At 58.7% G+C, this 461,373-nt stretch carries 392 protein-coding genes, 6 tRNA genes, 1 other RNA gene, 3 pseudogenes, 1 riboswitch and 1 other annotated feature (2 of these 404 running past the window's edge); of the genes and pseudogenes, 220 read left to right on the top strand and 182 right to left on the bottom strand.

Features of this window, described 5'->3' with window-relative positions; translation table 11 throughout:
* The 3 genes from I6L40_RS21065 to I6L40_RS14775 form a co-directional block, all read left to right on the top strand.
* A protein-coding gene (locus I6L40_RS21065; protein WP_254204035.1) for a retention module-containing protein crosses the window boundary here: on the top strand, positions 1-8,143 show its 3' portion. Its footprint begins 2,564 nt before the window's first position; 8,143 of the gene's 10,707 nt are visible here — the last part of the coding sequence; its start codon lies beyond the left edge, outside the window; it ends in the stop codon at positions 8,141-8,143.
* Between the two features lie 85 nt (positions 8,144-8,228).
* The gene (locus I6L40_RS14780) at positions 8,229-8,789 is read left to right on the top strand and encodes a hypothetical protein (protein ID WP_071910671.1); all 561 of its coding nucleotides are present in this window, start codon (positions 8,229-8,231) and stop codon (positions 8,787-8,789) included.
* Between the two features lie 56 nt (positions 8,790-8,845).
* Positions 8,846-9,553 (top strand): SIMPL domain-containing protein, encoded by a 708-nt coding sequence (locus tag I6L40_RS14775; RefSeq protein WP_071910669.1) that lies wholly within the window; start codon positions 8,846-8,848, stop codon positions 9,551-9,553.
* Positions 9,554-9,665: 112 nt separating this feature from the next.
* Here the strand turns inward: I6L40_RS14775 and ahpF are convergent, their stop codons facing one another.
* Positions 9,666-11,246: an alkyl hydroperoxide reductase subunit F gene (gene ahpF / locus I6L40_RS14770; protein WP_216994469.1), complete on the bottom strand. Its 1,581-nt coding sequence runs from the start codon at positions 11,244-11,246 to the stop codon at positions 9,666-9,668.
* Between the two features lie 142 nt (positions 11,247-11,388).
* Positions 11,389-11,955, bottom strand: coding sequence for an alkyl hydroperoxide reductase subunit C (ahpC, locus tag I6L40_RS14765; RefSeq protein ID WP_005299724.1), 567 nt, complete (start codon positions 11,953-11,955; stop codon positions 11,389-11,391).
* Between the two features lie 343 nt (positions 11,956-12,298).
* On the opposite strand from ahpC, the gene I6L40_RS14760 reads away from it, so the two are divergent.
* The gene (locus tag I6L40_RS14760; RefSeq protein ID WP_139394535.1) at positions 12,299-12,550 is read left to right on the top strand and encodes a hypothetical protein; all 252 of its coding nucleotides are present in this window, start codon (positions 12,299-12,301) and stop codon (positions 12,548-12,550) included.
* Positions 12,551-12,773: 223 nt separating this feature from the next.
* Here the strand turns inward: I6L40_RS14760 and I6L40_RS14755 are convergent, their stop codons facing one another.
* Positions 12,774-13,220: a CBS domain-containing protein gene (locus tag I6L40_RS14755; protein ID WP_040066530.1), complete on the bottom strand. Its 447-nt coding sequence runs from the start codon at positions 13,218-13,220 to the stop codon at positions 12,774-12,776.
* A 230-nt stretch (positions 13,221-13,450) separates the two neighbouring features.
* Here I6L40_RS14755 and queA point away from each other — a divergent pair, with 230 nt between their 5' ends.
* From queA to nlpI, 7 genes are all read left to right on the top strand, one after another.
* Complete coding sequence (gene queA / locus I6L40_RS14750; RefSeq protein WP_216994468.1) at positions 13,451-14,503, top strand: tRNA preQ1(34) S-adenosylmethionine ribosyltransferase-isomerase QueA; 1,053 nt, start codon at positions 13,451-13,453, stop codon at positions 14,501-14,503.
* A 71-nt stretch (positions 14,504-14,574) separates the two neighbouring features.
* Complete coding sequence (tgt, locus tag I6L40_RS14745; protein ID WP_041207406.1) at positions 14,575-15,711, top strand: tRNA guanosine(34) transglycosylase Tgt; 1,137 nt, start codon at positions 14,575-14,577, stop codon at positions 15,709-15,711.
* Positions 15,712-15,761: 50 nt separating this feature from the next.
* Entirely contained in the window at positions 15,762-16,097 is a 336-nt protein-coding gene (gene yajC, locus I6L40_RS14740; protein ID WP_041207407.1) for a preprotein translocase subunit YajC, read from the top strand.
* An 18-nt stretch (positions 16,098-16,115) separates the two neighbouring features.
* On the top strand, positions 16,116-17,969 hold the full coding sequence (gene secD, locus I6L40_RS14735) for a protein translocase subunit SecD (RefSeq protein WP_041207408.1): 1,854 nt from the start codon (positions 16,116-16,118) through the stop codon (positions 17,967-17,969).
* Between the two features lie 10 nt (positions 17,970-17,979).
* Positions 17,980-18,927: a protein translocase subunit SecF gene (gene secF / locus I6L40_RS14730; protein ID WP_033114488.1), complete on the top strand. Its 948-nt coding sequence runs from the start codon at positions 17,980-17,982 to the stop codon at positions 18,925-18,927.
* Between the two features lie 86 nt (positions 18,928-19,013).
* Positions 19,014-19,382 carry a rhodanese-like domain-containing protein gene (locus tag I6L40_RS14725; RefSeq protein WP_033114489.1) on the top strand — a complete coding sequence of 123 codons (369 nt, stop codon included), beginning with the start codon at positions 19,014-19,016 and terminating at the stop codon, positions 19,380-19,382.
* A gap of 90 nt (positions 19,383-19,472) precedes the next feature.
* Positions 19,473-20,417, top strand: coding sequence for a lipoprotein NlpI (gene nlpI, locus I6L40_RS14720; RefSeq protein WP_280136025.1), 945 nt, complete (start codon positions 19,473-19,475; stop codon positions 20,415-20,417).
* A 63-nt stretch (positions 20,418-20,480) separates the two neighbouring features.
* Here nlpI and I6L40_RS14715 read toward each other — a convergent pair whose 3' ends face one another.
* Entirely contained in the window at positions 20,481-21,353 is an 873-nt protein-coding gene (locus I6L40_RS14715; RefSeq protein ID WP_071910663.1) for a U32 family peptidase, read from the bottom strand.
* 13 nt (positions 21,354-21,366) lie between these two features.
* Entirely contained in the window at positions 21,367-22,362 is a 996-nt protein-coding gene (locus I6L40_RS14710) for a peptidase U32 family protein (RefSeq protein ID WP_041207411.1), read from the bottom strand.
* A 189-nt stretch (positions 22,363-22,551) separates the two neighbouring features.
* Between I6L40_RS14710 and I6L40_RS14705 the strand changes: the two genes are divergently transcribed.
* Positions 22,552-23,085 (top strand): SCP2 domain-containing protein, encoded by a 534-nt coding sequence (locus I6L40_RS14705; RefSeq protein ID WP_083593349.1) that lies wholly within the window; start codon positions 22,552-22,554, stop codon positions 23,083-23,085.
* Here the strand turns inward: I6L40_RS14705 and I6L40_RS14700 are convergent.
* Positions 23,038-23,454: a hypothetical protein gene (locus tag I6L40_RS14700; RefSeq protein ID WP_071910660.1), complete on the bottom strand. Its 417-nt coding sequence runs from the start codon at positions 23,452-23,454 to the stop codon at positions 23,038-23,040. The two genes, I6L40_RS14705 and I6L40_RS14700, sit on opposite strands and share 48 nt — an antisense overlap.
* 186 nt (positions 23,455-23,640) lie before the next feature.
* On the opposite strand from I6L40_RS14700, the gene trmJ reads away from it, so the two are divergent.
* The 20 genes from trmJ (at position 23,641) to I6L40_RS14600 (ending at position 42,494) form a co-directional block, all read left to right on the top strand.
* The gene (trmJ, locus tag I6L40_RS14695) at positions 23,641-24,366 is read left to right on the top strand and encodes a tRNA (cytosine(32)/uridine(32)-2'-O)-methyltransferase TrmJ (protein ID WP_071910658.1); all 726 of its coding nucleotides are present in this window, start codon (positions 23,641-23,643) and stop codon (positions 24,364-24,366) included.
* Positions 24,367-24,458: 92 nt separating this feature from the next.
* Positions 24,459-24,962 carry a Fe-S cluster assembly transcriptional regulator IscR gene (gene iscR, locus I6L40_RS14690; protein WP_041207415.1) on the top strand — a complete coding sequence of 168 codons (504 nt, stop codon included), beginning with the start codon at positions 24,459-24,461 and terminating at the stop codon, positions 24,960-24,962.
* Between the two features lie 53 nt (positions 24,963-25,015).
* Entirely contained in the window at positions 25,016-26,230 is a 1,215-nt protein-coding gene (locus I6L40_RS14685) for an IscS subfamily cysteine desulfurase (RefSeq protein ID WP_041207416.1), read from the top strand.
* Positions 26,231-26,267: 37 nt separating this feature from the next.
* Positions 26,268-26,651, top strand: coding sequence for a Fe-S cluster assembly scaffold IscU (iscU, locus tag I6L40_RS14680; RefSeq protein ID WP_033114498.1), 384 nt, complete (start codon positions 26,268-26,270; stop codon positions 26,649-26,651).
* A 15-nt stretch (positions 26,652-26,666) separates the two neighbouring features.
* Positions 26,667-26,990: an iron-sulfur cluster assembly protein IscA gene (gene iscA, locus I6L40_RS14675; protein WP_041207418.1), complete on the top strand. Its 324-nt coding sequence runs from the start codon at positions 26,667-26,669 to the stop codon at positions 26,988-26,990.
* Positions 26,991-26,999: 9 nt separating this feature from the next.
* Complete coding sequence (gene hscB / locus I6L40_RS14670; protein ID WP_042033553.1) at positions 27,000-27,518, top strand: co-chaperone HscB; 519 nt, start codon at positions 27,000-27,002, stop codon at positions 27,516-27,518.
* 28 nt (positions 27,519-27,546) lie between these two features.
* Entirely contained in the window at positions 27,547-29,394 is a 1,848-nt protein-coding gene (gene hscA, locus I6L40_RS14665) for a Fe-S protein assembly chaperone HscA (protein ID WP_216994467.1), read from the top strand.
* A gap of 1 nt (position 29,395) precedes the next feature.
* The gene (gene fdx / locus I6L40_RS14660; protein ID WP_033114502.1) at positions 29,396-29,734 is read left to right on the top strand and encodes an ISC system 2Fe-2S type ferredoxin; all 339 of its coding nucleotides are present in this window, start codon (positions 29,396-29,398) and stop codon (positions 29,732-29,734) included.
* A 150-nt stretch (positions 29,735-29,884) separates the two neighbouring features.
* A complete protein-coding gene (gene pepB, locus I6L40_RS14655; RefSeq protein WP_071910652.1) occupies positions 29,885-31,189 on the top strand; it encodes an aminopeptidase PepB in 1,305 nt (434 codons plus the stop codon).
* On the top strand, positions 31,186-32,469 hold the full coding sequence (pepB, locus tag I6L40_RS14650) for an aminopeptidase PepB (protein ID WP_071910650.1): 1,284 nt from the start codon (positions 31,186-31,188) through the stop codon (positions 32,467-32,469). Before pepB (I6L40_RS14655) ends, pepB (I6L40_RS14650) begins: the two co-directional genes overlap by 4 nt.
* Before the next feature lie 267 nt (positions 32,470-32,736).
* Positions 32,737-33,165: a nucleoside-diphosphate kinase gene (ndk, locus tag I6L40_RS14645; protein ID WP_041207423.1), complete on the top strand. Its 429-nt coding sequence runs from the start codon at positions 32,737-32,739 to the stop codon at positions 33,163-33,165.
* Between the two features lie 168 nt (positions 33,166-33,333).
* A complete protein-coding gene (locus I6L40_RS14640) occupies positions 33,334-34,437 on the top strand; it encodes a bifunctional tRNA (adenosine(37)-C2)-methyltransferase TrmG/ribosomal RNA large subunit methyltransferase RlmN (protein ID WP_033114506.1) in 1,104 nt (367 codons plus the stop codon).
* Positions 34,438-34,448: 11 nt separating this feature from the next.
* On the top strand, positions 34,449-35,240 hold the full coding sequence (tapF, locus tag I6L40_RS14635; protein ID WP_143241688.1) for a PilW family type IVa pilus biogenesis/stability lipoprotein TapF: 792 nt from the start codon (positions 34,449-34,451) through the stop codon (positions 35,238-35,240).
* A complete protein-coding gene (gene rodZ / locus I6L40_RS14630) occupies positions 35,230-36,195 on the top strand; it encodes a cytoskeleton protein RodZ (protein ID WP_216994466.1) in 966 nt (321 codons plus the stop codon). Before tapF ends, rodZ begins: the two co-directional genes overlap by 11 nt.
* Positions 36,196-36,205: 10 nt before the next feature.
* A complete protein-coding gene (gene ispG / locus I6L40_RS14625) occupies positions 36,206-37,321 on the top strand; it encodes a flavodoxin-dependent (E)-4-hydroxy-3-methylbut-2-enyl-diphosphate synthase (protein WP_033114509.1) in 1,116 nt (371 codons plus the stop codon).
* A 138-nt stretch (positions 37,322-37,459) separates the two neighbouring features.
* Entirely contained in the window at positions 37,460-38,737 is a 1,278-nt protein-coding gene (gene hisS, locus I6L40_RS14620; RefSeq protein ID WP_033114510.1) for a histidine--tRNA ligase, read from the top strand.
* Between the two features lie 3 nt (positions 38,738-38,740).
* Complete coding sequence (locus I6L40_RS14615) at positions 38,741-39,391, top strand: tetratricopeptide repeat protein (RefSeq protein WP_071910646.1); 651 nt, start codon at positions 38,741-38,743, stop codon at positions 39,389-39,391.
* Positions 39,384-40,568, top strand: coding sequence for an outer membrane protein assembly factor BamB (gene bamB / locus I6L40_RS14610; protein ID WP_033114512.1), 1,185 nt, complete (start codon positions 39,384-39,386; stop codon positions 40,566-40,568). Before I6L40_RS14615 ends, bamB begins: the two co-directional genes overlap by 8 nt.
* Before the next feature lie 74 nt (positions 40,569-40,642).
* Positions 40,643-42,139 carry a ribosome biogenesis GTPase Der gene (gene der / locus I6L40_RS14605; protein ID WP_104014530.1) on the top strand — a complete coding sequence of 499 codons (1,497 nt, stop codon included), beginning with the start codon at positions 40,643-40,645 and terminating at the stop codon, positions 42,137-42,139.
* Between the two features lie 124 nt (positions 42,140-42,263).
* A complete protein-coding gene (locus I6L40_RS14600) occupies positions 42,264-42,494 on the top strand; it encodes a zinc ribbon domain-containing protein (protein ID WP_071910699.1) in 231 nt (76 codons plus the stop codon).
* 360 nt (positions 42,495-42,854) lie between these two features.
* On the opposite strand, the gene mltF is transcribed toward I6L40_RS14600, so the two are convergent.
* The gene (mltF, locus tag I6L40_RS14595) at positions 42,855-44,339 is read right to left on the bottom strand and encodes a membrane-bound lytic murein transglycosylase MltF (protein ID WP_182925650.1); all 1,485 of its coding nucleotides are present in this window, start codon (positions 44,337-44,339) and stop codon (positions 42,855-42,857) included.
* A gap of 148 nt (positions 44,340-44,487) precedes the next feature.
* Here mltF and purL point away from each other — a divergent pair, with 148 nt between their 5' ends.
* Positions 44,488-48,399, top strand: coding sequence for a phosphoribosylformylglycinamidine synthase (gene purL, locus I6L40_RS14590; protein WP_216994465.1), 3,912 nt, complete (start codon positions 44,488-44,490; stop codon positions 48,397-48,399).
* 230 nt (positions 48,400-48,629) lie between these two features.
* Here purL and nuoN read toward each other — a convergent pair whose 3' ends face one another.
* From nuoN to I6L40_RS14470, 24 genes are all read right to left on the bottom strand, one after another.
* A complete protein-coding gene (gene nuoN / locus I6L40_RS14585; RefSeq protein ID WP_041207431.1) occupies positions 48,630-50,093 on the bottom strand; it encodes an NADH-quinone oxidoreductase subunit NuoN in 1,464 nt (487 codons plus the stop codon).
* Entirely contained in the window at positions 50,090-51,634 is a 1,545-nt protein-coding gene (gene nuoM, locus I6L40_RS14580) for an NADH-quinone oxidoreductase subunit M (protein ID WP_041207432.1), read from the bottom strand. The genes nuoN and nuoM overlap by 4 nt, the downstream gene beginning before the upstream one ends.
* Positions 51,635-51,733: 99 nt before the next feature.
* Positions 51,734-53,581 carry an NADH-quinone oxidoreductase subunit L gene (gene nuoL, locus I6L40_RS14575; RefSeq protein ID WP_124241258.1) on the bottom strand — a complete coding sequence of 616 codons (1,848 nt, stop codon included), beginning with the start codon at positions 53,579-53,581 and terminating at the stop codon, positions 51,734-51,736.
* Entirely contained in the window at positions 53,578-53,886 is a 309-nt protein-coding gene (gene nuoK / locus I6L40_RS14570; protein WP_033114519.1) for an NADH-quinone oxidoreductase subunit NuoK, read from the bottom strand. The genes nuoL and nuoK overlap by 4 nt, the downstream gene beginning before the upstream one ends.
* Positions 53,883-54,434: an NADH-quinone oxidoreductase subunit J gene (nuoJ, locus tag I6L40_RS14565; protein WP_033114520.1), complete on the bottom strand. Its 552-nt coding sequence runs from the start codon at positions 54,432-54,434 to the stop codon at positions 53,883-53,885. The genes nuoK and nuoJ overlap by 4 nt, the downstream gene beginning before the upstream one ends.
* Before the next feature lie 10 nt (positions 54,435-54,444).
* Positions 54,445-54,987: an NADH-quinone oxidoreductase subunit NuoI gene (gene nuoI, locus I6L40_RS14560; protein WP_033114521.1), complete on the bottom strand. Its 543-nt coding sequence runs from the start codon at positions 54,985-54,987 to the stop codon at positions 54,445-54,447.
* Between the two features lie 8 nt (positions 54,988-54,995).
* Positions 54,996-55,964: an NADH-quinone oxidoreductase subunit NuoH gene (gene nuoH, locus I6L40_RS14555; RefSeq protein ID WP_033114522.1), complete on the bottom strand. Its 969-nt coding sequence runs from the start codon at positions 55,962-55,964 to the stop codon at positions 54,996-54,998.
* Positions 55,961-58,684, bottom strand: a complete 2,724-nt coding sequence (nuoG, locus tag I6L40_RS14550) for an NADH-quinone oxidoreductase subunit NuoG (protein WP_216994464.1) — start codon at positions 58,682-58,684, stop codon at positions 55,961-55,963. The genes nuoH and nuoG overlap by 4 nt, the downstream gene beginning before the upstream one ends.
* A gap of 56 nt (positions 58,685-58,740) precedes the next feature.
* The gene (nuoF, locus tag I6L40_RS14545) at positions 58,741-60,126 is read right to left on the bottom strand and encodes an NADH-quinone oxidoreductase subunit NuoF (RefSeq protein ID WP_042033539.1); all 1,386 of its coding nucleotides are present in this window, start codon (positions 60,124-60,126) and stop codon (positions 58,741-58,743) included.
* Complete coding sequence (gene nuoE, locus I6L40_RS14540; protein WP_071910629.1) at positions 60,123-60,665, bottom strand: NADH-quinone oxidoreductase subunit NuoE; 543 nt, start codon at positions 60,663-60,665, stop codon at positions 60,123-60,125. Before nuoE ends, nuoF begins: the two co-directional genes overlap by 4 nt.
* 90 nt (positions 60,666-60,755) lie before the next feature.
* Positions 60,756-62,525, bottom strand: a complete 1,770-nt coding sequence (gene nuoC / locus I6L40_RS14535) for an NADH-quinone oxidoreductase subunit C/D (protein ID WP_204378237.1) — start codon at positions 62,523-62,525, stop codon at positions 60,756-60,758.
* Between the two features lie 38 nt (positions 62,526-62,563).
* Entirely contained in the window at positions 62,564-63,238 is a 675-nt protein-coding gene (locus I6L40_RS14530; RefSeq protein WP_033114527.1) for an NADH-quinone oxidoreductase subunit B family protein, read from the bottom strand.
* Between the two features lie 29 nt (positions 63,239-63,267).
* Complete coding sequence (locus I6L40_RS14525) at positions 63,268-63,672, bottom strand: NADH-quinone oxidoreductase subunit A (protein WP_033114528.1); 405 nt, start codon at positions 63,670-63,672, stop codon at positions 63,268-63,270.
* 363 nt (positions 63,673-64,035) lie between these two features.
* The gene (locus I6L40_RS14520) at positions 64,036-64,914 is read right to left on the bottom strand and encodes a flagellar motor protein MotB (RefSeq protein ID WP_033114529.1); all 879 of its coding nucleotides are present in this window, start codon (positions 64,912-64,914) and stop codon (positions 64,036-64,038) included.
* On the bottom strand, positions 64,889-65,647 hold the full coding sequence (locus tag I6L40_RS14515; protein ID WP_033114530.1) for a flagellar motor protein: 759 nt from the start codon (positions 65,645-65,647) through the stop codon (positions 64,889-64,891). The genes I6L40_RS14520 and I6L40_RS14515 overlap by 26 nt, the downstream gene beginning before the upstream one ends.
* A gap of 230 nt (positions 65,648-65,877) precedes the next feature.
* Positions 65,878-65,965: transfer RNA gene (locus I6L40_RS14510), tRNA-Ser, on the bottom strand.
* Positions 65,966-66,110: 145 nt separating this feature from the next.
* Complete coding sequence (locus I6L40_RS14505; RefSeq protein WP_041207438.1) at positions 66,111-66,728, bottom strand: TPM domain-containing protein; 618 nt, start codon at positions 66,726-66,728, stop codon at positions 66,111-66,113.
* 21 nt (positions 66,729-66,749) lie between these two features.
* Positions 66,750-67,475: a YgcG family protein gene (locus I6L40_RS14500; RefSeq protein WP_201929610.1), complete on the bottom strand. Its 726-nt coding sequence runs from the start codon at positions 67,473-67,475 to the stop codon at positions 66,750-66,752.
* Entirely contained in the window at positions 67,472-68,077 is a 606-nt protein-coding gene (locus I6L40_RS14495) for a LemA family protein (RefSeq protein WP_201908553.1), read from the bottom strand. The genes I6L40_RS14500 and I6L40_RS14495 overlap by 4 nt, the downstream gene beginning before the upstream one ends.
* Before the next feature lie 44 nt (positions 68,078-68,121).
* Complete coding sequence (mepA, locus tag I6L40_RS14490; RefSeq protein ID WP_043851478.1) at positions 68,122-68,859, bottom strand: penicillin-insensitive murein endopeptidase; 738 nt, start codon at positions 68,857-68,859, stop codon at positions 68,122-68,124.
* Positions 68,853-69,734 carry an amino acid ABC transporter permease gene (locus I6L40_RS14485; RefSeq protein WP_216994463.1) on the bottom strand — a complete coding sequence of 294 codons (882 nt, stop codon included), beginning with the start codon at positions 69,732-69,734 and terminating at the stop codon, positions 68,853-68,855. Before I6L40_RS14485 ends, mepA begins: the two co-directional genes overlap by 7 nt.
* The gene (locus I6L40_RS14480; protein ID WP_042033528.1) at positions 69,734-70,555 is read right to left on the bottom strand and encodes a transporter substrate-binding domain-containing protein; all 822 of its coding nucleotides are present in this window, start codon (positions 70,553-70,555) and stop codon (positions 69,734-69,736) included. Before I6L40_RS14480 ends, I6L40_RS14485 begins: the two co-directional genes overlap by 1 nt.
* A complete protein-coding gene (locus I6L40_RS14475) occupies positions 70,552-71,355 on the bottom strand; it encodes an amino acid ABC transporter permease (RefSeq protein WP_071910616.1) in 804 nt (267 codons plus the stop codon). Before I6L40_RS14475 ends, I6L40_RS14480 begins: the two co-directional genes overlap by 4 nt.
* Positions 71,348-72,118, bottom strand: a complete 771-nt coding sequence (locus I6L40_RS14470; RefSeq protein ID WP_216994462.1) for an amino acid ABC transporter ATP-binding protein — start codon at positions 72,116-72,118, stop codon at positions 71,348-71,350. Before I6L40_RS14470 ends, I6L40_RS14475 begins: the two co-directional genes overlap by 8 nt.
* A 106-nt stretch (positions 72,119-72,224) precedes the next feature.
* Here I6L40_RS14470 and I6L40_RS14465 point away from each other — a divergent pair, with 106 nt between their 5' ends.
* Together I6L40_RS14465 and I6L40_RS14460 are read left to right on the top strand one after the other, a co-directional pair.
* Complete coding sequence (locus I6L40_RS14465) at positions 72,225-72,767, top strand: hypothetical protein (protein WP_071910612.1); 543 nt, start codon at positions 72,225-72,227, stop codon at positions 72,765-72,767.
* Between the two features lie 249 nt (positions 72,768-73,016).
* Complete coding sequence (locus I6L40_RS14460) at positions 73,017-73,265, top strand: RNA-binding protein (RefSeq protein ID WP_033114539.1); 249 nt, start codon at positions 73,017-73,019, stop codon at positions 73,263-73,265.
* 71 nt (positions 73,266-73,336) lie between these two features.
* Here I6L40_RS14460 and I6L40_RS14455 read toward each other — a convergent pair whose 3' ends face one another.
* On the bottom strand, positions 73,337-74,236 hold the full coding sequence (locus I6L40_RS14455) for an aldo/keto reductase family oxidoreductase (RefSeq protein ID WP_216994461.1): 900 nt from the start codon (positions 74,234-74,236) through the stop codon (positions 73,337-73,339).
* A 124-nt stretch (positions 74,237-74,360) separates the two neighbouring features.
* Between I6L40_RS14455 and I6L40_RS14450 the strand changes: the two genes are divergently transcribed.
* The 3 genes from I6L40_RS14450 (at position 74,361) to ltaE (ending at position 76,689) form a co-directional block, all read left to right on the top strand.
* Entirely contained in the window at positions 74,361-74,768 is a 408-nt protein-coding gene (locus I6L40_RS14450) for a transcriptional regulator (RefSeq protein WP_071910606.1), read from the top strand.
* Positions 74,769-74,855: 87 nt separating this feature from the next.
* Entirely contained in the window at positions 74,856-75,557 is a 702-nt protein-coding gene (locus I6L40_RS14445; RefSeq protein WP_071910696.1) for an SDR family oxidoreductase, read from the top strand.
* Between the two features lie 112 nt (positions 75,558-75,669).
* Entirely contained in the window at positions 75,670-76,689 is a 1,020-nt protein-coding gene (gene ltaE / locus I6L40_RS14440; RefSeq protein ID WP_216994460.1) for a low-specificity L-threonine aldolase, read from the top strand.
* A gap of 95 nt (positions 76,690-76,784) precedes the next feature.
* Here ltaE and I6L40_RS14435 read toward each other — a convergent pair whose 3' ends face one another.
* From I6L40_RS14435 to I6L40_RS14425, 3 genes are read right to left on the bottom strand one after another with little or no spacing between them, the layout of a single operon-like run.
* Positions 76,785-77,216 carry a PAS domain-containing protein gene (locus tag I6L40_RS14435; protein WP_033114543.1) on the bottom strand — a complete coding sequence of 144 codons (432 nt, stop codon included), beginning with the start codon at positions 77,214-77,216 and terminating at the stop codon, positions 76,785-76,787.
* Positions 77,217-77,224: 8 nt separating this feature from the next.
* Positions 77,225-78,247 carry a response regulator gene (locus I6L40_RS14430; protein ID WP_071910602.1) on the bottom strand — a complete coding sequence of 341 codons (1,023 nt, stop codon included), beginning with the start codon at positions 78,245-78,247 and terminating at the stop codon, positions 77,225-77,227.
* Positions 78,248-78,302: 55 nt separating this feature from the next.
* Positions 78,303-79,241, bottom strand: a complete 939-nt coding sequence (locus I6L40_RS14425; RefSeq protein WP_216994459.1) for a LysR family transcriptional regulator — start codon at positions 79,239-79,241, stop codon at positions 78,303-78,305.
* An 855-nt stretch (positions 79,242-80,096) separates the two neighbouring features.
* Here I6L40_RS14425 and I6L40_RS14420 point away from each other — a divergent pair.
* The 5 genes from I6L40_RS14420 (at position 80,097) to I6L40_RS14400 (ending at position 86,055) form a co-directional block, all read left to right on the top strand.
* The gene (locus tag I6L40_RS14420; RefSeq protein WP_071910600.1) at positions 80,097-82,037 is read left to right on the top strand and encodes a bifunctional diguanylate cyclase/phosphodiesterase; all 1,941 of its coding nucleotides are present in this window, start codon (positions 80,097-80,099) and stop codon (positions 82,035-82,037) included.
* Positions 82,038-82,190: 153 nt separating this feature from the next.
* Positions 82,191-83,756 (top strand): AbgT family transporter, encoded by a 1,566-nt coding sequence (locus I6L40_RS14415; protein WP_216994458.1) that lies wholly within the window; start codon positions 82,191-82,193, stop codon positions 83,754-83,756.
* 71 nt (positions 83,757-83,827) lie between these two features.
* Positions 83,828-84,553, top strand: coding sequence for an oxygen-insensitive NADPH nitroreductase (gene nfsA / locus I6L40_RS14410; RefSeq protein WP_071910596.1), 726 nt, complete (start codon positions 83,828-83,830; stop codon positions 84,551-84,553).
* Between the two features lie 189 nt (positions 84,554-84,742).
* Positions 84,743-85,507, top strand: a complete 765-nt coding sequence (locus tag I6L40_RS14405) for a hypothetical protein (RefSeq protein WP_041207454.1) — start codon at positions 84,743-84,745, stop codon at positions 85,505-85,507.
* Positions 85,501-86,055, top strand: coding sequence for a VOC family protein (locus I6L40_RS14400; protein WP_071910594.1), 555 nt, complete (start codon positions 85,501-85,503; stop codon positions 86,053-86,055). Before I6L40_RS14405 ends, I6L40_RS14400 begins: the two co-directional genes overlap by 7 nt.
* A gap of 64 nt (positions 86,056-86,119) precedes the next feature.
* On the opposite strand, the gene I6L40_RS14395 is transcribed toward I6L40_RS14400, so the two are convergent.
* Positions 86,120-87,334 carry an MFS transporter gene (locus I6L40_RS14395; RefSeq protein WP_071910592.1) on the bottom strand — a complete coding sequence of 405 codons (1,215 nt, stop codon included), beginning with the start codon at positions 87,332-87,334 and terminating at the stop codon, positions 86,120-86,122.
* Positions 87,335-87,429: 95 nt separating this feature from the next.
* On the opposite strand from I6L40_RS14395, the gene I6L40_RS14390 reads away from it, so the two are divergent.
* Positions 87,430-88,305, top strand: a complete 876-nt coding sequence (locus tag I6L40_RS14390; protein WP_216994457.1) for a LysR family transcriptional regulator — start codon at positions 87,430-87,432, stop codon at positions 88,303-88,305.
* A gap of 76 nt (positions 88,306-88,381) precedes the next feature.
* Complete coding sequence (locus tag I6L40_RS14385; RefSeq protein ID WP_071910589.1) at positions 88,382-89,326, top strand: LysR substrate-binding domain-containing protein; 945 nt, start codon at positions 88,382-88,384, stop codon at positions 89,324-89,326.
* Between the two features lie 80 nt (positions 89,327-89,406).
* Here I6L40_RS14385 and ribA read toward each other — a convergent pair whose 3' ends face one another.
* Positions 89,407-90,000: a GTP cyclohydrolase II gene (ribA, locus tag I6L40_RS14380; RefSeq protein ID WP_033114555.1), complete on the bottom strand. Its 594-nt coding sequence runs from the start codon at positions 89,998-90,000 to the stop codon at positions 89,407-89,409.
* 258 nt (positions 90,001-90,258) lie between these two features.
* On the opposite strand from ribA, the gene cmk reads away from it, so the two are divergent.
* From cmk to pyrF, 6 genes are all read left to right on the top strand, one after another.
* Positions 90,259-90,951, top strand: a complete 693-nt coding sequence (gene cmk / locus I6L40_RS14375; RefSeq protein WP_041207460.1) for a (d)CMP kinase — start codon at positions 90,259-90,261, stop codon at positions 90,949-90,951.
* A 95-nt stretch (positions 90,952-91,046) separates the two neighbouring features.
* Complete coding sequence (rpsA, locus tag I6L40_RS14370) at positions 91,047-92,717, top strand: 30S ribosomal protein S1 (RefSeq protein ID WP_005299919.1); 1,671 nt, start codon at positions 91,047-91,049, stop codon at positions 92,715-92,717.
* A 92-nt stretch (positions 92,718-92,809) separates the two neighbouring features.
* Entirely contained in the window at positions 92,810-93,094 is a 285-nt protein-coding gene (ihfB, locus tag I6L40_RS14365; protein WP_005299934.1) for an integration host factor subunit beta, read from the top strand.
* 157 nt (positions 93,095-93,251) lie between these two features.
* Complete coding sequence (locus I6L40_RS14360) at positions 93,252-93,536, top strand: LapA family protein (RefSeq protein ID WP_033114557.1); 285 nt, start codon at positions 93,252-93,254, stop codon at positions 93,534-93,536.
* Between the two features lie 9 nt (positions 93,537-93,545).
* The gene (lapB, locus tag I6L40_RS14355; protein WP_071910587.1) at positions 93,546-94,712 is read left to right on the top strand and encodes a lipopolysaccharide assembly protein LapB; all 1,167 of its coding nucleotides are present in this window, start codon (positions 93,546-93,548) and stop codon (positions 94,710-94,712) included.
* Positions 94,713-94,730: 18 nt separating this feature from the next.
* Positions 94,731-95,432, top strand: a complete 702-nt coding sequence (pyrF, locus tag I6L40_RS14350; protein WP_071910584.1) for an orotidine-5'-phosphate decarboxylase — start codon at positions 94,731-94,733, stop codon at positions 95,430-95,432.
* Here the strand turns inward: pyrF and rrtA are convergent.
* A complete protein-coding gene (rrtA, locus tag I6L40_RS14345; protein ID WP_216994456.1) occupies positions 95,407-96,000 on the bottom strand; it encodes a rhombosortase in 594 nt (197 codons plus the stop codon). The genes pyrF and rrtA overlap by 26 nt on opposite strands.
* Between rrtA and I6L40_RS14340 the strand changes: the two genes are divergently transcribed.
* From I6L40_RS14340 to I6L40_RS14320, 5 genes are all read left to right on the top strand, one after another.
* Entirely contained in the window at positions 95,999-96,622 is a 624-nt protein-coding gene (locus I6L40_RS14340) for a tRNA-uridine aminocarboxypropyltransferase (RefSeq protein ID WP_071910582.1), read from the top strand. The genes rrtA and I6L40_RS14340 overlap by 2 nt on opposite strands.
* A gap of 20 nt (positions 96,623-96,642) precedes the next feature.
* Entirely contained in the window at positions 96,643-97,350 is a 708-nt protein-coding gene (queC, locus tag I6L40_RS14335) for a 7-cyano-7-deazaguanine synthase QueC (RefSeq protein ID WP_216994455.1), read from the top strand.
* Between the two features lie 61 nt (positions 97,351-97,411).
* Complete coding sequence (queE, locus tag I6L40_RS14330) at positions 97,412-98,083, top strand: 7-carboxy-7-deazaguanine synthase QueE (RefSeq protein ID WP_071910690.1); 672 nt, start codon at positions 97,412-97,414, stop codon at positions 98,081-98,083.
* 1 nt (position 98,084) lies between these two features.
* Positions 98,085-98,315: a DUF3820 family protein gene (locus tag I6L40_RS14325; RefSeq protein ID WP_033114563.1), complete on the top strand. Its 231-nt coding sequence runs from the start codon at positions 98,085-98,087 to the stop codon at positions 98,313-98,315.
* Complete coding sequence (locus I6L40_RS14320) at positions 98,312-98,875, top strand: cob(I)yrinic acid a,c-diamide adenosyltransferase (RefSeq protein WP_071910577.1); 564 nt, start codon at positions 98,312-98,314, stop codon at positions 98,873-98,875. The genes I6L40_RS14325 and I6L40_RS14320 overlap by 4 nt, the downstream gene beginning before the upstream one ends.
* Before the next feature lie 68 nt (positions 98,876-98,943).
* Here I6L40_RS14320 and I6L40_RS14315 read toward each other — a convergent pair whose 3' ends face one another.
* On the bottom strand, positions 98,944-99,348 hold the full coding sequence (locus tag I6L40_RS14315; protein ID WP_033114565.1) for an H-NS family nucleoid-associated regulatory protein: 405 nt from the start codon (positions 99,346-99,348) through the stop codon (positions 98,944-98,946).
* A gap of 302 nt (positions 99,349-99,650) precedes the next feature.
* Positions 99,651-99,822, top strand: a riboswitch (Lysine riboswitch).
* Positions 99,823-99,910: 88 nt separating this feature from the next.
* On the opposite strand from I6L40_RS14315, the gene I6L40_RS14310 reads away from it, so the two are divergent.
* Complete coding sequence (locus I6L40_RS14310) at positions 99,911-101,491, top strand: Na+/H+ antiporter NhaC family protein (RefSeq protein ID WP_071910575.1); 1,581 nt, start codon at positions 99,911-99,913, stop codon at positions 101,489-101,491.
* 91 nt (positions 101,492-101,582) lie between these two features.
* Positions 101,583-102,164: a thymidine kinase gene (locus tag I6L40_RS14305; RefSeq protein ID WP_041207468.1), complete on the top strand. Its 582-nt coding sequence runs from the start codon at positions 101,583-101,585 to the stop codon at positions 102,162-102,164.
* A gap of 67 nt (positions 102,165-102,231) precedes the next feature.
* On the opposite strand, the gene I6L40_RS14300 is transcribed toward I6L40_RS14305, so the two are convergent.
* Positions 102,232-103,569 carry a flavohemoglobin expression-modulating QEGLA motif protein gene (locus tag I6L40_RS14300; protein ID WP_071910573.1) on the bottom strand — a complete coding sequence of 446 codons (1,338 nt, stop codon included), beginning with the start codon at positions 103,567-103,569 and terminating at the stop codon, positions 102,232-102,234.
* Between the two features lie 161 nt (positions 103,570-103,730).
* Between I6L40_RS14300 and I6L40_RS14295 the strand changes: the two genes are divergently transcribed.
* Positions 103,731-104,183 carry a YbjN domain-containing protein gene (locus I6L40_RS14295; RefSeq protein ID WP_081849277.1) on the top strand — a complete coding sequence of 151 codons (453 nt, stop codon included), beginning with the start codon at positions 103,731-103,733 and terminating at the stop codon, positions 104,181-104,183.
* A 134-nt stretch (positions 104,184-104,317) separates the two neighbouring features.
* A tRNA-Ser gene (locus I6L40_RS14290) sits at positions 104,318-104,405 on the top strand.
* An 84-nt stretch (positions 104,406-104,489) separates the two neighbouring features.
* Here the strand turns inward: I6L40_RS14290 and I6L40_RS14285 are convergent.
* Entirely contained in the window at positions 104,490-105,266 is a 777-nt protein-coding gene (locus tag I6L40_RS14285; RefSeq protein ID WP_216994454.1) for a hypothetical protein, read from the bottom strand.
* A gap of 208 nt (positions 105,267-105,474) precedes the next feature.
* On the opposite strand from I6L40_RS14285, the gene I6L40_RS14280 reads away from it, so the two are divergent.
* Both I6L40_RS14280 and I6L40_RS14275 read left to right on the top strand, forming a co-directional pair.
* Entirely contained in the window at positions 105,475-107,091 is a 1,617-nt protein-coding gene (locus tag I6L40_RS14280; RefSeq protein ID WP_216994453.1) for an MCR-3-related phosphoethanolamine--lipid A transferase, read from the top strand.
* Positions 107,092-107,227: 136 nt separating this feature from the next.
* Entirely contained in the window at positions 107,228-107,608 is a 381-nt protein-coding gene (locus I6L40_RS14275) for a diacylglycerol kinase (RefSeq protein ID WP_033115157.1), read from the top strand.
* A 77-nt stretch (positions 107,609-107,685) separates the two neighbouring features.
* Here I6L40_RS14275 and I6L40_RS14270 read toward each other — a convergent pair whose 3' ends face one another.
* The 8 genes from I6L40_RS14270 to I6L40_RS14235 form a co-directional block, all read right to left on the bottom strand.
* A complete protein-coding gene (locus I6L40_RS14270; RefSeq protein WP_042032312.1) occupies positions 107,686-108,390 on the bottom strand; it encodes an AcvB/VirJ family lysyl-phosphatidylglycerol hydrolase in 705 nt (234 codons plus the stop codon).
* A gap of 11 nt (positions 108,391-108,401) precedes the next feature.
* Positions 108,402-110,954: a bifunctional lysylphosphatidylglycerol flippase/synthetase MprF gene (gene mprF, locus I6L40_RS14265; RefSeq protein ID WP_216994452.1), complete on the bottom strand. Its 2,553-nt coding sequence runs from the start codon at positions 110,952-110,954 to the stop codon at positions 108,402-108,404.
* A gap of 289 nt (positions 110,955-111,243) precedes the next feature.
* The gene (locus tag I6L40_RS14260; protein ID WP_033115160.1) at positions 111,244-111,423 is read right to left on the bottom strand and encodes a hypothetical protein; all 180 of its coding nucleotides are present in this window, start codon (positions 111,421-111,423) and stop codon (positions 111,244-111,246) included.
* Between the two features lie 54 nt (positions 111,424-111,477).
* Positions 111,478-112,803 (bottom strand): two-component system sensor histidine kinase RstB, encoded by a 1,326-nt coding sequence (gene rstB, locus I6L40_RS14255; RefSeq protein WP_071910561.1) that lies wholly within the window; start codon positions 112,801-112,803, stop codon positions 111,478-111,480.
* A gap of 21 nt (positions 112,804-112,824) precedes the next feature.
* Complete coding sequence (gene rstA, locus I6L40_RS14250) at positions 112,825-113,538, bottom strand: two-component system response regulator RstA (protein ID WP_071910558.1); 714 nt, start codon at positions 113,536-113,538, stop codon at positions 112,825-112,827.
* A 319-nt stretch (positions 113,539-113,857) separates the two neighbouring features.
* Positions 113,858-113,933 (bottom strand) — tRNA-His (locus tag I6L40_RS14245).
* A gap of 41 nt (positions 113,934-113,974) precedes the next feature.
* Positions 113,975-114,051, bottom strand: a tRNA-Arg gene (locus tag I6L40_RS14240).
* 36 nt (positions 114,052-114,087) lie between these two features.
* Positions 114,088-114,164 (bottom strand) — tRNA-Pro (locus tag I6L40_RS14235).
* A gap of 222 nt (positions 114,165-114,386) precedes the next feature.
* Between I6L40_RS14235 and folD the strand changes: the two genes are divergently transcribed.
* Positions 114,387-115,241, top strand: coding sequence for a bifunctional methylenetetrahydrofolate dehydrogenase/methenyltetrahydrofolate cyclohydrolase FolD (gene folD / locus I6L40_RS14230; RefSeq protein ID WP_071910556.1), 855 nt, complete (start codon positions 114,387-114,389; stop codon positions 115,239-115,241).
* Positions 115,242-115,352: 111 nt separating this feature from the next.
* Here folD and cspD read toward each other — a convergent pair whose 3' ends face one another.
* Entirely contained in the window at positions 115,353-115,571 is a 219-nt protein-coding gene (gene cspD / locus I6L40_RS14225; protein WP_033115164.1) for a cold shock-like protein CspD, read from the bottom strand.
* Positions 115,572-115,800: 229 nt separating this feature from the next.
* Between cspD and clpS the strand changes: the two genes are divergently transcribed.
* Positions 115,801-116,118 carry an ATP-dependent Clp protease adapter ClpS gene (gene clpS / locus I6L40_RS14220; protein WP_005337111.1) on the top strand — a complete coding sequence of 106 codons (318 nt, stop codon included), beginning with the start codon at positions 115,801-115,803 and terminating at the stop codon, positions 116,116-116,118.
* 59 nt (positions 116,119-116,177) lie between these two features.
* Complete coding sequence (gene clpA, locus I6L40_RS14215; RefSeq protein ID WP_033115165.1) at positions 116,178-118,430, top strand: ATP-dependent Clp protease ATP-binding subunit ClpA; 2,253 nt, start codon at positions 116,178-116,180, stop codon at positions 118,428-118,430.
* A gap of 68 nt (positions 118,431-118,498) precedes the next feature.
* Here the strand turns inward: clpA and infA are convergent, their stop codons facing one another.
* The 3 genes from infA to aat all read right to left on the bottom strand — a co-directional run bounded on the left by infA (position 118,499) and on the right by aat (position 120,206).
* Entirely contained in the window at positions 118,499-118,717 is a 219-nt protein-coding gene (gene infA, locus I6L40_RS14210) for a translation initiation factor IF-1 (RefSeq protein WP_005300033.1), read from the bottom strand.
* A 68-nt stretch (positions 118,718-118,785) separates the two neighbouring features.
* A complete protein-coding gene (locus tag I6L40_RS14205; RefSeq protein WP_071910553.1) occupies positions 118,786-119,502 on the bottom strand; it encodes an arginyltransferase in 717 nt (238 codons plus the stop codon).
* The gene (gene aat, locus I6L40_RS14200; protein WP_042032319.1) at positions 119,499-120,206 is read right to left on the bottom strand and encodes a leucyl/phenylalanyl-tRNA--protein transferase; all 708 of its coding nucleotides are present in this window, start codon (positions 120,204-120,206) and stop codon (positions 119,499-119,501) included. The genes I6L40_RS14205 and aat overlap by 4 nt, the downstream gene beginning before the upstream one ends.
* Before the next feature lie 19 nt (positions 120,207-120,225).
* Here aat and I6L40_RS14195 point away from each other — a divergent pair, with 19 nt between their 5' ends.
* Entirely contained in the window at positions 120,226-120,696 is a 471-nt protein-coding gene (locus I6L40_RS14195) for a glycine zipper 2TM domain-containing protein (protein ID WP_043851079.1), read from the top strand.
* Positions 120,697-120,795: 99 nt separating this feature from the next.
* Here the strand turns inward: I6L40_RS14195 and I6L40_RS14190 are convergent, their stop codons facing one another.
* From I6L40_RS14190 to ald, 3 genes are all read right to left on the bottom strand, one after another.
* Positions 120,796-122,043 carry a diguanylate cyclase gene (locus I6L40_RS14190; RefSeq protein WP_071910551.1) on the bottom strand — a complete coding sequence of 416 codons (1,248 nt, stop codon included), beginning with the start codon at positions 122,041-122,043 and terminating at the stop codon, positions 120,796-120,798.
* Positions 122,044-122,105: 62 nt separating this feature from the next.
* On the bottom strand, positions 122,106-123,056 hold the full coding sequence (gene trxB, locus I6L40_RS14185; RefSeq protein ID WP_071910548.1) for a thioredoxin-disulfide reductase: 951 nt from the start codon (positions 123,054-123,056) through the stop codon (positions 122,106-122,108).
* 185 nt (positions 123,057-123,241) lie between these two features.
* Positions 123,242-124,357, bottom strand: coding sequence for an alanine dehydrogenase (gene ald / locus I6L40_RS14180; RefSeq protein ID WP_041207483.1), 1,116 nt, complete (start codon positions 124,355-124,357; stop codon positions 123,242-123,244).
* 150 nt (positions 124,358-124,507) lie between these two features.
* Here ald and lrp point away from each other — a divergent pair, with 150 nt between their 5' ends.
* From lrp to I6L40_RS14110, 14 genes are all read left to right on the top strand, one after another.
* A complete protein-coding gene (lrp, locus tag I6L40_RS14175; protein WP_005300047.1) occupies positions 124,508-124,999 on the top strand; it encodes a leucine-responsive transcriptional regulator Lrp in 492 nt (163 codons plus the stop codon).
* 202 nt (positions 125,000-125,201) lie between these two features.
* Positions 125,202-127,718 carry a DNA translocase FtsK gene (locus tag I6L40_RS14170; RefSeq protein ID WP_071910546.1) on the top strand — a complete coding sequence of 839 codons (2,517 nt, stop codon included), beginning with the start codon at positions 125,202-125,204 and terminating at the stop codon, positions 127,716-127,718.
* Between the two features lie 80 nt (positions 127,719-127,798).
* Positions 127,799-128,407: an outer membrane lipoprotein chaperone LolA gene (lolA, locus tag I6L40_RS14165; protein WP_033115213.1), complete on the top strand. Its 609-nt coding sequence runs from the start codon at positions 127,799-127,801 to the stop codon at positions 128,405-128,407.
* Positions 128,407-129,744: a replication-associated recombination protein A gene (locus tag I6L40_RS14160; RefSeq protein ID WP_033115172.1), complete on the top strand. Its 1,338-nt coding sequence runs from the start codon at positions 128,407-128,409 to the stop codon at positions 129,742-129,744. The genes lolA and I6L40_RS14160 overlap by 1 nt, the downstream gene beginning before the upstream one ends.
* A 289-nt stretch (positions 129,745-130,033) precedes the next feature.
* Entirely contained in the window at positions 130,034-131,329 is a 1,296-nt protein-coding gene (gene serS, locus I6L40_RS14155; protein ID WP_017785405.1) for a serine--tRNA ligase, read from the top strand.
* A 187-nt stretch (positions 131,330-131,516) separates the two neighbouring features.
* Positions 131,517-132,005 (top strand): CvpA family protein, encoded by a 489-nt coding sequence (locus I6L40_RS14150; RefSeq protein WP_033115174.1) that lies wholly within the window; start codon positions 131,517-131,519, stop codon positions 132,003-132,005.
* 21 nt (positions 132,006-132,026) lie between these two features.
* Positions 132,027-133,547, top strand: a complete 1,521-nt coding sequence (gene purF, locus I6L40_RS14145; protein WP_071910544.1) for an amidophosphoribosyltransferase — start codon at positions 132,027-132,029, stop codon at positions 133,545-133,547.
* A gap of 195 nt (positions 133,548-133,742) precedes the next feature.
* Positions 133,743-134,501, top strand: coding sequence for a tRNA-(ms[2]io[6]A)-hydroxylase (locus I6L40_RS14140; protein WP_216994451.1), 759 nt, complete (start codon positions 133,743-133,745; stop codon positions 134,499-134,501).
* A gap of 298 nt (positions 134,502-134,799) precedes the next feature.
* Positions 134,800-135,444 carry an adenylate kinase gene (gene adk, locus I6L40_RS14135; protein WP_043851073.1) on the top strand — a complete coding sequence of 215 codons (645 nt, stop codon included), beginning with the start codon at positions 134,800-134,802 and terminating at the stop codon, positions 135,442-135,444.
* A gap of 98 nt (positions 135,445-135,542) precedes the next feature.
* Entirely contained in the window at positions 135,543-136,517 is a 975-nt protein-coding gene (hemH, locus tag I6L40_RS14130; RefSeq protein WP_143241684.1) for a ferrochelatase, read from the top strand.
* Between the two features lie 34 nt (positions 136,518-136,551).
* Positions 136,552-136,944 carry an MAPEG family protein gene (locus tag I6L40_RS14125; RefSeq protein ID WP_071910537.1) on the top strand — a complete coding sequence of 131 codons (393 nt, stop codon included), beginning with the start codon at positions 136,552-136,554 and terminating at the stop codon, positions 136,942-136,944.
* A gap of 188 nt (positions 136,945-137,132) precedes the next feature.
* Positions 137,133-138,437, top strand: coding sequence for an inosine/guanosine kinase (locus tag I6L40_RS14120; RefSeq protein ID WP_071910535.1), 1,305 nt, complete (start codon positions 137,133-137,135; stop codon positions 138,435-138,437).
* A 180-nt stretch (positions 138,438-138,617) separates the two neighbouring features.
* The gene (locus tag I6L40_RS14115; protein WP_033115181.1) at positions 138,618-138,980 is read left to right on the top strand and encodes a DUF2750 domain-containing protein; all 363 of its coding nucleotides are present in this window, start codon (positions 138,618-138,620) and stop codon (positions 138,978-138,980) included.
* A 174-nt stretch (positions 138,981-139,154) separates the two neighbouring features.
* Positions 139,155-139,649, top strand: a complete 495-nt coding sequence (locus tag I6L40_RS14110) for a hypothetical protein (protein ID WP_071910533.1) — start codon at positions 139,155-139,157, stop codon at positions 139,647-139,649.
* On the opposite strand, the gene I6L40_RS14105 is transcribed toward I6L40_RS14110, so the two are convergent.
* Complete coding sequence (locus I6L40_RS14105) at positions 139,612-141,252, bottom strand: EAL domain-containing protein (RefSeq protein ID WP_071910531.1); 1,641 nt, start codon at positions 141,250-141,252, stop codon at positions 139,612-139,614. The genes I6L40_RS14110 and I6L40_RS14105 overlap by 38 nt on opposite strands.
* A 189-nt stretch (positions 141,253-141,441) precedes the next feature.
* Between I6L40_RS14105 and glgC the strand changes: the two genes are divergently transcribed.
* On the top strand, positions 141,442-142,716 hold the full coding sequence (gene glgC / locus I6L40_RS14100; protein ID WP_041207494.1) for a glucose-1-phosphate adenylyltransferase: 1,275 nt from the start codon (positions 141,442-141,444) through the stop codon (positions 142,714-142,716).
* A 101-nt stretch (positions 142,717-142,817) separates the two neighbouring features.
* Here the strand turns inward: glgC and I6L40_RS14095 are convergent, their stop codons facing one another.
* Together I6L40_RS14095 and I6L40_RS14090 are read right to left on the bottom strand one after the other, a co-directional pair.
* Positions 142,818-144,815 carry a hypothetical protein gene (locus tag I6L40_RS14095; RefSeq protein WP_216994450.1) on the bottom strand — a complete coding sequence of 666 codons (1,998 nt, stop codon included), beginning with the start codon at positions 144,813-144,815 and terminating at the stop codon, positions 142,818-142,820.
* 184 nt (positions 144,816-144,999) lie between these two features.
* On the bottom strand, positions 145,000-145,551 hold the full coding sequence (locus tag I6L40_RS14090) for a lipoprotein (RefSeq protein ID WP_043851068.1): 552 nt from the start codon (positions 145,549-145,551) through the stop codon (positions 145,000-145,002).
* Between the two features lie 215 nt (positions 145,552-145,766).
* Here I6L40_RS14090 and I6L40_RS14085 point away from each other — a divergent pair, with 215 nt between their 5' ends.
* A complete protein-coding gene (locus I6L40_RS14085; protein WP_239693790.1) occupies positions 145,767-146,486 on the top strand; it encodes a hypothetical protein in 720 nt (239 codons plus the stop codon).
* A 35-nt stretch (positions 146,487-146,521) separates the two neighbouring features.
* Here the strand turns inward: I6L40_RS14085 and I6L40_RS14080 are convergent, their stop codons facing one another.
* The 3 genes from I6L40_RS14080 to I6L40_RS14070 all read right to left on the bottom strand — a co-directional run bounded on the left by I6L40_RS14080 (position 146,522) and on the right by I6L40_RS14070 (position 150,053).
* The gene (locus I6L40_RS14080; RefSeq protein ID WP_043851066.1) at positions 146,522-146,983 is read right to left on the bottom strand and encodes a DUF2919 domain-containing protein; all 462 of its coding nucleotides are present in this window, start codon (positions 146,981-146,983) and stop codon (positions 146,522-146,524) included.
* Positions 146,984-147,132: 149 nt separating this feature from the next.
* The gene (gene corA / locus I6L40_RS14075) at positions 147,133-148,080 is read right to left on the bottom strand and encodes a magnesium/cobalt transporter CorA (RefSeq protein WP_026456618.1); all 948 of its coding nucleotides are present in this window, start codon (positions 148,078-148,080) and stop codon (positions 147,133-147,135) included.
* A 329-nt stretch (positions 148,081-148,409) separates the two neighbouring features.
* Positions 148,410-150,053, bottom strand: coding sequence for an electron transfer flavoprotein-ubiquinone oxidoreductase (locus I6L40_RS14070; protein ID WP_216994449.1), 1,644 nt, complete (start codon positions 150,051-150,053; stop codon positions 148,410-148,412).
* 146 nt (positions 150,054-150,199) lie between these two features.
* On the opposite strand from I6L40_RS14070, the gene I6L40_RS14065 reads away from it, so the two are divergent.
* From I6L40_RS14065 to aroG, 5 genes are all read left to right on the top strand, one after another.
* A complete protein-coding gene (locus tag I6L40_RS14065; protein ID WP_216994448.1) occupies positions 150,200-150,949 on the top strand; it encodes an electron transfer flavoprotein subunit beta/FixA family protein in 750 nt (249 codons plus the stop codon).
* Complete coding sequence (locus I6L40_RS14060; protein WP_216994447.1) at positions 150,946-151,872, top strand: electron transfer flavoprotein subunit alpha/FixB family protein; 927 nt, start codon at positions 150,946-150,948, stop codon at positions 151,870-151,872. Before I6L40_RS14065 ends, I6L40_RS14060 begins: the two co-directional genes overlap by 4 nt.
* Before the next feature lie 224 nt (positions 151,873-152,096).
* On the top strand, positions 152,097-153,185 hold the full coding sequence (gene serC / locus I6L40_RS14055) for a 3-phosphoserine/phosphohydroxythreonine transaminase (RefSeq protein ID WP_201966137.1): 1,089 nt from the start codon (positions 152,097-152,099) through the stop codon (positions 153,183-153,185).
* 168 nt (positions 153,186-153,353) lie between these two features.
* Positions 153,354-154,637: a 3-phosphoshikimate 1-carboxyvinyltransferase gene (gene aroA, locus I6L40_RS14050; protein ID WP_216994446.1), complete on the top strand. Its 1,284-nt coding sequence runs from the start codon at positions 153,354-153,356 to the stop codon at positions 154,635-154,637.
* Positions 154,638-154,833: 196 nt separating this feature from the next.
* Entirely contained in the window at positions 154,834-155,889 is a 1,056-nt protein-coding gene (gene aroG / locus I6L40_RS14045) for a 3-deoxy-7-phosphoheptulonate synthase AroG (protein WP_071910514.1), read from the top strand.
* A gap of 87 nt (positions 155,890-155,976) precedes the next feature.
* On the opposite strand, the gene I6L40_RS14040 is transcribed toward aroG, so the two are convergent.
* Positions 155,977-157,572, bottom strand: coding sequence for a methyl-accepting chemotaxis protein (locus I6L40_RS14040; RefSeq protein ID WP_216994445.1), 1,596 nt, complete (start codon positions 157,570-157,572; stop codon positions 155,977-155,979).
* 251 nt (positions 157,573-157,823) lie between these two features.
* On the opposite strand from I6L40_RS14040, the gene hutW reads away from it, so the two are divergent.
* Positions 157,824-159,209, top strand: a complete 1,386-nt coding sequence (gene hutW / locus I6L40_RS14035) for a heme anaerobic degradation radical SAM methyltransferase ChuW/HutW (RefSeq protein WP_254204033.1) — start codon at positions 157,824-157,826, stop codon at positions 159,207-159,209.
* A 103-nt stretch (positions 159,210-159,312) separates the two neighbouring features.
* On the opposite strand, the gene I6L40_RS14030 is transcribed toward hutW, so the two are convergent.
* Complete coding sequence (locus I6L40_RS14030) at positions 159,313-160,695, bottom strand: DEAD/DEAH box helicase (RefSeq protein WP_071910512.1); 1,383 nt, start codon at positions 160,693-160,695, stop codon at positions 159,313-159,315.
* 160 nt (positions 160,696-160,855) lie between these two features.
* On the bottom strand, positions 160,856-161,332 hold the full coding sequence (locus I6L40_RS14025) for a glutathione peroxidase (RefSeq protein ID WP_071910510.1): 477 nt from the start codon (positions 161,330-161,332) through the stop codon (positions 160,856-160,858).
* Positions 161,333-161,675: 343 nt separating this feature from the next.
* On the opposite strand from I6L40_RS14025, the gene I6L40_RS14020 reads away from it, so the two are divergent.
* Both I6L40_RS14020 and I6L40_RS14015 read left to right on the top strand, forming a co-directional pair.
* Positions 161,676-162,284, top strand: coding sequence for a 2OG-Fe(II) oxygenase (locus I6L40_RS14020; RefSeq protein ID WP_071910508.1), 609 nt, complete (start codon positions 161,676-161,678; stop codon positions 162,282-162,284).
* Positions 162,285-162,487: 203 nt separating this feature from the next.
* Positions 162,488-163,477 carry a D-alanine--D-alanine ligase gene (locus tag I6L40_RS14015; RefSeq protein WP_041207509.1) on the top strand — a complete coding sequence of 330 codons (990 nt, stop codon included), beginning with the start codon at positions 162,488-162,490 and terminating at the stop codon, positions 163,475-163,477.
* Positions 163,478-163,647: 170 nt separating this feature from the next.
* Here the strand turns inward: I6L40_RS14015 and mngB are convergent, their stop codons facing one another.
* Positions 163,648-166,302: a mannosylglycerate hydrolase gene (gene mngB / locus I6L40_RS14010; protein ID WP_216994444.1), complete on the bottom strand. Its 2,655-nt coding sequence runs from the start codon at positions 166,300-166,302 to the stop codon at positions 163,648-163,650.
* Between the two features lie 86 nt (positions 166,303-166,388).
* The gene (mngA, locus tag I6L40_RS14005) at positions 166,389-168,335 is read right to left on the bottom strand and encodes a PTS 2-O-a-mannosyl-D-glycerate transporter subunit IIABC (RefSeq protein WP_216994443.1); all 1,947 of its coding nucleotides are present in this window, start codon (positions 168,333-168,335) and stop codon (positions 166,389-166,391) included.
* Positions 168,336-168,582: 247 nt separating this feature from the next.
* On the opposite strand from mngA, the gene I6L40_RS14000 reads away from it, so the two are divergent.
* Complete coding sequence (locus tag I6L40_RS14000; protein WP_216994442.1) at positions 168,583-169,302, top strand: GntR family transcriptional regulator; 720 nt, start codon at positions 168,583-168,585, stop codon at positions 169,300-169,302.
* A gap of 128 nt (positions 169,303-169,430) precedes the next feature.
* Here the strand turns inward: I6L40_RS14000 and xseA are convergent, their stop codons facing one another.
* Entirely contained in the window at positions 169,431-170,810 is a 1,380-nt protein-coding gene (xseA, locus tag I6L40_RS13995; protein ID WP_216994441.1) for an exodeoxyribonuclease VII large subunit, read from the bottom strand.
* 147 nt (positions 170,811-170,957) lie between these two features.
* Positions 170,958-171,842: a lysozyme inhibitor LprI family protein gene (locus I6L40_RS13990; RefSeq protein ID WP_083593333.1), complete on the bottom strand. Its 885-nt coding sequence runs from the start codon at positions 171,840-171,842 to the stop codon at positions 170,958-170,960.
* Between the two features lie 486 nt (positions 171,843-172,328).
* Here I6L40_RS13990 and guaB point away from each other — a divergent pair, with 486 nt between their 5' ends.
* The 5 genes and pseudogenes from guaB (at position 172,329) to I6L40_RS13965 (ending at position 178,034) form a co-directional block, all read left to right on the top strand.
* Positions 172,329-173,792, top strand: a complete 1,464-nt coding sequence (gene guaB / locus I6L40_RS13985; RefSeq protein ID WP_041207517.1) for an IMP dehydrogenase — start codon at positions 172,329-172,331, stop codon at positions 173,790-173,792.
* Positions 173,793-173,876: 84 nt separating this feature from the next.
* On the top strand, positions 173,877-175,466 hold the full coding sequence (gene guaA, locus I6L40_RS13980) for a glutamine-hydrolyzing GMP synthase (RefSeq protein WP_040066364.1): 1,590 nt from the start codon (positions 173,877-173,879) through the stop codon (positions 175,464-175,466).
* Positions 175,467-175,845: 379 nt separating this feature from the next.
* Positions 175,846-176,118, top strand: coding sequence for a hypothetical protein (locus I6L40_RS13975; RefSeq protein WP_005337011.1), 273 nt, complete (start codon positions 175,846-175,848; stop codon positions 176,116-176,118).
* Positions 176,119-176,417: 299 nt separating this feature from the next.
* Positions 176,418-176,864: a hypothetical protein gene (locus tag I6L40_RS13970; RefSeq protein WP_216994440.1), complete on the top strand. Its 447-nt coding sequence runs from the start codon at positions 176,418-176,420 to the stop codon at positions 176,862-176,864.
* 8 nt (positions 176,865-176,872) lie between these two features.
* A pseudogene (locus tag I6L40_RS13965) lies at positions 176,873-178,034 on the top strand (IS3 family transposase).
* A 252-nt stretch (positions 178,035-178,286) separates the two neighbouring features.
* On the opposite strand, the gene I6L40_RS13960 reads toward I6L40_RS13965, so the two are convergent.
* The 3 genes and pseudogenes from I6L40_RS13960 to I6L40_RS13950 all read right to left on the bottom strand — a co-directional run.
* Entirely contained in the window at positions 178,287-178,733 is a 447-nt protein-coding gene (locus I6L40_RS13960) for a hypothetical protein (RefSeq protein ID WP_216975851.1), read from the bottom strand.
* Positions 178,734-178,819: 86 nt separating this feature from the next.
* Complete coding sequence (locus I6L40_RS13955; protein ID WP_216994439.1) at positions 178,820-179,707, bottom strand: hypothetical protein; 888 nt, start codon at positions 179,705-179,707, stop codon at positions 178,820-178,822.
* 519 nt (positions 179,708-180,226) lie between these two features.
* A pseudogene (locus I6L40_RS13950) lies at positions 180,227-180,462 on the bottom strand (hypothetical protein); the annotation flags it as partial.
* Positions 180,463-180,802: 340 nt separating this feature from the next.
* Here I6L40_RS13950 and I6L40_RS13945 point away from each other — a divergent pair.
* Complete coding sequence (locus I6L40_RS13945) at positions 180,803-182,182, top strand: leucine-rich repeat-containing protein kinase family protein (protein ID WP_216994438.1); 1,380 nt, start codon at positions 180,803-180,805, stop codon at positions 182,180-182,182.
* A 254-nt stretch (positions 182,183-182,436) separates the two neighbouring features.
* Complete coding sequence (locus tag I6L40_RS13940) at positions 182,437-183,084, top strand: thiopurine S-methyltransferase (RefSeq protein ID WP_216994437.1); 648 nt, start codon at positions 182,437-182,439, stop codon at positions 183,082-183,084.
* Positions 183,085-183,413: 329 nt separating this feature from the next.
* Here the strand turns inward: I6L40_RS13940 and I6L40_RS13935 are convergent, their stop codons facing one another.
* Positions 183,414-186,200, bottom strand: a complete 2,787-nt coding sequence (locus tag I6L40_RS13935) for an insulinase family protein (RefSeq protein ID WP_216994436.1) — start codon at positions 186,198-186,200, stop codon at positions 183,414-183,416.
* Positions 186,201-186,362: 162 nt separating this feature from the next.
* On the opposite strand from I6L40_RS13935, the gene sixA reads away from it, so the two are divergent.
* From sixA to I6L40_RS13920, 3 genes are all read left to right on the top strand, one after another.
* Positions 186,363-186,830, top strand: a complete 468-nt coding sequence (gene sixA, locus I6L40_RS13930; RefSeq protein WP_041207521.1) for a phosphohistidine phosphatase SixA — start codon at positions 186,363-186,365, stop codon at positions 186,828-186,830.
* A 133-nt stretch (positions 186,831-186,963) separates the two neighbouring features.
* Entirely contained in the window at positions 186,964-187,170 is a 207-nt protein-coding gene (locus tag I6L40_RS13925; protein ID WP_026457339.1) for a DUF1107 domain-containing protein, read from the top strand.
* Between the two features lie 168 nt (positions 187,171-187,338).
* Entirely contained in the window at positions 187,339-188,259 is a 921-nt protein-coding gene (locus I6L40_RS13920; RefSeq protein WP_042032361.1) for a DMT family transporter, read from the top strand.
* Positions 188,260-188,355: 96 nt separating this feature from the next.
* Here the strand turns inward: I6L40_RS13920 and I6L40_RS13915 are convergent, their stop codons facing one another.
* A complete protein-coding gene (locus tag I6L40_RS13915) occupies positions 188,356-189,972 on the bottom strand; it encodes a peptide ABC transporter substrate-binding protein (protein WP_216994435.1) in 1,617 nt (538 codons plus the stop codon).
* A 381-nt stretch (positions 189,973-190,353) separates the two neighbouring features.
* Between I6L40_RS13915 and fbp the strand changes: the two genes are divergently transcribed.
* Positions 190,354-191,388: a class 1 fructose-bisphosphatase gene (gene fbp, locus I6L40_RS13910; protein ID WP_041207524.1), complete on the top strand. Its 1,035-nt coding sequence runs from the start codon at positions 190,354-190,356 to the stop codon at positions 191,386-191,388.
* Between the two features lie 74 nt (positions 191,389-191,462).
* Here the strand turns inward: fbp and mfd are convergent, their stop codons facing one another.
* A complete protein-coding gene (gene mfd / locus I6L40_RS13905; protein ID WP_216995438.1) occupies positions 191,463-194,927 on the bottom strand; it encodes a transcription-repair coupling factor in 3,465 nt (1,154 codons plus the stop codon).
* Between the two features lie 18 nt (positions 194,928-194,945).
* The gene (locus tag I6L40_RS13900) at positions 194,946-195,524 is read right to left on the bottom strand and encodes a PilZ domain-containing protein (RefSeq protein WP_033113131.1); all 579 of its coding nucleotides are present in this window, start codon (positions 195,522-195,524) and stop codon (positions 194,946-194,948) included.
* A 76-nt stretch (positions 195,525-195,600) separates the two neighbouring features.
* Between I6L40_RS13900 and I6L40_RS13895 the strand changes: the two genes are divergently transcribed.
* From I6L40_RS13895 to lolE, 3 genes are read left to right on the top strand one after another with little or no spacing between them, the layout of a single operon-like run.
* The gene (locus I6L40_RS13895; protein WP_216994434.1) at positions 195,601-196,836 is read left to right on the top strand and encodes a lipoprotein-releasing ABC transporter permease subunit; all 1,236 of its coding nucleotides are present in this window, start codon (positions 195,601-195,603) and stop codon (positions 196,834-196,836) included.
* A 55-nt stretch (positions 196,837-196,891) separates the two neighbouring features.
* Positions 196,892-197,590, top strand: a complete 699-nt coding sequence (gene lolD / locus I6L40_RS13890; protein WP_216994433.1) for a lipoprotein-releasing ABC transporter ATP-binding protein LolD — start codon at positions 196,892-196,894, stop codon at positions 197,588-197,590.
* Positions 197,590-198,831 (top strand): lipoprotein-releasing ABC transporter permease subunit LolE, encoded by a 1,242-nt coding sequence (gene lolE, locus I6L40_RS13885; RefSeq protein ID WP_071910480.1) that lies wholly within the window; start codon positions 197,590-197,592, stop codon positions 198,829-198,831. The genes lolD and lolE overlap by 1 nt, the downstream gene beginning before the upstream one ends.
* A gap of 99 nt (positions 198,832-198,930) precedes the next feature.
* Here lolE and yfbR read toward each other — a convergent pair whose 3' ends face one another.
* Positions 198,931-199,521: a 5'-deoxynucleotidase gene (yfbR, locus tag I6L40_RS13880; protein ID WP_216994432.1), complete on the bottom strand. Its 591-nt coding sequence runs from the start codon at positions 199,519-199,521 to the stop codon at positions 198,931-198,933.
* Between the two features lie 95 nt (positions 199,522-199,616).
* Positions 199,617-200,051: a YccF domain-containing protein gene (locus tag I6L40_RS13875; protein WP_042032366.1), complete on the bottom strand. Its 435-nt coding sequence runs from the start codon at positions 200,049-200,051 to the stop codon at positions 199,617-199,619.
* A 457-nt stretch (positions 200,052-200,508) separates the two neighbouring features.
* Here I6L40_RS13875 and tig point away from each other — a divergent pair, with 457 nt between their 5' ends.
* The 6 genes from tig (at position 200,509) to ppiD (ending at position 208,948) form a co-directional block, all read left to right on the top strand.
* The gene (gene tig, locus I6L40_RS13870; protein ID WP_041207530.1) at positions 200,509-201,819 is read left to right on the top strand and encodes a trigger factor; all 1,311 of its coding nucleotides are present in this window, start codon (positions 200,509-200,511) and stop codon (positions 201,817-201,819) included.
* Positions 201,820-201,905: 86 nt separating this feature from the next.
* Positions 201,906-202,529 (top strand): ATP-dependent Clp endopeptidase proteolytic subunit ClpP, encoded by a 624-nt coding sequence (clpP, locus tag I6L40_RS13865; protein ID WP_033113124.1) that lies wholly within the window; start codon positions 201,906-201,908, stop codon positions 202,527-202,529.
* Positions 202,530-202,599: 70 nt separating this feature from the next.
* Entirely contained in the window at positions 202,600-203,874 is a 1,275-nt protein-coding gene (gene clpX, locus I6L40_RS13860; RefSeq protein WP_033113123.1) for an ATP-dependent protease ATP-binding subunit ClpX, read from the top strand.
* A gap of 141 nt (positions 203,875-204,015) precedes the next feature.
* Positions 204,016-206,370: an endopeptidase La gene (gene lon, locus I6L40_RS13855; RefSeq protein ID WP_041207531.1), complete on the top strand. Its 2,355-nt coding sequence runs from the start codon at positions 204,016-204,018 to the stop codon at positions 206,368-206,370.
* Positions 206,371-206,610: 240 nt separating this feature from the next.
* Complete coding sequence (hupB, locus tag I6L40_RS13850) at positions 206,611-206,883, top strand: nucleoid-associated protein HU-beta (RefSeq protein ID WP_005315375.1); 273 nt, start codon at positions 206,611-206,613, stop codon at positions 206,881-206,883.
* A gap of 151 nt (positions 206,884-207,034) precedes the next feature.
* A complete protein-coding gene (gene ppiD, locus I6L40_RS13845; protein WP_071910475.1) occupies positions 207,035-208,948 on the top strand; it encodes a peptidylprolyl isomerase in 1,914 nt (637 codons plus the stop codon).
* 214 nt (positions 208,949-209,162) lie between these two features.
* Here ppiD and I6L40_RS13840 read toward each other — a convergent pair whose 3' ends face one another.
* From I6L40_RS13840 to I6L40_RS13820, 5 genes are all read right to left on the bottom strand, one after another.
* Positions 209,163-210,755, bottom strand: a complete 1,593-nt coding sequence (locus I6L40_RS13840; RefSeq protein WP_041207533.1) for an ABC-F family ATPase — start codon at positions 210,753-210,755, stop codon at positions 209,163-209,165.
* A gap of 163 nt (positions 210,756-210,918) precedes the next feature.
* Positions 210,919-212,571, bottom strand: a complete 1,653-nt coding sequence (locus I6L40_RS13835; protein ID WP_071910473.1) for a cation acetate symporter — start codon at positions 212,569-212,571, stop codon at positions 210,919-210,921.
* Positions 212,568-212,879: a DUF485 domain-containing protein gene (locus I6L40_RS13830; RefSeq protein ID WP_041207535.1), complete on the bottom strand. Its 312-nt coding sequence runs from the start codon at positions 212,877-212,879 to the stop codon at positions 212,568-212,570. Before I6L40_RS13830 ends, I6L40_RS13835 begins: the two co-directional genes overlap by 4 nt.
* 107 nt (positions 212,880-212,986) lie before the next feature.
* On the bottom strand, positions 212,987-213,613 hold the full coding sequence (locus I6L40_RS13825; protein WP_071910472.1) for a 3'-5' exonuclease: 627 nt from the start codon (positions 213,611-213,613) through the stop codon (positions 212,987-212,989).
* A gap of 2 nt (positions 213,614-213,615) precedes the next feature.
* Positions 213,616-215,403, bottom strand: coding sequence for a putative nucleotidyltransferase substrate binding domain-containing protein (locus I6L40_RS13820; protein ID WP_216994431.1), 1,788 nt, complete (start codon positions 215,401-215,403; stop codon positions 213,616-213,618).
* A 166-nt stretch (positions 215,404-215,569) separates the two neighbouring features.
* Here I6L40_RS13820 and I6L40_RS13815 point away from each other — a divergent pair, with 166 nt between their 5' ends.
* Complete coding sequence (locus I6L40_RS13815; protein WP_071910468.1) at positions 215,570-216,376, top strand: crotonase/enoyl-CoA hydratase family protein; 807 nt, start codon at positions 215,570-215,572, stop codon at positions 216,374-216,376.
* A gap of 69 nt (positions 216,377-216,445) precedes the next feature.
* On the opposite strand, the gene I6L40_RS13810 is transcribed toward I6L40_RS13815, so the two are convergent.
* Positions 216,446-217,945, bottom strand: a complete 1,500-nt coding sequence (locus I6L40_RS13810) for a sodium:alanine symporter family protein (RefSeq protein WP_041207539.1) — start codon at positions 217,943-217,945, stop codon at positions 216,446-216,448.
* A gap of 339 nt (positions 217,946-218,284) precedes the next feature.
* On the opposite strand from I6L40_RS13810, the gene I6L40_RS13805 reads away from it, so the two are divergent.
* Together I6L40_RS13805 and I6L40_RS13800 are read left to right on the top strand one after the other, a co-directional pair.
* Positions 218,285-218,722 carry a GNAT family N-acetyltransferase gene (locus tag I6L40_RS13805; RefSeq protein ID WP_182927801.1) on the top strand — a complete coding sequence of 146 codons (438 nt, stop codon included), beginning with the start codon at positions 218,285-218,287 and terminating at the stop codon, positions 218,720-218,722.
* Positions 218,723-218,782: 60 nt separating this feature from the next.
* Entirely contained in the window at positions 218,783-219,544 is a 762-nt protein-coding gene (locus I6L40_RS13800; protein WP_232097921.1) for a zinc-dependent peptidase, read from the top strand.
* Between the two features lie 75 nt (positions 219,545-219,619).
* Here the strand turns inward: I6L40_RS13800 and I6L40_RS13795 are convergent, their stop codons facing one another.
* The 9 genes from I6L40_RS13795 to I6L40_RS13755 all read right to left on the bottom strand — a co-directional run bounded on the left by I6L40_RS13795 (position 219,620) and on the right by I6L40_RS13755 (position 231,247).
* Positions 219,620-220,216, bottom strand: coding sequence for a GPR1/FUN34/YaaH family transporter (locus tag I6L40_RS13795; protein WP_041207542.1), 597 nt, complete (start codon positions 220,214-220,216; stop codon positions 219,620-219,622).
* A 229-nt stretch (positions 220,217-220,445) separates the two neighbouring features.
* Complete coding sequence (locus tag I6L40_RS13790; protein ID WP_216995437.1) at positions 220,446-223,394, bottom strand: DUF748 domain-containing protein; 2,949 nt, start codon at positions 223,392-223,394, stop codon at positions 220,446-220,448.
* Positions 223,395-223,446: 52 nt separating this feature from the next.
* The gene (locus tag I6L40_RS13785; protein ID WP_216994430.1) at positions 223,447-224,208 is read right to left on the bottom strand and encodes an ABC transporter substrate-binding protein; all 762 of its coding nucleotides are present in this window, start codon (positions 224,206-224,208) and stop codon (positions 223,447-223,449) included.
* 36 nt (positions 224,209-224,244) lie between these two features.
* Positions 224,245-224,655, bottom strand: a complete 411-nt coding sequence (locus I6L40_RS13780; RefSeq protein ID WP_104014664.1) for a MerR family DNA-binding transcriptional regulator — start codon at positions 224,653-224,655, stop codon at positions 224,245-224,247.
* 2 nt (positions 224,656-224,657) lie between these two features.
* A complete protein-coding gene (locus I6L40_RS13775; RefSeq protein WP_216994429.1) occupies positions 224,658-225,626 on the bottom strand; it encodes a hydroxymethylglutaryl-CoA lyase in 969 nt (322 codons plus the stop codon).
* Positions 225,623-227,611 (bottom strand): biotin carboxylase N-terminal domain-containing protein, encoded by a 1,989-nt coding sequence (locus tag I6L40_RS13770; RefSeq protein ID WP_216994428.1) that lies wholly within the window; start codon positions 227,609-227,611, stop codon positions 225,623-225,625. The genes I6L40_RS13775 and I6L40_RS13770 overlap by 4 nt, the downstream gene beginning before the upstream one ends.
* A complete protein-coding gene (locus tag I6L40_RS13765) occupies positions 227,608-228,462 on the bottom strand; it encodes an enoyl-CoA hydratase-related protein (RefSeq protein ID WP_216994427.1) in 855 nt (284 codons plus the stop codon). The genes I6L40_RS13770 and I6L40_RS13765 overlap by 4 nt, the downstream gene beginning before the upstream one ends.
* Before the next feature lie 11 nt (positions 228,463-228,473).
* The gene (locus I6L40_RS13760) at positions 228,474-230,108 is read right to left on the bottom strand and encodes a carboxyl transferase domain-containing protein (protein WP_216994426.1); all 1,635 of its coding nucleotides are present in this window, start codon (positions 230,106-230,108) and stop codon (positions 228,474-228,476) included.
* A complete protein-coding gene (locus I6L40_RS13755; protein ID WP_216994425.1) occupies positions 230,105-231,247 on the bottom strand; it encodes an isovaleryl-CoA dehydrogenase in 1,143 nt (380 codons plus the stop codon). The genes I6L40_RS13760 and I6L40_RS13755 overlap by 4 nt, the downstream gene beginning before the upstream one ends.
* 305 nt (positions 231,248-231,552) lie before the next feature.
* On the opposite strand from I6L40_RS13755, the gene I6L40_RS13750 reads away from it, so the two are divergent.
* The 8 genes from I6L40_RS13750 (at position 231,553) to ffs (ending at position 239,401) form a co-directional block, all read left to right on the top strand.
* The gene (locus I6L40_RS13750; protein ID WP_071910448.1) at positions 231,553-232,710 is read left to right on the top strand and encodes an acyl-CoA dehydrogenase family protein; all 1,158 of its coding nucleotides are present in this window, start codon (positions 231,553-231,555) and stop codon (positions 232,708-232,710) included.
* Positions 232,711-232,814: 104 nt separating this feature from the next.
* A complete protein-coding gene (locus tag I6L40_RS13745) occupies positions 232,815-233,612 on the top strand; it encodes an enoyl-CoA hydratase (RefSeq protein ID WP_071910446.1) in 798 nt (265 codons plus the stop codon).
* Positions 233,605-234,723 (top strand): enoyl-CoA hydratase/isomerase family protein, encoded by a 1,119-nt coding sequence (locus I6L40_RS13740; protein WP_071910444.1) that lies wholly within the window; start codon positions 233,605-233,607, stop codon positions 234,721-234,723. Before I6L40_RS13745 ends, I6L40_RS13740 begins: the two co-directional genes overlap by 8 nt.
* 50 nt (positions 234,724-234,773) lie before the next feature.
* On the top strand, positions 234,774-235,694 hold the full coding sequence (gene mmsB, locus I6L40_RS13735; RefSeq protein ID WP_071910442.1) for a 3-hydroxyisobutyrate dehydrogenase: 921 nt from the start codon (positions 234,774-234,776) through the stop codon (positions 235,692-235,694).
* 66 nt (positions 235,695-235,760) lie between these two features.
* Positions 235,761-236,522, top strand: a complete 762-nt coding sequence (locus tag I6L40_RS13730; RefSeq protein WP_071910440.1) for an SDR family oxidoreductase — start codon at positions 235,761-235,763, stop codon at positions 236,520-236,522.
* A gap of 366 nt (positions 236,523-236,888) precedes the next feature.
* On the top strand, positions 236,889-238,325 hold the full coding sequence (gene arcD / locus I6L40_RS13725) for an arginine-ornithine antiporter (protein ID WP_071910438.1): 1,437 nt from the start codon (positions 236,889-236,891) through the stop codon (positions 238,323-238,325).
* Between the two features lie 88 nt (positions 238,326-238,413).
* Positions 238,414-239,202 carry a sulfite exporter TauE/SafE family protein gene (locus tag I6L40_RS13720; protein ID WP_071910436.1) on the top strand — a complete coding sequence of 263 codons (789 nt, stop codon included), beginning with the start codon at positions 238,414-238,416 and terminating at the stop codon, positions 239,200-239,202.
* 102 nt (positions 239,203-239,304) lie between these two features.
* Positions 239,305-239,401, top strand: an RNA gene (gene ffs, locus I6L40_RS13715) — signal recognition particle sRNA small type.
* A gap of 269 nt (positions 239,402-239,670) precedes the next feature.
* On the opposite strand, the gene I6L40_RS13710 is transcribed toward ffs, so the two are convergent.
* Entirely contained in the window at positions 239,671-242,052 is a 2,382-nt protein-coding gene (locus tag I6L40_RS13710; protein ID WP_216994424.1) for a PilZ domain-containing protein, read from the bottom strand.
* Between the two features lie 276 nt (positions 242,053-242,328).
* Here I6L40_RS13710 and I6L40_RS13705 point away from each other — a divergent pair, with 276 nt between their 5' ends.
* The 13 genes from I6L40_RS13705 to I6L40_RS13645 all read left to right on the top strand — a co-directional run bounded on the left by I6L40_RS13705 (position 242,329) and on the right by I6L40_RS13645 (position 254,809).
* Positions 242,329-242,517 carry a hypothetical protein gene (locus tag I6L40_RS13705; protein WP_033113872.1) on the top strand — a complete coding sequence of 63 codons (189 nt, stop codon included), beginning with the start codon at positions 242,329-242,331 and terminating at the stop codon, positions 242,515-242,517.
* Positions 242,518-242,701: 184 nt separating this feature from the next.
* The gene (locus I6L40_RS13700) at positions 242,702-242,995 is read left to right on the top strand and encodes a hypothetical protein (RefSeq protein ID WP_143241680.1); all 294 of its coding nucleotides are present in this window, start codon (positions 242,702-242,704) and stop codon (positions 242,993-242,995) included.
* 753 nt (positions 242,996-243,748) lie between these two features.
* Positions 243,749-244,882, top strand: a complete 1,134-nt coding sequence (hybO, locus tag I6L40_RS13695) for a hydrogenase 2 small subunit (protein ID WP_216994423.1) — start codon at positions 243,749-243,751, stop codon at positions 244,880-244,882.
* A gap of 2 nt (positions 244,883-244,884) precedes the next feature.
* Positions 244,885-245,925 (top strand): hydrogenase 2 operon protein HybA, encoded by a 1,041-nt coding sequence (hybA, locus tag I6L40_RS13690; RefSeq protein ID WP_071910430.1) that lies wholly within the window; start codon positions 244,885-244,887, stop codon positions 245,923-245,925.
* The gene (gene hybB / locus I6L40_RS13685) at positions 245,918-247,105 is read left to right on the top strand and encodes a Ni/Fe-hydrogenase cytochrome b subunit (protein WP_033115848.1); all 1,188 of its coding nucleotides are present in this window, start codon (positions 245,918-245,920) and stop codon (positions 247,103-247,105) included. The genes hybA and hybB overlap by 8 nt, the downstream gene beginning before the upstream one ends.
* Positions 247,102-248,805: a hydrogenase 2 large subunit gene (gene hybC / locus I6L40_RS13680; protein WP_071910428.1), complete on the top strand. Its 1,704-nt coding sequence runs from the start codon at positions 247,102-247,104 to the stop codon at positions 248,803-248,805. Before hybB ends, hybC begins: the two co-directional genes overlap by 4 nt.
* Positions 248,805-249,335 (top strand): HyaD/HybD family hydrogenase maturation endopeptidase, encoded by a 531-nt coding sequence (locus I6L40_RS13675; protein ID WP_216994422.1) that lies wholly within the window; start codon positions 248,805-248,807, stop codon positions 249,333-249,335. Before hybC ends, I6L40_RS13675 begins: the two co-directional genes overlap by 1 nt.
* Positions 249,317-249,844 carry a hydrogenase-2 assembly chaperone gene (gene hybE / locus I6L40_RS13670; RefSeq protein WP_216994421.1) on the top strand — a complete coding sequence of 176 codons (528 nt, stop codon included), beginning with the start codon at positions 249,317-249,319 and terminating at the stop codon, positions 249,842-249,844. The genes I6L40_RS13675 and hybE overlap by 19 nt, the downstream gene beginning before the upstream one ends.
* Positions 249,845-249,975: 131 nt before the next feature.
* Positions 249,976-251,586, top strand: coding sequence for an ABC transporter substrate-binding protein (locus I6L40_RS13665; RefSeq protein ID WP_216994420.1), 1,611 nt, complete (start codon positions 249,976-249,978; stop codon positions 251,584-251,586).
* A complete protein-coding gene (locus I6L40_RS13660; protein ID WP_216950705.1) occupies positions 251,571-252,581 on the top strand; it encodes an ABC transporter permease in 1,011 nt (336 codons plus the stop codon). Before I6L40_RS13665 ends, I6L40_RS13660 begins: the two co-directional genes overlap by 16 nt.
* Positions 252,571-253,386 (top strand): ABC transporter permease, encoded by an 816-nt coding sequence (locus I6L40_RS13655; RefSeq protein WP_201966213.1) that lies wholly within the window; start codon positions 252,571-252,573, stop codon positions 253,384-253,386. The genes I6L40_RS13660 and I6L40_RS13655 overlap by 11 nt, the downstream gene beginning before the upstream one ends.
* A complete protein-coding gene (locus I6L40_RS13650) occupies positions 253,380-254,168 on the top strand; it encodes an ATP-binding cassette domain-containing protein (RefSeq protein WP_216994419.1) in 789 nt (262 codons plus the stop codon). The genes I6L40_RS13655 and I6L40_RS13650 overlap by 7 nt, the downstream gene beginning before the upstream one ends.
* Positions 254,168-254,809 carry an ATP-binding cassette domain-containing protein gene (locus I6L40_RS13645; protein ID WP_216994418.1) on the top strand — a complete coding sequence of 214 codons (642 nt, stop codon included), beginning with the start codon at positions 254,168-254,170 and terminating at the stop codon, positions 254,807-254,809. The genes I6L40_RS13650 and I6L40_RS13645 overlap by 1 nt, the downstream gene beginning before the upstream one ends.
* A gap of 291 nt (positions 254,810-255,100) precedes the next feature.
* Here the strand turns inward: I6L40_RS13645 and hypB are convergent, their stop codons facing one another.
* On the bottom strand, positions 255,101-255,937 hold the full coding sequence (gene hypB, locus I6L40_RS13640) for a hydrogenase nickel incorporation protein HypB (protein ID WP_216995436.1): 837 nt from the start codon (positions 255,935-255,937) through the stop codon (positions 255,101-255,103).
* Between hypB and I6L40_RS21060 the strand changes: the two genes are divergently transcribed.
* Entirely contained in the window at positions 255,824-256,198 is a 375-nt protein-coding gene (locus I6L40_RS21060) for a hypothetical protein (RefSeq protein WP_338429428.1), read from the top strand. The genes hypB and I6L40_RS21060 overlap by 114 nt on opposite strands.
* On the opposite strand, the gene hypA is transcribed toward I6L40_RS21060, so the two are convergent.
* The 19 genes from hypA to I6L40_RS13545 all read right to left on the bottom strand — a co-directional run bounded on the left by hypA (position 256,176) and on the right by I6L40_RS13545 (position 277,269).
* On the bottom strand, positions 256,176-256,517 hold the full coding sequence (gene hypA / locus I6L40_RS13635; protein ID WP_021140355.1) for a hydrogenase maturation nickel metallochaperone HypA: 342 nt from the start codon (positions 256,515-256,517) through the stop codon (positions 256,176-256,178). The genes I6L40_RS21060 and hypA overlap by 23 nt on opposite strands.
* 69 nt (positions 256,518-256,586) lie before the next feature.
* Entirely contained in the window at positions 256,587-257,591 is a 1,005-nt protein-coding gene (gene hypE / locus I6L40_RS13630; protein WP_216994417.1) for a hydrogenase expression/formation protein HypE, read from the bottom strand.
* Positions 257,588-258,700, bottom strand: a complete 1,113-nt coding sequence (gene hypD, locus I6L40_RS13625) for a hydrogenase formation protein HypD (protein ID WP_216994416.1) — start codon at positions 258,698-258,700, stop codon at positions 257,588-257,590. Before hypD ends, hypE begins: the two co-directional genes overlap by 4 nt.
* A complete protein-coding gene (locus I6L40_RS13620; protein WP_040065728.1) occupies positions 258,694-258,945 on the bottom strand; it encodes a HypC/HybG/HupF family hydrogenase formation chaperone in 252 nt (83 codons plus the stop codon). The genes hypD and I6L40_RS13620 overlap by 7 nt, the downstream gene beginning before the upstream one ends.
* Positions 258,946-258,950: 5 nt before the next feature.
* The gene (hypF, locus tag I6L40_RS13615) at positions 258,951-261,389 is read right to left on the bottom strand and encodes a carbamoyltransferase HypF (protein ID WP_216994415.1); all 2,439 of its coding nucleotides are present in this window, start codon (positions 261,387-261,389) and stop codon (positions 258,951-258,953) included.
* Positions 261,386-263,281, bottom strand: coding sequence for a selenocysteine-specific translation elongation factor (selB, locus tag I6L40_RS13610; protein ID WP_216994414.1), 1,896 nt, complete (start codon positions 263,279-263,281; stop codon positions 261,386-261,388). The genes hypF and selB overlap by 4 nt, the downstream gene beginning before the upstream one ends.
* 4 nt (positions 263,282-263,285) lie before the next feature.
* Complete coding sequence (gene selA / locus I6L40_RS13605; protein WP_216994413.1) at positions 263,286-264,764, bottom strand: L-seryl-tRNA(Sec) selenium transferase; 1,479 nt, start codon at positions 264,762-264,764, stop codon at positions 263,286-263,288.
* Positions 264,765-265,079: 315 nt separating this feature from the next.
* Positions 265,080-265,171, bottom strand: a tRNA-Sec gene (locus I6L40_RS13600).
* Between the two features lie 214 nt (positions 265,172-265,385).
* Positions 265,386-265,877, bottom strand: a complete 492-nt coding sequence (hycI, locus tag I6L40_RS13595) for a hydrogenase maturation peptidase HycI (protein WP_216994412.1) — start codon at positions 265,875-265,877, stop codon at positions 265,386-265,388.
* Positions 265,877-266,290: a formate hydrogenlyase maturation HycH family protein gene (locus I6L40_RS13590; protein ID WP_216994411.1), complete on the bottom strand. Its 414-nt coding sequence runs from the start codon at positions 266,288-266,290 to the stop codon at positions 265,877-265,879. Before I6L40_RS13590 ends, hycI begins: the two co-directional genes overlap by 1 nt.
* Positions 266,283-267,098 (bottom strand): NADH-quinone oxidoreductase subunit B family protein, encoded by an 816-nt coding sequence (locus tag I6L40_RS13585; RefSeq protein ID WP_216994410.1) that lies wholly within the window; start codon positions 267,096-267,098, stop codon positions 266,283-266,285. The genes I6L40_RS13590 and I6L40_RS13585 overlap by 8 nt, the downstream gene beginning before the upstream one ends.
* Positions 267,098-267,655: a formate hydrogenlyase complex iron-sulfur subunit gene (locus tag I6L40_RS13580; RefSeq protein WP_005345227.1), complete on the bottom strand. Its 558-nt coding sequence runs from the start codon at positions 267,653-267,655 to the stop codon at positions 267,098-267,100. Before I6L40_RS13580 ends, I6L40_RS13585 begins: the two co-directional genes overlap by 1 nt.
* A 9-nt stretch (positions 267,656-267,664) precedes the next feature.
* Positions 267,665-269,383, bottom strand: coding sequence for an NADH-quinone oxidoreductase subunit C (locus I6L40_RS13575; protein ID WP_017784116.1), 1,719 nt, complete (start codon positions 269,381-269,383; stop codon positions 267,665-267,667).
* Positions 269,384-269,463: 80 nt separating this feature from the next.
* Positions 269,464-270,417, bottom strand: coding sequence for a respiratory chain complex I subunit 1 family protein (locus I6L40_RS13570; RefSeq protein WP_216994409.1), 954 nt, complete (start codon positions 270,415-270,417; stop codon positions 269,464-269,466).
* Position 270,418: 1 nt separating this feature from the next.
* Positions 270,419-272,290 carry a hydrogenase 4 subunit B gene (gene hyfB / locus I6L40_RS13565; RefSeq protein ID WP_216994408.1) on the bottom strand — a complete coding sequence of 624 codons (1,872 nt, stop codon included), beginning with the start codon at positions 272,288-272,290 and terminating at the stop codon, positions 270,419-270,421.
* Positions 272,290-272,955 carry a 4Fe-4S dicluster domain-containing protein gene (locus I6L40_RS13560; RefSeq protein ID WP_216994407.1) on the bottom strand — a complete coding sequence of 222 codons (666 nt, stop codon included), beginning with the start codon at positions 272,953-272,955 and terminating at the stop codon, positions 272,290-272,292. Before I6L40_RS13560 ends, hyfB begins: the two co-directional genes overlap by 1 nt.
* A gap of 608 nt (positions 272,956-273,563) precedes the next feature.
* Complete coding sequence (kup, locus tag I6L40_RS13555; protein WP_216994406.1) at positions 273,564-275,432, bottom strand: low affinity potassium transporter Kup; 1,869 nt, start codon at positions 275,430-275,432, stop codon at positions 273,564-273,566.
* A 529-nt stretch (positions 275,433-275,961) separates the two neighbouring features.
* On the bottom strand, positions 275,962-276,384 hold the full coding sequence (locus I6L40_RS13550) for a GNAT family N-acetyltransferase (RefSeq protein WP_216994405.1): 423 nt from the start codon (positions 276,382-276,384) through the stop codon (positions 275,962-275,964).
* Between the two features lie 117 nt (positions 276,385-276,501).
* On the bottom strand, positions 276,502-277,269 hold the full coding sequence (locus tag I6L40_RS13545) for an abortive infection family protein (protein ID WP_216994404.1): 768 nt from the start codon (positions 277,267-277,269) through the stop codon (positions 276,502-276,504).
* Positions 277,270-277,877: 608 nt separating this feature from the next.
* On the opposite strand from I6L40_RS13545, the gene I6L40_RS13540 reads away from it, so the two are divergent.
* From I6L40_RS13540 to fdhD, 5 genes are all read left to right on the top strand, one after another.
* Positions 277,878-278,477 (top strand): 4Fe-4S binding protein, encoded by a 600-nt coding sequence (locus I6L40_RS13540; protein WP_040065709.1) that lies wholly within the window; start codon positions 277,878-277,880, stop codon positions 278,475-278,477.
* A gap of 46 nt (positions 278,478-278,523) precedes the next feature.
* Positions 278,524-280,668 (top strand): formate dehydrogenase subunit alpha, encoded by a 2,145-nt coding sequence (gene fdhF, locus I6L40_RS13535; protein WP_080771385.1) that lies wholly within the window; start codon positions 278,524-278,526, stop codon positions 280,666-280,668.
* 253 nt (positions 280,669-280,921) lie between these two features.
* Positions 280,922-281,164 (top strand): hypothetical protein, encoded by a 243-nt coding sequence (locus I6L40_RS21055; RefSeq protein WP_231499713.1) that lies wholly within the window; start codon positions 280,922-280,924, stop codon positions 281,162-281,164.
* 418 nt (positions 281,165-281,582) lie between these two features.
* Complete coding sequence (locus tag I6L40_RS13525) at positions 281,583-283,700, top strand: sigma 54-interacting transcriptional regulator (protein WP_071910379.1); 2,118 nt, start codon at positions 281,583-281,585, stop codon at positions 283,698-283,700.
* Complete coding sequence (fdhD, locus tag I6L40_RS13520) at positions 283,697-284,557, top strand: formate dehydrogenase accessory sulfurtransferase FdhD (RefSeq protein WP_254204030.1); 861 nt, start codon at positions 283,697-283,699, stop codon at positions 284,555-284,557. Before I6L40_RS13525 ends, fdhD begins: the two co-directional genes overlap by 4 nt.
* A gap of 100 nt (positions 284,558-284,657) precedes the next feature.
* Here the strand turns inward: fdhD and asd are convergent, their stop codons facing one another.
* A complete protein-coding gene (gene asd, locus I6L40_RS13515; protein ID WP_071910377.1) occupies positions 284,658-285,770 on the bottom strand; it encodes an aspartate-semialdehyde dehydrogenase in 1,113 nt (370 codons plus the stop codon).
* A 25-nt stretch (positions 285,771-285,795) separates the two neighbouring features.
* Between asd and I6L40_RS13510 the strand changes: the two genes are divergently transcribed.
* Positions 285,796-286,059 (top strand): hypothetical protein, encoded by a 264-nt coding sequence (locus I6L40_RS13510; RefSeq protein WP_216994403.1) that lies wholly within the window; start codon positions 285,796-285,798, stop codon positions 286,057-286,059.
* A 17-nt stretch (positions 286,060-286,076) separates the two neighbouring features.
* Here the strand turns inward: I6L40_RS13510 and I6L40_RS13505 are convergent, their stop codons facing one another.
* The 3 genes from I6L40_RS13505 to I6L40_RS13495 all read right to left on the bottom strand — a co-directional run bounded on the left by I6L40_RS13505 (position 286,077) and on the right by I6L40_RS13495 (position 289,248).
* Positions 286,077-287,342, bottom strand: a complete 1,266-nt coding sequence (locus tag I6L40_RS13505; protein ID WP_216994402.1) for a D-amino acid dehydrogenase — start codon at positions 287,340-287,342, stop codon at positions 286,077-286,079.
* 224 nt (positions 287,343-287,566) lie between these two features.
* A complete protein-coding gene (locus I6L40_RS13500; RefSeq protein ID WP_216994401.1) occupies positions 287,567-289,087 on the bottom strand; it encodes a cryptochrome/photolyase family protein in 1,521 nt (506 codons plus the stop codon).
* On the bottom strand, positions 289,087-289,248 hold the full coding sequence (locus I6L40_RS13495; RefSeq protein WP_216994400.1) for a DUF2256 domain-containing protein: 162 nt from the start codon (positions 289,246-289,248) through the stop codon (positions 289,087-289,089). Before I6L40_RS13495 ends, I6L40_RS13500 begins: the two co-directional genes overlap by 1 nt.
* 461 nt (positions 289,249-289,709) lie before the next feature.
* On the opposite strand from I6L40_RS13495, the gene I6L40_RS13490 reads away from it, so the two are divergent.
* Positions 289,710-291,095, top strand: a complete 1,386-nt coding sequence (locus I6L40_RS13490; protein ID WP_216994399.1) for a tryptophanase — start codon at positions 289,710-289,712, stop codon at positions 291,093-291,095.
* Positions 291,096-291,227: 132 nt separating this feature from the next.
* On the opposite strand, the gene cdd is transcribed toward I6L40_RS13490, so the two are convergent.
* From cdd to I6L40_RS13475, 3 genes are all read right to left on the bottom strand, one after another.
* Complete coding sequence (cdd, locus tag I6L40_RS13485; protein ID WP_071910367.1) at positions 291,228-292,112, bottom strand: cytidine deaminase; 885 nt, start codon at positions 292,110-292,112, stop codon at positions 291,228-291,230.
* A 185-nt stretch (positions 292,113-292,297) separates the two neighbouring features.
* Entirely contained in the window at positions 292,298-292,984 is a 687-nt protein-coding gene (locus I6L40_RS13480; RefSeq protein WP_033112624.1) for an LrgB family protein, read from the bottom strand.
* Positions 292,981-293,337 carry a CidA/LrgA family protein gene (locus tag I6L40_RS13475; protein WP_005333279.1) on the bottom strand — a complete coding sequence of 119 codons (357 nt, stop codon included), beginning with the start codon at positions 293,335-293,337 and terminating at the stop codon, positions 292,981-292,983. The genes I6L40_RS13480 and I6L40_RS13475 overlap by 4 nt, the downstream gene beginning before the upstream one ends.
* A gap of 160 nt (positions 293,338-293,497) precedes the next feature.
* On the opposite strand from I6L40_RS13475, the gene I6L40_RS13470 reads away from it, so the two are divergent.
* The gene (locus tag I6L40_RS13470) at positions 293,498-295,207 is read left to right on the top strand and encodes an alpha-galactosidase (protein ID WP_216994398.1); all 1,710 of its coding nucleotides are present in this window, start codon (positions 293,498-293,500) and stop codon (positions 295,205-295,207) included.
* Positions 295,208-295,276: 69 nt separating this feature from the next.
* Here I6L40_RS13470 and I6L40_RS13465 read toward each other — a convergent pair whose 3' ends face one another.
* Both I6L40_RS13465 and sbcB read right to left on the bottom strand, forming a co-directional pair.
* The gene (locus I6L40_RS13465) at positions 295,277-295,777 is read right to left on the bottom strand and encodes a hypothetical protein (RefSeq protein ID WP_043850942.1); all 501 of its coding nucleotides are present in this window, start codon (positions 295,775-295,777) and stop codon (positions 295,277-295,279) included.
* Positions 295,778-295,910: 133 nt separating this feature from the next.
* Complete coding sequence (gene sbcB / locus I6L40_RS13460; protein ID WP_071910673.1) at positions 295,911-297,338, bottom strand: exodeoxyribonuclease I; 1,428 nt, start codon at positions 297,336-297,338, stop codon at positions 295,911-295,913.
* Positions 297,339-297,686: 348 nt separating this feature from the next.
* On the opposite strand from sbcB, the gene I6L40_RS13455 reads away from it, so the two are divergent.
* From I6L40_RS13455 to rplY, 5 genes are all read left to right on the top strand, one after another.
* Positions 297,687-298,967, top strand: coding sequence for an HD domain-containing phosphohydrolase (locus I6L40_RS13455; RefSeq protein WP_071910365.1), 1,281 nt, complete (start codon positions 297,687-297,689; stop codon positions 298,965-298,967).
* A 98-nt stretch (positions 298,968-299,065) separates the two neighbouring features.
* Positions 299,066-299,485 carry a CBS domain-containing protein gene (locus I6L40_RS13450; RefSeq protein WP_216994397.1) on the top strand — a complete coding sequence of 140 codons (420 nt, stop codon included), beginning with the start codon at positions 299,066-299,068 and terminating at the stop codon, positions 299,483-299,485.
* Between the two features lie 215 nt (positions 299,486-299,700).
* On the top strand, positions 299,701-303,600 hold the full coding sequence (hrpA, locus tag I6L40_RS13445; protein WP_216994396.1) for an ATP-dependent RNA helicase HrpA: 3,900 nt from the start codon (positions 299,701-299,703) through the stop codon (positions 303,598-303,600).
* A 94-nt stretch (positions 303,601-303,694) separates the two neighbouring features.
* Positions 303,695-304,528, top strand: a complete 834-nt coding sequence (locus tag I6L40_RS13440) for a hypothetical protein (protein WP_216994395.1) — start codon at positions 303,695-303,697, stop codon at positions 304,526-304,528.
* Between the two features lie 115 nt (positions 304,529-304,643).
* Positions 304,644-304,931: a 50S ribosomal protein L25 gene (gene rplY / locus I6L40_RS13435; RefSeq protein WP_042030867.1), complete on the top strand. Its 288-nt coding sequence runs from the start codon at positions 304,644-304,646 to the stop codon at positions 304,929-304,931.
* Between the two features lie 110 nt (positions 304,932-305,041).
* On the opposite strand, the gene I6L40_RS13430 is transcribed toward rplY, so the two are convergent.
* Positions 305,042-305,437 (bottom strand): MerR family DNA-binding transcriptional regulator, encoded by a 396-nt coding sequence (locus I6L40_RS13430; protein WP_033112630.1) that lies wholly within the window; start codon positions 305,435-305,437, stop codon positions 305,042-305,044.
* A gap of 122 nt (positions 305,438-305,559) precedes the next feature.
* On the opposite strand from I6L40_RS13430, the gene I6L40_RS13425 reads away from it, so the two are divergent.
* On the top strand, positions 305,560-306,723 hold the full coding sequence (locus tag I6L40_RS13425; protein ID WP_071910359.1) for a thiolase family protein: 1,164 nt from the start codon (positions 305,560-305,562) through the stop codon (positions 306,721-306,723).
* Here I6L40_RS13425 and I6L40_RS13420 read toward each other — a convergent pair.
* From I6L40_RS13420 to I6L40_RS13370, 11 genes are all read right to left on the bottom strand, one after another.
* A complete protein-coding gene (locus I6L40_RS13420) occupies positions 306,720-307,943 on the bottom strand; it encodes an EAL and HDOD domain-containing protein (RefSeq protein WP_033112632.1) in 1,224 nt (407 codons plus the stop codon). The genes I6L40_RS13425 and I6L40_RS13420 overlap by 4 nt on opposite strands.
* A gap of 116 nt (positions 307,944-308,059) precedes the next feature.
* Complete coding sequence (locus tag I6L40_RS13415; protein ID WP_071910357.1) at positions 308,060-309,316, bottom strand: OmpP1/FadL family transporter; 1,257 nt, start codon at positions 309,314-309,316, stop codon at positions 308,060-308,062.
* 252 nt (positions 309,317-309,568) lie between these two features.
* Complete coding sequence (locus tag I6L40_RS13410) at positions 309,569-310,867, bottom strand: outer membrane protein transport protein (protein WP_071910355.1); 1,299 nt, start codon at positions 310,865-310,867, stop codon at positions 309,569-309,571.
* A gap of 389 nt (positions 310,868-311,256) precedes the next feature.
* On the bottom strand, positions 311,257-312,015 hold the full coding sequence (locus I6L40_RS13405; RefSeq protein ID WP_071910353.1) for a DUF3379 domain-containing protein: 759 nt from the start codon (positions 312,013-312,015) through the stop codon (positions 311,257-311,259).
* A complete protein-coding gene (locus tag I6L40_RS13400; protein ID WP_231499717.1) occupies positions 312,008-312,523 on the bottom strand; it encodes a sigma-70 family RNA polymerase sigma factor in 516 nt (171 codons plus the stop codon). Before I6L40_RS13400 ends, I6L40_RS13405 begins: the two co-directional genes overlap by 8 nt.
* 107 nt (positions 312,524-312,630) lie before the next feature.
* On the bottom strand, positions 312,631-314,130 hold the full coding sequence (locus I6L40_RS13395; protein WP_254204029.1) for a hypothetical protein: 1,500 nt from the start codon (positions 314,128-314,130) through the stop codon (positions 312,631-312,633).
* Complete coding sequence (locus I6L40_RS13390; protein WP_071910315.1) at positions 314,124-315,587, bottom strand: VWA domain-containing protein; 1,464 nt, start codon at positions 315,585-315,587, stop codon at positions 314,124-314,126. The genes I6L40_RS13395 and I6L40_RS13390 overlap by 7 nt, the downstream gene beginning before the upstream one ends.
* Positions 315,578-316,567, bottom strand: a complete 990-nt coding sequence (locus I6L40_RS13385) for a VWA domain-containing protein (protein WP_071910313.1) — start codon at positions 316,565-316,567, stop codon at positions 315,578-315,580. The genes I6L40_RS13390 and I6L40_RS13385 overlap by 10 nt, the downstream gene beginning before the upstream one ends.
* A complete protein-coding gene (locus tag I6L40_RS13380; RefSeq protein ID WP_071910311.1) occupies positions 316,564-317,106 on the bottom strand; it encodes a DUF4381 domain-containing protein in 543 nt (180 codons plus the stop codon). The genes I6L40_RS13385 and I6L40_RS13380 overlap by 4 nt, the downstream gene beginning before the upstream one ends.
* The gene (locus I6L40_RS13375) at positions 317,091-317,993 is read right to left on the bottom strand and encodes a DUF58 domain-containing protein (protein WP_071910309.1); all 903 of its coding nucleotides are present in this window, start codon (positions 317,991-317,993) and stop codon (positions 317,091-317,093) included. The genes I6L40_RS13380 and I6L40_RS13375 overlap by 16 nt, the downstream gene beginning before the upstream one ends.
* On the bottom strand, positions 317,984-318,934 hold the full coding sequence (locus tag I6L40_RS13370; protein WP_216994394.1) for a MoxR family ATPase: 951 nt from the start codon (positions 318,932-318,934) through the stop codon (positions 317,984-317,986). Before I6L40_RS13370 ends, I6L40_RS13375 begins: the two co-directional genes overlap by 10 nt.
* A gap of 183 nt (positions 318,935-319,117) precedes the next feature.
* Here I6L40_RS13370 and fadI point away from each other — a divergent pair, with 183 nt between their 5' ends.
* Together fadI and fadJ are read left to right on the top strand one after the other, a co-directional pair.
* The gene (gene fadI / locus I6L40_RS13365) at positions 319,118-320,428 is read left to right on the top strand and encodes an acetyl-CoA C-acyltransferase FadI (protein WP_071910305.1); all 1,311 of its coding nucleotides are present in this window, start codon (positions 319,118-319,120) and stop codon (positions 320,426-320,428) included.
* Positions 320,428-322,551 (top strand): fatty acid oxidation complex subunit alpha FadJ, encoded by a 2,124-nt coding sequence (gene fadJ / locus I6L40_RS13360; RefSeq protein ID WP_071910303.1) that lies wholly within the window; start codon positions 320,428-320,430, stop codon positions 322,549-322,551. Before fadI ends, fadJ begins: the two co-directional genes overlap by 1 nt.
* Positions 322,552-322,717: 166 nt before the next feature.
* On the opposite strand, the gene I6L40_RS13355 is transcribed toward fadJ, so the two are convergent.
* The 4 genes from I6L40_RS13355 to I6L40_RS13340 form a co-directional block, all read right to left on the bottom strand.
* Positions 322,718-324,238, bottom strand: coding sequence for a SpoVR family protein (locus I6L40_RS13355; protein ID WP_041207641.1), 1,521 nt, complete (start codon positions 324,236-324,238; stop codon positions 322,718-322,720).
* 9 nt (positions 324,239-324,247) lie between these two features.
* Entirely contained in the window at positions 324,248-325,519 is a 1,272-nt protein-coding gene (locus I6L40_RS13350; protein WP_071910301.1) for a YeaH/YhbH family protein, read from the bottom strand.
* Positions 325,520-325,542: 23 nt separating this feature from the next.
* The gene (locus I6L40_RS13345) at positions 325,543-327,465 is read right to left on the bottom strand and encodes a PrkA family serine protein kinase (protein WP_033113275.1); all 1,923 of its coding nucleotides are present in this window, start codon (positions 327,463-327,465) and stop codon (positions 325,543-325,545) included.
* A gap of 581 nt (positions 327,466-328,046) precedes the next feature.
* The gene (locus tag I6L40_RS13340; RefSeq protein WP_071910299.1) at positions 328,047-329,960 is read right to left on the bottom strand and encodes an ATP-dependent DNA helicase RecQ; all 1,914 of its coding nucleotides are present in this window, start codon (positions 329,958-329,960) and stop codon (positions 328,047-328,049) included.
* 318 nt (positions 329,961-330,278) lie between these two features.
* On the opposite strand from I6L40_RS13340, the gene sstT reads away from it, so the two are divergent.
* A complete protein-coding gene (gene sstT / locus I6L40_RS13335; RefSeq protein WP_071910297.1) occupies positions 330,279-331,529 on the top strand; it encodes a serine/threonine transporter SstT in 1,251 nt (416 codons plus the stop codon).
* Positions 331,530-331,894: 365 nt separating this feature from the next.
* Here the strand turns inward: sstT and I6L40_RS13330 are convergent, their stop codons facing one another.
* The 3 genes from I6L40_RS13330 to pabB form a co-directional block, all read right to left on the bottom strand.
* Entirely contained in the window at positions 331,895-333,193 is a 1,299-nt protein-coding gene (locus I6L40_RS13330; RefSeq protein WP_216994393.1) for a serine/threonine transporter, read from the bottom strand.
* Positions 333,194-333,409: 216 nt separating this feature from the next.
* Positions 333,410-333,976, bottom strand: coding sequence for a CoA pyrophosphatase (locus tag I6L40_RS13325; RefSeq protein WP_071910295.1), 567 nt, complete (start codon positions 333,974-333,976; stop codon positions 333,410-333,412).
* 41 nt (positions 333,977-334,017) lie between these two features.
* On the bottom strand, positions 334,018-335,301 hold the full coding sequence (pabB, locus tag I6L40_RS13320) for an aminodeoxychorismate synthase component I (protein ID WP_239693784.1): 1,284 nt from the start codon (positions 335,299-335,301) through the stop codon (positions 334,018-334,020).
* Positions 335,302-335,595: 294 nt separating this feature from the next.
* On the opposite strand from pabB, the gene I6L40_RS13315 reads away from it, so the two are divergent.
* Complete coding sequence (locus tag I6L40_RS13315; RefSeq protein WP_216994392.1) at positions 335,596-337,122, top strand: fumarate hydratase; 1,527 nt, start codon at positions 335,596-335,598, stop codon at positions 337,120-337,122.
* 166 nt (positions 337,123-337,288) lie between these two features.
* Here I6L40_RS13315 and I6L40_RS13310 read toward each other — a convergent pair whose 3' ends face one another.
* The 3 genes from I6L40_RS13310 to I6L40_RS13300 form a co-directional block, all read right to left on the bottom strand.
* Positions 337,289-338,659, bottom strand: coding sequence for an L-serine ammonia-lyase (locus I6L40_RS13310; RefSeq protein WP_041207648.1), 1,371 nt, complete (start codon positions 338,657-338,659; stop codon positions 337,289-337,291).
* A 275-nt stretch (positions 338,660-338,934) separates the two neighbouring features.
* A complete protein-coding gene (locus I6L40_RS13305; protein WP_071910271.1) occupies positions 338,935-340,320 on the bottom strand; it encodes an L-serine ammonia-lyase in 1,386 nt (461 codons plus the stop codon).
* A gap of 152 nt (positions 340,321-340,472) precedes the next feature.
* A complete protein-coding gene (locus I6L40_RS13300; RefSeq protein WP_043850878.1) occupies positions 340,473-340,757 on the bottom strand; it encodes a pyrimidine/purine nucleoside phosphorylase in 285 nt (94 codons plus the stop codon).
* 268 nt (positions 340,758-341,025) lie between these two features.
* Here I6L40_RS13300 and I6L40_RS13295 point away from each other — a divergent pair, with 268 nt between their 5' ends.
* Complete coding sequence (locus tag I6L40_RS13295; RefSeq protein WP_216994391.1) at positions 341,026-342,267, top strand: dicarboxylate/amino acid:cation symporter; 1,242 nt, start codon at positions 341,026-341,028, stop codon at positions 342,265-342,267.
* A gap of 1,465 nt (positions 342,268-343,732) precedes the next feature.
* Here I6L40_RS13295 and pfkA read toward each other — a convergent pair.
* The 3 genes from pfkA to elyC all read right to left on the bottom strand — a co-directional run bounded on the left by pfkA (position 343,733) and on the right by elyC (position 346,517).
* Entirely contained in the window at positions 343,733-344,704 is a 972-nt protein-coding gene (gene pfkA / locus I6L40_RS13290; RefSeq protein ID WP_041207654.1) for a 6-phosphofructokinase, read from the bottom strand.
* A gap of 151 nt (positions 344,705-344,855) precedes the next feature.
* Positions 344,856-345,611 carry a triose-phosphate isomerase gene (gene tpiA / locus I6L40_RS13285; protein ID WP_041207655.1) on the bottom strand — a complete coding sequence of 252 codons (756 nt, stop codon included), beginning with the start codon at positions 345,609-345,611 and terminating at the stop codon, positions 344,856-344,858.
* A 135-nt stretch (positions 345,612-345,746) separates the two neighbouring features.
* Positions 345,747-346,517 carry an envelope biogenesis factor ElyC gene (gene elyC / locus I6L40_RS13280; RefSeq protein WP_071910267.1) on the bottom strand — a complete coding sequence of 257 codons (771 nt, stop codon included), beginning with the start codon at positions 346,515-346,517 and terminating at the stop codon, positions 345,747-345,749.
* A 101-nt stretch (positions 346,518-346,618) separates the two neighbouring features.
* Between elyC and cmoM the strand changes: the two genes are divergently transcribed.
* The 8 genes from cmoM to I6L40_RS13240 all read left to right on the top strand — a co-directional run bounded on the left by cmoM (position 346,619) and on the right by I6L40_RS13240 (position 356,744).
* Complete coding sequence (cmoM, locus tag I6L40_RS13275) at positions 346,619-347,395, top strand: tRNA uridine 5-oxyacetic acid(34) methyltransferase CmoM (RefSeq protein ID WP_033113262.1); 777 nt, start codon at positions 346,619-346,621, stop codon at positions 347,393-347,395.
* Positions 347,396-347,495: 100 nt separating this feature from the next.
* Entirely contained in the window at positions 347,496-348,815 is a 1,320-nt protein-coding gene (gene mukF / locus I6L40_RS13270) for a chromosome partition protein MukF (RefSeq protein WP_042030892.1), read from the top strand.
* Positions 348,796-349,515, top strand: coding sequence for a chromosome partition protein MukE (mukE, locus tag I6L40_RS13265; RefSeq protein WP_005336835.1), 720 nt, complete (start codon positions 348,796-348,798; stop codon positions 349,513-349,515). The genes mukF and mukE overlap by 20 nt, the downstream gene beginning before the upstream one ends.
* 3 nt (positions 349,516-349,518) lie before the next feature.
* Positions 349,519-353,946, top strand: coding sequence for a chromosome partition protein MukB (gene mukB / locus I6L40_RS13260; protein WP_216994390.1), 4,428 nt, complete (start codon positions 349,519-349,521; stop codon positions 353,944-353,946).
* A 419-nt stretch (positions 353,947-354,365) separates the two neighbouring features.
* Positions 354,366-354,779 (top strand): septal ring lytic transglycosylase RlpA family protein, encoded by a 414-nt coding sequence (locus I6L40_RS13255; RefSeq protein ID WP_254204028.1) that lies wholly within the window; start codon positions 354,366-354,368, stop codon positions 354,777-354,779.
* Positions 354,780-354,878: 99 nt separating this feature from the next.
* Positions 354,879-355,361, top strand: a complete 483-nt coding sequence (locus tag I6L40_RS13250; protein WP_216994389.1) for an N-acetyltransferase — start codon at positions 354,879-354,881, stop codon at positions 355,359-355,361.
* On the top strand, positions 355,361-355,864 hold the full coding sequence (gene def, locus I6L40_RS13245; protein ID WP_216994388.1) for a peptide deformylase: 504 nt from the start codon (positions 355,361-355,363) through the stop codon (positions 355,862-355,864). The genes I6L40_RS13250 and def overlap by 1 nt, the downstream gene beginning before the upstream one ends.
* Before the next feature lie 49 nt (positions 355,865-355,913).
* Complete coding sequence (locus I6L40_RS13240; RefSeq protein ID WP_083593323.1) at positions 355,914-356,744, top strand: hypothetical protein; 831 nt, start codon at positions 355,914-355,916, stop codon at positions 356,742-356,744.
* A 79-nt stretch (positions 356,745-356,823) separates the two neighbouring features.
* Here the strand turns inward: I6L40_RS13240 and I6L40_RS13235 are convergent, their stop codons facing one another.
* The gene (locus tag I6L40_RS13235; protein ID WP_033113256.1) at positions 356,824-357,027 is read right to left on the bottom strand and encodes a hypothetical protein; all 204 of its coding nucleotides are present in this window, start codon (positions 357,025-357,027) and stop codon (positions 356,824-356,826) included.
* 126 nt (positions 357,028-357,153) lie between these two features.
* Entirely contained in the window at positions 357,154-358,386 is a 1,233-nt protein-coding gene (locus tag I6L40_RS13230) for a triacylglycerol lipase (RefSeq protein ID WP_071910257.1), read from the bottom strand.
* 217 nt (positions 358,387-358,603) lie between these two features.
* Between I6L40_RS13230 and I6L40_RS13225 the strand changes: the two genes are divergently transcribed.
* From I6L40_RS13225 to I6L40_RS13195, 7 genes are all read left to right on the top strand, one after another.
* Entirely contained in the window at positions 358,604-359,563 is a 960-nt protein-coding gene (locus I6L40_RS13225; RefSeq protein WP_071910255.1) for a Wadjet anti-phage system protein JetD domain-containing protein, read from the top strand.
* Between the two features lie 398 nt (positions 359,564-359,961).
* Positions 359,962-361,149 (top strand): knotted carbamoyltransferase YgeW, encoded by a 1,188-nt coding sequence (gene ygeW / locus I6L40_RS13220; protein WP_033113254.1) that lies wholly within the window; start codon positions 359,962-359,964, stop codon positions 361,147-361,149.
* A gap of 156 nt (positions 361,150-361,305) precedes the next feature.
* Positions 361,306-362,505 carry a diaminopropionate ammonia-lyase gene (dpaL, locus tag I6L40_RS13215; protein WP_041207666.1) on the top strand — a complete coding sequence of 400 codons (1,200 nt, stop codon included), beginning with the start codon at positions 361,306-361,308 and terminating at the stop codon, positions 362,503-362,505.
* Between the two features lie 139 nt (positions 362,506-362,644).
* Positions 362,645-363,862, top strand: a complete 1,218-nt coding sequence (locus tag I6L40_RS13210; protein ID WP_033113252.1) for a YgeY family selenium metabolism-linked hydrolase — start codon at positions 362,645-362,647, stop codon at positions 363,860-363,862.
* 104 nt (positions 363,863-363,966) lie between these two features.
* Positions 363,967-365,391: a dihydropyrimidinase gene (hydA, locus tag I6L40_RS13205; RefSeq protein ID WP_071910347.1), complete on the top strand. Its 1,425-nt coding sequence runs from the start codon at positions 363,967-363,969 to the stop codon at positions 365,389-365,391.
* A gap of 95 nt (positions 365,392-365,486) precedes the next feature.
* Complete coding sequence (arcC, locus tag I6L40_RS13200; protein ID WP_071910253.1) at positions 365,487-366,419, top strand: carbamate kinase; 933 nt, start codon at positions 365,487-365,489, stop codon at positions 366,417-366,419.
* A gap of 171 nt (positions 366,420-366,590) precedes the next feature.
* The gene (locus tag I6L40_RS13195; protein WP_071910251.1) at positions 366,591-367,514 is read left to right on the top strand and encodes a DMT family transporter; all 924 of its coding nucleotides are present in this window, start codon (positions 366,591-366,593) and stop codon (positions 367,512-367,514) included.
* Between the two features lie 71 nt (positions 367,515-367,585).
* Here the strand turns inward: I6L40_RS13195 and yqeB are convergent, their stop codons facing one another.
* Positions 367,586-369,178 (bottom strand): selenium-dependent molybdenum cofactor biosynthesis protein YqeB, encoded by a 1,593-nt coding sequence (gene yqeB, locus I6L40_RS13190; RefSeq protein WP_071910249.1) that lies wholly within the window; start codon positions 369,176-369,178, stop codon positions 367,586-367,588.
* A gap of 39 nt (positions 369,179-369,217) precedes the next feature.
* Positions 369,218-370,054, bottom strand: a complete 837-nt coding sequence (gene yqeC, locus I6L40_RS13185) for a selenium cofactor biosynthesis protein YqeC (RefSeq protein WP_071910247.1) — start codon at positions 370,052-370,054, stop codon at positions 369,218-369,220.
* Between yqeC and mocA the strand changes: the two genes are divergently transcribed.
* Positions 370,053-370,718 (top strand): molybdenum cofactor cytidylyltransferase, encoded by a 666-nt coding sequence (gene mocA / locus I6L40_RS13180; RefSeq protein ID WP_338429371.1) that lies wholly within the window; start codon positions 370,053-370,055, stop codon positions 370,716-370,718. The genes yqeC and mocA overlap by 2 nt on opposite strands.
* 109 nt (positions 370,719-370,827) lie before the next feature.
* Here the strand turns inward: mocA and I6L40_RS13175 are convergent, their stop codons facing one another.
* Entirely contained in the window at positions 370,828-371,055 is a 228-nt protein-coding gene (locus tag I6L40_RS13175) for a hypothetical protein (protein ID WP_143241665.1), read from the bottom strand.
* Between the two features lie 136 nt (positions 371,056-371,191).
* Between I6L40_RS13175 and ygfK the strand changes: the two genes are divergently transcribed.
* The 10 genes from ygfK to xdhC all read left to right on the top strand — a co-directional run bounded on the left by ygfK (position 371,192) and on the right by xdhC (position 388,066).
* Positions 371,192-374,302 carry a putative selenate reductase subunit YgfK gene (gene ygfK / locus I6L40_RS13170; RefSeq protein WP_216994387.1) on the top strand — a complete coding sequence of 1,037 codons (3,111 nt, stop codon included), beginning with the start codon at positions 371,192-371,194 and terminating at the stop codon, positions 374,300-374,302.
* A 30-nt stretch (positions 374,303-374,332) separates the two neighbouring features.
* Positions 374,333-375,661: a putative aminohydrolase SsnA gene (ssnA, locus tag I6L40_RS13165; protein WP_216994386.1), complete on the top strand. Its 1,329-nt coding sequence runs from the start codon at positions 374,333-374,335 to the stop codon at positions 375,659-375,661.
* A 79-nt stretch (positions 375,662-375,740) separates the two neighbouring features.
* A complete protein-coding gene (gene ygfM / locus I6L40_RS13160) occupies positions 375,741-376,517 on the top strand; it encodes a molybdopterin-dependent oxidoreductase FAD-binding subunit (protein WP_216994385.1) in 777 nt (258 codons plus the stop codon).
* The gene (locus I6L40_RS13155; RefSeq protein ID WP_216994384.1) at positions 376,514-379,393 is read left to right on the top strand and encodes a molybdopterin-dependent oxidoreductase Mo/Fe-S-binding subunit; all 2,880 of its coding nucleotides are present in this window, start codon (positions 376,514-376,516) and stop codon (positions 379,391-379,393) included. The genes ygfM and I6L40_RS13155 overlap by 4 nt, the downstream gene beginning before the upstream one ends.
* 121 nt (positions 379,394-379,514) lie before the next feature.
* Positions 379,515-381,047, top strand: coding sequence for a nucleobase:cation symporter-2 family protein (locus tag I6L40_RS13150; protein WP_216994383.1), 1,533 nt, complete (start codon positions 379,515-379,517; stop codon positions 381,045-381,047).
* 38 nt (positions 381,048-381,085) lie between these two features.
* Positions 381,086-382,402, top strand: coding sequence for a guanine deaminase (gene guaD, locus I6L40_RS13145; protein ID WP_216994382.1), 1,317 nt, complete (start codon positions 381,086-381,088; stop codon positions 382,400-382,402).
* 379 nt (positions 382,403-382,781) lie between these two features.
* Positions 382,782-384,083 (top strand): NCS2 family permease, encoded by a 1,302-nt coding sequence (locus tag I6L40_RS13140; RefSeq protein WP_254204105.1) that lies wholly within the window; start codon positions 382,782-382,784, stop codon positions 384,081-384,083.
* Positions 384,084-384,394: 311 nt separating this feature from the next.
* The gene (gene xdhA, locus I6L40_RS13135; RefSeq protein WP_216994381.1) at positions 384,395-386,713 is read left to right on the top strand and encodes a xanthine dehydrogenase molybdenum-binding subunit XdhA; all 2,319 of its coding nucleotides are present in this window, start codon (positions 384,395-384,397) and stop codon (positions 386,711-386,713) included.
* Positions 386,706-387,584, top strand: coding sequence for a xanthine dehydrogenase FAD-binding subunit XdhB (gene xdhB / locus I6L40_RS13130; RefSeq protein WP_216994380.1), 879 nt, complete (start codon positions 386,706-386,708; stop codon positions 387,582-387,584). The genes xdhA and xdhB overlap by 8 nt, the downstream gene beginning before the upstream one ends.
* Positions 387,581-388,066, top strand: coding sequence for a xanthine dehydrogenase iron sulfur-binding subunit XdhC (gene xdhC / locus I6L40_RS13125; protein WP_198506172.1), 486 nt, complete (start codon positions 387,581-387,583; stop codon positions 388,064-388,066). The genes xdhB and xdhC overlap by 4 nt, the downstream gene beginning before the upstream one ends.
* 107 nt (positions 388,067-388,173) lie before the next feature.
* On the opposite strand, the gene I6L40_RS13120 is transcribed toward xdhC, so the two are convergent.
* On the bottom strand, positions 388,174-388,713 hold the full coding sequence (locus tag I6L40_RS13120) for a glycine zipper 2TM domain-containing protein (RefSeq protein WP_043850854.1): 540 nt from the start codon (positions 388,711-388,713) through the stop codon (positions 388,174-388,176).
* A gap of 482 nt (positions 388,714-389,195) precedes the next feature.
* Here I6L40_RS13120 and I6L40_RS13115 point away from each other — a divergent pair, with 482 nt between their 5' ends.
* Positions 389,196-389,384, top strand: coding sequence for a hypothetical protein (locus I6L40_RS13115; RefSeq protein ID WP_216994379.1), 189 nt, complete (start codon positions 389,196-389,198; stop codon positions 389,382-389,384).
* 65 nt (positions 389,385-389,449) lie between these two features.
* On the opposite strand, the gene I6L40_RS13110 is transcribed toward I6L40_RS13115, so the two are convergent.
* A complete protein-coding gene (locus I6L40_RS13110) occupies positions 389,450-390,976 on the bottom strand; it encodes a YfcC family protein (protein ID WP_216994378.1) in 1,527 nt (508 codons plus the stop codon).
* Positions 390,977-391,612: 636 nt separating this feature from the next.
* Between I6L40_RS13110 and I6L40_RS13105 the strand changes: the two genes are divergently transcribed.
* Entirely contained in the window at positions 391,613-393,235 is a 1,623-nt protein-coding gene (locus I6L40_RS13105) for an acyl-CoA synthetase (RefSeq protein ID WP_216994377.1), read from the top strand.
* A gap of 97 nt (positions 393,236-393,332) precedes the next feature.
* Here the strand turns inward: I6L40_RS13105 and I6L40_RS13100 are convergent, their stop codons facing one another.
* Positions 393,333-394,622 carry a sensor domain-containing diguanylate cyclase gene (locus I6L40_RS13100; RefSeq protein WP_216994376.1) on the bottom strand — a complete coding sequence of 430 codons (1,290 nt, stop codon included), beginning with the start codon at positions 394,620-394,622 and terminating at the stop codon, positions 393,333-393,335.
* A gap of 354 nt (positions 394,623-394,976) precedes the next feature.
* On the opposite strand from I6L40_RS13100, the gene I6L40_RS21050 reads away from it, so the two are divergent.
* Positions 394,977-395,711, top strand: a complete 735-nt coding sequence (locus I6L40_RS21050; RefSeq protein WP_254204027.1) for a P-loop NTPase fold protein — start codon at positions 394,977-394,979, stop codon at positions 395,709-395,711.
* On the top strand, positions 395,712-396,452 hold the full coding sequence (locus tag I6L40_RS21045) for a hypothetical protein (protein WP_254204026.1): 741 nt from the start codon (positions 395,712-395,714) through the stop codon (positions 396,450-396,452).
* Between the two features lie 35 nt (positions 396,453-396,487).
* Here I6L40_RS21045 and hisIE read toward each other — a convergent pair whose 3' ends face one another.
* From hisIE to hisG, 8 genes are read right to left on the bottom strand one after another with little or no spacing between them, the layout of a single operon-like run.
* Positions 396,488-397,138 (bottom strand): bifunctional phosphoribosyl-AMP cyclohydrolase/phosphoribosyl-ATP diphosphatase HisIE, encoded by a 651-nt coding sequence (hisIE, locus tag I6L40_RS13090; protein ID WP_216994375.1) that lies wholly within the window; start codon positions 397,136-397,138, stop codon positions 396,488-396,490.
* Positions 397,131-397,904, bottom strand: a complete 774-nt coding sequence (hisF, locus tag I6L40_RS13085; protein ID WP_216994374.1) for an imidazole glycerol phosphate synthase subunit HisF — start codon at positions 397,902-397,904, stop codon at positions 397,131-397,133. The genes hisIE and hisF overlap by 8 nt, the downstream gene beginning before the upstream one ends.
* Positions 397,904-398,665: a 1-(5-phosphoribosyl)-5-[(5-phosphoribosylamino)methylideneamino]imidazole-4-carboxamide isomerase gene (gene hisA, locus I6L40_RS13080; protein ID WP_040096996.1), complete on the bottom strand. Its 762-nt coding sequence runs from the start codon at positions 398,663-398,665 to the stop codon at positions 397,904-397,906. Before hisA ends, hisF begins: the two co-directional genes overlap by 1 nt.
* The gene (gene hisH, locus I6L40_RS13075; RefSeq protein ID WP_216994373.1) at positions 398,666-399,295 is read right to left on the bottom strand and encodes an imidazole glycerol phosphate synthase subunit HisH; all 630 of its coding nucleotides are present in this window, start codon (positions 399,293-399,295) and stop codon (positions 398,666-398,668) included.
* The gene (gene hisB, locus I6L40_RS13070) at positions 399,295-400,404 is read right to left on the bottom strand and encodes a bifunctional histidinol-phosphatase/imidazoleglycerol-phosphate dehydratase HisB (protein ID WP_216994372.1); all 1,110 of its coding nucleotides are present in this window, start codon (positions 400,402-400,404) and stop codon (positions 399,295-399,297) included. Before hisB ends, hisH begins: the two co-directional genes overlap by 1 nt.
* Before the next feature lie 15 nt (positions 400,405-400,419).
* Positions 400,420-401,490 (bottom strand): histidinol-phosphate transaminase, encoded by a 1,071-nt coding sequence (hisC, locus tag I6L40_RS13065; protein WP_216994371.1) that lies wholly within the window; start codon positions 401,488-401,490, stop codon positions 400,420-400,422.
* Complete coding sequence (gene hisD / locus I6L40_RS13060) at positions 401,487-402,812, bottom strand: histidinol dehydrogenase (protein WP_216994370.1); 1,326 nt, start codon at positions 402,810-402,812, stop codon at positions 401,487-401,489. The genes hisC and hisD overlap by 4 nt, the downstream gene beginning before the upstream one ends.
* Before the next feature lie 12 nt (positions 402,813-402,824).
* A complete protein-coding gene (gene hisG / locus I6L40_RS13055) occupies positions 402,825-403,721 on the bottom strand; it encodes an ATP phosphoribosyltransferase (RefSeq protein WP_071910208.1) in 897 nt (298 codons plus the stop codon).
* 28 nt (positions 403,722-403,749) lie between these two features.
* Positions 403,750-403,874, bottom strand: a sequence feature (His leader region).
* A gap of 187 nt (positions 403,875-404,061) precedes the next feature.
* Here hisG and I6L40_RS13050 point away from each other — a divergent pair.
* The 7 genes from I6L40_RS13050 to rnd all read left to right on the top strand — a co-directional run bounded on the left by I6L40_RS13050 (position 404,062) and on the right by rnd (position 411,693).
* A complete protein-coding gene (locus I6L40_RS13050) occupies positions 404,062-404,304 on the top strand; it encodes a hypothetical protein (protein WP_041207701.1) in 243 nt (80 codons plus the stop codon).
* A gap of 67 nt (positions 404,305-404,371) precedes the next feature.
* Positions 404,372-406,279, top strand: a complete 1,908-nt coding sequence (locus tag I6L40_RS13045; protein WP_041207702.1) for an ATP-dependent DNA helicase — start codon at positions 404,372-404,374, stop codon at positions 406,277-406,279.
* Between the two features lie 134 nt (positions 406,280-406,413).
* The gene (gene tsaB, locus I6L40_RS13040; RefSeq protein WP_216994369.1) at positions 406,414-407,115 is read left to right on the top strand and encodes a tRNA (adenosine(37)-N6)-threonylcarbamoyltransferase complex dimerization subunit type 1 TsaB; all 702 of its coding nucleotides are present in this window, start codon (positions 406,414-406,416) and stop codon (positions 407,113-407,115) included.
* A gap of 101 nt (positions 407,116-407,216) precedes the next feature.
* Positions 407,217-407,732 (top strand): Slp family lipoprotein, encoded by a 516-nt coding sequence (locus I6L40_RS13035; RefSeq protein WP_216994368.1) that lies wholly within the window; start codon positions 407,217-407,219, stop codon positions 407,730-407,732.
* Between the two features lie 9 nt (positions 407,733-407,741).
* A complete protein-coding gene (locus I6L40_RS13030; RefSeq protein WP_216994367.1) occupies positions 407,742-408,608 on the top strand; it encodes an alpha/beta fold hydrolase in 867 nt (288 codons plus the stop codon).
* A gap of 198 nt (positions 408,609-408,806) precedes the next feature.
* Positions 408,807-410,483 (top strand): long-chain-fatty-acid--CoA ligase FadD, encoded by a 1,677-nt coding sequence (gene fadD, locus I6L40_RS13025; RefSeq protein WP_108570586.1) that lies wholly within the window; start codon positions 408,807-408,809, stop codon positions 410,481-410,483.
* Between the two features lie 97 nt (positions 410,484-410,580).
* Entirely contained in the window at positions 410,581-411,693 is a 1,113-nt protein-coding gene (gene rnd, locus I6L40_RS13020) for a ribonuclease D (RefSeq protein ID WP_216994366.1), read from the top strand.
* A 180-nt stretch (positions 411,694-411,873) separates the two neighbouring features.
* On the opposite strand, the gene I6L40_RS13015 is transcribed toward rnd, so the two are convergent.
* From I6L40_RS13015 to I6L40_RS12990, 6 genes are all read right to left on the bottom strand, one after another.
* Positions 411,874-412,518 (bottom strand): MBL fold metallo-hydrolase, encoded by a 645-nt coding sequence (locus I6L40_RS13015; RefSeq protein WP_042030935.1) that lies wholly within the window; start codon positions 412,516-412,518, stop codon positions 411,874-411,876.
* 22 nt (positions 412,519-412,540) lie between these two features.
* Positions 412,541-413,656, bottom strand: a complete 1,116-nt coding sequence (gene mnmH / locus I6L40_RS13010) for a tRNA 2-selenouridine(34) synthase MnmH (RefSeq protein ID WP_216994365.1) — start codon at positions 413,654-413,656, stop codon at positions 412,541-412,543.
* The gene (gene selD, locus I6L40_RS13005) at positions 413,653-414,690 is read right to left on the bottom strand and encodes a selenide, water dikinase SelD (RefSeq protein ID WP_216994364.1); all 1,038 of its coding nucleotides are present in this window, start codon (positions 414,688-414,690) and stop codon (positions 413,653-413,655) included. The genes mnmH and selD overlap by 4 nt, the downstream gene beginning before the upstream one ends.
* A 411-nt stretch (positions 414,691-415,101) precedes the next feature.
* On the bottom strand, positions 415,102-416,286 hold the full coding sequence (locus tag I6L40_RS13000; protein WP_216994363.1) for an acyltransferase: 1,185 nt from the start codon (positions 416,284-416,286) through the stop codon (positions 415,102-415,104).
* Between the two features lie 345 nt (positions 416,287-416,631).
* Complete coding sequence (locus tag I6L40_RS12995; protein WP_216994362.1) at positions 416,632-417,825, bottom strand: class I SAM-dependent methyltransferase; 1,194 nt, start codon at positions 417,823-417,825, stop codon at positions 416,632-416,634.
* A gap of 110 nt (positions 417,826-417,935) precedes the next feature.
* Positions 417,936-419,366, bottom strand: a complete 1,431-nt coding sequence (locus tag I6L40_RS12990; RefSeq protein ID WP_041207712.1) for a methyl-accepting chemotaxis protein — start codon at positions 419,364-419,366, stop codon at positions 417,936-417,938.
* An 82-nt stretch (positions 419,367-419,448) separates the two neighbouring features.
* On the opposite strand from I6L40_RS12990, the gene I6L40_RS12985 reads away from it, so the two are divergent.
* Together I6L40_RS12985 and I6L40_RS12980 are read left to right on the top strand one after the other, a co-directional pair.
* A complete protein-coding gene (locus tag I6L40_RS12985; RefSeq protein WP_033113652.1) occupies positions 419,449-419,721 on the top strand; it encodes an acylphosphatase in 273 nt (90 codons plus the stop codon).
* A gap of 15 nt (positions 419,722-419,736) precedes the next feature.
* Positions 419,737-420,495, top strand: coding sequence for a CHAD domain-containing protein (locus I6L40_RS12980; RefSeq protein ID WP_071910191.1), 759 nt, complete (start codon positions 419,737-419,739; stop codon positions 420,493-420,495).
* Between the two features lie 99 nt (positions 420,496-420,594).
* Here the strand turns inward: I6L40_RS12980 and metG are convergent, their stop codons facing one another.
* Positions 420,595-422,628 carry a methionine--tRNA ligase gene (metG, locus tag I6L40_RS12975; RefSeq protein WP_071910189.1) on the bottom strand — a complete coding sequence of 678 codons (2,034 nt, stop codon included), beginning with the start codon at positions 422,626-422,628 and terminating at the stop codon, positions 420,595-420,597.
* 186 nt (positions 422,629-422,814) lie between these two features.
* On the opposite strand from metG, the gene apbC reads away from it, so the two are divergent.
* The 4 genes from apbC to I6L40_RS12955 all read left to right on the top strand — a co-directional run bounded on the left by apbC (position 422,815) and on the right by I6L40_RS12955 (position 427,163).
* Positions 422,815-423,897, top strand: a complete 1,083-nt coding sequence (gene apbC, locus I6L40_RS12970) for an iron-sulfur cluster carrier protein ApbC (RefSeq protein ID WP_071910187.1) — start codon at positions 422,815-422,817, stop codon at positions 423,895-423,897.
* Positions 423,898-424,007: 110 nt separating this feature from the next.
* Positions 424,008-424,652, top strand: coding sequence for a uridine kinase (udk, locus tag I6L40_RS12965; RefSeq protein ID WP_216994361.1), 645 nt, complete (start codon positions 424,008-424,010; stop codon positions 424,650-424,652).
* Between the two features lie 63 nt (positions 424,653-424,715).
* Entirely contained in the window at positions 424,716-425,297 is a 582-nt protein-coding gene (dcd, locus tag I6L40_RS12960) for a dCTP deaminase (RefSeq protein WP_041207718.1), read from the top strand.
* A gap of 396 nt (positions 425,298-425,693) precedes the next feature.
* Positions 425,694-427,163: an inorganic phosphate transporter gene (locus I6L40_RS12955; RefSeq protein WP_041207908.1), complete on the top strand. Its 1,470-nt coding sequence runs from the start codon at positions 425,694-425,696 to the stop codon at positions 427,161-427,163.
* Between the two features lie 803 nt (positions 427,164-427,966).
* Here I6L40_RS12955 and I6L40_RS12950 read toward each other — a convergent pair.
* Together I6L40_RS12950 and rne are read right to left on the bottom strand one after the other, a co-directional pair.
* A pseudogene (locus I6L40_RS12950) lies at positions 427,967-428,047 on the bottom strand (dCTP deaminase); the annotation flags it as partial.
* An 85-nt stretch (positions 428,048-428,132) separates the two neighbouring features.
* Positions 428,133-431,147: a ribonuclease E gene (gene rne / locus I6L40_RS12945; RefSeq protein WP_216994360.1), complete on the bottom strand. Its 3,015-nt coding sequence runs from the start codon at positions 431,145-431,147 to the stop codon at positions 428,133-428,135.
* 412 nt (positions 431,148-431,559) lie between these two features.
* On the opposite strand from rne, the gene rluC reads away from it, so the two are divergent.
* Together rluC and I6L40_RS12935 are read left to right on the top strand one after the other, a co-directional pair.
* Entirely contained in the window at positions 431,560-432,504 is a 945-nt protein-coding gene (gene rluC / locus I6L40_RS12940; RefSeq protein WP_201966376.1) for a 23S rRNA pseudouridine(955/2504/2580) synthase RluC, read from the top strand.
* Positions 432,504-433,166: an HAD-IA family hydrolase gene (locus tag I6L40_RS12935; RefSeq protein WP_216994359.1), complete on the top strand. Its 663-nt coding sequence runs from the start codon at positions 432,504-432,506 to the stop codon at positions 433,164-433,166. The genes rluC and I6L40_RS12935 overlap by 1 nt, the downstream gene beginning before the upstream one ends.
* 98 nt (positions 433,167-433,264) lie before the next feature.
* On the opposite strand, the gene I6L40_RS12930 is transcribed toward I6L40_RS12935, so the two are convergent.
* Positions 433,265-433,846, bottom strand: coding sequence for a nucleoside triphosphate pyrophosphatase (locus tag I6L40_RS12930; protein WP_201966380.1), 582 nt, complete (start codon positions 433,844-433,846; stop codon positions 433,265-433,267).
* A 119-nt stretch (positions 433,847-433,965) separates the two neighbouring features.
* Here I6L40_RS12930 and yceD point away from each other — a divergent pair, with 119 nt between their 5' ends.
* The 15 genes from yceD (at position 433,966) to I6L40_RS12855 (ending at position 446,153) form a co-directional block, all read left to right on the top strand.
* Positions 433,966-434,487 carry a 23S rRNA accumulation protein YceD gene (gene yceD, locus I6L40_RS12925; RefSeq protein ID WP_041207910.1) on the top strand — a complete coding sequence of 174 codons (522 nt, stop codon included), beginning with the start codon at positions 433,966-433,968 and terminating at the stop codon, positions 434,485-434,487.
* 19 nt (positions 434,488-434,506) lie between these two features.
* Positions 434,507-434,674 (top strand): 50S ribosomal protein L32, encoded by a 168-nt coding sequence (rpmF, locus tag I6L40_RS12920; RefSeq protein WP_005300935.1) that lies wholly within the window; start codon positions 434,507-434,509, stop codon positions 434,672-434,674.
* Positions 434,675-434,683: 9 nt separating this feature from the next.
* The gene (gene plsX / locus I6L40_RS12915; RefSeq protein WP_041207723.1) at positions 434,684-435,703 is read left to right on the top strand and encodes a phosphate acyltransferase PlsX; all 1,020 of its coding nucleotides are present in this window, start codon (positions 434,684-434,686) and stop codon (positions 435,701-435,703) included.
* Between the two features lie 7 nt (positions 435,704-435,710).
* Positions 435,711-436,670, top strand: coding sequence for a beta-ketoacyl-ACP synthase III (locus I6L40_RS12910; RefSeq protein WP_033113678.1), 960 nt, complete (start codon positions 435,711-435,713; stop codon positions 436,668-436,670).
* A gap of 71 nt (positions 436,671-436,741) precedes the next feature.
* On the top strand, positions 436,742-437,677 hold the full coding sequence (fabD, locus tag I6L40_RS12905; protein ID WP_071910179.1) for an ACP S-malonyltransferase: 936 nt from the start codon (positions 436,742-436,744) through the stop codon (positions 437,675-437,677).
* Positions 437,678-437,690: 13 nt separating this feature from the next.
* Complete coding sequence (gene fabG / locus I6L40_RS12900) at positions 437,691-438,425, top strand: 3-oxoacyl-ACP reductase FabG (RefSeq protein ID WP_071910177.1); 735 nt, start codon at positions 437,691-437,693, stop codon at positions 438,423-438,425.
* Between the two features lie 157 nt (positions 438,426-438,582).
* The gene (gene acpP / locus I6L40_RS12895) at positions 438,583-438,819 is read left to right on the top strand and encodes an acyl carrier protein (RefSeq protein WP_005300909.1); all 237 of its coding nucleotides are present in this window, start codon (positions 438,583-438,585) and stop codon (positions 438,817-438,819) included.
* Between the two features lie 82 nt (positions 438,820-438,901).
* A complete protein-coding gene (gene fabF, locus I6L40_RS12890) occupies positions 438,902-440,143 on the top strand; it encodes a beta-ketoacyl-ACP synthase II (protein WP_041207727.1) in 1,242 nt (413 codons plus the stop codon).
* 67 nt (positions 440,144-440,210) lie between these two features.
* Positions 440,211-441,017 (top strand): aminodeoxychorismate lyase, encoded by an 807-nt coding sequence (gene pabC / locus I6L40_RS12885; protein WP_239693783.1) that lies wholly within the window; start codon positions 440,211-440,213, stop codon positions 441,015-441,017.
* A complete protein-coding gene (gene mltG, locus I6L40_RS12880; protein WP_184233849.1) occupies positions 441,007-442,008 on the top strand; it encodes an endolytic transglycosylase MltG in 1,002 nt (333 codons plus the stop codon). Before pabC ends, mltG begins: the two co-directional genes overlap by 11 nt.
* Complete coding sequence (gene tmk / locus I6L40_RS12875) at positions 442,008-442,634, top strand: dTMP kinase (RefSeq protein ID WP_216994358.1); 627 nt, start codon at positions 442,008-442,010, stop codon at positions 442,632-442,634. Before mltG ends, tmk begins: the two co-directional genes overlap by 1 nt.
* On the top strand, positions 442,619-443,566 hold the full coding sequence (gene holB / locus I6L40_RS12870; protein WP_216994357.1) for a DNA polymerase III subunit delta': 948 nt from the start codon (positions 442,619-442,621) through the stop codon (positions 443,564-443,566). Before tmk ends, holB begins: the two co-directional genes overlap by 16 nt.
* 26 nt (positions 443,567-443,592) lie before the next feature.
* The gene (locus tag I6L40_RS12865; RefSeq protein ID WP_216994356.1) at positions 443,593-444,372 is read left to right on the top strand and encodes a TatD family hydrolase; all 780 of its coding nucleotides are present in this window, start codon (positions 443,593-443,595) and stop codon (positions 444,370-444,372) included.
* A 384-nt stretch (positions 444,373-444,756) separates the two neighbouring features.
* A complete protein-coding gene (locus I6L40_RS12860; protein ID WP_232097924.1) occupies positions 444,757-445,698 on the top strand; it encodes a site-specific integrase in 942 nt (313 codons plus the stop codon).
* A 170-nt stretch (positions 445,699-445,868) separates the two neighbouring features.
* Complete coding sequence (locus I6L40_RS12855) at positions 445,869-446,153, top strand: hypothetical protein (protein WP_042030958.1); 285 nt, start codon at positions 445,869-445,871, stop codon at positions 446,151-446,153.
* Between the two features lie 222 nt (positions 446,154-446,375).
* Here I6L40_RS12855 and rsmF read toward each other — a convergent pair whose 3' ends face one another.
* The 4 genes from rsmF to I6L40_RS12835 all read right to left on the bottom strand — a co-directional run bounded on the left by rsmF (position 446,376) and on the right by I6L40_RS12835 (position 451,765).
* Complete coding sequence (rsmF, locus tag I6L40_RS12850) at positions 446,376-447,803, bottom strand: 16S rRNA (cytosine(1407)-C(5))-methyltransferase RsmF (protein WP_216994355.1); 1,428 nt, start codon at positions 447,801-447,803, stop codon at positions 446,376-446,378.
* Positions 447,804-447,935: 132 nt separating this feature from the next.
* Entirely contained in the window at positions 447,936-450,488 is a 2,553-nt protein-coding gene (locus I6L40_RS12845) for an MlaD family protein (RefSeq protein ID WP_071910148.1), read from the bottom strand.
* Between the two features lie 55 nt (positions 450,489-450,543).
* On the bottom strand, positions 450,544-451,155 hold the full coding sequence (locus tag I6L40_RS12840) for a paraquat-inducible protein A (RefSeq protein WP_216994354.1): 612 nt from the start codon (positions 451,153-451,155) through the stop codon (positions 450,544-450,546).
* Positions 451,139-451,765, bottom strand: a complete 627-nt coding sequence (locus I6L40_RS12835) for a paraquat-inducible protein A (protein ID WP_216994353.1) — start codon at positions 451,763-451,765, stop codon at positions 451,139-451,141. Before I6L40_RS12835 ends, I6L40_RS12840 begins: the two co-directional genes overlap by 17 nt.
* Before the next feature lie 147 nt (positions 451,766-451,912).
* Here I6L40_RS12835 and prpB point away from each other — a divergent pair, with 147 nt between their 5' ends.
* From prpB to I6L40_RS12820, 3 genes are read left to right on the top strand one after another with little or no spacing between them, the layout of a single operon-like run.
* A complete protein-coding gene (gene prpB / locus I6L40_RS12830; protein WP_216994352.1) occupies positions 451,913-452,800 on the top strand; it encodes a methylisocitrate lyase in 888 nt (295 codons plus the stop codon).
* A gap of 10 nt (positions 452,801-452,810) precedes the next feature.
* Positions 452,811-453,938, top strand: a complete 1,128-nt coding sequence (prpC, locus tag I6L40_RS12825) for a 2-methylcitrate synthase (RefSeq protein ID WP_216994351.1) — start codon at positions 452,811-452,813, stop codon at positions 453,936-453,938.
* Between the two features lie 10 nt (positions 453,939-453,948).
* Entirely contained in the window at positions 453,949-455,394 is a 1,446-nt protein-coding gene (locus I6L40_RS12820) for a bifunctional 2-methylcitrate dehydratase/aconitate hydratase (protein WP_216994350.1), read from the top strand.
* A gap of 258 nt (positions 455,395-455,652) precedes the next feature.
* Here the strand turns inward: I6L40_RS12820 and I6L40_RS12815 are convergent, their stop codons facing one another.
* A complete protein-coding gene (locus I6L40_RS12815; RefSeq protein WP_216994349.1) occupies positions 455,653-456,381 on the bottom strand; it encodes a hypothetical protein in 729 nt (242 codons plus the stop codon).
* Positions 456,382-456,639: 258 nt separating this feature from the next.
* Between I6L40_RS12815 and I6L40_RS12810 the strand changes: the two genes are divergently transcribed.
* Positions 456,640-456,975 carry a polyhydroxyalkanoic acid system family protein gene (locus I6L40_RS12810; protein ID WP_042030967.1) on the top strand — a complete coding sequence of 112 codons (336 nt, stop codon included), beginning with the start codon at positions 456,640-456,642 and terminating at the stop codon, positions 456,973-456,975.
* A gap of 261 nt (positions 456,976-457,236) precedes the next feature.
* On the top strand, positions 457,237-458,667 hold the full coding sequence (locus I6L40_RS12805; RefSeq protein ID WP_182925486.1) for a wax ester/triacylglycerol synthase family O-acyltransferase: 1,431 nt from the start codon (positions 457,237-457,239) through the stop codon (positions 458,665-458,667).
* Between the two features lie 94 nt (positions 458,668-458,761).
* Here the strand turns inward: I6L40_RS12805 and I6L40_RS12800 are convergent, their stop codons facing one another.
* The 3 genes in view from I6L40_RS12800 to I6L40_RS12790 are tightly spaced (at most 25 nt apart) and all read right to left on the bottom strand, a layout consistent with a single transcriptional unit that may run on beyond the window.
* The gene (locus I6L40_RS12800; protein WP_216994348.1) at positions 458,762-459,550 is read right to left on the bottom strand and encodes a hypothetical protein; all 789 of its coding nucleotides are present in this window, start codon (positions 459,548-459,550) and stop codon (positions 458,762-458,764) included.
* Between the two features lie 25 nt (positions 459,551-459,575).
* The gene (locus I6L40_RS12795; RefSeq protein WP_041207755.1) at positions 459,576-460,217 is read right to left on the bottom strand and encodes a TetR/AcrR family transcriptional regulator; all 642 of its coding nucleotides are present in this window, start codon (positions 460,215-460,217) and stop codon (positions 459,576-459,578) included.
* A 1-nt stretch (position 460,218) separates the two neighbouring features.
* On the bottom strand, positions 460,219-461,373 hold the 3' portion of the coding sequence (locus I6L40_RS12790; RefSeq protein WP_215801257.1) for a patatin-like phospholipase family protein. The gene runs 33 nt beyond the window's last position; only the last 1,155 of its 1,188 coding nucleotides appear in the window; its start codon lies beyond the right edge, outside the window; it ends in the stop codon at positions 460,219-460,221.

The raw sequence follows: 461,373 nt of genomic DNA, 5'->3' as shown, positions 1-461,373 counted from the left end.
GCCGGCCTTCGGGGCGGATGGGCAAGGTAGCATCGGCTACAGCCTGGCGCTGAGCGGCACCAACGTGGCAAGTGGCCTGTATGCGGTCGACCCGCTGGCTGCCAACGGCCAGGGGGCGGCCATCGTGCTCAATCAGGTGGGCAACGTCATCACCGGCAGCGCCGGCGGGGTGGATTACTTCACCCTGACCATCAACCCGACCACCGGGGAAGTGACGCTGGCCCTGTTGGACAACGTCTGGCATGGCGACACTACCAGTGCGGATGACAGCGTGGCGCTGACTGTGGGTCAGGGCGTGCTGACGTTGGTGCAGACCGTGACCGACGCCGATGGCGATAGTGCCAGCGCGTCAGTGGACCTTGGCGCCAACGGTGTGTTCCGCTTCGAGGATGACGGCCCGCGGGCCGGCCTGGCAGAAGAAGCCCCGCGTCTGGGGGCGACCGTGGATGAAAGCCTGGTCAGTCTGGGCGGCGTTGGCAGTGACGGGGTGGCCAGTGCCAGCCTGAGTGCGGCCGACGTACAGGCCCAGTTCGCGCCGGCCTTCGGGGCGGATGGGCAAGGTAGCATCGGCTACAGCCTGGCGCTGAGCGGCACCAACGTGGCAAGTGGCCTGTATGCGGTCGACCCGCTGGCTGCCAACGGCCAGGGGGCGGCCATCGTGCTCAATCAGGTGGGCAACGTCATCACCGGCAGCGCCGGCGGGGTGGATTACTTCACCCTGACCATCAACCCGACCACCGGGGAAGTGACGCTGGCCCTGCTGGACAACGTCTGGCATGGCGACACTACCAGTGCGGATGACAGCGTGGCGCTGACTGTGGGTCAGGGCGTGCTGACGTTGGTGCAGACCGTGACCGACGCCGATGGCGATAGTGCCAGCGCGTCTGTGGACCTTGGCGCCAACGGTGTGTTCCGCTTCGAGGATGACGGCCCGCGGGCCGGCCTGGCAGAAGAAGCCCCGCGTCTGGGGGCGACCGTGGATGAAAGCCTGGTCAGTCTGGGCGGCGTTGGCGGTGACGGGGTGGCCAGTGCCAGCCTGAGTGCGGCCGACGTACAGGCCCAGTTCGCGCCGGCCTTCGGGGCGGATGGGCAAGGTAGCATCGGCTACAGCCTGGCGCTGAGCGGCACCAACGTGGCAAGTGGCCTGTATGCGGTCGACCCGCTGGCTGCCAACGGCCAGGGGGCGGCCATCGTGCTCAATCAGGTGGGCAACGTCATCACCGGCAGCGCCGGCGGGGTGGATTACTTCACCCTGACCATCAACCCGACCACCGGGGAAGTGACGCTGGCCCTGTTGGACAACGTCTGGCATGGCGACACTACCAGTGCGGATGACAGCGTGGCGCTGACTGTGGGTCAGGGCGTGCTGACGTTGGTGCAGACCGTGACTGATGCCGATGGCGATAGTGCCAGCGCGTCTGTGGACCTTGGCGCCAACGGTGTGTTCCGCTTCGAGGATGACGGCCCGCGGGCCGGCCTGGCAGAAGAAGCCCCGCGTCTGGGGGCGACCGTGGATGAAAGCCTGGTCAGTCTGGGCGGCGTTGGCAGTGACGGGGTGGCCAGTGCCAGCCTGAGTGCGGCCGACGTACAGGCCCAGTTCGCGCCGGCCTTCGGTGCCGACGGGGCGGGCCGCATCGGCTACAGCCTGGCGCTGAGCGGCACCAACGTGGCAAGTGGCCTGTATGCGGTCGACCCGCTGGCCGCCAACGGGCAGGGTGCGGCCATCGTGCTCAATCAGGTGAGCAACGTCATCACCGGCAGCGCCGGCGGGGTGGACTACTTCACCCTGACCATCAACCCGACCACCGGGGAAGTGACGCTGGCCCTGCTGGACAACGTCTGGCATGGCAACACCACCAATGCAGATGACAGCGTGGCACTGACTGTGGGTCAGGGCGTGCTGACGTTGGTGCAGACCGTGACTGATGCCGATGGCGATAGTGCCAGCGCGTCTGTGGACCTTGGCGCCAACGGTGTGTTCCGCTTCGAGGATGACGGCCCCAAAGCAAGCAATGTTCAGGCTGCCTTGGTTCTTGATGATGAAGGACTTGTCGGCGGGATCAATGGTGGTTCTGGTGATGTTGCAGGGGCCAATACCAGCGTCACGGGCAATCTGGCTTATCAGGCCGGGGCTGATGGCCTCAAATCGCTTGAACTCTCCGGGCCTACTGCGTTGGGAAGTGAAAGTGTGACCTCAACGTGGGATGCCCAAAGTGGAACCTTGTCTATCAGTTCCACTCGCGGTCTCTTGATGACGGTCACCATTACCGACCGGAGCACTGGTGCCTACTCGGTGAAACTTCTGCAGCCCTTGATGCACACAGGGACTGATACCGAAGATAATCTCACCCTCAATGTGGGCTACAAGGTGATAGATGGCGATGGGGACAGTGCCAGTGGCGTACTTGCCGTCACAATTAACGATGATACGCCGACAATCCAGGTGGGTGAGCTGTCCCTGACTTCCTCTGTCACCTTCCTGGGTAGCAACGCCGGTTATTCAAATAGCTATGGCTATTACATCAAAGGTGATGATGGCACCCCGTTGTCCGGCAAAGTCATCTGGGCAAATGTTCACAGTCAGAGTGTGGGAAGCCAGACAGATATCAGTTCGCTGGATCCTGCTCATACCGGATTCTTTGTTATCCCCAATGGAGGTGCCAATCCCGGTCTTGGTGATGGTGCTGCCGTCACATTCCAGTTTATTAATGGCAAGTGGCAAGCATTCGTTGGCAGCACTGCGTTGAGTGGGGCCGATGGTGCCAACATCGTGTTCAGCGATGCGAGCCTCAACCCTGGCGGTGCACATTTGCAGGATACCGGTAGCGCAGGCAACCAAAACTGGGAGGATATGACCCTCAACTCGGATTATGACTACAACGATGTCAGCACCACTGTTACTTGGGGCGGTGCTGTGCAGTTGCAGGTCGATGAGTCCAACCTCAATCATGATGCAACAGCTGACTTTAGTGGTGTGTTCAACGTACAGCCGGGGGCTGATGGTCTGGGATCCCAGAGCTACAGCCTGAATGTACAAAATGCCACCTCTGGTCTGATTGATACCGCCACTGGTGAGCAAGTCCAGCTGAGAATGAATGGTTCGACCCTTGAAGGTCGCACGGCCACAACGGGCCAGCTGGTATTTAGCCTCACGGTCGACAGTAGCGGCAAGGTGACCCTTGATCAGATGCGGGCTGTAGTACACCCAACCTCTGATCCTGATGAAGCCACCTTTTTGGGCTCTGGCCACGTTAATTTGACTTTGACCATCACCGATAAGGATGGAGATCACGCAAGCGGGGTTCTGGATATCGGTAAGGTCATCAGCTTCAAGGACGATGGCCCGAGCTCGTCGGCCAAGGCGGCAGCCAGTGCTGGTGCAACTCTGGATGAAAGCGGCGGGTTTGATGCAATCGACATCAGCAGCAGCGCCATTAGCGGTCTGTTTAATGCCCCGGTGTATGGCACTGACGGCGCAGGCAGCGTGCAGTACAGCCTGAGTGCGACAGCGGGAGCCCGTACCGGCCTGTGGCTGGCGGGACAAAGTGGCAGCGCCAGCGAAATCAAACTGGTGGCCGTGGCCAACGGTTATGAAGGATGGACCGGCGGTAGCACCAGTGGCACCAAGGCCTTCAGCGTGCTGATAGACAGCAGCGGCAAGGTGACGGTGACCCAGTATGCGGCGCTGGAGCACGGTGTGGATGGCAGCAGTGCGAGCGACCATGACGACAGCGTGTCGCTGGCGTCAGCGGCAGCCATCAAGGTGGTACAGACTGTCACCGACCGTGATGGTGACAGCACCACGGCGACCAGTGCGAACGGGCTGGATATCGCCTTCAAGGACGATGGCCCGGGTGCCTCGGCCAAGGCGGCAGCCAGTGCAGGTGCAACCCTGGATGAAACTGGCGGGTTTGATGCAGTCGACATCAGCAGCAGCGCCATTAGCGGTCTGTTTAATGCCCCGGTGTATGGCACTGACGGCGCAGGCAGCGTGCAGTACAGCCTGAGTGCGACTGCGGGAGCCCGTACCGGCCTGTGGCTGGCGGGACAAAGTGGCAGCGCCAGCGAAATCAAACTGGTGGCCGTGGCCAACGGTTATGAAGGATGGACCGGCGGTAGTACCAGTGGCACCAAGGCCTTCAGCGTGCTGATAGACAGCAGCGGCAAGGTGACGGTGACCCAGTATGCGGCGCTGGAGCACGGTGTGGATGGCAGCAGTACGAGTGACCATGACGACAGCGTGTCGCTGGCGTCAGCGGCGGCCATCAAGGTGGTACAGACTGTCACTGACCGTGATGGCGACAGCACCACGGCGACCAGTGCGAGCGGGCTGGATATCGCCTTCAAGGACGATGGCCCGAGTGCCTCGGCCAAGGCGGCAGCCAGTGCTGGTGCAACTCTGGATGAAAGCGGCGGGTTTGATGCAATCGACATCAGCAGCAGCGCCATTAGCGGTCTGTTTAATGCCCCGGTGTATGGCACTGACGGCGCAGGCAGCGTGCAGTACAGCCTGAGTGCGACAGCGGGAGCCCGTACCGGCCTGTGGCTGGCGGGACAAAGTGGCAGCGCCAGCGAAATCAAACTGGTGGCCGTGGCCAACGGTTATGAAGGATGGACCGGCGGTAGCACCAGTGGCACCAAGGCCTTCAGCGTGCTGATAGACAGCAGCGGCAAGGTGACGGTGACCCAGTATGCGGCGCTGGAGCACGGTGTGGATGGCAGCAGTGCGAGCGACCATGACGACAGCGTGTCGCTGGCGTCAGCGGCAGCCATCAAGGTGGTACAGACTGTCACCGACCGTGATGGTGACAGCACCACGGCGACCAGTGCGAACGGGCTGGATATCGCCTTCAAGGACGATGGCCCGAGTGCCTCGGCCAAGGCGGCAGCCAGTGCAGGTGCAACCCTGGATGAAACTGGCGGGTTTGATGCAGTCGACATCAGCAGCAGCGCCATTAGCGGTCTGTTTAATGCCCCGGTGTATGGCACTGACGGCGCAGGCAGCGTGCAGTACAGCCTGAGTGCGACTGCGGGAGCCCGTACCGGCCTGTGGCTGGCGGGACAAAGTGGCAGCGCCAGCGAAATCAAACTGGTGGCCGTGGCCAACGGTTATGAAGGATGGACCGGCGGTAGCACCAGTGGCACCAAGGCCTTCAGCGTGCTGATAGACAGCAGCGGCAAGGTGACGGTGACCCAGTATGCGGCGCTGGAGCACGGTGTGGATGGCAGCAGTGCGAGCGACCATGACGACAGCGTGTCGCTGGCGTCAGCGGCAGCCATCAAGGTGGTACAGACTGTCACCGACCGTGATGGTGACAGCACCACGGCGACCAGTGCGAACGGGCTGGATATCGCCTTCAAGGACGATGGCCCAGGTGCCTCGGCCAAGGCGGCAGTCAGTGCTGGTGCAACCCTGGATGAAACTGGCGGGTTTGATGCAGTCGACATCAGCAGCAGCGCCATTAGCGGTCTGTTTAATGCCCCGGTGTATGGCACTGACGGCGCAGGCAGCGTGCAGTACAGCCTGAGTGCGACTGCGGGAGCCCGTACCGGCCTGTGGCTGGCGGGACAAAGTGGCAGCGCCAGCGAAATCAAACTGGTGGCCGTGGCCAACGGTTATGAAGGATGGACCGGCGGTAGCACCAGTGGCACCAAGGCCTTCAGCGTGCTGATAGACAGCAGCGGCAAGGTGACGGTGACCCAGTATGCGGCGCTGGAGCACGGTGTGGATGGCAGCAGTGCGAGCGACCATGACGACAGCGTGTCGCTGGCGTCAGCGGCAGCCATCAAGGTGGTACAGACTGTCACCGACCGTGATGGTGACAGCACCACGGCGACCAGTGCGAGCGGGCTTGCTATCACCTTCAAGGATGATGGTCCGATTGCTGTGGCTGATACCATTACCAGTGGCACTAATGGCACAGTCAACCTGGTGTTGGTTATCGATAGCTCAGGCAGTATTGGTAATACCAATATGCAGGTTATCAAGGATGCTGTAACGAATCTGATGAACAGCTATGGCAACTCGCTGGTCAAAGTGATGCTGGTTGATTTTGATAGTTCGGCAACAGTCAAGAGTGTCGGCAGTCAGGTATGGCTGACCAAGGATCAGGTAACTGGTCAGCTGACTAGCATCTCTTCTGGCGGTTCCACGGACTACGATGATGCTTTGCAAGCGGTTAGGGACAATTATGGGACACCGCCTTCCGCTGATAACACCTTTGTATTTTTCATTTCGGATGGAGTGCCCAGTTCGGTTGATGAGGCAATTAACGCCACAGAGCGCAATGACTGGACGAACTTCCTGACACAAAAAGGCATTGATGGTGCATATGCCGTGGGGATTGGCTCAACCAGCGTACTTGATGCCGACCTGCAAAGTGTCGCGTGGTCACCGAGTGGTGCTCACAACAACAATGTGGTGGTGATCAATACAGCGGGTCAGCTGTCGGGAACACTGACCAACCTGACACAGGTAATTGATGGCAATGTAACAACCAATGACAGTGCAGGAGCCGACGGTTTTGGTACGCCCAAGCTGGTGTCTGTGGAGTACAACGGAACAACCTACACCTTCAATAACAGCAATACCTCTTTCACTATTGCATTGGGTACCAACAAGGGCTCCCTCTACATTGAAAATGATGGTGACTATCGATTCACCCCGCCATCAGGGGGGGCAGAGGGGGCGCCTGTCGAAGTCACTTACAAGATTAAAGATGGCGATGGAGATACCAGCAGTGCCAAGTTAACCATTATCAATCCGGTCTTGGTGGTTGGTAGCAATGCCAATGACACAGGTTCCGGGGTCAGCACTGCCATTGACGATCACGTTCGTCCCAACCCTCTTCTTGCTCCGGATGTGGATGGCGCAATATTGGGTGGCGTCGGGGCTGATGTGTTGATCGGTGATGTCGGCGGGGTGACTTCGGGTAGTTACAACCTGACATTTATGGTCGATATGTCAGGGAGTATCAGCAACTCGGAATTCCAGTTGATGAAAGATGCCATCAACAACTTGCTGGCCAAGTTCAGTGGCATTGCGCAACTGCAAGTCGAGATTGGTACGTTTGCAGATAGCAGCAAATATGTTGGTACCTACACCTCTGTTTCTGCTGCTCAGCAGGCTGTCAGCAATCTAGTGCAGTCGGGTGGAGGCACTAATTACGAAGCAGCCTTGAAACAACTCAATACAATGATGACCGGGGATCCAGCCGCGAATCATAAATATGTCTACTTCCTCACCGATGGGGAGCCGACTGCAGGGAACTGGACCAATTCTGCGCAGATTGCGACCGGTATAGCGACCCTGAGCGCACTGTCTGCCTCGGATGTGGTGATTAATGCGGTCGGGATTGGGGTGCCATCCGGTGCATCATTTGGCAATAACCTCAATGCGATCGACAACACTGCAGACAACTACCTCGCCGTAGACAGCTTTGATGACCTGTCTAGTGGCTTGGGATCGCTGTTTACCGCTGTTAGTGTCGGCTCTGACCTGTTGCAGGGCGGTGCAGGCAACGACGTGATTTTTGGTGACAGTATTCATGCAGACAATACGGATGGCGGCTGGTTCGAGTTTGTAGCAGACAATCCTGGCAAGAGTGGTGGGCAATTGCTCAACGAACTTTACAGCCAGCATGCAGAGTATGGTAAGGAAGGTGCGGTTGGTGGTGATGACACCCTTGAAGGTGGCGATGGGAATGATGTGCTTTATGGACAAAAAGGCAATGACATTCTGATAGGCGGTGACGGTATCGACATTCTGGTTGGCGGGACCGGGTCTGACACCCTCACAGGTGGTGCCGGCAAGGACACCTTCAAGTGGGGCGCTGGAGATGTGGGTGGCACCGATGTGATCAAGGACTTCACCACCGGAACTGGCGGCGATGTGCTGGATATCAGTGAGTTGCTTAGCGGCGAACATGCCAACAAGACTTCGCTCGATGCTTATCTCACCTTCACCACAGGTCCGGGCACTGGCAAGTCAACACTCACCATCGATCTGGATGGCTCGGGCAGCGGCAGTACGACCCACGTTATCCAGTTTGACAACATCGACCTGACACTGGGAGGAACACGCAATGACCAGACCATCATTGAAGACCTGTTGAATCAGGGCAATCTGAAGGTTGATCCGTAATCTTGTCCCGGGGCCGGGCTTGCCTGGCCCCTGTTTTTTCCCCTGAGGGATGGATAAGATAGCAGCAGTAGAGGAGAGGGGCGTCATGCAGTCATTCAACTGGGTCGACATTGATGGTATCCGTTATAGCTGGGATGGGCAGGGAACCATTACCTGCGCAGGCCAGTTTGGCTATCAGGCATCGATCGCGGGGGATCAGCTGGATGGCGTGGAGATCGAGAACGACGCCGGTGATGTAGCTGGCTCGCTCAGTGTCGATTTTGCTGCGGCATCGATCACCTACACCCCGGCAATGGATGCTGAAGAGTCTCATGGTGTCATTCTGGTAGGGCATGATCTGGGTCAGCAGGAGTACTCGCTGGCCAGTCTCTACTCCCCACAGCTGCAGGATCTGCTGGGTCACTCCGAGACTATTCCCTGGTCTGTGGCAATGGAGGAGAGTGTACCGACAGAGGTTCACTCCCAGCCACAAGGACATATTCTGTCGTGGGATTCGTTCCACTTCGATGACGAGGTGCTGGTCGCGCAGGTCAGCAACACGCCAGTATCTGCAGGGGGAGAGCAGGAGGCTGCCCCGGTTGTCACCATCAGCCTTGATCTGACCAATCAGGTGCTGGATCAGATCCCGCCACTGCACGATATATGAATCTCACTTTGCTGCGGGCATAATGGCCTCAATCTTGTTGATTGAGGCTTTTTTCTATGTGGCGTCCCCTTCTTACCCTGTCGGCTCTGGTTGTCAGTGCCCCCCTGTTTGCCCTTGAAGTGCCGCAAGCGCCCCATCTGGTGGTGAGTGGTTACGCTGAGCAGAAGGTGGAGCCGGACATGCTGACGCTCAATGTGTCGGTTACCGCGCTGGAAAAACAGGGGCTCAAGGCCAAGCAGCTGGTCGATACCAAGGTTGCCGCGTTTTTTGGTCAGCTTGAAGGGCTGGGCATCAAGCGATCCGATGTGGAGGCCGGCAATCTGGTGGTCTCTCCCGAGTATCAATATGCCGAGAATAAGAAGCCCGAGCTGCTCGGGTACCGTGCCCAGCGCCAGCTGGCGGTCAAGCTCTACCAACTCGACAAGCTGAGCCAGCTGATGGATACCGCACTCAAAGCCGGGCTCGAGTCGGTATCGCAAATCGAATACGGCCTGAAATCGCCGCAAACCGTCAAGGAGCAGGTGCGACTGGGGGCGGTGGAAGATGCCAAGAGCAAGGCCGAGTCGCTGGCCAAGGCATTTGGTATGAAGCTGGGCAAGGTATACAGCGCTGAGTACCGCAACGCATCCCCGATGCCGCTCTATAGCCGCAACTTCAAGGCACAGGCGATGGCCGCGCCTGCAGCGGATATGGCGGCCAACAGCTATCAACAGCAGCAGATCACAGTCACTGACAATATCGACGCCGTTTTCCTGCTCGAATGATGCAGATGTCGTGATTGATGAAAACCCGCACCTGTTGCGGGTTTTTTTATGAGGCAACAGATGCAAAAAAGCCGACACACAGGGTGTCGGCTTGTTCACTTTGGCGATGCCATCAGGCGGTGACGGCGTCAGCCTTGCTTGCCTGCGGCGCCGGGTTGCGAATGAGGTAGTCAAACGCTCCCAGCGCGGCGGTCGCCCCGGCGCCCATGGAGATGATGATCTGCTTGAACGGCACCGTGGTGGCGTCCCCTGCGGCGTAGACGCCGGGCAGGGAGGTGGCGCCCCTGCTGTCGATCTCGATCTCGCCAAAGCGGGTCAGGGCCACATCGCTCCCCTTGAGGAACTCGGTGTTCGGCACTAGACCGATCTGGACGAAGATGCCGGCCACCGCCAGATGCTTGATCTCGCCGGTGGTGCGATCTTCGTAATCCATGCCCACCACCTTGCTGCCGTCACCGATCACTTCGGTGGTGCGAGCACTCATGATGATGTCGATGTTGGCCATGGAGCGGGCCTTCTTCTGCAATACCTCGTCGGCACGCAGAGTGTCGGCGAACTCCACCACGGTAACGTGTTCGACAATGCCAGCCAGATCGATGGCTGCCTCGATACCGGAGTTACCGCCCCCGATCACCGCAACCCGCTTGCCCTTGAAGAAGGGGCCGTCACAGTGCGGGCAGTAGGCCACGCCCTTGGTGCGGTACTCAAGCTCGCCCGGCACGTTCAGGTCGCGCCAGCGCGCGCCGGTGGCGAGAATGACCGAGCGGCTTTTCAAGGTGGCGCCAGAGGCGAGATCCACGTTCACATACCCATCCTTGCTGATGGCGGCGGCGCGCTGCTCGGTGATCACTTCCACGCCGTACTGCTTGACGTGCTGCTCCAGGCTCGCGGCCAGCTTGGGGCCTTCGGTATAGGGCACGGAGATGAAGTTCTCGATGCCGACAGTGTCCATCACCTGGCCACCAAAACGCTCGGCGACGATGGCGGTGCGAATGCCCTTGCGAGCGGCATAGATGGCAGCGGCGGCGCCAGCCGGGCCACCACCGACGACCAACACGTCGTAAGGCGCTTTTTCGTTGAGTTCCTCAGTTTTGCGCTCGGCGGCGCCGGTGTCGAGCTTGGCGACGATCTCTTCCAGCGAAATGCGCCCTTGGCTGAACGGCTGACCGTTCAGGTAGACGTTCGGCACCGCCATGATCTGACGCTCGTTGACCTCGTCCTGGAACAGGGCGCCATCGATCATGGTGTGGGTGATGCCGGGGTTGAGGGTGGCCATCAGGTTAAGGGCCTGCACCACGTCCGGGCAGTTGTGGCAGGAGAGCGAAATATAGGTCTCGAAGTGGAACTCACCCTTGAGATTGCGGATCTGCTCCTGCACGGCCGCATCGGCCTTGGAGGGGTGACCGCCGCTTTGCAGCAGGGCGAGTACCAGCGAGGTAAATTCATGACCCATGGGGATGCCGGCAAAATGAACGCGCGGGGCCTGGCCCTGCGGCGCGACGCTCATGGAAGGCTTGCGGGCATTGGTGCCATCGGTCAGGGAAATCTTGGGCGACATTCCGGCGATCTCGCTGGCCAGTGCCAGCAGTTCGGCGGATTTGTCGCTGTCATTGCCGGACACGCTGATCTCGATGGGATTGACGATGTACTGCAAGTAACCGTTGAGTTGTTGTTTGAGGTTGGTATCTAACATGGTCGAATTCCTTCTTGCTGAATGCGGGTCGGCACTGTGACCGGTTACAGAAAATGGAGGTCCATCAAGCAGACCGGCGCGTTTTCTGAGGTCCGTAAACAAAACCGGCCCTTGAACGGGCCGGTCTTCAGAGCGGGGAGGCTTAGATTTTGCCTACCAGATCCAGGGACGGGGCCAGGGTGGCGTCGCCTTCTTTCCACTTGGCCGGGCATACTTCACCCGGGTGAGCGGCAACATACTGGGCAGCCTTGACCTTGCGCAGCAGCTCCAGTGCGTCACGGCCGATGCCGCCAGCGTTGATCTCGACGATCTGGATGATGCCCTGCGGGTCGATGACGAAGGTACCGCGGTCAGCCAGACCGGCTTCTTCGATCATCACGCCGAAGTTGCGGGTGATGGTGCCGGTGGGGTCGCCAATCATCGGGTACTGGATCTTCTGGATGGTGTCAGAAGTATCGTGCCAGGCCTTGTGGGTGAAGTGGGTGTCGGTGGAGACAGCGTAGATCTCGACGCCCAGCTTCTGGAATTCGGCGTAGTTGTCGGCCAGGTCGCCCAGCTCGGTCGGGCAGACGAAGGTGAAGTCAGCCGGGTAGAAGAACACCACGGACCACTTGCCTTTCAGGTCAGCGTCAGACACCTGAACGAATTTGCCATTGTGGTAGGCGGTAGCATTGAACGGCTTGATTTCAGTGTTGATGTAGGTAGACATGGATTTGCTCCTTGGTGATGTACATATGCCTGTCCGGGTTTGCAGAGTCGTGCCGGACGAGGCGTTTAACTTTCGATGGAGTCATCATAGGAGGATGTTCTAATCGATTAAAGCCACAAAATTGAATCGCTTTAATCGGTATATTGGATTTATACGCGGTGGCCTATCGTCGGTGCCGCTGGTAGCAACAGTCGGGCATCCCCCTCGCAAGGCCGCTTGCTGCCGTCAAAGAAGGGGTTGCGGACCAAATCGGTCGCTATAAATCAAATTTATGGGTTTGGCGAGAATGACCCGATTTTAATTTATACCTCCCCGATGTCTGGCAAAAAGAGGTAGTGAGGGCTTGCCGAAAGAAGATGAAGATATCGCCCGATCTGGGGGATCGAGTGGTCATATGGATCGGGAGCAAAGAAGAGCGGCACAAGCAGCAAGAGGGGAGGCGGGGGAGATAAGAAAGCAGAAGCCGACCCGACCTAGTGCAAGCGGGCTGCGCGTTTTTGCGCAGATAAAAAAATCCCGGCGCTATCGCAACGATAAAGCCGGGTCATCAAACAAGGAATGGCTATATAAACAAATGCTTTACAGCAAAGACTAACTACGGGGTGTGCAAACTTGCAGACATATGAGAGGAAGAGGATGGGTGCACACTCCTTCATCTCCCCCTCGGCAACTATTGCATGAGGGGGATAATAGTGTGATGAGGATCACATGGCAAGCAATTGGTGTAATTTTTCAATCAAAATGAAACACTTTCACCTTTATTGCTCTTTTTTACTGCTGAAAACGCTTTTTCTGTAATTTAATTACAGTTTGCCGTGTCAAAAATCGGTGGGCGGCTCCTGCTCCTCCATCAATTCCAGCAGGTTGATGGCCACCGAGATGAAGTCCGATTCGGTGACGATGCCGATAAGCTTGCGTCCCTTGAGCACCGGCAGACAGCCATACCGGTGGCGCTGCAGATAGAGCGCTGCCTCCTTGATGCCGGCATGGGGATCCACGCTCGCAACCTGGCGGGTCATGATCTCGTCAAGGTGAACGCTGTCGGTAAATTCCGCCTCCCGCTCCGGGCTTATCAGCAGCAGTTTGGACTCGCGGGTGGCCAGGATGTCGGTGAGGGTGACCAGCCCCTGCAGATGGTGGTGTTCGTCAACGATGGGAATGTGGCGGATCCGCTCCTGCTGCATCAGATCCATCGCCTGTTTGACGCTGTTCTCCGGCCCCAGGGTAAAGGGATGTTCCGTCATGATTTCGGATATGGTCATCATGGTAGGCCTCCTGATTGCATTGGTTTTTCTTCTCCGCCTGTCTCCACCCTAGCCCAGCCATGGGTGGCAAAACATGATCAGGGTCAATACAAAACATTAAAGAGTCATTAACCGGTTGGTGGTCACAAAATTGCCCGCTACCCCTTGTCTCTCTTGGGTTTTTGGTCTTTTGGGTTGCCTTGGAAGATGGGGATAACTAGACTAGCCGCCGATTCCCCCCGAGGTGAAAGATGCAAGTATCCGATTTTCATTTTGATCTGCCAGACGAGCTGATTGCCCGCTATCCGATGGCGGAGCGTACCGCCAGCCGTTTGTTGCAGCTCGACGGTCAAACCGGCGCCCTGCGCCACGGTCAATTTGTCGATGTGCTGGACCAGCTCAACCCGGGCGACCTGCTGGTATTCAACAACACCCGCGTCATTCCGGCCCGCATGTTTGGCCAGAAGGCCAGCGGTGGCAAGCTGGAGGTGCTGGTCGAGCGCATTCTGGACGAGCACAGCGTGCTGGCTCATGTGCGGGCCTCCAAGGCGCCCAAGCCGGGCACCCGGATGATCATGGATGGTGGTGTGGAAGCTGAAATGCGCGCCCGCCACGATGCCCTGTTCGAGATCCAATTCCTCGACGCCCGCCCGGTGCTGGAGATCCTGGAGGCGATCGGCCACATGCCGCTGCCCCCCTATATCGACCGTCCCGACGAGGATGCCGACAAGGAGCGCTACCAGACGGTCTACAACCAGAAGCCGGGCGCCGTCGCTGCGCCGACCGCCGGTCTGCACTTTGACGAGCCGCTGCTTGAGAAAATTCGGGCCAAGGGGGTTGAAACTGCCTTTGTCACCCTGCATGTAGGGGCGGGGACCTTCCAGCCGGTGCGGGTGGAGAAGATTGAAGATCACCATATGCACTCCGAGTATGCCGAAGTGCCGCAAGAGGTGGTCGACGCCATTGCCGCTACCCGTGCGCGCGGCGGTCGGGTGATTGCCGTTGGCACCACCTCGGTCCGTTCGCTGGAGAGCGCCGCCAAAGTGACTCTGGCGCAGGGCAAGCCGCTGGCCCCCTTTTTTGGTGACACCGACATCTTCATCTTCCCGGGCTACCAGTTCCAGATTGTCGATGCCATGGTCACCAACTTCCACCTGCCGGAGTCGACCCTGATCATGCTGGTCAGCGCCTTCGCCGGGTATGATAACGTGATGACCGCCTACCAGGCCGCCGTGGCCGGGCAGTACCGTTTCTTCAGCTACGGGGACGCCATGTTCGTCACCCGTCGCCGGGGCGAGGCATAAGCTTCGCCTTTTATAGCGGGCCGAATGGCCTTTAATTGTCAGACTGTTTCTCTGACTGAATCGAGGTAGCAATGAAATTTGAACTGAAAACCACCGACGGCCGTGCCCGTCGCGGTCAGCTGGTATTCGAGCGTGGCACCGTGCAGACTCCGGCCTTTATGCCGGTCGGTACCTACGGCACCGTCAAGGGGATGACCCCGGAAGAGGTGCGTGAGACCGGTGCCCAGATCCTGCTTGGCAACACCTTCCACCTCTGGCTGCGTCCGGGTCAGGAAGTGATGCGTGCCCATGGCGATCTGCATGACTTCATGAACTGGCAGGGCCCGATCCTGACCGACTCCGGTGGTTTCCAGGTATTCAGCCTGGGCGACATCCGCAAGATCACCGAGGCGGGCGTCCACTTCCGCCACCCCATCAATGGCGAGAAGATCTTCCTCGACCCCGAGAAGTCCATGGAGATCCAGTACGATCTGGGCTCCGACATCGTGATGATCTTCGACGAGTGCACCCCGTATCCGGCCACTTACGAAGAAGCGCGCAAGTCGATGGAGATGTCCCTGCGCTGGGCCAAGCGCTCCCGCGACAAGTTCGACGCTCTTGGCAACAAGAATGCGCTGTTCGGCATCATCCAGGGTTCCGTCTACGAGCCGCTGCGTGACGTATCGCTGGAAGGTCTGCTGGAGATCGGCTTTGACGGTTATGCCGTTGGTGGTCTGGCGGTGGGTGAGCCCAAAGAGGACATGCACCGCATCCTTGAGCACGTCTGCCCGAAAATCCCGGCCGACAAGCCGCGCTACCTGATGGGCGTAGGCAAACCGGAAGATCTGGTGGAAGGGGTGCGCCGTGGTATCGACATGTTCGACTGCGTGATGCCGACCCGCAACGCCCGCAACGGTCATCTCTTTACCACCGATGGCGTGGTCAAGATCCGCAATGCGAAGTACCGCAACGACACCAGCACCCTGGATGCCGACTGCGATTGCTACACCTGCAAGAACTACACCCGCAGCTATCTGCACCATCTGGACAAGTGCAACGAGATCCTCGGTGCCCGTCTGAATACTATCCATAACCTGCGTTACTACCAGCGTGTTATGCAGGGTTTGCGGGACGCGATCGAGCAGGGTAAATTAGACGACTTTGTAACAGAGTTTTACCGTCGGCAAGGGAAGCCCGTGCCTCCGTTAGCTGTAAATGACGTTAAATAACAATAATTTATAAGCTAGTTTTCAAATCTACATCAATAAGAGGTTGTTAAATGAGCATTATCTCCAAGGCGTATGCAGAAGGCGCAGCTCCGGCGGCACAGGGTGGTGGCATGGAAATGATCATCATGCTGGCCGTATTCGGTCTCATCTTCTACTTCATGATCTACCGTCCCCAGGCCAAGCGCGCCAAAGATCATCGCAATCTGATGACCTCTCTCTCCAAGGGTGACGAAGTGCTCACCTCCGGTGGTCTGGTTGGCAAGATTGCCAAAGTGGCTGCCGACAGCGATTACCTGGTGATCGCCCTGAACGACCAGACTCAAGTCACCATCAAAAAGGACTTCGTTTCTGCCGTTCTGCCCAAGGGTTCTATCCAGTCCCTTTAATCTCCCAAGGAGCACAGCGTGTTGAATCGCTATCCGCTGTGGAAATACCTGATGGTGATCGTAGTGATCGCCATCGGTTTTCTATATGCAGCCCCCAATCTTTACGGCGAAGACCCGGCCTTGCAGGTTTCTGCCAGCCGTGGTGCCGAAGTCAAGCTAGATACCCTTGACCTGGTGAAAGAGAGTCTCGATGAGGCCAAGATCCCGGTCAAACATGCTGCGTTCGAGCACGGTCTGATCCTGATCCGTTTCAAGAACACCGAAGATCAGCTCAAGGCGCGCGATATCGTCGCCAACAAGCTGGGTGACAACTTCATTACCGCTCTCAACCTTGCCCCCTCTACTCCTGCCTGGCTCGAAGCCATTGGTGCCAACCCGCTCAAACTGGGTCTGGACCTGCGCGGTGGTGTGCACTTCCTGATGGAAGTGGACATGGCCGAGGCGCTGACCAAGCAGCAAGAGCAGATGGTGCAGGATTTCCGCTCCGAGCTGCGTACCCAGAAGATCCGTTACTCCGGCGTGCGCCGGGTCGGTGACAAGGTACAGGTGGTATTTCGTGACGAAGCGGATCAAGAGCGTGCTGTCACCCATCTGCGTCGCCAGAACCCTGATTTGACCTTCACCACCGAGCAGAAAGGGGATGAATTCATCCTGATGGCCGGTCTGAGCGAAGCGAAGATCAAGGAAGTGAAGAAGTACGCCCTCGAGCAGAACATCACCATCATCCGTAACCGGGTCAACGAGCTGGGTGTCGCCGAGCCGTTGGTACAACAGCAAGGCGCCGAGCGCATTGTGGTTGAGCTGCCCGGTATCCAGGATACCGCCCGTGCCAAGGAGATCCTCGGTGCGACCGCGACCCTGGAGTTCCACATGGTCGATGAGACGGCCGACATTCAGGCTGCGGCCGACGGTCGCGTACCGCCGAGCTCCAAGGTCTACAACGATCGCAATGGTCGTCCTGTCGTGCTGCAAAAGCGGGTGATCCTGACCGGTGACCACATCGTGGGTGCCCAGTCCGGTTTCGACGAGTACAGCCGTCCCCAGGTCAACATCAAGCTTGATGGCCAGGGTGGCAACAAGATGGCCAACTTTACCAAGGACAACGTGGGTAAAGGGATGGCGACCGTCTTTATCGAGTACAAGCCGGTTGGTCAGCCTGGTCCGGATGGCAAGCGCAAGTTCCGCAAGCAGGAGGAGGTGATCAACGTCGCCACCATCCAGTCGCGCCTTGGCAGCCAGTTCCGCATCACAGGTATCGACAACGCCAACGAAGCCCACAACCTGGCGCTGCTGCTGCGTGCCGGTGCCCTGATCGCCCCGATCCAGATCGTGGAAGAGCGCACCATTGGCCCGAGCCTGGGTCAGCAGAACATCGACAGCGGTATGCAAGCCATCGGCTGGGCCATGCTGGTGATCGTGCTGTTCATGGGGATCTACTACCGTGCGTTCGGCTGGGTTGCCAACCTGGCGCTCTGTATGAACCTGGTGCTGATCGTCGGTATCATGTCGATGATCCCGGGGGCCACCATGACCCTGCCAGGCATCGCCGGTATCGTGCTGACGCTCGGTATGGCGGTGGATGCCAACGTGCTGATCTACGAGCGTATTCGTGAAGAGATCCGCAACGGCCGCGGGGTTCAGCAAGCCATCCATCTGGGCTTTGATCGGGCATTCTCGACCATCGCCGACTCCAACGTCACCTCGCTCATCACCTGTGTGATCCTGTTCGGTATCGGTACTGGCGCCATCAAGGGCTTTGCCCTGACGCTGGGCATCGGTCTGACCGCCTCCATGTTTACTGCCATCACGGTCTCCCGCGCCATTATCAACCTGGCCTGGGGTGGACGGCGCATCGACAAGTTGCCCATCTGAGGATAGAGAGATGTTTCAGATTCTACATTTTGAAAAACCGATCCCGTTTATGCGCTATGCCAAAACGGGTGTGGTCTTCTCTTCCGTGCTGATGGTGATCGCCCTCTTCTTTCTGTTTGATCGGGGCCTGAACTGGGGTCTGGACTTCACCGGTGGGACCACCATCGAAGTGGGGTTCCAGCAGTCGGTGAGCCTGGACAAGATGCACCAGGTGCTGGAAGAGCAGAAGATTGAAGGGGCGAGCCTGCAACACTTCGGCTCCAGCCGTGATGTGCTGTTCCGCCTGACCCCGAAAGAGGGTGTCAAGGTCGAGGAGCAGGGTAACGAGGTGCTGGCTGCTGCCAAGCTGCTGGATCCCGGTGCCGTGCTCAAGCGCGTCGAGTTCGTCGGTCCCTCCGTGGGTGACGAGCTGGCGACCGATGGTGCTCTGGCCATGCTGGCTTCCATCATCTGTATCCTGATCTACGTGGCGGTGCGCTTTGAATGGCGTCTGGCCATGGGCGGCATCCTCTCGCTGGTGCACGACGTGGTGATCACCCTCGGTGTCTTTGCCTACTTCCAGTACGAGTTCGACCTGACCGTACTGGCGGCATTGATGACCCTGGTGGGTTACTCCCTGAACGATACCATCGTGGTGTTCGACCGCTTGCGGGAGAACTTCCGCAAGGTGCGCAAAGGGGATACCGACTACATCCTGGATCTCTCCATGACCGAGACCCTGAGCCGTACCATCATCACCTCCGGCCTCACCTTCGTGGTGGTGCTGGCGCTGCTGCTCAAGGGCGGCGCGCTGATCCACGGTTTTGCCGTGGCCATGGTGATCGGTGTGGCCTTCGGTACCTACTCCTCCATCTATGTGGCGAGTGCGTTTGCCATGTTCCTCGGCGTCAAGCGCGAGCACATGCTGCCAACCCAGGTAGAGAAAGAGGGTGCGGATCAACAGGAAATCCTGCCGTAAACCACGAAAGAGCGCTGCAAGGCGCTCTTTTCTTTTTCGCTGTTGTCGTATGCTGACGCAGATGATTTCAACAAAAGGAGCTTGCCATGCAACACAATCCCCGTTTTCTGGCGCTGGTAGAAGGGATCCGCTCCCGCGTAGCCGAGACCGATGTCCACCAGATCAAGCGCTGGCAGGATGAGGGGCGCGCTTTTCATCTGATCGATGTGCGGGAAGAGAGCGAGTGGGCCAAAGGCCATCTGCCCGGCGCCCTCTATCTGGGCCGTGGCGTGATTGAGCGTGATATCGAGACCCGTTTTCCCGATGTCGATACCGAGCTTTACCTCTACTGTGGCGGCGGTTTTCGCTCCATTCTGGCGGCAGACAATCTGCAACAGATGGGTTATCGCAAGGTGATCAGCGTCGATGGTGGTTTTCGCGGCTGGCTGGAGGCCGGATACCCTGTCGAATCCTGATTTATTTGAGAGAGATAGGCTGAGCTACATGACAAAGCGACGGTTGACCTTTACCATATGCGGGGTCAAGCGTAAGCGTCGGAGTGTTCATTGAACGTCAGGAAAGGGATTGGATACCTCCTCGGTATCCTGTTGCTGCTCCCTATGTGGGGTTGCAGCAGTAGCAGTCAGGTTAATGCCCCTCAGGTTCCCAAGCCGCAGCCTGCATCTCTGGTGTTGGCGACCCCTTTGCAGGTCTCCTACCAGAGCGAGCTGGCGCTAGCTCGACTCGGGCAGATGCTCAGCGAGATGGAGTTGACCACGGAGCAGCGTGCCGAGCTGTTCTATGAGCGTGCAGTGGTCTTTGATCGCGTTGGTTTGCGCTCCCTTGCGCGGCTCGATTTCAACCGTGCCTTGCGGGAGAAGCCCGATTTCGCCGAAGCCTACAACTTCATCGGCGTCTATCTGGTGCAGCAGCAGAATTATGACGAAGCCTACGAGGCATTCGATTCGGCGCTCGAACTGGCGCCCGATTACGACTATGCCTACCTGAACCGTGGCATTGCGCTCTACTACGGCAATCGTCCCGAGCTGGCTGCCGCCGATATGAAACGCTTCTATGAGGCGCAGCCGGAAGACCCTTACCGGGTGATCTGGCTCTATCTGGCCGAGCAGAAACTCGATCCGGCAGCGGCTATGAGCCGGATGCGCGAGCGTCTCAACAAGTACGATGACGACGCCTGGAACTGGGATCTGGTTCGTCTCTACACCGGCGAGATGAATGCCACCGAGTTGATGGGCAACGTGGTCAAAGGGGTGAAGGATAACCGGGAGCTCGCCGAGCGCCTGTGCGAAACCTACTTCTATCTGGGTAAGTACGAGCTGGGTCGGGGCAACCGCAAGGAGGCGATCAGCTACTTCAAGCTGGCGCTTTCCAACAACGTCTACGACTTCATCGAGCATCGCTATGCCTTGCTGGAGCTGGAGTTGATGGCTCGCAAGCCGCTGCCTCCCGGCGCCCAGAGTGGCCAGAGCAAGAGCGACCGCCCCTCCTGAGGGAGCGTGAAAGTGTAAAAAAGGCCTCATTGCGAGGCCTTTTTGTTTTTGCGTGGTTTGCGTTTACTCCACCAGGCTCATGCCGGGGATCTGGCGCCAGTAGCCGTTGCACTCACTCCCTTTGTGCAGGGGGATAGGCGCATCACCCTGCTGGTTGGCCTTGAAGCGAGCCAGCATTTCGAGGGTTTCCATTCCTTGGGGGGAGAGGCGCACCACATCCACCAGACCTGCCATCCCGGCCAGATCGTTACCCAGGTTGTAGCAGTAACCGGACTGGGTCTGGATACCGTTGAGGTTGAAGACGCGTTGCCCCTCGCGGCTGTTGGCCAGCCGTCCGGTGGGGTAGTTGATGCAGGCGAGTTCGCAGTTGTCTTTCGGCTTATCGAGAGAGCGGGCGGTAAAGCAGCGTGCCGAGTAGGCGAGCGGCAGGTGGCCGTAGGCGAACACTTCCACTTCGAACTGCTGGCGCGTCGCCCCCAGATCCTGCTCAAGCTGTACCAGCCAGTCCCGTGAAAGCTCCACCGGCATGACCCAGCGCTTCATCCCCTGCTTGATCAGCATGCGCAATACATCGGCGTTGTAGGCGTTGATGGCCGGGCCACAGACAAATGGAAGGTTCGCTTCATGGGCAAGCTGGACTGTGCCCAGATCGTTGGCTTCGACCATCAGATCGCCGTTGTCGACCAGCCGTTTCACCTCTTTCAGCTCGGAGGGGGCAGAGATGAGCGCCAGCGTCGAGAGCACCACCTGTTTGCCGGAGCTCGCCACTTCGCGGGCGAGGGAGATCCAGTCATCGACTTTCAGTTCGCGTCGCTTGCTGCAGACGGTTTCCCCGAGATAGACGATATCTGCTTCGCTTTGGGCTGCGGCGCGGTAAAAGGCCTCGGTATCGGCTTTGGGCCAGTAGAAGAGCAGGGGCCCGAGAGAGAAGTTCATGGATAGGGGCTCCTTATTGCCACTGACGATGATAGGCGCCAAGGGTAGTCTGGCTACCTTCGGAAACACGGGCGAGCTGGGCATCCCATTCGGCTTTGACCTGATAGGCCTCGGGATTGGCCTGATAGGCGTCGATGGCGGCGCGCCAGACCCGAGTTACTTGCTCCACGTAGGCAGGGCTGCGCTGACGACCCTCGATCTTGACCGACTGGATACCGGTCTGGAACAGCTCGGGCAAGAGACCCAGGGTATTGAGACTGGTGGGCTCCTCCAGCGCGTGGTAGGTCTGGCCATCCACTTCGAAACGCCCCTTGCACAGGGTCGGGTAGCCGGCATTCTCACCGGGGCCATAGCGGTCGATCAGCACCTCGTTGAGCCGTGATTCGAGGCCATTCGGGGTCTCTTCCCAGCGCACGAATTTGGCCGGCGAGCAGGCACCGACGGTATTGGGGCTCTCGCCCGTCATGTAGGAGGAGAGGTAGCAGCGCCCCTCGGCCATGATGCAGAGACTGCCAAAGGCAAAGACTTCAAGGCCGACATCGGTCTCGCGAGCCAGCTGTTTCACCTGATGCATGGAGAGCACCCGTGGCAGCACCACCCGTTTGACATTGAACTGCTGCTGATAGAAGCGGATGGCGGCAGCATTGGTGGCGCTGGCCTGCACCGAGACATGCAGCTCCATGTCGGGATAACGGCGGCTGGCATAATCGAGCACGGCAAGGTCTGCAATGATGAGAGCATCGGCACCAAGAGCCACCCCGCGGTCGACCGCCTGCTTCCAGCGGGCATCGGCACCAGGATGGGCGAAGGTATTGATGGCGATATGAAGTTTGCGATCATGTTGATGCACATAATCTACCGCCTTCTCCAGCTTGCTGTCGGTAAAGTTGAGACCGGCAAAGTGGCGGGCATTGGTGTCATCCTTGAAACCGATATAAACGGCATCGGCCCCGTTATCCACGGCGGTTTTCAGTGCCGGCAAACTGCCTGCCGGACAGAGTAATTCCATTGGTACGCTCCGAGAGTGCATATGAAGGGCAAACGAGCCCTGATTGTATGCACCACAGCCCCTTGGCTTTTTGACCTGAGGCAGCTTTGTGTGGCTTTCCCTGATCAACCCAACTCTGCACAAGTTTGATTTCCAACAGGATCTTGCCGGCATCCCTGTGCTTGAATGCGCAAAACAAAGGAGTCCATTGTGTTTCAACAACTGCAACGTCGCCTGGTCGAGCAGGCGCCCCGTCTCTTGCGTCATCCGCTCAAGCTGGTTCCCTTCAATCTGCAAAAGCAGCTGATGGAGAGTTTGCTGGCACGGGTATTCAAGGAGGCCATCGCGGATGGCGATTTCGAGTTCCTGACAGACAAGTGGCTGAAAGTAGAGGTCACCGATCTGGAGCTCTGCTGGTATATCAGCGAGCAGAGCGGTCAACTGGTCGTGGCAAAAAGCTGCGAACAGGCCGATGTCTGTTTTAGCGGCACCGCCAACGATCTGATCCTGATTGCCGGTCGCAAGGAGGATCCGGACGCGCTCTTCTTCCAGCGCAAGCTGAAGATTGAAGGGGATACCGAGTTGGGACTGGAAGTGAAAAACCTGATGGACAGCCTGGACATCGATGGGCTGCCGGTGCTGATGAAGTACCCCCTGATGGATCTGGCCACCTTTATCGAGCAGGCTCGAACCGGATCAGCGCAGACTCCGGTTCAGACGGCGGCGGGCGGGATCCCGTCGTAAGTGAATCGTCACGCCGTGGGCATGGCGGCGGTAATGGTGCCGTGCCCAAAGGCAGTGACAAGCCCACAGACAAGGCACCAGTGCCAGCAGGGCTTGTGGCGCAGGCAGCTGTGCAATGGCCATTCCCAGCGCGAGCCAGACAAAGGGCTGGGCTTCATAAAGCCATTCCGGTTGCAGCCAGCGTTTGGCTGGAAAGATGATGAGGTCGGTGCGCCGGTAGCTGGAGCGCATCATCCAGGTAACCGCTCCAGCGATATACAAAAGTGCACCCGCAAACCAGAGCAGGGGCTGGTTACCAAGGGTGATAATGGCAGTGGCCGCCAGCAGATAGAGGCTGGGCAATTTCTCGTAGATAAACGGAGGAAGCATAGCTGGATCTCTCCCGTGAACAATTCTACATATCCATTAAGTCTAGTTTTTCCTCCTCTTTGCCTCATGCCGGTTTGTTATACCAACGCCCGCTTTTGTTCTGAAATGGGATGCCTTTAACGGTGCCAAAATAGCGCTCTCTTATGTTATAATTGCGCGCCATTTTTGACTGAAGATTGATAGGGCATGTTGGATCAGATTCGTATCGTTTTGGTAAATACCTCTCATACCGGCAACATGGGTTCTGCGGCGCGCGCCATGAAGACCATGGGGCTCACCCAAATGGTACTGGTTGATCCGCAAGCTTTGCCGGATGGCAACGCCAACGCCCTTGCTGCAGGTGCCAGCGATATTCTGGCCAATGCCCGTATCGTCCCGACCCTCGATGAAGCCATCGCTGACTGTGGTCTGGTGATTGGCACCAGCGCGCGCTCCCGCACCCTGAGCTGGCCTATGCTCGATCCCCGCGAAGCGGGCAAGATGGCGGTAGCCGAAGGGATGAAGCATCCTGTTGCGCTGGTTTTTGGTCGCGAGCGGACCGGCCTGACCAACGATGAACTGCAGAAGTGCCACTACCATGTGGCCATTCCGGCCAATCCCGAATACAGCTCCCTTAACCTGGCCATGGCGGTACAGACCCTCTGTTACGAAGTGCGGATGCACTGGTTGCAGGGTCAGGAAGAGGTTGCTGAAGATATGGCTCAGGATTACCCCAGTGCCGAACAGCTGGAGGGGTTTTACCAGCATCTGGAGCAGACGCTGCTCAAGACCGGTTTCATCACCGATGATCATCCGGGGCAGGTGATGAACAAGCTGCGCCGCCTGTTCAACCGGGCTCGTCCGGAGTCGGTTGAGCTCAATATTCTGCGGGGCATTCTTACCTCGGTGCAAAAGACGAGACCGCAGGGATAAACCCGACTGGATTACTCAACCATATACTTGACTGATTTGGTCGGGTATGTGACCATGTGCCCATTGAATTGGTTCGCAAGACGGTAAGGCACATGAGACTGACTTCAAAAGGACGTTACGCTGTAACCGCCATGCTCGACGTGGCGCTGCATGCAGAGCAGGGGCCTGTTCCCCTCGCCGATATTTCCGAGCGCCAGGGCATCTCCTTGTCCTATCTCGAGCAGCTGTTTGCCCGCCTGCGCAAACATGGCTTGGTGAGCAGCGTGCGCGGCCCCGGTGGCGGTTATCGCCTAGGGTTGGCCCCTGACGAGATTTCGGTCGGCCAGGTTATCACCGCGGTTGACGAGTCGGTAGATGCCACCAAGTGCCTCGGCAAAGGGGGCTGTCATGGTGGTACCCAGTGCCTGACTCACTCCCTGTGGCGTGATCTGAGCGAGCGGATCTCCAGTTTCCTCGGCGAGATCACCCTGGCCGAACTGGTTCGCCAGGCCGATGTACGCCGGATTGCCGGCAAGCAAGATGAACAGATGAAAAGCGTGTTGTCCCTGATTGAACGGGCAGAACACGGCGATGTGAGCTTGAAAGTCCAACTATAAACGTGCTTTCCACAGCGGGATTCTGTATGACCCGAACTGTGACGGAGAAAAACATGAAACTGCCTATTTACCTTGATTATTCGGCAACCTGTCCGGTGGACCCGCGTGTCGCAGAAAAAATGATGCAGTGTCTCACCATGGATGGCCTGTTTGGCAATCCGGCTTCCCGTTCTCACCGTTTCGGCTGGCAGGCCGAAGAGGCGGTAGATCTGGCCCGTAATCAAGTGGCAGAGCTTATCGGTGCTGACCCGCGCGAGATCGTCTTCACCTCCGGTGCAACCGAGTCTGACAACCTGGCAATCAAGGGTGTTGCCCACTTTTATGCCAGCAAAGGCAAGCACATCATCACCTCCAAGACCGAACACAAAGCGGTGCTCGACACCTGCCGTCAGCTGGAGCGTGAAGGCTTCGAGGTGACCTATCTCGAGCCGATGCCAAACGGTCTCTTTACCCTCGAGATGATCGAGAACGCCATGCGTGACGACACCATTTTGGTCAGCATGATGCACGTGAACAACGAGATCGGCGTGATCCAGGACATCAAAGGGCTGGGTGAACTGTGCCGCTCCCGCAAGATCCTGCTGCACGTCGATGCCGCCCAGAGCGTGGGCAAAGTCGAGATCGATGTTGAAGCGATGAAGATTGACCTGCTCTCTCTCTCCGCCCACAAGATCTACGGTCCGAAAGGGATCGGTGCGCTCTACGTACGCCGCAAGCCGCGCGTGCGTATCGAAGCCCAGATGCACGGCGGCGGTCACGAGCGCGGCATGCGTTCCGGCACCCTGCCGACTCACCAGATCGTTGGCATGGGTGAAGCCTTCCGTATCGCCAAGGAAGAGATGGCAAGCGAGCACGAGCGCGTGATGACCCTGCGTCAGCGTCTGTGGGATGGCCTGAAAGATATCGAAGCCGTCTACCTCAACGGTGATCTGGAGCAGCGTGTTTCCGGCAACCTCAACGTCAGCTTCGCCTATGTGGAAGGGGAATCCCTCATCATGGCGCTTAAGGATCTGGCGGTCTCTTCCGGTTCTGCCTGTACCTCTGCCAGCCTGGAACCCTCCTACGTGCTGCGTGCGCTGGGTCTGAACGACGAGCTGGCTCACAGCTCCATCCGTTTCAGCATCGGTCGCTTCACCACCGAAGAAGAGATTGACTACGCGGTCAAGCTCATTCGTGACTCTATCGGTCGTCTGCGCGAGATGTCTCCGCTGTGGGAGATGTACAAGGATGGCGTTGATCTGAACACGGTCGAATGGGCTCATCACTGATCACTTCAGTGAGCAACAGAATTAGCAGGAGTTAGATATGGCTTACAGTGAAAAAGTAATCGACCACTACGAAAATCCGCGCAACGTCGGTGGTTTTGACAAGAATGATCCCAGCGTTGCAACCGGCATGGTGGGGGCACCTGCCTGTGGCGACGTGATGAAGCTGCAGCTGAAGATCAGTGAAGAGGGCATCATAGAAGATGCCAAGTTCAAAACCTATGGTTGCGGCTCTGCCATCGCCTCCAGCTCCCTGGTGACCGAATGGGTCAAGGGCAAGACCCTGGACGAAGCGGCCGGCATCAAGAACACCGATATCGCCGAAGAGCTGGCTCTGCCGCCGGTGAAGATCCACTGCTCCATTCTGGCCGAGGATGCCATCAAGGCCGCCATCGCCGATTACAAGCAGAAGAAAGGTCTCTAAGCGCCGGAGAGCAGTATGGCTATTACCATGACAGATGCCGCCGCGGCACGGGTTTCCTCTTTTCTGACCAACCGGGGCAAGGGCATTGGCCTGCGCCTCGGCGTCAAGACCACCGGCTGCTCGGGCCTTGCCTATGTGCTCGAGTTTGTCGATGAGCTTACCGGAGAAGATCAGGTATTCGAGCAGCAGGGCGTCAAGATTATTGTCGATGCCAAGAGCCTCATCCATCTGGATGGCACCGAGCTGGATTTCGTCAAAGAGGGGCTCAACGAGGGCTTCAAATTCAACAACCCCAACGCCAAAGGCGAGTGTGGTTGTGGCGAAAGCTTCAGTGTCTAAGAGGATTGCATGAACCATTTCGAGCTGTTTGGGCTGGTTGAAGGCTTCGAGCTCGATACCCGGCAGCTGGCCGACACCTACCGTCAGCTGCAGACCCAGTTTCATCCCGATCGTTTCGCCACTGCTCCCGAGCGGGAGCAGCTGGCAGCGGTACAGCGTGCCGCCCAGATCAACGACGCATTCACCACCCTCAAGGCGCCGCTGCGCCGTGCCGAATATCTGCTCTCTCTGCGTGGCACCGATATTCGTGGCGAACAGCAGACCCTGCAAGACACGGCTTTTCTGATGCAGCAGCTTGAATGGCGCGAGCGTCTGGCCGATCTGAAAGGTGACGCTGACCCTGAGCGCGCCATCAAGGATTTTCGCAGCGAGATCAGGCATGATCACCAGCTGTTGATGCAGCAGCTGACCGACTCGCTTGCCACTGGCAACGATCCTGTCGCCGCCGACTGCGTTCGCAAACTCAAGTTTGTCGACAAGCTCCTCGAAGAGCTGGAACGATTCGAAGACTCGCTCCTCGAGTCTTGATCCTTTAACGCTGGAAGTCTCATTACCCATGGCATTACTGCAAATCGCCGAACCCGGCCAGAGCGCTGTACCCCATCAGCACAAGCGTGCCGTCGGCATCGATCTCGGTACCACCAATTCTCTCGTCGCTGCAGTGCGCAGCGGTCAGGCCGCCACGCTCAGTGATGAACAGGGGCGCGACCTGCTCCCCTCTGTCGTTCACTATCAGGCGGATGCAATCCGGGTGGGCTTCGATGCCAAGCGTGAAGCGGCGCTCGACCCGCACAATACCATCGTCTCGGTCAAACGGATGATGGGCAAGGCGCTGGCCGATATTGATACCCGCCAGCAGCCTTATCAATTCGTGGCAGCCGACAACGGCATGCCGCAGTTGCAGACCCGTCAGGGGCTGGTCAACCCGGTGCAAGTCTCGGCCGAGATCCTCAAAAAATTGGCCGAGCGCGGCGCCCAGACCCTGGGTGGCGATCTCGATGGTGTGGTCATCACAGTGCCCGCCTATTTTGATGATGCCCAGCGTCAGGGCACCAAGGATGCGGCCCGTCTGGCCGGTCTGCATGTGCTGCGTCTGCTCAACGAGCCGACCGCCGCAGCCATCGCCTATGGCCTCGACTCCGGTCAGGAAGGGGTTATTGCGGTCTATGACCTGGGCGGCGGCACCTTCGATATCTCTATTTTGCGTCTGCACCGCGGTGTATTCGAAGTGATGGCAACCGGCGGTGATTCCGCCCTCGGTGGCGATGATTTCGATCACCTGCTGGCTGACTGGATCAAGGAACAAGCCGGTTTGACCGGCGAGCTGGATGCCCGTCTGCAGCGTGAGCTGCTGGATGTGGCTGCCGCCGTCAAACACGGTCTGACCGATTCCGACAGCGTTTCCTGCACCTTTGCCGGCTGGCAGGGCTCGGTGAGCCGCAGCCAGTTTGATGAGCTCATCGCGCCGCTGGTGAAACGCACTCTGCTGGCTTGCCGCCGCGCCCTGCGCGATGCGGGTCTCGAGCAGGTGGAAGTGCTAGAGGTGGTGATGGTGGGAGGCTCCACCCGGGTGCCGCTGGTGCGCGAGATGGTGGGCGAGTTCTTTGGTCGCACGCCGCTCACCAGTATCGATCCCGACAAGGTTGTGGCCATCGGCGCTGCCGTTCAGGCTGATATTCTGGTGGGCAACAAGCCAGATGCCGAGATGCTGCTGCTGGACGTCATCCCGCTCTCCCTGGGTCTTGAGACCATGGGGGGGCTCGCCGAGAAGGTGATCCCGCGCAATACCACCATACCGGTGGCCCGCGCTCAGGAGTTCACCACCTTCAAGGATGGTCAGACTGCGATGGCCATCCACGTGGTGCAGGGTGAGCGCGAGCTGGTGGCGGATTGCCGATCTTTGGCCCGTTTTACCCTGACCGGCATTCCGCCGATGGCCGCCGGTGCCGCCCATATTCGAGTCACTTTCCAGGTGGATGCGGATGGTCTGCTATCGGTCAGCGCCATGGAGAAATCCTCCGGCGTGCAGGCCGAGATCCAGGTCAAGCCCTCTTACGGGCTGGCAGAGGAGGATATCCTCAACATGCTGAGCGCCTCCATCGAGAATGCCCAGCAGGATATGGATGCCCGCATGCTGGCAGAGCAGCAGGTCGAGGCCGACCGGGTGGTCGAGAGCCTGAATGCCGCGCTGGCTGCTGATGGCGATGCACTGCTCAATGCGGCAGAGCGCGCCGAGATTGATGCCGCCATCGCCCATCTGCTGGCCATGCGTCAGGCGGGGAGTACCAACCAAATCAAAGAGGCCATCGAGGCGGCGGATGCTGCCAGTGGCGAGTTTGCAGCCCGCCGGATGGATGCTTCCATTCGCAAGGTGCTGACCGGACAAAACGTCAACAAGGTGTAATATGCCAAAACTGATCATTCTTCCTCATCCCGTGCTCTGTCCGGATGGCGCTGCCCTCGAAGGGGAGAGCGGCGAGACCATTCTGGATGTGGCGCTGCGCAACGGCATCGAGATTGAGCATGCCTGCGAGAAGTCCTGTGCCTGCACCACCTGCCACTGTGTGGTGCGTGAAGGCTTTGACTCCCTAGAGCCGAGCGACGAGCTGGAAGACGACATGCTGGACAAGGCGTGGGGGCTGGAGCCGGAATCCCGCCTCAGCTGCCAGGCCAAACTGGCTGATGAGGATCTGGTGGTGGAGCTGCCCAAGTACACCCTGAACCTCGCCTCTGAACGCCATTAATTACACACAAGTGAATTGCACGTGCAGCATCCATCGGTGCTTCAGTGATATGGTGAAGGCCGTGACCCCTTTGGGGCACGGCCTTTTTTGTATTCGTTCTTACCTGTTTGCGCATTAAAACAGTGCCAGTAAAAAAGGAAGCAAGAGAAGATGGCTGACATGATGAAGGTAGGGTTGTCCACCCAGGCTGCGGCCGCTCACTGGGGCGAGGGTGCCCTGCTCAGTTTCAATGGCGATGAAGCCACTATTCACCTCGGCGCTCTCTCTGTTGAGAAAGAGGTGCTGCGCGCTGTGCAGCGTGCTGCCCGTCGTCTCGAGTCGAGCGGGATCAAGCGGGTTGCGCTGGTCGGTGAAGGCTGGGATCTGGAGCGTCGCTACGCGTTCGCTCAGGGTTTCTACGCCGCCAAGGGAGCCCGTGAACTGGATTTCGGCCAGCAGAGCGACGCGGATGCCCGCGAGCTGGATGGCTTGCTCAAGGCGACCCGCTGGGTGCGCGAGATCACCAATGGCACCCCGGAGGAGATCTACCCCATGAGTCTGGCGGAGTCGGCGCTGCTGCTGATCCGCGGTCTGGCTGGCGACAAGGTGACCGCCCGCATCACGGCCGGTGAAGCGCTGCGCGAGTCTGGCCATATCGGGATCTGGTCGGTGGGCCGTGGCAGCGAGCGCGAGCCTGTGCTGCTGGAGCTTGACTACAACCCGACTGGTGATCGCAATGCGCCCGTGGTGGCGGTGCTGGTGGGCAAGGGGATCACTTTTGACTCCGGTGGCTACTCCATGAAGTCCTCTGACAACATGCTGCCGATGAAGTCCGATATGGGCGGTGCCGCCATGGTGACCGGTGCGCTGGCGCTGGCCATCAGGCGCGGTCTGAACCAGCGGGTGAAGTTGATCCTCTGCTGCGCCGAGAACCTGGTCTCGGGCCACGCATTCAAGCTGGGCGACATCCTCACCTACAAGAACGGCATTTCGGTCGAGATCCAGAATACCGATGCCGAAGGGCGTCTGGTGCTGGCCGATGGTTTGATGGCAGCCTCCGACAGTGGCGCGGCCTATATCCTCGATGCCGCCACTCTGACCGGTGCGGCCAAGATGGCGCTGGGCCGCGACTACAATGCGGTGTTTGCCCTCGATGAAGCCGAGCAGGCTCGCACACTGGCCGCCGCCAAAGCGGAAAACGAGCAGGCCTGGGCGCTGCCGCTGGAGCCCTGGCATGCCGGCCAGCTCACCTCGGCCTTTGCCGATCTGGGCAACGTTGCTTCAGCTGAAGGGACAGCTGGTGCCACTACGGCAGCTGCCTTCCTCTCCCGCTTTGTGCGCGATGAGGGCAAGGGGTGGGTACACCTGGATCTGGCCGCTTCTTACCAGAAAGCGGGTAACGATCTGTGGGCAACCGGTGCCAAGGGCCATGGCCTGCGTACTATCGCCCGCTGGCTGCAGGAGGTGAGCGCATGAACGTCTGGTTGAGCCGGGAATTGGCCCCTGCCGAGTGGGGGGAGGGGGCGCTGCTCTCGCACCGCGCCGATGGCATGGTGATCCATCTGACAACGACCAATGCCTTGCTGGATATTCAGCAAGCGGCGCGTCGTCTCTGCCAGCAGGGAATCCAGAAGGTGTCTCTGGCTGGCCACTGGGAGCGCGAACAGCAGTGGGCCTTTGCCCAGGGCTTGCAAACCCCCAAGGCCGAGGTGCAGCTGCAGTGGGCCATGTCCTCGGAAGAGGACAGAGAGGAGCTGGAAGCACGCTGGCTCTGTGGCCGCTGGGTGCGGGAGATGACCAATGCCACGCCGGAGCAGCTGGGGCCGCTGGAGCTGGCGGTTGAAGCCGCCTCCTTTATTACCGAGCTGGCACCGGACAAGGTGAGCCACCGCATTCTCAAGGGGGAAGCGCTACAACAGGCTGGCTGGGTCGGCCTCTATCAGGTGGGCCGCGGCAGCGAGCGCGAGCCGGTGCTGCTGGAGCTCGACTTCAATCCGGGGCGGGATCCCAAAGCGCCGGTGGCAGCGGCTCTGGTAGGCAAGGGGATCACCTTTGACTCCGGTGGCTACTCCATGAAGAGCTCCGAGGGGATGCTCACCATGAAGTGTGACATGGGCGGCGCCGCCATTGTGACCGGCGCATTGGCGCTGGCCATGCTGCGCGGGCTCGACAAGCGGGTGAAGCTCATCCTCTGCTGCGCCGAGAACCTGGTCTCCGGCCACGCCTACAAGTTGGGGGACATCCTCACCTACAAGAACGGCACCACGGTCGAGATCGTCAACACCGATGCCGAGGGGCGGCTGGTGCTGGCGGACGGCCTGCAGCTGGCTAGCGAGTCCGGTGCACCGCTGATCATCGATGCCGCAACCCTGACCGGTGCGGCAGTGATGGCGCTGGGTGGACGTTACAACGCCCTGTTCGGTCTCGACAAGGGGCTGGTGAGCCGGGCCATGGCGTATGCCGATGCAGAGCAGGAGCCGGCCTGGCCGTTGCCGCTGGAGCCCTGGCACCGCCAGCAGTGTCCTTCCCACTATGCCGACACGGCCAACAGCCGTCCGGTCAAGGGGGGCGGACCGGGTGGCGCCTCCAATGCTGCGGGTTTCCTCTCCCGTTTCGTCGGCAATGAGGGGGAGGGGTGGCTTCACATCGATCTGGCTGCCTGCTTCAGTGACAACGGCGACAGCCTGTGGGCACCAGGGGCCAATACCCTGGGGATGCGTACCATAGCGCGCACGCTGCTGGCAGAAGTACTTTAAGCATGACAAGGCACCTTCGGGTGCCTTTTTAGTGATGGTTGAATAGTGAGCAAAAGATGTCGTTTTGCTGGCTTAAGGAGACTATCGTGCGCAAGCGCACATATTTTCCCGCTCAGCCCGGTCAAGATGAGTATGAATGTTGAATGCAGGGGAGTGATTTTTAATAAAAAGTTGCTTGTTTGTGTGTTTTTCCGGTTTTTGTTTACGTATAATCGCCAGCGAACATGGATTCTAACAATAAAACACTGTAGTTAAGGAAAGATATCAATGGCCATCGAACGTACCTTCTCTATCGTCAAGCCGGATGCTGTCAGCAAGAACCTGATCGGTGCCATCTATAGCCGTTTCGAAAGCGCAGGCTTGAAGGTGGTGGCATCCAAAATGCTGCGGATGAGCAGCGAGCAGGCAGCCGGTTTCTATGCCGAACATCAGGGCAAGCCTTTTTATGACGCACTGGTCAGCTTCATGACTTCCGGCCCCGTTATGGTACAGGTGCTGGAAGGGGAAGATGCCATCCGTCGCAACCGTGAAATCATGGGCGCAACCAACCCGAAAGAGGCACTGGCCGGTACCCTGCGTGCCTGCTACGCCGAGAGCATCGATCGCAACGCCGTGCACGGCTCCGATGCACCGGCTTCCGCTGCCCGTGAAATTGCTTACTTCTTCTCTGACAACGAGATCTGCCCGCGCGGCTGATTTTCGTGGATGATGACCCAAGGGAGCCTCGGCTCCCTTTGTTGTTTTGGTCGTTCTGCCAATATCCCTCTATTCTCCAGGTGGAAAGCCGCACCCATAATTTGTACAATGCCGCCCCCTGACGTCGTCAGCCAATAATTGATTGAAGTGTTTGAACCGAGGCCATTGATGAGCGAAACAAAAATCAACCTGCTGGATCTTGATCGGGATGCCATGCGTGCCTTCTTCGTCGAACTGGGCGAGAAGCCGTTCCGGGCAGATCAGGTCATGAAGTGGATCTATCACTTTGGTTGTGATGATTTCGATCAGATGACCAACGTCAACAAGGTGCTCAAGGAGCGCCTGAAGGCGATCGCCGAGATCAAGGCGCCCGAGATCAGCCGCGAGCAGCGATCTTCCGATGGCACCATCAAGTGGGCGCTGCAGGTGGGCGATCAGGAAGTAGAGACTGTCTACATCCCGGAAGATGATCGTGCGACCCTCTGCGTCTCCTCCCAAGTGGGCTGTGCGCTGGAGTGCAAGTTCTGCTCCACGGCTCAGCAAGGTTTCAACCGCAACCTGAAAGTATCCGAGATCATCGGTCAGGTGTGGCGTGCTGCACGTGTCGTGGGGGGCAAGCGCCCCATCACCAACGTGGTGATGATGGGGATGGGTGAGCCGCTGCTCAACCTCGCCAACGTGGTGCCGGCCATGCGCCTGATGATGGATGACTACGGCTTTGGCATCTCCAAGCGCCGCGTCACCATCTCCACCTCCGGTGTGGTGCCGGCGCTCGACATGCTGGGCGACCAGATCGACGTGGCGCTGGCCATCTCTCTGCACGCACCGAACGACAAGTTGCGCTCTGAGATCATGCCGATCAACGACAAGTACAACATCGAGGCCTTCCTCGCGGCGGTTCGTCGCTATCTGGGCAAATCCAATGCCAACGGCGGCCGGGTGACCGTCGAGTATGTGCTGCTCGATCATATCAATGACGATATGCAGCATGCCCACGAGCTGGCCAAGGTACTCAAGGATACCCCGAGCAAGATCAACCTGATCCCGTTCAACCCCTTCCCGGGCAACCCCTACGGCAAGCCGAGCAACAGCCGTATCGATCGCTTCTCCAAGGTGCTGATGGAGTACGGTTTCACTGTGATCGTTCGCAAGACCCGTGGTGACGATATCGATGCTGCTTGCGGCCAGCTGGTGGGCGACGTGATTGACCGCACCAAGCGCACCATCAAAAATCGGATGCAACAGGATGGGATTTCCGTCAAAATGGTTTAATTGCTAAGCCATTGTATAGACAGGGAATGGATACACGTACATTGATGGTAGTGGCAGCGCTTAGTGCGCTGCCAGGTTGTGTGACCGAGACCACTTACGCTGGCCAGAATTCCACCCAGCGTGAGTCGGGGCCCGATCTGAAGGCTGCGGCCCAGACCCGCATCGATCTCGGTATTCAATATCTGCAGCAGGGCAATGCCGAACAGGCCAAGTTCAATCTTGATCGCGCCCTCAAATATGACCCCTCCAATCCAGCGGTTCAGATCGGCTTCGCCTATTTCTATCAACAGGTCGGTGATTTCAAGGCGGCAGAGACCAGCTACAAGAACGCCCTGGCCATGGATCCGTCCAATGCTGACGCAATGAACAACTATGGCGCCTTTTTGTGTGACCGCGGCCGCTATGACGAGGCAGACAAGGCGTTCAACCAGGCTGTTATTCAGCCAGGTTACGTGAAAATTGCCGATACCTATGAAAATGCGGCACTTTGCGCCCAGCAAAATCATAGAAATGATAAAGCAAGCGAGTACTATCGCTTGGCCTTGGGGTATAATCCCCGCAACCCAAGGTTATTGCTGGACTTGGCCGAGCTTTCCATGAAAGATGGCAAGCTGCCTGATGTGCAGTCCTACCTCGCCCGTTTCACAGAAGTGTCAGACGAGAACGAGGACAGTCTCTGGTTGAGATTGCGGCTGGCACAGGCAATGGACAAACCGGCATTACTCCACCAATTCGGGAATGAGCTGGTAAGGCAATATCCCACTTCGCAACAAGCCAAGCGTTATTTAGCCAATGACTACTGAACAGCAACACGATTTTCAAGACGACATCCAGGCAGTGGGCCCAGGCCAGCTGCTGCGCAACGCCCGTGAACAGCTCGGCTGGACCCGGGAACAGGTTGCGTCCCGCATTCACCTTCGTCTGACCCTGATTGCCGCTATCGAATCGGATACATACGACAAGCATACGTCTCATACCTTTATCCGGGGCTATCTGCGCACCTACGCCAAGCTGGTGGGGATCCCGGAGGAGACCATTCTTGCCGCCTACGACAAGCTGGGGCTGACCCCGCCCGACAATATCGACATGCAGAGCTTCTCGCGCCGTTCCCGTCAGCAGGCGAGCGATAGCCGTCTGAAAGTCGTGACCTGGCTGGTGATCCTGGTGCTGATTGCGCTCTCTGTTGCTTGGTGGTGGCAGAGCACGACCCGCCGCTCCGCCGGTGATGAGGCGCTGGCCGCGACCGAAATGAGCACAACCGCAGCGCCAACTGCCGACACCGCAACCGTTGCGGTGGCCAATGATGCAACTGCGCCGGCTCAGGATGTCTCTGCCGCGGCAGCTACCATCGTTGCCCCGACTACTGCTGTTTCCGACGCGGCTGCCACCCTGGCTCCGGCTTCTGCTGCCGTGGCGTTGACCGACGCCAGCGGCGCCGTCAGCACGGTGGCTGATGTTGCCGCCTCCGGTGCCACTGCGACCGAATCTGAAGAGACTGCGGTTGATCCGGCAACTGCGCCGCAACTCAAGATGAGCTTTACCGCCGACTGCTGGCTGGATGTGAAGGATGCCAAGGGCAAGACTCTCTTCAGCGGTCTGAAGAAGGCAAATGACGAGCTGGTACTGGAAGGTGCCGAGCCCCTGAAGTTCATCATTGGCGCGCCGATGGCGGTCAAGCTCGACTACAAGGGCAAATCCTTTGATATGAGCCGTTACAACAACGGCCGTACTGCCCGCTTCTCACTGCCGCAGGAGTAATCTGTTCGTCATGTCCGCACACGAATCTCCCATTATTCGTCGTAAATCACGGCAGATCATGGTTGGCAATGTACCGGTAGGGGGCGATGCCCCCATTACGGTGCAGACCATGACTAACACCAAAACCACCGATGTCGCCGCCACTGTCGAGCAGATCCAGCGGATTGAGCGGGTAGGTGCCGATATCGTCCGGGTTTCCGTGCCCACCATGGAAGCAGCGGAAGCGTTCAAGCTGATCAAACAGCAGACTCGCATCCCCATCGTTGCCGATATCCATTTTGACTATCGCATCGCCCTGAAAGTGGCCGAGTATGGCGCTGACTGCCTGCGTATCAATCCGGGCAACATCGGCAACGAGCAGCGTGTGCGCTCTGTTGTCGATTGCGCACGCGACCTCAATATCCCGATCCGCATCGGGGTCAATGGCGGGTCGCTCGAGAAGGATATTCAGGAGAAGTATGGCGAGCCGACCCCGGAGGCACTGGTGGAGTCCGCCATGCGTCACGTCGAGTATCTCGATCGCCTCGATTTCCAGAACTTCAAGGTGAGCGTCAAGGCGTCCGATGTATTCCTCGCCGTGGGCGCCTATCGCCTGCTGGCCAAGCAGATTGAGCAGCCGCTCCATCTGGGCATTACCGAAGCGGGCGGTTTCCGTGCCGGTGCGGTGAAGTCCTCCATTGGTCTTGGCATGCTGCTGGCTGATGGCATCGGCGACACCCTGCGCATCTCGCTGGCGGCTGATCCGGTAGAGGAAGTGAAGGTCGGTTTCGACATCCTCAAATCCCTGCGGATCCGCTCTCGTGGCATCAATTTCATCGCTTGCCCCTCCTGTTCCCGTCAGGAGTTCGACGTCATTGGCACTGTCAATGCGCTGGAAGAGCGGCTCGAAGACATCATCACCCCGATGGATGTCTCCATCATCGGCTGTGTGGTGAACGGGCCGGGCGAAGCGCTGGTTTCCGATCTGGGTCTTGCCGGTGCGGCCAACAAGAGTGCCTTCTACGAAGGAGGCCAGCGGGTTGACCGGCTCGACAACAAGGATCTCATCCCGACCCTTGAGCGCCGCATTCGTGCCCGCGCCGCCATGCTGGACCCGGTTAACCGGATCCTGGTGGACAAGGATTGAACGGACAGGGGCCACTTCGGGTGGCCCTCTTTCCAGGTGACTGATTTTACACCCCGCTTGCGGATTCCCTGATTTTACCTCGGGGGTGAAAATCCCTATAATGCGGCCAAATTTTACCTCTTTTTCTCGAGTATCAACGTGGCAAAACAGATCCAAGCTATTCGCGGTATGAATGATTGCCTGCCGGAGCAGAGCCCGGTATGGCAGAAGGTTGAACAGATCCTGCGCCAGGTCGTTGCCAGCTATGGCTACAGCGAAGTGCGCATGCCGATTGTCGAGCAGACCCATCTGTTCAAGCGCGCCATCGGTGAAGTGACCGACGTGGTCGAAAAAGAGATGTACACCTTTGAAGATCGCAATGGCGACAGCCTGAGCCTGCGTCCGGAAGGGACTGCCAGCTGCGTCCGCGCCGGTATCGAACACGGCCTGCTCTACAATCAGGAGCGCCGGATGTGGTATATGGGCCCCATGTTCCGTCACGAGCGTCCCCAGAAGGGCCGCTATCGCCAGTTCCACCAGTTTGGTGTCGAGCTGTTTGGCATCAACGGGCCGGATATCGACGCCGAGCTCATCATGCTGACCAACCGCCTGTGGCGTCTGTTCGGTATCAGCGAGCATGTGACTCTGCAGCTCAACACCTTGGGTCAGAGCGCCGAGCGTGCCGCTTACCGTGATGCGCTGGTTGCCTATCTGGAGCAGTACAAGGATCAGCTGGACGAAGAGAGCCAGCGCCGCATGTACAGCAACCCGCTGCGAGTGCTCGACTCCAAGGACGAGAAAGTGCAGGCCGTGCTGGTCGGTGCACCCCGTCTGTTCGACCATCTGGGCGAAGAGAGTCTGGCTCACTTTGAGGGGCTCAAGCGCCTGCTCGACTCTGCCGGCATCAAGTACGAAGTGAACGAGCGTCTGGTGCGTGGCCTCGACTATTACAACCTCACCGTATTCGAGTGGGTGACCAACAGCTTGGGTGCCCAGGGCACCGTCTGTGCCGGTGGCCGCTATGACGGTCTGGTGGAGCAGTTGGGTGGTCAGCCGACGCCTGCGGTCGGTTTTGCCATGGGCATGGAGCGTCTGGTGCTGATGCTGGAGACCCTTGAGCTCAACGGCGACATTCGCCCGGCAGTTGATGTCTATCTGGCGATGGTGGGCGAGGGGACCGAGCAGGCTGGCTTCCAGCTGGCCGAGCGTCTGCGTGATGCGCTGCCGGATTTGCGCCTGATGAGCCACTGCGGCGGCGGCAACTTCAAGAAACAACTCAAGCGTGCCGACAAGAGCGGCGCGTCCATCGCCCTGATCCTTGGTGAGACCGAGGTGCAAAACGGGGAGATCACTATCAAATATCTGCGTGGTCAGGCCGAGCAACAGACCGTCAAGGTTGACGCCGCCATTGCCCTGCTGGCAGCCAAAGGAGAGTAAGCTGTGGAAGTTTATACCACCGAAGAACAACAGGTTGAGGTTATCAAGGAGTGGTGGAAAGAGAACGGGACTTCGGTGATCGCCGGTACCGTGATCGGTCTGGTCGGCCTGTTTGGCTGGCGCTACTACAACCAGTACCAGCAACAGACCATGGAGGCATCCTCCCATGCCTACAACCAGGTGATTACCCAGCTGGCTAAAGGCGATGCCGCCGGTTTCGAGCAGGCAGCGCAGTTTGTCTCCGCCAACAAGGGCGACTCCTATGGCGAGCTGGCCGCGCTGCAACTGGCCGCCGCCGCCGTCAAGGCCGGCAAGCTGGATCTGGCTGCCGAGCAGCTGACCCAGGTGGCCACCAGTGGTGACGAGAGCATTCGTCCCATCGCTGCACTGCGTCTGGCTCGCGTATTGAGCGATCAGGGCAAGGCAGATGACGCGCTGGCCCAGCTTGGCAAGATCAATAGCGACGCCTTCAAGGCCCAGGTGGCCGAAGTGCGCGGTGACATCCTGCAAAAGCAGGGCAAGATTGAGGAGGCTCGCGATGCCTATCAGGCAGCGGCCGATGCCGGCGGCCTGCAGGGCAGTCAGGAGCTCAAGTTGAAGATGGACGATCTGGCCCTGCCGGCCATGACCACGGGTGAGGCACCGGATGCGTAATCTATTCAAAATGGTGGCGCTGGGGGCTGCGGTCTCCTTCGCCCTGCAGGGCTGCTCCCTGTTCAGCTCGGAAGAGGATTTGAACCCCATGGCACCGCTGCCCAAGGTCGAATCCGCTTTCAGTGCCGATACCGAGTGGTCTTCCACCGTCGGTGACGGCATCGGTGACTTCTACTCCCAGCTCAAGCCGGCAGTGGAAGATGAGCGCATCTATGCCGCTGCGCGCGATGGCGATGTCACCGCCTTCGACCGTGCCAGTGGCGATCGTCTCTGGACTGTCGATCTGGCCGACCTGCCGGTCAACGCCGACAAGCGCAGCGCTCGTCTCTCCGGCGGTCTGGTCTCCCGTTACGGCAAGCTGTTCCTCGGCTCCGAGAACGGGGTGGTCTACGCCCTGAACGAAGAGAACGGCGAAGTGCTGTGGCAGACCAATGTGCCCGGCGAAGTGGTCGCCAGCCCTGCGGTTGAAGATGGCCGTGTGGTGGTTCTGACTACCTCCGGTCGTCTGATTGCGCTCGACACCGATGAAGGCAAGATGCAGTGGACGCTCTCCGAAGAGCAGCCTCCGCTGACCCTGCGCAGTGCCGGTGCCCCGGTGATCACCAATGGCGCCGTCATCTATGGCCGTGCCGATGGCAAGGTTGGCATCGCGCTGCTGAGCAACGGCCAGCCGGTGCGTCAATCCAAGGTAGCCGACCCGCGCGGTGCTACCGAACTTGACCGCATGGTGGACGTCGATGCCAGCCCGCTGATTGCCGGTGATGAGCTCTACGCCATCGCCTACAATGGCCAGTTGATGGCGCGCAAGCTGATGAGCGGCGACGAGGTGTGGAAGCGCAAGTATTCCGGCTATCGCGATCTCGCTATCACCGGCAATGCCATCGTGCTGACCGACAGTCGCAGCCACTTGTTTGCCATCGACCGTCGCAATGGTCTGGAGCTGTGGTCCAACACCCAGCTGGAGAATCGTACCGTCACTGCACCTGTCATCTTCGGTGACTATGTGGTGGTGGGTGATGTGGAAGGATACCTGTACTGGCTTGATCGTACCGACGGTACCATCAAGGCGATGCAGCAGCTCGACAGCAGTGGTCTGTATGCCGCCCCGCTTGTGGATGGTGACACCCTGTATGTGCAGAGCCGTGGCGGCAAGCTGTACGCACTAAAGCGTCCTTGATCGTCCGTTAATTTGAATATCCGGCTCCTGGTCTTCGGACCCGGAGCCTTTGTCGTCTTGAGAATGAGGCTTTTATGACTCCTGTTGTTGCCCTGGTGGGCCGCCCCAATGTGGGGAAATCCACCCTGTTTAACCGCCTGACCCGTACCCGGGATGCCCTGGTTGCCGACTTCCCCGGCCTGACCCGGGACCGCAAATATGGCCAGGCGAAGCTGGGCGAGCTGGAATTTATCGTGGTCGATACCGGCGGTATCGATGGCACCGAGGAGGGGATCGAGCTGAAGATGGCCGAGCAGTCCCTGCTGGCTATCGAAGAAGCCGATGTGGTGCTGTTCATGGTGGATGCTCGTGCCGGTTTGACTGCTGCGGATCAGGCCATCGCCGAGCACCTGCGCAAGACCCACAAGAAGGTGTTTCTGGTCGCCAACAAGACCGACGGCATCGACGGTGACTCTGCCGTTTCCGAGTTTTACGGTCTGGCGCTGGGTGAGGTCTACCAGATGGCGGCCGCCCACGGTCGCGGCGTATTGAGCCTGCTGGAGCTGGCACTGGCTCCTCACCTGGAGACGCTGGTCGAAGCCGCTGGTGGCGAAGAGGTGCAGGACGAGGAAGAAGAGGACTTCGACGAAGAAGCCCTGCTGCGCATGGTGGCTGCTGGTGAACTCGATACCAAAGAGGACACCAAGGAGACGCCGTTCGCCGATCTGCCCATCAAGTTCGCCATCGTCGGTCGCCCCAACGTCGGCAAATCAACCCTGACCAACCGCATGCTGGGTGAAGATCGGGTCATCGTCTATGACATGCCGGGCACCACCCGTGACTCCGTCTACATCCCGATGGAGCGTGACGAGCAGAAGTACGTCATCATCGATACCGCCGGCGTGCGCCGTCGTGGCAAGGTACACGAGACGGTGGAGAAGTTCTCCGTCATCAAGACCCTCAAGGCCATCGAAGATGCCAACGTTTGCCTGCTGGTGATCGACGCTCAGGAGACCATCACCGATCAGGATTTGAGCATCCTCGGCTTCGTGCTCAACACCGGCCGCTCCGTGGTGCTGGTGGTGAACAAGTGGGATGGTCTGGATCAGAAGGTGAAAGAGGATGTGAAGAACGAGCTGGATCGTCGCTTGGGCTTCATCGACTTTGCTCGCGTTCACTTCATCTCCGCCCTGCACGGCAGCGGTGTTGGCCACCTGTTTGAATCCATTCAGGAGGCTTACCAGTCCGCAACGCGCCGTACCAGCACCGCCATGCTGACCCGGATCATGCAGATGGCACAGGAAGATCACCAGCCGCCTATGGTCAATGGTCGCCGCGTCAAACTGAAATATGCCCACGCCGGTGGTTACAACCCGCCGCGCATCGTGATCCACGGCAACCAGCTGAACGACTTGCCGGACTCCTACAAGCGGTATCTGATCAACTACTTCCGCAAGTCCCTCAAGATCATGGGCTCACCGATCCGGGTCGAGTTCCAGGAGTCGGTCAACCCGTTTGAAGGCAAGAAGAATACCCTGACCCTGAGTCAGGAGCGTCAGCGCAAACGGCTGCTGAAGATGAAGAAGAAATAAGCCCTGGCGGCTGCCCTCACCGGCAGCCGCTTTGTTATCCTCGTCATGTCAAGGTGAGGAGCAAGGGGAGGGGGATCTGCCATGGAGCCAGACCATGGCAGATCCACTTTTCGAGGAGTTGATTATGGAAGCCCTGCTTTGTCCATCCTGCCAGAGTGAACTGGATACCCGCAGCAAGGAGCAAACTTGCGGTAACTGCAAGGCCATTGTGCGGGTCACTGCACTTTGCCCCACCTGCCATCAGGAGCTGGAGCGCCTCAAGGCATGTGGTGCGGTCGATTACTTCTGCAATCACTGCAACTCGCTGGTCTCCAAGCGCTCGGTGCAATTTAGCGCCGACATCCAGCAAGCCTGAGAAATCCAGAGCATAAAAAACCCGGCTAATGCCGGGTTTATGCTGTGTGCTCTGCGATAAGCAGAGTATAGGATCGATTTCTGCGCCACAGGTTGCGCTTGATGTCATTAAGCTTGAGTTTGCGTCTGGGGCTCCAGCTGCACTTTGCTTTTCTGACCAGACTGATTTTTCTACGTTTTTGCATCTTGGTCTCCTCCCAACTTAGGTGGCCATCCGGGCCTTGGGTCATTGATGGAGCCCATCCGAAATTGCTGTTATTTAATCTCTCAACATAATGAAAACAATGCGATTTCGGATAGGCTCCGATGTAATTCGATGGTAACAGAGAAGTTTGCGTGAAAACAGTCGAATAATGGTTTGTTAGCGCATGGTGATCTGATTGACCACCTCGGCGATGACGGTAGGGCGCTCCGCCAGCTCAGGTTCGCTGGCGTTGTCGATGTTTTCGCGCTGTTGCGCTCGTTGCTTCTCGTTGTCGAGCCAGAGCAGGCTCTGGTAATACTGGCGCACGTTGTTGACGTAGTTGCGCGCCTCACCACCACGGGCATAGCCGTAGCGCACCTTGCGATGCCAGCGCGCCTGCTGCAGCAGCGGCAGCACCTCTTTCACGTCGCCCCAGGCATCCGGGTTCTTGCCCAGATCCTTGGTGAGGCGACGGGCATCCATCATGTGGCCGTAACCTATGTTGTAGGCGGTGAGGGCAAACCACACCTTCTCGTCATCGGGCACCGAGTCGGGCACCTTCTCCATCATCTGTTGCAGATAGAGGGCTCCGCCCTTGATGCTCTCTTCCGGATGGAGCCGGTCGTTGACCCCCATCGCCTTGGCAGTGGGCTCGGTCAGCATCATCATGCCGCGCACGCCGGTGTAAGAGCGAGCCTGCGGATCCCAGTGGGATTCCTGATAGCTGATGGCGGCCAGCAGTCGCCAGTCGATGTTTTTGGCATGGTTCTGGAACAGCGACTGATATTTGGGCAGCAGGCTCTTGGCCCGCTGCAGGAAGGTGCGGGTATCGACGAAATCGAAGTTCTGCACGTGGCCGAAGTACTTCTCGTCGAGCTTGGCAATGGCGCCATCCATGAAGCGCTGGCCGAAGAAGTCGATGACGCTGGCATAGAGGCTGTCATCGGGCAGCTTGCTCATGGCCCAGGCGACGGTCTGCTTCTGGGCCAGGGTCAGCCCCTCGGTGAGCTCCGGGTAGTAGCGCTGGCTGCGGGCCAGCACAGTATCCTGCACCACCGTGTAGTCAATCTTGCCCTCGACCACCTGTCTCAGGAGATCTTCCAAATCGGCGCTGTTGCTGACGCTCCAGTTGAGGTCAGGATTGCTCTTGCTGAGCTCCTTGAGCAGATCTTCACCGGTCGAACCGGCAGCCACCACCAGCTTGCCCTTGATATCATCGAGAGAGTCCGGCTTTGGCTTGCCGTTGCGATAAACCAGTTTGGGGGAAACCTGATAGAAGCCCGGTCCGAAACGAAACAGCTGGCGCCGCTCCGGGGTGACCATGATGGCGGCCGCAGCCAGATCGAGTTTGCCTTTCTTGAGCAGGTTTACCAGTTCATCCGAACTGTTAACCGGCACTATGGTGAGTTTTACTCCCAGCCAGTCGGCATAGTTTTTCGCCAGCTCGTAATCGAACCCCTGGGCGGTGTCGTCACGCTGGTAATAGGAGGTGGGGCCATAGATGGTACCAACCCGGATCTCGCCCCGTTGGCGGATCTGCTCCAGCTGGCTGGAGGGGGTGTAGAAGTCACAACCGACCAGGGTCAGCAGCAACGTCAGCCCGATAAATAGTCGAAAAATGCAGCGCAAGTAGGTGAGTACCTTTGTTGAAAAAATCGGCATTTGTCAAAAAAGAAGCACCTTTATACCAGAGAGTGTGCGCCGAGTCACACTACACAAAACGAGAAAAACGTTTGTCCGCTGTGAGCCAGCTCCCTATAATACGCGCGTCTCAATTCCCCCCACTTCAAAACTTGGTGAGAAAGGTCATATGGATATCTTGCGTGGTGCCCCTGCACTGTCTGAGTTTCGTGTCCAAAAACTGCTGCAGCGATTTGCGCAGATGAAACAGGAGAGAGGAGTAGAGATAGAGGATGTCTATGCCGAATACGTGCACTTTGCCGAGCTTTCGAGCCCGCTGTCGCCCCCGGAGCGAGCGACCTTGGGCCAGCTTCTGCGCTACGGCCCGACTATCCCCGAACACACCCCCAGCGGTCAGCTGTTTCTCGTTACCCCCCGCCCCGGCACTATCTCCCCCTGGTCTTCCAAAGCAACCGATATCGCCCACAACTGCGGCCTGAACAAGGTCAAGCGGCTGGAGCGTGGTATTGCCTATTACCTGACCATCAAGGGGCAGGGTGAGCTGAGTGCCGCCCAGCGCGCCGATGTGGCGGCCGTGCTGCACGATCGCATGATGGAGACGGTGTTTGCCGACATGGAAGCGGCGAGCGCCCTGTTTGCCCACCACGAACCGCGCCCCTTCACCCAGGTCGACGTGCTGGGTGGTGGTCGCGTAGCCTTGGCCGAGGCCAACGTAGCACTCGGTCTGGCCCTGGCCGACGACGAAATTGACTATCTGGTGGAGAATTTCACCTGGCTGGGTCGCAATCCCAACGACATCGAGCTCTACATGTTTGCCCAGGCAAACTCCGAGCACTGTCGCCACAAGATCTTCAACGCCGACTGGACAATCGACGGTGAGCAGCAACCCAAGTCGCTGTTCAAGATGATCAAGAACACCTTCGAGCAGACGCCGGATCATGTCCTCTCTGCCTATAAAGACAACGCCGCCGTGATGGAAGGGAGCCAGGGTGGCCGCTTCTTCCCGAGCCCGGCCAGCGGCGAGTACCAGTATCATCAGGAGCAGGTCGACATCCTGATGAAGGTAGAGACCCACAACCACCCGACCGCCATCTCCCCGTTCCCGGGGGCTGCTACCGGCTCAGGCGGCGAGATCCGCGACGAGGGGGCCACCGGTCGCGGTGCCAAGCCCAAGGCGGGTCTGGTCGGTTTCTCCGTCTCCAACCTGCGCATCCCCGGCTTCGAGCAGCCTTGGGAGCAGGATTTCGGCAAGCCGAGCCGCATCGTCAGCGCGTTTGACATCATGCAGGAGGGGCCGCTCGGCGGCGCCGCCTTCAACAACGAGTTCGGCCGTCCGGCCATTCTCGGTTACTTCCGTACCTTCGAAGAGGAGGTGCCGGGCCACAACGGCGTCGAGGTGCGTGGCTACCATAAACCCATCATGCTGGCGGGCGGTATCGGCAATATCCGCTCCGAGCATGTCCAGAAAGGGGAGATCCCGGTCGGGGCGGCCCTCATCGTGTTGGGTGGCCCGGCGATGAACATCGGTCTGGGCGGCGGTGCGGCTTCCTCCATGGCTTCCGGCCAGTCGGCCGAAGATCTCGATTTTGCCTCGGTGCAGCGCGACAACCCCGAGATGGAGCGCCGGTGTCAGGAGGTGATCGACCGCTGCTGGCAGCTGGGGGATGACAACCCCATCGTCTTCATCCACGACGTGGGGGCGGGTGGCCTCTCCAACGCCATGCCGGAGCTGGTGAGCGACGGCGATCGCGGCGGTCGCTTCGATCTGCGCGCTATCCCGAACGACGAGCCGGGCATGAGCCCGCTCGAGATCTGGTGCAACGAATCCCAGGAGCGTTACGTGCTGGCGGTGGCCAGGGAGAAGCTGCCGCTGTTCAAGGCTCTGTGCGAGCGCGAGCGCGCACCCTATGCCGTCATCGGTACTGCCACCGAAGAGAAGCACCTAACGCTCTCCGATCAGCATTTTGACAACCACCCCATCGATTTGCCGCTGGATGTGCTGCTGGGCAAGACCCCCAAGATGCATCGCGATGTTGCAAGCCTGCCTGCCCAAGGCAAAGCGCTCCAACTCGATGGCATCACCCTGGGCGAAGCTGCCGAGCGGGTGCTGCGTCTACCGACCGTGGCGGAGAAGTCCTTCCTTATCACCATCGGCGATCGCAGCGTGACCGGCTTGGTCAATCGCGACCAGATGGTTGGCCCCTGGCAGATCCCGGTGGCTGACTGCGCCGTCACCGCGGCCACCTACGACAGCTACCACGGTGAAGCCATGTCCATGGGCGAGCGCACCCCGGTGGCGCTGCTTTCCCACGCCGCCTCTGCCCGCATGGCGGTAGCGGAAGCACTCACCAACTTGGCACCGGCTCACATCGGCTCGCTCAAGCGGGTCAAGCTCTCCGCCAACTGGATGGCTGCCGCCGGCCATCCGGGGGAAGATGCTGGTCTCTATGAGGCGGTCAAAGCGGTGGGTGAGGAGCTCTGCCCGGCCCTTGGCATCACCATTCCGGTGGGCAAGGACTCCATGTCCATGAAGACCCGCTGGCAGCAGGATGGCAAGGAGCAGAGCGTCACTTCGCCGCTCTCCCTGCTCATCTCGGCGTTTGCCCGAGTTGAGGATGTACGCAACACGGTCACGCCGCAGCTGCGTACCGATCTCGGTGAGACCGACCTTATCCTCATCGACCTTGGCAATGGCAAGCAGCGCCTCGGTGCCTCCGCACTGGCACAGGTCTATCGCCAGCTGGGTGACAAGGCGCCGGATCTCGACAATCCGGTCCAGCTCAAAGGCTTCTTCAACGCCATTCAGGCACTGGTAGCTGATTGCAAACTGATCGCCTATCACGACCGCTCCGACGGCGGCCTGTTTGTCACTCTGGTGGAGATGGCCTTCGCCGGTCATTGTGGTCTCGACATCCAGCTCGATCGCATCGGCGGCGAGCTGCTGCCTGCGCTGTTTAACGAGGAGCTGGGCGCCGTTATTCAGGTGCGCCGTGAAGATAAAGAGGCGGTGATGACCCTGCTGGCCGGTCACGGTCTGGCGGCTTGCTCCCACGTGCTCGGCACGGTGCGCGAGGGGGATCTCATCACCCTGCAACGGGCCGGTCAGGAGGTCTATCGCGCCAGCCGCACTGCCCTTCGCACTATCTGGGGCGAGACCAGCTGGCAGATGCAGCGTCTGCGCGATAACCCCGAGTGCGCGGATCAGGAGCATGCTGCTCGTCAGGACGCCACCGATCCGGGCCTGCAGGCCAAGCTCAGCTTCAACCCGGCCGAAGATGTGGCAGCACCTTACATTGCCCGTGGGGTCTCCCCCCGTCTGGCGGTGCTGCGCGAGCAGGGTGTCAACTCCCACGTGGAGATGGCGGCGGCGTTTGACCGCGCCGGTTTTGCGGCAGTGGATGTCCATATGAGCGACATTCTCTCCGGTCGCATCAAGCTGGAGGAGTTCCAGACCTTGGTGGCCTGTGGCGGCTTCTCCTACGGCGATGTGCTTGGGGCGGGTGAAGGCTGGGCCAAGTCCATCCTGTTCAACGACAACGCTCGCGAGCAGTTCCAGCGTTTCTTCGAGCGCGGCGATACCTTGTCGCTGGGCGTGTGCAACGGTTGCCAGATGATGTCCAACCTGCGGGATCTCATCCCGGGCGCCGAGCTGTGGCCGCGCTTTGTGCGCAACCGCTCCGAGCGCTTCGAGGCCCGCTTCAGTCTGGTTGAGGTACAGGAGTCCCCGTCGGCCTTCTTCGCCGGCATGGCCGGTTCGGTGATGCCGATTGCCGTCTCCCACGGGGAAGGGCGGGTCGAGGTGCGCGATGCTGCTCACCTGAACGCACTGCAAACCAGCGGGCTGGTGGGGCTGCGCTTTGTCGACAACCGCGGCAGCGTGACCGAGCAGTACCCGGCCAACCCGAACGGCTCGCCGGAGGGTATCACCGCCGTGACCACCACCGATGGCCGCGCCACTATCATGATGCCGCACCCGGAGCGGGTGTTCCGCACCGTGGCCAACTCCTGGCACCCTGACAACTGGGGTGAGGATGGCGCCTGGATGCGGATGTTCCGCAACGCCCGGGTTCGTCTGGGTTAATAGAGATGGCGCTAGCGCGTAACAACAGAAACCGGCCAATTGGCCGGTTTTTTTTATGGAGCAACTGAGTGGGTTAGGCAAGCGAGGTGGCAAGTCAGCCAATGGCTTTGTCGCAGAGTACGTTGATGAGGGAGAGAATTGATCCAGGCTCTGCAAATGGGTTCGGGGGAAAAGATGAGGATAAAAAAACCGGCAGCCAAGGCTGCCGGTTTTGATTTAGAGAAGGGGGATTATTGCAGTACGACGTTCTGAAAACCCTGTACCAGCGAGATGACCGGTTGTGGGTAGAGGCCGAGCAATACCACCAGCGCAGCTGAGAGCAGTACGACGACACCACCGGAGGAGAGCGCCCAGTTGGCGCTGGCATCGCGTTGCTGCATGCCCGGCTCGCGCAGATAGAGGGTCACCATCACTCGGAGGTAGTAGTAGAGACCCAGCGCACTGCCCAGGATGATGGCGGCGGAGAGCCACCAGAGCTGGGCCTCGACAGTCACACCGATGAGGTAGAACTTGCCGATGAAGCCAAGCGTCATCGGGATACCGGCCAGAGAGAGCATCATCACGGTCAGTACGGCGGTCAGGTAGGGACGCTTCCAGAACAGGCCGCGATAGCTGTGCAGAGAGTCCGCATCCTTGCCGCGATAGGGGCTCGACATCATGCTGACGACGCCAAAGGCGCCGAGGCTGGTGAACAGATACATCAGCAGGTAGACCCCGGCCGCTTCCACCGGCATCTGGCCGATACGGCTCGCCACGATCACCGCCAGCAGATAGCCAAAGTGGGAGATGGAGGAGTAGCCCAGCATCCGCTTGATGTTGCTTTGTACCAGTGCCAGCAGGTTGCCGATGAGGATGGAGATGAAGGCCATGGCGGCCAGCAACCAGTGGATCATGGGATCGGCTGCAGCCGGTACAGCCAGATAGAAGCGCAGCAGCACGGCAAACACGGCGACCTTGCTGACGGTTGCAAGGAAGGTGGCGACCGGTGCCGGTGCACCTTCGTAGACATCCGGTGTCCAGAGGTGGAAGGGGGCCAGCGAGAGTTTAAAGGCAAAACCGACCAGCATCAGACCAAGACCGCCCATCAGCAGCGGATGGTGAGCCGGGCTCTGGGCCATGGTCACCCCGAGGGCATCAAAGCTCAGGCTGCCAGCCTGGGCATAGAGCAGCGCCATGCCAAACAGCAGGAAGGCGGTGGCAGCGGCAGAGAGCACCATGTACTTCACCGCGGCTTCCAGCGAGTGGCGCTCGCGGTAGGCGTAACCTACCAGACCGAACATCGGCAGGGTCAGCATCTCGATCCCGATAAAGAGGGAGGCGAGGTGGCGGGAGCAAGCCAGCACCAGACCACCGGCCGTGGCGATCAGCAGCAGCAGGAAGAACTCTTCCCGGTTATCCGGGTAGGCTTTCAGCCACGACTGGCCGAAGGTACAGGTTGCCAGCGCACCAATCAGCACCAATCCCATGTAGAAGACGGCATAGCCATCGACTTGCAGCAGCGGGGTGACCCCCTGATCTCCTTGCGCCATCACGATGGGCAGGGAGAAGAGCGCCAGGTTGAGACCAATGATGGTGACGGTAAAGGCGGTAGTGACACAGCGGCGCCACGCGATGGCCAGCATCAGGGCGGCCATGGCCCCGGTGGTCAGCAGCAGGGGAAGCAGTGCCAGCAGTTGGGAAGCGGAGAAAGTCATTGCAGAGCTCCAGCAGTTGGCAGCAGATACCAGTGCAGCACGTTGATAAGGCTGCTGCTGGCGGTATCAATCACGGGTTGGGGATAGAGGCCAAGCAGAACCAGCAGGCCCGCAATTACCATCATCATGGTCAGTTCGCGGCGATCCAGTCCTTTCAGGATGCTCTCGTCTTTGGCCGGGCCAAAGCAGGCGCGCTGCAGCATGATGAGGGAGTAGACCGAGGCCAGCACCAGACCGAAGGTAGCGACCGCAGTGATCACCGGGGCGACCTGGAAGCTGCCGATCAGGATCAGGAACTCGCCGACGAAGTTGCCGGTGCCCGGCATGCCCAGAGAGGCGACCGAGAAGAAGAGCATCACACCCGGCAGATAGCGCAGGCGTCCCCACAGACCACCCATCTGGCGCAGATCGCGGGTGTGCAGGCGCTCGTAGAGCTGACCGCAGAGGATGAAGAGGCCGGCGGCGGAGAGACCGTGGGCGATCATCTGCACAACGGCACCCTGCAGGGCCACTTCGCTACCCGAATAGATAGCGATCATCACAAAACCCATGTGGGAGATACTGGTGTAGGCCACCAGCCGTTTGATGTCGGTCTGGGCAAAGGCCACGATGGCGCCATACACGATGCCGACAAGACCCAGCACCATGGCGTAGGGGGCAAATTCGGCGGAGGCCTCCGGGAACAGCGGCAGGGCGAAGCGCAGCAGGCCATAGGCGGCGGTTTTCAGCAAAATACCGGCCAGGTCCACGGAGCCTGCGGTCGGCGCCTGACTATGGGCATCCGGCAGCCAGCCGTGCAGCGGCACCAGTGGCATCTTGACGGCGAAGGCGATGAAGAAGCCCAGCATCAGCAGCCACTGTACACCCTTGCTCATCGGGGTATTGAGCAGATCCAGATAGTTGAAGGTGAAGACACCGGTGGCATGCTGGTGGGTCAGCACCAGCCCGATGATGGCCACCAGCATGATCAGGCCGCTCACCTGGGTGTAGATGAAGAACTTGGTCGCCGCGTTGATCCGTGATTTGCCGTCAGTGACCGAATGGCCCCAGAGCGCAATCAGGAAGTACATGGGAACCAGCATCATCTCCCAGAAGAAGAAGAAGAGGAACAGATCCAGCGCCATAAAGACGCCGAGCACGCCACCCAGGATCCAGAGCAGGTTCAGATGGAAGAAGCCGATGCGTTGCACGATCTCTTTCCACGAACAGAGGATGGCCAGTACCCCGATAAAGCAGGTGAGGATGACCATCAGCAGTGACAAACCATCCACTGCCAGATGCAGGGAGATGCCGAAGCGGGGGATCCAGGGCAGACGCCATTCGGCAGCCCATGGGGAAGCGGCACCAGTGACGCCCGCGCTATCGAGGCCGGTGGTGGCAAGAGAGAAATCACCACTTAGCCAGATGGCACAGGAGAGCAGCAGGCTGGCGCTCATGGAGAGGAGGGCAACCCAGCGGACAAACTGCCCGCCGAGACGCTCCATCTGCCAGCAGAGTAAGCCGCCGATGAAAGGAATTAACAAGATCCAGAGTAAGGTCACGGTATCAGCTCTCGTTCAAGTTCATATGAGATTGCACGCCCTGTTCCATCAAGGTCGGCAAACAGCCCGGCTGTACGATTTTCGTGTTGTTCATCGCGTTTACCCCAGTAGCAGCAGTGCCAGCACCAGTGCGGCACCGATCCCCATGGAAGCGGCATACCAGCGCAACTTGCCGGTGACTGTCCAGGCCAGCAGCTGGTTGCCACGCAGGGCGAACCAGGCGGGCAGGCCCATCATCCAGTCCAGCGGATCCTGCCCGACCAGACGGGTAGCCAGCAGATAAGGCTTGACCCACAGCTGGTCGTAGAGCCAGTCAAAGCCCCAGGCGTTGAACCAGAGGGTGCTGAGCAGACGGCCCGGAGCGCTGTTGGCAATGGATGTGGCCAGACGGCGCTCACCAAGGAACAGAAACGCGGCCAGCGCGATCCCTGCAATGGCGATGATGCCGGAGGTTATCTCCAGTGCATGACGACCCTCTTCGATATGATCCCCCGGGCCTGCTGGCAGCACACCTGCCAGCGGTGGGGTGATAAGAGCCCCAATGCCGGTGGAGAGCACCAGCAGCACCAGCAGCGGCAGATGGTGAGCCAGGCCGTGACCAGCGTGAGCTTTGGTCTGTTCTTTGCCATGGAAGGCGATAAAGATCAGTCGGAAGGTGTAGAGGGAGGTCAGGAATGCCCCCACCAGACCGGCCCACAGCAGAGCGCTTTGGCCAGAGGCTTCTACTTGCCACAGGATGGCGTCCTTACTGTAGAAACCCGAGGTGACCAGCGGCAGCGCGGCCAGCGCCGAACCACCTACCAGGAAGCAGGCATAGACCAGCGGCAAACTTTTGCGCAGGCCGCCCATCTTGAAGATGTTCTGCTCGTGGTGGGTCGCGACGATAACGGCACCGGCGGAGAGGAACAGCAGCGCCTTGAAGAAGGCGTGGGTCATCAGGTGGAAGATGGCCCCTTCCCATGCGCCGACACCGAGTGCCAGGAACATGTAGCCAATCTGGCTCATGGTGGAGTAGGCAAGGATCCGCTTGATGTCGGTCTGTACCAGCGCGGCAAAACCGGCCAGCACCAGGGTGATGGCGCCAACCAGCCCGACCAGATGGAGGATCTCCGGCGCAAGCAGGAACAGACCATGGGTGCGGGCAATCAGGTAGACACCGGCGGTCACCATGGTGGCAGCGTGGATCAACGCGGAGACCGGCGTTGGGCCTGCCATCGCATCTGCCAGCCAGGTTTGCAGCGGCAGCTGGGCCGATTTACCGACCGCACCACCCAGCAGCATCAGGCAGGCGAGCGACAGGGCAGGGGAGCCTTCGGCAAACATGGTCGGGGCACGAACCAGCAGCTCGTGAATATTGAGAGTGCCCAGTTCGCGATAAAGGATAAACAGGCCGATGGCGAGGAACACGTCACCCACACGGGTCACAATGAAGGCCTTGAGGGCCGCCGCGCCATTGTTGCGATCCTTGTAGTAGAAGCCGATCAGCAGGTAGCTGCACAGCCCCACCCCTTCCCAGCCGAGGTAGACAAACAGCAGGTCATCGGCCAGTACCAGAAACAGCATGCTGGCGATAAAGAGGTTGGTGTAGGTGAAGAAGCGGGAGTAGCCCTCTTCACCGCGCATGTACCAGGATGCGAACAGGTGGATGAAGAAGCCCACCCCGGTCACTACGCCCAGCATGGTCAGCGACAAGCCATCCAGCGCCAGGCTGAAGGTGGGGGTGAAGTGGCCTACCGCCATCCACTGCCACAGGTGCTGGATATAGACGCCACCCTCGGGCGGGTTGGCCAGAAAGTCCATGCCGACCCAGAGTGTGGTAAGCGCCGAGAGACCAATGGAACCTACCCCGATCAGCGCCGAGGTGCGCTCCCCCAGACGGCCGAGGGAGAAGGCCAATACCAGCCACCCCAGCAGCGGAAATAGAAAAGTCAGATATAAGAGGCTCATCCGTGCATCTCGCTCACAGTATCCACGTTAAGGGTGTGGTAACGACGATAGAGCAGCAGTAACAGGGCAAGGCCGATACTGGCCTCCGCTGCTGCCAGAGAAATCACCAGTATGTACATGATCTGGCCATCGGCCTGAGCCCAGCGGCTACCCGCCACCACAAATGCCAGTGCCGACGCATTCATCATGATTTCGATGCTCATCAGGATGTAGAGCAGGTTGCGGCGGATCAGCAGGCCGCATAACCCGATGCAGAAGAGCACCGCGGCCAGCAGGAGGCCGTGCTCCATGGGGATTCCATTCATTGCTGACCTCCTTCATGTGACGGACGTGATTGATTGCGGGGGACGGAGAGCACTTCGCCGCTCTTGTCTTCCCGGCCCAGATGGTAGGCGGTCACCAGACCCGCCAGCAGCAGGATGGAGGCAAGCTCCACCGCCAGCACATAGGGGCCAAAGAGTTCGACACCCACCTGTTTGGCGGTAACATCGGTCACCCCGAGCAGGCCGCCGGTCACCCCGAGGATGCCGTGGGCCAGGAAGCCCAGCAGGATCAGCGAGAGCAGGGCTGGCCCCACCCATGTCATGGGAGTAAGCCAGTTTTTCTCCTGCGCCTGTGCTGAACCCAGGTTCAGCATCATCACCACAAACACGAACAGCACCATGATGGCACCCGCGTAGACGATCACCTGCAGGGCGCCGGCAAAGGCGGCCCCCAGGCAGAAGAAGATCATGGCCACGGCGATGAGGGAGATGATGAGATTGAGCAGCGCATGCATGGGATTGCTGGTGCTGATCACCCGCAGCGTGCTGTAAATGGCCACCAGGGCCGAGGCATAAAATGCCAGTTCCATGATTGACTCCTCAGGGCAGCAGGCTCTTGACATCGATGGGTTTGGCTTCGTTTTCGGCTTCCCCTTTCGGCTTGCCGTCGATGGCCATCCCGCTCATGCGATAGAAGTTGTAGTCCGGGTATTTGCCTGGCCCGCTGATCAGCAGGTCTTCCTTCTCGTACACCAGATCCTGGCGGCGATACTCGCCCATTTCGAAATCCGGCGTCAGCTGGATAGCGGTGGTGGGGCAAGCCTCTTCGCACAAGCCGCAGAAGATGCAGCGGGAGAAGTTGATGCGAAAGAATTCCGGGTACCAGCGACCATCTTCCCGCTCGGATTTTTGCAGCGAGATGCAGCCGACCGGGCAGGCAACCGCGCAGAGGTTGCAAGCCACGCAGCGCTCGTCACCGTCCGGGTCGCGAGTCAGCACGATACGGCCGCGGTAGCGGGGCGGCACATAGACCGCCTCTTCCGGGTAGTTCAGGGTTTCACGAGGCCGCCAGGCATGGGAGAAGACCATGGCCAGACTGCGTAACTGGGTGCCAACACCCTGGATAATGCTAAAAATTTTCATCTCGTGCCTCACTGCACATTCATCAGCACTACTGCCGCGGTGACCAGCATATTAAGCAGGGTCAGCGGCAAGCAGACTTTCCAGCCAAACGCCATCACCTGGTCAAAGCGCGGGCGAGGCAGGGAGGCCCGCAGCAGAATGAAGAACACCATGAAGCAGGCGGTCTTCAGAGCAAACCAGATGAAGGGGGGCAACCAGGGACCATGCCAGCCACCAAAGAAGAGGGTCACGATGAGCGAGGAGATCAGCACGATGCCGATATATTCGCCCACGAAGAAGAGACCCCATTTCATCCCCGCATACTCGATGTGATAGCCATCAGCGAGCTCCTGCTCGGCTTCCGGCTGGTCAAACGGGTGGCGGTGGGTGACGGCAACGCCGGCAAACAGGAAGGTGACAAAGCCAAGGATCTGCGGGACCACGTTCCACAGACCAGCCTGAGCCTCGACGATGTCGCGCAGGTTGAAGCTTCCGGTCTGGATCACCACCCCCATCAGGGAGAGGCCGAGGAACACCTCGTAGGAGAGGGTCTGGGCCGAGGCGCGCAGACTACCCAGCAGGGAGTATTTGTTGTTGCTCGACCAGCCGGCGAACAGCACCGCATAGACCGCCAGCCCCGCGATGGCCAGGATGTAAAGCAGACCCACGTTGAGATCCGCCACGCCCCAGGTGGGGCTGATCGGCACCACCGCAAACGCCAGAATAAAGGCGGTGAAGGCGATGATGGGAGCCAGGATGAAGATCCGCCGATCGGCGAACGGCGGGATCCAGTCCTCCTTGAAGAACATCTTGACCATGTCGGCCGCCAGCTGCAGCAGGCCGAACGGGCCAACCCGGTTGGGGCCGTAACGATCCTGCCACAGCGCCAGCAGGCGGCGTTCGATGAAGCTCATGAAGGCGCCAGCCCCCACGATCCCCACCAGCACGAGCAGTGCCTTGCCGACCTCCAGCAACAGATCAATCAGCGAGTCGCTCATGCGATGACCTCCTGCAGGTTATTGATATATGCCTGCTGCAGCGCAGTTGGCAGGCCGTTGACGCCAAGGGGCAGACCCACCAGACCGGCCGCCAGCTGCTCGCTCAGACGCAGACGCAGTTGCCAGTGGCTGCCACCCCAGGAGAATGAGACCTGATTGCCGGCATGCAGGGCCAGACGCTGCGCATCGACCGGGTTCAGCACCAGCTCGGGCTCGTTCATCCGGGTCTGGATGACCGGGCTGCGGGCGGAGAGCTCCTCGCCACCAAACAACTGGACATAGTTGACCACTTGCAGCGCATCCTCTGCCTTGAAGGTGGAGGGGATGGTAGTAAACCAGCCAAGGGTATCTTCGCTTGCTTCCAGCAGACGGCGACCCGGATCACCGGCGCGCAGTTTGCCACCCACCTCATCCTGGAACTTGTTCCAGGCGGAAGGAGAGTTCCAGCCCGGTGCCCAGGCGAACGGTACTTGCGGCAGCGGTTGACGGGCCCCGGCATACCCTTCCATGGAGAAGTTGAAGGGGGAGTCCGGATCCTGAGCCACCCGCGGCTCGCTGACGTTCTGGTTGGCCAGCATGGAGGTGCGGCCACTGTAGCGGTGCGGTTCACGAGCCAGACGCATGCCGCGGATGCGCAAGCCTGCGTTGGGGGCAGCTTCCAGCATGGTGGCCAGCAGCGGATTGCTGGTGGCGCAGTCATGGTTGATCTGGTCGAAGTTTTGCCAGCGCAGAGATGTGTGCTCAAGAGCGCCTTGCAGCGCCGCCAGCCAGCGCCACCCTTCACGCACCTGAATGTCGGTGTTGTAGAAGGCCGGAGCATAAACCTGGAAGAAGCGTTGGGCGCGACCTTCCATGTTCACCAGGGTGCCATCGGCTTCGGCAAAGCTGGCGGCCGGCAGGATCAGATCTGCCTTTTGTGCAGTCCGGGTATCCTGATGATCGATGACCAGCAGGTGCTGCAGTCTCGCCAATGCAGCATCCACACGGTTACGCGGAGCACGGCGATAAAGGTCGTTCTCCAGCGTCACCAGCGCCAGCTTCTCTTGCGCTTCGATGCGCTCGAAAGCTGCCTCAAGCGGCTTGCCACCCAGCATGGCCAGACCGAGCGAGTTGGCCTCCTGGGCAACCAGCGCGATGCTGGCTTCCAGACCACGCCCTTTCAGGGCACGAGCAATATTGCTGGCTGCTTCAACCAGCGCCACGCTGCGTGCGCTGGAGCCGGCGATGATGAGCGGCTTTTTGGCGTTGCCCAGCAGCTCGGCCCAGCGTGCAGCCTGAGCCTGCTGCTCGGCAGAGAGGTCGGCGATAGCTGGTGCCGTATTGTCGAGCAGGTTGGCGATGGCAAAGCCAAGGCGTGCCTGATCGACGTAGGGAGCGTGCAGTTTGTCGGCCGCTACGTCATCGAGACGTGTGTTGTCGAGACTGGTGATGAGCAGCGGATAGCGCTCGTTCTGGCCCAGAGTCTGCACCGCGGCAACCTGCCACAGGTCGACCTTCATTTTGCGGGCCAGTTCGCGGGCCTTGCCCTTGACGGCTTGACGCAGGGCCAGCGCAATTCGAGCCGCACTCATGGTGACATCTTCGCCGAGTACCAGAATGGCGTCGGCCTCTTCCATGTCGCGCAGGCTTGGTGTTGATACGCCGCCATGCTGCAAAATCTGCAGGATCTTCTGCTGGCATTCCCACTCGGTCTGCTCCATGCCGCAATAGAAGTTCTTTTCACCCACCAGTTCGCGCAGAGCAAAGTTGCTCTCCAGCGACGCGCGGGGCGAACCGATACCGATCACTCCACTGGCGGTGCGCAAGGCATCGGCGGCGCGGTTGAGAGCACCATCGACCGTGATGGCCAGCTTGTCGTTACCTTCACGCAGCAGCGGTTGGCGCGGGCGGTCGGTCAGGTTGACATAGCCATAGCCAAAGCGGCCGCGATCGCAGAGGAAATAGTGGTTGAGGCTGCCGTGGAAGCGGTTTTCGATACGGCGCAGTTCGCCATAACGTTCGCCCGGGCTAATGTTGCAGCCCACGGAGCACTGCTGGCAGACGCTCGGGGCAAACTGCATGTCCCATTTGCGGTTGTAACGCTCGGAGTGAGTCTTGTCGGTGAAAACCCCGGTAGGGCAGACTTCCACCAGATTGCCGGAGAATTCGCTCTCCAGCGTGCCATCCTCGACCCGACCGAAATAGACGTTGTCGTGGGCACCGTAGACGCCAAGATCCTCGCCACCGGCATAATCCTTGTAATAACGGACGCAGCGGTAGCAGGCGATGCAGCGGTTCATCTCGTGGCTGATGAAGGGGCCGAGATCCTGATTCTGGTGGGTGCGTTTGGTGAAGCGGTAGCGACGGCTGTTGTGGCCGGTCATCACCGTCATATCCTGCAGGTGACAGGCGCCACCCTCTTCACACACCGGACAGTCGTGGGGGTGGTTGGTCATCAGCCACTCCACCACGCTCTTGCGAAACTCCTTGGCCTCTTCATCTTCGATGGCGATATAGGTGCCATCGGTGGCCGGTGTCATGCAGGACATCACCAGACGGCCACGCTTGTCATCGGCATTTTGATACTGTTTGACCGCGCACTGGCGGCAGGCTCCCACGCTACCAAGCGCCGGGTGCCAGCAAAAATAGGGGACGTCCAGACCGAGGGACAGACAGGCTTGCAGCAGGTTATCTGCCCCGTCTACCTCGTACTCTTTACCGTCTACATGAATGGTCGCCATACAACTTCCCTGAAACCTGTTTTGTGAATTCGGCTATTGTCTGATGCGCTTGGCGTTTACCAGCGTTCACCCAAGAGATTGGGCTGGATCCCTTTGACCGGCTTGCGGTTATCGCCGCTGCCCTTGATCCCCGCTTCGAATTCGGAGCGGAAATACTTGATCGCGCTGGCAAGCGGTTCGACGGCGCCCGGAGCATGGGCGCAGAAGGTTTTACCCGGGCCCAGGAAATTGCAGAGCTGCTCCAGCGTAGCCAGATCGCCTGATTGCCCCTCGCCACGTTCAAGCGCGCGCAGCAGCTTGACGCTCCAGGGCAGGCCATCGCGACAGGGAGTACACCAGCCACATGACTCGCGGGCGAAGAACTCCTCCATGTTGCGCAGCAGGGAGACCATGCTGATGGAGTCATCCACCGCCATGGCGAGGCCGGTCCCCATCCGGGTGCCTACCTTGCCGATACCAGCGGTGTACATCTGGGCATCGAGGTGCTCAGGCAGCAAGAAACCGGTTCCCGCGCCGCCCGGTTGCCAGGCTTTCAGGCGATAGCCGCTCTTCATGCCGCCGGCATAGTTTTCAAACAGCTCGCGGGCGGTAATGCCAAACGGCAGCTCCCACACCCCAGGGTTGTTTACCTTGCCGGAGAAGCCCATCAGCTTGGTACCGTGGTCTTCAGAGCCCGGCAGCGCCAGCCCGTGATACCAGGCCACCCCGTTGCCGATAATGGCGGGCACGTTGCAGAGGGTCTCGACGTTGTTGACGCAGGTGGGTTTGCCCCAGACACCGGAAACGGCGGGGAAGGGCGGTTTGGCGCGCGGGTTGGCGCGGCGCCCTTCCAGCGAGTTGATCAGTGCTGTCTCTTCGCCACAGATGTAGCGACCGGCGCCAGTGTGAACAAACAGCTCGAAGTCAAAACCCGAGCCCAGAATGTTCTTGCCAAGCAAACCGGCGGCTTTTGCCTCTTCTACCGCACGACGCAGGTTGATGGCGGCATCGACATACTCGCCGCGCAGGAAGATATAACCGCGATAGGCTTTCAGCGCCCGGGCCGAGATGATCATCCCTTCGATCAGCAGGTGGGGCAGTTGCTCCATCAGCAGCCGGTCTTTCCAAGTGTTGGGCTCCATCTCGTCGGCGTTACAGAGCAGATAGCGGATGTTCATGCTCTCGTCTTTGGGCATCAGCCCCCACTTCACGCCAGTGGGGAAGCCCGCGCCACCACGCCCCTTGAGACCGGCATCCTTGACGGTGCTGACGATCTCGTCCGGACTCATCTGGCCGAGTGCTTTGCGCACCGCTTCATAACCCTGTTTTGCCTGATACTCCTCCAGCCATACCGGCTGGCCGTCGTCACGCAACCGCCAGGTGAGCGGATGGGTCTCGGCCGCACGCGGGGTGCGGTTGGCGGTGCCAAAGGAGGTGAGGATTTTGCTCTGCTGCAGGCTCATGGGTAAGCCTCCAGGGTTTTCAGCAAGGTGACGGGGTCGAGCCCGCCATAGGTGTCGTCATCGATCATGATGGCCGGCCCCTTGTCGCAGTTGCCAAGGCAGCAGACCGGCAACAGGGTGAAGCGGCCATCGGCTGTGGTCTGGCCGGGAGCGAGGTTCATCACCTCCTTGAGGCCAGCCAGCAGCTCTTCGTGACCGTTGATGTAGCAGACCATGCTGTCGCAAACGCGGATGACATGGCGACCAACTGGCTGACGGAAGATCTGGCTATAGAAGGTGGCAACCCCCTCCACGTCGCTGGCGGGAATACCAAGCTCGGTGGCAATCGCTGAAATGGCGCCGTCAGGCACCCAGCCACGGGCCTGCTGCACTATCTTGAGCGCTTCGATGCTGGCAGCACGGGGATCTTCGTAATGGTGTTTCTCATGCTCGATGGCGTCGCGTTCAGCCTGACTCAGGACAAAGTCGTCCCGTTTGCTGCTGCAAGCCCCTTGCCCCTGCGGGGTCTGATTATTGTGACACTGACATTGCTGGCTCATGACTTGACCTTTTGTGGCTTGTCCTTTTACTGCGAGTCCTGTTGTCTCGTCATTGCGGGTCACTCGCCTTGGCGAGCAACCCGTGATGAGTTAACGGTCCACATCCGACATAACAAAATCGATACTGCCCAGATAGACGATGAGATCAGACACCATGCTGCCTTTGATCACCGAGGGGATCTGTTGCAGGTGAGCAAAGCTCGGGGTGCGGATCCGGGTCCGGTAGCTCATGGTTGAGCCATCGCTGGTCAGGTAGTAACTGTTGACCCCCTTGGTCGCCTCAATCATCTGGAACGACTCGGCTGCCGGCATGACCGGGCCCCAAGACACTTGCAGGAAGTGGTTGATCAGGGTCTCGATGTGCTGCAGCGTGCGCTCTTTGGGCGGCGGAGTGGTCAGCGGGTGATCCGCTTTGAACGGGCCCTCCGGCATGTTCTTCATGCACTGCTCAATGATGGAGAGGCTTTGGCGGATCTCCTCGATGCGAACGGTGGCGCGATCATAGGCATCGCCGTTGCTGCCGACCGGCACTTCGAAGTCGAATTGATCGTAACCGGAGTAGGGACGCCACTTGCGCACATCGAAGTTGAGGCCGGTGGCGCGCAAGCCTGCACCCGTAGTGCCCCAGGCCAGTGCCTGTTCGGTGGTGTAGGCGGAGACCCCGATAGTGCGACCACGCAGAATGCTGTTGCGCATCGCGGCTTTCTCGTAATCCATCAGCCGCTTGGGTAGCCAGCTCAGCAGGTTGTCCTGGATCAGACGTTGCCATCCGTTGGGCAGGTCGTGGGCAACACCGCCGATGCGGAACCAGGCCGGATGCATACGGGCGCCGGTGATCGCTTCAATGATGGTGTATATCTTCTGGCGGTCGGTAAAGGTGAAGAAGACCGGGGTCATGGCCCCCACGTCCTGGATATAGGTACCGAGGAACAACAGGTGGCTCTGGATGCGGAACAGCTCCGCCATCATCACCCGGATCATGTCGACTCGCTGGGGCACCTTGATGCCGGCCAGCTTCTCGACCGCCAGCACGTAGGGGAGGTTGTTCATCACCCCGCCCAGATACTCGACCCGGTCGGTATAGGGAATGTAGCTGTGCCAGGATTGGCGCTCGCCCATCTTCTCGGCACCGCGATGGTGGTAACCGATATCGGGCACACAGTTGCGGATCTCCTCGCCATCGAGTTGCAGTACCAGCCGGAAGGCGCCGTGAGCCGAGGGGTGGTTGGGACCGAGGTTGAGGAACATGTAGTCCTCGTTCTCGTTACCACGTGCCAGACCCCACTCTTCCGGTTTGAACAGCAGGTTCTCCTGCTCCATGTCCTGCTTGGCCGCATCGAGCATGAAGGGATCAAATTCGGTGGCGCGCGCGGGGTAATCCTTGCGCAGCGGGTGTCCCTGCCAGCTCTTGGGCATCATGATACGGGTCAGGTGGGGGTGGCCATCGAAGGTGATACCCAGCAGATCCCATACTTCCCGTTCATACCAGTTGGCATTGGGGAAGTGGCCGGTGACGGTTGGCAGATGTAAATCGCTTTCGGCAAGCGGCACCTTCAGCATCACATCGGCGTTACGGTCGATGGATATGAGGTGATAGAAAACGGTGAAGTCGCTTTGCGGCAGACCTTCGCGGTGGGTGCGCAGCCGTTCGTCAGTGGCACTCAGATCGAAGAGCATCACGAACGGGGAGGGCACCTTGCGCAGAAAGCTCATCACATCGAGCAGCTGCTCCCGGGCAAGCCAGACGACAGGCACGCCGGTACGGGTAGTCTGCACGGTGAAATGCTGCGCCCCGAAATGGGCGAACAGTTCGCCAATGACCTTGGCATCCTTATGATCGGTGGGTTGCCACTGGGCCATTTCATAATTGCTGGGAAAATCGCGAGTCAGTTTCATGGTCAGATCTCATCCGGCGTGCGCAGGTTGGTCACATCGATCCGCTCGCCACGCTTGCGGTCCTTCTCGGCCGGCATCTCGGGACGGTAGATCCCCTGATCGCCAACCACCCAGGAGAGGGGGCGACGCTCCTTGCCGATAGAGTCTTGCAGCAGCATCAGGGCTTGCAAAAAGGCTTCGGGACGGGGCGGGCAACCCGGAATGTAAACATCGACCGGCAGGAACTTGTCGACGCCCTGAACCACTGAGTAGATGTCGTACATACCGCCGGAGTTGGCACAGGCACCCATCGAGATCACCCATTTGGGCTCAAGCAACTGCTCATAGAGGCGCTGGATGACGGGTGCCATCTTGATGAAGGGAGTACCTGCGATCACCATGAAATCGGCCTGACGGGGAGAGGCTCGAATAACTTCAGCCCCGAAGCGGGCCACATCGTGGGGTGAGGTGAAGGCGGTACACATCTCCACGTAGCAGCAGGAGATACCGAAGTTGTAGGGCCACAGGGAGTTCTTGCGACCCCAGTTGACGGCATTTTGCAACACCTCCTCGACCCGTCCCATCAGGATGCCGCGCTCGGCTTGCTGCATCAGAGGGTCATCGACGGTTTGGCTCTGCTCCTGGGGATAGCGTTCAACCGGTGCATCCGGGTCTATCCGGGTAAGGGTGTACTTCATGGTGCAACCTCAAGGAAAGGGTCTGTGATTCAGTCACTGTTTTTGTTGTTCAGCTGCGGTTTGCGCGGCGACCACTCCAGTGCACCGATGCGCCAGAGGTAGACCAGACCGATCAACAGCAGACCGATGAAAATGGTGGCTTCAATGAAACCGACCCAGCCGCTTTCGCGAACGGAAACGGACCAGGCGAACAGGTAGAGTGCCTCGACATCGAAGATGACGAAGAACATGGCGACCAGATAGAACTTGGCAGAGAAACGCAGCCGGGCACTGCCGACCGAGTCAACGCCTGATTCGAAGGGTTTGTTTTTGGTGCGGCCATGAGCACGGCCACCCAGCACGGCAGCAAGGCCGATCATCCCCAGGCAGAGGCAAATAGCTGCAATGACGTAGATGGCAAAAGCCCAATGTTGAACAGCAATATCAGCAAACATAGAGGTTTTCCCTAACCGAATTAATCATGCGGTGTAACAATGATGTCACGCATTATGACACTTTAGTACTGATTTACATGTCATTTTTATGGATTAATTATTAATCGGTTAAGTGGAAATTAAATTTTGTTACGGAGCTCAATTTTATTGAGAAAAATGTATGTAATTGACGCTGGTCAGATCAGATGACATGTCTGAAATTTGAGCTTTAGACGGTTGATTATTATCCAGAGAAAATAGGCTGCATTTCTCTCTGGAATAACCATTTCAAATAAGTTGCTATATGTCTGTGCTTTTTGAAAGGAGTAACCCGCCGCCCTGTATGAAGTCAGGGCGGTGGTTTTATGCGGAGGGTGTTATCGCTCAGGGTTTGAGCAGGGGAAGAGCCTGTTCGGCGGCTTTGCCTTGAGAGAGGGTGATCTCGACCCGGCGGTTGGCCTGCCGATGATCGGCGGTGTCATTGGCATAGCGTGGCTGGGTATCAGCTACGCCCTGGGCAATAACCCGCTTGGCATCCAGTTTGGGATTGCCAAGTAGTGTCTGCACAATAGCTGAGGCGCGCAGCACTGACAGTTCCCAGTTGTTGCGGTAGAGCTCTACCGGAGCCTGTGAATCATCGGTGTGGCCGGTAACGACTATGGCCCCCGGAATATCGGCGAGAATACCCGATATCTTGTTGACCAGCGGTACAAACTGGGGCTGCAGAAATGCCGAGTCGGCCGGGAAGAGCGCCTTCTCGCCGATGCGGATCACCAGCTGACTGCCAAGCTGCTCGACTTCCAGATCCTTGGATTCAATCTGTGCCTTGAGTTGCTGCTCAAGTTTCTTCTTGGTGACCTGAACCCACTCCTGCTCTTTGGTCTTGTGTGGCCAGGATTCGGTGGCACTCGGCTTCTCCGAGGCGCCTATGGTCTCGTTGAACGGGTCAGATGCCGCCATCGGAGCATCCTTCTCCAGCACAGTCTCTTTCTTCGGGCTGCTCGGTGTGGTCTTGGATTCCGGCTCGAGGATGCCTGTCCCCCCCTGCATAACAGGTGAACCGGCGGGAGGGGAGACAAGACCAATTTTACCCAGTGACTCGATAAAGCCCTGGATCAGCACCCGGGTCTCGGACTGTTTGGCCATTGCAAAGGAGTAGAGCACCACGAACAGGGCGAACAGCAGAGTCATGAAGTCGGCATAGGAGACCAGCCAGCGTTCGTGGTTCTCTGGCGCTTCAGCCTTTTTCTTTTTGGCCACCATGACCTCCCAGATAGGGTTCGAGGGTTACTTGCAGTCTGGCTTGAGACTCGCCATCCACGATGCAAAGAATGCCGGTAAGGGTCATCTCCTTGTAGTGGCGGATCTGGTGAGCAAATGCCTTGTAGCGGTTGCCAAATGGCAAAAAGATGAGGTTGGCGGCTGATACCCCGTAGATGGTTGCGATAAAGGCTACCGCTATAGCACCACCGAGTTTGTCCGGAGCATCCAGCAAGCCCATCGCGTGGATGAGGCCGAATACCGCACCCACGATCCCCATGGTCGGGCAGTAGCCCCCCATGGCTTCATAGAATTTGACGGTTTGCTCGAGATCTTCCTGTTCAAATTCGATCTCGTTCTCCAGCACCTCGTGGATCTTGGTCTTCTCGTAGCCATCGACCATCATCTGTACCCCTTTTTTCAAAAAGGGATCCTTAATCTCTTCAATCATCCCCTCAAGCGCCAGCATACCGCTGCGCCGGGCATTGCCTGCCAGAGTTTCGAGCAGCTGGGCCTGTTCCAGCATGTCGAGTTTGAGAGGGGCAAGCAGCCATTTGAATCGTTTCAGGCTGTTACCTACTACGGAGAAGGGAAACTGGGTCAGTGCGGCGCCGATGGTACCGCCGATTACGATAAGAAAGGCGGGCAGATCGAGTAGCGCACTGGGATGGCCGCCCTCGATCATGTTACCGCCCAAGATGGCGATCAACGCCAGTACCAAGCCGATTAAGCTCATTTTTTACACATCCCTGAATGTTGATAATGGCTAGTTTAGCTATTTAAGTATCAGTTTTTCAAAATGATATCCAATCTGCGAGCAATAAATTAGAGCTCTGGCCAAGTCTGCATGGCATGGATACCGAGGGCGCTTAAAAAGCAGGCAGTGCAGGATAAATAATAGGGAAGATAGAGCAGGCAAGCAGTAGAAAAGCAAAAAGCCGACCCTGAGGTCGGCTTTGCTAAATTTGGCGGTGAGGGAGGGATTCGAACCCTCGATACGTTGCCGTATACACACTTTCCAGGCGTGCTCCTTCAGCCACTCGGACACCTCACCAAATTTTCGTTCGCTGCGCCGTTGCGCTGGAACGGGGCGTAATTTAGGGGAAATGGCTGGGCGGGTCAACCATTTTTCCCCTTATTTTTCATAATCTTTCTCGAGTGCCTAACCCTTGAACAGAAAGCCGTTTTTTTAATCCGATTCAGGGCTTGTCGAGGATGATCAGGCTGTCCGGCAGCTCGTTCTGGTCACGGGTTGCAGGGAAGGCGTCGGTCAGAATGGCGCTGGTGCGCTCCACACACTCCAGAAAACCTTGCTCGATCTCGTTGTTGCGTACCCGCATCACGAAGTCGTTGATGATCTCCTGCCATTGGCTGTTGTCGATATGCTGGGCAATGCCGTCATCCACCAGGATCTCGACATAGTGTTCGGCGGCCGAGACAAAAATGAGCACCCCCAGACGATCGCGGGTGCGGTGTAGCCCCTGCTCGACAAATTGCAGGCGAGCCATCAGGGCGGCCCTGTGCTGGCGTACCTGTTTCGGGATCAGCCGCATCTTGATAGGGGTCCAGTGGAACAGCAGGCTCAGCAGCAGCCAGACCGACCACTGCACCAGCAGGATCTCGTACCAGCCGAGCCAGAAGCCGAGCTGGAATACCAGCAGCGGGGTCAGCATGGCCAGCAGGGCGGCCCAGAGGGTGGGAATATAGCGATATCCATCGCTGGCCGGGGCCAGCACGGTCACCAGTTCGGCATCCGTGGCCTGTTCGGCTTGTCTGACCCTGGCCTGAAGCGTGTGATAAAACTGTTTGGAAATCATGTTGTCGTCTCTTAATCCCTGTTACCAACCACCGGAGGCACCACCGCCTCCAAAACTGCCGCCACCGCCGCTGAAGCCACCGCCAGAGCGGTTGCCAAAGGAGCCTGCTCCAAATCCCCCTGCCATGTAGGCCGAACGACGTCGCCCGCCCGGGCCACCACCGCCTCCTCGCAGGTTATGGAGCACGATCATCGCAATCACCATCAGGATGAATAACCAGGGGCCACCGAGTTTGTCCTCCTTGCTGGCGTTGTCGGTCGGCTGATACTGACCGCCCAGCGCCTGCATGATGGCCTGACTGCCGGCAACGACCCCGGCCACCATGTCACCCCGTTTGAACGCAGGCAGGATCCGGGTCTGAATGATGTTGGCGGCAATGGCATCGGGCAGATCACCTTCCAGCCCATAGCCCACTTCGATGCGAACTTTGCGCTCGTCCTGAGCGATGAGCAGCAGGACGCCGTTGTCCTTGCCCTTCTGCCCGATCCCCCAGTGCCGGCCCAGCTGATAGCCATACTCTTCGATGGTCTCGCCCTGCAAGCTGTCGACGGAGACCACCACCAACTGGATGCCGCTGCGCTTTTCAAAAGCGGCCAGCTGCTGGGTCAGCTGGTGGGCCTGTTTGCGGGACATCAGACTGGCTTCATCCACGACCCGCCCGCTCAGCGTCGGGAAGTCCGGTGCTGCTTGCAGGGCACTGGCCCAGAGCAGCAGACAGGGAAGCAACCAGCGCAGCATCATGTTCATTGGAAGCTCACCTTGGGCGCTTCATCCGCTCCGGGTTTGGCACTGAAGCTGGGTTTTGCCTCCAGATCTGAGTAGAGCATCTTGTGCCAGATCACTCCGGGGAAGGTGCGGATCTCGGTGTTGAACTGGCGCACCGCCTCGATATAGTCGCGGCGGGCTACGGCGATACGGTTCTCAGTCCCTTCCAGCTGGGCCTGCAGGGTGAGGAACTGTTGATCCGCCTTGAGCTCCGGATAACGTTCCACTACCACCATCAGGCGGGAGAGGGCGCTGGTGAGCTGATTCTGCGCCGCTTCAAACTCCTTGAGCTGGGCCGGGTCGCTCACCTGCAGGCTGCCAACCCGGGCGCGGGCATCGGTGACCGCCTTCAGGGTCTCCTGTTCATGGCTGGCATAGCCTTTTACGGTTGCGACCAGATTGGGGATGAGATCTGCCCGGCGCTGGTACTGGTTTTCAACCTGTCCCCACGTGGCTTTGACCTGCTCATCCAGCGTCGGGATGTTGTTCATGCCGCAGCCGGTCAGGCCCAGCAGCAGGGTCAGAGTCAGCAGGCTCTGCGTGGTTTTGCGCCAGATTGATATGGCCATCTTGTCGTTCTCCATCATTAATGGCTTGCGAAACAGGGAACCACCATAACAGCTTGGGGTCAGTTGCGACAACGCGCGGGCAGCACAGGCATCTTGTTGATACTGGACACCTTGGGCAGCTGCGGTTTGTCTTTCAGCCAGGAGGCCAGCTCGGCTCCGCAGCCGTTGCCGGGGGGAATAGGCGCTTGCTGCTCGCAATCAGGACTGCCCGCCGGGCAGCGCAGCCGCACGTGAAAATGGCTGAAGTGGCCAACCCAGGGGCGAAGCTTGGCAACCCAGGCTTCATCACCAGCCTGCTGGCAGACTGCCGACTTGATCACCGGATTGACAAAGATGCGGGCCACCTCGGGTTTGCTGGCCGCCAGCCGCAACAGGGTGAGCTGTTGCGGCCCGAAGCGGCCCGGCAGCATCTTGTAGCTGGGCTCGTCGATGAGCGCCCACTCCTTGGGGGCATCCTGCTCCCATTTGCTGATGGGGCGGTTGGCCATGCGAAACCAGATATCGGCATCAAGGCCGGTCTGGTGGCTGCGATGGCCGGTGGTAAAGGGGCCACCATGGGCCATCGCCAGATCGGCGATGTAGAGATCCGGCAATCCGGCCATCCGGGTCTGGTTGGCTAGTGTCTGCAGATAGTGGATGAGATCGGGATGGCCGTAGTAACGTAGCCGCTTGGTGCGGATCACCTGATAGCCAGGGCCCTCCAGCGGCAGTGCCATTCCGTTTTTGAGGCAGCCTGCGGTGTATCCGCCGATCGCTTCGGCTTGCAACACAGTAGCCAGTAACAGGGACGTCAGCATTTACGTGCTCCTTGTCTTGCTTCGAGTCGGCTGAGCAGAATAAACAGACTCAAACATATCAACAAATAGGCAGCCGCCACCAGCAGCCAGATCTCGTAAACCAGCCCGCTCGAGTTGGCCATCTCGGTACCGACGAAGGTGAGCTCCTGCACCGAGATAAGCGACACAATGGCCGTATCTTTCACCAGTGCGATGAGCTGGCCGGTGAGGGGAGGCAACATCAACAGCATCGCCTGCGGCAGGATCACATGGCGCAACCGCACCCAGGGGGATAACCCGAGGCTGTGGGCCGCTTCCCACTGTCCTTGGGGGATGGCGGCAAGACCGGCGCGGACGATCTCGGCAACGAAGGCCGCGCTGATCATGCCGACGCAGAGGGTACCGGAGATGAGGTTCTCCCAGCGAGCCGGCGGGCCAAACAGCACTTCCAGCCAAGGGGCAATAGAGATGTTGCCGAGCCAGCTTGAGAGACCACTCGCAGGCAACAGTTGGTTTGCGATAAAGAAGTAGAAGATGAAGATAAAGACCAGCGGCGGCAGATTGCGGATGAGCTGGATAAAGAGGGTGGCTGGCAGCACCAGAAACGGGCGACGACTGAACGCCGCCACGCCCAGCGCAGTGCCGAGCAGCAGCGCCAGCACCATGCCAAGCAGCGCGATACGCAGGGTAGTAAGCAGACCGCTGAAAAAGTAGGGCATCTCGCCATGGGGGCCACGCGTAAAGAGCAGCGCGAAGGCATCGTGCCAGTGCCACTCATAGGCGACCCCTATATGGATACGGCTGGCCAGCCAGAGTCCCGCCAGTGCCAGCAGTAGCACTATGACTCCGTCCAGCCAGCTGAATCGTTTGATAGTTCGGCTTATCAAGCGTTGCATCAGGGGTTGGCGACCTGTGATTCCCATGCCAGCGACTTGAACCAGTAGTCGTGACGGGCCTTGAGCCAGCCATCGGCCTGACGGGCGGCGATCCACTCGTTGAACTGTTCGGCCAGCGCGTCATCCCCCTTGCGCAGGGCAAACCCCTCATCGCCCTGAGCCAGCTGCTTGGCAAAGGGCATGAACAGGGCATCGGGGTGGCGCAGCGTCTCCTGCTCCGGTTTTGGCGAGGAGGAGAGAGCTCCGTGGGCGCGACCGTTCAACACTTCCTGAAATACCTGAGATTCATCGTCAAACTGGCGCAGGGTTGCCTTGGGGAAGTTGGCCTTGGCCACCTGTACTGGCGATGCGCCCCGGCGTACCGCCAGGATCACCCCGCGCTGGTTGAAGTCAGCAATGGTTTTCTTCTCTTTGGCCAGCGTGCTGGAGGCGGCCAGCTGGACGCCCGAGTGGGAATAGGGGTGAGTGAAGCGCACGCTCTTCTCCCGTTCCGGGGTGATGGTGAGGCCACCGATGATGACGTCGTACTTTTTCGCCAGCAGGGAGGGGATGATGCCATCCCAGGCGGTGGGTACAAACTCCACTTGCCAGCCGAGATCGGTGGCGAGGCGCCGGGCGACATCGATCTCAAAGCCGATCAGCGCACCTTGCTTGTCTCGCATCGCCCAAGGGGCGAAGGTGGACATGCCGACCCGCAGGGTGCCGCTCTGCTCGATCCGGGCCTGGGTAGCGGAAGGGGCCGTGTCTGCATGTGCCGGTGTCAAGAGGGTCGCCAGCAGCAGGGCGGCACCCGATAGCGCGGTTTTGATGGAAATCGTCATGATTGGCGTCCTTGTTGTTCCGGATCCAGATGCCGGGCGAGCAGCCGGGCACAACCGGAGAGGGTCAGCGTTAACAGCAAATAGAGGGCGGCCACGGTGAACCATACCTCGAAAGTCAGAAATGTATCGGCCACCAGAGTACGCCCTTCGTTGGTCAGATCGAAGATGGCGATAACGCTGACCAATGCCGAATGTTTGATCAGCGATACCAGCTCGTTGGTGAGGGGCGGCAGCGTGATGCGCACCAGCTGCGGCAGGATCACCTTGCGCAGGGTAATGGCCCGCGACAGGCCGAGGGTACGCGCTGCCTCCCACTGGCCTTGGGGGATCGCCTTGAGCCCCGCCCGCAGCACTTCGGCGGTGAAGGCACCCTGATAGAGAGAGAGGCTCAGCACGGCGCAGGTCAGTGGCGCCAGCCCCAGCATGGGGCCGAGCAGGAAGTAGAGAATATAGAGTTGCACCAGCTGTGGCGTGGTTCGCACCAAAACCAAATAGGCGATGGCAATCAGTGGCCCAAGGCGGGAAGGGAGCAGACGAAGACTCACCACGAAGATCCCGACCACCAGCGTACCGAGCAAACTGAGCAGAGCGACCTGCAAGGTCACCAGCAAGCCGTTTAGCAGGGGACCGGCATAAAAGGTTCCTTCATCCCATTCGCCTAAAAAAGGCAATACGCGTGGCCACTGCCACTCATATCCCATCGCTTGCGCACCGCTATATATGCTCCAGCCGAGCAGTAGAGAGAGCACAAGAGTGCCACAGAGCCAGCCGAGCAGCCGCACGGGTTTTGCGTTAGTCATGGTAGCTGAGTACCTGCTCCAGAAAGGCTCTGGTTCGCGGCTGGGTCGGGTTGCCAAACAGCTGGGCGGGTGGAGCCGATTCGATGATCCGCCCCTCGTCCATAAAGATGACCCGATCGGCCACCTGACGGGCAAAGCCCATCTCGTGGGTGACGCAGATCAGGGTCATGCCCTCGTCCGCGAGTTCGCGGATCACATCCAGCACTTCGCGGATCATCTCGGGATCGAGGGCCGAAGTGGGCTCATCGAACAGCATCAACTCAGGCTGCATGCAGAGAGAGCGGGCGATGGCGACCCGTTGCTGCTGACCGCCGGAGAGCTGGTGGGGGTATTTGTCAGCCTGTGCCTGAATGCGTACCCGCTCGAGCAAGCCGAGAGCGCGATCCCGCGCCGCTTGTGGCGACAATCCCAGGGTATGCACCGGTGCCACCATCAGGTTTTCCAGCACAGTCATATGGGGAAAGAGGTTGAATTGCTGAAATGCCATGCCGACCCGCCCCTTGAGGCTGCGGACATAGGCGGGGCTTACCGGTTCGCCAAAGAGGGATAGCTGGCCGCTATCGATCCCCTCCAGCCCGTTTATAGTGCGGATCAGGGTCGATTTGCCGGAGCCCGAAGGGCCGCAGATCACCCACTTCTCTCCCCGCTCTATGGTGAGGTCAATCTGATTGAGAGCTTGAAAGTCGCCGTAGAATTTGTTGACGCCACAAAAGCGTACGCAGGGTTGCGAGCTGAGCAAGGAGCAGGTTCCACTGAGAATCATTTACGCCATGGTATTGATTTTATAGGAGGATGACAAAGAAAAGCCCCTTGTCAGCCGCGCTAGGGCTATTCACAATGGCGCCATTTCGTGATGACAGGAGCTTTTCATGCCTATTACATCCTTGCTGGCCAACAAGCAGGTACAACTGCTGATGCCGCCGGCAGTCCGCTATCGCTGCGTCATTTTTCTGCTGTTGCTGGTGAGCTGGAGCGTGGTGGCGGTCTCCTTATGGGATGGTCGGGAGGGGATGGCGCTGCTCAACTGGGTCGGTACCCTCTTTGGCGGCATCATAGCGCTGATGGTGGCCCTGCCGCGCAGCTGGCAACCGTGGCGGCTGGCAGAGCTTGGCTGGGATGACGCTCACATCTATCTGCTCAATGGCAACAAGAACGAGGCGTTGGCGGTACCGCGCAGCCAGCTGGTTGCTCTCGAGCAGGAGCGGCGGGTAGGCCACGATGGCCAGTGGCTCGATTTCAGTCTGGATCTGCAGTTGAGCGAGCCTGAACTTGCCGCTGCCATGGCTCTGCTGGATCTCAAGGCAGGTGAGCTGCATCTGGTCAGCCCCTCTGTCTATCGCTTCGGGTTTAAACGGGCCTGGCATGGCCGCCGCGCTCTGCTGCGGCAGCTGGCGGCGTTGCAGTCAGCCTGAACAGACTATTTTCTCGACAATTCCCGGTAAAGCTCGGATACTGCCAGTGACTCGAATTGATCTTGTCTGCACTGTTCACCCAAGAGATCAATCACTTGACAACAGTGTGGAGAGAGCCACGGCATGAAGCCATGGCAGGGCTGGCATAGGGGTTGTGCCCTTACCGTTATGCTGGTGATTGCATAGAGAAGGCACCTTGAATCGAGAGTGGATGGCATGAAGATTTACGTAGGTAATCTGTCGTACCGCATGACGGCCGACGAACTGAAAACTCTGTTCAGCCAGTTTGGACAGGTCGACAAGGTTGATATCATCATCGACCGCGATACAGGCCAGTCAAAGGGGTTTGGTTTCATTGAAATGCCGGCCAACGCTGACGCTGAAAAGGCGATTGCGGGCCTGCATGGCACTGAAGTTGGTGGGCGCACCGTAACGGTCAACCAGGCCAAACCGAAGACAGATGCCCCCCGTGGCCGCCCTCAGCAGCGCCATCGCTAAGGTGCCTCAGTAATGCCAAACGGCATGGGTTATCCCCATGCCGTTTTTGTTTCCGGTGGTTTTCGCCCGGATCAGGGGACGTCGTAACCGAGCGCAGCCTTGCGGATGCGGAACCACTGTTGACGATCAAGTTTGATGGACTCCGATGCAACGGCGGCAGCAATCCGTTCCCGCTTACCTGAACCGATGAGCGGCAGCGGCTGGCTTGGCAGCATCATGACCCAGGCATAGACCACCTGTTCGATGGTCTGGGCCCCCACTTCAGTGCGGATCCGCTCAAGCTCAGCCCGCAGCGGCTCGCAAGCGTGATCGTTGAACAGCCGGCCACCACCCAGGCATGACCATGCCATCGGTTTGATATTGAGCTGTTGGCATTGGTCCAGAGTGCCATCGAGCGTCCCCTCCTGATGCAGCGGGGAGATCTCCAGCTGGTTGGTTACCAGCGGGAAGGGGAGGCGGGATTGCAGCAGTTCAAACTGGCGCGCGGTGAAGTTGGAGACCCCAGCATGCTTGATCTTGCCAGCCTGCTTCAGGGTGATGAAGGCATCGGCGACCTCATCGGCGTTCATCAGGGGATCCGGACGGTGGATCAGCAGCAGATCCAGATAGTCGGTGCCGAGCTTGTGCAGCGAGGCGTCGGCACTGGCGATGATATGGGCCTTGCCGGTGTTGTAGTGGTTGAGAGCGTGCTGCGGTTTGGCGGTGAGGGCGATACCGCACTTGGTGACGATCTCCATCCGGTCGCGCAGGGAAGGCTCAAGACGCAGAGCGTTGCCAAAGGCCTCCTCGCACTGGTAGCCACCGTAGATGTCGGCGTGATCGACAGTGGTAACTCCCAGATCCAGATGGTATTTCATCAGATCGAGCAGGGCTGCCGGGGTGAGATGCCACTCCATCAGGCGCCAGTACCCCATGATGATGCGGGAGAAGGTGGGGCCTTGCGGATGCAGACTGACGCGGGATACAGACATGGTTGACTCCTTGAAAGGTCAGAAAGATAAATTGCGACTGCCGGCATCTTGGCCCCATGTCGCTGGCAAAGCAATAATGTGGGTTGGCACGGTTCGTACTTTAGTTCTGATTGGAGAGTGATAGATGGATGGGTTTGCCGAGCGGCTGCAGAGTCTCATCGGAGAGGGGAGTATTAGCGCCTTTGCCCGCAAGGTAGGATTGAGCGAGGCGCTGATCCGCAAATACCTGAAAGGGGCCGAGCCCGGGTTGGCGCGGGCCAACCAGATTGCGATGGGGGCCAACTGTTCGCTCGAATGGCTGGCAACCGGCTGCGGTTATCTCTATCGACAGGCTGAGGTTGTGGATAGAGAGGCGCTCGGGGCGGCGCAGCAACTGCTCCAGGAGCAGCAACCCGAGGTCGTGCTGCCGGATGAGGAGGCGCTGGTGATCCTGCTCGCCTACTACCAGTTTTTGCGCACCCATAAAAAGGGGGACGGGTTTCTCGATCTGGCGCTGGCCCGCGAGTTTGGTCGGCACATCGGAGAAGCTTAGGTGGGTTAACGAGCGGTGTTCAGGCCGGGTCACGGGCCGCGATTATTCTGATACGCTCTAAACAAATTCATGAACCAGGGAATGGCGATGAGTTATCTGATCCTCGGAAGCGGTGCGCTTGGCTCGGCGCTGGCAAGAGAGCTGATGGCAAGGGATGAGACTTTTCTGCTGGCTGGGCGCGACTATCCAAAAGGGCTTCCTGTCGGATCCTTTTTCCCGCTGCAGGAGGTTGACGTCATCTCGTTTGATGCGCTGTTTACAACCTATGATGTGGATCCGCTCCCCTCCGTCGTCATCAACACCATAGGACTGCTCCATGATGCCCGCTCCATGCCGGAGCGACGGGTGGAGGAGGTAGTGCCCAAGTGGTTGTGTGACAGCCTGCTGGCCAATGCCTGGCCGACGCTGGCTTTGGCGGCGCGTCTGAGCCGGATGATGAAGGATGATCACAAGGTCTGGCTCTGTGCTATCTCGGATCTGGCGGGCTCTATCAGTGCCAACGAGTCAGGGGGGCGCTACAGCTATCGGATGAGCAAGGCGGCGCTCGATATGGGGGTGAAGACCCTTGCACTTGAGTGGGCGGAGCGTTTTGCACAGGCGGGGGTGATTGCGGTCGCGCCCGGCTTGATGGACTCTCCGATGAATGCTCCCTTTCTGGCTGAACTGCCTGCAGACCAGCTGCAGGATCCTGCCAAGGTGGCGAGCAAGCTGCTCAACCTGATCGATGGCCTGTCTTTGTCTCAATCGGGTCAGCTACTGGATCTCAATGGTCAGCAACTCCCCTGGTAAAGGGAGTTGCATGGCTATCTGTGCCCCCGTTTACCTCACATAATCCGGCCTCTCCCCTTGCCAAACAGGGGGGCCATGGCTAACGTCACTCTCCTGTTTCAGGAGGGATCTCATGCGCTATATCGATTTACGAAGTGATACGGTTACCCAGCCGACTGATGCCATGCGTCAGGCCATGCTCCATGCCGAAGTCGGTGACGATGTTTACGGCGAAGATCCGAGCGTCAATGCGCTGGAAGCATATGGGGCCAAGTTGCTTGGCAAGCAGGCTGCTCTGTTTGTGCCATCGGGAACCATGTCCAATCTGCTGGCGGTCATGAGCCATTGCCAGCGCGGTGAAGGCGCCATTCTTGGTGCTGGCGCCCATATCTACCGGTTTGAAGCGCAGGGGAGTGCGGTGCTCGGCTCTGTGGCGCTGCAACCGCTGCCCATGCAACGTGATGGCACCCTGGCCTTCGACGACATCAAGGCTGCACTGGCGCCAGACGATGCACATTTTGTCCAGACTCGCCTTATCTGTCTTGAGAACACCCATAACGGCAAGGTGCTGCCACTCTCCTACCTGCAAGAGATGGGAGCCTTCGTTGCCAAGCATGGTCTGAAACTGCATCTCGACGGGGCCCGGCTGTTCAATGCAGCCGTTGCCAGCGATACCCCGGCGGAGGTTATTGCCGCGCCGTTTGACAGCATCTCGATTTGTCTTTCCAAGGGGCTGGGTGCGCCGGTGGGATCTCTGCTGGTCGGTGATCGTGACTTTATCGCCCGGGCGCGTCGTCTGCGCAAAATGGTAGGTGGTGGCATGCGTCAGGCGGGGATGCTGGCACAAGCAGGCCTGTTTGCCCTCGAGCAACATGTTGCGCGCCTGGCCGATGATCATCGCCGAGCTAAACGGTTGGCCGAAGGGTTGGTTGCGCTGCCGGGCATCGAGCTCGATCTCTCGCTGGTACAGAGCAACATGGTATTTCTGCGCCTTGCCAAAGGGGAGCCGGCACAGCTGCTCGCTTTTATGAAGGAGCGGGGCATTCTCTTCTCCGGTTATGGCGAGCTGCGGCTGGTGACCCATCTGCAGATCAATGACGACGATATCGAAGAGGTTATCGACGCCTTTACCGAGTATCTCGGGGCACGTTAATAGCGCTTGGTGATACAGGCTCTCGTTTATAGCGAGACTTGTTTATATCGAAATAAAACAGGGCGCCACGGCGCCCTGTTTTGTTAGTCGCACGCTCAAGCCTGCCGCTGGCCGCTCATCAGCATGGCTTCATCAGTGGCATCGTAGATCATCACCGCGATGTGGGTCACCTGACCACCGAAATCGGCGAGTGGCACCAGAGTCAGATTCTGGAACATATGGGGGGCCGAGCCGGTGATGGGGCGGTAGTTGGAGAAGCGCAGCAGATAGGGTTTCTGTTCCCAGGTGCTGAAGGCGCGGTTGTTCAGCTTGAACACCATATTGGCCTTGCGCTCGAACCAGGCCCGATCCACATCGGGGAATAGGTCGAACAGCACGCCATCGCGGACTTCGCCAGCCAGCCGTCCGCTGTGGCTCTCCATAAAGCCGTTCCACACCTGAACCTTGTACTCCTTGTCGAGCACCACCAGTCCGACGTCCAGGTTCTGGACTATGTTCATCAACCAGTGAAATTCGCGGATCTCCATAGTCACTCCTAGAGCATGTGCATGATTTTGTTGTTCATGGTGGCGATGGAATCTTCGGTAAACAGCAGCAGCAGGTCACACTGTACTGCGTAATCCTGGATCCGGTAGTTGATCTCGATAGCGAGCGTGCGGCGCCAGCGACTCTTGTTGGTGTTGATGAGCTCGTTGATGGGCCTGTGCTGGCCGAGAACCACCGGATGGCCCTGACTGAAGGGGGTGTCGAGCTGGTTGGCGTAGCCGCGCAGGAAGGCACCGATCAGCACGTTGGCGGTATCCATCAGCAGCTCCAGCTCAGCAGTGCGATCCAGCATTCCCTGATGGTTCATCAGCTTGGCCAAATCTTTGAAGCTGGAGTCATGGAACAGGATCAGCGCTTCGCCGGCGATCCCCGCTCCGATAAAGCCCTGACAGACGGCGGAGAGAGTATCCGAGTCGGCTGCGGCAGAGAGGGCCATATGCAACTCTGATACTTCCAGCACGTTGACGTTGGGGATCGGCAATACCACGAAGGCGTTGAGCAGCCGGGCCAGCAGGTCCGCGGCCTGGCCCATGGAGACGTTGGCCAGCTCCTGATAGACGTCGCGGATCTCCGGAGTGATCTTGACGCCTGCATCGGCGACCACGCCACCGGTTGGCGCCGCAGCCGTTGTGGCCGTGTTGCTTGGCTCTGCGCTCCAGAAACCGTGCTGTTTGAGCAGGGCAAGCAGGGTTTCGGGGGCCGCGGGTTTCTTGATGAAATCGAGTGCGCCCAGCCCCATCACCCGTTGATAGGCCTCTGGCTGGATGTCGCCGGAGACGACGATGACCTTGTTGCGCAGCCCTTCCCGCTGGAGGGTCTCCAGCACGCCATAACCATCCATTTCCGGCATGGTGAGGTCGAGAAAGATCAGGTCACCATGGCCCATCAGCACCTGCTCGATCCCTTCAAGACCATTGGCTGCATAGTGCAAGTCGACTTTCCAGTCGGCGGGGAGGGCCCGCGCCAACTGTTTGCGGGCGAACCCGGAGTCATCACAGATCAATACATTCATGGCGTTAGGCAGGCTCTGTTGGCAAGGAGTGCTATTAAGTGTGGCCCGCTAACGGTCAGATGCAATGGGTGAGGGTATCACCTTGTGAAAATTGATTGTCCCACTGTCTGTTGCGATAGCGCGCGGAATATTTTTCAACAAATTCAGCAAACATCTTAACACGCAACGGGGCGAACTGGTGCTGGCAGCAGAGCATGTAGAAGGGGCGATTGCCGGTTTGCCAGTCGGGCAGCACCGGGCGCAGCTGCTCATCCTGCAAGAAGCTATGCACGTAGTGGAGCGGGGCATTGACGATCCCGAGGTGGCGTCTGGCGGCACGTACGGCCGCCTGGGTCTGGTTAACCGCCAGCTTGGCACCCCGTTTGATGCAGACAAGCTGCCCCTCTTTGTCGGTCAGTTGCCAGTGCTGGTGAGGCCAGCAGTAGATGAGATCGTGCTCTTCCAGCTGATTGGGGTGAGCTGGTGTCCCTTTTTTAGCCAGATAGAGTGGCGAGGCAAAGAGCCCGTACTCGATGCGGCCAAGACAGCGCGCATTGGGCAGGGATTGGGGCAGCTCGCCGTTGAAGAAAACCAGGTCCCGGTCGTTATCGAACAGGTGCTGGTGATCGTTGGTCTGGGAGATCTCGAATTGCACCGCGGGATAGTGCAACCCGAACTCGGCCAGCATATCGATCAGGATGGTATTGGAGAGGGCGATGGGCGCAGCAATCCGGATAATGCCGGAGATGTCGGCCTCTTTGCCCCGGATCTCGCCGGTGGCCTGTTCGATTTCGCCAAGCGGGGTGCAGAGGCGCTCATAGTAGCGCAGCCCCTCATCGGTCATCCGAAGTTTGCGGGTCGAGCGGTGTAGCAGGGAACATCCCAGGTGCTCTTCAAGCTGGGATATGCGTCGACTGATGGTGCCTGTTGGCATGCCCAGTGCGGCTGCGGCGTGGGAGAAACCTCCCTCTTGCACCACCTTGACGAACAGGTAGAACTCTTCGATGTGCTTCATAAACGCTGTTCTTGGTGTAACAAGGGGGCCACCTTAAAAAGAGCATTCAGGGTTGGCAAGCGTAATTCAGCGTTTAATTGATCTGGGTTCGATTTCTATTGATACTATTTTGTTACTCACTTATAGGTAGTGTGAAGGTCGGCTGCTGGTACGGGCAGGAGAGGTTAGTTTCGCAGGGTGCTGATTGGCGATACAGGGATGTGCTGATCTGCAAAATAGCCGTTATCTCTTGCCAGAAACGGCAACCGGTGGGTGACAGAGGGGATGAGCGCTCCCTCTGGTCGGCTATTTTCCGTCGAAAGAAAATGTGAGCCAGATCATATATTCGCAGTTTTGTCTCTTTTCAAACATCATCTGAATTTATGAACCGACACTTTGCCGTTATTGCTTCATTTTTACACATGCTGGCGTCTTTTTGTCTGTTTAACCATCCGCTTGGTTAATTAATGAAAGTTTTATCGCAGAGTAGAGAGAGAGTTATTGTTTTTGATTAGTTTATTGATAGTAAAGATATTGTATTGAATTGAAAAATTGACATGTATGGTCTCGAGTGAGCAACTCTTAGTGCTTGTTTTATCTGAGAAAAAAAGATAAAAATCGAGAAGACAATGTTTTTTGACAGAGTGAGCTTCGGATTGCGTCATTGCCAGTAATTCAAGATATGCAGCTCTGTCGTCGATATATGAAATGGTTTTCCTGCTCTTGACCAGGTTAGTGAGATACGAGTCGAGAGATATTTGCATCTTGCATTCTGCCTGTGGCAGCTTGCGTGATCCGTTTTCCGGTGGCCAGTGACCCTTCCGCATGAATGACATTAACCAGATGAATACGCTTGATGAACGGTTACTGAAAACCATGGACGTGCTGCATACACCGATCTGGGTGTATGACATCGAGCATCACCATATTTTCTGGGCAAACCGTGCCGCACTCTTGGTGTGGGAGGCTGCCTCCCTCGACGAGTTGTGTGCGCGGGATTTCTCTGCCGATATGGCAACCGCCATCGATCTGCTGTTGCAGCGCTATCTCGGCGATTTTCAGCTGGGGCGCAGCTACAACGAGTGGTGGACCCTCTCGCCAAAGGGGATAAAAAAGCAGATTTATCTGCGTCTTTCCGGGGTGCAGATCGCGGGGCGTTTGATGATGATGACCGAGGCGGTGCTCGACTCGGATACCCTCTATCAGGAATCTTCTCTGGCGACTGGCGATACCCTGGCCTGTCTGTTTGACAGCAAAGGGGCGTTCGAGAGTGGCAATTACCACTTCGAGATGTGCTTTGGCCACCGGATCACCCAGCTCTCCCAGGTTTTTGCCAACAAGGATGGCGGCTTTTACCAGAAGTTGTCCCGTCTTGACGAGGTGGTGACCGAGGGGGAGTGTCGAACCCTCAAGGGGATGCGCTGGTTTCAGTATCAGTTCCGTTATATCCAGCAAGGGGCGCGGATCCTGCTCACCATGCGGGATATCACCGATCGCAAACTCGAAGAGCTGGAGCATCGCCACCTTGCCTGGCACGACTCCCTGACCGGATTGCTCAACCGTTATGGCTTGATGAAATCCCTCGAGGCCTATTGCGGCCTGGGCGAGCGTTTCGCGCTGGTCTTTATGGATCTGGATAACTTCAAGCTGGTCAACGACAACTACGGCCACAAGGCGGGCGATCGCCTGCTGGAGCGGGTCGCCGGTCGCCTCAAGCAGATTTGCCCACGAGACGTGGAGCTGGCACGCCTTGGCGGGGATGAATTTACCGCGCTGGTGCCGCTTGGCAGCCATGGCGAACGGGCTCAGGAAATTGCTGATCAGATGCTCTCCCAGATGACGCGCCCACTGCAATTGAGCGGCCTGCCGGAAGTGACCATTGGCGGCAGTATCGGTATTGCCATCTATCCCGATGACGCGGATGACGGTGACAACCTGATCACCCGGGCCGATATGGCCATGTATCAGGCCAAGCAGATGGGACGGCTGCGTTGGCAGCGTTTTACTCCCAGCATGCAGCAGACCCTGCAGCGCAAGTTGAACCTCAAACAGTTCCTGGCCAAGGCAATTGGCCGACAGGAGCTGAGTCTCTGTTACCAGCCGCAGGTGGATACAGCAAAAGGCGCGCTGATTGGCTACGAAGCGCTGCTGCGCTGGTACAACCCGATACTGGGTCATGTTTCACCAGTCGAGTTTATTCCGCTGGCCGAGGAGATGGGGCTGATCCGCGAGATCGGCAGCTGGGTGCTTGGCACCGCGCTGGCTCAGGTGGCGCAGTGGGAAAAGCAGTTTGGCAAGCGAGTGCCCGTTTCGGTGAATCTCTCCGGTTTCCAGCTATCTTCCTCGTTGCCGGTGCAGGTGCGTCAGCAGCTTGAGCTGTATGGCGTTGAGGCATCGCTCCTGACTCTGGAGCTGACCGAAACCGTATTGATGCTCGATATGAAGGGGTGTCTCGGTATTCTGGATGCCTTGAGCGATCAGGGGATCAATATTGCCATCGACGACTTCGGCACCGGCTACTCGTCACTGGCCTACCTCAATCGGCTGCCTATCGACACCATCAAGCTGGATCGCTCCTTTGTGGTCGGGCTCAATCTGCCGGTGATCCGGGCGACAGCCGCCATGGCCACCAGCCTTGGTCTCGGCATCATGGCCGAAGGGGTAGAGGAGCCACATGAGCTTGATGCGCTGCAGACTCAGGGGTGCCATGTGTTTCAGGGCTATCTCTTCAGCAAGCCGCTGACAGTGGCGCAAGTCGAGGAGAGCGGCTTTGTGGTCGAGTGTCCGGTAGGGCGTTATCCACTGGTCAGCATTTGAATGGCAGGATAGCGAATGTGCGTCAGGCCACAATTTGGCATTTTATATTGATTTAATTAATCAGAATTAATCAATTCTTTGCAGTGCGTCATAGGTGTTAACGCTAAGGATTGCTAGCATGCGGCCTCTTTTTAGGGAAGGAGTACCGCAATAATGAGTCATGCTGCAACCAAGGCCCATCCGGCCAGCCCACCCAGTGGCTGGCTGAACCGTTTCCTTAATGGCGTCGAGAAAGCCGGGAACAAATTACCCGACCCCGCCATGCTGTTTCTCTACGCCCTGCTGATCGTCTGGGTCGGCTCCTGGGTGTTGTCCCAATTCCAGTTTGATCTGGTCAATCCCCGTACTGGCGAAGCGGTAGTGGTCAACAACCTGCTGACTGGCGCCGGTCTGGCCGAGTTTCTCTCCACCATGGTCACGACCTTTACCGGCTTTGCCCCGTTAGGCATCGTGCTGGTGGCCATGCTGGGGGTAGGGGTGGCCGAGCAGTCCGGTTTCATCAATACCGGTCTGAAAAAGCTGTTGAAAGTGACCCCGGCCCGTTTCCTCACCCCCATGTTGATCCTGGTGGCCATCGTCAGCCATACCGCAGCGGATGCGGGCTATGTGCTGGTGATCCCCATTGGCGGCATCATCTTCCACGCCGCGGGTCGTCATCCGCTGGCGGGTATCGCTGCCGCGTTTGCCGGTGTTTCAGGCGGTTTTGCCGCCAACTTCCTGCCATCCGGTGGCGATGCCTTGCTGCAGGGCTTTACCCAGTCTGCCGCGCAAATTCTTGACCCAGAGTACATGGTCAATACCCTGTGCAACATCATCTTTACCGGTGCATCCTCCCTGCTGATCATCTGCGTTGGCTGGTTTGTCACCGAGAAGGTGGTAGAGCCCCGTCTCAAGCATGTCGCGCTCAACGATGATCTGGAAAGTGCTGATGAAATGGGCAGCTACACCAAACAGGAGAGCCGTGCTTTCAACTGGGCCGGGTTTGCCATGCTGGCAGCCATCGTGCTGCTGGCGCTGGCGCTCTCCCCGAGCGATTCACCGCTGCGTGCTGCCGATGGTTCGCTGACCACTTTTGCCGCCCCCGTGATGAAATCCATCGTGCCGCTCATCTTCCTGCTCTTTATCCTGCCCGGGATTGTCTACGGCTTCGTGGCGGGCAACTTCAAGAGTTGCAAGGATGTGATCGACGCCATGTCGGCCACCATGAACAAGATGGGCTCCTACATGGTGATGGCCTTCTTCTGCGCGCTCTTTATCAAGGCGTTTGGCGATTCTAATCTGGGCACCCTGCTGGCCCTTTCCGGTGCCGAGGTGCTCCATGCACTGGCGCTGCCCGGTGAAATCACTATTGTCGGGATGATCCTGCTGACCGCGACCGTCAATCTGGTGGTGGGGTCGGCATCCGCCAAGTGGGCGCTGATCAGCCCCATTCTGGTGCCGATGCTGATGGCTGTCGGGATCTCCCCCGAGCTGACCCAGGCGGCATACCGTGTCGGTGATTCCGCTTCCAATATCATCACCCCGTTGATGGTCTTCTTCCCGCTGGTGGTGGTCTATTGCCAGCAGTATGTGAAGAGCACCGGGATCGGCACTCTGGTCTCCATGATGCTGCCTTACTCGCTGGCCTTCCTGGTGAGCTGGACCATCTTCCTGCTGCTCTACTGGGCGCTTGGCTTCCCGCTCGGGTTGCAAGCACCGTATGTCTATCCGGCCCCCTGAACGGGGTATGCGAGGGAGCCTTGGGCTCCCTCGTTTTTTTCGCTATGGTGTTACCTCACTCTGGAGGTGCCATGAATCAGACCATCGCTCTTATCCTTTCCCATCGTTCCATTCGTCAGTTCACTGCCGAGCCCATCAGCTCGCAGCAGCTGGATGCCATTCTGGCCGCCGCCCAGTCGGCATCGACCTCAAGTTTTCTGCAGGTGACCAGCATCATTCGGGTGACCGGGCCTGAAGCGCGCAAGCAGCTGGCACAGCTGGCGGGCAATCAACCCTATGTTGAACAAGCGGCGGAGTTTCTGGTGTTTTGTGCCGATTACCACCGCCACGGCCAGATAGTGCCCGATGCCCAGACCGGCTATGCGGAGCAGTTGCTGATCGGTGCCATCGACGGTGCCATCATGGGGCAAAATGCCCTGCTGGCGGCGCAGTCTCTGGGGCTGGGCGGGGTTTATATTGGTGGACTTCGCAACCATCCGGCCGAGGTGAGCGAGCTGCTGGGCTTGCCTGATCGGGTGATCCCGCTGTTTGGCCTCTGCCTCGGTCATCCTGCCCAGCAGCCTGAGCAGAAACCCCGTTTGCCACGGGCACTGGTTGTGCATCAGGAGCGCTATCAGCGCGAGCTGGATCGCGACTTGCTGGCTCACTACGATCAGCAGATTGAGGCCTACTATCAGGCTCGCAGCAGCAACAACAAGCAACAGACCTGGAGCGGTCAGATCCGCGCCATCCTGACCAAGGAGTCCCGTCCTTTTATGCTGGGCTTCCTGCAATCCCGAGGCTTTAACCTCAAGTAATGAGCCTGATGGGCGATACTAAAAGGGAGCGTGCATCTTGTGCGCTCCCTCTTGATTCTGCCATCTCCCCGGGAGCTGCCGCCCAGCTTGGTGACAAATCGTGGGCAAGGGGGGATCTGCAGGCTACCTTAAGTGGGTAAGCTGTTGTAGGATCACGCAATTGGATTGGGACAGGGGTTTGAACATCCTATGATTTTAACTTTGGTATTGCTGTCTATTGGCGCACTCCTGTTTTTGGTTATCGCCTATAACGTGGTGCAGCAATATAAGCAGAAAGCTGAGTCGGACAAGCGCCACGCGGTTGCCAGACACAAAACGGTGGCTGACGAGACCGAAGAGGTGCTGCTGAACGTCAATCTGGTGCCCTTTTCCAAAAACATGGTGCTGCTGATGCAACACCGCATTCTGGATGCCTATCGCGCCATTGCCCAGGTGATGCCAAACAGCCAGATCAAGCAGCGCATCGTTGATGTGCAGACCCAGATCAAGAATGTGCAGGAGAACTACAGCGCGCAGGATGAGGGGCACTTCAAGACGCCCGAGTCCGATCGCCAGGCCATCCAGATGCTGCAGCTGGTCAAGAAGATGCGGGCCGTGCTGCGGGTCGAGCACAACAAGGGCAAGATTGATCCGCAAGGGTTTGCCCAGGAAGATCGCCGCCTCGAGCTGATGCAGCTCAAGATCAACATCTCGAATCTGGTCAAGCGGGCGATGGATGCCCGCATTCAGGGCCAGTACGGCACTTGCCGCCAGCTCTACACCAAAGGGCTCTCCGCCATGGCCAGCGTAGTGGACAAGGATCCCTATCTGCTGGCTCGTGAAGAGGATATGCGGCAGGGGCTCAAGGAGCTCGAAGAGCTGCAGCAGCAAAACAGCGCGCAGGATCTGCAAAATATCAAGGACAAGGAAGCCGACGAGCTCGATGTCCTGTTTCAACCCAAGAAGAAATGGTAAGCATGTCTCACCCACTCGATTCTACTCTGGGGCCGATGGCCCCTTTTGTTTCCCAGTTGTTGGCAGAATTGGCCGAATGTGGCCTCTCTTTCACTGAACCTCACATCGATCACCTCTGCTATCGTGCCGCCACCTTGCCCGAATATCAGCGTCTCGACGAGCTGCTGACGGGGGCAGGGGAGTTGCTGGTGGAGGGGATGATTGGTGGCCGCCCCATCGCTACTTATCAGCTGCATCAGCCAGTACAGGTCGGAGCGGTACGCGTTCCCTGTATCGAGTTGGCCGCGCCCAAACCGGGCCGCAATCATCACGCCGGGCTTGAGCATATCGAGCTGGTGGTGCCTTCCCTTCAGGCGCTGGTGGAGCGCCATCCCGAGCTTCCCTTCAAAACCGGCAACATGCTGGATAGTCGCAATCCCGATGTGGCGCTGATGCTACCCTCCGGACAGATCAAGTTTCACCTGCGCCCGCTGGCGGAGGTGATCGCCGAAGAAGTGGTCACTGGTGCCGTGGTGGCGGTACCTGACGACTATTTCGAGACCCACTAAGGGCTTGGAAGATTGATATCAGATGAAGAGAGGGGCACCCGGGTGCCCCTCTCTTTTTCTTTGCTTATGCGAAGTGGTGAGGCGTCAGCCCATGCTCGCCGCGTTGTTTCAGGCGGCCGAGCCAGATCCCAAGGCCTGCGGTCAGGAGCAGCACCAGCTCGATCCCCAGCACCAGACCACACAGCCCTCCCTTCTCCCAGAAGGGGTGGAGGTAGAGCCCGCCCAGACTGGCGCCCAGATAGTAGGCCACCAGATAGAGGGAGGAGGCGAGCGCCCGGTTGTGTTCGACATGGTGGCCGACCCAGGCACTCGCACAGGCGTGCGCCATGAAAAAACCGAAGCTCGAGATGAGCAGGCCGCTCAAAATGGCGGGCAGAGTGCCTTGCAGCAAGCAGAGGCTACCGAGCGCCATGAGAGCAATGCCGCCAAGCAACATGCGCTGTGCTCCCCAGCGATTGGCGCAGCGACCGCTGAGAGAAGAGGCGACCGTACCCGAGAGATAGGTGAGAAAGAGCATGCCGAGCCACTGGGTCGGCAGGGAGAAGGGGGGCTTGGCCAGCAAAAAGGTGAGATAGCTGAACTGGTTCAAGAAGACCATGAAGTTGAGTCCGCCAATCAGATAGGCACCCACCAGTAGCGGGTTGGTCAGATGACCACGCAGGGCGCGGGCAAACTGGCCCGGAGCCGGATTGACGGGAACAAAACGAGCCTGTTTTGGCAGTAGCCAGAAGACCAGCGGCAAGAGCGACAGGCTGATCACGCCGACCCCGAGGAAGGTGTGTTGCCAGTCGCCAAACCAGCCGGCCAGCAGCCCGCCCACCACGCGTCCTGCGATCCCGCCAAGGGAGTTGGCGGCGATATAGACCCCGACCGCCGAGAGCAGTGCCCGCTTGCTGAACTCCTCGCCCATATAGGCGATAGCTGTTGCCGGCAGGCCCGCCAGTAGCGCACCTTGCAGCACGCGCAGTATGAGCAGGATGCGAAACTGCTCTACTAGCGGGATCAGCAGGGAGAGCATGATGGCCAGGGTGAGGGTTCCCAGCATGATCTGGCGACGGCCGTGGCGATCCGCCAGTCGGGCACAGAGCAGCAGGGAGGCAGCGAGCCCGGCGGTACAACCGGCCAGCGTCCAGCTGGCGGCGAGCGAGTTGACCGAGAAGACCTGAGCCAGCAGCGGGAGCAGGGGATGAGTTTGATAGAGATTGAGAAAGACCAGAAAGGATCCCAGGCTGAGCGCCAGGGTGGCGCGTATCCATTCACGACTACCGGCTTCGATCATTGCATATCGTCCTGACCATTTTTCATCAGGGTAAGGTACGCCTAGATATAAATATAATATATTTAAGTTATCCATCTCATAAGATGAATTGATACATGGACCTGAAACAACTCACCTATCTGCTGGCGGTCAGGGATGCCGGTTCTTTTACCCGGGCGGCCCACAGCCTGCATGTTGCCCAACCCGCCATCAGCATGGCTATTGCCAAGCTGGAGCAGCAGCTCGAGCTGCGCCTGTTTGACCGTCAGGACAGGGCGGTACGGCTGACGCCGGAGGGGGAGGTGCTCTGTCGCCACGCCGAGCGCCTGTTGTTGCAGATGCACCAGGCTGAGTCCGAGATGGCTGAGCTCAAGGGGCTGGAGCGGGGGGAGGTGCGTATCGGGATCCCCTACATGATGGGCTCTTACTACTTTCCTTCGCGCCTGATGGCTTTCAAACACCACTATCCCGGACTCAAGATCCGGGTGGAGGAGGCGGGCACCCGGGAGCTGCTGAGCCGGATGGTGGATGGCACTCTGGATCTCGCCATCCTGATCACCAGTGATCTGCCCCCGGCCATTGAAGGGGCCCATCTGCTGAGCGAAGAGATGCTGATGGTGGTGGGGGAGGATCATCCGCTGCGCGGTGCAGCATCCGTCACGCTTGCCCAGTTCTTTACTCAGGAGCTGGCACTGTTCCGGCGTGGCTTTTACCACCGGGAGCACATGGAGGCGCTGGCGCAGAAGCTGGGGGTTGAGCCCGACATCGCCTTCGAGAGCAACCTGATCCCCCTGCTCAAGGCGGTGGTGCGTCAGGGTTTTGCCGTGACCACCTTTATGCGGATGGTGCTGGAGGAAGAGCCGGACTTGTGCGGCGTGCCTTTCGAACCTCCGATTTTTCTCGATCTCTGCGTAGCGTGGCGACGGGGTGATCCGCTCTCCATGGCCAACCGTGCCCTGCGCGATTTCTTGCTCAAAGATCGCCCTGCCTGATGGGGCCGGGCCGTGTCGACCGTGGGCTGGCAAAAGTTGATTACTATTAGTGGTGTCTCAGCCAGAGGATTGCGCCATGAAGCTGCAGCAACTGCGTTATATCGTCGAAGTGGCGAATCACGGCCTTAATCTGTCGGCGACAGCCGAGAGCCTCTATACCTCCCAGCCCGGGATCAGCAAGCAGGTACGGATGCTGGAAGATGAGCTTGGCATCCAGATCTTCGAGCGAAGCGGCAAGCATCTGACCCGGATCACCCCGATCGGTCAGGAGGTGATCAAGGTCGCGACCGACGTGCTGGAGAAGGTGGCAACCATCAAGACGATGGCGAGGGCTCATATCCACCCGGAACAGGGACAGCTCACCGTCGCAGCGACCCATCTGCAAGCCCGCTATATCCTGCCCGACTTAATCAAGGGGTTTGTCGCCCGTTTTCCTAAGGTGACGCTCACCCTGATGCAGGGAGATGCAGCAACATGTTGCAGTGCCCTGCAAAGCGGTAGCGCTCACCTGATGTTGCTTGATGATATCGAAGATCATTGCGACGAGGGGTTGCTGATCCTGCCGAGCTTTCGCTGGCAGCGGGGGCTGGTGGTGCCGGCGAGCCATCCTGTGGCGGCACGCTCGCCGAGTTCCCTGGCTGACTTGGGTAATGTGGCGCTGATCAGTGACGGACGATCATTGGCACCAACGTCAGCCCATGAAGAGCATCGCATAGCCTGTCTGGCCAGTGACAGCGACGTGCTCAAAACCTATGTCAGGCAGGGGATGGGGTTTGGCATCATGGCCATGCTGGCCCGAGAAACGGGTCGCGATGATGATCTGGTGATGAAGGCGCTGCTCGATCTGCCGGCCGGTATGGCGGCAATTGGCCTGCGCAGAGGGGCATTTGTACCGGCTTATCTTTATGATTTTATTGCGCGGCTTGTACCGACGCTCAGCCATGAGCGGCTTGATGAGTATCTTGCCGCACCTAATCAGCGGGAGTGGCAGGCGCTGCTGGCCACCTTGCCTGAGCGCTGAGAAGCCTGTACTACAAATAAAAAAAACGCCTCCGCAGGGAGGCGTTTTTCATTGCCGGTCAGCATCACTGTCAGCCAACATCACTTTTTCAACATGTGATCCAGTTTGCTGGCCTTGGTCGAGAGGTAGAATTCGTTGTGGGGATTGCGCCCCTCCTGCAGGGGAACTCGCTCGGCCACCGGAATGCCAAAGGATTCCATCGCCTTCATCTTGCGCGGGTTGTTGGTCATCAGCTTGAGGGATTGCACCTCCAGCTGTTTGAGCATGTCGGCACAAATGGTGTAGTCGCGCATGTCGGCGGCAAAGCCGAGCGCTACGTTGGCCTCAACGGTATCGGCGCCTTGATCTTGCAGGTGATAGGCGCGGATCTTGTTCAAAAGGCCGATACCGCGACCCTCCTGACGGACATACAACAGCACGCCACGGCCTGCCTTGGCGATGTTCTCCAATGCGGCCTGCAGCTGGAAACCGCAATCACAGCGCAAGCTGAACAGAGCATCACCGGTCAGACATTCGGAGTGAATACGCCCGAGAACGGGTTCGGCGCCAGTGATATCGCCCATCACCAGGGCTGCGTGATCCTTGCCTGTGCCGGTTTCCTGAAAACCTACCAGCGTGAAGGTGCCCCAAGGGGTTGGCAACTTGGATTTGGCCACTAGGGTAACGCTGCTCATAGGTTGCTCCTTACTACAACTGCTCAGAAAAAGGGGCTCAGTTTATCGCGCCTTCTAGATGACGACCATAAGAACAAGTCCCTGCATTGATTAATGAAATAGTGAAGCAAATCAACAGATGGCGTCGTTGGTATCCCTATTTTCCCCTTTTGCGCAAATCTGGTGACAGATAACTGCCAGCGCCGGCACATTCGGGTATAATCGGCGCCCATTAACTCGCTCCAATGAGCGGGAGCAACATTGTGCAGGAGAGAAGTTATGCCTCAGATGGCCCCCGTAATGACAATTGATGGCCCAAGTGGTGCGGGCAAGGGCACATTGTGCCAGTTGCTGGCAGAAAAGCTGGGTTGGCACCTGCTCGACTCTGGCGCCATCTATCGGGTGTTGTCACTGGCTGCCCTGCATCATGATGTCGAGCTCGATTCCGAAGCCGCGCTGGTGCCGCTGGCCGCCAATCTGGATGTGCAGTTTCAGGTGGAAGGTGATCTGGTCAAGGTGATCCTGGAGGGGGAGGATGTTTCCCGTACCATCCGGACCGAGCAGGTCGGCAACGCCGCCAGTAAAATCGCGGCATTCCCGCGCGTGCGTGAAGCGCTGCTGCGCCGTCAGCGGGCATTTCGTCAGGCGCCTGGTTTGATTGCCGATGGCCGTGATATGGGCACAGTGGTTTTTCCTGAAGCCGAAGTGAAGATTTTCCTCGACGCAAGTGCCGAAGAACGGGCTCAGCGCCGCTATAAGCAGTTGCAAGATAAGGGCTTTGATGTTAACTTTGAGTGTCTTTTAACCGAGATCCGTGAGCGTGACGATCGCGATAGAAATCGCGCCGTTGCCCCTCTGAAACCGGCAGAAGATGCTCTTGTGGTGGATTCAACCACCATGACCATAGAAGAGGTACTGGCAACAGTGCTCGCCTATGCAGAGCAACAACTCGGAGATGCCAGCGCAAGCTGACATCCGGTCGTCTGCACCATGGATGGCGCAGATTATTAAAAACAACCCCGCTTGTGCTGGATGACAAGTGGATGTTTCATTTGTGACATAAACTAATGATCGAATCTTTTGCTCAACTCTTTGAAGAGTCCCTGAACGCCGTTGAAACCCGTCAAGGTTCCATCGTCAAGGGTACTGTCGTTGCTATCGAGAACGGTTTCGTACTGGTTGACGCCGGTCTGAAATCCGAGTCCGCTATCCCGGCTGAAGAATTCAAGAACGCCATGGGCGAGCTGGAAATCAACGTAGGTGACTCCGTTGACGTGGCTCTGGACTCTATCGAAGATGGTTTCGGCGAAACCAAGCTGTCCCGCGAAAAAGCCAAGCGCCACGAAGCTTGGCTGCAGCTTGAAAAAGCTTACGAAGAGCAAGCTACCGTTATCGGTATCATCAACGGCAAGGTCAAGGGTGGTTTCACCGTTGAACTGAACGGCATCCGTGCCTTCCTGCCGGGTTCTCTGGTTGACGTGCGTCCGATCCGTGACACCGCTCACCTGGAAAACAAAGAACTCGAGTTCAAAGTCATCAAGCTGGACCAGAAGCGCAACAACGTTGTTGTTTCCCGTCGCGCAGTGATCGAAACCGAGAACACCTCCGAGCGTGAAAGCCTGCTGGCTAACCTGCAAGAAGGTCAAGAAGTTAAGGGTATCGTCAAGAACCTGACCGACTACGGTGCATTCGTAGATCTGGGCGGTGTTGACGGCCTGCTGCACATCACCGACATGGCGTGGAAGCGCGTTAAGCATCCTTCCGAAATCGTCAACGTTGGCGACGAGATCGCTGTCAAGGTTCTGAAGTTCGACCGCGAGCGTACCCGTGTATCTCTGGGTCTGAAGCAACTGGGCGAAGATCCGTGGGTTGCTATCGCCAAGCGTTACCCGGAGACCACCCGTCTGTCTGGCCGCGTGACCAACCTGACCGACTACGGCTGCTTCGTTGAAATCGAAGAAGGCGTTGAAGGCCTGGTACACGTATCCGAGATGGATTGGACCAACAAGAACATCCACCCGTCCAAAGTTGTTAACGTTGGCGACGTGGTTGACGTGATGGTTCTGGACATCGACGAAGAGCGTCGTCGTATCTCCCTGGGTCTGAAGCAGTGCAAATCCAACCCGTGGCAGCTGTTTGCCGAAACTCACGCCAAAGGCGATCGTGTTTCCGGCAAGATCAAGTCTATCACTGACTTCGGTATCTTCATCGGTCTGGACGGCGGCATCGACGGTCTGGTTCACCTGTCTGACATCTCCTGGAACAACCAGGGCGAAGAAGCAGTTCGTGAATTCAAGAAAGGCGACGAGATCGAAGCCGTTGTTCTGCAAGTTGACCCGGAGCGTGAGCGCATCTCCCTGGGCGTCAAGCAGATCGAAGAAGACCCGTTCAATAAGTACCTGTCTGACAACAAGAAAGGTGCTATTGTGAAGGGTAAGGTTACCGAGGTTGATGCCAAAGGTGCCGTTATCGAACTGGCTGACGGCGTAGAAGGCTACCTGCGTGCCTCCGACGCTGCTCGTGACCGCGTAGAAGACGCCACTCTGGTGCTGTCTGTTGGTGACGAAGTTGAAGCTAAATTCATGGGCGTTGATCGTAAGAACCGCACCGTAAGCCTGTCTGTCCGTGCTAAGGACGAAGCTGACGAGCGCGTTGCTATCGATAACCTGAACCAGCAAGAAGAAGTTGTGTTCAGCAATGCTATGGCTGAAGCGTTCAAAGCCGCCAAGGGTGAGTAATCCTTGATGCAAGAAAAGGGCGGCATTGCGCCGCCCTTTTTTATCCTGGCAAAATGATTATTGCATGTGATCGGGGAAGGAGATTTAACGTTATGACCAAATCAGATCTCATCGAACAACTGGCAGCCAGCCGCATGCATATGCCGGCCAAGGATGTCGAAGCCGCCATCAAGGAGATCCTTGAGCAGATGGCGTCGACCTTGCAAAACGGCGACCGGATTGAAATCCGTGGATTCGGCAGTTTTTCACTGCACTATCGTGCGCCCCGTGTGGGCCGCAACCCCAAGACCGGGGACAAGGTTGAACTGACCGGGAAATATGTCCCGCACTTCAAGCCTGGCAAAGAGTTGCGCGAGCGCGTCAACATCATCGAATAATGCGAAAATGGGCATACCTCGGGTATGCCTTTTTTGTTTTTGGCACACAAATCGTGCCAACCATCTTGTTTATCAAACTCTTTTCCCATTCACTCTAGAGTCTGCCTGTGATTTTAAGGATAATCAGCCTCTCATTAGATACTGACAGGGAGCTCTTATGAAGCGTGTTTTGGCCCTCATTCCGCTGGTGCTGGTGTTTGTCCTCACCCTGGCGTTAGGCTCACAAAATGGCCAACTGGTTCAGTTCAATTACCTGATTGCTCAGGGCGAATTCTCCCTCGCCATGCTGTTGGGATTCTTTTTTGCCGGTGGTTTCATGCTGGGCTGGCTGGTCTTCGGCCTGCTTTTCCTGCGTTTGAAGCTGCAAAACCGCACCCTCAACCGCACCATGCGTCGTCAAACCCGCGAGTTGGAGCTGGCCCGTTCAGCGGGTAAGGAATAATGTTCCTCAATGCTTGAACTGCTTTTCCTGCTGTTGCCCATTGCCGCCGGTTATGGCTGGTACATGGGGCGCAGGAGTGTTCGCCAGGACACCCAGAAACAGAGTAACCAGTTTTCCCGCCAATATGTGGCGGGCCTCAACTATTTGCTGTCCGATGAATCCGACAAGGCGGTGGATCTCTTTATCCAGCTGCTGGAAGTGGACAGTGAAACCATCGAAACCCATCTTTCTCTCGGCAACCTGTTTCGCCAGCGTGGCGAGGTAGACAGAGCCATTAGGATTCACCAGAACCTGGTCACCCGCCAGTTGACTCGCGAGCAGCGCCAGCTTGCGCTGCAGGAGTTGGCCCGCGACTTTCTTGCCGCTGGCTTGCTGGACCGGGCCGAAGCGCTTTGGAACGAGCTGTGCGAAGACAGTGACTTCGAAGAGACGGCGCTGGCACAGCTGTTGATCATCCATCAGCAACTGCGTGACTGGGACAATGCCATCTCGGTGGCGGTTCGCCTGCAAAAGTATCAAGGCAAGAAGCTGGCCGAACCTATCTCCCACTTTTATTGCGAGCAGGCTGAAAGTGCGCTGCGTGATGGCGACAAGTCCACCGCGCTTGCCAAGTTCAAGCGAGCGCTCAGCGTCAATTCAGGCTGTGCCCGTGCCAGTCTTCGTCTGGCTGAGCTGGCAATGGAGGAGGGGGAGTATGAACAGGCAAGCAAGGAGCTGCTGCGGGTATTTGAGCAGGATATCGATTTTGCCTCGGAAGCGATGCCCAAGCTGCTTGAGTGTTATCAGCAATTGGGGCGTACTCACACCCTCATCCCGCTGCTCGAGAAAGCGGTTGAAGAGCACGCCGGTGTGACGGTTACGCTGGCTCTGGCCCAGCTGGTCGAGGAGCGCGATGGCTTGAGTCAGGCTCGCTCTCTGGTGCTGCGCCAGTTGCGTCGTCACCCCTCCATGAAAGGGTTTTACCAACTGGTCGGCTTTCAGCTGGCCAGTGCGGAGGAGGGGCCGGCCAAGGAGAGTCTCGAGCTGTTGCAGCAACTGGTTGGCGAACAGATCAAAATCAAATCAACCCACAAGTGTCGGCAGTGCGGCTTTGCCACTCACTCGTTGTTCTGGCAGTGTCCATCCTGCCGGCAGTGGGGTTCCATCAAGCCGATCCGTGGTCTGGACGGTGAATAACCATCAATAGGAAGTGAGATGCTCGATCCAAAAGTACTGGTAGCGCTGGATTATCAGAACGAAGCTGATGCCTTGGCGTTCATTGAACGTATTTCTCCGGCCGAGTGCCGTCTCAAGGTTGGCAAGGAGATGTTTACCCTGTTTGGCCCGCAGTTTGTACGCCAGCTGGTTGACAAGGGATTTGATGTCTTTCTGGATCTGAAATTTCACGATATTCCCAATACCGTCGCCAAGGCGGTAGCCGCCAGTGCCGAGCTCGGCGTCTGGATGGTCAACGTGCATGCCAGTGGTGGCGAGCGAATGATGCGGGCAGCCGTCGATGCGCTGCAGCCTTACGGTGACAAGGCGCCGCTGCTGATTGGGGTGACCGTGCTGACCAGCATGGAGCAATCCGACATGGCGCCACTGGGCCTTGATGTGACCCCTGCCGAGCAGGTGATCAGGTTGGCCAGGCTGACCAAAGAGTCCGGGCTTGACGGTGTGGTTTGCTCGGCCAACGAAGCGCGCGAGCTGAAGGCGTTGCTGGGCGCTGATTTCAAGCTGGTGACCCCGGGGATCCGGCCAAGCGGCTCCGAAGCAGGTGATCAGCGCCGCGTGATGACGCCAAAAGCCGCTGTGGATGCGGGGGCCGACTATCTGGTAGTTGGCCGTCCCATCACTCAGGCTGCAGATCCTGCAGCCATGCTGGCAGCCATCAATCGCGAGCTGGCGGTGGCGTAATCCCGGCCGTCACCGAGACCGGGTGCAGGCCGAGTAGCAGGCCTGCACCTGCACCAATCAGATGAGATTCTATGTGGACTCTGGCACCGATCAGGGTCGATACGGGACTTGCGCCCGCATTGTAGAAATCCATTGCCAGCTTGAGCCCCACGCCAGCCAGCAACAGCCAGCCCGATGTCCGGCGACCATGGCGGATATCCTGGATGGCTCCCCAGACAAACAGTCCGTGCAGTGAGCCCGACAGCCCCATATACCAATGGGTGTGCGGGCACCAGAACCAGATCCCGAGCCCCACGGCACTCCAGAGCAGCAGCATCAGGAGTGGCAGCCGGTTATTGCCCAGGTAGTCGCGAAACAGGCTGTAGAGGATAATTAAACCTGCCAGATTGAGCAGCAGATGCCACAGATTGGTATGAGCCAGATTGCCTGTTATGATCCGCCACCCTTCACCGTGAGCAATCTCTGCCCGATCGAAGGAGAGCTGGAGATCCGGCACGGTAAAAAAAAGCAGCAAGCTGGTGAGAGAGAGCGTGATAACCCAGAGCAATCCAGATTTTTCTGACGACATGAAACAGCCCAACGACAAAAACAGTCGATACTGTACACGCTGTACCCGAGCCCTCAAAGCGTGCCTGTGCGAATATATCGTGCCACTTGAAAACCGTACGCCTCTCTACATTCTTCAGCATCCCTATGAAGTGGCCCACCCAAAGGGCACCGCAGTACTGCTGGCTGCCTCGCTGCAACAGGCAGAGATCCGGGTCGGGGAGGATTTTTCCGGCGATAGGTGGCTCAACGACCTGCTTGCCGACCCCTCTTTGCGCTGTTATCTGCTCTGGCCGGATGAAGAGGCCATTTCACCTGCTGATCTCAGAGAGCAGATGGCGAGCGCTTCATCAGGTGCGACAGCCGTAGCGTTTATTCTGCTCGATGGCACCTGGCGCAAAGCCTTTCGGATGTTGCAGAGCAACCCGGCACTGGCCCGTTTGCCGCGGATCGGGCTTGGCGCCATCGCAGGGCAATATGCCATTCGTAAAAAGCCGTTTCCTGACGCCCTCTCGACCATAGAGGCGGGCTACCATCTGTTATCTCAATGGGAGGGCGAGCCCGAACGCTATGCCCCCCTGCTTACCCTTTTCGAACGGCTCAATGCCCAGTGGCAAGCCTTTGCCGAGGGGCGCCGGACATGACATTGCAAGGAGTTCTCCGTATGAAAAAAGCAGTTGTGGTATTTAGTGGCGGTCAGGACAGCACTACCTGTCTGGTGCAGGCGCTGGCCAATTATGACGAAGTTCATGCGATCACATTCGACTATGGCCAGCGTCATCGGGAAGAGATCGATACCGCCCGTCATCTGGCGCAACTGCTGGGTGTCACGGCTCACAAGGTGATGGATGTGACCTTGCTCAACGAGCTGGCGATCTCGGCACTGACTCGTGACTATATCCCGGTGAGCTGTGATCTGCAGGATAATGGCCTGCCCAATACCTTCGTGCCGGGCCGCAATATCCTGTTCCTCACGCTGGCCTCTATCTATGCCTATCAGGTCGGTGCCGAAGCGGTGATCACCGGGGTATGCGAGACCGATTTTTCCGGTTATCCCGACTGCCGCGACGAGTTCGTGAAGGCGCTCAATCAGGCGGTCTCCCTGGGGCTGGATCGCGGTATCCGTTTTGAAACTCCACTGATGTGGCTTGACAAGGCCGAAACCTGGGCGCTGGCGGATCACTATGGCCATCTCGAGACGGTGCGCCAGCAGACGCTGACCTGCTACAACGGCATCGCGGGCGATGGTTGTGGCACCTGTCCCGCATGTAATCTGCGTAGCCGAGGACTGGACGGTTATCTGGCAGACAAAGCGGGGATCATGGCCAAAATGCGTGAGAAAACCGGACTGGGTGAGAAAAGCGGAGCATGAGCCTGCCTCTGGCTGATGATTGGGGTATAATCCGCGGCTTTTGCAACAAGCTGTGACCAAGATGCACTACCCAATCAACGAGATATTCCAGACCATCCAGGGGGAGGGGGTCTTTACCGGCCTGCCTGCCATCTTCGTTCGCCTGCAAGGGTGCCCGGTGGGCTGCCCTTGGTGCGATACCCGACATACCTGGGTGGTCGATCCTGCTCGTGAAGTGGGCAGAGAGCGTGTGCTGGATCGCTCCAACGAGTCGGATTGCTGGAGCCAGCTCACTACCGAGCAGATCCTCGCCAGCTTTGTCGAGCTTGGCTATCAGGCGCGTCATGTGGTGATCACCGGTGGCGAGCCCTGTCTCTACGATCTGACCGAGCTCTCGTCAGCGCTGTTGGTCGCGGGTTATCAGGTTCAGATTGAAACCAGTGGTACCAGCGAAATCAAGACTCATGAGCAGACCTGGGTCACGGTATCACCCAAGATCGGCATGAAAGGCGGGTTACCGGTGCTGGTCTCTGCACTTGAGCGGGCCAATGAGATCAAGCATCCGGTGGCAACAGAACATCATATCGAAGAGCTTGACGCTCTGCTGATTACCGCAAACCTGCGTCCGGATGTTGTTATCGCATTGCAGCCTATCAGTCAGAAACCACGAGCCACCCAGCTCGCGATGGCAACCTGTATTGTGCGTAATTGGCGACTCTCTATTCAGACCCATAAATATCTGGATATCGATTAATATGGAGTGGCTATCCGATGAGCAGGTGCTGCTTACCCTGAGCCATAAAATGCCTTACGGCAAATATCAGGGGCGGCGCATCATCGATATTCCGGAGCCTTATCTGGTGTGGATGGCCCGCAGTGGTTTTCCGGCGGGTAAACTGGGCCAGACATTGGCTCTTGCATACGAGATCAAGCTCAACGGGTTGGAGTCCATGATTATTCCCATTATTAACAGGATGTCAGAATGAGAATATATACCCGGCAGGGTGACAAGGGGATGACCCGGTTGGCCGATGGTACCCGTTTGGCCAAGGATCATTTACGGGTAGAAACCTATGGCTATATTGACGAGCTCAACTCTCATATAGGTCTGCTGATTTGCGAGATCCCCCAGCAAGAAGCCGGTTTATTGGCGGATCTGCAGTTGTTGCAGCAAGAGCTATTTGACCTGGGCGGTGAATTGGCATTTTCCAGCGCAGCCCAAAATGAGTCAATCTGGCAAGTCAATGAGAGCTGGATTGTCAGACTGGAACAACAGATCGACAGCTACAGCGAACATTTGCCGCCGTTGCGCCAGTTTATTCTGCCTGGCGGCTCCCGTGCGGCGGCGCAGGCCCACGTGGTGCGGACGCTAGTTCGTCACTGCGAGCGCCTGCTGTTGACCCTGAGTCGCGAAGAGTGCGTGAATCCCGATGCGCTGGCCTATCTCAACCGGATGAGCGACTGGTTCTTTACCATTGCCCGCTATCTTGTCTGCCGGTCAGAGGGACAAGAAGTATTCTGGGTTAAAGCCACTGATCGCAGATAAACATTCAGAACGTAGCCAATAAAAAACCTCGCAATAGCGAGGTTTTTTATTGGTATCTATCACTGAAATCAGATAGCGAAATCTTCCAGTGATTTACCTGCTTCAACTGCTTTGGCAATAGCAGAAGGCATACGACCCTGACCGGTCCAGGTCTTCTCTACGCCGTTATCATCATAACGATATTTGGCAGGGCGAGGGGCGCGCTTGGCTTTTTCTGCCTTGGCTGGAGTAGCTGCAACAGCGCTGACCAGCTCTGCAGGATCAATACCGGCAGCTTTCAGCATTTCGGTATATTCATTGATTTTGCGCAGATGCTCTTCACGAGCCTGACGCTCAGCGGCTTCATCCTGCTGACGTTCGGCAACGATTGCTGAGAGTTTTTCCAGCGCTTCTTCCAGCTGCTCCAGAGAGAGTTCACGGCAGGTGGCACGCAGACTGCGGATATTAAGCAGCACTTTCAAAAATTCATTCATAGGATTGTCCACGTCAAGTCAGAAGGAAATATTATGTTCATCCTGATTTTTACGTGTCACTTTAAATAAGTCAAGAAGGGCAAAAATAATAAGTAGAAGATAAATCGTCATCACGAGAGATTATATTCGACATTCAATCATATTAATGGATGCTTATGAGGCTTTGATTGGTTAGATGTGTCGAAAAAAGAAGCGAAGCTGCATCAATTGACTACCTTTTTGGGTACTAACGTCATACATCATGATTATTTAATCAAAAAACTTGCTATAAGCTGCCAGCTGGATAAAATGTCTCTCGAATACCTTTAAGTAGAGGCGCGCTGCCTATGACTACTTGTGCGGAGGGTGATGCCGATGATGCACAAGGAAAGGAGTCAGCGCCGAAGTGGCCAGGCCATCATACCGGGCTGCTGGTTCTGCATCTAATAGGTGCAGGACTGCCATAGTCATCCACTATGGAGCGCTACCTGAAGGGGCTGAGGAGTATAACCTCCCCATAGGTTTTGTTTCTTTAGATCCTCTCGGTAGATCTCCACCTGTTTTCTTTAGGTGAAAAGAGATCATGGACATTAGTCATTTTGCCGACTCCGGTTGGTCCGTACTGCCCCCCTTATTGGCTGTCGCCCTGGCGATCCTGACCCGCCGCGTGCTGCTGTCGCTTGGCGTCGGTATTTTAACCGGCAGTTTGTTGCTCAATCAGTTTTCCCCCCTCGACTCCCTGCAATATCTGCTGGGTACCGTGCTGAAGATTTTCTGGGTTGATGGCGCACTCAACCGCGATAACATCAACATGCTGCTCTTTATGCTGCTGCTTGGCGGCCTCATCAGTCTGATGAGCGTATCCGGTGCAACCCGTGCCTTTGCCGAGTGGGCCGCCAAGCGCGCCAAGACCCGCAAAGGGGCCAAGACCCTCACCGGCATGATGGTGTTTGCCTTCTTTATCGATGACTTCTTCCATAGCTTGTCGGTGGGTGCTATCTGCCGTCCGGTGACCGACCGCTTCCAGATCTCCCGTGCCAAGCTGGCTTATTTGCTGGACTCCACCGCTGCGCCAGTCTGCGTATTGATGCCGATCTCTTCCTGGGGCGCTTATATCATCGCGCTGGTTGGCGGCATCATGGCGGCCCACGGTCTGACCGATCAGAGCCCCATCTCTGCGTTTGTCGAGATGATCCCGATGAACCTCTACGCTGTCTTCACTCTGGTCATGGTGCTGGTCGTTATTGCGTTTCAGCTTGATATCGGCCCGATGCGTCAACACGAACAGTGGGCGCTGGAAGGCAAGTTGTGGGATGAATCCAAGGGGCGTCCCATCGGTCTGGATATGGAGAGCCCGGAGGAGAGCAATGGCGGCATGATCGACATGGTGCTGCCGATCCTGACTCTGACCGCCGCCACCGTCTATTTCATGATTGACTCGGGTGCCGCTGCCCTGAGCGAGAAAGGGCTGCCATTCAGCGTGCTCGGTTCGTTTGAAAACACCAATGTGGGCTCTTCACTGGTTTACGGTGCAATCTGCAGTCTGGTGGTCTCCATCGGTCTGGCGATGCGTCTGAAGCTCGGCGCCAAGAACTGGATCAAGGCCGCCCCGCAAGGCGTCATGGCCATGTTGCCGGCCATCAATATCCTGCTGTTTGCATGGACCATCGGTGCCGTAGTGCGCGATGTGGAGACCGGCAAGTACCTGGCATCTCTGGCCAACGGCAATCTGCCAATCGAGGTGCTGCCGGCTGTGGTCTTCATCCTCTCCTGTGCCATGGCGTTTGCCACTGGCACCAGCTGGGGCACCTTCGGCATCATGCTGCCGCTGGCCGGTGACATGGCTGCGGCCAGCGATATCAGTCTGATGCTGCCGATGCTGGCTGCTGTTTTGGCGGGCTCGGTGTTCGGGGATCACAGCTCTCCCATCTCCAGTACCAGCATCCTCTCTGCGACGGGGGCAGGTTGCCATCACATCGATCACGTGATGACCCAGCTTCCCTATGCGCTGGCCATCGCCTTCGGTGCGGCTCTCGGTTATCTGGTGATGGGGTTGATGCACTCCGGGTTTGCCGGTTTCAGTGTCAGCGCCCTCTGGTTTGTGCTCTTTACCAGTTACCACCTGAAAAAGGCCAAAGCGCAGCCAGCGCTCGCGACGGCATAACATTAATAGAGCAAGGGGCCCACGGGCCCCTTGGTTTTGGCGGGGGCTTTGGTTAGCATGCGCCCCATAAATTCAGTTTCGGAACAGTATCATGGCTTCACTGCACTACAAGTTTGCCACCATGAATTCAGGCAAATCGACCCAGCTCATTCAGGCACACTTCAACTATCTGGAGCGGGGGATGCACCCGCTGGCCATGACCCCTGCCATCGATGATCGTTTCGGTGTCGGCGTGATCAGTGCCCGGGTGGGTCTCGAGCTGAGAGTGGAAGTGTTCAGCGATACCTGCGATCTGTTCGAGATGGTCAAAGAGCGCCATGCCAACAAGCACATTGATGTCTTTATCGTGGATGAGGCTCAGTTCCTGACCAAGGAGCAGGTCTATCAGCTGGCCCGTATCGTTGACGAGCAGGATATTCCGGTGATCGCCTACGGCCTCAAGACCGATTTTCGTGGTGAGCTGTTTCCCGGCTCCTACCATCTGCTCTGTCTGGCCGACAAGTTCGAAGAGCTGAAGAGCATCTGCTGGTGTGGCAACAAGGCGCATATGAACTCCCGGGTCAATGAAGCCGGGCAGGTGATGCGCGATGGCGAGCAGGTAGAGATCGGTGGTAACGATCGCTATGTGTCGCTCTGCCGCAAACACTATCTGGAGGGGCGGGCGTTCAAATAACCCGCGTTTGGACAAGGTATGAATAAAAAGGGGCGCCAATCTGGCGCCCTTTTTCTCTATTGGCAGTTCAGTCGATCTCGATATCGACGGGGGCAATGATGGGATCCGCCACCGGCAGGCGGTGAAACAGCTGGCGAAAGTGTTGCTGTACCCGGCCGATATCGACCAGCGACATGCCGGAGGCAAAGCCAAACCAAACATAGAGGCCGGTGAGATCGCGAAACATCGGCGGCAGGTAGCGGGGCGCGGCGATCAATCCCTCCAGATAGTGCTGATAGATCACCGGAATATCGTCCAGCGTCACCTTGCCGACAAACAGCATCGGCAGGATCTCGGGCACTCCTTCCAGCACGGCGCTACGGATGAAGTTGACCGTCTCTACATAACCCCGCACATAGGAGAGATCCTTGGTAAAGCAGGCGCCCCCTTCGACCATGCCGCCACGAAATACCCGTTGGGTGATCTTGTAGGCATCGTGCTCGCTGGTGCCCTGTCCCACAAAGTGCTGAAACACCTCGATAAAGTCGGCACCACGCTCGGCCATGTCGATGGCCATCACCCGATCGGAGATGCGCTTGGCCCGATCCGGGAAGGAGCTAAAGGTGAGGGTCTCTATCAGGACGGCCAACCCCTCCTGACAGGCGGTAATACGCGGCGAACCTGCGCTAAGCCAGGTAGCATAGGGCTGCTGACGGCCGTTTAGGGTGGTGCCCACATGTACCCACCCCTCATGCACTTCCAGCACTTGCAGATCGAGCTCGGAGAAGCGGGCGTGGGAGTTGAGCTTGATGTAGTCGCCGCCGGCCGCTGCGTCGGAGACGATGCCATCGCTCAGCTTGACCTGGACTGTGCCGTCACTGAAATAGCTCGACAGCTTGCCCTGCAATTTGGCCACCGCCGTGTCCCCCTCGAACTCTTTGGGGTAGGGGCGTACCAGATGGCGGGCGCCGGGCAGGGAGAAGATATCGCACAGGCGAGCACCCAGCTCCTTGAGAGTCTTGCGATCGCCGCGCAGATGATCGCTGGCCGAGCCGTAGAGTAGCTGGCTGTAGCGCTGAAAATCGGACTGGCCGCGCTGGCGCAGCATCTCGATCACCACCATGTATTGATCGACCGTCTCTTGCAGGATGAGCCCCAGATCATCTTGTGGTCCCAGCTTTCTGCGGATCCTGTCTCGCAGTTCCTTGAGTTCGAGGTATTTGTTGCGCGGCTCAAAACCCAGGGGGAGGGCTTCGTAGAAGCGGCGGTCGATTGCAGGCAGGGTACGCCCACCATCGGCCAGAAAGCGCTCCTGGGTCTGTCGTGGCCACTTGATGGCATCCAGAATGCGAATCGGTTTTTGCAGGGCGAGCAGCTCATCCGAGAGGGATTTCAGATGGAGGCGATACTTTTCTTGGATGGTCATGGGGCCCCCTGTGGGGCAAGCGTAGCCGTGGATTGGGCTGAGTATATGCATAGCGCTTGCCAAAAAGAAGCAAGCTGCGCGGTTATTGGGCTGGCGTGCTTTTGGTTGCCGGAAAATTGGTTTAGACTGCGCCCCTCGATCCCAATCTTGTCGTGGAAATAATGAATATCCCCAGCTCCGAAATGATCATGCGTTGGTTGCAACAGGCTCGTATCGAGCACTATGTTTGCGATCAGTGCCATGGTATCCACATTGTCTCCTTGCAGTCGGTCGATGGCATTCAGGAGAGCCGGATCTTCGTGGAAGAGGAAGGTCTGCTGTTCTCATCCGAGCTGGAAGTGCGTCCTTCGGCCCTGTTGCCGCTGGTGGCTGAACTCGGTCGCTTCAATATGCAGTACCCCTCGCTCAAGGTGTTCCTCGATATCATCGACGACAACCTGCCGCGTCTGGTCATTGGCCACACCGTGTTTACCAAGGCTGGCCTGAGTGTCGAGCAGTTCCTGCTGTTTGTGCAGAGCACCATTGCCGCGACCCATGAAGTGGTTTCCGAATGCGAACGTTTGGGCTTCCTCAACCTGCCTGAAATGCAGGTTGCGCCGGAATCTGTACATTAATTCCGCGAACGATCTGTTTTGCCAAAAAAGCCGTTGACGCGGGCGGGGCTTTCCCCTAAATTACGCCCCGTTCCAGCGCAACGGCGCAGCGAACACAGTGTTGGCTGAACACGTTAAACAACAGAACAAAATTTGGTGAGGTGTCCGAGTGGCTGAAGGAGCACGCCTGGAAAGTGTGTATACGGCAACGTATCGAGGGTTCGAATCCCTCCCTCACCGCCACATTGCAAAGCCCTGATGGAAACATCAGGGCTTTTTGCTTTTCTGCTTTTTCACCGGTTGGCCTCTGGCTATAACTCTGCCGCCTTACTCAGGATCCAGCTCCTGCGGGATCACCTCGCGCTTTTTCAGGGTGGAGAGATAGACCAGCAGGGCAATGGCGGCCAATAAGGCTGCCGAGGCGGAGTATCTGCTGAGCTCCAGCCCCCCTTTGCCAAGCGGCTTGTCGAGGAAATCTCCCACCACAGCACCCAGTGGGCGAGTGATGATGAAAGCCGCCCAGAAGAGCAGGGTGCGTGAGACCCGAGTCAGCAGGTAGGTGGCGACAATGGCCAGCAATATACCGCCAAAAAGCACCATGCTGCCGGTATAGCCAAAGCTGCCATCATCTGCCACCCCGTCACCCAGCGCGGTACCCAGCGTCTGGGAGAACATGATGGTGATCCAGTAGAACATCTCGGTTCTGGATGAGCTGATATCACTGGTCGCTATGTTGCCCTGAAATTTGTACCACACCAGAAAAGAGCCCATCAGCAGCAGGAACAGCAGGGTTGACCCGCCTGCATAGCCCATCCCCAGTGAACGGTCGGCAAAGTCTGCCAACGTGGTGCCCACTATGGTGGTGGCGATAATGGTTGTCCAGTAGAGCGCCGGGTTATAGCGCTTGGCAGAAATCTGGGCGCCGACGGCAATAAAGAAGATCACGGCAAAGATGCCGGTACTGACCAGATAGCCGAGATCCATCGACATGGATACCGCATCCTCCCCGGTTTCTCCCTGGGGCGTTGCCAATATTTTGGTGAACCAGAATGCCAGAGTGATCTCCGGCACCTTGCTGACTGAGTGAGCGACGCTGTTATGCATAATGCACCTGACGAAGAGCCGTCAGGATGAGGATGTCGGGGAGCTCTCAAGAGAGCCTTAAGGCCATGGGGGATGGCAAGAAAATATCATTTTGACCAGATGCAAACGGTGAGGATATGCGCACGCTCTTAAGTATTCCTTAAGTTTCAAGGTCTATTTTGACGCTGCGTTCAATTTTCCGGCATTTGGTTCAATAGGTGGTGTTTCGGTGGTAAAAATCAGAGTTGTACCCTTTATTTTCTTGTTGGCACTGATATTTGCCTTCCTGCTTAACTGGCCCGTGTTGCTTCACTTCTACGATATCCTCAGCAATCTGGAGCACTTCAAGATAGGGTTTGCCATCTCGATCCCGGTGCTGCTGGTGGCAGCGCTCAACTTCGTTTTCATGCCCTTCTCCCAGCGCTACTTCCTGAAACCCTTCTTTGCGTTTCTCTTTGTGACTGGCGCCATCGTCAGTTACACCATGCTGAAGTATCGGGTCATGTTCGATCAGGACATGATCCAGAACATCTTCGAGACCAACCAGAGCGAGGCCTACTCCTATGTCAGCCTGCCCATCGTGCTTTGGGTTGCACTGGCCGGTGTATTGCCTGCCGTGCTGCTCTTCTTTGTCAAAATCGAGTACCCGAAAAAATGGTATCTGGGGCTGTTCCAGCGCGCCCTCTCCATGGCTGCATCCCTGGCTGTCGTGGGTATCATAGCGGCGTTTTACTATCAGGATTACGTCTCGGTCGGGCGCAACAACCAGACGCTCAATCGCGAGATCGTGCCGGCCAACTTTGTCTACAGCACCACCAAGTATCTGTACAAGCGCTACGTTGCCGAGCCCATTCCGTTCACCACCCTGGGTGATGATGCCAAGCTAGTCGCGAAAGAGGATAAACCGACCCTGATGTTCCTGGTGGTGGGGGAGACAGCCCGCGGCAAGAACTTCTCGATGAACGGCTACCAGAAAGAGACCAACCCCTTTACCAGTCAGGCCGGGGGCGTTATCTCCTTCAAGGACGTGCGCTCTTGCGGCACGGCTACGGCAGTGTCGGTGCCCTGCATGTTCTCCAACATGGGGCGCAAGGAGTTTGATGACAACCGGGCCCGCAACAGCGAAGGCCTGCTCGATGTACTGCAAAGAAGCGGGGTCTCCATCTTCTGGAAGGAGAACGACGGCGGCTGCAAAGGGGTGTGTGATCGGGTGCCCAACATCGAGATCAAGCCAAAAGATCACCCGCAGTTCTGCGACAAGAACACCTGCTATGACGAGGTTGTGCTGCAGAACCTCGACGACGAGGTGGCGCAGATGAAGGGCGACAAGCTGGTCGGTTTCCATCTTATCGGCAGCCACGGCCCGACCTACTACAAGCGCTATCCGGATAACCATCGCCAGTTCGTGCCGGACTGCCCGCGCAGCGACATCGAGAACTGCAGCGATGAAGAGCTGGTCAACACCTATGACAACACCATCCGCTACACCGATTTTGTCATTGCAGAGATGATTACCAAGCTGAAAAAGTATGAAGATAAGTACAACACGGCGTTGATCTACCTCTCTGATCACGGCGAGTCGCTGGGGGCGATGGGGCTCTACCTGCATGGCACGCCCTACAAGTTTGCCCCTGACGACCAGACCCGGGTGCCGATGCAGGTCTGGATGTCGCCGGGCTTTGTCAAAGAGAAGGGGATGGATCTGAACTGCCTGCAGCAAAAAGCGGCAGACAATCGCTACTCCCATGACAACCTCTTCTCCTCTGTGCTCGGGATCTGGGATGTCAGCACGGCGGTATACGACAAGCAGCTCGATATTTTCAGCCAGTGCCGCACCGTGCAGTAAGGTGAGGGCCGACTCGGGGCGCCAGTGCGCCCCTTTTTTATCTCCAAAATTGTTCAATTTTCATATATGACTTGCTCCATTTGTTTAGGTACTTTGTACGAAATGGAGCAGGTTGCCATCAAAAGAGGAAGCAAAAATGGCCAAACCTGGCGCTACAGGGATCACCCGGATTATCCATGCCACCCGTTACAGCATGAAGGGGCTTTCGTCCGCCTGGCTGCATGAGGCTGCCTTTCGTCAGGAGCTGCTGCTGATCATATTGCTGATGCCGCTGGCCTTTCTGGTGGGGGATGGGCTGACCCAGATCCTGCTGCTGATGGTCATCAGCTGGCTGGTGGTGATTGTGGAGATCCTCAACTCCGCGGTCGAGGCGGTGGTGGACAGAATTGGCTCCGAACATCACGAGCTTTCCGGCCGGGCCAAGGACATGGGCTCTGCCGCAGTCTTTATTGCGCTGGCGCTCAACGTGTTGGTGTGGGGGGCGCTGACCGGCCGCAATCTGCTGGGCTGGTGGTGATCAGCCGTAGTTGGCGAGACCCCGAATACAAAAAGAGAGGGCGACCCTGTGGTCGCCCTCTCTGTTTTCATCGCCGCTCAGGGGGTGGTGAGGGTCATGTGTTTGGTGATGGCCTGATAGAGCACCGGGTAATCATCCTCAAAGTGGTGGCCGCCCGGCAGAGTGACGGTGGTGACGTTGGGCTGGTTGAGACGGGGGCAGAGGCGGTCGTCGTCATCGTCATCGGCACCTTGCAGGCAGACCATCGGCAGATCCCGGATGGTTTTTACCTGCGGCTCGGTCGGATAGCTGCGGGCCTTGTGGGTCAGCATGTCGCTGACGTGGATCTCGAAGTCCGAGCTGGTGGAGGGGGAGAGCATCACGGCCCCGACCAGCCCCTGACGATAGTGCTCCGGCAACCGGTTGATGACGAAGGGGACAATCTCTGCACCAAACGAGAAGCCGACCAGCAGCCAGCGAGGGCGCTGCCAGCGCGCCTGATAATCATCGAGGATCCGCTCCAGATCGGCGGTCACCTGCTCCGGGGTTTTCTTCTTCCAGTAGTAGGTGAGGGAGCTCCAGCCTACGACCGGCATGCCGTGCAGCTGAAACTGGGCGCTCAGCCCCTTGTCGAGGGCCGCCCAGCCACCATCGCCGCTGAGAAAGATCACCATGGGGGCGTCGGATGGCTGCTTGACCGGCAGCTCAATCAGGCTCAGGTCATCCTTGACCGGGGCGGCGTGCGCCGCAAAAGACGAAACGGGCAGTACGAGACTGAGTAACAGCAATATCAAGGCTCTCATTGGCCATGCTCCTATTTCTTGATCAGCCCCAGCGGGCCGCGGCTAATCAGGGTGATCAGGTGAGTCAGGGTTCTGGGCAGTACCAGCTTGCTGCTGCAGAGCAGGTAGCGGGGTTCCCAGCGGGGCGAAAATTTCTCCTTGTAGCGTCTGAGCCCCTGAAAGTTGTAAAAACGGCTGCCACGGACGAACAGGGTATTGCCAAGACGGGCCCAGTAGCTGTTGAGCGGGTGATCGTTGAAGCCGGACATGGGGGCCATCCCCAGATTGAAGCTGGCGTACCCTTGCGCCTTGCCCCACAGCAGCAGCTCGACAAAGAGAAAATCCATGATGGGGGCGGTGCCGGTATCCAGGCTGTAGCGCATCAGATCGATGGAGAGCATCTCCTTGTTATCGCTCACCCAAAGATTGGCAAAGCCGACGATCTGCCCCTCGTGCCACACCAGCGCAGCCGGGCTCAAGGTCAGGTAGTCAGGCTCGAAGCGGCCGACCGAGAAGCCCTTTTCCTTGCCCATCTTGCTCTGCAGCCAGGTATCGGAGACGGTCTGCAATCTGGGCAGCAGGGGGGCCACGGCACTTGCCTCGACCACCTCGAAGGTCAACCCTTCCCGTTTGCCCTTGGCGTGGCTCTGGCGCAGGTTGCGCAGCCGGCTGCCCGCCAGATCGAAGGTAGCCAGATCGACCATCGCCTCTTCACCGAGCTTGAAGGGGATCAGCCCCAACTCCAGATAGAGCGGCAGATAGCGGGCCGAGACCTGATAGAAAACCGGATTGGCGTCGTGCTCGTCGCACCGCTCGCGAAATTGCCAGAGCAGCTCTTCGATCTGCTCGGGGCGACCGACCGGATCCCCCATCACAATCCAGCTGTTGCCCTCGATGCCATACATCAGGAAGGCGTCACCGGCGGGGTGGAACAGCAGGGACTTGTCCTGCAACTGGGCCAGATAGCCGTGGATCCCCCCCTCGCGCACCACCAGCTCGTGAGCGCGCGCCAGCGTCTCCTTGTCCGGCTTTTCACCGACCACGCGCAGCGGCGCAAGCAGCTGTGCAACCCCGGCCACGGCCAGCACGGCCACCACGCTCCCCATGGCGCGCAGGCCGCGGGCAGCCCCGCCGTGGGGCGAGAAGTGGAACCAGAGGGCGTGGTCATACTCCACCTGACGGTAGGAGAAGAGCAGCAGCCACAGCGCCCCCAGTAACACGGCGCCAACTGAAATGAGCCAGCCCGGGGTGTACTGGGGATAGAGCAGCGACCCCTTGCGATAAAAGAGGGAGCGGCAGGGGGTCATGATGAGCAGGAAGCTGCCGAGCAGCAGGGCTGATTCCCAGTCCCCCCCTTTGAGCAGGGAGAAGGCGATCCCCAGAGCCAGCAGCAGCTGGGTGATGCGAAACGCGGCGTCGTGACGGCGATAGAGGCTGCGTGCCAGCAGGATCAGGAGGATACCGCTCACGCTGCCGAGCACGTGGGAGAGCTCGAGCAGGTGGAGCGGCAGCACCTGCAGCCACACCTCGATGTGGCTGCGCATGGTCGGGATCATGCCCGAGCAGAGCAGCAGACTACCGGCGGCGAAGGTGCCGACGCTTATAAGGGCGGGCAGAAACTCCTGAATGGCGCTCATGATCCCCTGCAACCGCTGCCAGCGAGCCTTCTGCTGCAACATCTCCTGACTGGTAAAGAGCAGCAGGGCGCAGAGGAAAGGCAGCACGTAATAGATACACCGGTAGAGCAGCAGCGAGGCGAGCAGCTTGTCGGCCGGCAGGTAGTGGGCCAGCAGCAGGCTCATGCTCGCTTCGAACACCCCGATCCCGCCCGGCACGTGGGCCAGCACCCCGAGGAAGCTGGCCAGCACGAAGGCACTGAGCAGCACGGGGTAGGGGGCGCTATCGGCGGGTAACAGCACAAACAGCACGGCGGCGGCGGCCATCCAGTCCGCCAGTGCGACCAGCAGCTGCAACAGGCGTACCTTTATCCCGGGCAGGATCAGGCTGTGTTCGCGCCAGGAGAAGCTGGGACGGGGCCAGAGCAGATAGCACAGCACCAAGAGCAGGGCGCCGGCACCCGCCAGATGGAGCAGGCTGTAGATCCAGCTTGGCCAGTCGGGTAGCAGCTGGGCCGCCGTGCTGCCGAATAGCAAGGCACTGCCGCCCCAGCCGAGCAGCCCGAGGAAGAAGGTGATGGAGCAGAAGAGTACCACCCGTGCCACCTCGCCGGTCGCCAGCCCGAGGGCCGAGTAGATCCGGTAGCGCACCGAGGCGCCCGTCAGCAGGGCGAAGCCCAGCGTGTTGGAGAAGGTGTAGGCGATAAAGGAGGTGACTCCCACCTGTTGCCAGGGGAGCCGCTTGCCCAGCGCATGCAATGCCAGCATGTCATAGCCACAGAGCAGGCCATAACTGAGCAGGGTCAGCAGCAGGGCGCCAGCCAGAGTGGGCAGCGGTTGTGACCAGATGGCGATACGAATATCGTGCCAGTGCCATGAATGGGTCAGGTGATAGAGTACGGTCAGGGCGGCGCCCAGCAGCAACAAGCTGCAGAGCGGGCCTAGCCATTTAATGAGATGACGCCACATTCCATGTTCCTATTGTCAGTTCAAACGATGAGCGTTGATGAGGTTACGGTAATGGGTTGGATGATGCGCGATAGCCTGAATAATGTGCGGCAGTGTCATGAGGTTATTACGATAGTTGGCATGATGGAACAGCAATGATCTTGTCATGTGGAACCTGCTTGGCAGAGGCAGTTTTCATCATGACCAGATGAAAAGGGAGGCAACCTGCCTCCCTTTTATCTCTCCGCTCTACTCTTGCTCTGTTATGTACAGATTGACGGTCTGGTCGTCACTCAAGGGTCAGAGGCGATTACTTGGTTTTCGGCGCGACTTTGACGGACGGCGCTTTGTGCGCAGTTTTATGGTGCTTTTTCACAACCTTGGTCTGGGTCGCTTGCGGGGCGGCAGTTTTGGTCGGGGTCGCAGCCATGGTGAAACCGGAAGTCAGGGCGAAAACGGCGGCCAGAGTCAGGGGAATGATTTTTTTCATGGTCAATTTCCTTATTCGGATTGGTGGTATGGAGCATTTCTCCATGGCTTCATCCTATGACGCTGAGCGCGGTACTTCAGTGAGCACTTGGTGACGGTTTGTATCCAAATGTACAGGGAGGGTGAGGCAGAAGCGGGCTCCCTTGCTGGCGGGAAGCAATGCCACATCACCGCCGTGGTGGAGCGCTATGCTGCGCACAATGGCAAGCCCCAGCCCGGTGCCGCCGGTGCGGCGATCCCGACTCTGATCAAGACGCACGAACGGCTCGAAGATCTGGTGCGCCAGTGCGGGGTCGATACCCGGCCCGTCGTCACTGACTTCCAGCAGATAGTTCTCCTGCAGCCGCGAGATGGAGAGGGTAACCTCGCTTTCGGCATAGCGCAGGGCGTTGCCGATGAGGTTCTCGACGGCGCGTGTCAGCAGACGATGATCGCCGCACCAAGGCATCTTGATGGGTGGCAGAGCGAGGGTCAGATGTTTCTCCGGCCGCAACGCTTGCCAGTCGCCGAGGTGATGCTCTGCCCAGCTGCCGAGCTCCAGTTCGTCCCGCTGCAGCGGCAGCTCGGGTCGATCCAGCTTGGCGTAGGTCAGCATCTCTTCGATAAGGGAGTCCAGTGCCCCCAGATCCCGCTCCAGCGCCTGCTGCTCTTCTGCGGCAGGGGCAGGATCGAGCATGGCAAGCCGATAACGCAACCTAACCAGCGGGGTACGCAGCTCATGGGCGATGGCATCGGTCAGCTGCTTGCGACTGGTGAGCATGGCTTGCAGCTGGGCTGTCATCTGGTCGAAGGTACGTCCCACCCGGGCCAGACTGCTGCCCGGTGGCAGGTTGGTTCGGCAGGAGAGATCGCCATCGCCTACCCGGCGCGCCGTCTGCTCCAGTTGCAGCAAGCCGCGCCAGTGCGGACGCAGCCAGAGCAGGATGGGCAGCCCGAGGGAGAGGCCAATGATCAGCAGCAGTCCCACATCGACCCAGTGCAGTTCGTGCAGGTAGGAGAGATAGGGCACAGGGCCAACGATAAGCACCTGATCGGTATCGGGGATCCGTTGCAAGAAGGTGTCATCCTCCTCGACGATGACGATATTGCCGGCGGCAAGAAATGCCTGATCCTCGCTGGCAAGGGGCTGATGGGCCAGCTCGCCAACCTTGAGGGGGAGGGTGAACTGGCTGCTCTGCTCGGCCAGCCGATCTGGCCAGCGCTCGGGAGGAATTCTGGCCAGCTCGTCGGTCAGCAGGCCAAGAGAGCCCTGCATCATCCGCTCGAGATAGCGGTCGCCGGCTCGCTCGGCGGTGACCTGATAGACTACGCCAACCAACAGGATGGCCAGGGTGAAACAGCCGATCAGCAACAGATAGAACTGGATAAAGAGACGGCGCATGGTAGTGCTCCCTGATTAAGGCTATTCCCAGGCGTGGGGGACGAAGAGGTAGCCCTTCTGGCGCACCGTTTTGATCCGGGTCGGGTTGTCAGGGTTATCGCCCAGTTTGCGGCGCAGGCGGGAGATGGCCACATCCATGCTGCGATCCTGACCGTCATACTCTCGGCCGCGTAGGCTGCGGAACAGGGCTTCCCGCCCCAGGATCTGGCCGGCGTGGCTGGCAAGCTCCCACAACAGATCAAAGTCGGCAGTCGAGAGGGCAATGCTCTCGCCATCGAGACGCACATCCCGCCCCGGCCCATCGACCAGCAGGCGGCCAAATTGCAACTGCTGCGGCACACTGCTGGCGGCGGCGATCGGTTGCGCGGCGGTTTGCTGATGCTGGCGGAATTGCACCCGCAATCTTGCCAGCAGCACGGGGGGAGGGGTGGTTTTAAGGATGTAGTCGTTGGCCCCCAGCTCCAGGCTCAGGATCTGATTCATGTCGCTGTCGAGCGAAGTGAGCATCACGATGGGGCCATCAAAGCGTGGCCGCAGATCCCGACAGAGGGACATGCCATCCTGTCCCGGCAGCATGATATCGAGCAGTACCAGGTCCGGTTGTTCGGCCTCGACCCGGGCCAGTGCCATATCGCCTCTAGGTTCGAGGATCACTTCCATATCGTGGCGGCCAAGCCAGCTGCTGATGAGCTGGCCAATCTCGGGATCATCTTCAACAAAAAGAATGCGTTGCATAGAAAAGCTCCAACCGGAAGCAGGAGAAAAGAGGAGCTGTCAGCATATCAATGCCGCTTGGGAAATACAGAAAAAGAACGAGGGAGGGTTATATGGGGAGCGCGAGGATAAGGGCGATAGCCGGGTGGCAGAGCAATCATGAGGCACAGGGCCATTGGCATTTCAGCCACTCAGGGCGCAGTGCGATGAGACATGCGGGGATATAAACGCAGAAAATGGCGGTGTAGAAACAAAAAAAACCGGCCTAGGCCGGTTTTTTGACAAGCCAGAAGGCTTGTATCTTGCCGTATTGGCAGCGTTGTGCCAAACGACGGAATAATGGGGTGGCTGATGGGGCTCGAACCCACGACAACCGGAATCACAATCCGGGACTCTACCAACTGAGCTACAGCCACCACTGAAAACTGCATTGATCCGTCAACAAATTGAGAATCAATGGCGCGCCCTGCAGGATTCGAACCTGCGACCCACGGCTTAGAAGGCCGTTGCTCTATCCGACTGAGCTAAGGGCGCTTTTCTCGACTCGCCTGAGTGGCAAATCGATAAACTTGGTCGGTGATAAAGGATTCGAACCTTTGACCCTCTGGTCCCAAACCAGATGCGCTACCGGACTGCGCTAATCACCGAAATTGTTGCTTTCAACGTGCCAGCATAACGACATGAGCCGTACTGGGCAACGGGGCGGCATCATAACCAAGCAAAAGAGCCAGCGTCAACGTATTTTTCCCCCAGTAAATTCAAGTGCCTACTTATTGCCCGTTGCAGGCCAGACCTCTCTTGGACGCTAACATCCCGGCTAAAAAAATGCGACAATGCGCGGCAGTTGAACACATGGTGAGTGGAGAACGATGTCTGCCAAAATCATAGATGGAAAACAGGTTGCGCAAACGATTCGCAGCCAGGTCGCGGCACAGGTCCAACAGCGGTTGGCAGCAGGGAAACGGGCTCCAGGGCTGGCAGTCATTCTGGTGGGTGCGGATCCTGCCTCTCAGGTTTATGTCGGCAGCAAGCGTCGGGCTTGTGAAGAGGTCGGTTTTCACTCTCGCTCATATGACCTGAGTGCAACGGCAAGTCAGGATGAGTTGTTGGCGCTGATCGATCAGCTGAATGATGACCCGACCCTCGACGGGATCCTCGTTCAATTGCCGCTGCCGGATCACTTCGATACCACTCTGGTGCTGGAGCGGATCCTCCCTGACAAGGACGTAGACGGTTTTCATCCGTACAACGTTGGCCGTCTTGCACAGCGTATTCCGGCGCTGCGTCCCTGCACCCCGAAAGGGATCATGACGCTGATTGAAACCACCGGTGTTAAAACCCATGGTTTGCATGCCGTTGTGGTCGGTGCTTCCAATATCGTCGGGCGTCCCATGACCCTCGAATTGCTGCTGGCGGGCTGCACTACAACGACTTGTCACCGTTTTACCCGAGATCTTGAGGATCAGGTTCGCCGCGCAGATTTGTTGGTAGTGGCGGTCGGCAAACCCAATTTTATTCCCGGAGAGTGGATCAAGCCGGGGGCGCTGGTTATCGATGTGGGTATCAACCGTCTTGCGGATGGTTCGCTGGTTGGGGACGTGGAGTTTGAAACGGCGCGCAGTCATGCCTCTTTCATCACCCCGGTTCCCGGTGGTGTTGGCCCTATGACGGTGGCCAGTCTGATGGAAAATACCCTGATAGCCTGCAACGAGTACCATGACTAAAGCGTGACTGTGGTGTGTTCGTAGCTAATGCCAGGCGAGTCACATAAATGAAAATAAAAAACCGGTTGCTCAGAGAGGAACCGGTTTTTTATTTATCCAACGGGTTTTCGTTTATATATTTTGTGCTTCGTTCGGCACAATGACGGAGGCGTGATTTCCTTTCGGCCCCTGTTGCAGTTCAAAGTGGACAGCCTGACCCGCTTTCAGGGTCTTGTAGCCCTCCATTTGAATGGTGGAGTAGTGAGCAAAGATATCTTCACCACCCCCTTCCGGACAGATAAACCCAAATCCTTTTGCGTTGTTAAACCACTTAACTGTGCCGGTTGCCATACTTCTACATCCTTTTATTGATTACCCAGAAGTCGTTGAGTAACCTGCGCCAGCCCATTATAACTAGGGACATGAGCCCATAGCAGACGGGCACAGATTAGCAAGTAACCAATCTAGTCTAACTTTTGAGCGAGTCAAGGAGTTGTTAACAACTGATGTGATCTGGTTAACAAGTCTATTGACAAGCTTGTGTGAGACGGTAGTAATCTAGAGGTACCAAAGCGCGATTATGAGCAAGCAGAAAGAACTCTTTGCTAATGAAGAGATTGCAGAAGCAGAGAAAACAAAGCTGCAGCCGCCACCCATGTATAAAGTTGTGTTGAACAACGATGACTACACCCCGATGGAGTTCGTGGTGGAGGTGCTGCAAAAGTTCTTTGGTATGGATTTGGACAAGGCGACTCAGGTCATGCTGAGTGTGCATTATAGTGGTAAGGGTGTCTGCGGCATGTTTACCGCAGAGATCGCCGAAACCAAGGTTGTCCAAGTCAACACCTATGCACGTAACAACGAACATCCACTGCTATGCACTATGGAAAAGGCTTGAATCTGATGACTTGATGGCGAGTGTGACACCACATTGTAGCTGTACTAGGGGAGGTGCCTATGTTGAATAAAGATCTGGAAAAGACGCTGAACGAGGCTTTCAAACTGGCTCGTGACGAGCGTCACGAATTCATGACTGTCGAGCACCTGTTGTTAGCCCTTCTGGATAACAGCTCAGCCCATGAGGCGCTGAGCTCCTGTGGTGCCGATGTCGAGCAGATGCGCAAGGAGATCCGCGCATTCATCACTCAAACAACCCCGCTTATTCCACGCGATGACGAAGATCGGGAAACCCAGCCGACCTTGGGCTTCCAGCGCGTACTGCAACGTGCCGTCTTCCATGTGCAATCCTCCGGCAATACCGAAGTCAGTGGTGCCAACGTACTGGTCGCCATCTTCAGCGAGCAGGAGTCTCAGGCTGCTTATTTCCTGAAAAAAGCCGAGATCAGTCGCCTCGATGTGGTGAACTTCCTCTCCCACGGGGTGCGCAAGGACAGCAAACCGGATGTCAGCAATAACAATCCGGAATCTGATGACGATGTCTCCGCTGCTCAGATCGAGAGCTTTGCCACCAACCTGAACCAGCTGGTGTTGGAAGGGCGTATTGACCCGCTTATTGGTCGTGACCAGGAGCTTAATCGTACAATTCAAGTGCTCTGCCGCCGTCGTAAGAATAACCCTTTGCTGGTGGGCGAGGCGGGGGTGGGCAAGACGGCCATTGCGGAAGGTCTGGCTTACCGTATCGTCAAGGGCGATGTGCCCGAGGTGATTGCTGGTAGCACCATCTACTCGCTGGATATGGGCTCTCTGCTGGCTGGAACCAAATACCGCGGTGATTTCGAGAAACGCCTCAAGGTACTGCTCAAGCAGATTGAGCGTCAGGAAGGGGCCATTCTCTTTATCGACGAGATCCACACTATCATCGGTGCAGGTGCTGCGTCAGGTGGTCAGCTGGATGCCGCAAATCTTATCAAACCGCTGCTCTCCAATGGTTTGCTCCGTTGTGTCGGCTCCACTACCTATCAGGAATATGCCCAGATCTTTGAAAAAGACCGCGCCTTGGCTCGTCGTTTCCAGAAGATCGATATCACCGAGCCGACCGTGGATGACACTACCCGTATCTTGATGGGCCTCAAGAGCCGCTACGAGGCTCACCATGGAGTGCGTTATACCGCCAAGGCGATTCGCGCAGCGGCAGAGCTGTCCGCCAAGTACATCAACGATCGTCACTTGCCGGACAAGGCAATCGACGTGATCGATGAGGCGGGGGCTGGTCAGCGGTTGCTGCCGGCGAGCAAGCGCAAGAAAGTGATCAACGTGCAGGAGATTGAAGCAATCGTCGCCAAGATCGCCCGCATTCCGGAAAAATCAGTCTCCTCTTCAGATAAAGAGGTACTGAAGAACCTGGAGCGCAATCTGAAGATGGTGGTCTTTGGTCAGGACAAAGCCATCGAGGTGCTGACCGATGCCATCCGCCTATCGCGCTCAGGTTTGGGTAACGAGCGTCGCCCGGTGGGGTGTTTCCTCTTCGCCGGCCCGACCGGGGTGGGCAAGACCGAAGTTACCCAACAGCTTGGCAAGGCGCTGGGGGTGGAGATGCTGCGCTTTGACATGTCGGAGTATATGGAGCGTCACACCGTCTCCCGTCTGATTGGTGCGCCTCCCGGATATGTCGGTTTTGAGCAGGGTGGTTTACTGACCGATGCGGTGATCAAGCACCCTCATTCCGTTGTGCTGCTCGACGAGATTGAGAAAGCGCACCCGGACGTATTCAACCTGTTGTTGCAGGTGATGGACAACGGTACCTTGACTGACAATAACGGGCGCAAGGCGGATTTTCGCAATGTCATTCTGGTGATGACTACCAACGCCGGTGTGCAGGAGACCCAGCGCAAGTCGATTGGCTTCCAGCAGCAGGATCTGAGCCACGATGCCATGGCGGTGATCAACAAGACCTTCAGTCCGGAGTTCCGTAACCGGCTTGATCACACCATCTGGTTCAACCATCTCGACATGACAGTGATCCACCAGGTGGTCGACAAGTTCATCGTTGAGTTGCAGGTGCAGCTGGATGCGAAAGGGGTATCTCTGGAAGTATCCGAGCGTGCCCGTCACTGGTTGGCCGAGAAGGGGTATGACAGAGCCATGGGGGCCAGACCTATGGGTCGGGTCATTCAGGAGCACCTCAAGAAACCGTTGGCTAACGAGATCCTGTTCGGCTCACTGGTTGATGGGGGAATAGTGAAGGTTGAGCTGGTAAATGACAGCCTCAGCTTTGATTTTCAGGTCAATGTTGAAGCTGTTTCCCACTAAGTAACCGTAATTAGAAAACGACAAAAAACCCCAACCGACAGGTTGGGGTTTTTTGCTGAATTCCTGGCTTAGCGAGAGCGGAAAACAATACGTCCCTTGGAGAGATCGTAGGGAGTCAGTGCTACCGTTACTTTGTCTCCAGTCAGGATACGAATGTAGTTTTTGCGCATCTTGCCGGAAATATGAGCGATAACCACGTGACCATTCTCCAGTTCCACACGGAACATGGTATTGGGCAGGGTTTCGAGAATAGTGCCCTGCATCTCAATACTGTCTTCTTTAGCCATTGAATCCTCTTGATAAGCCACAACAAAAAACCGCTGGATCATGCCGGATTTAAGGCTATGTGTAAAGTTTACTCGGGCTTGCCGTCGATTTTTTTCCATTCTCCATGAATGAGCACCTCGTGAGGGAGGTAATTGCGCTTGTAATTCATCTTGCGGCACGCCTCAACCAGATAGCCGAGATAGAGCCAGCTTCGTCCGGTACGCCTAGCCAGATCAAGCTGACTCAGAATAGCAAAGGTGCCGAGCGAGCGGTCGGCATAATCGGGGTCGAAGAAGGTATACATGGCGCTGAGTGAGTGGGGCAGCAAATCTGTAGTGGCTACGCCAATAAGGCGACCCTCCTTTCTCATTTCCAGATAGAGGGGTGGCATCCAGTCGCAATGGAGAAAACCGCGGTACTGTTTGCGGTTGGGGGGATACATGCTGCCATCCTGATGGCGTTCGCTGATGTAGCGTTCATAAAGCTGGTAATACTCGGGCTTGTCATCGTAGCTCAGGACGATATCGATATCCCTGTTGAGCTGGTGGATGCGCTTTTGTCCCCGGCTTGGCCTGAAGTGCTCGCTGTGAATACGCAGGGATTGACAGGCATGACAGGCGGGGCAGTGAGGACGATAGATGTCGTTGCCACTGCGGCGAAATCCGGCGGTCAGCAGGCGTTCGTAACTGTGGGCGTTGAGCAAGTTATGATCCATCAGAACCAGCAACTGCTCCTGCTCATGATCCAGATAACTGCAGGGATGCTTGGGGGTTAGCCCAACCTTGAGGATCACTTCTTCGGTCATAAGCGGATCTCTCCCTCTTGCCAGCATGAATCCAATAGCGATTGGCGGCTCAGTTGCGCCAGTTCAGCCAGAAAGCGCGCTCTTGGCCACTCCTCAATGCCCAGCGTGGCCAGAAACGGATTCTGCATCTGGCAGTCGACAAGGGCGCCTCCGTGCCGGGCAAAGTGGCGACAAAGTGCCACCATGGCCAGCTTGGCGCCGTTATCGATATGGCTGAACATGGACTCGCCACAGAACAACCGGCCAATCGACAGGCCGTAAAGGCCCGCTTGCAGTTTTCCCTCTTGCCAGATCTCGACCGAATGAGCGTGGCCCAGACGGTGCAGCCGTTGGTAGGCTTCGATCATGGGTTGACTGATCCAGGTACCATCGGCTGTGCGACGAGGCGCGGCGCAGGCATTGATTACCTCATTAAAGGCGCGATTGACGGAAATATCGAATGGGGTGCGGCGGATAATCTTCTGCAAGGTGCGCCCAACATGCAGCTCATCAGGGCGGATCACACCACGCGGATCCGGTGACCACCACAGGGTCGGCTGGTGGGGTTCGTTCCACGGGAAGATCCCCTTGTGGTAAGCTGCCAGCAATCTGGCAGGGGAGAGATCCCCGCCGATCGCCAGCAGACCGTTGGGCTCTTCCAGGGCATGCGAGGGGTCGGGAAACCAGCAGAGCTCATCATCCAGTTGAGTGAGATAGCGAGACATAAGGCAACGAGGTTCGTAGATGAAGGCCATTATCCTGATAGTATCCAGCTTGCTCTGCTTTGTCACTGCGCCCGCCGGGGCCGAGGTGTACCAGCGCAACACGGCCCGCCCGGTCAATCAGGTGGTGTTTGGCCAGGTCGAAACGGTGCGCAATATTACCCAGCGCCAGATCCTGGAGTCGGAGCGTTCCGGCTGGAAAACCCTGGGCGGGGCAGTACTGGGCGGCTTGCTTGGTAACCAGTTTGGTGGCGGCCATGGCCGTGAAATTGCCACCGCCGTCGGGGCGCTTGCCGGGGCCGCAGCAGCGCAGCAGTATCAATCGGGCGACACGGTAGTGGAGAACAAACTGGTCGAGCTGCTTATTCGCAATGAGCAGAACGGGCTGGTCAATGTGATCCAGGATTATGATCCCGCCATGGTATTCAGTAGCGGCGATAAAGTACGCATTCTCTATTTTGATGACGGCGTGCGAGTCGACAAGACGTTTTAAGCCGGATTATGGAAGAGATACAGAGAGGGGAGATAACCCGCAGACTTTCCGATTGGCAGAAAGTCTTGCGGGCGGTAATACACGGGACTGCGCAGGAAACTAGATGGCGTTCTCTTGCGAGACTATCTTGTCACGGCCGGTGTTCTTGGCCTGATACAGGAGCCGATCCGCTTCGCTCAGCGCCTCGTCCATGGATACCCGCCCGACACTGACCACACCATAGCTGGCGCGAACAAAGAGCGGAACATCCGGTGACAAGGGGTGCTGGCGCAGCTGCTGGCGCAGCCCTTCCAGCCGTTTGAGCAGCACGGGGACGGTGCAGTGGGGCACCATCAGGGCAAACTCCTCGCCACCAAAGCGGGCGATCATGGCATCTGGAAAGAACTGGGTCAGCTGGCGGGTCAGATGGCAGAGTAGCTGATCGCCAATGGCATGACCCCAGTGATCGTTGACCTGCTTGAAGTGATCCACATCGAGCACGCAGAGTGAAAGCGTACTCTGCAGCCGCTGATGTTCCTCGAACCATTTCTGCCCTTCGTTGAACCAGTAGCGACGGTTGTAAAGACCGGTCAGGTAGTCGCGATTGGCCGACTCCTGAATGCTGTTGAACTGCTCGAGCGCCTCCAGATTGTGGCTGACCCGGCACTGCAACTCTTCCGGTTCAAACGGTTGGTTGAGAAAGTCGTTGGCCCCCTGTTTCAGGTAGCGAGCGGAGAGACCGCGCTTGTCCGAGACCGAGATCCCGATAATTGCCAGCTGCTGTTTGCTGTAACGCTCTCTCAGCATGCGCACCAGACTGATGCCATCGATCTCCGGCATATAGTAGTCGACCAGTGCCAGCCGGATGCCGGGGTATTGCTCCAGCATCGCCATAGCTTCGCGTGCGTGACTCGCCTCGTGCACCTTCAGCAATTGCTTGCGCAACTGGGCCATGGTGCGGTGGCGGGAGGTGCGTGAATCATCGACGACCAGCACTTCGATGGACTGGTTGAGATAAAGGCGGTGCACCAGGCTGACCGCATATTGCAGCGAGTGGCGCGAATCCTTCATCACATAGTCCAGTACGCCGGTTTCCAGCCAGGCCGCACGTTTATCCTCGCTGATATCGGCGGTGAGGATCACCACTGGCAAGCCGCGCTCCAGCAACACGCTGACCGCTTCTCCGCGAGGTGCATCCGGCAAGGTCAGATCCACCAGGGCGACCACATACTCATCTCCCCGACAGTGACGGGCGCCTTCGAGGGTATCAAAGGCGTCGATCTCCAGACCGGTCTGCTGGGCTATCGCCTGGGTCAGCATACGGCGGATCGTCAGGCTATCTTCGACAATCAATATCTTCTGTTTCATTAGACTCCTTCAAATAAAAAAGGCATACCGACTGGTATGCCTTATATCACATATGCGCTTATTTATTGCGCATCAAGATAGCGTTCTGCATCGAGGGCAGCCATGCAGCCGGTACCGGCAGAGGTGATGGCCTGGCGGTAGTTGTGGTCAGCCACATCGCCGGCCGCGAAGACACCTTCAATGCTGGTCTGGGTGGCAAAACCGTCGAGGCCGCCACGAACTTTCAGATAGCCGTTTTGCATCTCCAGCTGGCCATCGAAGATCTGGGTGTTGGGCTGATGGCCGATGGCAATGAAGACGCCCATCAGCGGCAGCTCGCTGGTGCTGCTGTCCTGGGTGTTGCGCAGGCGCACCCCGGTGACCCCCATCTGATCGCCCAGCACTTCGTCCAGGGTCTGGTGAGTGTGCAGCACGATGTTGCCACTCTCGACCTTGTCGTGCAGACGCTTGATCAGGATCTTCTCGGCGCGGAACTCGTCGCGACGGTGAATCAGGTGTACCTTCTTGGCGATGTTGGCCAGATAGAGCGCCTCTTCCACGGCAGTGTTGCCGCCGCCGATCACGGCTACTTCCTGATTGCGGTAGAAGAAACCGTCGCAGGTGGCGCAGGCTGAGACGCCGCGCCCCTTGAAGGCTTCTTCAGAAGGCAGGCCGAGATATTTGGCGGAGGCGCCGGTCGCGATGATCAGGGCATCGCAGGTGTATTCGCCGTTGTCGCCCTTGAGACGGAACGGGCGTTGGGTCAGTTCGACGCTGTTGATGTGATCAAACAGAATGCGCGTATCGAACTTCTCTGCATGAGTTTTCATGCGTTCCATCAGGGCCGGGCCGGTGAGGCCTTCCGGATCGCCGGGCCAGTTCTCTACCTCAGTGGTGGTGGTCAGCTGGCCACCTTGCTGCATGCCGGTAATGAGCAGGGGATTGAGGTTGGCGCGGGCGGCGTAGACGGCAGCGGTGTAACCGGCCGGGCCGGACCCTAAGATCAGCAATTTGCTGTGAGTGACTTGGCTCATGATGTCATTTCCGGGATGTGATGAGTTTGCGCGATTGTAGGTAATTCGTGATCCGGGGTCAAAGGCTGGTGAGTCGATTGCACTAATCGTGTTCACAAGGGGTGACATGCAAAATAAAGGGATAAAAAAACCGCCCATCGCGGGCGGATTTTCACTCATCTCCAACTGGCGCAGGCCAGCGCAGATCAGTTCAGCAGGGTCAGGGGATCCGTGTAGGCAAGGCCATGAGCCACGGCAACCTCCTTGCAGGTGAGTTTGCCCTCCATCACGTTGAGGCCGTGCAGCAGGTTGGGATCGCTCAGCAGTGCCTGACGATACCCTTGCTGGGCCAGCTTGATGATGAAGGGGAGGGTGGCGTTATTGAGTGCCACGGTCGAGGTTCGTGCCACTGCCCCCGGCATGTTGGCCACGCAGTAGTGCACCACGTCATCGACGATGAAGGTGGGATCTTCGTGGGTAGTGGGGTGCGAGGTTGCCACGCAGCCACCCTGATCGATCGCCACATCGACGATAGCCGAGCCCGGCTTCATGCGCGCAATGTGGTCACGGCTGACAAGTTTTGGCGCAGTGGCGCCCGGTACCAGCACGCCGCCGATGACCAGATCGGCCGCCAGCAGATGGCGTTCCAGACTTTCGCTGTTGGAGTAGACCACTTTGGCTGCACCCTGAAACTCGTTGTCGAGACGGCGCAGGGTATCGACGTTGTTGTCGAGGATGGTCACGTCGGCGCGCATGCCGATGGCCATGCGGGCTGCGTTGGAGCCAACCACGCCACCACCGATGATCACTACCTTGGCCGGTTCGACACCGGGCACCCCGCCGAGCAGCATGCCGCTACCGCCGCGTGATTTCTCCAGCGCCTGGGCACCTGCCTGAATAGACATGCGACCCGCGACTTCCGACATGGGCGCCAGCAGGGGCAGACCGCCACGGCCGTCGGTGACGGTCTCGTAGGCTATACAGATGGCACCACTTTTCAGCAAGGCCTCGGTTTGTGGCAGATCCGGTGCCAGATGGAGGTAGGTAAACAGGGTTTGACCCGGTCGCAACATGGCACACTCGACAGGCTGGGGCTCCTTGACCTTGACGATCATCTCCGCCTTGGCGAAAACCTCGGCGGCAGAGGCCAAAATTTCGGCACCAGCAGCCGTATAATCTGCATCGCTAAAGCCAATCCCGTTTCCGGCACCGCTTTGGACGAAAACAGTATGGTTTCGTGCTGTCAGTTCACGTACACTGGCCGGAACCATGCCTACGCGATATTCATGGTTTTTTATCTCTTTAGGTACACCGATAATCATGCTATCCCTCGTCTATCGATTGGTGTTTCATGTTGCCAAAATGTTAACCAACATTTGCGCCTAGTATATTCAGGTATTGACAGGATTTGTGACCATAATTATAAAATGAATGGTGATTCTTACCAAAAAATAGCCAAAGGATGGAATAAAATGATGGAAGCTAAGAGTCGGCTAAAGGATTTGGACAGGATTGACCGCAACATTCTCAATGAACTGCAAAAGGATGGCAGGATCTCGAATGTTGAGTTGTCCAAACGAGTTGGCCTGAGTCCTACACCGTGTCTGGAACGGGTTCGTCGCCTCGAGCGACAAGGCTATATCGAAGGGTATGCCGCGATTCTGAACCCTCATTATCTGGATGCGTCTCTGCTGGTCTTTGTGGAAATTACCCTCAACCGCGGTGCCCCAGATGTGTTTGAACAGTTCAACAAGGCTGTTCAGGTGCTCGAGGAGATCCAGGAGTGCCATCTGGTCTCGGGTGATTTCGACTACCTGCTCAAGACCCGGGTAAGCGACATGTCGGCTTATCGCCGCCTGCTGGGTGAGACCCTGCTGCGCTTGCCGGGGGTCAATGACACCCGCACCTATGTGGTGATGGAGGAGGTCAAGCAGAGCAGCCGTCTGGTGATCAGCACCCGATAAAGCAGATTATGCCGTGGTATCTTTTCCATATGAGACACTGCGACAGTCAGAAACGAGCGGCCGGTCCGCTCGTTTCTTCTTGTAAAGATGATTGCAAATATGGCCCCGTCCCATCAGGCACAGGCTGACAATCGATGGGCTTTTCGGGGATACTAGGCCCCCTTATTTCCTGCATTACATGTTTTCAGAAAGGAGCCGGAGTTTGGCCGATAAAAAGCTGTTTACTCCTTTATCAGGTACACAACGGATCTTCGAAGCCGTCTTGATCGCCATCACCCTGATGGCCGCTTATCTTCTGCTTGCCCTGTTGTCCTATCATCCCGCCGATCCCGGTTGGTCCCAGACCTCGTGGGAAGGGGAGGTCAAGAACCTCGCCGGCAGCGCAGGCGCCTGGCTTGCCGATATCACCATGTTTACCTTTGGTGCCTTCTCCTATCTGGTTCCGCCGCTGGTGGTGCTGTTGGGCTGGAGTCTCTTCTGGCGGCCAAGCCGTCTGCTCGATGTGGATTACCTCACCCTCGGGGTGCGGATCATCGGCTTTATCCTGACCGTGCTCGGCATGTCGGCCATCGCCAGCATGAACTTTAACGATCTGCAGAACTTCTCCGCCGGTGGCCTAGTGGGGGATGTCATCGCCTCCGCCGTGGTACCGCTGTTTGGCGGTGTGGGTGCCAACCTGATGCTGCTTTGCTTCGTGGCAACCGGCATTACCCTGTTTACCGGCTGGTCCTGGCTCACCATCGTCGAGCGCATCGGTGCCGCCTGCACCGGCTCCGTCAGTGCCATCTACCACTTCCCGGGCACTCTGGGTCGCTGGTTGACCGGCGGCTGGCGTCAGCCTCGCGTTGAGGGACCGGATCCCCTGCTTGAGGGGGGCGTGGGCGCCATCGAGCTTGATGACGAAGATGAAGACGATCCCCACAGTAACTGGGGTCGCCGCGCCAAGGGCAAAAACCAGAAAGGCTCCAAGGAGGAGTGGTTGCCTGAACTGGACGACGACACCTTCGAGTTTGACCCGCAGTTTGATGATGAGGACGACGAACCCGCGCCGGTGGTCAAGGCTAAACGGCCAGCCCCTGCCAGCTCTCGTCGCCAGAGCGCCCTTGCCGTCGCCGATGACGAGGACGATGAAGATCTCGACCTGCCGTGGGCTGAGGGCGAGGATGCAGCGGTTGCCCCAGTCGTCGCCATGCCGACCAAGCCCAAGCGCCGCGTTCAGGCCAACCTGCCGCCGCTGCCGAGCCTTGAGCTGCTGGATCGTCCGCCTGCCAAGACCCAGATGATGAGCAAGGACGAGCTGGATCGGATGGGCCGTCTGGTGGAGGCCAAGCTCGCCGATTACAACGTGCAGGCCAAGGTGGTCGGTGTCTATCCGGGCCCGGTTATCACCCGTTTTGAACTGGATCTGGCGCCAGGCATGAAGGCGAGCAAGATCACCAACCTGTCCCGCGATCTGGCCCGCTCTCTGTCGGCCAGCAGCGTGCGGGTGGTCGAGGTGATCCCGGGTAAAACTTATGTCGGGATCGAGTTGCCCAACCGGGTGCGCCAGACCGTCTACCTGCGCGAGACCCTCGACTGCGATGCGTTCCGCGATAGCCGCAACCCGCTCACCATGGGCCTGGGTCAGGACATCGCCGGCGAGCCGGTAGTCGTTAACCTCGCCAAGATGCCGCACCTGCTGGTGGCCGGTACCACGGGTTCAGGTAAGTCGGTGGGGGTGAACACCATGATCATCTCCATGCTCTACAAATCTTCGCCGGACGATCTGCGCTTCATCATGATCGACCCCAAGATGCTGGAATTGTCGGTCTACGAAGGGATCCCGCACCTCCTGACCGAGGTAGTGACCGACATGAAGGATGCCGCCAACGCCCTGCGCTGGTGTGTGGGCGAGATGGAGCGTCGCTACAAACTGATGTCGGCGGTCGGAGTGCGCAACCTCAAGGGCTACAACGACAAAGTGCTGGCGGCCATCGAGGAGGGGGATCCCCTGCTGGATCCGCTGTGGCGTCCGGGCGACTCCATGGATCAGACGCCGCCGGAGCTGGAGAAGCTGCCCCATATCGTGGTGGTGGTGGACGAGTTTGCCGACATGATGATGATCGTCGGCAAGAAGGTGGAAGAGCTGATTGCCCGTATCGCCCAGAAAGCGCGGGCGGCCGGTATTCACCTTATCCTTGCGACCCAGCGTCCGTCGGTGGATGTCATCACCGGTCTTATCAAAGCCAACATCCCGACCCGTATCTCGTTCCAGGTGTCGAGCAAGATCGACTCCCGTACCATCATCGATCAGGGCGGCGCCGAATCTCTGCTCGGCATGGGCGACATGCTCTACATGCCGGCCGGTACTTCCAACCCGACCCGGGTGCACGGCGCCTTTGTCGATGACCACGAAGTGCACAAGGTGGTTGCAGACTGGAAACTGCGCGGTGAGCCGAACTACATCGACGAGATCCTCTCCGGTGAATCTGGCGGTGAAGGTGGCAGCGGCGAATATGGCGGTAGTGACGATGAAGAGCTCGACCCCCTGTTTGACGAAGCAGTCGCCTTCGTGGTGGAGTCGCGCCGTGGCTCGACCTCCAGTGTGCAGCGCAAGTTCAAGATTGGTTACAACCGGGCGGCTCGTCTCATCGAGCAGATGGAAAATCAGGGCATTGTGAGCGCCCCGGGTGGCAACGGTCAGCGCGATGTGCTGGCTCCGCCGCCGGTGCGGGACTAAGGCCTACCCTTTTACTGTTATCCTGGCCATGCCCCTCACGGGCGTGGCCTTTTATCGAGATGGTCGTTATGAAAAGCATGATGAAAAAACAGCTGTTGATCGGATCCATGCTGCTGGTTGCCAGCAGCCAGGTGTGGGCTGACGCGGCCAGCGATCTCAAGCAGAAGCTGGCCAGTGTCAGCCTCTTCTCCGCCAAGTTCTCCCAGACTGTCTACGACAGCAAGGGCAAGGAGCTGCAGCGCGCCAGCGGCGATCTGGTGGTACAGCGTCCCAACCATTTCAACTGGCATACCACGGCGCCTGACGAGAGCCTGATCGTGGCCGATGGCAAGGATGTCTGGGTATATGACCCCTTCGTCGAGCAGGTGACCGCCCTTAAATTGAAGGATGCGGTGCTCAACACTCCCTTCGTGCTCATCACCGGCAATGACGACAAGCTGTGGAAGAACTATGACGTGACCCAGCAGGGTGATGTCTACACAGTCACCAGCCGTGATCCGAGCGAGCTTATCGCCTCCTTCCGCGTCACCTTCGATCGCGACAACAACATCAGCCGCTTCGATGTGAAAGAGGCACAGGGGCAGTGGACCGAATTTACCCTCAATAACTTCAACCGCAAGCCGGTGCTCAAGGGTAACGAATTTGTCTTCAAGATCCCGAAGGGGGTCGAGCTGGATGATCAGCGCTGATGAGCAATCTCTCGCTGGATTTCTCGTCGGACTTTCGTCCGCTGGCGGCCCGGATGCGGCCGCAAAATCTCGACCAGTACATAGGTCAGCAGCATATCCTGGGGCCTGACAAGCCCCTGCGCAAAGCGATCCTGGCCGGTCACTGCCACTCGATGATACTGTGGGGGCCACCCGGTACCGGCAAGACCACTCTGGCTGAGCTGATGGCTCACTACTGTCAGGCGGAAGTGGAGCGACTCTCGGCGGTCACCTCCGGCATCAAGGAGATCCGCGCCGCCATCGACAAGGCCAAAGAGAACAGCTGGCGCGGAGTGCGCACCATCCTCTTCGTGGACGAGGTGCACCGCTTCAACAAGAGCCAGCAGGATGTGTTTCTGCCCCACATCGAAGATGGCACCATCACCTTCATCGGTGCTACCACCGAGAACCCTTCGTTCGAACTTAACAACGCGCTGCTCTCCCGGGCCCGGGTCTATCTGCTCAAGCGACTGGAGGAGGAGGACATCCTCGCCATGATCGATCAGGCGATGCAGGATCCCCGCGGTCTCAATGATCCGGCCCTTGCCTTTGCCCCTGGCGTCAAAGAGGCACTGGCCAAGGCGGTAGATGGTGACGGGCGCAAATCCCTCAACTATCTGGAGCTGCTGGCTGACATGGCCGAGCTCGATGGCAGCGGCCACAAGCTTATCGACAGCGCACTGCTCGCCGCCGTGGCGGGGGAACATGTGGCCCGCTTCGACAAGGGGGGGGATCACTTCTACGACCTCATCTCGGCAGTACACAAATCCATTCGCGGCTCTGCGCCGGATGCGGCGCTTTACTGGTATGCCCGTATGGTGAGTGCCGGCTGCGATCCGCTCTATATTGCCCGCCGCTTGCTGGCTATCGCCTCGGAAGATGTGGGCAATGCCGATCCTCGTGCCATGCAGGTGGCGCTATCTGCCTGGGATTGTTTCCACCGCATCGGACCGGCGGAAGGGGAGCGGGCCATCGCCCAGGCGATCGTCTACCTTGCCTGTGCGCCCAAGAGCAATGCGGTCTACACCGCCTGGAAGGCTGCGCTCAACGATGCCAAAAACCTGCCTGACTTCGAGGTGCCGGTGCACCTGCGCAACGCACCGACCCGGCTGATGAGCGATCTGGGCTATGGCGCCGAGTACCGTTACGCCCACGACGAACCGGGCGCTTATGCCGCAGGCGAGGAGTATTTCCCGCCCGAGCTTGCCGGCAAGCAGTACTATCAGCCGACCGATCGTGGCCTTGAAAAGCAGATCGGCCAGAAGCTCGATTATCTGCATGAGCTCGATCGACAGAGCCCGCAAAAACGGGGCCGATAGCCACCCATTTTGGCCAGCAGAATGAAAATTGGTCAGACACCGGAATAATTGGGGTGTTTGACCCCACAAGTTGGCAAAAACGACCCAAATAGTCCCTGTTCGGGCAGGGGGGCGGTCTGCTACACTGCCCTTCTGACCCCGTTGGTTTCGGCCTGATACCATCTTCTTGATTTCGAAGGCCTGACTCTCAAAACGACGGGGGCGCCAACCGATGTTAACTTCCGGATCTGTTTTCCCGCCCGTCATGATGACTCAGGCCCAGATCCCTTTTACAAAAAGTAGGTAACCCATGCTGGATCCCAAATATCTGCGCAGCGACATCGACGAAGCTGCCGCTCGTCTGGCGACACGTGGCTACGCTCTTGACGTAGCGGCTGTCAATGCTCTGGAAGAGAAGCGCAAGGATCTGCAGTCCCGTACTCAGGAGCTGCAGGCCGAGCGCAACGCCCGCTCCAAGTCCATCGGTGAGGCTGCCCGTCGCGGTGAAGATGTTGCTCCGCTCAAGGCTGAAGTGACCAAGATCAACGACGAGCTGGAGACCAGCAAGGTTGAGCTGGATGCTTTGCTGGCCGAGCTGAAAACCATTGCCGACGCCATCCCCAACCTGCCGAGCGAAACCACCCCGGTTGGTCGTGACGAAAACGACAACGTGGAAGTGCGTCGCTGGGGTACCCCGCGTCACTTCGACTTCCCGGTACGCGATCACATCGATCTGGGTGAAGCGGCCAAGGGCGTAGATTTCAAAAACGGCGTCAAGCTCTCCGGTTCCCGTTTTGTTGTGATGAAGGGCCAGATTGCCCGTCTGCACCGCGCCCTGGCCCAGTTCATGCTGGATCTGCACACCCTGCAGCACGGTTACACCGAGTGCTATGTGCCTTATCTGGTCAACCCGGACAGCCTGTACGGTACCGGCCAGCTGCCGAAGTTCTCCCAGGATCTGTTCAATACCGGTATTGACGGTGAAGGGGAAGAAGAGGGCAAGGTGCGCAAGTTCTCCCTGATCCCGACTTCCGAAGTGCCGCTCACCAACATGGCGCGCGACGAGATCTTTGAAGAGCAGGAACTGCCGATCAAGATGACCGCTCACAGCCCGTGCTTCCGTTCCGAAGCGGGCTCTTACGGTCGTGATACCCGTGGCCTCATCCGTATGCACCAGTTCGACAAGGTCGAAATGGTACAGCTGGTTCACCCGGAGAAATCCTGGGAAGCGCTGGAAGAGATGGTGGGTCACGCCGAGAAGGTGCTGCAACTGCTGGAGCTGCCGTATCGCGTGATGGCGCTCTCTACCGGTGACATGGGCTTCTGCGCAGCCAAGACCTACGATCTGGAAGTGTGGCTGCCGGCCCAGAACACCTACCGCGAGATCTCCTCTGTCTCCAACTGCACCGACTTCCAGGCGCGCCGCATGCAGGCTCGCGTGCGTGTCGATGGCAAGCCGCAGCTTATTCACACCCTGAATGGCTCCGGTCTGGCTGTTGGCCGCACTCTGGTCGCCGTGATCGAGAACTACCAGCAGGCAGATGGCCGTATCGCCATCCCGGCTGCGCTGCAATCCTACATGGGCGGCCTGACCCACATCGGGTAAGCGCTCGTTGCAGACGACAACGCCATGGCCATGCCATGGCGTTGTGCATTCTGGCGCCGCTCAACCGTTTTTATCGTGAATAAATCTGCGTTTCCGGCGCCTCTTTGAACATGTAACACAATTTTATCAAGCATTGCGCAATCGTTTTTGTTAGACTGCGCCGCAATTTCGCAGGACATCTTTTTCTATGGTCTGGATTGATTACGCCATCATCGGCATCGTCGGTTTTTCTGCACTCATCAGCCTGGTGCGCGGCTTCGTCAAAGAGGCCATGTCTCTCGTCACCTGGTTCGTTGCCTTCTTTATTGCCAGCCATTTCTATCCTGATCTCGCCGCCTATTTTACCTCTTTCTCCGATGCGCTGGTGCGCAACGGTCTGGCCATAGCGGCCCTGTTCGTGGCAACCCTGATCCTGGGCAGCGTGGTGAACTACGTGGTGGGTCTGCTGGTGGACAAGACGGGGCTCTCCGGTACCGATCGGGTGCTCGGGGTCTGCTTCGGCGCAATTCGCGGGGTACTGATCGTCAGTGCCCTGCTTTTTTTCATGGATACCTTCACCAGCCTCTCCCAGAGTGACTGGTGGGCGGCATCCAAGCTGGTGCCGGAGTTCAAGCCGGTGATCCAGTGGTTTTTCGGGTTCATGCTGAACTCTTCGAGTTTTCTTAAACAGGTATAGCGACTTCGAGGTAGCAAATACATGTGTGGTATTGTCGGTATAGTAGGCACCACTCCCGTCAATCAGGCCCTCTACGACGCCTTGACGGTGTTGCAGCACAGGGGACAGGATGCCGCCGGGATTGTGACCATTGACAGTGGGAACTTCCGGCAACGCAAGGCCAATGGCCTGGTCAAGGACGTGTTTGAAGTGCGCCACATGCAGCGCCTGCAAGGGAACATCGGCATCGGTCATGTCAGATATCCCACCGCAGGCAGCTCCAGTGCCGCAGAAGCCCAACCTTTTTATGTCAACTCTCCTTACGGGATCGTGCTTGCCCACAACGGCAACCTGACCAACGCCAAGGAGCTCAAGGAGCAGCAGTTCCGTGTCGCGCGCCGTCACATCAACACCACTTCGGATTCCGAAGTGCTGCTGAACGTGCTGGCTCACGAGCTGGACCGCTGTGACAAGATGGCGCTGGCGCCTGCGGACATCTTCGCTGCGGTGCGCAAGACCCATCAGCAGATCCGCGGTGCCTATGCCGTGGTGGCGCTGGTCATTGGCCACGGCCTCATCGGGTTCCGTGATCCCAACGGCATTCGCCCGCTGGTCCTCGGCCGTCGTCAGGATGAGCAGGGGCAGGTGGAGTACATGCTCGCCTCCGAGAGCGTGGCGCTCGATGCCATCGGTTTCGAGACGGTGCGTGACATCGCGCCGGGCGAGGCCATCTACATCACCGAGCAGGGCCAGCTCTTCTCCGAGCAGTGCGCGGATAACCCGCAGATGAGCTCCTGCATCTTCGAATATGTCTATTTTGCCCGTCCCGATTCGTGCATCGACAAGGTGTCGGTCTACGCCGCCCGTCTCAATATGGGTCGCAAGCTGGGTCAGAAGATTGCCCGCGAGTGGGAAGATCTCGATGTGGACGTGGTCATCCCCATCCCCGAGACCTCTTGCGACGTGGCGCTGGAGATCGCCCATACCCTCGACCTGCCGTACCGTCAGGGCTTCGTGAAAAACCGCTATATCGGCCGCACCTTCATCATGCCGGGCCAGACCCAGCGCAAGAAGTCGGTTCGCCGCAAGCTCAACGCCATCAGCTCCGAGTTCAAGGGCAAGAAGGTGTTGCTGGTGGACGATTCCATCGTGCGCGGTACCACCTCGGAGCAGATTATCCAGATGGCCCGTGAAGCGGGGGCCGCCAAGGTTTACTTTGCCTCGGCAGCGCCGGAAATTCGCTTCCCCAACGTCTACGGTATCGACATGCCCACCGCCAACGAGCTGATCGCCCACGGTCGCGAAGTGGAAGAGGTGTGCAAGCTTATTGGCGCTGATGGCCTCATCTTCCAGGATCTGGAAGATCTGGAAGCGGCGGTGCGGGAGATCAACCCCGAGCTGCGCCACTTCGAGACCTCGGTATTCAACGGCCACTATGTCACCTCCGATGTGGATCAATCCTACCTTGATCACCTCAATGCCCTGCGCAGCGATGACAGCAAGGCTGTGCGCGAGTGGCAGGAAGGGACCAGCAATCTGGAAATTTTTAACGAAGGCAGTTAAACGTTTTCCTTCGGACTGGTTTGCATAACGCAATGGGAGCCCTGGCTCCCATTGTTGTTTTTGCTGGGAGATGGCGAAAGGGGAGAGATGGCATCTGTTTGAAAAAACAGCGCTTATTTTGCCAGATATGGGCATGCAACGGCTGATCCGCTAGCATAGGGTCACTTTTCTCATACGCCTTTAACGAGAGTTCAGATGGATGATCTGCTAGCCCCCGTGCGCCAGTTCTTGCAGTGCGAAACCCCTGACGAGTGGGTGGAGATGGCGCGGGATCCGGCCCGTTTGCCAACCCTGCTTATTGATCACGCCAACTGTGAAACCAAGGCTGCACTCACCGCACACAGTCTGGTGCGCCGCTACTGCCTGCCCAAGGGCAAGCGTCATCTGCTGCCCAAACTGGAGTTTTATCGCGAGCTGGACGCTATTCCGGAGAAGGCCGAGATCCTGGGCAAGCGCACCATGGGCGAGTCTGATCGCTCGGTCTTTGCCGAGCTGGAGCGCAATCCGCTGCTGTTTCCCATGGTGCGGCTCATTCAGGAGGAGTTGCACCACTTCGAGCAGGTGCTGGAGATCATGCAGGCCCGCGGCATCGAATATGGCCCGGTTACCGCTTCTCGCTATGCCCGGCAACTGATGCAGCATGTGCGCACCCATGAGCCTGCCACCATTGTCGACAAGATGATCATCGGTGCCTATATCGAGGCGCGCTCCTGCGAGCGTTTTGCCAAGCTGGCTCCCCATCTGGATGAGGAGCTGGGGCGCTTCTACGTCTCCCTGCTGCGCTCCGAGGCGCGCCACTATCAGGATTATCTCGCGCTGGCCGAGCAGTATGCGGGGGAGGACATCTGCGAGCGGGTTGCCTACTTTGGCAAGCTGGAAGCCGAGCTTATCTCCTCGCCAGACCCCCAGTTCCGGTTTCATAGCGGCCTCCCTGTCACATCTGACAGTTGTTGACGCACAGGGGGCAAACTACTATTGCCCTGTTCCTACTACGAGCGACAAGTAGTTACTTTTGAGCGCAATTCCCGGCCTTGAGCCGGGATTTTTTTATCCCTGCCGTCAGCTTGTTGTCAGCACACCTGTTGAATTTTCACTCACTTTTCCCGTAAGCCCGTCAATTTGTATGGCGTCGAGCCGCCGTTTTTTATGGCGATAAAGTGGCCATTCAGGCGGCGCGAGCTTGTAGAAATGGGCGAAACCGTGTACTTTTTTGCCTTCGCAAGATTTGAATAACCAATCAATAGGAGCGTGTATGCGCATTGTTCTGTTGGGGGCTCCGGGCGCCGGCAAAGGTACCCAGGCTCAGTTCATCATGGAAAAACACGGTATTCCCCAGATCTCCACCGGCGACATGCTGCGTGCGGCGATCAAAGCGGGCACCGAGCTCGGTCTGAAGGCCAAAGCCGTGATGGACGCAGGTCAGCTGGTCTCTGACGACATCATCATCGGTCTGGTCAAGGAGCGCATCGCTCAGCCGGATTGTGCCAAAGGCTTCCTGTTGGACGGTTTCCCGCGCACTATTCCCCAGGCGCAAGCCATGAAGGATGCCGGCGTCAAGGTTGATTTCGTGCTGGAGTTCGATGTGCCAGACGAAGAGATCGTCAAGCGCATGAGCGGCCGTCGCGTTCACTCAGGCTCTGGTCGTACCTACCACGTGGTGTTCAACCCGCCGAAAGTGGAAGGTAAAGATGACGTGACTGGCGAAGATCTGGTGATCCGTGCCGACGACGAAGAGACCACAGTGCGCAAGCGTCTGGATGTATACCATCAGCAGACTGCTCCGCTCATCGGCTTCTATGGCAAAGAGGCGGAAGCGGGCAATACCCGTTACGTCAAGATCGATGGCACCCAGCCGGTTGATCTGGTCAGCAAGCAGCTTGCCACCATTTTGGGCTAAGCGTTACTGCCGGCACAGTCCCCTGGGCCATCAGGCAAATGATAAAAAGGGCCCAGCGGGCCCTTTTTTGCATCATGACAGATAGACAGGAAGCCAATGTGACCACGAAAACCGGAATCTTGCTGGTCAATCTGGGTACCCCAGCCGCCCCCACTACCGCCGCCGTCAAAGCGTTTCTCAGCCAGTTTCTGCACGATCCCCGGGTCGTCGATCTGCCACGCTACCTCTGGTGCCCGTTGCTCCACTTCATCATTCTGCCAACCCGCTCTCCCAAGGTGGCCAAGCTCTATCAGCAGGTGTGGACCGAGCAGGGTTCGCCACTGATGGTGATCAGCAAACAGCAGCGGGCTGCGCTGGAGCAGGAGCTCAAGCGTGAAGGGGTCGATGTACCGGTCGAGCTTGCCATGACCTATGGTTCTCCTTCGCTGGAGGAGGGGTGGCAGGCACTCAAGGCCAAGGGGGTCAACCGGGTGATCCTGTTGCCGCTCTATCCGCAATATTCGGTCAGTACCACGGCATCCGTGTTCGATGCCTGGGGTCGGGCGATGAAGCATGAGCGCAATCTGCCTGTGGTGCGGCTCATTCGCGATTACCATGCCCACCCCGAATACATTCAGGCGCTGGCGATGAGCGTGCGCCGTCACTGGGAGCAGCATGGCCGGGGTGAACATCTGTTGATGTCGTTTCACGGTATCCCCGAGCGCTACGAGCAGGAGGGCGATCCCTACGGTCATCAGTGCCGTCATACCGCGTCCCTGCTGGCCGATGCGCTCGGGCTGGAGGCGGGACAGTGGACCGCCAGTTTCCAGTCGCGCTTTGGCAAGGAGGAGTGGCTCAAGCCCTATACAGATGAGACGGTGGGCGGCATGCCTGCCCGAGGCATCAAGCGGCTCGATGTGATCTGCCCGGCCTTTGCCGCCGATTGCCTCGAAACGCTGGAGGAGATCCAGGTGCAGAACAAGGAGATCTTCCTGGCTGCCGGTGGCGAGGAGTTTGGCTATATTCCGGCGCTCAATAGCGATCAGGCCCATATCAGGATGATGGTTTCGCTCATTTGCCGTGAATTGGCATGAGTGACCGACAGTCAGTTAAACAAGGAGTCGAGTCATGGTACATATCACGCTGATCTACGCAGGCTTGCTGGGGCTGCTGTTTCTGGGGCTCTCCGCTTGGGTGGTCAGACGCCGCGCCCAGTTCGGGGTGATGATAGGGCAGGGGGAGGCCCCTGAGTTGCTGGCGGCGATCCGGGCCCACGGCAATTTTGCCGAGTACGTACCGCTGACTCTGTTGCTGATGGCACTGAGTGAAATGGCCGGTGCCAGCGCACTCTTGCTGCATGCCGGCGGCATCATGCTGCTGGCAGGTCGCGTACTGCATGCCATTGGCATCCAGATCCCGCGAGCACCCAATGTGCCCCGCTTCGTTGGCACCTTGCTGTTCTGGCTATCCCTCGGGCTATTCTCCGGGTTGACCCTTTTTCACGGCTTGATCAACGGGTGAATTATCCCTCTGAGTCGAGAGTCAAAAACCACCCACTTTCGGGTGGTTTTTTTGTGGTTAAAGGGCAAACGTTTTTCCTCGCAACCCTTGTCTATACTGACTCCATTATTTAAACAGAGCGACTTTTCGGTGCGGCAGATTGTGTTAAAATCCCGCCCCTCTTTCCCCCAGAGCACAAGAACATTGCCATGAAATTTCCCGGTCAGCGCAAGTCCAAACACTACTTTCCTGTGGATCGTCGTGATCCCCTCATCTCCCAGAGTGCGGTGCTTTCGGAGCGGGGCAAGGCCTATGTGGTCGGGATTGACCAGACGCTGGTCGACATCGAAGCCCATGTCGATCTGGCGTTTCTCGAGCGTTATAGCCTGAGCCGTGGCCACTCCATGCTCATCTCCGATGAAGTAGCCGAGCAGATCTACGACGAGCTCAAGAGCAACAACATGGTAGTGAGCGAATTTGCCGGTGGCACCATTGGCAACACCATGCACAACTACTCGGTGCTGGCTGATTCCCACTCCATCCTGCTTGGCGTCATGAGCCAGGATATCCGCATCGGCAGCTACGCCTATCGTTACCTCTGCAATACCTCCTCTCGCGTCAACCTTGACTATCTGCAGCCGGTAGATGGGCCGGTCGGTCGCTGCTTTACCTTCATCACCGAAGGGGGCGAGCGCAGCTTTGGCATCAACGCCGGCAAGATGGATCATCTGGATGTCGAGCACATCCCTGAAGAGATCATCAAGGAGTCCTCCGCTCTGGTCATCACAGCCTATCTGGTGCGCGGTGAAGATGGCACCCCGATGAAAGATGCCGCCATGGCCGCTGTGCGTTATGCCCGCGAGGCCGGTGTGCCGGTGGTGCTGACTCTGGGTACCCGTTTCGTCATCGAGTCAGACCCCCAGTGGTGGCGTGACTTCATCAGCGAAAACGTCACCGTGCTCGCCATGAACGAGGAGGAGGGCGAGGCCCTGACCGGTTTCTCCGATCCGCTGGCCGCAGCCGACAAGGCGCTCGACTGGGCTGACATGGTGCTCTGTACCGCCGGTCCGGTGGGGCTCTATATGGCTGCCTACACCGAAGATGACTTCAAGCGCGAGACCACCTTGCCGCTGCTGCCCGGGGTTATTCCCGAGTTCAACATGTACGAGTTCAGCCGCCCCATGGCACGCGCCAAGTGCCGCAAGCCGGTGCGGATCTACTCCCATATCTCTCCCTACATGGGCGGGCCGGAGAAGATCAAGAACACCAACGGGGCAGGGGATGGTGCACTTTCCGCCGTGCTGCACGACATGGTGGCCAACTCCTATCACCGGATGAATGTGCCCAACTCTGCCAAGCACATCTCCGAGTTCCTCACCTACTCTTCACTCTCCCAGGTGTGCAAGTACGCCAACCGGGTGAGTTATGAGGTGCTGGCCCAGAGCAGCCCGCGTCTCTCTCGCGGTCTGCCGGAGAAAGAGGACAGTCTGGAAGAGGTTTACTGGGAGCGTTGATCCCGAATTGTTGCAAAACACCGCCATTGGCAGACGTTTTGACGTGAAAAGGGGCCTTCAGGCCCCTTTTTTCCATCAATAACCCCAATATGCTTGAGTCCATGTCGCTTTTGCGACACCATTTGGCCACCGCATTGCCGGCCGGCAATGCTGCCGCACCTGAGAAAATGAGAGAGCCCCATGAGCATGCTTACCGAGAACCTTGACGCCAATTTCCAACTTTTTATCGAACAAGTCCGCGAGTCGGGTCAGGTGTGGGGCCTGCGCTATGGTGAGGACTGGGTGGTCTGCCGCTCTGCCGAGTTTGAAGATGCCGACGTCATGCCGCTCTGGTCTGCCGAAGAAGATGCCCGTCTGCACTGCGTGGACGAGTGGGCCGATTACGAGCCGGAAGTGATCGATCTGGAAGAGTTTCTCGATATCTGGATCAACGATCTGGATGAAGACGATGTGCTGGTCGGCCCGAACTGGAACGCCGATCTGGAAGGCCAGGAGCTCGAACCGATTGAGCTGGCCAAAGCGCTGGTTGAACTGGACGCCTGAAAGCGCCTCCACTGATGCACTGAGCTTACAGGGCAGCAAGCTAGAGACCGGTATTCGTGAGAATACCGGTCTTTTTTTATGGTCGAATGGCTGCATTGATGAGTTAAATGCCAATTTGCCTTTGCACCTCGCCGGGGGATGGTCCATCATCAACCTTTTGCCATGGGGGGCGCCATGTTTCTATTCGATGTCGCAGGTGCGACGGGAGGACGGGCCAGCATCCGCATTCAGGCGCTGGACTGGGCACAATCCGGGCCGGTCATTTTCCAGTGTGACGATGATGCACTGGCGGTCATGCTGCTGAGCGGCTGTCGCTGCGATTCGGTCGGCTTCTTCAATCTGCTGGCTGGCTGCAAACCGCTCTATGTCGAGCAGTGGCTTGCCTATCTGCAAGAGAGTGGCCGTATCGGCAAGTGGAGTTTCCAGACCGAAAGCCCGGCCGACAGCCACTATCTGGCAAGAGCCGGTCTGGATAATGAGGAGTTGAATACCCTGCTGGCACAGGTTTATCAGGTGGCGGGGTTCAATCGCCTGCAGATCAATCGTTACCTCAAGAACCGCCACAACCCCACCACCCTGGCTACCCGTTACGATCAGAAAGAGCTGGAGCGTTACCGCCAGCTCAACGAGATCATTCTGACTCTGTTGAAGTTGAAACATCCTCAGTAAAGAGACCAAGCTGGCTGATATCCGGTCGCAAAGGTTGCGGCCGGGCAATCAGGTAGCCTTGCAGTCCATCGACATACATTCCCTGCAGCAGCTGCTTCTGGCCCAGCTGCTCAACCCCCTCGGCAATCACCTGGCACCCCATCCGGTGCGATACATCGACAATCATCCGCACAAATTGCTGGTTGGTCTGATCCTGCTCCAGTCCGGTGATGAGCGCGGGGTCGAGCTTGATGTAGTCAGGTTTCAGTTCGCGAAACAGGGTGAATGAGCCGATCCCCTTGCCGAAGTTGGCGATGGCCGAGCGGCTGCCATTGCGCCTGAGCAGTTCAAACACCCGCTTGGCGCCGGTCAAGTTGCGCTCCAGATGCTCCTCGTCGAGTTCAAACACCAGATTGGCACTGGTGTTGGGATCCTTGAGCAGCTGTCTATCCAGCCAGATCAGAAAAGCGCTGTTTTGCAGCAGGTTGGATGAGAGATTGATCCCCCAGCGACTCTGGTTGGAGCCAAACGCCCGGTACTGGCGCATGATGTGGGTGATGACCAGTTGCTCCAGTCGCATCACCAGATCCAGCCGCTGTGCCATGGCAAAGAGAGTATCGGTGGGCAGCGCTGTGCCATCGCTGCCGGCAAAGCGGGTATAGATCTCGTTGTAGGCCAGCATGCTGCGATGCAGCGGCTGGATCGGCTGATAGGTAAAGCCGAGCCGCTCCTGCGCCAGCACCTCGGTCAACACGTCGCGCCAGTGTTGCTGGCCCTGCATGTCGGAGACATTGTCATCCTGCTGAATGGCCCAGCCATTGATGGTTTCGGTCTGGGCGCGGGCCAGTGCCAGATCGGCCCGGGCCAGCACGGCCTCGATTTTCTGGCCGCTGCTGAGTTTGGTCAGCCCGGAGTAACCGGTGCTCTCCAGCTCGTGTTGCTCCTGATAGTGATCGAAGGCGACTTTCAGATCCTGCCCCAACAGGTGAGGGGGAATATTGGCAGCCGGTTGCACCAGCACCGCGAAGTCTGCCCCCGAGATGCGATAAACCTGATTGCCGGGAAACCGGCTGACCACCCGCTTGATGAGCGCAGCCATGTCCTTGATGTAGGCATCTCCCGATTGAAAACCCCGCTGGGCGTTGATCTTGCCAAGCTCGGTGGCGCGCACCAGCACCAGCGTCGCGGTCTGGGTATCCTGATCCCGCTGCAGCAACTCGGTCATATCGCGGCGAAAGGCGTAGCGATTGAGCAGCTGGGTCAGCTCGTCGGTAGTGGCCAGATTGCTCAGCTCGGTGAGTTGGCGATGGACATGCTGCTCGGCGCTTTCAAACTGCTCCAGCAACTGCTGCAGCGCTTCTTGCGAGCGGGGAGCTTCCAGTAACTGCGGATCCCGGCTGCGCAGGGCTTTTATCCAGACTTGTTCCTGATTCTGTTGAATGCCGCCCAGGGTGCGCAGAGCCAGCATCAGCAGTAGGGCCATGCCGATCAGCGTGGTGCCCAGAATCAGAACGAGCGTCAGCGGAGTGCTCTGCATAGCCAGCCAAACCCCTTGCAGAAGCAATAGAGGTATGGCCACTATGATGGCGATCAAAACGAGAGGGCGTCCGAGCTTGTGAACCATCTTGTCATCCTTGAAGTGGCTGCTTTATGAGGAAATTTTAACCAAGCATACCAAGCAAAACATGTTATGACTCGCAACTCGGATAAAAGGGCCAATTGAGATCGGTTAAATGTGAGTGAAACCACTTTCAGTGCCACTGAAACAGGCGAAGATGGGTTGAAAATAGATCAAACAAGGCAGAGGTAAATCATGTTGTTAGAGCCCGAAAATAGTGCCAAAGCACGTCAGTTGTTGAACCAGAGTATGGCACTGGTGTTGGCGGGAGGACGTGGCAGTCGCCTGAAGCAGTTGACCGACAACCGCGCCAAACCGGCCGTCCATTTCGGCGGCAAGTTCCGCATCATCGATTTTGTACTCTCCAACTGTATTAACTCCGGGATCCGCCGCGTGGGGGTGGTGACCCAGTACAAATCCCACAGCCTGCTGCGTCATCTGCAATCAGGCTGGTCTTTCCTGCGCTACCAGATGAACGAGTTCATCGATCTGCTGCCTGCCCAGCAGCGGGTGGACGAGGTGCACTGGTATCGCGGTACTGCCGATGCCATCTATCAGAACGTCGACATCATTCGCGACTACGGCCCCAAATACATAGTGGTGCTGGCGGGGGATCACATCTACAAGATGGACTACGCCGCCATGCTGCTCGATCACGTGCGTCTCGGAGCCAAGGTCACGGTAGCCTGTATCGAGGTGCCGCGCGCCGAGGCGTCAGCCTTCGGCATCATGGATATCGACGAGCAGCGCAAGATCCGCGCCTTCGTGGAAAAACCGGCCAATCCGCCCGCCATGCCGGGGTGTGATGATCGCTCCCTTGCTTCCATGGGGATCTACATCTTCGAGGCGGAGTACCTCTACCAGTTGCTGGAGGAAGACATTCTCAACCAAGACTCCAAACACGACTTCGGGATGGATGTGATCCCCCGCATCGTGGAGGAGGGGCTGGCCTTTGCGCACCCCTTCAACATGTCCTGTGTCGGGGCGCGCGAGGGACAAAAGCCCTACTGGCGTGATGTAGGTACCCTGGATTCATTCTGGGAAGCGAACATGGACCTCGCCTCCGTGTTGCCCGAGCTCGATATTTACGATCAAAACTGGCCCATCTGGACCAGCCAGACCCTGACGCCGCCCGCCAAGTTCGTGCAGGACAGAAATGGTCAGCACGGCATGACCATCAACTCCATGTTTGCTGGTGGAACCATCGTCAGCGGTTCGTTCGTGCTCAACTCGGTGCTCTTTACCAACGTGCGGGTGCACTCCTTCTGCACTCTGGATCAGGCGGTCATTTTCCCGGGGGTCGAGATCGGTACTGGCTGCCGTCTGCGCCGGGTGGTGGTGGACAAGGGCTGCAAGGTGCCTGACGGGCTGGTGGTGGGTGAGAATGCCGATGAGGATGCACGCCGCTTCTATCGCTCAGAGCAGGGCATTGTGCTGGTGACCAAGGAGATGCTGGACAAGCTGGGTTAACCCAAGCGAATTAATTGAAGTGCCCTGAAATGAAGAGTCAGACGCTGTAATGCAAAGGGAGCCATCAAGGCTCCCTTTTTCATCCGGGTGAATGGTGCGAATTACTCGCTGACCACCGCTTTGGCGGCCATCACCATGGCGGTGCCGTGTTTGCCACCGGCGGCGGTCACTTGCGGGACGCCATCTTCGTCGGTGTCACCACCGGCGCCTTCGATGACGTTCTCGCCGGAGTCGCCGACCCACTCGGCCATCTGCATGCCGCCGTTGACGGTGCTGCGGAACCAGCTGACGTACTGACCGGTCAGCTTGGCCAGCTCCAGTTCGGGCGCCTTCTCGGCCCCTTCGTTGCGCAGGTTCAGCATGGCAGAACGCAGCGCACCGGAGATGGCAGCCTGGGTCCAGGGGGTGTACTCGCCCTGTTTGCCAGCCAGCCAGGTGCCCGCTTTGGCACTGAAATAGGCCTTGTCAGCGGCGATAAACAGCTCGCGCGCGGCGGTGCGGTACTTGGCATCGGAAGTCGCGAGGAACGCCGCGGTCAGGCCGCGGATAGCGGCAAACTGGGCATCAACGGATTGCGCCTTGTCTACCTTGCCACCCAGTGTCAGACCATCGTATACCAGCCCGTTGTTCCCCTTGAGATTGGCAAGGATGAAATCGGCCTGCTTGCGGATAAGCTCAAGCGCCTGCTGACCCTGCCTGGTCTTGAGGTTCAGCTCGCCGTTGTCGCCAGCGGCGTAACCGACCGGCAATGCATCCTGAGCGCGCTGGAAGATCTGCAGAGCGACCAGTGCGTAAGCGGCGTCAAAGGTGGTGACGTGCTTGCTCTGTTTGCCTGCCTGCCAGCTATCTACCAGAGTGCCGGCCTTGCCATCAAAGTGCAGGGCAGTCAGGTTTTTGAAGGTGAAGCTGGAGAGGTTGAGCGCCAGCGAGAAGGCGTCGCTGCCCGCCACCGCCTTGCCCAGATCATTGGTCTGGTTGGCCTTGGGTGTTGCAGCAAACGGCTCACCGTCAAACACGGCGTGGAAGGCCGGATTCTGGTTGGTGTTGGCCGTGCGCTGGTCGCTGAAAGCGTAGAACTCGGAGAGTGGCCACAGCATCATCCAGGCATCGCGCAGCTGGGCTGAGCCATCCACTACGTCGAGCTTGCCGATGGCGCCCGCATCGTTGTTGCGAGTCTCGGTCACTTTCACCTGATGGGGGAAGTAGATGATGCCCTTGGCCGGATCATACTGCGGGGTGATCTTGGCACCCAGTTGCTTGCCATCGAAGCCAAGCTGGTTCTGCATGATGGTCAGCTTGTCGATGGATTGCTCGGTCAGCATCATGCCGTTGAAGCCGTCGGCAGCGGAGACGCCGAGCTTGTGCTTGCCATCCTGATCCATGGTGGCGGAGGCGGCTTCAACCTCTTCATCGCTCTCGGCCACGTGCATGCCGCCGAGGAAGTCCTGAGACCACATCACCTCTTTGAGCAAAATGCCGCCCACAGCCGCCGGTACCAGCAGGTTGTCACTGCCGCTCCAGCGCAGGGTGGTGTAGTCACGGAAGTAGGCCGGAACCTGGGTCTTGACGGTTTTCTCGACGCCTTTGGCGGTCTTGATGGTGATCTGGTCACCATTGACCGGAGTGGTATTCACAGCGTCGGCAAACTCCGGGTTGGCGGAGGCGTAGGGCAGAGAGAGGGGATACATGCCTTGCGGGATCTCGTCAGCCGGGAAGCCAACTGCCTCCGCCATGGCCATGACCCGTTTGCCGAGATCGGCCATGGTGCCACCACGGGCCAGGTTTTGCGGCCCGTTCACCAGATGGGGGCCCATGCCCGACTGATAGTTGAGGGCGTACATCGCCTCTTCGGAGTATTCATAGGATTCGATGCCGGCAGCGAAGTCGAACGGGGTCGGTTCATCGGCACGGTTGGCATCCAGCACGTCCAGATCCAGCCCCAGCGCTTCGGCCAGCGGCTCGCCGGAGAGTTCAAATTCGGTATAGGCCAGCATGTTGGCGGCGGTGTTGAAAGTCTTGTCTTCAACCTTGACGGCTGCGTGTGCGATGCCACTCACCAGAGTACAGGCAACGGCCTGTGCCAGAACGGTTTTTCTCATGTCCCTTTTCACCATTGGTTTTATTATTGACGCTTCTCATGACGAATCTAAATGAGAATGGTGTGCATTATGCTCTGTTCGCGCCGGGTTGAGAAGCAAAAAACCGCCCGGCAGCTTGTCTGGGGATCAGGACAAGAGGCCGGGCGGTTTGCACAACAAAGGTGAGGGGGGAGAAATTACCTGATCAGAGCACCTTGAAGGGGATCACCAGACGACCCGGCTCCACCTTGAGATCTTCAACCTTCTCCTTGATCCTCGCTTCGTTCTTGCGGCTGCTGTCGAGGCGATAGACCGGCGTCTGCGAAAGGAAGAGGGAGAGTGACTGATTGAAGGTGGGCAGGATAGGGGTCAATGCGGCACCTATGTTGGCCGGATCGGTCTGCACCGAGACCAGTTCGAGATCACGCAGATAGATAGCCCCCTGATCGGCGACATATTCCGGGCGGGCGCTCAGGGCAAAACGAACCTTCATCTGCTGGCTGCCAAGGGGGCTGCTTACCTGCAGGTCACCGGCAGCATCGAGTTCGATGCGATCCGGCTGCTTGCGGCCGATACGGCTCTGCATCTCGTCCAGGCGGATCTTGCTCGACATGATGCCGGGGATCCCCAGCTGTTTTTCAAAAGAGACCTGCTTTTTGAGGTACTGGTTGATTTCGGCTTCGCTGACGTTGTACTGGGTCAGCGAGCAGGCCGCCAGCAGCAGGGCGAGGGGGAGTAACAACAGCTGTTTCAGCATGAGAGGTTCCGGTTGGTCAACATAATGGGGCGTATCTTACGCGATAACCCGCCCCGGGCGGGAGTCTGATGACACGGTTGTTGCGAGTGGCATCTCGGAGGTTGTCTTTTGCCTGTGACGGGGCTCATCATCGAACAGCCGGTTCGGGTCCAGGAGGAGATGTGATGGGCAGTCTGACAAGATATGGATGCAGGTGGTTGCTGTGGCTCTGCTGTATGGCGGGAATATGGAGCTCATCTTCGTGGGCCGATGTGAAGGTGATCCCGGTATTCGAGGCGCAGGCCGCGGTGCAGACCCTCAAGGAGATCTATCCCCGGCTCGGAGTAAGCGCCATGGGCAATCAGCTGGTGCTGAGCGGGACGCCGGACCAATTGCAGGAAGCCGAGGCGACTCTGGCGCAAATCAACCAGCCACCGCAAAGCCTGCTTATCGAGTGGCGGGTGGATGGGCTTTCCAACAGTGAACAACTGGGCGGTTCAGTAAGCCGTGACGAGGCCAAACGGCAGTGGCTGCTCGATGGCAATGCCCGGCAGTACCAGCGCAGCCAGAACGACAGCTGGCAGGTACGCGGGCTTTCGGGTCGCCCCGTGTTGCTGCAAATGGGCTCCTATCAGCCGGTCACCTTCTATCAGTGGAACGGGGGCGCGGTGGTGGGGATGATGCCGCTGGTGAACGGCCTCTATGCCACCGCAACCCTGATAGGGGACAGGGTTCAGGTAGCGCTCAGCAGCGAGCAGGCGAGGCTGGAGCAGGGAACCATCAATCGTGGGCAGAGTGCCACCGAGGTCAGTGGAGCCCCGGGCCAGTGGCTGACGGTGGGGGAGCTATCCACCAGTTCGGCGCAGCAGGGCAGCACCCTTGGTACGCAGTTGCAGGGCGGGCGTGGCAGCCAGAGCGATCGCCAGACCCTGCAGATCCGGGTTACTCCTCAATAGCACTGAATACCTCGCAAACCGTGTCCGGAGCCCCGTTAGTGGGGCTCGTCGGCCGCATATTCGCGCAACTGGCGACTGCGCAGCAGATACCAGAGCGCCCAGAGGCTGGCGACCAGCACCAGCGCGGTGGGCCAGCTGAACGACCACTTCTGCAAGTTGAGGCTGTGCAGCTGCATCAGCAGGCCGCTGGTGGCAGAGCAGAGCAGCAACAAGGGGCTATGGCGCCTGAGTCTGGCGCGAATGCCGCGGGTCTGCTGATAGGTGCCGCCACAGGCGAGCAGGGCCAGCATGGCGGGCACATCGGTCAGCAGGCTGATATAGAGAGTGAGCTTGTCGGGGTAGAAGAGCTCAAGGATCTCGCTGCCGCTCTGGCGGGTGACGCCAGCCATCAGAAAGAGCCAGACCGAGCGGGTCAGTAACAGGGCGATGGGCCAGAACCAGAGAGGGGGACGAAGCTGGCCGTGATCGTCATAGCGGTGTTCGGGGTAGAGGGTCATGGTTGCCCGATATCCATTGATAGAGTGCAAGTGATGCAGAGGATATGGGGCGAAGGCGAGCCCTTTGCAAGGCGCGGGAGGGGGTGGGAATTAATCGGGGGGTCATGCCCCCCAATGCGCGAGAATCTTTTTGTGCCGGGCAGCCGGCGTTATAGCCAGCCTTTGCGCTTGAAGAAGAGACCGGTGCCGAGCGATGACATCACCATCAGCACCAGCGAGAGGGGGTAACCATACTCCCAGGCGAGCTCCGGCATGCGGCCGAAGTTCATGCCGTAGATACTGGCAATCAGGGTCGGCGGCAGGAAAATTACGGCTGCTACCGAGAAGATCTTGATCACCTTGTTCTGCTCCAGATTGGTGACCCCCATGGAGGCCTCCAGCTGGAAGTTGATCTTGTCGAACAAGAACTGGGTGTGGGGCAACAGTGACTCCACGTCGTGCAGCATCTCGTCGATCCATTTGTTCTGCTCAAGGCTCATGCGCTGGCGCAGGCTGCGCTTGAGGAAGCGCAAGGCGCGGCGGGTATCGTGCAGGGAGAGACGGATCTGGCCGTTGGCCTCTTCCTGAGCCATCAACTCCTTGAGCATGGGATTGATCTGATCCGGCTCGAAGATCTGGTCAGCGGTGTTTTCCAATGTCTTGTAACCATCTTCGATAAGGTCGGAGAGGTACTCTACCTTGAGGTTTTGCACTTCCAGCAGGATGTCGAGGGCATCCTCTACCTCCAGCCGATCCTGGCGCATATAGTGGCGCAGCAGGCGAACCAGCCCGATGTCATCTTCACGAATGCTGATCAGCAGGTTGTTGCGCAGGGTAAAGGAGACGTGGACACCCTTGGTGTCACGACCGATCCGCTGGGGAAACAGGGAGTGAATGTGCAGACCATCGGTATCCCAGTAGAAACGGGCTGATGCTTCGATGTCGTCGAGCTCTTCCTTGTCGGGAACCTCTTCCAGGAACAGGCCCGTCAACCATTCTCGCTCTGCCGTGTCCGGCTTGTAGGCATCCAGCCAGACCGTGTTGTCAGGTACTATGTCGTCAGGCCCGAGCGTGACTATATCCAGCACCTTGTTATTGAGAATGTAGGCGGTGATCATCTGTCCCCCCTTAAAAAGTCATGGGTAATCAGGGATGGTTGCACAGGTCATGCGGCCTTAGATCGCTGCAGAAGGCGATCCCGTGGATAAGCAGATCGGGCCGATGGAAAACCTGAATGCGGCGAACTATACAGGGGCGGGCCGCGCTTGTCAGGGGCTATTCATTGGGGATTCAGCTTGTTTGTTCAAAAAAACAGCTGCAAGGTGGCGAGGTCGGAGCAGCTCGTCCCGTTTTGAGCGCTGCTCCTTGTGCATCTCTCATTGCCTTCCTGCCCCCTTTATCCGAGCCCTTTGTTGCAGGCTCGTTTTCGCAACAGGTGAGCTGCAGCTTACATATTGGGATAGTTGGGCCCGGAGCCCCCTTGTGGCGGTGTCCAGACGATGTTTTGGCTGGGATCTTTAATGTCACAGGTCTTGCAGTGAATGCAGTTGGCGGCGTTGATCTGCAGCTTGGCCACCCCCTCCGTTTCCAGCACCTCAAACACCCCTGCCGGGCAGTAGCGCTGGGCGGGTTCTCCCCAGGTCGGCAGGTTGACCTTTACCGGGATCAGCTCATCCTGCAGCTTGAGATGGCAGGGCTGATCCTCATCGTGACTGGTGTTGGCGAGATAGACGGAGGAGAGTTTGTCGAAGCTGAGCTTGCCATCGGGTTTGGGGTAATGGATGGGCTCGCAGCGGCTGGCCATGCGCAGCTGGCGGTAATCTGGCTCCTTATCGATAAGTTTGAAGGGCGAGTTTGCGCCAAACAGCCGTTGCTCCAGCCAGTTAAAGGCGCCACCAAGCCAGGGGCCCCAGCGATGCAGGGCGGCTCCGAAGTTGCGGGCCGCGCCCAACTCTTGTGCCAGCCAGCTCTGGTGCAGTTCGTCGGCATAGTGAACCAGATCCCGTCCTCCCTCATCGCCACCTCGCAGCGCCATCGCGACGGTTTTTGCCGCCAGCATCCCCGATTTCATGGCGGTGTGGATCCCCTTGATACGGGAAAAGTCGAGGGTGCCGGCATCGCAGCCGATCAGAAGCCCGCCGGGGAAGTGCATGCGAGGCAGGGAGTGCCAGCCCCCCTTGGTGATGACGCGGGCACCATAGCTGATGCGCTCGCCCTCTTGCAGCAGGTTGGCGATAAGCGGGTGATGCTTGAGACGCTGGAATTCGTCAAACGGGCTGAGCCAGGGATTCTGGTAGTTGAGGTCGACGATCAGCCCGACCGCAACCTGATCTCCCTCCATCTGATAGAGATAGAAGCCGCCGTGACTGTGGTTCTTTCCTTCCTTGCCAAGAGGCCAGCCACTGCCATGGAGTACCTGTCCCGCCTTACCCCGGCCAGCGGGAAGCTGCCACAGCTCCTTGAAACCGATGGCATAGTGTTGGGGCTGTGCAGGGTTTTCCAGATTGAATGTGGCGATCAGCTGTTTGCCCAGATGGCCGCGGGCTCCCTCGGCAAAGAGGGTATAGCGGCCATAGAGCGCCATGCCGGGAACATGATCCGGTTTTGGATTGCCAGCGCGATCAAGTCCCAAATCGCCGGTGATGACCCCCTTGACCCTTCCCGCTTCCATGATAAGGTCGCTGGCGGTAAACCCCGGGTATATTTCGACTCCCAGCTGCTCCGCCTGCTGGCCAAGCCAGCGGCAAAGGTTGCCAAGGCTGACGATGTGACAGCCTTCATTGTGCATCCGTGGTGGTACGGCCCAGCTTGGCAGCTGCAGAGAGCGGTGCTCACTTTGCAGCAAATGTACCTGATCGTCGTTGACCGCTATCCCGAGCGGTGCCTGCTGCCAGCTTTGTGGCAGCAGCTCCTTGAGGGCGACGGGATCCAGCAGGGCGCCGGAGAGCAGATGAGCGCCAATTTCAGCGCCCTTTTCCAGCAGGCAGACCGAGAGGTTGGCATCTTGCTGTTTCAACGCGATGGCGGCGCTGAGCCCCGCCGGGCCGCCACCTACGATGACGACATCAAATTCCATTGCTTCCCGTTCCATCTTGCCTCTGCACCGAAGTTGACCTAGGGTAGTGCTGGTAGTTTACGTAAACGTAAAGTGATTGTAAGCAAAAATTAAGCGAAACACGGTGCAAAAGTGTAGGGACTGGTGAATGAATTCAATCCAAAGAGACGAGGCATGACCCCATGAAGCTGCTGGTCGCAATCAAACGGGTAGTGGATTACAACGTCAAGATCCGGGTCAGGGCGGATGGCTCCGATGTGGAGCTGGCCAATGTGAAGATGGGGATCAACCCCTTTTGTGAAATCGCGGTGGAAGAGGGCGTCCGGCTGCGTGAGGCCGGTATCGCCAGCGAGCTGGTGGTGGTGACCTTTGGCCCGGACGCGGCCGCTGAGCAGTTGCGCCATGCGCTGGCGCTGGGAGCGGATCGGGCGCGCCACTATGTGACAGACGAGACGCTGGTACCGCTGACGGTTGCACGGGCTTTACAAAAAGTGTGTGAGCTGGAGCAGCCGGATCTGGTGCTGCTCGGCAAGCAGTCCATCGACTCGGACAACGGTCAGGTGGCCCAGATGCTAGCCGCCCTGACCGACTGGTCGCTGGCTACCTGCGCTTCTGCCATCAGGTTGGAAGGAAAGGAGTTGCGGGTGACCCGTGAAATCGATGGTGGACTGGAGACCCTGGGCATGCCGCTACCTGCGGTGGTCAGCGCCGATCTGCGTTTGAATGAACCGCGCTTTGCCTCGCTGCCCAACATCATGAAGGCCAAGCGCAAGCCGCTGGAGAGTGCCCCCTTTGCCGAGCTCGCCGTTGTACCTGCCAACCAGACTCGTCTGCTCGGGGTGATGACGCCGACAGCCCGCAGCGCCGGGATCAAGGTGAGTTCGGTGGATGAGCTGGTGGACAAACTCAAGCACGAGGCGAAGGTACTATGAGCGTATTAATCATTGCCGAACATCATCAGGGCCATCTGGCCGACAACGTCGCTCGCCTGGTCACGGCTGCCAGCCAGCTGGGTGGCGAAGTGCATCTGTTGCTGGCGGGACAGGGGATAAACGAAGTGGGCCAGCAGGCGGCTGCGCTGCGCGGGGTGAGCAAGGTGCTGCAGGCCGACTCTCCCGCACTGGCGGAAGGGGTGCTGGAGGGACTCGACAAGCTGTTGGCTCGCTGGTGCGAAGGTTACAGCCACTGCCTGATGGCGGCGAGCACCATGGGCAAGGCGCTGCTGCCCCAAATAGCTGCCCGGCTTGGAGTGGAAATGATCTCCGAGGTGACGGCTATCGAGAGCAGCGATACCTTCCTGCGTCCCATCTATGCGGGCAATGCCATCGCCCGGGTAGCGAGCAGTGCCCCTATCAAGGTGATGACGGTGCGGGCGACGGCTTTTGCCAAGACTCCGCAGGAAGGCAATGCTTCCGTCGAGAGTCTGGTGGTGCCCGAATTGACCCGCCGGACTCGCCTGGTGGAGCGTCTTGCCGTGCGATCGCCCCGGCCCGAGCTGACCGCTGCGCGCGTGGTGGTCTCCGGTGGCAGAGCTCTTGGCTCCAAGGCGCAGTTTGCCCTGATTGAAGCGTTGGCCGACAAGCTGGGCGGTGCGGTCGGCGCATCGCGCGCTGCCGTCGATGCGGGGTTTGTCGCCAACGATCTGCAGGTCGGCCAGACTGGCAAGGTGGTCGCTCCCGAGCTCTATATCGCGGTCGGTATCTCGGGTGCTATTCAGCATCTGGCGGGTATGAAGGAGTCGAAGGTGATTGTGGCCATCAACAAGGACAGCGAGGCACCGATTTTTCAGGTGGCCGACTACGGTCTGGTGGGGGATCTCTTCACCCTGCTGCCCGAGCTCACCGCCAAGGTGTAAATTTGTCGGAAAGGGCAGGGGCAACCCGTTTATGCGGCCTCTTGACCATTTCTGCGCATGTTCTCTGCAAGCCCTGACCCGTTCAGGGCTTTTTCTACTGAAAAGGGGAGCAAGAGTGACGGTAAAAGGTTGAGCCAGCTCCCAAAAAGCCTTTGATCCGCTGGCTGCTCTTGTGTAAAACCTGACAAGTCATCGATCACACTCATTCACTCACGGAAAGCGTCATGAGCAAACAGGTTTACAACTTCTGCGCCGGCCCCGCCATGTTGCCGGTTGAAGTCATGGAGCGCGCCCAGCGCGAATTTTGTAATTTTCAGGGGCTGGGAGCCTCGGTCATGGAGCTTTCCCACCGCGGCAAGCACTACATGGCGGTCGCCGAGAAGGCAGAAGCCGATCTGCGCGAGTTGCTGGCGGTACCGGACAACTACAAGGTGCTGTTCATGCATGGGGGTGGCCGGGGTCAGTTCTCCGCCGTGCCCATGAACCTGCTGGGCGGCGCCAACAAGAAAGCCGATTTTCTGCTGACCGGTGTCTGGTCGCAAGGGGCGGTGGATGAGGCGCAAAAGTACGGCGACATCCAGACCTGGCAAGGGGTTGCCAAAAACGAGCAGGGGATTACGCACCTGTTGCCGACACCGGCGTTTCGCTCTGATGCCGCCTATGTGCACTACTGCCCGAACGAGACCATTGAAGGGATCGAAATGTTCGATATCCCTGCAACCGGCGATGTACCGCTGGTGGCGGATCTCTCCTCGACCATCCTCTCCCGTCCCATCGATGTGAGCCGCTTTGGCATCATCTATGCCGGTGCCCAGAAAAATATCGGCCCGTCCGGGCTCGCCATCGCCATCGTGCGCGATGATCTGCTGGATCAGGCCAGAGCCGATGTGCCCTCGATTTTCGACTACAAGCTCACCGCCAAGAACGACTCCATGTTCAACACGCCGCCCACCTACGCCTGGTATCTGGCCGGTCTGGTGTTCGAGTGGCTGAAAGAACAGGGTGGCCTTGCGGCGATGGAAGCGCGTAACAAGGAGAAGGCCGACTTCCTTTACAACTATCTCGATCAATCGAGCTTCTACAGCAATCAGGTGGATGTCAGCTGCCGTTCGCGGATGAACATCCCGTTCCAGCTGAAAAATGCCGAACTGGACAAGCAGTTCCTGGCCGAATCGGAAGCTGCTGGCCTGCTGGCGCTCAAAGGTCACCGCATCGTCGGTGGCATGCGGGCCAGCATCTACAACGCCATGCCACTGGAGGGTGTGAAGGCGCTGGTCAGCTTTATGGATGAGTTTGCCAAGCGTCACGGCTGATCCGGTCTGTAGTTAATCCTGACGCCGGGCTTGCCCGGCGTCTTTTTTTCAACAACGACTGAATCTTAGCGTGCAGCCCCGTTTTTCCCCTGTCGCTGCCCTTGCCGAGCGGGGCGCGTACTGTTAACGTCCGGTCAGGTCATTTATTTGAGATTGCACAGGAAGTCTATGAATTCGTTGCGTTTGGAACCCATTTCTCGTGTGGCCGGTGAGGTCAATCTGCCCGGTTCAAAGAGTGTCTCTAACCGGGCGCTGCTGCTGGCGGCACTGGCCCGTGGTACTACCCGTTTGACCAACCTGCTCGACAGCGATGACATTCGTCACATGTTGGCGGCACTGACCCAGCTCGGGGTCAAGTACAAACTCTCTGCCGACAAGACCGAGTGCACCGTGCAAGGCCTTGGCCGCAGCTTTGCCGTCAAAGAGCCGATCAATCTGTTCCTTGGCAATGCCGGCACTGCCATGCGCCCGCTCTGTGCCGCGCTGTGTCTGGGCTCCGGTGAGTACACCCTGGGCGGTGAGCCGCGCATGGAAGAGCGTCCCATCGGCCATCTGGTTGATGCCCTGCGTGAGGCGGGCGCTCATATCCAGTACCTGAAAAAAGATGGTTTTCCGCCGCTGGTGGTGGATGCCAAGGGGCTGTGGGGCGGCGACGTCCATGTCGATGGTTCCGTTTCCAGCCAGTTCCTGACCGCCTTCCTGATGGCTGCGCCCATGGCGGCTGGCGACACCCGCATCCATATCAAGGGGGAGCTGGTCTCCAAGCCCTACATCGATATCACCCTGCACATCATGAAGCAGTTCGGGGTGGTCATCGAGCACGACAACTACAAGCTGTTTTACATCAAGGGCAACCAGACCTACATCAGCCCCGGTGATTTTCTGGTGGAGGGTGATGCCTCCAGCGCCTCCTACTTCCTCGCGGCAGGCGCCATCAAGGGCAAGGTGCGGGTCACCGGCATCGGCAAGCACAGCATTCAGGGCGACATCCATTTCGCCGACGTACTGGAGAAGATGGGCGCGCGCATCACCTGGGGTGATGACTTTATCGAAGCGGAGCAGGCGCCGCTGTACGGCATCGATATGGATATGAACCATATTCCCGATGCTGCCATGACCATCGCGGTTGCGGCGCTGTTTGCCGAGGGGCCGACCTCCATTCGCAATATTTATAACTGGCGGGTGAAAGAGACCGATCGCCTGCATGCCATGGCGACCGAGCTGCGCAAGCTGGGCGTAGAAGTGGAGGAGGGGCGTGACTTTATTACCGTGACCCCGCCGACGCAGCTCAAGCATGCCGAGATCGATACCTATAACGATCACCGGATCGCCATGTGCTTCTCGCTGGTGGCTCTGTCCGATACGCCGGTGACTATCAACGATCCCAAGTGCACCTCGAAGACCTTCCCGGACTACTTCGAAAAACTGGCCAGCATCAGCCTGCGCGATTAATCACTCCAACATGATGGGGCCCGCCTTGTACGGGCCTTTTTATCTCCAGCACGTTCGCAAGTAGCAGTATTTCATTAACTTGCAAGATGCAGGTTAAAAAAACTTTCTTTAGTGATGTAATTTTCTATTTACACCGACTCGGCTGCGGGCTATGTTGAGATTTCTTAATCGCAGTTATCTAGCAGGAAGCCTTGTCATGCAGCATCAAACCGACGACGTTCGTATCAGTGAAATCAAAGAGTTACTCCCTCCGGTTGCGGTGCTTGAGAAGTTTCCGGCGACCGAGACCGCCTCATCGACCGTGTTTGATTCCCGTCAGGCCATCCACCGTATCCTGAATGGTGAAGATGACCGTCTGCTGGTGGTCATTGGCCCCTGTTCCATTCATGATCCGGTTGCCGCCATCGAATATGGCAAGCGCCTCAAGGCGCTGCGCGACGAGCTGAAAGGTCAGCTGGAGATCGTGATGCGGGTCTACTTCGAAAAGCCGCGCACTACCGTGGGCTGGAAGGGGCTCATCAACGATCCGTACCTCGATAACAGCTGCAAGATCAATGACGGTCTGCGCCTGGGTCGCAAGCTGCTGCTCGATCTCAACGACATGGGGCTGCCGACCGCTTCCGAATTCCTCGACATGATCACGCCGCAATACGTGGCTGATCTGATGAGCTGGGGGGCGATCGGCGCTCGTACCACCGAATCCCAGGTGCATCGTGAGCTGGCCTCAGGTCTCTCTTGCCCGGTGGGCTTCAAGAACGGTACCGACGGCACCATCAAGGTGGCCATCGATGCCATCGGTGCTGCCAGTGCCCCCCATCACTTCCTGTCGGTCACCAAGTATGGCCACTCCGCCATCGTGGCCACCAAAGGGAACCCGGATTGTCACATCATTCTGCGTGGTGGCCGTGAACCTAACTACAGCGCCGCCCATGTCAGCGAGGTGGTGAAGGGGCTGGAGAAGGCCGGTCTGCCGCAAAAGGTGATGATCGACTTTAGTCACGCCAACAGCAGCAAACAGTTCAAGAACCAGATGGTGGTGGCCGAAGACGTAGCCGGTCAGCTGCGTGCCGGCAGCAAGGCTGTATTTGGCGTGATGGTGGAGAGCCATCTGGTGGAAGGGCGTCAGGATCTGGTCGAGGGCTGCGAGCTTACCTTCGGTCAGAGCATCACGGATGCCTGCATCGGTTGGGAAGATACCGAAACCCTGCTGCGCAATCTGGCCGATGCGGTCGCCACCCGCAACGCCCGCTGAGACAGATATATCAGCAAGCTGATACAGCAGTCCATTGATACAAAGTAAAAGCGCGCCACAGGCGCGCTTTTTGTTGTCGGAGCAGGGTTACCAGCGATAGGTCTTGAGCAGGGCTTCCAGTTTCTGGCACTGCTCGACCAGCTGAATACTGGCGAGGTTGGCAGAATGAGCCTGACCCAGGGTGTCGTTGGAGGTGTTGCGGATCTGGTTTACCGAGTGGTCCACCTCGTTGCAGACCCTGTCCTGCTCTTCGGCTGACTGGGCCATCTGGGCATTGAGATCATTGATCCGGGCGATGCGTTCAATGATGTTCTGCATGGCGGCCAGGGTCGCCTCGGTTTTGCTGATGCTCTCGTCCGCCTTGGTTTTTGCATCCCCGATCACCGTAACTGCGCTCTGGGCCTCTTTTTGCAAGGCGGCGATCATCTGGGAGATCTCCTCGCTGGCAGTGCGGCTGCGGTTGGAGAGGGCGCGTACCTCATCGGCTACCACGGCAAAACCGCGCCCCTGTTCACCCGCTCGCGCTGCCTCAATGGCGGCGTTGAGGGCCAGCAGGTTGGTCTGATCGGCGATCCCCTTGATCACTTCCAATACCCCATCCACGGCAAGACAGCGGCTGTCGAGCTGCTGAATAACCTGATCCACCCTGTCGATTTCGGTCGACATCTCGCCCATGTCGGTGATGGAGTGCTGGGCGAGACGGCTGGTATTGGCGGCATCCTGATTGGTGAGCGCGGAGAGCTCTGCACTGTGGCGGGCATGCTCTCGCACTTCATGGGAGCTGGCAGCAAGTTCGCTCACTGCGGCCGCCACCTGGGTGGTCATCCCCTCCTGCTGACGGGCCGAGTTTTCGGTCTGGGTGGCGACCTGGCGGATCTGGCTCGACTCCTGATAGAGCTGGTGCGTCGCTTCCTCCACCTCCTGCAAGCTGTGGCGGAAGCCCTGCACCATGTCGTTGACGGCGCGGGTCATCTGACCCAGCTCGTCCTGACTGTTGTTCACGAGAGGGAGGGCGAGGTTACGCTCTTTCGCCATCTGGATCATGGTGAGCTGCAACTGGCGCAGCGGCCGTTTGACGTAGCGCTGCAGCACCCACCAGAGCAGGCCGAAGCCAAGGCCGAAAACAGCCGCCAGACTGCCACTCAGAATAAAGTTGTTGTGGCGGATATCGTCGAAGGTATTGGTCAGGTCATAGCTGATCCTGACCGCTCCCATGACGGTTCCTTCATCCACCTGATGGCAACTGGTGCACTGGGTGCCGCGATACTCTTTGTAGGCCTTGAACGGTTTGATCAGGGTGAGCTGGTTGCCCTGCTGTTGCAGGATGATATCCCCCTTCGTGATGGCACGTTCATCGAGGGGATCCTGGGCTTTCTGGTCGGGATGGCCCGGGCCAAACAGATTGCTGACTGCGGGGGCACGGATAAGACGGGCTTCAACAATCCCGGCCTCGCTCTTGAGCTTGGTTTGCACTATCTGCCGGTTGGCCATGCCACCGGTCATCATCAATACGTTGAGCTGATCCATGTAGGTGTTGGCGGCGCTCTCAACCTTCTCTTCTGCCATGCGGATGGCGAGATCCCGTTGCAACCAGGCAGAGAGCTCGAAGCAGAGGGCAAAGGTGGAGCTGATGACCAGCGCAAGGGGGAGAAAGATTTTCCAGTTCAGTGAGAGGTTATGCATAGTGGCCGATCCCATGCCCTTTATCTGTTTTTATTGGTTCCCGTTTCATCTTGAGCGTAGACAAGGAGAGGCGGGGAGACAGTTTCCTATCGGCACACTTTAGTCACTCTTGAGTAAATAATCTGTTAAGCAGATCGGTAATAGAGGTTGCCAACAGGGCAATTTCAGATTGAGTGGCACCAAGAGTTGATCCTGCGCAAAAACATGTTGATGATAATAATTATCATTGCTGTTATTTGCGAGTCATCACCATGATCCATCTAACTCCTTCCATGACCGGCGTGGCTTCGCCGGATCCTCTCAAGTTTGCCTTCAGTGCCAAAACCTCGGCACATGCCAGTCGGGGAGGGATCCGCCCCTTGTCACTCGATGAGAGCCAATGGCAACAGTGGTGGCAGCAAGAGAGCGATGCCGAAGAGCGTGCCCTCTATCTCCATATTCCGTTTTGTCGCAAGCGCTGCAGCTTCTGCAATTTCTTCGAAAATGGCGCCAATCCGGCGCGGATCAGCCGCTATGTCGACGGGTTGTGCGCATTGCTTGCCAAGGCAGCAGAGACGCCGCTGGTACAAAGCGGCCTCTTCTCGGCCGTCTATGTCGGGGGCGGAACCCCCACTGATATGAATGCTGATGAGCTGGCGATGCTGGCCAGGATGATCCAGCGCTTTCCTCTGACGGCTGATGCCGAGGTAACACTGGAGGGGCGACTCAACGGCTTTGACGATGCCAAGTGGCAGGCCGCGCTGGGCGGTGGTTTCAACCGCTTTTCGTTCGGGGTGCAGAGTTTTGATACCGGTGTGCGCCAGCAAGCGGCGCGGATCGATGACAGGGAGACCCTGCTGACCCGCCTTGGCGAGCTGACTCGCGATGATGCGGCTGTGATCGTGGCGGATCTTATTTTCGGTCTACCCGGTCAGGATGATGTCGTGTGGCAGCAGGACATCACGGATGTGATGGCAAGCGGCGTGCACGGGGTTGATCTCTACCAGCTTATCGCCATGCCGGGCACCAATCTGGAGCGGGCCGGGCAAAAGGGCAAGCTGGGTTGGGCTGCCGATGGCCAGCAGCGGGCCGCCATGTACGCTTACGGCGGTCAACAACTGGAACAGCATGGTTGGGAGCGGCTCTCCTGCAGTCATTGGCGGCGCAGCCCAGCCGAGCAGAGTCGCTATAACCAGATGGCCAAGCGCGGTGCCGAGATCCTCCCCTTTGGTGCCGGAGCCGGGGGCACTATCCATGGCCATGGCGTGATGTACGGGCGGGATTTGGCTCAGTGGCACGAAGCGCATGAGAAGGGAGTTCGGGCGCCCGGCATGGTGATGGGGCGTAATCCGAATGCGCGGATGGATGGTCTGCTGCGTGGCGCACTCGACAGTGGCGTGCTGGCACTGGCGCGCCTGCCAGCCTCACTGCGCAGCCATCTGATGCCGCTGTTCGATGCCTGGCGGCAAAACGGGCTGGCCGATCTTGCTGGCGATCAGCTGGTTCTGACGCTGGCAGGGCGATTCTGGAACGTCAATATGCAGGCCGGGTTGTTCGAGTTTTTGCAGCACAATCCGGCCGATGGCAGCGAGCCTGCGTTGCAGCATGGCAAGCACCTGGATGGTAAACATCCGAGAGTGCGCCACTCGCTGGTGTAGGGGCTTTACCCGATCGCCAAAAGCACAAAGGGAGCCGACGAGGCTCCCTTTGTCTGGTCAATCAGCTGCTTGGCCAACCAGTCTGGTGTAGGTACGGGACGAATTACTCGTCGTCGCTATCCTGATAGCTGTCGCGCTGGGCCCTTGGCAGGCGGCGCATCGGGGTAAACCCGACATCCTCACCCACCACTTCCCGTTTGCGGGCCGGGGCAGGCTTCTTGGCGGTATCGCCTTTGGCTTTGCCCTTGCCTGCTGCCGGTTTGCCCTTGCCACCCTTGGCATTGGCTGCGCCACGGGTGCGCGGCGGGTTCTGCACCGGCTTGCTGCCGGGCAGGGTCTGGCGGCTTGGCTTGCCGCTCGGCTCATACCCGTCGAGGATCTCCACGGAGAGAGATTGACCGATCAGGGCCTCGATCGCCTTGAGCTGGCCCAACTCATCATGGCTGACCAGCGAGATGGCTTCGCCGCCGCGACCGGCACGGCCGGTTCGGCCGATACGGTGGATGTAATCCTCCGCCATTTGCGGCAGCTCGAAGTTGATCACGTGGGGCAGCTGATCGATGTCCAGGCCACGGGCGGCGATATCGGTTGCCACCAGCACCCGCACCTTGCCTTCGCGAAAATCGGCCAGCGCCCGGTTGCGGGCTCCTTGACTCTTGTCACCGTGAATGGCGACTGTGTCGAGACCATCTTTCTGCATCTGATGCGCGAGGCGATCGGCGATCTGCTTGGTGCGGACAAACACCAACACCCGCTGCCAGTTGCCACGGCCAATCATGTGAGAGAGCAGCTCGCGGCGGCGCTCCCGATCGACCTGAATGATGCGCTGGGTCACCTGTTCGGCAGCCGTGTTGCTGGGATCGACCTCAATGAGGGTGGGGTCGTTGAGCAGGTCATCCGCCAGCGCCTTGATCTCGCTTGAGAAGGTGGCGGAGAAGAGGAGGCTCTGCCGTTTGGCGGGCAGCGCCTTCATGATGCGGCGAATGTCGACGATGAAGCCCATGTCGAGCATGCGATCCGCTTCATCCAGCACCAGCACTTCCAGCTCGCTCAGGGTCAATGCGCCCTGGGTCAGCAGATCCAGCAGACGGCCCGGGGTGGCCACCAGAATGTCGATACCGAGCTTGATGGCATCCAGATTGGGTTTGATGCTGACGCCACCGTAGGCGATCAGGGTTCGAAACGGCAGGTGGTGGGCATATTTGATGATGCTCTCACCCACCTGGGCGGCCAGTTCGCGGGTCGGTGTCAGTACCAGGGCGCGCACCTGACGGCGACCGCGGCCATGGTTGGCCAGCAGCAACTGCAGCATGGGCAGGGTGAAACCGGCTGTCTTGCCTGTGCCTGTCTGGGCTCCGCCGAGGACATCCTGACCAGCCAGAATAGCCGGAATGGCTTGCTGCTGGATGGGGGTTGGCTGTTCGTAACCCAGCTCCTTGACGGCCCGCAGGATGTGCGGGGAGAGACCCAGTTCGTTGAATGACATGTTCGAGAGAAACTCCTCTGGTGAGCCTTTGGCTCAGCGGATGACCGGCGCGGGCGCCAGCCACGATATGGAAATGATAACGGGGGCGTAATATAGCAAAAGAGCGGCCGGTGCGCAGTAGCTGTCGCACCGGCCGCTCTTTATGTGCCGCAAAAAGCAATCAGAGCAGGTCGCGGATGGGGGCGACCAGACTCTCCGGCTTGGTGGTGGGAGCAAACCGCTCCACCACGTTACCGTCACGGTCGATCAGGAATTTGGTGAAGTTCCACTTGACGTTTTCCAGCCCAAGCAGCCCTGGTTTCTCCTTCTTGAGCCACTGATAGAGCGGGTGGGCCTGCTCGCCGTTGACATCGCACTTGGCCATGATGGGGAAGGTGACCGGGTAGTCCAAGGAGCAGAAACGGGCGATCTCCTCGGCATCCCCAGGCTCCTGCTGACCGAACTGGTTGCAGGGAAAACCCAGGATCTCCAGCCCCTCGGGGCCCAGCTCGCGATAGAGGGCTTCCAGCCCCTCATATTGGGGGGTAAAGCCGCAGCGGCTGGCCACATTCACCACCAGGATCACCTTGCCGGCCAGTTGGGAGAGCGGGTAGGGGGTGCCATCCAGTTGTTGCAGCGTCAGGTCGGGCAGAGGCATCACATCATCCTTTTGTTGATTGCATGTCGTTGATTGCACATAAGTTGCACAGTGTGCTCGCAGGAGGAAAGGGGGTTATTCCCATGGTCGCTACGGTATCGCTTGGCTCTTTTAACGGCAAGGCGTTACGTTAACGGGCACCGATGCAATGGGTGGCGGCTCACACTTTTCCCCTCCATTACGCACCGGGTGAGGGCAGGATCACAATCGGCCCGGAAAAAGGGGGCGCGGCCTGCCAAATCGGGTATTGATGGTGGGACTTCTCAAGAGAAGCAAACCGGTTTGTGCCTTTAGCGGGAAGCCGCTAAAAAGCGCTCTCTTTTCCACATGTTGCGAGTCAATCTTGGACTATCAAGCCGTCATGGATGCCTTCTACACCCGAGGTTGGGTGATAGTGGACGATTTTTTAACTGCCGCCGAGGTGGATGCCCTCAAAGGGTGTCTGCCAGAGGAGTGGCAACCGGCCGGGATCGGTCGTGAAGGGCTCCATCAAGGCAACAGCGAGATCCGCCGCGACCAGATCCACTGGCTGGAGCCTTCCCTCGGGGCGCCGGTCGCCGATTATCTCGCCCGCATGGAGGCACTGCGTCTGGCTGCCAACCGGATGTTGATGCTGGGGCTGTTCGACTATGAGGCTCACTTTGCCCGTTATCGCTGCGGCGACTTCTACGCGACCCATCGCGATGCCTTTGCCGGTCGCTCCAACCGTCGCTTGACGACGGTGTTCTACCTCAATAACGACTGGCAACCCGAAGCGGGCGGTGTCCTGCGCTTTTATGACAACGACGAGCAGTTCTTGATGGATGTGAGCCCCAAAGGGGGGCGGCTGGTGATCTTCCTCTCCGAAGAGTTTCCCCACGAAGTGCTGCCCGCCAATCAGGAGCGTTACAGCATTGCCGGCTGGTTTCGCGTCAATGGCAGCGGCATGGGACGGGTCGATCCCCCTCGCTGACCCATAGGGCTGCGCGGTTTTTGACACAGGACGCCCTTTTTCACCGCAAGATGTGGCTGGCAGGGCAGCCATCAGCTGACAAGGGTTTGTCTCCCTTGCTACACTGGCGCGCACTTATGTTCGTATCTGGCTTCGTCCGGTTTTGAATGCGGTGGTTTTTGAATGGTCATGACGAAGCCGCTTCTCCCAAGGGATCACATCTAATGAAGAACATGCATGTCTTGCTGCTGTGCGGCGGCGGTGGCTCCGAGCACGAAGTCTCTCTGCGCAGCGCCAATTTCCTCGAAAAACAACTCGCTCTCCTGCCCGGCGTCGAAGTGACCCGCGTCGAGATGTTTGCCGACCGCTGGCTCAGCGCCGATGGTCGCGAGTGCAAACTGGGGCTGGACAAGCTGCTCTCGTTTGACAGCGTGGCCCGTCCGGTAGACTACGTGGTTCCCTGCATCCACGGTTACCCGGGCGAGACTGGCGATCTGCAATCCTTCCTTGAGCTGGCTGGCCTGCCTTATCTGGGCTGCGACGCCGAAGCGAGCAAAATCTGCTTCAACAAGATCACCACCAAGCTGTGGCTCTCCGCCATCGGTATCCCCAACACCCCTTATCTGTTCCTGACCGAACAGGGCGATGCAGCTCTGGCTGAGGCGAAAGCGGCGCTGGCCAAGTGGGGCAAGGTCTTTATCAAGGCCGCCTCCCAGGGCTCTTCCGTTGGCTGCTACTCCGCCAGCAACGAAGCGGATCTGGTGAAGGGCATTGCCGATGCTTTCGGTTACTCCGAGCAGGTTCTGATTGAGAAGGCGGTCAAGCCGCGCGAGCTGGAAGTGGCGGTTTACCAGTATGGTGACGAGCTGGTGGCCACCTATCCGGGCGAGATCTGCGTGCCGCAGGACAAGTTCTACACCTATGAAGAGAAGTACAGCAGCGCCAGCCATACCGAGACCGCACTACGTGCCGAAGGGCTGACCGAGGCTCAGGCTGACGCCATTCACGAGTACGCTCTCAAGGCGTTCCGTCAGCTGAAACTGACTCACCTCTCCCGTATCGACTTCTTCCTGACTGAGGAGGGCGAGATCCTGCTCAACGAGATCAACACCTTCCCGGGCATGACCTCCATCTCCATGTTCCCGAAACTGCTGGAGCATCACGGTCACGACTTCGCCCGCTACCTTGAGCAGATCCTGCGCAAGGCCAGCTAAGCGGGGCGCTCTCGCTGACGGGCGTTGATACCGTTCCAATAAAAATCCCCGCCAATTGGCGGGGATTTTTTTATGTCTTTATCAAGCGGGATAGGCCTGCCTGAGGGATAAGCAGGCGGGGAGGGGATGGCTCTTCCCCGCCTGTTGCTACCTGTGGGTGTTACCGGCCGTTAGCCGCGAGCCACCCGAAAGCGCGCGCTGCGGGAGTGGCAGGGCGCCAGTTCGCCAAACTCGCCAGCAGCCAGCTCAAGGTGCAGGGGCTGCTCATCCATCCGCACCGCTTGCCAGTCGCTCAGGGAGTGTTCGCAGCTCACTTTGCCACCCTCCAGCACCGCTTGCTCGCTCGGGTTGTAGACCCGGATCACTAGCGCCTCTTCATCCTCTGCCTTTTTCAGGGCGCTCAGCACCGGACCGGAGGGATCCATGGTGAGCAGGCTGAAGTGGAGCGGGGTGGTGAAGCTTGCATTGTTGAGCTTCATGGCATCGAACGGGATCTTGTTGTAGCAGCGCACCGGGGTGAGGTAGCTGCGCGCCGCCTGCATCACGTTGGCGCTGATGTGATCACCGGCAAACGCCAGCAGGCTGAAACGACAGCTGAGCTTGCCGCGCACCTGGGAGTCCGGGGTGGGCAGCTTGATGCCGGAGGGGCGACCCGGGCGCAGCAGCAGTTCCTCTTTGCCGAGTACGCCGACCCCGCGCAGCAGGGTGAGCGCCAGGGTGTCGCACTGCTCGCCGATCACTTCAAACTCGCGCAGACCGTCGCTCAGCACCGCCAGCCCCTGCTTGCCATCTTGCAGAGCGACGAAGTTCATCAGCTGCCAGACCGGAATGGGGGCCTCTTTCCACCCTTCTGCCTCCCAGTTCGCCATGGCGCTGTCGCGGGTGGGGCGGGTGATGCAGCCAAACTGGTTGTCGGAGACCACGGTGTCGCTCGGGAAGGGGGTGGGGATCAGCACTCGAACCCGGTGATCATCGGCCTGATTGTCGAGCTCTAGTTCGATGTCGATGCGTGGGCTCTGATGCGCCAGCGTGATACGGCAGGTGACATCGAGGTGACCGCTGCACTGACGGTTGGCTCGCTCGGCGAGGTTGGCAGGCAATGCCATACGCAGTTTGAGCGTAGCGATGCTTTGCCACGCCTGATGGGTGATCTCGCGGGTCACTGCAAACTCGGTGGAGTAGCGCAGCCACTCTTCGCGCGATGGCGAGTAGTCATACTCGTCGCCATCATCGGAGCCCTCTTCCAGCGTGAGCACCTGATCAAAGGTGGTGCCGCGCAGTTTATCCAGGATCTGCAAAGTGCCGTTGTCATTGAGGGCTATGCGGTAAAAATCGTTCTCCAGCAGCTCGCCGCTGGCAGTCACCGGCTGCTCCAGTCCCGGCTGGTTGCCTTCGATATGGAGAGTGCAGTAGCCCATGGCGGGTAGGGGATGGCAGAGCTGGATGTCGTACTCCATAAAGGGATCGTAGTTGCCGTAGTGAACGATCTGTCTGTCCACCAGACCCGGGTCAATCTCGCGCTTGGCGCGGATGAAGTAGGGGACCGGCTGGCCCGCCTCATCGCGCAGGGTAAAGGATTGGGCGCGAATGCGGATGCTGGTGTTGATCACCTCCTGACGGGGGAAGGGCATCAGGTTGAACAGGCAGAGCTTGTCGGCCACCTGCACGCCGTCTTCGCACAGTGCCACCGGCATGTTGTCGACAATCTTGCGCATGTAGAAGCGGATCAGGTTCTCGGCCATGTCGTCGGCCAGAATGAAGCGGGTCATCACCTCCTGATGTACCTTGTCGCTGCAGCAGCAGCCGATGCTGTCGTGGGCGTGGTTCTTCATGATCTCCTTCCACATCTTCTCCAGCAGCCCGTGGTGGTACTCAAAGCCGAGCGCCCAGGCGATGCTCGCCAGCGGTTCGAGGATGTTGACGATCTTGTTCTCGATGGCGGCATGGGCCAGCTTGATGTCCATCCGGGTGGAGGAGATGGTGCGGTGTACCCGCATATATTTGCCGTCGTTGAACTCCCCCTTGAGGGTGGCAAGCTGGTCGCGGCACGTCTCGATGCGCTCGAAGACCTGCTCGAAGCGGCTCATGTGGAATTCACGCTGGGGGTAGATCTCCCGCAGCTTGTCGATGATGGCGAAGATGTTCTGTTGCAGCGGCATCTGGTCGTGGCCGTTGGGCAGCAGGATATCCTTGGTCACCGAGGCCTTCTCCAGCACCTCGAAGTAGGATTCGAGCCGCTTGCGCAGGCCCGCTTCATCTTCCGGCAGGTACTTGCCGATGGCGTAGCCGAGCGGCAGCACCTGAGCGGTCACCTCGCTGCCATCGTTGCTCTGCCAGAGGAACTCGGTCTTGTCGGTACCGTGACGCTCGGAGCAGCCGCGCCAGAACATGGCACGATCGATCCCGAAGCCGTTGAAGATGTGGGGCAACTGGGAAGACATGCCAAACGAGTCGGGCAGGTAACCGATCTTCATCGGCTCGCCAAGGCTGAGGCAGTCGCGCATCCCGTAGAGCAGGTTGCGCAGGATGGACTCGCCGCTCACCTGCATGGTGTCGGTCTGGGTGTACCAGGGGCCGATGATGAGTTTGCCCGCTTCCACCAGCGCCTTCACCCGGGCCTTGTTCTCGGGCTGGATGGCGAAGTAATCCTCCAGCACCGCGGTCTGGCCGTCCAGTACATAGAACTTGTAGTCGGGGTCGGATTCAAGCCGGGCCAGGATCTCCGCCATGTTGTTGACCAGCAGGATGCGGGACTCCTCGGTGGTGAAGTACCACTCCCGATCCCAGTGCATGTGCGGCGTGATGTGAACTCGTGAAACTGTCATGACAATAATCCTTTGCTGACGCACGGCGGCCCTTGCCTGCCGTGTGGAAAAATAGTCTGTTGAAAAAGCGGTTGTGAAGAGGAGCCTTACTCTGCGGCGACCACCTGATAGGTGCCGCGCTGCATGGCGTGACGGCGCCAGCCGATCAGCACCACAGTGGAGATAAGGGTGCCCACCAGTGCCGCACCGAGCCAGACGGCGGCAGCCATCAGGGCGCCATGGCCGCCATCGTGGAGCAGGAAGAGGGAGAAGATGCCGGCTCCCGGGGTGGAGAGACCAATCCCCATGGCACCCACCATGGCGCCGGTGACCACCGAGCCTGCGAGGAAGGAGCCGATCACCCGGATTGGATCTTCGATGGCCATTGGAATGGCACCCTCGGTGATCCCCGCCAGCCCCAGCAGCCAGGTCGATTTGCCGGTCTCGATCTCGAAGGTCTGGAACAGGCGCGGCGCCAGCAGGGTGGAGGCTGTGACGGTAAAGGCCGAGACCATCTTGACCGCACCGAAGATGGCGTAGGGGCCGTAGACCCCGTTGGCCATGGCGCCGAGGCAGAAGGCGTAGGCCGCCTTGTTGACCGGGCCGCCCAGGTCAAACGAGCACATAAAGCCGAGCAGGGCGCCCAGTACCAGCGCATTGGTGCCGGAGAGGCCGTTGAGCCATTCGGTGAGGTTGTTGTTGAGCCAGGCCACCGGCTGGCCGATGACAAACAGCATCAGGCTGCCCGCCACCAGGGTGCCGATCACCGGATAGAGGTAAAAGGTGAGAAAGCCGTTGAAGTTGGGGCTAAGGCGCACATGCTGCTTGACCCAGCGCATCAGGTAACCTGCGATCAGGCCGCCGACCACGCCGCCGAGAAAACCGGAGCCAATCATGTTGGCGGCCAGTCCCGCCGCAAAGCCCGGGCCCAGCGCCGGTTTGTCTGCCAGCGAATAGGCGGTATAGGCCGCCAGCACCGGCACCATCAGGGTGCCCAGCATGCCACCGCCCAGCTTGCGGTACATCCAGAGCCAGGAGTTCTCGGTATCAAACAGATGTTGCAGGCCGAAGATCTGGGCCAGCAGCACAGAGACGGCGAGCACGGTACCGCCCGCCACGATCAGCGGCACGGCAAAGGAGATACCGCTCAGCAGCGCCTGCTTGAGTTCGGTCTTGAGGCCCACCTTCTTGCCGGTCGGCGCATCGCTCTGGCCGGGGTTGGGCGTCGGGGCGGTGCGACCGGCCTTGGCCGCTTCAAGCGCGTCATTCAGGATCCGCTCGGCATGGCGGATGGGCTCGGCCACCGGCGTCTCGATCCGGGGGATACCGGCGAAACGCTCCTGCTCCTTGATGGCCACCTCGGCGGCGAAGATGCAGGCCACCGCAGCATCGAGCGCCTCTTGCGGCAGGCGATCCTCAATGCCGTTGGCACCCTGCTTTTCGACCAGTACCCGAATGCCCAGCTTGCGCCCCGCCTTTTCCAGATACTCGGCAGCCATATAGGTGTGGGCGATCCCCGCCGGGCAGGCGGTGACACAGACAACTGTAGGTTGATTTGTATCTGATTTGTCTTCTTTTTCTGGTTGCTTGCCACTATCCCCCTCACCATCAAGCAGTACCATCAGTTGCTCGGCACTTTGAGCCGCCAGCACCGCCTCGCGGGTATCGTCATCCACCAGGGCAGTGGTGAGGGTGGTGAGCAGTTGCATGTGGGTGGAGCCCGCCTGATCGGTCGGGATCGCCAGCATGAAGATCAGGTTGACCGGCTCGGGGCCGTCGATCCCCTCCCAGCCCAGCTCCTCGCTCAGGGTCGCGACGGCAAAGGCTGCTTCACGCACCGCATCGCACTTGCCGTGGGGTACCGCCAGCCCTTCGCCAAGGGCGGTGGGGCCCTGCGCCTCGCGGGCCATGACCGCAGCCAGAAAGGCGGCCTTGTCGTGCAGCTTGCCGGCCTGATCGAGCCGATCAGCCAGGGCATGAATGGCCGCATCCCGATCGGCAAACCGGGTTTGCAGCGTGATGAGATGAGGGCCGGTAAGACTGGTCAGATTCATGATGATCCTCTGTCAGGTTGGCTTGCCAGCAAGCCGTCATGGTGAAAGTGACAGCGATGCTAACAAACCGGCCGACTGATTTTTGTGAGTGGTATCATACAATTCGTTATTTGTATTGTTTTTGTATTGTTTGGTCAAGGGGATTTGTTAGGTCAAATGGGGCCAAGCCGTTTTGTCTGCCGGGCAACTGGGGTAGAATGGCGCCTCTTCCATTTATCATGGCGCAGAGCCGACGAGGTGGCCTTTCGTGTCGAAAAAACCCATGTATCGCCAGATAGCCGACACCATCCAGCAGTGGATTGCGCAAGGGGAGCTGGCCCCCGGCGATGCCTTGCCCACCGAAGCCGAGCTGCGCGAGCAGTTCGGGGTGAGCCGGGTGACGGTGCGTCAGGCTCTCAAGCAGCTGACCGAACTCAACGTCATCGAGAGTATTCAGGGCAGCGGTAGCTACGTGCGGCAGGAGAAGGTGAACTACGACATCTATCAGCTCACCAGCCTCTATGAGAAGGTGACCGATCCGGCGGCCGAGACCCACAGCGACATTCTCGCCTTCGAGGTGATCAAGGCAAGCAGCGAGCTGGCCGAGCGGCTCAATCTGCTGGAAGGGGCGTTGGTCTATTACGTCAAGCGGGTGCGCTTTATTCGCCAGATCGCGGTAACGCTGGAGGAGACCTGGATGCCGCTCGCTCTCTTCCCCGACCTCAGCTATGCGGTGATGCAGGGCTCCAAGTACCACTACATCGAAGAGGTGAAGCAGCTGGTGATCGACCGCAGCGAGCAGGAGATCATTCCGGTGCTCCCTTCGGTGCAGGTGGTGGAGGCGCTCGGTATCGATCCTGCCAAGCCCATTATCGAGAAGGTCTCCCGCGGCTTCTTGCAAGATGGCACCGTGTTCGAGTTCAGTCGCAACTTCTTCAAGAGCGATGATTACAAGTTCACCCTGGTCGCCCGCCGCGCCAAGGGGTGAGCGGGCGGCAGCACCCGAGATAAAAAAGGCCACCACCGTGTTTGCGGTGGTGGCCTTTTTGTTTGGTTGATTAACGGGCCAACAGCCGGGCTGGATAGCCTGTTGGCTGGTTGTTTGAGTCAGCCGATCTACTGCGCAGAGTCCCCGACGATCCCCTCGACCCGTACCTGCAGGCTCCCTTGTGCCAGGGTGGTGATGAGCTGATCGCCACTGTTGACCTGATCGGCACGGCTGATGACTTCGCCGCGTGGAGTGCGAGTAATGGAGTAGCCGCGCCCCAGAGTAGCGAGCGGGCTCACTCCGTCGAGGCGGGCGGTGAGCATGGCGAGGCGGTGACTGGCAAGGTCTTGCCGCTTGGCAATCAGGGCATAGAGCCGCTCCTCGGCCAGCTGGTGGCGGCGCTTGCCAGCTGCCAAGAGGCGCTCCGGACTCTTGCCTTGTAGGCGCAGCTCAAGGTTGGTGAGGCGCCGCTCACCCTGATGCAGCCGCTGGCGTAATAGCTGTTGCAAACGGGTGGAGAGCTCGTCGAGGCGTTGGGACTGTTGCTCCAGCCGCCGTTTCGGATCCTGATGGTCGAGCCGTTTTTGCAGCAGGATGAAATCGTGGCGGGCGGCGGTCTGCTGGCGGCTCATCGCCTGCAGCAGTCGCTGCTTGAGGTGAACGAGACGCTGGGCACGGGCGCTCTGATCCGGCGCCACCAGCTCGGCGGCGGCCGATGGGGTAGGGGCACGCAAGTCGGCGGCAAAGTCGCTGATGGTGACATCCACCTCGTGGCCCACTGCGCTCACCACAGGGATGGCTGAGTGGGCAATGGCGCGGGCCACCGCCTCTTCGTTGAAGCACCAGAGATCTTCGAGCGAGCCGCCGCCGCGCCCGACGATAAGCACATCCACCTCGGCACGCTGGTTCGCTTTGGCGATCGCCGCGACGATCTGGCTGATGGCGGCGCTCCCCTGTACCTGAGTCGGGTAGATAAAGACCGGCAGATCCGGGGCGCGCCGTTTAAGCACCGTCAGCATATCATGCAGGGCGGCGCCGGTGGCGGAGGTGACAAGGCCCACCGCCCGCGGTTCACGGGGCAGCGGCCGCTTGCGGCTTTCGTCAAACAGCCCCTCGGCGCCGAGGCGGCGCTTGAGCTCTTCAAAACGCAGGGCCAATACGCCATCGCCCGCCGGCTGCATCGACTCGATGATCAGCTGGTAGTCACCGCGTGGCTCATAGAGGGAGACCCGCGCCTGCACCAGCACCTGCATGCCATCCTGCGGGCGGAAGGCCACCCGCCGGTTGTTGCCCTTGAACATGGCGCAGCGCACCTGCGCCGACATGTCCTTGAGGGAGAAATACCAGTGGCCGGAGCTTGGCATCGCCAGATTGGAGAGCTCGCCGGTCAGCCACACCAGCCCCAGATCCTGCTCCAGGATCATGCGCACGGCGCTGTTGAGGCGGGTGACGGTAAAGACCTGCTGCTCGCGGCCGTTCGCCGCACTGGATGGGGTAAATCGGTTCAATGGCGTACCTGTGGTCTGCCCCGGCGGGGCCGGGATAAAACGATGGACGCTATCTTACCCCAGCGCGGGGCAGGTGCCGAGCCTCTATCTGGAAGTGATGCGTTACGGGTATTCAGGCCATATATAACTTGCCACGCATGAAGACATTCAGTATCCACGGTCACAGCCTGTTGTCATCGACAAATTTTTAGGAAAAACGGTGCCATCAAGGCCGGCTCTCACACCGCAGGAATATTCCCTGCATTTCATTTCAGGGTCGAGTATCAAGATACTGCCAGCCCGATTAACTATGCGTAACGAGCATGCTTTATCTAGTTCATCTGTATCCGATGAGGGTATATATTGGTATTCATTTCCAACAAGTTTGGCTATGCCATTAATATCACAAATATGCCCATTTGTATTAAATGTCAATATGGAGAAAGATATGGTTTTATTGTCTTTCTCTTCAATAGATATACAGTTTTTAGCATCAATTAAGTAATATCCTTCCTTTGTCGAGTTACTTATTATTGGTACTGAATGCGAGAGATAATGCGTACCAATCATTGTTGTATCGGCAGGGATGCTCTTTTCCCAATTTTCCAGTGTTTCCAGTCTGATCCGATAATTTTTGATTAGACAGTCAGCAGATGAGCACTCTTTCTTAATCTGTTTCAGCCAAGCTCGTTGTGATTTTTTTATAATATCATTATCTGCGCTATTTTTGAGTGAGAGTAGATATGTTTTGGCAAGTTCTTCATCTAATTTACTCAGCTCAGGCGTCATACATATCAACTTTTCATTTGATGTTTTTGCTTTCTTACAATCAAAACTGGCGGCATGAGATAAATAGGGTGAGATAATGAATGATGCTGCGACAAACAGATTTATGATTGATTTGTTACGTGACATTTCAACTCCGTATTGGGGTTTTAAAAAAATAAAATGTTGATTTGTTGCTAGATTATGGCGCTGAGGTAACCCCTTATGAAAACAAGCTTCAGCTATTGGTGCGGTGGATTCGTAACCACGGCATATGTGAGTAATCATACGGAGCTCATGATGTTTTGCACCACTAATTTTTCACCTGTGCAACAAATGGCCTGTATGTTGTCTCATAGGTATGACAATGGCGAAAATGGTTGCTGTCTTATAGGGGCTGCCGCAGTGGCAAAACCGTGCCCGAATAGGAGATATGTGCCGTGCGAGGCGCGATTCGAACAAGAAAAAGCGCTCAAAAAACAAGCATGTTGACGCTCTTTTTGGTGCGCTAGGTAAGGTGAGGGGAGCCATTCTGACCGCTCTGAGAGGGGCGTTTGGCAAACGGGCAGGGTGCATAAAACACCACTTTGCCAACTCTTTTGCCCCGAAATGGCGGTTTTCGTACTGATAATCTTGGTTTTTTGGCGTTTTGGCCTCCTAAATGAGGGCTACGCCATAAAAAATTCAAAAAACTTCTTTACCAGTGACCAATCCGTGAGTAAACTTCGTCGGCAATATTTTACACCCCCACTTCCTCAACGGTGAGATATTGCCATGCTCAGGATTGCCAAAGAAGCGTTAACCTTCGACGATGTACTGTTGGTTCCCGCCCACTCCGAAGTTCTTCCCAATACTGCCGATCTGCGTACCAAGCTGACCTCCGCCATCAGCTTGAACATCCCGATGATTTCCGCTGCCATGGACACAGTGACCGAAGCCCGTCTGGCTATCGCACTGGCCCAGGAAGGCGGTATCGGCTTTATCCACAAGAACATGTCCATCGAGCAGCAGGCTGCCGAAGTGCGCAAGGTCAAGAAGTACGAGAGCGGCGTGGTCACTGACCCCGTCACCGTACGCCCTGACATGACCATCGCCCAAATCAAGGAGCTGAGCCACAAGAATGGCTTCGCCGGTTACCCCGTGGTGACTGACGGCAATCAGCTGGTCGGTATCATCACCGGCCGTGACGTGCGCTTCGTGATTGACCTCTCCCAGACCGTTGAACAGATCATGACCCAGAAAGATCGTCTGGTCACCGTGCGTGAAGGGGCCCCTCGTGAAGAGGTGGTTGCCCTGATGCAAAAGCACCGTATCGAAAAAGTGCTGGTGGTGAACGCCGACTTCAAACTCAAGGGCATGATCACCGTTAAAGATTTCCAGAAAGCCGAGCGCAAGCCCCACGCCTGTAAAGATGACAAGGGTCGTCTGCGGGTCGGTGCTGCCGTTGGTGCCGGTGCCGGCAACGAAGAGCGCGTCGCCGCGCTGGTGGAAGCCGGTGTTGACGTGCTGCTGATCGACTCCTCCCACGGCCACTCCCAGGGCGTGCTGGATCGCATCAAAGCCACCCGCGAAGCCTATCCGGATCTGCAGATCATCGGTGGCAACGTCGCGACCGCCGCTGGCGCCAAGGCGCTGGTTGCTGCCGGCGTCAACGCCGTCAAGGTCGGTATCGGCCCGGGCTCCATCTGTACTACCCGTATCGTGACCGGCGTGGGCGTGCCCCAGATCACTGCCATCTCCGATGCCGTTGATGCGCTGGAAGGCACCGGTGTACCGGTTATCGCCGACGGCGGCATCCGCTTCTCCGGCGACATCGCCAAGGCCATCGCCGCGGGCGCCAGCTGCGTCATGGTCGGCTCCATGTTCGCCGGTACTGAAGAAGCGCCGGGCGAAATCGAGCTCTATCAGGGTCGCTCCTTCAAATCCTACCGTGGTATGGGCTCTCTGGGCGCCATGTCCAAAGGCTCCAGCGACCGCTACTTCCAGACCGACAACGCCGCCGACAAGCTGGTACCGGAAGGTATCGAAGGTCGCGTGCCTTATAAAGGTCGCCTCAAAGAGATCATCCATCAGCAGATGGGCGGCCTGCGCTCCTCCATGGGCCTGACCGGCAGCGCCACCATCGACGACATGCGCACCAAGGCTGAATTCGTGCGCATCTCCGGCGCCGGGATGAAAGAGTCCCACGTCCACGATGTGACCATTACCAAAGAAGCCCCCAACTATCGGATGGGCTGATAAAACGGGGCCCTGCGCCCCGTTTTTCCACCCTTTTTTTATCCCGTGCCCTTTGTGACAACATCAGCCTGATGCAGGAATAAAATGACTAAAGACATTCACCAGCACCGTATCCTTATCCTCGACTTCGGTTCCCAGTACACCCAGCTGATCGCCCGCCGCGTGCGCGAAATCGGCGTTTACTGCGAACTGTGGGCCTGGGACGTAACCGAAGAGCAGATCCGCGAATTCAATCCGAGCGGCATCATCCTCTCCGGCGGCCCCGAGTCCGTCACCGAAGCGGGCAGCCCGCGCGCCCCCGAGTATGTGTTCAACGCCGGTGTCCCTGTGTTCGGTATCTGCTACGGCATGCAGACCATGGCCGAGCAGCTGGGTGGCAAGGTGCAATCCTCCACCGAGCGTGAATTCGGTTACGCCAAGGTGGAAGTGCTGGGCGAAGCTGGCAAGAGCAGCGCCCTCTTGCGCAACATCGAAGATGCCATCGCCGACAACGGCAATGCCCTGCTGGATGTCTGGATGAGCCACGGTGACAAGGTCACCACCATTCCGGCCGACTTCACCACCATCGCCCAGACCCCGACCTGCCCGCACGCGGCCATGGCCAATGAAGCCAAGCGCTTCTATGGCGTGCAGTTCCACCCGGAAGTGACCCACACCCGTCAGGGTGCTCGCATGCTGGAGCACTTCGTCAAAGACATCTGCGGCTGCGAATGCCTGTGGACCCCGGCCACTATCATCGACGACGCCGTTGCCCGCATCCGCGAGCAGGTAGGTGACGATGAAGTGATCCTCGGTCTCTCCGGCGGTGTCGACTCCTCCGTGGTCGCCATGCTGGTGCACCGTGCCATCGGCGATCGCCTGACCTGCGTCTTCGTTGACAACGGTCTGCTGCGTCTGAACGAAGGCGAGCAGGTGATGGAGATGTTTGGTGACCACTTTGGTCTGAACATCATCAAGGTTGAAGCCGAAGAGCGCTTCCTCTCCGCCCTGGCTGGTGTTGACGAGCCGGAAGCAAAGCGCAAGATCATCGGCCGCGTCTTCGTTGAAGTGTTTGATGATGAAGCGAAAAAGCTGAAAAACGCCAAGTGGCTGGCGCAAGGCACCATCTACCCGGACGTTATCGAATCTGCTGCCAGCAAGACCGGCAAGGCCCACGTCATCAAGTCTCACCACAACGTCGGCGGCCTGCCGGAAGAGATGAAGATGGGTCTGGTCGAACCGCTGCGCGAGCTGTTCAAAGACGAAGTACGCCGTGTTGGCCTCGAGCTGGGTCTGCCCTACGACATGCTCTACCGTCACCCCTTCCCGGGCCCGGGTCTGGGCGTGCGCGTCCTTGGCGAAGTGAAGAAAGAGTACTGCGATATCTTGCGCCGCGCCGATGCGGTCTTTATCGAAGAGCTGCGCAAAGCTGACCTCTACAACCAGGTCAGCCAGGCGTTCGCTGTGTTCCTGCCGGTGCGATCCGTTGGCGTGATGGGCGACGGTCGCAAATATGACTGGGTCATTGCCCTGCGTGCCGTCGAAACCATCGACTTTATGACCGCCCACTGGGCACATCTGCCGTACGACTTCCTCGGTCACGTATCGAACCGCATCATCAACGAGATCAACGGTATCTCCCGCGTGGTGTACGATGTCTCCGGCAAGCCGCCCGCAACTATCGAATGGGAATAAGCGGCTCGCGCCCTTCTGCCCTTTGAGCATAAAAATGCAAAAAGACGCCCTTGAGGCGTCTTTTCTTTTTTCAATCGTTTGCGCAACACATCTTCTTTTTTAGAGCAGCTTTTTCGCCATCTTGCCCCTGTCATATGTGACAGGGGCATTTTTGCCATCCCGCACTAGGCTCTCTCATGCCAATTGAGCCCGCTGTCAACAGCGGTTTGTGGCAAGGGGGAGGGCTGATCCAGTAGCAGATAGCTGCGCAAACGGGCCCATCGTCATCGCGCCAACCGGCAGTGATGACACCCCGGTGGAGACCGGAAACCACTTGAATCAACGGGGCGCAGCCCGAACGGCCAAACGAGTCGGGATCATAGAGCACGGAGAGTTTGATATGTCAGAACAAGCAGTGTTGGTGGGTGGATGGACCGCATATCACAAGCTGACCGCCGAGGATCAGGCGGTATTTGATCAGGCGCTGAAAGGATTTGTCGGGGTGCAGTACGTACCCTTTGAAGTCTCCACTCAAGTGGTGGCTGGCACCAACTACCGCTTCAAGTGCAAGAGCACTGTGCCGCTTGCCAAACCGATCCATGGCGAAGCCGTGGTGCAGATCTTCAAATCACTGGACGGGGATGCCCATATCACTTCCATCACCCCAATTTGATTGGGTGGTGGGGCAAGGCGGGGATGGGGAATAGTCTCCAACCTGTTTGCTCCAGATTCTAGAAACAAGAAAGACGCCTTAGGGCGTCTTTCTTGTTTCTGGAGTTTGCACGTAAATTTTGTTCGGACAACGAAACAGTGGAGAAATGAAACTCATACGATTGTTGACGTGGGTAGATATTTTTGTTCGAAATGCAATCACCTCCCGATATAGGTCACACCATTTCCTGTACAAGTAGATAATTGATTTATATGTGAATAACATAGTGGCCTTCTAACTCGGAAGCATCAGAGGGCATCGTGGCGATTTTTGATATTGAGAAAGACGATTTACTCCGGTTCTCTGATACCCAGCTTGAAGAGTTAATAGCGCGCCTTGCCGAGGCGGAGATTGCAGCCCATGGTCATAGCCCTGCCTATGTACACTGGTCTGGCTCGATAAATGCTCCCGATGGCGGTATTGATGTTCATGTTCAAGTGCCGGTCGATCACATGATCACGGGCTTTATTGAAAGACCTGATACGGTCTTTCAGGCCAAAATACACGGTATGCCGAAATCGGCAATCAGCAAGGAAATGGCCCCCGCAGGAAAATTATCACGCGCTATCGCAGAGTTAGCGGCAAAGGGTGGTAGCTATATCATCATCAGCTTAAGCGATGATTGTTCTCCTCTTATGAAAGAGGATTGTAGTGGTCTAATCATCCCGGACACCATTTTAGGTGGTACAGTCGCCACCATGACCTGAGGTGTTCAATGACAAGATTACGTCGCTCATTTACTGCCGAATTCAAACTCGAAGCTGCATCCTTGGTGCTCGACCAAGGATATTCTGTCCCTGAAGCCAGCCGTTCACTGGATGTCGGTGAAACCGTACTGCGCCGCTGGGTTCAGCAACTGCAATCCGAGCGCGGTGGTACAACCCCCATCGGAAAAGCACTGACTCCGGAGCAGCAAAAATTCAGGAGCTGGAAGCCCGTATCAACCGGCTAGAACGTGAAAAGGACATACTAAAAAAGGCTACTGCTCTCTTGATGACGGACGAGTTCACACGTACGCGCTGATAGACCGATTAAGGGAGCAAGCCCCCATCACTCTGGTCTGCTGCGCCTTCGATGTTCCCACCTCCTGTTTTTACGATTATCTGGCTCGCAGGCGGACGATTAACCGTGAACGTATGCAACAGCGCTGTGAGTTGCGCCGTTTGTTCAAAGAAAGCCGGAACTCAGCGGGCAGCCGCGCCTTGATGTCGATGATGCGAGAGTTGGGGTATCAGACTGGTCGATTCAAAGTACGTAACCTGATGAAGGAAGCTGGGCTGGTATCCAAACAGCCGGGCGCACACCGTTATAAGGTGGCACGGTCAGAACGACCGGATATTCCCAATCTGCTGGCCCGCGAATTTGATGTCCAGAAACCCAATCAGTTGTGGTGTGGCGATATCACCTACGTCTGGGTCGGTGGTCGCTGGCATTACCTGGCAGCGGTTCTTGACCTGCACACCCGGCGGGTCGTGGGCTGGGCGATGTCTGATAAACCTGATGCAGAATTGGTAATCAAAGCACTGGAGATGGCCTATCAGCAGCGGGGTTGCCCATCAGGTGTGCTATTTCACTCTGACCAGGGCAGCCAATATGGCAGCCGGGCATTTCGGCAACGAGTGTGGCGCTATCGCATGACCCAGAGTATGAGTCGGCGTGGCAACTGCTGGGATAACGCCCCGATGGAACGGTTGTTCAGAAGCCTGAAGTCAGAGTGGCTCCCGGCTATGGGATATATGAGCTTGCGAGAGGCGAAGCGGGATATCAGTTACTACCTGATGGATTACTACAACTGGCGGCGTCCACATCAACACAATGACGGGATACCGCCAGCAAAAGCCGAAGAACGGCCTAACCAAGTGTCCGGATTTAGTTGACCACTACACTAGTTCCTCAACAAACGCCATGTACTCACTGAGTTTCGTTATTTCCATTGGGCACCAATATGCAACTAAATTTAGCGAATAATAACATATACTTATAGGCATGCAATATGATAGTTGGTATAACGCCCGCTTAAGGGGCAGCCAACGCCACTACCAACTTTCCGCATAACACCGTAACCACAAAAATCAACGCATAGTAAAAATGTCACGCGTTGGTTGTCCCTCTTGAACCGTTTGTTATATTTAAAATCCATAGTCCTTCAAATGTAGGCCAAAGAAAGGAATCAATATTTCTTCTTCAAACATGGATAATTCGTGCTCTGGAACTTTTATAAAGGTAGAACGATGATTCGGAGACCACCATTTTTGAATTCCTGTGTAACATTCCTGCGTTTTTGAGCGAGCAATTACGCGAAATGGTCGATCGGACCATCCATCTCCCCAATTCGAGAAATAATTTATCGGACCTGTAAATTGTCCTAATACATACACTCCGTTATTACCATGTGTTAAATAGAAGTAATCACCAATTTTAGCTTCAACAAATGTCTGCCCTTGAGTTACAGATGACTGTCCTTGAGCTGCTGTATCCTTGTGAACATATACTAAGCGATCTTCAATTGACTGAAGCATATCTTCATAAGTGAAAAATTCAGTCCCTTGTGACAATTTCCAAAATGTCGGTTTCATTACATACTCCAATTAAATATAACGTTTGGTTAAGGGGCGGGCTTTAGCCCGTCCCAGAGAGCGAAGCGAACGGTTTGAACCAGTTGTTAGGCTCTGGCATCGATGATTAATTCGTTTAGTTCATCCATGGAAATGTTGTCATCGCAAATAGCGCTTTCAATATTTTTATCTATGTAAACTGAGGCTCTGGCGTCAGGGAATTCATCAATATATGAGCCTATGTATATATGTTCGTATCTCGCTGTTTCGTCATCATCATAATCAATGCGATTAAATCCTAGGGGGCTTAATAAATGATATAGCTCCTTTAGAGATGATTTTGGAAGGCCGTCAACGTACGAAATAGTTAGGCAGCTAGGTATGTTTTTATCTTCATTGCTTGAGCCAAATGTCGTTGAAATAGAGTAGCCAAGCGATATAAGTTTTTTTGCGATTAATTTATAGCTCGGGAGCAGGTCGTTAAGTGCAATTCTTGTGGATGATCTGATTTTTTGACGTTCAAATGCAGTCAATGTGTCTCGGGTATCATTTAGTTTCTTAAAAATACTCTCCATATCAACATTGGGTTTTTTGTTAGCTGCTAGCTCCTGTGAGATGGCTTCAATATTTGCTGATAGCTCTTTTATTTTATTATCGTTGTTATTTTCAAGTTGTTTTAGTTGGTTGAGAAAAATTTCATTTTGGTTAGGCTTTTCTTTAGTGTTTCCAGTGACTTTTTCCAAGTGTTTTGAGTAGAAAGTATCTTCCTGAAGCTCTGCTCTAAATTTAGTTTGAAGAAAGAAAATAAGTATTAAGAAAATAGGCACATTTACTACTGCCGCAACCACGAGTAGGCCAGAAGCCCAGGCGGGGGTGGTAATTACTTTTGCGGCACCAAGAAATGTACTGTTAATTAGTATTAACCCAACAAGCCAGGCTGCTAATAATTGAATAGGTTTTGTTACTTGATTTGGATCTATTTTTTGTTCTGACATGCTGGTTAAATTTTCCTGCTAAGAGCCTAACAGTGATTAGATAGAAGGCGGCACTAATCCGTTAGCAGAGCATTCCATATAACTCCGTAACATTCTCACTGCCGCCAAGTAAAAACAACTATTAAATCATAATGTTACCCTTTTGCTTCTTATACTGGGCGTATTCGCTTGACTTCCTCTTTTTGCGCCACCGTTACTACTGTATAAAAAATCAGTGCTCAGCGCACTCTTGGCACGCGCCGCCAGATCACGCCTGCGTGAGCAGGTCAGAAATCAGCATAAGGCCGTCACTATGTTGACTGGGTAGTCATGGGCAACTCTCGCTTATCCATTCCATCTGGTATGGCTACCGCCCCTGAATTACAGCCTCCAGTCTGCTGCGTTTAACCAACGGGATGGGGTTGGTATGGCTCATGGGGTGACTCCTACGAGGCTTTGTTACCAATCGGGTATATTAGCGGCGGGTAGGCGGAGGGAAAGGACCAGAAGGCCGATTTCTGATCTGGATCGACTAATTAGTCAATAACGACTGAGCTGGTGCATGGTTGACTGGTATGTTGGGTTGAGCTGGTCGCGGCGCTCGGGTTGGCGCGGTCGATGGGGCTGCCCGGTGCGATAAAGAGGGTGCGGCCGGTGACGGCACAGCGGATTGTGCCGCTCTGGTCGATGACCACGGGGGTGAGCCCGTCCACGATATGGCGGCGGCCAATAGTGCGGCCATCGGCTGAGCGCACCGGCACGGTGGGACGGTTGGCACTACGAGTGAAAAATGGGACACCCACCTTTCTGAGCGCCGCGTAGCGGTCAATAGTGCCGTAGGGTGCAATAAAATTGCACCTCTACTTTTGTTCCGCATACCTTGCACAAAATCCGCTCGGCAAACGGTGCAATGCGCTGCGCTTATTGCACCCTACGTGTTTCGTTAATTTGTTGGGGTGGTGTTGCTAAGCGCCATGCCTCCCCAAGGCAATAAAAGGGGCGATCTGCGTCCCGAATTCTTTATAATGCCCCCCTTTAAAACCGCCGGACCCGGGTTCGGCGCGCGCTGATGGCTGGCAACGCCATCAGGCAGATCATCAGGATTGAGAAACGGTTATGCATACTCTGGAACAGCTGCGCGCAGGTGAACTGTGCGGTGCCCGCCATTTGAAGCTCTCTGAAAATCTGACGGAGTTCCCTCACGAGATTTTGAGCCTGAAAGAGACGCTGGAGGTGCTGGATCTCACCGGCAACCAGCTGAGCTCGCTGCCGGACGAGCTGGCCGGGTTTGGCAAGCTGCGCATTATCTTCTGCTCCGAGAACCTCTTTACCGAGCTGCCCGAGGTGCTGGGGCGCTGCCCGGCGCTCACCATGGTGGGCTTTAAGGCCAACCAGATTGCCACCGTGTCGGCCAAAGCGCTGCCCGCCGGCTTGCGTTGGCTGATCCTGACCGATAACGCAATTGAACGGCTGCCCGATGAGTTGGGCCAGTGCGACGCCCTGCAAAAGCTGATGCTGGCGGGTAACCGCCTGCGCGAGCTGCCGGCCAGCCTTGCCAACTGCCGCAATCTGGAGCTGCTGCGCATCGCCGCCAACCACATCGAACGCTTCCCCGAGTGGCTGCTTTCGCTGCCGCGCCTTGCCTGGCTTGCTTACTCCGGCAACCCCTTTAGCGAGGGGGCGGAGGCGCGCGCCATTAGCGATGAGCAGGTTGCCACCTTGCCGTGGCAGCGCCTTGCGATCGGCGAGCTGCTGGGGCAGGGGGCTTCTGGCGTTATCCATCGCGCGGTTATGCGCAGTGAGCCGCTGGTGGCAGATCGGATGGCCGATGAGTCGAGCGAGGGTATTGGCGCGAGTGAGGTGGCGGTCAAGATCTTCAAAGGGGCGGTAACCAGCGATGGCTTGCCCCAGTGCGAGATGGCGGCGTCGCTGGCAGCAGGCTCCCATCCCAACCTTATTCCCGTGTTGGGGCGGGTAGCCGATCACCCCTCCGGCATGCCGGCGCTGGTGATGGCGCTGATCGACCCGGCCTTTGCCAATCTGGCGGGGCCGCCGAGTCTGGCCTCCTGCACCCGCGATGTTTATGACGAAGGGCTGCGTTTTACCCTGGCCGAGGCGCTGACATTGGCCCAGGGGATTGCCTCGGTGGCGGGTCATCTGCACCAGGCCGGCATCATGCACGGGGATCTCTACGGCCACAATATCCTCTTTACCCGCGGGCCCGTTGCCCACGCCCTGCTCGGCGATTTTGGCGCCGCCTCCCTCTATGACCTGCATGAGCGTGAACTGGCGCAGGGGCTGGAGCGACTGGAAGTGCGCGCCTTTGGCTGTCTGCTGGAGGAGCTGCTGGCGCGCTGCGATGGCGATGTTGAGGAAGCGCAGCTTGCCGGTTTGCACCAGCTCACGGCGGCCTGCCTCTCTGAACGGCACGGCGAGCGGCCCGCTTTTGCCGAGATCGGCCGTCAGCTCGCGGCGGCGCACAGCACCCTGTTGTGACCTTGCGGGCCTCTTCGGCCCGTTAAATCCTCCTCTTTTTCTCATCAATCATCACAAACCCATTCCGCTTTGGCATGGGTTTAAGCCCCTGTTTGCCTGCGGGAGAGGCCAGAGTGCCCCGCTGGCCATCACGGGAGAGGCGGTGAGGGGCCGCCCGATAAAAAGGGTGGGCAGAGGGTTGCGTGGTGCCGGTTAAGTTGTGATATTGAGGCATCTTTTAGTAAGCAATTTTTATTAAGCAATGGGGAATCATGATGGAAGCTGCGTTTTGGCATCAGCGTTGGGAAGAGAACCGAATTGGCTTTCATCAGGCAGATTTCAACCGCTGGCTGCAATCCTGGTGGTCGGCGCAGCAGCCGGACGAGCCGGTGCTGGTGCCCCTGTGCGGCAAGTCCCGCGACATGCTCTGGCTGAACGGGCAGGGCCATCCGGTCGATGGCTTCGAGCTCTCCTCCGTCGCCATCGCCAGCTTTTTCAGTGAAAACAGCCTGAAGGCGGCGGTGAGCGAGGTGGGCCCGTATCAGTGCCATCAGGTCGAGAGCCTGCGCATCTTCGAAGGGGATTTCTTTGCCTCCCCCGAGCTCGGTCGCCGCTATCGGCTGGTCTACGACCGGGCGGCGCTGATCGCCCTGCCAACCGCGATGCGCCGCCAGTATGCGGCGCTGATGAGCCGGCTGGTGGAGGAGGGGGGCCAGGTCTTGCTGGTGACCCTTGAATATCAGCCGGAGCAGCAGAGCCAGCCGCCCTTCTCGGTGGGCGAGATGGAGGTGCGGGCGCTGTTTGAGCGGGACTTTCGGGTCGAGGTGTTGGGGCGTGCTGCCGAGGTGGATCACCCGCGGGTGCTCTCCGGTCAGCTCTCCTATTTCGACGAAGTGGCTTATCGCCTGATCCGCCGCGCCTGAGAGGCAGCAGGCGGACGACAAAGAGTGATCCGGCAGGGCAAATGAGTCGTCAGGTGGACTCTTCGCTACCTCCTTTGACGTAGATCAACGTGGTTTTCGGGGGGAGTGCCTAAGATGTGGCTGTTTCTCAATCACTGTTGGCATTGTACGGCGAGTTCAAGGGGTTTCCTGCTTGCCTGTCATCAACTCAGTGTCTGATTTTCACGCTCATGTTCACTTTTGGCGGCTTTGTCGCAATTGTTATGGTTTTTCCAGCCGACCCTCGTGGGTCGGCTTTTTATTGGCTGCGATTTGCCGTGGAAGGAAAAACGGGGAGATGCGAGGCCTGATCAGGCCTCGAAGGTGGCGGCATTGAGCCGGAATGCCCGCGGGTCGTCGATAAACTGGCCGGTGATCCGCTCCTCGTGCTCGTGGCCCTGCCCGTAGCTGCAGAGGATCAGGCGATCGGAGGTGCGTGAACGCAGCTGGGTGATAAAGCGCACCAGATCGGCGCGCGTCAGCTTGCCCACCTCCTCGCAGACCCGTTCCCGTTGATCGAACCCCAGATCCTTGTTGCCGATGCTGACCCACAGTCGCTGGCCGCGGCTGCGCAGATTGGCGTCGCGCTCGCTGAGCTGGGCCTGCAACCCGGCCTTGCTCTCCTGCCACTGCTGCTCGGTAAATTCGAGCATGGCCAGCGGGAAGAGGTCGATAAACTCCTCCACCGCATCGAGCAGATGCTGGGGCCCCGCCACCGGCGACTGGATATAGAAAATCAGACCCGGGTGGCGATTGAGCGGCAGGTTGCCTGCCCCCACCACATAACCGAGCTGCTGGCGGGTGCGCAGTTCGTGGAAGAAGGTGGAGGACATGATGTGGTTGGCCAGGGTAAAGCAGGCGAGATCCCGCGCCCGGGTGGTGCGGGACTGGTAGTAGACCAGGAGCGCCGAATCTTCGTGCTCGCAGCCCTGCTCGCGAATAAGGGTGCCCCTGTCCTGAATCGAGATAAGCGGGCGGCGGGTCTCGGCGCTCGGCCGGCTGGTGTTGCCGTTGATGTCGCTCAGGTGGCGCTCCATCAGCGCCGCCAGCTCCAGCGCCTCGGCCGCCGTCCAGTCGCCGTGCACCAGCGTCTCGATATGCACCTCGGCAAAGAGGCTTGCCACGAAGTCAGGCATCTCGGAGAGCTCGACGGAGCGCAGGTGGCGCAGCAGCTGCTCGAACGGCGGGTTGTTGGGTTGCAGCAAACTGGTGAGCTGGTTGAACAGCTGGGAGATGGGGCGCGCCTTGGATTGGTTGTCCCAGTTGCGAATGAGCGCCTCCTTGATCTCGCTAAAGCGGCCCGGGTCGGGATAACCCAGGGTGCGGTTGCCGAGGATCATGTCGAGCAGCAGCGGCTGCTTGTCGGCAAAGCCGCTCAGGTTGATGGTAAAGCCCCCCTGATGGGCATAGATCTGGTAGCCCAGCCCCGCCAGCTCCGCCGGATAGGTGAGGGCGTTGAGGTGATCGGCCAAAAGCTCCACCGCGAGGCGCGCCATGGCGATGTGGCGCGGGCTTTTGACCGCATGTTCGCTGTCGATGGAGATGTAGAGATTGCCCTTGGGCACGCTGAACAGGTGCTCATGGTGGTGCCAGAGGCGAAAGCCGGGGCGATCGATAAGGCAGGAAGGCATCTCGGCGGCGATCTCCGGCGTGCGCGGATCGAGTCGGCTGCTGATAAAGGGGTTGGGCTTTGGCAGCGCCAGCGCCTTGTCCGGTTCGCTCTGCTGCCAGCGGATCTTCTCCGCCTCGGTGATGGTCGCCACGCTGTAGGGGGTCTGATACCAGCGGGCCAGCCGGTCGGTGGTTACCTCCGGCGCCGTGATGGTCATGCGCAGGTTGTGCGGGGTGAGCTTGGTGAGGAAGCGACGGATCAGTGCCTCGTCATATTCGCGCATCATGTAGTCGCCGTGCAGCAGATCCTCCGGCTGGTAGCTAAAGAGGTTGAGTACCAGCCCCGAGACGGTATCGAGCGGGCGGCCGCGCTCCTGAAATCGGAATGCCGACTCAAGCACGGTGCGCTTCTCGTCGTAGCGCCAGGCCTGCAGCCCTTTACGGTCGATGAGCTTGAGGTAGCCAAACAGGAAGGCCATGATCTCGTCCACATGTTCAAGGCCGAGCGGGGTGAGGCCGAAGTTGACGCCAAAATCCTTGAAGTTGGCGCCACTGATACCGCCGCCTGCCGAGAGCTGGTTGACCCAGCCTTTTGCTTTAAGCAGGGAGAGCAGGCTGCCATCCCCTTCGTAGCCGATAAGGTGGCTCAGGAAGGTGAGGGGCTTTTTGTCATAAAAGGCGTCCACATTGGGCAGCGGGAAGGTGAGCGCCAGTTTGCGGGTCTCTTTCACCGGCTTGATCTGGATGCGGATGCCAAGATCGTCGAGCCGGTAGAGTGGCATATCGAGAGTCGGCGTTCCCAAATTGCGATTCAAAATGGGAGCGAAATAGCGACAGCACCACTGCAGCTGGGTGTCGATGTCGGCAGGCGACATCATCACCAGCGCCATGCGATCCGCGCTGTAGTGGCTCTCGTAGAAGTTGATGAGGTCGGAGCGCAGATCCCGCCCCGGCAGATCGGCCAGGGTATCAAGGTTGCCCACCGAGAACTTGGCAAAGGGGTGAGCAGGATTGACCGTCTCCTTGTGTACCTGATAGCTGCGGCGCACATCATCCTGCAGTTTGAGGCGATATTCGGAGTCGACTGCGTTGCGCTCCTTGTCGACCCACTCCGGATCGAACGTGGGGCAGATGAAGAACTGGGCGAACCGGTCGAGACCCGCCTCGAAGAAGCCGTTGTCGATCTCGAAAAAGAAGTTGGTGAACTCGGTGCCGGTCCAGGCGTTGTTGCTGCCGCCGTGACGGCTCATAAATTGCTGGTACTCACCTGGCTTGGGGTAGGTAGCGGTACCGAGAAAGAGCATGTGTTCGAGAAAGTGAGCCATCCCCTGCCGGTCGGCCGGATCGTCAAAATGGCCGGTATTGACCGCCAGAGATGCGGCGGATTTATCGGTATCGGGATCGCAAATCAACAAGACCCTGAGCCGGTTTGCCAGCTCCAGATAGTGGTATTGCCGATGGTCATTGGGACTGGCATATGGGCTCATTGGTGGGCGACTCACGTTGGATTTATTTGAATTTAAACATGATTATCGACCCCGCTACCCGGTGAGGCAAACCCTTTTCTGAGAGGTAGCGCAATTGTTTCAACACCCGTGGCGGGGTAAGATCCCCCGGCTATCAAAACAGGCCCGTTGGGCGAGGTTGTAATGAAGATCTATATCATGCGTCATGGCCAGGCTGGCATGAATGCGAAAACTGATGAACAGCGTCCATTGACCGAGCAGGGCATTGAAGAGTCCCTTCTGATGGCCCGCTGGTTGGCGCCTCAGCTGACCGGTCGTATCGATCGGGTGATCCACAGCAACTATCTGCGCGCCCGCCAAACCTGGCAGACCATATGCAAGGAATTACCCGACGCTGTCGTGGTGGAGGAGAGCGGTGACATCACCCCTTATGGTGATCCCGCCTTTGTCTCCAGCTACCTGACCGCGCTGGCAGAACGGCATCAGCAGATCATGCTGGTGAGCCATCTGCCGCTGGTGGGATATCTGGTGCAGAGCCTCTGTCCGGCCGCCGGAGCCCCCATGTTCGCCACCTCGGGCATTGCCTGCATCGAGTGGCACAATGGCAAAGGATCCTTGCTCTGGCTCGAAGGGCCGCATACAATAGGCTAAAAGTTAATAAAAAGTTATAGATTGAATTTTTTGGGAAGAGATGGGCGAGTTTTCCGGATTTTTATGATTATTTTACGGAATTAATTCGCAGAAGCTGCTGTCATACGGATACAACTGCAAGAGGTTGCAAACGATGAGAGTGTTCAAGAAGTACCTGCCACTGATGGTGGCAAAACACGTCAAAACCTTCTTTAAAGGTCGGATCTATATCCATGGTCGGGGGCGGTTTGATTTTCAGTCCGGTTTGTTGCTCATGCCGAGCCAGGCGGACATTCCCCACCGTCAGACAGTCACCGAGGTCAATGAGCTGATCTCCAGACTGCACATGGATGCGGCGTGATAATCTTCTGAGCGTGTTTCTGCACGGATATGCCCGCGTTATGCGGGCATATTTGTTTTTGTCGATCCGGTTTTCTCTCTCGTGTCTGCCTTGATGGCGGCTTTGTTTCTCACCCGTTGCCCCCTATACTGCCTCGCTCAATTCTCGTTCGGGATGCCGGAGCCGTTGATGCCCCTTGCCTTTCTGTTCCCTCTCTCCTGCATTGCCATCTGGGCTGGCAATGGCGTCGTCAGCAAACTGGCGGTGGGCGTCTTGTCGCCCGCCGCATTCGCCTGGTCCCGCTGGGTGGTGGCTGCGCTGGTCCTGACCCCTTTTCTGGCTCGCCGGGTATGGCGCGAGCGTGCCCGCCTGCGTGCCGGTATCTGGCAGATCGCCGCGCTGGCGCTGCTTGGCATGGTGCTCAACCAGACCTTCGGCTACTACGCGGCGCAAACCATGGGCGCCACCGAGATGGGGCTGATGATGGGGTTGACGCCGCTGCTCACCGTGTTGTTCAGCATCTGGTTGCTGCGCGAGCGCCCCACCTGGGGCGCCATCCTGGGGGCACTGCTCTCCATCATGGGGCTGGCCATTTTGCTGGGGCAGGGGGATCCGACCCGGCTCTTTACCCACGGCATCCAGATTGGCTCGGTCTACATGCTGCTCTCGGCCGGCACCTATGCGCTCTACAGCGTACTGCTCAAGAAGTGGGATCTGGGGCTCGACAACTGGTCTCTGCTCTACAGTCAGGTGCTCTGCAGCGTGGTGCTGCTGACCCCCTTCTATCTGCTGGTGGATGGTCAACTGCCCGAGGCGCGCGCGCTCTGGCTCATCTTCTATGCGGGGATCCCCGCGTCGGCGCTCTGCCCCTGGCTCTGGATGCAGGGGATCACCCTGATCGGTGCCAACCGTACCGCCATCTTCATGAACCTGTTGCCGGTGATGACGGCTGGGCTCGCCATCTCACTGCTCGGGGAGCGGTTGACCGCCTACCATCTCATCGGCGGTGGCCTGACCCTGCTCGGGGTGCTGCTGGCCCAGCTGCTGGTGCAGCCGGTGGTATTGAGACGCCGTGCCCGACAGGAGATGGCCGTCTGTCAGGATGAGTGAGTGCGCCTATCGCCAGAGTGAAAATGAAAGCGCCTGCAGTAATGCAGGCGCTTTTTTGATGGCGGCTCTTTATGGTCAGAGCACTACTGATCAGCGCTACGGGGCAACCAGATAGAGATCGCGGCTGTAGACGATATCTTGCGGGTTCTGATAGGGGTAACCCTTGACGAAAGGCTTGAGCAGGCGCGACTTGACGTAGAAGTAGACGGGGGCAATAGGGGCCTCGGCATCGATCAGCGCTTCTGCCTGCTGATAGAGCCCGTTGCGTTCGTCAGCATTCTGCGCATCGTGAGCCTTGGCCAGCAGGGCGTCGTACTCCTTGTTGAACCAGCGACCGCTGTTGGCGCTGCTGCTGGAGGTCAGGATGTCGAGGAAGGTAGAGGCATCGTTGTAGTCGCCATTCCACGAGTAGCGGCTCACCCCGAAATCCCCCTCGTTGAGGGTGGAGACCATGGTCTTCCACTCCATGTTGTTGAGGGTGGCTGTGACCCCCAGATTGTGTTTCCACATGGATGATATGGCCAGCGCGATCTTCCTGTGGCTCTCGTTGGTGTTGTAGAGAATGTCCACGGTGAGTGGCTTGTCCGGGCCATAACCTGCTTCGGTCAGCAGGGCTTTGGCCTGCTTGATCCGCTCCTCTTTGCTCTGCAGCTGGCTGGCCGGTTTTTTCAGATCAAAGCCATCCACGCTCGGTGGGGTCAGGCTGAAGGCGGGCAGTTGTCCCTGACCCAGGATCTTGTCGGTGATGGTCTCCCGATCGATGGCGAGCGACAGTGCCTTGCGCACCTTCGGATTGTCGAACGGTTTGCGCTGTATGTTGAAGACGTAGTAGTAGGTGGCCAGCATGGGGGCGCTGACCAGCTCCTCCGGACTCTGGCTCTTGATGTGCTGGTACTGCTCCAGCGGATAGGTGGTGTAGTGCAACTCGCCGGTGCGGTAGCGGTTGTAGGCGGAGGTCTCCGACACCACCTCCAGATAGATCACCTTGTTCAGCACTGTGTGCCGGTTGTCCCAGTAGTGCGGGTTGCGCTCGGCAGTCAGCCGCTCGTTGGGGGTCCACTCCTTGAGCACAAAGGCGCCGTTGGAGACGATATTGCCGGGCTTGACCCACTCCTTGCCATATTTCTCGATGGTGGCTTTGGGGGCGGGGAAGGTGGTGTAGTGCGCCAGCGTTTTCAGGAAGAAGGGAACCGGGTTTTTCAGGGTCACTTGGAGGGTATGTTCATCCAGCGCCTTGACCCCCAATGCATCGGGGCTCTTCTTGCCCTGAATTACTTCACTGGCATTGGCGATACCCATCAATTCGATAAACCAGGCGTAGTTGGAGGCGGTCTTGGGATTGGCCGCCCGCTGCCAGCCGTAGACATAGTCGGCGGCGGTAACCGGCTCGCCGTTCGACCACTTGGCCTCCGGCCTCAGCTTGAAGGTGTAGACGGTGCCGGTGCTGTCGAGCTCGTAGCTGAGCGCGCCAGCAGGCTGGGTCTTGCCGCTGGCATCGAGCACATAGAGACCTTCGAACAGATCGTTGACGACGGCGCTGCCGGCACTCTCTTCCACCAGTTGCGGATCTATGGTGGTGGGTTCGGTGCCGATATTGGTGACAAAGGTTTGTTGCTCCGGGGGGAGCAGCCTGGTGCCTGCCGGCACTTCGGCAGCCCAGACGGGCAGGGAGAGCAATCCGGCTACCGTGCCGGCAATGATAGTCTTGTTCATTGATAATCCTTATGTTTTTGCTTCCAACGGAAAACGAGTGTGCGCGATTGGCGTTTGGAACTCAATAGGGGAGAGGCCACCCGTATCTGGTGGGCGAAACGACAGGCCAAAGAGGGGGAAATGTCAGCAAGGTCGCTGTTTGGCGCCGTTTTTTGGCGCAAAATAAGAGCCTGAAAGTTACCGTATGGCCCCCTTTTTGTGGATGATTCGAGTACAAATCAGATTCAAATTGCCGTTTTATTAGCCCGCTTAATTCGCTGCAAAAACAAAAAACAGACGTTACATTAAGTTACAAAACAACACGGCCGAGGATCGGCTCTTTTTTTGTCGATGCTTGCAAACGTTTTCAACGCCAACGGAAACGCTCTTAAAGGACCAAAAATGCGAAACATGATCACCATGGGCGAGTTCATCGTCAAAAAGCAGGCTGATTACCCTACCGCGACCGGCGAACTGACCTCGCTGTTGAGCTCGATCCGTCTTGCTGCCAAGGTGGTGAACCGGGAGATCAACAAGGCCGGGCTGGCCGATATTATTGGCTCCATGGGGGCTGAAAACGTGCAGGGCGAGGTGCAGCAGAAGCTGGACGTCTACGCCAACGAGCGCTTCAAGGCGGCGCTGGAGGCGCGCGGCGAGGTGTGCGGCATGGCCTCCGAGGAGGAGGAGGACTTCGTTGCCTTTGACTCGCCGCTTTCCAAAAACTCCAAATATGTGGTGCTGATAGATCCCCTCGACGGCTCTTCCAATATCGACGTCAACGTTTCGGTCGGAACCATCTTCTCCATCTATCGCCGGGTCAGTCCGCAGGGCTCCCCCGTCACCCTCGAGGATTTCCTGCAGCCGGGCAACCGTCAGGTTGCGGCCGGTTACGTGGTTTACGGCTCCTCCACCATGCTGGTCTACACCACCGGCTTTGGCGTCAACGGCTTTACCTATGACCCTTCCATCGGTTGCTTCTGCCTCTCCCACGAAAACATTCGCATTCCGGAGGAGGGCAAGATCTACTCCATCAACGAGGGCAACTACATCAAGTTCCCGGACGGGGTGAAAAAGTACCTCAAATATTGCCAGGAGCGGGATGAAGCGACCCACAGACCCTACACCTCCCGCTATATCGGCTCGCTGGTTTCCGATTTCCATCGCAACCTGCTCAAGGGTGGCATCTACATCTATCCGTCCGGCACCAACTCGCCGAACGGCAAGCTGCGCCTGCTTTATGAGTGCAATCCGATGGCGTTTCTGGTGGAGCAGGCAGGCGGCAAAGCCTCTGACGGCTTCAACCGCATCATGGATATCCAGCCCACCGCGCTGCACCAGCGCACCCCCTACTTCGTCGGTTCTACCAAGATGGTGGAGCGGGCAGAGGCCTTTATGCGCGAATTCTCCTCCCACGAGGATCCGGCCAGTCAGGGGTAATTCTCTGATTTATCGCGGGTGAATAAAAAACGGGAGCCTGTACGGCTCCCGTTTCGTTTTGGCGTTTGCAGCCGTTACTGGCTGTGACTGGCCAGATCCGCCAGCAAGCCATCCACCAGCTTGAGGCGCATAGCCCTGTCCTGTGTCGGCACCTGGAAGCGCAGCCGGGTCGGCCCGTCCATCTTGTAGATGCGCGGCTGCTCGGAGAGGAGCTTGACCAGATAGGTTGGATTGACCTTGGTCTCCTGGGTGAAGTCGAGATAGCCGCCGCGCTCGCTCATCTCCACCCGGCGAATGCCAAGGGCGGTAGCACGCTGACGGAAGGCCGCCAGCTCCAGCAGGGTTTTGGTTGCCTCCGGCAACAGGCCGAAACGGTCGATCAGCTCCACTTTCAGCTCGCGCAGCTCCTGTTCGTCCGCCGCGCTCGCAATCCGCTTGTACATGGAGAGGCGCATGTTGACGTCCGGGATGTAGTCGTCCGGCAAGAGCGCCGGCAGGCGCAGCTCCACCTCGGTGTGCTGGCTCATCAGTTGCTCGAGTGACGGCTCCTTGCCCGATTTCAGCGCCTCGACCGCCTGCTCCAGCATCTCCATGTAGAGGGTGAAGCCGACCGATTCGATCTGACCGCTCTGATCGTCGCCGAGCAGTTCGCCTGCACCGCGGATCTCCAGATCGTGGGTGGCCAGTGCAAAACCGGCGCCGAGATCTTCAAGCGAGGCAATCGCCTCCAGCCGCTTGGCCGCATCCTTGGTCATCAGCTTGGGATGGGGAGTGAGCAGGTAGGCATAAGCCTGATGGTGGGAGCGGCCAACCCGGCCCCGCAGCTGGTGCAGCTGGGCCAGACCGAGATGATCCGCCCGGTCCATGATGATGGTGTTGGCGCTCGGTACATCGATGCCGGTCTCGATGATGGTGGTGCAGACCAGCAGGTTGAAGCGCTGGTGGTAGAAGTCCGACATCACTCGCTCAAGCTCGCGCTCGCGCATCTGGCCGTGGGCGATGCCGATGCGCGCCTCCGGTACCAGTTCGGCAAGGTCTGCCGCGCACTTCTCGATACTCTCCACGTCGTTGTGCAGGTAGTAGACCTGCCCGCCACGCTTCAATTCCCGCAGCACCGCCTCGCGCACCACCGCCGGTTCGTGCTGGCGCACGAAGGTCTTGATGGCGAGCCGCTTGGCGGGCGGGGTGGCGATGATGGAGAGATCCCGCATGCCCGACATCGCCATGTTGAGGGTGCGCGGAATGGGGGTGGCGGTGAGGGTGAGGATATCCACGTCGGCCCGCAGCGCCTTGATCTTCTCCTTCTGGCGCACCCCGAATCTGTGCTCTTCATCGACGATGAGCAGCCCCAGATCCTTGAAGGTGAGTTCGGAGCCGAGCAGCTTGTGGGTGCCGATAATGATATCCACCTTGCCCTCGGCCAGCTCCTGCATGACGCTGTTTTGCTCCTTGGCAGAGCGGAAGCGGCTCAGTACTTCGACCCGCACCGGCCAGTTGGCGAAGCGGTCGCGGAAGTTGTCGTAGTGCTGCTGGGCGAGCAGGGTGGTGGGTACCAGCACGGCGACCTGTTTGCCGCCATGGACGGCCACAAATGCCGCCCGCATCGCCACCTCTGTCTTGCCGAAGCCTACGTCGCCGCACACCAGCCGATCCATGCTCTTGGCCTGACACATGTCTCCCAGCACCGCATTGATGGCGTTGAGCTGATCCTCGGTCTCCTCGAACGGGAAGCCGGCGGCAAACTGGCGATAGGCCTCGCGGTCGTGTTTGAAGGCAAAGCCGGCGCGAGCCGCGCGGTGGGCGTAGACATCGAGCAGCTCGGCCGCCACGTCGCGCACTTTTTCCGCCGCCTTGCGCCGCGCCTTGCTCCAGGCCTCGCCGCCGAGCTTGTGGCTGGGCGGGTTGTCGGAGCCGGTGTAGCGGCTGATAAGGTGCAAACTGGTAACCGGCACGAACAGCTTGTCGCCGCCGGCATATTCGAGCGTCAAAAACTCGGTGGGCAGGCCACCGGCGTCGATGGTTTCAAGCCCCAGATAGCGGCCGACCCCGTGATCGAGGTGCACCACCGGCTGGCCCTGGGTCAGCTCGCCGAGGTTGCGGATCACCGCATCGGAGCTTAAGTTTTTGCTCTTCTCCCGTGCCCGCTTGCTGCGTACCTTGCCGCCCAGTAGCTCGGTTTCGGTGATCAGGGCCAATGGTTGATTACTGGCATCAGCTCCGGCTTCTTGCCACAGGAAACCGCGCTCGAGCGGCGCAACCAGCAGGCCGTGGCGATCCTGGCTCGCCATAAAGGCGTCGAGGGAGGGGAACTCCTTGGGTTGCAGCGCGATGCGCGCCAGCAGCTCGCCCAGCACTTCACGCCGACCCTCGGACTCCACCGCAAACAGGGTACGACCGGCAAAGCCTTGCAGGAACTGGTTGAGCGCCAGCAGCGGCTGCTCCTTGCTGTGGTCGAGTTGCAGGTCCGGCAGCGTGCTGGCCGGCATATCGTGTTGCCCCGCATCGCCGGCAGTCGGCCCCTCCTGCAACCTGACGGCGCCGTAGTGGCCAAGAGCGGCAAACAGCTGCTCCACCGGCAGGTAGAGCTGGGCCGGGGGGAGCAGGGGACGGGTATTGTCCCAGCGCCTGTCCTCGTAGCGTTGCTCGATGTCGTTCCAGAAGCGCTGGGCGGCGGGGTAGATATCCCCCACGGTGAGCAACAGGGTCTCTGCCGGCAGGTAGTCAAACAGGCAGGCAGTCTGGTCGAAGAAGAGCGGCAGATAATACTCGATGCCGGCAGGCCAGCGCCCCTTGCTCACCTCCTGATAGACGGAGCCCTCGGCGCGGGAGATCTCGAACTGCTCACGATAGTGGCCGCGAAACAGCTCGATGGCCCCCTCATCGGTCGGAAACTCCCGGGCTGGCAGCAGGCTGACGCTCTTGACCGGCTCGCTGGAGCGTTGGGTTTCCGGATCGAATGGACGGATGGAGTCCACTTCATCGTCGAAGAAGTCGATGCGATAGGGGCTGCTGCTGCCCATCGGAAAGAGATCGAGCAGGGAGCCGCGGGCGGCAAACTCGCCGTGCTCCAGCACCTGATCCACCGCCACGTAACCCGCTTCGGCGAGGCGCCCGCGCAGCTGTTGCAGGTTGAGACGCTGGCCGCTTTTCACCATCAGGCTGTATTTGTCTAGATAGGCGCGCGGCGCACAACGCAGCATCAGGGTTGAGACGGGGACGATCAGTACGCCGCTGCTCATCTGCGGCAGCTTGTAGAGGGTCTCGAGCCGCTGGGAGATGATGTCCTGATGGGGGGAGAAGGTGTCGTAGGGCAGGGTTTCCCAATCCGGAAACAGCAGTACCGGGCAGCCCTTGTCGGCCAGCAGGTATTGCAGTTCCTGCTCAAGGCGCAGGGCACTCGGGGTGTCTGCGGTGAGCAGCAGCACGGGCCCCTTGTTTTGTGTAATAAGGCGAGCGGCGATGAGCGAGAGGCTGCTGCCGACCAGTTGGCCGAGCGTGATCTTTTGGCCCGCTTTGGCGGGCAAGGCGGGGAGTGTCATTGGCATCGTTCGATTCTTTTAACGTTGTTGGCGCTCTTGGGCACGCAGTTTGAGCTGTTTGGATTGCACATGGAGGCTGGCGCGTACCAGCAGTTCACGGTCATCTTCACGGATCCGCACATAGTCGAGCACCACATGGGTGCCATGCTCGCCCGGGGTGACCTCCCTGACCTGGCCATAGCAGTAGATGGCGGCAGCCTCTTCGCGCAGGAAGATCTTGAGGCGCACAATCTGGTGCGGATGCGGCGCATCCCCGTGGCCATGATAGGGGTGCAGGTAGGTGAGCTCGCCCGCGCCAAAGCGCAGGGTGTGGAAGCGCTGCTCGGGGTGATCCTGCATGGAGAGCACATAGCCCATGATCATGTCGATCTTGCGCGACTGCTGATTGACGATCTCGACCAGATCGTGCATCGATTCGTTCTGATTGCGCAGCAGCCGGCTGGTCACCATGTCGATGGAGGTGATGGCCGAGGAGATGCGAAAAGGCTCCGGCAGCTCAGCGTCCAGCTCCGTGAGCGAAGGGAGATGGAAGTCTGCCGGCATGGGGATCACATTGACCGGCATGGCATGAGTAACGCTGAAGAACTGTTCCTGCATGGAGGCTATCCCTTGTTGTCATGGACGGTTTCCCTTTATTATCCGGTATCTTATTTTGTTGGCAACGTAGATATCCTTGAAGACCGGACTTTTTCAGCCCCTTTCGCTGGCCATCGGCCTGCGTTATGCAGGCTCGAAGCGCAGCAACCGCTTCGTCTCATTTATCTCCCTGTTCTCCACCTTCGGCATTGCTATCGGGGTTGCGGCCCTGATGGTGGTTATTTCGGTGATGAACGGTTTCGAAGGCCAGCTCAAGGGGCGCATCCTCGGGGTGATCCCCCATGTGGTGGTCACCAACGAGGCTGGCCGCATTGATGCCGTGCCGCAAGGGCTGCCTGACCTGGCCAAGCTGCCTCATGTGGTGGCCACGGCCCCCATGCTCGACAGCGAAGGGATGCTGCAAAGCCCCGGTCAGCTCACCGGCGTCAGCGTGCAGGGGATCGATCCCGCCCTCTGGCCCAAGGATGACATCCTGCACTCCCAGATGCTGGGGGGGCGCCTCGATACCTTGCAGGCCGGTCACTACCGCATCGTGCTGGGGCAGGGGGTGGCGCGTCGCCTCAATGTCACCATCGGCGATCAGGTTCGTCTGATCCTGACCGAAGGCTCCCGCTTTACCCCCTTTGGCCGGGTGCCGGCCCAGCGCCTCTTTACCGTCTCCGGTATCTTCGGGGTCGGTGCCGATGTGGATAACCAGATTGCGTTCATTGCGCTGGGGGATGCCCAGCGTCTGCTGCGGCTGCCGACAGAAACCGTCGGTGGCATTCGCCTCTGGCTCGATGATCCGTTTGCCGCTGATCAGGTGATCAAGACGCCGCTGCCCGACGGCCTGCTGTGGCAGGATTGGCGCCGTGAGCGGGGCGAGCTGTTCCAGGCGGTCGCCATGGAGAAGCGGATGATGGGGCTGATGCTGGTGCTGATCATCGCCGTTGCGACCTTCAACATCCTCTCTGCGCTGGTGATGGTGGTGACTGACAAGGAGGGCGAAGTGGCCATCCTGCGTACCATGGGCATGAGCGAGTCGGGGATTGTCAAAATCTTCATGGTGCTCGGTGCCTCCAGCGGGGTGATTGGCTCCCTGTTTGGTGCGCTGGTGGGGCTTGGCCTGACCCTCGGTCTCAACCCGCTGCTCAATGCGGTGGGGCTCAACCTCTATATGGCTGCGGGTGGCAGCGGCTTGCCGGTCATCGTCGAGCCAGCCCAGGTCGTCACCATTTTGCTGGGTGCAGTGCTGCTCAGCTTCGGCGCCACCCTTTATCCCGCTGCCCGTGCGGCGCGGGTGAAGCCGGCGGAGGCGCTGCGTTATGAATAATTCATCTTCTGTTGTTACCTCTGGTGCGATTACTGGAGCAAGTGGAGCCCCCTTTATGAATGAAGCCGTATCCCGTGAGCCTCTGCTGTGTTGCCAGGCCCTCAACCATGTCTACAAAGAGGGTGAGCTGGAGACCCAGGTACTCAAGGGGATCGATTTGAGCGTCGCACCGGGCGAGATGCTGGCGGTAGTGGGGAGCTCTGGCTCTGGCAAGACCACCCTGCTGCACCTGATGGGGGCACTCGATAACCCCTCCAGCGGCGCCGTGCTGTTCAAGGGGGAGGATATTCACCACTGGGATAGCCGTACCCAGGCCCGTTTTCGCAATCAGGAGCTGGGTTTCGTCTATCAGTTCCACCACCTGCTCTCCGAGTTCAGTGCGCTGGAAAATGCGGCCATGCCGCTGCTGATCGCCGGTGAATCGGTAGCGGTCGCTACCGAGAAGGCGACCCGGATGCTGGGGCGGGTAGGGCTCTCCCACCGTCTCAACCACAGACCGTCCGAGCTCTCCGGTGGTGAACGCCAGCGGGTGGCGATTGCCCGTGCGCTGGTCAACGAACCGAGTCTGGTGCTGGCGGACGAGCCGACTGGTAACCTGGATCACGCCAGCGCTACCGCCGTCTACGAGCTGCTCTGTGAGCTCAACCGTGAGCTGGGCACTGCGTTTGTGGTGGTCACCCATGATTTGAGCCTGGCGGCCAAGCTCCATCGCCGGGTCACGCTGGTGAGCGGCGTGATGGCGGAGGTTGCCTGATGTTCAAACCGCTGCCCCTTTTTCTGGGCCTGCGCTATAGCCGCTCCCGTCGTCGCAACGGGTTTATCGCCTTTATCTCTGCCTCTTCCCTGATCGGTATCGCCCTTGGGGTGATGGCGCTGATCTTGGGCCTCTCCGCCATGAACGGCTTCGAGCGTGAACTGAAAGACCGGGTGCTCTCCGTGGTGCCGCAAGGGGAGCTGGACGCTGTCGAGCGGCCGCTGCCGGATTGGCCCCGTCTGCGCGACTACCTGCTGGCGCAGCCCGGGGTGGAAGCTGCCGCCCCCGTCATTCGTCTCAACGGCTTGCTGGAGCACGGCTCCGCCCTCAAGGGGGTTCAGCTGCGTGCCGTGCTGCCCGATCTGGAAGCCAATCTCTCCGATGCCGGCAAATACATGACGGGCCGTGGCCTGCGTGAGCTGCAGCCCGGCGAGCGGGGGGTGATCCTCGGCAAGACCATCGCCGACAAGCTGGGGGTGAAGGTTGGTGACACCCTTGCTCTGTTGTTGCCGCAAGGGGGTGATCAGACGGGGATCAAGAATCCCCGCCGGGAAACCCTGACTGTGGTCGGGTTGCTGGAGATCGGCGGCCAGCTCGATGGCCTGCTCGGTTTCATGCACCTGACCGATGCGCAAGCGATCACCGGTATGGGCAGCGATGTGGAGGGCTTCAGCCTGCGGGTGAGCGATGTGCTCAAGGCGCAGCCCATCACGGTCGCGGCGGCCCAGCGCTTCCCTCATCACGTCTATATCCGCAGCTGGATGAACAGCCAGGGTTACCTCTATCAGGACATCCAGATGGTGCGTACCGTCATGTATGTGGTGATGCTGATGGTGGTGGCCGTGGCCTGCTTCAATATCGTCTCCACCCTGGTGATGGCGGTGAACGAGAAACGCAGCGAGATCGCCATCCTCAAGACTATGGGGGCGAGTCCTGGCCAGATCCGGCTTACCTTCGTTATTCAGGGGATGGTAAACGGCGTGGCCGGTGCCCTGCTCGGCGCGCTGCTGGGGGGCCTGCTCTCCAGCAAGCTGACCCAGATCCTGGGTGTTATCGAGAAGCTCATTGGCCACCGCTTCCTCAATCCGGATATCTACTTCATCGACTTCCTGCCGACCGAGTTGCATATGCAGGATCTGCTTATCGTGACGGGGGCGGCCATCCTGATGAGTCTGGTTGCGACCCTCTATCCCGCCTGGCGGGCGAGCGGTCTGGTGCCGTCTCGCGAGCTGGGTCACTGATGCGCTGCATCTGATCCGCTGATAAAGACAAAGAGCCCGCCGGTGTTAAACCGGCGGGCTCTTCTGTTTTTTGTCTGTGTGTCGATGTGGTGAGCGGACTTAGTGGGCGTTCAACTCATCGAGCGGCAGAGAGAAGCTCGCAACGAAGGTGTCGATAAAGTAGCGCATCTCCTCGCTCATCCGGGCTTCCAGCATCGCCTCAAGGCGTTTGCGAGCCGGTTCAAACTCCCGGTTGCCGGCGTTGATCTCCTCCAGACACTTGGTATAGGCGCAGAGGGTGTCGGCATCCTTGACCAGTCTGGCCAGCTCGCCATCCTGGGCTGCCGAATCGAGCAGCGGGCGAAAATCCTCTACCAGTTCTGCTGGCAGCATGCCAAGCAGGCGCTGTTCGGCGGCCAGTTCAATCTTCTTGTACTCGCGGGCAATCTCGGGATTGAAGTACTTGACCGGGGTGGGCAGATCGCCGGTCAGCACCTCGCTGCTGTCGTGGTAGAGCGCCATCACTGCGGCGCGGTCGGCATTCACAGTGCCGCCAAAGAGCCGGTTTTTGATGATGGCCAGAGCATGGGCCACCATGGCGACCTGCAGGCTGTGCTCGGCGATGTTTTCCGGTTGGATGTTGCGCATCAGTGGCCAGCGGTAGATGAGCTTCATGCGGGCGAGATTGGCAAAAAAGTGGCTGGGGAGCATGGGATGCCTCGAATGGATGCAATGAAAAAGGGCAGACCCTAGTCTGCCCTTTTTTTGCAATACAGGCACCGCCTGCCATCCGATTTTTAACCCTCTCAGCGGATATAGCGGCCTGATTCGGCTTCCTGATTGGTCACGATCATCTGGCCGATGGGGGCCAGACTGATGATGGCCAGCTTGAGGTGCTGGATGCCAAACGGGATGCCGACGATGGTGATGAAGCAGGCCAGCGCAGATGCAATGTGGCCGATGGCCAGCCAGATCCCGATCAGCACGAACCAGATGATGTTGCCAATCAGCCCGAGTGTGCCGGTGCCGATATCACCTTGACCCGTCATCGCCTTGCGACTGACCGCCTGCTTGCCGAAAGGGAAGAAGGTGAAGGTGCCAATGACGAAGCAGGCGCGCCCCCAGGGGATGCCGACCAGCGAGATAAAGCAGAGCAGACCGGCCAGCCACCAGGCCAGGCCCATAAAGACACCTCCCAGTACAAACCAGAGCAGATTGAACAAGAAGCGGAAAAAGGCCATGTGGGATACTCCAGACTTATCAAGTTGGTTGCCACCATAACGAGGGAGGGCAGGGGACGCAACGATTGATTGGCCCGGATGCATCGGGCTGGTCAACCCGGGTCGTGATACCTCCTATGGGCAGCGGGTATTCCGTTGCCGGATATTGACCAATAGATCGGCGTTTCAGGCAAATTTGCGCAGAAAAAGGTGAGCAAGCGCAAAAATATCGCGCAATGCCAGTTGAAGTCCGGGCTGCAACTCCCCATATAAAGAGCACTTTTGCACGAATTGTGCCTCTGCGGCGCCCAATGTGGGGGTTGTGTGGCTCGACTCGACCAGAGTGCGCCGCTATAATGCCGCGTCATATTTTCTCATCACAAAGACATATTGTTGTCTTTATAAACAGGAAGACTCCGGCTTTGCCCGGAGGCAATAAAGGGTCAGCACACAGTGCTGAGTTGAACGAGGTAGAAGAATGCAAGTTTCTGTAGAGACAACCCAGGGTCTGGAACGCCGTCTTACCATCACTGTACCGGCTGCTACCGTAGACGCCGCTGTGCGCAAAGAATTGAACGGCCTGGCCAAAACCCGTCGCATCGACGGTTTCCGTCCTGGCAAGGCTCCGGTTGCCATCATCAAGAAGATGTTTGGTGCCATGGCTCACGCCCGTGTTGCCGATGAAATGATGCAGAACAACTTCATCAAAGCCATCATCGAAAACAAACTGAGCCCGGCTGGCGCGCCGACCATGGATCCGAAAGAGATCAAAGAAGGCGAAGATTTCGAATTCACCGCCACTTTCGAAGTGTACCCGGAGTTCGAAGTTGCCGGTCTGGAGAGCATCAAGGTTGAGAAGCCGGTTGCTACTGTGAAGGACGAAGATCTGGCCAACATGATCGACACCCTGCGCAAGCAACACGCTACCTGGGCTGAGGCTGACGTAGCTGCTGCCAATGGCATGCGTGTGACCATGGACTTCGTCGGTTCCATCGACGGTGAAGAGTTCGAAGGTGGCAAGGCTGAAGGCTTCAACCTGGTACTGGGTGCCGGCCGCATGATCCCTGGCTTCGAAGATGCCATCCTGGGCAAGAAAGCTGGCGACGAGTTCACCATCGAAGTGACCTTCCCTGCTGACTACCACGCTGAAAACCTGAAAGGCAAAGCGGCCAAGTTCGCTTCCAAGCTGAACAAGGTGGAAGAGCAGATCCTGCCTGAGCTGACTGAAGAGTTCGTCAAGCGTTTCGGTATCGAAAGCGGTTCTGTTGAAGAGCTGAAAGCCGAAGTGCGCAAGAACATGGAGCGCGAACTGGCTCAAGCCCTGAAAAACAGCGTGAAAGAGCAGGTTCTGAACGGTCTGGTTGAAGCCAACCAAATCGATCTGCCGAAAGCTGCCGTTGCGCAAGAGATCGACGCACTGCGTCAGCAGGCTCTGCAGCGCTTCGGTGGTTTCCAGGGCGGCAACGCTCCGGAGCTGCCTGCTGAGCTGTTCCAGGCTCAGGCCGAGCGTCGTGTACGCGTAGGTCTGCTGCTGGGCGATGTGATCCGCACCAACGAAATCAAGGCTGATGATGCTCGCGTGACCAGCATCATCGAATCCATGGCCACTGCGTACGAAGATCCGAAAGAAGTGATCGAGTACTACCAGAAGAACGAACAGATGCTGAACGGCGTTCGTAACCTGGCCATCGAAGATCAAGCTATCGACCTGATCCTCTCCAAAGCGCAAGTGACCGAAAAAGAAGTTGCCTTTGACGAAGTGATCAACAAGTCTGGCGCCGCTGCCTAAGAACATTTGACTTAAGGTCAAGACTGTTAAGTATAATGGCTCGTGTGATCTCCACTCGGGCCATTTTATTTTAGGGACAATGCCTTATGTACAAGAACTATAACGATGTGACCGATTCTCCCAGCAATGCGCTGGTCCCCATCGTAGTCGAACAGACTGCCAAGGGTGAGCGTTCCTACGATATTTACTCCCGTCTGCTGAAAGAGCGGGTGATCTTCCTGACCGGTCAGGTTGAAGATCACATGGCCAATCTGGTGGTTGCCCAGTTGCTGTTCCTCGAGTCCGAGAACCCGGACAAGGACATCTACATCTACATCAACTCTCCGGGCGGCTCCGTGACTGCCGGCATGTCCATCTATGACACCATGCAGTTCATCAAGCCGGACGTGAGCACCGTCTGCATGGGGCAGGCCTGCTCCATGGGCGCCTTCCTGCTGGCTGGTGGTGCCAAGGGCAAGCGTTTCTGCCTGCCCAATGCCCGCGTGATGATCCACCAGCCGCTGGGCGGTTTCCAGGGCCAGGCATCTGATATCCAGATCCACGCCCAGGAGATCCTGAAGATCAAAAATACCCTGAACGAGCGTTTGGCTTTCCATACCGGTCAGGATATGGCTACCATCGAACGCGACACCGACCGCGACAACTTCATGTCTGCCGAGCAGGCAGTCGCTTACGGTCTGGTCGACGGTGTCTTGACTCAGCGCGGCTGAGCAGGGTGTCCCGGTCTGTTGTAAACTCAACAGGCCGATCCATCCTCTATTGATAAAACGAGGTTGCTGAATGACAGAAAAACGCAAGGGTGAGGGTGATAAGCTGCTCTACTGCTCTTTTTGCGGCAAAAGCCAGCATGAAGTGCGTAAGCTGATCGCTGGCCCTTCCGTCTACATATGTGATGAGTGTGTCGAGCTGTGCAACGACATCATCCGCGAGGAGATCCGCGAGATCTCTCCCAAGCGCGATGGTAACGAGCTGCCGACCCCTCATCAGATCCGCGCTCATCTCGATGACTATGTGATCGGGCAGGAGTACGCCAAGAAGGTGTTGGCCGTTGCCGTCTACAACCACTACAAGCGCCTGCGCAACAGCGGCGAAAACAGTGGTGTGGAGCTGGGCAAGTCCAACATTCTGCTGATTGGCCCGACCGGTAGCGGCAAGACCCTGCTGGCCGAGACCCTGGCTCGCCTGCTGGATGTGCCGTTTACCATGGCCGATGCGACCACCCTGACCGAAGCCGGTTATGTGGGCGAGGACGTGGAAAACATCATCCAGAAGCTGCTGCAAAAGTGCGACTACGACGTGGAGAAGGCCCAGCGTGGCATCGTCTACATCGACGAGATCGACAAGATCTCCCGCAAGTCGGACAACCCCTCCATTACCCGCGATGTCTCCGGGGAAGGGGTACAGCAGGCCCTGCTCAAGCTGATTGAAGGGACCATCGCTTCCGTGCCGCCGCAAGGTGGTCGCAAGCATCCGCAGCAAGAGTTCTTGCAGGTTGATACCTCCAAGATCCTCTTCATCTGTGGTGGTGCCTTTGCCGGTCTGGACAAGGTGATCGAGCAGCGTTCCGTCAAGGGAACCGGTATCGGTTTTGGCGCCGAGGTGAAGTCCAAGGATGCCAAGGCCTCCTTGAGCGAAACCTTCGCCAAGGTGGAGCCGGAAGATCTGATCAAGTACGGTCTGATCCCCGAGTTCATCGGCCGTCTGCCGGTGGTGGCTACCCTGACCGAACTGGACGAGGCTGCGCTCATCCAGATCCTGCAAGAGCCGAAAAACGCGCTGACCAAGCAGTATGCCGCGCTGTTCGATCTGGAAGGGGTTGAGCTGGAGTTCCGTGAAGATGCGCTGCACGCCATTGCCCGCAAGGCGATGGAGCGTAAAACCGGTGCTCGTGGTCTGCGTTCCATCGTGGAAGCCGTGCTGCTCGATACCATGTATGACCTGCCTTCCTTAGAAGGGGTCAGCAAGGTGGTGATCGACGAGACCGTGATCAAAGGGGACTCCGCGCCCTTGATGATCTACGAAAATCCCGAGACTCAAGCTGCCGCATCAGAGTAACAGTCTGATTTTTAATCAAATGGAAGGGGCTTTTTGCCCCTTTCATGCTTTTTGCGGTTTAGACGATTGAATCTCGTTGGAGCGCCCCCATATACTCAGCCAAGCGCTTTGCCAACGGTATAACAAGCCGAGAGGACATATATGAACCTAGAGCGTTCAGAACGCATCGAGATTCCCGTCCTGCCTCTTCGTGACGTGGTGGTTTATCCCCACATGGTCATTCCACTCTTTGTGGGGCGGGAAAAATCCATTCGCTGTCTGGAAGCGGCCATGGAGCAGGACAAGAAAGTTCTGCTGGTGGCCCAGAAGGATGCGTCAACCGATGAGCCGACCGTGGAGGAGATCTTCACCGTCGGGACAGTGGCCAATATTCTGCAGATGCTCAAACTGCCGGATGGCACCGTCAAGGTGCTGGTAGAGGGTGGGCAGCGTGCTCGCCTGGAGCGGATGATCGACGACAAGGACTTCTTTGTCTGCGAGGCCCAGTACATCTCCTCCAAGGCCATTGACGACAAGGATCAGGAAGTTCTGGTTCGCTCCGCCATCGGCCAGTTTGAAGGTTACATCAAGCTCAACAAGAAGATCCCGCCCGAGGTACTCACCTCGATTTCGGCGATCGACGATGCTGCGCGTCTGGCCGATACCATGGCCGCTCACATGCCGCTCAAGCTGGAAGACAAACAGAAGGTGCTGGAGATTGTCTCTGTCTCCGAGCGCATCGAATTCCTGATGGCGATGATGGAGTCGGAAATTGACCTGCTGCAGGTCGAGAAGCGCATCCGTACCCGCGTCAAAAAGCAGATGGAAAAGAGCCAGCGCGAGTATTACCTCAACGAGCAGATGAAGGCCATCCAGAAAGAGCTGGGTGAGCTGGAAGATAGCCCGGATGAGTTTGAAGCCCTCAATCGCAAGATTGAAGAGGCTGGCATGCCGGAAGATGCCCGTGAAAAGGCCCAGGCCGAGCTTGCCAAGCTGAAGATGATGTCTCCCATGTCTGCCGAGGCTACCGTGGTTCGCAGCTATGTGGACTGGATGGTACAGGTGCCGTGGAAGGCGCGCTCCAAGGTCAAGAAAGACCTGGGCAAGGCGCAAGAGGTGCTGGATGCCGACCACTATGGTCTTGAGAAGGTCAAGGATCGCATCCTCGAATATCTGGCGGTGCAGGCGCGCGTCAATAAGCTCAAGGGCCCGATCCTCTGTCTGGTTGGCCCTCCCGGTGTGGGCAAGACCTCGCTGGGCCAATCCATCGCCAAGGCGACCGGCCGCAAATATGTGCGGATGGCCCTCGGTGGGGTGCGTGATGAAGCGGAGATCCGCGGTCACCGTCGTACCTACATCGGTTCCATGCCAGGCAAGCTCATCCAGAAGATGGCGAAAGTTGGCGTGAAGAACCCGCTGTTCCTGCTCGACGAAATCGACAAGATGAGCTCGGACATGCGTGGTGATCCTGCTTCCGCTCTGCTGGAGGTACTCGATCCCGAGCAGAACAACAGCTTCAACGATCACTACCTGGAAGTGGATTATGACCTGTCGGACGTGATGTTCGTGGCCACCTCCAACTCCATGAACATCCCGGGTCCCCTGCTGGACCGGATGGAAGTGATCCGTCTCTCCGGTTACACCGAAGATGAGAAGCTCAACATTGCCAAGCAGCATCTGGTTGCCAAGCAGATCCAGCGCAACGGCCTGAAAGCCTCCGAGATCACCATCGAGGATTCGGCGCTGGTCGGGGTGATCCGTTACTACACCCGTGAAGCCGGGGTACGGAGTCTGGAGCGCGAAATCTCCAAGATCTGTCGCAAAGCGGTCAAGCGCATTCTGCTGGACAAGAGCATCAAGCATGTTCAGGTCAATCAGGAGAACCTCAAGGAGTTCCTCGGGGTGCAGCGCTTCGATTACGGCAAGGCCACCGACCAGAACCAGATTGGTCAGGTATGTGGTCTGGCGTGGACCGAGGTGGGGGGCGATCTGCTCACCATCGAGACCACCAACATGCCGGGCAAGGGCAAGCTCACTTACACCGGTTCTTTGGGTGATGTGATGCAGGAGTCTATCCAGGCTGCCATGACCGTCGTTCGAGCCCGTGCCGAGAAGCTGCGCATCAACGCCGACTTCTATGAGAAGCGTGACATTCACGTGCACGTACCGGAAGGGGCAACCCCGAAAGATGGCCCGAGCGCCGGTATCGCCATGTGTACTGCGCTGGTCTCCAGCTTGACCGGTAATCCGGTTCGTGCTGATGTGGCCATGACAGGTGAAATCACCTTGCGTGGTGAAGTGCTGCCCATCGGTGGTCTCAAAGAGAAACTGCTGGCTGCTCACCGTGGTGGTATCAAGCGTGTGCTGATCCCGAAAGAGAACGAACGTGACCTCGAGGAGATCCCGGCAAACGTCAAACAAGACCTTGAAATCTATCCCGTTCGCTGGATAGACGAGGTGCTGGAACTGGCGTTGCAGGACAATCCGCAAGGGTTTGAGCGCGTTTCTGTCGTGTAAATTTTGATGCGCCGCAAATTTGGCGCATTCGGGGGGTGGTTAAGGCTTGCATGCATCCCATAACGGAAGTAGCCTTGACCACCGATCGGGTTCTCGTGATAAGTCGCAATGCGTTGTGTGGCGCGGGTTTGCGCCAGATTGTCACTTGCAACTGGTCAGGAGGCTTGCTATAAAACCTCCACTTGTTGTGGCCAGGGAAATCAGCGCCGCAGCGGTGTTCGATAAAAGGGGAATATAAGAGTGAATAAATCTCAACTGATTGACAAGATTGCAGACGGTGCTGATATCTCCAAGGCTGCTGCCGGCCGTGCGTTGGATGCCTTCATTGACGCTGTAGGTGAAGCTCTGAAAGAGGGTGACCAGGTTGCTCTGGTTGGTTTCGGTACTTTCGCTGTACGCGAGCGTGCTGCCCGTTCTGGCCGTAACCCGCAAACTGGCGCGACCATCGAAATCGCTGCTGGTAAAGTTCCTGCCTTCAAAGCCGGTAAGGCCCTGAAAGACGCGGTCAACTAAGTCGGGCGCCGATGATATGTCGGCTACCGTCCTTGGTCGCAGACCAGACAGGTTAGAGAGTCCTCTCTCATACTGATTGACCAAGGCGCATCGCAATCGGTGCGCCTTTTCATTATTTACGCCCATCGAGTTCGGGAGCATAAGTACAAACATGATGTTGGATAAACTACGCGAAGGGGCGCAAGGCAAGGTAGCCAAGGTTATCTTGGGCCTGATCATCCTCTCCTTTGCTTTGGCTGGTGTTGGTAGTTACCTGAATGGTCCGGCCCGTACCGCCCCCGCCACTGTCAACGGCACAGATATCAGTGCAGCCGCACTGGAGAATGCCTACCGCAACGAGCGCGCCCGCATGGAATCCCAGATGGGAGAGGCATTCAGCCAGCTGGCCGCGAACCCTGATTACATGAAACAGTTCCGCCGCGGTGTGCTGGATCGCCTGATCGATCAGGCGCTGCTGGACAGCAAGGCTCGCGAGCTGGGTCTGCGGGTCAGCGATGAGCAGATCAAACAGGCCATCGTTGCCATGCCCGAGTTTGCAGAGAACGGCAAGTTCAACAATGATCGCTACCTGCAGCTGATCCGTCGTGCCGGCATGACTCCCGAAATGTTCCGCGACTCCCTGCGCCAGGACATGGTGCGCCAACAGCTGATGAGTGCCCTGCTGGGTACCGAGTTCTCCCTCAAGGGTGAAGCCGAGCAGCTCGACAAGCTCTACAACCAGACTCGCGATCTGCGTCTGGTGCGTCTGGCGGCTGCCAACTACGTGGCTGACGTACAGGTTTCCGACAACGAGCTGGAGCAGTACTACAAGGCCAATGGCGCTCACTTCATGAATGACGAGCAGGTGAAAGTAGACTACCTGCTGCTGGATGCGACCAACCTCGCCAAGGATATCAAGGTCACCGAACAGGATGCCCAGGATTACTACGACCAGCATCAGGACCTGTTCCAGCGTCCAGAGCGTCGTCATGTTGCCCATATCCTGATCCCGTTCGGCAAGGATGAGAAAGCGGCCGAGCAGAAAGCAGAAGCCGTGTTGGCCAAAGCCAAGGCGGGCGATGATTTTGCCGCGCTGGCCAAGGCCGACTCCTCTGATACCTTCTCCGCCAAAAAAGGCGGCGAGCTGGACTGGTTCGAGAAGGGGGTGATGGATCCGTCCTTCGAGAAAGCGGCCTTTGCTCTGAGCAAGGCGGGCGATCTCTCCGCCGTCGTCAAGAGCCCGTTCGGTTTCCACATCATCAAGCTGCTGGGTGTTGAGCCAGCTCAGACCAAGCCGTTTGCCGATGTGAAGGAAGAGACCATCAACCGTCTGCAGAGCGACAAGGCCAAAGAGCGCTTCTTTGCCGAGCAGCAGAAGATGGCTGACAACAGCTTCGAAAACCCGGACTCGCTGGACATGACTGCCGAGGCCATGGGTCTGAAGGTGCAATCCTCCGACTACTTCAGTCAGGGTTCTGCTCCTGCTCCGCTTAACGATCCCAAGGTTCTCTCCGTGGCGTTCTCCGAGCAACTGCGTGATGACAACACCAACTCCGATGTGATCGAGCTGGCTGACGGCAAGGCGCTGGTGCTGCACATCACCGGTCACAAGCCCAAAGCGGTCAAGCCGCTGGCCGAGGTGAAAGAGCTGGTGATTGCCGCCATCAAGCATGACAAGGCCGGTGAAGTGGCTCGTGGAAAGGCCCAGGGCCTGCTGGACAAGCTCAAGGCTGGCAAGAGTATCGATGGCGATCTGGCTGCGCTGGGTCTGAAGGTACAAACCCACAAAGGGGTGTCACGTTTCGATCGCGAGATGGATCAGAATCTGGTGACCGAAGCCTTCACGCTGCCCCATCCCAAGGATGGCAAGCCGAGCGTGGCACTGGTTGCCGAGAGCAACGGTGACCGCGTCGTGGTTGCGCTGGACAAGGTGAACGTACCTGCCGAGCCTTCCAAGATGGTTGCCATGCTGCAAGGTCAGCTGGGTCAGGGCAAAGCACAGGTGGATTACAAGTCTCTGATCGACGAGTTGCGCAAAGCGGCCAAGATCGAGTACTTCACCAGCGTGGAAGCGACTGTCGAGTAATCGTCAGTTCAATCCAGTGAAAACGGCTCCTTTATGGAGCCGTTTTTTTATCTGTGGGTGAGGTGAATAATCAAGCCCTGCTTCCTGCTTCCTGCTTCCTGCTCTCTGTGATCGCTGCGCAGCCGTAAGCCATATCAGTCGCCATAAACATGGGATATAAAAAAACCGGCACCTGAGTGCCGGTTTTTCATTGCGAGCTTGCGTAGGGCAGAGGTTATACCACGCCCTGAGTGCGCAGGTAATCCTCGTAGGTACCGCCGAAGTCGCGGATACCATCTTCGGTCAGCTCCAGGATGCGGGTCGCCAGAGAGGAGACGAATTCGCGGTCGTGGGAGACGAAGATCAGGGTCCCCTGATAGAGCTCCAGTGCCATGTTCAAGGATTCGATGGATTCCATGTCCAGGTGGTTGGTCGGTTCATCCATGATCAGGATGTTGGGGCGCTGCATCATCAGCTTGCCGAACAGCATGCGACCCTGTTCACCACCGGAGAGCACCTTGACCGGCTTCTTGATGTCGTCCTGAGAGAAGAGCAGACGGCCCAGTATGGAGCGTACAGCCTGCTCGTCTTCGTTCTCCTGTTTCCACTGGGCCATCCAGTCGAACACGTTGAGGTCGGTGTCGAAGTCTTCGGCGTGATCCTGGGCGTAGTAACCGATCTGGGCGTTCTCGGACCACTTGATGGTGCCGGTGTCCGGAGCCAGTGCGCCGACAAGGGTTTTGATCAGAGTGGATTTACCGATACCGTTGGTACCCAGAATGGCTACCTTCTCGCCCACTTCCATCATCATGTTGAGGCCCTTGAACAGGGGACCGTCGCCATAACCCTTGGATACACCTTCCACTTCCAGGATGTTGCGATAGAGCTTTTTGTCCTGCTCGAAGCGGATGAAGGGGTTCTGGCGGCTGGAGACCTTGACGTCCTCAATCTTGATCTTGTCGATCTGCTTGAGACGGGAGGTCGCCTGACGGGACTTGGAGGCGTTGGCGCTGAAACGGGAGACGAAGGATTGCAGATCGGCGATCTGGGCCTTCTTCTTGGCGTTGTCGGCCAGCAGACGCTCGCGCGCCTGGGTGGCGGCCAGCATATAGTCGTCGTAGTTGCCCGGGTAGACGCGCAGCTCGCCGTAGTCCAGATCAGCCATGTGGGTACAGACGGAGTTCAGGAAGTGACGGTCGTGAGAGATGATGATCATGGTGCTTTCACGATCGTTGAGCACCTGCTCCAGCCAGCGAATGGTGTTGATGTCCAGGTTGTTGGTCGGTTCGTCCAGCAACAGGATGTCAGGGTTGGAGAACAGCGCCTGTGCCAGCAGCACCCGCAGTTTCCAGCCCGGCGCCACTTCGCTCATCGGACCGTTGTGCTGCTCGAGCGGAATGCCGACACCCAGCAGTAGCTCGCCTGCGCGCGCTTCGGCGGTGTAGCCGTCATATTCGGCGACTAGACCTTCCAGCTCGGCGGCCTTCATATAGTCTTCGTCGGTGGCTTCGAGGTTGGCGTAGATGGCATCGCGCTCGGCGATGGCTGCCCACAGCTCGGTGTGGCCCATCATGACCACGTCCAGTACGCGCATCTCTTCGTAGGCGAACTGATCCTGACGCAGCTTACCGATGCGCTCGTTGACGTCCAGGCTCACATTACCGCCAGTGGGCTCCAGATCACCACCGAGGATCTTCATGAAGGTGGACTTGCCACAGCCGTTGGCGCCGATAAGGCCATAGCGGTTGCCGCCGCCAAACTTGACGTTGATGTTCTCAAACAGCGGCTTGGCGCCGAACTGCATGGTGATGTTGTTACTCGAAAGCACTGGAATGTCCCGGTTGATCTGTCAAATGGCGCGCATTATGGCACAGATCCCCCAAAAGGTTTAGCAAGAACTGTGATCTTGATCGGGGCAAGTTGGGTGCGTAGCCGGTTGACGGGTAATAAAAAAGCCGGCATGAAGCCGGCTTTTGCGTGATGGCTACCCGTTAGTGGGAAGTGGCACCGGAGGCGCCCAGCCCGGTCTGGGAGCGGACGAACTGTGGCAGGAACTTGGCATGCTCGTCAGCCGCGCTCTGGGAGCTGTCGGTGATGGAGAAGAACCAGATCCCGACAAACGCCAGCCCCATGGAGAAGAGCGCCGGGTACTCGTAGGGGAAGATGGCCTGGGCATGACCCAGCACCTTCACCCACACGGTCGGGCCCAGCACCATCAGGGTGACTGCGCTCGCCAGCCCCAGCCAGCCGCCGTAGACGGCGCCGCGGGTGGTCAGGCGTGACCAGAACATGGAGAGGAACAGCACCGGGAAGTTGCAGCTGGCAGCGATGGAGAAGGCCAGACCCACCATGAAGGCGATGTTCTGCTTCTCGAACAGGATGCCAAGGCCGATGGCGACCACACCCAGTACTACGGTAGTGAGCTTGGAGACCCGCAGCTCGTCCGCCTCGTTGGCCTTGCCATGCTTGATTACGTTGGCGTAGAGGTCGTGGGAGACCGCAGAGGCACCGGCTAGGGTCAGGCCTGCTACCACAGCCAGGATGGTGGCAAACGCCACGGCGGAGATGAAGCCGAGGAACAGGCTGCCACCCACGGCATTGGCCAGATGGATCGCAGCCATGTTGGTGCCGCCCAGCAGGGCGCCGGTGGCATCCTTGAAGGCCGGGTTGGTGCTGACCAGCAGGATGGCGCCAAAGCCGATGATAAAGGTGAGAATGTAGAAGTAACCGATAAAGCCGGTGGCGAAGAAGACGCTCTTGCGCGCTTCCTTGGCGTCGCTCACGGTGAAGAAACGCATCAGGATGTGAGGCAGGCCGGCGGTGCCGAACATCAGTGCCAGACCGAGCGAGATGGCGGAGATGGGGTCAGCGACCAGACCACCCGGGCTCATGATGGCGATCCCTTTCTCGTGTACCTTCACCGCTTCGCTAAAGAGGGTGCCGATGTCGAAGTTGACCGATTTCATCACCATGATGGCCATGAAACTGGCACCGGAGAGCAGCATCACCGCCTTGATGATCTGCACCCAGGTGGTGGCCAGCATGCCGCCAAACAGCACGTAGAGCACCATCAGGATACCGACCAGTACCACGGCCACATGGTATTGCAGGCCGAACAGCAGTTCGATCAGCTTGCCGGCACCGACCATCTGGGCGATGAGGTAGAGGGCGACCACCACCAGCGAGCCGCAGGCGGAGAGGGTGCGCACCTCGGTCTGCTTGAGGCGGTAGGAGGCAACATCGGCGAAGGTATATTTGCCGAGGTTGCGCAGCCGCTCCGCGATCAGGAACAGAATGATGGGCCAGCCCACCAGAAAGCCGATGGAGTAGATGAGGCCATCATAGCCAGAGGTGTAGACCAGCGCCGAGATCCCGAGGAAGGAGGCGGCGGACATGTAGTCACCGGCGATGGCCAGGCCATTCTGGAAGCCGGTGATGCGGCCACCCGCTGCATAGTAGTCAGAGGCCGAGCGGTTGCGCTTGGAGGCCCAGTAGGTGATGAACAGGGTGGCGGCTACGAAGACCACAAACATCAGAATGGCCGAGATATTGAGGGGCTGGCGGTGTACCTCGCCACTTATCGCATCGGCGGCCAGCAGGGGTGAAGAGGCCAGTGAGGCCAACAACAAGAGTTTGCCTTTCATTTTTTCACTCCCTTGAGGATCTTCTGGTTCAGCTCGTCAAACTCGCCGTTGGCACGAAACACATAGACGCCGGTCAGCACGAAAGAGGAGAGGATCAGCCCCACTCCGACCGGGATGCCTCGGGTAATGGTCGACCCCTCGCTGAGCGGGGTACCGAGCCAACCGGGATCAAAGGCGATGAGCAGAATAAACGCCAGGTAGAGTCCCAGCATCAGAGCCGAGAGGGCCCAGGCAAAACGCTGGCGCTTGGCGACCAGCTCCTGGAAGGTGGGATCTTGCTGGATCCTCAGATAGCTTTGCTGTTCCATTGCAGTTCTCCATGACATATGAGTGTCAGCGGTGGATGGGGTAACCCCGACGAGCAGGCAACCTGCTCATGTAAGTGAAATGTGAATTAAATGTTATTTTTCGACAATTAGACTTTGGGATAAGTCAGCGGCGAGCCTCGGGTCAGGCAGAGATAGACAAGTGCTGCCGTGGTGGAGTCGGCCAGTGCATCGTGAGCGGGCAGGGCAGGCAGCGCCAGATGGCGGCAGATCGCCTCCAGATGAAGATCGATAACGGCATCCGGATAGCGACGATAGAGGTGATCGTGATAGAGCTGGCTCACCTCTATGCCTCGTTGTGGCAAGGTCAACCCCCACAATTTACGGCAAGCCAGGTTGAGAATACGCAGGTCATAGGCGATGTGATAACCCACCAGTTCGCGCGGGCCTATAAAGTCGAGCAGCAGGCGCAGCGCGGCTTCCAGCGTCATACCCTGTTGCAGGTCCTGATGGCGCAGACCGTGGATCACCACCGACTGCTCGCTCAGTGTGGCGGGCGCTTGCACCTTGATGGTGAGGGCCTCGCCGGTCAGCAGCCGATTGCCCTGGATGCGCACCGCACCGATAGAGACGATCTCGGCTTGCTCGGGATCAAGGTTGGTGGTCTCGAAATCGAGGGCGACCAGCTCATCATCGGGAGTGGGCAGGAATAGCCTGGAGAACTCCCCTTGCCGGAAATCCCGGCCATACCAGATGCGGCGAAGATGGCTCAACATGGCTACTGCCTCAGACGAAAGTGCAAGGTGAGCCACTGCTGGAATTTCTTCACCTGATGCAGTGCCTGACGCAGCAGATCCCGTTCGCTGTGGCTAAGCTCGCTGACCTGTACCCGACTATTGCCTCCCTTGAGCTGGCTGCGTAGCCTCAGCCGGATAAAGAGCCGAAACGCTTCAGCCAGGTTGGTGCCAAAGCTGGTGCTGAGCCGCTCGGCCGCTACCAGCGCATCGATGCGCCCCAGGGTTGAGGTCTCCAGAATGCCTGCTTCAAGGGCCAGCATCCGGATGCCATGGACCAGCGGGAACAGGCCGCCGCGCTTGAGATCAAGCCCTTCGGGGCGCTGCTCAAGCCGGCCAAACAGGGTAAGGGGGGCGTGAAAGGCCACCGCCGGTCGCACCATCTCTGCCAGCAGATCTCGCCGCTCGGCCAGCTGCTCGCGCAGCGCTCTGGCAACAGGCAGATGGAGTTGACGATCTCCGGCGATGGGGTGGGCGTCAGCCAGGGTGGCCAGCCAGAGCAGCTCCTCCTCACTGGCCGTGGTGCAGGCGCTGGCAATGGCGCTTTGCCACTCATCGCCGGTTTTTACCCAGGCCGGATTATTCACCATGACTTGGCCGGGGCAGAGCGGGTAGCCGAGGCGCTCCAGCAGGGCGCTGAATTCGGCCAGATCGGCTGCCTGGGTGGGCCACGCCAGCGCTTCCGGCAGGATCAGGGCATTATCCTGATCGGTTTTGAGGATCTGCTCGCCACGCCCCTCCGAGCCCAGCATCAGCAGACAGACCTTCTCTTGCACCTCGGGCGGGATCACCAGAGCAAAGGCCTTGGCGATCAGTTGCTCGTTAATGGTGGCGATGAGCTTCATCAAAAAGGCGGTGTGGATACCCTGGGCAAACAGCGAACGGGTCAGCTGTTGTTGTTCGCGGGCGACCGCTTCCAGCGCGGGCAGAGTGTCGGCGCGGGCGATACGCAAGGTCAGTACGTGGGAGTGGGTAGAGAAGAGTCCCAGCACCTGGGTCAGCTGCAGGATCCCCGCCACCTCGTTGCCCTGCCAGATCACCAATCGCTTGATGCGATGACGGGTCATCAGCAGCAGGGCATCAAACAGATAGCTCTCCAGTGGCAGACCGATGAGCGGCGTGGGGGTCAGTACCGAGAGGGGCGCCGTCAGTGGCAATCCCTTGAGGGTCAGGGCGTGGAGCAGGGTCTTGCGGGTGGCCAGCGTGAGCGAGCCGTCGTGGGCGGGGTAGAGCAGACAATCTGTCCCCTGGCTCACCATGGCTTCGGTCGCTGCCAGCAGTGACAGCCTGCTGTCGACGATAAGCGGCGCTTGCAAATGACCGGGTTCGATGCGGGTCAGGATAAATTCTGCCAGATTCTTCTGTCCCAGCTGTTCGCGCTGCTCCTGCTGACGCTGGCGCTCAGCCAGATTGGCGGTGAAGTAGCTGGCAAACTGCGAATCTTGTTCGCAGAGAGAGAGAAAGGCCGAGCGGGGGATGAGCTGGCAGAGGGTGTCTTCCAGCGCAGTAAAAGTATGGCGGCAGCGACCGTCAAATTGGGCGCGCACATCGAACAGATCGTCGACGCCATAGTCACCAAACTGGTGGTGGGGGGCCGACTCTTCCACCGCCCCCTTGATGACGAGATAGAGCCCGGGAGGTTCCTCTCCCGCGTTGAGCAGAGTATCGCCAGCGCGAAAGTAGCAGAGCGAGAGGTGGCGGGCGAGCTGTTCACGCGCCTCTGCATCCAGCCGGTCAAACGGTGGTCTGGCAAAATTGAACAGAATTGACATGACGGCGTCCTCGGGCGGGATAGGGCACCCCTTGTGCCCAGTGTGACAAAGGGGAACCGCGCCGACCAGCCGACTTTAGTCTCAGCTGTACCGTCTGTTCACACTCTGATAACTTGGTGGTATGACCAGTGTGTTCATTATCGGGATCAAGGAGAGGACAGCGGAGATGGAAAAACCAAGGGTCAAGTGCGAGGTCCACGACGGCATCGCTGAAGTGGTGCTGTCGCGGGGAGAGAAGCTCAATGCGCTGGACAGGGCCATGTTCAGCGCTATCGATGAGACGCTGACGCAACTTGCTCAGCTGAAGGGATTGCGAGCGGTGATCCTGCATGGCGAAGGGCGCGCGTTTTGCGCTGGACTGGATGTGAAATCGATGCTGCGCCAGCCGGTCGCCGCCCTCGATATTCTCAAGCGCGAGGCGGACGAGGCGACCAATCTGGCCCAGCGGGTCGCCTATGGTTGGCACCAGCTGCCGGTGCCGGTGATTGCGGTCACTCAGGGAGTCTGTTTTGGTGGTGGCTTGCAGATCGCCCTTGGCGCCGATTTTCGGTTTAGCACCCCCGATTGCCGTTTCTCGGTGATGGAGATCAAGTGGGGCATCATCCCCGACATGAGCGGCAGCGTCACCATGCGCAACCTGATGGGTCTGGATACCGCCATGGAGTTGGCCATGAGCGGGCGCGAGCTGGATGCAGTCGAGGCGAAATCCCTCGGGATGGTGAGCAGGGTCTGCACCGATCCGCTGGTGGAGGCGCGGGAGTTTGCCCGTACCCTCATCACCAAGTCGCCGGATGCACTGGCGGGGATCAAGCAGCTCTACAGTCAGGCCTGGGCCCGCAGTGACGAGGCAATGCTGAAAGAAGAGACCCGGTTGCAGAAGCAGATTTTGGGACGCCCCAATCAGTGGCGCGCCACCTTCAACAGCCTGTTTCGCTGGCGGCTGCCCTTCGGGCCACGGCGCAACGCACTCTGAGGTGGAACAACAGGAAAAGAAAATGGCAGCCGAGGCTGCCATTTTTTATACGTGTTCTAGTTGCTGGCATCAGGAGATCTTGCGATCCAGATCCGGCTCGAAGGGGTGACCGGATTTCTCCTGCTCCAGGTTGTCTTCGGAGCGATGGCCAGCCCAGTAGTCGGCGTTCTTGATACCGAGTTTCTCCGGGTGGAACACCGGATCCAGCCCTTTGGCTTGCTGCGCTTCATAGTCGCGCAGACAGGCAAAGGCGGTCTTTTGCAGCAGCAGGATGGCGATGATGTTGAGCCAGGCCATCAGACCTACCCCGATATCACCCATGCCCCAGGCGAGCTCGGCGGTCTTGACGGTACCGTAGACGGTAGAGGCCATCAGGGTCAGTTTGAGCACAAAAGTCAGCCAGGGACGGTTCACCTTGCGGTTGATGTAGGCGATGTTGGTTTCGGCGATGTAGTAGTAGGCGACGATGGTGGTGAACGCGAAGAAGAACAGCGCGATGGCCACGAACATGCTGCCAAAGCCCGGCATCATGCTTTCCATGGCGGTCTGCACATAACCCGGGCCTGCAGCCACGCCGGCGATGCCGGTGTAGAGGGCTGCGCCATCCGGTCCCTGCACGTTGTAGAGGCCGGTGATGAGCAGCATAAAGCCGGTGGCCGAGCAGACGAACAGGGTGTCGATGTAGACGGAGAACGCCTGCACCAGACCCTGTTTGGCCGGGTGGCTTACTGCGGCAGCAGAGGAGGCGTGCGGCCCGGTACCCTGACCCGCTTCGTTGGAGTAGACACCGCGCTTGACCCCCCACATGATGGCCAGACCCAGAATGGCGCCAAAGCCGGCATCAAAACCGAAGGCGCTTTTCCAGATCAGCATGATCACGCCCGGCAGGGCATGAATGTTGAGGGCGATGATGACGCAGGCCACGATGATGTAGCCGAGCGCCATAAAGGGCACTACGGTACTGGCAAAGTTGGCGATGCGCTTGACGCCACCGAAGATGATGAAGCCGAGCAGCAGTGCCAGACCGGCCGCAGTCACGTTCGGATCGATATCAAACGCAGTCTGCAGACTGGCGCCGATGGAGTTGGCTTGCACGCCCGGCAGCAGTACACCGCAGGCGAAGATGGTGGCGATGGCAAAGGTCCAGGCATACCACTTCATGCCAAGCCCTTTCTCGATGTAGAAGGCAGGCCCGCCGCGGTATTCGCCGTTGATCTTCTCCTTGTAGACCTGACCCAGGGTGGACTCCACGAAGGCGGAGCTGGAGCCGAGGAAGGCGACCATCCACATCCAGAACATGGCGCCCGGGCCACCGAAGGTAATGGCGGTGGCAACACCGGCAATGTTGCCGGTGCCGACGCGACCGGCGAGGGTCATGGCCAGCGCCTGGAAGGAGGAGACCCCCGCATCCGTGCTCTTGCCATCAAACATCAGCCGGACCATTTCGGCCATATGGCGCAGTTGCAAAAAGCGGCTGCGTACTGAGAAGTAGAGGCCTACCCCCAGGCACAGATAGATGAGCGCAGGGCTCCAGATCACACCGTTGATGGCATTGACGATCTCATTCATCTACAACAACTCCTTTGTTGTTTTGTGTTGTACTTCCGGCGAGATCTCTGTCTCGCTCGCTGTCATTGTGTTACGCCAATTGTTAACAAATGAATTAACAGTTTGACGCTGTGGTGAAGTGTTCGGCAGGGCACGATAGTGCGCCATGCATGGGCTGTAACATATCGAGTTGTTCCGGCGCTTCCCAGCGAAAAATGTTGCGTTGTTGCAATTTTGTGAATTGACAACTGAGGTGCGATAATGGCATGCGCTATTTTCTGTGACCAGAGAGACCCGCTACCATGCTGATCTGCGTCTGCTGGAACAGCCAGGATCTCGTTAGCAAACAAAAGGCCAATCATGCAAATGTTCCCTGTTCCACTCGTTATCCGCGCTCCTTTACCATCGGATGCCACTGCCATGGCCCACCTCTTTACCCAACTAGGGTATGCTGCAGAGGCTGATGAGCTGCTGCCACGTCTGTTGGGGCTGGATGTGGCCACCCGCGTCTTGCTGGCCGAACAGGCTGAAAGGGTGGTTGGCGTGCTGGTATGGCACTGGCTGCAACCACTGCATGTTGCACCTGCATGGGGCCTGATCTCGGCGCTGGTCGTCGATGATGGTGCAAGGGGAGGGGGTATTGGTGCTGCGTTATTGTGCGAGGCCGAGTGTCAGGCTCGCGAAGCCGGATGCAGTCAGCTGGAGCTTTCCAGCAGCATCAAACGCGAAGATGCCCACCGCTTCTATCTGGCGCAGGCATATCAGGAGCGGCCAAAACGATTCGTCAAACTGTTGTAAAGAGAAGGAGTGTGCGTGCTGGGATTGTTCAACTGGTTTCGTGGCCGTGGCACGGTGAAAATGAGCGAAGAAGAGGAAGAGCTGTGGCGACGAGCGCTTGCTGTTGTGCCGATCTTGCAGGGGCTTACCGAGAGTGAGCAACAAACACTGATAAGCCTGGGCCGTCAGCTGCTCAAGCGCAAAACCTTGACCCAGCTTGGGGTTACCTTAAGCGAGCGCCAGCAAGCCATTCTGGCCCTGCAGGCGGCTCTGCCTATCCTGCATCTTGGCGTTGACTGGTATCGCGGTTTTCACGAGATCATCATCATTCCCGAGCCTGTGACCCGGCGCCAGGAGGTGCAGGATGAGTTTGGGCTGGTGAGTGAGGTGGAAGAGGAAAACGCCGGTGAGTCCTGGCCCCAGGGGCCGCTTGTATTGGCCTGGAGCGAGCTGCAGCTGGATGGTGACTGGGATGGCTTCAATCTGGTGATCCACGAGCTTGCCCACAAGATAGACATGCTGGGGGGCGAGGCGGATGGTGCACCGCCACTGCCCGGACATATGAGCCGGCAGGAGTGGCAGCAGGTATTTCAGGTGGCTTTTGATGCGCTTTGCCAGCAACTCGATCAGGGCGAGGTTCCCGCCATCGACCCCTATGCGGCCGAGCATCCGGCCGAGTTCTTCGCGGTCTGCTGCGAGCACTTCTTTACCGACCCGTTGCGCCTGCGCAGTGTCTATCCCGAGGTTTACCACCAACTGGCACTGCTGTTTGGTCAGGATCCCGCGCGCCGTTTTCCGCCGACCCGCCTGTTGGCCGGTGATGGCGAGGGCATGCTGTTGTGAATCCCGCTTAACAAGATGGCAGATAGCAAAAAGGCACCCGAGGGTGCCTTTTTTTCAAGCTTGAGCGTGCGCCAATCAGGCGGCGGCTTTCAGCTGGACTGCTGCAGCTTTCTTGTGATCGCCGATCGGCAGGATAGTGCGGCCATACTGTTCGTTCAGTACGGTAGCCATGGCCAGATAGATGGCGCTGGCGCCGCAGATGATGCCTTCGAAACCGGCGATGGTGCCGATCAGGGTGCTGCCAGTGAAATCACGGGCGGCCAGCAGGAAGAACAGCACGGTCAGGGATGCGAACACGAACTGCTTCACGCGCGGGTAGTTGACGGTACCAATCAGCATGAACAGGGTGAACACACCCCACATCAGCAGGTACCAGCCCATGTAGGCGTGCGGAGTCGCTTCGGCCAGACCCATGGTCGGCATGACGAGCAGGACAACCAGGCTCAGCCAGAACAGGCCATAGGAGGTGAAGGCAGTCACACCGAAGGTGTTGCCGCGCTTGTACTCCATGATGCCAGCGATGATCTGGGCAATGCCGCCATAGCACAGGCCCATGGCCAGGATCATGGCACTGATGGGGAAGAAACCTGCGTTATGGATGTTCAGCAGAATGGTGGTCATACCGAAACCCATCAGACCCAGGGGGGCAGGGTTGGCCAATTTTTCGCTCACGTGGCGTTCTCCAAAAATAGAGGTGGGGTTAACAAAAAGACGCGCGATTTTAGGCAGCTTGTAAAACCGCCGCAAGGGGGGGAAGGGACTAAACCGTAAAAAAATTACGTATTTATTTGCACTGACGCCCAATTGTTCAGCAGGTCAGCCGATTTCGTGAGCTAAAGGTGTCAAAATAGTTGAGGGCTTGTATTTTTATTACGCGCAGGCGAACCGGATGAGGAGAAGCTCACTCATCCAGTGTCAGTACCACTTTGGCCTCCTTATCCTCTTCCTTGACCTGACTGTCCAGCACAAACAGCCGCTCTGGCGTGATCCCCTGGGCATCCACCAAAAACTCCTTGGTGTTTTGTGCCCGGCGCATGGCGAGATTGCGCAGGGACTTGGCAGTGATGAGTTGTTGCTCCTGCAGCAGGGCAACCGCCTGAGCCCGCAGCGCAGCGCTCTTTTCATCAAGATGCAGGCGGTCGGCGAGATCTCCCAGATCTTCTCCGAAGCGATCTTCATAGGCCTGTGCCAGGGCGTCTTGCATATCCTTATCCTGCTCCAGCAGATCGAGATCGACCTGATTGCCGGTGAGTTTGGCGAGGGCCCGCTCCAGTTTTTGCCGTTGCAGGATAGGGCGCTCTTCATTGAAGTTGACCTTGCCGCGAATATTCATGCTGAGCTTGGGGCGATCCTTGAGGGCCTGCGCCAGCTTGGTCAGCTTCTCTTGCTGGGTCTGGGTGAGATCCGGATCGCCCGGCAGAAAGGTGATCTCGTCGAGATCTTCACTGCCGCCAGCCAGAGAGGCGAGCAACGAGAAGGGGGAGGTGATCGCCTTACTCAGGGTGTTGCCAAGCACATCCCAGAAGATGTTGCCGAGGCTGAAGTCAGGCTGGTCAAGATTGCCCTTCACCTTGAGGTTCATCTGGATGACACCGTTGGCATCGCTCAGCAGCGCGATGGCCAGACCGAGTGGCAGATCCTTGGCCTGTTCACTCTTGATCTTCTCACCCAGTTGCAATTTTTTGATGGTGATGTCGTTGTCCCCTTCCAGCCGTTTGCCTTCCAGCTTGTAGTGCAGCTTCACTGAAAGCTGCCCCTTGTCGATGGCGTAACCGGCATAGGTGCCCGAGTAAGGGGTAAAGGTGGTCAACTCCAGATTGTTGAAGGCGACTGCAATGTCGAGCACCGGATCGGCGACCAGCAGGTTGGTACCGCCACGGATGGTCACCGGGGCGTAGCGATCCACCTTGCCATTGAAGGAGAGTTCGGAGCGCTGGCCCGGAATGTTGCTGATATGGCGGCTCTGACCGCCTAGCGAAGCGATATCAGCCACGAAATCCTGGCTCAGGCTGCGGTCGGCAAAGCGCAGGTTGCCCTGTTCGGTGCGCAGCTCATCGATGGTGAATTGAAATGCGGGTGCCGCTTTGTTGCTCTTGCTCTGGGAAACTTCGGCTTTACCCTTGGCTGGCGCAGGGGCGGTCAGCAGCAGTTGCTGGATATTGGTGACGCCATTTTCGTTGATCTCGATGCGGGCGAAGGGCTTGGTCAGCGCCACATCCTTGATCTTCATCTTCTGGCTGATGCCGTCGTAATCGAGGCCGGTCAGCTTCAGGTCGTTGATCTCTAGCAGTCTCTGGTTATCGGCCCGATCGACCACCTTGAGGGCATGGATATCGAGCCCCCCTTGCAGTGTCAGCTTGCCCAGTTCCCCTTGCTCTGTAGTTGCCAGCGCCAGCTTGGTTTTGCTGCTGAGCTCTCCCTCTTTCACCTTGATCCGCACCAGATCGTTCAGATAGGGCTGGGCCAGCACAAGAGGAAGTGCCTGCTGGGTTATCTCGCCAGCGAGGGTAAAGGGGGCCAGGGTCAGCTGGCCATCAAAGGCGAGGGGACTCTTCTGGTTGAAACGGGTCGAGAGCGCCACTTTGCTCTGCTGTTCGCTCTTGCTGCCCAGCGGGCCTAATGCCAGCTGCAGGTCGGATAGCTGTCGTGCCAATGGTTTGCCACTGCTCGCTTCGGTGAGGGTGATATCCCCTTTGCTGATGGCGATCTGGTTGATCTGCCACTGCCATGGCTTGCTGGCGGGGGCCGGTTTCTCTTTTTTCTCTTTGCTCGGCTTGGCTGGTGGCTGATCGATCAATAGTTCGGCCAGATCCAGCTCCTGCCGCTCATTGAGGGTGGCCTTGAGATGTGGCTGTTGCAGGGTAATTTTGCCGATATGCAGGGATTGTTTGTTGCCATCCACAGCAAGTTCAGCGAGGGCTAGCTGACTGAAGCGGGCAAAATCCTCACCCTTGTCGTGCTTCATTTGCCAGTTGTCTAGCGCCAGCTTGCCTTTGGACAATTGCCACTCGATCCCTTTCTTGCCGTTTTTCAGTTGATATTCAACCTCTGCACCGGCATTACCCCGGGTCAGCGCCAGCTTGAGATAGGGGGCCCAGAGTGGGGCAAAGGGCTTGATATCGAGTTGCTTGAGGCTTGCCTTGCCCTGACCCATGCCGCTGGTGATATCCAGCTTGCCTTGGGCACTCAGCGGGCTCTTGCCGTTGAGAGTGGCAGTCAGCTGGTAGGCGGTGAGGTGTCCTTCAGATGTGCTCAGCCCCTCCAGTTGCAGCGTCAGTTTATCGAGCTTGAGCGAGGGCACCCAGCCGGGTTCGCTCTCCTTGCGTTTATCCAGATAGGCAAGCTGGCCATCGGTCAGCGCAATCCGGGCGATATCGACAATAACGGGAGCGGTTTCCTGTTCCGGCTCTGTTGAGGGGGTCGGTGCAAGCAGAGTTGCCAGCGCATCGGTCAGGTTGAGCCGAATGTCCCCCTTTTTGTCACTCAGCCGCTGCACCAGCACCACCGGCCTGGTCAGCTCGACGTCGCTTAGTACCACGCGTTTTTGCTGCCAGCTTGCTTTGAGCTCGGGGATTACCTGCAGATGGGCGAAGCTGACCAACGGTTGCTGCTGGTCATCGAGCAGTGCACTGGGGCCGATGGCCAGAGCGGGGTGGCGCAAGCTGACATCGATCTCGCCAAGTGTGAGGTGAATGCCGTAGCGATCGGCCAGCCAGCCGGGCAGATAGCGCTGGATCAGCCGCGGAGTTTGCCACAGCAACAGGGATACGAGGATAAGGAGTAGCAGGAGTGCGTAGACCAGGTAGCGCAACCGGCGAGCTCGGGGGGATGCGGGCATGGTGGTCTCCATTTGATGCACTCCCATTCGGTTCCCGTCATGGTACCGAAAAGTCAGATAGTAATCATGGGGTTGCGTACTCTGATACGCCGTACTTTGTCCAAAGTCGATCCAGATCACCTGTTTGGCGCAGCTTGGCCAGCCACAGCTCCAGCTGGGCAGGGGTAATGCTGGACTCGGGATCAAAGATAGCGCGGTGCTGGTAGCGTTGGTCCCACTTTTGCGACACAAGCAGCTGTGCCTTTACCTCGGGGTTGCTGAGCAGATACTGGTTCAAATAGGAGATATTGAGGATGGCGATATCACCGCGTCCCTTGAGCAGGGCTTGCAGGGCACTGACATTGTCCTTGAACAGTGTGATGTCGAGATGGCTGTGCAAATAGACCGGATCTGCATTGAACTGGCCGATGCCGTAGTGATAACCGGTCACACCAATAAGGTGGTGCAGGGAGGGATCCTCGAAAAAACGCTGGTCTCGCCCGGGGGCCTTGCGGGCAACATACACTTCACCACCGCCAAGAAAGGGGGAGGTCATCTTGAACTTGTCGGTTTGCCAGCCCCACTTGCTGTCTTCAAACAGCATCAGCGAGAAACGGCCCAGATCGAGCGCCTTGTAACGATTGGCAGCCGAGGTGGGAACAAACACGAATCTTACCTCTTGCTGGATCTCGTTGAGCTTGGCGATGAGGTCCAGCGTCAGTCCTTCATAGTGGTCATCCGACACTTTGACCACGAACGGGGCATAAGGATAACCGCCGACCTTGATAAGGGGATGGCTCCAACCGGACAGACTGAACAGAAGTAAAAACCAGCACCAATAATTCATGGACGTCCCAGGGCAATTGCATAACCCCAGATTCGGTTAATCTGATGCGCTTTTCAAGTTGTTAAGGGAATTAACACAGCGCTGCTCGGCAGCCTCCAGCTCGGCCATCACCATCTGGATATCCTCCAGTTGCTGGTGCAGGGCACTGCGCTTGCTTTCGATCAGTCTGATCATGGAGTTGAGCTGGTTTTTGCTCGATTTGTCGGTGTCGTACATATCGAACAGCTCGCGGATCTCGGCCAGGCTAAACCCCAGCCGTTTGCCGCGCAGAGTCAGCTTGAGCCGGATCTTGTCCTTGTGGCTGTAGATGCGGGTCTGCCCCTCCCGCTGCGGGGTGAGCAGCCCCTCGTCCTCGTAGTAGCGGATAGTGCGCGGCGTAACATCGAACTCGTGGGCCAATTCCGAAATGCTGTAGGTGATCTCCTTGCCGGGCAGGGAACGGGACATGGTTATGACTCCTGTTGCTGGGAGTGTGGCTGGCAGAGGCGGGCACGTAGCCGCTCTGCATTGGCGTGCAGGGCCTGACCGACTCGCGAGCCGTTGGGGCGACCGAGCTGCTCGCTCACCCACTGGCCGGTGGCCGCCAGTTTGTCGAGATCCACCCCGGTCGTCATGCCAAGGCCGTGCAGCAGGTAGACCACCTCTTCTGACGCCACATTGCCGGAGGCGCCCGGGGCATAGGGGCAGCCGCCAAGGCCTGCCACCGAGCAGTCGATGGTGCGAATACCCCGCTCCAGCGCGGGCAGCAGGTTGGCCAAGCCCTGACCGTAGGTGTCGTGAAAATGTACCGCGAGCCGCCCCGCCGGGATCTCGTGCAGCACCGCATCCAGCATGGGCGCCACCGTGCCCGGGGTGCCGACGCCGATGGTGTCCCCCAGCGAAATTTCGTGGCAACCGAGATCCAGCAACTGCTCGGCCATGGCGGCGACCCGTTTCGGGCGGGTCGGGCCATCGAACGGGCAGGCGATGACGGTGGATAGATAGCCGCGCACCTTGATGCCGAGGCGGCGTGCTTCCTGCACCAGCGGGGCGAAGCGCACCAGCGACTCCTCCACGCTGATGCCGATATTGGCCCGGGTAAAACCGTCGGAGCAGGCGGTAAAGAGGCCAATCTCGTCGGCGCGGGCGGCAATGGCAGCCTGCAAGCCTTGCAGATTGGGTACCAGAGCGCCGTAACGGGTCGTCCCCTTGCGCGGCAGAGCCTCGAACAGCGCTGCGGAGTCCGCCATCTGCGGCACCTTTTTCGCAGAGACGAAGGCGCCGACCTCGATGCGCTGCAGACCGCTGTCGGCCAGTCGCTGGATCAGCTCCAGCCGCTGGATCAGTGTCAGCGGGTTGGTTTCATTTTGCAGGCCATCGCGCGGCCCCATCTCCACCAGACTGACCTTGTCATCCGGCATGGCTGCTCCTCTGTTCATGAACTACTCGCTTGTTGGTTGATGGCGTTCTCCTCTAGGGCGGCATCGGCAAAGCGCACCAGCACGGCCCCTTGGCTCACCTGATCACCCTGTTTGCAATGCAGGGCTTCAATTACCCCGTTCCGCTCTGCACACAGCTGGTGTTCCATCTTCATCGCCTCCAGCACCAGCAGAGGTTGCCCCTTGTTGACAGCTTGCCCCTGCTCGACCAGCACGGCTACCACGATACCGTGCATGGGGGCGATGGCGCCCTGCGCCTTCTCATTTTCCTGATCATGGTGGTGACTGTGCTGCTGATCATCAGCAGTGAAACGGATGCGCTGGCCCCCTAGGGGCATGATGAAGGTTGCCTCCGAGCCTAGGACCGTCTGAATGGGGATCTGCTGCCAGCAGCCACCCTGTTGCAGCCGGATATGCTCGTCACCTCGCTGGTAGCAACGGTTTTCCCCTTGCCACTCAAACTGGCCGTCACGATCGCGAAGGGTCAATACCCGGCGCTCATCACCGATGCGTACCGCCGCTGTCCAGCAATGATCCGGCCCCAGTCGAAATCCGCAGATTTGCTGCCAGGGGGAGGTGCCGGCAGAGCGGCTCGCCAACCAGAGGGTGGCCAGCGGCCAGGCGAGCTCAGGAATGGGCTGTGCTGAGGTGGGAATGGGCCACTGGGTATGGTGGCCCATGGCCAGGACGTCGGGCTCTTCACACAGGCGCAGCAGCAGCTGGCCGTTGTGGACCAGCGGCCCGAGATCCAGTGCCGCCAGCGCATCTGCCAGTTTGGCGAACGCCTCGGCGCGGTTCTGGCCGTGGGCGATCAGCTTGGCGATCATGGGGTCGTAATATGGGCTCACCTCATCGCCAGCGGTAACGCCGGTGTCGATGCGCACGCCAACGGGCCAGTGGAGCCAGTGGATAGGCCCGCTGGCGGGCAGAAAACCGGCCGCCACATCTTCGGCGTAGAGGCGCGCCTCCACTGCATGGCCGCGCAGCACCACTTCCTCCTGGGTGAGTGGTAGCGGCTTGCCTTCGGCTACGGCCAGCTGCCAGGCCACCAGATCCTGCCCGGTTACGGCTTCGGTGACCGGATGCTCCACCTGCAGCCGGGTGTTCATCTCCATAAAGAAGAACTCATCCTTGCAGAGCAGAAACTCGATGGTGCCCGCCCCCTGATAGTGGATGGCTTTGGCAGCTGCCACGGCCGCATCCCCCATGGCGCGGCGCAGAGCCGGAGGGATGTCGGGGGCGGGCGCCTCTTCGATCACCTTCTGATGGCGTCGCTGCAAGGAGCAGTCCCTGTCCCCCAGATAGATGGCGTTGCCGAGGCTATCGGCAAAGACCTGTACTTCCACATGGCGAGCCTGGGGCAGATAGCGCTCCAGCAGTACCAGATCATCGCCAAAGGCAGCCTTTGCCTCCCGCTTGACTGCCGCCAGCGACTCGTCAAAGTCGGCCAGCTGATCGACCCGGCGCATCCCCTTGCCACCGCCGCCACTGGCTGCCTTGATAAGTAGCGGGAAGCCAATCTGGCTCGCCTGATCGCGCAAGAAGTCCGGCCGTTGATCCGTGCCGTGATAGCCGGGCAGCACAGGTACACCGGCAGCCTGCATCAGCGCCTTGGCGCCCGATTTGTCGCCCATGGCGAGAATGGCGGCGCCGCTTGGGCCGACAAAGCGCAGGCCGCGCTGTTCGCAGGCGGTGGCAAAATCACTGTTTTCCGACAGAAAGCCGTAACCGGGATGGATGGCATCGGCCCGCGCCTCTTTGGCAATCTTCAGCACCTTGCCGGTGTCCAGATAGCTCTCTCTGGCCGGTGCAGGCCCCAGATGCCAGGCCTCATCGGCCAGACTGGTGTGCATGGCGTGGGCGTCGGCATCGGAGTAGAGGGCGATGGTGTGGATGCCGAGGCGTTTCGCCGTCTTGATGATGCGCACGGCGATTTCGCCGCGGTTGGCGATCAGCAGGCGTTTAATCTGAGAGTGATGGGTCATGTCTCATCCTTGAAACGGGGACGCCAGGCGGGAGGGCGTTTGTCGAAGAAGGCCTGCATCCCCTCCTGTGCTTCGAGCCCCACCCGAACCCGGGCGATGGTCTCGACAGTTTTCTCTTCGTGCAGGCGGGAAGGATGGTCTTCTATCGCCGCCAGCAGCCGTTTGGTCTCTTTCATCGCTTCCGGCCCGTTGCGGCACAGACGCAGGGCCTGCGCCCGTCCCTCCGCCAGCAGTTGATCCGGTTGGCAGAGTTGATGCACCACATTGAGCCGACAGGCGGTGATGGCATCGAATGGCTCGGCACTGAGCATGTAACGGCGCGCCTGACGCATTCCCATGGCACGTACCACGTAGGGGCTGATCACCGCAGGTACCAGACCTAGGCTTACCTCTGATAGGCAAAAGCGGGCATCGTCGCTGGCCAGCACCAGATCGCAGGCACAGATCAGCCCCAGCGCCCCGCCATAGGCGGCCCCTTGCACCAGCGCCACCGTAGGGAAGGGGAGCTCGTCGAGGGTCTGCATCAGCCGCGCCAGTACTCGGGCGTCTTCGCGATTGTGCTCGAAATCGGTGTGGGCCAGATTACGCATCCAGTTGAGATCGGCGCCCGCGCAGAAGTGCTTGCCCTCGGCCCGCAGCAGCAGGGCGTGAGGACGTTCGGCGAGATCATGACCATGAAGATGGGCCAGATCATCGAGACAGTCGAGCAGCCCCAGCATCAGGTCGGCATCAAAGGCGTTGTGGCGGGCCGGGCGCGACAGCACCAGCTCGGCCAGTGGGCCGTGCCGCTCCAGCCGAAACGGGTTCTGGGTTGAAGAGCTGAGTGCAGGGGAAGTGAGTGGATCGGACATATGCTTGCTCCTTACATCCGGAAGATGCCGTACTGCTCGGGTGCAATGCGGGCACCCTGACAGGCAGCCAGTGCCAGAGCCAATACGGCGCGGCTCTGGGCCGGGTCGATGACGCCATCATCCCAGAGGCGGGCGCTGGCGTAGTAGGGGTGGCCCTGGCGCTCATACTGCTCGATCACGGGGGCGCGGATGGCGGCTGCTTCCTGCTCGCTCAGGCTCTTGCCCTCGGCAGCCAGCTTGTCCCGACGTACCTGCACCAGCACTCCGGCAGCTTGCTCGCCCCCCATGACAGAGATGCGGCTGTTGGGCCAGCTAAAGAGAAAATCGGGTTCATAGGCGCGGCCGCACATGCCGTAGTTGCCGGCACCGAAGCTGCCGCCGACGATCAGGGTGATCTTGGGCACCCGGCTGCAGGCCACGGCGGTGACCAGCTTGGCGCCGTGCTTGGCGATCCCCTCTTTTTCCGCGCTACTCCCCACCATAAAACCGGTGATGTTCTGTAAAAAGAGCAGCGGGATGGTGCGGCGATTACAGAGCTGGATAAAGTGGGCCCCCTTCTGGGCGCTGTCGCTGTGCAGCACGCCGTTGTTGGCGAGGATCCCCACCTCCATGCCGCAAATACGGGCAAAGCCGGTCACCAGTGTGGTGCCGAACAGCGCCTTGAATTCGTCAAAGTCAGAGCCATCCACCAGTCGGGCGATCAGTTCGCGGGCGTCGTAAGGGCGTTTGAGGCTGGTGCCCACCAGACCGTAGAGCTCTTCGATCGGGTAACAGGGTGTGGGGTAGGCTGGCTCATTGTTGGTTGGGCAGCCCGATGCCAAACCCGAGAGCGGAACATGGTCACTGCCCAGATGGGTGAGCAGGGTACGGGCGATGGCCAGGGCATGGGCATCGTCACGGGCCATGTGATCCGCCACCCCTGAGTGGGCGCAGTGCACCTCGGCGCCACCCAGTGCCTCGGCGCTGATCTCCTCACCGGTGGCGGCCTTGACCAGCGGCGGGCCGGCCAGAAAGATGGTGGCCTGCTCCCTGACCATGATCGACTCGTCCGCCATGGCGGGGACGTAGGCGCCGCCTGCGGTGCAGAGCCCCATCACCACCGCCAGCTGGGGGATGTTCTGGGCCGACATGCGGGCCTGGTTGTAGAAGATGCGACCAAAATGATCCCGGTCGGGGAACACCTCATCCTGCATCGGCAGAAAGGCGCCGCCGGAATCCACCAGATAGAGGCAGGGGAGGCGCAGCCGCTCGGCGATGGCCTGGGCGCGCAGGTGCTTTTTCACTGTGAGCGGGTAGTAGGTGCCGCCCTTCACGGTGGCGTCGTTCACCACCAGCATACAGAGCCTGCCCGAGACCCGGCCGATGCCGGTGATGATGCCGGCGGCGGGCACCGGCTCGTCATAGACCTGCCAGCCAGCCAGCGCCGACAGTTCGAGAAACGGGGAGCCCGGGTCCAGCAGCTGATTGATGCGCTCGCGGGGCAGCAGCTTGCCACGGGCCTGATGGCGGGCGTTGTTGGCCGAGCCGCCTCCTTGGGCGATCTCGGCAATGCGGGCATGGAGATCGTCGACCAGCCCCTGCATGGCGGCCCGATTGGCTGCATATTCCGGGCTCGCCGTGTCGAGACGGGAGTGGAGCCTGCTCATGCGTTATCCCCCATCAGCTCGCGGCCGATCAGCCAGCGGCGGATCTCAGAGGTGCCGGCTCCGATCTCGTAGAGTTTGGCGTCCCGCAGCAGACGGCCGGTGGGGTATTCGTTGATGTAGCCGTTGCCGCCGAGCAGCTGGATGGCATCGAGCGCCATCTGGGTGGCATTTTCGGCGGCAAACAGGATAGCGGCGGCGCAATCTTTACGGCTGGTGCGGCCCTGATCGCAGGCGCTCGCCACCGAATAGACCAGCGCCCGGCTGCTGGCGAGGCGGGTATACATGTCGGCGAGCTTGCCCTGTACCAGCTGGAACTCGCCGATGGCCTGGCCAAACTGCTTGCGCTCGCGCACATAGGGCAGCACCACATCCATGCAAGCCTGCATGATGCCAAGGGGGCCTGCTGCCAGCACTACCCGTTCGTAATCGAGCCCGCTCATCAGCACCTTGACCCCGCCGTGCAAGGGGCCCAGCAGGTTTTCCTGCGGCACCCGGCAGTTGTCGAACACCAGCTCGCAGGTGCTGGAGCCGCGCATGCCGAGCTTGTCGAGCTTCTGGGCGGTGGAGAAACCAGGAGTCCCCGCCTCGACGATAAAGGCAGAAATCCCTTTGGGACCGGCACTGGCATCTGTCTTGGCATAGATGACGAAGGTCTCGGCATCCGGACCGTTGGTGATCCACATCTTGTTGCCGTTCAGCACAAAGTGCTCCCCCTCGCGCACTGCGGTGAGGCGCATGCTGACCACATCGGACCCGGCGCCCGGCTCGCTCATGGCCAGCGCCCCCACATGCTCGCCGCTCACCAGCGGGGGGAGGTAGCGTGCTTTTTGCTCCGGCGTGCCGTGGCGGTGGATCTGGTTGATGCAGAGGTTGGAGTGGGCGCCGTAGGAGAGGCCGACCGAGGCGCTGGCGCGGCTCACTTGCTCCATCACCAGCACATGGGCCAGATAGCCGAGATTCACCCCGTCATACTCCTCCGCCACCGTGATGCCGTGCAGCCCCAGCTCACCCATCCGAGGCCAGAGATCACGGGGGAAGGTGTTGCTCTGATCGATCTCGCTGGCGCGCGGGGCGATCACTTTCTGGCAGAAAGCCGCAACCTGTTCGGTCAGGGCATTCAGGGTCTCATCCATCTGCATCCATGCTCTCCTTGCGGATATGACAGTCGGGTAGGAAGGTTGGTTCGACCGGCTGACTCTGCGTTATGGCTGGCAGTGGTCGGTCCATTTTTGTACTTCACTTCTGCCACAAGTTTACGTTAGCGTAAACGTAAATCAATTGTTAATCTGTTGTGTGTCGATTGACAGGTGGTAGTGAGATCATCATCAGCTACCACGACAACAGCGCTATAGTGGCAGATCCGAATGACCAGTGTGTGGGCGCCGCGTCATAAAGCACCAACTCAGGAAAATAAGCGTGGGGCAACAAGGGAGCGAACGACAAGATGGATTTTACCCTGACCGATGATCAACAGGCGTATGTGGAGGCGGCCGCCGCCTTTGCCGATGAGGCGCTCAAACCCCATGCCGCGCGCTGGGACAAGGAGCATGAGTTTCCGATCCCGACCATCAAGCAGGCGGCCGAGCTCGGGTTTTGTGGTCTCTATACCCCGGAGCAGTTTGGCGGATTGGGATTGCCTCGTCTCGATGCGAGCCTCATCTTCGAGCGCCTCGCCATGGGCTGTACCTCGACCACGGCTTATCTGACCATTCACAACATGGTGAGCTGGATGCTGGGCAGCTGGCTGCCCAACGAGGTTGCCAAGGAGTGGGTGCCCAAACTGGCCAGTGGCGAGCTGCTGGGCTCCTATTGCCTCACCGAGCCGGGCGCGGGCTCCGATGCGGCGGCCCTCAAGACCCGAGCGGTGCGCGAGGGTGACAATTATCTTATTGAGGGAACCAAGGTCTTTATCTCGGGAGCGGGCAGCAGCGATGTGCTGGTGGTGATGGCGCGCACCGGTGGTGAAGGTGCGAAGGGGATCTCAGCCTTTATGGTGCCGGCCAATGCCCCCTGCGTGAGCTATGGCAAGGCAGAAGAGAAGATGGGCTGGAACAGCCAGCCGACCCGGGAGGTTGTTTTCAATGGGGTTCGCATTCCTGCCTGCTATCGGTTGGGCGAAGAGGGGGAAGGATTCAAGTTCGCCATGCAGGCCCTTGATGGGGGGCGCATCAATATTGCCACCTGCTCGGTGGGCACTGCCCAGCAGGCACTGGACGATGCGCTGGCCTATGTGCAGCAGCGCCAGCAATTTGGTCACCCGATCAGCGAATTCCAGAGCGTGCAGTTTCGCCTAGCAGATATGGCGACAGAACTGGCTGCAGCTCGCCTGCTGGTGCGTCAGGCGGCAGACAAGCTGGATCGCGGGGCACCTGACAAGAGTGCCTGGTGCGCCATGGCCAAAAGGTTTGCCACCGACGTCGGTTATCGGGTCTGTGATGAGGCTCTGCAACTCTTTGGTGGCTATGGTTATACCCGCGACTATCCCCTTGAGCGCTACCTGCGCGATACCCGGGTGCATCGCATTCTGGAGGGAACCAACGAGGTGATGCGACTCATCATCGCTCGTCGGCTGCTGGCCGAGCAGGGGTTGGCGCTCATGTAGTGCTGGATGACACCTCAAGGGCACCAGCTTTGTGAGCCAGTCACAGGTTGGTTCCATGCAACTCTGTCATCATGGCTATCGCTCTACTGACAAGGACAAACGCAATGACAAGGATCAGGCTCGAATACAACGGCCACGTGGCCTACATCACCCTTGACCATCCGCCCGCCAATACCTGGACGCTTGCCAGTCTGCAAGCTTTCCTGCGGATGATGGAGGAGCTCGACAGCCGCCCCGATGTGGTGGCGCTGGTGATCCGCGGGGCTGGCGAGAAGTTCTTCTGCGCCGGTGCCGATCTCAACCTGTTTGCCGATGGCAATGTCGAACTGGCTCGCGATGTGGCCGACGCTTTTGGCCGTGCATTCGAAGCGCTGGCCCGTTTTCACGGCGTCACCATTGCGGCCATCAACGGTTATGCCATGGGGGGGGGGCTGGAAGTGGCGCTGGCCTGTGATATCCGCATCGCCGAACAGCAGGCGTTGCTGGGGTTGCCGGAAGCCTCGGTGGGATTGTTGCCCTGTGCCGGTGGCACCCAGCGTCTGACCGAGCTGGTTGGGCCGGGCTGGGCCAAGCGGATGATCCTCTGTGGCGAGAAGGTGAGTGCATCCCTTGCCTATGAGATCGGGCTGGTGGAGGAGGTGGTGAAAACCGGGCAGGCGTGGGAGGCAGCCCATCAGATGGCCCATCTGGTGGAACGCCAGAGCCCGAGTGCCCTGCGCGCCTGCAAGACCCTGATCAATCAGGGGCGCAGCGGCCCGCGCGATGCGGCATTGCCGCTCGAGCGAAGCTTCTTCCTCGAACTGTTTAGTGATGCCAACCAGCGGGAAGGGGTGGCAGCGTTTCTCGAAAAGCGCGCCCCGCACTGGCAGTACCAAAAGCCGGATGGTGCAACCCATGAGTGAGCCAGTAAGTATCGCAACCCATCCAACGGCTGATGGCCACCAGATCGGGGTGTTGACTCTCGACAGCCCTGCGTCTCTCAACGCATTGAGCCTGCCTATGATCCAGATCCTGCAACAGACGCTAACTCGCTGGGAGCAGGATCCCGCCATCGCTTGCGTGCTGCTGCAGGGGGCGGGCGAGAAGGCGTTCTGTGCCGGTGGTGATATTCGCTCCTTCTATTACCGCAAGCAGGAGGTGAGCGGATCGGAACTGTTTGAATATGCCCGCGATTTTTTCGAGCAGGAGTATCGGCTCGATCACCACATCCACTGTTACCGCAAGCCCCTTGTCTGCGTGGCGGACGGCATCTGCATGGGCGGTGGGATAGGTCTGTTTGCCGGCGCCGATTTTCGGGTGGTGACCGAGAAGAGCCTGTTCGCCATGCCGGAGGTGACCATCGGCCTCTACCCCGATGTGGGGGCCAGCTGGTTTTTAAGCCGGATGCCGGGGCGACTCGGGCTCTGGCTTGGTCTGACCGGCGCCCGCTTCAACGGGAGCGATGCCATCGGCCTTGGGCTGGCGGATCACGCCATCGCCAGCAGCGAGCGAGCCGACTTGCTGCACCGGTTGGCGGCACTCGACTGGTCAGCCTGTTGCGATTTCCGTGAGCAGATCGATCAGCTGCTGCGTGGCCTTCATAAAGATGCTGCAGCACAATTGCCTGCGCCCATCCTGCTGCCCCATCAACCAAAAATCGATGACCTGCTGGCGGGGCGAACGTTGGCGGGGGTATTGGCAAGGCTGTTTGCTGTCCGATTTGACGAAACGGCGGGAGAGAAAGGATTGGCCCAGGCGCAGGAGAGCTGTCGCACCGGCAGTCCCATCAGCCGTGCCATCCTCTGGCGCCAATATTGGCAGGCTCGCCGCCAATCCCTTGCCGAGGTATTTGCCGACGAACTGACTCTCTCGGTCAACTGCGTGCTCAAGGGCGATTTTGTGGAAGGGGTGCGGGCGCTGCTTATCGACAAGGACAGGGATCCCCACTGGCAGGATCAGCCTGCCGAGGGGGATTGGCTGGACGAATTCTATCGCTGGCCCCATGGAGACAACCCGTTGGCATGCAAGGGCTAGGCTCTGCTCTGGCAGCTGCGGTGCTATCAAGAACGCAAGGAGCAAGCAGAATGACAAGGATCGGATTTATCGGGCTGGGCAACATGGGGGGACCCATGGCAGCCAATCTGGCCAAGGCCGGGCATACGGTGCAGGTATTTGATCTGGTTGCCCACAGTGTCGAGCGAGCCATTGCAGCGGGCTGCATTGCGGCAGGAGATGCCCGCGAAGCGGTGACCGACAGTGATGTCGTCATCAGCATGCTGCCTGCCGGTGAGCATGTGCGCAGCCTCTGGTTGGGCGAGAGTGATGGTGAGCGGGGTGGGCAGGATCTGCTGGCAGCTTTGCCTGCCGGTGTGCTGGTGATCGACTGCTCCACCATCGATGTGGCCTCTGCCCGTCAGGTGGGGAGCGCGGCCCGTGCACGCGGCTTGCGCTTTATCGATGCCCCCGTGTCGGGCGGGGTCGCAGGGGCTGCGGCAGGTACGCTCACTTTTATTGTTGGCGGCGATGCTGCGGATTTTGATGCGGCCAAGTCCGTACTGGCCTGCATGGGGCAGAATCTGTTCCACGCCGGCCCCCCTGGCGCCGGGCAGATCGCCAAGATGTGTAACAACATGCTGCTTGCCATCCATATGGCGGGTACCGCCGAGGCGCTGGCCCTCGGGGTAAAGGAGGGGCTGGATCCGGCAGTGCTCTCCACCATCATGGGCAAGAGCTCGGGCAACAACTGGAGTCTGGAGCGCTACAACCCCTGGCCCGGGGTGATGGAGAACGTACCGGCTGCACGTAACTATCAGGGGGGATTTATGACCCGGCTGATGGTGAAAGACCTCGGACTCGCCATGGCGCTGGCCGAGCATGCTCACAGCGCCGTGCCCATGGGAGCACTTGCGCGCAACCTGTTTAATCTGCATGCGGTGAACGGAGAGGGAGAGCTGGATTTTTCCAGTATCGTCCGGCTTTATCTGGAAAAAGGCAGAGAGGGGTAGTGGTCGCCGGGCACCATCTTGCGGCTTGCTGGGTTCAGGCTATCGCAGGCATCACAAGGAGAGAGAATGGATATCAAGCAGAAAGTCATCGCTATTACCGGTGCCGGTCGGGGGCTGGGGCGGGCCATAGCGCTCAATCTTGCCGCTCAGGGGGCCGAACTGGCGTTGATCGACCTGAATGCCAGCGATCTGGCCGTGACGCAGGCCGAGGTGCAAAGCCGTGGCGGGCGGTGTGCCATTTTCGTCTGCAACGTGGCAAGCGAACCGGAGGTAGAGACCACCTTTGTCGCGATCAAGGCGCACTTTGGTCGGTTGCACGGGTTGATCAACTGCGCCGGCATTCTGCGCGATGGCATGTTGCTCAAGGTGAAAGAGGGGGAAGTTGTAGAGAAGATGAGCCTGGCCCAGTGGCAGAGCGTCATCGACGTCAACCTCACCGGCACCTTCCTGTGCGGGCGCGAGGGGGCCGCATTGATGGCCACAGGCGGGGAGGGGGGGGTCATCATCAATATCTCCTCCATCGCCCGTGCCGGCAATATCGGCCAGAGCAACTATGCCGCCAGCAAGGCAGGGGTGGCCTCGCTGGTGGTGACCTGGGGGCGGGAGCTTGCCCGCCACGGTATCCGGGTGATGGGGATCGCCCCCGGGGTGTTCGCCACCGATATGACGGCCGCGATGAAGCCGGAGGCGATGACCCGAATGCAGCAGGCTATTCCGGTCGGCAAACTGGGTGAGGCGCAGCAGCTGGCCGAGACCGTTGCCTTCATCTTTGCCAACGATTACCTCAATGGCCGGATGATCGAGCTTGACGGCGGTCTGCGGTTGTAAACCTTTACCAAGATTTACATTGAGCCCTGACCTCGTGGTCAGGGCTTTTTTATGCACTCTTTTGAGTTCCAAAGGTACTGAATGGCGATGCATGGGCACCATCCGGGTCGCTCTGTGGCGGCAGAAATATGAGAAATATCAATGGGTCTCAGTTAATTTGAACCAGCTCACAGGCCCTTGAGGTCAGTGCTGTAAAATTGCGCGCGGTCAAGGTGGTGCATGTTTGACGATGCGAGGGATTGCGGTCGGAATAGTCATGCAATATAGTTGCCGCCTTTTTCACGGGGTCCGGATTTTCAGCCCCTCCCATATCGCGCGCAGTATGAATACGGACGCTCTGCCGCCGCCTAATTAAACAGGATTGAGATGGACAAGAAACTAGGGCTTGGCGCCCTCATTTCGCTGGTGATCGGCTCCATGGTCGGCGCCGGGGTCTTCAGTCTCCCACAGAATATTGCTGCACATGCCAGCGCCGGGGCCGTCGCTCTGGGGTGGGCCATCACCGGGGTCGGCATGATCTGCCTCGCGCTGGTCTATCAAAACCTCTCCATGCGTCGCCCGGATCTCGATGGCGGTATCTTCAGTTACGCCAAGGCCGGTTTTGGTGACTTCATCGGCTTCAACGCCGCCTGGGGTTACTGGCTCTGCCAACTGCTGGCCAACGTCTCCTACGCCATCGTGGTGTTCAGCGCGCTCAGCTACTTCTTCGATACGCCGGATCACGTCATCTTCGGCGACGGCAATACGCCGGTGGCCATCACGCTGGCTTCCATCCTGATATGGTCGGTACACTCGCTGGTGCTACGCGGGGTGCAGGTAGCGGCCCTAGTGAACATCGTGACCACCATCGCCAAGATGGTGCCGCTCATCGTTTTCAGCGTGGCCATCCTGCTTGCCTTCAATATGAAGACCTTCACCCTGGACTTCTGGGGTCATGGCAACAGCGATCTCGGTTCCGTGATGGATCAGGTCAAGTCCACCATGAAGGTCACCCTCTGGGTCTTCATCGGTATTGAAGGGGCCGTGGTGGTCTCTGCCCGTGCCCGCCATCGCAAGGATGTCGGTCGTGCGACCGTGCTGGCCCTGCTGGGTGCGCTGGCGCTCTACGTGATGGTGACCCTCTTCTCGCTGGGGGTAATGACCCAGCCTGAGCTGGCCCAGCTCAAGAACCCCTCTACCGCCATGATCCTGGAAGCAGTAGTTGGCCCCTGGGGCGCCTGGCTCATCAACATCGGTCTGGTCATCTCCGTGATGGGGGCTCTGCTGAGCTGGACCGTGCTGGCGGCTGAAGTGCCCTACATTGCGGGCAAGACCGGGGTCTTCCCGGCCTGGTTTGCCAAGGAGAACAAGAACGGCTCACCGCAGGTATCGCTCTGGTGCTCCACCTGTCTGGTGCAGACTTTCCTTATCATCATCTACTTCCAGAACAGTACCTATCTGGCGTTGGTCAACATCGCCACCTCGGCGGCGCTGGTACCCTATGTTTTCTCAGGTGCCTATGGTCTCAAGCTGGCGCTGAAAGGGGAGACCTATCAGGGTCAACCGCATCAGCGCAAGCGTGATCTGTTGCTGGCCCTGATGGCGACCATCTATGGCTGCTGGCTGGTTTATGCGGCTGGCATCGAGTATCTGCTGCTGGTGGCGCTGCTCTACAGCCCGGGTATCTTCATCTACTGGAAGGCGCGCCAGCACCACGGTCTGCGTGGCCTCAACCGGCTGGAGCAGGGGATGACGGTGGCCTTGCTCGGTTGTGCCGTGCTGGCCTTCTACAAGGTGATGGACGGCACCATCCCCCTGAACTGACAGAGACAAGAGATGGCCCAAGGGCCATCTCTTCTTTTACACGCCGTCCGTGTCACAGGTGGTCGGCGTCGCCTCGGAAGGAATTTTTATGCTGTTTATGGGTTATCTGCTGCTGGGGGCTTTCGCCGGCATCCTGGCCGGACTGTTCGGGATCGGCGGCGGCCTTATCATAGTCCCGGTGCTGGTGGTGAGCTTTCACGCACAGGGGGTCGATCCCGATATCATCACTCATCTGGCACTTGGCACCTCGCTGCCGACCATGATCTTCACCGGTTTCAGTTCGCTGCGGGCCCATCAGGAGGCCGGAGCTGTCGACTGGGTGATGATCCGCAGGCTCGGTGCCGGCATGTTGCTTGGCGCCTGGCTCGGCGGCATGACCGCCAATCTGCTCAGTGCCAGCACCCTCAACATCATCATTGGCTGCTTTGCCTGGACCATGGCGCTGCAGATGGGGCTTAACCTCAAGCCCAAAGCGGAGCGCCATCTGCCTGGAGCGCTCGGTACCGGCATTGCAGGTACCGTTATCGGCTGGATGTCGGCACTGTTTGGCATCGGTGGTGGCTCGCTCACCGTGCCATATCTGAGCTGGAACAGCGTACCTATGCGCAACGCGGTAGCGGCCTCAGCTGCCTGCAGCATGCCGATCGCGCTGGCGGGTAGCCTGAGCTATCTCTATGCAGGATGGGGGCACGCAGATCTGCCCGAGTGGAGTGTGGGCTACATCTATCTGCCAGCCCTGATTGGTATTGTGCTCACCAGTACCCAGTTTGCCCGGGTGGGGGCCAAACTGGCACACAGACTCTCCCCACAGCGACTCAAGCAGGCGTTTGCCCTGCTGATGCTGCTGGTGGGGGCGAAATTCATGTTGTTTAGCTGAACCATTGGCCAGTTTGTTGAAAAATAAGGCAAACGATCTGTTGGAAGGCAGAAAGCCATTGCATTGAACGCCCAGTTTGCCTATTCTCCTCGCCGGTGGTCCTATTGGTCCTCTCGCATTGATAACCCGTCGACCTGGTCAGGACCGGAAGGTAGCAGCCAAGGCGGGGGACTCGAGTGCCGGGATGTGGCTGGTAGGGCCACCACTTGTTTCTGCAATTCAATAAGTTAGCTTCCTAAAGCCCTTGGTCATCCACTTTGTGTGGACGACAAGGAGCTCATCGATGAATCTCTGGCTCAGTCCCCACGGCATCTGGTATTACCGGAAAGTCACCACGCTCCCCTGTGGTCGTCGTAAAGAGATCAAAAAATCCCTGCATACCCGAGACAAGCTTACGGCTTGCGCTGTTGTGGCGAAATCATGGCTTCTGTTGGTTCGCCAGCACCTTGGCCTCTTGGTCAGGGGGCGCTAGGTTAATGGCTGTGTGATACCAAGTCGGAATAGAGTTGCTTCTGTCGTATCAGTCAGCTCACTGACCCCGACCACGCTCCATAGATCTTCTTCCAGCTTCTTGGCCTTGTGGATAGCAAATTTGGCTATGGTATCCAGCTCGTTGGCGACGAAATTGATGTCTGGTCGGCCGGTACGGGAGATGCCAACCAGCACTGAATAGAACTCTCCCTGCTGTAATACCTGCTCGATAAATTGCCGCTTTTCTTGCACGTTACCGAACGAATTGGCAAGGCAGCTCTTGATTTGGGGCCAACCTGAGTTTGTTTGCACGTACGATACGTAGACCTCTTCCTGCTTTGGTTTGTCATCTCGTTCCTGATGACGAAGCGGGGTCATCAGCACTTCTTTCAACAATTCCCCCTGAAACAGGGGATAGAGGTTGCCATGCTCCGGATTTGCAGTACAAACAGTGAGCACTCTTTGCAATGAACGTGGTTTGAGAGATTTGCCAATAGATGCCGGCTTCGGACTCCCATTGAGCTTGTTGACATAGAGTGGGGTGTTGAAAAGATGGCTGGTGTAAATATTGCGTAGAGCTCTGGCAAGTCCACGATAGCGGCGGTGCTCCGGGGCTGTTTTCAACTTTTTCTGGTTACTTTCGATAAGCAGAGTGAAGAACTGCCGGCCAATGTGGCGGGCGGTATCCCCTTCAATGCAAAGGTGCAATACCGTGCGGGTCATGTTGAGGCTGACCAACCGGTAAGGCAGATGCTGCAGGTCCATGGTTTTGGCAAGCTCCTGCAGGCGGGGCAGGGCAATGGTCACAACATCGTTTTGCTCACCGATAAAGGCCTCTTCCAGCTCAATTTGCATACCATGGGCGGAGATATCGCGGGTTAAGCCCTGCCAGGATCTGCCATTGTGGCTGATGGTTATCTCCGTTTTGTGGATGTAGCGTTGTTCTTTGCGTAGCTGAACATATTGCAGCAGCTCGATCTCGAAAGGCATGGGCTCTTGTTCGTGACCAAATCGTTGCAACTCGTTGGGGTTGTTGATTGTCCCCCCTTCCTGACGGAACTCTTCTCGTTGTGCATCGAGGCTGATCTCCTGCAATAAACCGCAATAACCTATCTGTTTGATGCGCTCCAGCAACTGGATGTCATGTAATTGGGACTCTTCGAGCCCGACAATCTGGCTCAGATCCGCTTCTGCCAACTCACACAGTTCCAGTGAAAATTTATAGACACGCCAGCTGGGGCGATGGGCACCCACCTGAAAGAACAGTTTGGTCAAACCACTTAGCCGTAACTCTTCTGATGTGGCAGAGAAGAAGTAGATTTTATTTTGCACGGTATGGGCAAAGCTGTAGAGCAGCGTTTCTTTGGTGGCCCCCGGTGCCGGGCAGAGGCGTTTCATCCGGTCGGCCGAAAACAGTCCAGCCAGTGCGTCACGGTTTTTTTCGTCACGCCAGTACTCGAGAAGGTGCTGATTGTTCTCGCTGCGCAGGGCTATCTCCAGCTTGGGGTTTGCACCCGAGCTAAAAAAGAGTGGTATACCTGTCATGCGCGGTAGATAGAACTGCTCGTGTCCCTTGATGATCGCAGCAGAAAGCAGGTGATCGACGCTTATTCGATGATGGCCTTTATTGGCTTTGATGAACTCTTTGATAAAGGTATCAAAGGCCGGGTTGTCACCAGTGCGGATCAGTATTAGCCAGAATCGCCCCTCTTTATTCTCCTCGCCCAGAATCTGGTACTGCACAGGTTGTTGTAATAGTGGATTGGCGCTGTCGTGCTCCAACCCGGTAAAGATGACCTCAACCTGATCACCGGTTTGATAGGTCGGTAGATAAGGCACCGAGATACGAATGCCCTCAGGAGAAAGATCCGATGTTTTGGCCAGGAGTTTGGCTCCATCCTTGAGCCTGACTTCTACAGGGGAGCTGATATGCATACGCTCTTGGCGACGGCCGTAATAACTGGCGAATGGGATAGTCTTGACTTCATATTGCTGGAAAGGGTTGGCCTGCGCCGTGGCTTTGCCTTTTACCCGGGCTTGCTGCCGCTGTTTTTGCCACTGCTGCATCACCTCGTAGACACCCATCGTGTAGTCATCACGGTAAATGAAGCACTGGCTCTGGAACAGGCTGATAGCCTCTGCCGGCATGAAGTGGATCATGCTTTTAAATTCATATACTTGACACTCATCTGCCAAGGCGTCCCGCATATCGATGACCCTGCGGCAGGAGGCGCACTTGCGCTGTAGCTCCATTTTGAGCAGAAAGCGCCCGTTATTGCTTTCAGACTCAGTGAGCTGTGCAAAAATGTCTGCGAAATTCTTTTTCCGCAGCTGAGGAATGAGTTGTTCAATCAACTTTTGTTGCTGTACTGGATCCATGTATTCCCACCGCAAAAGTCATTTTATGAGCACAAATACGGATTATCTTGCCGTAACAGTGAGGTGCAATCACGCTTGTTAGTATTGCATATCCTAACGACTCCTCATTATTCGCTGAAGTGCGTTAACAACACCACCGGCATCTCATAAAGCTGCACTGTTCGACTTGTACATTTGGATACATATCGTCACCAACGACACACGGAAGTTCGTCGTGCCCGGTCGTAGGATGAAGTCATGGAGAACGGCTCCATTACCCTAATAAGGAAAGTGACCATGAAAAAGATCATCCCCCTGGCAGTCGCTGCAGTTTTCGCCCTGACCTCTGGTTTCACCATGGCAGCTACCCCGACCAAGGCTGCAGCACCGCAAGCGACTCAAACCAAAGTCGTGAAAAAACAGCATCATAAAACCAAACATCATGCCAAAGCTCCGGCAGCCAAAGCAGCACCGGCAACCAAATAAGATTTTGGCTCCTGCAGCGTCACCAAGACCACAAGCACGAGTAAAGAGTTTGGTGGTAGTGAAGTAAGCGGAGAGTTGTAATAACAAGGGAGGCTGATGCCTCCCTTTCATATGTTTGTGAAACTGGCAGAAGTTCATGCCAAGCCGCTTTTCTGTATCTATCTCCACTCTGTAACGCTCATGCATGTCCTCTGATGTTTCATCATCTTCAATCAGTTCCACCTTTTTACTGCTACTGTCGCCAGCTTTAGGTTATCTCGTGCTTGCCGTCTCCTCCGGTTGCGTTGCAGGATTTCCTCAGCGCATTCGGGAGCAAACTGCCGCAGGAGCCGCCGCAAAATGGCTACATGGTCAACACTACGGCATAAATGAGCGGATTTTGATCAGCCAAGCCAGGGGCATCATTACCCAGGCTTTTCTTTTATCGACCTTTATCTTTCTTGATTCATCTCAAGTGAGACCGTGTAAACAAGAATAAATATCATTTTATAGTGTCGGTGCTCATATTTACGTGCTGGTTAATTAACGTAGGTGACGTCAAGGTAAATATGGTGATGGATGTATTGTTAACAACTGCAACTGTTTTTTTTGCTTGTTCTATAAAAACGCATCACCAAGCCGATGTCATTATCGAGACCAGTCGAATTGGTTTGGGTTTTTAAATGAATAGGAATGCATTATTGTGCGTAAAATGATCCAGTGAAGATATATTATCAAGTTGGGTCGGTGCAGTTTATAGAAATTGCCCTGCCGAAAAGGTATCACTCATGATGCAACCGATTAACCTGTTGCTGTGCTACTTGGAGAACCACTCCAAGCCGCCACCGTGTTGGGCTCATGGGGTCTATGACAACTGGCGATGGCAAGGATGTATGCAAAATCGTGAGTAAAGGTATATGGCATAAGGCATTTTTAACTTCGACTTCCCGCTTGTTGCATCCTCTTGTTATCTCTTCAGCTATTCATTTGGCTGCGGGGATTACATTAATCGAAAATGCGGTCCTGGATCGCTTCGCGATTAATTAAATTCTATTCAATTAAAAACTTTAAATTCACGAAGTCATAATTATCCCTTTGGGGGTAAATGCGTTTGTTTGTGATATGACGCGCCCTGTAAATAAGTTCAATTCCTGTGGAATTGATAGAGATCAATACTGAGGGGTAGGTGAGTCCTTAGCATTTCCGCTGTTAAGCATTTATCAGACAAGTGCTCACTACGGGAATAAGAAGAATGGTCGAGGATAATTTTTTATCGGCTCATGGGATTAATCGCCGTGATTTTATGAAATTGTGTGCCGGGATGGCCGCAACCCTGGGATTAAGTCAGAATGCCGTCGCCAAGATGGCCACTGCGCTCACCAGCCCCGAGCGGCCGCCGGTGATCTGGATAGGGGCGCAGGAGTGTACCGGCTGTACCGAGTCGCTGCTGCGGGCCACTCACCCCACCATCGAGAACCTGATCCTCAATACTATCTCCCTCGAATACCATGAGGTGCTCTCGGCAGCATTTGGCCATCAGGCTGAAGAGAACAAGCACAACGCCATGACCCGCTACAAGGGCAAGTATGTGCTGGTAGTGGATGGCTCCATTCCGCTCAAAGATGGCGGCATCTACTGCATGGTGGCCGGTGAGCCCATCGTCGACCATATTCGCCGCGCGGCTGCCGATGCGGCTGCCGTCATTGCCATCGGCTCCTGTGCCGCCTGGGGCGGGGTGCCCGCCAGCGGTGGCAACCCGACCGGCGCCGTCAGCCTTGAAGAGGCGCTCGGCAATATCGGCACCCCCATCATCAATATCCCGGGTTGCCCGCCCAATCCCCACAACTTCCTTACTACGGTCGCCTACTACATCACCTACGGCAAGCTGCCGGCGCTGGATGCCAAGAATCGCCCGCTGTTTGCCTATGAGCGGCTCATCCACGAAAACTGCGAGCGCCGTCCGCACTTCGATGCCGGCCGTTTTGCCAAGGAGTTTGGTGACGAGGGGCACCGGCAGGGCTGGTGTCTCTATCATCTGGGCTGCAAGGGGCCGGAGACCTACGGCAACTGCTCGACCCTGGAGTTCTGCGATATCGGTGGTGGCATTTGGCCCGTTGGTATCGGTCATCCCTGCTACGGCTGCAACGAAAAGGGTGTCGGTTTCAGCAAGGGGATCTTCCAGCTTGCCAAGGTTGAGAATCCGACCCCGAGGGTCAACAAGCCCGATGTGGCCATTCAGGAGGGGGGTCATATCTCTCCCACTTCCACCGCGCTGATCGGCGGTGCCCTCGGGGTGCTGGTCGGGGTGAGTCTGATGACGGTGCGTGAACTCGGTCGCCAGCAGAAGCGCCATGAAGCCGGGCAGCATCCGTCACGGGAGGAGTAACCGTGAACAGACGCAACTTCCTCAAATTTGCCTCCGTCGGCGCGCTGGCAGCCGGGGCCACTGTGCCCGGCACAGCCCTGGCGGCTGCCAAAAACAAGCCACCCATTCCCGGTGCGCTTGGCATGCTCTACGACTCCACCCTCTGTGTCGGTTGTCAGGCCTGCGTGGCGGAGTGCCAGCGCCTTAACGGCAACCCGGCCAATCCGGCGGGCGAGCAGACCTGGTCCAACAACGACAAGCTGAGCCCCTACACCAACAACATCATTCAGGTGTGGAAGAGCGGCGCGGGCGAGCACAAGGATCAGCTGGTGGATGGCTATGCCTACATCAAGAAGCAGTGCATGCACTGCGTCGATCCCAACTGCGTCTCCGTCTGCCCGGTGCAGGCCCTTAAAAAAGATCCCAAGACCGGCATCGTTCACTACGACCCGAGCGTCTGTACCGGTTGCCGTTACTGCATGGTGGGCTGCCCGTTCGACGTGCCCAAATATGACTACGACAACCCGCTGGGGGCGATCCACAAGTGCGAGCTCTGCAACCAGAAGGGGCTTGAGCGGATTGATCAGGGTAAATTGCCCGGCTGTGTCGAGGTATGCCCGACCGGTGCCGTTATCTTCGGCACCCGCGAGGAGCTGATGGCCGAGGCCAGGCGTCGCCTGCTGGCCACCCCGGGCAGCGAATATGCCTACCCGCGCCAGACCCTCAAGGCCAACGACCCCTACCTGCACGAAGTGCCCAACTACCAGCCTTACGTCTATGGCGAGAAGGAGGGGGGCGGCACCCAGGTGCTGGTGCTGGCCGGGGTGCCCTACACCAAGCTCGACATGCCCGATCTGCCGGAGCTCTCATCCGGGGCGCGCTCGGAGCATATCCAGCACACCCTCTACAAGGGGATGGTGCTGCCCATGGTGGTGCTGACCGGTCTCTCCGTGCTTATCCGTCGCAACACCAAGAATGGCCACGATCATCACGATGGTCACGATCAGAGCAAGGGGACATCGGTCGATCAAGGGAAACAACAGGGGGGCAAGGATCATGAGTAACCACAAGGCACATCCCCTTGGCGGCAAGCTGGTGAGCTGGCCTGTGCTGGTGCTGGCACCCTTTGCGGTGCTGTGCGGCATGCTTATCCTCAAGCGCCTCATCTTCGGGCTGGGCTCGGTGACCGATCTGAACGGGGGTTATCCCTGGGGTCTCTGGATCTCCTTTGACCTCTTGATCGGTACCGGTTTCGCCTGCGGTGGTTGGGCGCTGGCCTGGGCGGTTTACGTCTTCAACCGGGGCGAGTATCACCCGCTGGTGCGACCGGCTCTGTTGGCGAGCCTGTTCGGTTATTCGCTGGGCGGCCTCTCCATCACCATCGACGTCGGCCGTTACTGGAACCTGCCGTACTTCTACCTGCCCGGTCACTTCAACACCTCCTCGGTGCTGTTCGAGACGGCGGTCTGCATGACCATCTACATCGGGGTGATGGCGCTGGAGTTTGCGCCCGTGCTCTTGGAGAAGTTCGGCTGGAAAACCTCCATGGCGCGACTCAACAAGATCATGTTCTTCATTCTGGCGCTGGGGGCACTGCTGCCCACCATGCACCAATCCTCGATGGGCTCGTTGATGATAGTGGCGGGGGAGAAGATCCATCCGCTCTGGCAAAGCTATGAGCTGCTGCCGGTTTTTTCGCTTCTGACCGCCTTCATCATGGGCTTCTCCATCGTGGTGTTTGAGGGCTCTCTGGTGCAGGCGGGGCTGGCGGGGCGTGGCCCTAACGAGAAGCCGCTCTTCTACAAACTGACCCAGGTGATCGACATCTTCCTGATCCTGTTTGTGGCGCTGCGCTTTGCCGAGATCGTCATCCACGACAAGTCGGAGTACCTCTCCGAGTTCAACCGCTACTCCATTCTGTTCTGGAGCGAGATCGCGCTGATGATCTTCCCGCTGCTGGTGTTCCACTGGGACAAGAGCCGCCGGGACTCGCGCATGCTTTTTCTGGGGGCCCTCAGCATGCTGCTGGGCGCAGCCCTCTGGCGACTGGATTACTCCCTGATCGCCTTCAACCCCGGCAATGGCTACCACTACTTCCCCTCCGCGACGGAGGTGCTGATCTCCCTTGGCTTTGTTGCCATCGAAGTGTGTGCCTATTTGCTGCTGATCCGGCTGTTGCCGGTACTGCCATCACTTGAACGTGTTCACCAAGATTATCAGGCCCGAGGGAAAGCCAACGTATGAGCCAACGTATCACCATAGACCCCATCACCCGTATCGAGGGTCACCTGCGTATCGACTGCGAAATCGAAGGCGGCGTTGTCACCAAGGCCTGGTCGTCCGGCACCATGTGGCGCGGGATGGAGGAGATCGTCAAGGGCAATGACCCGCGCGATGCCTGGATGATAGTGCAGCGTATCTGCGGGGTGTGTACCTCCATTCACGCCATCGCCTCGGTGCGGGCGGTGGAGAACGCCATCGGCGCCAAGGTGCCGGTCAATGCCCAGTACATCCGCAACCTCATCATCGCGGCCCACAACATCCACGATCACATCGTCCACTTCTATCAACTCTCCGCGCTGGACTGGGTGGACATCACCGCGGCCCTTGAGGCCAATCCGCAAAAAGCGGCGGACATGCTCAAGGGGGTATCGACCTGGTCCCTCAACAGTGCCGACGAGCTGACCAGGGTGCAGGATAAAATCCGCGCGCTGGTAGCCAGCGGCCAGCTTGGCATCTTCGCCAACGGCTACTGGGGTCACAAGGCGATGAAGCTGAGCCCGGAGGTGAACCTCATCGCCGTGGCCCACTATCTGCAGGCACTGGAGTGCCAGCGCGATGCCAACCGCATCGTCGCCATTCTCGGCGGCAAGACCCCCCACATCCAGAACCTGGCGGTGGGTGGCGTGGCCAACCCCATCAACCTGGATGCGCCGAGTGTGCTCAACCTGGAGCGGCTGCTCTACGTGAAGAGCTTTATCGACCGGCTCGGCGAGTTTATCGAGCAGGTCTACAAAGTGGATGCCGCCATCATAGCCGCCCACTACCCCGAGTGGCTGAACCTGGGGCAGGGGGCCAAGCACTACCTGAGCGTGCCGGAGCTTCCCACCGACGGTAACGGCGGTAGCTTCCTGATGCCCGGTGGCTACATCGAGAATGGCAATCTGGCGGGTTATCGCCCCATCGAGAGCCATCAGGATGGCTGGTTGATGGACGGTATCGCCGAGAGTAGCAAGCACGCCTGGTACAAGGATGACGAGCCCCTTAAACCCTGGGAGGGCAAGACCGAGCCCGATTACACCGGCTGGCAGGATGACGGCAAGTACTCCTGGGTCAAATCCCCCACCTTCTACGGCAAGGTGGTGGAGGTGGGGCCGCTTGCTGACTTGTTGGTGAAGCTGGCCGCGAAGCACCCGGAGACGGTGGCGCACTTCGATCAGCTGAACGGCATCTACAAGGCGCTCACCGGCTCGGCCATCAAGACTGAACAGCTGCACTCCACCATGGGTCGCATCATCGGTCGCGCGGTGCGCTGCTGCGTGCTCAAAGATACCCTGTCCCATCAATGGAAGGCGCTGGTCGACAACATCGGCAAGGGGGATACCACCGCCTATATCAAGGCCGAGATCCCGGCGGATAAAGAGTTTCGCGGGGTGGGCTTTGAAGAGGCGCCGCGTGGCATGCTCTCCCACTGGATTGTCATCAAGGGCGGCAAGATCGAGAACTATCAGGCGGTGGTGCCGTCGACCTGGAACTCGGGCCCGCGCAACTTCAACGATGAACCCGGCCCCTACGAGCAATCGCTGGTAGGCACCCCGGTGGCTGACCCTGCCAAGCCGCTGGAAGTGGTGCGCACCGTCCACTCGTTCGACCCCTGCATGTCCTGCGCTGTGCATGTGGTGGATACCCAAAATGGTGAAACGACTCAGGTGAAGGTGCTGTGATGAATACCCTGATCCTGGGCGTGGGCAACCTGCTCTTGAGTGATGAGGCCGTCGGCGTGCGCATCGTTGAGGGGCTGGGGCGCGAATACAGTTTCGCCCCCGGCATCGAGCTGCTCGACGGCGGTACCGCCGGCATGGAGTTGCTCGAAGCGATGGCCAGTCGCGATCACATCATTCTGGTGGATGCGGTGCGCAGCGGTAATCCGCCGGGCACAGTGGTAACCCTGAAGGATGAGGAGATCCCGACCCTGTTTGGCCGCAAGATCTCCCCCCATCAGCTGGGGCTGGCGGATGTGCTCTCGGCGCTGCACATGACGGGGGAGTCGCCCAAGCGGCTCACCCTGATCGGGGTCGAGCCCGAATCCCTCGAACCGCGTATCGGCCTCACCCCTGTGGTGGTGGCTGCCATGGGTGAGGCGACGGATCGGATTTTGACCCTGCTGGCTGCCGTTGGTGCGCCCGCCATTGTGCTCTCTGAGCAGGAGAAAGCTGAACAAGCACGGGAGGGCCTATGGCGCAGTCTCATTTAAGCGAGCTTGATGCTGTGAAGGAGCGCGTGCAGGAGTTTTCGGGTTTTGTTAGTAATCCCGCGCCCCTGCTGGTAGCCCAGTACGAGCGGATCGCTCGCGAAGAGATGCAGGCGCTGCCCTTCTATCACGCCACCATGCCCATTGTGGCCGAGTGCACGTTGTTTGAAGATCAGTGGCTCGGCTGCGTGCTCACCCCCTGGATGCTGAGCGTGGTGGTGCTGCCGGGGCCGGAGCAGCTTTGGCCGGTGCGCAGCAGCAGCGATCGGCTCGCCCTGCAGCTCCCCTGCGGCAACATGACCTTTATGGTGGGTGAACTGCCCGAAAGTGGTCAGCTGCTGGCCTGCTCCCTGATGTCGCCGCTCGATCCCCATCTCGGTGCCGGGGAGGGGCGCGCACTGGTGGGCAGTACCCTCAAGATGCTGCTCTCCTTGCCGGTGCAGCAAGGGGCTAGCGGTGTGGATCTGGGCCGCAGACGGCTATTCGGTGCCCGGCGTGGTCAACCGGCATAGTCGCTAGGTTTCACGCGAAATCAAGTTTAGAATAGGGGGCCATTTTGGCCCCTCACTCCCATGTTCAGACACGCATTCCGCCTCTTTTTTGAGTGATGATCCGTGAGTGGTACAAAACAAGAAGGATCCCCATGACTGTTCCACGCAATTCTCTTCGCTATTACTGTGGCACCAGTGCTGCCGCCCTGTTGACTCTGCTGCTTGGCTCCGCCTCTCACGCGGCGCTGGCCGCGGCCCAACCTGTGCCTGCCGAGCTCAAGCTCGCCATCGGAGCTGAACCCACCGAAGGGTTTGACCCTCTGCTTGGCTGGAGTCACGGCAGCTATCTGCTGCTGCACAGCCCGCTGCTCAAGCAAAACGCCGACCTCAGCTGGCAGAACGTGCTCACCCAAACGGTGACTCCGAGCCAGGATGGCAAGGGGTGGCTTATCCGCCTCAAGCCGGATTTGAAATTCTCCAATGGCGCGCCGCTCACCGCCGAGGATGTGGCCTTCACCTACAACAGCGCAGCCAAGGGTGGCGGCAAGATCGACATGGGCAACTTTGTCTCGGCCAAGGTGCTCTCGCCTACCGAAGTTGCCATTACCCTGAGTGCTCCCCAGAGCACCTTCGTCAACGTGCTGGGATCTTTGGGGATAGTGTCGAAGCGGGATTACGACGCAAAAGCATATGCCCAAAAGCCGGTCGGTGCCGGCCCTTACCGGCTGGTGAGCTTCCTACCCGGTCAACAGCTGGTGGTAGAGGCGAACCCCTATTACGCCGGTGGCAACAATGACTTCAAACGGCTGGTGTTTGTCTTTATCGACGAAGAGAGCGCCTATGCCGCGGCCCAGAGCAGCCAGCTCGATGTGGTGCGCATCGCCCCGTCACTGGCGCCCACCGTGCCTGCCTCCCTCAAGCTGTGGGTGCGGCCGAGCGTGGAGAACCGTGGCATCGTCTTCCCTATTCCGCCTGCGGGTGGCAAGGATGCCAAGGGTTATCCCATCGGCAACGACGTGACCTCGGACGTGGCGGTGCGCCGTGCCATCAACTACGCCATCGACCGCAAGTTGCTGGCCGATCAGCTGCTGGAAGGACACGCCATCCCCGCCTACAGCGCGGTGGAAGGCCTGCCCTGGCTGAACAAAGCCACCGCCTTCAAGGATGGCGATGCGGCCCACGCCAATGCCCTGCTAGACGAGGCGGGTTGGAAGATGGGCAGTGACGGCATTCGCCGCAAGGGTGACCTGCGCGCCGCCTTTACCCTCTGGTACACCGGTGGCGACAGTACCCGCCGGGATCTGGCGGAAGCGGTGCGCGCCATGCTCAAACCCATTGGCCTTGAGGTGAGCCTCAAGTCCGGCAGCTGGGAGCAGGTGGAGCGGGAGATGCACGCCAATCCGGTGCTGATGGGGTGGGGGAGTCTGGATCCCATGGAGCTCTATCACCACTACCAGAGCGGCTCCGGTGGCGTGGAGTTCTACAATCCGGGCTACTACAGCAACCCTGTGGTGGATGGCCACCTCAAGCAGGCGCTGGATGCCCCGAACTGGCAGGCGGCCGTGCCGTTCTGGCAGCAGGTGGAGTGGGATGGCAAAACGGGCGCCGGAGTGCAGGGAGATGCTGCCTGGGCTTGGCTGCTCAACGTGCAGCACACCTATCTCGCCAACCGTTGCATCGACCTTGGCAAGGGGGCGCCGGAAATCCACGGTAGCTGGTCACTCCTCAACAACCTGCAGGATTGGCGGTGGACGTGCCGGTAAGTTCGCCCTTGAGTCATTCAGGTTATCTGTTGCTAAAAGCCCTGCTGCGTCTGGCAGGGCTGTTATGTCTGGTCTCGGTCGCCACCTTTGTGCTGCTGAGTTACTCCCCCATCGACCCCATCAAGGCCTATATCGGCAACGACCTGCTCCATGTGCCGCCGGAGCAGTACGCCCGCATCGCCGCCCGTTGGGGGCTGGATCAGCCGCTCTGGCTGCGCTACTGGCACTGGTTTACCCAGGTGCTGCGGGGGGATCTCGGCTACTCCATGCTCTACAACGCACCGGTGGGTGAGGTAATAGGCCAGCGCTTTGCTGCCTCCTTCCTACTGCTGGCGGGCGCCTGGCTGCTCTCCGGTTTTTTCGGCATTGTGCTGGGCCTCTGCGCCGGTCGCTATCTCAATCGCTGGCCCGATCGACTGATTTGCCGTTTTGCCTACCTGCTCGCCTCCCTGCCCACCTTCTGGGTCGGCCTGTTGCTGCTCGCCCTGTTTGCGGTGCATTGGCCACTACTGCCGGTCTGCTGCGCCTGGACGCCGGGTCTCTCCGCCGATGAGGCAGATTGGGCTATGCGAGCGCGCCATCTGTTGCTGCCGGTGACGACCCTGGCGCTGCTCGGGGTGGGCAACATTGCCCTGCATACCCGGGCGCGGGTGGCCGAGGTGCTGGATAGCGACTTTATCCGCTACGCCCGCGCTCAGGGCGATGGCGGCTGGCCCATGCTGCGTTTTCATGTGCTGCGCCATGCCCTGACCCCAGCGCTCTGCCTGCAGTTTGCCTCCCTTGGCGAACTGATTGGCGGATCGCTCTTGGCCGAGAAGGTCTTCTCCTACCCGGGGCTCGGCCAGGCCACCGTGGATGCGGGGCTCAGGGGCGATATTCCCCTGCTGATGGGAATCGTGCTCTTTTGCACCCTGCTGGTCTTTATTGGCAACACGGTGGCCAGTTTGCTGCTGGCGCGCATCAATCGGGGTTGGGAGGGTGAGCATGCTGTTTAATCCGCTTCCCTCCATACTGCGGCTGGTTTTTGCCCTGCTCGGATTGGCGCTGCTGGCTGCTTACGGCTGGAGCCTCTCTCATCAGGATGTGCCGATGGATCTGCTGGCGCGCCAGCAGCCTCCCTCGCTGACCCACTGGTTCGGCACCGATCAGATGGGGCGTGATCTCTGGTTGCGGGCCTTTCAGGGCACCCTCACCAGTCTGGAACTCGGCATCAGCACGGCTCTCTGCAGTGGCCTGCTGGCCATGGTGGCGGCAAGCGTATCGCTCATTCACCCCAGATGCGATGCGGCGGTGCGAATGGTGATCGACGCCATGCTGGCGCTGCCCCATATGCTGCTGCTGATCCTTATCTGCTTTACCGTGGGGGGGGGTATGCGCGGGGTGATCCTGGCGGTGGCGCTCACCCACTGGCCCAAGTTGGCGCTGATCCTTTGCGCAGAAGCGCGGCGGATCGCCTGCAGCGACTACGTAGTGCTGGCCCGCTGTCAGGGGATGGGAGCGCTGCGTCGCTGGCGTACCCACCTGCTGCCGGGGTTGCTGCCCCAGTGGTTTATCGGGACTTTGCTGATGTTTCCCCATGCGGTACTGCACAGCGCGGCCTTGAGCTTTCTCGGTTTTGGTCTGGCGGCCCATGAGGCCTCGCTGGGTCTGCTGCTGGCCGATGCGTTGCGTTATCTTGCCGGTGGCGGCTGGTGGCTGGCCCTCTTCCCGGGGCTGATGTTGCTGCTGCTGGTGTTGCTGTTTGATCAGGCTACCCGCGCCTTGCAACAGTTGCTGTGGCACAGGAGTGAACCATGCTGAGTTTTGATCAGGTGACCATAGAGGCGGCCCACTACTCCTGGCTGGGGCGGCGCAGCTGGCAGCCTTTGCTGACCGATATCAGCCTGCAACTGGCGCCAGGGGAGATAGTGGCGCTGGTGGGGGGGAGCGGCGAGGGCAAGAGCCTGTTGCTGCAAAGCGCCCTGACCCTGCTACCGGACAACCTGCGGATGCGCGGCAGCATCTCCCTCGATGGCACACCTCTGTGCGATGCCAGCCGGGCCCGTCTGCGCGGTCACACTCTCTGCTATGTGCCACAGGGAGTAAGCGCCCTCAATCCATTGCTGACGGTGGAGCGCCAGCTGGGCCGTGCGGCACGTCTCTGCGGCCAGAGCGGTTCTCGCGAGCGGCTCGGCGAGCAACTGCTGCGCTACCAGCTGCCCGCGACCACCCTGGACAGATTCCCGCGCCAGCTCTCCGGCGGCATGGCCAAGCGCATTCTGGCCTGCACTGCGGCGCTCGGCGGCGCCCGCTACATTCTGGCAGACGAGATCACCGCCTGGCTCGACGAGGGGCTGGCCTGTCTGCTGCTCGGCCAGTTGCGTGAATTGGCCAATCAGGGCAGCGGTATCCTCTGGGTGACCCACGATCTGGCGCTGGCGGCCCGCTTTGCCGATCGCATTGTGGCGCTGCATCAGGGGCAGGTGAGCGATACTTTGAGTTGCCATCATCTGCGTCAGGGGCAGGGGAGCGAGATGCTCCGCGCCCACTGGCAGGCGCTGCCCGAGTTCAATGCGCTCTTCTCTGTGCCGGAGGTTTCCTGATGTTTGAAGTACGAAATCTCACTATCGCCCAGGGGGAACGTCCCCTCTGGCAGGGGTTATCGCTGACGGTGAAAGCGGGCGAACGGCTCGGCATCTCCGCCCCGAGCGGCCATGGCAAGACCACCCTGGGGCGGGTATTGGCGAGTTGGCAACCGGTTGGGGCCGGCGGGCAGATCCTGCTGGATGGGCAGCCGGTGCCTGAACAGGTAAAAGGTTATAACCCCATCCAGCTGGTGCCCCAGCACCCGGAACTCACTTTCAATCCCTATCGCACCACCGGCCAGGCGCTCTGGGACGTATGGCGTCCCGATGAGGCCATGCTGGCCCGCTTTATGGTCAAACCTGAGTGGCTCGGCCGTAAACCCGGTCAGCTATCCGGTGGCGAGCTGGCCCGCATCGCGCTGCTGCGCGCCCTCGATCCCCGCACCCGTCTGCTGATTGCTGATGAGGTGACTGCCCAGCTGGATCCGCAGATTCAGCGCCAACTCTGGCGGGAGTTGATGGTTGAATGCGAGCAGCGCGGGCTTGGCATGGTGATATTCAGTCACCAGCAGGCATTATTGCGCCAGATCTGCCATCGGGTGCTGCGCTTTGGTGAGGTGCAGCCCGAATCTGGGGAGCTTACCGAAAGCGCGGCTTGAAGGTTAGTTCCCCCTCATCCCCAGCCCTTCTCCCGCAAGGGGAGAAGGGAGCAAATATGCGCTTGACCAGCAAGATGTACCTCGGCGTATCTGGATACTGGCAGGGCATTATCGATGTCCACTCATCGGTTCCCTCTCCCTGGGGAGAGGGCCAGGGTGAGGGGGCGCGAGTATGAAACGTTGGCCATTCTGTATACAGAGAGAATCGTTGGCAAAGCGCGCAGATAAAAGAGAGGGAGGCATCAGCCTCCCTCTCTTGTTTTCTACCGTTATCAGCGGCGTTTAACCGGTTCAGGCACTGGCCAGCCAGTTGAGCCAGGCATCCATCCCTTCGCCTGTGGTGGCGCTGACCTGGATCACCTGAATATAGGGGTTGACCCGTTTGGCGTTCTCGATGCAGCGGGCCACGTCAAAGCTGACGTAGGGCAGCAGATCGATCTTGTTGATCACCATCAGCTGGGCGGCGGCGAACATGTCCGGGTATTTCAGCGGCTTCTCTTCCCCCTCGGTGACGGAGAGGATCGCTACCTTGTACTTCTCGCCGAGATCGAAGCTGGCGGGGCAGACCAGATTGCCCACGTTCTCGATAAAGAGGATGCCCCCTTCATTGGCGGGCAGCTGGTGGCAGGCGTCGTGGACCATCTTGGCGTCCAGATGGCAACCCTTGCCGGTGTTGATCTGCACGGCAGGGACACCGGTGGCACGGATGCGATCCGCATCTCTGCTTGTCTGCTGATCCCCTTCGATCACCGCGCAGGGGCGCTTGTCTGCCAGCTGGCGCAGGGTTTCGCACAGCAGGGTGGTTTTGCCTGAACCCGGGCTAGAGACCAGATTGAGCACCAGCTGGTCGGCAGCTGTGAAGTGCTCGCGGTTGTGGGCGGCCAGCGCGTTGTTCTTGGCCAGCACATCCATCTCGATGGCGATCAGCTGACGCTGCCCCATACCGGGCACCGACAATCCCGCTTCCCCTTTGCCATAGTGCAGATCACCCTGCTGATGGTCATGGCAGTGATCATGGGGATGCGCGTGGGAATGGCCGTGATCATGAGAGTGGGCATGATCATGATGATGGTCGTGGGGGTGATCATGGTGGTGCTCATGGGGGTGATCATGCCCCTCATGGCTTATGGGAGCCCGCACCCCGTGGTAGTGGTGATGGACATCCCCCTGATGGTGATAGTGGTGGTGAATGATCAGGGTGCGCGGCGCACTCTGCTCGTGATCATGATGGTGATGGGCGTCATGACCATGATGGTGGTCGTGCTCATGACCATGTTCATGGTGATGTTCATGTTCGTTATGATGCTCATGATCGTGCTCATGGCCGGCGATCCGCGCTTGGCCGCATCCGCATACGCTACACATATCAACTTACCTCGATGTCGGTGATGCGCAGGCTATCACCCTGCGCGACTCGTAATTTGTATCCGCCACACTCGGGGCAGGCCTGCCCGCGCTCGGTGAGGGTGACCGTCTTGTTGCAGTCGTAACACCAGGCCTCTGCCGCCTGGTGTTGAAAGTGAAGCTGGGCCCCTTCGACGGCGGTGCCCTTGGCGGCCGCCTCGAAACAGAAGGCAATGGTGTCCGGGTCGACGCAGGAGAAGCTGCCGACCTCGAGCCAGAGGGCGGTCACCTTGTTAAAGCCCCGCTGGGTGGCCTGTTCGGCCGCCAGATCGATGGCGGCCATGGCCAGAGACATTTCGTGCATGGAGGCTCCTTAACCGATATGGGGAGGAGCAGTGACTCCTCCCTGTAATTGACTAGACGGCATGGCTGCTCAACAGATCCGCGGCAGCAGCTCCCCCTGCGGCAGCTCCAGATAGCGGCGGCTTCCCCAGGGGTTGTTGAGGATCACCTTGTGGCGATCGCTCGCCTGCACCACGCCGATCTGGCTTGCAGCGGGGTTGAATTGCCGCAAGATGCCCAGCGCGTCCTGTGCCTGTTCGGCGGGCAGGGCCAGCACCATGGTCCCCTCGTTGGCGAGATCATGGGGCTCGAAACCGTAGAGCTCGCACAGGCCACGCACCGGATCGCACACCGGAATGGCGGACTCCTCCAGCTCGATGGCAACGCCGGAGGCGCTGCTCCACTCGTTGAGCACGGCGGCGAGGCCGCCGCGGGTAGCGTCGCGCAGTGCGTGAGGGGTAATGCCCGCTTTTAGCAGCGCTTCTACCTGGGGCCAGAGGGTGGTGCAGTCGCTCTTGAGATCAGATCCCAGTTGCAGGGCGTCGCGGGCCATCAGGATGCAGGCGCCGTGGCTGCCGATATCTCGCGACACCAGAATGGCGTCACCGGCCTTGAGGTTGCGGACCGAGATGCCCCGGCTCTGCTCCGGCAGCGGGAAGCTACCGACCCCGCTGGTGTTGATAAAGATCTTGTCGGCCGCCCCCTTGGGCACCACCTTGGTGTCGCCGCAGACGATGCGGGCACCGCTGTTGGCAAGTTCAGCCGCCATCGACTCGACGATGCGGGCCAGATCGGCGTAGGGGAAGCCCTCCTCGATGATAAAGCTGCAGCTCAGATACTCGGGCTTGGCCCCCATCATGGCGAGATCGTTGACCGTACCGGCGATGGCCAGCTTGCCGATATCGCCCCCCTCGAAGAAGAGCGGCGAGACGGTAAAGCTGTCGGTGGTAAAGGCGACGGAGCCGCTCACCGGCAGCAGGGCGGCATCTTCACCGCGCAGCAGGATCTCGTTGCCAAAGTGGCGAAAGAAGAGCTGGTTGATCAGCTGGTTCATTTCTACACCGCCGCCGCCGTGGCTTAACTGAATTTCTCTCATTGGATCCCCATATATCGGTAGTAGGCATTGCAGGCCCCTTCGGAGCTGACCATGCAGCTGCCCATGGGCTGGGTCGGGGTGCAGCCCCGGCCAAAGACTTTGCACTGGTTTGGCTTGGCCAGGCCGCGCAGGATATCGGCGCACTGGCACGCCTTGTGGTCATCGATGGGGGTCTGATCAAGCTGGAAGTAGCGCTCCGCATCGCGCTTGGCGAAGGCATCGCGCAGGCGCAGGGCGGAGGCGTTGATATCCCCCAGACCTCGCCAGCGAAAGTGCTCGCGGGTTTCGAAAAAGCGCTCGACCAGCCGCTGGGCGGCTTTATTGCCGCTGGCGGTGACGGCGCGGCTGTACTGCACCTCCAGCGCGTAGCGACCCTCCACTTTCTGGCGCACCATCATCAAGAGCGCCTCCATCACATCCACCGGTTCGAAGCCACTCACCACCACAGGTACCTGATAACGATCGACGATGGGCAGGTAGATATCGGCGCCGGTGATGACGCTGACGTGGGAGGGGCCGATAAAGGCGTTCACCTTGGCAACGCCGTCGGCCATCACCGCATGAATGGCAGGGGGCACCAGCACATGGTTGATATGAAACAGCAGGTTCAGGGCCCCTTGCTCTTCAGCGGCAGCCAGCAAGGCGGCGGTCATGGGGGTGGAGGTCTCGAAACCGATGGCGAAGAAGACCACGGTTTTCTCCGGATTCTCTTTGGCGATACGCAGGGCATCGAGGGGGTCATAGACCGGGCGGATATCGCTCCCCTTGGCCCGTTGCTGGGCAAGCGTGCCCTTGGAGCCCGGCACCCGGATCATGTCTCCCAGGGTGACCAGAATGACGTTGGGCTGGCGGGCCAGCTCGATGGCCTGATCGATGCGCTCTTTGGGCATGATGCAGACCGGGCAGCCGGGACCATGAACGAACTCGATGCTGGCTGGCAGCAGCTGGTGCAGGCCGTACTTCATGATGGTGTGGGTATGGCCGCCACACACCTCCATCACCCGCAGCGGTTCGGGCAGATCTTTGGCCAGTTCGGTGATTTGGGCGGCGAGGGCGCGGATCACCTCGGGCTGGCGAAAGCCCTGAAAGAGATCATTGAGGGTCAGCATGGCAAGATATCCTGTTTGGGCATCAGGGCCACCATCTGGCGGAAGCTCTCGAGGCTGGCCTGCGCCTCCTCTTCGTCAATCTTGCTCATCACAAAGCCGATATGGAGCAGCACATAGTCGCCCACCTGGAGGGGCTCTTCGAGCAGCATGCAGCTGACGCGCCGCTGCACCCCCAGGGTGTCGACGGTGACGCAGTTATCTTCGGGGTGCAGTTGCACCACCTGAGAGGGGATGGATAGACACATGGATTTCAGGACTCCGATAAGGTGGCACAACCGGTTGTGGCAGGCTGGTGCGTGGCAAGATGGTGGATGGCAAACCAGAGCTGACCGGCGGCGATGCCGCCGTCATTGAGCGGCAGGGTTTCGCTGGTCAATACCTGCCGGTCTGCCGCTTCTAGAGCGGGCACCAGCTGGTCCATCAGCACCCGGTTTTGAAAGACGCCGCCCCCGAGTACCACCGGATAGCCGGGGAAGCGCTCGGCAAGGGCGATGACCAGAGCGCTGATGGCACGGATAAAACCGGCGGCCAGGCTGGCCGTGGCGGTGCCTTGGCGCTGCTCGCTGATAAGGGTATTGATGAGCTCGGCCCACTCGATCTGCAGTGGCCCCTCCGCTGATTGGCTGAGATCAAAGGCGAGGGGGAAGGGCTGTTCATCGGGGGCCAGCTGCAAGGCGGCCGCCTCCAGCAAGAGTCCCGCTTCGCCCTCGTAATCCGGGGTGTCGATCACTCCCAAGAGCGCCGCCACCGCATCGAACAGCCGACCGATGGAGCTGGAGTAAGGGGCGTTGCGACCCAACTGCCAGAGCTGGTGCAGGTTGCGGATCCGTTCAGCGGGCAGTTGCTTGATCAAAGGAATATCGAGGGCGCTGATCTGCTCAGGGCTGTACGATTCAAACAGCAGCCCCAGTAGCTGGCGCGCTGGCTCGCGGATGGCCGCTTCGCCGCCGATCAGCTTGAAGGGGGCAAGGTGGGCAACCCGCTCAAATCCCTGAACGTCTGCGATCAGCAGCTCGCCGCCCCAGAGGGTGCCGTCATCGCCAAGGCCGGTGCCATCGAAGGCAACCCCCAGCACCGGGCCCGTGATGTCGTGCTCGGCCATCACCCCCAGCAGGTGGGCGTGATGGTGTTGTACCTCGAGGTGGGTGGCACCCTGATCCTGGCAATAGCCCTTGGCCCACTGATGGCTGAGGTAGCCCGGATGGCGATCCGAGACCAGCAGTTCTGGCTTGAGATCGTAGAGTTCGCGAAAGGTGGTCAGGGTCTGCTCGAAGTGCTCCTGCATCGGCAGGCTGTGCAGATCGCCGATATAGGGGCTGTAGATGCGCTGGCGACCGAAGGCGAGCGCCAGCTGGTTCTTCTGCTGCGCCCCGACAGCCAAGAGCGGCGCCTTGACCGCCTCTTTCAGGCTGGGAGTGCAGGGGGCATAGCCCCGGGCGAGGCGCAACGTCTGGCGTCGTCCGCCTGCCCACTGCACCAGACTGTCGTCGCACGGGTGCAGGATGGGGCGGTTGTGATCCAGGATGCCGTCAATCTCGCGGCCGAACTCCCTGACCACCGCCTCGCACTCGATAAGGATCGGGCTGCCGCGACCATTGGCGCTGGTGGCCACCAGCGGCATGGCGCAGGTATCCAGCAGCAGCTGATGGAGCGGGGTATAGGGGAGCATGACCCCAAGGTAGGGGATGTCGGGGGCGATTCCCTCGGCCAGCGGTATGGCCGACTGTCGGGATTCTGAGAGCCGATCATCGTTAATGCGCTTGCGCAGCAAGGCGATGGGTCTGGCCTGAGAGGTGAGCAGTTGCCACTCGTCTTCGCTGCCTGTGACATGCAATTTGGCCTCGGCAAGGGAGCCCATCATCACCGCCAGAGGCTTGCGCGCGCGCCGCTTGAGCATTCGTAATCTGGCAACACTCTGTTCATTGCGGGCATCACACATCAGGTGATAACCCCCCATGCCCTTGACCGCGATAAGCTTGCCCGCTTGCAGGGCGCGGGCGGCGGCGTGCAGGGCCTCTTCGCGTTCGGCCAGCGCATTTCCATTGCCGCTGAGCCAGCTGAGATAGGGCCCGCACTCGGGGCAGCTCACCGGCTGGGCGTGGTAGCGTCTATCCAGCGGGTTTTCATAGGCCGCCTCACAGCGCGGGCACATGGCAAAGCCTGCCATGGCGGTATGGGGTCTGTCGTAGGGGAGGCGGCGGATGATGGTGTAGCGCGGGCCGCAGTGGGTGCAGTTGGTAAAGGGGTAGCGGTGGTGGCGATCGTTGGGATTGGCCACGTCCCGGGCGCACGCCTCGCACATCCCCTGATCCGGCGAGATGGCGACCGTGGCTGCGCTCTGCTGCTGGCTCGCTTTAATTCGAAACTGGCTATTAAATTGGCCATCGAAGTCGGGATCATGAGCAAGGGGTAGTTCCCGCTCGCTGAAATGATCGATGCGGCTAAGTGGCGGCGCCAGTTCCCGCAGTTCGCGGGCAAAGCTGGCCAGCTGCTCGGGCGATCCTTCGGCGCCAATGGTGACGCCGTTGGCATCGTTCAAGACATAACCGGCAAGGCCGTGGCGCAACGCCAGCCCATAGACGAAGGGGCGAAAGCCGACCCCCTGAACTATGCCGTCGATATGAAATTCGCGGCGCAGCCGGTTGGCCACAGGATTGGAAGAGCCAGAGGGGGCGATGGTGGCGCTCATGCCGGCTCCATCTCATCTTGAGTCTGCGGCAAACGCAGCACCCGGCGCTCGTTCTCCTCGCGCCGCACCCAGCCATCCATCTCCATGCGCAGGCAGAACGGAATGGCGTATTTGCGCGACAAACCGGTGATCTCCTTGAGGGATGCCATGTCAATCAGATCTCCCACCTGCTGGCCCGCCAGCACGGCGGCGACCATCTGGTTGTAAAGCTCGGCGTCGTAGTAGATGGGGCCATCGAGTTGCACCAGATACTTGAGTCGCGCCAGATTGCGCAGCTGCTTTTGCAACGCGCCTTTTTGTAGCAAGCCCTGCTGCAGGGCGGCGGGCAGCTTGCGGGTGATAAAGGGATCCAGCTCCACGCCGCCAGGGCCCAGTTTACCGGGCTCGTAACCCTCCTTGCCTTGATCTCGCACCACCTTGAGCACCAGCTGCGCCTCTTCTCCCAAATCGTCTTCCGACTCGCCGCTGCCCAGCTGCCACTTGTCATGGTGCAGGCGAACAAGCTGCTCGCTTTTGAGCTGCTGGAGCAGGGCCTGAGTGACCGGCAGGGCGATGCCAAAGCGGGTCGCCAGCTCCGCAGCGCTCAGCGGTTCGTTTGCCAGGGTAGCCAGCAGCTGATCACGGCTCTGAGCCAGCCATTGGTTGTCCAGCAACCATTCACCGAGGGGGGTGACCTGCTCGGGCTGCTGGTCAAAGCGGCTGGCCAGCACATAGCCATTGAGCCCCAGCTGCAGGGTGGCCGGGTTGTAGTGCTCGAGCTCATCTGGCAGCTCGCCCAGCAGGGTGTGCAGCGCCTTGCGTCTGGCGGGATGGATGTCGCCGCACCAGACGATGCGGGCGCCGTGCAGCAGTTCGCTGCTGCCGTGGCGAATGATGGCGAGCGGCTGGCCGAAGAAGCAGGGGATGGGGCTGGTAAAGATCAGCCGCGCCAGCCGGGAGTCCTTGATGGGCACGAAACGGGCCCGGCCATGCCAGCTGCCAAGGGCCACCTCGACCTCCTTGTTGTGCAGAGAGGGGCGCAGTGTCTTGCTACTCAGGCTCTCGGTGTTGAGCCGCACGATCAGGTGAGTCGCCGCCTCGCACTGGCCGACAGTGCTGGTGAGGCAGTGACCGCGGGCCACCTCCTTGTGAGGCACTTTTTTCAGGCCCACCGCCACCCGGCAGACGGCGCCAATCTCGTCGACGCTCTGGTGATAGGCCTGCAGGGAGCGCACCTGCACCTCCCGATCGGCGGGGTAGAGGCGCAGCTTGTCCCCCACCTTGAGGCGGCCCTGTTGCAAGGTGCCGGTAAGCACTGTGCCGGTGCCGTTGGCGGTAAAGACTCTGTCCACATACAGTCGCGGGGCGCTCTGCTCGCGGGCCGCTTGTGAGGCTGGCAGTTCGGCAAGCTGGCGCACGATGGCGGCGTGCAGGGCAGCCATATTGGCGCCGGTTTTGGCGCTGACGCTGACGATGTCGGGCACCATGCCGCTCTCGTCCATTACCCGCTCCAGCAGGCTCTCCTCCAACAGCAAAAGCTCGTCGGGGGAGACCAGATCGCACTTGTTGATGCAGACCAAGAGACGCGGCACCCCCATCGCCTTGAGCAGGCGCAGGTGATCGCCGGTCATCGGCATCCACCCCTCGTCGGCGGCAATCACCAGCAGCACCAGATCCAGACTCCAGAGCCCCGCCACCATGTTGCGGGTATAGCGCTCGTGGCCGGGCACGTCGATGACGCCGATGGTGTTGCCCTGACCGTCATCGAAGTGGGCAAAGCCGAGATCCTGGGTCATGCCGATGGCCTGCTCGTGGGCGCGGGCGGTGGTGATGCCGGTGAGGGCCTTGATCAGCAGGGTTTTGCCATGATCCACGTGGCCGGCAAGGCCGATAACGGCGCGATAGGGGGTCATGGGATCAGAGCTCCTCGGTCGCACTTGTTGCATTGAACGGGGCGGGCAGCAGCAACTCCTTGAGTTGGGCGATCAGCAGTTCCATCTCGGTCGGCAGCAGGGTGGCCATATTGAGCAGCACCTTCTGCTGGCGCACGGTGGCGATGACAGGGACGGGCAGTTCGCGCAAATCATCGAGCAGCTGCTGGGCCGGGCGCGGGTCGGTGCATTCGAGCGCAGGGGCCGGGTAGAACTCGTCCGGCAAAGTGCCACCGCCCACCACCAGCTGGGCGGGGACGGGCACAAAGCAGCCGGGTAGGGCTTCCATCAGCTGGGAGGCTCTCGCCTGCATGGCGGCCGGGTTGCTCAAGGTGCGCTGGGCGATGCCCTCTCCGACGGGGGACTTGTTGAGCTTGTGGATGAGCAGACGTTCGAGCAGGGAGTAGACGATGCGGCTCGGGCGGAAGGTACGCATCATGGGGTGTTTTTCCAGCCGCTTGATAAGGTCGCTGCGGCCGCTGATGATGCCCGATTGCGGGCCACCAAGCAGCTTGTCGCCGGAATAGCAGACCAGATCTGCCCCCGCCTTGATGTACTGGCGCACCGAGGTTTCATCCGGTGCAAACTCTTCGGTGGTCAAGCCGGAGCCCTGATCCACCGCCAGCACTACATGTTCGGGCAGGGCGCGGGCCACCTCGCCGATATCGGGGGATTCGGTAAAGCCGCGAATGGCGAAATTGGATCTGTGCACCATCAGTACCAGCGCGGTCTGATCGGTGATGGCATCGAGGTAATCTTTGGCGGTAGTGATATTGGTAGTGCCCACCTCCACCAGTTTGGCGCCGGAGAGCGCCAGAATGTCGGGAATGCGAAAACCGCCGCCAATCTGGATCTGCTCGCCGCGCGAGACGATCACCTCGCGCCCCTTGGCCACCTCCTGCAGCAGCAAAAAGAGCGACGCGGCGTTGTTGTTGACCACCAGCGAATCCTCGGCCTGGGTGAGGCAACGGAGCAGGGGGGCGATCAGCCCCTTGCGCCCGCCGCGCTTGCCGGTGGCGAGATCCAGCTCCAGATTGTTGTAGCCGGTGTTGAGGTCACGCACCTCGTCCCACAGTTCGCTACAGAGCGGCGAACGCCCCAAATTGGTATGCACCAGGGTGCCGGTGGCGTTGATCACCCGGGTTTGACGCTGGCGCAACTGCTGTCGGCAGCGCTTGGCAATCAGCGCCTCGATCTGCTCGGGGGCAACGCCATGCTGGCGAAAATCTTCGCTCTGGCGCAGCTCGCTCAGGGTGTCGCGCACCGCCTGAGTCACCAGCGGGCGGCTCAGCGCTTCGATAAAACCGGCGAGAAAGGGTTGCTGCAGCAGCTGTTCCACTTGCGGCAGACGGCGCGTTTGTTGCTGGCCGGGCTGTTGCTGTGAATCTGGCAGTGAATCGTCGGCAGCCGTACCTGATGCGGGCTGGCGGTGGGGGATAGCTGACGCGTGAGACGAGTTCGGCATGGGATTACCAGTGCAGTGCGTGGGTTCGGGATGCGCACCGGTTTGCCGATAGAGAGGCCGAGCTGACGGGTTATGGCACTGCTGGCGATTTGCGGATAACTGCAAACTGGGTGCATCAATGAGCGGGTATAAATTAATGCTTCATCGATGCTGATAAATTAATTTTTGGCCAGCGAGATAACCTGACTTCGGATTATAATGGCAAGCGGCAAGCACCTTTTATTAAGGTATTTTTTCAAACATATTGAACAAGCGAAGAAAATAACATCCAGGCTGATAAATACAGCGAGAGAGTATTTGTTCAATAGATGAATTTGGCGGAAGAGGCAGGAATCGAACCTGCCAAAGCCTTCTCGGCTCACATCGGTTTTGAAGACCGAGGAGGCCACCAGACCCCATCAACTTCCATAACGGTCGCCATTTTGTGGCAAATTTCTGTGACTGGCAACGCTTTTTTTGTCATAAAAAAGCGAGAGTTAGCGATTTTTTTGAAAAAATCAAAGAACCTTGTTTTATATCAAGTTCAGCACAATTAGCCCGATGTTTTTAATTTAACATCGGGCCTCGATCACATTGCCGGAACCGTCGGTCAATAACGGTCGTTAACAACTCGATAAATAATCACCGCTCGGCGTTGGCAATATTCCACTGATCCAGTTTATCTATTAACAGACCGGTATCCCTGGCGGCATCAAGATGCTGATAAAGATAATCCATCGCCTCGCTCACCATCTCGGTCATCGGGAAGGAGAACGCCACGATGGCCGGTTGTACCCCGACAAAGATCACCTCGGGGACAAAGGTCTTGAGCTCGTCGATCAGGAAATTGAGCGGCATATTGTGGGTCGAGAAGATAAACATCTCGGCGATGGTCTCGGGGGGGATCACCTGCAGGGTACCCGCCTTTTCGCCGATCTCGGCGGCATCCACCAGCACCACCCGCTCAGGTTGCAGCTCCCGCACCTTGTAGACCACATTTTCCGGCGCGATGCCACCGTCGATATGGATCCAGCCGGGCAGGGGGGTGGCCTGCAGCTTGTCGGCGAGATAGGGGCCGGCACCGTCGTCCCCCATCATGGCATTGCCCACGGTCAACACGAGATTGCAGCCCATCAGCGGCTCCTTACCATCAGGTACATATGGGGGTCGTTAAAGAGGGCGGTGAGCTGATCCATAAAGGTGTTGGTCCAGCCCAGCTCCAGCTCATTCAGCACATTGTCGGCTTTGCGCAGTCGGTCGAAGGCGCAGGCCAGCATGTGGCAGTGCTCGCGATAGACGGTGATCTCGCCAAAGGTGAGAAACCCCTCCATCTTGCGGCGCGCTTCACTCCCCTCTGGCAGCTTGGCTACCCAGTCGCGATAACCGGTCAGCGAGCAGACCAGGTCTGCTCGCAGGCAATCGACGATGCCGAGGTGATGGCCGATGGCGAGGCTGTAGTACATCACCTCCTTTGCCTCTTCCGGCACGTCGAACTGCTCGTCGACGAACTTGCGCGAGAGGCGGTAGAAGAAAACCTCGTCAGCCATGTACCGCCTCTCCCTTGCCGGCTGCCCGGTTGAGGCAGGCGTTTGCGAGGTTGTTGACGATCTCCGAGAGGCGCGGATCGTCGTGCTGATCGAGGTAGCTCTGGATACGCAGGTCCACATCCTGCTGGGTTGCCCCTTCGAGCAGGGCCATAAACTCGTCGGCGATGATCCGCCCCTGCCGATAACCGGCCATGCGGCGCGCTTCGCGCTCGATCATCACCCGGATTTCATTGGGGATGCCGGTGTGGCGTAGCTCGACCCGCTCACCCGGTTGCACCTCGTGGCTGGTGGCTTTGAGTTTCTGTTCCAGCAGACCGAGCGCCACTGCAAAGCCGTAGATGGTGGCCGCCGGTGTGGGTGGGCAGCCGGGGATATAGACATCCACCGGCACGATTTTGTCGGTGCCGCCCCAGACGCAGTAGAGGTCGTGGAAGATGCCGCCATCACAGCCGCAGGCGCCGTAGGCGATGCAGATCTTGGGATCGGGCGCCGCCTCGTAGGCGCGCAGGGCCGGCACCCGCATCGCCCGGGTCACCGCGCCGGTAAAGAGCAGGATGTCGGCGTGGCGGGGGGAGGCGACCATCTTGATGCCGAAGCGCTCGGCATCGAACAGCGGGGTGATGGTGGCGAAGATCTCGATTTCGCAGGCGTTGCAGCCGCCGCAATCGACCCGGTAGACATAGGCCGAGCGGCGAATGTCCTTGAGCAGGGTCTTCTTGAGTTTGGTGATCTCGGGATCCTGTGCCAACGGCACGGCGCGGGTATGGGCATGGCCGACAACCGGTTCTATGCCTTTGATCTTGCTCATCACATCCACTCCTTTTGTGCGGCCATCGGTGTGGCTATCGGTGTGATCAGGGCCGAGTCAGGCTGGCTCAGCATGCTCTGTTTTCGTTTGCAGTCGGGGCAGTGATGCAGCCGCTCCGGGGTCGCCAGCGGTGTGCCCGCCTGCTTGAGGGTGTCCTCCACCAGCGCCACCAGCTTGCTTGGGGCAAAGTAGGTGCCGCACAGGGTGCAGGGGGCCAGCGCGAAGCGGGCCTCCTCATAGAGATCCGCCTTGTTGGTCACCGCCAGCTCGAACTCGGGGGAGAGGGCGATGGCGCGGGTCGGGCAAACCTCCTCGCAGCGGCCGCAGAAGATGCAGCGCGCCATGGAGATCTCCCAGCGTCGTTCGCCGGTCTCCATATCCACTTCCATCACCAGCGCATTGGCCGGGCAGGCCTTGGTGCAGGCGGCGCAGGCGATGCACTGATCCGCCTGATACTTCGGTTTGCCGCGAAAATCCCGGTTCACCTCGTAAGGGGCGAAGGGGTACTTGGCGGTCGGGGTGCCAGCCTTGAGGATGGTCTTGAACAGCTTGATCATGATGACCCCTTATTTCAGCGGAGAGTTTTTGCGATCGATGCCGTAGCGCTCGATCTCCTTGTAGGAGACCACGGTGGATTTGCCTTTCTTGGGGTCGACCAGAGTGACCCGGTCGGTACAGGAGTAACAGGGATCCAGACTGCCGATGATCAGCGGCGCATCCGCCACGGTATTGCCGCGCAGCATGTAGCGCAGGGCAGGCCAGTTGGCGTAGGTGGCGGCGCGGCAGCGCCAGCGGAACAGCTTCTGGTTGTCTCCGGTCATGCTCCAGTGGACGTTCTCGCCGCGGGGCGCCTCGGTAAAGCCCAGCGCAAACTTGCCCGGCTGGTAGGTGAAGCCTTCGGTGAGCAGTGGCCCTTCCGGCAGGTGCTCCAGGCCGAACTCAATCATGTCGAGGGAGTCGTAGAGCTCGTGGATCCGTACCAGCACCCGGGATTGCACGTCGCAACCCGCCTTGGTCTGGATCTCCATCGGCAGCTCGCGGTAGCCGGCAAAGTCGTGAACCCGACGCACGTCGCGCTTGAAGCCGCTCGCCCGCACCATGGGGCCGACGCAGCTGAAATCGCGGGCAATTTGCGGGTCGAGCTTGCCGATACCGATGAGGCGGGAGGAGATGTTGGCGGTATCCAGCAGCATGGCCACCAGGGGTTTGAGCTCATCACGCAGCTCACGCACCAGCTGGGCACCCTTGATGCGATCTTCCTTGAAGATGTCGCGGCGTACCCCGCCAATCAGGTTGAGGCCGTAGGTCTTGCGCGCGCCAGTCAGCAGTTCGGCCAGGGTCATGGATTTTTCCCGCACCCGGAAGAACTGCATGAAGCCGGTGTCGAAACCGGTGAAGTGGCTCGACAGGCCGATGTTGAGGATATGGCTGTGCAGGCGCTCCACCTCCAGCAGCACGGCGCGGATCATCTTGGCCCGCTCCGGCACCGGAATACCCATGGCGTTCTCTACCGAGGTGGTGTAGGCGACGCTGTGGGTAAAGCCGCAGATGCCGCAGACCCGGTCGGTCAGAAACGCCACTTCGTTGTAGCCCATCCGGGTTTCCGCCAGCTTCTCCATGCCGCGATGGACATAGAAGAGGCGATAGTCGGCATCGATGATGTCTTCCCCATCGACGAACAGACGAAAGTGGCCCGGTTCATCCGAGGTGATGTGCAGCGGGCCGACCGGCACGATGCGGTTGGCATCACTGCCCAGCTCGTTGACGAAGGGGTAGGTCTCGGTGTCGGTGGTGGGCATTGGGCGCTGGCGATAATCCATGGCGTCCTTGCGCAGCGGGTGGATATCCTCCGGCCAGTCGTCCGGCAACACCAGACGGCGTTCGTCCGGCAGGCCGATGGCGCGCAGGCCGTACATGTCGCGGATCTCCCGCTCGCCCCATACCGCCGCCGGAATGGTCGGGGTGATGGAGGGGTACTCCTGGGTATCGGCATCCACCAGCACCTTGACGGTGATCCAGCACTTGGTGTCGCCCTCCATGGAGAAGACGTGGTAGACGGCGAAGTGGCCGTTGAGGCTGCGCTCGTCATTGGCAAAGGAGAGCGGAAGCCAGCCCCCCAGCTGGTGGAAGATCAGGCTGGCGGTTTCGACCAGACTGGTGGGCTTGACGGTGATGGTGGCCTGATCGGCGGTTTGCCACTCCTCGTCGACGATGGCGTGGGGCAGTTGTGCTCGCACCTGCTGGATGTAGTCGCAGCCGATGCGATCCGAAATGGCGATGGTCATGCAGTTCTCACTTTAATGTTCGGGAATGAGCATTCACAAATGATGAAATCGGAAAAAGTTGCTGTGCTGGCGGGCATGATTCAGATCCCGACCAGATAGGCGAGCAGCGCCAGCAGGGCCAGCCCCAACCCGTAGCGGGTGAGCTTGTGGGTGCGTACGAACTGGGTACGGGCCATGGCGTTTTCGATGATGCCGGCCAGCAAAAAGGCCACCAGCAGCTTGCAGGCGAGGATCAGCGCCGCGCCGATGAGCGCAGGCAGACTCCAGTTGGTCGCCTTGCCGAAGGGGAGGAAAATGACCAGAAAGAGCTGCACCACCACCAGTTGCTTGAGGCCGATGGAGAGCTTGAGCAGGGCCAGGCCCGCACCGGAGTACTCGGTGAGCGGTCCTTCTTGCAGCTCCTGCTCGGCTTCGGCGCAGTCAAAGGGCAGCTTGCCCATCTCGACAAACACCGCGAAGGCGCAGGCGGCACCCGCCAAGAGTGTAGCGATGGGGGCGGCCAGTGGCTGGGTCGCCACATAGCTGCTGATATTGCCCAGATCCGAGCTGCCCACCATCATCGCCATGATGAAGCAGGCGAGCACCAGAATGGGCTCCACCAGAATGCCGAGGGTCAGCTCGCGGCGGGCACCAATACCTGCAAACATGCTGCCACTGTCGAGCCCCGCCAGCGAAAAGAAGAAGCGGAAGATGGCGAACAGATAGATGTCGGTGATGAGATCCCCGGCGATGGGAAAGGGGGACTCGTGAGTCAGGGTCGGCAGCGCCATCCCTACCAGCAAGAGGGCGGCGATGAGCAGCGCAGGCATCAGGTTGAAGATGATGCCGGCAGGCTCGGGGGTCACCTCCTGACGGCGCAGGAGTTTGGCGATATCCCGGTAATCCTGCAGCAGGCCCGGCCCTTGGCGGGAGTGCATCTTGGCCCGCAGCACCCGGTTGAAACCGGTGGCGAGCGGCGCCAGCGCCAGCATGGCGATGGCCTGGGTCAGGGCGAGGGCAACCATGCCCCAGCTCGGCATTTCAAGAACAGGCATATCAGACTCCTACAGCCATCAGGATAAAGAGCGCCAGCACCACGCCGTGCAGCAGCCAGCCGGTCGTCCCGCTGGTATCGCTCACCCCGTGCAGGGCGCTGGCCAGATCGAGCTGCGGTTGCTTGCGATAGAGTGGCGCGCAGAGTTGGCGCAAGGTGTGGGTGACACCGCCGGAGGTGAGGCTCATGCGCTCCTCGTAGGCGTAACCACAAGCCCACGGGGTGCCAGCATGACGACGACCCAGCTTGGGCCCCTTGAAGATGGCCAGTACCAGCAGCGGGATGAGGAACAGCCCCAGCAAGGTGATGGCGATAACGGGCGGGGAGAGGAGCGCCTGGCTGCTATCGAGCGGCAGCAGGGTCGCGCCGGTGGCGACGTTCATCTGGCCGCTTACCAAGGCTTGGCCATAGCTGGCGATATGGGGGGCAATCCAGGGGGCGCCCAGACCCAGCACCAGACAGACCGCAGCCAGCAGCAGGGTGCCAGCCACCATGGCGCCCGGCACTTCGCGGGCGTGGCTCGCGTGTTCGCTGCGCGGTGCGCCGCAGAAGCAGATGCCATACACCTTGACGAAACACATCACCGCCATGGCGCCGGTTACCGCCAGCATTACTACCGCGAGCGGCGCGACGACAGAGGTGCCGAGTTTGGTCATGGAGAGCAGCGACTGATAGATAAACCACTCGCTGACAAAGCCGTTGAGCGGCGGCAGCGCCGAGATGGCCATGGCGCCGATGAGGAACGCCAGCGCGGTCCAGGGCATCAGCTTGGCGAGGCCCCCCATCTTGTCCATGTCGCGAGTGTGCAGGCGGAACATCACAGAGCCGGTACCCATAAAGAGCAGGCTCTTGAAGATGGCGTGGTTGAGCAGGTGATAGAGGGCGCCGAGCAGCCCCAGCACCACCAGTGCCGGTTGCTGGTTGGCGATGCCGATCATGCCGATCCCCATCCCCATCAGGATGATGCCGATGTTCTCCACCGTGTGGTAGGCGAGCAGCCGCTTGAGATCGTGCTCGGCCAGCGCAAACAGCACCCCGAGCACTGCCGAGCAGGCACCAAAGATCAGCACCACATAGCCCCACCAGAGCTGGCTGGCGCCGAGAAAATCGATGCTGACCCGCAAGATGCCAAAGAGACCCAGCTTGACCATGACGCCAGACATCAGCGCCGAGATATGGGACGGCGCAACGGGCTCGGCCACCGGCAACCAGCCGTGCAGCGGCACGAAACCGGCGCGCAGGCCAAAGCCGCAGAAGCTGAGCAGGAACACCAGCGAGGCCAATCCGCCCGCCAGATGGTGCTCGCGCAGCGCAGCGAACTCCAGCGAGCCAGATTCGCGGCAGAGCAGCCAGAAGGCGATCAGCACCAGCGCCATGCCGATATGGTTCATCACCAAGTAAAGCCGGCTCTGTTTGGCAGCCTCCGGATTGGTCTTGACCAGCCAGTAGGTGGTGAGGGTCACCAGCTCGTAGCAGAGCAAGAAACCGAGCGCGTTGTCGGCCAGCACCATGCCCACCATGGCAAACAGGAAGAGGTTCATCAGCGCGCCGATGGCCACATCCCCCTTGCCCTGATATTCGCGGATATAGGCAAAGGAGTAGAGGGCGACGGCAACACCGACGGTGCTAATCACCAGCAGCATCAGCGCGGCAAGCATGTCGAGGTGCACCGAGCCCAGCAGCCAGAGCTGGCCGTCGACGGGGGCGCCTTGGGCAAAGATCTGGATGGCGGCGACCAGACCCGCGAGCGAGCCCAGCAGGGCAAAACCGCTATTGAGACGGTTGGCCAGTGCGGGCAGTTTTTGCAGCAGCAAACCGGCGGCAGCGCCCAGCAAAAAGAGCAGGAGCGTGGCCATTACAAGGGGGGACAACATCAGCGAACTCCCTCTGTGGTGGATATATCGGATGCAGGGATCGCCGTGGCAGGCGCCGAGAAGGCAGAGGCCCCTTGCGGGTTGGTGTCGGCCGCTTGCTGGCGACGGATACGGGCGGCGCGTTCGGTGTCGCCGTCATTGACCAGCTTCAGTGCCTGGGAGGGGCAGGCACCGACACAGGCCGGACCGTCGGTGCGAAACTCGCACAGGTCGCACTTGACCGCGATGCTGCGCACCCCCGGCTCCCAGCTCAGCAGATCCTCGCCAAAGCAGCGCAGGCCGGCGGAGGTGGAGGGGTTGCTGGAGCGGATGGAGCAGGGGATATAGGTGTCGTAACTGGTGGCCACGGCCACCGGACGGCTGCCGCTGCTCTGGATGGCGCCAAAGGGGCAGGCCACGGCGCAGAGATTGCAGCCGATGCAGAGTGACTCGTTGAGTTGCACGCAATCGCCGGTCTGGCGAATTGCCTCGACCGGGCACACCTTGATGCAGGGGGCATCGTCACAGTGACGGCACTGAACCGGCATGGTCGCCTGCTCGTGTCGCATAACGGTTAAACGGGGGGCTTGCTGCAAACCTTGCGCCTTGTGTACCTCGCTGCAGGCCGCCATACAGGTGCCACAGCCGATACAAAGCTTGGGGTCAGCGATAACGAAGCGGTTCATAGCCTACCTTGTCGTGTCGCGAACGGAGAAAGTAGGGGCAGGTTGGCAAGATACGGGCCAGAATGGTTTTTGCAGCGAAATTGGTTTTAAGTGTCTGTTTTTAAATGAATAAAACTCTTGATGTGGTTGGGTCGAAGCGCTGATACGGCTGTCGAACTGTGACGTTCGTCACTTGTGACGAAGCCGCTGGGAGGGTTCGTCACCTTGGAAAACGCAGCATAAGTAGGGTGCAATGAACGCAGTGAATTGCACCTCTCCGACATATGTTCGTGGTGCACGGCGCTGCGCTTGTTGCACCCTACGGCGGTCTGTCTGTTCGCATAGAGCCCGTCTGTGTTGAAACCGTAGGTTCGATTAGCGAAGCGTAATCGGACGCACGAGAACGCAAATATATCGACAGTATGCCGGGCGCAGGGTGCAAAGAACGCAGTGAATCGCACCGTTTGCAGCATATGGTCGCCGTTGTTTGCCCCCTTCTTCCCTCGCGGGAGAAGGGGTGGGGATGAGGGGGCCGGTAACTGGGTTAACGGAAACAAGAGAGGGAGGCCAATGCCTCCCTCTCTATTTGCTGAGGTTTTCTATGCCTTTAAGAGGCCATCAACCCGATATCAGATATCCACCTGCGAACCCAGCTCGATAACCCGGTTGGGCGGGATCTCGAACTGATCCGGCGCGCGCAGGGCGTTGCGCTGCAGCAGCATAAAGAGCTTACCGCGCAGATAGAGATACCAGGGGCGGTCTTTCATGATGAGCGACTCGTGGGCCATAAAGAACGAGGTCTCCATCATCCGGCAGCTCAGCCCCTCGGCGTTGCAGCGGTGGAAGATCTCCTCCACGTTCGGGGTCTCGCGCCAGCCGTAGCTTGCCACCACCCGCCAGAAGGTGGGGGAGAGCTGCTCGATGCAGACCCGGCGCACATTGTGGACGTAGGGCACATCCTCCACCCGCAGGGTGAGCAGGATGATCCGCTCGTGCAGCACCTTGTTGTGCTTGAGGTTGTGCAGCAGCGCATGGGGGATCACATTGACCACCCGCGACATATAGACGGCAGTGCCGGCCACCCGGGTCGGCGGGGATTTCTCCAGCGAGGCGATCATCGGCTCAAGGGAGTTGCCGTGCTCGTTCAGGCGACGAATAAGCTGGAAACGCTCGCTCTTCCAGCTGGTCATCACGGTGAACATCACCGCGCCCAGAGTGAGCGGCAGCCAGCCACCGGAGAAGATCTTGGCGAGGTTGGCGGCAAAGAGCGGCACGTCGATACAGAGCAGCGCGGCAAACAGGATAGCCACCAGATACTTGTTCCAGTGCCAGCTGTTCTTGGCCACCGAGCAGGAGAGGATGGAGGTGAGCACCATGGTGCCGGTCACCGCGATGCCGTAGGCCGCCGCCAGATTGCTGGAGTGCTCGAAGCTCATGATGACGATCACCACCGAGATATAGAGCATCCAGTTGATGACCGGAATATAGATCTGGCCGGACTCCTGCTCGGAGGTATGAACGATGCGAATGGGGGAGAGATAACCGAGCCGCACCGCTTGCCGGGTCAGGGAAAAGACCCCGGAGATCACCGCCTGCGAGGCGATCACCGTCGCCATGGTTGCCAGCAGCAGCAGCGGCACCAGCGCCCATTTCGGCGCGAGCAGGAAGAAGGGGTTGGCAATGGCGGCGGGGTTACTTAGCAGCAGCGCCCCCTGACCGAAGTAGTTGAGCACCAGGGAGGGCAGCACCACGACAAACCAGGCGAGGCGGATTGGATTCTTGCCAAAGTGGCCCATATCCGCGTAGAGCGCCTCCACCCCGGTGATGGCCAGCACCACGGCGCCGAGGGCAAAGAAGGAGGTGGTCTGGTACTGGATAAAGAAGCGCACCGCCCAGACGGGGTTGAGCGCACCCAGCACCTCGGGGTTGTGGATGATGCCGCGCAGCCCCAGCACCGCCAGCGTCATAAACCAGATCAGCATGATGGGGGCAAACAGCTTGCCCACCATGGCGGTGCCATGTTTCTGGATGGCAAACAGCAGGGTCAGCACCAGCACCGAGAGAGTGACGATATAGGGGTCGAGGGCGGGGGTGAGAATGCTCAGACCCTCGATGGCCGACATCACCGACATCGCCGGGGTGATCACCACCTCGCCATAGAAGAAGCTGCCGCCAATCAGGCCGAGGATGATCAGCAGCGGCGTCCAGCGGGTGGAGGCGTTGCGGGTCGCCAGCGACATCAGGGTGAGAATGCCACCCTCACCGGCGTTGTCGGCCCGCATCACAAAGGAGAGGTACTTGACCGACACCACCAGGATCAGTAGCCAGAAGATCAGCGAGAGAAAGCCGAGAATGGAGGCCGGCTCGACGCCGAACCCGAATTGACCTGACAGGCACTCGCGCAAGGTATAGAGCGGGCTGGTGCCGATATCGCCATAGACTACGCCAATCGCCGCCAGCATGACGCCGGACATGGCTTGTTGTTTATCACAGTTCATGAGTTCATCTTGTCAGTTTGATGTTTACACGTTTGCCACAGCAGATCGCCCCGAACACATCAGGTATGTGTGGATACAACATCGGGGGAAATCAAAGGATTGCGATGGGAAGGGAGCTAATCGGATATAAAGATGCGTTTCATGGGACACAGTCTGTTCATCTGTCGTTAAGCTTATAATGACACACACTCTGCGGGTTCATGCTCAGGTATAAATAATCAAAACGTCCTTTTGAGTAAGGTTATTAATTAGCCGCTGATTGAAATATTCATGCGCTCTGCGGGCAACCGTTTGTTTTATCTGGGGAAGTGGTTTGGCCACTATTTTTTACCGAGGTGAGTGAAAAACAGACGATAAAATAGTGACTAATTAATTGCTGGCAGGATGGCAAAGGGGAGGGCGCTGGGTAGCAATGGAGTCTTTATTTGGGAGGGGGAAGGTAGGGTGCAATGAACGAAGTGAATTGCACCAAGTATTAAAAGAGGCAAGAGGTGCAATGCGCTGCGCTTATTGCACCCTACAGTAATTATTACTCTCCATGATAGTGCTTCAATAAAAAGTAGCGGTCAGGACTATTTTTAACGCCGCTCACTTTACCGACTATTTTAAATCCCATTTTTTCATAAAATTTGGGTGCCTGAAATGAGAGAGTGTCGACTTGAGCAGCGATACATCCCCGTTTTTTTGCCTCACGTTCAGCAATCTCCATTAATTGAATGCCAAGCCCCTGACCTCGTTTGTCATCGTGTACCCAAAGCACCTCGATCAACAGTTGATGATAAATAGTACGTCCGGCAATGCCACCGACAACTTCGTCATTATCATCATGAATGGCAACAATTAAAGGTTGGGAGCGCTCCTCACCCATTTTATCAAAGTTAAATTGTCTAAGGTTATCAACAAGTAGATTGAAGATGTCATCTTTATGTTCATTATGGATTTTTATATTCATCAAATCTGACTCCATTAAAATGTAATCGTAGGGTGCAATGAACGAAGTGAATTGCGCCACTATTTTAATGCGTAAGAGCCGAGGTACAATGCGATGTGCATACATCACCTTACGTCACTATGTTTTGCGGTTATTTTTATTTTCCTCATATGTTGAGATTAAAAATAACGACATTGCTCCAGCTAAGTTTACAGCAAGTTCAGCATGTCTTGCTTGTGGTTTAACGGGATGCTTACCATGCCCATGAGCGTCACCTAATTTATTGCGTAATGTACCCAAGCCATTAACTATCCCAGAGCACCCACCCAAAATTTGTTTGAATATTGGTTCATTATGCTGCTCTGGAGCCATGTTTAACTCTTTCGCTGTAAGTTTATACAATTCAGACAGTTCAATTGACGAGGAGTTATAATCAACACCAAGTTCTTCTAAAACATGTTTACATACGCTTTCTAATATTGTACGTGAAATTGTAATTGCACCTTCAGGATCTCTAACTTTTCTCTCTAGAGCTTTAGTCCATGCATGATGGATGCTGGCGGAATCAAAATTTTGTAAAACATCGGATATGGATTGTTGAGCTGGGTGTGTTTCACCTTTTTCTAAGTACTCAAGTAGTTGGTCAAACTCTTTCCATAGATATTGCCTACGGTCAGCATAGGTTCCATACTCATATTTTATGAACTGCCAGAATTGATCAAGGTTGCGATTAGTTTTAACACATCGTGGGGTCATCGTTGCTATTGTTGGATTACCAAGCAATTCAGTTCTAATAACTTGGTAATCGGCATTATTACCAACACTGCCTGTTGCTTGTGCAATCAGCATATTTTGTAAATATGTTACCCGATCAAATAATGTCCCCAAATGGCTTAGCTCACTCATCTTATATCTCACGTCTGCATGGAAACGACTCCCAGCGGAGCTGGTTGCCAAGTGGCACATATTAACCGGAGGGAGAGAAAACTGAAGGGGCAGGGGCCTAAAACCGGCTCTGGCTCAACAAATCAGTCAATAAGTGGCCTGTTTTTGTTCGGTTTGACTTGATGATGACCTGCCAGCTCGATAGCAAAACCAAACAACTTGGCCGCCGCTCCAAGCCATTTTTGCGTGCTGCACAGCCCATTTTTGTGCCCTTGGTATGGTTTTTCTCCCCGGTTTTCCTTCCTCCGCTTGCCCGGTTTAGGGCGGCCGATCCTGGCTGCCAACTCCTCTGAACATCTCCGCAACACGGCTGGGGCAGGGGCTGGTCAACCGGTGTCGAGCTCGTCACTTTTGTCGTGTCGATCACACTTCACACTCCGTCGTCACCCTCGTCAGAGGTGGCAATCAGCGCGCTTCCATTTCTGATTACTCCTTTATTTTCAGTTGGTTGTAAATTTTTATCGCGCCATTTGCCCGTTTTGGTCTGATAAATGCTTTGTGGGGGGCTGGCCGCCTCTTTGCCTGTCGGCGGGCGGCCCGGTGTAACGAACCATTTAGGATCCCTCTCTATGAACAGCTTCGTGATTGCAGATCCCAGTCTCTGTATTGGGTGTCGTACCTGTGAGGTGGCCTGCGCCGTTTCACACCAGTCAGGGTCTTGCAGCGGGACCCTTGAGCGGGAGGGCGGCCTGCATCTTGCCATCGAGGATGGACATCTGGTCTCCAAGGACAGCTACTTTCAGCCGCGCCTGAAGGTGATCGTGGGCAGCAAGGTGACCACGCCGGTGCTCTGCCGCCAGTGTGAAGACAAGCCGTGCGCCATGGCCTGCCCGAACAATGCCATCGTCAGCGAGGATGGTTGCGTCAAGGTGTTGCAGGAGCGCTGCATCGGCTGCAAGTCCTGCGTGGTGGCCTGTCCTTACGGCGCCATGGCGGTGGTGCTCAAAGAGGTGGCACCCGCTGCCGATTCGCTCTTCAAGCGGCCGCAGACCAAGGCGCAGGCGCTCAAGTGCGATCTCTGCCGTCACCGCGAGGCGGGCCCGGCCTGTGTCGAGGTGTGTCCGACCCAGGCGCTGCGGCTGGTCACGCCGGAGCATCTTGAAACCCTGAACCGGCAGAAGCAGCTGGCCAGTGCCGAGGCACTGCTGGCGATGCCGGCGCGGGTGTGAGCGGGCTTGCCGAGCCGTTTTTCGTTAACAAACAAGAGTGTGAGTCATGAAAAAAGTCATTACCGTGTGCCCCTATTGCGGCACCGGTTGCAAAATCAACCTGCTGGTTGAAAACGACAAGGTGGTGGGGGCCGAAGGCGCCAACGGCCGGACCAACGAGGGGCAGCTCTGCCTCAAGGGCTATTACGGTTGGGATTTCCTGAACGACACCAACCTGCTGACCCCCCGTCTCAAGAGCCCGATGATCCGCCGCGAGCGCGGTGGCAAGTTCGAGGCAGTCTCCTGGGATGAGGCGATCGAGTTCGCCAGCAGCCGTCTCTCCGCCATCAAGGCGAAATATGGCCCGGACGCCATCATGACCACCGGCTCTGCCCGTGGCCCCGGCAATGAAGCCAACTATGTGATGCAGAAATTTGCCCGTGCGGTGATTGGGACGAACAACGTCGACCACTGCGCGAGGGTGTGACACGCACCCTCAGTCTCCGGTCTGGAGACAACTGTAGGCAACGGCGCCATGAGCAACGCCATTCCCGAAATTCAAGAGACCAAGTGCCTGTTGGTGTTTGGTTACAACGCTGCTGACTCTCACCCCATCGTCGCTCGCCATATCCTCAAGGCGAAGGCAAACGGGGCCAAGGTGATTGTGTGTGATCCCCGTATGGTGGAGACCGCCCGTATCGCCGATCAGTGGCTGCCGCTCAAAAACGGTTCCAACATGGCGCTGGTTAACGCCTTCGCCAACGTGTTGATTAACGAAGGGCTCTACAACAAAGCCTTTGTCGCCAACTACACCGAAGGGTTCGAGACCTTCAAGGCGACGGTGGCCAAGTACACCCCGGAATATGTCGAGGGGATTACCGGCCTGAAAGCCGCCGATATCCGCGCCGCCATTCGTACCTACGCCGAGTCGCCTGCTTCCATGATCCTGTGGGGCATGGGGGTGACCCAGTACGGTCAGGCGGTGGACGTGGTCAAGGGGCTGGCGGGTCTGGCGCTGCTGACCGGCAACTTCGGTCGCCGTGGCACCGGTTGCGGCCCGGTACGTGGTCAGAACAACGTGCAGGGCACCTGTGACATGGGGATGCTGCCGCACCAGTTCCCGGGTTATCAGTCGGTGGCCGATCCCGCCATCAGCGCCAAGTTCGCCAAGGCGTGGGGCGTGGCGTCGCTCTCCCAAAAGCCCGGCTATCGCCTGACCGAGCTTGGCCACAAGGTGGAGGAGGGCAAGTGCAAGGCCTTCTACATCTTTGGTGAAGATCCGGCTCAGACCGAAGCTGACTTGGGTCAGTTCCGCCGCACTCTGGCGGGGATGGAGCTGGTGATCGTGCAGGATATCTTCATGACCCAGACTGCCGAGATGGCCGACGTCATTCTGCCAGCCACCAGCTGGGGCGAGCACGAAGGGGTCTACAGCTCGGCGGATCGCGGCTTCCAGCGCTTCTACAAGGCGGTGACGCCCCCCGAGAACGTGAAACCTGACTGGGCCATCTTCTCGTTGATGGCGACCGCCATGGGTTACCCCATGGAGTACCACAACACCGAAGAGATCTGGGACGAGATGCGTGCGCTCTGCCCGCTCTACGCCGGAGTCAGCTACGACAAGATGGCCGATCTCAAGAGCGTGCAGTGGCCTTGCCCGACCGAGGATCACCCGGGCACCAGCACTCTGTTCGAGGGGAATGTGTTCACCACCCCGAGCGGCAAGGGTCAGCTGATCGCCTCCGAGTGGCGGCCGCCGCTGGAGCAGCCCTGTGCCGAGTACCCGCTGGTGCTCTCCACCGTGCGCGAGGTGGGTCACTACTCCTGCCGCTCCATGACCGGCAACTGCTCGGCGCTGCAGACTCTGGCCGATGAGCCGGGCTATGTGCAGATCCACCCGAGCGATGCCAAAAAGCTCGGGGTGAAGGATCAGGCGCTGGTCTGGATCTCGTCGCGCCGTGGCAAGGTGATCACCCGCGCCAACTACAACGACCGGGTCAACGCCGGGGTGGTCTACATGACCTACCAGTGGTGGATCGGGGCCTGTAACGAGCTCACCATCGAGCACGTCGATCCCGTCTCCCACACGCCGGAGTACAAGTACTGCGCGGTGAAGATCGAGCGCATCGACAATCAGCCTGAGGCGGAAGTGTACGTCCAGACTGAATACAGCGCGCTCAAGGCGAAATTGCGCAGCGCAGCCAAAGGCTGACCCGCCCTAAAAAAGGACGTTCTGCACAAATAAGGGAACCCGACTCGGATTTATCGAGTCGGGCACCCTTTTATTACCCAAAAACAGGGGATAAATGATGCAACATGAAATTGGTCGCTTATTCGGAATTTTCTATATTGGCACCTATCTGGCGGCGATATTGCTGGGAATAGGTTGCTATATTTGGCGCGACGAGATGATATTTCTGCTCGGCTTCGGTTTTTTCGGATGTTTTATGGCAGCAAGGCTCGCCATGGGCAGCGTTTTTTCCGCCTTGAGTATTTCCAGTGCCTGGCTGATCGGGTTTATCTCCACCACTTTGATCAACTGCCTGCTGCTGGGGGTGATCACCCTGCTGGTCTACCTCACTCACCAGTGCGTATCGGTTGAGCTTGCCGACAACGCCAGCTGGCTGCTGCTCGCCTTTCAGGGCTTCTCCGCGCTCTTTATTCTGGGCGGTTTGAAGTGCTGCCACACCCGTCTTGTCACCTCGTGAGTGGCCACCAGCGGTGTTTCGAATGATGCCTTTATTGCACAGCAAAGGGGAGGCAACAGCGAGATCTGACAGTTGACAATGGCCCCTTGTGCGGCCACCAATCCATTATTCAATCCGCGATGTAATTATTGCCTGAATATGGCAACCAGATATATTAAATCGGATTGTAATGAAATTTGAGCTCATCTATGATGAGTCGCCATTCCAATAATAATCACCCGATGACAATGTTATTTTTTGTTATCGTTCGTTAATAACAACGGTGGAATTGCAACATGCGACAAGTGTCGTCACCGCCTTCCTTTTGGCAGCGTGGATAGTGCGCTGCGGCTATTAATTCTGGTGAAACGCTTGTGTCGCGATGCGATGGCATGGACAGCCTGACTGGTGACTGAAATTGATATAACGTGAGGCCGCAATGCTTACTGTGAGTGCCATCCCCCTGGACGAGATCTCTCCCATCTGGGACGACGGTTTCCTCCTGCTCTCCAAATCCCTCCTGTCGGCCGTGACGCTCGATGACTTTATCCACAAACTCAACAAGATAGATGCCGGCTTTGGCGGCGTAACCCGGGTCAACCTGATCCTCAACCGGGGCTCCGGCGAGGAGGCCACTTTCTGTTATATGGGAGAGAGCGGCCCAAAGCACCTTGTCTGCCGCAAGGCAGACCTGCACGCTCCCACTGATGGCACCGAGCAGGCGATCATCCTGCCTGCCGCCCGTTTTGCCAACCGCTGTGCCCCCCTCGATTCCGAAGGGATTTACGAGGGACTGCGCTCCTACTGCCAGCTCCCCATCACCACCGCCCGCAGCCATCTGGGCGGGGTCGAGTTCATCAACACCCGCCTCGACAGCTTCACCATGGAGACCCTGGCCAAGCTGACCCAGTTGGCCGCCATCATCGCCATTGCGCTGGAGAACGTGCAGGACAAGGAGCGCACTCTGGAGCAGGCCAACTCCCTGCGCCTTGAGCGCGACAGCTGCAAAATTCTGGTGGATGTGACCAATGCGGTGATTAAATTAGTGCGTATCGCCGAGCTGCCCAAGAGCCTGTTTGCCATCCTGCACCACCACTTTGGTATCAGCAGCCTCTGTCTGGCCGAGTACAACGCCACTTCCGACAGCTTCAAGAGCTATCTGGTCAACCAGCAGCAGAGCGAGCAGCCGGGGATCATCGATCATTCGTGTTTTGAGAAGAACTGCCTGCAGGGTGCGCTGCGCCACAGCGAGCCCTTCTTCGTTTACCGCGAGCAGGGCCACGGCTGCCAGTCGAGCTGCCGCTTTACCTCCCAGATCCTGCCCCCCGATGCCGACAGCTCCTGCATTTTGCCGCTGCGCTATCAGGGCAATCTGCTGGGGGTGCTGATCCTCTCTCACCCAGAGGCCAACTTCTTCGCCGATATCGATATCTCCCTGCTGGAGCAGGTGGCGGCGCGCACGGCCATTGCCATGAACAACGTGCAGGCGCAGCAGGAGATCTCCAACACCAACGGTGCCAAAGAGAAGACCATTCGCATCAACGAGCCGCAGATGCAGGGGGAGTTCCCCCACATCATCTACCAGAGCGCTGTGATGGCGAACGTGCTGGAGAAGGTGCGGCTGGTGGCTGAGAGCGACAGTACCGTACTGATCCTTGGCGAGACCGGCACCGGTAAGGAGCTGATCGCTCAGGCCATTCACGCCCTGAGTGCCCGCCACGATCACGAGATGGTGAAGGTGAACTGCGCCGCCATCCCGACCGGCCTTATCGAGAGCGATCTGTTTGGCCACGAGAAGGGGGCCTTTACCGGTGCCCTGACCCAGCGCATCGGCCGCTTCGAGCGGGCCCACAAGGGCACCCTGTTCCTCGACGAAGTGGGGGATATGCCGCTGGATTTGCAGCCCAAACTGTTGCGGGTATTGCAGGAGCACGAGCTGGAGCGGGTCGGCAACAGCAACCCTATCGCGGTGGATGTGCGGCTGGTGGCCGCCACCAACTGTGATCTGCTCTCCATGGTCAAGAACAAGCGCTTTCGCAGTGACCTCTACTACCGGCTCAACGTCTTTCCCATCGAGCTGCCGCCCCTGCGCGAGCGGCGCGAGGATATTCCGCTCTTGGTCAACTTCTTCGTCAGAAAGATTGCCAAGCGGATGCGCCGCACCATCACCGCCATCCCCGCCGATGCCATGAAGATGCTGGTGTCGCTGCCGTGGTACGGCAATATCCGCGAGCTGGAGAACGTCATCGAGCGCGCCGTGGTGATGACCCGCGGTCACGTGCTCAACCTCTCGCCGGAGGAGCTGATGCCCCTCAAGGGCTACCACAAGATTGAGACCCTGGTTTATGACGAGCCCGCCACTCCGCTCTTTGCCGAGGGGCCGGAGGATGAGCGCGAGGCGATCATCGCCGCCCTGCGTGACTGCAATGGCATAGTCGCTGGCGAGCGGGGGGCGGCCAATCGCCTCGGTATGAAGCGCACCACGCTGCTCTCCAAGATGAAGCGGCTCGGCATTTCGGCCAGAGATCCCGAGATCATTGACGGGGTCGCACCATGAGAGAGGCCATAGAGCTTGAGGCGCGGAGCGAGCAGAGAGAACAGAGCGAGCAGAGCGAGCTGGCACGCTGCGCCATCCACCGCGAGGTGGTGCACTACCGCGCCGATACCTTGACCTGCGACAGCGAGATGGAGCTCCCCTCCGAGACGCCGGTGGCACTGGTCTACAACGGCATCGCCCACAGCGTGATGATGTGCTCGGCCTCCGATCTGGAGGATTTCGCCATCGGTTTTTCGCTCTCCGAGGGGATCATCGACAGCCTGCTCGATATCCACGACATCGAGCAGATCGACGGCTGTCAGGGGATTGAGCTGCATATCACCCTGGCCAATCGCTGCGTCCATCGCCTCAAAGAGAAGCGGCGCACCATGGCGGGGCGCACCGGTTGCGGCATCTGCGGCAGCGAGAGTCTGGAGCAGGTGATCCGCACCCAACCAAGCTTGCCCGACAGTCAGCGTCTGGCGGTGGGCCATATCGACAAGGTGCTGGGCGCGCTGCGCCCTCTCCAGCTGCTGGGCCAGCGCACCGGCGCCACCCATGCGGCAGTGCATCTGGATGGTGAGGGCAACATTCTCGCCATTCGCGAGGATGTGGGACGCCATATTGCGCTGGACAAGCTGGTAGGCCATCTGTGCCGCGCTGGCCGCCGTGACGGTGCCATTCTGGTGACCAGCCGCGCCAGTTTCGAGATGGTGCAAAAGTGCGCAAGCGCCGGGGTCGAGATCTTGCTCGCCATCTCGGCCGCTACCGAGCTTGCGGTCGAGCGGGCCGAGCAGACCGGGCTCACTCTGGTGGGTTTTTGCCGCCCCGGGCGGGCCGAGATCTACAGCGGGTGCCAGCGTATCCTGCTTAAGTAACAGCAAGAGTGGGAGCCTGCTAAAGGGCTTATAAATACAGCCAATAAAAAGGGCGGGGAGTGTGACTCCCCGCCCTTGTTGTATCTGCTGCTGTGGCGAATTAGCGCGCCAGCAGGATACGCAGCATGCGGCGCAGCGGCTCGGCGGCGCCCCACAGCAGCTGGTCACCCACGGTAAAGGCCGCCAGATACTCCGGGCCCATGTTGAGTTTGCGCAGACGGCCCACCGGAATGCTGAGGGTGCCGGTGACGGCAGCCGGAGTCAGCTCGCGGGCGGTGATGTCGCGATCGTTGGGGATCACTTTCACCCAGTCGTTGTGGGCAGCCAGCAGGGCTTCGATCTCCGCCAGTGGCACATCCTTTTTCAGCTTGATGGTGAACGCCTGGCTGTGGCAGCGCAGGGCGCCGATCCGCACACAGAGACCATCCACCGGAATGACGGCGTTTTCGATACCCAAAATCTTGTTGGTCTCGGCCTGACCCTTCCACTCTTCACGGCTCTGGCCGTTGTCGAGCTTGGTGTCGATCCAGGGGATAAGGCCACCGGCCAGCGGCACGCCGAAGTTGTCCACCGGCAGGGTGCCAGAACGGGTCTTCTCGGTGATCTTGCGCTCGATGTCGAGAATGGCGGAGGCGGGGTCGGCCAGCTCGACCGCCACTTCGTCGCGCAGCATCCCCATCTGGGTGACCAGCTCACGCATATGGCGGGCACCGCCACCGGAGGCTGCCTGATAGGTGGCCACGCTGACCCACTCCACCAGATCGGCCTTGAACAGGCCGCCGAGGGCCAGCAGCATCAGGCTGACGGTGCAGTTGCCGCCAACGAAGGTCTTGATGCCGTTGTTCAGGGCATGCTCGATGACGTCGCCGTTGACCGGATCCAGAATGATGACGGCGTCCTTCTCCATCCGCAGGGCGGAGGCGGCGTCAATCCAGTAACCCTGCCAGCCGGCGGCTTTCAGGCGCGGATAGACATCCTTGGTGTAGTCGCCGCCTTGCGCGGTGATGATGATATCCTGCTTGGCCAGCGCCTCGATATCGAAGGCGTCCTGCAGAGTACCGGCATCGACGCCGAAGTTGGGAGCGGCCTCACCGGCCTGGGAGGTGGTGAAGAAGGTGGGTTGAATATGGGCGAAATCCTGCTCTTCCTGCATCCGGCTCATCAGAACCGATCCCACCATGCCACGCCAACCGACCAAACCTACTTTTTTCATAATGTCCTACCCTGGATTGCTGCTAATGAAAGGGGTGTTGCACGCCTGCGTCCCTGCTGGCGAAGGCCATTTACAAGGTCTTTACAAGCCATTTAAAAAATATGCGCTGCGAAAAATGCGTCTATCCACATTACGGATTGTGGCGGCGGGCGCAAGTCGAATTGCGCAATATTCTGTGCCGTTCGCTGCAATAAGCGGCAACGGCGGAGCGAGGGACAAAACGGGGCGCTGGAACGATGAAAAGGCCACCGCTTATGGCGGTGGCATGTCAATAAAACAGGTGAAATAGCCCGACCGCGTGGGAGCTCAGGCGTAACGGGCCAGGGTCAACCCCTCATCGCTGATGGCGGGCTCGCCGCCGCTGATAAGATCGCACAACAGCTGACCCGAACCGGCCGCCATGGTCCAGCCCAGGGTACCGTGACCGGTATTGAGCCAGAGACCGGGAATGGGGCTCGGCCCCACCAGCGGGGTGCCGTCCGGCGTCATGGGGCGCAGCCCGGTCCAGAACTCTGCCTGACTGATATCGCCCCCCTCGGGGAAGAGATCGCCGACCACCATCGCCAGGGTGTCGTGGCGTCTGGGGTTGAGGGCGAGGTTGTAGCCCGACAGCTCCGCCATGCCGCCGACCCGGATCCGCTCGTCAAAACGGGTGATGGCCACCTTGTAGGTCTCGTCGAGCACGGTACTGCGCGGGGCGGCCTCGGCGTTGATCATCGGCAGGGTGAGGGAGTAGCCCTTGACCGGATAGACCGGCAGCTCCAGCCCGAGCGGGCGCAGCAACGGCCGCAGAAAACCGGTGGCATAGCTGCCGAGCGCACAGACGATGGCATCGGCGCGATAGCGCTGCTCGCCCGCCCGCACCGCCACGGCGCGGCCGCGGGCTTGCTCAATCTCGTCGATGTCGCAGTTGAAGACAAACTTGACCCCGAGCTTCTCGGCTTCAAGGGCAAGGGCCTTGGTGAAGCGGAAGCAGTCGCCGGTCTCGTCGCCGGGCAGACGCAGGCCGCCGACGATTTTGCCGCGCACCCGCGCCAGCGCAGGCTCTGCCGCTTCGCAGCCGCTGGCATCCAGCGACTGGTAGGGGACGCCATACTCCTCCAGCACCTCGATATCGCGTTGACTGGCATCGAGCTGGGACTGGCTTCTAAACAGTTGCAGGGTGCCGAGCTGGCGCCCTTCGTAATCGATGTTGAGCTCGTCACGCAGTGCCTTCATACAGTCGCGACTGTATTCGGCCAGACGCACCATGCGCCCCTTGTTGGTGGCATAGGCGGTCGGGGTGCAGTTGGCGAGCATCTTCAGCATCCAGCGCAGCTGGAAGGGATCAGCAGTGGGGCGCACCGTGAAGGGGGCATGCTTTTGCAGCATCCATTTGGCGGCCTTGAGGGGGATGCCGGGAGCCGCCCAGGGGGCTGCATAGCCCGGGGATATCTGGCCGGCGTTGGCATGGCTGGTTTCAAGGGCAACGCCATCTTGTCGCTCCAGCAGGGTCACCTTGTGACCCGCTTTGGCCAGATACCAGGCGCTGGTTACCCCAATTACGCCGCCACCGAGAACCACTATCTCCATATCGTCTTTCCTTAGACTCGTTTTTCTGATGTTTGGTTGATGGAAACCTTGATGTGGCCACCACCATAATCAGCCGCCACAGGATATTCAACCGCTCTGCGCAGGATTGGGATCTCCGTCTGCCTGCCAGTCACGGGGTGGTGTTTGGTGCGATGACGCGCCTGATTGCCAGCGTAAATCGCTGCGCTGTTGTCAGGGGGCGTGTGTCAGGAGGCATGGTCCGCTTACAGCTGCTCAAGATGGATCAGATAGTGCTCCGCCGTCGCCAGAATGGCCTGCTGCTGTTCTGCTGCTTGGCCATCCCAGTTGGCATAGGGGAGGGCGAGGCGGGGATTGCCGCCCAGTTTGTCCCGGTTGCGCCAGAGAAAGTGCCAGTAGAGGCTGTTGAAGGGGCAGCTCCCGTCGCCGTGGCGGGCTTTCACCTGATAGTGGCACCCCTTGCAGTAGTGGCCCATTCGCTCGAGATAGGCGCCGCTACTGGCGTAGGGCTTGCTGCCCATCAGGCCGCCATCGGCAAACTGGCTCATGCCGCGGGTGTTGGGCAGCTCCACCCACTCGATGGCATCCACATAGATGCCGAGATACCACTGATCAACCTCATCAGGATCGATCCCCGCCAGCAGGGCAAAGTTGCCGGTCACCATCAGCCGCTGGATATGGTGGGCGTAGCCGTGCTCAAGGGATTGCTTTATGGCATGTCGCACGCAGGCCATGTCTGTTTCACCGCTCCAGAAAAAGCCGGGCAGCGGCCGGTTGGCCTCGAGAAAATTGGTCTGCTGGTAGTCGGGCATCTTTTCCCAGTAGAGGGCACGGACAAACTCGCGCCAGCCGAGGATCTGGCGGATAAAACCCTCCACCTGTGCCAGCGTGATGGTACCCTGATTGGCCTGCCAGTGGGCTTCGGCGGCGCGGATCACCTCAAGCGGATGAAGCATCTTGCTGTTGAGGGAAAACGACAAACGGCTGTGAAACAGGCTCCAGCCCCGCTCGCTCAGGGCATCCTGATAGCGGCCAAAATGGGGCAGGCAGTTGGTGAGAAAATGGGCCAGCAGCTCGCGGCTCTGGCGCCTTGTGATGGGCCAGGGCAGTCTGCGGGCATCTGCCTCGCCGATGGTGCTGACCCCGTGGCGGGTCAGCATGGCGTCAATCTCGCTCACCTCGTTGGCAAAGGTGAGGGGCGCCGGGATGGGCTGGCTCGCCGGCAGTTTGGCGCGGTTCTCGTCATCAAAATTCCAGCGCCCGCCAAGGGGTTGGCCGCGCTCATCGAGCAGCACTTGGTATTGCTTGCGCAGGGCGCGGTAGAAGAACTCCATCCGGCTGTGGGGGTAGCGCTGCCAACCATCGCAGGGGGTGAGAAAATGTTCGCTCTCCACCTCGGAGGCAGGGATGGCAAGGCTCGCCGCCCAGCTTTTCAGCTGGCTGGCTAGGCGCCACTCATCCGGGCTCTGCCAGGCAAAGCTGTCGGCCTGATGCGCCGCGATTTGGGCTGCCAGCAGGCTGGGCAAGTCGGGCCAGCGGGCACTCTCATCGAGGGTCAGGTAATAGACTCGGTGGCCCGCCTTGCCAAGGGCCGCCGCGAAGGCGCGCATGGCGGCAAAGAAGGCCAGCACCTTCTGGCGATGGTGGCGGCAGTAGTCGGTCTCCTGACGCAGCTCCGCCATCAGATAACAGATTGCCGGATCCGGGGTGCGAAACCAGCTGTGACCGGCGTTTAGCTGATCGCCGAGGACAAGGCGCAGCTCCATCAGACTCGCTCATCAGGTTGCTGGCTACGGTGACGAGCGTGGCGACAGCGCTCGCTGCAGTAGCGAACCACTTCCCAACTGCGTACCCACTTGCGCCGCCAGCTGAAGGGACGTTGGCAGACGGGGCAGATCTTCTCGGGCAGATGGGGTTTGCGATGCATGATGGCTTCCGGCCCTGGCTGATGGGGGATGTGGCGTGTGGGTAGGGAGAATAACGAACCGGGGGCGCGGGCGGATCAACCTCGCTGCCAGTTTGTCGCGCAGATGCGCACTTTGTGAGCGGGCGCACAGCCCGTCGGTGCACTCCTTGTTTGCAAATTAACCAGCCGTTAACGTGGCGAGGCTGCCCGTTGGCAGCATCCATCAATGGATCTTGTTGGCCATCGACTGTCTACAACCGATATGGAGGGGGAGTGATGCCAATCATGACAGCTACGCCCCGGGCAGCTTGCCTGCTCGCCCACTGGTATACCCGGGATCCCATTCTCACCTTCGACTTTCCTCACCGCTGATTGGCGGCACCCGCCGTTTGAATGTGTCAGCCGGACGACCCTGATCGCCCCGGCCTCTTTGCCAATCCCGATTTCAAACACACTGGTCTTGTGCCGGTGAGGAGTCTTTTATGCGTCGTATACCCGAGCCGTTTCGTATCAAGATGGTCGAACCCATCAAACAGACCACTGGCGCCGAGCGTCGCGCTGCCCTCGAGGCCGCTGGCTGGAACCCCTTCCTGCTGCTGGCCGAAGATGTCTATATCGATCTGCTGACCGACAGTGGCACAGGTGCCATGTCCGACCGCCAGTGGGCCGGTATCATGATGGGGGACGAAGCCTATGCGGGCAGCCGCAACTTCGTCGAGCTGGAGCGCACGGTGCGCGACATTTTTGGTTACCAGCATGTGATGCCCACCCACCAGGGGCGCGGGGCCGAGCAAATCCTCTTCCCCGAGTTGGTCAAGCGCTGCAAGGGCAAGGCGCCGGTCTTTATCTCCAACTACCACTTCGACACCACCAAGGCCCACGTGGAGTTGGCCGGCGCGCGGGCCATCAACCTGCTCACCCCGAAAGCCCTCGACACCACGGCCCCCTACGCCTGGAAGGGGGATTTTGATCTCCCTCGCCTGAGCGACACCATCGAGACCCTGGGGGCCGACAACGTGTCCGGCATCATCATCACGGTGACCTGCAACAGCGCTGGTGGCCAGCCGGTCTCCATGGCCAATATGGAGGCGGTCTCCGAGCTGGCCCGTCGCCACCATATTCCGGTGGTGATCGATGCCGCCCGCTTTGCCGAGAACGCCTGGTTTATCAAGGAGCGGGATCCGGCTTATGCGAAGTGCAGCATCAAGGAGATAGTGCGCCAGATGTTTGCGCTGGGGGACATCTTCACCATGTCGGCCAAGAAGGACGGGCTGGTCAATATCGGCGGGCTCTGCTGCTTTAAAGAGGATCTCGATCTGTTCCGCGCCGTGCAGGTGCGCTGTGTGGCGATGGAGGGGTTTGTCACCTATGGCGGCCTTGCCGGGCGGGACATGGCGGCGCTCGCCATCGGCCTGCGCGAGGGGATGGATGAGGAGTATCTCACCTATCGCATTAGTCAGGTGGCTTATCTCGGCGAGCGGCTGGCCGAGGCGGGTATCCCGATCCAGACCCCCACCGGCGGCCATGCGGTGTTTGTGGATGCCAAAAAGCTGCTGCCCCATATTCCGGCCGAGCAGTTCCCCGCCCATGCGCTCGCTTGCGAGCTCTATCTGGAAGGGGGTGTGCGCGGGGTAGAGATTGGCTCCCTGTTGCTCGGGCGCGATCCCGCCACCGGCAAGCAGGAGGCGGCGGACTTCGAGCTGTTGCGTCTGACCATTCCGCGCCGGGTCTACACCCGGGATCACATGGACTATGTGGCCGACTGCCTGATCGCGGTGAAAGCGCGGGCCTGCGACATTCGCGGGCTCACCTTCGACTACGAGCCGCCGCTGCTGCGCCACTTCACTGCGCGGCTAAAACCGGTCTGATCAGCAACCGGTTAGATGTGGTGATCAACCGCGCCAAGCAGTGAGATCGAGGGCTGCCCCCGATTAAACGGCCAAGTAAAAAGCCCCCGCACCAAGGTGCGGGGGCTTTCGTTTATCGAAGCAAGGCCGGGGTCAGACCGCCTGATACTCCAGCTCGACGGAGCCCAGCGCCTTGAGGGTGGACTGGGCGGAATCACGCTGGCTGATCTGGCCGTTTTTGTTCTCCAGCAGCACGGCGCGGCGGATGGTGGCGAGATCTTCGCCGTTAAGCACCGCATGGGTGCAGGCCATCTGCATCGGTGGCAGGCTGGGGTTGAAGGCGGCGTTCTCGGCGTAGCGGCCAGAGAAGATGCGGCCATCGGCAAACTGCAGCGCCACCGCGGCATAGCCCTGGCTATAGGGGGCATAGCTTTGACGGGCGGCGGCCAGCGCGGCTTGCCACAGCGGGTCTTCGCTTTGAAGCTGAAGCTCGGCGTGATCCTGCGGGCTCATCAGCGCATCCGTGATGTCGAGGTCCGCCGGGCCAAACGAGTGGGGCAGGAAGGATTGCAGGGCGCTCAGGTCATCGGGCAGAGAGACTTTCAGGATCTTGGCGGTGCTCAGCTCGTTCATGAACTGACGGCAGTGACCGCAAGGGGTGTAGTTGACGGTGATTTCGCTGATCCCGGTCTCGCCACCCAGCCAGGCGTTGGAGATAGCGGACTGCTCGGCGTGAACCGAGTGGAACAGACCTTGCCCAGCAAACTCCATGTTGGCGCCAAAGTACCAGCTGCCGCTCAGGCCGCAGGCGATGGCACCGACATAAAACTTGGAGATGGGCGCGACCGAGCAGGCGGCGGCCAGCGGCAACAGGGCGAGGCGCAGGGCGCGATCATCGAGACCTGTGGCGGCTTTCAGGGTGGCGACTTGCTCCGGCGTGAAGCGGGCGTTGAAGTCGGCACTATCCAGCATGGGCTGCACGGCTGCTTTGAGCGGGGCAGATAGGGTATCGAATGGCTTGGCAAAACGGGGATGCATAGTGTGTCCTCAAAGGCCAATTGGGCGGCCATTGTAGGGAGCAAGCTCGGGTAAATGTGTGAGCAGGCTCACGCCCTGACGGGCAAACGGAGGGGGATGGTAATGGAAACGTTTGTCTTGTGCAAATTGTGCGGCAGGTCGCACCCCGACAGCGCTGCAGAGCCGTCGGGGTGGCTAATCATCGGTCAGGTGAGCCAGTGATAGATGGCAAAGAGGAGGGGAGCGACGGCCGCGGTGAGGATCCCGCACACCACCATGGCGAGCGATGCAAAGGCGCCCTGGGTGATCCCCTTCTCGGCGGAGGTGGCGGTGCCGATGGCGTGGGCACAGGCCCCCATGGCGAGCCCTTGCGCTTCCGGGTCGGTCACTTTCAGCAGTTTGAGCAGCGGGTAGCCGATCAGGGCGCCGACAATCCCCACCACCACCACCACGGCGGCCGCGATGGCGGGAATGCCGCCGATGGACTGGCTGACGCTCATGGCGAGCGGGGTGGTGATGGATTTGGTCGCCAATGAGGCGAGCAGTGCCGGATCTGTGCCCATAAAATGACCGATCAGCAGGGTTGTACACACCGAGATCAAGACGGAGGCGAGGGTACAGATTAGGATGGGCTTGAGCTTGGCCTGGATCTGGCGCGCCTGTTGATAGAGCGGCAGCGCCAGCGCCACCACGGCGGGTTCCAGCAGCATGGTAATGGGGCTGCTGCCGCGCTCGTACTGCTCAAGGGGCAGATCGAGCCAGAGCAGCAGGCCGATGATCACCGCAGTCGGCACCAGCACCGGATTGATGATGGGCCAGGGCAGGCGACGATAGAGGGCGCGGGTGGCGAAATAGAGCGCCAGGGTCAGGGGAATGGCTAGCCAGAAGATCATTTGTTCATCCTCTGGTAAAGCCGACCGACGGTGGCGAGGATCAGCACGATCCCGAGCACGATGCAGAGCATGATGACGCCGAAGGATTGGCGCAGGGGCTCAAGCCAGGCCACCAGTCCGACCGCAACCGGCACGAACAGCACACCCATGTGGCGCAGCAGCAAGCCTGCCCCCAGCTCGACCCAGTGCAGCTTGATCAGTTGCAGGGAGAGCAGCACGAAGAGCAGCAGCATACCGATGATGCTGCCGGGGAAGGCGAAAGGCAGGATGGCTGCCACGGATTTGCCTGCCAGCAGGCAGGCGACGATGACCATAAAGTCACGAAAGTACAGCAAGGCGCGTTGCGCGATCACGTGAACCTCATCGACTGGGATGAAAAATCGCAGTTTACCAGAGAGGCCGGGTCGCGGCATTAAAACAATAACAACTGAAATCAGTTCATTTGAAGCTGATTTGATTGGCATTTTTTGAAAAGTGCCCGATAGAACCCTTTTCGAACTACAAGGAGTTGTGATGACATCCCTCTTGTCCCGAGTTCGCCAGCTGGCGAACGATACTGCGTTGCCACCCCATCTGCTGCAAACCCGTCAGTGGGAAGGGCCCCTGTGCCGGGTGCGACTCGACAACACCGGTTCTGATGCCACATCAGTTGACCGCTGGGTGCTGTTTGACGGCAAGCTTGGCCTGCCGGTGGAGAGCGCCATCTATGGCGAAGGATTCCAGATGCTGGCCCAGACCATGGGTAGCTGGCTGTCACCGCAACATGTCGGCCGTTGCCCCGATGCCAGCGTCTATCGCATTACCGATGACAACGGCTATCACACCATTCACAACCTGCTGCTGGTGGAGCATAACAAGGGGTGGCTGCTGCTCGCCTTTGCCAGCTGTCATCGTTTTGGCGGGGAGTTTCGTCTCTACCCTGATGGTCGCTTGCAGATCCTGATGAACTGCGAAGGGCGAAAACTTGCGGTCGGTGAGCACTGGCAGAGCGAGGCGCTGATCTGCCTCGAAGGGGGGGAGCGCGAGGATCTGCTGGCTGAGCTGGCACAGCTGATCGAGGTCGAACATGGCTCGCTGATCGGCAAGGTGAGTGAGCGCCCGAGCGGCTGGTGCTCCTGGTATCACTACTACGCCGAGGTGAGCGCTGCCGATATTCGCGAGAACCTGCAGGTGCGTGCCGAGCGCTTCCCGGCCCTGCGCTATGTGCAGATCGACGACGGCTATCAGGCCAAAATGGGCGACTGGCTCACTCCATCGGCCAAGTTCGAGCAAGGTGTAGCCTCACTGGCTGCCGAGATCAAACAGGCTGGCTGCGAGCCTGCCCTCTGGGTCGCACCCTTTATTGCAGAGCCCGGTTCACAGGTGTTTCAGGATCATCCCGACTGGTTTGTGAAGGGGGATGACGGTCTGCCGTTGCCCTCCGAGCGGGTCACCTATGGTGGTTGGCGTTGTACCCCTTGGTATGTGCTGGATGGTACCCACCCCGAGGTGCAGGCGCACCTTGAGCAGGTGTTCCGCACCCTGCGCGAGCAGTGGGGCATCCACTATTTCAAGCTCGATGCCAACTTCTGGGGCGCCATCCACGGTGGCCGTTTCCACGATCCGGCAGCCACCCGGGTTGAAGCCTATCGGCGCGGTATGGCGGCCATCCTGCGTGGTGCAGGTGAAGGCGCTTTCCTGCTCGGTTGCAACGCGCCCATCTGGCCAAGTCTTGGGCTGGTGCACGGCATGCGGGTGAGCGATGACGTGGAGCGCAATGGCCACCGCTATCGCCAGATCGCTCACGAGGCCTTCTGCCGCGCCTGGCAAAATGACAAGCTCTGGGCCCTCGATCCTGACTGCATCTGTCTGAGGGATCTGCCAAGCCAGCAGGCAAACAAGGCGGAATACAGTTTCCATCTGGCAGCGCTGGTGGCAAGCGGCGGCATGATGTTGGCCGGTGATCGGCTGCAAGATTTCGATGAGGAGCAGGCGGCGCAACTGCGCAAGTTGCTGGCGCTCTGCGCCGCCCGGGCACCCTCTGCCCGTTTCGAATCGATGGACTTTGCCTGCGGCGAAGTAAGCCTGCCCGAGGGCGGCACTCTGCTCTGCCTCTTCAACTGGGAGGGGCAACCACAGGAGTTTCTGCTGCCGGAAGGGGGAACCGATTTTTGGGATGGGCAGGCAGTCGGTACGGCAGTGACCCTGCAAGGGGGCGAAGGGCGGGTGATCCGTTACGTCTGATAAGGCTCGTCTCTCAAACAATTCAGGCTCCTTCGGGAGCCTGAATTGTTTGCTATTTAGGGGGCTGTGTCAGTAACGCCACTCGACGCCAGCCGCGTATTTGGCTGAACCATAACCCGGGATATCGCTGCCCGAGGTGATGGCCTTGAGGGTGAGATTAGGGGTGATTGGCATACCAAAGCCAAAACCGATAGCCAGCCGATCGTTGGGGTTACCCATCACATCGACCCGCATCACCCGGTAAAGCGACATATCTTCGCTCAGGTGCATATAGGCCTGAGACGCGCGGTTATAGGCCTGACCAAACACCTCCAGCTGAAAGCCGGACTGGGCGGAGATGACCAGCGGCACCCCGACAAACTTGTAGAGGTTGGAGTTGTTGAAGTAGCTGTTGGTGACCTGAGGCGTAAAGTCGGTCTGCTGGTACAGGGTGCTGAAGCTGTGCTCAACGATGTGATAGGTTTGCTCTGGCAACAGCGCAAGGTAGTCCGGCATATCGAACCGGTATGCGGCGTTGGCTGCCAGCGGCAGCAGGGCCAGTAATCCCAGCAGAGCGTGGTGACGAGGCATCAGCAAATGGCTTCCGTTCGATAGAGGCAAGACAGAGGGATGCAACACATTGGTTTTTGAGAAGATCCCCTTCGTCATTATGACCTGAAGAAGGGGATTGGCGAGGAGGATTTAGTGTGAAATCACTCACAACTCATAAATCTTCCAGATAGTGGTAGAGACTCTTAAGAATCGCAAAGTTTCGTTCGTTACCCTGATTCTGCTCTGCCAGCGCTTCGAGGCGCGGTACATAGTCAGGCAGGCGGTTGCTGAAGTAGTCGCTGCAGTGCAGGCGCCAACGTTTCTGCTCCGCTTCGCTCAGAGTGTGCGGCCAGTTGCGGGCGCGATAGCGAAACAGCATCTCCGGCAGCCGTGAATCGGTAAAGGCGAACTCCCGCTCGCCCAGCAGATCTGCCGGGGTGGCGCGCACCAGATCCATGGTGGACTTGTCGCCGTGACCGAAGAAGCCGGCGTAGAGCTGGGTATCAGGATCGCCGTCACTGCTGCCCGCAAACTCCTGATTGAACACTTCCACCAGTTTTTCCCGCACTTCGGGGTGGGCGCGCAGCAGATCCAGGCTCTTGCGGCACTGCTCCCGGTCGATGCCAAGCTGGTCGGCGCGCTCTACCTTCAGGGTGGCGGCCGGTGCAAGTGCCGGACACTTGTTGATGTGCACCAGTTTGACCGGAATGCCCGCCAGATCCCCCAGCTCCTCTTTCTTGGTGTAGAGGCGCTCGCGGATCTCGTCGCTGGTGAGCTCGATAAGCGGGGTGGGGTCGCGGGTCAGATCTACCATGATCACCGCGTTCTGGTTGGTGGGGTGCCAGGCGAGCGGCGAGACCCAACTTGCGCATCCCTGCCACGGGGAGAACATGCCGGAGACGTGTACCAGTGGCTTCATGGTCACCACGTCGATCAGTGCCTTCACCTTGTTCTTGTTGCGAAGGTCAAACAGGTACCCGAACAGCTTGGGTTGGGCCTTTTTCACCAGCTTGGCCATCTCGATGGTGGCCAGCACGTCGGAGAGTGCATCGTGGGCATTGGCATGGGCGACGCCGTTGGCGATAGTCAGCTTCTCCAGCCGGAAGCTCGGCTTGCCCTCATCATCAAAGGCCCACTCGATCCCCTCCGGGCGCAGGGCGTAGCAGGCCCGCAGCATGTCGAGAATGTCCCAGCGGGAGTTGCCATTCTGCCAGCTGTAGGCATAGGGGTCATAGAAGTTGCGATAGAGGGTGTAGCGGGTCACTTCATCATCGAAGCGGATGCTGTTGTAGCCCAGCACACAGGTATTCGGAGTGGCGAACTGCTCGTGGATCTGGCGAATGAAATCCGCCTCGCACAGCCCGTCCTTCATCGCCTTTTGTGGCGTGATACCGGTGATAAGGCACGCCTCCGGATCCGGCAGGTAGTCCGCTGGCGGTTTGCAATAGATGACTAGCGGCTCGCCAATGATGTTGAAATCCGCATCGGTACGAATACCGGCAAACTGCGACGGCCTGTCCTTGGCGGGGCTGATGCCGAATGTCTCGTAGTCGTGGAAATAGAAGGTCGGCTCGTTGCCCGCGTGTGCTGTTTTGCTCATGTTGCTCGAGATGAGGTATCCGATGACGGCGGCTAGCGCCTGGGTGGATGGTGCCATGCACCACAATGGCCAGCATGGTAAACCATAGCGCAGGTAGAACGAAGGGTTGGACCCTCATTCGTCGCTTTATTAGACAAGGGGACCCTTTGTGTACCAGTAACAAAGCGCTGATTTGCAAATGTTCCGGCAGGTAGGAGGCCGCATAGGTACTTTTCACGGTAATCCTCTGCCAAATCACACTTTTTGTCTGTCCACCAAGGCCAAGAGGAGGGCTGTTGACTAAATTATTTATATGGGCAGAGTAAAACGGCTCCTCTGATAACAACATGGCGGCATGGGATAGTGATCATGGACAGAACGCTGACAGGGAAGAACTCGTTCTCATTGCAGGTCGACATCAGACAGGTGGTATATGCCTTGTCTGCGTCGCTGGATCTGGTGGGTATTGGCGATGTTGCCCATGGTAAACGAGTCGGGATCATGGCAGCCGAGTGCAGTCGGGTACTGGGGATGGACGATGTGGAGCGCCGACTGCTCTTCGAGTTGGGCGTCCTGCATGATATCGGCGTCTCCTCGACAGTCATCCATCACCACCTGGTCAGCGAGTTTGACTGGGAGTCGTCACAGCTTCACTGTGAAGTGGGGTATCAGCTATTAAAGGATTTCCGGCTGCTCGCTCCTCTGGCACTTCCCATCCGTTATCACCACACCCACTGGAAGTTGCTGCGCAATTTACCCGACGTGGACAAGAAAGTTGCCCGTCAGGCCAATCTCATCTTTCTGGTAGACCGTTGTGACGCGCTGGCGGCCCCTCACTATAGCGACGGGTCGCTCTTGATGCATACCAACGAGATCCGCGAACGGCTGCAGGGTTATAGCGGTGAGTTTTTTGACCCCGAGCTGGTGGCGGCATTCCTGCAAGCTTCTCGCTCGGAGGCTTTCTGGCTGCAGCTGGAAGCTCGTTCCATCAATGACTACATGCTTGAAATGCTGCAAGAGCGCGAGCCTTGCACGACGACCAATGGCGAGTTGAAAGCATTGGCGCTGATTTTTTCGGGTATTGTCGATGCCAAAAGTGCGTTTACCATGGCTCACTCCTTCGGTGTCGCCCGTCTCTCGCGTCTGCTGGCCGAGCGTATGGGTGTCAGTGCCATCCATTGTGACATGCTGGAAATTGCCGGATTGCTGCACGATCTTGGCAAGCTGCGAGTGCCGGATGAAATTCTGGATAAACCGGGGCGATTAACCTCCGAGGAGCGGGCCATCATCAATACCCACAGTTTCGAGACCTATCAGATTTTGCGCCACATCGAGGGATTCGAAGAGATTGCGTGCTGGGCCTCCTATCACCATGAAGAACCGGATGGCGAGGGATATCCGTTTCATCTGCCGGCTTCGGCGATGGCATTGGAGGCGAGGATTTTGCGGGTGGCCGATATTTTTCAGGCCATGGTGCAGGACAGGCCTTATCGGCAGGGGCTCTCTGCTGGCGAGGCGCTTTCCTTTATGAAGCAGTTGGTACGAGAGGGGCGGGTGGATGGCGACGTTGTTGCCGTGCTGGCTGAGAATTTGCCACAGATGGTACAGGCCGCCATTCCAACGGTAGAGGAGGTACATGCGTACTGCTGACCTGCTCCGGCTTCCAGCTATGCTTGGAATAAGCCGTGCATGGTGCCGATATCCACGTGCAATAAGCAGGCTTGACTGACCACCATGGGGGAACAGATATGGAATCGCTAAAAGCCAGGGATTATATGCAGAGCAGACCCATCACCTTTAAAGCGGACATGATGGTACAAGCGGCAGTCGAGAAATTTTTGAATAGCCACCAACTGGGGGGCCCGGTGACCGATGAAAAAGGACATCTGATCGGCTGGATCTCCGAGCAGGATTGCATCGCGGTCATGCTCAAGGAGGCGTATCACTGTGAACAGGTGGCACAGGTGCGGGATGTGATGCGCAAAGAAGTGCTGACCGTAGGGCCAGATACCAGCATCCTGACTCTGGCTGAGATGATGATGGGACAGAAGCCCAAGATCTATCCGGTGGTGGAAGAGGGCAGGCTGCTCGGGGTGATCAATCGCCACAATGTGATGCAGGCGATCCACACTCAGCTCACTACCTGTTTTGTCCATAGCCACGGTTGAGTGTTGCGTCTCTATGTTGGAGCAGGCCAATGGCCTGCTTCGTTATTTTGGGAGACAGAAAGTTCGCCGACCTGATGTTTTCAATGAAGTAAAGGGATCTACTCGTATGCCCCGAGCGTCATGTTAAGGCTTGCACCTCTCCTTCTCGCTCTTTAGGATCAGCCCCAGCTATCGATATGGCCCCTTGTCGGGCACTCTTTTAAGGAATTCGTACCTTGTCTCTCTCTATCGAGGCGCTGCGCCGCCGTCTCCCTGCCTGCATGAACCTTGACGCCCGCCGTCTCTCCAGCCGTCTGCACGGGGTCAAAAAGTTGCCTGAAGGCAAACAGGCTGCCGTGCTCGAGACCATCGCCGCCGATCTGGATGCGGCACAGGCGCGTTACCAGTCCCGTCTGGCGGGCGTACCCAAGGTCACCTATCCAGATAACCTGCCGGTCAGCCAGAAGCAGGCGGAGATCGCCAAGGCCATTGAAGAGCACCAAGTGGTGATCATCGCCGGGGAAACCGGTTCGGGCAAAACCACCCAGATCCCCAAGGTCTGTCTGGCGCTCGGGCGCGGGGTGAAGGGCTTTATCGGCCACACCCAGCCACGCCGTCTGGCGGCCCGTACCGTGGCGGCCCGTATTGCCGAGGAGATGGAGTCCGAACTCGGCCACTACGTGGGTTACAAGGTGCGCTTTACCGATCAGGTGAGTGAGCAGACCCACATCAAGCTGATGACCGACGGTATCCTGCTAGCCGAGATCCAGAACGACCGGATGCTCACCCAGTACGACACCATCATCATCGATGAGGCCCACGAGCGCAGCCTCAATATCGACTTCATTCTGGGTTATCTCAAGCAGCTGTTGCCCAAGCGCCCCGACCTCAAGGTGATCATCACCTCGGCCACCATCGACCCCCAGCGCTTCTCCCGCCATTTCAACAAGGCGCCGGTGATCGAGGTCTCCGGTCGCACCTACCCAGTGGAGGTGCGCTACCGTCCACTCACCAGTGACAAGAGCGAAGGGCTTGAAGAGCGCGATGAACTGCAGGGGATTTTCGATGCGGTGGAAGAGCTGGCTCGCGAAGGGCTGGGGGACATCCTCATTTTCATGAACGGCGAGCGGGAGATCCGCGATACCGCCGATGCCCTGCGCAAACTCAACCTGCGCGATACCGAGGTGCTGCCGCTCTACGCCCGCCTCTCCAACGCCGAGCAGAACAAGGTGTTCCAGCAACATGCCGGACGGCGCATCGTGCTCGCCACCAACGTGGCGGAGACCTCGCTGACGGTGCCGGGCATTCGCTACGTGATCGATCCGGGTACAGCCCGCATCAGCCGCTATTCCTGGCGTACCAAGGTGCAGCGCCTGCCCATCGAGCCGATCTCCCAGGCCAGCGCCAACCAGCGTAAAGGGCGTTGCGGCCGGGTGGCAGACGGTATCTGTATCCGCCTCTACTCGGAGGAGGATTTCAATAGCCGTCCCGCCTTTACCGACCCCGAGATCCTGCGCACCAATCTGGCCTCCGTCATCCTGCAGATGCTGGCGCTAGGCCTTGGCAACATGGAGGCCTTCCCGTTCGTCGAGCCGCCTGAGTCGCGCCATATCAAGGACGGTCTGACTCTCTTGAAAGAGCTGGAGGCGGTGCGCGAGCTGCCCGCCACCGGCGATCGCGAAGCCAAGCTGCAGCTGACAGAGGCCGGTCGCCAGCTCTCGCGCATCCCCCTTGATCCGCGTTTGGCGAAGATGGTGATCAGCGCGGCGCAGACTGGCTGCCTGAGCGAGGTGATGGTGATCACCGCGGCCCTCAGTATTCAGGATCCCCGCGAACGGCCCATGGAGAAGAAGCAGGCCGCCGACGAGCAGCACAGACGCTTTGAAGACAAGGATTCCGACTTCCTCGCCTTCGTCAATCTGTGGAACTACCTGAAAGAGCAGCAGGATCTCCTTGGCAGCAACCCGTTCCGCCGCATGTGCCAGAAGGAGTTTCTCTCCTACCTGCGGGTGCGCGAGTGGCAGGACATCCATTTCCAGCTGCGCCAGACGGTGAAGGAGCTTGGTTTTAAAGCCAACCATGAACCGGCGGATTTCAAGACGGTGCACTGCGCGCTGCTGACCGGCCTCTTGAGCCATATCGGCAACAAGGATTTGGAAAAGCCCGAGTTCCTCGGTGCTCGCAATGGCCGTTTCCACCTCTTCCCGGCTTCGGGCTTGTTTAAAAAACCACCCAAGTGGGTGATGGCCGCCGAGCTGGTGGAGACCTCGCGCCTCTACGCTCGTATCAACGCCAAGATTGAACCGGAGTGGGTGGAACCGTTGGCAGGCCACCTCATCAAGCTGCACCACAGCGACCCCCACTGGTCGAAGAAAAACGGCGCCGTGATGGCCAAGGAGAAGGCGACCCTCTATGGCCTGACTCTGGTCAATGAGCGCACCATCAACTTCAGCCGTATCGATCCGGCGTTGTGCCGCGAGCTGTTTATCCGCCGCGCCTTGGTGGAAGGGGATTTCGAGACCCGTCACCGTTTCTTCAGCGACAATCGCAAGCTCCTGGCCGAGGTAGAGGCGCTGGAGCACAAATCCCGTCGTCGCGACATTCTGGTGGATGACGAGGATCTGTTCCGCTTCTACGATGCCCGCTTGCCGGAGGAGGTGATCTCCGCTCGCCATTTCGACAAGTGGTGGAAAGAGGCGCAAAAGCGGGATCCTGAGCTGCTCAACTTCGAAAAAGAGATGTTGATGAAGGGGGATGCCGCCCACATCAGCGATCTCGACTACCCCAACTTCTGGCAGCAGGGGCGCCTCAAGCTCAAGCTGACCTATCAGTTCGAGCCGGGGGAGGCCGCCGATGGCGTGACCCTGCATATTCCGCTGCCGCTCCTGAATCAGGTAGAGGTGAAGGGGTTCGAGTGGTTGATCCCGGGGCTGCGTCATGAGCTGTTGGTGGCCCTCATCAAGTCGATGCCAAAGCCGATGCGCAAGAACTTCGTCCCAGCGCCCAACTATGCCGATGCACTGCTCGCCAGCATCAACCCCGAACAGGGGCCGCTGCTGGACGAAATGGAGCGTCAGCTGCGCCGTATGACTGGCGTGACCGTGCCCCGTGAATCCTGGGACTGGTCTGCGGTGCCCGATCACCTCAAACTCACCTTCCGGGTGGTGGACGACAAACACAAGAAGGTGGCGGAAGGCAAAGATCTGGAGGCCTTGAAAGAGTCGCTGCGCGGCAAGGTGCAGGAGACCCTGTCACAAGTGGCGGACGATGATATCGAGCAGTCCGGTCTCACTTTGTGGAGCTTTGGCGAGCTGCCGCAAGAGTACAGTCAGAAGCGGGGCGGGTTCGAGGTGAAGGCCTATCCAGCCCTGGTGGATCAGAAGGATTCGGTCGCCATCCAGCTGGTGGAGAGCCCGGTGGTACAGCAGCAGCTGATGTGGGCCGGTCAGCGCCGGTTGGTGCTGCTCAACGTACCATCCCCCATCAAGTATCTGCAGGAGAAGCTGCCCAACAAGGCCAAGCTCGGGCTCTATTTCAACCCGTTTGGCAAGGTGGCCGAGGTTATCGATGACTGCATTGCCTGCGGCTGTGACAAGCTCATCGAGCAGCACGGCGGCATGGCCTGGGACGAGGCCGGTTTCGAGGCGCTCAAGGAGTATGTCCGCGCCGAGCTCAACGATGCGGTGGTGGAGGTGGCCAAGCAGGTCGAAGCCGTGCTGACGCTGTCCCATGAGATCAAGAAACGGCTCAAGGGCAAGATGCAGCTCGACACCGCTTTTGCCATGTCGGACATCCAGCAGCAGTTGGGTAACCTCATTCACAAGGGCTTTGTCACCGAGACCGGCTGGCAGCGGCTGCCTGACTTGCTGCGCTACCTGCGGGCCATCGAGCGGCGGCTAGAGAAGCTCGCCATCGATCCCAACCGGGATCGGGTCTACATGCTCAAGGTGCACAGCGTGGAGTTGGAGTACAAGGCGTTGCTCGCCAAGATCCCCAAATCCCAGCTTATTCCCACCGAGGTGGCCAATATCCGCTGGATGATCGAGGAGCTGCGGGTGTCGTTTTTTGCCCAGAATCTGGGAACCCCCTATCCGGTCTCCGATAAACGGGTGCTGAATGCTATCGCCCAGTGCTAAGCTGCTATCTGTCTGTTTTAACTGCGTGATATAGAGTGTGGGAAGGGGCTGCCAAGGTGGCGGGCTCTTTTAAACGGAAGTCAGGGAGGCAAGGATGCTGGGGATCTGGTTGAGTGTGGCGCAGGTGGTGATCAGCGGTTACCAGCCTATTGCAGAGCAAACCTGGGTGCAGTTGAACCCGGAGTATTACCCCTTGGCACGCACGCCGCCCGCCATGTTTGTGGCATGGCACGGCAACCAGTTTCCGCCGCTGGCCCAGAAACAAAAAAATGGTCGCTGGCAGATCCTCTTTCCTGCCCGTCTGGTACCTCCTTTTGATCTGTTCGAGGGGGAGGCCGAGCTCTCCAAAGCTTATCTGGCAAGGTTGCGGCGCATCGACGAGATGGCTTATGGCGTCGCATCCGTTCAGGCTGTTGCTGCAGTGCAGCAGCAGGGTCTCTCTCCGTTGGATGAAAATGGGCCGCTTGCCCCCTTTATTACCGAGTTCAGTGCCGCGCATACCATGCCGGTTCAGCTGGCGGTAAGGCCTCGCTACGAGGCGGAGCCGTTGCTGGCGATGTTGGGGAGCGTTGCGCGTGAATCGGTAAACAATGCTGATATCCAGCTGGCTGCTGCCACCACCACCGATAGCGTCACCCTTACGCTATCGGCCCCAGCGGCAGGAGGTGAGCGTGCTGTGTGCCATCAGGTGGTGGCTGGTGAGACGCTGTGGCGCATAGCGAACCAGCTCTCCAGTGCCATGGGGGCCGATACGTACAGCTATTTGCTGGCGTTAGTGGCTGAAAATCAGGCGCGACTTGGCCATAGCATCCGGGTCAAAACCGGGGATGGTCTCTACTGTCCCCGCGCCGAGACGCTGGCGCAGTTTGATGCGCTGAGCCCGGCCCAGCGGCAACAGCAATTTGCTCGCCTTGAGCAGGGGCGTTAAGGCACGGGATTAGCCTTGTATCCGCTATTGGCCCATGGTAGTATTCGCGCTCGTTTTGCGAGGTGCTGACCGGTCGCAGTTAGCACCATAAATTCATCCAAAAGAGATACATACTATGTCTTTCGTATTCCAAGCTGAAGTCCGTTCTGACCTGGGGAAAGGTGCGAGCCGCCGCCTGCGTCAAGCTGACCAAGTTCCTGCCATCGTTTACGGTGCAGGCAAAGAAGCTCTGTCCGTAGCTGTTGACCACAAGAAAATGATCCTGGCTCAAGAGAAGCCGGAATTCTATGAGTCCGTACTGACTCTGGTCATCAACGGCGAAGAAGTTAACGTAAAAGTGAAAGCTATCCAGCGTCACCCGGTACGTTACAAGCTGGTTCACCTGGACTTCGTTCGCGTCTAATCGCGAGTCGTCAGGTTGAAGAAAAGCCACTCTCAGGAGTGGCTTTTTGCTATCTGGCGTTTGGTTGTTTTCACTGTGTGAAAAGAGGGCATGTTTGCCCTCAGGCCTCATTACCCCAGCTGGTTCAGCGCCTGCTGACAACGCTGTTCGGCGGCATCCAGCTCCAGCAGCACCATCCTGATATCTTCCATCTGTTGCTGCAGTGTTTCACGTTTATCCGTTACCAGTCCCAGCATGGTTTGCAGCTGGGTACGGCTGCTCTTGTCGGCATCATAGAGATCAAACAATTCGCGGATCTCGGCGAGGCTGAAACCAAGACGTTTGCCACGCAGGGTCAACTTGAGGCGAACCCGATCCTGCTTGCTGTAGATGCGGGTCTGGCCCTCTCGTGCGGGATTGAGTAATCCCTGATCCTCATAAAAGCGGATACTGCGCGTCGTAATATCAAATTCCCGAGCCAGCTCACTGATGCTGTAGCGCCGGGCTTCATCCCTGTTTTTGTTCATACAGACTTCTTGGCGAACTAAATCCTGCTGGCACCTTACCTAAACGTAAACTGCACTGCAACTCTTGTTCCCGTGGCGCAGAAAACCTATGTTATGGCCATGTAACAAAAAGAGGCTGGCAAATGGATATTGCGATTGTGGCGGCAAAGCGGACCCCGATGGGCGCATTTCAGGGTGCATTGGCAGAGGTAACGGCACCTGAGTTGGGGGCGTGTGCCATTGAGGCTGCGTTGCAGCAAAGCGGCCTGCATCCGGAGCAGGTCGACGAAGTCTTTATGGGCAACGTGCTGTCGGCCGGGGTGGGGCAGGCTCCCGCCAGGCAGGCGATGTTGAAAGCGGGATTGCCGCCATCGATACCCGCAACCACAGTCAACAAGGTGTGTGGTTCCGGTATGAAGGCGGTGATGTTGGCAGCAGATTCTATCCGGGTTGGCGACAACCGGGTTGTGGTTGCTGGTGGCATGGAGAGCATGAGCCGTGCCCCCTATCTGCTGGATAACGCCCGTAGCGGTTTTCGGATGGGGCATCAGCGGGCGCTGGATCACCTCTTTCTCGACGGATTGCAGGATGCCTATGATGGCCAGCTGATGGGAATCCATGCCCAGCGCAGCGCTGATCTGGCCGGTTTGACCCGCAGAGCCATGGATGAATTTGCCTTGGCATCGCTCCAGCGAGCCCTTGATGCCCAGCAGGCTGGCTCGTTTATTTCGGAGCTGACGCCTTGCCATCATGAGGGGCGCTTGCTGCTGGCAGAGGATGAGCAACCTGGCCGAGGACGGCCGGAAAAGATACCAACGCTAAAACCTGCGTTTGGTAAAGAGGGAACCATTACTGCAGCCAATGCTAGCTCCATCTCTGATGGTGCGGCGGCGCTGATATTGATGGATAGCGCTACGGCAGTTGCCCTGCAGGTGCCGGTATTGGCAAGGATCGTCGGTTATCAGAGCCATGCAGCCTTGCCAGCCGAGTTTACCTCGGCACCCATTGGCGCAATATCCAAATTGCTGGTGCGGCTTGACTGGTCAGTGAAGGAGGTGGATCTCTTCGAGATCAACGAGGCATTTGCCATGGTGACCATGTTGGCCATGGCAGGATGTGGTATTCCCCATGACAAGGTCAATGTATACGGTGGGGCCTGTGCGCTGGGGCATCCACTCGGAGCGAGTGGAGCCCGTATTCTGGTCACCCTGATCTCGGCCCTGCGTCAGCGGGGAGGAAAAAGAGGGATTGCCTCTCTGTGTATCGGAGGGGGAGAGGCGACAGCGATTGCGGTGGAGATCGATTAATCGGTTGCTTCCATCGCCTGCAGCTGTTCGTTGACCCAGGTGGTCGCAGCCAGATAGAGGTGGCTGACCTTCTCCTCGCTCAAGCCAAGCTTGGCCGTTCTGGCTGTGACCCGTGACCAGTTGGCATTTTCGTAGTCTTCGCAAAATGCGAGATAGAAGCCGAGATTGCCCTTGCGCTCAAGCAGTGCCAGCCGGATGGCATCGATCAACGGAATGGTGCCGAGCAGCTTGTCCATCGGCTGCTCCATCAACACATCCAGCAGGGAAAATAGGCCGGTGATAAAAGCCTGTGGCGCCTGCTGGGTCGGGGCATGAGCATGGGCCAGCAGCTCACAGAAGCGGGCTCTTATTAGCGACATCTGATAGAGCTCTGCACTCTTGCCCTTGCCTGCACTGGTGGCAGCCACCAGCGAGACAAAACGCTTTAGCTGGGTGTTGCCAAGGTAGATGGCTGCCTGGCGAAACGAGGAGATGGGATTGGTGTGCCCCTTGAGATGGTTGACGTAGCGCAGCAGCTTCAGGGAGAGAGATATATCCTGGCTTAGCAACTGCTCGATCCGGTTGATGTCAGGTTCGGACTGATTGACTACGTTGAGCAGCTGCATCACGACGACCTGGGCTGGCTCCATGGTCGCCTGCTTGACCATTTCGGGGCGACTGAAGAAAAAGCCCTGAAAGAGCTGGATCCCCAGCTGCTTGACCCGTTCGAATTCCGCCTTGTCCTCTACCTTCTCGGCCAGATAGGTGAGATTCATGCTTTGGTGGCGCTGGATGAACACCTTGATCTGCAATAGCGGTGTTGCCCGCAGATCGAACTTGATGATCTTGATAAAGGGGAGGAAACGCTCCCAGTCTGGCGACATGGTGAAGTCATCGAGCGCCAGCGTATAGCCCAGTTTATGGAGTTGTTTGACCTTCTCCAGCAGGGCATCGTCCGGTGCTGCGTCCTCCAGAATTTCAATCACCACCTTCTCGGGGGGGAGGCACTCTGCCAAGCCATCCAGCAACAGGGAGTGAGGGAAATTGATGAAGCAGGGGCGGCCGCCAAGTAGCTGATCGATGTTTTGTTGCAGGAACTGTTCCACGACAAGACTCGACGTTGCTTGCCGTGAGGAGATGCTCGGGAAGACATTATTCAGGCTATCGCGAAAGAGCAGCTCATAGGCGTAGGTATTAAGGTCTCTGTCGAGAATGGGCTGTCTTGCAACGTAGGAATACATGCCTGGCTCCGATATGGGTACTGGCTTGATTTTATGGTGTTGCAGAACACTATGCCAGTCCTGACCCTATTGAGTAAGGCAATAATTGGCATAGTGTTTTTCTGTCAGAGCCGAATTTAGAAGAGATAGCTCATTTGTAAGCCAGCCAGCCAGGCATCCCCTTCAGAAGTGCCCTGGAAGGTTGACGTCGTTAGCGGGTTACCCGGTTGCAGTTCCATCTTCTCGGTGACATCGACCTTTTTACCGTCGATCAGGGTCAGCCCCAGATCCACAGTCAGGTTGGGGGTGAACTGATAACCCATGCCAAGGCTGTACCAGAGACGATCGGCATCCGGTATCGAGATGGTACGGCGATCTGCAGGTACCGGGCTTGCGTCATAGGCAACCCCGGAGCGCAGTTGCCATTGGGGGGTCAGCTGATAGGTCATGCCAATGGCATAGCGCCAGCTATCTTCCCAGTGCTCATCCTTAATGTGCATGCTCTGCAAATGGTTGAGATCAGCTTCCAACTGAACGAATTTGCTCCAGTTGGTCCAGTTCAGGCTGCCATGAAGAGCCAGCTTGTCTGTCAGCTGATGAAATGCCGCCAATTCAGCCGTTGCGGGCAACGGCAGATCCAGACTGCCGGTATCTCTGATCTCGGTAACGGAGCCATCTGCATTGGGTCGGCCCACGATAGCATCACCCGAGAGGGTCAAAGTGACATCATGACGGTAGGATAGGCCAATCCGGGTTTGCTCCGACAACTCCAGTAAAGTGCCTACATTCCAGCCCCATGCCCAGCCATCCCCTTGCAGATGTTTTGCTATCAGGTTGCGAGAAGGGAAGGTGCCACCGACTTCGCCCTCGCCCTGAATAGCAGAGATCCCGGCACCAATTGACCACATCTCATTGATGCGATAGGCAAGGGATGTACCCAGATCCATGGTCTTGATATCGGAGACATTGCCAAAGTGACCGGCGCTGTAGTTATCCGGCATCTTGACGCCGAGACCGTAATAAGAAGTGGCCGAGAATCCAAGACGCCACTGCTCATTGAGTGGAATGATGAGATTGATGTTGGGAACCCAAGCATCGGCCGCGATATCTCGTGCAGTCGCATCGGCATGGGTCAGCAACCCCGTCGTTTTGCCTTCTATATTGACATCAGGGCTGACGTAAATTGCACCGCCCGAAAATGCCATCTTGTCGAAGCGAGTCATGGCTGCCACGTTGCGAGATAGAACGCTGGCATTGTCCGCGATAGCTGCTTCTCCGGCAAAGGCTCTGCCAAGCCCGGTTGCTGATTGTTCAGCAAGCTGGAAACCGGCTGCATGGGCATGACTTGCAATCACCAGCAGGGAAAGGGCGGATAGTTTGAGAGTGGAATGCATGAATTATCCTTGCGTGAATACCGAATGTTCAGTCGGCCATATCATTGAAGGCGGGATTTTATATGGTACGACCAGCAAGGCAACGGTGATGGAGTAAATCAGGGAAAAACGGGATTAAATGCTGATGAAACTAGCTCTAATGGATTGATTAAAAAAGAAAAATGAACATGTGTGTGCTACATGTGTGCGCTGAAAACGGGATCTTGCATAAAAAAAGAGCGCCTTGCGGCGCTCTTTTAAATTGCTCAACAATCAGAACTTCATGTTGAACTGGGCAGATGCCAGGAAGGCGTTGCCGTGGGAAGTGCCCTGCCAGCGAAGCTTATCGGAATGGCTAGTCAGACCTTCGTTGACATCAACTTCCTTACCGTCGAGGTAAGCCATACCGAAGTCAACGCTCATATCGGTGTTGATATGGTAGGTTGCACCAGCGCTATACCAGATACGGTCAGAGTCAGGAATACTCAGGCTGCGATATTCCGCTTCGATCGGGGTGTTGTCGTAGGCAAAGCCCATGCGAGCTTCCCAAGACGGGTTGATGTACCAGGTACCGCCGATAGAGTAACGAACAGAATCTTTGAACTTTTCATCTTTTTGCAGGCAAACACCACCTTTGCACTGGCTGCTGGTAGCTTTTAGCTCCTCGAAGGCACTCCAGTCAGTCCAGTTGACTGAGTAGTGAACGGCAAACTGCTGGTTCAGGCGGTGGTAACCGGCGAACTCTGCTTGTGCAGGCAGCGGCAGCTCCAGATTACCGTCAACAGTGCGGTTTGCGGAGGTTGCTCCCTGGAAATCACCATCAAAGCTCATATCCACTTTTGAGCGATAGGTCAGAGCAAAACGGTTGTTTTCGTTCACTTCGTACAGGGTACCGACGTTCCAGCCAAAGCCCCAGGTGTCGCCCTTCATGTGGGCAATGCGGTAATCAGAAGGTACTTTTTGACCCAATGCACCGAGAGGCCCAAGTAGACCTGCATAACGGTTCAGCTCAGCTTCACCATATACAGCATTGATACCGGCGCCAACGCTGAAGTGCTCGTTGATGCGATAGGCAATGTTCGGGTTGATATTGAAGGTTACCAACTCGGTGTCACCGGCAGCGGCACCAGCCGGGAAGTTCTTTGGATATTCGGTGGAGAGACCGTAGTTGGAGAAGAGACCGATACCCCAAGCCAGCTTGTCGTTTATCGGCTGGATAAAGTAGGTGGCTGGCACAAATGCTGAAGGTGCAATACCTGATTCGCTGGAGTCAGACATCTTCGCGAGTTTATTACCCTTACCATCGGTCATGTTGACAGCACCATTTACATCCACGTCAGGTTGGATATAGGTACCGGAGACGGAGAAGGTCATTTTGTCGAAGGTCGTCATGGCTGCCGGGTTGCGGGCCAGAACGGAGGCGTTGTCGGCAATGGCTGCTTCACCAGCATAGGCACGACCCAGACCGGAGGCGGAGTGCTCGTTCAACTGGAATGCCGCTGCATGGACTTGACCGGTGGCCAGCGCAATGGTGGCGGCAATCAGGCTCTTCTTAAACATAGTTGTCGTCATGGTGGTCTCTCTTGTAGGCAGATTTTTTTGTCGATATTGGCTGCATGTTCAATGCAAACCTCGACAAAATCCGTTTTTATTTCAGCTTCTTCCGAATCAATTCTGGCGTGATTCTATGTATCTGGTAGGAGGTAAGAAATCAGACCAGTGACAGCAGAATACATAAAAGTGATCGTTCTGTTAATCATTTGTTTTAACCTGATGTTTAATTCATCATTTACGGGGTAAGGCAGGGTGTTTTTTAGGCGAAACGGTTGATCCTGCTCACAAAAATAATTTTCCTGTTTTTCGCAATTTTGCGACAAAAAGCAGGTAATGGGTCGGGAAAGAGAGGGGAAACAGGCAGCTGGCTGGTGTCGCTGCCTGTTTTTACCGATGGAATCGGCTCGTTAAATGTTCCAGTGAAGTCGTGATTGCAGGGCCGTAGCGACGGGGGCAAGCGGCTCCTTCATCTGGCCAATCAGTACCATATTTCCTCCTTTAAACTGGACGATCTCTCCTTTGAGGGTGCCATCTGCAAAACTGGGCTGCAGAGAGAGAGGAACATGCTTGGGAACCAGAAAGAGGGTAACGGGCCCCATCTTGCCCTGGATCACCATATGCAATGCCGGCCCCTGATAGAAGGCGCAGTGGTTGACATAAGTCACCCTGAGACCATCCATACCACTCAGGGTTGCGCCATATTTCTCCATCTTGGCGTTGATGCTCTGCAAATTGACCCGCTCATCGATACCTTCGATAAACGGCTCCTCACCATAGACATGGGCCATCGCCACCTGAGCGAGGGAGAGTGTTTGATCAGAGCTGGCAGGCCAACTTATCCATCGGGTACTCACTCCAAGTAGAAAAGCGACGGATGCAGCCATAGCCACGGCTCGCCAATGGGATTTCGGCGCAGTGCTGCTGGCAACATGCCGTATTTTCTCCTGTTTCTCTTCACTCTGTTGCAGAGCTTGTTTGAGCAGGATCCGCTCTGCCAGCCCTGACGGCGGCTCGATACTCATGGTGCGCGCAATCTGTTGCTCGAGAGTTTTCATCTCGTCGAGATAGCGCAGGTTGGCAGGATTGGCACGGGCAGCCTCGAGGAAGTCGGGTTGCTGATCGCCGGGCTGGATCATGGCGCGACGGCGAAACTCCAGTTCATCCATGTCCATCTCCTCTTGATAATTTCTTCTGCGCCATCGCCTCTTTTAGCTGGTTGCGGGCGCGAAACAGTCTTGTCATCACAGTGTTTTTGTTGAGCCCGAGCAGTTCGGCAATGTCCTCACCGCTAAATCCGCCCAGCACCTGCAGCATCAGGGGCTCCCGATACTCTTCGGGCAGGCGGGCAATGTGACGATGCAACCACTCGTTCTCCATCTCCTCTTCGCTGTGTAGCGCATCGGGCTGGGGTTGGGGATGGTCGTCCAGATCCACCAGATCAAACTGTTTGCGCTCGAAACGGCGGGCATTCTCCCGGCGCAAGATAGTGATCAACCAACCTTTGGCTGCCTGATCGTCCTGCAGGGCGTCGATACCCTTCCAGGCTCGCAGGAAGGTCTCCTGCACCAGATCTTCCGCGACGTGGGGATCCCTCACCAGCCAGTAGGCGTAGCGATAGATATCCTTGTGCAGCGCATGAACCAGCGCTTCGAATTTGGTTTGTTTGTCAGCCATAGGGTCATAGACCGGCAAAGTGGCCGGATCATTTCCACTTTTATGAGGCTGACCCCGCTTTTTTCTAAAAAAGAGCAATGGGAGTGTCTCCTGTTGTGGAGGCTGGGTTAACCCCGCAAGGGGAACCGGTGAGCAATCAGGGCAAGGAGCTGAGCAATGCCCGCTGTTTCAACATGACAGAGCTCACGGGAGATTGTGCGCCATGGCACAATCGGCGCCAGGGGGGCAAAGCAGGCGCGATCCAGCTCGGTTTGCCATCTTTGCAACTGCTTTGTATTGGCCGGTTTGGCCCAAACGGATGGGGCGGAAAGCGAGATCCAATGGCGCAGGGCCAGGCGGCTTTGCTCGCTTTGATGGTTGGCAAGGGCCCGTTGCAGCCGATAAAAGGCGAGCCAGCGCGGAGTGTTGCGCCTTATGCCTCGCAGCAGCAGCGCCAGCAATACCCACCAGAGGCTCTCGTTGGCCAGTGGCAGTGACTCGCCCGCACCTTGCCGGCTGGCCGGTTGGAAAACGAGGCGAGTGGCAGGCAGCTTCGCCTGTTCTATACGACCGGTCTCGGTGTTGAACCAGGGCAGGGTGATTGCCGGTAGCTGATACTCTCCTGCCTCGCGGGCCAGCAGGGTTTGGCGCCACTCCCGCTCAAACAGCAGTTTGCCCGCCCGATAACGCTCCTGCTGCTGCTCGCCATCGGGGTGCGTTTGCAGCTCGGCGGGGAGCCGCTGTGCCATAAGAGGGGCAAGCTGCACCTGACTGCTGTCGCCATTTTCGAGCGTGATGGTAATGACCCGGATCAACGGCTCCCCCGCGTGCCCCTCTGCCGAGGGCTCTATCCGCTGGGTCAGCAGCAAGCGACTGGCTACCGGCGTTGCGGGAGCTTGGTCAACACGTACCTGAAGTGGGGCTGCTCGGGCGGCAAGGCGTTGCAGCTGGCCCCCGTTTTGGGGCAATTGTCCCTGTAGCCGCGGGGAGTCGATAAGCCAGAGGCCCGGTGCCTTAGCCTGGATTAGCCAGCTGCGGGTCAATCTGCCGGGTAGCCCGCTCTGCACTGGGGGAAGCCACTCATCGCTGCCAAGGCGACGAATGATGAAATGGGGCGAGTTGAGTTCACTGAGCCCGGGCTGCTGCATGGTGGTGGGGAGCCAGAGCGTGAGCCGATAGATCACCGGCTGACCGGGATAGAGGGGGCCCTGATGATCAAGCTGGGCCTCCATCTCCAGTGCGGCAGGGGGGGGGGGGGCAGGCAGAGTTGGTTGTGGTGCTGGGGCTTTGAGTGTCAGTTCGGGTGTCCACTCGTTGCCAAGCTTGAGCGGAACTATCACCACGCCGGCAGGATCATCTGGCTGGCTGGTCAGGTGCAGCGGGATCTGCCAGCGGGTCAACTGCTGCACCGGGGTGGATACCCGACTCATGGTGACTCTGCCCACGGCGAACTGGCGTAGCAGCGGCGTGATCTCTAGCTCATTGCCCTGACGTACGCCATCCGCCTCGATCACCAGCAACCAGTCTGCCGGGGTGGCACCGGGTAGCAATTCGGCCCGTGGCTGTGCCCAGCTTGGGAGACTCAACATCACAAGCAGTAGCCAGCAGAGCGTGTGATGCTTCACCATGGCTCTTCTACCTTTATGAGCTCACGGCGCAGCGCCTCTTTGCGCAGCCGCTGTTCCAGCAAAAGCACTGGCGGCGCAGGGGGCAGGGGGACCGCATCGACCGGTGTCTGTTCTGGCTTGCTGGATGCGTTGCTGAGCGTCGCCTCTGCATGGGCTGTCGACTCACCACCTTGCAGTAGCGATAGGTTGTAGAGGGCATCCTCATGGTTTGGTTCAAGGGCCAGTGTGGCCAGATAGGCCTCTTTGGCTGCGGCCAGTTCTCCCAATTGGACCAGCGCATTGCCTAGGTTGTAGTGGGCGGTCGCGCTTGTTTCCTGCTCGTAGGCCGAGACGGCTTGCCGATAATCGCCAGCCCGATACCAGGCGTTGCCGCGCCATACCGGGTTGCTGAATGTGCTGGCTGCCAGCCGGTACTCTCCCCTCAGATAGGCTTGCATCGCCTGCTCGTCTGGTGATGGCGGGAGGGGGGAGGCTTGCGTCGGGGCTGGCGCCAGCAGTGACCAGCCGATGGTTATTGCAATGAGCAGTTGGGTTCCCACCCGGGCAAGCAGCGCTAGGGGCAGTAGCGGCAACAGCAGCCAGGGGCCGAGATCGCGCGGCGCCGGGGCGAGCGCCACCGTAGTGGTCGGCAGCGGGGCAAAACGGGGAGGCTCGCTACCCAGCCACTGCAGTTCGCCACCCAGCTTGCGCGCCAGGGTTGCCATGGCTTCGCTCTGTGGCGCGGCCAGCTGGGCTGGGGTGCGTGTGGCAAAACCCAGTTCATTGGCCGGAATGGGTGGCATGGCCGCTGGTTCTGCACTGCTGGCAAGGAGAATATCGAGTCGTGGGCTATTGCTGTTGTGACAGAAAAGGCTCTCCTGACAGGGCCACTGCGCGGCAATCTCATCCATCTGTTTGTTACTCAGGCCGTCGGTGATGAGCAGCAGACGAGCCTGCTCACCGGGGGCAATCTGTTTCATGGCAAGGGCGATGGCCCGCGCGGGGTTACTGCCTTGCAACGGCATGATGTCGGGGCGCAGATCGGGCAGCAGCAGGGCGATGGCTTGATGATCCCGGGTGGGGGGCATGGCGAGATAGGCGTCGCCAGCGTAGAGAACGAGCGCAATCCGGACGTTGTTGGCAGTGCCAAGCAGTTGCTGAAGTTGCAGCCTGACCCGAGTAGCACGATCGGGTTTTAGGTCGGTGGCCTGCATTGAGCGGGAGAGATCCAGGATCCAGATATCGAGCGGCGCGGCCGGTTGCGCTTGCCACTCACTGCGCAGGGCGGGGCCGCTGAGTGCCAGAATGACCGGCAGCGTCGCCAGCCAGAGCCAAGGACTAGCCGGTTTAGCTTCTGCCAACAGGTAGGCGCGCATGGCCGGAGCCAGCATGGGGGGCTGGCGACGACGCCGCCATCCCTGCCAGAGCCAGGGGATAAGCATCAGTAGCCATAGCGGCCTGAGCAGGATCAGATCCATCGTCTCACTCTCAGCAGCAGGGCACGGGTAAATCGGTTATCTACCCCACCATGGCCTGCGGGCAGCAGTAACAACGCACAGGCCAGCGCCAGCGGCCAGGGATAAAGGTCTGTCACCGGTTGATAGTGGGCGACGGGATGGGCAATGGGTTCCAGCTGGTTGATGGCCTCGTTGATCGCCTCCAGATCGTTCTGGCTGCGGGCGCGAAAATAGCGCCCATTGCCAATTTGGGCCAGCTGCTTGAGCAGGGGCTCATCAAGCTCGCTGCTGGGATCGCTCTGATCTGCGCCAGCGTCATTGAAAGGCTGCACAAAGGTATCGGGGTCGGCTCCGACCCCCAGGGTGTAGATACGTATCCCCTGCGCTGCAGCGAGTTTGGCCTCTTGCTCCGGATCGGCACTGCCTGCGGTATTGCGCCCATCGGTTACCAGCAGCAGCGCCGTCGGACGACCCCGCTCGGCATGCTGGCGTGCCAGCAGGAGCGCTTCACCGAGGGCGGTGGTACGGCCAACCAGATCAAAATCGAGTTCGTCGCTCAATGTCAGCAGTGCCGGGATCTCCTGAGTCAGGGGAGAGAGCAGGTAGGCGTGATCGGCAAAGACGACCAGCGCGATCCGATCGCCGGCGCGCTGGGCGATCAATCTCTTGATTTGCTGGCGAACCGCCGTCAGGCGCGCCAGCTGCTCGCCGCTATCGAGCATATCCGGGGTGCGCATGCTGTCCGAGAGATCGACCGCCAGCAGCAGATCACGGCTCCCCTGATAGCGCACCACCGGCTCTTCCCACCACTGGGGACGGCAGAGCGCCGCAATCAGGGCGCACCAGATAAGCCCGGCTCGCCATAAAGACATACCTGCATGGGCGCGCAGCAGGGGAAAGCCGGGGTGGGCAAGATAACCGTGGCGCAGGGGCGGCAGGCCGAAGCGCACCAGCAATGGTAGTACCAGCGCGAGCGCAAACCAGGGCCAGGCAAGGGTCATCGGTTTCCCCTTGTTCGGCTCTTGCTCGCCTGTCGTGGCTTGTACAGAAAATAGGTACGTCCCCAGCGGTAATAGTTCTGTTTAAGCTGCTCGCTCTGTTCGTGGTCGGGTGACTGATTGCCATAAAGCCAGCTGCTCCAGTGGTGGGCAAACTGGCTGAAGCGGGTATTACCCTGACGATCCAGAAACGCGAGCCACTCCTCTCCCTGCAGCAGGCGAGACTCGGGCCAGCGATGCAGCGCCTCCTGGCGCAGGTGATCCTGGATGCGGTTGACCAGCAGTTGTGGATCGCCCTCCAGCTGCCTGCACCAGCGCCTGTATTGCCGTACTCGCATTGCCAATCTGATGATCAGCACCAGTAGCAAAACGAGGATCAGGAGCCATAGCAGAGCTTGTAAACGGGGATCGAGGAGTTGCTCGCCAACCTCGGGGCCTGGATGAATGTCCCGGATCCTGTCCTTCAGCAGGGCGTTCAGGGGCGCGGTAATGGCCTCTGATGCCGGACTGCTGGTCAGGAGTGGCGCTATCCCTGATGACATAACCCCTCCTGCCACTGTTGTTGCAGCGTCTGGCCGTTATCGAGCAGGTAGAGGCGCTGTACCAGCGGCAGCAGCTGTTGCCTGCCCAGTTGCAGTTGCTGCTCGGCCGCCTGCTGGTAGCGATGGGAAAAACCGCTGTGCTGTCCATCGAGCCAACCCTGATAGGGGGCTGAAGCCCGGTTGATGGCTACCGGCAGCAAACCGCTTGGTGGCAGCACGGCTTCCAGCGGATCACGGATCTGCCAGTAGTGAATATCGTGACGCCGCGAAAGTTGCTGCAGCCGCTGGCAGAGCGCTGATTCACAGGGGCGGTGATCGGTAATGACGGTCAATCTGGCGCCATGGGGGAGTGCCGTTTGTCCGAGAGTATCGGCCAGTGTCTGGGAAAGTGGCTGGCGGGCCAGCCCCTGCCGGTAGTGATGGCAAAGGGATTCGAGCAGCGGCAGCACGTTGCCCCGCTGGCTCTGGCGATGGGGGAAAATCCCATGGCAAATCAGGGTGTTGTGCTGTTTCTCATGTCGCCAGATAAGGGCGGCCGCCAGCTCGCAGCCAAGGCGAGCCTTGAGCTGCATGGTGGAGCCGAAATACATGGCGGGGGAGAGATCGAGCAGCAGCCAGTGCGCCTGATCCTGCTCTTCACGATATAGACGGGTGTAAGGGCGCCCAAGGCGCGCCGTCACCCGCCAGTCGATATGACGAACCTCATCACCCGCCTGATAGGCGCGCAGCTCGCGAAAGGTGAGCCCGGGAGTGCGCCCCGGTTTGCCACGCTCGGTGCTGCTTCTGCCCGCGCGGGGGGACATCTTTGCCTTGGCCCAGTAGCGGATCTTGAGCAGCTGTGGCAGCGACAGGGCGATATCGGGATGGAGGTCCGGCGCTAGGGACATGGCACCTGAGCCAGCAGCTGGGCGATCAGGGTGTCGTTATCCAGATTGTCCGCTAGGGCCTGATAGCTTGGGATAAGGCGGTGACGGAGCACCGGATAGGCTTGCAGCTGGATATCTTCCGGCAGCACGAAATCCCGTCCCGCCAGCCAGGCGCGGGCACGGGCTGTACGGGCCAGTGCAAGCGTGGCTCTCGGGCTTGCCCCCACCGCGAGCAGCGGTTCAATGGCAGGGCAGAGGCCGCTACCGGGGCGGGTAGCGCAGACCAGCTCTACCAGATAGTGTTCAAGCCTGCTCTGCATGCTGACCGCCAGCACTTCGCTGCGAGCACCTTGCAAGGCGCTCTGGCTCAGGGTCACTGGCGCTGCGCCAAGCTGTTCGCCACCGGCATTGAGCTGCAAGATGGCGAGCTCCATGGCCGGGCTCGGATAATCGACTATCAGCTTGAGCAAAAAACGGTCGAGCTGTGCTTCCGGCAGGGGATAGGTTCCCTCCTGCTCGATGGGGTTCTGGGTGGCGGCCACCATAAAGAGCGGCGGCAGGCGCCAACTCTTTTTGCCCACGGTAATTTGGTGTTCTGCCATCGCCTCCAGCAGCGCAGATTGCACCTTGGCCGGCGCCCGGTTGATCTCGTCCGCCAGTATCAGATGATTGAACAGGGGGCCGGGCTGGAATACAAAACTGGCATCCTGCGGGTGAAACACCTCGCTGCCGGTCAGATCTGCCGGGAGCAGGTCAGGGGTGAACTGGATGCGAGCAAAACGCCCCTCGACAGCGCCAGCAAGCGCCTTGACGGCACGGGTTTTGGCAAGGCCGGGAGCGCCTTCGATTAATACATGTCCTTCACATAACAGGGCGATCAACAGCCCTTCGATGAGCTCATCCTGACCCAGAATTTGACTGGCAAGATAGTCCCTCAGTTGTTTGAACTCCGCCGCTGCCATGCGATAAACCCGTTGTTTTTATGGAAGTTGATCTTTTTATACTCCACTTGAGCCACAAGGGCGAGTGAAGGGCGCCAGCCTTGCTGAATTTAGTTTCAATCAGCTGTATGAAACTTGTGATTGGATTGTTAAGATGTGGCGCAGTGAGGTCAGACCTCTCCCTTATAAACCCAAGGAGCCAGGATGAAACAGCCATTGAAACTGACGACTCGCCAGGGCGAACGGATTGCCGTCGTGGCGGGGCTGCGCACCCCATTCGCCAAGCAGGCGACCGCCTATCATGGCGTCCCTGCGGTGGATCTCGGCAAGCTGGTGGTGAGCGAGATGCTCGCCCGCACCGATCTCGACCCCAAGCTTATTGACCAGCTGGTGTTTGGCCAGGTGGTTCAGATGCCGGAAGCCCCCAACATTGCCCGTGAAATCGTGCTCGGCACCGGCATGAGCGTCAACACCGATGCCTATAGCGTCTCTCGTGCCTGCGCCACCAGTTTTCAGGCGGTGGCCAACGTCACCGAATCCATCATGGCCGGTACGGTAGATATCGCTATTGCCGGTGGTGCTGACTCCTCTTCCGTGCTGCCTATCGGAGTGAGTAAGAAGCTGGCTCGCGCTCTGGTGGATCTCAACAAGGCACGCAATCTGCAGCAGCGTTTCAATATTCTGCGTCAGCTGCGGGTCAAGGATCTGCTGCCGGTGCCGCCTGCGGTGGCGGAATATTCCACCGGCCTCTCCATGGGGCAGACCGCCGAGCAGATGGCCAAGAGCCACCAGATCAGCCGCGAAGCGCAAGATGCGCTGGCGCACCGCTCCCATACCCTGGCTGCGCAAGCATGGGCCGAGGGCAAGCTCAGCGGCGAGGTGTTTACCACCCATGTACCGCCCTACAAGTCGCCGCTCGAGCGGGACAACAATATCCGTGAAAGCTCCGATCTGGCGAGCTACGCCAAGCTCAAGCCGGTCTTTGATCGGATTCATGGCACAGTGACTGCCGCCAATGCCACCCCGCTTACCGACGGCGCCGCTGCCGTGCTGCTGATGCGGGAAGGGCGAGCCAAAGAGCTGGGTCTCGAGCCGCTTGGCTATATCCGCAGCTTCGCTTTTTCGGCCATCGATGTGTGGCAGGACATGCTGATGGGCCCCTCCTATGCCACGCCGCTGGCGCTGGACAGAGCCGGCATCACGCTCAGCGATCTCACCTTGATCGACATGCACGAAGCCTTTGCCGCCCAGACCTTGGCCAACCTCAAGATGTTTGCAAGCCACGAGTTTGCCCGTGACAAGCTGGGCCGCGATCAGGCCATCGGCGAGGTGGACATGGAGAAGTTCAACGTCCTCGGTGGTTCGCTGGCCTATGGCCACCCCTTTGCCGCGACCGGTGCGCGGATGATCACCCAGACCCTGCATGAGCTGCGTCGTCGTGGTGGGGGATTGGGACTCAACACCGCCTGTGCGGCGGGTGGATTGGGCGTGGCTATGGTGTTGGAGGTTGAATAATGAGCGCTAAGACTTTTTCCCTGGATGTTCGCCATGATGGCATTGGCATTCTCACCATGGATGTGCCGGGCGAGAGCATGAATACCCTGAAAGCCGCCTTTGTGGAGGAGATCCGCACCGTGCTGGCCGAGGTGAAACGCAACAAGGATTTGATCGGTCTGGTGATCACCTCCGGCAAGAAGGATTCCTTCATCGCCGGAGCCGACATCACCATGCTGGCCGCCTGCGCCAGTGCCAAGGATGCCGAGACCCTGTCGCGGGAAGGGCAGGTTATCTTTGCCGAGATCGAGTCATTGACCATCCCGGTGATCGCCGCTATTCACGGCCCTTGCCTCGGCGGCGGGTTGGAGCTGGCGCTGGCCTGTCATGGCAGAGTTGTGACCGATCACGGCAAAACCGTGCTGGGTCTGCCCGAGGTACAACTTGGTCTGCTGCCAGGATCCGGTGGTACCCAGCGCCTGCCGCGCCTTATCGGGGTGGCCAAGGCGCTTGATCTGATGCTGACCGGCAAGCAGGTGCGCGCCAAGCAGGCCAAAAAGTTGGGGCTGGTGGACGATGTGGTACCGCCTTCGATCCTGCTGGATGCCGCCATCAAGTTGGCCAAGAAGGGCAAGCCCCGCCACGAGTTGAAGCGGGATCTGCAGGGCAAGCTGCTGGAGACCAACAAGCTTGGCCGCAAGGTGCTGTTCGATCAGGCACGCAAAGGGGTGATGAGCAAGACGCGTGGTAACTACCCCGCGCCGGAGCGGATCCTGGACGTGGTGCGCATCGGTGTGGAGGAGGGGATGCAGGCTGGCCTCGCCGCCGAGTCCCGCCACTTCGGCGAGCTGGTTATGACGGTCGAGTCTGCTGCCCTGCGTTCTATCTTCTTTGCCACCACGGAAATGAAGAAAGAGGTCACCTATCAGGGGGCCGAGCCGCGCAAGGTGGGTCACGCGGCCGTGCTGGGTGGTGGTCTGATGGGGGGCGGCATCGCATTCGTCACCGCCACCAAGGCGGGCGTACCGGTGCGGATCAAGGATGTGGCAAGCGCCGGGATCGGCAATGCCATGCGCTACAGCTACGACATTCTGGCCAAGAAACTCAAGCGCCGTCATATCCTGCGCAGTGAGCTTGAGAAGCAGATGAGCTTGCTGACCGGTACTCTGGACTACTCCGGTTTCCACCGGGTCGACATGGTGGTGGAGGCGGTGTTTGAAGATCTCAATCTCAAACACCAGATGGTGAAGGATGTGGAGCGTGAGTGTGGTGAACACACAGTGTTTGCCTCCAATACATCGTCACTGCCCATCAACCAGATAGCTTCAGTGGCGAGCCACCCCGAGCGGGTTATCGGGTTGCACTACTTCAGTCCGGTCGACAAGATGCCGCTGGCTGAGATCATCCCCCACGCCGGCACCAGTGCCGAGACGGTCGCCACCACTCTGGCCTTTGCCCGCGCACAGGGCAAAACGCCTATCGTGGTGAAGGACGAAGCCGGTTTCTACGTCAACCGCATCCTCGCTCCCTACATGAACGAAGCAGCACGTCTGGTGCTGGAAGGGGAGCCGGTAGAGGTGCTGGATAGCGCGTTGCTCGACTTCGGTTTCCCGGTTGGTCCCATCACATTGCTCGACGAAGTGGGCATCGATGTGGGGGCCAAGATCTCCCCCATCCTCGAAAAAGAGCTGGGTGGCGAGCAGTTCCAGGCACCCAAGGCGTTCGACAAGCTGCTGCAAAACGATCGCAAGGGGCGCAAGAACGGCAAGGGCTTCTACCTCTATGGCAAGGCAGCCAAAGGTAAGAAGAAGGTGGATGAGAGCGTCTACAATGTGCTGGGGATCAAGCCGGTGGCCAAACTTGCCAAACAGGAGATTGCCGAGCGTTGTGTGCTGCTGATGCTCAATGAAGCGGCCATGACCCTTGACAGTGGCGTGGTGGCATCGGCCCGTGACGGCGATATCGGTGCCATCTTCGGTATCGGTTTCCCGCCCTTCCTCGGTGGCCCGTTCCGCTATATGGACAAGCTCGGTATTGACCATCTGGTTGGCCGTCTGGAGTATTACCAGAAGCGCCATGGTGATCGGTTCGCTCCCTGTGCCCGTCTCAAGGCGATGGCCGCGGAGCTGCAAACCTTCTACTGATAACCGCTGCAGATTGATCGCAAGCCAAAGAGGCCCGCACACCATGCGGGCCTCTTTCTATGTTGTGGTGTGTACGGGTTATTCAGGTGGTGCTGCGATGATGCAGGCAGAGGCGAAGGCCGAAAAAATGGCCCACCGAAGTGGGCCATTTGCGAGGTTGCATGGTTCAGATACCCGGCTTACGCTCCGGGCAGCGGCCGATGATATCTGCAGGCAGATCACCGTTATCCTGCTCCAGCACCACGTCGAATCCCCACAGCTGATGCAGGTGTTTGAGCACCTCATGGCGTGAGTCGCCAAGGGGTATGCGGTTGTGGGGGACATAGCGCAGGGTAAGGGAACGATCCCCTTTTACTGCCACATTGTAGACCTGAATATTGGGCTCCAGATTGCTCAGGTTGTACTGGGCTGACAGGGTATTGCGCACCTGACGATAGCCTTCGTCATTGTGAATGGCGGAGACCTTCAGATAGTTCTTCAGATCGTCGTCATCAATGGCGAACAGCTTCATGTCGCGCATCACCTTGGGACTCAGGAACTGGCTGATAAAGCTCTCGTCCTTGAAGTTCTGCATGGCAAAATGCAGTGTATCCACCCAGTTGCTGCCGGCATAGTCGGGGAACCAGTATCTGTCCTCCTCAGTCGGGTTCTCGCAGATGCGGCGCAGGTCGGTAAACATGGCAAACCCCAGCGCATAGGGGTTGATCCCCGAGTAGTAACGACTGTTGTAAGCCGGTTGATAGACCACATTGGTGTGGCTGTGCAGCACCTCCATCATGAAGCGATCGCTCAGCTTGCCCTCGTCATAGAGGTGATTGAGGATGGTGTAGTGCCAGAAGGTGGCCCACCCCTCGTTCATCACTTGGGTCTGCTTTTGCGGATAGAAATACTGACTGATCTTGCGCACGATGCGCACTATCTCGCGCTGCCAGGGCTCCAGCAAGGGGGCATTCTTCTCGATGAAATAGAGAATGTTCTCCTGAGGTTCGGCAGGGTAGCGTCTATCTTCCACCCCAGCAGCTTTATGCTGCTTGGGCAGGGTACGCCACAGCTCGTTGACCTGAGTCTGCAGATAGTCTTCCCGCGCCTTCTGACGCCGTTTCTCCTCGGCCATCGAGATCTTCTGGGGACGCTTGTAGCGATCGACCCCGAAGTTCATCAGGGCATGGCAGGAGTCGAGCAACTGCTCCACCGCTTCTATACCGTGCTTCTCTTCACACTGGGTGATGTAGTTCTTGGCGAACAGCAGGTAGTCGATGATGGAGGAGGCATCGGTCCAGGCCTTGAACAGGTAGTTGTTCTTGAAGAAGGAGTTGTGACCGTAGCAGGCGTGGGCCATCACCAGTGCCTGCATCGGCATGGTGTTCTCCTCCATCAGGTAGGCGATGCAGGGATCCGAGTTGATGACGATCTCGTAGGCCAGTCCCATTTGGCCGCGTTTGTAGTTGCGCTCGGTATGGATAAAGCGCTTGCCGAACGACCAGTGCTGATAGCCGATGGGCATGCCGACGCTGGAGTAGGCATCCATCATCTGCTCGGCGGTGATCACCTCGATCTGGTTGGGGTAGGTATCCAGCTTGTAGAAACGGGCGACCCGGGCGATCTCCTGGTGATAGGTCTCCAGCAGATCGAAGTTCCAGTCAGGCCCATCATCCAGTGGCGCTACACGTTTTTCAGTTTCGATCATGTGACCTCCTCACGCCGCTTGCTTCTTGAACAGCTCCCGGAATACCGGATAGATATCCTCAACCTTGCGAATATGCTCCATCGCAAAGTGGGGGAACTGGCTGGCCACTGATTCATACTCGTGCCACAGGGTCTGGTGGGCACGGGTGGTGATTTCGATGTAGGAGTAGTAGCGCACCCTTGGCATGATGTCCCGCGCCAGAATTTCCCGGCATTGCGGTGAATCATCTGCCCAGTTGTCACCATCCGACGCCTGCGCCGCATAGATATTCCACTGGTTGGCCGGGTAACGCTCGTTGATGATGTCATTCATCATCTTGAGCGCACTGGAGACGATGGTACCGCCAGTCTCCTGGGAGTAGAAGAACTCGTGCTCGTCCACCTCCTTGGCCTGGGTGTGGTGGCGGATATAGACCACCTCTACGTTCTTGTAGGTCCGGCTCAGGAACAGATAGAGCAGGATATAGAAACGCTTGGCCATCTCCTTGGTGGCCTGATCCATGGAGCCCGAGACGTCCATCAGACAGAACATCACCGCCTGACTGGAAGGGATGGGCCGTTTGACGAAGTTGTTGAACTTGAGATCAAAGGTGTCGATAAATGGCACCGCATCGATACGCCGTTTCAGCTCGCGGATCTCCTTCTCGAGCTGGGCAATTTCGGCAAAGTGTTCGTTGGGATCGGCGGCCAGCAGAGCCAGTCGCTCTTCCAGTTCATGCAACTGGCGCTTTTTGCCAGCTTGCAACGCCATACGCCGTGCCAGCGAGTTTTGCAGGGAACGCACCACGTTGATATTGGCGGGCACCCCGTTGGAGGTGTAGCCCGCCCGATAGGTTTTGACTTCCATCAGCTGATTGAGCTGGGTTTTCTGCAGCCTGGGCAGCTCCAGATCTTCAAACAGCAGATCGAGATACTCATCCTTGGAGATTTGGAACACGAAATCATCGGCTCCTTCCCCCTGATTGGATGCCTGCCCCTCGCCAGAACCCTGTCCGCCGCCCCCTCCTTTGGGGCGGTCAATCTTGTCGCCGGAGACGAATTGATCATTGCCGGGATGCACCATCTCCCGTTTACCGCCTTGCCCCTGATGAAAATGGGGCTCGCCGATGTCCTTGGTCGGGATGCTGATGCTCTCGCCCTTGTCTACGTCCTGAATGCTGCGCTTGGAGACAGCATCAGAGACCGCTTGTTTTATCTGCTTCTTGTAACGGCGGATGAAGCGCTGCCGATTGACAGCGCTTTTGTTTTTGCCGTTGAGCCTGCGGTCGATAAAATGCGCCATAACTCCCCCTTGAACAGTCAGGGTCAGGATGACTTGCGTACCCTGAGATACCATTCGGAGAGCAGTCGCACCTGTTTGCGGGTGTAGCCTTTCTCCATCATCCGTTCGACAAAGTTATCGTGCTTCTTCTGCTCCTCGGCCGAGGTTTTGCTGTTGAAGGAGATAACCGGCAGCAGCTCTTCCGTGTTGGAGAACATCTTCTTCTCGATCACGGTGCGCAGCTTCTCGTAACTGGTCCAGTTGGGGTTACGGCCTGCATTGTTAGCCCGGGCACGCAGCACGAAGTTGACGATTTCGTTACGGAAATCTTTCGGGTTGCTGATCCCGGCGGGTTTTTCAATCTTCTCCAGCTCGCTGTTGAGGGACGCTCTGTCAAACAGTTGGCCGGTTTCGGGGTCACGGTACTCCTGATCCTGGATCCAGAAGTCGGCGTAGGTGACGTAGCGATCGAAGATGTTTTGGCCGTACTCGGAGTAGGACTCGAGATAAGCGGTCTGAATCTCCTTGCCGATGAACTCCACATAGCGCGGGGTCAGATAACCCTTGATGAACTCAAGGTAGCGATCGTGCAGCTCTTGCGGGAACTGCTCGCGCTCGATCTGCTGCTCCAGCACATAGAAGAGGTGCACCGGGTTGGCGGCCACTTCCGCGTGGTCGAAGTTGAAGACGCGTGAGAGGATCTTGAACGCAAAGCGGGTAGAGAGACCATTCATCCCCTCGTCCACACCGGCGTAGTCGCGATACTCCTGATAGCTCTTCGCCTTTGGATCGGTGTCTTTGAGGCTTTCGCCATCATAGACCCGCATCTTGGAGTAGATGCTGGAGTTTTCGGGTTCTTTCAGCCGTGACAGCACCGAGAACTGGCCCAGCAACTCGAGGGTACCCGGGGCGCACTTGGCCTCGGTCAGCTCGCTGTTGACCAGCAGCTTCTCGTAGATCTTCACTTCTTCGGAGACGCGCAGGCAGTAAGGCACCTTGACGATGTAGACCCGGTCGAGGAAGGCCTCGTTGTTCTTGTTGTTGCGGAACTGCTGCCACTCGGATTCGTTGGAGTGAGCCAGCAAGATGCCGTCAAAGGGGAGGGCTGAGAGCCCTTCTGTACCGTTGTAGTTCCCCTCCTGAGTTGCAGTAAGCAGCGGGTGCAGCACCTTGATGGGCGCTTTGAACATCTCCACAAACTCCATCACACCCTGGTTTGCTTTACACAGTGCACCGGAGTAGGAGTAGGCATCGGCGTCATCCTGGGCGAAGTGCTCCAGCATGCGGATATCGACCTTGCCGACCAGTGAGGAGATGTCCTGGTTGTTGTCATCACCGGGTTCAGTCTTGGCGATGGCGATTTGATCGAGGATGGAAGGGTTGACCTTCTCCACCTTGAACTTGGTGATGTCGCCACCAAACTCGTGCAGACGTTTGGCAACCCAGGGGGACATGATGGGGCGCAGATAACGGCGCGGAATGCCGTACTCTTTTTCCAGGATTTCGCCATCCTCTTCGATGTCAAACAGACAGAAGGGGTGATCGTTGACCGGTGAGCCCTTGATGCGATAGATAGGCACCTTCTGCATCAGGGATTTGAGTTTTTCTGCCAGCGAGGATTTACCGCCGCCAACAGGGCCCAACAGATAGAGGATCTGTTTCTTCTCCTCCAGCCCCTGGGCGGAGTGTTTGAGGTAGGAGACAATCTGCTCGATCGCCTCTTCCATACCGTAGAAATCTTTGAATGCCGGATAGCGTGCCACGACGCGGTTGGAGAAAAGCCGGCTCAGTCTGGGGTTGGCAGAGGTGTCTACCATCTCAGGTTCACCGATGGCGGTCAGCAGACGTTCGGCCGCAGAGGCGTAGCAGGCTTTGTCCTGCTTGCACATATCCAGAAACTCCTGGATGGTGTACTCCTCTTCCCTTGCCTTTTCGTATCGCTGTTGGTAGTGCTCGAAGATGCCCATAACTTTGCCCTCGTTATAGTCGCTTGCCCTGAAAAAGTTGGATGACTGCTTTTGTGTTGTTTGCAATGTTAAGCCTAGTCAACAGCCCCCAGTAATCCATCAAGGTCGATTGGTTAAATGCGGAGGAAACCTGCCCGATCCTTGTGCGGGAGGGTCAGTCAACAACACACCTATGTTACTGACTGTTAAATTATTTTTGCCACGATAGTGAGGTAAATGTCAAAGACATAAAAAATAAATGTTTATTGGAAAGTGGAAACTACCGGTGTTGCCTGAAAGGTGAACAGTAAAAGATGAGGCAGAGGTTGGTTTGCGCAGATATGGATAAAAATATCATTACGTTCACGTCAACGTAAATTCAATGGATTAGATTTTTAACTCTAATTTTTACATTGACGCTACATTCTTGCTGCCCTAGATTGGCCATGTGTGAGCAGCGAGACGCTTTAGCAAGAGAGTGTATCGTGATCTCACCAAGCTCTGTTTAAGCACGTTTCCGTTGGCTTGACCCTCGCAATAGCGAGGGTCTTCTTTTTTCAGCGTGTGTGAGCCGTTGCGGGATGTAAGAGGTGTACGAATGGTCAGGTGTAGGCTTGCTCGACCGCCAGCAGCACGTCAGCAAATGGATGTTGTGCCAGCTGGCCGAAGCCGGCCAACGATCTTGCCTTGATTTTGCTGGTGAGCGGCATGGCGATGCCGCACAGAAAGCGGGTGAGCATGCGTGCGTCCTGTGAGCCAGCCTTGGCGATGAGTGGCTCGCACCAGGCGCGGATCCCTGCATCATTTGGCATAGTCTGCAGGGGCAGGGGAGGCAGTACAGCAACCTGGCCACGACAAACCGAGCAGTGACCACAATAGGTCGGAGCTGCTTCATCTGCGAAATAGCGGGCGAGGCGGTGGCTCAGGCACTCATCCGAGGTGAAAAAGTCGAGCATGGCTTGCAGTCTGGCCAGCTCGCTCTGCTCTTTTTGCAGGAATAGAGCGTGCAGTGCGCTGGCCTGCGCAGCGGGTTCCCAGTCATGGCGGTTTATCCGGTAGACCTCGGTCATCTGCTTGCTCTCAAGCTCGATCCAGCCTTGTTGCTGCAGGTAGTCGAGGGCTGCGACCGCGCGTTGCCGCTCTCCTTGGTAACTCTGCCAGAGGGCATCGAAATCCATGGTGCACCAGCTGCGTGCCAGTGGCGCGCAGGCGAACAGCTGCTCCAGAAACTGACGTCGTTCCGGGTTGAAGCGGGCAAGAATGTCGCGCTTCTCCAGCACGAATTTGAAACGGTAGTCAGCGTAGTAGCTGTAGGCCGGGGTGATGATGCCCGCCATCTCCAGATAGACCAGCAGGGTTTTAAGCGGCAATTGGCGGATATTGGTATCGTTCGAGAGGCGCAGCAGGGTGAACTCCCACTCGGGTCCGCTTTGGCGGATCTGGCCGAGGAGTTGAACAATGGCGTTCAGATCGGGCGTATCGCCATAGACAAAGTTCTCCAGCACCGGCAGCTGACTCTGGTTGGCCAGCACGATGCAGCGTGATGGTTGGCCATCGCGCCCGGCGCGGCCAATCTCCTGGCTGTAGTTCTCGATGGACTTGGGCAGGTCATAGTGGATCACCTGGCGGATATCTGCTTTGTCTATCCCCATGCCAAATGCGATGGTGGCGACGATGCAATCCACCTTGCCGCTCATGAAGTCGAGCTGGATCTGGCTGCGCAGCGCCGCATCGAGACCGGCATGGTAGGCACGGGCGTTGATCCTCCGTCTGACCAGCACCTCGGCGCACTCCTCTGCCGTATGTTGCAGGGTGACATAAACGATGGTCGGCGCCCCTTGAGATTGCGCCAGCGTCTGACAGAGCCATTCGCTGCGAGCCTCCGGCAGCATCGGGATGACGGACAAGTCGAGGTTGGGCCGGTAGAAGCCGGTGACGACCACCCCTTGCGGCTCAATGGTGAACTTGGCTTGCATGTCGCCAATAACGGCTGGAGTCGCGGTGGCTGTCAGCAGCAACACCTGCGGGATCTGCAACTCTTGGCGGTAGTCCGGTAGTTTGAGGTAGTCGGGGCGAAAGTTGTGGCCCCACTCCGAGATACAGTGCGCCTCATCGACGACCAGCAGCGAGAGTGGCACCTGCTGGATGAAGCGACGAAAGCGCTCGTTCTTGAGCCGTTCCACCGAGATCATCAGGATCTTGAGCTGGCCAGCCAGCGCCTGTTGCATCACCTGTCGGCTCTCTTCCGGACTCTGGCTCGAGTCGAGAGTGGCTGCGCTGATCCCCTTGCTTTTAAGGAAGGCGAGCTGATCGTGCATCAACGCAATCAGGGGCGAGATCACCAGCGTCAGGTGGGGCAGGGCAAGGGCGGGCAACTGATAGCAGAGGGATTTGCCAGAGCCGGTGGGGAAGATGGCAATGGCACTCTGGCCAGCCACGATCCGGTTGATGACCGCCTCCTGGCCAGGCCGGAGACTGGAGAAACCGAAGTGTCGGGTCAGAAGGGAGGGGATCATGGCAAGGCTCCGCAGCAAATGGCGGATGATACCACAGTTGGCTATCTGCCCATGTGTTGATAAAACGAACAAAAATGAATGGTTACTCTGTTGTTGTGTTTTTGTTGCGGTTATTTGTGCCGGATACTGGATATTTTTTGGTAGGTCTCTGGAAAAAAGCGGTGGTGAATGGGATATTCCGTCATGCAATCCGGTGACCGGCGGATCGGCCCGACAGAAGGCTGGCCGCAGGCAACCCGTCAGAACGGAATCATGCTGATGGGAGGGTTGCAGACAGGACTCATGAATCGAGCACTACGGTGCCTAGGGACTTTTTTGATGACACAACAACACCCCCTCCTTCGGCTGGTCAATAGCACCAGTCTGGTCAGCCAGATCCTGGTTGGTCTGGTTTTCGGTATCTTGCTGGCGATGTTTGCCCCCGAGTGGGCCAAAACGGCAGGTCTGCTTGGCAGTCTGTTTGTGGGCGCACTGAAAGCGGTGGCTCCGCTGCTGGTATTTGTACTGGTTATGGCTGCCATCATTGGTCACAAGCAGGGTCAGAAGACCAACATGCGACCCATTTTGCTGCTCTATCTGTTTGGCACCTTCTCTGCGGCCGTGGTCGCGGTGATTGCCAGCTTCCTCTTCCCCTCCGATCTGCATCTGGTAGCCAATACGGCCGAGATCACGCCACCGGGCGGCATCACCGAAGTGTTGCAGACCCTGCTGTTCAACGTGGTAACCAACCCGGTGAAGGCGCTGATGGATGCCAACTATATTGGTATTCTGGCGTGGGCCATTGGTCTGGGCATCGCCATGCGCCACGCCAACGAGAGCACCAAGGCGCTGATCACCGATTTGTCCCACGGCGTCTCGGCCATCGTGAAAGCGGTGATCCGCTGTGCGCCGCTCGGGATCCTGGGTCTGGTCGCTTCCACCCTCGCGGAAACCGGCTTTGACGCTCTGTTTGGTTATGCCCAGCTGCTGATGGTGCTGATCGGTTCCATGCTCTTTATCGCCTTCGTGGTCAACCCGCTGATCGTGTTCTGGAAGCTCAAGCGCAACCCCTATCCGCTGGTGCTGACTTGCCTGAAAGAGAGTGGTGTAACCGCCTTCTTTACCCGCAGCTCTGCGGCCAATATCCCGGTCAACATGGCGCTGTGTGAAAAGCTGCGTCTGCCGGAGGATACCTATGCGGTCTCCATTCCGCTGGGCGCCACCATCAACATGGCGGGTGCAGCCATCACCATTACAGTGCTCTCCATGGCGGCGGTGCATACCCTGGGGATGGAAGTTGATCTGGCAACGGCTGTGCTGCTCTCCGTGGTCGCCACCATCAGTGCCTGTGGCGCGTCCGGTGTAGCCGGTGGCTCCCTGCTGCTGATCCCGCTGGCATGCAGCCTGTTTGGTATCGGCAACGATATCGCCATGCAAGTGGTAGCCGTCGGCTTTATCATCGGCGTACTGCAGGATTCTGCCGAGACTGCACTTAACAGCTCCACCGACGTGCTCTTCACCGCAGCGGCCTGCATGGCCGAAGATGAAACCCTGCTGGAACCTGCCGCGCTGCCCAGCAGCGAGGCCTGATTGCTGCTTCGCTGGTTAATGCGGCTTTTTGGCGCCCTCTTAGGAGGGCGCTTTTTATTGCCTCGATTTTGCCTGGTTTCGTGGGTATTGCCCAACTATGCGGGGGCTTGGCAAATAGATAGGCAGACAGTCAGAAGGCTGTTGCGTAGTGACGGGTGGGGATGTGTTTACCCCACAGGGCGAGATAAAAACGGGTTCTCATGATATGAGAGGAGGGCTGTGATGGCACAGATATGCAGTAGTGCAGGGAGCTTGGTTAACCGGGGAAACTGAGTAAAGGAGCTGGGATTTCCAGAGAAGAGCGCAGAATGACGCAATAAAAAAACCAGCCGTTGCCGGCTGGTTTTTGACTATCGGAGGCGGGATTAACCGACCAGCTGATAGAGGATGGCGGAGATGGCAGTCAGGCCCATCACGGTCACGAAGACGTTGCTGATGTGACCCTGATACTTCGCCATGGCCGGTACGCGCTTGATGGCGTACATCGGCATGATGAACAGGATGGTCGCGATGATGGGGCCGCCCAGCGATTCGATCATGCCCAGGATGGAGGGGTTGGCAATGGCAGTGCCCCACAGGGTCAGGATGAAGAAGGCGATGATGAACATCTCGACTTTCTTGGCGTTCGGCTCTTTGCCAGATTTGCGCATGTTCTGGACGATCATCCCTTTTAGACCTTCACGGGCACCCAGATAGTGGCCGAAGAAGGAGGAGACGATGGCGACGAACGCAACCAGCGGACCGAAGTAGGAGATGATGGGGCTCGCATGCTGGTTGGCCAGATAGGAGAGCACGGCGATGTTCTGGGCTTTGGCTTCAGCCAGCTGAGCCGGTGTCAGGCTCATCACGCAGGAGAAGACGAAGAACATCACGAAGCCCAGCAGCACCATGGCGGTACGCTTGAGGATGGCATCGGCTTTCTCGACGGCCTGATCACCGTGGTCGCGGCGCTGGGCCAGCGAGAAGCTGGAAATGGCCGGGCTGTGGTTGAAGGAGAACACCAGTACCGGGATGGTCAGCCACAGAGTGACGGCGAAATCCTTGGCAGAAGGCACTTGCTCCAGAGCGGCGCCAGTCCAGTCCGGGATCAGGTAGAGGGAGATACCGGCCAGGATGGCGATCAGCGGGTAGACCAGCACTTCGGTCACTTTCAGCATCAACTTCTCGCCTGCCAGCATCACGGACATCATGCCCATGATCAGCACGATGGAGAGGATCCAGCGCGGCGGTGCACTCATCTGCAGCTGGTTGACCATGAAGCTTTCCACGGTGTTGGTGATACCCACGCCGTAGATCAGCACGATGGGGTAGATCGCGAAGAAGTAGAGCAGGGTGATCAGCTTGCCTGCACCGGCACCAAAGTGCTCTTCTACCACTTCAGTGATATCCGCATTGGGCTTTTTGGAGGAGAGAACGAAACGGGCCAGACCACGGTGAGCAAGGTAGGTCATCGGGCCAACCAGCAGCGCCATCACCACCAGTGGCCAGAAGCCGCCCATGCCTGCGTTGATCGGCAGGAACAGGATGCCTGCGCCAACAGCAGTACCAAACAGGCTGATAACCCAGGTTGAATCTTGTTTTGTCCAGCCTTTACTCTGGACGAAGCTTGTTCCTTGCTTCTTTATGGTCGCGACATCCTGTGCGCCAGTGACAGTATTTGACATCTATCTCACCCCGAATTGTGGTTCTTATTAAGTCGGCGGCAAGGATACGGTTTTTTTAATCAAAAATGTTGATCAAATTCATCTTTAACAGACGAAAACCCCGAGTTTCTTATAGAAACGTGATCAAAACAGTAAAAAATCAATTTTTGTTTATCATTTGACACGTTAGTTTAATGTTAATGATTAAATTCCCCCCCACTAAAAGTTGTCAAATTGTTATTTCTCGAGGTGCTGGGCCAGCTGACAGATCATGCTGGCTGTGGCACCCCAGATGTAGTGCTGTTGCCAGGGGATCCAGTAGACGGTGTGCTGTTTGCCCGCCCGAACAAAGGTGAGGGCGATATGATTGCGGCGATCGAGCAGGTGGTTTAACGGTACCTCAAAGGCATGCTCCACCTCATCTGCACTCAATTCGAGGGGGTAGTCGGCATCGAGCAGAGCCAGTACCGGCAGTACCTCGAAGCGCGAGATGGTATTGAGCGGATTGAGGGTGCCGATCACCTGCACGAGATGAGAGGGGATGCCGAGCTCCTCTCTGGTCTCCCGCAGCGCGGTGGCGATGAGATCCTGATCATCGGGGTCCTGGCGCCCGCCCGGAAAGCTTATTTGCCCGGCATGATGACGCAACCGGGTGCTGCGGCGGGTGAGCAGCAGGTGAAGGCCATCGTGGCGCTCCACGACAGGCACCAGCACCGCCGCCGGGCTGAGGCCGGCGATGGCAAGGCGATGGGCGGGCGCCGGTCGTTGCAGGGAGAAGCGGGTCAGCAGTTCGTGGCGATCCATGGCGTAACGTGGTTCCGTGGCAGTTTATCCGGGGCTCTGGCTCACAGTGCGGTGAGCAGGGGCAGAATGCGGGCGACCTTGTCATAGGTCTCCTGATATTCGCTGTCGGCGTCGGAGTCGGCGATGATGCCACCACCGGCCCAGCAGTGCAGACGGCCCGCTTCGGCAATCAGGGTGCGAATGCAGATGCTGGTGTCCATCCGGCCATGCTGGCTGAGGTAGCCGATGCTGCCGCAGTAGGCGTTGCGTCGCTGGGGCTCCAGCTCCTCGATAATCTCCATGGCGCGGATCTTGGGCGCACCGGTGATGGAGCCGCCCGGGAAACAGGCGCGCAGCAGATCTACTCCTTGCCAGCGGCTATCGAGCTCGCCATGAATGGTGGAGACCAGATGGTGCACTGCCGGAAAGGACTCTACCGCAAAGAGGTGAGGGACGCTGACCGACCCTGGCCTGCTCACCCGCCCGATATCATTGCGCAGCAGATCAACGATCATCAGATTCTCTGATCTGTCCTTGTCCGCCTGTGACAGCTCTTCGGCTATCTCCCGATCGATGACAGGATCAGGATGACGCGGGCGGGTGCCCTTGATGGGCTTGGTCTCGATATGGCGACCATCGAGCAGCAAGAAACGCTCGGGGGAGAGGCTTAAAATGGCGCTGTCCGGCAAGCGCAAAAAGGCAGAGAACGGCGCCTTGTTGGCCGCCGCCAGTGTGCAGTAAGCCTGCCACTCATCGCCCTGGTAGGGGGCACTGAAGCGCTGGGTCAGGTTGATCTGGTAGCAATCCCCAGCTGCGAGGTACTCCTGAATGCGGGCAAACTTCTCGCCATAAGCTTCCCGGCTCATGTTGCTTTGCCAGCTGCCTTGCAGGTGGAAAGGTGGTGCCGGTTCGGCAACTTGCTGCTCGAGCCAGCCGATACGTCTGGCAAGACCCGCTTCATCTCCCCAGTGCACCAGTTGCCAAGCGCCGGTCTCGACGCTGCGCAGCAGCGCCCAGTCATAGATCCCCACCGCCATGTCGGGCACCTTGATATCGGCGGCAGCCTGACTTGGCAGCTGTTCAAAGTGGCGGCCCAGATCGTAGCCAAACAGCCCGAGCGCCCCACCTATAAAGGGCAGCTTGCTGTCATGCGCGGCCGGTTGGCCAAGCAGTTGCTGCTGTAGTTCGGCCAACAGGGTGAGGGGGTCGCCATGATGCTCTTTTTCTACATTACTGCTGCGCACCGTGGTGAGTTGGCCGCAGGTTTGAAGAGTGGCCAGCGGATCGGCGGTGATGATGTCGAAGCCATTGTCGACACCAAGTGGCCCGGCTGACTCCAGCAGCATGGCCCACGGCTGATGTTGTAGCCGTGCAAATAGCGCGTGGAGAGGAGTGTGATGATCTGGATAATGGATATGCAGTGATGGCGTCATTTTATGTTACACAGGCAACAGTTTGATTCCCGAACCCTAGTCGGTGCTGGTGGGCAAGCGTATCATAGGTGTCGGTGACTAAAGAAAAAACTGCTGTGCTTCAGGTTTTTTGCTGACCGATAGTGTTTGGTTTGCGCCTCTACACAGCCATCATATGGAAGCCCTTGTTCATCGCACCCGTGCGACGCAAGGACCAGTGAGGATGATATGAGCATTATAAAAAAACAGGATTTTATCGATTCCATCGCAGATGCCCTCCAGTACATCTCCTATTACCACCCGCTGGATTTTGTCCAGGCCGCCAAAGCTGCTTATGATCGGGAAGCCAACCCCGCAGCCAAGGATGCGCTGGCCCAGATCCTGATCAACTCCCGCATGTCTGCCGAAGGCCACCGTCCGCTCTGCCAGGATACCGGCATCGTCACCTGCTTTGTGAAGATCGGCATGCAGGTGCAGTGGGACAGCGACATGACAGTGCAGGAGATGGTGGATGAAGGTACCCGCCGTGCCTACACCAATCCGGACAACCCGCTGCGCGCCTCGGTGCTGGCCGACCCGGCTGGCAGCCGCAAAAACACCAAAGACAACGCTCCTGCGGTCGTCCATATCGACATGATCCCGGGCGACAAGGTCGAGGTGAGCATCGCCGCCAAGGGCGGTGGTTCAGAGAACAAATCCAAGATGGTCATGCTCAATCCCTCCGATGATATCATCGAGTGGGTGCTGAAAACCGTGCCGACCATGGGCGCGGGCTGGTGCCCGCCCGGCATGCTCGGCATCGGCATCGGCGGTACTGCCGAGAAGGCCGCCGTGCTGGCCAAAGAGGCACTGATGGAGCACATCGACATTCAGGAGTTGATGGCCCGTGGCCCGCAAACCACTGAAGAGAAGCTGCGCGTCGAGCTCTACGACAAGGTCAACAAGCTGGGGATCGGTGCCCAGGGTTTGGGTGGCCTGACTACCGTGCTGGATGTGAAGGTGAAATCTGCGCCGACTCACGCTGCCTCCAAGCCGGTGGTGATGATCCCCAACTGCGCCGCGACCCGTCACGTTCACTTTGAACTCGATGGTTCAGGCCCCGCCGAGCTGACGCCGCCGAAATTGAGCGACTGGCCGGAGATCACCCGTGAAGCGGGTGGCAACGTGCGCCGCGTCAACGTCGACGGCATCACCAAGGCCGAGCTGGCCAGCTGGAAGAGCGGTGATACCGTGCTGCTCTCCGGCAAGATCCTCACCGGCCGCGATGCTGCCCACAAGCGTATCGCCGATATGCTGGCCCGCGGCGAAGGGCTGCCGGAAGGGGTCGATTTCACCAACCGCTTTATCTATTACGTTGGCCCGGTCGATGCGGTGCGTGACGAAGTGGTCGGTCCGGCAGGTCCCACCACCTCCACCCGGATGGACAAGTTCACCGATATGATGCTGGGTGAAACCGGCCTGATCGGCATGATCGGCAAATCCGAGCGCGGCCCGAAAACCGTCGAGAGCATCAAGCAGCACAAGGCTGTTTATCTGATGGCTGTTGGTGGCGCCGCCTATCTGGTGGCCAAGGCGATCAAGAAAGCCCGCGTGGTGGCATTTGCTGATCTCGGCATGGAAGCAATCTACGAGTTTGAAGTGGAAGATATGCCGGTGACCGTAGCGGTCGATTCCGAAGGCAACAATATCCACGAAACCGGCCCGGCCTACTGGTCTGCCAAGATTGCCGAACTGGATGGCAAACTCTCCTCCTGATCCGGCGTGCGGCCCTGGTGCCGTAATTGGCTGGATAGCGCAGATAAAAAAGGATGGCCCGCAAGGCCATCCTTTTTGTTATCCACTCTTCCAGTGACGAAGTGCCGGAACCGGTAAAAAGAAAAAGGCGGGATAACCCGCCTTTTGTCGTCATGCCAGTGGCTGCTTAGTCGCAGGCAACCTGCATCACCTTGATGGCCAGACCGCCACGGGAGGTTTCACGGTACTTGGAGTCCATGTCCTTGCCGGTGACGTACATGGTGTCGATCACCTTGTCCAGCGAGACGCGCGGCTTGGAGGTACGACGCAGGGCCATACGGGAGGCGTTGACCGCCTTCATGGCTGCGATGGCGTTACGCTCGATGCAGGGCACCTGAACCTGGCCGGCAACCGGGTCACAGGTCAGACCCAGGTTGTGCTCCATACCGATTTCCGCGGCTTCGCAGACGTGCTCCGGGCTACCGCCCATCAGCTCGGTCAGGCCGGCAGCAGCCATGGAGCAGGAGACACCCACTTCACCCTGGCAGCCCACTTCGGCGCCGGAGATGGAGGCGTTCATTTTGTAGAGGATGCCGACGGCACCGGCAGCCAGATAGAAACGGGTGTACTCGTCGCGGCCAACCGGCTGGATGAACTTGTCGTAGTAGGCCAGTACGGCCGGGATGATACCGGCAGCGCCGTTGGTCGGGGCGGTGACCACGCGGCCACCGGCAGCGTTCTCTTCACTCACGGCCAGAGCGAACATGTTGACCCAGTCAACGATGTTCATCGGGTCGCTCGAAAGGTTCTCGTTGGTGTTGAGCTGGCGGTAGAGCGGAGCCGCACGACGGGGCACGCGCAACGGGCCGGAGAGAACGCCTTCGGTACGGCAGCCGCGCTCGATACCTTCACGCATGGTGTTCCAGATCTTGCCGAACTTCTTGTAGATCTCTTCCGGAGTGTTGAAGCACTTCTCGTTCTCCATCATCAGTGCAGAGATGGAGAGACCGGTCTGGCTGCAGTGGGCAACCAGCTCGGCGGCGCTCTTGAACGGGTAACGTACGGACATGTCGCCGCTGTCAGCCTTGCCGAAGTTCTCTTCGTCAACGATGAAACCGCCACCAATGGAGTAGTAGGTCTTGCTGTAGACCACTTCATCTTCGATCAGCGCAGTCAGCTTCATGCCGTTTTCGTGCAGCGGCAGGGCTTCGTCGTGGAATACCATGGCATCGCGCGGGAAGCTGACGGTGTGGCAGTGCAGGCCGATCGGCAGGCGCTCGGTCTGTTCTACGCGGGAGATAAATTCAGGAATGGCATCGATATCGACGTTCTCCGGCAGGTTGCCGGCCAGGCCCATGATGATGGCGGTGTCGGTGTGGTGGCCTTTACCGGTCCAGGAGAGGGAGCCGTAGACATCGACATTGATGCGGGTGATATCGCGGATCTTGCCGCCTGCACGCAGTTCGTCAACAAACTGTTTGGCTGCTTTCATCGGGCCAACAGTGTGGGAAGAAGAGGGGCCTACACCGATTTTGAAGATATCAAAAACGCTGATCATGTCACTATTACCTCAGGGTAGAAGGGGGCGGCATGCCCACTCACAGAAATTTGGGAGATCCATGGAACGCGCTGGTTTGCGCAGGTCACTGAACCAGATAACCGTAGTGTAACGGCTCGCGACCTAAAAAAAGTTGAAATAGATCTATTTTTGTTGAGTTTGAGGTGCGAGTATAAAATTTATTTTGGTGCTTATCCATTTTGTTAAGCGTTTGCCCATAAAAATACCCGGCGATGCCGGGCATTTCGGAACCAAATGGAGTCAATTGCCGTTTTTTAACATTCGGTAATGTTAACGGCGAGGCCGCCTCGAGCCGTCTCCTTGTACTTGGTCTTCATGTCGTTGCCGGTCTCCCACATGGTTTTGATCACCTTGTCGAGCGACACCTTGTGCTCGCCGGTGCCGCGCAGGGCGAGACGGGCGGCATTGATCGCTTTCACTGCGCCCATGGCGTTGCGCTCGATGCAGGGCACCTGTACCAGCCCGCCAATGGGATCGCAGGTGAGCCCGAGATTGTGCTCCATGCCGATCTCGGCGGCGTTCTCTACCATGGCCGGACTGCCACCCAAGAGTTCGGTCAGCGCGCCGGCCGCCATGGAGCAGGCCACGCCCACTTCACCCTGACAGCCCACTTCCGCTCCCGACAGGGAGGCATTCTTCTTATATAAGATGCCGATCGCTGCCGCAGTGAGGAAAAAGCGCACCAGCTCGTCATCATCGACCTTGTGGACGAAGCGATCATAGTAGTGAAGCACCGCCGGAATGATGCCGGAGGCGCCGTTGGTGGGGGCGGTGACTACTCGTCCGCCTGCCGCATTCTCTTCGTTGACGGCCAGCGCAAACAGATCGACCCACTCCATCACCATCAGGGGATCCTTGTTGAAGTTGGTCTCGCAGCTGAGTTGGCGAAATAGCCCCGGGGCGCGGCGCCGTACCTTGAGCCCGCCCGGCAGAACCCCTTCGCTCTTGCAGCCCCGCTCGACGCAACCCTGCATCGCCTGCCAGATCTTGCGAAGACCGCTCTTTATCTGCTCGTCGCTGCGAAAGACACGCTCGTTGGCCAGAATGATGCCGGAGATAGAGAGACCGCTCTCCTGACAGTGTGCCAGCAGTTGGGCGCCGCTCTCGAACGGGTAGGGGATCGGGTGTTCGCTATCCGTTCTGGCTGCTTCCTCCTTGGCGGTTGCGAAGTGGCTCTCTTCAATGATGAAGCCGCCGCCAATCGAGTAGTAGGTCTGGCTGAGGCGCAGGTTTTCCTCTTTATCAAAGGCGCGCAGAGTCATGCCGTTGGTGTGGGCCGGCAGGGTTTTACGGCGGTTGAAGATGATGGCACCGGTGCGGGGAAAATGGCTTGGCTGTTCGCCTGCCAGCTGCAGGCTCTGCTCCTTTTCCACTAGCGCCAGAATGGCGGGGATGGCATCGATATCGACCGACTCCGGTTCAAAGCCCGACAGCCCCAGAATGATCGCCTTGCCGGTACCGTGTCCCTTGCCGGTCTGGCCCAGCGAGCCGTAACACTCCACTTCGACTCGCGCAGTATGAGGAAGATGACCATGGAGCTTGAGCTGCTGCACAAAGGCATAAGAGGCGCGCATGGGACCTACTGTATGGGAAGAGGAGGGGCCGATACCGATAGAGAAAAGGTCAAACACACTGATCATGACACCACTCCGGTGATGGTTTATGTCTGTTTATTCTAGGATTTTTGCCATGGATGAAAAGCGGGGATGTGCCGCGCTGTGACATGGGTAGAGATATGAAGAGCAGGAGGGGGAGAGAGGGCTGAAGGGATGAGCCCCTTCAGCCGGACAGATCAGTCGAGAAATTCACACAGGTAAGCGGTGGGGGTAGTCACCTCCAGCTTGAAGGAGGAGTGGCCCGCAACCAGGAAGGATTCACCCTGGCTGTAGGTGTGCCACTCATCTTCATCCGCCAGCTGGATGGTGAGGGCCCCCTTGATCACCGTCATCCGCTCGGGGGCGGCGGTATTGAACAGGTATTCGCCGATGTTCATGACGCCGACAGTAGATTTCTCGCCTTTTTGCTCAAAACCGATGGATTTTACATTTCCGTCAAAATATTCGTTAACTTTCAGCATCTTTACATCCTTGTATGTTCGGTTGTGCAGCCAAGCTAGCACAACATTTTGCCAGTTGTCATTGGACTGACAGCAAAAAACGCAACCAAAGGGTGGAAAATGCGCTTTTTAGAAAATTATTAATAGCTTCTGTTAACGATTTGTCGATTTCAAACAGCAATGAAATATGCGATAACACGCCGCAGCAGGGGAATGTGCAGGAGCTCATTCCCCTGTCTGGTTTATTGCACTGGGAAAGTGCGAATGTAGCTACATAAAGGAAAGTACTGTGTTGACTAAAGGACTCATAAAAAATATTGGCTTCCAGGTTGTGGTGGCCATGGTACTGGGGGCTGTGGTCGGGGTGCTCATGGGTGAGCAGGCCACCATCTTTGCCCCACTCGGTACCCTCTTTATCCAGCTGATCAAGATGCTGGTGATCCCGCTGGTGGCGGTTGCCATCCTCTCCGGCGCCGCCAATCTGGGCGCCAGCCCGGCGGCGGGCAAGATCGGCGCCGCGACGCTGGCCTTCTTCCTGATTACCTCTGCGTTGGCCGTGTTGCTGGCACTGGTGATGGGGCAGATCTTCAAGCCGGGTGTCGGTGTCGATTTTGGCTCAGTCTCCTCCATGTTTGGCGGTGATTATGCTGATAAAGGGGCGCTGCCGGATGCCGTCGCAACCCTGCTTGGCATGATCCCGACCAACGTGTTCCAGTCCCTCAACGAGGCGAACATTCTGCAGATCCTGGTGTTCTGCATGTTCCTCGGCATTGCGCTGGCCAAACAGCCGCGCGAGCGGGCCAAGCCGCTGGTCGATGGCCTCAATACCTTGGTGGATGCCTTCGTCTGGATGATCAACAAGGTGATGCTCATCGCGCCGCTCGGGGTATTCGGTCTGATGGCTGATGCCATCGGCACCTATGGCTTCGATGTGCTGACGCTGGTGCTCAAGCTGTTTGTGGTCTATGTCGCTGCGATTCTGATCTTCGGCTTTGTGGTCTATCCGCTGCTGGTGGCGCTCTTCTCCAACACGCCGGTGATGACCTATATCTCGGCCATGAAGAAGCCGCAGATCGTGGCCTTCTCCACCGCCTCCTCTATGGCGACCCTGCCGGTCAATATGGAGACCTGCGAGCAGGATCTGAAGGTGACCAATGCGACGGCCGCTTTTGTGCTGCCGCTGGGGGCCACCATCAATATGAGCGGCAACGCCATCTATTACGGGCTGGTTGCCATCTTCTTTGCGCAGGTTTACAACATTGATCTGAGCGTTGGTGCCTGGGCCGCCATCATAGTGACAGCTACCCTGGGCGCGATTGGTCAGGCCGGTGTACCGGGCCCGAGCTTCCTGGTGGTGGCGGTGCTGCTGGCGGCAGGGATCCCCATCGAAGGATTGCCGCTGCTGTTCGCGCTGGATCGTCTGTTCGACATGATCCGGACTTCCCTCAATATCACCGGTGACGCAGCCTGCGCCGTGATCGTTGATCGCTTCAGCCCGGAGTATGACCCGCAGCGCTGGAACAAGGTATAAGCGGGATTACCCACGGGTAGACACATCCAGTTATGCCACAAGCCTCCACCTTCGGGTGGGGGCTTTTTTGTGCCCGCTGGTTACTGGGAAAAAGATTGGTCTGAACAAACAGCAAAGCGGTAGAAGAGGAGGAAAGGATAAGGAGAGAGCAAAGGTGTTGTCAGACGGAAGGTAGCAAAAAGGGGAGCTTGGCTCCCCCGAGGATGGTCTGACGTTGGCTCAGTCAGAAGTGTGGTTAAACAAGCAACCACAACAGCTTGAAATCATATCCATGTTGACCATTTCGGCACTGATGGCTGAAAACACCAGTTTGTGGCGATTAAAGCGTCATGCCAGAGAGGCTCGTTCCCGATTGATGCCTCTCTATCCGACTCAGAGCTGTGACAGCGAGGGCAGAGAGACAGCAACCAGGGTGAAAAACACGGTAAAAACAGCGGTAACAACAAACTCTTTCATCTTTTTTCTCCCCAGGTTGTTGGTTGATGAGGTCAAGATACCATAACAGGAGCTTAAAACAAGGGTTTGGTTGATAAAATTGAGCTTTGTGTTCTTCGTGATGATGAAGGCTCTGTTTTTGCAATCTTGTGGCTATTTTATCCTCTATGTTTGAGGTGTTGGTTGTTTTAATGGGGCTTATATATTAAAAGTTCTTTATTTTCAGTGTGTTAGTTAAGTGAGTGGAATCTGAATTAGGGGTTTTGAATGGAGCCATTAATTGGTTTTACATTTTTTGTCGGGCTAGGCAGCCATTTTTAGCGTCAAAAAATGGCTGTGAATCTGGTTTTACCGCTTCTGGCGAAGATAATCCCCCTCTGAAAGAGAGTAATGCCGGTATCGGCATGCAATCCAGCGCCATGGTTAGGGTTTTATCACGATCTTCTGTTCATGGATCTGCATAAATAGCCCTGCTTTTAGCGATGTAGCCGGATCTGAGAGAGAAAAAATGCAGAGGTAGCCCATTTTTTAGCCTCTGACTATGGATGAGATAGCGTGATTGATATTGGTTGGTGCAATAGTGGCTTGGGAAGCGGTTTTTCCCTCAAGGGGACAAGTTGCAACCTGCAGGGGGGAGCGAGATAGGCCCCCGATCTGCGACTGCCTGTATCTGTAGCCAATGTTGAGCCCCGTCGGTGCGGATTAGAGATAACGCATCGCCTAACAGGAGCACTAGAGGACAACAGTAACAGTGGGGGAATAAGAGAGAGCGGATGAGATGATAAAGAGATGATGCTGGGCAAGCTGTCGGTAGCGACTGCAACGGTGGATTTGAAGCGCAACCTCAATCCCAACCTCAAGCCGGTTATATAGGCATTGTTGTTATTTCGCAGTTGGCAGATCAGCCTGATGACATTGCCAAATGTGCTGGCACCAATCCATTTTCTGGGCACCACGGTGAGTGACGGCTAGAAATAGAAAAACCCTCCGGATGGAGGGTTTTTGCATAACCAGCTTGTTCCGGCAGTGCTTAGAACAGGGTGGTGGAGAGGTTGTAAAGCTCCTGATCGAACGGACGCTTCATGTTCTCGATGCAGTCGATGATGTCGTGGTGTACCAGCTCGTTGCGCTGGATACCGACGCAGCGACCACCGTGACCAGCCAGCAGCTGCTCAACGGCATAAGCACCCATACGGCTGGACATGATGCGGTCACGGGCAGTCGGGGCACCGCCACGCTGGATGTGGCCCAGGATGGTGGCGCGGGTTTCACGACCGGTCAGGGCTTCGATATCTTTGGCCAGCGCGTTCACGTCGGTAACGTGCTCGCAGATAGTGATAATGGCGTGCTTCTTGCCCTTGGCTTCGCCTTCCTTGATCTGCTTGAGCAGCTTCTCTTTGTCGAAGGCTACTTCCGGCACGATCACGTACTCGGCACCACCAGCAACGGCGGCAGACATGGCCAGATCGCCACAGTGACGACCCATGATCTCGACCACGGAGATACGGTGGTGGGAGCTGCAGGTATCGCGCAGGCGGTCGATGGCGTCAACCACCACGTTCAGGGCGGTATCAAAGCCGATGGTGAAGTCGGTACCGGCGATGTCGTTGTCGATGGTGCCCGGCAGGCCGATGCAGGGGAAACCCTCTTCGGTCAGCTTCTTGGCACCCATGTAGGAGCCGTCACCACCGATGACGACCAGCGCATCGATACCGTGCTTTTTCAGGTTTTCGATCGCTTCGGCGCGCACTGCGGGGTCTTTGAAAGCAGGGAAACGGGCGGAGCCGAGGAAAGTACCACCACGGTTCACTACATCGGAGACGCTGTGACGCTCCAGTTTGACGATGCGATCCTGGTGCAGACCGAGGTAGCCATCATAAATACCGTAAACTTCCAGGCCGTAATGCAGACCGGCGCGAACCACAGCGCGGATGGCTGCGTTCATACCCGGTGCGTCGCCACCACTGGTCAGAACACCAATACGTTTGATTTGTTTGGTCATGAGTGCCTCTGGATCTGAGTTGTCAAATACGAATGTTTGGAAATAGACAAGCCACTTTTACTATATCGGCTTTCGTATGGGATGCGGGGGCCACCATAGGAAAAGCGATACAAGAGAGGGGACAAGCCCCTCTCTTTGCCGTAATCAGTGATTACTTGGCCGCGCCAGCGATGATCTGGGAGAAGTCGTCCACTTTCAGGGACGCACCACCGACCAGGCCACCGTCGATGTCCGGCTGACCGAACAGGTCGGCAGCAGTGGCGCCAGTGACGGAACCGCCGTACAGGATCTGTACTTTGGCAGCAACGGCGGCATCAAAACCGGCCAGGTACTGACGGATGTGAGCGTGAACGGACTGAGCGATCTCCGGAGTGGCAGTCTTGCCAGTACCGATGGCCCATACCGGCTCGTAAGCGATAACGGCGTTGTTGAAGGAGGCGATACCGCAACGGTCGATAACGGCTTTCAGCTGGGTCTCAACCACGTTCTTGGTCACGCCGGCTTCGAACTGCTCCAGAGTTTCACCGATGCACAGAACCGGCACCAGGCCGCCTTTCTGGATCGCTTCGTACTTGGCAGCAACCACGTCGTCACTCTCTGCATGCAGGGTACGACGCTCGCTGTGGCCGACCAGAGAGTAGGTGCAACCGAAGGCTTTCAGCATGGACGGAGCGTTTTCACCGGTGAAGGCGCCAGACTCGTGTACGTCGGCGTTCTGGGCACCGTAGGCGATTTTGGTGCCAGCGGTCAGCTGCTCAACCAGACCCAAAAAGATAACCGGCGGGCAGACGGCGACTTGCACAGAAGGATGAGCGGCAGCAGCCGGTGTCAGTCCTTTGATCAGAGCTTCTACAGAAGCCTTGGTGCCGTTCAGTTTCCAGTTACCCATTACCAGGTGCTGTCTCATCTTCTTAATCTCCTAGGCATTTGATTGCGCAACATTATATGAATTGAACCGAGCCCAAGATAGCTGACCCGGCGGCAAATGACGTAATTTTTTTTCGCTTTCCTGATCCAAATCAGGAATGAAACGCTTGATTGCTCATTCGTTAACCTGCCCCCGCAAGCGAGCCCACCATACCCCAATCCATTCGTGGATGGCAGCTTCGGAATACATCAGATAGCGCCCTTTGGGTAAATAACTGTAGAGCGGTTGGGCCACCTGGCTCTGCTTGGCGGTGTAATCGGTGGGGGCCGGCACGGCGTTGAGCCCCTGACCCTGATAGAGGGCCATGGCGCGCGGCAGGTGGGTGGCAGAACTGACCAGCGCCACCTCTTTTCCCTTCAGATGGCGGCTGATACTGACCGCCTCATCATGAGTGTCTTTGTTGTTTTCAAACAACGTCATTCGCGAACGGGGTATGCCGAGGCTCTCGGCCATCCGGGCGTTGACCTCGGCGTTGGAGAGGGTATCCCCCGACACATAGCCGGAGAACACCAGCTCGGCTTCGGGATAGGCCTGGGCAAGGCGCACCCCCTCCAGAGTTCGTGCCAGCGAGATATTGTTCTGCCAACTGCGCATCGGTACCGCCGGATCGCTGACATGGCCGTTGCCGAGCACCACGATGGCATCGATGTTGGGATGCTGGCTCACCTCGAACGGCGGGAAGGTTTGCTCCAGCCCGCGGGCCAGTTCGTAGCTCACCGGCCGCATTCCCAGCAGGGCGACCAGCAGCAGCGAGAGAGTTGCCAGCAGCTTGCCGGTTTTCTGAAAACGGGTAAACCAGAGCAGCAGCAGGGCGACCAGAAGCAGGGAGAGGGAGAAGGGGAGCGGCATCAATAGCTGACCCAGCCACTTTTTGAGCACAAACACGGCAGACACTTCCTTGAGTTTTCAGCAAATTCGGGATGTGACAGAATACCTCTCTTTTTTGGGATGGCCACAACCCTGTGGCGCTAATGTTGAGTTTCTCCTTGAAGCACGATCAGAGTTTTGACGGGCGCGCCGACAAGTTCGCCCGCAACATTTACGACTCCACCAAGGGGCGCATCCGCACCACCATTGTCTGGAGCGACATAGAAGCCTGCCTGGCCCGCCTTGGCAACCGACCGCTGCGCATCCTTGATGCGGGGGGCGGTTTTGGCTATTTCGCCCAGAAGCTGGCGGCCATGGGTCATCAGGTGGAGCTGTGCGATCTGTCAGCAGAAATGCTGGAACTGGCCCGCAGCCAGATCGCCGAGAAGGGGCTGGAAGACAAAATTCGTCTCATCCATTGCCCCATTCAGGATCTGAAGCAACACGTGACCGGGACCTTTGATCTGGTGCTCTGCCATGCGGTGCTGGAGTGGCTTGCCGAGCCGCGTCAGACCTTGCTGGGTCTGTTCCCTTTCGTCAATGCCGGGGGCATACTGTCGCTGCTTTTTTACAACCGTCATGGTTTGCTGTTCCAGAGCCTGGTGGTGGGCAATTTTGACTATGTGCGCCTTGGTCTTCGCAAGAAGCGCCAGACCGCGCTTACGCCCACCAATCCCCAGCTGCCGGAGCAGGTCTATGACTGGATTGGTCGCGGGGGGCTGCGCATCATCGGCAAGACCGGGGTGCGGGTGATCCACGACTATATGCGTCACAAGCAGGATCAGGTGGAGAAGTTCGACGATCTGCTGGCCATGGAGCAGCAATATTGCCGTCAGGAGCCTTTTGTCTCCCTCGGTCGCTATATCCATGTGATGGCCCAGAAGCCGGCCAGCTGATTGTTCGCTGTTCACGTCGATGTGGACCATGTTTTCGATGCTACCGGATGTAGCCGCGCGCACGATTTTGCGCCCAATACAACAACGAGATGACAACATCATGATGAGTACATCCCGTACCCTGCCAGAGATGGTGGGATGGGTCAGGCAGGAGGGGTTGGCGTTGAGCCTGCCGACCGACCGGCTGGCCTTTCTGATTGCAATCAAGACCTTGTCCGAGGATGAGTCGGACCTGTCGGAAGCGGCGCTGCACGATGCCTTTGGCTATGTCAGCAGCGCCTTCGGCCAGATGGACGAGACCCTCACCGGTCGCGCCAACAACGCCATCAACGATCTCATTCGCCAGCAGCTGCTGTCGCGTTTTAACACCGACATGGTGGCGGGGGAGAGCCTCTACCGCCTGTCGCGCCTGGGTGTGAGCATCGTCGACTTCTTTATGGATCAGCGTCAGGTTGACTCCATCAAGCTCTCCATTCTACTCGAGCACCTGGCTTCCGAGCTCGACACCGCCCGCAAGGCGGCGCTTGAAACCAACACCCGCGAGCAGTGGGATGCCGAGGTGCTGCCACGGCTCACCTTCTCGCTGGAAGAGACGCTGGGGCGGATCGATCTCACCCAGCGCGCCATGGATGAACAGCAGAATCAGGTCAAGAGCGAAATCGCGGCCCTGCTGACCCAGAACTGGGTCGATGCCATTCACAGTTGCGAAAAGCTGCTGCACGAGACTGGCCAGACCCTGCGCGAGCTGCAGGATACCCTGGATGCTGCCGGTCACCGCCTGCAGGCGGGGCTGCTCAATATTCAGGAAGCAGCGCAGGGGCGCGACGATCTGTTCCACGTCGAGGAGCTGACTCACGCCTTGCAAGGTCGTCTTGACGTCATCACTAGCTGGGGTCAGCAATGCATCGAGCTGTGGTCCCGCTACGACAGGCACGTCCACAAATTTATCCGCAACGCCATCGATATGGACAAGAACCGCGCCTTCAGCCAGCGGCTGCGCGAGTCCATCCGCAACTTCGAGCAGCACAACTGGCAGCTGCGGGTGGCCGAAGAGCCCCGTCTGCTGGAGCTGCGCGATGAAACCATCGCCATCCACGACGAGGAGGTGACCGGTGAGGTGCCCCTCGAGATGGAGTACGTCGAGATGGTGGACATCAATCAGGAGCTGGCCGAGCGCATCGAGCGCTATCTGGCCCGCTACCCTGAGCAGGGCCAGCAGCTGGATCTGGCCGATGTGCTGCGGGAATACCTGCTGGACTACCCGGCTCATGCCCACTTCGATGTGGCGCGTCTTCTGATCGACCAGGCCGTGCGCCTGGGCCATGCCAGCGGCGAGCGCGAACTGCATCGCCAACCCGCATGGAAACCCATTAACCAAGCTGGATCCAAGGTTCAGGCCTATGTCATTGATCAATTCTGAGTTTCCCTTGCCGCTGCGCCTTGCAGAGGCGATTGCCAACCCCTTGTTTCCGCGCATCGACACCGCCTTGCGCTCCGGTCGCCACATCAGTGCCGACGAGTTCGAGCAGCATTCGGCGCTGGTCGAATATCACAGCGAGCTGGAGATCTTCTACGGCCGCTATCAGGTGGAACTGATCAAGGCGCCGGAAGGCTTCTTCTACTTGCGTCCGCGCCCGAGCTCCGACATCGGCACCACAGTGCTCTCCGAGCTCGATATGCTGGTGGGCAAGGTGCTCTGCTACCTCTACCTGAGCCCGGATCGTCTGGCCTCGGAAGGGGTATTCGCCATGGCCGAGCTGCAGGAAGAGGTGCTGAGCCTCGCCGACGAGAAGCAGCTGCTGCGGATGGTCAACAGCCGCTCCGGCGGTACCGATCTCGACAAGAAGAAGTTGCTCGAAAAGATCCGTACCTCCATGCGCCGTCTGCGCCGCCTTGGCATGATCACCGCCCTTGGCAACGGGGATAAATTCCGGGTCAACGAATCGGTGTTCCGTTTCGCCGCCGACGTGCGCTCCGATGAAGATCCGCGCGCTGTCCAGCTGCGGATGATCCAGGAGGGTGAAGCCATCTTCCACGACGACGAAATGCCGAGCAGCGACTCGCTCTTTGATGACATCGAGGCGGATCTCGATGAAGAACAACTGGATCTGGAGGTATAACCGGTGCGAGGCAAGTTCAAATCCCTGACCATGGTCAACTGGAACGGCTTCTTTGCCCGGACCTTCGATCTCGACCAGCTGGTCACCACTCTTTCCGGCGGCAACGGCGCGGGCAAGTCCACCACCATGGCGGCCTTTATCGCGGCGCTCATCCCCGACCAGTCATTGCTCCATTTCCGCAACACCACGGAAGCGGGATCGAGCAGCGCCTCCCGTGACAAGGGGCTCTACGGCAAGCTGCAGCGCGGCCACTGCTACTCCCTGCTGGAAGTGATGAACAGCCGCGAACAGCGGATCTGGGTCGGCGTGCACCTCGAGCAGGTGGCCAACCGCGACAACAAGGTCAACATCACCCCGTTCGCGCTGGTGGATGTGCCGGAGAATCTGGCACCGACCGATCTGCTGCTGGAGAAGCTTGATGGCGGCAAGGGGCGGGTACGCGCCTTTACCGATCTGAAAGGGGCGGCCGCCGAGCTGGGGGCGCTGAAAGTCGCCAAATTCAATACGGTGACCGACTATCACAACTTCATGTTCGAGTTCGGCATCACCCCGAAGAAGCTGCGTGATCAAAAAGATCGCGGCAAGTTCTATCGCCTGATCGAAGCCTCCCTCTACGGCGGCATCTCCTCGTCCATCAGCCGTTCCCTGCGTGAATATCTGCTGCCGGAGAACTCCGGGGTACGCAAGGCGTTTGCAGACATGGAGGCGGCCATCTATGAAAACCGCCGCACCCTGGAGGCCATCAAGGAAACCCAGGGTCAGCGGGATCTGTTCAAGAACCTGATCACCGAGACCACCCACTATGTGGCGGCGGACTATGTGCGCAACGCCGCCGAGAAGAGCCGCCTCTCCGAGCTGGCCCTCAAGGCGCGTCAGGAGCTGGCCGACAAGCGCCGCATTCTGGCCGAAGAGAAGCAGCGCGCCATCTATCTGGCCGACGAGGTGGAGCAGCTCACCAACCGTGAGAAACTGCTGACCGACGAGCTGGAGTCTGCCTCCGAACATCTGGCCAAGGTGATGGCCGCAGTCAGCCTGCAGAAGAAGATCGAGATGTACCGCGCCGATCTGGCGGATCTCTCTGACAAACTCGAGCAGCAGCAGGCAGTAGTGGAGGAGATCCACGGCCAGCTGCTGGAAGTGGAAGAGCGCAAGGAGCTGGCACAGGCAGAAGTCGACAGCCTCAAGACCCAGCTGGCCGACTACCAGCAGGCGCTCGATATCCAGCAGACCCGCGCCATCCAGTACCGTCAGGCGGTGCAGGCGCTGGAGGCTGCCCGCGAGCAGTGCGAGCTGCCGGGGCTGACCGCCGAACAGGCGAGCGACACCCTGCACCAGTTCCGCGCCGCCGAGCAGAGTCTCACCAGCCGGGTGCTGGGGGCCGAACAGCAATTGGCGCTGGCCAAGGCGGCAGTGGCCGAGCACGAAGCGGCGCTGGCGCTGCTTTTGAGCATCGCCCCGGAGACAGTGCGCGAGGCCGCCTGGCCCACAGCCCAAGCGCTGCTCAAGCGTCACATCGAAGACAAGGCCCGCATTGCCCAGGGGCAGGGGCTGCGCGCCGCGCTGGCTCGCCTCGAGAAAGAGAGCGAAAGCCAGAAGAGTCTCTTCAAGCTGCGCGACGAGCTGCAGCAGGCCTCTGGCCAGCTGATTGCCAGCAGCGATGAGCTGGAGATCTTCCTCGAAGCCCAGCGCACCCGTCAGGAGGAGCTCTCCGAGCAGCAGGCGGAGGTGAACCAGCGCCGCGCCAGCCTCGAGCATCAGGGCACCCAGTTGGGTCGCGATATCAGCGATCTCACCAAGCTGGCGCCGCGCTGGCTGAAATCTTTTGAAAAGCTCGAGCAGCTGCGCGAGCAGAGCGGTCTGCCGCTCGCTACCGCTGAAGAGCTTTCGGCCGGCATGCAGACAGTGCTCGATAAGGAGCGCGAGTTCGAGCAGGAGAGCAACCGCATCGCGGCGCAGAAACAGGCGCTGGAGCTGCAAATTCGCAACCTGCAGCTGGGGGCAGGCGAGGCGGATCCCCGTCTTGCCCGCATCGCCGAGCAGGTGGGGGGCGTGCTGCTCTCCGATGTTTATGACGACATCTCCATCGACGATGCCCCTTACTACTCCGCACTCTACGGCCCGGCTCGCAGCGCTTTGGTGGTGCTGGACCTTGAGGGCGCCATCGAGCGGCTGAAAAAGCTGGAAGATTGCCCGGAAGATATTTACCTGATTCAGGGCAACCCAGACTCCTTTGACGAGGATCTGGTGGAAGCCGACGAGCTGGGGGACGCCGTGCTGGTACGCACCAGCAAGCGTCAGGTGCGCTTCTCCCGCTACCCCGAGCTGCCGCTGTTTGGCCGCGCCGCCCGGGAAAAGCGGATCGAGCAGCTCGACCTTGAGCGCGAAGGGCTCATCGAGGGTTACGCCAAGGCCGCCTTCGAGCAGCAGAAGTACCACCGTCTCTACGGTCACTTCCGCGACTTTATCGGCCAGCATCTGGATATCGCCTTCCGCCCCGACCCCGAAGCCGAAGTGCAGGCCAAACAGGCCGAACTGCGCGCGCTGCAAGGGGCCATCGGCGAATGCGACAAGCAGCTGGCTGAAGCCAAAGCGGCCGCCGCCCAGCTGACCCGTCATATCCAGCTGGTGCAGGGGATGCTGCCCTTTGCTCACCTGTTTGCCGAGACAGAGCTGGCGGCCCGCCTCGAGGCGGCTCACGCCGATGTGGAAGCGCTGAAACAGGCCGAAGCCTTTATCGCCAAGCACGGCAAGTCGCTGGAAAAACTGGAAACCATGGTGCAGGTGCTGCGTCAGGATCCGCAGGATCTGGCCGCGCTGCAGGCTGCCTATGATGAGGTGAGCGACCTGCTGGCCGAGCAGAAGCGCCGTTGCTACGCCCTCGATCAGCTGGTGGCCCGCCTGCCGCACTTTGCCTATCAGGATGCGCAAGACCTGCTGGGCAAGGCGTCCGAAATGAGCGAGCGACTCAAAGAGAAGCTCAAGGCGGCCGAGCTGGCGGCCCGCACCGCCGGCGAGCAGCACAAGCAGATTGCCCAGCGCCACACCGAGGCGTTGCAGCTGCGCACTGCGCTTAACTCCAGTGTCGAGGCCAAGCGCCAGACCCTGACCGAATTCGAGCAGGAGCTGGCGGCCATGGGGCTGACCCTCTCCGACGATATGGAAGAGAAGGCGCGCGCTCACAAGAAAGAGATCGAAGAGCTGCTGATCCGCACCCGTTCCCGTCGCACCAGCGCCGAGGCCCAGTTGCAGGTGACCAAGCGCGAGATCGAATCCCTCGGCGGTCGTCTCAAACTGGAAGGCAAGGATTACTACAGCGCCCGTAAATCTCTGGTGGGTCACAAGGCGAGCTGGTCGCGGGTGGTGCGTCTGGCGCGGGAGACCGACGTCGAGAAGCGCCTCAACAAGCGCGAGCTGGCGTACCTCGACAGCGACGAGCTGCGTTCCATGTCGGACAAGGCCCTCGGCGCCCTGCGGGTGGCGGTGGCCCACGACGAGGCCCTGCGCGATGCGCTGCGTCTCTCCGAGGGCAACCGCAGCACCGAGCAGAAAGTCGCCTTCTACGTGCAGGTCTATCGTTACCTCAAAGATCGCATTCGCAACGACATCATCCGCTCCGATGATCCGGTCGAGGCGATCGAGGAGATGGAGATCGAGCTGGCCCGTCTGGCAGACGAGCTCAAGCAGCGGGAAACCCACCTGTCGCTCTCCTCCCACGAGGTGGCGGCCAAGATCACCAACATCATCCGCCGCGAGCAGAACCGCATCCGGGTGCTCAACCAGGGCTTGCAGAATATCGCCTTCGGTCTGGTGCGCGGGGTGCGCCTCAACGTCAATATCCGCGAGGCTCACACCCGTCTGCTGACCGCGCTGGCCGATCAAACTGCCATGCACAACGATCTGTTCGCCGACAAGGAGCTCAGCTTCTCCGAGGCGATGGCCAAGCTGTTCCAGCGTCTCAACCCGCAGATCGAACAGGGGGATCGCAGCTATCAGGTGATGGGTGACGTGCTGCTCGACTATCGCAACTATCTGGAGCTGGAGATCGAGGTGCAGCGCGGGGCCGATGGCTGGCTGCGTGCCGAGAGCGGTGCGCTCTCCACCGGCGAGGCGATCGGTACCGGTCAGGCCATCCTCTTGATGGTACTGATCAGCTGGGAGGAGGAGTCCCGCCGTCTGCGCGGCAAGGATATCGCTCCGTGCCGTCTGTTGTTCCTCGACGAAGCGGCCCGTCTGGATGGCAAATCCATCGCCACCCTGTTCGAGCTGTGCGAGCGGCAGGATATGCAGCTGCTTATCGCGGCGCCGGAGAACATCAGTCCCGAGAAGGGCACCACCTACAAGCTCATCCGCAAGGTACAGGGCAAGCACGAACACGTGCATGTGGTGGGCCTGCGCGGCTTCGGCTTCGCCGACGACAAGCTGATCGCCTGATTCTGATGGGCAAATAGCTGGAGAAAAGGGAGGCATTCGCCTCCCTTTTTATTGGGAAAGTATGGCAAAGTAGCGGCGCTGCCCCTGATGGGATAAGGCTGCGGATGAACGGGCTTGCCCGGTTCTGGTTAAGTATCCCTCTTGTTGTGCTGCGTTGCGGACGCAGATCGGAGGTTGTTTGGGTGCGCTTGTTGGCAAACGAGAGCAGAGAAGTGGCACCTTGATTGTTTCTTGAGTGCAACAGTGGTGATTTAAAGCCTGTGTTCATTGCAACAATCGCGGTGGCCACTGCGTTGGCAACCGGGCTGGGTCCGAGGATAGCGAGGGGTCGCTGCCGGTATGGGGAGAATCTCCCCGTTACTGCGACGTGAGATGATCCGCCGGACTATCTATCCGGCAAGGTGAGCGAGGAGAAGTAGATGCGCGGCATCGGGAGAGAGGGAGTGGTGCAATCGGCCTGCAAAGGGGGGCTGTTGCTTGTTTGCCTGTTGCTGGCAGCCTGTAGCAGCCGTTATGACGAGAGCCACGGCGGCAGCTGGCGCGGCTATAGCGAGACCGGTTATGCCAGCTATTATGCCGACCGTTATCACGGTAAAAAGACCGCCAGCGGCGAGCTCTATCGCAACAACCTCAATAGCGCCGCCCATATGGAGTTGCCCTTTGGCTCCATGGTGCGGGTGACCAACCTCGCCAACGGCAAGAGCGTGGTAGTCAAGGTCAATGATCGTGGCGCCTTTAAAAACGGGCGAATTATCGATCTTTCCAAATCCGCCTTCGGCTCCATCGCCAATATTCGTGAAGGTGTTATCAAGGTAAAGGTTGAGGTGTTGTGACCGCTCGTGATGCTTCAGAATCTGCAGCCGTTTGGAAAAATCGTAATAGGCTGCTTGTGCGCTAACAGCGTATCCAATATGGCTTGAGTAGGGAAAGAGATGGATATTGAGCTGATTGATGTGCCGCAAAGTGAATTTGAGCAGGTCTTTACTGTCGTCAAAGAGGGGATTCTTCCCTATGTTGAGTCGCTCTTTGGCTGGGATGACCAATTTCAACGCGAGCGACTAACCAGCTCATATCTGCCGCAATGGTTTTCGTGGATCCTGCATGGGGGAGAACGCATTGGTCTGTTATGTAGCAAGCCATGTGAGGATGCCCAGCATGTTCATCTGCTGATCATTTTCCCTCAGTATCAGGGGCGACATCTTGGCGCTGCCGTGATGGAACGGCTGCATCAGGAGGCTGAGCGTGAGGGCAAATGCCGGGTCACCTTGTCCAGCTTCACAGAGAACCATGGGGCGATACGGTTTTATGAGCGCCTTGGTTACAACGTGGTCGAAGAGGATCAGGCGTTTGTCTCCATGTCCCGGCCGTTGGGCTGTGACCTCGGATTGAAAAAAGTGGTTAATGGAGAGTTGTGATGGCGATTTTGAATATTTTGACGGCTCCCGACCCCAGGTTGAGGCTCAAGGCCGAGCGAGTTGAGGATATCGCTGCCGTACAGGGGCTGATCGATGACATGCTGGAGTCCCTGTATGCGACGGAAAACGGGATTGGTTTGGCCGCGACTCAAGTCGGGCGTAAAGAGGCAGTCGTTATTATCGACTTGTCCGAGAGCAGGGATCAGCCGCTGGTTTTGATTAATCCACAAGTGATAAGCGGTACTGAAAAGGTGCTTGGACAAGAGGGCTGTCTCTCCGTGCCGGATTACTACGCGGATGTCGAGCGTTACAGCTCGGTGGTGGTATCTGCACTGGATCGAAAAGGCAATCCGATCACCATCGAGAGCAGCGATTTTTTGGCTATTGTCATGCAGCATGAAATTGATCATCTGGATGGCAACCTGTTCATTGATTACCTGTCACCGCTCAAGCGGCAGATGGCACTCAAACGCGTTAAAAAATCGCTCAAGTCCGCCAGCTAATGTTTGCGGATAGTGGCTGGCCATTTTAGTAATGTGGAGAGCAGGCAGAATGAAAGTGGCAAGATGGAATGTCAGGGCACTGTTTGGCCGCAATGGCAATGAGGTACGGGGACGTTATGGGCTGAAGGCACTGCTGTTGCTGGGAACATTGTGGGTCGCTCTCCCCGTATCAGCCGATGAAGAGCAGCTGCCGGCCGAATATCGCCCCTTTGTGCAGCAGTTGGTCGATGCGGCAGAAGCCCGGGATCATCAGGCCCTTGCCAACCAGATGAAGTACCCCTTCAAGCAGGAGTATCCCATTCCCGCCATCAAAACCCCGGCGGAGATGCTGATCCGTTTTGACGAGGTGTTTGATGACGCCATATTAAAAAGCATCGCTACCTCCCGGGTCGGGCAGGATTGGCAGACCATGGGCTGGCGCGGCATCATGCTGGGCAGTGGCGAGGTCTGGATGGATTTTGATGGCAAGGTCATCGGTATCAATCATCAGACGGCGCAGGCCGCCAAATTGAAAGCCGAGCTTATCGCCAGGCAGAAAAGCGGTCTGCATCCCAGTGTGCGGGAGTACAAGAGCCCCGCGTTGATGTGGCAGACCGAGAAATTTATCATCCGCATCGACGAATTGGACGATGGCCACTATCGCTATGCCTCCTGGGCCAGGGGCAAGACGCTCGCCGACAAGCCGGATCTGGTGCTGAAAAATGGTACCGTCAGGGTGGAGGGGACGGGGGGCAATCATACCTATCTCTTCACGAGCGGCCCCTATCGCTACGAGTGCGTCGTCACCGTATTGGGTGAGCGAGGCGTGCCACCGGGTGAGCTGGTGGTCTATAAAGACGACGTCGAGATAGTGCACCAACCGGTGATCAAGGTGCTGTGACAGCAAATCCACATAAAGAGAGATCAAGGAGCGGCCAGGTGCCGCTCTTTTGCTTTCGCAAACTGAGGGATGAGCTTCGCTAGCTTTGCGGCACCCTGACCCCTTTATCGAGATAGAGGCTGCTGTAGTTGGCCCTGTGGGTGACAAACATCACCTGATGGCGGCTACCGTCGGAGAGGATAAGGAAATCGCCCGCCTGGGCAGGGCTTTGCAAGGAGACCTCCTGCTCGGGGGCGGTCAGGCGGTCGACATCATCCTTGAAGGTGAGGGTGTAAGAGAACATATGGCGCTCCACTGCTGGCTCATATCAAACACTGCCTCCAAGGCTAGTTGCTGCGAGCACTGCATGCGGCGCCCGATTGGCGCTGTTCGACCAAATTTCTGAAACGGTATGCAAAGAGAAGGGGGATCACCTGGCATCGTCAAGCCAGTCCAGCAGTTGTGCACCGACCTCCGGGCTGCCGAGCAGGGCCATATGAGTGGTGCGATAGACAATCAGGGTATGTTCGGGGGGAAAGTCGAGTTGATGTGCGCGCTCCCGGTGCAGGCCCAGCGCGCTGCGCAGGGGGACCAGTCCATCGCCAATCAGCCGTTCTGCCAGCAGGGTGCGTTTGGCGGATGTGGTGCCGGCGATGGCAAAGCAGGCTACGTCGCTTGGAAGCGGGAGCGGTTGGCGGGGATCACGCCCTATGGTGCGCTCCCTGTTATTGCGGGAGGCGTCGATGACCTTGCCATGGCGAAGATCCCGAATGCCCTGGCTGCGTATGCGGGTCAGATTCACAAAGGGCATGCTGTAAGGGGTGACTGGCAGCAGCTGCTCCAGCCAGTGGCCAGCGGATTCGAGCGGCGCGCCGTGGTGCGGTGTGCCAAGAAAGATGAGATGCCGCAGTCGCTTGGGCCAGCGCAGTGAGTGGATTTGGGCGTAATGGCAGGCACTTCGGATAACCAGTCCCCCCATGCTGTAAGCCAGCACGCTGAGCTGCTTGATGGCCCCCGGCCATCGGTCACACAGCTCCTCCAGCTGCAGCGCCAGCGCCTGCCCGTTGCTGGCAATGGAGAGACCCGAGTTGTAGCGCAGATAGAGAGGCAGATAGCCAAGCGCCTTGGCTACCGCTTCGCCATGGTTGACGGATTTCCCCTGATAGCGGGTGTGCCACTGCAGATCGTTCATGCAGAGGCCATGGATCATCAGCAGCACTCGCCCCGTGTGGGGAAGGTCGGCTGGCATGGTCTGCCAATCGAGCTGCTTGCCCTGATAGCGCAGAGTCATCGGGGTGGCGAGGGCGTTTTGCTGCTCGACCAGCTTGTCACCCAGCACGCCATTGAGGGTTGCAAGCAGAGCAGCGCGCTTGGGCGTCTCTGCCGCAGAAGGTTGCGTCGGGAGTGGCAGGCGGGCCAGCAGGCCATTGATACCACTGCCGAGGCTATTGGCCGCCCCGTGAACCCCCTTGTAAATAAGCCCGGTGAGACCCGCCGTTTTACCCTTGTCCCGTCCCTTGATACCCATACCGCCCAGCACCGCCTGATGCACCGCTTCAGTTATCTGCACGGTAGCGGGCAGCGCCTGGGTCAGCAGTTGCGCCAGCTCGCGGATATCCGAAAGCTGCCAGGAGGAGGGCGACTTGTCAGCGGCATCGGTCATAAGCACTCCTTGCTGTGGTGAGTAACGTGGGTGGTAGCCATGCTGCGAATGGTCTGCAGGCCAAACCAGCTTGCGCCCTTTGGCCTGTGTTTACCAGTTTCATCAAATGCATTGGCGGGCGCACAGGCGTTGAAAAGTTCTCTTGCGAAGCTGGTCACGGTAACCGCAAGGAAAATCACATCTACTTCCTCATATGACGCTGTCAGGGAGAGGTGAGATGTCGTTGTTTGATGAGATCCGGGTACAGGAGTTGTGTGCAAGGTTGCTCGATAGCCGGAACGAGAAGGGTTGTTCTCTTGAGAGCAGACATGGTCGCGAGTTGAAGGAGCTGTTGCAGACTCATTGTGGCTTAAGACCTGTCGGACGCAGTGCCCGTCATGTATTGACCGAGGCGGGACGGGCTTATTTGATCGGACAATTGGCGCAGGTGGTGCCACCGGAACCGAACAAGCGTGAGCAACTGGCGCTTCTTGGCGTGACGTTGCCGCCGCGGCTGAATCAAGCCTGCGGGTATGCGCTCTGGTATGGGGACAGCAAGCATCCGCGCACTGAATGTCCGGATCCACAACTGGCGAATCTGACGCTGACACAGGATGAGGTGATCCGAATCCGTACCCTCGAACCGCTCTCGCTGGTCGATATGCACGGTCAGCAGCAAGATATGACGGCAGTGATGGCGCTGCTGGGGGAATTGGCGTTGCCGGAGCGGGCGCTGGGCACGCTGGCGGCCATCGGCTGGCAAGGGGAGCGCGTTATTACAGTGGAGAACAAAGGGGCCTTTATCGACTACCCGCTGCAGCCGGGACAACTGTTGCTGTTTGCCCCCGGGCGCAATACCAGACTTGCCAAACGGCTGATCCCCTTGCTGCCTCAAAGCATAGAGTGGGCTCACTTTGGCGATCTTGATCAACGTGGCATCGATATCGCCGTTGAACTGGCCCGTGAGCTTCATCGTCCCGCCATGCTCTGGCTTCCCGACGCTATCCACACTTATCTGGAACACTATGCCCGTCCCGTAGGAGCTTTTACGGAGGTGGTTGGCAAGGTGCACTGGCGTAAAGAGGAAAGAGTGAGGGGAGCTCTCCCTTGGCTCGATGAGTTGATCACCGATGGAAAGTGGCTGGAACAGGAGGTATTGATTGCTGCGCCGCACTGGCGTCTGTGGGCGCTTGAGTAGCAGAGTGTTAAAGGGGAGGGCAGTCACCTCCCGGCTGCTTATCATAATGATAAAGTTGGTCTGCTTTATATCATTTCAGCCCCGAGCGATGCGTCCAGATGATAATTATCTCTACCGTGACTCGGTTTTATCACCCCATAGGTATGTGGTCGCAGCAGGATAAATTCAGTGCGCGCATTACCTCATCAGCCAAATAGGGCTAATCGCTACTATTTTTGTGGCGCTCATCACATACTTTTGCCATTTTTTATTATTCCACAGCAAATCTTTACCTTGGCACGCTTATTGATTGCCCTATATCGACGCTAACCGATGAGCTCACCCATAACCGGGATGCTGGTGACATCGTGAGTGACTGGGGAGCTATTCATATATCATCCAACGAATTGGGGCGAACGATGAAAGCAGTGAACGAGTTAATCAAAGAGATCAAAGCACTCAAATCCAACCTGCATGAAAAAGATTTTCTGCTGACCTGGGAGCAAACACCTCAGGAGCTTGAACTGGTATTGAAACTGGCCGAATCCCTCAAGACACTGCGTGCCGAAAATATTGCTACCAAACTGTTTAACAGCGGGCTCGGTATCTCGGTTTTCCGCGATAACTCCACCCGAACCCGCTTCTCTTATGCCTCTGCACTGAACCTGCTCGGTCTGGCCCAACAGGATCTGGATGAGGGCAAATCCCAGATCGCCCACGGTGAAACCGTCCGTGAAACCGCCAATATGATCTCCTTCTGCGCCGATGCCATCGGTATCCGCGATGACATGTATCTGGGGGCCGGTAACGCCTATATGCGTGAAGTGGGCGCCGCACTGGACGAAGGGTTCGAGAAGGGGGTGCTGCCCCAGCGTCCGGCACTGGTCAACCTGCAGTGCGACATTGATCACCCGACCCAGTCTATGGCTGATCTCGCCTGGTTGCAGGAGCACTTCGGCAGCCTGGAAAACCTCAAGGGCAAGAAGATTGCGATGACCTGGGCTTACTCCCCGAGCTACGGCAAGCCGCTCTCCGTGCCGCAGGGCATCATCGGCCTGATGACCCGCTTTGGCATGGATGTGACCCTGGCCCACCCGGAAGGGTATGACCTGATCCCGGACGTGATCGAAGTGGCCAAGGAGAATGCCAAGGCATCCGGCGGCAGCTTCCGTCAGGTCACCTCCATGGAAGAGGCGTTCAAGGATGCCGATATCGTCTATCCCAAGTCCTGGGCTCCCTACAAGGTGATGGAACAGCGTACCGAACTGCTGCGTGCCAATGACCACGCCGGCCTCAAGGAGCTGGAGAAACACTGCCTTGAGCAGAACGCCAAGCATAAGGATTGGCACTGCACCGAAGAGATGATGAAGCTCACCAAGGGGGGCGAAGCGCTCTATATGCACTGCCTCCCGGCCGATATTTCCGGTGTCTCCTGTAAAGAGGGCGAAGTAACCGAAGGGGTATTCGAGAAATATCGTATCGCCACTTATAAAGAGGCGAGCTGGAAGCCCTATATTATCGCTGCCATGATCATGGCCCGTAAATTCTCCGCCCCAGGAGAGACCCTCGAAACGCTGCTGAAAGAGGCCCAGAAGCGGGTTAAATGAATAGCGTTGGCTGAAATAAATAAAAGAAATGGCAGGGGTAATCATTCCCCTGCCTGCTACAACAGCGGAATTGTCGTGAGTTTTCTCCCCGTGGTATCTGAATATCGGATTTCCCGGTGAGATGGCTCCCGACCCCATAATCTGGATGAGGTACGCATGTCCCAATTTTCTCTGAAGATGGATATTGCCGATAACCGTTTTTTTACCGGTGAACCATCTCCCCTGTTTTCTCGCGCCGAAGCACAAAAGGCCCGTGCCTTTCATAAAAAACTGGCCGGTTATGAACCGACTCCCCTGTGCGACCTGAAAGATCTGGCCGCCTATATCGGGGTAAAAAAAATTCTGGTCAAGGATGAGTCAAAACGCTTTGGTCTTAATGCCTTCAAGATGCTCGGTGGCGTTTACGCCATTGCCAACCTGCTCTGTGAAAAATACGGGGTGGCCGTCGAAGATTTCTCCTTCGATCTCATCAAACGCACCATCAAGGAGCCGATGACCTTCGCCACCACCACAGATGGCAACCACGGTCGCGGCGTTGCCTGGGCCGCCAAGCAGGTGGGTCAGCATGCGGTGGTCTACATGCCCAAGGGCTCTGCCCAGGAGCGGGTTGATCACATTCTCAATCTCGGTGCCGAGTGCATTGTCACCGATATGAACTATGACGACACCGTGCGCCTGACCATGAAGATGGCCGAAGAGCGCGGCTGGCACATAGTGCAGGACACCGCCTGGGAGGGCTACACCAAGATCCCGACCTGGATCATGCAGGGTTACTCCACTCTGGCCGACGAAGCGGTCGAGCAGATGCAGGATATGGGCATCAAGCAGCCGACCCACGTGCTGCTGCAGGCCGGGGTAGGGGCGCTGGCGGGCGGTGTGCTCGGCTATCTGGTGGACTGCTTCGGCGCGAAAAACCTGCACAGTATCGTAGTCGAGCCGGATCAGGCCGACTGCATCTACCGCTCCGGCGTGGCGGGGGAGATGGTCAACGTGGGGGGCGACATGCGCACCATCATGGCCGGTCTCGCCTGCGGCGAACCCAATCCGCTCGGCTGGCCGCTGCTCAGGGGCTGCACCACCCAGTTCATCTCCTGTCACGACAAGGTGTCGGCACTAGGCATGAGAGTGCTTGGCAACCCTCTTGGCAATGACCCCCGCATCATCTCCGGTGAATCGGGCTCGGTCGGCACCGGCGTGCTGGCGGCGGTGCGTCACCACCCGGATCGCGCGGCGCTGATGGAACGTCTGGGGCTGGATAGCAACTCGGTCGTACTCATCATCAACACCGAAGGGGATACCGATGTGAAGCACTACCGGGAAGTGGTGTGGGAAGGCAAACATCCTGCCTGCGATTAACCCCGGCTGTGAGTAATCCCTGCGAGAGCAGAGAGACGAATTGAAGAACTGATCGCGCCTCGCCAACGGGGCGCGGTAACGGGCACAGGGCGCGGCCGACGAACAGGCCGCGCACTCTCAGTTGTTATGGAGAATCACAATGAGCAAGCAAATTCCGTTTGAAATGGTGTTGGAGAAGGCCTACCAGTACAAGGCCGAGATGAGTCAGTTCCTGCGCGACATGATCGCCATCCCGAGCGAGAGCTGCGATGAAGAGCGCGTCGTGCTGCGCATCAAGCAGGAGATGGAGAAGGTTGGCTTTGACAAGGTCGAGATCGACCCCATGGGCAACGTGCTGGGCTATATCGGCCACGGCCCGCACCTGATCGCCATGGATGCCCACATCGATACCGTGGGCGTCGGCAACATGGCCAACTGGAAGTTCGACCCCTATGAGGGGATGGAAGATCACGAGATCATCGGTGGTCGCGGCGCCTCCGATCAGGAAGGGGGCATGGCCTCTATGGTCTATGCGGGCAAGATCATCAAGGATCTCGGGCTGGAAGATCAGTATACCCTGCTGGTGACCGGTACCGTGCAGGAGGAGGATTGCGATGGCCTCTGCTGGCAGTACATCATCGAGCAGAGCAAGATCCGCCCCGAGTTCGTGGTCAGTACCGAACCCACCGACTGCCAGATCTACCGTGGCCAGCGTGGCCGCATGGAGATCCGCATCGATGTGCAGGGGGTCAGCTGCCACGGCTCCGCGCCGGAGCGCGGTGACAACGCCATCTTCAAGATGGGCCCGATCCTTGGCGAGCTGCAGGAGCTGAGCCACAACCTCGGCAACGACGACTTCCTCGGCAAGGGCACCCTGACCGTCTCCGAGATCTTCTTCACCTCCCCAAGCCGCTGCGCCGTGGCGGATAGCTGCGCCGTCTCCATCGACCGCCGCCTCACCTGGGGCGAGACCTGGCAAGGTGCGCTCGACGAGATCCGCGCCCTGCCTGCGGTGAAAGCCGCCGGTGCCGAGGTCTCCATGTACCAGTACGACCGTCCGGCCTACACCGGTCTGGTCTACCCGACCGAGTGCTACTTCCCGACCTGGAAGGTGGAAGAGGATCACATCACCGTCAAAACCCTCTCCAAGGCTTATCGCGAGCTGTTCAACAAGGAGCCGGTGGTGGACAAGTGGACCTTCTCGACCAACGGGGTCTCCATCATGGGCCGCCACGGTATTCCGGTCATCGGTTTTGGCCCGGGTAAAGAGCCGGAGGCCCACGCCCCGAACGAGAAGACCTGGAAAGAGCATCTGGTCAAGTGCGCCGCCATGTACGCCGTGATCCCCATGCTCTATCTGGCCGAGCTGGACAAGTAAGGGGGCGCCGGGTGGTGACTCTCATCACCGTCCGGCAGTTGCAAGTGCCCCGTCTCAATTGAGGCGGGGCTTTGCTGTTTGAAGTGATGTTCGAGGTGGTGGGGATGAAACGGCTGATCAAAAACGGTGTGCTGGTCGATGCACAGGGTGAATATCGTCAGGATCTGCTGATCGATAACGGGGTGATCCGCGCGCGGGCCACCGCTATCCAGCCCGATGGCGAGACCGACGTGATCGATGCCAGCGGCTGTTATGTGATGCCGGGTGGCATCGACGTCCATACCCACTTCAACATCGATGTGAGCATTGCCCGCAGTTGCGATGACTTTTTCAGCGGTACCCGTGCCGCCGCCTGTGGTGGCACTACCACCATCGTCGATCACATGGGATTTGGCCCGGCGGGGTGCAATCTGCATCACCAGCTGGCCCGCTATCACGACTATGCCGCCGATCAGACGGTGATCGATTACAGCTTTCACGGCGTGATCCAGCATGTGGATGACGCCATCCTCCACGAGATGGCCGCCATGGTGCAGGAGGAGGGGATCAGCAGCTTCAAGCTCTATCTTACCTACCAGTACAAGCTCGGAGATCACGATGTGTTGCGCGCCCTGGCCCGCCTCAAGGAGGTGGGGGCGCTCGCCACCGTCCACCCCGAGAACGATGCCGCCATCGCGGCGCGCCGGGCTGCCCTATTGGCCGCAGGCCATCATGAGCCTTGGTATCACCCGCAAAGCCGCCCACTGGAGTGCGAAGCCGAGGCGGTGGCCCGGATGATCAATCTGGCGCGGCTCGCTGGCAATGCGCCGCTCTATATCGTCCACCTCTCCAACGGCTTGGGGCTGGAGTATCTGAAACTGGCGCGTCGTCAGGGTCAGCCGGTCTGGGTGGAGACCTGCCCGCAATATCTGCTGCTCGATGAGCAGTGTTATTACAAGGAGAACGGGGTCGACTATCTGCTGAGCCCGCCGCTGCGCTCACGCTGCGAGCAGGACAAGCTGTGGGTCGGTATCGCTGCGGGCGACATCGATACGGTGGCGACCGATCACTGCAACTTCTCCCACGCCCAGCGCATGACCCTCTCGGGCGGCGATTTCAGCCGCTGCCCCAACGGCTTGCCCGGGGTCGAAAACCGGATGCTGCTGCTGTTTGCCCACGGGGTATTGGGCGGGCGCATCTCGCCGTCGCGCTTCGTGGCACTCACCAGCGCCAACCCAGCGCGCCTGTTTGGCCTCTGGCCGCGCAAGGGCAACTTGCAACCGGGATCTGACGCCGATCTGATGATCATGGATCCCCGTGGTGACACCCTGATTTCCCATCAACAGTTGCACGACAACGGCGACTACAGCCCCTACGAGGGGATGTGCTGCCCCGGCCGGATCAGGCTGACCCTGAGCCGTGGCGAGATAGTCGCTCGCGATGGCGAGTTTCTCGGGCGACGTGGTCATGGCCGCTTTCTGGCCAGAGCGCCCTTTGATCCGGCGTTGGCGCCGGATCTGCACCCGCCTTGCCCCTTGGTGGCAGGCTGACAATCCGTTCGAAATACGCAAATCAGCAAGCTTATGTGAACAACGAAAGGTGGGCCGGTATTGCGCCGGCTTGTCCCATCACTGGAGAGAACAAGATGAAACAGAGAATCGTACTGGCCCTTGGTGGCAATGCGCTGGGCAACAACCTGCCCGAGCAGATGAAAGCGGTGCAGAGCACGGCGGGCACCATTGCCGACCTGATCGCTCAGGGGCATGAGGTGGTGGTGACCCACGGCAACGGCCCGCAGGTAGGGATGATCCAGCAGGCGTTCGAGGTGGCGGCCCGCCACGACCCCAAGGCGCCCCATCTGCCCATGTCGGTCTGCGTGGCCCTGAGTCAGGGTTATATCGGTTATGACCTGCAAAACGCCCTGCGCGAGGCCTTGCTGGCGCGTGGTATTCACAAGCCGGTTGCCACTTTGGTGACCCAGGTGGAGGTGGATAAAAACGATCCCGCCTTCCTCGACCCGAGCAAACCCATCGGCGGTTTCTTCAGCAAGGAGGAGGCCGAGGCATTGATGGCCAGGGGCGAGCGGCTCAAAGAGGATGCCGGCCGTGGCTATCGCCGGGTGGTCGCATCCCCCAAACCCGTCGATATCATCGAGAAAGAGACCGTATCTGCCATGCTGGCCGCTGGTCAGGTGGTGATCACCGTCGGTGGCGGCGGCATTCCGGTGCTGCGGGAGGGCAATCACCTGCGCGGTGCCAGCGCGGTGATCGACAAGGATTGGGCCAGTGCCAAGCTGGCGGAGCTTATCGATGCCGACATGCTGATCATCCTTACCGCGGTAGAGAAGGTCGCCATCAACTTTGGCAAGCCCGATGTGCAGTGGCTCGATCAGCTGAGCGTGGCCGATGCCAACAGCTTTATTGCACAGGGACAGTTTGCCAAGGGCTCCATGCTGCCCAAGGTGGAGGCGGCGCTCTCGTTCGCGACCTCCCTGCCGGGGCGCAAATCCCTGATCACCTTGCTGGAGAAGGCTGCCGACGGCATTGCCGGCAAGACGGGAACCCTTATCAGCCGCTAGGCGTTCCAGCTCGGGTTGAGTGTGATTGCGGGGGCCGTCGGCCCCCTTGTTCATTTCGGGGGCGACCATGGTCAGTGGAAGATGAGCGGCGTAAGATGGCCGCCTTCAAGCGCGGGCAAGACGCCGAGAGCAGATCCGGCGAATGAGTGACAAGAGGTGAGTAACAAGCAAATGAGCGGAAAGATCAATATGGCGGCGCTGGGGGGGCTTGTTCTGCTCACCGCCATCTGGAGTTACAGCTGGATCGTGATGAAGCAAGTGATGCTCTACACGGGGGCCTTCGAGTTCACCGCCCTGCGCTGCCTGTGCGGATCTCTGGTTCTGCTGCTTGTATTGGCCCTGCGCGGGCGCCGTTATCTCAAACCCACCCCGTTTCGCTATACCCTCGCCATCGCCCTGTTCCAGACCTGCGGCATGGTGGGGTTGGCCCAGTGGGCCCTGATCAGCGGTGGGGCGGGCAAGGTGGCTATTCTGAGCTACACCATGCCGTTCTGGGTGGTGATCTTCGCGGCGCTCTTTCTCGGCGAGAGGATGCGCAAGCTCCACTATCTGGCGGTCGGGGTGGCCGCCTGCGGCCTGCTGCTGGTGATCGAGCCCTGGCAGCTGCATCTGGATTCCATGAAGAGTGCGCTGCTGGGGATTGCCTCCGGCATCTGCTGGGGGATCAGCGCCATCATCGCCAAGCGGATGTATGCCCGCCACCCCGCGGTGGATCTGATGTCCCTCACCACCTGGCAGATGATCTACGCCACCATGGTGATGGCCGTGGTGGCGGCGCTGGTGCCGGAGCGACCCATCGACTGGCAGCCCTATGTGTTTGGTGCGCTCGCCTACAGCGCCATCTTCGCCACGGCGCTGGCCTGGAGCCTATGGTTGTTCGTACTGAAAAAGCTGCCGGCCGGGATCGCCAGCCTCAGCACCCTGGCGGTGCCGGTGAGCGGCGTGCTGCTCTCCTGGTGGCTGCTGGGCGAAAATCCGGGGCCGGTGGAGGGGAGCGGCATCGCCCTTATCGTGCTGGCGCTTATCGTCATCAGCCGCAAGGGCAAGCGCTCGGTGGTGTCGGTGGCGGGGGAGACCCGTATCAAGCACGGCTGAGTCGATTGTCGGCAACGAAATACAAAGGGCCCACCATCATGGCGGGCCCTTCTGGTTTTAAGAACACTCTCTTATCGGCGCTGGGCCAGATGCATCATGGCTTCCAGCACGGCACCGCCGATGGCGCGGGCCTTGTCCGATACCGTAGTTGCGTCGGCCCGCTCGCCTCTGGGGTCGATGTCACCGATCTTGAAGCCGATGGTCACCTCAATGCCATCGCTGAGCAGACCTCGCACCATGCCGGAGAGCGGCGCGATAATGGGAGCGTCCCCCACATGGGCGATTACATCCCCCTCCTGCACCAGATCACCGAGCTTGATAATGCTCTTCATCACTCCGGCGACGGGGGCGCGCACCACCCGGCGGGCGGAGTGCCCCTCGATCACCCCGGGAATGCCGGTATTGGGCTGGGCAGGGCCCTGATAGATGACCCGGCCCAGATGGTGGCCACGGTTGGTCTCAATGACCGCATCGCAGTCGCGCCCCGCCTCAAACCCCGGGCCAAGGGCCACCGTAATGGGGGCCATCTCCTTGTGAGTGCCGAGATTTTGCTTGGCGAGGATGGCATCCACCAGATAGCGGGGCTTGAGCTCGGCAAGGGTGGCGCAGTCGGGGTCAACCAGCAGCGGAATGACGCCCCGATCCAGCTGCTCGAACGCCTGCTCGACGCTCTCGACCCGCTTGGCACGCACTCCTTCGACGCTTGTTTCACCGTCGAACATCCCCTGAGCGAAGGCGACAGTGCGGCGGATCACCGTGGGTTTGTCGAGATCCAGCATTACCACCTTGAAACCGGCATTGTGCAAGCGCAGTGCCACCCCGGTGGCGATATCGCCGGAGCCACGCATCACCACCAGTTGATCCCGCTTGAGGCGCACATCATCCTGCATCAGCCCACCCGATTTGCCGTTTTTCACCTGCAGCAGCTCGGCGAGGATGCTGATGGCGATCTCCTCGGGGGTTTCAGCTCCGATGTTGTAACCGATGGGGGCGTGCAGCTGCTGCAGTTGCTCCTGGCTCACCCCTTGCTGGCGCAGCGCCTGGGTGAAGGTCTGCACCTTGCGCTTGCTGGCGAGCAGTCCCAGATAGGCGAGGGGACGGCTGATGAGCCGATCCAGCGCCTCCTTGTCCTGATGGTTGGTGGCGATGATGACGAAGTTGGCGGACTCGATGGCCAGTTTATCGATCACCGCGCTGATGGTATCGGCCTGCACCAGATGGGTACCGGCGGGGAAGAGGTCAGGGTTGAGGCTCCCCTCGAAGCAATCCCCTACATGGACATCAAAGCCGAGCGGCGCCGCAGCATGGGCCACAGCCCGGTTGACGTGGCCGGCACCAATGAGCACCAGCCGTGGTCGCAGACCATAGACATCGATATAGACCGACATGGCACCACCGCAATCCGACCCGACCGCATGCTCACCGTTGCGCGCCATCCGGCCATGGAAGATGCGCGGCTTGCGCTCGGCAATGGCAGCCATCGCTTCCTCGATCACCAGCCGCTCGATCATGCCGCCGCCGATGGTACCGAGGATCTGGCCATCGGCCATTACCAGCATCTGGGCCTGATGGCGCGGGGTGGAGCCCCGGCTTTCGATGATCTGGGCCATGGCAAACGGCGTGTTCTCCTGTTCCAGTCGGGCTGCGTGTGCAAACAGATTCATAAGGTACCTCTTTTCATCCTTAAAACGTCAGGGGCGAGGCTAAAGCGCCTCCCCGTGCGGAGCTGTGCAGATCAGGTGACGGATGGGGGGGGATTCGCGCACGGCCCCCTGCCAGATGGCGTGGATCTCGGGGTGGCGGCTCTGCAGCTTTATCAATTCCGCCAGCCACGACGCCTCATTTTGATAATCGCCATTGATAAACCAGATCCGGCGCGCCCCGGGCGGGGTGCCCTTGAACACCCCTTCGGGGTGGGAGAGCAGCCTGTCAAACAGTGCCCAATCCAGTGGCTCACCGGCTGCAATCCCGCACAGGGCCTGCAATTCAGCCCAGCGGTGGATCTGCGCCGGTTCGGCATTGGCTCCCACCATGGCGCCGCCCAGCAGGGCGATCACCCAGTCACTCTGGTGTGGAATGCAAGGTTCGTGCAAAGCGGGCACTTTCAATAACTTGTGATGGGCGCCATCCGCTTCGACCAGGATGAGATCGAAGCGCTGCTGTCCTTTGAGCAGGTCGATTTGGCGCAGATCCGGCCCTGCAACTTTGCCGGTGCGCTCGTCGAGATGGCTGAACAGGGCAACCAGGGTCGGGCCATCCGGCAGAGCCTGACAGCGAGTAAGTTGACGAACGGGATCCGTCTCGATAATCAATTCCCGATAGTGTGACGGGGCTGGCAGAAACATCCGGGTGGTGGTGGTAATTAGCACCCTTTTACCCTGCTTATAAAAATATTCCGCCAGCCAGAACAGGGTGCTGGTTTTTCCGCCGGCACCACAAAGGCTAATTAGTGTGGTATGGTTGTCACTATTTTCAAGCAGTGGATTTAAAAGCGAACCAATATCCGGAAACGCGTGAATAACAGAGTGTGGCAAGGACATGGCAATGACCGAAATAAATAGCGAGGTGAATGAAAAGGTGCAGGCTCGGGGGCGTGAACAGTGTGACTGTATAATTACCGCAGCAGGTTTGTCATCCCGCATGGGGGCATGGAAAATGATGCTACCTTATGGCTCGGGGACAATTCTTGATGCAAGTCTCAAAAATGCCCTGGCCTTCTGCTCCCGGATTATTTTGGTCGTGGGCCATCGCGGGGCCGAGCTCGCTGCCTGTTATGGAAATCGCCCAGACATCCTCATCGTCCACAACCCTGACTATGAGCAGGGGTTGGGCAGTTCCATCCGCTGCGCTCTGGCGGCCAGCGATGCTGACTACCTCTTTATCAGCCACGGGGATCTGCCCTGTATCCCGCGCGAGGTCTATCAACAGTTGTGGCAGGCACGCGGAGAGTTCGCCCTGTTCCCGAGCTATGAGGGGGAGGCGGGCCACCCGGTCTTGCTGCCAAAATCCCTCGCAAGGGCGCTGGCTGCCGCGCCAGCACAGAGTTCGGTGCGCCGCTGGTTGCTGCAACGTCCCCATCGCACCATACCGGTCGAGAGTCCTACCATCCTCTTTGATATCGATACCCCCGAGCGCTATCAGGCGCTGATCCGTGGCGAACTGGAGCTGCGTTCTGCCGACGAGTTTACGACCGAGCAGGGCTGAGTCGCATCGTTGGGGCCCACCTCCCTCTGCGTGCAATGGCAGCCAGCGGGGCGGTAACGCCGAGTCATCTCGCAGCCTTTGGATAAACTGAAATAGCGACGACCGCCTTTTATATAGCAGTGACTTTTAAGCAAACCCCGGCCATATTGGCCGGGGTTTGCTTGCGATAATGCTGGATGATTTTTACCCTATCAAAGTGATATTTATCGCTGCCGATTTGATACTTTTCATTTTTCTCTGGCATTGCCTTGAATAAAATTTCAAGTGAGTGAGAACCACTCTCATCAATCATAATGGCGACATGCCAAACCGCCTTCATTAATTCGAGCCATCTCACGCTTTTACCCTAAAAAATAGTTTTGCCGATGGAGTGGCCTGATAGTTGCTCCTCTCCTTGCCAAGGGGTAATGCCCGTGCGGGATACCCCATTTATTCATGCTGCCAATGAGCAGAACAGCTGCAAGGAGATAGCCATGGGCGATATTATGCGACCCGTTCCCTTCAAGAACCTTCTGACCCGTATTTTTGCGGAATATAAAGAGAGTCAGAGCATTTTCGGTATTCCCGCCGCACAATTTTATCGCAAGCAGGACGAGCGCAAGATCAAGGTGTTCGGTGAAACCTGCGAGACCCCCATCGGCCCGGCAGCCGGCCCCCATACCCAGTTGGCCCAGAACATCGTCACCTCCTGGCTGACTGGCGGGCGCTTTATCGAGCTCAAGACGGTGCAGATCCTGGACCGTCTCGAACTGGAAAAGCCCTGCATCGACGCCGAAGACGAGTGCTTCAACACCGAGTGGTCTACCGAGTTCACCCTGCCCAAGGCGTTTGACGAGTATCTGAAGGCTTGGTTTGCCCTCTATCTGCTGGAGGAGGTGTTCGACCCCCGTCTCGACGGAGAGGCCAAGTCCTTCATCTTCAACATGAGCGTGGGTTACAACCTCGATGGCATCAAACAGCCACCGATGCAGCAGTTCATCCACAGCCTGATGGATGCCAGTAGCAATCCGAAATTTGCCGAGTACCAGCAGGTGCTGCGCGAGCTGGTGGCCGACGAGCAGTTTATCGCCGAGCTGGGACTGGGGTCGCGGCGCGATCGCCTGCAACAGCTGGTGGAGCACATCCCGGCCAATCTGGTGCACGGCGTTACCCTCTCTACCATGCATGGCTGCCCGCCCAACGAGATAGAGGCCATCTGTCGCTACATGCTGGAAGAGAAGGGGCTCAACACCTTCGTCAAACTGAATCCGACCCTGCTGGGCTACCCGCGGGTGCGCGAGATCCTCGATACCTGCGGCTTTGATTACATTGGTCTGAGCGAAGAGTCGTTCGATCACGACCTCAAGCTGGATCAGGCCAAGGCGATGCTGACCCGTCTGATGGCGCTGGGGGCCGAGAAGGGGCTCACCTTCGGGGTGAAACTCACCAATACCCTTGGCACCATCAACCGCAAAGGGGCACTGCCCGGCGATGAGATGTATATGTCCGGCCGTGCGCTGTTCCCGCTCTCCATCAACGTGGCCGCCGTGCTGTCCCGCGCCTTCGATGGCAAGCTGCCCATCTCCTACTCGGGCGGCGCCAGCAAGTTCAACATCGCCGAGATCTTCGAGACCGGTATCCGTCCCATCACCATGGCCACTGACCTGCTCAAACCGGGTGGCTACCTGCGCCAGATCGAGTGCCTCAAAGAGATCGACGCTTCTGACAGCTGGGGCATGAGTCAGGTGGACGTGGCCAAGCTGGAGGCGCTTGCCGCCAAGGCCCTCACCATGGATTACACCCAGAAGGAGTGGAAGTCCGAGGACCGCATAGAAGTGGGTGGCGGCCTGCCGCTGACCGACTGTTACGTGGCGCCCTGCGTCACCGCCTGCGCCGTGCATCAGGATATCCCCGAGTACATTCGCTTGATGGGCGAGGGGGAGTATGTGGCAGCCCTTGAGCTGATTTATCAGCGCAACGCCTTGCCTGCCATCACCAGCCACATCTGCGATCACCAGTGCCAGTACAACTGCACCCGTCTCGACTACGACAGCGCGCTCAACATCCGCGAGCTGAAAAAAGTGGCGCTGGAGCGGGGCTGGGAAGGGTACAAGGCCCGCTGGCACAAACCGGCCGGCAGTGGTGACAAGCACCCGGTCGCGGTGATTGGCGCCGGCCCGGCTGGTCTCTCCGCCGGTTACTTCCTGGCCCGCGCCGGTCATCCGGTCACCGTGTTCGAGCGCGAAGCGGATGCCGGTGGCGTGGTTAAACACATTATCCCCGAGTTCCGCATTCCGGCCGAACTTATCCAGCATGACATCGACTTTGTTGCCGCCCACGGGGTCAAGTTCGAGTTTGGCTGCGATCCGGCGCTCACCGTCGACAAGCTGCATGCCCAGGGCTTTAGCTATGTTTTCGTCGGCATCGGCGCCGACAAGAATGGCGGCATGCGCCTCGAGGGGGGTCACGAGCGGATTTACAAATCCTTCCATTTCCTGCGCAGCTTCAATCAGGGCAAACCGCTGTCGCTGGGCCGCCATGTGGCAGTGATCGGTGCCGGCAACACCGCCATGGACTGTGCCCGCGCCGCCCTCAAGGTGCCCGGTGTCAGCGATGTGACCGTTATCTACCGTCGCAGCGAAAAAGAGATGCCCGCCTATCGCGAGGAGTATCTGGAAGCGGTGGAGGATGGGGTGCGTTTCTGCTTCCTCACCAATCCGGAACGCTTTGAGAAAGATGGCAAGCTCACTGTGCGGATGATGGCACTGGGGGATCCTGACGAGCAGGGCCGCCGCCGTCCGGTGCCCACCGAGCAGACCGAAGTGATGCAGATGGATGCCTTGATCACCGCCATCGGCGAGCAGCCTGACTGCGAGGTGCTCAAAGCCATGGGCATTCCTCTTGGCAACGATGGCTGGCCCGAGGTGGATGGCCAGACCGGCGAAACCAGCCGTCGCAACGTATTCCTCATCGGTGACGTGCAGAGCGGCCCGTCCTCCATCGTCGGTGCCATCGGTGGTGCCCGCCGCGCCGCGGATCTTGTGCTCTCTCGCGAGCATATCGCCAGCCAGCAGAGCGAAGTGACCATCCAGCCGTCGGGCAAGGATGAGATCTACCGCCGCAAAGGGAGCATCGCCGTCACCATGGTTGACAAGAGCGAACGCGATGCCTTCGTGGCGCAAGAGGCGCACCGTTGCCTCGAGTGCAACTACCTCTGCAGCAAGTGCGTGGATGTCTGCCCCAACCGGGCCAACGTCGCCATCGCGGTGCCGGGCTTCAAGGATCAGTTCCAGACCCTGCACCTGGATGCCTATTGCAACGAATGTGGCAACTGCGCCCAGTTCTGCCCGTGGCAGGGCAAGCCCTATCAGGACAAGGTCACCATCTTCAGCCTGCCCGAGGATTTCGACAACAGCCGCAACCCCGGTTTCTATCTGGCTGACGGTGGCGAACTGCGGGTGCGTCAGGATGGCGAGACCTATCGCCTGACCATAGACGCCCAGAGCCGGATCAAGGATGCGCCAGCGGCCCTTGGCGACATGTGCCGGATCATCAGCCATGTCCATGCTCATCACCACTACCTGCTGGGGGCCGTCGAGGCCTGAGCGAACCACGAATAAGCGAAGGAGCAAACCATGTTTATTCTGAAGAACGTCACCGCTGTCCAGCTGGAGCCGACCCGGGTACTGGAAGGGGTGGATATCGCCATCGAAGGATCGCTTATCAAAGCGGTGGGGCCCAATCTGCGGGCCCTCTACCCGGAGGCCAACTATCGGGAGATGGGCGGCAAGCTGGTGATGCCGGGTATCGTCTGTGCCCACAACCACTTCTACTCCGGCCTGTCGCGGGGGATCATGGCCAATATCGCCCCCTGCCCGGATTTTATCTCCACCCTGAAAAATCTCTGGTGGCGGCTCGATCGGGCGCTCGATGAAGAGTCCCTCTACTACAGCGGCCTCATCTGCTCGCTGGAAGCGATCAAGAGCGGTTGCAGTGCGGTGATCGACCACCACGCTTCGCCCAACTTCATCAAGGGCTCCCTGAATGTGCTGCGCAAAGGGTTTATGGAGGCGGGTCTGCGTGGCATGACCTGCTTCGAGACCACGGATCGCAACGGCGGCCTCGCCGAGCTGCAGGCCGGGGTGGAGGAGAACATCCTGTTCGCCCAACAGATCGATGCGGCCAAAGCCAAGGGGAGCGAACCCTATCTGGTGGAGGCCCATATCGGCGCTCACGCCCCCTTCACCGTACCCGACGAGGGGCTGGCCATGCTGCGCGAAGCGGTACAGGTTACCGGTCGTGGTCTGCATATCCATGTGGCGGAAGACCGCTACGACATGGCCCACGGTCACCACCACTATGGCAAGGAGCCCATCGCCCGGCTGGACGAGTTTGGCCTTGTCGACAGCAAGACCTTGATCGCCCACGGCATCTACCTGAGCCCGGCTGACATCGAACTGCTCAACAGCCGCGATGCCTTCCTGGTACATAACGCCCGCTCCAACATGAACAATCATGTGGGCTACAACATGCACCTGCCGGAGTATCGCAATCTGGCGCTTGGCACCGATGGTATCGGCTCCGACATGCTCGAAGAGCTCAAGTTTGCCTACTTCAAGCACAAGGATGCCGGCGGATCGCTCTGGCCTGACAGCTTTGCCCGCTTCCTCTGGAACGGCAACACCCTGCTGGAGCGCAACTTCGGCGCCAAATTTGGCCGCCTGGAGCCGGGTTACAAGGCCGACCTCACCATCTGCGACTACGCCGCACCGACCCCGCTGGCGCCGCGCAACCTCGGCGGCCATCTCGCCTTCGGTATGGGCTCATCCTCGGTCAACAGCGTGATGGTCGAGGGACGCATGGTCTATCAGGATCGCGAGTTCGCCTTTGACGTCGAGCCCATTTATCAGCAGGCCAGCAAGGTGGCGAGCCGCCTGTGGCAACGGATGGATCAGCTGGCCTGAGGCCCCCTCCGCACGTTTGGACTGGATTGCCCGCCCTGTGGATTTGCCCGGCGGCGGGCTGCAAGAGTAAGGACGACACATGATTGAGCAATTCTTCCGACCCGAACAACTGGGTCAGGCTTTGGAACTCAAGGCCCGCTTTGGCAACGACGCCGTCTACATGGGGGGCGGCAGCAAGCTCAACGCAGCCCCGACCCGCACCGACAAGAAGGTCGCCATCTCGCTGGACAAGCTCGGACTTGGCCAGATTGAGCAGCAGCACGGTCAACTCCACATCGGTGCCACCGTCACCCTGCAAGCCCTCAAAGACGACCCCCGTACCCCGGCCGCCCTGTGCGAGGCGCTGGGGTTTGTCTATTCCCGCCATGTGCGCAATCAGGCCACACTCGGCGGCGAGATTGCCTGCCAGCAGCAGGACTCCCCGCTGCTGCCGGTACTGCTGGTCCTCGAAGCCGTGGTGGTGCTGGAGAACAACCAGCTGCAACCCATCGATACCTATCTGGCGGGCCAGCGCAAGGAGCTGGTGCTGGGGGTGGTGTTGCCGGAGCCCGCGCTGCGCTGCGCCACTCGCCGCATCAGCCGTAACGCCGACGGTCTGGCGGTAATGACCGCCGCGGTGGCCCTTGATGCCCTTGGCGAGATGCGGGTCGCCGTTGCTGGCGTTACGCCGCAGCCGATGCGCCTGCGTGATCTGGAGCGCCGCGATCTGCACGATGCCGCGCTGGAGGCGGCCGTGAGCGAGCTGGTTGCACCGCGCGAGGATCTCGGCGGCAGCGTGACCTACAAGCGCTATATCAGCGGGGTAGTGGTGGCGGATCTGCTGGTCGAGTGCCAGCAGCAGGAGGTACAGGCATGATGGAACTCAACTTCACACTGAACGGTGCCCTGCGCACCGTCATTACCCCGGCTGGCGAGAATGCCCAGCGGGTGCTGTTCAACCAGTGCCGGATGCACTCGGTGCGCAACAGCGACGACGGTTTTGGCTTTGCTGGCTCAGATGCCATTCTCTTCAACGGCAAGGTGATCAACGCCTCCCTGCTGATCGCCGCACAACTGGATGGGGCGCAGGTGCGCACCGCCGAGTCGCTGGGCAGCTGGAACCAGCTCAGTCTGGTACAGCAGGCGATGGTGGACGTGGGCGTGGTGCAGTCCGGCTACAACGATCCGGCTGCGGCGCTCATCGTCACCGACCTGCTTGATCGCCATTCCGAACCGACCCGTGATCAAATCGACGACGCGCTCTCGGGCCTGTTTCACCGGGACGGCGGCTACCAGCAGTTCTATCAGGCTATCGAGCTTGCCAGTTCACGGATGAAGGATCCCGATTACCTGTGCCAGATTGCCCCCGAGTTTCGTGACGACCTGCGCCACATCGGCAAGAGCTGCCCCAAGGTTGACGCCGCCAAGATGGTACAGGCCAAACCCTGCTACGTGGAGGATCGGGTCACCGAGGATGCGCTGGTCATCAAGATGCTGCGCAGCCCCCATCCCCATGCGGTGATCACCAAACTCGACGTGAGCCGCGCCGAAGCCATGCCGGGGGTGGTGCATGTCATCACTCACCTCAACTGCCCAGATATCTACTACACCCCGGGTGGCCAGAGCGCACCCGAGCCGTCACCGCTCGATCGCCGCATGTTCGGCCGCAAGCTGCGTCACGTAGGTGATCGTGTTGCCGCCGTGGTGGCCGAGAGCGAAGCCATCGCATTGGCCGCGCTGAAACTCATCGAGGTCGAGTATCAGGTGTTGCCGGCGGTCATGAGCATTGACGAGGCGATGGCCCCCAATGCGCCGCTGGTCCACGACGAGCCCATCGTCTACATGGCCGGCGCGCCGGCGGATCTCGAGCAGCAGAACGCCTGCTCGGTGCGCCGCGGTGACGAGCACATGATCATCAACTTCCCCATCGGTTCCCGTCCGCACGAGAACCTGGCCGCCAGCGTCCATGGCCAGATCGGCGATGTGGCCAAAGGCTTTGCCGAGGCGGACGAGATTGTCGAGCGCACCTACGAATCGACCCAGGCCCAGCAGTGCCCGACCGAGCCGCACATCTGCTTCACCTATATGGATGGCGATCGTCTGGTCATTCACGCCTCCACTCAGGTGCCGTGGCACGTGCGCCGTCAGGTGGCGCGCATCGTCGGCATGAAGCAGCACCAGGTGCATGTGATCAAGGAGCGGGTAGGGGGCGGCTTTGGCTCCAAGCAGGATATCCTGCTGGAAGAGGTGTGCGCCTGGGCGACCAAGGTCACCGGTCGTCCGGTTACCTTCCGCTACACCCGTGAAGAGGAGTTCATCAGCAACACCTCCCGCCATGTGGCCAAGGTGAAGGTGAAAGTGGGGGCCAAGAAAGATGGCACCATCACCGCCATCGAGATGGATTTTCGTGCCAACACCGGCCCTTACGGCAACCACTCATTGACGGTGCCGAGCAACGGCCCGGCGCTCTCTTTGCCGCTCTATCCGTGCGACAACGTGCGCTTTACCGTCAACACCTACTACAGCAACATCTGCCCGACTGGCGCCTATCAGGGTTATGGCGCGCCCAAGGGCAACTTCGCGCTGACCATGGCCATTGCGGAGCTTGCCGAGAAACTGGGTATCGATCAGCTCGACATGGTGGAGCACAACCGGGTGCATGAAGGGGACATCCTCAAGGTGCTGGGTGCCATCGGCGAGGGCAAGATGCCAACCTCGGTGCCACACGCGGCCAGCTGTGCCCTCGAGCCCATCCTCAAACAGGGCCGCGAGCTGATTGCCTGGGACAGCCCCAAACCCGCTGACGGGGATTGGCGCATCGGTCGTGGCGTCGCCATCATCATGCAGAAATCGGGGATCCCGGATATCGATCAGGCCAACTGCATGGTCAAGCTGGAATCGGACGGCACCTTTATCGTCCACTCCGGTGGCGCCGATATCGGCACTGGCCTCGATACCGTGGTGGCCAAGCTGACCGCTGAAGTGCTGCATTGCCCGCTCGGGGATGTGCATGTCATCTCCGGCGACACCGACCACGCCCTGTTCGACAAGGGGGCTTACGCCTCGTCAGGTACCTGCTTCTCCGGCAACGCGGCCAAGAAGGCGGCCGAGAACCTCAAGGAGAAGATCCTGTTCCACGGTGCCGCCATGTTGGGCGAGCCGGTATCCGATGTTGAGCTGGCGTTCCCGGGCGTGGTGCGCGGCAAGCTGGGGGAGGTTAGCCTCGCCAAGCTGGCCCACAAGGCCGAGACCGGTACCGGCTTCGGCATTCTGGTGGGCACCGCCAGCTACATCACTTCGGAGCTTGCCTTCCCGTACGGGGCCAACTTCGCCGAGGTGGCGGTCAACGTCAGAACCGGCGAGATCCGGCTCGACAAGTTCTACGCCCTGCTCGACTGCGGCACCCCCATCAACCCGGAGCTGGCGCTCGGCCAGATCTACGGGGCGACCATGCGGGCCATCGGCCACACCATGACCGAAGAGATCTGCTACGACAGCAAGGGCATTCCGCTGACCCGGGATCTGAAGAGCTATGGCGCGCCCAAGATTGGCGACATTCCGCGCGATTTTCGGGCCTTCTTGGTACCGAGTGACGACAAGGTCGGCCCTTACGGCGCTAAGTCCATCTCGGAGATCGGTGTCAACGGCGCGGCGCCTGCCATCGCCACCGCCATCCACGACGCCTGTGGTGTCTGGTTGCGCAAGTGGCACTTCACGCCGGAGCAGATCCTGCGCGAGCTGGGCAAGCTGTAGTCATAAAACGGCAGAGACCGGCAGGCGGAGCAGACTCCGCCTGCCGGATAAACCCGGGTCACTGTGGGGTGTGATGCATCGGGGTTATTGGATCGTGTTCGATACACCGGAGTAATGAAGGATGTCTGAGAAATCGCGCAAGGACTCTGACCTGATCTATGCCTTGGAAGATCAGCCCCCCTTTGGCCAATCCCTGGTCGGGGCGGTGACCCATCTGCTGGCCATTCTGGTTCCCATGGTTGCACCTGCCCTTATCGTGGGGGCGGCCCTTAATCTCTCGCAAGAGATCACCACTTATCTGGTGTCGATGTCGATGATTGCATCGGGCATCGGTACCTGGTTGCAAGTCAACCGTTATGGCCCCATCGGTTCGGGCCTTCTCTCCATTCAGTCGGTCAACTTCTCGTTCGTCACCGTGATGATCTCGATCGGGACCGCCATGGGCAAAGAGGGGATCGACGAGGCTCAAATCATCTCCTCCCTGATGGGGATCTCCTTTGTCGGGGCCTTTCTGGTGATGGGGGCATCGTTCGTGCTGCCCTATCTGACCCGGGTGATCACCCCGACCGTGAGCGGCATTGTGGTGCTGATGATTGGCCTGTGCCTCATCAAGGTCGGCATTATCGACTTTGCCGGTGGCATGGCGGCCAAGAGCAGCGGCACCTTCGGCAACTATGAAAACATCGGTGTCGGCCTGCTGGTACTGGCGGTAGTGATTGGCTTCAACTGCTGCAAGAGCCCCCTGCTGCGAATGGGGGGAATCGCCATCGGCCTGCTGGTGGGGTATATCGCCTCCATCATGCTCGGGATGGTGGACTTCTCCGTGTTGCAGGGGCTGCCGGTGGTGACTGTCCCCATGCTGTTCAAATATGGCTTTTCCTTTGATTTCGGCGCCTTCCTGGTGGCTGGCACCATCTATCTGCTGAGCGTGCTGGAGGCGGTCGGTGCCTTGACTGCTACCGCCATCGTCTCCCATCGTCCGGTGGAGGGGGAGGAGTATACCCGCCGCCTCTCCGGTGGCGTGCTGGCAGATGGGCTGGTATCGGTGATCGCCTCGGCGCTGGGCTCACTGCCGCTGACGACCTTCTCCCAGAACAACGGGGTGATCCAGATGACCGGGGTGGCGTCGCGCCATGTCGGCAAGTTCATCGCCATGATCCTGGTGATCATGGGGCTCTTCCCGGTGGTTGGCCGCTTCTTTACTACTATCCCGTCCCCGGTATTGGGCGGGGCCATGACCCTGATGTTCTCCATGATTGCCATCGCCGGTTGCCGGATCATCCTGACCCACGGCATGGATCGACGGGAGACCCTGATCGTCGCCACCTCGCTGGGGCTGGGGCTCGGTGTCTCCTACGACCCGAGCGTATTCAGAGTCTTGCCCGATGCCATTTATGTGCTGGTGGAGAATCCCATCTGCGCCGGCGGTATCACTGCCATCATCATGAATCTGGTATTGCCCCAGAGCCGCACCCGCAAGGCAAAGGCTGCTGCCAAAGCGCTCAAGACCGCCGATGCGGTAGAGGTGATCCAGCTGAGCGACAAACCGGACGTGACCTTCACGGCCCGTCCTGTCAGTACCGCGAACCGCCGCGATGAAGAGGCGCTGGCCGATGCCAAACCGGTCGCCGCCGTCCAGATCGAACGGGTTTGATGGTCACAACAGAACAATAAAAAGTAGGGGAACGAGGTATGAAATACGACAACTCCGTCAAAGCCGTGCGCGGCAGCTTCTTCGACATCACCCGGGTGGTGGAGCAGCCCGAGGAGATTGAGTCCAACGCCCGTCTTATCGAGGATGGTCTGCTGATCATTCGCAACGGCTGCATCGACTGGTTCGGTGAGTGGGAGGAGGGGAAAGATCGCATTCCGGCCGAGGTGCGGGTGCGCGATTATCGCGGCAAGATGATAGTGCCGGGCTTTGTCGACACCCACATTCACTATCCTCAGAGCGAGATGGTGGGTGCCTATGGCGAGCAGCTGCTGGAGTGGCTAAACCGCCACACCTTCCCGGCCGAGCGGCGTTACAACGATCTCGAGTATGCCCGCGAGATGTCCACCTTCTTTATCAAGCAGTTGCTGCGTAACGGCACTACCACGGCGCTGGTGTTCGGCACCGTTCACCCCGAGTCGGTGGATGCCCTGTTCGAGGCGGCCAGTCGCATCAATATGCGGATGATCGCGGGCAAGGTGATGATGGATCGCAATGCGCCCGACTATCTGCTCGATACCGCCGAGAGCAGCTATGAACAGAGCAAGCAGCTCATTGATCGCTGGCATGGTAACGGTCGACTTCTATATGCCATCACACCAAGATTTGCACCCACTTCGACATCCGAGCAGCTGGCGATGGCGCGGCGGCTTCGCGAAGAGTTTCCCACAACCTATCTACACACCCATTTATGCGAGAACAAGGATGAGATCGCCTGGGTGAAATCCCTCTTCCCGGCGCACAAGGGGTATCTCGACGTCTATCACCAGCATGGGCTGACCGGCCACAACTGCGTCTTTGCCCACTGCGTCCATCTGGAAGAGCAGGAGTGGGATTGTCTGAAAGAGACCAATTCCACTATCGCGTTTTGTCCCACCTCCAACCTCTATCTCGGCAGCGGCCTGTTCAAGCTGCACAAAGCGTGGCGCAAGCAGGTGAAAGTGGGGATGGGCACCGACATCGGCGCGGGTACCACCTTCAACATGCTGCAGACCCTCAACGAAGCCTACAAGGTGATGCAGTTGCAGGGTGAGCGCCTCTCGGCCTATCAGGCTTTCTATCTGGCGACCCTGGGCGGCGCCCATTCGCTCGGGCTGGACGAGAAGATCGGCAGCTTTGCGGTAGGCAAGGAGGCGGATTTCGTGGTGCTCGACCCGGTCGCCACCCCGCTGCAGCAACTGCGTTATGACAACTCCACCACCTTGCGCGACAAGCTCTTTGTGCTGCTGACGTTGGGTGATGACAGAGCCATCTACCGCACTTATGTGGATGGTCAGCTGGTCCACGAACGGGGTTAGGGAGAATAAACCGGGCAGGGCAGCAAGATCGCCGCTCTGCCACGAATACGGAGGCTGGCGTGCCCGCTCGGGGCGCCAGCGCCGCGATACATCAGGGCGCCCCCCTGATGACCAACCTGAAATGGCCCGGTTTTTTGATCAGCAAGGCAAACGTTTGATTGGCGCTGCCAGCCCTGGTCTCTGAGTTGCACCTTCCGTGTGCAATGGCAGATCCACAGATCCTGTCGCCATTTCGTGATGAAACATTCAGGCGCTTGTGAAGGAGTTGGGTATGACCCAAGCAAACAGCAGGACAAACAGCGTGGAAGGGCTGGCCAGTCAAGACACCGGCAAGACCGCATCACACCAGCAACAGCTCACTGCTCTCGATCGCTATTTCATGATCAGCGAGCGGGGCAGCAACGTCAGACAGGAGGTGCTGGCCGGGCTCACCACCTTTCTTGCCATGGTCTATTCGGTGATCGTGGTGCCCGGCCTGCTCGGCAAGGCAGGGTTTCCACCGGGCGCCGTGTTTGTCGCCACCTGTCTGGTGGCGGGGTGTGGTTCATTGTTGATGGGGCTATGGGCCAAGCTGCCGATGGCTATCGGCTGCGCCATCTCGCTCACCGCCTTTACCGCTTTCAGTCTGGTGCTGGGGCAGCAGATCCCCATTCCGGTGGCGCTGGGGGCCGTCTTCCTGATGGGGGTGCTGTTTACCGCCATCTCGGTGACAGGGGTGCGTAGCTGGATCCTCGACAACCTGCCGATGGGGATTGCCCATGGCACCGGTATCGGTATCGGCCTCTTCCTGTTGCTGATCGCGGCCAACGGGGTCGGGCTGGTGATCAAGAACCCGCTCGAGGGGCTGCCGGTCGCGCTGGGGGCCTTTACCTCGATGCCAGTCATCATGACCTTGCTCGGTCTTGCAGTGATCTTCGGCCTGGAGAAGCTCAAAGTCCCGGGCGGGATCCTGCTGGTGATCATCGCCATCTCCATCTTCGGTCTAATTTTTGACCCGGCGGTGAAGTATCAGGGTTTGTTCGCTCTGCCGAGTCTCTCCGACGATCAGGGCAAGTCTCTTATCTTCAGTCTGGACATCATGGGGGCGCTCTCGCCGCTGGTGTTGCCAAGTGTGCTGGCACTGGTGATGACCGCGGTGTTTGATGCCACCGGCACCATTCGCGCCGTTGCGGGGCAGGCCAATCTGCTGGATAAGGATGGCCACATCATCAACAGCGGCAAGGCGCTGAGCGCCGACTCGGTGAGCAGCATCTTCTCCGGTCTGGTGGGGGCATCTCCAGCCGCCGTCTATATCGAATCGGCGGCGGGCACGGCGGCGGGGGGCAAGACCGGCCTCACCGCTAGCGTGGTGGGTGGCCTCTTCCTGCTGATGCTGTTTCTGGCGCCGCTCTCCTATCTGGTGCCGGCCTATGCCACCGCACCGGCACTGATGTATGTGGGTCTCCTGATGCTGAGCAACGTCACCAAACTCGATTTCAGTGACTTCGTCGGGGCCATGTCCGGTCTGCTGTGCGCCGTCTTTATCGTGCTCACCTGCAACATCGTCACCGGCATCATGCTGGGCTTCAGCGCGCTGGTAATTGGCCGCATCTGCTCCAAGGAGTGGCACAAGCTCAATACGGGCACTGTCATCATCGCCCTGGCGCTGGTGATTTTCTATGCTGGGGGGTGGGCTATTTAGGGATAACCCGCCCGTTTCGGGGCTGCCATCGGCAGCCCCGCTTTTCTTTGCCAAACCTGCATGTTCCTTTGATTTTCACCCCGTACCATTTTGATAAATCCCCTTACCAGATTGATAGCGCTGCGGGAACTGGTTGCATCGGGGGCTGCTGCTTCATCTCCGGCAGGCACCTTGCCGGCCAGAAAAAGGGAGACAGATGGGATCCTCTTCACACTTCTTTCCATCGCTGGGGCGAGAGGGGGAAACAGGCGCATATCTTGCTGTTTTTTATCCCGGTTCTGGATTTTTCTTCCCTGAAAAAGGACTTGATCATGTCCATAGGATTACCGCTCAAGCGGGTGGATGCCGAGGCCAAGGTGACCGGCAGTGCCCGTTATACCGATGACAACATCATGCTCGGCATGCGCCACGCCAAGTACGTGCGCAGCAATATCGCCCACGGCAAGGTGCTTGCCATCGACGCCAGCGAGGCGCTGGCGCTGCACGGGGTCGAGGCCGTGTTTACCCACGAGGATGTGCCTACCACCTGTTTTCGCACTGCCGGCCACGCCTGGTCCCTCGATGAGGCCAAGCGGGATGTGAAAGACCGGCGTCTGCTCACCGACCATGTGCGTCACTTTGGTGATGGCGTCGCCATCGTGGTGGCGCGCGATCCGCTGGTGGCCGAGAAGGCTGCCGCCCTGGTCAAGGTGACCTACGAGCCGCTGCCGGTGATGACGGATGCCCACAGTGCGCTGGCCGAGGATGCTTATCCCATCCATCCGAATGGCAACCTGCTGCGGCAAAGCCAGATCCGGGCGGGTGAGCCGGAACAGGTAATCGCAACAGCGGATCTGCAGTTCAAGGCGCACTATCAGACGCCGGTGGTACAGCATTGCCATCTGGAGACGGTGACCTGCTACGCCTATATGGATCAGCCGGACCACATCATAGTGGTCAGCAGCACCCAGATCCCCCAGATTGTGCGCAGCCGGGTGGCCAAATCCCTCGGTCTGCCCTGGTCGAGCGTGCGGGTGATCAAGCCCTATATGGGCGGCGGTTTTGGCAACAAGCAGGATGTGCTGGAAGAGCCGATGGCGGCGTTTCTGAGCTACAAGCTCGGCGGCGTGCCGGTCAAGGTGACTCTGAGCCGGGAAGAGTGTTTTTTTGCTTCCCGCACCCGCCACGGCTTTGCCATCGATGGCAAGATGGGCCTCAACCGCGACGGCACCCTCAAGGGCTATCAGCTCGACGTGCTCTCCAACACCGGCGGCTATGCCTCCCACGGCCACTCCATCGCCAGCGCCGGGGGCAACAAGATCAGCTACCTCTATCCGCGCAGCGCCTTTGGCTACGACGCCAAAACCTTCTACAGCAACCTGCCCACCGCTGGTGCCATGCGCGGTTACGGCGCGCCCCAGGTGATTTTTGCCCTCGAGTGCATGCTGGATGATGCCTGCGCCGAACTGGGGCTGGATCCGCTCTATGTGCGGATCGCCAACGTGGCGCGCGAGGGGGATGTCAATCAGGTCAACCAGAAGACCATCTACAGCGCCGGGTTGCCGGACTGCCTGCTGCGTGGTCGCGAGCAGTTCGAGTGGGATCGGCTCAAGGCCGAGTGCTTGGCGCAGGATCCGGCAAGCCGGGTGCGGCGTGGCATCGGGGTGGCGTGCTTTAGCTACGGCTCCAACACCTATCCGGTGGGGGTCGAAATTGCCGGCGCCCGCATGCTGCTCAATCAGGATGGCACCGTCAATCTGCAGATCGGTGCCACCGAGATAGGGCAGGGGTCGGATACCGTCTTTGCCCAGATGGCGGCCCAGACGTTGGGCATTCCGTTTGAGCAGATCCGAGTCATTTCGACTCAGGATACCGACATCACCGCCTATGACCCGGGCTCGTTCGCCTCGCGCCAGAGCTATGTGGCGGCCCCTGCCATCCATCAGGCGGCGCTGCAGTTGCGGGCCCGCATTTTGTCGCTGGCGGCCCAGCTCTGTCATCAGGATGTAGGATCCCTCACCCTGATCGACGGCTACGTGGTGCTGGCCGGTGCGCCGGACAAGGTGTTGATCAGCGTCGCCGAAGTGTCGGTCAACGCCTACTACCACCTCACTATCGGCGGTCAGATCACCTCCGAGGTCTCCCACAAGACCACCACCAACCCGCCGAGCTTTGGCTGCACCTTTGTCGATCTCAGCGTCGATATCGATCTCTGCAAGGTGACTATCAATCGCATCATTAACCTGCACGATGCGGGCAAGATCCTTAACCCGCAACTGGCGGAGGGACAGGTGCATGGCGGCATGGGGATGGGGATCGGCTGGTCCCTGTTCGAGGAGATGATCATCGATGCCAAGAGCGGCGTGGTGCGCAATCCCAACCTGCTCGACTACAAGTTCCCCACCATGCTGGATTTGCCGGAGCTTGAATGTGACTTCGTGCAGACCTATGAGCCCCAGTCGGTCTATGGCCACAAATCACTGGGGGAACCGCCCATCATCTCGCCGGGCCCCGCAATCCGTAACGCCATTCGAATGGCGACCGGCGTCGCCATCAACGAGCTGCCTATCACCCCCAAGACCCTGTTTCGGGAGTTTGTCGCGGCGGGTCTGATTGGCGAGGGAGCAGGGGAGGAGCAACACCATGTTTGATATTGCCCGTTACTACAAGGCGCACAGTGTGGCCGAGGCGGTCGCCCTGCGTCAGGCTGACCCCGAGGCGCGTCTCTTGGCCGGTGGCACCGATGTGATGATCCAGCTGCATCACCTCAACGCCGCCTATCGCCATATCGTCGATATTCACGACTTGCCCGAGCTCAAAGGGGTGAGTGAGCTGCCTGATGGATCGATCCGTATCGGCTCTGGCACCACCTTTACCGAGCTCATCGAAAACGAGCTGGTGCAGCGCCGCCTGCCGATGCTGGCCGAGGCGGCCGCTACCATCGCCGGCCCGCAGATCCGCAACGTCGCCACCTATGGTGGCAACATCTGCAACGGCGCCACCAGTGCCGACTCGGCGGCGCCTACAGTCGCGCTGGAAGCTGAGCTGGAAATCGCCGGACCCAATGGTACGCGCCGCATCCCCATAGCCGGATTTCATACCGGCCCCGGCAAGGTGGCGCTGCAACCGGCGGAGATCCTGGTGGCGTTTCACTTTGCCCCGGACGCGCACCCCCAGGTAGGCTCCCACTACTTCAAATACGCCATGCGCGATGCCATGGATATCGCCACCATCGGCTGCGCCGCCTACTGCCAGATTGAGGATGGTCACTTCAAGCGCCTGCGGCTGGCCTATGGGGTGGCGGCACCGACACCGGTGCGCACGCCGCACGCGGAAGCGGCGGCCGAAGGGCAACAACTGACTCGCGCCACACTGGCAGCGATTGCCGAGGCGGTGGTAGCCGATGTGGCGCCGCGATCCTCCTGGCGGGCAGAGAAGGAGTTTCGCCTGCACCTTATCAAAACCCTGGCGCAGCGGGTGGTCGCCTGCGCAGTAGAACGTGCCGGAGGCAAGATCCTATGATGCAACCGCAAAGCTGTCCCGCCGTAGAGATCCAGTGCGAGATCAACGGAAAACCCTACTCCTATGCGGTGTCGCCCACCATGTCGCTGCTCCACTTCCTGCGTGGGCAGGGGCTTATCAGTGTGAAAGAGGGGTGCAGTGTCGGTGAGTGCGGCGCCTGTACCGTGCGGGTGAATGGCACGGCTATCGACAGCTGCCTCTATCTGGCGGTGTGGGCCGATGGCAAATCCATTCGCACCGTGGAGGGAGAGCGCAAAGGTAACGAACTCTCCGACGTGCAACAGGCCTTTATCGACGAGGGGGCGGTGCAGTGCGGTTTTTGCACCCCGGGCCTCGTGATGGCGAGCGCCGCCCTGCTCGACAAGACCGAGCGCCGTCCGCTGACCGATGCGGAGATCCGTCGCGGGCTGTCAGGCAACCTCTGCCGCTGTACCGGTTATCAGAACGTGGTGCGGGCGGTGAAGAGGTGCTGCAAGGGTTGAGCAGCAGTTTGCCCCTTCGGTGACAAAAGCCGCGTAACAAGCGATAAAACCAAAGGCCCGTCTCGCAAGAGGCGGGCCTTCTCTCTTTGAGTCGTTAACCGGGTTGATTACCCTTTTTGCGGCTCGATCACCAGTTTGCCATCCTTGACCGGAATGGTGGGGCCGGGAGCCTGTTTCATCCGGATCACCCCCTCCTGACCGGCTAGGCGGTAGGTCACGTCATAGCCGATAGTGCGGGTACTGCTATCCTGCACTGTCTTGCAGCGCTGCTCGGTGGTGGTATAGGTGTCGCCCGCCTGCATATTGCCTTGCACCTGATTGCCGGCGTAGCCACCCGCAACCGCTCCGGCGGCAGTCGCAACCTTCTTGCCGCTGCCACCGCCAAACTGGTGGCCGAGCACACCACCCAGCGCGGCGCCAACCACGGTGCCGAGGATCTTGTTCTCATCCTGCACCGGTTTGCGGTGGGTGAGCGTGACGTTGCGACACTCCTGACGCGGAGTCTGGATGGTCTCTGTGACCGGCTTGCTGGCAATCACCTCGGCAAAGGTGGGGGTCGGTGTAAAGAGCGAGCCACTGGCCGCCGCCGACAGCGCCAGTGCGGAAGCGACGCCAATACCGATACCTGCCATCATGGATCTGTTCATGTTGTTGTTCTCCTGCAATATCCATTCGAGCTGTTCCAATCTGGCGCCATCTTGTCATAGCCGCTGCAGCGGACAAGGCGAGAGGGACGAGAGTGCGACAGCCGGTGACAAGGTCAAAAAACAGCCACCATGAAAAAGTGTCTGACTTTGGCGACAGCGCCGTAAAAATGACCATTTTGGTGATGATGAAAAGGAGGCAAGGGGGTGAATGGCCCATTATGAGTCGCATTTTGCAATGAAAAAATGACGGTTGTCTGGCATGTGGCAAACTGCTTCCGCCCGCGAGGTCAAGTGCAGTGGGTAATCCCCAGGATGCTGCTGCCAACCCATTGATAAAACACTGCAGCCAGATCGTCTTTGTGCCGATAAGAGAATACGGCAAGCCTTTTGCTTGGATTGGGGTAAGGAGAGTGGGGCGTTAGGCACCAAGGGGCCGCGCCAGACAGGAGACCACCTCCGAACCGGAGCAATGAGGGGGAGATATGTCAATGTTACCCAGGTGGATCACCCCGGCCATTCAGGCCAACATCATCACGGTGCAGCAAGCGGAGCGCCTGCTCGCCTCTCTCTATCAGCCACTTGCCGAGCAGGGTGAAGAGTTGCCTGCTGAGTTGGTCGACATCAGTCTCAAACTCTACTGCTTCCGCCAACAGGGGCGGATACGTCATTAAGGCTGACAAAAGAACACCCCGCGCCTGGCACGGGGTGTTTCGTTGGGGGGCACAAAGCTAGCCAATCAGGCCATCATCACCTGCGCCACCAGCATCAGGGCGCCAAATCCCAGCACAAAGCCCACCATGGGCAGCACGAACCTGACCCACTGGTTGAACTGGATGCCGAGCATCTGCAGGGTGACCAGCACCAGCCCGGTGGGGGCCAGGAACAGCATGGCGTATTGCCCCCAGTTGTAGGCCGACACCACTATGTAGCGCGGGATCATCACAGTATCCGCCAGCGGCGCCATGATAGGCATGGAGAGCACCGCGAGCCCCGAGGAGGAGGGCACCACCAGCCCCAGCAGGGTGAACACCAGCATCTGCGCCACCGCAAACACGGCGCCGTGCATGCCGGCCACCAGGCTGGAGGCATAGGCCAGGATGGTGTCCGAGATCATCCCCTGATCCAGCACCAGATTGACTCCCCGCGCCAACCCGATGATAAGCGACACCGCCACCAGTTCCGACGCCCCTTGGGTGAAGGCTTCGACCGCCTCTTTCTCTTTCAGGCCCGAGATAAAAATGATGATGATGGCGACGGCAAGGAAGGAAGCCGCCATCTGCGGGAACCACCAGCCAGCCATGGATACGCCCCACACCATGAGCGGAAAGGCGAGGATAAACAGGGTCAGGATGATCTTGCGGCGCAGGGTGAAGGGGACCCCTTCATCGAGGGAGCCCTCTTTCAGGAAGCGGGCCCGGAAGCTCTCTCTATCTTCATAGGTGTAGGAGAAGGCCGGGTTGGCCTTGATCTTCTTGCAGTACCAGTAGAGATAACCGATCACCACCAGGGTGCCCACCAGACAGCCTATGGCGCGAAAGATCAGCCCCTCGGTAAAAGGGATGCCGGCGGCGTTGGAGGCGATCACCACCGAGAAGGGGTTGATGGTAGAGAAGGTGGTACCCATGGAGGCGGCAAGGAAGATGGCCCCCACACAGACGATGGAGTCATAGCCGAGCGCCAGAAAGATGGGCACCAGGATGGGATAGAAGGCGACAGCCTCTTCCTCCAGCCCACAGGTGGTGCCCCCCAACGCCATCACAAAGCAGACCAGCGCCACAAACAGGAACTCATTGCCCCGGGTCTTGCGCGAGAGGGCGACCAGCCCGGCATTGAAGGCGCCGGTCTTGTTGATGACGCCGATCAGTCCCCCCAGTACCAGAATGAAGACGATGATGTCGGCCCCCTCTATGGTGCCCTTGACCATGCTCACCGCCACGTCGGAGAGCCCCTTGGGCGCTTGGGCCAGTCGCTCATAGGTACCGGGGATAGCGATGGGCTTGCGGATGGTGCCGTTGACGAACTGCTCCACCCCGATATTGATGTCGAGTCTGGTCAGTTCATCCTGAGTGGCGGGCACTCGCCGGGTTTCCCCTTGCGGCGTATTGATGGTCAGCATATGGCTGGCGGCATTATAAGAGAGTTTGGCATAGGCTCCCGCCGGAATTATCCAGGTCAGCCCGATGGCCAACAACATGATCAAAAACAAAATGGTAAACGCGGTGGGAAATTGTCTGCGGGTCTGGGTATTCGGCTCGGCACACATAAAATGCTCCTCGATAAAGCAGGTTAGGGCTCGGCGGAATATCGGGTCGATAGGGTTCCTTCGTCATGCAGCGGGAGTGCGTAAACTCACTGGTTGTGGCGCATCGTATGGCGAGAAATCTGGCCTGATATTGAACATCCGGTAGATTGTTTCACCAAGAAACCATAACCCGCCGAGGGGAAGCATGAACAGCGCTGCGGGCCTGCTTTATGGAAGCCGTCACAAAATATATTTAATGGGAAGTTTGTCATTAATTTACTGGCGATAAAGCGATGCGCTTGTTTATGCCATAAATATCCATGCAAACTATCTTACTTAATAAGTCAATATTGATGCCCCTGCAACCTAATATGGTTTGGTTGCATGCCAATATCAGCGTATTCATTATTTGACGGGTTTTATGCTGAGAATATTGGCCGTCGACATTTGTCGTTGAAAAAACAGGCACCAGAATGCAGTTCGGTCAGATTAGCGTCGTCGGTGCAGCGCCTCTAAGACGTTTTGCTAATACCTGTGTCGAGCACCTCGCTGTAGGCTGTGATCCCCGATACGAGCACCATCTGGCAGGACGCCAGACGATGGTTGCCGGCGCTCCCGGGAGCGCACCGCTTTTGCTACCTGCGAGGAAGGAACCCGATGACAGAGCAGAACATCTATCAGCGCGATCTGGAAAAAAATCCCGCCAATTACGAGGCGCTGACCCCCATCAGCTTTCTGGGACGGGCGGAGCGGGTCTACCCCGACTATCCGGCGCTGATCCACGGCCCGCTGCGCCAGAGCTGGGCTCAGACAGCCCGCCGTTGCCGCCAGCTGGCCTCGGCCCTGCGGCTTCGCGGTATCGGGGAGGGGGATACCGTCTCCATCGTCGCGCCCAATATCCCGGCAATGTTTGAAGCGCACTTCGGGGTGCCGATGAGCGGCGCCGTGCTCAACACCATCAATACCCGGCTCGATGCCGAGTCGATGGCCTTTATCTTCCAGCATGCCCAGAGCAAGGTGGTGCTGGTGGACAGGGAGTTTGGCCCTGTGGTGCGCAAGGCATTGGATCTGCTGGAGAACCAACCGCTGGTCATCGCCATCGACGATCCCCTCTACAGGGAGGGGGCGCTGATCAGTGAGCTCGACTATGAGACGTTTCTTGCAGAGGGGAATAGGGATGAGCCTGGCTGGTTGCCGCAAGATGAGTGGCAGGCCATCTCCCTTAACTACACCTCCGGCACTACCGGCAATCCCAAGGGGGTGGTCTATCACCATCGTGGTGCCCACCTCAACGCCATCAACAATGTGCTCTCCTGGGAGCTGCCCAAACATCCCGTCTATCTCTGGACCTTGCCGATGTTTCACTGCAACGGCTGGTGTTTCCCCTGGACCCTGGCGGCCACCGCCGGGGTGAGTATCTGCCTGCGCCATGTGCAGGCCGCCGCCATTTATGAGGCGCTGCACGAGCACAAGGTGAGCCATTTTTGCGCAGCGCCCATCGTGCTCAATATGCTCAACAATGCCGAACCGGCGCTCAAGCAGGGGCTGGATCACCCCATCAAGGTGATGACCGCTGGCGCTGCGCCCCCCGCCACCGTGATCGCTGGCATGGAGGCGATGGGGATAAACGTGACCCACGTTTACGGCCTCACCGAAACCTATGGCCCCTGTGTGTTGTGCGAACCGCAGCGAAGCTGGCAGGGGCAGGATGCCACCACGCTGTCGCGTCTCAAGGCACGGCAGGGCGTCGCGTCACCCCTGCAGGGGGAGATGCGGGTGGTCCATCCGGTCAGTGGTGAGCCGGTGGCCAAAGATGGCAAAACCATGGGCGAAATCGTGTTGCGCGGCAATGTGGTGATGAAAGGCTATCTCAAGAACCCTTCTGCCAGCGCCGAGGCGATGGCGGAGGGGTGGTTTCGCAGTGGCGATCTGGCGGTGTGGCACCCGGACGGTTATGTGGAGATCAAGGACAGATCCAAGGACATCATCATCTCGGGCGGGGAGAACATCTCCAGTCTGGAGGTGGAAGATGTGCTCTATCGCCATCCTGATGTGGATGAAGCGGCAGTGATCGCCATGCCCGATGAGAAGTGGGGGGAAGTGCCCTGCGCCTTCGTGAAATTGAAAGAGGGGCGAGAGACCACCCAGGCGGAGCTTATCGCCTTTTGCCGTGAGCAGATGGCCCACTTCAAGGCGCCCAAGCGCATCATCTTCACTCCGTTGCCGAAGACCTCGACCGGCAAGGTGCAAAAGTTTGTGCTGCGCAAACAGCTGGGCTAGGCGCCAATGGCGCGTGAGTGAAAGCAGCGTGCAATAGGAGCGAGAGATCGGGATAAGTGCAAAAAAAGGCGGTGGGAGAGCCTGACGGGCCAGCCAGCTATCGCGCCTTGCTCGCGACGCAGTTGCGGCCGGTCTGTTTGGCCTGATAGAGCATCTGATCGGCACGGGCGTAGAGGCTCTCCATCAGCTCCCCCTCGCCATTTTCCACCAGTCCGGCACTGATGGTGATGACCAGCTCATCCCCATCGGGCAGGGGCAGCGTGCTTTGCATCACCTGCAGGCGCAGCCGTTCGGCCAGTGATGCGGCGGCCTGGAGGGTGGTATTGGGTAGCAAAATGGCGAACTCGTCGCCACCGATACGAGCCAGCACATCTTCGCTGCGCAGCACCGATTGCATCACCCTGCCCAGATGAACCAGCGCCCTGTCCCCCAGGGGATGGCCGAAGCGATCGTTGATGCACTTGAACTGATCCACATCCAGCACCATCAGAACCGAGGTGAGGTGGTGGCGCATGTCCAGACTGAGGTTCTTCTCGCACATCTCGAAAAAGAAGCGGCGGTTGTAGAGGCCGGTGAGGCCATCGCGTACCGACTGATGGTGCAGCTGCTCCTTGAGCTGGTGCAGTTCGGTGATATCGGAGGAGATACCGATCAGGGTCGGGGTGCCATCCCCCAGCAGAAAGGGCACCTTGACCGACCAGTAGTAGTGCTGATTGCCCTCGATATCGGTCAGCGTCTCTTCTCCGGCTTGCAGTTCTCCCGTTTCGAATACCCGGTTGTCCAGCCGCCACAGCTGGCAGGCGCTGGCGGCCGGGATCACCTCATCATCGCGCCGGTTGATGATCTGCTCGGCAGGAAGGCCAAGCAGGTCGGAGACCTTTTGATTGACGTAGAGAAAGCGGTGCTGGCTGTCTTTCATGTAGATATGGGCATCGACATTGGCGAGGATGATCTCCAGCAACTGGTGCTGCTCGGCCAGCCGCGCTTCTATCAGTTTGTGCTCTGTAATATCGGTTGAGATGCCGCACAGGCCGATCAGGTTGCCATCCCGGTCATACATAGGCTTTTTGACTGTCCAGTAGAAGCGCTTTTCTCCGGTGGTTTTGAGGTAGTTGATCTCCTCCTGAGCGAGGGCGAGCTGCTGCTCCAGCACCAGTTGATCATTGCGCTTAACGGCATCAGAGAACTCGAGATCAAAAAAGGCACGATCATCCTGCCCCTGCAACTCGGCGAGGGTACAACCAAAGAGGTCCAGCACAGCCTGATTGGCATAGGTGTAACGGCCCGCCAAATCTTTGGTAAAAAGGTAAGCGTCAGTCTCGTTGAAGATGGCTTTGAGGTGATCCAGCTCATGCTGTAATCGAATGGAGAAGGGTTCATCCTTCATGTGGTTAACCATCCTTGGTCAATGGCGTCGTTGTATACCGCGCGAATAAATGTACCAACTGTTTAAATTAAGCACTGAACAGGCCATATTTCGCGTTTATTTCCGCAAGTTCTGCGCGATGTCACACGATTGTCATCGTTGGTGTGGTCAAAGGAAATCAGTTGAGTCCGTGGCTATTCAGATAACTGTCCAACCCATATCGGCCCGGCTTCGTGGGGCGGCAGCAGAGAAATTAACCGGCAGTCAAATACGCCAACCCGAGCGGCAGAAAGGGCAACAAACAGGTCTTTAATCAAACTATTTTCACTGTGCTCCTGATATCATCCTCAGCAACGCAATATGGAGAGATACGAGATGGCAGTGGCACCGTTTAAATGGGATGAAGCAGTTCAGTGGGACGGACCGGGGGCCATTGCAGGTAGCGAAGAGATCTTGAGTGCCGATCGGCTGGATCGCGCCCGCTATGCCGAGTTTCTGACCAACTACCTTGCCGCCGAAGGTAAGCAACGCAACTATGTGCTTAACCTCAATGCCGAGTGGGGGGCGGGAAAAACCTGGTTTATCAAGCGCTGGTATATGGAGCTGAAAACGCACTATCCCACCGTCTATATCGATGCCTGGCAGCAGGACTTTTCCGATGATCCTTTATTGACGGTGATTTCATCGATTATCGACCAGTTAAAAATGATTGCGGGAAAAGAAAACCCGATTCCAGAAGGAATGCGTCAGCGGCTGCTTGGATTATTTAAGGTCGGCGGCAAATTGGCGCTGAAAGCGGCAATCAAAAAAGCCGGGTTGGAGGATGAGGATTTTTCTCTGGAAGGGGAGGAGGCCAATCAGCTGGTAGATGCCTTATGCAGTAATCAGAAAGAGCGTTATGAATCTATCCAGTATCTTAAACAAGAGATACGGCAATGGGTTGAGGGAGCAGTTGGTTTAAGTGAAGGAGAACTGGATTATCCCGCCTTTATTTTGATTGATGAGCTGGATCGTTGCCGCCCCTCTTATGCAGTAGAGATGCTTGAGACCATCAAGCATATTTTCGATATTCCTATGGTGGTATTTGTGCTGGCAACAGATACCGAGTAGTTGCAGCATGCTATCAAGGTAATTTATGGGGAAGGGTTTGATGCTCAGACTTATCTAGGCCGATTTTTCAAAAGACGTTTTTATTTGAATAAATGCCCTAGCCATTTTCTCATAGAAGATTTTGTTGCAGCTCGATTTGAGCTTTTATGTAGTAAAACATTTCATTGTTTTTCAGATTCTAGTGACTTTTCTAAAACACTTGCAAAAATTGTGGATGCATACCATCTCACCGCAAGAGAGACTGAGTCATTCTTGGATACGTTGTTTGCTATATTGCATTCAGTGTCGGAGCGTTCCATAGATATTATCTATTTGTCTGCCTTACTGATTATGCATGCAAAAGTTCCTGCGGCATATATAGTTCTTCGTAGCGGCGGGAAACTTTTAGATGCTGAAATTGATAAGATTAATGTAAATCAAGATAATCTTTTCTCATGTAAAAACAAGGCAAAGTTATCAATGGTGATTAATTATTGGTCTGATGTTAAGTCAGGTCGTAATGAAAAGGTAATTTTGAAAAATGATGATTTTTATGCATATATAGTACATGTTAATAAAATTCTCGGTGGTTATTATTCAAACATCGATAATAAGCCGGATGATATAAATAGACTGACAATAATTCGTTCAGACGGAAGATATGATGATAATGGTGGATATTATATGGCTTGCTTGCAAAATAAAGGGTTGACAAATAATGATTATATAGAACTGGTCGAATTATCTACCTTGTTATTATGATGGATGGGCTAAACGCCCATCTATCATAATGCAGTTTATTTATTATGCCGCTTATAAAGCCGCTGTACGACATCTTGTAATCCCAGCCCCTCATTTTGCAGCAGCACGGTCAGGTGGTAGAGCAGATCGGCGGATTCGTTGATGAGCTCTTCCCGATCCTTTGCCATGGCGGCCAGCGCCACTTCCACTCCTTCCTCACCGACCTTCTGGGCGATGCGCTTGGTGCCTTTGCCGTAGAGGCTGGCGGTGTAGCTGGTGGTCGGATCGGCCCCTTTGCGGGCGGCCAGCACCTGCTCCAGCTCTGCCAGAAAACCGAGGGGCGGCAGCGGGTGACCATGGAAGCAGGAGGTTGTCCCCTTGTGGCAGGTGGGGCCGACGGGGTTGGCGGCGATCAGCAGGGAGTCCTGATCGCAGTCAGTGCTGATGGCGACGAGTTGGAGCACATTGCCCGAGCTTTCACCCTTGGTCCAGAGCCGCTGTTTGCTGCGGCTAAAGAAGGTGACCTGACCGGTGGTCTGGGTTTTTTCCAGCGCCTCGCGGGTCATAAAGCCCTGCATCAGCACCTCGCCGCTGGCTGCATGCTGAACGATGGCGGGGATCATGCCGTCGCATTTTTCCCAGTCGAGCAGCTCGGCAAGGGGGCGCGCGCTGGCGGTTGTTTGTGCATTTTCAGAGAGGTTATTCACGGATGGCGACTCCTTCAGTTTTCAGCCAGCGTTTCAATTCGGGAATGGGGATAAGACCCTTGTGGAATACAGAGGCGGCCAGCGCCCCGTCCACATCGGCGAGGGTGAAGGCATCGCGAAAGTGTGTCATGGCACCGGCGCCGCCGGAGGCGATCAGCGGCACCTTGCAGACGCCGCGCACCAGCTTGAGCTGATCGAGATCATAACCCTGACGCATGCCATCCTGATTCATCACGTTCAGCACGATTTCGCCCGCGCCGCGCTTTTGCACTTCTTGCACCCAGTCGATGGTGTGCCAGGCAGTGGTGCGGGTGCGACTCTCGTCACCAGTAAACTGTTTGACCTGATAGTGGCCCGTGTCGGCGTCGAAGTAGGAGTCAATGCCCACCACCACGCACTGCACGCCAAAGCGCTCGGCCAGTCGACTGATGAGGGTCGGATCGGCAAGGGCAGGGGAGTTGATGGAGACCTTGTCGGCGCCAAACTCGAGGATCTGGCGGGCATCTTCCACGCTTTTAATGCCACCGGCGACGCAGAAGGGGATATCGATCACCTCCGCTACCCGGCTCACCCAGCTCTTGTCTACCACCCGCGCATCGCTGGAGGCGGTGATGTCATAGAACACCAGCTCGTCAGCACCCTCTTCGGCGTAGCGGCGTGCCAGTTCGACAATGCCGCCCATCACCTCGTGGTTGCGAAATTGCACCCCCTTGACCACCACGCCATCTTTCACATCGAGGCAGGGGATAATGCGTCTTGCCAGCATCAATTGCCTCCTCTGGTATCAGCAGCGGGGGCTTGCCAGCAGGCGATGGCGTCACCTACCGAGAACTTACCCTCCAGCAGGGCGCGGCCAAGGATGATCCCCTTGACGCCGGAACCCTTGAGCGCCTCGATATCCGCGATGCCGCCAATGCCGCCGGAAGCCTGAAAAGCCACGCTCGGATAGCGGGCGCAGAGATCCCGATAGAGCTCGACGTTGGTGCCAGCCAGGGTGCCGTCACGGCTGATATCGGTGCAGAGCACATGCTTGAGCCCGGCGGGAAGGAAGCGCTCGATCAGTGCCTCGATGGTTACGCCGCTGTTCTCCTGCCAGCCTGCTACCGCGATATGACGATTGCCCTGCTCATCGATATTGACGTCCAGCGCCAGCACGATCTGCTCGGGACCATATTTCTCCATCCAGCTGGCCACTAGATCCGGGGATTTGACGGCGGTGGAGCCAATCACCACCCGGCTGGCACCGGCGGCCAGCAGATCCGCCACATCCTGTTCGGTGCGCACGCCGCCGCCGACCTGCACCGGTGCTTCGGTGGCTGACAGCAGTTGGGTCAGCAGGGGCAACTGGCGCGCCTTGGCATCCTTGGCGCCGTCCAGATCCACCAGATGGAGCTGCACCGCCCCCTGGGAGACATATTCATCGAAGCGCGCCTGCGGGCTGCTGCTGTATTCGGTCTTCTGCTCGTAGTCCCCTTGATAAAGACGGACCACCTGACCATTGATCAGGTCAATAGCGGGAATGATCATTCATAGCTCCAGAAAATTTTGCAGCAAACGGGCACCGGCTGCGCCTGAGCGCTCCGGGTGGAATTGGGCGCCAAAGAAATTGTCACGGGCGACAATCGCGGTAAAAGGCTTGCCGTAGTCACAAGTCGCCAGCGTCGCTTTTGTCACCTCCAGCGCATAGGAGTGCACGAAATAGAAGTAACTGCCGCTCGGGATCCTCTTGAGCAGGGGATGGGTCTCGTCATGCTCAATCTGGTTCCAGCCCATATGGGGCAAGCGCAGGTTACCCACTTCCATCAGCCGGATCTTGCCCGGCACTATGCCAAGGCAGTCGATAAGCGTATCTGGCAAACCCTGCGTGCCCATGCTCTCTTCGGAGGCCTCCGCCAGCATCTGCATGCCGAGGCAAAAGCCCAGCAGCGGCTGCTTGGCGGCGCGGATAAGGGGCACCAGCCCCCGTTCGTTGAGGTTTTTCATGGCGGCCACCGCAGTGCCGACACCGGGCAGGATCAGCTTGTCCGCCTGCTCGATATCAGCCGCCACGCTTGAGACCAGCGGCTGCACGCCGAGGCGCTCGAACGCCATTCTGACCGAGGCCAGGTTAGCGCAGCCGGTATCGATAATGACCAGCTTCTGCTTGCTCACATCCATCACAGCACTCCCTTGCTGGAGGGAAGTTCGCTCCCTTCCACCCGAATGGCCTGACGCAGGGCGCGGCCAAAGCCTTTGAACAGCGCCTCTACCTGATGGTGGGTATTGCCGCTGCCCACCTTCATCTGCAATGTGATGGCCATGGCATCGGAGAGGGAGCGGAAGAAGTGGGGCACCATCTCGGTGGCCATCTCGCCCACCTTGTCACGGCCAAAGCCGCTCGGGCAGTCAAACACGAAGTAGGGGCGACCGCTGAGATCCAGTGCGGTGCTTACCTCCTGCTCGGTCAGAGAGCGCGCATCGATCACTGCCTGCACCTCGTCCATCGCCAGCACAAAGCCGAAGCGGCCGATGCCGCGTTTGTTGCCAAGGGCCTGACGCAGCGCCTGACCCAGCGCCAGCCCCACATCCTCTACCGTGTGGTGATCGTCGATATGCAGATCGCCGCTGACATTCAGCTTGAGCTGGAAACCGGCGTGGGTGGCAATTTGATCCAGCATGTGATCAAAGAAGCCGATACCGGTGGCGATCTGGTTGCCGCCGCTCTTGTCTAAATCCAGCGCCACCTGAATACGGGTCTCCTTGGTATAGCGCTCCACCGAGGCTACGCGCCCCTTGGACAGCAGCTGATCACGGATGGCGAGCCAGTCGTGATCCTGCGGGTGGTAGCGAATCCCGCCAATGCCCATGTTCTCTGCCAGCTGCAGATCGGTCTGCCTGTCACCAATCACGAAGGAGTTGGCAAAGTCGATGCGGCCCGAGGCGAGGTACTCCTTCACCAACCCGAGGTGGGGCTTGCGACAGCTGCAACCGTCGGTGGGGAAGTGCGGGCAGATCAGCACCTGTTCCCACTTCACCCCTTGCGATTCAAACAGGTGCATCATCAGGTCGTGGGGTGGCTGGAAGTTCTCCAGCGGCAGGCTGGCGGTGCCCAGTCCATCCTGATTGGTCACCATCACCAGCACGTAACCGGCGGCCTGCAACTCGCGCAGCACCGGAATGACCATGGGTTCGAAGCGCAGCTTGGCGAGGCTATCCACCTGCTTGTCGGTCACCGGCTCTTCAATCAGGGTGCCGTCGCGGTCGATAAACAAAAACGGGGTCTTCATCGCTACATCCTTGTCTTAAAAAGAGGGAGAGGGCAGATCACGCAATACCGCCAGCACGGCATCCATCTCGCCCTGATAGCCGATTGTGATGCGAATGCTGTTGTCCAGACTCGGCTTGCTGGAGAAATCCCGCAGAATGATGCCGGCGGCTTTCATGGCGGCAAAGACGGTGGCGCCATCCACAAAGCGCACCAGCACGAAGTTGCCCTTGTCCTCGAATACTTCCTTCACGCAGGCAAGCGTTGTCAGCTCTGCCTTGAAGGCGGCTTTTTGCTTGTTGAGCTCCACCACTCGCTCGCGCATCAGCTCCAGCCCCATGAGGGAGAGTGCCTGCGCCGCGATCTGGGCGATGGGCTCGGGGATGGGATAGGGGGAGATCACCTTGGCCAGCATGGCGATCACCTCGGGGCTTGCCAGCGTAAAGCCACAGCGGATCCCCGCCAGGGCAAAAGCCTTGGAGAGGGTGCGGGTCACCACCAGATTGGGGAAACGGGCCAGCAGGTCCACCACGGATGCTTCCGGGCAGAACTCGATATAGGCCTCGTCCACCACCACGATGGCGCGATCACGCGCTTTTTCCAGCAGGGCGATGAGGCCGTCGCGACCCACCAGATCCCCGGTGGGGTTGTTGGGGGAGCAGAGAAACACCAGTTTCACATCGCTGAGGCGATCGGCGATGGCGTGCCAGTCGGGCTGACGGTTGGCGGTCAGCGGCTGCTCGACGATGCCCACGCCACAGGTCTCGGCGCTGATGGCGTACATGCCGTAGGTGGGCGGGCAGATGAGGATCTGATCTTCACCCGCTTCGCAGAAGGTGCGAATAAGCAGCTCGATGGCCTCATCGGCGCCGCGGCTCACCAGTACCTGATCCGGATTAACCTCGGCATAGGCGGCATAGCTGTTCACCACCTCGGCCGGTTGGCACTCGGGGTAGCGGTTGAGGCGGCTCCCCTCGATGGTGAAGGGATAGGCCTGCGGCGCCTCGTTGGCGTTGAGCCAGACGTGGCCCTTGCCGCCGATGCGGCGGGCGGATTGATAAGGGGTGAGGGCCCGCACCACGCGGCGCGCCAGATTGGCAATGCTCATGACAAATCCTTCTGCTGTGCTGTTGGTTGGGGCGCGGTGGCCAAGGCATTCAACCTGATGGTGACGGCATTTTTGTGGCCATCGAGCCCCTCGGCCTGGGCGATGCGCTCGACGATAGGGCCAAGGCCGCGAATGCCTTCGGCGCTCAGCTCCTGCACCGTGTAGCGGCGCTGATAATCGGCAAGGCCAAGGCTGGAACAGGTACGGGCATAGCCATAGGTAGGCAGGGTGTGGTTGGTGCCGCTGGCGTAATCGCCGACTGATTCCGGTGTCCATGCACCCAGGAAGATGGAACCGGCGTTCTCGAGTTTATCCAGCAGATCACGCGGGGCGCGGGTCTGAACGATCAGGTGCTCCGGCGCATAGGCGTTGGAGATGGCACACGCCTCGGCCAGATCATCGCAGAGGATCACCAGACTTGAGCCGAGCGCCTGCGCGGCGATATTCCGGCGGCTCAACTTGGCCAGTTGGCTCTTGATCTCCCCTGCGATGGCATCGGCCAGCAGCGGCGAGGTGGTCACCAGCACCACCTGACTGTCGGGGCCGTGCTCGGCCTGGGAGAGCAGATCCGCCGCCACGAAGGCCGGGTTGGCGCTCTCGTCGGCAATGACCAGCACCTCGGAGGGGCCGGCGGGCATGTCGATGGCGGCGCCGCGCCAGTCGCGGGAAACCTGCCCCTTTGCTTCGGTCACATAGGCGTTGCCCGGGCCGAAGATCTTGTCCACCTTGGGAATGCTCTCGGTGCCGTAAGCCATGGCGGCGATGGCTTGGGCGCCGCCAATGGCGAACACCTTCTCGACCCCGCAGGCGCGGGCGGCAAACAGGATCTCGTCGCTGGCGGGGGACGGGGTGCAGAGCACCACTTCTCGGCAACCGGCGATCGCAGCCGGAATGGCCAGCATCATCACGGTGGAAGGGAGCGGTGCGCTGCCCCCCGGCACATAGAGACCGACCCGGCTGATGGGCTGGGTTCGCAGCTCACACACCACCCCGGGTTGGGTTTCCACCCGCACTACCTGCTGCAGTTGCGCGGCGTGGAAGGTGCGAATATTGGCAATGGCCGCTTCGATGGCGCTTTTGATGCCGTCATCCAGCCGCGCGCAGGCGGCTTCAATCTCGGCCTCGCTAACACGCAACTGTTCACGGGGGGCGCGCTCGAAGCGCAGGCTCAGCTCGCGCAGGGCCTCATCGCCCCGGCTGCGCACCGCGGCGATGATTTCTTTGACCACGGCGCCAATATCGGCCTCGTCATTGAGGGCTGGTCGTGTCAGCACGTCGGCCTGCTGGGCAGGGGAGAGGGTCTTCCAGATCAGGGTCTGCATGATGTCCCTTCCTTATTCCATCATCTTTTCGATGGGCAGCACCAGAATGGAGCTGGCACCCAGCGCCTTGAGCTGCTCCATGGTCTCCCAGAACAGGGTCTCGCTGGAGACAACGTGCAGCGCCACCTGATTGGTGTCACCGGCCAGTTGCATGATGGTGGGACGCTCGGCACCCGGCAGCAGATCGGTGATGGCGTCGAGCTTGTCTTTGGGGGCGTGCAGCATGATGTACTTGCTCTCGCGGGCCTGCTGCATCCCCTGAATACGGGGCAGCAGTTTGTCGATGAGTTTCTGCTTGGCATCGGACAAGGGGTTGGGGGCCTGTACCAGTACAGCCTTGGAGCGGTAGATCACCTCTACTTCTTTCAGGCCATTGGCTTCCAGGGTTGCACCGGTGGAGACCAGATCGCAGATGGCATCGGCCAGGCCCGCGCGGGGCGCCACTTCTACCGAGCCGCCCAGCATCACGCTCTTGAAGCCGAGACCCTTTTCGTCAAAGAAGCGCTTGAGCAGCCCGGGGTAGGAGGTGGCGATGCGCTTGCCTGCCAGACTCTCTGGCCCTGTGTAGGTCACATCTTCCGGCACCGCCAGCGAGAGGCGGCAGCCACCAAAGTCCAGCTGCTTGAGGGTTTTGACCTCGAAGGGTAGTCCCTGTGAGGCACGAATGAGCTGCACCTCTTCCAGCACGTTCTCGCCGATGATGCCAAGATCGACCACCCCTTCCATCACCAGACCCGGGATGTCGTCATCACGCACCCGCAGGATATCGATGGGCATATTCTCGACATGGGCGATAAGGCGCTGCTCGCGCAGGTTGATCTTGAGGCCACAGCTCTTGAACAGGGCTTGGGAGTCCTGGCTCAGACGACCGGACTTTTGCATGGCGATACGAAGACGTTGTGTTTCCATTGCTCGATTTCCTTCTAGTCAAAAACGAAAAAACCCTCGGAAGTGGGTGCTTCCGAGGGTTTATGAATCTTGCGGTCCTTTTGGAAGTCACCAGTAACGTGTCTTCCAGCAGTCAACCTCCTGAAAGACTAGTCGGGATGATGATGGTGGTGATGAGTCTTCAGGCTGGTGAACTGCATGTAATCAATCCTTTACAAATAAGATGTCGTTGTTGACGCCCGATTTAAACTACCTGCCTTGACGGAAAAAGCAACCGGAAAATGTAATTTGGTCGATTAAAGTTGAGAAAACGGTTTTCTGGTCGATAACTAGACAATAACCCCTTGCAGGAGTTCGTATCATGCCGAGCCAGGACCTGTTGTTCCCCATTTTGCCCCGGGCCCCCGCCACCCCCGGCAGCGAAGAGATCAAGCGGGAAGTGAATCAGATCAGCAAGAAGCATCAGCTGCGCAAGACCAGCACTGACAACAGTGACTCCCAGCAGCGCGAGCAGGCTTATAGCCAGAAAAAGCACGATCAGCAGAAGGTGGAAGAGAGTGATCACAAGCCGGATCCCGACCACCAGATCGATCTCTTCGTCTGAGCAGATTATCTGTCCCGCTTTTGCCGCACTTTTGGCATAATGGCCGCTTTGACCGCGGGACGCCCCTTTGACCATCCAGACCCTGTTCAAGCCAGATGGCCCTCTGGCCAGCCATATCGACGGTTTCAAAGCTCGCGCTCCCCAGCTGGAGATGGCCGAGGCGGTCGCCCGCGCCATCAAGAGTCATGGTCGCTTGCTGGTGGAGGCGGGGACAGGTACCGGCAAAACCTACGCCTATCTGGTGCCGGCGCTGGAGTCCGGCAAACGGATCGTGATCAGCACCGGCTCCAAAAACCTGCAGGAGCAGCTCTTCTATCGGGATCTCCCGACCATTACAGGCGCACTCTCCTATACCCCGCCGGTGGCCCTGCTCAAGGGGCGCAGCAACTATCTCTGCATCGAGCGGATGAACCGGCTCTTGAGCGAATCCCATCTGCAAAAGCCGGAAGTGCTCAATGATCTGGTCAAGGTGAAGTCCTGGTCTACTGCCACCGACAATGGCGACGTGGGGGATATTCCGGGGCTGCAGGAGAACGCCGAAATCCTGGCTCATGTCACCAGCACCAATGAAAACTGCCTCGGTCGGGATTGCCCCTATTACGACGACTGCCATCTGGTGGTGGCCCGCCGCCGCGCCATGGACGCCCAGGTGGTGGTGATCAACCATCACCTCTTCTTCGCCGATATGGCGGTCAAAGACACCGGATTTGGTGAGCTGGTACCGGAAGCTCAGGTCTATGTGTTTGATGAAGCCCATCAGCTGCCGGAGATCGCCACCAGCTACTTTGGCAAGTCGGTGGGCAGCCGTACCATTCTGGATCTGGCACAGGATATCCAGCTTGCCTATCGGGCCGAAGCTCACGATATGGCCCAGCTCGGCAAGGCGGCTGACAGGCTCGCTATTGCCAGTCAGGATCTGCGGCTCGCTTTCGGTGTGGATGGAGGTCGCGGCAATACCCGCGACATGCTGCGCCAACCGCTCTGGGGCCAGGCACTGGCTCGTCTTAACGATGCCATCGGGCTCTGCTATGAAGTGCTGAAGCTGGCGCTGGGGCGGGGTGAACAGCTGGATCACGCCTTCGAGCGGATCAGTGAGCTGCGCACCCGCCTTGGCGAGGTGCTGGCGGTCAATCAGACCGGATTCTCCTACTGGTATGACTGCTCACGGCTTCATTTCACCCTCAACCTGACGCCGCTCTCGGTAGCCGAGCGCTTTGGCTCCGAGGTGCTGCGCCCTGAGGTAGCCTGGGTCTTTACCTCTGCCACGCTGACCGTCGATCAGCGTTTCGATCACTTCAAGGCCGAGCTGGGACTGGCGGGCAGCGCCGAGCTAATCCTCGACAGTCCGTTTGATTATGGCGAGCAGGCGCGGCTCTGCGTGCCGCGTTTCCTGCCCGAGCCCAACGCCTTCGGCCGCGGTGAGCAGTTGGCCAATCTGATGATCCCCCTTATCAACAAGACGCCGGGGGGCTGTTTCTTCCTCTGCACCAGCCATCAGGTGATGCGTCAGGTAGCCGAGGTGCTGCGTCGGGAGATTGGCCGTACCGTGCTGCTGCAGGGGGAGGACAACAAGCAGCGGCTGCTCAAGGAGTTTGTCGAGAATGGCCGCGCCGTGTTGGTGGCGACCAGCAGCTTCTGGGAGGGGATCGACGTGCGAGGCGCTGCGCTCTCCTGTGTTATCATCGACAAGCTTCCCTTCGCGAGCCCCGATGACCCTCAGCTCAAGGCACGGGTGGAGGATTGCAAGTTAAAGGGCGGCGATCCCTTTGCCGAACTTCAGCTGCCCAAGGCGGTGATTGCGCTCAAGCAGGGGGTGGGGCGGCTTATTCGTGATCGCAGTGATCACGGCGTGCTGGTTATCTGTGATCCGCGTATGGTCAACAAACCCTACGGCGCCACCTTCATCAAGAGTTTGCCCGCCATTCCGCGAACCCGCGAGCTGGCGACGCTGGGCAATTTTTTTGACCGCAGTTGAATATACCCGCCTGACATGGGGCCTATTGCGGCCGTTCAGGCGGGGAATTTTCGCTAACAAACGATTTGAACAACGGGCGAGCATCTCTCGCTTGCTCGTTATGTAATTGACTGATTTTATAGAGATTGGAAAGCATGAACGAGTTGAAGATCCTGGCCGTTGATACCGCCACCGAAGCCTGCTCCGCCGCCTTGCTGGTGGGTGACAAGGTATTCTCCCGTTGGGAGGAGGCGCCACGGGATCACACCCGCAAGATCCTGCCGATGGTTCAGGCTCTGTTGGATGAAGCGGGGATAACCTTGGACAAGCTCGATGCCATCGCTTTTGGCCGTGGCCCGGGCTCCTTTACCGGTGTACGGATCGGCATCGGCGTCGCACAAGGGCTGGCGTTTGGTGCTGGCGTGCCGCTGATTGGCATCTCCACCCTGGCGGCCATGGCGCAAGGGGCTCATCGGCTGGAAGGGGCCGAGCGGGTGCTGACCGCCATCGATGCACGGATGGACGAGGTCTATTTCGGTCACTACGAGCTGATCGATGGTCGTATCCAGCTGGTGGGGGAAGAGGTGGTGAGTGGCCCGGCCGCGCTGGTGGAAGCCCGTGGCAAGCACTCTGGCCGCTTTATTTGTGTCGGCACCGGTTTTGAGACCTATGGAGAGACCCTAAAGGCCCTTGCCGACGAGCTGGTGGTCAGCCAGGTGCGTTTCCCGGCCGCAGAAGACATGTTGCCGCTGGCCCGCACCGCCTGGCTGGCGGGTGAAGCGGTAGCGGTCGAGCAGGCGACCCCGGTATATTTGCGTGACAAGGTGACCTGGAAAAAGCTGCCGGGTCGCGAATAAGGGCAAAGGCGCCATGGCTTTCATGTCGCCTCTGCCACCGAGACTCGCCCTGTCATGGGTTGTGTCGTGGCCTTGGGGCTGTTCGGCGAGAGGAGAGTGACATGTTGAGACGTGCGATGGTGATTGGGGCGACCGCCCTGTTGCTCGGGGCCTGCAGTACGGTGCCCAAGGAGCTGGTCTATCAACCGGAGAACCAGCTGGTGGTCTATCAGCCGGCCCTCGGCGGTATGGAAGGCAAGCCTGCCCGCTGGAGCGGCATCATTTCCGCAGTGCACAACAAGGCGGATCAGAGCGTCATCGAGGTGGTCTATCTGCCGCTGCAGGCCAACGGCGTGCCGGAGCAGACCGAGCAGAGCCCCGGCCGTTTTCTGGCCATCATGAAGGGCTTTGTCGACCCGACCCTCTATGCCAAGGGGCGCAGCCTGACGTTGCTCGGCACCATCGGTAAACCGGTGGATAGCCAGATTGGCGAGCACAACTATCGCTTCTCGGTGCTCAATGTAACGGGCAGCAAGTTGTGGCCGCCGGTCAAGGAGGTAGAGGTTCGCTATGTGGATCCCTACTTCTACGACCCCTTTTACGATCCCTTCTGGCCAAGACGGCCACTCCATCGCTAGGAGCAGGTATTGAGTACCCCGATGCAAGAGCGTTTCGTCACCCTGGCGGATGGTCGCCGGGTGGCCTTGCTCGAGAACCGGCAAGCGGCTTCCGAGCAGCCACAAAAGCCCCTGTTGATAGCCCTGCATGGCTGGCTCGACAATGGTGCCAGCTTTCTGCCTCTTGCCCCGTATCTCGATGATTTTCATCTGGTGTGTGTCGATCTGCCGGGGCATGGTCACTCCGATCACAAAACCACGTCCTATGTCTTTGTGGACTGGCTCGACGATCTCTACCAGATCACTCAGTCCGCAGGCTGGCCCCGTTTTGTCCTGCTGGGCCACTCCCTTGGCGCCCTCATCGCTTCTGCCTATGCCGGCGTTTTCCCCGAACAGATAGAGCGGCTTGTTCTGCTGGAGGGGCTCGGGCCGCTCACGCAGCCTGACGAGGCGGCTCCCACCCAGATAAAGAGAGCGATCCTCAATCGCAGCAGAACCCGCGAGCGAAGTGCGGCTGGCTTTGCCTCCATTGATGAAGCGGTCGCGGCGCGTTGCAAGGTGGCGGATATCACGCCTGCGGCGGCGCGCCATATCTGCGAGCGGCAACTCGAGGAGCGGGCAGGGCGCTGGCAGTGGCGCAGCGATCCCCGCTTGCGGGATCTCTCGCCGCTCAGAATGAGCGAGGGACAGGCGCAGGCACTGATCAAGGCAATCTGCTGCCCGGTGCTCTTTATCCGCGGTGAACAGGGATTTGCCGAGCTGGAGGCGCAGTGGCAATTGCGACAGGGGGCCTTCAGGCAGATAGAGCAGGTGATTTTGCCGGGAAATCACCATTTTCATATGGAAAATGGCGCAGCAACCGCCGTTTGTATCGTAAATTTTTGTCAAGTTCGGTAGAATCACCGGCTTTCTATAATTCCAGGTTTGTCATCCCCCTCACATTTTTCCGTTGTTAATTTGCTGTTAATTGATGTTGCGCTGTGTAAATATGGGCGGCATTAGAGTACGTGCTTAAAACAGTTGATTGAAATAGATGTGAACAGGGACGGAGGCAACAGAGTGAGCGCACAGGTGCTAGTTATGCAGGAGAAGTTCGTGGAAAAAGTTTGGCTCAAGCGTTATCCACAAGGGGTCCCCGCCGAGATCAATCCGGAGCAGTTCAGCTCGCTGGTCGAGATGTTTGAATCCTCAGTGAGCCAGTTCGCCGACCAGCCCGCTTTCGTCAACATGGGGCAGACCATCACCTACCGCCGACTGGAAGAGCAGTCCCGCGCCTTTGCTGCCTACCTGCAAAACGAGCTGAAGCTGGAGAAAGGGGATCGGGTCGCGGTGATGATGCCGAACCTGCTGCAATACCCCATCGCCGTGTTCGGCATCCTGCGTGCCGGCATGATAGTGGTCAACGTCAACCCGCTCTATACTCCGCGCGAGCTGGAGCACCAGCTCAAGGACTCCGGTGCCAAGGCCATCGTCATCGTCTCCAACTTCGCCCATACCCTCGAAAAAGTGGTCTACGATACCCCGGTCAAGCACGTCATCCTGACCCGCATGGGTGACAACCTGGGGCTGGCCAAGGGCACCTTGGTCAACTTCGTGGTGAAATACGTCAAGAAGCTGGTACCCAAATACAACCTGCCGCACGCCACCACCATGCGCCAGGCGCTGGCCAAAGGGCGTTATCAGCAGTACATCAAGCCGGAGATTGCCTGCGAAGATCTCGCCTTCCTGCAGTACACCGGCGGTACTACCGGTCTCTCCAAGGGGGCCATGCTGACTCACCGCAACATGATTGCCAACGTCGAGCAGTGCCTCGGCGTCTATGGCCCCATGCTGGAGCGGGGCAAGGAGTTTGTGGTTACCGCCTTGCCGCTCTACCACGTATTCGCACTGACCGTGAACTGCCTGCTCTTTATGCGCCTTGGCGGTTACAACCTGCTGATCAGCAACCCGCGCGATATCCCGGGTTTTGTCAAAGAGATCAAGAAGTACCCCTTCACCTGCATCACCGGCGTCAACACCCTGTTCAACGCCCTGGTCAACAATGCCGAGTTCCAGAGCATCGCTTTTGACAAGCTCAAGCTCACTATCGGTGGCGGCATGGCGGTGCAACGCGCTGTGGCGGAGCAGTGGAAGAAACTGACCGGCACCCCGCTGCTGGAAGGTTACGGCCTGACCGAGTGCTCGCCGCTGGTGAGCGTCTGCCCCTACGATCTGAGCGACTACAACGGCTCCATCGGCCTGCCGGTCTGCTCCACCGATATCCGTCTGGTGGATGACAACGGTCAGGTGATCCACGAATTCGGTACCCCGGGCGAAATGCAGGTGCGTGGCCCGCAGGTGATGGTCGGCTACTGGCAGCGTCCCGAGGCCACTGCCGAAGTGATGCAGGATGGCTGGCTCTGTACCGGTGATATCGCTGTGTGCGACGAACAGGGCTTCTTCAAGATCGTCGATCGCAAGAAGGACATGATCTTGGTCTCCGGTTTCAACGTCTATCCCAACGAGATCGAAGATGTGGTGGCGCTCCATCCGAAAGTGCTGGAAGTGGCCGCAGTCGGCGTGCCGCACAAGGTCTCCGGCGAGCTGGTGAAGATCTTTGTGGTCAAGAAAGATCCAAAGCTGCAGGAGGACGAGATTATTGCCCACTGCCGCAAACATCTGACTGCCTATAAGGTGCCGAAACTGGTAGAATTTCGTGACGAACTTCCCAAGACCAATGTGGGCAAGATCCTGCGCCGCGTACTGCGTGACGAGGAGATTGCCAAGCAGTAAGGCGTTGCACCGGCTTTCTGGTGTGTCGCAGTGATGCAAAACCGTGGGTCATCCCACGGTTTTTTCTTTTTGGCCCTGATCAACCGCGCAGGCACAGATGCAATATCAACTTATCACTCAGCAAGCCGAACTTGAGCAGTATCTCGCTTCTCTGGCCGACGTTCCCCTGGCTATCGATACTGAATTCGTTCGCACCCGCACCTATTATCCCCAGCTTGGCCTGTTTCAGATCTATGACGGCCAGCAACTGGCGCTGCTTGACCCGCTTACTCTCGATCTGGCTCCGCTCTGGCAGCGGCTTGGCCGGGCAGGGCAGATCGCCATTTTGCACGCCTCCGGTGAAGATCTGGAGCTGATCCAGCATCAGGCCGGCCATCTGCCCAACCAGATGCACGACACCCAGCTGGCTGCCGCGTTTCTCGGGCACGGCGTATCGGTCGGTTTCGGCGCGCTGGTCAAGGAGTTCCTCGGCGTGGAGCTGGAGAAGGATCAGGCCCGTACCGACTGGCTGGCCCGTCCGCTGACCCCGCGTCAGCTTGAATATGCCGCTGCTGACGTCTTCTACCTGATGCCGCTCTACGAGAAGGTGATGGCCAAGTTGCGTGAAAGCGGCAAGTTTGCCTGGTTCGAGCAGGAGTGCCACAGCCACTCCGCCCGCAAGACCCAGGGCAGCGATCCCCGTCAGGCCTATCTCGATATCGTCAACGCCTGGCAACTGGGGCGCCGCGAACTGGCCATCCTGCGTGAACTGGCCGCCTGGCGCCAGCAGGAGGCGGTACGCCGCGATCTGGCTCTGAACTTTGTGGTCAAAGAGCTGCACCTGTTCAAGGTCGCGGAGCGCCGTGCCGCTTCCCTGCGCGATCTCAACGAGCTCGGTCTCTCACCCATCGAAATCAAGATCCACGGCAAGCGGATGCTCGATATCGTTGCCAAGGCGCAGCAGAGCGATCCCGACTGCTGGCCCGAGCCCATTCGCCGGCTGGTGGACTATCCCCAGTACAAGGGCGAGCTCAAGCGGATCAAGGCGCTGGTGGAGGAGAAGGCCAAGGCGAGCAACATTCCGCCCGAGCTGATTGCCAGCAAGAAGATCATCCACCAGTACTTCACCTGGAGCTGGCGGATGGGAGATGCGGAGCGTGCCCGTGCCGACAAACCCATGCTGCTGCAAGGGTGGCGCCATGAGCTGGTAGGTCACCTTTTGGAACAATAAGTGCACTGATTGTTGCACCTATGAATCAATCCTCACCCTCGGGTGGGGATTTTTTATTGGGCGACCTTCAGAGAGAGGCGATGATGGGGTGGCCGATCTGGCCAAGCGATCAATTTGGCTGGTGCTAGCGGGAATAGCGGAAGAGTGAAAAAGGCAGCGGAACACCGCTGCCTTTTTTGATCACCAGATAGGCTGGGTCAGGTAGGGGTTGCTCGCCTTCTCGCGGCCGAAGGTGGAGCTGGGGCCATGGCCCGGGATAAAGACGATCTCGTCACCCAGCGGCAGCAGGGTCTCGGTGATCGACTTTATCAGCGTGCCGTGATCGCCACGGGGGAAGTCGGTGCGGCCGATGCTGCCGGCAAAGAGCACGTCGCCAACCCAGGCGAGCTGCTCGGCTTGGGAGAGCAGCACGATATGGCCCGGGGTGTGGCCGGGGCAGAAGTAGACATCCAGCTCGCACTGGCCAAGCTGCACCTTGTCACCCTGCTCAAGCCAGCGATCCGGCGTGAAGGCGGGGGTATGGGCGAAGCCGAACATCTGGCTCTGCTGGGGCAGCATGTCGAGCCAGAAGGCGTCCTCCTTGTGGGGGCCGGTAATGGCGACGCCGGTTTTTTCCCGCAGCTCGGCGGCGGCACCCACATGATCCAGATGACCGTGGGTCAGCAGGATGTGGGTCAGGGTCAGGCCGCGCTTGGCGATGGCGGCCAGCAGTTTGTCCGCTTCGCCGCCCGGATCGATCAGGGCCGCCTGATGGGTCTCGTCACACCAGATGAGGGAGCAGTTCTGGGCGAACTGGGTGACCGGGATCACCTCGAATTTCAACATAGAGTTCCTCTCTTGGGATGGGTCAGCCGCGCAGCGCGCTGGCATGCTGCTCGGCGAAATAGTCGAGGCAGGCCTGCTTGTCACCGCGAAACACGATGCGCTCCTGCTTGTTGCCAAGCTGGTAGAGATACATGGGGTCGTAGTAGCGGGTCAGCAGCAAGGTGATCCAGGCCAGATGCAGCGCGGTATCGCCGCTGTTTTCCTGCTCGGTGAGGGCGGTTTGCATCAGGGCATCCAGCTCGCGGTGGGCCTGATCGCCGAGGCGGCGCTTGAGGCGGGCCAGCGCATCGGTGAGGTAGGCGGCAAACAGCGGCCAACCGGCTTCCTGGCCATACATGGCTTGATAGCGCAGCCAGAGATCGTGCACGTAATCTTCGCGGATCTGCTCGGCCCGATCGATTTGCGGAACATCCACCACCACCAGCGGTGCCTGACTCATGGCCTCATGGAGAGAGAGGGGCAGGCAGCAGCGGCCGATCAGGCGGCTCTCGTCCTCGACCACGAAGGTCTGCTCGCCGCGATGGCGGCGCTTGAGCAGTTCGATGGCGAGGTTGTTTTCAAAGTTGATGTTGCTGGGCTGGCCGCCGGGCAGCTGACCAAAAGAGGAGCCCCTGTGATGGGCATGCCCCTCCAGATCCACCGCCTGGGTCACCTGATCGAGCATATGGGTCTTGCCGGAGCCGGTCATGCCGGTCAGCACACTCCAGTGACACTCGGTAGAGGCCTTGTCCTGGGTGTCGATCAGAAAACGGCGCAGCTCCTTGTAGCCACCGGCGACGCGGGGGCGAGTCACTCCCGCTTCAGCCAGCCACTGTTGCACGGTTTGCGAGCGCAGGCCGCCGCGAAAGCAGTAGAGCACGGCATCGGGCTGCTGGCGCAACTGCGCCAGCCAGCCTTCGAGTCGCTCGGCACGTACTGCTCCCCCCACCAGCTTGTGTCCAAGCTCAATGGCGGCGGCCTGACCCTGCTTCTTGAAGCAGGTCCCCACCTGGGCGCGCTCATCGTCTGTCATCAAGGGCAGATTGGTCGAGCAGGGGAAGGCCCCCTCCTTGAACTCGATGGGGGCGCGCACATCAATCAACGGCACATCGTCCAAAAAGAGTTGGGCGTAGTCCGTGGCCAGTGGCAATTCACTCATTGGACAATCTCGATAAAGCGGGAGCCCTCAAGGGGCTTGATCTGGCCGATGGGCGAGAGCGCAAGGCCAGCTTCGCGCGCGATGGCGAGCAGCTCGGCTTCGCTCTCTTGACCCACTGCGACCAGCAGGCCGCCGCTGGTTTGCGGATCACACATGATGTTGCGGGTGCGATCGTCCATGGCATCGAGCTTGTGGCCGTAGGAGTCGTGGTTGCGCAGGGTGCCACCCGGGACGCAGCCCTCGGTGAGGTAGTAATCCACCTCGTCCAGTAGCGGCAGTGCCTTGAAGTCGAGGCGGGCGCTGACATTGGATCCCTCGCACATCTCCAGCAGATGGCCAGCCAGACCAAAACCGGTGACGTCGGTCATGGCGTGGACACCCGGCAGCTCGGCAAAGCGCTGGCCAATCTTGTTGAGGGTGCACATGGCGTTGGGGGCCAGTTGCTCGTGTTCCGGCTTCAGCTTGCCCTTCTTCTGGGCGGTGGTGAGGATGCCGATACCGAGGGGCTTGGTCAGATAGAGGGTGTCACCCACCTTGGCGGTGTCGTTCTGCTTGATGGCGTCAAGGGGCACGATACCGGTGACTGCGAGGCCGAAGATGGGCTCGGGGGCATCGATACTGTGACCACCTGCCAGCGAAATGCCCGCTTCGTGGCACACCTGACGGCCGCCGTCGATCACCTGCTGGGCTACTTCCGGCGCCAGGGTATTGATGGGCCAGCCGAGAATGGCGATGGCAACGATGGGCTTGCCACCCATGGCGTAGATATCGCTGATGGCATTGGTAGCGGCAATGCGGCCAAAGGTGAAGGGGTCATCGACGATGGGCATGAAGAAGTCGGTGGTGGAGACAATGCCCTGACCGTTGCCGATATCGACCACGGCCGCGTCATCCTTGCTGCTGTTGCCAACGATCAGGGTCGGGTCGTTGAAGCCCGGGATCTGGCTCTTGAGAATGGTGTCGAGCACCTTGGGAGAGATTTTGCAGCCACAGCCAGCGCCGTGGCTGTATTGGGTCAGACGAATGGAAGACATACTTACCCCTTGTTTGTGCACCGTGTGCAGAGGCTCTGCGGGAGCCATCTTGGTCAATGCGCGGCCATCTACCGTCATGTAAAGAGCCGCAAAAATAGGTGGCCTTGGCTGCTTCTGGAAGCAGTGATGTCAGGCAGTCACGCAGGGCTGCCGGGTAGGACGGGGAAGAAGAGGCGACAGATGCGCCAACACAGCCCCGCCAAGGGCCACAGGACAGGGCATTATGCCATAAATGCCCCCTCCGGTTCGAACAGGAATTCACACAAAGCGAAGGGGATTGGCGGGTGAAAGGTAAGGGAGTAGAGCGCAGGCTTGAGCCACTCAATCATCGGCAGGGGGGAAGAGAACTCGCGGAGTTGCCCCGCTGAGGTCGGTTTAACCTCAGCGGGGCTATCAGTTGGCGAAAGCAGATTAGCCGGCTTGCTCCAGCACCTGCTGGCGAGCCTTACCCCAGCGGCGCAGGCGCCGTTGCAGTGGCCGCTCCAGCAGGTTGTAGCTCAGCGCCGAGAGCCCGATCAGCACCGCCAGCATCAGCAAGGTTGCCACTACCCCCAGCAGCGGGTTGGTTTGGCCATACCACCATTCGGTGATCCCCGGCGCCAGATAGTGGATGAGCTCGCAGCCGGTGAGCAGCACCAGCGCGTGGAGCAGGTAGATGGAGTAGGAGAGATCCCCCAGCCAGTTGGTGAAGTGGTTATCCAGGAGGCGCAGCAGCGGGCTTTGGCGATTGCCCTGGCAGGCGGCAATCCAGATCAGCAGCACGTAGGAGCCGATCAGCAGCAGTGTCAGCTGCGGCGTCATGGTGAACTGCATCAGCGCGAAGGGCAGCACAAAGGCGACCAGCAACGGCAGATCATGCTTCATCATGGGCAAGCCTTTTGCGGCCTTGACCCTCGGCAGCAGCCAGAGGCCGAGCACAAATTCACTCACCCCGCGCCCCACCGCCAAGGCGCCGCTGGTGACATCCAGGGTGCCGCGACTGTGCACGATAAAGGCCAGCACAGTCAGCGCCAGCAGGGGGGCGAGATGGCTCCAGCGACTGCGGGTGACCGCCAGCGGAATAAGCAGCGGGAACAGCAGGTAGCTGATCCACTCCACGCTGAGCGACCAGGCGGCGAAGTTCCAGGTCAACCCGTGATCGGTTACCACCTGTAGCAGCAGGAAGGCGCTCGGCAACGCCTCGGCCGGGGTGAAGGGGGAGCCGAAGGGGGGCATCCCTTCCCACTCCCACATCTTGAACAAGGGGCCGGCGTAGAAGCCCACCCCGTGCTGCGCCTTGTAAAGCTCCCAGCCGACCAGCAGCAGCAGGGTCACCAGATAGAGGGGGTAGACGCGGGTCAGCCGCAGCCAGAGAAAACGGCCATAGCTCACGGTGCGGGGTGTGCGGGTGAAGGCCTCGCCATAGACATGGGCCAGCACCACGCCGCTCAAAATAAAGAACAGATCGACCCAGAGGTAGCCATTCTCGATGAGTTGGGTGTGGCCTGCGATCGACTCCATCCACTGGGGAAAGAGCAGCAAGCGGGCATGGAACAGCACCACCATCAGGGCAGCGATGCCCCGCAGCGGCGTTAACAGCGGCAATGATTGATTCATAACGGGATCCCTTGTGATGTTCAGCTTGGCCTGACATCGATTTTTGTTGTTGTACCGTCCATCAATCCTGATGGGACGGTTGCCCCGGCTTGGCTGCCGCAGGCGGGATCACACTACGGAAAAGAGAGTCATACGGGTGTGACTTAAATCATAAATGTGCAGTTATTGTGCAAAAAAATTTAAACAGATAAAGACGTGGGACACAGGCAGGGAAAGAGGAGGAGAGAGAACACCCATAAAGCAGAGAGGGTGGTCAACGGGGCGAGGGGCAGGTCTGTAGGCGTAAAGCAAAACAATCAGGCCCGCAAGGGGCCTGATTGATCACAAGGGGAGGGTGGTTGCCGATCAGCGAGCGCGTACCACCAGACCCTTGAGGTAGAAGCCTTCCGGATAGGCGGTACCGATGGGGTGATCAGAGGCCTGGGAGAGCAGCTCCAGGATCTGGGCATCGCGACCGGCATCGAGCGCTGCATCGGCAACGATCTTCTGGAACAGGCTCTGCTCCATCAGGCCGGAGCAGGAGTAGGTCAAGAGCACGCCACCCGGCGCCAACAGCTGGAACGCCAGCATGTTGATATCCTTGTAGCCACGGCAGGCACCCAACAGCTGCGCCTTGCTCTCGGCGAATTTGGGCGGATCCAGCACGATGACGTCGAACTTCTCGCCCTTCTCGCGATATTCACGCAGCAGCTTGAACACGTCGTGACGGACGAACTGGGTGTTGCTGGTATCCAGCCCGTTCAGCTCGGCATTCTGGCGGGCAATATCCAGCGCATTCTGGGAGAGATCGACGTTGACCACCTCTTTGGCGCCGCCCTTGAGGGCATAAACGCCAAACCCACCGGTGTAGCAGAAGCAGTTGAGCACCCGCTTGCCTTCGGTGTACTTGGCGGCAGCCTGACGGTTATCCCGCTGATCCAGATAGAAACCGGTTTTGTGACCGTTGCGAATATCCACCAGGATCTTGATGCCGCCATTCTCCTCGATGACCACGGGCTCGTTCGGGGTCTCGCCATAGATGACGCCGGTGCGCTCTTTCAGCCCTTCCTTCTTGCGCACTGCTACATCGGAGCGCTCATAGATGCTGCACTCGGGGTAGAGGGTACGCAGTGCCTGCGTTATCAGCTCGCGCTGGAATTCGGCACCGGCGGAGAGAATTTGGCACACCAGAAAATCGGCGTAACGATCGATGGTCAGACCCGGCAGACCGTCGGATTCGGCAGCGCAGAGGCGATAACCGGTGAGGCCCTGACGCTTGATGAGCCCGTCGCGGGACTCTTGCGCATATTTGAGGCGACGGATGAAGAAGTCGAGATCGACGGTCTCATCCTTGTCGAAGGTCCAGACCCGGGCACGGATCTGGGAACTGCCCGACCAGGCGCCACGAGCAAGCCATTTGCCGTCATGGGTGAGGATCTCGACGGTATCGCCGTCAATGGGGTTGCCCTGAACCCGCTCAATCCCCTTGGAGAAGATCCAGGGGTGGCGACGCAGCAGGGATTTTTCGCGGCCTTTGACGAGATAGATGGAAGCGCTCATGGATGTTTGCCAGATGGTCAAAAGAAAAGGGGCCACATTCTATGTGGCCCGCAGGTAAAACTCAAACGGCCCGGTGCATCAGCGTGCCCGAACCGGATGTGACTGACAGATCAGATCCTGATCCCCTTGAGTGCCCGGGTCAGCTCGCTGGCGGTGGCTTTCAGCCCCTGCGTGCCAGCCACCGAGGCGCTGGCAGACTCCTCCACCTGCGCTGCTTCATGGCGTACCTGATCCAGATTGTGGGTGATCTCGGCGGCCACCGAGCTCTGCTCTTCGCTGGAAGTGGCGATCTGGGTACTCATCTCCAGCACCGCATCGCTGTGATTGCTCAGCTTCTCGATATCGAGCCCCACCTCGCTGATGAGTTGCTGGCTGCTGGCGGCGCGACCCACGGTTTTCTCCATGATGTCGTTCAGCGCTCCGGTGCCGGCTTGCAGCTCTTCGATCATCTTCTGGATCTCGACCGTTGCCTGCTGGGTGCGGCTGGCGAGGGTACGCACTTCGTCGGCCACCACCGCAAAGCCGCGTCCCTGCTCACCGGCGCGGGCCGCTTCGATGGCGGCGTTGAGGGCCAAGAGGTTGGTCTGCTGGGAGATGGCGTTGATGACGCTTACCACCTCGTTGATGCGGTTGGCATTGTGAGTCAGGCGCTCGACTGCACCGGAGGCATTGCCAATCTCGTCGGCCAGAGTGCGGATCGCCTCTATGGTACGGGCCACCCGGTTGGCGCCATTGGCCGCCTCTTCGCTCGATTGACGGGTCTGCTGCAGGGTGTCGTTGGCATTGCGCGCCACTTCGCGAATGGCGGCTGACATCTGTTCCATGGCGGTGGCCAGCGAATCCATGTGCTGGCGCTGGGCGCGCGCCATGTTTTCGCCTTCACTGGCGTGGTCGCGAAACTCGTCGGCGGCCATGGTCAGCGCCTCGGCAGACTCTTCGACCAGCTTGACGATCTGGTGCTGGCGGTCAGTAAAGCGGTCGATGCTGCCCGCCAGGGTAGAGAACTCGTCGCGTACCGGGAAGAAGTTGAGGCGGAAGGTGAGATCGCCGTCGGCCACGGTTTGCAGCGCCTTGTTGGTGGAGTACAGGGCGCCGGAGACAAAGGTCATCATGTAGTGGATCACCAGTGCCATCAGGGCCGCCAGTGCGCCAATCATGGTGAGAGTGGTGCCCTGATCATCCCACATGGAGGAGGTACTGGTGTCGAGCTCGCCGGTCACATAGCCAGCCTGACCCGCTGGTGCGGTGAAGCGGTAGCGATCGCCCTCTTGTTCGAGTCCGCTCACCCCTTGTGGTTGGATGCGCAGATCGGCTGGCAGAGTGAGCGTTGGCTGCTGGCTGACCAGTTGTGCCGTGCTCTCGACCCGCTGCTGCAACTGCTCAACCTTGAGTTTTATCTCCTGCTCGTGGCTGTTTGCCAGCAGATACCAGCTGAGAAAGGCGATGATCAGCAGGGGAAGCCAGAAGGCGATGTGGAATTTTTCACTGATGGTGAGGTGAATGAGATAGCGGTCAACCCACCGGAATTTAACTTCTTTCATAATGGAGCTGCATCCTGCAGAGATAGAGTGTCGGGCACATTATCGTCTCGGGAATTTTTTTCTTAAGCAGAAGGTGTGAGAAATGGGAGAGCAATCGTTTGTCATTCGGGTGTGGGGGCAGGTGCAAGGGGTCGGATTTCGCTACTTCACCCGTGAGCGTGCCTTGCAGCTGGGGCTGCGCGGCCATGCCTACAACCTGGAGGATGGCTCGGTGGAGATCCTCATCAGCGGGCCGACGCAGGGGGTACAGATGATGCTGGGCTGGCTGGAACATGGCCCGCGCACCGCCCGGGTGACCCGGATGGAGTATGAAGAGGCGCTGCCGCCAAGCGGCCAGGGCTTTCATACCAACTGATCTGCCGGGGACATCATGGTTGCCGATACGCGTGATCCCTTGCTGGCGCAGGCCCGGGTGCTGGTTGCCAGCTACCGCCATGCCGCCCGCGCGGTGCGCCGTGAAGCGAGCGAGACCCATGTCCATGGTTACCGCATCGCTGCGCGCCGCATGCAGGCGCTGCTCGCATTGTGGCGACCCGCCCTTTGTCATTCAAAACTGGAACGACGGTTGCAGCGAGCCATTGGCCGACTCTCGGCCCTGCGCGATGCACAGGTTTACGCCGCGCGCTTTGGCGCGTCATCCACAATCGTCTTGCCCAAGGTGACGGTTCCCCTTTTTTCGGGCCTGCTTGCCCGCTGGCTGGATGCATTGGAGCAAACTCCCGATACCTCAGGGCTGGCTCGTCACTACCGGCGCCACCTTGCGCGCCGCCTCGATGGGGCATTGAGCCGACTTGATGAGCACCCGGCTGGCGACGCCTCCCATCGCCAGCAGCTGCGCCGCTGGCATCATCTGCGCCTTGAGATAAAACAGGCGCGCTACGGCGCCGAGTTACTGCTGGAGCTGGGGGCGGGGGAGGCGCAGTGGGTCAGCGCCTTTAGTCATTGGCAGGAGCGGCTCGGGCAGTTGCAGGATTGGCGGCAGTGGCGGCGCGCCCTGAAAGGGAACAAACGGCAGCGCAGGGTGAGGTGCAAACTCAAGCGCAAGATAGTGGCGCGATTGCGCCGCCTCGATTGTCAGCAGGCGGAACTGGTAGGACTCAAGGTGGCGATGCTGGATAGCCCGCTCTAACCATCCTGCTGGATGCTCAATCGCAGAGTTGCAGAAACTAAGAGAGTGCAGAGACAAAAAAAGAGGCCCGCAGGCCTCTTTTGTATGGGGTCGATACGCTTACTTGACGCGCATGCCCGGCTGGGCGCCTTCCTGCGGCTCCAGGATCCAGAGATCCTTGCCGCCCGGGCCTGCGGCCAGCACCATGCCTTCGGACATGCCGAAACGCATTTTGCGCGGCGCCAGGTTGGCCACCATCACGGTCAGCTTGCCTTCCAGATCTTCCGGGTTATAGGCGGACTTGATACCGGCAAACACCTGACGGGTTTCGCCGCCGATATCCAGTTGCAGCTTGAGCAGCTTCTCGGCTTCCGGTACCGCTTCGGCCTTCTTGATCAGCGCTACGCGCAGGTCAATCTTGGCGAAGTCGTCATAGGTGATGGTTTCACTGATGGGGTCATCAGCCAGCGGGCCGGTCACTTTCGGTGCCTGCTCCTTGGCCAGGTCTTCCTTGGATGCCTCGATCATGGCTTCAATCTTCGCAGGCTCGATGCGGGAGAAGAGGGCCTTGAACGGTGCAACGGTGTGATCGACCAGCGGCATCTCGATGCCATCCCAGCTGAGGGTTTCGGCCAGGAAGGCTTCGGCACGTTCGGCCAGCAGCGGCATGACGGGCTTCAAGTAGGCCATCAGTACGCGGAACAGGTTGATACCGACGGAGCAAACCGCTTGCAGCTCGGCATCTGCCCCTTCCTGCTTGGCTATGACCCAGGGAGCCTTGTCGTCCACATAGCGGTTGGCCTTGTCGGCCAGCGCCATGATTTCGCGGATGGCACGGCTGAACTCGCGGCTCTCATAAGCCTCGGCAATAGCGGTACGGGCGTTGGCAAACTCGGCGTAGAGCTCGGGTTCGGCGCAGGTTGCCGCCAGCTTGCCGCCAAAACGCTTGGCAATAAAGCCGGCGTTGCGGGAGGCGAGGTTGACCAGCTTGTTGACCACGTCAGCGTTGACCCGCTGCACGAAATCTTCGAGGTTCAGGTCCAGATCGTCGATGCGGCTGTTGAGCTTGGCGGCGTAGTAGTAACGCAGGCACTCCGGATCCAGGTGGTTCAGGTAGGTGGATGCCTTGATAAAGGTGCCCTTGGACTTGGACATCTTGGCGCCGTTGACGGTCACATAACCGTGCACGTTGACCTTGGTCGGCTTGCGGAAGTTGGCACCTTCCAGCATGGACGGCCAGAACAGGCAGTGGAAGTAGGCGATGTCCTTGCCGATGAAGTGGTAGAGCTCGGCGTCGGAGTCCGCTTTCCAGTAGCTGTCAAAGTCGATGTCGCCACGCTTGTTGCACAGGTTCTTGAAGGAAGCCATGTAACCTATGGGCGCATCCAGCCAGACGTAGAAGTACTTGCCCGGGGCGCCGGGAATTTCGAAACCGAAGTAGGGGGCGTCACGGGTGATGTCCCACTGCTGCAGGCCGCTTTCGAACCACTCCTGCATCTTGTTGGCCATCTCTTCCTGAATGGCGCCGGAGCCACGTACCCACTCTGCCAGCCATTTTTCAAACTGCGGCAGGTCGAAGAAGAAGTGCTCGGAGTCCTTCATCACCGGAGTGGCACCGGAGACGGCAGATTTCGGATCGATAAGCTCGGTCGGGCTGTAGGTGGCGCCGCAGCTGTCACAGTTGTCGCCATACTGCTCCGGAGACTTGCACTTGGGGCAGGTACCCTTGACGAAACGGTCCGGCAGGAACATCGATTTTTCCGGATCGAACAGCTGGGAGATGGTGCGGCTCTTGATAAAACCACCATTTTTCAGGCGGCCGTAGATCAACTCCGCCAGCTCGCGGTTTTCGTCGCTGTGGGTGGAGTGATAGTTGTCAAAGCTGATGTTGAACCCGGCGAAATCGGCCTGGTGCTCCTTGGAGACCGCGGCGATCATCTCTTCCGGGGTGATCCCCATCTGCTGTGCCTTGAGCATGATCGGGGTGCCGTGGGCATCATCGGCACAGATGAAGTGCACCTGATGACCGCGCATTCGCTGATAACGAACCCAGATATCGGCCTGGATATGTTCCAGCATGTGGCCAAGGTGAATGGAGCCATTGGCATAGGGGAGGGCGCAGGTTACCAGCATTTTACGAGGATCAGTTGCCATATTACGTTCTTGATGTGCTTGTTGGGATGATAGAGTGCCGTGCATGTTACCCGAATTGGGGGTAGCCTGCCTAGGGTTGTGGCTGTGCCGGGCTTGGCCGGATACACCATCTGCACCGCAGGCAAGCCACTGATTTGTGTGCGGTAACCGTTCACCTCAAGATAATGACAACATAATGAGGAGTTAATGGTGATTGATTCAGTAAAACAGATCCTCGCCGAATTTAAGCCGGCAGGCTGGAGCAAGGATCTGGTCGGTGCCGGATTTGTGCGCGACGTCATCAGCAAGGATCAAAGTCTCTCTGTCCGCCTGGTGCTGCCCTTTGCCGCGCTGTCGCTGCTCGATACCCTCAAGGAGGAGTTCGACGCCAGATTGCGCGCTGCCACCGGTGCCTCCCGCATCGATTGGGCATTGGAGATCGATGTGGCCAGCATGCCGCGGGCGCAGGGGCTCAACGCAGTGCAGGGGATCCGCAACATCATCGTGGTTGCTTCCGGCAAGGGCGGGGTGGGTAAGTCCACCACCGCGGTCAACCTGGCGCTGGCCCTGAAAAAGGAGGGGGCGCGGGTTGCCATCCTTGATGCCGATATCTATGGCCCCTCCATCCCTACCATGATGGGCACCCTCAAGGAGCGCCCCGTTAGTCATGACGGCAAGTTGATGGAGCCGGTGATGGCCTGCGGTCTCAAGAGCAACAGTATCGGTTATCTGGTCTCCGAGCAGGATGCCACCATCTGGCGCGGCCCCATGGCGAGCAAGGCGCTGGCGCAGATCCTCCATGAGACCCGCTGGGGCGAGGTGGATTATCTGGTGGTCGACATGCCGCCGGGCACTGGCGATATCCAGCTCACCATGGCCCAGCAGGTACCCACCTCGGCGGCGGTGATCGTCACCACCCCGCAGGATGTGGCTCTGGCCGATGCCCGCAAGGGGATCGCCATGTTCCACAAGGTCAATGTGCCGGTGCTCGGCATCATCGAGAACATGAGCTACCACGTCTGCAGCGCCTGTGGTCACCATGAGCCGTTGTTCGGTACCGGTGGTGGCCAGAAGATGGCAGAGCAGTATCAAGTGGCGCTGCTTGGTCAGCTGCCGCTGCACATCGACATCCGCCAGCACATGGATGATGGCTGTCCGACCGTCTTCAGTTCGCCGGAAGGAAGCCTGGCTCAGGCCTATTTGAAGCTGGCGCGCAGGGTGGGAGCCGAACTCTTTTTCAGCGCAAAACCGATTGCGACCCCGCTTTATACTGTCGCGCTGGATGAATAATCAGCTGTCGGTCACCTGATGGGGATTTGAGGGTGGGCATGGCCCACCCTTTTTCATATAATGGATCGGTTTAAACAATCCCCACTGCTCTTCTCTTTTAGGTATTTGTCATGTCTGATACTCAACATTCGTGTGTGATCATCGGTATTGCCGGCGCGTCCGCGTCTGGCAAAAGTCTTATAGCCCAGACCATTTATGAAGAGCTGGTGGCAGAACTGGGTGCAGGTCAGATTGGTGTGATCACCGAAGATTGCTACTACCGTGATCAGACCCACCTGACCATGGAAGAGCGGGTAAAAACCAACTATGACCACCCCAATGCGCTGGATCACGACCTGCTGGTTCAGCACCTGAGTCAATTGCTGAAAGGGGATGCGGTAGATATTCCCCAGTACTCCTACACCGAGCACACTCGGATGAGCGAGGTGACTCCGTTCGCCCCGCGCCGTGTGATCATTCTGGAAGGTATTCTGCTGTTGACCGACAGCCGTCTGCGCGACCTGATGGATGCCTCCATCTTTATGGATACCCCGCTCGACGTCTGTCTGCTGCGCCGACTGGTGCGTGACGTGCAGGAGCGTGGCCGGACCATGGACTCCGTGCTCAAGCAGTATCAAAAGACCGTACGCCCCATGTTCCTGCAGTTCATCGAGCCTTCCAAGCAGTATGCCGATGTGATTGTGCCCCGTGGTGGCAAGAACCGTATCGCAATCGACATGCTCAAGGCGCGTATTCGCCACATGTTGATTGGTTAAGTTGAAACAAGCCGGGTGATGCCCGGCTTTTTTAAAGCACAAAGTAGTCAGGAGAGTCGCCCAATGCGTCTGTGTGATACCGATATCGAACGCCATCTGGATGAGGGCAAGATCGTCATTGAGCCACGGCCCGGTGTAGAACGGATCAGTGGCGTCAGCGTCGATGTGCTGCTGGGTAACGAGTTTCGGGTGTTTCGCGATCATACCGCTCCCTATATCGATCTGAGCGGCCCGAGCAGCGAGATGGCTGATGCCATCGATCGGGTGATGAGCGACGAGATCCACATCCCGGATGGCGAAGCCTTCTATTTGCACCCGGGTCAGCTGGCGCTGGCCGTAACCTATGAATCAGTCACTCTGCCGGCAGATATCGTCGGCTGGCTCGACGGCCGCTCTTCGCTGGCCCGTCTCGGTCTGATGGTGCATGTCACGGCACACCGTATCGATCCGGGCTGGTCTGGCCGTATCGTGCTGGAGTTCTACAATGGCGGCAAATTGCCGCTGGCGTTGCGCCCCAAGATGAAGATCGGCGCGTTGAACTTCGAGATGCTCTCAGGCACCGCAGCCCGTCCTTACAATAAGCGGGAAAATGCCAAGTACAAGAGCCAGCAGGGTGCTGTCGCCAGCCGTATCAACCAGGATTGATGCAGCCTGCAGGCATGATTGGGAAAGAGGAGCACAATGTGGCTCCTCTTTTTTTGGCTAGGTTGCAGGCGAGCGGGCGCTGCGAAGATACGGATGGCTCCTGGCTGGTCGGATGAGAATGGTTGGCAAACGATATTTTTATGCTTTTTTATGCCTGATGGGGGTGAAAAAGAGGGCTGAAAATGACGTTTGTTGGCTGATTTATCAGCAATATTGTTGTTTGTTGGCAACAACTGCTCGCTTTAATTAATCTCTGGCAAGCCGCATGGTTACTGGCTGTAAGATATTTTTTACCAAAAAGCTCTTTTTTTTTATGGCTGAAATATTTCACGGATAGCTATGGTGTTGGCCGCCATCTGGCATAATCCGCCGCAACTCATAAACAGGCTTTTTTTTATGTTTGAAATGTTTAGTGGTTTGGGTTTGTGGTGGTCAATCGGTTTGGTATTGGCCGTTTTTTTTGTGCTTGCCTATGAATTCATCAATGGCTTTCACGATACCGCCAACGCGGTAGCAACGGTTATCTACACCAAAGCGATGCCCGCTCACCTGGCGGTTGTGGCATCAGGGATCTTCAACTTTTTCGGTGTCATGTTTGGCGGTCTGGGTGTGGCTTATGCCATCGTTCATCTGCTGCCCATCGACCTGCTGCTTGGGATGGACTCCACCCAAGGGTTGATCATGGTCTTCTCGCTGCTCTTTTCCGCCATCGTGTGGAATCTGGGAACCTGGTTCTTCGGGATCCCGGCCTCCAGCTCACATACCTTGATCGGCTCCATTCTGGGGGTAGGCGGTGCCTATGCCTGGATCAGCCACAAGCCGGTGACCGAGGGGATCAACGTGAGCAAGGCGATCGACATCATGCTCTCCCTGATCATCTCTCCGACCATCGGTTTCATCGTGGCAGCGCTGCTGCTGCTGGTTATGAAACGCATCTGGACCAGCAACAAGATCCACAAGACCCCGGAAGAGCGTCAACTTGTTGATGGCAAGAAGCACCCGCCATTCTGGGCTCGCCTCACTCTGGTTGCTTCTGCGATGGGGGTGAGCTTTGTGCACGGCTCCAACGATGGCCAGAAGGGCATCGGTCTGGTTATGCTGGTGCTGATCTGCATGGCGCCAGCCTACTTCGCGCTGGACATGAATAGCCGCTCTTATGATCTGGATCGTACCCAGGATGCCAACCAGCGCATCATGGAAATCTACAAGCGCAATCAGGATGCGGTAAGTGGTGTTATCAACTTCAACTCAGCCTCTGCTGTGCAAGAAGAGCTGATGACTCACTGTTCAGCAGACAGCGTGCTGCAAGCAATGAACACTCTGGATGCCCGTCTTGGTGCTGTACGTACCTATGAAGAGATGAGCCTGACCGATCGCCGTGAAGTGCGTCGTCTGCTGCTCTGTATCGATGACACCGCACGTAAGGTTTCCAAACTCTCTCTGCCGGCCAAGGAGCTGACCGATCTGGCCAAATGGCGCAAGGATCTGACCGCGACTGCCGAATACGCTCCGACCTGGGTGATCGTCTCCATCGCGATGGCGCTGGGTTGCGGCACCATGGTGGGCTGGCGTCGTATCGTTCACACCGTTGGTGAGAAGATCGGTTCTACCGGTATGACCTATAGCCAGGGGATTGCGGCCCAAATCACGGCAGCCAGCTCCATCGGTATTGCCAGTCTGACCGGTATGCCGGTATCGACTACTCACATTCTCTCCTCTGCGGTGGCGGGTACCATGGTGGCCAACAAGTCAGGCCTGCAAAGCCAGACTATCAAGACCATCCTGATGGCCTGGGTGCTTACCCTGCCGCTGACCATGCTGCTCTCTGGTGGTCTTTTTATCATCAGCCATCATCTGTTCGCATAATGTCTTCAAGCGTTTATATACCAAAGGGCCTTCGGGCCCTTTTTTATTTCGACATGAGTTCCATCCCCCTTTTTTCCTATCGATTAGAGCCTGCAGCATCCTGCTAATTCAGATTGATATTATGAAGAGCGACGACTAACAAGTAGGGTGGGGGAGGGATATCTCGTTCTGGCACAAGCAAAAGCCACACAGTGTGGCTTGTTGTTTTTTATATACAACCCTGATCGGTGTTTATTGCAGCTCGCTTTATTCTGCGATACCCAGTCAATAGAGAGTATTTCACACATAGACATGAGCAAGAGCCCCGTAGTCAATCGTTCTCCAATCGGCATCAGGGATTTCTATTAACAGGAACCCAGGTTATCTGGTTAGTAGATTTAATTAGCGGAGGGGAGGGCTAACTGTAACCTCCAACCAGAAAGTTACCGCTACAAAATATACGATTACATAAGCTGCATTTGCAGCGTCATATACTTGGGCATAGTATTTGGCTCAATCTATAACACTATTCCAGATGTAAGTCGGATTGTGGTTTTATATGGAGCGGACTTCATCTGGATAAGTGGATAGATTCCTGATATCTAAATCACATTGACAGTTCAAGGTGCAATCAACGGCTCAGCAAAAATGAATCGGAACTGGAGCGAGAGATGTACTATTGGGCGCATGACGGATGAGTTTCATATGCCAACAAACTAGTTTGTAACTTTAACCTTTGTGACCACATTTCGAATAAATAGAATTCAGGTAAAAAACTTAGGAAGTCTTTAGTTTTCAGGGAATAAACCTAGGACGTCACAGATCCGTTCTACACCGGACCGTGGCTCAATGACGATCTTGCCCTCAGCCAAATGGTCTCCGATATCGGTATTACACAGACGCATTGGCAACTGATAACTAGGTGAATGTCACCCATAAAAAAGAGCCACACAATGTGTGGCTCTTTGCTTGTTCCAACAACAGGAACTATTAAGGACGACCTGCCGGGCAGGAAGCCACATTGACTGCTGCGGTGCTACCGCCGTGACGGCCTGAGCTAACCACTTCGCCACGAACCAGAGGCGGATAGTCCATCGGTTCACGAGCGGGCAGGGCAGGGACTTCGGCAGGGGTTGCCATCGGCGCAGATGCCTTGCGAGCTCGGGCCAACAGACCGGCACCATGCTTAACCTGCTTGGTTACGGCTACGGGAGTCTCTTCAGCTACAACTTTTACCGGCTCTTCAGCAACAGGTGCAGTAGTTACAGCTTCGGTGACCTCAACTGCTTCAACAGCGGCAACCGGAGCTTCGGCAACAACTTCAGCAGGTTGTTCAGCTTGTGTAATCTCAACCTGAGTTGCTTCAACTACTGCGACAGCAGGGGCTTCCACTTCTACGGTATCAACAACAGGTGTTGCGGCCACTTCGGTCTGTACCGCATGAGCCTGTTCAGCAGACTCCTCAGCAACGGCTTCGACAACCACGTGTTCGGTCAGCGCAGCAGAGGCTTGCAGAGCTGCAGCGACAGCTTCAGCACTCGGGATGGTAACAACTGGCACTACCGGCTCTTCAACCTGCGCTTTGGCGATATCGGCTTGGGCGGCGGTAGTCAGAGTAGGCTCGGCTTGTTGCTCTTCATCACGCTGGCTACGTGCTTCTTCATTAATACGCTTGCGACGTTGGCCTTCGATGCGCTGGCTGCGCGGAGTACGGCGGGAACGGCGCTGACCTTCGGCCTGCTCATCCTGGTCGCCAGTCTCAACGGCTGCAACCTGAACCTCTTCTACGACAGGCAGGGCAGGGGTGTCGCTCGCAGCAACATCAACGCGGATCTGCTTGCGCAGCTGGCGACGTTCGCGGCGCTCAGCCACTTTCTGCTCTTTTTCCTGACGTGGTTCGATGGCATCAACGGTTTCCACCGCGTCAACGACAACCTCGGCACGAGGCTCACGGGGAGCGCGTGGCTCACGAGCAGGGCGCGGAGCACGGGGCTCACGTTCTTGACGCGCTTCGCGTGGTTCACGTTCCATCCGCTGTTCAGTGCGAACTTCACGTTCCTGACGGGGCTCGCGCTCTTTACGAGGACGACGATTGCGGTTTTCACCACCTTCGCGATTGCCATTTTCACGTTTCTCACCAGCTTCCGCATTGTTGCGGTTGCCACGGTTGTCGTCACGACGAGGACGCTGACCACGGCCACGACCTTCTTCGCGCTGATGACGCTGACCCTCTTCCTTGCGTGCTTCGCGAGCAGCCGGTTTCTCGGCGGGCGCTTTAACTTCGGCAGGGGCAGCATCGCTGCTGAACAGACCGGTAATGCCCTTGATCAGCTTGCTGAAGAAACCTGCTTCGGCAGGTGCAGCGGCAACGGCCGGGGCTGTCTGCTGCTGAGCTGCAACCGGCGCGGGTTGAGTCGGCTGGGCAAAGCCTTGCAGCAGCGGTTGTTCACGCTCGATCACCTGAGCTTGCTTCGGCTGGTAGACCGGCTTGGCAATCTCGGTTTTAAGCTCATAGCTGGCCGCTTCCGGGATCTCGTTCTGACGAATGCGGGTCACTTCGTAGTGCGGAGTTTCCAGATGCTGGTTCGGAATGATGTAAACACGCACATCATTTCGCTGTTCCAGACTGGCGATGGCAGCACGCTTCTCGTTAAGCAGATAGGCTGCAACATCCACCGGCACCTGACCGTGAACCTGTTCGGTGTTGTCCTTCATGGCCTCTTCTTCGATGAGACGCAGGATAGACAGGGCGAGGGATTCGTTGTCACGGATCACGCCTTGACCCTGGCAACGGGGGCAGATATGGCTGCTGGATTCGTTGAGGGAGGGACGCAGACGCTGGCGAGACATCTCCAGCAGACCGAAACGGGAGATCCGGCCCAGCTGGATGCGGGCACGATCCTGATGAACCGCTTCACGCAGACGGTTTTCCACTTCGCGCTGATGGCGAACCGGCGTCATATCGATGAAGTCGATAACGATCAGGCCACCCAGGTCGCGAAGACGCAATTGACGGGCAATTTCGTCGGCCGCTTCCAGGTTGGTTTGCAGCGCAGTCTCTTCGATATCGCCGCCCTTGGTGGCGCGGGAGGAGTTGATATCGATGGAGGTCAGTGCTTCGGTCGGATCGATAACGATGCTGCCACCGGAGGGGAGGCGCACTTCACGCTGGAAGGCTGATTCGATCTGGCTCTCAATCTGGAAGTGATTGAACAGGGCAACTTCACCCTTGTACAGCTTCACACGGTTGAGGAAATCGGGACGTACCAGCTCGATATGGGCCTTGGCACGTTCGAAAATCACCGGATTGTCGATCAGGATCTCGCCCACATCGCGACGCAGATAGTCACGGATGGCACGCACGATGACGTTGCTTTCCTGGTGGATCAGCACCGGTGCCGCGCGCTCTTGGGAGGCCTTGTGGATGGAGTCCCAGTGATTGAGCAGGACGTTCAGATCCCACTCCAGCTCTTCTGGCGACTTGCCCACACCGGCGGTACGCACGATCAAGCCCATGCCTTCCGGCACGGTCAATCCACTCAGGGCTTCTTTCAGTTCAGTCCGCTCATCACCCTCGATGCGGCGGGAGATACCACCTGCACGGGGGTTGTTGGGCATCAGTACCAGGTAGCTACCTGCCAGGCTGATAAAGGTGGTGAGGGCTGCACCCTTGGTGCCACGCTCTTCCTTGTCGATCTGGACGATAACTTCCTGACCTTCGCGGACCACTTCTTTGATGTTGGGACGACCCTGATAGGAGTAACCGGAGGGGAAGTAATTGCGGGCGATCTCCTTCAACGGCAGGAAACCGTGGCGCTCGGCGCCGTAGTCGACAAAAGCAGCTTCAAGGCTGGGTTCTACGCGGGTGATCTTACCCTTGTAAATGTTCGCTTTCTTCTGCTCGTGTCCCGGACTTTCAATATCCAAATCGTAGAGCTGTTGTCCGTCAACCAGCGCTACGCGCAACTCTTCTTCTTGAGTCGCGTTGATAAGCATTCTTTTCATTGAGTTCTCATTATTGTGTCATTTTGATTTCCTCCATCTGGGTCCTGCCAGCGCCGGCCTCGGGTCTTCAGCATACTGGGGCAACCTCCCGGTTGGGGTATGCATGAGGCGCAAACTAAGGGCGTTCTGGTCATCACTTCTCGAGAAGGAATGAATAAGGATGCCGAAATGGAGACAAATAAACGGTGATGTTTGTGTTCTCCATGCGTTGTACCTCGCACCCGGGAACCGTCATGTTCTTGTATACACGGTGTTTCGGGATTGGGTGGCATACTTTTTGGCCACTTAGTACAAGGCTTGAACACAATGACAAAACCTTGTTTATTATCCCATTTAAACCTCTTTTATAGCAAGGCGCCATTTTTCAACAAACCAGCAGCCAAGGGGCGCTGGCAGTGGTAAAATCCGCGCCATGACACAGATACATCAACAAGTGCAGCTGCTCACCATCGAAGCTGAGCATGACGGGCAGCGCATCGACAATTTTCTCAAGACTCAGCTAAAGGGCGTCCCCAAGAGCCTGATCTATCGCATCCTTCGCAAAGGTGAAGTGCGAGTAAACAAAAAGCGCATCAAACCGGAGTACAAACTCTGCGCAGGCGATGAGGTGCGGGTTCCTCCCGTTCGCGTCGCTGAAAAAAATGAGCTGCCATCCGCCAACCTGAGTGTTATCCAGCGTCTGGAGAGCCAGATCCTGTTTGAAGACGATGCCATGATCGTGCTGAACAAGCCCTCCGGCATGGCCGTACACGGTGGCAGCGGCCTGAGCTTTGGCGTGATTGAAGGGCTGCGCGCCCTGCGTCCGGAAGCCCGTTTCCTCGAACTGGTTCACCGTCTCGATCGCGATACCTCAGGCGTACTGCTGGTTGCTAAAAAACGCAGCGCCCTGCGCAGCCTGCATGAGCAGTTGCGCGTCAAGACCATGCGCAAGCAGTATCTGGCGCTGGTTCGCGGCAAATGGCAGGCTCACGTCAAGGTTGTCAACGCACCGCTACGCAAGAACGATCTGCAATCCGGTGAGCGGGTGGTGCGGGTCAGCGCGGATGGCAAGCCTTCCGAAACCCGGTTCCGTATCGTGCGTCAATTTGCCGAAGCGACCCTGGTCGAGTGCAGCCCCATCACCGGTCGTACACACCAGATCCGCGTGCACACCCTGCATGCCGGTCACCCGATCGCCTGTGACGATAAGTACGGTGAAGCAGCGTTTGACGAGAAAATGCGCAGCCAAGGGCTGAAACGGCTCTTTTTGCATGCCTGGAAGCTCAGCTTCACCCATCCAGGCGATGGTCGCGAAATGCAGGTAGAAGCGCCACTGGCACCTGAACTCGACAACTTCCTCAACGGCTTGCCACGCTGATGCAGGATATCCGGCTCGCCATTTTCGATTGGGACGGTACCCTGATGGATTCGGTGGGCCGGATTGTTGCCTGTGTGCAGGGGGCCTCCAGAGATTGTGAGCTGGCGGTACCTGCACCGTCCCAGATCTGGCAGATTATCGGGTTGAGCCTCGATGTTGCCATGTCCCGCCTGTTCCCTTTACGTAGCGACAGTGGCACCGCCATTGATGAGCGCCAGATTGCCACACTCATCGATCGTTATCATCATCACTATCTGCACGATGCTACCCCCAGTCCGCTGTTTGCCGGGGCAGAGGAGCTGCTGCATGACTGGCGGTCACGGGGCCTGCAACTGGCCGTCGCGACCGGTAAATCACGCCGTGGGCTGGATCGGGTATTGGATGAGACCGGGCTGCGCCCGTCGTTTGTGACCAGTCGTGGGGCCGATGAGGCTCGATCCAAGCCTGATCCGCTGATGCTTGAGCAGATCCTGGCTGAACTGGGGCTTTCACCTAGGCAGGCCGTAATGATTGGCGACTCTGTTCACGATATGGCGATGGCCGAGGCAATCGTCATGCCGCGCATTGGCGTCACCTGGGGGGTGGATAGCAGCGAGGCCCTCAGTCGTTACGAGCCAGTGGCAGTGGTTGACTCTATGACGGCTCTTCGCACGTTGTTGTAAACGTCTCACTTCTTGAGTGACATCAATCTGATTGATAAAAGGCCCGGTCAATTGACCGGGCCTTTTATATATCTTCTAGCTCATCCATTCGCCCACCATCAGGGCAGGGCGATGCCGTGGCGCTCCAGCAGCTCGATCAGGCCGATCAGCGGCAGACCGATCAAGGCGTTAGGATCACGCCCTTCCAGCCCCTTGAACAGCACGATCCCCATCCCTTCGCATTTGAAGCTGCCAGCACAATCGAGGGGCAGTTCAGCCTCTACATAGCGGCGAATGGCGGTTTCGTCGAGATCGCGAAAGTGAACTGTAAACGGTTCAATCAATTCATGAATCTCCTTGGTTGCAGCGTTAAGTACGCACAGGCCAGTGTAAAAGGTGACGCTGCGCCCCTGAGCCGCCATCAGCTGTGCTATGGCATTGTCTATGGTGCCCGGTTTGCCGAGGATGCGGCCATTGCAGACGCACACCTGATCAGAACCGATGATCAGTCCGTGATCACGACTATTTGCAATGGCCTGAGCCTTTGCCCGGGCAAGTCGGGCCACCAGCTCCTGAGCGGATTCATCTGCAAGCGGGCGTTCGTCTACGTCGGGAGCCGCACATTCAAAGGGGAGGCCGAGCTTTTCCAGCAGGGCTTTGCGATAGCGAGAAGTTGAGGCGAGGATAAGATTCTGTGGCATAATCCGAATACCGATGAAAGCAAGTACCGGCATTCTAGGGACTTGTGGCGTTAAAATCATCGGCGGTAAGGACTTTTTCCTTTGACTATCAGTTGTTGGACCTATATTATTCGCGCCCTATGCAAAAGGTGAAGTTGCCCGTTAAGGTTGATCCAGTCCGTAGTGCCTTGAAGCTGCTCGACTATGTCGGGATAGTGGAAAAGTCGCAGATGCCCAGGCTGGAGGAATCAACCGCTGGCTTGCGGAGTGATATCGAGGTATCGCTGCACTTTGGCAAAGATGTCCAGAAGTTGACCGTTATGAAAGGCACTGCCCATGCCAAGGTTGACCTGGTTTGCCAACGTTGCGGAGAGACTTTCGAGCATCTCTGTGAAGCTGAATTTATCTACACTCCGCTGTTCGAAAGAACAAACGAGGAAGAACTGCCGGAAGCTTATGAGCCCATTGAGTTGGACGAAAACGGCGAGATGGACCTTCATCAAATCCTGGAGGATGAACTCATCCTCTCGTTGCCTCAGGTAGCCATGCATTCTCTGGATGCGTGTCCCCGCGGTAACATGGAGATGACTTGGGGTGAAATCGAACCTGCTGATGAGCGGCCGAATCCCTTTGCAGTTCTTGAAGAGCTTAAACGTAAGTGAATTTAGGAGTTAGCCTACAATGGCCGTACAACAGAACCGTAAAACCCGTGCCAAGCGTGGCATGCGTCGTTCCCACGATGCGCTGACCACTGCTGCCCTGACTGTTGATCAGACCAGTGGCGAAATCCATCGTCGTCACCACGTGACTGCCGATGGTTTCTACCGCGGTAAAAAGGTAATCGCTTAAGGATTGCCTTTGTCTACGCAAACTGTCGCGCTAGACATCATGGGGGGAGATATTGGCCCCTCGGAAACAGTGCCTGCCGCCGTGCAGGCACTGTCTCTTTTACCCCAGCTAAAACTGATCCTGGTCGGTGACCAACATCAGACCTCCTCTCTGCTGCAGCAACATGGCTTGCTGAATCATCCCCGCGTTCGTTTCGTACATGCATCCCAGGTGGTTGGCATGGGCGATAAACCGATCGTGGCGCTGCGTACTCTGAAAGATTCCTCCATGCGGGTGGTACTCAATCTGGTGAAAGCCGGTGAGGCCGATGCCTGCGTGAGTGCCGGCAACACCGGTGCGTTGATGGCGATGGCCAAGTGCGTGCTCAAATCTCTGCCCGGGGTCGATCGGCCGGCACTTATCAAGGCGCTGCCGACATTGAGCGGCAAGCGCACCGTGATGCTGGATCTCGGCGCCAACGTCAGTTGTGATGCGGATACCTTACTTCAATTTGCGGTGATGGGCTCCGTGGTGGCCGAGAAAGTCGAAGGCATCGCTTCTCCTCGTGTTGCCTTGCTCAACATCGGGGAAGAGGAGATCAAGGGGAACGATCTGGTACGTCACAGTGCCGAATTGTTGCGCCAGTGCAACGCGCTCAACTATGTCGGTTTCATTGAAGGGGATCGCATCTTCAGCGGCGAGTGCGATGTGATCGTCTGCGACGGTTTTGTTGGCAATGTCGCCCTCAAAACGGCCGAGGGGGTAGTGCGAATGATGGCTCAGCTGGCGGGATATCCCCGCAAGAAGCGCACTTTTCTTGGCCGGATCGCCGGTTTTATGTTCAAACGGCGTTTTTCATACCTGAACCCCGACCAGTATAACGGGGCAAGTCTGTTAGGATTGCGCGGCATTGTGGTAAAAAGTCATGGGCGAGCCGAGCGGCGCGCCCTGTGTAATGCGATCCTGCTGGCCGCACAAGAGGCCAAACATCAACTTCCACTGCAAATAGCAGATCGCCTTGAAGCTGTCTTTTCCGACAGGGACCTATAAGAACTCTATGCATAGCAAAATTCTGGGTACTGGCAGCTACCTGCCGAGTTCAGTGCGTACCAACGCCGATCTCGAGCAGATGGTTGAGACCAGTGACGAGTGGATCGTGGAACGCACCGGGATCCGTGAGCGCCGCATTGCCGGTGCTGATGAGACTGTTGCCACCCTCTCTTACCAGGCCGCCCTGCGGGCCCTGGATGCCGCGGGTCTGACTGCGGCCGATCTCGACATGATTGTGCTGGCCACCACCAGCGCAGAAAACGCCTTCCCGGCAGCTGCTTGCGAACTGCAAGGGCTACTGGGTGTACAGGGGATCCCTGCCTTTGACGTGGCGGCAGCCTGCGCCGGTTTTACCTACGCACTCTCCATTGCCGATCAGTTCGTCAAATCCGGCGCTGCCCGCCACGTGCTGGTCGTAGGGGCCGATGTGCTGTCGCGCATGTGCGATCCGGAAGATCGCGGCACCATCATTATTTTTGGTGATGGGGCCGGTGCCGTGGTGATTGGTGCCAGCGAAACACCGGGCATTCTCTCCACCCATCTGCATGCCGATGGCCGTTATGGCGATCTGCTCAAGCTACCGCAACCCCGTCGCGGGATGCCGGGCGCCGAACTCGAAGCCTACATGTACATGAAGGGCAACGATGTGTTCAAAGTGGCGGTCACCCGTTTGAGCGAAATCGTGACCGAGACGCTGGCAGCTGCCGGTCTCGAGCCGAGCGAGCTGGACTGGCTGGTGCCCCATCAGGCCAACTTCCGCATAATCAGCGCCACTGCCAAGAAACTCGGTATGGGCCTCGATAAAGTGGTGTTGACCCTCGACAAGCACGGCAACACCTCTGCTGCGTCCGTCCCCATCGCCTTCGATGAAGGGGTGCGGGATGGCCGGATCAAACCGGGCCAGCTGGTCTTGCTGGAAGCCTTCGGCGGTGGTTTTGCCTGGGGCTCGGCGCTGGTTCGCCTCTGATCCAAAGCGGGATGAGCGAGTGCTGTCATCCCGCAACGATTTCATTTTTGCTTATCTAAAAGGAATCAATGATGACCCAATTTGCCATTGCCTTCCCGGGACAAGGCTCCCAAACCGTGGGCATGCTGGCCGAGCTGGCCGAGCAACATGCCGTGATCAAGGAGACCTTCGCCGAGGCGAGCCAGGTGCTGGGTTATGACCTGTTTGCCCTGGTAATGAACGGTCCGGCCGAAGAGCTGAACAAAACCTGGCGTACCCAGCCCACACTGCTGACCGCTTCTGTCGCACTGTGGCGTCTGTGGCAACTGCAGGGTGGGGCAACGCCTTCCGTCATGGCTGGTCACAGCCTGGGTGAGTATTCCGCTCTGGTTTGCAGCGGTGCGCTGGCCTTTACCGATGCCGTCAAACTGGTCGAGCTGCGTGGTCTGGCCATGCAGGAAGCGGTACCGGAAGGTACTGGTGCCATGGCTGCCATCATAGGTCTGGACAACGACGCCATCGCTGCCAACTGCGAAAAAGCGGCAGAGGGGCAGGTGGTCTCTCCGGTCAACTTCAACTCTCCGGGCCAGGTCGTTATCGCTGGCCACAAAGAGGCTGTCGAGCGTGCCAATGTGCTGATGAAAGAGTCGGGCGCCAAGCGTGCGCTGCCGCTGCCGGTTTCCGTGCCGTCTCACTGTGCGTTGATGAAACCTGCCGCAGAAAAACTGGCAGCTGCGCTGGACGGGATCGAGATCAAGGTTCCTGCCATCGCGGTCATCAATAATGTCGACGTATCCTGTGAACAGGATCCAGCCGCCATCAAGCAAGCACTGGTGCGTCAGCTGTTCAGCCCAGTTCGTTGGACCGAAACTGTAGAGCGGATGGCCAATGAGGGCGTTACCCTCGAAATCGAGATGGGACCGGGCAAAGTATTGACCGGGCTCGCCAAGCGCATCGACAAGCGCGTGGAAGGTATTCACGCCAACGATGCAGCCTCTTTCGAGCAGGCGCTGGCCCAGATCAAGTAAACAGGAGCAAGTAATGAGCTTTACCAATAAGGTTGTGTTAGTGACCGGTGCCAGTCGTGGCATCGGCCGTGCAATTGCCGAAACTTTTGCGGCCCGTGGCGCCAAAGTCGTCGGCACTGCGACCAGCGAGAGCGGTGCCGAGGCAATCAGCGCTTACTTGGGCGACAATGGTTGCGGCATGGCACTGAACGTGACCAACCAGGAATCCATCGAATCCGTTTTCGCTGCCATCAAGGCGCGTTTTGGTGACATCGACATCCTGATCAACAACGCCGGTATCACCCGCGACAACCTGTTGATGCGGATGAAAGATGACGAGTGGAACGAGATCATCGATACCAACCTGACCTCGCTCTACCGTCTGAGCAAACCGGTTCTGCGGGCGATGATGAAGAAGCGCAATGGTCGCATCATCAGCATCGGTTCCGTCGTTGGTACCATGGGCAATGCCGGTCAGGTCAACTATGCAGCTGCCAAAGCGGGTCTGGTTGGCTTTACCAAATCGCTGGCGCGTGAAGTGGCCTCCCGTGGTATCACGGTCAACGCGGTTGCTCCCGGTTTTATCGAGACCGATATGACCAAGGCGCTCAATGAAGAGCAGCGTGCCGGCATCATGAGCCAGGTTCCTGCCGCTCGTCTGGGTGATCCGAAAGAGATTGCCGCCGCTGTGGTATTCTTGGCTTCCGATGAAGCAGCCTATATCACCGGTGAAACCCTGCATGTTAATGGCGGGATGTACATGGTGTAATCAATTTGTCGTGAGTTCTGTTCAAATTTGCGATAGTACGCCGAAGTTTGGCGAATTTCGTGGTTTGACCAGCGGCAAGCTACTTGCAAACTCACGTCAATTGAATAAACTACCCCAACCAGACGCAATAGCGTATTTTTAAAGGAAAATTCAGGTCATGAGCAACATCGAAGAACGCGTAAAGAAAATCATCATTGAACAACTGGGTGTTAAAGAAGAAGACGTTAAGAACGCTGCCTCCTTCGTCGACGACCTGGGCGCTGACTCTTTGGATACCGTTGAACTGGTAATGGCGCTGGAAGAAGAATTCGATACCGAAATTCCTGATGAAGAAGCCGAGAAGATCACCACTGTTCAAGCGGCTATCGACTACATCACCGCTAATCAGGAATAAGTTCCTGTTCTGAAAGAAGCGGCCCAAGGGCCGCTTCTTTTGTATTTGTTTCCTTTCAAATCACCTCTCGGAGACTACCTCAGTGTCAAAACGCAGAGTCGTGGTGACCGGCTTGGGGATGCTTTCCCCGGTAGGCAACACAGCCGAATCCAGCTGGCAAGCCCTGCTCAACGGGCAGAGCGGCATTTCCCTTATCGACCATTTCGATGCCAGCGAGTTTGCAACCCGTTTTGCAGGTCTGGTCAAGGACTTCGATCCCGAGCAGTACGGTATCAACCGTAAAGACGCTCGCAAGATGGATCTCTTCATTCAATACGGTATTGCTGCCGGTATGCAGGCACTGGATGATTCCGGCCTCGTAATCAACGACGACAATGCCGAGCGCGTCGGTGTGGCGATCGGTTCCGGGATTGGCGGTCTGGGTCTGATTGAACAGAACCACGACAGCCTCGTGAACGGCGGCCCGCGCAAGATCAGCCCCTTCTTCGTGCCCTCCACCATCATCAATATGGTGTCCGGTCATCTCTCCATCATGAAGGGATTGCAAGGTCCGAACATCGCTGTGACCACCGCCTGCACCACAGGTACCCATGCCATCGGTATGGCTGGCCGGATGATCGCTTACGGCGATGCCGACGTGATGGTCGCTGGCGGTGCCGAGAAAGCCTCCACCCCGATGGGGATGGGCGGCTTCGCAGCAGCCAAGGCACTCTCCAACCGCAATGACGAGCCGCAGAAGGCGAGCCGTCCGTGGGATAAGGATCGCGACGGTTTCGTGTTGGGTGACGGTGCCGGTGTACTGGTGCTGGAAGAGTACGAACACGCCAAGGCCCGCGGCGCCAAGATCTACGCCGAACTGGTCGGTTTTGGCATGAGTGGTGACGCTTATCACATGACTGCACCTCCTGCCGATGGCAACGGTGGCGCTCGCGCCATGAAGAATGCCATCAAGGATGCCGGTATTGCACCCGAGCAGGTGGGGTACATCAATGCCCACGGCACTTCGACCCCGCTGGGCGATGTAGCCGAACTGCGCGGCATGAAAGCCGTCTTTGGCGAGCACGCCAAGTCACTGATGGTCAGCTCCACCAAGTCGATGACCGGTCACCTGCTGGGTGCCGCCGGTGCCATCGAGGCGATCATCACTGTGCTGGCCCTGCGCGATCAGATTGCACCGCCCACCATCAACCTGGATAACCCGGATGATGAGTGCGACCTGGATCTGGTGCCCCATGTGGCCAAGCCGGGTAACTTCGAGTACGCCCTCTCCAACTCGTTTGGTTTCGGCGGTACCAATGGTTCCCTGATCTTCAAACGCGTATAATTGCCTGCGGGCAATGACAGAGGCCCGATACTGCCGGTATCGGGCCTTTTTTATCGGAGGGATCTCTTTGCTGATCAATGGATTGAAGCTCGATACCATCTCGGCCCGCGACCGAGGTCTGGCCTATGGCGATGGCCATTTCACCACCATGGCGGTGAGAGAAGGAAAGGTATTGCAGTGGCCAGCGCATCTGGCTCGACTGCAACAGACCAATAGCCGGCTGGGAATGGTTGAACCGGACTGGGAATTGCTGGCTCGGGAACTCGAGACCCTGGTTGCCGGTGAGCAACAGTGTGTTGCCAAGGTGATGCTGACCCGGGGGGAGGGTGGCCGCGGTTATGATGGCAGCGAGTGCCAGCAGACGACCCGTATTCTTTCGCTGGCGCCTTTTCCTGCCCAGTACGCCCAGTGGCAACGCGAGGGGATCAACTTGCTGGTGTGCCGCCAGCGAATTGGTGATGCCCCCATGCTGGCCGGGCTCAAGACCCTCAACCGGATGGAACAGGTGCTGCTCAAGAGCGAACTTGTCAGCCGTGGTGCAGTCGAAGGAGTAGTGCTCAGCAGTCGTGGCGTGCTGGTCGAAGGAGTCAGTGCCAATCTGTTTTGGCGTCGGGGCAAGACGGTGTTTACGCCCGATCTGGCCCGTTGCGGGGTTGACGGCATCATGCGCCGTCAGGTCATGGCGATGCTGAAACAGATGAGTATTGAGTTGCGTGTGGTAGAGGCTCCGCTGGAGTCACTATGGCAGGCGGAAGAGGTGTGGCTCACCAATACCCTGATGGGGGTGGTGCCGGTCAACGGCATCGAGGATAAACAGTATCCTGCCCCGGTATTGAGCCGCCGTTTACAGGAGCGTTTGGTCATTGAAGTTTAATCGGCTTTACACCCTGCTCGCGGGGGCGGCACTGACTGTGGCCGTCGCCGGGGGCTATGTGCATTACAAGTGGCAGCAGGTGGAGACGCTCACCAACAAGGGGCCGACTCGCCTCTTTACGGTGGAGAAGGGGGCTCATGCCGCTCGCCTGATCGCCGAGTTGGGTGATGGTGAACCCAGTCCGTGGGCGGTGCGCCTCTGGCTGCGCGGTCATCCAGAGCTGGTTGCCATCAAGTCAGGCACGTATGAAATCAAGGAGGGAGCCCTGCTCAAGGACACCCTCTCGCTCTTTGCCTCGGGCAAGGAGTTCCACTTCAGCCTCACCTTCGTCGAGGGCTCCCGCTTTGAGGATTGGTTGAAGCAGTTGTCCAGTGCGCCTTATCTGGAACGGCTCACGGTCGAGTTGCCTGAGGCTGATCTGGCCAAGGAGCTGGGTATCGAGAATGGCAAGCTGGAGGGGTGGTTTTTGCCGGAAACCTACGCCTATACCACCCATGCCAGCGATCTCTCCATTCTGCGCCGCGCTCACCAGGACATGGAGACATTCCTGCAACAGAGCTGGGACAAGCGTCAGGCCAATCTGCCTTACAAGACCCCCTATGAAGCGCTGATCATGGCCTCGATCATCGAAAAAGAGACCGGTCTGCCTGAAGAGCGGGCACAAATTGCTTCGGTATTCGTCAATCGTCTGCGTCTCGGCATGAAGTTGCAGACCGACCCCACCGTGATCTACGGGGTGAAAGACCGTTATGACGGCAATATTCGCCGCAGCGATCTGACCGACAAGAACCCCTACAACACCTATGTGATCGATGGTTTGCCGCCAACGCCCATTGCCATGCCGGGCAAGGCATCCATCGAAGCGGCACTCAACCCCAAGTCGACCGACTATCTCTATTTTGTCGCCAAGGGCGGTGGTGCTCACTACTTCTCCAAGACCCTCGATGAACACAATCGGGCGGTTCGCGAATACATATTGAAGAAATCCTGATGTCTAAATTTATCGTTATTGAAGGTTTGGAGGGGGCAGGGAAGAGCTCTGCCGTCCGTTACGTCACCGACTATCTGCAGCACCACGGCGTCGAGCGGATCGAATGCACCCGCGAGCCGGGCGGTACGCCGCTGGCCGAACGGATGCGGGCCATCGTTAAAGAGGTGCGTGACGAACGCCTCACTATCGAGGCCGAACTGCTGCTGATGTATGCCTCCCGGGTACAACTGGTGGAGACCCGTATCAAGCCGGCACTGGCCAATGGTGTCTGGGTGGTGGGGGATCGCCACGATCTCTCCTCCCAGGCCTATCAGGGGGGTGGCCGTGGTATCGATGCTGCTCTGATCGGAGCCATCAAGCAGGCGGTACTCGGCAATTTCAAACCGGATCTCACCCTCTATCTCGATATCGATCCCGCACTCGGTCTGCAACGCGCCCGCCATCGTGGCGAGCTGGATCGGATCGAGCTGGAGCAGCTCAGCTTTTTCGAGCGCACCCGGACCCGTTATCTCGAACTCGCCGCCAAGGATGACTCCATTGTAGTGATCGATGCGGGACAAACCCCAGATCAGGTAAAAGCGGCGATTGAAGCTGCGCTGGATGCTCACCTATGTATCCCTGGTTGATCCCCGACTGGCAGGCACTGAGCCAGACGGCAGCGGCCGGCAGACTGGGTCATGCCTGGTTGTTGCTTGGCGATCCCGGTCTTGGCAAGGAGCAGCTAGCTGAACGGTTGGCGCGTTTGCACCTTTGCCAACAACCGGATCGCGGAGAGCCATGCGGTCATTGCCACTCCTGCCAGCTTTTTGACAAAGGCCATCATCCGGATCTCGGCACCATCAGTCGCGACAGCAAGACCATCGGGGTCGAAGCGATCCGCGATATCTGCAACCGACTGCAAGGCTCGGCCCAGCTCGGCCGCGGCAAAGTTGTGATCATTCCTGATGCGGAGCGGATGACCGAATCGGCAGCCAATGCGCTGCTGAAAACCTTGGAGGAGCCTGCCGGTGACAGCCTGCTGATCCTCATTGCCTCCCAGGTTTCACGGTTGCTTCCCACCATTCTCAGCCGTTGCCACAAACACGTGTGTCAGTTGCCAAGTGAGGGTGAAACGGTGCGCTGGCTTGCTGAACAGGGACATCAGGCAACTCTGGCTCAGGTGCGGATCTGTCAGGGGGCGCCGCTGCGGGTGCTCGATTACATCGAGCAGCTGCAAGATGGTGCTCGCCGTGAGCTGCTTGAGGATCTGGTCGCCCTCGCCAAGTCCCCGATCAAGGCGACCACATTGTGCAGCCAGCTCGGTCAGGAGACACAAGTTCGTCTGCATTGGCTACAGCTCTTTTTGTGCGATGCCCTGAAAACTCAGGCGGGATGTGGCCACCATCAACTGGCGATGCCGGATCTGGCTACCTTGAGCCAGCAGTTCGCCGGACTGCATTCCAGTGAAAAACTGCTGGATGCCGAGCAGCAACTGGTCGCCCTGAAAGCGGCCTGTCAGCCGGGACAGCTATCCAATCCCACCATTCATCTGATGAACTGGCTCAGTCGCTGGTTATAGAACGTCATTAGCAATAAAGGTTTTGTATGTTACTCGTTGACTCCCACTGTCACCTCGATCGTCTCAGCTATGGCAGCAAACAGAGCAATATGGCTGATGTGCTGGCCAAAGCGGCAGCGCAGGAGGTGGGATACTTTCTCTGTGTCAGCGTGACGCAAGAACAATTTCCGACCATGATGACGGCGATTGCCCCTTATCCCCAGGTGTTTGCCTCCTGCGGGGTTCATCCCCTGAATCAGGAACCCGGTGTCGATGCCGAGTTGCTGCTCAAGCAAGCTGCCGACCCACGTGTAGTGGCTATCGGTGAGACCGGTCTCGATTACTTCTACTCACCCGAGAACAAGGAGGTTCAGCAAGCCTCCTTCCGTGAACATATCCGGGTTGCCCGTGCGCTGAACAAACCGCTGATCATTCACACTCGTGATGCCCAGCAGGATACTTTGCAGATCATGCGCGAAGAGGGGGCGGATCAGGTTGGCGGCGTGTTGCACTGCTTCACCGAGTCTCTCGAGATGGCAGAAATGGCAATGGAGATGGGGTTCTATATCTCCATCTCGGGGATCGCTACGTTCAAGAATGCCTCGGCGTTGCAGGAGGTAGTGAAGGCATTGCCTCTCGATCGACTGTTGGTCGAAACGGATGCGCCCTATCTTGCTCCGGTTCCCCATCGGGGGAGGGAGAACGAACCCGCCTTCGTGCGCGACGTTGCCCAGTTTATTGCCGACTTGCGCCAAATACCGCTCAGTGAACTGGCAGAAGCAACCAGTCGCAACTTCTTTGAGTTGTTCAAACTAGCCCGGAAATAAGAGCCGACGCCCCGTATTACGGGGCGTTTTACTGAAAGTAAAACGTATATGGCGGTAAAGCAAGACGCAACTCACCAAGCCGTTATCTCTCACTTTCGCAACATGTATTGCCATCAGCTCAATTACCCAGCCTGTAAACCGGAAATGAATACGACATCTGTTTAGAAAAAACTGAGATGCTGGATTGGGGGGTTAAACAGACACTCATAAGTATCGATAATATTCATTATCGATACTTGATGAAGCTGAAGGATCCTGTAAGATCCCTCCTAAACTTCATATGAATCATGATCTTCCGTGTCACATCCATCCATTTCAGGCTCAGCTCATCAGTCATTGCAAACGGTCTTTGATGCCCAGCTAAATAGCCGTGCTCGCCGCTTCCTGCGCAGTGCCAAAGCAAATTCGACCCTCAATGCCTATCAGGCGGATACCCGGATTTTTGTCTTTTGGTGCCAGTTGCATGGTCTGGATCCACTGCAAACGACCCATCATGACATCATGAACTTTCTGGCAGATCAGGCCGACGGGGTACTGGCTGACTGGGTATGGCTCAATAAAGAAGAAGGGAGAGGGGAGCTGCGTAATGGTGAACCGCGCAAACCGGCAACTTTGGTACGAAGGCTCGCCGGGATCCGCTACGCCTTCAAACAAAAAGGCATCCACCCGATGCCGACCGAACACCCTGAAATCAAAGAGATGATGCGCGGTATTGTCCGTCTTGGTGATAACCGCAAGCGCAAAACGGGTGCACTCACGTTGCAGCCATTGACCCAGGTGCTGGATGGCATCGATACCAATGATCTGGCGGGACTTCGCGATCACACCCTGTTGCTGTTGATGTTCAGTGGTGCCTTACGCCGCTCGGAAGCAGCCAGGATTGAGGTGAGTGACCTCGATTTTGTGGGGCAGGGGATCCGTCTTCGCCTCAAACCTAGCAAGCATCAACTCCATGAAACCGAGATCGCCCTTATCCCCGGCAAGCACTATTGCCCGGTTGCTGCGATTGGCAACTGGCTCAAGAAGAGCCGGATCAATGAAGGGCCGCTCTTTCGGCGGATGAATCGCTGGGGCCAACTCACACCAGATCCTCTGGGACCGCAGGGTATCAACCTGATGATCAAGCGGCGCACCGGTCAGGCTATCGATGACCTCTATGTCAGTGGCCACAGTTTACGTCGCGGATTTATCACCTCGGCCGTCACCGCTGGCAAACCGATGAACAAGATCATCGAGGTTACCCGTCACAAGGATATGCGCACCCTGCAAGAGTACTTTGACGATGCCCATAAATTCTCTGATCACGCGCTGGATGGACTGCTTTAGCATAAATGCGTCACTGCATTTTTTATGTTAAATGATATCCCATTGATCTGATGGTATATTTGGTTGGCTTCGTAGTTAGCTGGCAGGGTAGGGGAAGCCCCCATCTTTCACCACTATGCGAAGAGAACGTGAGAGATAACCAGTAATAAAAACAAGTATTGCAAGGTCATATGAGCCAGGAAATCAACGAGCTTGAGGCAAAAGAGACCGCCTCGCAGAACAACGCCAAGCGCCAGCGTCAGCATGTAAAACGCAAACAGGAGAGTCATACCCGGTTGCAATGCTGGATCAGTAATCGCCATGCCGAACGGTTGGCGGCACTCGGCTTGCATCTTGAAGATAGCCAGGCATCACTCATCGAACAGGCGATCGATCTGCTCTATCACCATGAACTGGGGAGCGAACCTCACGCAGAGAAAGTGGAGATAGCTCTGTTGGAAGAGAGTGTCGAGTAACGATGAACTTGGCTAAGAAGAGATAAAAAAAGCCAGGTACGAATTCCGTGTACCTGGCATAGGGGAATTGGCTCCTTGCAGAGCCGTGCGCTAACTGGTGTTCGGATTGCCTTAAGCTTAGACAAGGCTCAAGGCTTTTCAAGAACCCGATAAAATTTCAACCAGAGTGTGGGTTTTGCAGACTCGAACAGCGTCGAGTCACCTTTCCTCGTTCAGTCAAAATCAGCCAAACAGATTGTTGTCGCGCACCAGCTCCCGGGGCAGGGCATTCTTGATCCGGCTACCTACCCATTTCCCCATACCCAAGGTATGGCCCTGATAACGAACGATCACCTCGCCAGAGCCAGCATCCTGTTCTGGCCAGACGTCCCGACCCATCATGAATTCCCGCGCGTTGGCGCTGTCCAGTTCGACAACCCCCTTGCTCGCTTTATCACCATAGGCGAGCGCCCACTCATGGGTGAGGCGATAGCCTTTCTTGAAGGTTTCTGCCAACTTGATGCCGATGCGATCGAAGCGCAGCTTACCCTGAACCTGTTCAAACAGATGAGGAAATAGCCAGATCTCGTCATTGCGGCCAAACAGTTGACCTTGTGGCGCCACACCAAAATTGGCTTCAATTTCGCGCAGCATGGGCTCAGACTCTTTCGCAGCCAATGGCAGGAAGGGGAATTTGCCGAGCTTGCCCGGTTTGAACATGGTGTTGGGCACTGAGTGGTGCTTGCGCAATCTGGCGACGAAAAAGCCTTCACTGTCGAAGATCTGGGGCCAAACGTGCAGGTATCCTTCGGATGTGCAGGCCTGCTCTGCATGGGGGAACAGGTCGGCCAGCGAGTCAAAACTCAAGGCATCGCCAAACTTCTCCAGCAGTGACTGACAGACCTCCTGGTTCTCCTGCAAACTGAGCGTGCAGGTGGAGTAGACCAGTACGCCACCCGGTTTCAAGGCATGGAAGGCACTCTCCAGCAGCCCCTGCTGCACCGCCGCAATCTCGTCAATGCTTTCGATGCTCCAGTTGCGCAGCGCATCTTCATCCTTGCGCACGGTACCTTCACCGGAGCAGGGGGCATCGAGCAGGATGGCGTCGAAAGTCTCAGGCAGCCACTGACCAAACACCTTGGCATCAAAGTGAGTCATCCCCACATTGGTCACCCCGCAGCGCTGAATATTGGCGCTCAGTACCTTGAGCCGGCTGCTGGAAAACTCGTTGGCAACCAGCATCCCCTGATTGTTCATCAGGGCGGCGATCTGGGTAGTCTTGGAGCCGGGGGCGGCCGCTGCATCCAGCAGCATGCCGTCCGCTTTGATCTTGTCGCTGGCAAACAGTGCCGTCACCGGCAGCATGGAGCTCGCTTCCTGAATGTAAAAGAGGCCACTCAAATGCTCGGCCGTGTTGCCTAGCGGCACGCTCTCATCTGTGCGGCTCAACCAGAAGCCGGTCTCGCACCAGGGCACGGGATCGAACTGCCAGCCTTGTGGCTGCATCTTTTCAACGAAGTCAGAGACGGCAATTTTGAGCGTGTTGACTCGGATACTGCGGCGCAGCGGTCGCCGGCAACTTGCAACGAACTCATCCATAGAGAGGTGAGCAGGCATGATGGCCGCTATATGGCGCAAAAAGTGATCGGGTAGATAGATATTGTCGTGCACTGTGCCGTCTCGTTGACCGAAAAAGAGGGGCGACATCTTATCACAGGGCTAGGAATATTCTTAAAGTGCAGCAGGTAAAAATGAACAAGCCCGGCATTTGGCCGGGCTTGGATAACAACGTGAAGAGAGGGATCAGGGTTTGATGCGGGGACTCCACTCCTGCCACTCCTTCTCGGCCTTGCCGTAGAGGGGATAGCTGTGCCCGGCCTTGACGGTCGGCCCCATCTCTTTTTCCGGTGTATTGAAGGCAATGCCGCCAGCAAGCAGGCTCTGCACCGTCTCAACCTCGATAGTGCCACCGGTCAAGCCAATGTCCGCCTTGACCCCGGAGACATTCCAGAAGCGTGAGTTGGCACGCACCAGATGGGCATACTCCTGCTCCACATTGACGTCGATCACCACCTCGCTGCCATCGCGGGCCAGTGCTACCTTGGTAACGCTGCCGACCACCATCTTGCGAAACAGCAGCGGGCTGCCAACCGAGAGGCCATTCACCGACGGGCTTTTCAGAGTGAGGGACAAACCGGCAGGGCCGCTCTGGCTCAGGGGGAAGCTGTTCCGACCAGCCCCTTTACCGGGCTCGGCCTCGACAAAGGCCCCCTTGATCAGGGTATCGAGATGGGCCACACCACCCAGACCCAGCTTGGCTTGCACCAGGGTAAAGCGCGCGCCGGATTGCAGGAAACGCTCGGCGTACTGGCCATCCAGCTCGGCTTTGAAGATCACCTGACCCAAGGTCGGCTCCAGTTCAATCTGCTCAATCTTGCCGATATCTACCCCGCGATAACGGATCGGGCTGCCAATCCCGAGCCCCGGATTACTCTCAGCCACCAGTGACAGCTGGCGTACCTTAGCCTTGGCTTGCTCCTTATTGTCAAACAGCTGATGGCTGCTGCGGCCATTGGCCAGATAGTCGAACTCGATGGCACCGCGCAGCAGGGTACCAAGATTGCCAACTTTTAGCTGCACACCATCGACCCGTACCCGGGTGTCGATAGCCGGTTTTTTCCAGAATTGTGGCTGGCGGGCGAGGAGAGGGGCATAGATGCCGTCAATCTCGAGCTCTATCTCCACTCCCTCTTTGGCGGCGCGCAGCTGTTTCACCTTGCCCGCTTCCAACCCCAGATAGAGCACGGGAGAACCGATGCCGATGCCGTCCGCCTGATCCGCCTTGAGCAACCAGCGTTGCGGCTTGGCATCACGAGTACCGAGCAGTGCCAGCTCCTGATTGGGGTAGAGACGGTTGATCCGCTCGCCGCTACTCGCCTGCACCAGCTTGATGCCACCACTCAGCCAGGCACTGGCCGGGCTTGCCTCGACCTTGATACCGCTCAGATCAGCATCTATCTGTAGCGGCGCAGCGCGATAGAAGCGGGCACGGTTCAACAGATGGGCGTAAGCGGGTTGGATCTGCAGGGCTACGCTGGCATTGCCGCGCCCATCGAGATCGAGCTGGCTGATGCGACCAACCTGCAGCCCCTTGTACCAGATGGGGGCATCCTGATTAAGACCGGCCAGATCGTCCGCTTGCAATGTCACCTTGATGCCATCTTGTGGCGCCCGATCGGTCAGCGTCATTCTGGCCACTTCCTTACCCGCCACATAGTCAAGGCGAATGGCAGGGCCGGAGAGCAGCCGATCGGCATTCTTCACACCGGTCGGGGAGAGAGAAACGCTCTCCCATACCAGCTGACTCTTGTCGGTGATGCGATATGCCTGCTCCGGATTGATCAGTGCCGTCACCACCCGCCCCTTGTCAGTAAGGTGGATGGGATCGACGCGACCAATTTCTATCCCTTCGAAGAGAATGGGCATCCCCTCCTTGATGGGCAGATCACCCGCCACAATATCGATGCGCTTGCCGCGCGCCGCTTCTGCCAGCCCCTTGTAGAGGACGAAGGTTTGTCCTTTCTCCGACTCGGGAGACGCTTTGGGGGAGTCAAAGGCGATGCCGCCGCTCAGAATGGAAGTGAGGCTGCCAGCCTCAACGCTGACGCCAGCCAGACTGAAAGAGCCCTTGATGCCACTGATGTTCCAGAAGCGGGTATCGGTTTTGACCAGATGTTCAAAACGAGGCTCGATCACCAGATCCAGAATGACGTTCTGGTTGTCCTGACCCAAGCGGGTATTGATAACGCTACCCACTTCGATACCGCGAAAATAGAGCTTGGCACCGATGCCGACCGAGCCCAGCGAATCGGCGGTCAGATGCAGCATCCGCCCTTGCGCCTGATAGCCGGGGGGAGGGCCGTCGAGGGCATCAAACTTCTCCTGCAGCGGGTTGCTCTCGCGCCCCGGTTGCAAGTTGATGTAGTTACCGGAGACCAGGGTATCGAGACCGGAGATCTCGGTCAGCGATGCCTTGGGGCTCACCAGCCAGAAGTCGGATCCCTTGCGAATAAGCGGGCGGGCACGGCTATCAATCTTGGCCAGCACCGCAATGCGACGACCATCCTCGGCCAGCTCCAGCTCCTGCACCACCCCGATGGCAACCCCCTGATAACGGATCTGGGTCTTGCCCGGCAAGATGCCGTTACCCTGAGCAAAGTTGATCTGGATAAGCTGGCCGCGGCTCGCTATCTGTTGATAGAGAAAGCCGCCAGCCAGCAGCAGGGCGATGAGTGGTAACAACCAGACTGGCGATAGCCAGCGGCGCTTTTCGATGACGGGTTCAGCCCCGATCATAGTGACTCCTTATTGACCGGGCGCAGCCGCCCATCAGACAGAAACAGAAAACGCATCAACGGGCCGCCTTGTCCCAAAGCAGCCGGGTATCGAGCATGCGGGCCGACATCATGGTCAACACCACTACGCCGGCAAAAGCGGTGGCACCCGGGCCAGCCCGGACGCTCAGCATGACGCCACGATCGACCAGCGCCACCATCAGCGAAATGACAAACAGATCCAGCATCGACCAACGGCCGATAAAGTCGATCACCCGATACATCAATAGCTGGCGTTTGCGCCGCACCGGTTTGGCCCGTTGCAGCTGCCAGCAGATCCAGGCCAACCCGATTATCTTGCCCACCGGTACCAGTATGCTGGCGGTGAGCACTATGGTGGCAATCCCGCTCATCTTGCTGCGATAAAGCATCAGGATCCCGCTGAAGATGGTATCCGACTGCAACAGCCCCTTGTTGTAGAAGTGGGTAATGGGCAGCAGGTTGGCGGGAAGCAGCATAAAGGTGGCCAGCGCCAGCAAGCCCCATGACCAGGCTAGCGAATGAGGTATCCGCACCTGCAGCTTGCTGTCGCAACGTGGACAGACGCATCCCGCCTGATCCGCCTGATAACGCACCAGCAGGCCGCAGGTATGGCAGCGGCAGAGCCCCATTTCACGGGCACTGGTCATCGCCTTCCTCCTTGAGCGGGATCCGATCCCAATAGGGGGACGGATCAAAGAGGATCAGCAAACTCATGTTGAGCAGCATCAGAATGCCGAGGCTGAGCAGCCCGCCACCCAACCTGACATCGGCGATATCGATCAGTTTGAACAGGGCTACCAGCAGGCTGACGATATAGACCTCCAGCATGGCCCAGTGACGAAACACTTCGACTGCCTTCAAGGTTGGCGCAAGGAGATGCCAGCGTTTGGCCAGGCCCGATGCCAGCGCAAAGATCCCGGTCAACAGACCGATGGGGGCCAGCACGGCGCACCAGAGCACCAGAGAGGCAACCCAGAACTCCCCCTCGCCAAACAGCACAAAAATCCCGTGCAACAAGTTGGCATCGGAGTTGACGCCAGCCAGCCGCAGATAGATGAGGGGCTCGAAAAAGGCGGAGGGGAGCAGCAGAAATCCAGTGATGGTCAGCGCCATCAATTGGGAGGGACGAAAAGCATAACGGCCATAGAGATGCTGGTGACAGCGAGGGCAGTGGGCATGACGACGCAGCGGCAGCGCCTTGCGCTGGATAAGCAAGTCGCACGCCGGACAGACGATCACGGAACCGGGCTCCATCATACAATTCAACCTGTTGAAGCAATTGGTGAAATTTACCCTAAAACCGGTTCCCTGTCTTGCCTGCCTCCTTAATGTTACGAAAGTATAATTGACGTTAACGTAAACGTGATATTAGATGGTCAAACCAGACAGATGAAAGGAGTCATGATGTCCAGTTTGCCCCCCTCGGCAGGGCTGCGTTTTCGTACCGCCCTTGCCAATGAAAAGCCACTACAGATCGTCGGCACCATCAACGCCTATATGGCAATGATGGCCGAGCGCAGCGGCTTTCAGGCGATCTACCTCTCGGGCGCCGGTGTCGCCAACGCCTCCTACGGATTGCCGGATCTCGGCATGACCTCCCTCAACGACGTGCTGATTGATGCCGAACGGATCACCGCAGCAACCCGAGTGCCGCTGCTGGTCGATATCGATACCGGCTGGGGCGGGGCGTTCAATATCGCCCGCACCATTCGCGCGTTCGAGCGGGCCGGTGTCGCCGCCGTCCATATGGAAGATCAGGTGGCCCAAAAGCGCTGCGGTCATCGCCCCAACAAGGCGGTGGTGTCGCTGGAGGAGATGTGTGATCGGATCAAGGCGGCAGTAGATGCTCGCGAGAATGGCGAGTTCGTCATCATGGCTCGCACCGATGCGCTGGCGGTGGAGGGGATGGAATCTGCTCTTGAGCGCACCGCCGCCTATGTGGCCGCCGGGGCCGACATGATCTTCGCCGAAGCGGTGACCGAGCTGGCCCAGTACGACCAGTTCAAGCAGGCAGCCGGGGTGCCCATCCTTGCCAACATGACCGAGTTCGGCAAAACCGAGCTGTTTGACAAGGAGCAGCTCGCCGCCCACGGGGTCGACATGGTGCTCTATCCATTGAGTGCCAACCGCGCCGCCAATCAGGCCGCCCTCAACGTCTATCACCATATTCGCCAGGATGGCCATCAAAGGGCCGTCGTGGAGACCATGCAGACCCGGGAGTCGCTCTACGACTTCCTCGGATATCACCACTACGAGCAGACACTGGATCGTCTGTTTTCAGCCAAGGAATAGGAGGCAGCTTATGGGACAACAGAAACCGTTGGGCGGAGCAGGTCTGCGCGGTCAAAGCGCAGGGGAGACCAGTATCTGCACTGTGGGCAAGAGCGGCACCGGGCTTACCTATCGCGGTTACGACATCAAGGAGCTGGCCGATAGCGCCCAGTTCGAGGAGGTTGCCTATCTGTTGCTCAAGGGAGAATTGCCGAGTAACCAGCAACTGGCCGACTACAAACGCGAGCTGCGCCGCTTACGCACGTTGCCGGCCGCGCTACTGGAGGTGCTGGAGCGCATTCCCGCCGATGCTCATCCGATGGATGTGCTGCGCACCGGCTGCTCCATGCTCGGCGATCTGGAGCCGGAAGATGGTTTCGAGCATGAACACGAAGTGGCGGATCGGCTGCTCGCCGCCTTTCCGGGCATTCTGATCTACTGGTACAAGTTCAGTCACGAGGGCGTTCGCATCGCCCTCGACAGCGATGAAGAGTGCATCGGCGGCCACTTTCTGGCCCTGCTGCACCAGAAGGCGCCAAGCGAGCTGGAGCGTCGGGTGATGCATGTCTCCCTCATCCTCTACGCCGAGCATGAGTTCAACGCCTCCACCTTTGCCGCGCGAGTCTGCGCCTCAACCCTTTCCGACATGTTCTCCTGCATCACCGCCGCCATCGGCACCCTGCGTGGCCCGCTCCATGGCGGCGCCAACGAGGCGGCCATGGCGATGATCGAAGATTGGCAAGATGAAACGCAGGCAAGGCGCGAACTGCTGACCAAGCTGGCGGCCAAGGAGAAGATCATGGGCTTTGGCCACGCCATCTACCGCACCTCGGATCCGCGCAACGTCATCATCAAGGAGTGGTCGGCCAAACTTGCCGAGGCTGTGGGTGATGATCGCCTCTACCGCGTCTCCTGCGAGGCGGAGAAGGTGATGTGGGAGGAGAAAGAGCTCTTTCCCAACGCCGACTTCTTCCATGCCAGCGCCTATCACTACATGGGGATCCCGACCAAGCTGTTCACCCCCATCTTCGTCTGCTCGCGGGTCACCGGCTGGTGCGCCCACGTGATGGAGCAGCGCGAGCACAACCGGATCATCCGTCCGAGCGCCGATTATGTCGGCCCGGCCCCCCGTCACTTTGTCTCTCTACAACAACGATAAGGAAGTCACGATGTCCGCCAACGTCGACGTCAACCACAGACCAGACCCCGATCAGGTGCTGGTCGATATTGCCGATTATGTCTGCAACCACCCCATTACCAGCGAGGCGGCTCTCGACACCGCCCGCTACTGCCTGATGGACACGCTCGGCTGTGGCCTCTTGGCTCTGCGCTTCCCCGAATGTACCAAGCACCTTGGCCCCATAGTCCCCGGCACCCTCGTACCCCATGGCGCCCGAGTGCCCGGTACCCAGCTCTGCCTCGACCCGGTCAAGGCGGCCTGGGACATCGGTGCCATCATCCGCTGGCTCGATTACAACGACACCTGGCTGGCCGCCGAGTGGGGTCATCCCTCCGATAATCTGGGCGGTATTCTGGCCACTGCCGACTGGCTCTCCCGTACTCGCGTGGCCGAGGGCAAGGCGCCGCTCACCATGGCCGATGTGCTGGTGGCCATGGTCAAAGCCCACGAAATTCAGGGGGTGCTGGCGCTGGAGAACTCTTTCAACCGGGTCGGTCTCGATCACGTGGTACTGGTCAAGGTCGCCAGTACCGCCGTGGTGACTCATATGCTGGGGGGCACTAGCGATCAGGTGATCGATGCGGTATCCCAGGCCTGGGTCGATGGCCAGAGCCTGCGGACCTACCGTCATGCCCCCAATGCGGGTTCCCGCAAGAGCTGGGCGGCGGGGGATGCCACCTCCCGCGCAGTGCGCCTCGCCCTTATCACCATGAGCGGCGAGATGGGCTACCCCGGCGTACTGAGCGCGCCAAAATGGGGCTTCTACGATGTGCTGTTCAAGGGCAATCAGTTCGCCCTGCATCAGGGGTACGGCAGCTATGTGATGGAGAACGTGCTGTTCAAGATCTCCTATCCCGCCGAGTTCCATGCCCAGACCGCAGTAGAGTGCGCCATGAAGCTGCATGGGCAGGTGAAGGGGCGGCTCGACGAGATAGACCGTATCGAGCTCACCACCCACGAGTCGGCCATTCGCATCATCAGCAAGGTCGGCGCCCTCAACAACCCGGCCGATCGGGATCACTGCCTGCAGTACATGGTGGCGGTGCCGCTCATCTTCGGTCGCCTGATTGCCGAGGATTACGAGGACGATGTTGCCGCCGATCCCCGCATCGACGCGCTACGCGGCAAGATGGTGGTGCAGGAGGACAAGCGTTACAGCCGCGAATATCTGGAGGCGGACAAGCGATCCATTGCCAATGCCATCCAGATCTTCTTCAAGGACGGTACTCACACCGCCAAGGTGGAGGTGGAGTACCCGGTCGGCCATCGTCGCCGCCGGGAGGAGGGGATCCCGCTGCTGGTGGAGAAATTCCAGCACAACCTGGCCACCCGCTTCCCGGCGAAACGGGTCAGCGACATCCTTGCCCTCTGTCAGGATGGGCCGCGGCTTGCCGCCACCCCGGTACACGCCTTTATGGATCTGTTGGTGATCTGACCGATATCTACCGGCAAACAGCGATAAACGAAAAGCGGGCCCATCGGCCCGCTTTGTCGTCTGGCAACGGTTATCTGGCAACCTTTTGCACAATCAGACGTTCAGACGTTGCTGCTTCTGTCTGTTACCAACGATCGGGCCTCGCGTTTTTATCGTGCCACTACCACGGCAACGCTCCGCTTCCCGCGCGCTGTTTCACTGACGCAACAATGATCAATTTCAACTCGATATATTTGCAACAATCTTCGTCTACCGAGCTTAAGCCAGAACGCTGCTATCACCGCTAAAGAGCGCCGTCATGATGGCCGTCTCGCGACTGGCGATGGTTTCAAGAAACTCGTTGGCACGTCCCATGTGATGGCACACCTGATAACCCCGCTCGACAAAGGAGAAGAGCTCGCCAAGCCCCGCCAGATGGGCCGGGCCTGAGACCAGCTTGAGGGTTGCCCCCAGCAGCGGTTTTCTCGCCAGCCGATCCAGCGTCATACCCAGCTGGCTCACCAGCGCAATCTGATGCTCCCGACGCGCCTGCTCACCCACGGCGCGATAGGCGATGGTGTAGTGTTCGGCAGTAATGGGATTGAGCCCGCCAATGCGGCGCAGCGCCACCACCATCAGGTAATCGAGCTCTTCGGAGAGGGCGTCGAGCTCGATCGCCTGCGCCAGCACTTTATGGCCGGATTCCGGCAACAGCCGCTCTGCAGTTGGCATTACCCGCATCACGTCGGCATCGCGGCGAACGCTGTCACCCGGCCCGTAGAGATCGGTCAGAAAGAAGCGGGCGGCCGGGCCATAACGGTCGCTCTCCAGCAAATCCCTGTGGGTGCGCCCCAGCCGGTCGGCCTGCCACTGACGCAAACAGTCCCGATCCTGCATATCTTGCGGATGGCTGCGCATCTGCTCGCGCAAAGCGGCCACCCGATTGAGCTGGCGATAGAGCTGACCGAGGGTGCTCTCGTCATCGGGGGAGTGGGATTGATGGGTCATCGACAGCTCTCTGATTGTGTGTGACAGAACGGAGTTATAGATTCGAAATAGACAACCGAATGAAAAACAAACAGTTTTTACACCTTCTTCACTGCCAAGTGTAGCCTGAAGGCGGCCGGGAATAAATCCTGCGCCACGCCAGCCCTTGCCATGACGGCAGACACTGTTAAGTGAGTCCCATTTATGTAAATGACTCTTTCACTTGTTGTGAACATGTGTTTAATATCAACAGATATGTCATTACCCTGAGTACTCATCATGTTTCTATACGATTCGCTCGCAGGCAGTCGCGGGCTCTCAACCATCCAGATCAGCCGTCAGCACCCGCTGGGGCTGGCCGGTGCCCGGGTGGCCGCAGAAGCCATCGCCCAGGACATGTGCGAAAACTATCAACTGGATTGTGAATGGGCGGATGAAGAGGAGACCGAATTGCGGTTTCGTGGCTCGGGCGTTCATGGTTCGCTCATTCTCGATGAGGAGAATTTGCAGCTCGATGTTCATCTTGGCCTGATGCTGCTGCCGGTACGCAGTGTGCTGGAGCAGGAGATCCTCGATTATGTGGAGAATCGATTACCCTGCCCGAAACGGGTATGAAACCAATTTCACCCGCCATTTTAAATAGCGGTGAAGAGAGTAAGACATGTATTGAACAGGCTATTTCTGCTCGACTCTCTGCTTATTGTTCGGTGAATGTTTAGCAATGCATTTTGGATATTTAATATAGCCATCACTTTTCGTACTTAATATTTCGAGCCGGCCTGACCACCTCATCTTTAATTACGTTTTCCGCTCATTGCGAGATGAAGGGAGAAGGTTTCTGGCTGTCTCGACAATTTCATTTTGCAGGGAAACAGCATGCCAACGAGTGAATTTATCTCTTGCGTTGATACCGCATGGCTACGCATGGACAGACCCAACAACCTGATGCAGATCATCGGCGTTCTGATGTTTGAAGGGCAGCTTGATGAAGAGCGTCTGCGCAACGGGTTGCGCCACACCATTTCGGTACAGCCCCGCTTCCACCAGCGGGCCGTGCTGGAGGGGGGATCCTACTGCTGGCGCCATGATCCCGACTTCGATCTCGACCAGCACCTCAAGCGGGTGATCCTGCCCGGCAAGGCGGGCAAAATCGAGCTGGAGAAGCTGGTGGCCGATCTCGCCTCGACCCCGCTCAACCACCAGCGCCCCCTGTGGGACATGCACCTGACCGACACCTCGCTTGGCGGTCAGGCGCTGGTGGTGCGCATCCACCACGCCATGGGGGATGGCTTCTCGCTGGTGCGGGCCATGCTCACCATGATGGACAACTCCCCGCAGCCGGTCACCCCCATCCGTCCCAAGGCGGCGCCGGAGCCCGCCGATGAGGAGGACGATGACGACACGCCCCACGGCAGTCGGCTGGTCAAGGCGGGCCTCAAGCTGACCGGCACCCTCTGGTCCAAATATGTCGAGGTGCTGACCCATCCCACCAAGGCGGTGGATTACCTCAAAGCAGGCCGCGATGTGGCCAGCGAGCTGTGTAACATTGCGACGCTGGGCGATGATTCACCCTCCCGCCTCAAGGGCAAGACGGGCAGCAGCAAGCGGGTTGCCTGGTCGGAACAGATCCCGCTGCCTGACATCAAGGCGGTGGGCAAAGTGTTGGGCTGCTCGGTCAACGACCTGCTGATCGCCGCCACCGCCGGCGCGTTCCGCCACTATCTGGAAGAGAAGGGGGACGATGTCGACAACATCGAAATTCGCGCCCTGGTGCCGGTCAATATGCGATCCCCAGACGATGACGGTGCCCTTGGCAACCGCTTCGGGCTGGTGGCCCTCGATCTGCCGCTCGACATCGCCCATCCGCTGCAACGCCTCTATGCGGTGCGGGATCGGATGCAGGCGCTGCGCAGCTCGCTGCAGCCAGTCGTGGTGCTCAATCTGCTCCATGGTCTTGGCATGGCGCCCAAGGCGGTACAACAGCAGGCGGTTGATCTGCTGGCGGCCAAAGCCAGCGCGGTGATCACCAATGTGCCGGGCCCGCAGCAGACCCTCTATCTGGCCGGTGCACGCCTGCGCCAGCCGCTGTTCTGGGTGCCACAGGCCGGGGATATCGGCGTCGGCGTCTCCATCCTCTCCTACGATCACGGCGTGCAGCTGGGGCTTATCACCGACAAGAAGCTGGTACCGGACCCTGATCAAGTTGTCGACCGCTTCGCCGTGGAGTTTGAACAGCTACTGCTGCTGGTGTTGCTGGAGCCGGAGCTGCTGTTCGACCCAAACGGTCTTGATGCGCTGCTGGGCTGATCCGGTACGTAAAAATTCCGATAAAAAGAGGCCAACCCGCGGGTTGGCCTCTTTGCTATCTGTTGCCTGACGCTGCTGCGTAAAGCCGGGGGGATTAATCCTCCAGCTCTTCGCGCGCCGCCTCCACATCGAGGCGCTCCATCGCATCCATCGGCTCACACTCGGCCGCTTCGGCATAGAGGGCTTCGGCCGCTTTCAGGCGGCTTTTGCCATGCAGCATCACCTGGGCATTGGCATACTCCATCCGCGCGATGGCGGAGTCGGGGATCAGTGCCAGCGCCTCCTTGAAGTGACGCTCGGACTCCTCCTTCTTGGCGCCATAGGTGAGACCGCCGATCATGGCGCCCAGCTTGTCGACGATCTCGGCGTGCCATGCACCAAAGGCGATATGGGCTTCGGCGTGGTCGGGTTCGATCTCCAGCGCCTTCTCCAGACTGGCCTTGATCTTGTCGCCAATGCCCTGAGAGAGGGCTTTGGAGATGGAGATCACCTGGCTGTAGCGGCCAAGGGCCAGAGCATGGAAGTACCAGGCGTTGGCATTGTCAGGCTGGCGTTTTTGCAGCTTCTCGGCATGGCTGGCCGCCCGCTCGAAAGCGGCACGTTTGGCATATTTGTCCTCCAGCAGGTAGCTGGCGTGGATCACCAGCGCCTTGTTCGCCACATTGAGACCTGCCTCACCGGCCGCTTCGCCAAGGGCGACGGCCTGGGCAAAATCCCCTGCGTGATAGGCCCGCCAGGCATCCTGTACCTGCTCATCTTCCGACCATGGCTCGGCATCCCCCTGATGGAGACGTTCCCAGTTATCGGCCAGCTTCTGGCCAGCATAGTCATAGGCCGCATCCGCGTAGGGGAAGGGGACAAATTCGAGTTGTGAGGTGGTCATGCTTGTTCTCCCTGTAGCATTTGAGTCAAACCTTTTCGGTGTATTGGTGGGCGAGAGCGCCCAGATGAACACGGGCATCGTCCCGCAGGTAGGGGGCGACCAGCTGCATCACCTGAAAGACACCCAGTGCAATATCGGCGTCGCTCCGGGGGTGCAGTGCCCGCTGGTACGAGATCCAGAATGTGCCCACCAGCGCCACGTTGGCAGCCAGTGAACGCAGCTGTTGGGGGCTTCCCTCCATCAGGCCGACCGTCTGCAGGTGAGTGCAGATGGTGATGGCTGTCTGCTCCTTGCGGCGCAGCAGGGCGGAGAAGCGCTGCTCGACCCGATGGTAGCCATTCATCAGGGTGGAGATATCGTAGTAGAAGAAACGGTATTTCCAGATGGCTTCAAACATCAGGTGGAGGAAGAGCCAGATATCCTCGGGCTCATCGGACGGGGCGCTGACCGCATCGAGCAAACGCTCCATCTCCTGCTCGAACTCGTCGAACAGGGCATTGACGATCTCCTCCTTGTTGTGGAAGTGGTAGTAGAGATTTCCCTGGCTTATCTCCATCTCGGCCGCAATGGCCGAGGTGGTAACGCTGGGTTCGCCCAGCAGATTGAAGCGGGCGAGGGCAGTGGTCAGGATCCGTTCCCTGGTACGGCGTTTGGGCTTGCGATCCATGCTACTCCTTCACGTGTGGACGACGTACGCCACGGCGATAACGCCTGGCGAGCCAGTGTTGCAGCTGTTCCAGCGACTTGTCGAGGGCCGCGACTGAGCCGCTGCTGGGGGCCAGCAGGGTGCGGTCGGGGTCGGCGAGCGCCTTCAAATTGAGCTCGAAGCCATGCCTGGCCAGGATGGGTGCCAGCTCGTGGCGACGCTGCCAGAGATCACGACGGGTGTGCTGGAAGGCGTGTTCGCACAGGCGGCGACGATCCCGATAGCTGAATACATTGGTAAAAAACATCTCGCCATCGGCGGGGGATGGTTCAAACAGCAGTGCGTCGGCGTTGGGGTATTGGTGGCGATAGCGATCCATCCCCACATGCATCCGCGAGTGGATGATGGCGCGGAAGGTCTGGGCCAGCACCACCGGCAAACCGCTATCCACCAGATTGGTGGGCTCTCCGGGCGCCATACCGGCATCGAAGGGCACCAGCGGATTGATGCAGAAGACCAGATCTGCCCCCTCCTGCAGCGCCACCGAGGCGTGCAGGGTCTTGATCAGGGCGCCATCGACATAGTAACGGCCATTGATCAAGGAGGGAGGAAAGAGGCCGGGCAGGGCCGCAGAGGCCTGCACGGCCGCCGAAATGGGCACATCGTCAAGCCCCGGCCCGCCAAAGGCGACCGGATGGCCGGTATCCAGCTCGGTCGCCACCACGAACAGACGGCGGTTTAGCTGGCGAAAATCGTTGCTGCGACCGGGACGGGAGAAGAACTGGGTCAGGATGCGATCCACCCCGCGATTGTCGAACAGTCCGGTCGGGATCGCCCTGGAGAGGCCTTGCAGCGATTCAAACAGGCTGCGTTTCCAGGGGGCAGCCAGATAGCGCATCAGGCACTCCAGCGCCAGAGGCGGGATGGAGCCGAGTCGCAAAGCGTATTCACGAAAGGCGGGACGCAGCAGGGTGGCGGGATCAAACATCTCGCCGGAGTCGTCGCTGAGCAGTATGCGCACCAGCTTTTCTGCCGAGATGCCGTTGGCCAGCGCCGATGCCACCACGGCGCCCGAGCTGACGCCGACATAAATATCGGCATGTTCAAGGCGCAGGCCGCTGATGCTGTCGGAGAGGGCGGCGCAGGCACCGATCTCGTAGATGCCACCGAGCGGCCC

Origin of the sequence: Aeromonas sp. FDAARGOS 1410, from assembly GCF_019048745.1 — a bacterium.
Taxonomy (GTDB): Bacteria; Pseudomonadota; Gammaproteobacteria; order Enterobacterales; family Aeromonadaceae; genus Aeromonas; species Aeromonas jandaei.
This window is presented reverse-complemented; position numbering and strand designations above follow the sequence as displayed.

Coding starts and splice junctions, on each gene's coding strand:
- xdhC (WP_198506172.1), top strand. CDS start 387,581: ATGATGCAACCGCAAAGCTGTCCCGCCGTAGAGATCCAGTGCGAGATC.
- sbcB (WP_071910673.1), bottom strand. CDS start 297,338: ATGAGCAAAACAGCACACGCGGGCAACGAGCCGACCTTCTATTTCCAC.
- ygfM (WP_216994385.1), top strand. CDS start 375,741: ATGATTGAGCAATTCTTCCGACCCGAACAACTGGGTCAGGCTTTGGAA.
- I6L40_RS13050 (WP_041207701.1), top strand. CDS start 404,062: ATGCCGAGCCAGGACCTGTTGTTCCCCATTTTGCCCCGGGCCCCCGCC.
- serC (WP_201966137.1), top strand. CDS start 152,097: ATGAGCAAACAGGTTTACAACTTCTGCGCCGGCCCCGCCATGTTGCCG.
- lon (WP_041207531.1), top strand. CDS start 204,016: ATGAACCTAGAGCGTTCAGAACGCATCGAGATTCCCGTCCTGCCTCTT.
- nuoI (WP_033114521.1), bottom strand. CDS start 54,987: ATGAAAATTTTTAGCATTATCCAGGGTGTTGGCACCCAGTTACGCAGT.
- metG (WP_071910189.1), bottom strand. CDS start 422,628: ATGGCAACTGATCCTCGTAAAATGCTGGTAACCTGCGCCCTCCCCTAT.
- I6L40_RS13800 (WP_232097921.1), top strand. CDS start 218,783: ATGAGCGAAGAAGAGGAAGAGCTGTGGCGACGAGCGCTTGCTGTTGTG.
- I6L40_RS13505 (WP_216994402.1), bottom strand. CDS start 287,342: ATGGAGATAGTGGTTCTCGGTGGCGGCGTAATTGGGGTAACCAGCGCC.
- I6L40_RS13415 (WP_071910357.1), bottom strand. CDS start 309,316: ATGCATTCCACTCTCAAACTATCCGCCCTTTCCCTGCTGGTGATTGCA.
- cmk (WP_041207460.1), top strand. CDS start 90,259: ATGCCTCAGATGGCCCCCGTAATGACAATTGATGGCCCAAGTGGTGCG.
- ppiD (WP_071910475.1), top strand. CDS start 207,035: ATGATGTTGGATAAACTACGCGAAGGGGCGCAAGGCAAGGTAGCCAAG.
- hisG (WP_071910208.1), bottom strand. CDS start 403,721: ATGGAAACACAACGTCTTCGTATCGCCATGCAAAAGTCCGGTCGTCTG.
- I6L40_RS14400 (WP_071910594.1), top strand. CDS start 85,501: ATGGTAAGCATGTCTCACCCACTCGATTCTACTCTGGGGCCGATGGCC.
- I6L40_RS14015 (WP_041207509.1), top strand. CDS start 162,488: ATGAAGAACATGCATGTCTTGCTGCTGTGCGGCGGCGGTGGCTCCGAG.
- I6L40_RS13115 (WP_216994379.1), top strand. CDS start 389,196: ATGTCAATGTTACCCAGGTGGATCACCCCGGCCATTCAGGCCAACATC.
- tmk (WP_216994358.1), top strand. CDS start 442,008: ATGTCTAAATTTATCGTTATTGAAGGTTTGGAGGGGGCAGGGAAGAGC.
- folD (WP_071910556.1), top strand. CDS start 114,387: ATGTCTGCCAAAATCATAGATGGAAAACAGGTTGCGCAAACGATTCGC.
- I6L40_RS12805 (WP_182925486.1), top strand. CDS start 457,237: ATGCCAACGAGTGAATTTATCTCTTGCGTTGATACCGCATGGCTACGC.
- kup (WP_216994406.1), bottom strand. CDS start 275,432: ATGAACTGTGATAAACAACAAGCCATGTCCGGCGTCATGCTGGCGGCG.
- queE (WP_071910690.1), top strand. CDS start 97,412: ATGCACTACCCAATCAACGAGATATTCCAGACCATCCAGGGGGAGGGG.
- I6L40_RS13900 (WP_033113131.1), bottom strand. CDS start 195,524: ATGCAGGAACAGTTCTTCAGCGTTACTCATGCCATGCCGGTCAATGTG.
- I6L40_RS14385 (WP_071910589.1), top strand. CDS start 88,382: ATGAAGCTGCAGCAACTGCGTTATATCGTCGAAGTGGCGAATCACGGC.
- dpaL (WP_041207666.1), top strand. CDS start 361,306: ATGTCCCAATTTTCTCTGAAGATGGATATTGCCGATAACCGTTTTTTT.
- aat (WP_042032319.1), bottom strand. CDS start 120,206: ATGTCTCGCTATCTCACTCAACTGGATGATGAGCTCTGCTGGTTTCCC.
- I6L40_RS13395 (WP_254204029.1), bottom strand. CDS start 314,130: ATGGTGAAGCATCACACGCTCTGCTGGCTACTGCTTGTGATGTTGAGT.
- hypA (WP_021140355.1), bottom strand. CDS start 256,517: ATGCACGAAATGTCTCTGGCCATGGCCGCCATCGATCTGGCGGCCGAA.
- I6L40_RS12930 (WP_201966380.1), bottom strand. CDS start 433,846: ATGCCACAGAATCTTATCCTCGCCTCAACTTCTCGCTATCGCAAAGCC.
- I6L40_RS13810 (WP_041207539.1), bottom strand. CDS start 217,945: ATGAATGAGATCGTCAATGCCATCAACGGTGTGATCTGGAGCCCTGCG.
- nuoG (WP_216994464.1), bottom strand. CDS start 58,684: ATGGCGACCATTCATGTAGACGGTAAAGAGTACGAGGTAGACGGGGCA.
- I6L40_RS14065 (WP_216994448.1), top strand. CDS start 150,200: ATGAAGCTGCTGGTCGCAATCAAACGGGTAGTGGATTACAACGTCAAG.
- purF (WP_071910544.1), top strand. CDS start 132,027: ATGTGTGGTATTGTCGGTATAGTAGGCACCACTCCCGTCAATCAGGCC.
- rluC (WP_201966376.1), top strand. CDS start 431,560: ATGACACAGATACATCAACAAGTGCAGCTGCTCACCATCGAAGCTGAG.
- nfsA (WP_071910596.1), top strand. CDS start 83,828: ATGAATCAGACCATCGCTCTTATCCTTTCCCATCGTTCCATTCGTCAG.
- hybO (WP_216994423.1), top strand. CDS start 243,749: ATGGTCGAGGATAATTTTTTATCGGCTCATGGGATTAATCGCCGTGAT.
- prpB (WP_216994352.1), top strand. CDS start 451,913: ATGTCCAGTTTGCCCCCCTCGGCAGGGCTGCGTTTTCGTACCGCCCTT.
- bamB (WP_033114512.1), top strand. CDS start 39,384: ATGCGTAATCTATTCAAAATGGTGGCGCTGGGGGCTGCGGTCTCCTTC.
- yqeB (WP_071910249.1), bottom strand. CDS start 369,178: ATGAATCTGTTTGCACACGCAGCCCGACTGGAACAGGAGAACACGCCG.
- I6L40_RS13700 (WP_143241680.1), top strand. CDS start 242,702: ATGTCCTCTGATGTTTCATCATCTTCAATCAGTTCCACCTTTTTACTG.
- hyfB (WP_216994408.1), bottom strand. CDS start 272,290: ATGTTGTCCCCCCTTGTAATGGCCACGCTCCTGCTCTTTTTGCTGGGC.
- rrtA (WP_216994456.1), bottom strand. CDS start 96,000: ATGTCGTCAGAAAAATCTGGATTGCTCTGGGTTATCACGCTCTCTCTC.
- I6L40_RS13575 (WP_017784116.1), bottom strand. CDS start 269,383: ATGACCATCGCCATTTCGGATCGCATCGGCTGCGACTACATCCAGCAG.
- hypE (WP_216994417.1), bottom strand. CDS start 257,591: ATGAGAGAAATTCAGTTAAGCCACGGCGGCGGCGGTGTAGAAATGAAC.
- I6L40_RS13230 (WP_071910257.1), bottom strand. CDS start 358,386: ATGACCGATGCCGCTGACAAGTCGCCCTCCTCCTGGCAGCTTTCGGAT.
- I6L40_RS13955 (WP_216994439.1), bottom strand. CDS start 179,707: ATGTCAGAACAAAAAATAGATCCAAATCAAGTAACAAAACCTATTCAA.
- I6L40_RS13465 (WP_043850942.1), bottom strand. CDS start 295,777: ATGCCTCGTCACCACGCTCTGCTGGGATTACTGGCCCTGCTGCCGCTG.
- I6L40_RS14455 (WP_216994461.1), bottom strand. CDS start 74,236: ATGTCTGTATCCCGCGTCAGTCTGCATCCGCAAGGCCCCACCTTCTCC.
- sstT (WP_071910297.1), top strand. CDS start 330,279: ATGACACAACAACACCCCCTCCTTCGGCTGGTCAATAGCACCAGTCTG.
- ald (WP_041207483.1), bottom strand. CDS start 124,357: ATGATTATCGGTGTACCTAAAGAGATAAAAAACCATGAATATCGCGTA.
- I6L40_RS13100 (WP_216994376.1), bottom strand. CDS start 394,622: ATGAAGGATGAACCCTTCTCCATTCGATTACAGCATGAGCTGGATCAC.
- mocA (WP_338429371.1), top strand. CDS start 370,053: ATGGCAATGACCGAAATAAATAGCGAGGTGAATGAAAAGGTGCAGGCT.
- glgC (WP_041207494.1), top strand. CDS start 141,442: ATGTTGTTAGAGCCCGAAAATAGTGCCAAAGCACGTCAGTTGTTGAAC.
- tpiA (WP_041207655.1), bottom strand. CDS start 345,611: ATGAGACAGCACCTGGTAATGGGTAACTGGAAACTGAACGGCACCAAG.
- I6L40_RS13570 (WP_216994409.1), bottom strand. CDS start 270,417: ATGCCTGTTCTTGAAATGCCGAGCTGGGGCATGGTTGCCCTCGCCCTG.
- I6L40_RS14715 (WP_071910663.1), bottom strand. CDS start 21,353: ATGAACTTCTCTCTCGGGCCCCTGCTCTTCTACTGGCCCAAAGCCGAT.
- I6L40_RS13525 (WP_071910379.1), top strand. CDS start 281,583: ATGCTTACTGTGAGTGCCATCCCCCTGGACGAGATCTCTCCCATCTGG.
- udk (WP_216994361.1), top strand. CDS start 424,008: ATGTCTGATACTCAACATTCGTGTGTGATCATCGGTATTGCCGGCGCG.
- mprF (WP_216994452.1), bottom strand. CDS start 110,954: ATGTGGCGTCATCTCATTAAATGGCTAGGCCCGCTCTGCAGCTTGTTG.
- I6L40_RS14500 (WP_201929610.1), bottom strand. CDS start 67,475: ATGAACATGATGCTGCGCTGGTTGCTTCCCTGTCTGCTGCTCTGGGCC.
- nuoN (WP_041207431.1), bottom strand. CDS start 50,093: ATGACTTTCTCCGCTTCCCAACTGCTGGCACTGCTTCCCCTGCTGCTG.
- I6L40_RS13240 (WP_083593323.1), top strand. CDS start 355,914: ATGAAAGTGGCAAGATGGAATGTCAGGGCACTGTTTGGCCGCAATGGC.
- I6L40_RS12985 (WP_033113652.1), top strand. CDS start 419,449: ATGGGAGAGCAATCGTTTGTCATTCGGGTGTGGGGGCAGGTGCAAGGG.
- I6L40_RS13805 (WP_182927801.1), top strand. CDS start 218,285: ATGCAAATGTTCCCTGTTCCACTCGTTATCCGCGCTCCTTTACCATCG.
- I6L40_RS13490 (WP_216994399.1), top strand. CDS start 289,710: ATGCGTCGTATACCCGAGCCGTTTCGTATCAAGATGGTCGAACCCATC.
- I6L40_RS12840 (WP_216994354.1), bottom strand. CDS start 451,155: ATGACCAGTGCCCGTGAAATGGGGCTCTGCCGCTGCCATACCTGCGGC.
- I6L40_RS13650 (WP_216994419.1), top strand. CDS start 253,380: ATGCTGAGTTTTGATCAGGTGACCATAGAGGCGGCCCACTACTCCTGG.
- I6L40_RS14390 (WP_216994457.1), top strand. CDS start 87,430: ATGGACCTGAAACAACTCACCTATCTGCTGGCGGTCAGGGATGCCGGT.
- fbp (WP_041207524.1), top strand. CDS start 190,354: ATGCGAAACATGATCACCATGGGCGAGTTCATCGTCAAAAAGCAGGCT.
- I6L40_RS14305 (WP_041207468.1), top strand. CDS start 101,583: ATGGCTTCACTGCACTACAAGTTTGCCACCATGAATTCAGGCAAATCG.
- nuoL (WP_124241258.1), bottom strand. CDS start 53,581: ATGAGCCTCTTATATCTGACTTTTCTATTTCCGCTGCTGGGGTGGCTG.
- fadI (WP_071910305.1), top strand. CDS start 319,118: ATGAAACAGCCATTGAAACTGACGACTCGCCAGGGCGAACGGATTGCC.
- trxB (WP_071910548.1), bottom strand. CDS start 123,056: ATGAGCCAAGTCACTCACAGCAAATTGCTGATCTTAGGGTCCGGCCCG.
- lolE (WP_071910480.1), top strand. CDS start 197,590: ATGTTCAAACCGCTGCCCCTTTTTCTGGGCCTGCGCTATAGCCGCTCC.
- I6L40_RS14060 (WP_216994447.1), top strand. CDS start 150,946: ATGAGCGTATTAATCATTGCCGAACATCATCAGGGCCATCTGGCCGAC.
- I6L40_RS13450 (WP_216994397.1), top strand. CDS start 299,066: ATGGAATCGCTAAAAGCCAGGGATTATATGCAGAGCAGACCCATCACC.
- I6L40_RS14105 (WP_071910531.1), bottom strand. CDS start 141,252: ATGGTTCACAAGCTCGGACGCCCTCTCGTTTTGATCGCCATCATAGTG.
- I6L40_RS13380 (WP_071910311.1), bottom strand. CDS start 317,106: ATGTCATCAGGGATAGCGCCACTCCTGACCAGCAGTCCGGCATCAGAG.
- lapB (WP_071910587.1), top strand. CDS start 93,546: ATGCTTGAACTGCTTTTCCTGCTGTTGCCCATTGCCGCCGGTTATGGC.
- I6L40_RS14450 (WP_071910606.1), top strand. CDS start 74,361: ATGGATGGGTTTGCCGAGCGGCTGCAGAGTCTCATCGGAGAGGGGAGT.
- trmJ (WP_071910658.1), top strand. CDS start 23,641: ATGTTGGATCAGATTCGTATCGTTTTGGTAAATACCTCTCATACCGGC.
- I6L40_RS14435 (WP_033114543.1), bottom strand. CDS start 77,216: ATGGAGATCCGCGAATTTCACTGGTTGATGAACATAGTCCAGAACCTG.
- I6L40_RS14320 (WP_071910577.1), top strand. CDS start 98,312: ATGAGAATATATACCCGGCAGGGTGACAAGGGGATGACCCGGTTGGCC.
- sixA (WP_041207521.1), top strand. CDS start 186,363: ATGAAGATCTATATCATGCGTCATGGCCAGGCTGGCATGAATGCGAAA.
- I6L40_RS14515 (WP_033114530.1), bottom strand. CDS start 65,647: ATGAGCTTAATCGGCTTGGTACTGGCGTTGATCGCCATCTTGGGCGGT.
- I6L40_RS13945 (WP_216994438.1), top strand. CDS start 180,803: ATGCATACTCTGGAACAGCTGCGCGCAGGTGAACTGTGCGGTGCCCGC.
- I6L40_RS13975 (WP_005337011.1), top strand. CDS start 175,846: ATGTCAGAACAAGCAGTGTTGGTGGGTGGATGGACCGCATATCACAAG.
- tgt (WP_041207406.1), top strand. CDS start 14,575: ATGAAATTTGAACTGAAAACCACCGACGGCCGTGCCCGTCGCGGTCAG.
- I6L40_RS14530 (WP_033114527.1), bottom strand. CDS start 63,238: ATGAAGTACACCCTTACCCGGATAGACCCGGATGCACCGGTTGAACGC.
- I6L40_RS14685 (WP_041207416.1), top strand. CDS start 25,016: ATGAAACTGCCTATTTACCTTGATTATTCGGCAACCTGTCCGGTGGAC.
- I6L40_RS13755 (WP_216994425.1), bottom strand. CDS start 231,247: ATGCAGATGGATGAGACCCTGAATGCCCTGACCGAACAGGTTGCGGCT.
- I6L40_RS13375 (WP_071910309.1), bottom strand. CDS start 317,993: ATGTCCCTAGCGCCGGACCTCCATCCCGATATCGCCCTGTCGCTGCCA.
- I6L40_RS14340 (WP_071910582.1), top strand. CDS start 95,999: ATGAAACAGCCCAACGACAAAAACAGTCGATACTGTACACGCTGTACC.
- dcd (WP_041207718.1), top strand. CDS start 424,716: ATGCGTCTGTGTGATACCGATATCGAACGCCATCTGGATGAGGGCAAG.
- pfkA (WP_041207654.1), bottom strand. CDS start 344,704: ATGACCAAACAAATCAAACGTATTGGTGTTCTGACCAGTGGTGGCGAC.
- I6L40_RS13780 (WP_104014664.1), bottom strand. CDS start 224,655: ATGTCCCGTTCCCTGCCCGGCAAGGAGATCACCTACAGCATTTCGGAA.
- I6L40_RS14260 (WP_033115160.1), bottom strand. CDS start 111,423: ATGAAAAAAATCATTCCCCTGACTCTGGCCGCCGTTTTCGCCCTGACT.
- I6L40_RS13920 (WP_042032361.1), top strand. CDS start 187,339: ATGCCCCTTGCCTTTCTGTTCCCTCTCTCCTGCATTGCCATCTGGGCT.
- I6L40_RS13225 (WP_071910255.1), top strand. CDS start 358,604: ATGTCGTTGTTTGATGAGATCCGGGTACAGGAGTTGTGTGCAAGGTTG.
- purL (WP_216994465.1), top strand. CDS start 44,488: ATGGATATCTTGCGTGGTGCCCCTGCACTGTCTGAGTTTCGTGTCCAA.
- I6L40_RS14325 (WP_033114563.1), top strand. CDS start 98,085: ATGGAGTGGCTATCCGATGAGCAGGTGCTGCTTACCCTGAGCCATAAA.
- selD (WP_216994364.1), bottom strand. CDS start 414,690: ATGTCTTCCATTCGTCTGACCCAATACAGCCACGGCGCTGGCTGTGGC.
- fdhD (WP_254204030.1), top strand. CDS start 283,697: ATGAGAGAGGCCATAGAGCTTGAGGCGCGGAGCGAGCAGAGAGAACAG.
- I6L40_RS12795 (WP_041207755.1), bottom strand. CDS start 460,217: ATGGATCGCAAGCCCAAACGCCGTACCAGGGAACGGATCCTGACCACT.
- I6L40_RS13255 (WP_254204028.1), top strand. CDS start 354,366: ATGCGCGGCATCGGGAGAGAGGGAGTGGTGCAATCGGCCTGCAAAGGG.
- I6L40_RS13470 (WP_216994398.1), top strand. CDS start 293,498: ATGACATCCCTCTTGTCCCGAGTTCGCCAGCTGGCGAACGATACTGCG.
- queA (WP_216994468.1), top strand. CDS start 13,451: ATGCAAGTATCCGATTTTCATTTTGATCTGCCAGACGAGCTGATTGCC.
- yajC (WP_041207407.1), top strand. CDS start 15,762: ATGAGCATTATCTCCAAGGCGTATGCAGAAGGCGCAGCTCCGGCGGCA.
- mukE (WP_005336835.1), top strand. CDS start 348,796: ATGTCATTGATCAATTCTGAGTTTCCCTTGCCGCTGCGCCTTGCAGAG.
- I6L40_RS13915 (WP_216994435.1), bottom strand. CDS start 189,972: ATGAACAAGACTATCATTGCCGGCACGGTAGCCGGATTGCTCTCCCTG.
- nuoC (WP_204378237.1), bottom strand. CDS start 62,525: ATGGCCCAGTGGCAACCCACCGATCATAAGGATGCCAAGGTCATTGGC.
- I6L40_RS14115 (WP_033115181.1), top strand. CDS start 138,618: ATGAGCATGCTTACCGAGAACCTTGACGCCAATTTCCAACTTTTTATC.
- I6L40_RS13825 (WP_071910472.1), bottom strand. CDS start 213,613: ATGTTGAGCCATCTTCGCCGCATCTGGTATGGCCGGGATTTCCGGCAA.
- mmsB (WP_071910442.1), top strand. CDS start 234,774: ATGACAAGGATCGGATTTATCGGGCTGGGCAACATGGGGGGACCCATG.
- I6L40_RS13480 (WP_033112624.1), bottom strand. CDS start 292,984: ATGATCTTCTGGCTAGCCATTCCCCTGACCCTGGCGCTCTATTTCGCC.
- rpsA (WP_005299919.1), top strand. CDS start 91,047: ATGATCGAATCTTTTGCTCAACTCTTTGAAGAGTCCCTGAACGCCGTT.
- ltaE (WP_216994460.1), top strand. CDS start 75,670: ATGCGCTATATCGATTTACGAAGTGATACGGTTACCCAGCCGACTGAT.
- I6L40_RS12910 (WP_033113678.1), top strand. CDS start 435,711: ATGCATAGCAAAATTCTGGGTACTGGCAGCTACCTGCCGAGTTCAGTG.
- ahpF (WP_216994469.1), bottom strand. CDS start 11,246: ATGTTAGATACCAACCTCAAACAACAACTCAACGGTTACTTGCAGTAC.
- yqeC (WP_071910247.1), bottom strand. CDS start 370,054: ATGTCCTTGCCACACTCTGTTATTCACGCGTTTCCGGATATTGGTTCG.
- ahpC (WP_005299724.1), bottom strand. CDS start 11,955: ATGTCTACCTACATCAACACTGAAATCAAGCCGTTCAATGCTACCGCC.
- ssnA (WP_216994386.1), top strand. CDS start 374,333: ATGTTTATTCTGAAGAACGTCACCGCTGTCCAGCTGGAGCCGACCCGG.
- I6L40_RS13425 (WP_071910359.1), top strand. CDS start 305,560: ATGGATATTGCGATTGTGGCGGCAAAGCGGACCCCGATGGGCGCATTT.
- I6L40_RS21050 (WP_254204027.1), top strand. CDS start 394,977: ATGGCAGTGGCACCGTTTAAATGGGATGAAGCAGTTCAGTGGGACGGA.
- I6L40_RS14495 (WP_201908553.1), bottom strand. CDS start 68,077: ATGGAGAACGACAAGATGGCCATATCAATCTGGCGCAAAACCACGCAG.
- guaB (WP_041207517.1), top strand. CDS start 172,329: ATGCTCAGGATTGCCAAAGAAGCGTTAACCTTCGACGATGTACTGTTG.
- I6L40_RS13580 (WP_005345227.1), bottom strand. CDS start 267,655: ATGATCAAGCTGTTCAAGACCATCCTCAAGGCTGGCACCCCGACCGCC.
- asd (WP_071910377.1), bottom strand. CDS start 285,770: ATGAAAAAAGTAGGTTTGGTCGGTTGGCGTGGCATGGTGGGATCGGTT.
- adk (WP_043851073.1), top strand. CDS start 134,800: ATGCGCATTGTTCTGTTGGGGGCTCCGGGCGCCGGCAAAGGTACCCAG.
- hypF (WP_216994415.1), bottom strand. CDS start 261,389: ATGAGCGCCACCATCGCCCCCTCTGGCTCTTCCAATCCTGTGGCCAAC.
- I6L40_RS14275 (WP_033115157.1), top strand. CDS start 107,228: ATGGCCAAACCTGGCGCTACAGGGATCACCCGGATTATCCATGCCACC.
- nuoJ (WP_033114520.1), bottom strand. CDS start 54,434: ATGGAACTGGCATTTTATGCCTCGGCCCTGGTGGCCATTTACAGCACG.
- lolD (WP_216994433.1), top strand. CDS start 196,892: ATGAATGAAGCCGTATCCCGTGAGCCTCTGCTGTGTTGCCAGGCCCTC.
- I6L40_RS13990 (WP_083593333.1), bottom strand. CDS start 171,842: ATGATTACTCACATATGCCGTGGTTACGAATCCACCGCACCAATAGCT.
- lrp (WP_005300047.1), top strand. CDS start 124,508: ATGATGGAAGCTAAGAGTCGGCTAAAGGATTTGGACAGGATTGACCGC.
- I6L40_RS13620 (WP_040065728.1), bottom strand. CDS start 258,945: ATGTGTCTATCCATCCCCTCTCAGGTGGTGCAACTGCACCCCGAAGAT.
- I6L40_RS14040 (WP_216994445.1), bottom strand. CDS start 157,572: ATGCATAACCTCTCACTGAACTGGAAAATCTTTCTCCCCCTTGCGCTG.
- hybC (WP_071910428.1), top strand. CDS start 247,102: ATGAGCCAACGTATCACCATAGACCCCATCACCCGTATCGAGGGTCAC.
- I6L40_RS14445 (WP_071910696.1), top strand. CDS start 74,856: ATGAGTTATCTGATCCTCGGAAGCGGTGCGCTTGGCTCGGCGCTGGCA.
- I6L40_RS13710 (WP_216994424.1), bottom strand. CDS start 242,052: ATGGATCCAGTACAGCAACAAAAGTTGATTGAACAACTCATTCCTCAG.
- I6L40_RS13340 (WP_071910299.1), bottom strand. CDS start 329,960: ATGATCCCCTCCCTTCTGACCCGACACTTCGGTTTCTCCAGTCTCCGG.
- secF (WP_033114488.1), top strand. CDS start 17,980: ATGTTTCAGATTCTACATTTTGAAAAACCGATCCCGTTTATGCGCTAT.
- I6L40_RS14300 (WP_071910573.1), bottom strand. CDS start 103,569: ATGACCATCCAAGAAAAGTATCGCCTCCATCTGAAATCCCTCTCGGAT.
- rstA (WP_071910558.1), bottom strand. CDS start 113,538: ATGCAACGCATTCTTTTTGTTGAAGATGATCCCGAGATTGGCCAGCTC.
- tsaB (WP_216994369.1), top strand. CDS start 406,414: ATGAACGAGTTGAAGATCCTGGCCGTTGATACCGCCACCGAAGCCTGC.
- hisA (WP_040096996.1), bottom strand. CDS start 398,665: ATGATCATTCCCGCTATTGACCTGATCAATGGTCAGGTGGTCCGTCTT.
- hisB (WP_216994372.1), bottom strand. CDS start 400,404: ATGAAGACCCCGTTTTTGTTTATCGACCGCGACGGCACCCTGATTGAA.
- I6L40_RS13455 (WP_071910365.1), top strand. CDS start 297,687: ATGGACAGAACGCTGACAGGGAAGAACTCGTTCTCATTGCAGGTCGAC.
- I6L40_RS14270 (WP_042032312.1), bottom strand. CDS start 108,390: ATGAGAGCCTTGATATTGCTGTTACTCAGTCTCGTACTGCCCGTTTCG.
- I6L40_RS13560 (WP_216994407.1), bottom strand. CDS start 272,955: ATGAACCGCTTCGTTATCGCTGACCCCAAGCTTTGTATCGGCTGTGGC.
- cdd (WP_071910367.1), bottom strand. CDS start 292,112: ATGCATCCCCGTTTTGCCAAGCCATTCGATACCCTATCTGCCCCGCTC.
- I6L40_RS14150 (WP_033115174.1), top strand. CDS start 131,517: ATGGTCTGGATTGATTACGCCATCATCGGCATCGTCGGTTTTTCTGCA.
- I6L40_RS13370 (WP_216994394.1), bottom strand. CDS start 318,934: ATGGCAGCGGCGGAGTTCAAACAACTGAGGGACTATCTTGCCAGTCAA.
- I6L40_RS13315 (WP_216994392.1), top strand. CDS start 335,596: ATGAGCATTATAAAAAAACAGGATTTTATCGATTCCATCGCAGATGCC.
- nuoH (WP_033114522.1), bottom strand. CDS start 55,964: ATGAGCGACTCGCTGATTGATCTGTTGCTGGAGGTCGGCAAGGCACTG.
- arcC (WP_071910253.1), top strand. CDS start 365,487: ATGAAACAGAGAATCGTACTGGCCCTTGGTGGCAATGCGCTGGGCAAC.
- hisD (WP_216994370.1), bottom strand. CDS start 402,812: ATGCAGACCCTGATCTGGAAGACCCTCTCCCCTGCCCAGCAGGCCGAC.
- rplY (WP_042030867.1), top strand. CDS start 304,644: ATGTCTTTCGTATTCCAAGCTGAAGTCCGTTCTGACCTGGGGAAAGGT.
- pabB (WP_239693784.1), bottom strand. CDS start 335,301: ATGCTGCTGGAGTCAGCCGGGCCACTTGGTGTCGACAATGGCTTCGAC.
- fabD (WP_071910179.1), top strand. CDS start 436,742: ATGACCCAATTTGCCATTGCCTTCCCGGGACAAGGCTCCCAAACCGTG.
- iscR (WP_041207415.1), top strand. CDS start 24,459: ATGAGACTGACTTCAAAAGGACGTTACGCTGTAACCGCCATGCTCGAC.
- I6L40_RS14030 (WP_071910512.1), bottom strand. CDS start 160,695: ATGTCATTCAACGAACTGGGTCTCTCCCCGCACATCCTGCGGGCCGTC.
- I6L40_RS13430 (WP_033112630.1), bottom strand. CDS start 305,437: ATGAACAAAAACAGGGATGAAGCCCGGCGCTACAGCATCAGTGAGCTG.
- I6L40_RS13655 (WP_201966213.1), top strand. CDS start 252,571: ATGCTGTTTAATCCGCTTCCCTCCATACTGCGGCTGGTTTTTGCCCTG.
- hisH (WP_216994373.1), bottom strand. CDS start 399,295: ATGGATGTGAGCAAGCAGAAGCTGGTCATTATCGATACCGGCTGCGCT.
- I6L40_RS14140 (WP_216994451.1), top strand. CDS start 133,743: ATGGATGATCTGCTAGCCCCCGTGCGCCAGTTCTTGCAGTGCGAAACC.
- I6L40_RS14460 (WP_033114539.1), top strand. CDS start 73,017: ATGACGGCCGACGAACTGAAAACTCTGTTCAGCCAGTTTGGACAGGTC.
- I6L40_RS13420 (WP_033112632.1), bottom strand. CDS start 307,943: ATGTATTCCTACGTTGCAAGACAGCCCATTCTCGACAGAGACCTTAAT.
- I6L40_RS13875 (WP_042032366.1), bottom strand. CDS start 200,051: ATGGCCTTTTTCCGCTTCTTGTTCAATCTGCTCTGGTTTGTACTGGGA.
- aroA (WP_216994446.1), top strand. CDS start 153,354: ATGAATTCGTTGCGTTTGGAACCCATTTCTCGTGTGGCCGGTGAGGTC.
- pepB (WP_071910650.1), top strand. CDS start 31,186: ATGAACGTCTGGTTGAGCCGGGAATTGGCCCCTGCCGAGTGGGGGGAG.
- I6L40_RS13590 (WP_216994411.1), bottom strand. CDS start 266,290: ATGGCTGACGAGGTTTTCTTCTACCGCCTCTCGCGCAAGTTCGTCGAC.
- I6L40_RS13510 (WP_216994403.1), top strand. CDS start 285,796: ATGAAAGGGGTGTTGCACGCCTGCGTCCCTGCTGGCGAAGGCCATTTA.
- ribA (WP_033114555.1), bottom strand. CDS start 90,000: ATGAGCAGCGTTACCCTAGTGGCCAAATCCAAGTTGCCAACCCCTTGG.
- guaD (WP_216994382.1), top strand. CDS start 381,086: ATGAAATACGACAACTCCGTCAAAGCCGTGCGCGGCAGCTTCTTCGAC.
- I6L40_RS14465 (WP_071910612.1), top strand. CDS start 72,225: ATGCCTATTACATCCTTGCTGGCCAACAAGCAGGTACAACTGCTGATG.
- fadJ (WP_071910303.1), top strand. CDS start 320,428: ATGAGCGCTAAGACTTTTTCCCTGGATGTTCGCCATGATGGCATTGGC.
- I6L40_RS13035 (WP_216994368.1), top strand. CDS start 407,217: ATGTTGAGACGTGCGATGGTGATTGGGGCGACCGCCCTGTTGCTCGGG.
- I6L40_RS13355 (WP_041207641.1), bottom strand. CDS start 324,238: ATGATCGAAACTGAAAAACGTGTAGCGCCACTGGATGATGGGCCTGAC.
- I6L40_RS13785 (WP_216994430.1), bottom strand. CDS start 224,208: ATGAATTATTGGTGCTGGTTTTTACTTCTGTTCAGTCTGTCCGGTTGG.
- tig (WP_041207530.1), top strand. CDS start 200,509: ATGCAAGTTTCTGTAGAGACAACCCAGGGTCTGGAACGCCGTCTTACC.
- I6L40_RS13350 (WP_071910301.1), bottom strand. CDS start 325,519: ATGGCGCATTTTATCGACCGCAGGCTCAACGGCAAAAACAAAAGCGCT.
- I6L40_RS13330 (WP_216994393.1), bottom strand. CDS start 333,193: ATGTCAAATACTGTCACTGGCGCACAGGATGTCGCGACCATAAAGAAG.
- I6L40_RS13105 (WP_216994377.1), top strand. CDS start 391,613: ATGACAGAGCAGAACATCTATCAGCGCGATCTGGAAAAAAATCCCGCC.
- I6L40_RS13385 (WP_071910313.1), bottom strand. CDS start 316,567: ATGACCCTTGCCTGGCCCTGGTTTGCGCTCGCGCTGGTACTACCATTG.
- I6L40_RS14710 (WP_041207411.1), bottom strand. CDS start 22,362: ATGGAATTACTCTGTCCGGCAGGCAGTTTGCCGGCACTGAAAACCGCC.
- I6L40_RS13770 (WP_216994428.1), bottom strand. CDS start 227,611: ATGACCCATCACTCTCAGATTAAACGCCTGCTGATCGCCAACCGCGGC.
- hybE (WP_216994421.1), top strand. CDS start 249,317: ATGGCGCAGTCTCATTTAAGCGAGCTTGATGCTGTGAAGGAGCGCGTG.
- mngA (WP_216994443.1), bottom strand. CDS start 168,335: ATGAATCTGACCAGTCTTACCGGCCCTCATCTCATCACGCTGCAAACC.
- clpP (WP_033113124.1), top strand. CDS start 201,906: ATGTACAAGAACTATAACGATGTGACCGATTCTCCCAGCAATGCGCTG.
- I6L40_RS13935 (WP_216994436.1), bottom strand. CDS start 186,200: ATGAGCCCATATGCCAGTCCCAATGACCATCGGCAATACCACTATCTG.
- I6L40_RS13740 (WP_071910444.1), top strand. CDS start 233,605: ATGAGTGAGCCAGTAAGTATCGCAACCCATCCAACGGCTGATGGCCAC.
- ihfB (WP_005299934.1), top strand. CDS start 92,810: ATGACCAAATCAGATCTCATCGAACAACTGGCAGCCAGCCGCATGCAT.
- I6L40_RS13775 (WP_216994429.1), bottom strand. CDS start 225,626: ATGAACAGAGGAGCAGCCATGCCGGATGACAAGGTCAGTCTGGTGGAG.
- I6L40_RS13925 (WP_026457339.1), top strand. CDS start 186,964: ATGAGAGTGTTCAAGAAGTACCTGCCACTGATGGTGGCAAAACACGTC.
- I6L40_RS12955 (WP_041207908.1), top strand. CDS start 425,694: ATGTTTGAAATGTTTAGTGGTTTGGGTTTGTGGTGGTCAATCGGTTTG.
- I6L40_RS13760 (WP_216994426.1), bottom strand. CDS start 230,108: ATGAGCAGGCTCCACTCCCGTCTCGACACGGCGAGCCCGGAATATGCA.
- I6L40_RS14160 (WP_033115172.1), top strand. CDS start 128,407: ATGAGCAATCTCTCGCTGGATTTCTCGTCGGACTTTCGTCCGCTGGCG.
- I6L40_RS13940 (WP_216994437.1), top strand. CDS start 182,437: ATGGAAGCTGCGTTTTGGCATCAGCGTTGGGAAGAGAACCGAATTGGC.
- I6L40_RS14475 (WP_071910616.1), bottom strand. CDS start 71,355: ATGACTAACGCAAAACCCGTGCGGCTGCTCGGCTGGCTCTGTGGCACT.
- I6L40_RS14195 (WP_043851079.1), top strand. CDS start 120,226: ATGAAGGCCATTATCCTGATAGTATCCAGCTTGCTCTGCTTTGTCACT.
- holB (WP_216994357.1), top strand. CDS start 442,619: ATGTATCCCTGGTTGATCCCCGACTGGCAGGCACTGAGCCAGACGGCA.
- clpA (WP_033115165.1), top strand. CDS start 116,178: ATGTTGAATAAAGATCTGGAAAAGACGCTGAACGAGGCTTTCAAACTG.
- I6L40_RS13305 (WP_071910271.1), bottom strand. CDS start 340,320: ATGATCAGTGTGTTTGACCTTTTCTCTATCGGTATCGGCCCCTCCTCT.
- I6L40_RS14295 (WP_081849277.1), top strand. CDS start 103,731: ATGAATATCCCCAGCTCCGAAATGATCATGCGTTGGTTGCAACAGGCT.
- I6L40_RS13195 (WP_071910251.1), top strand. CDS start 366,591: ATGAGCGGAAAGATCAATATGGCGGCGCTGGGGGGGCTTGTTCTGCTC.
- I6L40_RS12865 (WP_216994356.1), top strand. CDS start 443,593: ATGTTACTCGTTGACTCCCACTGTCACCTCGATCGTCTCAGCTATGGC.
- prpC (WP_216994351.1), top strand. CDS start 452,811: ATGGGACAACAGAAACCGTTGGGCGGAGCAGGTCTGCGCGGTCAAAGC.
- nuoK (WP_033114519.1), bottom strand. CDS start 53,886: ATGAATGGAATCCCCATGGAGCACGGCCTCCTGCTGGCCGCGGTGCTC.
- mfd (WP_216995438.1), bottom strand. CDS start 194,927: ATGACACTCCCCGCCTTGCCCGCCAAAGCGGGCCAAAAGATCACGCTC.
- I6L40_RS14430 (WP_071910602.1), bottom strand. CDS start 78,247: ATGAATGTATTGATCTGTGATGACTCCGGGTTCGCCCGCAAACAGTTG.
- I6L40_RS13585 (WP_216994410.1), bottom strand. CDS start 267,098: ATGAGCAAGATCAAAGGCATAGAACCGGTTGTCGGCCATGCCCATACC.
- def (WP_216994388.1), top strand. CDS start 355,361: ATGGCGATTTTGAATATTTTGACGGCTCCCGACCCCAGGTTGAGGCTC.
- I6L40_RS21055 (WP_231499713.1), top strand. CDS start 280,922: ATGGGCAGCGTTTTTTCCGCCTTGAGTATTTCCAGTGCCTGGCTGATC.
- I6L40_RS13540 (WP_040065709.1), top strand. CDS start 277,878: ATGAACAGCTTCGTGATTGCAGATCCCAGTCTCTGTATTGGGTGTCGT.
- I6L40_RS12980 (WP_071910191.1), top strand. CDS start 419,737: ATGGTTGCCGATACGCGTGATCCCTTGCTGGCGCAGGCCCGGGTGCTG.
- I6L40_RS13250 (WP_216994389.1), top strand. CDS start 354,879: ATGGATATTGAGCTGATTGATGTGCCGCAAAGTGAATTTGAGCAGGTC.
- nuoF (WP_042033539.1), bottom strand. CDS start 60,126: ATGAGCCTGCAGCAGAGCAAAATCCTCACCTCCTTTGGCACCGCCAAC.
- I6L40_RS14420 (WP_071910600.1), top strand. CDS start 80,097: ATGGACGTGCTGCATACACCGATCTGGGTGTATGACATCGAGCATCAC.
- I6L40_RS13815 (WP_071910468.1), top strand. CDS start 215,570: ATGGAAAAACCAAGGGTCAAGTGCGAGGTCCACGACGGCATCGCTGAA.
- pepB (WP_071910652.1), top strand. CDS start 29,885: ATGGCTGACATGATGAAGGTAGGGTTGTCCACCCAGGCTGCGGCCGCT.
- clpS (WP_005337111.1), top strand. CDS start 115,801: ATGAGCAAGCAGAAAGAACTCTTTGCTAATGAAGAGATTGCAGAAGCA.
- I6L40_RS21060 (WP_338429428.1), top strand. CDS start 255,824: ATGGGGATGCGCGTGGGAATGGCCGTGATCATGAGAGTGGGCATGATC.
- I6L40_RS13500 (WP_216994401.1), bottom strand. CDS start 289,087: ATGGAGCTGCGCCTTGTCCTCGGCGATCAGCTAAACGCCGGTCACAGC.
- yfbR (WP_216994432.1), bottom strand. CDS start 199,521: ATGCTCCCCAGCCACTTTTTTGCCAATCTCGCCCGCATGAAGCTCATC.
- I6L40_RS13745 (WP_071910446.1), top strand. CDS start 232,815: ATGACAAGGATCAGGCTCGAATACAACGGCCACGTGGCCTACATCACC.
- selA (WP_216994413.1), bottom strand. CDS start 264,764: ATGCCGAACTCGTCTCACGCGTCAGCTATCCCCCACCGCCAGCCCGCA.
- I6L40_RS14780 (WP_071910671.1), top strand. CDS start 8,229: ATGCAGTCATTCAACTGGGTCGACATTGATGGTATCCGTTATAGCTGG.
- I6L40_RS13120 (WP_043850854.1), bottom strand. CDS start 388,713: ATGAACAGATCCATGATGGCAGGTATCGGTATTGGCGTCGCTTCCGCA.
- I6L40_RS14360 (WP_033114557.1), top strand. CDS start 93,252: ATGAAGCGTGTTTTGGCCCTCATTCCGCTGGTGCTGGTGTTTGTCCTC.
- yceD (WP_041207910.1), top strand. CDS start 433,966: ATGCAAAAGGTGAAGTTGCCCGTTAAGGTTGATCCAGTCCGTAGTGCC.
- I6L40_RS14700 (WP_071910660.1), bottom strand. CDS start 23,454: ATGCTTCCTCCGTTTATCTACGAGAAATTGCCCAGCCTCTATCTGCTG.
- I6L40_RS12810 (WP_042030967.1), top strand. CDS start 456,640: ATGTTTCTATACGATTCGCTCGCAGGCAGTCGCGGGCTCTCAACCATC.
- rnd (WP_216994366.1), top strand. CDS start 410,581: ATGCAATATCAACTTATCACTCAGCAAGCCGAACTTGAGCAGTATCTC.
- I6L40_RS14120 (WP_071910535.1), top strand. CDS start 137,133: ATGAAATTTCCCGGTCAGCGCAAGTCCAAACACTACTTTCCTGTGGAT.
- I6L40_RS14125 (WP_071910537.1), top strand. CDS start 136,552: ATGGTACATATCACGCTGATCTACGCAGGCTTGCTGGGGCTGCTGTTT.
- I6L40_RS14025 (WP_071910510.1), bottom strand. CDS start 161,332: ATGCCTCTGCCCGACCTGACGCTGCAACAACTGGATGGCACCCCCTAC.
- serS (WP_017785405.1), top strand. CDS start 130,034: ATGCTGGATCCCAAATATCTGCGCAGCGACATCGACGAAGCTGCCGCT.
- mukF (WP_042030892.1), top strand. CDS start 347,496: ATGATGAGTACATCCCGTACCCTGCCAGAGATGGTGGGATGGGTCAGG.
- rodZ (WP_216994466.1), top strand. CDS start 35,230: ATGACTACTGAACAGCAACACGATTTTCAAGACGACATCCAGGCAGTG.
- I6L40_RS13440 (WP_216994395.1), top strand. CDS start 303,695: ATGCTGGGGATCTGGTTGAGTGTGGCGCAGGTGGTGATCAGCGGTTAC.
- aroG (WP_071910514.1), top strand. CDS start 154,834: ATGCAGCATCAAACCGACGACGTTCGTATCAGTGAAATCAAAGAGTTA.
- I6L40_RS13000 (WP_216994363.1), bottom strand. CDS start 416,286: ATGAATCAATCATTGCCGCTGTTAACGCCGCTGCGGGGCATCGCTGCC.
- ndk (WP_041207423.1), top strand. CDS start 32,737: ATGGCCATCGAACGTACCTTCTCTATCGTCAAGCCGGATGCTGTCAGC.
- nuoE (WP_071910629.1), bottom strand. CDS start 60,665: ATGAGCCAGCAATGTCAGTGTCACAATAATCAGACCCCGCAGGGGCAA.
- I6L40_RS14095 (WP_216994450.1), bottom strand. CDS start 144,815: ATGAGAAAAACCGTTCTGGCACAGGCCGTTGCCTGTACTCTGGTGAGT.
- I6L40_RS14480 (WP_042033528.1), bottom strand. CDS start 70,555: ATGACGATTTCCATCAAAACCGCGCTATCGGGTGCCGCCCTGCTGCTG.
- I6L40_RS13155 (WP_216994384.1), top strand. CDS start 376,514: ATGATGGAACTCAACTTCACACTGAACGGTGCCCTGCGCACCGTCATT.
- I6L40_RS13750 (WP_071910448.1), top strand. CDS start 231,553: ATGGATTTTACCCTGACCGATGATCAACAGGCGTATGTGGAGGCGGCC.
- I6L40_RS14310 (WP_071910575.1), top strand. CDS start 99,911: ATGGACATTAGTCATTTTGCCGACTCCGGTTGGTCCGTACTGCCCCCC.
- I6L40_RS14205 (WP_071910553.1), bottom strand. CDS start 119,502: ATGACCGAAGAAGTGATCCTCAAGGTTGGGCTAACCCCCAAGCATCCC.
- I6L40_RS14775 (WP_071910669.1), top strand. CDS start 8,846: ATGTGGCGTCCCCTTCTTACCCTGTCGGCTCTGGTTGTCAGTGCCCCC.
- mltF (WP_182925650.1), bottom strand. CDS start 44,339: ATGCCGATTTTTTCAACAAAGGTACTCACCTACTTGCGCTGCATTTTT.
- I6L40_RS14190 (WP_071910551.1), bottom strand. CDS start 122,043: ATGAAACAGAAGATATTGATTGTCGAAGATAGCCTGACGATCCGCCGT.
- I6L40_RS14315 (WP_033114565.1), bottom strand. CDS start 99,348: ATGAATGAATTTTTGAAAGTGCTGCTTAATATCCGCAGTCTGCGTGCC.
- I6L40_RS13835 (WP_071910473.1), bottom strand. CDS start 212,571: ATGAAAGGCAAACTCTTGTTGTTGGCCTCACTGGCCTCTTCACCCCTG.
- hypD (WP_216994416.1), bottom strand. CDS start 258,700: ATGCTGACCCTCAATGATCTCTTTCAGGGCTTTCGCCAGCCCGAGGTG.
- infA (WP_005300033.1), bottom strand. CDS start 118,717: ATGGCTAAAGAAGACAGTATTGAGATGCAGGGCACTATTCTCGAAACC.
- hybB (WP_033115848.1), top strand. CDS start 245,918: ATGAGTAACCACAAGGCACATCCCCTTGGCGGCAAGCTGGTGAGCTGG.
- I6L40_RS12855 (WP_042030958.1), top strand. CDS start 445,869: ATGAGCCAGGAAATCAACGAGCTTGAGGCAAAAGAGACCGCCTCGCAG.
- I6L40_RS13820 (WP_216994431.1), bottom strand. CDS start 215,403: ATGTCAATTCTGTTCAATTTTGCCAGACCACCGTTTGACCGGCTGGAT.
- I6L40_RS12820 (WP_216994350.1), top strand. CDS start 453,949: ATGTCCGCCAACGTCGACGTCAACCACAGACCAGACCCCGATCAGGTG.
- I6L40_RS13300 (WP_043850878.1), bottom strand. CDS start 340,757: ATGCTGAAAGTTAACGAATATTTTGACGGAAATGTAAAATCCATCGGT.
- I6L40_RS13110 (WP_216994378.1), bottom strand. CDS start 390,976: ATGTGTGCCGAGCCGAATACCCAGACCCGCAGACAATTTCCCACCGCG.
- I6L40_RS13645 (WP_216994418.1), top strand. CDS start 254,168: ATGTTTGAAGTACGAAATCTCACTATCGCCCAGGGGGAACGTCCCCTC.
- I6L40_RS13390 (WP_071910315.1), bottom strand. CDS start 315,587: ATGGATCTGATCCTGCTCAGGCCGCTATGGCTACTGATGCTTATCCCC.
- ygeW (WP_033113254.1), top strand. CDS start 359,962: ATGAAAGCAGTGAACGAGTTAATCAAAGAGATCAAAGCACTCAAATCC.
- I6L40_RS12935 (WP_216994359.1), top strand. CDS start 432,504: ATGCAGGATATCCGGCTCGCCATTTTCGATTGGGACGGTACCCTGATG.
- hutW (WP_254204033.1), top strand. CDS start 157,824: ATGATCCATCTAACTCCTTCCATGACCGGCGTGGCTTCGCCGGATCCT.
- I6L40_RS14085 (WP_239693790.1), top strand. CDS start 145,767: ATGGCGGGAATATGGAGCTCATCTTCGTGGGCCGATGTGAAGGTGATC.
- I6L40_RS13495 (WP_216994400.1), bottom strand. CDS start 289,248: ATGCATCGCAAACCCCATCTGCCCGAGAAGATCTGCCCCGTCTGCCAA.
- fdx (WP_033114502.1), top strand. CDS start 29,396: ATGCCAAAACTGATCATTCTTCCTCATCCCGTGCTCTGTCCGGATGGC.
- I6L40_RS14285 (WP_216994454.1), bottom strand. CDS start 105,266: ATGCATAACAGCGTCGCTCACTCAGTCAGCAAGGTGCCGGAGATCACT.
- guaA (WP_040066364.1), top strand. CDS start 173,877: ATGACTAAAGACATTCACCAGCACCGTATCCTTATCCTCGACTTCGGT.
- I6L40_RS14090 (WP_043851068.1), bottom strand. CDS start 145,551: ATGCTGAAACAGCTGTTGTTACTCCCCCTCGCCCTGCTGCTGGCGGCC.
- I6L40_RS14415 (WP_216994458.1), top strand. CDS start 82,191: ATGAGTCATGCTGCAACCAAGGCCCATCCGGCCAGCCCACCCAGTGGC.
- I6L40_RS13400 (WP_231499717.1), bottom strand. CDS start 312,523: ATGGCTGACAAACAAACCAAATTCGAAGCGCTGGTTCATGCGCTGCAC.
- I6L40_RS14755 (WP_040066530.1), bottom strand. CDS start 13,220: ATGATGACCATATCCGAAATCATGACGGAACATCCCTTTACCCTGGGG.
- I6L40_RS13705 (WP_033113872.1), top strand. CDS start 242,329: ATGAAAAAGATCATCCCCCTGGCAGTCGCTGCAGTTTTCGCCCTGACC.
- iscA (WP_041207418.1), top strand. CDS start 26,667: ATGGCTATTACCATGACAGATGCCGCCGCGGCACGGGTTTCCTCTTTT.
- hydA (WP_071910347.1), top strand. CDS start 363,967: ATGAAACGGCTGATCAAAAACGGTGTGCTGGTCGATGCACAGGGTGAA.
- I6L40_RS13150 (WP_216994383.1), top strand. CDS start 379,515: ATGTCTGAGAAATCGCGCAAGGACTCTGACCTGATCTATGCCTTGGAA.
- rne (WP_216994360.1), bottom strand. CDS start 431,147: ATGAAAAGAATGCTTATCAACGCGACTCAAGAAGAAGAGTTGCGCGTA.
- I6L40_RS13675 (WP_216994422.1), top strand. CDS start 248,805: ATGAATACCCTGATCCTGGGCGTGGGCAACCTGCTCTTGAGTGATGAG.
- I6L40_RS12800 (WP_216994348.1), bottom strand. CDS start 459,550: ATGACCACCTCACAACTCGAATTTGTCCCCTTCCCCTACGCGGATGCG.
- I6L40_RS12990 (WP_041207712.1), bottom strand. CDS start 419,366: ATGAAAGAAGTTAAATTCCGGTGGGTTGACCGCTATCTCATTCACCTC.
- I6L40_RS13830 (WP_041207535.1), bottom strand. CDS start 212,879: ATGGAACAGCAAAGCTATCTGAGGATCCAGCAAGATCCCACCTTCCAG.
- I6L40_RS13310 (WP_041207648.1), bottom strand. CDS start 338,659: ATGATCAGCGTTTTTGATATCTTCAAAATCGGTGTAGGCCCCTCTTCT.
- hisF (WP_216994374.1), bottom strand. CDS start 397,904: ATGCTGGCAAGACGCATTATCCCCTGCCTCGATGTGAAAGATGGCGTG.
- ygfK (WP_216994387.1), top strand. CDS start 371,192: ATGGGCGATATTATGCGACCCGTTCCCTTCAAGAACCTTCTGACCCGT.
- apbC (WP_071910187.1), top strand. CDS start 422,815: ATGGTGATTGATTCAGTAAAACAGATCCTCGCCGAATTTAAGCCGGCA.
- I6L40_RS13545 (WP_216994404.1), bottom strand. CDS start 277,269: ATGAGTGAGCTAAGCCATTTGGGGACATTATTTGATCGGGTAACATAT.
- iscU (WP_033114498.1), top strand. CDS start 26,268: ATGGCTTACAGTGAAAAAGTAATCGACCACTACGAAAATCCGCGCAAC.
- xdhB (WP_216994380.1), top strand. CDS start 386,706: ATGTTTGATATTGCCCGTTACTACAAGGCGCACAGTGTGGCCGAGGCG.
- rpmF (WP_005300935.1), top strand. CDS start 434,507: ATGGCCGTACAACAGAACCGTAAAACCCGTGCCAAGCGTGGCATGCGT.
- I6L40_RS13765 (WP_216994427.1), bottom strand. CDS start 228,462: ATGTCCGATCCACTCACTTCCCCTGCACTCAGCTCTTCAACCCAGAAC.
- I6L40_RS14470 (WP_216994462.1), bottom strand. CDS start 72,118: ATGATTCTCAGTGGAACCTGCTCCTTGCTCAGCTCGCAACCCTGCGTA.
- mepA (WP_043851478.1), bottom strand. CDS start 68,859: ATGCTGACGTCCCTGTTACTGGCTACTGTGTTGCAAGCCGAAGCGATC.
- I6L40_RS14640 (WP_033114506.1), top strand. CDS start 33,334: ATGAGCGAAACAAAAATCAACCTGCTGGATCTTGATCGGGATGCCATG.
- I6L40_RS14600 (WP_071910699.1), top strand. CDS start 42,264: ATGGAAGCCCTGCTTTGTCCATCCTGCCAGAGTGAACTGGATACCCGC.
- I6L40_RS12995 (WP_216994362.1), bottom strand. CDS start 417,825: ATGAGCGCTTCCATCTATCTCGTCAAAGGCCGCGAAAAATCCCTGCTG.
- I6L40_RS13345 (WP_033113275.1), bottom strand. CDS start 327,465: ATGGGCATCTTCGAGCACTACCAACAGCGATACGAAAAGGCAAGGGAA.
- I6L40_RS13730 (WP_071910440.1), top strand. CDS start 235,761: ATGGATATCAAGCAGAAAGTCATCGCTATTACCGGTGCCGGTCGGGGG.
- I6L40_RS14405 (WP_041207454.1), top strand. CDS start 84,743: ATGATTTTAACTTTGGTATTGCTGTCTATTGGCGCACTCCTGTTTTTG.
- lolA (WP_033115213.1), top strand. CDS start 127,799: ATGAAAAAACAGCTGTTGATCGGATCCATGCTGCTGGTTGCCAGCAGC.
- queC (WP_216994455.1), top strand. CDS start 96,643: ATGAAAAAAGCAGTTGTGGTATTTAGTGGCGGTCAGGACAGCACTACC.
- hycI (WP_216994412.1), bottom strand. CDS start 265,877: ATGGGCTGCAATCTCGTGTTGACCGTGGGCAATGCCATGATGGGGGAC.
- rstB (WP_071910561.1), bottom strand. CDS start 112,803: ATGCGCCGTCTCTTTATCCAGTTCTATCTGTTGCTGATCGGCTGTTTC.
- cspD (WP_033115164.1), bottom strand. CDS start 115,571: ATGGCAACCGGCACAGTTAAGTGGTTTAACAACGCAAAAGGATTTGGG.
- I6L40_RS13325 (WP_071910295.1), bottom strand. CDS start 333,976: ATGGATCGCCACGAACTGCTGACCCGCTTCTCCCTGCAACGACCGGCG.
- fabG (WP_071910177.1), top strand. CDS start 437,691: ATGAGCTTTACCAATAAGGTTGTGTTAGTGACCGGTGCCAGTCGTGGC.
- I6L40_RS14525 (WP_033114528.1), bottom strand. CDS start 63,672: ATGTTTGCTGATATTGCTGTTCAACATTGGGCTTTTGCCATCTACGTC.
- I6L40_RS14110 (WP_071910533.1), top strand. CDS start 139,155: ATGTTTCTATTCGATGTCGCAGGTGCGACGGGAGGACGGGCCAGCATC.
- hscA (WP_216994467.1), top strand. CDS start 27,547: ATGGCATTACTGCAAATCGCCGAACCCGGCCAGAGCGCTGTACCCCAT.
- I6L40_RS14395 (WP_071910592.1), bottom strand. CDS start 87,334: ATGATCGAAGCCGGTAGTCGTGAATGGATACGCGCCACCCTGGCGCTC.
- I6L40_RS14070 (WP_216994449.1), bottom strand. CDS start 150,053: ATGGAACGGGAAGCAATGGAATTTGATGTCGTCATCGTAGGTGGCGGC.
- selB (WP_216994414.1), bottom strand. CDS start 263,281: ATGACCCCCTATCGCGCCGTTATCGGCCTTGCCGGCCACGTGGATCAT.
- hscB (WP_042033553.1), top strand. CDS start 27,000: ATGAACCATTTCGAGCTGTTTGGGCTGGTTGAAGGCTTCGAGCTCGAT.
- I6L40_RS13015 (WP_042030935.1), bottom strand. CDS start 412,518: ATGTTGAAATTCGAGGTGATCCCGGTCACCCAGTTCGCCCAGAACTGC.
- xdhA (WP_216994381.1), top strand. CDS start 384,395: ATGTCCATAGGATTACCGCTCAAGCGGGTGGATGCCGAGGCCAAGGTG.
- I6L40_RS13210 (WP_033113252.1), top strand. CDS start 362,645: ATGAGCAAGCAAATTCCGTTTGAAATGGTGTTGGAGAAGGCCTACCAG.
- acpP (WP_005300909.1), top strand. CDS start 438,583: ATGAGCAACATCGAAGAACGCGTAAAGAAAATCATCATTGAACAACTG.
- I6L40_RS13665 (WP_216994420.1), top strand. CDS start 249,976: ATGACTGTTCCACGCAATTCTCTTCGCTATTACTGTGGCACCAGTGCT.
- mnmH (WP_216994365.1), bottom strand. CDS start 413,656: ATGAGTGAATTGCCACTGGCCACGGACTACGCCCAACTCTTTTTGGAC.
- hisC (WP_216994371.1), bottom strand. CDS start 401,490: ATGAGCATTGCCAATCTGGCGCGCCGCGTGGTGCGGGCCCTCACCCCT.
- I6L40_RS14520 (WP_033114529.1), bottom strand. CDS start 64,914: ATGGTGGCCAAAAAGAAAAAGGCTGAAGCGCCAGAGAACCACGAACGC.
- I6L40_RS13410 (WP_071910355.1), bottom strand. CDS start 310,867: ATGACGACAACTATGTTTAAGAAGAGCCTGATTGCCGCCACCATTGCG.
- arcD (WP_071910438.1), top strand. CDS start 236,889: ATGGACAAGAAACTAGGGCTTGGCGCCCTCATTTCGCTGGTGATCGGC.
- der (WP_104014530.1), top strand. CDS start 40,643: ATGACTCCTGTTGTTGCCCTGGTGGGCCGCCCCAATGTGGGGAAATCC.
- I6L40_RS13960 (WP_216975851.1), bottom strand. CDS start 178,733: ATGAAACCGACATTTTGGAAATTGTCACAAGGGACTGAATTTTTCACT.
- I6L40_RS14425 (WP_216994459.1), bottom strand. CDS start 79,241: ATGAAGCACATCGAAGAGTTCTACCTGTTCGTCAAGGTGGTGCAAGAG.
- pyrF (WP_071910584.1), top strand. CDS start 94,731: ATGCTCGATCCAAAAGTACTGGTAGCGCTGGATTATCAGAACGAAGCT.
- I6L40_RS12815 (WP_216994349.1), bottom strand. CDS start 456,381: ATGACCCATCAATCCCACTCCCCCGATGACGAGAGCACCCTCGGTCAG.
- ispG (WP_033114509.1), top strand. CDS start 36,206: ATGTCCGCACACGAATCTCCCATTATTCGTCGTAAATCACGGCAGATC.
- I6L40_RS13550 (WP_216994405.1), bottom strand. CDS start 276,384: ATGAATATAAAAATCCATAATGAACATAAAGATGACATCTTCAATCTA.
- corA (WP_026456618.1), bottom strand. CDS start 148,080: ATGATCACCGCCTACATTCTCAATAACAAGGTGCTGGATATAGTCACG.
- I6L40_RS13720 (WP_071910436.1), top strand. CDS start 238,414: ATGCTGTTTATGGGTTATCTGCTGCTGGGGGCTTTCGCCGGCATCCTG.
- I6L40_RS14505 (WP_041207438.1), bottom strand. CDS start 66,728: ATGATTTCCAAACAGTTTTATCACACGCTTCAGGCCAGGGTCAGACAA.
- I6L40_RS13790 (WP_216995437.1), bottom strand. CDS start 223,394: ATGGAGACCACCATGCCCGCATCCCCCCGAGCTCGCCGGTTGCGCTAC.
- clpX (WP_033113123.1), top strand. CDS start 202,600: ATGACAGAAAAACGCAAGGGTGAGGGTGATAAGCTGCTCTACTGCTCT.
- I6L40_RS14725 (WP_033114489.1), top strand. CDS start 19,014: ATGCAACACAATCCCCGTTTTCTGGCGCTGGTAGAAGGGATCCGCTCC.
- I6L40_RS14485 (WP_216994463.1), bottom strand. CDS start 69,734: ATGCAACGCTTGATAAGCCGAACTATCAAACGATTCAGCTGGCTGGAC.
- I6L40_RS14080 (WP_043851066.1), bottom strand. CDS start 146,983: ATGACCCTCTACCCCGAACACCGCTATGACGATCACGGCCAGCTTCGT.
- I6L40_RS13140 (WP_254204105.1), top strand. CDS start 382,782: ATGATCAGCGAGCGGGGCAGCAACGTCAGACAGGAGGTGCTGGCCGGG.
- I6L40_RS12835 (WP_216994353.1), bottom strand. CDS start 451,765: ATGATGGAGCCCGGTTCCGTGATCGTCTGTCCGGCGTGCGACTTGCTT.
- I6L40_RS13405 (WP_071910353.1), bottom strand. CDS start 312,015: ATGGATGAACTGGAGTTTCGCCGTCGCGCCATGATCCAGCCCGGCGAT.
- I6L40_RS13235 (WP_033113256.1), bottom strand. CDS start 357,027: ATGTTCTCTTACACCCTCACCTTCAAGGATGATGTCGACCGCCTGACC.
- mngB (WP_216994444.1), bottom strand. CDS start 166,302: ATGACAGTTTCACGAGTTCACATCACGCCGCACATGCACTGGGATCGG.
- I6L40_RS12845 (WP_071910148.1), bottom strand. CDS start 450,488: ATGATCGGGGCTGAACCCGTCATCGAAAAGCGCCGCTGGCTATCGCCA.